The sequence below is a fragment of the Bacillus sp. TH30 genome (genome assembly GCF_016650875.1).
Lineage (GTDB): Bacteria > Bacillota > Bacilli > Bacillales > Bacillaceae_G > Bacillus_A > Bacillus_A mycoides.
On the sequence record NZ_JAEKEY010000002.1, the window covers coordinates 1,038,087 to 1,499,459 of the forward strand.

Below are 461,373 nucleotides of genomic sequence, written 5' to 3' on the forward strand. Positions count from 1 at the left end.
GCGAATAGATAAAGGTGTATATTGTCCGTTTTCTCTACCATCAATTTGAGCATTCATCTTACTAAGCGGGTCTGTAACACGTTTCATAGGACGTTTTCCAATTGATGCATCACCAATTATCGTACTATGGAACGGCGTATTTGCTAAAATCCCAAGCATAAGACGAATAGTCGTCCCTGAATTCCCCACATCTAATACTTCTTTCGGTTCTTGTAAATTATGTAATCCTTTACCGTAAATCGTGACATCGTTACCAAACTGTTCAATCTGGACACCTAGTTTTTGAAAACATGCAATTGTACTTAAACAATCTTCTCCTAATAAAAAATTTGATACTTTCGTCGTCCCTTCCGCTATCGCTCCAAACATAACAGAGCGATGCGAAATAGATTTATCTCCTGGAACAACAATTTTCCCATTCAAACTATTTTTTCGTCCTACTAGTTTCAAACTGTATCCTCCTCACATTTTAAATAAGTTATATGTACAATAGTTCTTCTTATACGTCTACTTCTATTGTAACGTTTTCTTTCTTGAACGTGCAAACAACTCCCCTTATTGCAGTTCAAATGAAAAAGGCTCCTGTAACAGGAGCCTCCACCATTTCTTAAGAATACGTTTCTTCTTTCTTCACTTGTTCTTTTACAAGTTCCGTAAGTAATTCAATAATCTCATCATTTTCTTCTTTTAATCCAACAGTAATACGAATACCATCATGCATACCAAATGCTGCACCAGAACGAACGATATATCCTTTTTTCATTAATCGCTCGAAAGCTTCATTACCAGGTATACCAAGTTTCAAGAAAATGAAATTCGTTTGAGACGGATAGTAGAATACGTTATATTCCTTACAAAATGCATAATATTGATTTAATCCTCCGGCATTTTTCTTCACACACTCTTGTAAAAACTGTTGATCCTCTATTGCCGCTAATGCTACCGCTTGGGCGATAGTTGATGTGTTAAATGGTAGTCTTGCTACCTCTAGCTGCCCAATAAGCTTTGCATCACCAATCGCATATCCAATACGAAAAGCAGCTAATCCATATGCTTTTGAGAATGTGCGTAGCACCATAAGATTTTCGTACTTTTCAAGAAGAGGCAATGTTTGCGGATAATCTTCTGCCTCAGCATATTCATAATATGCTTCGTCCATAATAACGAGCGCTGACTTTGGAACTGATTCTAAAAATGAAAGTAATTTTTGTTTTTCTACATATGTACCTGTCGGATTATTCGGATTACAAATCCATACAATCTTCGTTTTCTCATCTACTTGTTGTAACATTGCATCTAAATCGTGAATGCCATCTTTAAGTGGTACTTCACGAACTTCTGCTCCTTCAATAACAGCATGGTGATGGTATTGCGAGAACGTAGGGTTCGCCATTACAACATTTGTTCCATTATGTAGCAAAGCACGACTAATCATTTGAATGACTTCATCTAGCCCACTACCAAATAAAAGTTGTTCCGCTTTTACACCTAAATGCTCTGCTACTTTCTCACGAAGCTCAAATGCCGCCCCGTCCGGATAGAGTGCATATTGATTAGCTAACGAAGTTAATGCTTCTGTCACACGCGCAGAGCAGCCAAACGGATTTTCATTCGATGCTAGTTTCACAATTTTTGACAATCCGTATTCTCTTTTTACTTCCTCAATATTTTTCCCAGGTACATATGCTCTCAAAGTTAACAATTGCTCTTTTACTCTCACTTTTCTTCCCCCAGCCATTGATATGATTTATAATGTCTTACTGTCATCTTTAATCATAACCGTCACCATTACGAGAATACCTTTAAATATGCATTTCATACCTGTTCTATGACTTTTTTTTACACCATATCCTTTTGAAATGCTTCTAACGCAATATGAACAGTCTCATCTGAAATAGATACGACATTCACTCCCCCATATTCCTGCATAAGCACCATATGAATTGTTCCAGCATTTGCTTTTTTATCTTGTTTCATCAACTGAACGAGACGTTCTACATTCAAGTCACTTGGCATTTTTGGATAACCGTATTTCAAGAACCACTGCTTCATTTCTTCATAAGAAAGATCAACTTTGTACACTTGCTCACTTAAAAACATAGCAAATAGCATGCCAACCGCTACTCCATCACCGTGAGTAATATTCCCATATCCTAACTCTTTTTCAAGAGCATGTCCTAACGTATGCCCAAAATTCAAATGGGCACGTACACCTTTTTCTGTTTCGTCTTGCGACACAATATTCGCTTTCACAGGAATCGCCTTCGTTAATATATGAATTAACTTTTCATCACGAAGATCCGTTAACGTTTGCACTTCTTCTTTTAACCAATGATATAGCTCTACATCACCAATAAGAGCATGCTTTATCACTTCTGCATAACCTGATCGCCACTCTTTTTCAGGAAGTGAATGTAAAAATGGCGTATGATATACAACAGCTTCTGGCTGATGAAACGCTCCAATCATATTTTTTCCTAGTGGATGGTTAATTGCTACTTTCCCGCCTACTGCGCTATCGTGAGCTAATAAAGTCGTTGGAACTTGGACAAAGCGAATACCACGCATAAACGACGCGGCAACAAATCCAGCCAAATCTCCAATCATTCCGCCTCCAAGTGCGATGATTAAAGAATTTCTATCTAATTTATTTTCAAGAGCCGAAGTGTGAGCCTCATAGAAATTTTCAAAAGACTTCTCTTTTTCGCCACTCGGTACAACAAACGAAAATACTTTTTGCTCTACTTGCAATGCATCAACAACTGTCTGTAAATGCAGTGATGCAACAGCTTCATCAGAAATGATCATTATGTTAGATACTGCAGGATTCATTTTTTGAATAAGCGTTGTTAAGTGTGACAACGCCTCCCTTCCAACATGTACATCATATTCTTTTGATTTCGTTTGAATATGTATGTTCTCCATTAAAATCCCCTCGCATATTCATTATGTTTCTTAATATTTTCACGTATAAGATCGATACGATCTAATCCAAATTGTTCAATTAAAGCTGTTGCGAGCTCCCAAGCCACAACAGATTCAGCCACAACGCTAGCTGCTGGCACTGCACAACTATCTGAACGTTCAATACTCGCTGTAAAAGGTTCTTTCGTATCAATATCAACACTTTGAAGCGGTTTATATAATGTCGGTATCGGTTTCATAACACCGCGCACAACAACCGGCATACCAGTTGTCATGCCACCTTCTAATCCACCTGCATTGTTCGTTTTTCTTCTGTACCCTTGCACTTCATCCCAAAGGATTTCATCATGCACTTCACTTCCAGGTCTATGTGCTGCTTCAAAACCAATTCCAATTTCAACACCTTTAAAAGCGTTAATACTCATAATTGCCGCTGCTAATTTTGCATCTAATTTTCTATCATAATGTACATAGCTACCTACTCCAATTGGCATTCCTTCTACAACTACTTCAACAATACCACCGATAGAATCACCATTTGCCTTCGCATCATCAATTGCTTGCATCATCTTTTTACCGGCCTCTTCATCTAAGCAACGTACAGGAGATGCTTCTGTAGTACTTTGTAATTCCACAATAGAGTTATATTTAATATTTGCTGCCTGTACACCACCAATCTCGATAACATGTCCCGCTACTTGTATACCTAATTCCGCTAATATTTTTTTTGCAACTGCACCAGCTGCAACACGAACTGTCGTTTCACGTGCTGAAGAACGCTCTAATACATTCCTCATATCTCTATGACCATATTTAATCGCACCATTTAAATCTGCGTGTCCAGGTCTAGGTTTCGTAACTTGCCTTTTCATTTCTTTCTCTTCCTGCTCAGTTAACGGCTCTGCACCCATAACCTTTGTCCAATGTGTAAAATCACGATTTTCAACAACAAGTGCAATCGGTGACCCCATCGTCTTCCCATGCCTAACACCACTTACAATTTGTACTTGGTCTTTCTCAATTTGCATGCGTCTACCGCGTCCATATCCTTTTTGTCTTCTAGCTAATTCTTCATTTATATCATTCGCTACTAAAGATAACCCTGCCGGAACACCTTCTAAAATTGTCGTAAGTTGCGGACCGTGGGATTCACCAGCTGTAATATATCGCATACGTTATTCCTCTTTTCGCATATGTATTTATCCCGCTACATAAAGCAGCTATATTACCTTCCATCACTCTTTAAAATACAAAGAAATTATATAGTAAATCGAATGTTTGCTTTCCCTACTTGTAATTGTTCGATTATTTTCATAATATTAGACCTTTTACTTTACATACCAATATATCATAACAGTCCTAACTTCGTAACTGATTGAAATAAAAAAAGTGCAAGAAGAATACCCCTATTCTTCTCGCACTTTTTACTATTATCACAGTTATTAAAGCGTTTACAAATTATTTCAAAATAATTAGTAAATCCATTGATTCATTAATTTTGAGTAGTCTACTAATTCTTCTTCCTTAAAGAAAATAGCAATCTCGCGTTCTGCACTTTCTAAAGAATCCGAACCGTGGATAATGTTTTTCGCAACAGTTACACCGAAATCTCCACGAATTGTTCCAGGAGCAGCTTCATGTGGTCGTGTTTTACCCATCATATTGCGTGCTGTATCTACTACACCTTCACCTTGCCATACCATTGCGAATACAGGACCAGATGTAATAAAGTCTACTAATTCACCAAAGAAAGGTCTTTCTTTATGCTCACCGTAGTGTTGTTCAGCAATTTCCGGAGTAACTTGCATTAATTTTGCACCAACTAATTGAAAGCCCTTTTTCTCAAAACGAGCTACAATTTCCCCAATGAAGGCACGTTGTACACCGTCTGGTTTTACCATTAGAAATGTTTTTTCCATAAAAAATCTCTCCACTTCTGAATTATGTATGTAATTGTATATCCCCACACACATATTAACACCCTTATCACAATTGCGCAATAGTTTTGAAATAGAGAGATTATTTTATTTTTTAGACAAAACACTAAAATTTTCGTTTTCCAATATACTTTGCGACATTTTGCAACGCATACTTCGCCTGTCCACGAGGGAGTGGTTTTATTATTTCTAATGCTTTATGTAAATAACGTTCACTAAACGAAAATGCTTTATCAATAGCTTCGCTCGCTTTAATATCATCAATAATTTCTTTCATTTCACTTGCTGTTGTATTTTCATGCACAGATGTAATTTTTTGACGAAGAACTGGATCTTCCATTGCATACAAAACAGGTAATGTAATGTTACCTTGTAATAAATCACCACCAGCAGGCTTTCCAAGCTTCTCTTCTGTCGATACGAAATCTAAAATATCATCAATAATTTGATAAGACATACCAACAAAATATCCGTACCAAAATAGACGATTTACAGTATCGCGATTAGCACCAGCAGCAATCGCTCCCAACTGACAACTTGCGGCGATTAACAATGCTGTTTTTCGTTTTATCCTTCTTAAATACGTTCTTAAATTTTGATCATAGTTATACTTATCTTTAATTTGTTCGATTTCACCTTTACAAACTTCTAAAATTGTATGAGACAACGCTTGATGTGCATCTGGAATTTCTATATTTGTTATACATTCAAGAGACTTCGCAAACAAGTAGTCTCCTGTATACATTGCAATACGATCTCCCCATTTCGCATTCACTGTTGCGCTACCGCGTCGTAAAAACGCAGCATCAATGACATCATCGTGAACAAGCGAAGCCATATGAATTAGTTCTAATGCAACCGCAACATGCTTAATTGCATCTAACTTATAATCCCCAAATTTCCCTGCAAGCAAAACAAAAACAGGGCGAATCCGCTTCCCACCTGCTTCAATAAGCTGTAATGCCGCTTCTTCTACTAACGGCTGCTCAGAAGCAACTGTCTTCTTCAATTCTTTTTCTATAACATTAATATCCGATCGTAAAAAAGAGTACATAAGTTGTAACTTCATATTGTTCACCTTAACCTAAAACGTCTTTTTTCTATTTTGATTCTGGTTTAATACCTAAATGCATAGCTGCTACACCAAAAGTAAATGGTTTCACTTGCACATTCTTAAGCCCAGCTTCTTCAAACATACGTGCTAACTCTTTCATCCCTGGGAATGTACTAGCAGATTCCTGAAGCCATGAATATTCTTTATAACTTTTCGCAAACATCTTTCCAAATAACGGCATGATATATTTAAAGTATAAGACATATCCTTGACGAAAACCTATCATCGTTGGTTGAGATGTTTCCAGGCAAATTACTTTTCCACCAGGCTTTACTACACGCGTCATTTCTTTTAATACTTGCATGTAATCCGGAACGTTACGTAACCCAAAACCAATCGTTACATAATCAAACGTATTATCTTCATAAGGAAGTTCCATTGCATTTCCATGCATAAGTTCTACTTGCTTTAATTCTAAAGCTTCTACCTTTTGTTTACCGACAGCTAGCATATTTTCGCTAAAGTCTAAACCGTAAACCTTCCCATCTTCACCTACAGCTCCCGCTAGTGCAATTGTCCAATCTGCCGTCCCGCAGCATACGTCAAGTGCCTTACTCCCGGGTTTCACATCCATAATTCGCATCGTTTCTTTGCGCCATGCCTTATGCCTTTGAAAACTAATTACAGAATTCATCACATCGTATTTATCAGAAATTTTCTCAAATACGTCATGTACTCTTTCTTCTTTTGATTGTTGCATGCTCGTACCTTCTTCCAATGTAAAGTTGCTTATGTCCTTGATTTATCTCTTAACATAGAAATTATCTCATTAACTTCTGTATGATTCTCTAAAAAATTTTCTTCTTGCTTTCTCATTTCCATAAGCCATTCATTAATAACTGTTTCCAAATTTTTATCATCATCCAATGAGATTTTTTGGACTGCTTGAAAAACAGGTGAATTTTGTTTATCAGCATACAATTGACACTCTTTTTGAAGACGATTTTTTCCTAACACATAAGTTATATATGGTTTCCAATTAGATAACTGAAAATGATCACATGTTTTTTGCAAAAGCGCAGATTCAATTATTACTACACTTTCCATTATGTCTTGAATCGTCACATGTGCTTTTTGATACAGCATAATTTTATGTTCATTAATCTCCTTAATTCCTTCAGCAAGTGCACGAATTAAGATAATATCACAATTCATTGACAATAAGTAATAGTATAGACCACTATAATAATCCCCTGCAAGAACTGTCAATTGACGACGCTTATGGAATCCACTCGTCTCTTCGTTTGCTTTATTTGATACTTTTTCATGTGTATCAAGAGCAATTTGTACAAGCATAATCGTTACGACATAATGATCAATTTGTTCTTTATGTATATTTGCACTTTTTAATGCACCGTATAACAGCGCTATTTTTTCTTCATCAATAAATGGTTCTTCAATATAGTTTATAAAATAAGGATGGCGTAATTTCTCCATCAATTTCTCTTTAATACCCGCATACCCTCCGTAGATGTCACACACAAAAAATCACCCTTGTTTTCTAATTCATAAAATTTATTATAACACATACATTCTATTTTCTATAATCAAAACTTGGCTACTTCTGCCAAACTGCCACCGAATAAAGCCTCAACTTTTGTTCATACAAGTTATCTTCGTCTCTAACAACTACAAACATTCATTTACACAAAAGGCAGAAGTAATTTTCAACCTTTATATTCTTGCTCTTTAACATTAAAACTATATCATTTTTTTGTATATAAAAAAAAGAAAAGCAGTTTCCCGCTCTTCTTTAATTCGTCTTAATAAACGATAAAATTTCACTACGTGCTGCTGCATCATTTTCTAACACGCCGCGCACTGCAGTCGTTACTGTTTTCGCACCAGGCTTTTTCACACCACGCATCGTCATACACATATGCTCTGCTTCTACTACTACCATTACACCATGCGGCTCTAGTACTTCCATAATAGAGTTAGCTACTGTTGATGTAATACGTTCTTGTAGTTGCGGACGACGCGCAATTGTGTCTACAGTACGAGCTAATTTACTTAGTCCCGTTACTTTTCCACCTTGCGGAATATATGCAACGTGAGCAACTCCATAAAACGGAACAAGATGATGCTCACACATCGAATAGAATGGTATATCTTTTACTAGCACAAGCTCTTCGTGGTCTTCTCCGAATACTTTGTGTAAATGCTCTTTCGGATCCTCATGCATTCCTGAGAATACTTCTGCGTACATTTTCGCAACACGTTTCGGTGTATCAAGTACTCCCTCGCGATTTGGGTCATCTCCGATTGCCTCTAAAATAAGACGTACTGCATGTTCAATTTGTTCTAAATTAACTTTTGCCATCCGCTAGCCCTCCCGAAAAACCTAAAAGTGATACGAACACATTCTAGCATATTTATGTTTTTAAAAGCAAAAAGAAGAGTTTCCAAAAAGGAAACTCTTCTTCCCTGTTAATATGTAAGGATTATTTAACCGCATCTTTTAACGCTTTACCAGGTTTGAATGCAGGTACTTTACTTGCAGCGATTTCAATCTCCTCACCTGTTTGTGGGTTACGACCTTTACGAGCCGCACGCTCACGAACTTCGAAGTTACCGAATCCGATTAGTTGTACTTTATCACCTTGTTTTAAAGCTTCTAAGATAGAATCAAAAACAGCGTCCACTGCTTTTGTTGCGTCCTTTTTAGAAAGGGAACTTGCTTCTGCAACAGCATTGATTAAATCTGTCTTGTTCATGCCATTCACCTCCTCCCAAAGATAAGACTGTATAATGATCATAAAATGAGTCTTACTTTCATTTGTAGGCAATTTTTACAAATTCTATACTACAAAGATGTAGATAAATCATTATCAACGCCTATATTATACGATTCTCCTTTATAATTCAATATTTTTAAGGAAATTGTTACTCTAAAAATGTGAAATTCTGATGAAACTTGACAATTTACAACAAAATATTAGATAATGACTGTTTATTTTTCTATTACGTACTCAAAAAGAAAAAAATCCCTCTGCAATTAGAGGGATTTTTTTCTTATAATATAATCGCAATTAATCCGCCAGATCCTTCATTAATAATTCTTTCTAGCGTTTCTTTTAATTTATAACGAGCGTTTTCTGGCATTAGAGATAACTTCGCTTGAATTCCTTCTCTAACAATAGAGCTAAGAGAGCGCCCAAATATATCAGAATTCCAAATTGATAGCGGGTCATCTTCAAAATCTTGCATCAAGTAACGAACTAGTTCTTCACTTTGTTTTTCAGTACCGATAATTGGTTCAAATGTTGATTCTACATCCACTTTAATCATATGAATAGACGGCGCAACCGCTTTTAATTTAACACCGAACCTTGAGCCGTGACGAATAATTTCCGGTTCATCTAAGCTCATATCAGCTAATGCAGGCGCTGCTACTCCATATCCGGTTTGTTTTACCATCCGCAAGGCATCCGCCACTTGGTCATATTCTGTTTTCGCATGAGATAAATCGAGCATAAGCTTTAATAAATGATCTTTCCCTCGAATCTCTACTCCTACTACTTCTTTTAAAATTTGATCATACAATTCATCTGGCGCATATAAATCAATCTCTGCCACACCTTGCCCCATATCGATGCCAGCTAGACTCGCTCGATCAATAAATTCATATTGACTAAACTGCCAAACGACACGGTCCACATCACGAAGACGTTTTATATCCTTTACAGTCTCTTGAACCGCTTCCTGATAACTTTGGCGTAACCAATGCCCTTCATTTAGTACCATTACCCAGCTCGGAAGGTTTACATTCACTTCTAAAACCGGGAACTCGAATAATGCTTCTCGCAGTACGTTATACACATCTGTTTCTCTTAAACTCTCTACACTCATCGCAATTACTGGGATATCATATTCTTCTGATAAACTTTGACGTAACTGCTCCGTATCTGGATGGTATGGCTGTACAGTATTGATAATCATAATGAAAGGCTTTCCTACTTCTTTTAACTCATTTACAACGCGTTCTTCTGCCTCTATATAATCTCTTCTTGGAATTTCACCAATTGTTCCATCTGTTGTAATAACGACACCAATTGTTGAATGCTCTTGAATTACTTTACGTGTTCCGATTTCTGCAGCTTCATGGAATGGAATAGGCTCTTCATACCAAGGAGTATTAATCATGCGCGGACCATTCTCATCTTCATAGCCTTTTGCTCCTGGAACCGTATATCCAACACAATCTACTAATCGAATATTCACTTCAAGACCTTCATCTACTTCGATAGAAACCGCTTGGTTTGGAACAAACTTCGGTTCCGTCGTCATTATTGTACGACCAGCAGCACTTTGAGGCAGTTCATCCTGCGCTCTTTGACGGTCTGACTCATTTTCAATATTGGGAATAACAACAAGTTCCATAAATTTTTTAATAAATGTTGATTTCCCTGTTCGAACAGCTCCTACAACTCCAAAATAAATATCACCGCCTGTGCGTTCCGCAATATCTTTAAAAATATCTACCTTTTCCAAGTGATTCCCTCCCTCAATATTTTTGGGAATAATTCCACGTTTATAGTCAACTAATACCTTCTCTAATGTTGCCTATAATATCTGATATAATATAATGGTATTCTAGAAGTTCGGACAATATATCATATAATTTTGTCCAATTTCATATGACTATTTAAAAATACCTTTTGTTTGCATCGCAAGTTGTATAACATAAAAAACCTTTCTTCTAGAACTTATTCACTAAAAGAAAGGTTCATGACTTATGATTTTAAAAAAATTGGTTCTCCATTTTTTACTGTGTACGGCAAAGAATATGCAGGAACAAACGGGGAATCCTTCGATAGTATACTCCGGATATCTTCACCTTCTTTAAATTGTCCTTCATTTTTTTTCAACGCTTCATATAAGTCGATTCTATAATCAACAAACAATTCTCCTTTTTCATTAATTACAAGAGGGAGACCTTTTCCTGAGTACGGACTTGTCACTTGTGGTACATCTTTATATCCTAGTTTTTTGAAGTCTAATTCATAAACACCATCTGTAATCACTTTTTTAAAAGGTGGATATTGATGTTCATCACGATACATCCTTAGCTTCAATGCCACTTCTTGAATTTGTTCCGCCATTCTCACATCAATTAACTTTACTGTCGGATTTTTTTCAACATCTATTAATACATATTGATATACCCCACCACTTTCATACGCATTCCCTGGCGCCTCTTGTATGTACCTTGGAGCAATTTTTTGAAAATCAATTGGATACTTCTGATAAATCGGCGTACTCATATCACGCGTCTTAATTGGTAATAAACCATCCGTTTGCTCCTTATATGTATTAATGGCTTTTTGTACAACTTGCAACTGGTCTTCATAAGGAATAGCACTTTGTTTCATATTTTCTCTTGGATACATACACCCTGTTAAAATGCTCATGCAACAAAATATTAAAATAATATGGATTTTTTTCACTGACAATCACCTTTTCATGCTAGTATGGACTGTTGCTTTTGTAACATTTACCGACTACACATCCTTTATTGCTCAATAGGGCCACTAAATACAACAAGGAAAATAACAATTCCCGATACAATCATGAGGGTGTACGCTACTAAAGCTGTAATCCCTTTCAAAAATTTATTCTTCATTTTATGCCTACTCAATAAAATAAAACTTACTGCAAGAAACATAAATCCAATTGCCCCTAAAGCAAACCACATTTTCATAAGTCCTTCCGACATATATACACCCCTTTACTTTCAATCTATTTTTATACTATTTTAACAAATTAAAATCTTTAAACAAATAAAAATCATCATTTTTCCGTGAATTGATGATTTTTATTTAAAATAATAAAACCGAAGCACGAAATGATGCGCTTCGGTTGACCAAATATGCCCTTAACAGCTCTATTCCCATTCTTTCATAACTATCATATGCATTCTCTAAACTCTTTGTTTCTCATAATTTATTTTTTAAACATTTTACTTAACGAACCAAAATCCGCCGGCATATTATTGTTAATAATCGCTTTTACAATTTGATCCTCTTGCTCTTTCGGCACTTCGCGTCCTGCCATTAGAGCAACTTGATGAATCAATTGGCGAAGCACTGTCTCGTCACGTAAGTTCGCATTTTGAACAGACGACGCTAATTTAAAAATATCTTCTTTGTTCACTTTCGCTTCTTTTTCAATGTTATTAAAAATGTTGTTATCCATTCTTTTCACCCTCTCCTCAAGTTACTCTTCATCCTATGCAGAGATGAAAAATTGGTGAAAAGACCCATAAAAAATAAAAAACGGTAGAAGTACGAAATGTACTTCTACCGCTTTCTTTATAACAAATCAGGTATCGCTTCAACTTCATGTTTTCGAACACGTCCCATCAATGAGCCTACTGCATCTTTCACATTATTCCCATTGAACAGCACGTCATATAAAGCAGCTGTAATCGGCATTTCAACTTCCATTTTCTCTGCCAATTCATGAGCAGCTTTCGTTGTTCTTACACCTTCTACAACCATACCCATACTTTCTAGCACTTCTTCTAAAGAGTGCCCTTTTCCAAGCATATTTCCAGCGCGCCAATTTCGGCTATGCACACTTGTACAAGTTACAATTAAGTCCCCCATACCAGTTAGACCAGCAAACGTTAACGGATTTCCGCCCATTTTTCTTCCTAAACGAGCAATCTCTGTTAAACCACGTGTCATTAATGCCGCTTTCGCATTATCACCTAATCCAAGCCCGTCAGATATCCCCGCAGCTAGTGCAATAATATTTTTTAAAGCACCACCAAGTTCAACTCCAACGATATCTGGGTTTGTATATACACGGAAATAGCTATTCATAAACAAATCTTGTACTCCCTCAGCCGCTTCCATACGCTTTGCTGCAGACGTAACAGTTGTCGCTTGACGCAATCCAACTTCTTCAGCGTGACTCGGCCCAGATAGTACAACAACATCCTTAATCAAGCTCTCTGGAATTTCTTCCTCAATCACTTCCGAAATACGTTTTGACGTACCTGGTTCGATTCCTTTACTTGCATGAATCCAAGTAATTGGCTCTGTAACAATTTCTTTCATCTCTTGCAATACGTCTCGGTACGCTTTCGTCGGTACTACTAGCAGTACTGTATTTACATCTACTAATGCTTCTTCTAAAGAAGAGTAGGCTACGATTGTGCTTGGCAATGTAATCCCTGGAAGATATCTACTGTTCTCACGCTTCGTATTAATTTCATTCATGAGTTCAGGACGGTTTCCCCAAATACGTACATCATGCCCATTGTCAGCTAATACCATCGCTAACGCTGTTCCCCAGCTACCTGCTCCTATTACTGTGATTTTTGTCATAAAATCACATCCTCTCCATTAGTCTCTTGCTCTAGCGATAATGTGAATCGGCGTTCCTACAAAACCGAACGCTTCACGTAAACGGTTCTTTAAGAAGCGCTCATATGAAAAGTGCATTAATTCTGTATCGTTTACAAATATAACAAATGTTGGTGGTTTTACCGCAACTTGTGTCGCATAGAAGATTTTCAGACGGCTACCATTATGTGTCGGCGTTGGATTCATCGCTACCGCATCCATAATTACATCATTTAATACATTCGTTTGTACACGGATGCTATGGCTTTCATTTACCTCATTGATAACCGGTAATAACGTTTGTGTACGCTTTTTCGTTTTCGCAGATAAGAATACAATCGGTGCATACTCTAAAAATTGGAAATGAGCACGGATGTTTTCTTCAAATGCTTTCATTGTTTTTTCATCTTTTTTCACTGCATCCCATTTGTTTACAACGATAATAACAGCTCGTCCTGAATCATGAGCATATCCAGCGATTTTTTTATCTTGCTCAATAATTCCTTCTTCTCCGTCTAAAACGACTAAAACAACGTCAGAACGTTCAATCGCTCTAAGTGCACGAAGTACACTATACTTTTCTGTACTTTCGTATACTTTCCCTTTTTTACGCATACCAGCTGTATCGATGATTACATAATCTTGATCATCTTTACTATATGGTGTATCAACAGCATCACGTGTCGTTCCCGCTATATTACTTACAATTACACGTTCTTGACCAAGAAGTGCATTTACAAGTGATGATTTCCCTACGTTTGGACGTCCAATTAAAGAGAAACGGATTGTTTCATCGTCATACGCTTCTTCTTCAATCTTTGGAAAATGATTTGCAGCTTCATCTAACAAATCACCAAGTCCTAAACCGTGTGTACCTGAAATCGGGAATGGCTCGCCAAATCCTAATGCATAAAAATCATAAATATCACTACGCATGTCTGGATTATCAACCTTATTTACCGCAAGTACAATTGGTTTTTTAGAACGGTATAAAATTTTAGCAACTTCTTCATCTGCTGCAGTTACACCATCGCGACCATTCGTCATAAAAATGATAACATCCGCTTCATCAATCGCTACTTCCGCCTGTTGACGAATTTGTGTCAAGAACGGCTCGTCTCCAATATCAATTCCACCTGTATCAATAATGTTAAACTCATGATTTAACCATTCTCCCGCACTATAAATACGGTCTCGCGTTATACCTGGTATATCTTCTACGATTGAAACTCTTTCTCCAACAATTCTATTGAAAATAGTAGATTTCCCCACGTTCGGGCGGCCTACTATCGCTATTACTGGTTTCGGCATATACTTTCATCCTTTCAACTTGCTTCTGTTTATTATGTAAAAAACCCTTCTTTGTGCAAGAAGGGATTTGCATTCCAGAATATTTCTCAACGTATCAAAACACCTCACATTATACCACACGTTACTAATGTTTCACAATAATATATACATTATCTTGTAAGCGATGTGCAATACCATCTAAAATAGCCTCTAAATTATTTGCAACAAATTCCAGTTCCTCTGTCGACTCGCAAATAAATAAAGGGGCACCACCTGCAAATTTCTCTGGCGTTGTTGTAATGACTGCGAGAATAACACTTTCTAACATCATCTCTTATCTCCCCTTCCTTTCGGAGCTTCTGATGACATATGAACAGCACTCTCTAATGTTGGTACATTTCCGATTACCCCTATCGCTTTTTCTGCATCTTGATCTTGCGGCAGAACAAAAATCCCAACTCTCCCATCCTCTAAATCACGCTTCGCTAACGGTACAAGTGCCGGCGTTCCAGAATCTCTATATATTCCTAAAGCAACCGAAACATCATGTAAAATAGCTTGCCGTTGTCCTAAGTTTGAGATTGTAACCATCGCATCTATCGATTTCGGTTTTAAAATAAATCCCATTCCATATTTCATAATTTCTTCTTGCCTTGCTGGTAATCCAATATTCATAATGTAAATATTATCAATATAAAGTCCCGCTCCTTCAAAACGAAGTGGAACGTGCTCTATTTCTACAAGGTCATGAAGTCTTTTACCTGACATTAATTTTTTCGCAATGAAAAAACTTACTATACCAGTAATTACCCCGGCAATCCATGAATCGAATCCTATATACGCAAACGTTGTTACAAACGACGTTAACATCGCCAAGTAGTTACGACTTTCAAATACTAATGCAATTCCTTCAATGTATGTATTACCACGTGGTACGAGCTCATATCCATCTAATTGTTGAAGCGTATTTCTTTCCATATTGCGCACATCACGAAATTGCGTCGCTGCTAACGTAAGAAATGTAATTGCAGAGAAATCTTTTTTCAAAACAGACGGAATCGCAATTGCTCCTAAGGCAGCCGCAATTAATCCCATCGCGATATGAATAATTTTCCCGTGAAGCCTCGTCGGATATTGCCTCGTATCGGTACGAAGCATTAACAACCTAGTTATTGTACCTGCAATTACGCCACATAAAATAGCTGGTGTATATTCAGTCATGTATTACCCTCGCCTTTCTTTTACGTGTTTTCCTCTTAAATTGTTCCATATATACCGATGCCTTTGTAATCCAAAGTAAAATCGCCATAAATAAAGTGGAAACAGCAGCAACATCTAAAAAAGCTAAACTGCCGTATTCATAAGGAAAATGTAATTTACGAAAAATAAGCGTCACCAATAATTCTCCTTGTAACATCCCTATATACAAGGAGCATAATCGTAATATGCGATCCCCGTGCAATAAAACCGATGCATACACAAGTGCACCACTTAACAGCAACAACCTATCAACCACAATCCAAATTGGATCATATACTTCTAACAAATGAAAGCTTGTATATAACATTGCAATAATAAGTGCCGAAAGTAAGGTATATAATTTTTTCCAAATAGAATATAACGCGATACCTACAAAAGAAATAATACAAAGCAAAAGGGCATTTACCGATATCGTGAAAGAAGCAATCGTCACATTTAACGGAGAACAAATAATAAAAATTAATATACAAGCACTTATCTTCCAACGAATAGATTCCTTTTCCATAAAAAAGGTCACGACAATCCACCCTATCCAAGCAACAAAATAAAAAGTACTCCCATCCATCATTTCACCTCCTATGATTTCCATTATGGGAACTTTTTATGAAAGTTAATCCTCCTTTTCTTTGTGCATAGTTTTTCTCATAACAGCAAAACTTTTAATAAGGAGGTGTAACTCACAATGGGTAAAGATCGCCAAGAACGAAAGCTAAGAGAATCACGCCGCGTTGAATCTGATCGCGACCAATCGCTTCAATATCCCGGTGCAACAAGTCTTGATACACCGGAGCAAGCTCGAAAGCAAAATCAGCATTAAATAAAGTGAAACTTCAGTGGGGGATTATTAGCCCACACCAATCAAGCTGCCCTCAAATAGGCAATACAAAAAGACGGTTTCGATATTGTACGAAACCGTCTTTTTACACAATTATTTTATTTATTTCTACTCGTAATATAATTCTTTTGTTTTCGCATTATAAACCCTATCACTCAACGAGGCATTAATCGTAACTACACCTGTTGGTTTTTAGAATATGTAATAACATAATACGTATGTAGAGAAGGATCTTTACTCTTTACCTCTACACGTACATAATCCGTCTCTCTTATCTCATTTAACTTTCGCTCAACCTCTTTTTTCGCACCTACAATATCTTCTTTTTCTCCTTTAATTTCCCTACTCACAATGGTATTTCCTTGATCAGAAAGTAATACTACTTCAGCATTACTTAAACTCACTTCATTTGGTATATTAAAATAATAAATTGTATACGAATCTTCCGATGGATTTTTGTCTTCTCCTAATTCCCTTGGCAAAATTAGTGCTTCTATTCCACTTCCTGCATTCACCGTTGGATTCCTATACAATTTATTCCCGACTGCAATTGCAATATTCGTCGTTTTAATTGCTGATTGTGCTGTTGTTGAACTAGAATCTCCTTCTCTTACATTTGAAGTTAATGAAATTTCAACCTTTTTCTTATATCCAGAAACCGCTGTATCTTCTCTTATATTTCGTGCATGGATGTTAAAATCTTCACTATTATATGTAATGCGTCCTATTGTATTTTTACTATTTGAAGATACATTATCTCCTTTTTTATTAACATCCTCATCCCCAAAATTATAGTGAATTTTTCCTTGTTTCTTTTGACTCTTAAATAGCAATCTCTTATCTTGTTTTATCGCTAACCAGCTATATAGAGAGGAATACTTTCTTACTTTTGCCATGTTTCTCTCCACAAACATGGCAAAAGTAAGAATACTCCAATAATTCAGCGGCATATTTTCTACATTTCTTCATTTTTATAACCCCTTTTTTTCAATTTTAGCTTTTCTGTATGATATTTATATATACTTTTATCATAATGTAAACTCTCTCTTTTTTCCATTTATAGAATTATATAGAATGATAACTTCTCGCCTTCCCTCTTCATTTTACGAAAATAAAACGCAAAAAAATCAACCGGATGGTTGATTTTTTATCGCCTACTATAATGTGCAGTGTCAATCCCTCGCTGCGCTAACCAATGGTACGTTTCACCTTTTACAACAAGAGGTACAGATTGTAACTCTTCTATCGTCTTCACGCCAAGAGCTGTCATAATAAATTTTAAATCTGTATGTAAAAGATCAATTTCATCCACTAAATTCTCAACACCATCTTGCATTAAAATACGTAAAAAGTATCCAGCAAACGCAGTTGTATTCGCCCCTAATGCGATTGCCTTCGCCACGTCAAGTGCTGTTTGTATACCCCCAGATGCAATAAAAGAGAGGTTATTATTTGTAGAGGTTGCTTCAATAATCGAGGTAGCTGTTTGTATGCCCCAGTTATTAAAATAAGAAAGCATTCGCTGTCTTCTTTCATTTTCAACAGCAGCAAAATTCGTACCACCTTGTCCGCCAATATCAATTGCTGTTATACCTATATTCGCTAACTGTTGTACTGTTTCCTTACTCATTCCAAAACCGACTTCTTTTACGATGACAGGTACTTTACTTTTTAAAACTATTTTCTCAATCCGCTGAAGTACACCAGTAAAATCACGGTCTCCTTCTGGCATCGTTAACTCCTGTATGACATTTAAATGAATTTGCAGTGCATTCGCTTCGATCATATCAACGGCACGCTCTGCCTGTTCGACAGTTGCCTCACTTCCTAAGTTTGCGAAAAAAATCCCATTCGGATTTACTTTCCTAACAACTTTATACGAAGCCGCTTCACTTTCATCTTTTAAAGCTGCCATTTGCGAACCTACAGCCATAGCAAGGTTATGATGTTTCGCTACATATGCTAATTGCTCATTAATATGTAATGTTTGCTCTCCTCCACCACCAGTCATCGCATTGATAAAAATCGGCGAACTTAGTGAAAGTTCGCCGATTTTTGTTTCACATGTTATAGTGTCATAACTTGAATTTGGCAAGCTTTGATGCACAAAATCAATATCATGAAAGCCATGCGTACGAGACTGACCAGTAGAAAGAGCATATTCAATATGATCTAATTTACGTTTTGCCCTTACCACTTGTACCCCTCTTTATTTCTTTAATTTTTTCAGTTGTTCACCAATAATATCACTTAACTGGAAAGTAGCCGAATCAGCATTTGGCTCATATTGGCTATAATCTTCTGTTACATTATTTTCTTCAAGCGTTTCTTTTATGCTTAAAGAAATACGTTTTTCTGCTACATGGACTTCAAGTACTTTCACTTTTACTTCTTGTCCCATTTCCAATACTTCATTTGGATTTTTCACGTGACGATTTGCAATTTGAGATACATGCACAAGCCCTTCAACACCAGGTAAAATTTCAACAAATGCACCGAATGTAACAAGGCGTTTTACTACTCCCTCACGAATATCTCCAGCCTTTATTTCGCCAGCAACATTTTCCCAAGGTCCCGGCTGAGCTGCTTTAATTGATAAAGAAATACGTTGTGTATCAGCATCAACAGATAACACTTTTACCTTTACCTTTTGACCTTGCTCTAATACCTCAGAAGGTTGCTCTACACGTTCGTGTGAAATTTGTGAAATGTGAACTAAACCGTCCACACCACCAACGTTAACGAAAGCACCAAAATCCGTTAATCGTTGTACTGTTCCTTCAACAACATCTCCTTCTTTTAACGAAGAGATTGCTTCTTTTTTCTTAGAATCTAGTTCTAGTTCTACTACGGCTTTATGCGAAAGGATTACACGATTTTTTTCACGGTCTAATTCAACAATTTTCACCGCTAATGTTTTTCCTTTATAGTCAGCAAAGTCTTCTACATAATGTACTTCTACAAGTGAAGCTGGGATAAAACCACGAACACCAAGGTCCACAACTAACCCACCATTCACGATATCTTTTACAGTAACATCAAATACATGACCAGAATTAAATTTTTCTTGTAATTCTACCCACGCTTTTTCTGCGTCAACAGCTCTCTTAGATAAAACAAGATCATCATCTTCTAATTTAATAATTTTCAATTCAAGTGTTTGATCTAATTCTACAACATCGCTTGCTTTTTCAATATGAACGTTAGCTAATTCACTAATCGGAATTACGCCATCTGTTTTGTATCCAACATTTACAAGAACTTGTTTCTCTTCAACTTTCGTTACAGAACCTGTAACAACGTCACCAACTTGTAATTCTTTTGAATTCATAACTTCTTCATTCATTTTCTCTACCATGGAAATACCTCCCTACAGAATTGACAAAGCATTTTTATGTATATACGAAATGAAAACAAATGTTTTCATTTGCATGTTTAAGAATTTATCATCACATATTCTGTTTCAATACAGTTCACAAGAAACTATATTAAATCTATATAAATAGTATACAGCAAAATCATCTTGAAGAAAGTATGATTTGAAATATAATAGCGAATATATTCTGACAGTTTTTTCTCTCTGTAACTAACTTCTTACAAATTAGCCCATTTGTCAAGAAAAGAGACTTATAATTCACTTATCCTTTACATTTCAAAAAAAATAAAGAAAGAGGATAGTCCTCTTTCTTTATTTCGCAAATACTCCTGAAACAATACCCATAATTTTTTGGACAACTTCTTCAATTGATAAAGAAGTTGTATCTAATTCCAATGCATCATCAGCTTTTTTCAAAGGAGAAACTTCGCGTTCTGAATCTAATTTATCACGCCTAGCAATTTCTTCCCTTAACTGCTCTAAATTAGAATCGAAACCTTTATTCATATTTTCTAAATGTCTTCTTTCCGCTCTTTCTTCTACAGAAGCAAGCATAAAGATTTTCACTTCAGCATCTGGTAGTACATGTGTACCAATATCACGGCCATCCATTACTACGCCGCCTTTTTTAGCTAATCCTTGTTGACGACGTACCATTTCTTCACGAACAAGACGATGCTTTGCTACAATAGATACACGATTCGTCACATCTGGCGTACGAATCACTTCAGAAACATCTTGTCCATTTAAAAATACAAGTTGTGTATTTTCCCCTTGCTGAAATTCAATATTTACATTTTTTACAACTTCCATTAACTTTTCTTCATTTTCAATATCCACTTTTTGTTCAAGGGCTGCATATGTAATAGTACGGTACATTGCGCCTGTATCAATGTAAACATATGAAAGTTTTTTTGCAACCACTTTTGCAACTGTACTTTTCCCAGCAGCCGCTGGACCATCTATAGCAATCGAAATTCGTTTATCCATTGTAACACCTCATTTTTCACTTATAAAACAAAACGAAAAGCAGGTATTTTCCCCCTGCTTCTTCTCATTTGCCTCGCGTCATTAAATCCTCAATAATTGTAGCATAATCCATCATAGAAGAAAATGAAAACTACTTATTCACCTGTAAGATTTCCGCCTTATTTTTCGTGACGACACCTTCGTAATAAACAATTTTCGATAAATATTTCACTGAAGATTTATGTATAAAAAGCAGTTGGACGACAGAAAGAAAAATAAATTGAATCAGTAATATACGAATTATAATTTTCTCCACTTTTTTCAAAAAAACTCACTCCTTCCCTCTCTACACCTACACATCTACTCTCATAAATTTCCATAAACAAAACCTAACCTAATAACCACTTACCGGAGCACACTTAAAGTAATTTATTTTATTGTCATTTTCTAAGCCTACTTTTATACATTTTCATTGTCGAATTTACTCAAAACATGTTATGTTCTAAATGTATTTTTCAACTTGAAAGGGGTATAAGCATTGAAAAGAATCCTAGTTTTACACACAGGTGGAACAATTGCAATGGAGGAAGATAAAGAAACTGGGGTCGTACAACCAGGTAAAAAAAATCCTCTTTTAAAATTTATTCCTGATTTAGAAGGCGATGTTGATTTAATTGTCGAAGATGTGTTCCATCTTCCATCTCCTCACATGACTCCTAGCGAAATGCTACAATTGCAAGTCATCATTGACGAAAGAGTAAAACAAGACGATATTCACGGCGTAGTCATCACGCATGGTACCGATACATTAGAAGAGACAGCTTATTTTCTTGATTTAACAGTTCAAGCAACTATCCCAATCGTTGTGACAGGGGCAATGCGTTCTAGTAATGAATTAGGTGCCGATGGTCTATATAATTTCTTATCAGCTGTAAAAGTTGCTAGTAGTAATGAAGCTGCTGAAAAAGGCGTTCTAGTCGTATTAAATGACGAAATACATTGTGCTACAAATGTAACAAAAACGCACACAAGTAATGTCGCGACATTCCAAAGTCCACAGTACGGACCAATTGGCATGGTAACAAAACGTGGTGTTGTTTTCCATCATGCTTTAGTGCATCACGAAACATGCACAGTACGACAGATTTCTAAAAACGTTGTCGTTCTAAAAGCATACGCAGGTATGGATGATACATTATTATCAGCAATCGAAACACTACCAGTAGACGGAATTGTTATTGAAGCACTTGGACAAGGTAATTTACCTCCAAGAACACTTCCTAGTCTAGGGCGATTAATAGAAAAAGGCATTCCAATTGTATTAGTTTCACGCTGCTTTAACGGTATCGTTCAAGACGTATACTCTTATGAAGGTGGCGGAAAACAATTAAAAGATATGGGCATTGTTTTCACCTACGGTTTAAACGCTCAAAAGGCGCGAATTAAATTACTAGTCGCACTAGAAAACACAAACTCTCACGAAACAATCCAACATATGTTTATGCACGATTAAAAAAGAAGCTGTCGAAGATTTCGACAGCTTCTTTTTATTCTTCTCTTGATGCAATGGTTTGCGCAATCGCATCTCCATGGAATCTACCGTTCTCGATAAATATTTCATTTGCGTTATTCCCCGCAGCAATTACACCTGCAATAAAAATATTTTCAGCGTTTGTTTCCATACTACCCTCTATATAAATCGGGCGCCCTGTTTCTTCATCAATCCGGACTCCCATTTTCGTTAAGAAGCTGTGGTCTGGATGGTAACCCGTCATAGCAAATACAAAATCGTTTTGAATTGTATTTGCCCCACCATCTACTGTATACGTCAACGTATGCTCAGTAATTTCTTTTACATGCGCATGGAAATGCATTTGAATTGTCCCATTTCGTACTAACGCCTCAAATTCCGGCAAAATCCACGGCTTAATACTTGGCGAGTATTCCCCACCACGGTATAGAACTGTTACACGTGCACCCGATTTAACAAGCTCTAACGCTGCATCTATACTTGAATTCTTACCACCTATTACAACGATATCTCGATCAAAATAAGGGTGTCCTTCTTTGAAATAATGAGCTACTTTCTCAAGTTTCTCACCAGGTACATTCATATAATTCGGATTATCATAATATCCAGTTGCGACAACAATGTATTTCGCAACATATATTTCTTTGTTTCCGTCACGCTTCGTCGTTTCAACTTTAAAAACATCACCATCTTTTTGAACTTGTTCCACTCGTTCAAATGCATTTACACGTATAGATTTACGCTTTACTACTTCACGATAATACGCAAGCGCCTGATTACGAAATGGCTTACGATTTTCTGTAATAAAAGCAACTTCACCAATTTCTAATTTTTCACTAGAGGAGAAAAATGTTTGATGAGTTGGATAATTATAAATTGCATTTACAATGTTTCCTTTTTCGATTACTAACGGATTTAACCCCACTTTTTGCAACGAAATCGCCGCTGCTAATCCGCATGGACCGCCTCCGATAATAATAACTGTTTCTTTTTGCATACTTAGTTCACTCCTAGTCTTCTACCTCTGCTCTATTTATATAAACAAGAAAAAACCTACTTACAGCAGTAGGCATCTATCTTTATTGTATTCATTTTTCATATATTTGTCATCTAAACGAAACATACATCCGATAGACATCTGCTAAAAACTGCTGAAATTTAATTCCTTGTTGCCCTAATACATTCTCAGGATCGATTTTCCGAGTAGGATCCAACGTTTTGTGTGACACAATAGCCTTTTTAGGATTTAAACCGAAATTTTGACATAAATAAGCGTGATACCACGTAAAACGAGTATACGCCTCCCAAAAGTTTACGTCGCCACCATAGCAAAGTTCAACCCCAATTGCAGCCTTATTCGCATCATAACCGAATAACTCATTATCCGTTGGCACATTGTATCGAACATGGTACGCAACTTCATTTATAGGGACAATTTCTAATATTGTTTTATCATCAATAAATGTATGCGCTGAAGCTTTCGGTTGTATTTCATTAAAGTAATCCCTATTTCCTATCGCATTGCTACCAGGGTTCCCCGTGTCATGACTTACAATAAATCTTACTTTTGAAAGAGGAATTCCCGGTCGTGAATTTCCATACCCAATATAGTTACGCTCTATAGGGAACATCGCCATTACTACCAACTCCCGCTCTAAAAAATTACCTTACTTCCTTATATATGTATTCGGTGGCAATGTCCTTATGGCATATTTCTTATGCGAAGAGAACATCGAAAATATTTGATGTGAATACCATAAATAATACAATACTTACAGCCACTCCGTAAAAACCGTAAAACCAAATACAATCTTCTTTCGTATCTAAACCGAAAAATTTATTTACCGATTGTAATAATGTGCCACGCTTGCTTTGTTTGTTTCGTAATACTCCCACTCGTTCTACAACATCTGCTGGCATCATAAATCTTTGGTCTACTGTCATTTTCATCATTTATCTCTCCTTAAAATCATTTCCGTTTTGCTTATCTAAGGAAAGTATAGCACGTTTGTTCGTGCAGAACAAGCGTTCTTTTTTATTTTTTATTCTATTTTTCACCAAACCAAGTAATAATTGTGAATATAAACGCGATAATTGGTCCAACTACAACTGCACCAAATATTAAAAACAATAATCCTTCGCCGAACACCCGAACGACACTTGTTTTTCGGGCTCTCTTAGCTCTTGCAAGTTCACCCTCTAACACCTTAACCTTTTCTTCTAATTGGTCTACTCGTTCCATTATTTCATTCCCCATATACAACACCTCATTTAATACTTCAACAAAAAAACGCGATTCCCTCGAAAGGAAATCACGTTTTCTCAAAACATTATATATTATACCCAACCTCTGAAGCGACTAGCCTCAGCCATTTTACGAACACCAATCATGTATGCAGCTAAGCGCATGTTCACTTTACGAACTTGTGATGTTTCATAAATTGAATCGAATGATTTTACCATTACTTTTTCTAAACGTTGTTCTACTTCTTCCTCAGTCCAGTAGTAACCTTGGTTATTTTGTACCCACTCAAAGTAAGATACCGTAACGCCACCCGCACTTGCTAATACGTCTGGAACAAGTAAGATACCACGATCTGTTAAGATTTTTGTTGCTTCTAATGTAGTTGGACCATTTGCAGCTTCAACCACAATTTTCGCTTTAATCTTATCAGCATTTTCTTCTGTAATTTGGTTCTCAATTGCAGCAGGAACTAAAATGTCGCAATCAAGTTCTAACAGTTCTGTATTTGAAATTGTATTATTAAATAGTTTTGTTACAGTACCGAAGCTATCGCGACGATCTAGTAAGTAGTCAATATCTAATCCATTCGGATCATGTAGTGCACCGTAAGCATCTGAAATTGCAATTACTTTCGCGCCTGCATCATGCATAAATTTAGCTAAGAAGCTACCCGCATTACCAAATCCTTGAACAACAACGCGTGCACCTTTAATATCAATGTCACGTTTTTTCGCAGCTTCACGAATACAAATTGTTACACCTTTTGCAGTCGCTGTTTCACGTCCGTGTGATCCACCTAATACAAGTGGTTTACCTGTAATAAATCCTGGTGAATTAAATTCATCGATACGGCTATACTCATCCATCATCCATGCCATAATTTGTGAGTTTGTAAATACATCTGGAGCCGGAATATCTTTTGTCGGACCAACAATTTGGCTAATTGCTCGTACATAACCGCGGCTTAATCTTTCCAATTCACGGAAAGACATCTCACGTGGGTCACAAATGATTCCACCTTTACCTCCACCATATGGTAAATCAACAATACCACATTTTAAACTCATCCAAATAGAAAGTGCTTTCACTTCATTTTCTGTTACGTTTGGATGGAAGCGAATTCCACCTTTCGTTGGACCAACAGCATCATTATGTTGTGCACGATATCCTGTAAATATTTTAACAGTCCCGTCATCCATACGAACTGGAATTTTCACTGTCATCATACGAATTGGTTCTTTCAATAATTCATATACTTCGTTTGGATAACCCAATTTTTCTAATGCTTCATTAATTACAATTTGTGTTGAATTTAACAATTCAAAATGTTGTTCCCCTTGTTGTTGTGTTTTCGTTTGAGTTCCCTTTTCGGCTACCATAGTAAGTAAACCCCCTGTAATTTCACTTGTTTAGTAAACCTTCATTGCCTAGTATACACCGTTAAATTTGGAATGCAATAGAAAACGCTAACAAATATATACAAACTATTTTGTATTGCAAGCGTTTTCACTATTATTATAGTCCTTTTATTGCTTTTAGAAAAGTAAAATACTTAAATATTTAAATATTTTTTATTTTCATCAAAATACATTCGATAAAACAATTATTTCATCAAGAAATACTGATTACATTTTAACATACAGATCGGCTAGCCTTGTTACCTACACTTCGTTTTATAGATTTTAGATTTTCATCTGAATAAAAATAAAACCTCAAGCTACGTTACATTAGCTGAGGTTTTGTTTTTTCACAAAGTAATTGTATATTTGTTCAATCGCTTGAGAATCCATTAATTCTTTACCATATTCCATTACGCGGTAAATTGTTGCTGTTGACGGATTACCGTACTCCGCTAAAATAGCTATAAAATCCGCCTTCAATAATTGAAATTGCTCTTCTTCTTCTATCCAAAGATAAAAACGATCATCCCACGTATACAACTTCCCATCAGTTACACCAAGGTTATATAAGCGATTTGACAAATTGATTACATCATCTAATGTAGCAAACTCGTAAAGTATATGTTCACTTTCATCAAGAGTCACTTGCATTTCAATAAACTCGTCACGGAACTCATCTTCTGTGTCCACTTCGTGATTTTCTTTTGTTACAATTACAACCATACCTTGAGCTTGTAGAGAAAATACTTCAACAGCAATCGGTCCATCCGCTTCAAACCCTAATTCTGTATTTGCTTCTTGCATCATATCACGGAATAGTTGCTGTACTTTCGGTGCATTTCTCCACAAATCTTCTTTCGTTAATCCTCGTTCAGATAAATCATCAAATGTTAGGAAAATTTTAATCTTATTATAATTTAAACGTTCCAGTCTCATCTCATACCCTCCCTACGTAACCATTGCATCTAATTTTTATTATATGAAATAGAAAATAGATGGTTCTTTTCGAACGACTATTCCGGCATCTTTAACCATCCATCCCATTCTTCTTTCGTGTTACCGATTAGGATATTTTGAAGATTTAATTGATCTCCAATGCCTTTTCTTCCTATAAAACCACCAGAGATGTTTTCATTTTTTTCTTGCAACAAGTCAATAAATTCTACTGCCTCTTCAAGTTCTCGTTCATCATCAAAAGATATAAACAAATATTTAGGTTGTAATTGTTCAATAGCTAGTAAAATACCTTCTTCATCTAAACTTGTCCCCATATACATTGTTTGATATCCTTTTAGTCGTAAATACGTCGCGAAAATAAATCCTTTTAATATATTATTTTCTAAAACGAAAACTTTGTTAACGGAAGAATACACCGACGCATTATGATAGATCATTCCTAAACGTGTTTGTAAGAATGATACAACATATTTGAATTGCGACATTGTAATCTCATTATTACTTTTTAAAGTTAACAACTTGTTTGCCACTTGAAGAATGATGCTTGCAACAACCTTTTCCGTTGAATATATACTAAAAACCTCGTTTAATAATGCAGAAATTGTAATTTCATCAAATTCTAACAAAGCTTGTAGTATATCGTCCACTAAAACAACTTCTGTATCAGTAATTTTTTCTTTTTGAACGTTGTTCTGCAACCGATTCCCTTCTAATAACTGAACTGCTTGTCCAATCATCATCCCCTCAGAAACTTTGTTCATTAACCATTTCAAAATATGAATATGCTCTTCTGTATATAAACGATGCCCCGCACGATTTCTCTTTGGGGCAATAATATGATAGCGTCTTTCCCATGCGCGAAGTGTACTCGGTTGAATTCCGAGTATATTTGAGACAGCTTTTATATTATATTTTCCATTTGAATTCGGCATTATTTCCCTCCGCATAACGTAATGATATGTGTTTGGGAAGGTGCCCGAAAACGAAGAGGGAACAATGTTGTTCCATACCCATTACTAACAAAGAGAGTCGTATTAGAATGCTTATATACGCCACCCTTTAAATACTTTTCAGATGGAAACAACCGAATCTGGCCTCCATGTGTATGTCCACTTAATACGAGCGAAATTTGTTCATTACCAGACATTTTCTTTATTATATCTGGGTTGTGACTAATTAAAATGCGAAAACCTTCTTCTTTACAATCAGACAACGCTAAATCTAAACGATCTCGTTCTAATCCAACATCATCGATACCGAGTAAGCAAATTTTCTCTCCTAATTCAGATTCAAATACAACTCTTGTATTATCTAATACCTTCACATTATTTTCTATTAATAAAGCATCTAATTCGTGATATTCAATTTCATAGTCATTATTTCCCCATACAAAATATACAGGGGCTATTTCTCTTAACTTTTGAATATTTAAAGAGATTTGCGATAAAGGTACTCCTTTTTCAGCTAAATCACCGCCAATAACTACGATATCTGCTTTTCCTTTCACTCGTTCAATTAGCGAGCTAGAAATGATCCTTCTATGAATATCCGAAATAAAAAAAACTTTAACTTTTTGAAAACTTTCCGGAAATTCTTCGAATACTAAAGTATGTTCCAACACTGTATTACGCATCGCTTCTTTATACATTCCAAGAAGACATACAAAACCAATGCATATGAGAGTACATAATAATATAATCCATGACATATATTTTTTACTCTCCCTCCTCGTAAAGTATAGTCCTTAATTTTATGTGGAGCTATATATCACTCATTTAGCTAGCTCTCATACTTCGTGGACTTATCTTTTATAGGAATTTTCAATTCTTGTCCTACCTTCACTTCGTCTTCTTGTAAATCATTATACTTTTTTATTATTTCTATCCCATCTTCATCTGAGAAATATTGCTTCGCTATACTTTCTAAAGTTTCTCCATCTTTCACAACATGAGTTGCTACTTTCTCAGACTGCTTCTTTGATTCAGTCTTAGCGGAATCAAAGAAAATTACTTCAAACGCACTTTTCTCAGCATTATTACTATCACTTTTTACCTGTATATACTTATCTGTATACCATAGGATACTAATAGGTAACAATATGAACAAAAATGTTAACACTCGGACGAAAATGTGATTCATTTTAAACTTTGGTTTGTTCTCTTTATTTCTATGAATTTCACTACGCGGCGGTAAACTTTCATCTTCTTCCACTTGCTCAACTTCTAACTCCTCTTCAAAATCAGGAATTCGTTTTCTCATGTTGTTCACCACCACCTTCCATTTATTTTCTTAATTGGAGCCCCATTATAAAATCAACAAGAAAGTGTGCAAAGATTGTTATAAACAAATTTCCTGTCCACTCGAATACATAACCAAAAACAAAACTAATAAAGCAGACGAAACAAAACAAAAAAGGCTTCGTTATATACCGAATATGTAACACAGCAAAAATTAAACTCGCTATTACAATTCCGAAATGAGTCTGCACTACACCTCTAAATAAAAACTCTTCCGCAAAGCCAATAATAAACGTGATAACGAGTAAATGCATGACAGAAATCCCTTGAAACATTCTATCGTTAATGCCACCATCATCAAACCAAGATTCTGGAAACACTCGCATTGCAACATAATCTAATAACACAATACAAATCGCTAACAAGCTACCTATTAAAAGTATAGAAACCGGTTCCCATTTCCATAAACTATAAACTTCTCTTTTATCTTGAAATAATATATATGCTAGTAAACAACCGATACCAATAATGATTAGTTGTGTTATGTAGAGATTCAGTCTTATTTCTCTCGGACTCATATCTTCAACATTATGCCTTTGAATGTTCATCATTCCTCCATCTTTCCTAGGCCGAAAAGCTTTTGTAACTCTGTTTCCCAATTATAGTCGAAAACTAACTGTTGCGCTCGTCTTTTTTTATAATCCGTTTTTGTAATACCACAGTAATCACAACAGTTTTCTATCTCTTTTTCTTTTCTATAACCGAATTGTTGTAATAAATATTCACGTCTACATCCTTGAACTTGTATCCATGACTTCATATTTTCTAACTCACTATATTTATTACGCATTCTCACTTCCACTTCCGCTATTAATCTGTGCATTATTTCATCTGACAAGCTCTCTAGCATGAGATTTCGCTGTTGTATGATTCCAAGATGTTCGAGATGATAACGTGTAAAGCGCCAATACTGTTCATTAAATCTTGCTGCATTATAACAAATTTCTTCTACATCTTCTAATGGTAATACTTTCGTTTGAAACATTCTTTCTTGTAGTAACGAAAATAAAAATTGTATTTGCGATTTACTTGGTAATTCATCTTCAATGATTGAAATTGGCAAATCGTGATCCAATGGACTACATAATAAAATGGCTATACTCAATTCTCCATCTCTTCCAGCTCTTCCAATTTCTTGTAAATAGGAAGCTACATTTGTCGGATATTGAAAATGAATAATATATCTTGTATTCGCCTTATTTACCCCCATCCCAAAAGCACTTGTACATATTACAATTTGCAACTGGTCATTCATAAACTGTTGTTGAATTAACATACGCTCTTCATGTTCCATACCACCATGATAAAAAGCTACACCTGTAATTCCTTTTCCTCTTAAATACTCGGTTAAACGCTCTGTCCAGGCCCTACTTGAACAATAAACAATACCAGGCCCTTGCAAATACATTACATGCTCAAAAAGCGCCTCTTTTTTTTCTTCTATTGTTTCCACAAATTGCACTTCCATCGCAATATTTGGACGATCAATTGAGTACACATGCTCAGCAATATTTTTTAGATTTAAACTTTCCGCTATATCTCGCAGTACATCCTTTGTCGCAGTTGCTGTTAATGCTAGTACTGTCGGAGATCCGATACTCTCAATTACTTTATCTAATTTTTTATAATCTGGCCGAAAATCATAGCCCCATTGTGAAATACAATGCGCTTCATCTACGACAAATAATGAAATATGAATTTTTTTCAATTCTCTTATTAGAAGTTCCGACTGCAACATCTCTGGTGATACGAAAACAAATTTATAAAAAGATAGCTTTTTCATTGCTTCTCTTTTTTCAATTAACGTCCGAAAACTATTCAATGCAATAACTCGATTTTTCACGACATACTTTAATTGCGTAACTTGGTCTTCCATTAAAGATAATAATGGTGATACAACAAGCACCGTACCCTCTTGTAGAAGCCCCGGAAGTTGATAACACATTGACTTTCCCCTTCCAGTCGGAAGCATTGCTACAACATCTTTTCCTTCCAATAAGTCCGTAATAACTCCTTTTTGCCCCGGACGAAATTCAGAATATCCAAACCACTTATATAAATATTCCTCAAGCTTCATTTATACCCTCCATCCGTGCCAATACAAGACGTACTTCAAAATAAGAGATTTCCTCTCCAACCGCTTGCTTCAACACACGCAATTTACGTGTTTGTAATGCTTCAATTACTTTTGTTACTTTTTCCATTTTTTCTTTTTCCATAAACATTTCAATAGAAAATTCTTTTTCTCGTAAAGCAATTTCTACAAAATGGTCTTCTATCGTGGCAACCTTCAAATTCCGAATTGTTGCTATTTCTTCTAAAGAGCGTCCTTGTCTCCAAAGATTATATGTTTTTTTCGTTGATAAACTAAATAAATCAGCTTTCTCATTTGGATAAGATATAATTTCAGCTAATAATGGAAACTCATTTTCTTTATTGCGAACTTCTTGAATAAGGAAATGAATTGTACCCCAAAATAAAAAATACACTCGAAATATATCTTGTTTCGTAATTTCCGCTAATTGTTGTAAAGTACACCCAATACGTTTATACCCAGTTAACCGATATATTACGATTGTCGCCTCTACTGGATTATTTTTTTGTAAAAGAGTATGCATTTCCTTCCATAATCTTTTAGCCAATTCACTTCTCATATACGGTATTCCAGTGAGAAAACGTTTCACCCACATCATTATTTCTGTATCCTGTTGAATTGGAATAAATTTCGTATTCGCCTGTTGTAAATTCGAAATGGTTTGAACGATCAATGATAATCTCTTCCAAAACGTTTCACCTATTTCACCATAGTGTAAACCATTTAAATATGTCGGAAAGGCAAAGTCACCTTCCCATTTGTTTAATTGCACGTTACCAGCAGTCGTTAACACATATGTATTATCATGTATACCTTGAACTAAATCCGTTTGTAACAACTTTGCAACTTCTTGATCATAATCAGCTCTATTTAATGACTTATAAATCCCAAACAAAAAAGAAATTTGAAACATATTCCCATCTTGTAATGTTTGCGACGATCTCTTTCCTTTTAATAAATAATAAATCGAAGAAACGGTTCTTTCACCATTCAATTGTTTTAAACAATATAATAAAGTATATTGTAGCTGCATTACCGCTTCCACCTCTCAGTCTAACTTCATTCCTTTTTCAATACGATTGCACATTAACTGCTATTCATTTAACTTATCATATTCACACTACATGCTTGTATATATTCTATTGTATCAAACGAAATAACATTTAAGTATTTTGAAAATCTTATGAAATAATTCAAAAATAAGTTGACACTCTAATTGATAAGCATTATCATTATAATTTTATGTTGAAAAGTTTTAAAAACCGTTTTACAATAAGATTATAATTTTTTGGCGAACTTTTCACATACATATTATCAGGAGGGAAAAAATATGGCAAAATATACAATCGTTGACAAAGATACTTGTATTGCATGCGGTGCTTGTGGTGCTGCTGCACCAGACATTTATGACTATGATGATGAAGGCATTGCATTTGTAACATTAGACGATAACCAAGGTATCGTTGAAATTCCAGATGTATTAATTGAAGATATGATGGATGCATTCGAAGGTTGTCCAACTGACTCAATTAAAGTTGCTGACGAATCATTTGATGGCGACTCTTTAAAATTCGAATAGTCTTTTATTAACTTCAAAAAATCCCCCTCATAAGTATGAGGGGGATTTTTTGCACTCTTTTTCATTCTCACTAACAAAAAAACCATTAGCAGTTACGCTGCCAATGGTTTAATATTTTTAAGCATTTTTCATTTTTGCAAATACCCATACTTTCAAGCGTGAAAATAATGCTACAAATACAATTGTTACAACAATTCCTTTAATTACATTAAACGGTAATATCGCCGTTACAATAGTTTGTCGCATAATATCACTAGACATAGCTGGTGAATTTAAAAACCAAGTGTACGCTGGTAAAATAATAAAGTAGTTTAACACACTCATAATAACTGTCATAGTAATTATACCTAGCATTAATCCTGTCGTTAAACTTTTTACTGTGCGATACTTTCGGAATAAGAATGCTGCTGGACCAATAAATAAACATCCCGCTATAAAGTTTGCTACTTCTCCTACTGGTACTCCCGTTAAACTTCCTTGAATTCCGTAATGCAAAATATTTTTTATCGCTTCTACAATTACACCTGCAATTGGACTAAAAATTATCGCCGCAATTAAAGCTGGCACATCACTAAAATCAATTTTTAAAAATGGCGGAAGCCCTGGGAATGGAAAATCCAACATCATTAGTAAATACGCAATACTACTTAGCATCGCTACACTCACCATCTGCACTACACTGTTTTTTTGTTTCATCTTTCTCTCTCCTTTTCCATCGATCTTCTCATGGAAAGTGGAAAGGTTCTGCTATGCCTATTTTTTCATAGAACGAAAAAACCCTTTGTGATTTACACAAAGGGAGAATTTTAAGGCACATCAAACAGACGTTCAAATACTTATCTTTTTTGAACGCTTGAACCTCCATCTTCTCCCATCCAGACTGTACTGTCGGCTTTGGAATCACACCAAATCCTGCCTTAACGGCTCGCGGGCTTAGAACGACATTATTAACTGTTCATCACCGCCGGTCGGGATTTTCACCCTGCCCCGAAGATAGACCGATATTCTATTTTCCACTTCATTATACAACAACATGATCGTATTGTGAACAAAAAAAGTGTAACTTACTAAAAATAAGTTATTGATTTTATATAATTAAAGAAACGATCACTATATTTTACAATACAACCCATATTTTTTATAATTCGGTATTTCTCTTATGAATCCCCCTAGTCATATGTCGTCAAAAGTGATAAGATGTTGAATTGTTAAGATAAGAACATTTTCTGAGTTATGGAGGAAATGTCATGAAGAAAGATAAAAGACACTCTATTCGAGAAGCAATGAAAAAGAACTTAAGAAAAGAATACTTTTATTTGAAAAAAGAATTACTTTTCTACTGTCCAATTGATCTAGGCACATTCTCAAGAGAGACATACTACGCTACTTTTGACCAAGATGGCATAAGTATTTATCAGTATGATAAAAAAACAGAAAGCAAATTAAAATTGTGTGAGCGTCATCCATGGAAGAGTTGGAATAAGGTAAAAGTTGATCACTATTTAACAACTTCTCAATTTATTTTCCAAGGTGAGCGAAACTGGATTTTATCCCTTTTCCAAAAAGGAAAAGAAGCTCAAAAAATAATTGAAGAACATACATCTTTACAAACGGAAGTTGTTTCCCGTCCGTTTTCCAAGAAACTTCCTGGTTTCCGTTCTGATACTCCATTGAATAAATACATCGGTAGCATTTGTTACACTGCACTTATTGCATTTTTATTAAAATGGATGATTCCATTTCAAGCACCACAAATCGCCCTGTATTCTCTTTCAATTGGCTTTATGCTTCTTGGTTTACTTTGTCTTACAATTGGTCTAATCGAACCAACTATCGTACTATTTCGGACAAAAGAAAAAACAAGAACAAAAGTCTTTTACTTATATAGCTACTTAGCTATTACTGGATTTATATGTGTCTTTATTTTTTGGTAAAAGAAGCCGTCCCAAAAGATCTTTTGGGACGGTTTTTCGTTAGGAATAGGTTGCTCTTATTGTCGTATTTTATTGTTAGTCGATATTTCTTGTCGAAATGTCGATATAATTTCATTTACTATCGCAATCTTAAATAAGAAGAAAATAAATCTATTCAAAAGTTATGCTTGTGGGACGTTGCCTTTACTTGACGTATAGTTGTTGGTTCGGATAGATTTGCTCTTGTCGCAATCCATTCCTCACTTTAATTTCCTCAACTGTCATACTAAATTTCCGGGCAATACCAACTAAAGTATCACCTTTTTGTACAATATATTGTGATGATGACACAACTTGATTTTTTTGTTCATTTAAAACAAGCAACGGATTCATCGCATTCCTTTTCTCCATCGTCCATCTCCCTTGATGCACTTCTAAATGTAAATGTGCTCCTCGCGATTCTCCTGTATTCCCTACCTCTCCAATTAGCTCTCCTTTTGAAATGTTATCACCTTGAACTACATATCTCTTATTTAAATGCGCATAAACAGCCTCATATTCTCCATGTTTAATAAACACAACATTTCCATAACTACTTGAAAAATAAGACTTTGTCACCTTACCATTTTGAATAGCTGCAACAGGCGTTCCAATAGGCGCAGCTATATCAATACCATAGTGTTTCCCATGTCTTGTCCCAAAATAATCACTTATCTGCCCATCAACAGGCCATATCCACTGATTCCCTTCAGCGTAAACATGTAATTGAGATAAAAATAATACACTTAATATCACCACGCCACATTTTAACGCTTTCATATACATCCTCCGTTTTCTAATAACCGTCATACCTTCTCTATTGTGGGATATTACAGAAAAAAGTATACAAAAAAAGAAAGTGTATTACTCCACTTCCTTCTCTTCTTTATTACGAAAAACAAGTGCACTACGGTTATACTCCACATCTTTCACTTGTAAACGCGCATTTATTACTCTAGCAAGCGCAAATAAATAATCAGATAACCTATTTACATACTTTAGAACAATTTCATTGGTTTCTCCTTCTTTTTGCAATGACACTATACAACGTTCTGCTCTTCTTATAACTGTACGTGCAATGTGTAGTGCAGCCGATATCTCGCTACCGCCTGGTAAAATAAAACGCTCTAAAGGCGGCGCTTCTTCTGTATACGAATCAATTCGTCTCTCTAAATACTCGACCATCTCTATCGTTACTTTATAAGGGATTTTCTTCTCTACTATTGCTAAATCCCCTCCACAATCAAATAGTTCATGTTGAATATTTTCAAGTTCGTTATAAATGTTACGAAAACATTCCTCTTGTAATTTAGACATGGCATATCCGATATGAGAATTCGCCTCATCAATTGTTCCATAAGCTTCTACACGTATATGATCTTTATCCACTCGGCCACCTATGACACTCGTTTCCCCTTTATCACCTGTTTTTGTATAAAGTTTCATTTCATTATGACACCTCTCTTTTTATTTTCATTCTGATTATTAAAGAAAAAAACTCTACCATTCTTTATTTAATTGCACTTACAAAAAAATAAAAAAACAGTAAAGCTTTTATTCATGATCAACTTTTAAAAAACATATATATCTAAATTATACGATTTGGTAAATATACAGAGAATGTAGTTCCTTCTCCAACGACACTTGATACAAAAATCTTCCCGTCATGACCTTGAACAATATTTTTAGCAATCGCAAGCCCGAGTCCTGTTCCAATTTTTTTCCCGCGAGTTCTCGCTTTATCAGCTTTATAGAATCGATCGAACAAGAACGGAATATCTTCTTCTGGAATACCAGCACCTGAATCTTGCACTTCGAAAGTAAGGCCACTATTTTTCGTATTAATTACAAGTGTAACATGTCCACCTGCATTTGTATGACGGATTGCATTATCAATTAAATTCGTCAGTACCTGTTCCATACGGTCTGCATCAAACGGATATTGTTCAATTGGACTTTGGAAATCCACTGTTAATTGGACTTCTTTATCCTTTGCAATCCCCTGGAATTTACGGCCAATTTTTTCGACAAATGGATGAATATCTACTTCTCCTATATGTAACTCTACATGTCCACTTTCCATACGGGCTAAATCTAATAACTCATTTACAAGTTTACCTAAACGAACAGATTCATCATAAATAATTTGAACAAACTCATTAATTTCTTCTTTCGTTTGCACAATATCATCTAAAATTGCTTCACTATATCCTTGAAGCATTACCATCGGTGTACGAAGTTCATGTGATACATTCGCAATAAAGTCTTGACGCATTTTCTCAAGACGACGCTCCTCCGTCATATCTCGCAATACTGCTACAGCTCCACGAATTTTTGTTTGATTGTAAAGCGGTGTCATAAGAACTACGTAGTTACCTTTTTGCAAATTAATTTCAACAACTTGTTGTTGCTCACTTTCTACAACGAGATGGAATAGTTCAACAAGTTCAGAAGGCAGTTTTTTAATTAACTCTACTTCTTTTTCTTCTTGCCAAACTTGTAAGAAGTGTTCTGCCGGTGGGTTGATAACAACGACTTCACCTTCTTGATTTAACGTAACAACACCATCTGCCATACTACTCAAAATGCTAGCTAACTGCTCTTTTTCTTGCTGCAGGGCATTCATATTAAACTTCAACTGTTTCCCCATTTGATTTAAAGCAGTTGCAAGCTCACCAATTTCGTCCTGCGACACCATAGGGGCTTTCGTATCAAATTTCCCGCGCGCTACCTCAAATGCAACCTCACGCATTTTACGAAGCGGTGCCGTAATTCGAGTAGATAAGAAAAATGCAAAGAAAGTTGTTAAAATAATCGCAATCCCGGCTGATAAGAAAATAAAATCAGTCGTTCTCTCCATACCTTGTATTGGAACTTGCAATGATTCATATACAAACACTGCACTTTGATTTTTTGACTGTACTGGTTTCCCGACGATCATAATATCATTTTCAGTATTTTTATTCTTCCTACTATTAGAAGCTTTTCTAATATTATTCTTAATATCCTTTTTATCTGTAAAAACAGCTGCTAATTCTTTATCATTTTTCAAATCATCTATTGTAAGAGTAACTAATCCTTCTTGTTTCGGCGAAGAAGAAATTTCCTTACCGTCTTCTACAATGATAATCCTTGAAAGTGGATCAGAAAATTTGTAAGCAATATCCTCAATCGTTTTTACATCGGCACCTTCTTCAATTAATTCCGTGACACTTGTTGCAACTTTCTGAAGCCTAGCTTCACTCATATCAACATAATACGTTCTAAAAAACTGTGAAAGTAAAATAGCAACAAATCCAAGAACAAACGAAACGAGAAGTAATATGGTCATCCATAACTTCCCTACTACACTTCTCCAAAGCATCAGTCGTTCACAACCTCAAACTTGTAACCTACGCCCCAAACGGTAACAATCATTTTCGCTGCATCTGGTGATTGTTTACTTAACTTTTCACGTAAACGCTTTACATGCGTATCAACTGTACGTAAATCTCCGAAGAACTCATATTGCCATACTTCTTTTAACAATTGCTCACGGTCAAAAACTTTATCCGGGGATTTCGCTAAGAATAATAGTAATTCATATTCTTTCGGTGTTAAGTTTACTTCATTACCATCCGCTGTAACGCGGTGCGCATCATTATCAATTGTTAAATGAGGGAAAACAGTAACATCTTTCGTCGTTGTATCTTGTGTAAAGAATGTCGTTGGTACAGCGCGGCGTAATACCGCTTTCACACGAAGTACTACTTCACGCGGGCTAAACGGCTTTACAATATAATCATCAGTTCCAACTTCAAACCCTTGTACCCTATTTACTTCTTCACCTTTTGCTGTCAGCATAATAATTGGCGTCGCTTTCTTCTCACGAATCCCTTTACACACTTCGATACCATCTTTACCAGGCATCATAATATCCAGTAGGATTAAATCATAATCATTTTGTAACGCCATTTCTAAAGCTGTATCACCATTATCCGCTTCTTCAATTGTGTATTGCTCTCTTTCTAAATACATCTTTAATAAACGACGAATACGATCCTCATCGTCTACAATTAAAATTCTTGATTCATTTTCCATTTCTACCCGCTGCGTACTTTTACCACAACGGTTTACACCTACCCTTCTACAATATAATGTTGCACCTATCCTCGTTTAATTAAGCATTTTTTAACGTTCCACTTCCCATATTATGCTTCACAAGAATAATAAAGTTTGTTCATTTTTTTTCCAAAACTATGTATTTTTTTTGAACAGTATATTTGGTCCTCGACATCATTTTACAGAATCAACCGCTACTTTGTCATGTTTTTCTCAAAAAAGAAGAAAATTTGACAAAAATAAAATAGGAAAGTGACATACACTCTCCTATTTTATTTCTCTATGCATATGAATGTAAACCCGCGATAATTAAGTTTACTACAATAAAGTTAAACATAATGATTGCAAAACCAATCACTGCAAGCCAGGCGGATTTTTCTCCATGCCATCCTTTAGATAAACGTAAATGTAATACCGCAGCATAAAAGAGCCAAGTAATAAGCGCCCAAACTTCTTTTGGATCCCAACCCCAAAAGCGCGTCCAAGCGATTTGAGCCCAGATCATTGCAAAGATTAATGCTCCTAATGTAAACACCGGGAATCCTATCGCAATAGAACGATATCCGATTTCATCTAATAAATCACTATTCGTATTCTTTACTAACGGCTGAAGTGCCGCTGACACTCGCTTACGTAAAACAAGTCTTAATATAATATAAAGTAGCGTTCCCACTAACACTGACCAAATAACAGTATTTAATTTTTTCGCATTTACAATCGCTGGAACTTCAACTGTTGGCTCTAATTTATTTTCTGTCATTAACTTCCCTTCATGCGGTCCAACTAAGGCAGGGAGATTATACTTCATTTCAACTTGTTGTTCATTTTTATCAATCCATTGAAACTTCGCTTCGTATTTCATACTAGAAAATACCGTTGTTATTCCAATAAACCCAACTGTACAAACAAGTGTGAAAACTACTGTCTCTAACCAAAATGTACGCTTACTTCTTGTTGATTGATCTACATTTTTCAGTAAATACATTACGCCTGTAATAAAACTAATTGCTAATATTGCTTGTCCCGCTGCCGCTGTCGTTACATGAATATGTAGCCAATTACTCTTTAAAGATGGTATAAGCGGCGAAATTTCTCTCGGGAACATACTTGCATAAGCGATTAATAAAAGAGCTACCGGTAAAGCAAATAAACCAATAATACTTACACGATATACAAAGTACATAATGATAAAAGCTCCCACAAGCATCATGCCAAAAAATGTACCAAATTCAAAAAAGTTACTAACCGGTGCATGTCCTGATGCGATCCATCTTGTAACAAAATATACTATTTGTGCAATAAACCCCAAAATTGTTATAGTTATACCTATATTTGCCCACTTGTTACCTTTTTCTTTAATTGCTCCTCCAAAAAATAAAGTTGCAATTAAATATAAGATAAACGCCGCGAACAGAAAATTACTACTTATTTGTACCATGTCGTTTCCCCACCTTAACTAATTTTTTTCATTCATTTTATCGTGTGGTTGTGGAATCGCTGTTCCTTCTAGTACTCTTTCAATATCTTTCTTTAAGCCGAACCAATTTTTATTCGTATGGCCTGCAACCCACCATTCATCATTAACACGTTGTATCCAAATACGGCGATGGTTCCAATACATACCTTGAATCACACCAACCATAAATATAAATCCTCCAATACCGAGAATCCAAAGCGTCAAATCTTTTCTTACTGTAAGAGCTGTTGCATTTTGCATTTCCACACCTGCAAATGACATTTTATATTTATTATTCCCGTCAGGCTCTATGTTTTGCTGAATACCGACGAAACTAACTTCACCATCTGGTGTTTCCGGGGTAAACATTTTAAAGACGAATGCAGGATTATTCGGTAATTTTGTTTTCGTATTCGGCCTTCCATTCTCATCAAAATAAAAATCAGGAAAATAGCTTAATAGTTCTAGAGAATACCCATTTCCTAAATCATATTTTTCTGTAGGATTCGCTAAATCTACTTTAATCGGTCCCAACTTTTGATTATTTTCTTTGTTTTGCAAATGGAAAGACATGCTTTTAAATTCACTTTCTTTGTAATCCACTTGATAAACAGCAAATTGATCAAATTTCAGTGGCTCATTCACTCGAATTTCAGCTTCTTTTACCTTTTCTAATTTTGGTTTTTGACCCGCTATATTTTCTCCTACCGCTTTATATAATACAGCATTTGTTTGGAAGTTTTTCGCAATCAATTTATCACCAACACGATCAATTGCTTCATCAAAAACTTCTTTATCCTTACTCTTATCATAAACTTCCTTGATAAACTTTTCGTTTTTCAAATAGTATTGACCATCTGTTCCTGGTATTTCTTTCGTTTCACCGTCACGTAACCAAAGCGCTTCATCTACATACATACTCGGTAAAAAACGTAGCATTGCACCGAATAGAAAGATAATAAGACCAATATGGTTTACATATGGACCCCAACGTGAAAAACGTCCCTTTTCCGCTAAAACGTTTCCGTCTTCCACTTTCACGTTATAGTTTCTTTTCTTTAAATTCTTTTGCACTCTTTCCAAGTCACCATCTTGCGGAGTACCAGTCCCGTATAATCTTTGTCTCTTTAAAAAGCTAGGATGTCTTTTTACCCCTTGTTTTTTTAAAGCTTTATAAAGGGGAATAACACGGTCTAAACTACATATCACAAGTGAAATACCGATAGAAGCAATTAAAATCATGTACCACCATGAACCGTATAAATTATTAAATCCTAATTGATAGTATAATTGTCCTAAAAATCCATACTCGGTCTTATAATATTCAGCTGGTTCGATTCCTGGAGTTATGTACATTTCTTGGGGAAAGATAGTTCCTATTGCCGATGCAGCTAAAGTTATTACGATTAACCATACACCTACTTTTACAGAAGAGAAAAAACTCCAAATTTTATCGACTATCGTTTTTGTATGTGTGAGAGATCTCCGAGCACTCCCCTCATATCTCATATCCAATAATTTTATATTTTCATTACTTTCAAATGGTTTCCCACATGCTTCACAAAAAATGGTTCCTATCGGATTAACATGTCCACATTCACACTTAATTTCTTTCAAAGCTCTCACCGCCCTTTTATCTATATGTACTATTGTATATTCCAGCTCAGAGTTACCGCAATACTCAGAATTTTTAAAGCGAAGGCGCTATACGTAAGCACCTCTTATGTAAAGGCTTTCTTTATTACGGAGTAATTTTCTTTAAATAGCCTTCTAACTGTTCTTTCGTTTGTTCACCTATAATTTGCTCCACTACTTTTCCATCTTTATCAATCAAAAAGCTTGTCGGTAATGGACCTACTCCATATGTGCCTATGATTTTTGTTCCTTTATCAATGGCAACTGGGAATTTTAAATCATATTGTTTCACAAAGTTCTTAACAGCAATATCTGTTTCATCTGCATCTAACGCAATAATTTCAACGCCTTTTTCTTTATACTTTGGATATAATTCATTCATATAAGGCATTTCTTTTTCACAAGGTTTACACCAAGTTCCCCAAAAGTTTAAAAATACACCTTTACCCTTTAAGTCCTTTAATTCAATTTTCTTTCCTTCCAAATCCGTCACAACAAAATTAGGTGCTTCTTTCCCAATTTGCATTTTCTCTTTATCAGTGAAAAACCCTTGATAAAGTGTAAATCCTACAGCACCGCTTAAAATGAGCAGAATGATAACACGAAATAATAAGCGATTTTTCTTCATCTTTTCTCCCCTCTCCTCGGTAAATGGTATGTATTCTTTTCTGTAAATGTTGTATTGAATAAATCACCAGCAGAGCACTCCACTGGTGAAATTTTAACTCTATAGCTTATCTTGGCTTTGTAGAAGCAAGTGCGCGTAATTGTTTTACCTCATGTGGTGTCAATTCTCTTGCATCACCAGGTCGCAAACTACCCACTTCTAAAAAGGCATAACGTTCACGTTTTAATTTCACTACTTTACAGTCTAACGCTTCAAACATGCGACGTACTTGACGGTTACGTCCTTCATGAATCGTTAATTGTACAATTGCCATCTCTTTACGCTTGTCCCAAGAAATAATTTTCGCTTGTGCTGGTGCTGTTTTCCCATCTTCTAATGCAACACCTCGTTCTAACATGCGAATTTTCTCACCTGTTAATGGCCCTTTAATTTTCGCAACATACGTTTTTTCAACTTTATATCTCGGATGCATTAATACATTTGCAAATTCACCATCATTTGTCATCAATAATACGCCAGACGTATCATAATCTAAGCGTCCGATTGGGAATAAACGTTGTCTAATTTCAGGGAAAAAGTCTGTTACAACATTTCTTCCTTTATCATCTGATACACTTGAAATTACACCAGTTGGTTTATATAGTAAAAAATAAACAGGTTCTTCTTTTTCAAGAGGGATGTTATTTACTTCCACTTTATCTTGAGGAGTTACTTTTGTTCCTAACTCCTTCACTATTTTCCCATTAACTTTCACTTTCCCTTGCTGAATTAATTCCTCAGCCTTTCTTCTCGATGCAATACCTGCTTGCGCAATCACTTTTTGTAATCGTTCCATTTCTTTTTTTCACCTCAAATTTATCTTACCTTACATTAGAAAGACTTGGCAACCGCCTAAGCTTTATGCCATTTACTTCGCCTATCTTTAACAACATAGCAATGATGATAAACGTCTAAAGGCATATCACGTTTTCACCCTTTATTATTGTTTACACTTTTTCATGTTGTCCACGATAAAAGTTCATCATTTTGTCAAAAACACCGCATAAAAAAACCACTATTAAACTACACGTTAATAGTGGTCGTATACGTATTATAAGCTAAATAGCGCAAAAAATGAATAGCATTACCGAAACAATAGGGAAACAAACACAATTGAACAAATAATTCCGATTAAATCTGCAAAAAGTCCTACCTTTAATGCATCTCCCATTTTTCTAATACCGACAGCCCCAAAGTATACTGTTAATATATAAAAAGTCGTATCTGTGCTACCTTGCATCGTTGAAGCTAACCTACCAATAAACGAGTCTGGCCCATATGTAGCGATTAAGTCGGTCGTAATACTTAAACCAGCAGATCCCGAAATCGGACGTATAAGTGCAAGTGGAACGATTTCGGCTGGTACATGAATAAAGTCTAACATCGGCTTCATTACCGATATCATCGCATCTAAAGCACCTGATGCCCGGAAAATAGAAATAGATACAAGCATTCCAACCATAAACGGCAAAATGGAAACCGCAATTTGAATCCCTTCTTTTCCGCCCTCAACGAACGATTCATACGTCGGCACTTTCTTTATCGTGCCATACAAAAGGATAAAACCGATTACACAAGGGATTACCCATAATGAAATGGTATTTACAATACTCATTTTTTCCGCCCCTTTCTACTCCTTCTTCGGTAAAAATAGCGGTCAATCCAGATTGCTCCAATCATAGAGAGTACTTGTGCAATGAATGTTACGCCAACGATTTCAGTAGGATTCGCTGATTCATAAGTCATTCGAATTGAAATGACGGTCGTAGGAATTAATGTGATAGCTGATGTATTTAATGCTAGAAACGTCACCATAGAGCGACTGGCCGAATCCTTCCCTCCATTTAACTCTTTCAGTTGTTCCATCGCTTTAATACCAAGAGGGGTTGCTGCATTACCTAACCCGAAAAAGTTCGCCATCATATTTGATAGAATAAATCCCATTGACGGATGATCCTTCGGTATTTCTGGAAACAATCTTTTTACTATCGGCATAAAAAGTGTAACTAACTTCTTTAACAACCCGGCTTCCTCTGCAATTTTCATTAAACCAAGCCAAAATACTAAAACACTAATAAGTCCTATACATATTGTTACCGCGTCTTTTGACCCTTCAAATACAGCTTTAGTTACTTCTTCCATTGTTCCATTTATCATGGCATATACAATCCCTATGACCGCCATCGCTGCCCATACGAGATTAACCATCTATCCCAACACCTATCATGTGAGAAAAAATTTCTTTCACATTATTCCAGTACATTCCCGTTGTAGCTACTAACTTTCGTTTACTGTAAAACAAATTTCGTTCTCCAACTTTCTCGTTTCCTACATAAATTTCTGTCTTCCCAATCTTTACTCCATCAGTAAGTTTTGCACTTTTATCGAACTCAACTTTCAATAACACACTCTTTCTTTCCTCTTCAGTTAAAGGAACAGAAAAACTATTTTTCGTATAAACATGATTGGCATATTTCTTTTCATTTATTTCAGCGAGTGCGCCTTGTCCTAAAACTTTCGCTTGCTTATAGCGTTCAAATCCTTTATCAAACAAATTCATATGATCATCCCAGTCACTAGAAGCACTCAAAGTTACGACAATTAAATCTAGTCCATCTTTTGAAGCTGTTGTGACAAGCGTCCGTCCTGCTTTCTTCGTAAAACCTGTCTTTCCCCCTGTTGCAAATTCATAATAGGATGTCACAAGCTTATGTTTATTTTTCCACGGATAATCCCATGAATCTGATTTATACGTTTTTGTGCCAAAAATCCCCTTAAAGGTCTCGTTCCCCATTGCATATTTCGTTAATAGTGCCATATCATAGGCCGAAGAGTAATGTGATCCATCTCCATCCAAACCATGAGGATTTGAGAAGTGAGTATCTTTCATTCCAATTTGTTTCGCCTTTTCATTCATTAAATATACGAACCCCTCTATACTCCCTCCCACATTTTCAGCAATTACTTGCGCTGCGTCATTACCTGATCTAAGCATAAGTCCGTATACTAAATCCTCTAGCTTCACTTTCTGTCCAGGCTTTAAATAAATTGCCGATCCTTCCACCCTGACTGCTTCATTACTAACTGCTACCATTTCTTTCATTTTTCCTGATTCAGCAGCTAACAAGGCTGTCATAATTTTTGTTATACTAGCAATTTTTTGTGGCTCATGTTCTGCTTTTCCGTATAATACACGACCAGAACCTTGCTCCATTAATACAGCATTTCGAGCACTGACATTGCTGTTCATCTTTGCATATGTAGGAATCGGCATAACGCTTGCGTACATAATAAGAAGCGTAATGATTACACAAATTCGTCTCATATTTCCCCCACGTCCTTTTGGCACTTTTTGTACAAGTGTATGCTTGGCCTTTTAAAATATGAACGAAATCTTCCTGCTGCTTCCATTAAAAAAGACGCAGGAAATTTGCGTCTAATATGGTGTCCATTCAATTTGTTTCGCAGTTTCAAATCTTTTTTCTACATCAGGCCAATTTACAACATTCCACCAGTTTTTAATATATTCATCTTTTCGATTTTGGTATTGTAAATAATACGCATGTTCCCATACATCTAGTACAAGGAGCGGTATCGTATCCCATTGTGTAAACAATTGGTGAAGTGTACTCTGCAAAATTTCTAACCTTCCAGATCGGGGGACCCAAACGAGAATCGCCCAGCCTGAACCTTCTACTTTAGAAGCTGCTTCTGTGAAATGTTTTTGAAAACGTAAAAAACTTCCGAAATCTTGCTCAATTTGTTGTGAAAAAGCCCCTCTCGGACTTCCACCACCATCTTTTTTCATGTTATTCCAAAATATCGTGTGTAAGTAATGACCTGATCCATGAAAAGCCGCTTCTCTTTCCCAATGCTTAATTAAATCAAATTGATTTGTTTTTCTCGCTTCTTCCATCATCTTCTCTGCTTTATTTAATCCTTCCACGTAACTACGATGGTGTTTATCATGGTGTAACATCATAATTTCTCGTGAAATGTACGGTTCTAGCGCATTATATGGATAAGGTAATGGTGGAAGGGTATGCCCCCCAATCGGAACAGCTCGTTCGCTATCCCCTCTTTCACATAGTTCATATTCCTCTCCTTCTTGCATAAATACTTCCTGTAAATGGTGTTGAATATGTTCTACATCATCACTTATTTCATACATAAACTCGGCATCTGTGTCGTATTCATGCTCTTTCATACGCTCTAATAACGTTTGAATTTTATAAGCAAGCATATGGACATCATACACTTCCATTGCACGGCTATCTAATACTTGAAGAACACTTTCACACCAGCTTTCTACTTCATGAAAGTAATCTGTAAATACACCTTGCTGACTCATGTCACACCTCCTTGATGCTATCCACTTTAACTATATTCAATTAAAATCCCTTATATAACTGGACAAAAGGAAAAGAAGCTAAGTTTCCTTAGCTTCTTTTCCTTAATTAATATTTGTGCAACATTTTTGTTTGGTAATCTGTCTCATAATATTCTAGTTCTTCACGCATCAATTGAAATTTCCCTTCTAAATCCTTCATTATTCGTTCTATAGAACCAGGGGGGATTTGCTGAAAAACAATAGAATTTTTCCCTGTATAAGCAGAACGACTATTTTCATACCAATGATCATTCTTTGGCGAAAAAAACTCTGCAATTACTTGATGGTAAATCTTATATAAAACTGTTTCAGCTGCGGTCTTTCGAAATGGTTGGCTATTCAGCAAAACAAAACATGCATCAAGTCCTTCTTCACAAAAAACAAGAAGTCTTCTTATTGACGCTAATATCCCTTTATAATATTGCTCGTTTCCTGTTGGTGTCTCCTCCAATAAAGAAGGTAACGTATGATAATTTACATAATTAGTTATCAAGGAAATTACATCTTCTAAAAATATAGAAACTTGTTCTGTTTGATTTTCAACCATCAAATTAGACATGGCTTCTCTCTCCTTTGCCGTTTTACGCTATTTCTACTCTCTTATTTTTATGTAATTCAGCTAATATTTCTTGTACTTTCACCACTGTTCCCTCATCAAAGTATCGTTGAAATTCTGTTACTTCATTGAGATACAAGCGCTTCTGCGCGCGTAGCTCTTTATCTTTCACTAAACAAGCGATCGCTACAATATCTCGTAAATATACGTCTTGTTCTTCTACTTTATAAACTGGATTTCCTTCAAAAGGGATAATTTCTTGTAAAATTTCTTCAAAATATCGAACATATAAGACAGAAAAGGTTTTCTCTTGATTATTTAATATATATGTTACTTCAGATCTATTAAAAAAATCTTCTGATGTATTCGGTTTTGCTTTTTCTAACTCATATCCTGCATAACCTATTATAATCATCTACTTCCCCTCTCTTCCTTCTTTCACCTTATCTTAACTCAATTTTCTAATAAACGAAATATTCTTTTAAATATAGCCTATATAAAAAATAGCTTCCCTATACAGGAATTTACCTTTTTATTTTTCTTGAAGTTTGTCATAATAATATTATTGTCTCAGTTTTCTTACACAAGGAGAGTTGTATTTATGTCGTTTTCATGGAAACGTTTCTTACAAATCGGGAAAATAATCTTCCCATTTGTTGTCTTAACAATTGTTTTCTTTCAAGCTAAAAAAGAATTAGCAGGCATTTCTTTTTTAGAAGCAATTGAAACAATTAAAAACATTCCAACTGGTGGGGTATTTTTAGCGATTACACTCGGTGCATTTGCCGTTTCAACAATGTTCTTTTATGACTTTGTTATGCTTCGTTACTTAAAAGCAGATATACCTGTACAAAAGATCTTCCGCATCTCATGGATTGCCAACACTTTAAATGGATTTATCGGTTTTGGTGGTCTTGTTGGTGCCGGTGTACGTACAATGCTATATCGTCCGCATATAAAAGATAATGGAAAACTTATTAAAAGTATTGCTTGGATGACAACCGCTTTTATTAATGGATTAGCCATTCTGTCATTCCTCGGCCTTATTGGAATATTAGACACTAGTTTTATTCTGCACGAAAAACCGTGGTTATGGCCTGTTCTTATCTTCTTTGCTCTTTTCGTTCCTATATATATTGGGTTTTCTAAAATTAAAAATAGAAAAACAAAACAGCTAGACGGACAAGAGGAAGAAGAAGAAGAGAAAAATCCAACTGTTTTATATTCATTAGTTTCATTAGTCGAGTGGGTATCTGCCGGTATCGTTATGTACGTCATTTTAATATTGTTTGGAATTGATATCGAATTTCAAAAGTTTTTAGGTGTTTACGTAATTGCTGCTTTAGCTGGTGTCGTAAGTCTTGTTCCTGGTGGCCTTGGTTCATTTGACCTTGTTTTCTTAACTGGACTAGGACAATACGGCGTTGATACAGGCGTATTACTACCTGCTATGTTATTATACCGACTTGTCTACTACATCTTACCATTCTGCCTAGGTCTCATTTTTGCAGCCTTTGAAATGACAGGAGCTGCCATAAAAAAAATTGAAGATAAACCATTTATTGCACCTGCGTTAGAAACAACTGGTGTAATTTGGACTTTACAACGTGATTTTTTAGGGAAATTAGGTTCATGGGCATCCGCCGCTTTAACAGTATTCGCTGGCTTAATGGTTATTCTATCAACAATTTTACCGACTAGTATAAATCGAGCTCACGCCTTACATATTTTAGCTCCAAAGCACCTTATTCAATTTTCTTTTAGCTTATCATTAACATTCGGTATTCTCCTCCTGATTCTTTCGCGAGGAATATATTATGGAACAAAGCGTTCTTACTATATGACGATTGTTTCTTTAATTGGAGCAGCAATCTTTAATACCCTAAAAGGAATTGATATTGAAGAAACCTTTATTTTATTAATCGTACTTGCTGTGTTGTATATGCTTCGTAAAAGATTTGTACGTGAGAAAATGGAAGTCTCTCTTTCTGACATCGTAAAAGTTTTTATCTTCTTATTACTCACGTTATATTTATATAAAAACTTAGGTATTTTATTTGCGGGTGCAAAAGAAGCATTCCAACCTGATTTTGTCGTTCGAAATATTACACAAGTTAAACGAAGTGCATTAGCAGCAGCCTTTTTCGTTCCTACTTTTTTACTTATCGGTTCACTAATTGCTAACCGTTACCGTAGTCAATTTCCCGGGCAACCAGCTAATGATAAAAGGTTAGAAAACTTCTTAGATGAACATGGCGGGAACGTACTTAGTCATTTAGGTTTTTTAGGAGATAAACAGTTCTTCTTCAGTAGTGACGGAAAAGCACTTCTTCTCTTTTCAATTACTGGAAAACGTCTTGTTGTACTAGGTGATCCAATTGGTGATCCATCCTCCTACCGCACTGTGTTGCAAGAGTTTTTAGCTGAAGCAGATCGATTTGGATATATTTGCGTATTCTATCAAATTGAAAGCAAATGGATGAGCTTATACCACGATTTCGGCTACAACTTCTTTAAACTTGGCGAAGAGGCTGTCGTTGATTTAAATGCGTTTACAATAACAGGAAAAAAACGTGCTGGTATGCGAGCTACTTTCAACCGTTTTGAACGAGAAGGTTATACATTCTCTATTCATAAGCCACCATTCTCAGACGAATTATACGAGGAATTAAAGAAAGTGTCTGATGCTTGGCTCGGCGGAAAAAAAGAGAAGGGATTTTCACTTGGGTACTTCGATCGTGAATATATTAGTCGTGCCCCTATCGCTACATTATCTGATGCAGAAGGAAAAATCATTGCATTCACAACCTTTATGCCAGTATATCAAAGTGGCATATTATCTGTTGATTTAATGCGTTATTATCCAGATGCACCTAGCGGAATTATGGATGCAATTTTTATCCACTTATTCCACTGGGCAAAAGAAAATGAATACCATTCCTTTAATATTGGTATGGCACCACTCTCAAATGTCGGTTTATCAACGCAATCGTTCTGGTCTGAACGAGTTGCTGCTGCAATATTTAATAACGTTCGTTACACATATAGCTTTAGCGGTTTACGACATTTTAAAGAAAAATACAAACCTGCATGGAGTGGAAAATATTTAGCATTTCGAAAGAATCATTCTTTACCAATTACAATGCTCTCTGTAACAAAATTAATAGGAAAACGAAAAAACAGCTAAGTACTTAGCTGTTTTTTCGTTTTTGCACTTGTATACTAAACTCCTTTTCATACTTCTTACCATTTATATAGAAATCCCCCCATATTTTATATGTTCCTTCTTCTGGAAAGGTAATACGATATTGTAATTGTTCATCCATATCAACAGGAATCGCATATAAAAAATGTTCCCTCGTTTCATCAACGATATATAGAGCGTCAACTTCTCCTCTTCCTGAATTTAATTTCAGCTTTTCTCCCTTTTTCGCTTGAAACTGAAATGTTAATGTCGTTGCCTCATTCGGATGTAATGCACCAAATAAAAGAGACACTTGATGCTCTCCTATATTTTTTGTAAGTACAGTATCGACAGGTAGCTTCTTTTTATTCTTGTCCTTATTTGTCTCCTTTTTTTCTTCACCAAAATCTTTCTTAGCAAATGATTCCACGGACTTGTTTTCATTTTCATACAAAAATATCGTGTACCCTTCACCTTTTGCTACATCTGAAGATAGCTTATACGATCCATTTCCAGCAAATATAGGCTTCGTTTGTTGTATGTTTTTCAAATTCCCATCCACTATCACTGCTCGAATTTGATCATTCACACCACGAACTTCATTATTCATTTTATTTAGCAATTGAAACGAAATATCGGCTTTTTCATTTCCCTTTTTATTTTTCACATCCCATTTCACTTCTTGAACATCTCCGGTCGTTTCTACAGTTTCTTGATATTTTTTTATGTAAAATCCTCCTGCCACAATAAGTATTAGTGCAATAAGCCCAATGACAAGATTTTTCAAAATATCACCTACCATTTTTATTGTCTTTATCCATGCAAAACCTCTTAAATATATATTCTAGATTATGATTTATGAAATCCTCCTCTTTTGCACATATTACAAATAAAAAAGATTTTAATTGAAAGGAGTCGTAGTGTATAATGCAAATGATATTGATTTCTATCAATACATTATAAGGAGGATTTTTCATGAGTGTACATATTGAAGCAAAACAAGGCGAAATTGCTGAATCTATTCTATTACCTGGTGATCCATTACGTGCAAAATATATTGCTGAAACATTTTTAGAGGATGTTACTTGTTATAATAACGTGCGTGGCATGTTAGGTTTCACTGGAACTTACAAAGGAAAGCGTGTATCTGTTCAAGGTACAGGCATGGGTGTTCCTTCTATTTCTATTTATGTAAACGAATTAATTCAAAGCTACGGAGTGAAAAATTTAATTCGTGTTGGGACATGTGGTGCAATTCAAAAAGATGTTAAGGTACGTGACGTTATTATTGCGATGACGGCTTGTACAGATTCTAATATGAATCGCTTAACATTCCCGGGTTTTGATTTTGCTCCTGCTGCAAACTTTGATCTTTTAAAGAAAGCCTACGATGCTGGAACAGAAAAAGGATTACACGTTCGTGTTGGTAACGTATTAACAGCAGATGTATTTTATCGTGAGAGCATGGACATGGTTAAAAAACTTGCAGATTACGGTGTATTAGCAGTAGAGATGGAGACGACTGCTCTTTACACATTAGCAGCTAAATATGGTGTAAATGCATTATCTGTATTAACAGTAAGCGACCATATCTTCACTGGTGAAGAAACAACATCTGAAGAGCGTCAAACTACATTTAACGAAATGATTGAAATCGCTTTAGATGCAGCAATTCAGCAATAGTACACTAAAGAACTCGTCATACGTCCGGCGAGTTCTTTTTTATGCTAAAATACTTCTATAGTCACTGTACCGTCTCTTTATGTGACTTTCTATAAAAAACTACTTTAGAGAGAGACAGATTTATCCCCTCTACTTTTTTGTAACCTTTGTTATAATTAAGAAATCATTTATATTACAGTATTTTTCATACGAGGTGAAACAGTGAAGAACAGAAGCATCGTCTTTAAACTATTTTTATTAACATCAACTTTATTTACAATCATATTTCTCCTTTTTTTCCTTGGACAATCTCTATTTTTAGAGAAGTTTTATATTAATAAAAAAATAAAAACCGTTCAAACGGCTTTTGAAAAATTCGTAGATAATTATGAAAAAAGCGACAAAAGTTTTGAGGAAATCAGAAAGCTAAAACAAGAATTTCACGATAAAACGAATGCTGAAATGCAATTTTTAGATTCTAACGGCATTATTAAAAGTGAAGACAATTACTACATTGAGGTAATTAACCCTAATAACAATAAAACCTATTCCATCCCACTTAATAATCTTTTAACACCCGAAGAATATAATAAATTCGAAAATTTAGGCTTAAAAAAAGAGGGCATGATTCACGTAGAGGGATTTTTACAAGATAATATAATAACGCCACTAGAACTGACGACTAATTATAATCGATGGCGAAATGAAAATGGCAATTCGGATTTTCAATCAATTAGTGGTAACCCCTCTAAAAATAGACTCACAAATCGATATAAAACTACGTCTCAGATCAGTTTTACCGGTGTGATATCTAAATTACATATCCCTTCCAAATCTGAGGTTCGCCTTGCAAATGATTTTGAAACATTACAAGCTGTTGAATATTTTGCAAGCACTATTAGACAAGGTACTTCTAATTCAAATCAATTAAACACGTATATTTTAGATAGTGGGGAAAATATAAAAAACAGTGTCTTTGTAAAGCCTATTATGGAAAACGGAAAAATTAAGGATTACGCTTTTGTGATAGCATCTTTACAACCTGTTAATGAAGCGATGCTCGTTTTAAAAGATTATTATGTCTATGCCTTAATTATCGTGTTTCTCGTTATTATTTTGTTATCCTTCTACTACTCAAAAATCATTGTTAAACCATTAATTAAGATAAATCGTGTTACAAAAAAAATGGCCAACTTTGATTTTAGCGAGAAGTTACCTGTTACGGCAGACGATGAAATTGGCGGGTTATCAAGTGGTATTAATACACTCTCTGTAAATTTAAAAGATCGAATCGACCGATTAAATGTTGCCAATACAAAATTACAACAAGATATTGAACGCGAACGTCAATTGGAAAAAACGAGAAAAGAATTCATTTCTGGTGTATCTCATGAATTAAAAACACCACTTAGTGTTATTCGTAGCTTCGCTGAAGGTATTCAAGATGGCGTAAGTAAAGATACGACATATTATACAAATGTTATTTTGGAAGAGACAGATAATATGAACAGGCTCATTGTTGAAATGTTAGAATTAGCAAAACTAGAATCAGGTACGTACAAACTAGAAATGTCGACATTCTCGATCGGTGAATTAATTCAACAAGTCTATACAAAATTATTATTTAGCATGGAGGAAAAACATTTACAAGTGAACATCCATGCTGACTCTTCTCTATTTGTTAAAGCAAATCGTAGCCGTATTGAGCAAGTCGTTGTAAACTTACTTAGCAATGCAATTCGATATACTCCAGATGGTGAAAAAATACACGTCTCTGTTATAGAAACGGAAGATACAGTGAAAATCAAAATTGAAAACACAGGTAATCCTATTCCAGAAGAAAGCCTTGAAAAAATTTGGGATCGCTTCTACCGTTTAGACGCTTCTCGTAGCCGTCATACTGGAGGTACTGGCCTTGGGTTATCCATTGTAAAAAATATTTTAGATCTCCATCACGCTGAATACGGCGTGTATAATACTACTAATAGCGTTGTATTTTATTTTAATTTACAAAAAGTAAAAGAAGTCAAATAATTTGTCTTAATTTCACTAGGAGTTCACATGAAATTCACACTCTCCCTTTATAGTAAGAAACAAGTTAATCCTTTCCTTTACACATATAAAAGAGGAGAGTGCGTGAAATGAAACAAGCAGGACAACCTATTCAAAATGAAAAACAATTAGAAACTATCAAAAATATACTTTTACAATCTTCGAAACGTGATGGCTTATTATTCGTATTAGCTGTAAATTCTGGCTTAAAAGTAAGTGAAATCTTACAATTAAAAGTTAGTGATGTAATCGATGAAGACGAAAATGTTCGCCATTCCATTTTATTTTACAATGAAAAAGTAAAGAAACATAAATGGTTTGCTGTAAATGAAGACTTACAGCACGCAATCGAAGACTACATGAAAGAACGTAAAACTTGGAAACGTAATGAACCATTATTAAAGTCTCAAAAAGGAACAAAGTCTATTACGAGACAACATGCATGGTACATTTTAAACAAAGCTGCAAAAGAAGTTGGATTAGAAGGGATTAGCTCACATACACTTCGAAAAACTTGGGGCTATTGTGCATACAAATCAGGTGTTGATATTGCATTTTTACAACACTTCTTTGATCACAGTACTCCATCCAAAACTTTAAAGTATATCGGTATTGCTTAATAACTCTTATACATAAAAAGGTTACCATTTGTAAATTTGGTAACCTTTTTTATGTTTCATATTCTCTTTTCTTGTCTCTCCTATACTGTAGTGGTACTCTAATAGTAAGGGGGAGAAATTATGAACACATTAACAATTGAATTACCGAAAGAAACGGCTGAAAAACTTGATTTATTAAAGAAATCTTATGAAAAGAAAACAGGTGCTACAATTTCTGAAAGCACTCTCGTTCAAACACTTATCTCAAAGGAATTTATCCAAGCGATAACTCCTTTTGATTTACAACAAATCATCAATGGAAAAGAACAGCAGTAATTGCTGTTCTTTTTTTATTACTATTTAAAATATAAAGTGAAACTTTAATCAGTGGGGGTTTTGTTCATCCCCCACTGATTATTAGCCTTCACCAATCGGGCGTTTACGGGCAGCAGGGCTCCCACCTAACTTCTTTACTCCAGCCGAATTTTGAGGTAGGAGTTTTACTGCCGTAAATAGCGGGATAAAAAGTTTTTTATTTATTTTCCGAAAAACTATTGACTATGATAATGATAACCATTATCATTTATTATGAAGCCAACAATTGATGAATCAACCAAACGCTCAGTAACATTGTTACCCCTCTTTTTCATATAGAAAGGCACTGTACATTCCCCCTGTTTGTACAGTGCCTTTCTTGTTTATCATCATTCAAACAAATTTAATTGCTCAGGCTTCGGCTCACCATATGTAATGTTCATCATTTTCATAAGCTGTTTCGCATTATCCGCTGCATCTCCGCCCGAATTATTATTAAACAATACAAATATATCCTTCGTCTTCTTTTTCAATCGCTCTAATCGTTCTACCCATTCCGCCAATTCTTTACTATTATAACGATATAGACAGCGAACCGCTCTCCAATTTTCTCCTTTATCCAGCCAACCATGAATATTTCGGCCATGAAAACGTATTAACGCCATGTCCGAGTTTGTTGCCTCTAATATAAGCGGTACTGATCCTATTCCAGCCTGAGGCTCATCGCAAATTGTATGAATCCAGTTTTCTTTTTCTAAAAACTGTAACGTCTTATCTCTCATTTCTGGATAAAACCATGTTTGATTTCGAAATTCTATTGCACATGGTAAATCTTCCATTTTTTCTTTCGTGTATCGAAGTAAATCTACATTTTTCACTTTACAATCAAACCATGGTGGATATTGAAATAAAATCATTTTTAATTTATTTGCTTCTATTAAAGGAAGAATGGATTGTTTATACACATCAAACATCTCATCGAACGTAGAAAAAGGGATTTCCCCTTTCATATGTCCTGTCATTCCTTGATAGGCTTTTACTATAAAAGAAAAATCTTTCGGCGTTTCCATCGCCCATTTTGTATAATTCCGCGCAGGTTGTATCGCATAAAATGAACTATCTACTTCCACAATGGGAAAATGTTCACTATAAGTTCGCAATTTATTTCTATTTTCATAGGGATTTATATATAAAGAATCATGATCTCCCCACCCTGTCACTCCAATGAAAAGCAAATATATCCCTCCCTTTTTAACTTCACCTTCTATCCATTCTACTCACTTCCCGGACATTTCAGCTAATCAATTTCATTAAGTAGCCCCTTCTTTAAGAGTATCCGTATAAAAATATGATATACTAAATGGAAGAATTTTTAAATTGAGGGGTTATTTATTTATGCTTCCAAACGATGATATTGTATCTCATGAAAAACGAATAGAAGAACTAGAAAATAAAGTGCGGTTATATGAAGAGCTTGTGAATCAATTACCACATCATTTCACATACAAAAATCCACATATTGGTTTACAAATAAAGAAAACGAGAACGACTCATTCCATTCAAAACATACAAAAAGAGAATAAAAAGGCTGATTTTCAACTTACTTGCGATTCATTATTTTTATTTGAACAACTTGAAACATACTTTGTTCATATTTTTGATGCTTTTTCACATCATGTCACCTTTGTTGATAGTAAAGGAAATATAACTTTATGTAATCAAGCTGCAGCAGATGATTTTGGTGTAGTACGAAATGATATAATTGGAAAGCCAATTCAACAATTACTAAACTTGCCAGAAGAACAAATTAAAGCGATTGAAACATTAAGAACAGGAACAGAAATATATAATGAAGAAGTGTTAGACAAAAACTATGGTATTTTAAACAATCGAATTATTCGGGATTATAACGGAGAGATTTTTAGAGTTATTAGTGTCTTCCATTATTTAAACACAGAACGTGATGCAGAAAAATTTTCATTAGCAGGACGAATCGCAGCTGGGATTGCTCATGAGGTACGAAATCCCCTTACAACGGTACGTGGATACTTGCAATTTCTACAAGATAACGTTTCTCCATCCAATAAAGAATTGTTTAAAAGTCTACTCATTCCTGAACTAGATCGTGCAAATAGTATTATCACAAAATTTTTAGCCATTTCAAAAACGCGTGAATTTACTAGAGAACCTTTTCCCATCAATACGTTTTTACGCGAATATATTCAACAACTACTTGCTAGTGAAGTTTTTTTACACAACATTTCTATTGACTATGAATTTTCTACGGAATTAGATGGTGTACTTGTCAATATCGATCGTCATGAACTTGTGCAAGTTTTTTTAAATTTATTTCAAAATGCTATCGATGCTCGAGGCGAAAGACCTCTTTCCATTCAAATCTCTAGTTATCGCCTAGATAACTTTGTTCGGATTACTTTCACAGATAACGGAACTGGGGTTCCTCCAGCTATTCAAGAATATATCTTTGATCCATTCTTCTCAACAAAAGATTCAGGAACAGGACTGGGCTTGTCAGTAACGAAGAAAATTATTCAAAATCATAACGGTACATTAAAAATGTCTAGTAATCAAAACGGTACAACTTTCACTATTTCTATTCCAATTTTACCTAAAGCGAACTATGAACGGATTAATCATTAAAAAGGTTGGGCTGTTCCACGAACTGCACGCAAATTGTTAGATATAATCTAACAATTTGCGTGCAGTTTTTTTATTCTAACCTATTCTTTTTTAACTCATATAAATCTTTCTCTATCTCTTAATTGTTCTTTGTTTTACAAGATAGGTAAACTTCTTATTTTTTTAGAAATAGTAGTTTGTCCCTCACGAATTCAGTTTAGTTTTCATTTTATTATATAGTCACGACTATTTATTCTATAAAAGAAAGGAATGAACAAATGTCCAACAAAAATAAAGGGAAAGTGTTTTATGGTAATGATTGTTGCGAAGTAAGAGCTTGCAGTTATATTAACATCTCTAAGGCAGAACTAAAAGAGTATGCTAGACTTCTTCAAGCTCTTGGTCAAAGTATTCAAGCTGTATTTCAAAACCCTTCTCAAGATAACATCGATAAACTAATTACTCTCCTGAATAATCTTCAAAAATTCCTCAGTTGCTTAAATTTATCACCTGCACAAGAAAAGATTGGTAGTTCTATTATTGCTAACTTATTAACTATCCTAAAGTCCTCACCTTTCTCATGCGGAGCATTGTACGTTGAACTACAAAGTTTGCTTAATTATTTATTGTATATTGCTAAGTTATTCAAAATCGATTGCTGTACTATCGATAAACTAGTTAAGCTCATTACAGAAATTCAAGCTATCCTAGTTCAATATGGATCAGGTTGCCTTGGTGGAGGAACAATAGGACCTACTGGACCTACTGGACCTCAAGGACCGGCTGGCGCTCGGGGTGCTACTGGACCTCAAGGACCTCAAGGACCTCAAGGTATTCAAGGGACTCAGGGACCGGCTGGTGCTCAAGGTGCTACTGGACTTCAAGGACCACAAGGTATTCAAGGACCGGCTGGTGCTCAAGGTCCGGCTGGTGCTACTGGCGCTCAAGGTGCTCAAGGTACTCAAGGTCCGGCTGGTGCTACTGGTGCCCAAGGTGCTCAAGGTACTCAAGGCGCTCAAGGTCCGGCTGGTGCTACTGGTGCCCAAGGTGCTCAAGGTACTCAAGGTACTCAAGGTCCGGCTGGTGCTACTGGTGCCCAAGGTGCTCAAGGCGCCCAAGGCGCTCAAGGTACTCAAGGTCCGGCTGGTGCTACTGGCGCTCAAGGTGCTCAAGGCGCTCAAGGTCCGGCTGGTGCTACTGGTGCCCAAGGTGCTCAAGGTACTCAAGGTACTCAAGGTCCGGCTGGTGCTACTGGTGCTCAAGGTACTCAAGGTACTCAAGGTCCGGCTGGTGCTACTGGTGCTCAAGGTGCTCAAGGCGCTCAAGGTCCGGCTGGTGCTACTGGCGCTCAAGGTGCTCAAGGTCCGGCTGGTGCTACTGGTGCTCAAGGCGCTCAAGGCACTCAAGGTCCGGCTGGTGCTACTGGTGCTCAAGGTGCTCAAGGCGCTCAAGGTCCGGCTGGTGCTACTGGTGCTCAAGGTGCTCAAGGCGCTCAAGGTCCGGCTGGTGCTACTGGTGCTCAAGGTGCTACTGGACCGTCGGGCACACCACTCCCTGTAACTATAGCAGCAATAGGAAATTCTAATCCACAAACTATATCACCTGGAACGAATATCCAATTTAATCAAGTTTTCGAACTAAATAATCTCATTTTTAATGACACTTCAGATACTTTAACTATTTTAGAAACAGGAGTATACGATATTAGTTTCTCAGCATCTACGACCTTCCCGGGTTCTTCACCATTTGGATTCGGTATTTCATTCAACGGTCAACCACCTACTCGTAATTTTTCAACTAACGTTATCGGTAGTGCGGTTTCTTTCTCCACAATTGTTACTTTAACAGCTGGTACAACAATCTCTGTACAACCTACAGTAAATACTATTTCCATCCCTAACACTGGTGACACAACAGCTACACTATCAGTCTTCCGAATTTACTAATTTTAGTTTTCATTTTATTTTTGAACGACCAAGAATGTTTGATTTATAGTAATTTGTATTATTTTGATTGTATGTTAAATCTTTCTTTTAATAAAAAGGAGCACTTATTTTGGAGGATAAGTGCTCCTTCTTTACGTTTCTTTACTTCAAATTTACTCTAGCTTAATCCTCTTTTTGTATGATGAATAGTGAAGACAAAGACATGAAAGAGGGATGACAATGCGAATTATATCACTGACACGTTTTTGGTTTGTTCTTATGGTATGCATAATTTTATGTATAGGGTTTCTTTTAACTCTAAACTATTCAAATGTTTCAAAAGCAGAAAGAAAAACAATTCCATACGAACTTCTTTATACAAAACAAAACAACATCCCGTATCCCTCTTCCACACAAAATAAAAAAAAAGTTATAAAAGGAATGCTTATTACAGAAGCTTCTAGTTATGAAAACCTACTTCAAATCGCTGAAACGATTAAAGATCAATATAAAAATAAAGACGTTGATGAAATAACACTCTCTATCCATAATGAAAATACTGGAAGTTTCGAAGAGGAATTGCCATATGAACCTATTAGTAAAGGAATAATAACCGTCACGTATGATTCTCAATCCTTCGGTAGGACCAATGTTACGCTAAATAAATAAACTGAAGCTTTAATCCGTGGCGCTTTTCCCATCCCCACGGATTATTAAGTTAAACCCATCAAATTTTTATAGGCAGCTCGATTCTCACCTAACTTCTTTTCTGTTGCCACATTTTGAACCGAGATAAAACCGCTCATTTCTCATAAAAAAGAGGCGAACTCGTTATTCGCCTCTTTTTTTACCAAAATGGAATCCACTCTTTCACTTTGTCTATCCATTCATTTTGCTGTTCTTTTCTTTGTTGTTCCTCTTCTTTTCGTTTTTTCTCTTCTTCTTTCCTTCGTTTTTCTTCCTCAATCGTTTTTAATTGTTTTGTATAATCCGCCTCAGGTATTAGTGATAACTGAAATGCCTTTTGAGTTGGATTTCCATTCGCTTTCTTCATAATATCCCGGAACATTGTCGTTGTAATTTGGCTGCCTCCTGGCACATAATGCTCACTATCCGTTTTATCATACCCTACCCAAATCGCACCTACTAAATCCGGTGTGTATCCAACAAACCACGAATCCTTCGCACCAGTGCTTGGTCCATTTACAAGCTGGGTAGTCCCTGTCTTGCCTGCGGTATCGATATTATTAACTTTCGCTTTTTCACCTGTTCCCCTTTCAATAACACCTTTTAATAAGTATGTCATCTTTTGGGCAACTTTCTCGTTCGTCACACGAGTTTCTTTCTTATACCATTTTCCAATTGTTTCCCCTTCAGCATTTTGGATTTCTCTAATGGCATGAGCTTCTACTTGGACACCATCATTTGCAAGTGCGCTATACGCTTGAGCCATTACAAATGGTGAAGTCCCTACATGCATACCTCCTAAAGCAATCGGATACGTATGGTCTTCAGGCTCTAATGGAATACCAAACCGCTCTAAAGATTTCAATCCTTTATCTAATCCAATTTTCTCTAATAACCAAACTGCTGAAACATTATATGACTTTGCCACCGCTTCATACATCGTCACATTACCATGGAACGTATGATCACTATTTTGTGGTGCATATTCTTTAATATTAAACGGTTCATCTTTTAAGACATCGTATACTTCATATCCTTGTTCTAACGCTGGTACATACACTGCAAGAGGCTTTAACGTTGAACCTGGCTGTCTTTTTAATTGTGTTGCATGATTAAACTGCAAAAATTGATAAGGACCTCTGCCTCCAACTAAAGCCGGAACACCGCCAGTTTTTGGATTCATAAGGACCACTCCAGTTTGCATAAGCTGATCTGAGCCACTATCTTTAAAATAACTATCATTATTCACAACATCTTCAACCGCTTGTTGTTTTTTCGAGTCAAGTTCCGTATAAATACGATAGCCACCTGCTAAAATTTCATTTTGTGTTAATTCATACTTGTCCATCGCTTCTCTAACAATATAATCTACGTATTGGGAATATTTCCCCTTATATTTATCGTCAACACCACGTCGTAATACAAGACCTGATTCTTTCTCCTGATTATATTGTTCTTCAGAAATATATCCTTGCTCCTTCATTAAACCTAATACGACATTACGTCTTTCAATTGATTTATTAAAGTTTTTATACGGCGAATACGCAGATGGCGCTTTAATTAATCCTGCAATCGTTGCAGCTTCTGAAATCGTTAAGTCTTTTACTTCTTTATCAAAATAAGATTTAGCTGCTCTTTTTATCCCCCAAGCACCTTCACCAAAATAAATTTGATTCATATACATTTCAACAATTTCATCTTTCGTATAAGTACGTTCTATTTTTTTCGTTAGAAAGTATTCCTTTATTTTACGCGAGAATGTACGGTCTTGCGTTAAAAATACATTTTTAGCAAGTTGTTGTGTAATTGTACTACCACCTGCCACAACTTCACCAGCTGTAATGTTCTTAAATACAGCACTTATAATTCCACTATAGTAAATACCATGATGACTAAAAAATTCCTTATCTTCTACTGCAACAATTGCTTGAACCATAATATCAGGAATATCTTTCCTTTTGACTCCTTCTGTTTTAGAAGAAGCTAATTTAGTCGCAACTTCATTATTTGCATCATAAATTAAAGTCGGTTGTGGAACAGCTTGTTTTAATTCCGATATATCTTGAATGGAAATTATTATATTTACAACAATAAATAGAGTAGCAAGTAAACTTCCCAATACAATTAATGAATTGCGTAGTTTCTTCCTCTTATTGAACCACTCAAGCGTTTTTTTTAAGTGAGTGTTCTTCAATTTCATTGGTTCACTTCCTTCATTTGTTTACACTCTTCTTTTTAAAAGGAAGAATATACCTCCTTTTAAATTTATTATAATAACGTAGTCGTTCCTATAGTGTAAAGCTTTTCTTTCACATTCATACTTTTTGCAAGAAAAGGACATTCTACAAGTAAGATATTCATTGTTGAGTATTAATATTATTAATACAACAATGAGAGTTATGTTAAGTTTTTGTAAACTTTTCGATAAAATGTTTTAAAAAACGACAGTTTTTTGTTAGAATTGATTAGCCAATATATTTTACATATATTACTTTTGTGGGGGTAACAATAATGGTCTTTAAATCAAAAAAAGATAAATTTTCTGAAATGCTTATGAACGTTTCCGAAAATTTAAAAGAAGGCGCGCAGTTTTTCGTGGAGTATAAAATTAAAAATGCTAGCGATTTAAAAGAGTTTTCTATGCGCATGAAAGAGTATGAGTCAAAAGGTGACTCATTCATTCACGAAATCATTATGGAGCTAAACAAAGCGTTTATTACTCCTATTGAACGTGAAGACATCCTACAACTTGCAATGAGTATGGATGATGTATTAGACGGATTAGATCACAGTGCTGGTCTATTCGAAATGTATTCTATTACAGAAGCTGATGAATACATGATTAAATTCGTTGAAGCAATTAATCAATGTGCAATTGAGATTGCAAATTCTGTTGAACTACTGTCTAAAAAGAAATTAGTCGATATTCGTACAAATGCGATTAAGATTAAGGATTACGAGTCACAATGTGATGATATTCGCCGTCATGCGATTAAGCACTTATTCTCTCGTGAGAAAGATCCGATTAAGATTATTCAATTTAAAGAGATTTACGAAGAGCTTGAAGAAGTAGCTGATAGCTGTCAAAGCGTTGCAAACGTATTAGAAACAATCATTATGAAGAACGCGTAAGGAGTTTGATCATGGATACACTCTTGATACTGACCGTTTTAGTAGTCATTTGCGCTTTAGCTTTTGACTTTATCAATGGATTTCACGATACAGCAAACGCTATTGCAACGGCTGTTTCAACGAAAGCTCTAAAGCCTAGACATGCAATTATTATGGCAGCTATTATGAACTTTTTAGGTGCGATGACATTTACAGGTGTAGCAAAAACGATTACAAAAGATATCGTTGACCCATTTGCCTTGCAAAATGGTTCTCTTGTAATTTTAGCTGCTTTGCTTGCGGCAATAGCTTGGAATTTGATTACTTGGTACTATGGTATTCCAAGTAGTTCTTCTCATGCGATTATTGGCGCAATCGCAGGTGCAGCAATTGCTGCTGCTGGTATTAGCTCATTAAACTATAAAGGGTTTATAAAAATTCTTGAAGCTTTAATCATTTCACCGATTATCGCCTTTGTTATTGGTTACATCGTATATAGTATTTTTAAAGTGGTCTTTAAAAACTTTAACTTAACGAAAACGAACAAGAACTTCCGTATATTCCAGATTTTCACCGCTGCATTACAAGCTTATACGCACGGTACAAATGATGCACAAAAAGCAATGGGAATCATTACGATGGCTCTTATGGCCAATAACTATCATACTTCTGACGACATCCCGTTCTGGGTACAATTATGTTGTGCAATCGCAATGGGTCTTGGTACTTCTGTCGGTGGATGGAAAATTATTAAAACTGTCGGTGGACAAATTATGAAAATTCGTCCTGTAAATGGTGTAGCTGCTGATTTATCATCATCACTTGTTATTTTCGGCGCAACATTCATTCACTTACCGGTTAGTACAACGCACGTTATCTCTTCTTCTATTTTAGGAGTTGGTGCTTCACATCGTGTGAAAGGTGTAAAATGGGGAACTGCAAAACGCATGTTAATTACATGGGTTATTACACTTCCTATTTCAGCTTCTTTAGCTGCATTATTTTACTACTTATTACACTTAATCTTTTAATCAAAAGTCGTCTTCCTTATTTTTCTAGGAAGACGACTTTTTTGTGAACATGCCTATTTCTTATTAAAAAGCGTGTATAATGATTGATGGATAAGTTATATAGAGGAGTTGGCAATTTTGGAATACATCATGTTACTTTTCATCGGATTAATCGCCGGGACAGTCGGGAGCCTAGTCGGACTTGGAGGCGGAATTATTATCGTTCCGTTATTAATTGGATTACACAGTTTATCACCACAACTCGCAGTAGGAACTTCTATGGTAACAGTCGTTTTTACAGGGCTAGCTTCTACCCTTACTTATATGAAACATAAACGGGTAGATTATAAAAGTGGACTTATTTTATTTATCGGGAGTGGCCCTGGTGGCATTATCGGATCATGGGCAAACAAATTTTTAAACCAAGATACATTTTCTTTATACTTTGGAATTTTTCTTATATTCGTCTCCATTCTTCTTATACTACGAGACAAATTGAAACCTCTTTCCCTATCAAATATGACTGTAATTAAGCGATCTTTTACAGATAACGAAGGAAATACTGTAGACTATCAATTTCCACCATTTCTTGCTATCTTTATTGCCTTTATAGTTGGATTTATATCCGGATTATTCGGAATCGGTGGTGGCGCCTTACTTGTGCCAGCGATGATGCTTCTTTTTGCGTTCCCAGCACACATTGCTGTAGCAACTTCAATGTTTATCGTATTTCTCTCAGCAATTGTAAGTTCTTTAACTCACATCTCTCTAGGAAATGTCAGCTGGGCTTATGCATTAATTCTTATTCCTGGTGCATGGATTGGCGGAAAAATCGGGGCTTATATTAACACGAAATTAAGCGGTAATGCAGTAATCAATTTATTACGTATCACATTAATTATTCTTGGAACTAGATTAATCATTACTTCATTTTTATAACGCGTTCTTTCTAGAATGCGTTTTTTCTTATACACATGAATATAAAAAGGCTCCTAGGAGAACAAATAAAACTAAACAAACACTTAATAGCATAAAATTTGAAATATGTACTTTCTTCAAGTTGATCACTCCTATAGCTATGACTGTTATCCTTATGATAGCGAAAAAACAGTTATCTTACAGTTACAAAGTGCTAACAATGCAAAATCATTTATTACAAATTTTATCCTTATATTTCATTTCTTTGTATAATCTATCGATTCAATAAAAAAAGATGTCATATTGACATCTTTTTAGTGAAGAAGTGACCATCCCATAAAGTCTTCATGTACTTGGCACGCCCTCTTATCGTTTCGATCATATAATTCAGCATAACTATCTGTTTCTTCATCATAAGCCATCGTATAAATAATTTGGCCGTCTATTTCAACGGATAAAACGACTCCACCTTTCATCTCTTCTACATGAATGATAGCATTCGCCGGAATTCTCATATCCGTCATCTTCATCGCATCTAACAATATACTAAACCCCCTACAGCGTATTCATTGCTAGTACTATTACACACTAAATAGTATACTACTGTAATAGCATACATTTCGTCAATGAAATTGCTGTTTAAAAAGCATATTATCTTTATACATATACGCTAAAATATAAGAAATAGAAATGTTTTAATGGGGGGCTAACATTGATTCTACATAAGGGAGATGTATTATTCCGTCAAGGTGAGGACGGTCCATTATATTTTATAAAAACAGGTTTATTAAAAGTTATTCGGTTAGAAGCAGACGGAACACCATTTTTATTTAATATTATCGTTCCTGGTGAAACGATACCTCACCATTCTTTAATTTCACCGAAGGAATATCACGGTACAGCTATGGCTTTAATGAAAACAGAAGTGGAGCCTATAATTAGCAATGAATGGTACGACAAACTTCAGGCAAATCCTGCATCATATGAAAATATCGCTATACAATTACAATCGAAGTTAAGAATGATGCAACAGCGTATCGATCAATTGACAACTGTCTCTCCTAAAGAGCGCCTTCATCGTTTACAAGAGTGGTTCACCTTTTATTTAGGTGACATCCCTATTTATGAAATATTAACACAAACTGAAATTGGTCAGCTCATAGGTGTACGCCGCGAAACAGTAAATCGCTTACTTAGAGAACAAGCAAAAAACGAGGTAAAATAATACCTCGTTTTTTGCTTGGCAACGTTAACCTATTGTAAGCTTGCTGCGGGACCGAAAAATTCATAATGAATGTTCTCTTGTTTAACACCCAAATCAATTAATGCAGCATTTATATGTTTCATAAATGGTACTGGACCACAGAAATAAAATTCTGCTTCAGTCGTTGGAATAATAGTTTGTAACCATTCACGTTCAATGAATCCTTCTTGAGCAAAATTCTTCATTTCCACATCTTGCTCTGTCGGTGAAGAATAGCAAGTATATGCTTTAACTTGTTCATACTCTTTTTCTACTGTCTCAACATGCTCTTTCATCGCATGTGTATTACTATTTATCGCCGCATGAACAAAGCATACATTACGCTTTGATTCTTGTTCAATTAACGTATTTAACATACTCATCAGCGGTGTAATACCTACTCCACCACTAATTAGTACAACAGGTAATGTTGACTCCATATTTAATACGAAATCTCCCGCTGGTGCACTTACTGGTAAGACATCTCCTTCCCCTACATGATCATGTAAGTAATTAGATACTTTACCATCTGGTGTATCTACACCTTTTTCTTTCTTTACACTAATACGATAATATTCTTTTCCTGGAGCATCAGACAAGCTATATTGACGATTATGTGTATATGTCTCACCTTTAATATTTATTTGAATCGTTACATATTGTCCTGGGATGAATGAAGAAACTTTCCCGCCATCTTCAGGTTTTAAATAAAATGATGTAATAACGTCGCTTTCCTTCACTTTTTTAACAATCACAAAGTTGCGGAAATCTTTCCACCCACCTTCTTTATGTGCAGCTTCTTCATACATACCCGCTTCAATGCTAATGAATGCATCAGCAATGACGCCATACGCTTCTCCCCATGCATTTAAAACTTCATCAGGTGCGCCTGCGACCTCTTTAATCGCTCGTAGTAAGCATGTACCTACTATTGGATAATGCTCTGCTTTAATACCTAAACTTCTATGCTTATGACCGATTTGTTTTACAACTGGAATAATAGCTTCTAAATTATCAATGTACATTGCAGCTGCATAAACAGCATTTGCTAATGCTTGTTGTTGTCTTCCTTTTTTCTGGTTCGTATGGTTGAAAATATTCAATAACTCCGGATGTTCCGAAAATAAAATTTGATAAAATCTCGTTGTAATCTCAACGCCTTTTTCTTGTAATAACGGTACTGTTGACTTTACGATTTCAATTGTTTTTGCACTTAACATTGTATCCCACTCCTCTATTTCCTTAACTGTTTTTAGTTTAACTGAATTGTATAATACATATTGTGATTTTAATCACTATTAACACGTTGTTTTTGTGAAAAATATATGAACAATGCAAATATATCGTAAAATTTTAACGAACGGAGGCCTCCCATACGCCCTCCCTCACCAATCGTACTCAAAGAAAATAAGCTAACTAGAATTCTAGCTAGCTTACTACTTTGCTTGTATCACTTGTTCAATCACTTTTATATTCTTCCCATCTCCAAACTCTGTATACCCCCATATATTCGTTTCGCCTTTATTTTTATTCACAAGTATATCTAAGTCATGATATACGCGATGAGCATAGATTACATACTCCATATTCTGAAGCTCCACACCTTTTTTTACAATTTCATAACTTCTATTCACATCGCGTTTTATTTTTTCATTTTTTATTTCTTTATGTATATTTTTTAAAGAGGCTTCTTGCTCTTGAAACCATTGTTTAAAATGTTTCCAATCCCCATCTGTATATTTCTCTGCCTTGCCATAATTCAAGAAATTATTATAACTTTCATGTGTCGTACGAACAAAATCGAGTGTCTTCTTCTTCTCCTGCACCTCTTCTATTTGTGCTACTGTATTTACTCCAGCAGACTTATTCGCATAATATAATAGTACTTTCATAAGACTATAGCTCGCTATTGCCATCACAGTAATAGTTACCAATACACTTAACAATTTCTTCATATACAGAACCCCTTTTCTACTATGAATATTACAATGTACTGTTACACTTGTAACATTCTCTCGTAGAAATGTAATTCCTGTTTAAATCCTCCTTTTCATTTCGACACTATTTTTCTACAAACTTCTCCTTGGTAAATGCTCTTGTAAAACAACATAACCTTCATAAGCTGTATAACCGAGTATAGCCATTAATCCGATATAACAAGCAAATACTGTCCATTTCGTTTTCGTATCGACTTTGTAATAATTTTCTTGTTGTTCCTTTTCTGTTTCCCATTCATTTAATTTTCTTTCTGACATTTCAAATGCTTCTCTTATATGAATTGTATGCATTTCTTTTTCATCTTCATATGGGACATAATCAAGTGGCTCAAATTTTGGTAAAAGGTACTCTAGCACTTCAATCTTTTGAAGTTCTCCTGTTTTTAATTCTTTTTCACGTTCTCTTTGTCTTAATACATTCATTTCATGGTGAATCATATAAATCGTTCGATGCACCGCACCAGTTTCTTTTAATTCCTCTTCAAGCCTAGCAACATATTCTTTCATTCCATCGATTTTATATCCTAATTCCTTAATCGGCTCATCTCTCTTTATTACTCTATATAGTTCCATACAGCCGATAATAAAAATAAATCCTCCTAAAATACTTTTGAAGTAAATAGAATAGCCGAGTAGTAAAACTAGCCCTGCTCCCCAAATTTTCGTGCTTACAACTGAAATTATTCGTCCACCATCTAATGGAGAAACTGGAATTAAGTTAAAGAAATTAATCATACTTCCAAGTAAAATAATAAGCGCCCAAAACGGCTCTTTCGTGATTATATACAGTGGGATCGCGGGTAAAAATGAAAGCAATCCGAAAAGAGGTCCCATATATGCAATGTAAGCTTCATCTTTTGCATTTTTCGGCATCTCTTTCATCCCAATAAGAGCTCCCATAAATGGTATGAAGATTGCTGGCGATGTTGGTATCCCTTTCTTTCTCGCTGCCCATAAATGCCCCATCTCATGTACAAACAATAAATATACGAGTGCTACCCCAAACTTCCAACCATATATGACTGCGTATGCACCAAGCGATAAAAACATACTAAATACTGTTGAAAATTTTGCTAACTTAAAAATTGCAAATACCCATTTTAACTTAGATAGTAAAAATAACCCTATTGCAACTATAACTCCCCATAATCCTTTTTTATTATTTTTCATATTCCTCTCCTTTATCTCGCTTTATTGAGCCATATACACTCATCAAAACTTATTCTTTTTCTCTATTATGACATATTTTTTTCTATTGTTAGAAATAATGTTTATTCCATCCATTTTTAGCCAAAAATAAAAATAAAAGGAGGTAAATACAAATGAAATTACAATCTCTTATGATAGGCGCTCTATCGTTTTTAGCTTCAACTCTTATTTTTTATACCGTCAGCTACGTATTATTATTAGATTGGTTGCCAAATCACTTATTTATAGCCCTTATTATTCTTTCTGCTCTTATGATTTCCTTTCTAATTACACGAAAATCAATGAATGAGCCATCTGCAAAAGCAAAATAATAGAGGGGATCTTTCCCCTCTATTATCATTTCCTAGGAAAGGCCATATAGACTTTATGATTCTTACTGCCCGCTATTTACGGGCAGTAAGAATCCCACCTCAAAATTCGGCTGGAGCAAAGAATTTAGGTAGGAGTCGTGCTAATAATCAGCGGGGGATGCCCCCACTGATTAAAATTTCACTTTATCTTTGTAAATTCATTTTTTCACCATACTCTTTAACAATTTGAATAATGTTTTGAAATGCTCCTACTTTTTCTTTCTTACTATTTAATATTTGTAAATCGTGATTATCATAATAGGTTTCTAGTGATTTTAATTGTGATTCTGAAGCATCTTTTATCGGAACAGTAACATTCAACTCATACTGTTTATACCCTTCCTTTACTTTTTCAGCTGAAATTATCTCACTCTCTTTTGCGCCAATTAATTTTTGAACCTTTTCCGGGAAAATTAATTGCAAATAATATTCTTGTTCCTTTGCTAACTTATTATATAGTGATTGTGAAATCGTATAACGTACTGTATAATTCATTTTTTGATCACCTGCTTTAATATGAAACGCAGTAATCTGCATGTCTTTTTTTGTTACTTCCGTTAAAGTACCTACCTGCATCTCATCTTCTTTTTGTTCTGGAATCTTTGGAAAGATAGCCAAAAGCTTTTCCGTATCTTTTTCGTTAAGCATATACATATCTTTCTTATATTGAATCCATCCTCGGCGATCTTCTCCTCTTAACCATGCATAATATGTTTCTTTTTTTCCATCACTACTAATTTGTATTTCATATTCCGGTTCACCAAAACTACCCGTTACTTCTTGTTTTTCCGCTTTGTTTATAATATCCACCACCAACTCCGCATCCATTTTCTTTAAATTCTTTTCTTCTTTACCTTTTTGCATAACAGTTACTTGTAATGGTTCTCTCATTTCATTCACTGTCTCCTCTACTTGTTTCGGTTCTTTCTTTTGCTCGGATTGACCACACGACGCGAGTAAAATAACACATAAAAACATTAAATATTTCCCTTTCAAATCGATTCTCCTTTTCCAATAAGAAATTCTTATAATCCTCATGCATAAAACAAAAACGTTACATTATATAGAATGAGCTATACTATAAACTGAAGGGAGGATTTTACAATGTCCATTAATTTTCATGATGCAAATAATAAGTATACGTATGCAAATCGTAACGCACATATTTCATGGCAGGAAACAATAAACAATATTGTAGATGTGCAAAATAAACAAGTAATTGATATAGGTTGTGGTGGCGGCATTTACACGAAAGAACTTGCTCTTATGGGAGCCAAAAATGTTGTTGGGCTTGATTTTTCAAAAGAAATATTACAAGCTGCAAAAGAAAATTGTAATGCCTTCCCAAACATTTCATTCATTCACGGTGATGCACATAATATCTCATTCCCTAATGAAACATTCGACCTTGTCATTTCTCGTGCAGTCATTCATCATTTGCATGATATTCCCACATTTATACGAGAGGCTTCTCGTATATTAAAAAAAGACGGTCTACTTATTTTACAAGACCGGACCATTGAAGATTGTATAATCCCAGGAAGTCCTGAACACCTTCGTGGATATTTTTTCTCGGTCTTTCCAAAACTCATTGAAACAGAAGCGCAAAGAAGACCAAAAACCACTACTATACAGCAATTATTACAAACATATCCTCTTCAAACGCTCCCCATTCAAACACAATGGGAAGTACGAAAAGTACATGATTCTGTAGAGGCTTTGCTACAAGATTTATCTCCTCGAACAGGCCGATCCATTCTATATGAACTAACAGATAATGAACTTTCTCAGCTTCTACATCATATCCAAACGGCATTACAAAACGTCTCTCCTATCATCGAAAGAGATCGTTGGACAATTTGGAGCGCGAAAAAATTGTAAGGAAGGAAGCCTCACAAAATAATGTGAGGCTTCCTTCTTTCATAATCTAATTTTGCAACACTCTTGATATCCTCCACTCCTGGCCTGTGCACTTCCACACTTCGGACATACTAAATATCTAGACTGATTTGTCAACAAACTACCTTTTTGAAAGAGTAAAACTTCTGCTTGTTTAAACGAACGCGAATAATATAACCACATAAAACCAATTATAGCAATAATGCCAAATAATACTCCCATCGCAAGCATTTCAGTCACCTCTTTTGGTTTGTTCTTTCCAGCAAGTGGATTGTTGTATTATTCTCTGCAAATTCAAACAATTCCTTCCTTACTCCTATAAATATCGATTTTCTCCATAAACTTTACAATTCTCTATAATGTTTTACAGCATTTTTACAAATAGTATTAACCCTTATATTCTCAGCTATATTTCTACAGGAAAGTGTATTTCCCAAAAAATATGTTGACTTTCTAAAAAAAACGTGTGAAAATACTGTCAGAATACTTGAATTAAAATTCATTGACGAGAACGAGTACGTTATAGGACTGTTCCCCAGAGAGTTGGCGATTTGCTGAAAGCCAACGTTCAGTGCTTAACCGAAAATCATCTCCGAGAAGTAGAACCGAATGCTAAAGTAAGTTCTTACCGGATGTCCCCCGTTACAAGGAACACGTATCATGTTGTACGTTGCAAAGCCGTATACATATAGATTTATTTCTACATGTATAAATTAGGGTGGTATCGCGGGTAAATATAACTCGTCCCTTTCTTTAGGGACGAGTTTTTTGTGTTCTTACAATGAATTTACAAAAAAGGAGGAAAAACAATGAACACTGTATCAAAAAAACATGTTTTTTTCACAGGCCTTATGCTATTTTCTTTATTTTTTGGGGCAGGAAATTTAATTTTCCCTCCAATGCTTGGACAAAATGCTGGTGAAAACTTTTGGCCAGCAATGATTGGTTTTTTACTAACAGGAGTCGGCTTACCACTACTTACTGTTATCGCTATTTCTCTATCAGGAAATGGAATGCAACAACTTGCAAGTCATGTTCACCCATTATTCGGAATATTCTTTACGGTAGTTGTATACATTGCAATCGGTCCATCTATGGGCATCCCACGTGTTGCTAATGTCGCTTATGAAATGGGGGTTAGTTCTTTCTTACCAGAAACTATTCGCTCTAGCAGCCTAGTGCTATTTTTATACACAGTCATCTTCTTTTCTATCGTATTTTGGCTTAGTTTAAACCCTTCTAAGCTCGTCGATCGTATCGGAAGTGTATTAACACCTATTTTATTATTCTCTATTTTTTTATTATTCGTTAAGAGTGTATTTACACCCCTCGGGCAATCTGGACCAGCAATGCAAGAGTATCAAACTTCTCCAATTTTCAAAGGTTTTATGGAAGGATACTTAACGATGGATACCATTTCAGCACTTGCATTTGGGATTATCGTTGTAAATGCAATTCGCTCAAAAGGTGTGAGTGATCGTAAATCAATTGCCATCGCTACAGCAAAAGCAGGACTTATTGCCGCTACTGGTCTCGTACTTGTATATGGTGCACTTGGCTGGCTCGGTACAACTAGTGTCTCTCTCGGATACGCAAAAAATGGAGGACAGCTACTTACCGTTATCGTACAACAATTATTCGGTCCATATGGTCTAATTCTGTTATCTCTTATCGTTACACTTGCTTGCTTAACAACATGCGTTGGACTTGTATCTGCGTGCAGTCAATACTTCTCAACATTATTGACAAAATTTTCATACAAAATGTTAGCAAGTGTCATTTGCTTGTTAGGATTATTAGTTGCCAACTTAGGTTTAACAAAAATTATCGCAATCTCTGTTCCTATTTTACTTGTTGTATATCCAATTGCGATTGTACTCATATTACTATCATTACTTCATAAATATTTCGGTGGATATCGTTCTGTTTATGTAGGTGCGTTAATTGGATCTGCAGTTGTGAGCGTATTTGATGGATTAAAACAAGGGAATATTCCTGTTTCATCTATCACATCTTATTTCGAGTTTATTCCATTATATAATGAAGGAATTGGCTGGTTAGTACCAGCATTAGTTGGGGCTATTATCGGTTTTGCTATCGCAAAATTAAGTGGCGCCAAAGCAGTACCATTAACGGATCATTCACCTGAATCGAAAGTATCATAAAAAAACTCCCATTTCGGGAGTTTTTTACATTTGATAAGAAGTATGATTAAAGCTACTTACTTTATAAGCTTTCGTATAGTAATCAATATTCGTATCCACTGTTTCTACTTTTACAACATCATAGCAATCTTCTTGCTTCACTAGAAATAAATAATATTCTTCTGTTGCCTCAATAATTGCAATACGATCTGTTTCAATATCATATTGTTCACAAAGTGCTTGCAACGCATTCACATAGTTACCTAATTTTTTCGTTTCATCCATTCCAAATATCGTTTGAACTAACATACACTCTCTCCCCTTTGTATGTACTGTTAACACCTTAATGATAACGCTTACATAAATAACCGTCAATAAAAAGCTTTGACCATATATAGTCAAAGCTTCCTTCTCATTTCGTCAATTGGTGTCTAAACGCATAAATAACCGCCTGTGTCCGGTCACTTACATTTAGCTTATTTAATATATTACTCACATGTGTCTTTACTGTTTTAAGGGCAATAAACAACTCATCTGCAATCTCTTGATTACTTTTCCCCTCTGCAATTAATAACAAAATTTCAGACTCTCTTTCTGTTAACTCCTCATGCAAAGGTTGTTCTTTCTTCTGACGCATACGAGACATCATTTTTCCAGTAACTTTCGGCTCTAATACCGTTTCCCCATCATAAGTAGCTCTTACAGCATCTGCAATATCACTCGCTCTTGATGTTTTTAATAAATAACTTGTCGCCCCCGCCTCAATAACAGGATATAACTTTTCATCATCTAAAAAGCTCGTGACAACTACAATTTTCGCTTCTGGCCATTCTTGAATAATAGCACGTGTCGCTTCAACCCCATCCATCTCATCCATAACAAGGTCCATTAAAATAATATCCGGTCTTAATTGCAAAGCTAACTCTGAACCTTTTCTTCCATTTTCAGCTTCTCCAACTACTTCAATATCTGGCTGCGTTGATAAATATGCTGATACACCCATTCGAACCATTTCATGATCATCAACTAGTAATACTTTTATCATGATTCTCCCCCTCTCTCAATCATAATAGGTACTTTCACTTCTATTTGCGTACCTTTATTCGGAAAACTAAGAACTTTTAATGTACCACCAATTTCATGAACTCGCTCTTGCATTGACCTTAAACCGTATGAACCAGCCTTATTAACACCAACTTTAAACCCAACACCGTCATCAATAATTTTCAAAATCGCATATTGATCAATTTTCCGAAGGCGTACTTCGGTTTTCTTTGCCTTCGCATGCCGTAAAGTATTAGACAGCGCCTCTTGTACAATACGGAATAAATGATCCTCTACACCTTTTTTTAATTGAATCGGTTCAATTAACCATTCAATTTTCATATGTTGCTTTCTAGACAGTTCTGTTAATAATTCTTCTATACCCTCTGTTAGTTTCTTACCTTCTAACTGCACTGGGCGTAAATGAAGGAGCAATGCTCTCATTTCTGATTGTGCATTTACAACCATATTCTCAACAAGCTGCAACTGTTTTTTCGTCGTGTCTGGAATTTCAGCTGCTTGCTCATTAATGGCTGACATCATCATCGACATTGCAAAAAGCTGCTGACTTACAGAATCATGTAGCTCTCTCGCTAATCGATGCCTTTCTTGAGAAATCGCTTCTTGTCTCATCTCTTCATTCCAATGGGCTCGTTCATTCGTTACTTTTTGAAATAGCCCAGCTTGCTCCTCTAAGCGACGAGCAAGACCAATTACTTTTCGTTCCACTTCATGAAATTCATCGTCCGCAGTAAATGAAACATCACTCGGAAAATTCCCTCGCTCTACTTCAAATAGAAAAGTATTTAATCCTTGTATACGCTGTTCTATATAATAACCGATTGCATATCCTACAATTCCTCCGATAAGAAGACTCGTACTCATAATAAACAAGCCAATTGGAACAGAAGCAATGGATTCTTTCCAGAGTAAATCATAAACTTGTTGCTCGCTTTTCCATACATATACAATTGTACAAATAAGTGCGATACTAACAGAGGACAACATAGAATAACGAATATACATCCACGAAATATTCCTTTGTTTTTTCATTATACTTTCCTCACTTCCGTATCGCCTACGACAAGCGAAGAAATAATTTTAATACGACGAGGGGCTTCTTTATACTGTTCTGTTCTAAACGTAACATTACGGTTAAATCCAGTTTCTTCGTGTCCTGGCAGGAGCACTCGCCCAACAATAACAGAATGATTTAAAGACAATTCAATATCATATGGTACATATAAGCGAATATTACCAATGACGCCCCGAATCACAATAACCGTTTCTCCCTCTGGAATCATAGCAGTTGTTAAATCAATCTCGACGTCACAAGCACCATATTGGACGTTAATATCCTCTATTTCATAAATATGATCCATCATTCGTACATTACCTACAAACATATTTTTTATATACGGTTCTGTACGATATATTTGTTTTTCTTCATTTATATATCCCTTTTCTTTAATTTCAACTTTCATTGCTTTTTGCCGATGTCCTTGTTGAATAAGTTGATAACCAATTAAAGCTAAACAAGCAAACACAACAAGTACGAATGCCGCTGATGAAAATAAGAAGAATAAGAAGACAATACCACCGACAAATAAAAATACATTCCCTCTTACATAACGGTTCTTCTTTCGATAATGTCTTCCAAACATAATCATAATAAATGCAAATATTAGACCACCTGGTTCAAAATGTCCAAGTATCATATCAAGAAAAAGACCGAATCCAAATATGATGAGGAGCATCCCCATAAATTGTGTTTTTGAAAATTGCTTCTTCATTTCAGCTCCCCCCTCCTTGTCACATATACATAGAAGAAAAGGCATTGCTTTCCAACACCTTTTCTCCTATCACTATATCATAAGCCTGTTTTATTATATACTACAATTATTTTGTTACTTCTTTCGTTAACGATACTTCATTTTTCTCTTTCATTTCACTCTCTAGTTTTGCAATTTTCATATCAAATGTATCACGCTCATGCTCTTCATTTATACGAAGCTCTATGTCACGAATGTGATCTTCAATTTCTTCGAATCGTAAGAACGGATTATTTTCATCCATTTTATGCATAGCAGTATTCATACGGCGGTTTGCATGCGCCATATTTTCACGTGCCATTAATTCCATACGCTTTGCGTTCATTTCTTTTAATTTATTTTTCATTTCTGAAAGACGACGCTCTAACTCATCAATTTGCTCTACAACACCAGCATACATTTCTTCTAAGCGAGTTACTTGCCCTTCATAATACGCTACTTCTTCTAATGCACGTTCATGCAATTGCAATTCGCCTGCTTCTTGTGCGATGATAGCTTGCTTTGATCTTTTATTAACGAAATAACGTGCTTGCTCAAGCTCACGAGCGAAGTTAGATTTTAATGTTTTATGACGCTGAATTAACTTCTCAATTTTTGTTATTTCACGCTCACTATCGCGTAAATATTGGTTTAACATAGCAATTGGATTTTTTCTTTCTTTCTCATCTAACACATTATGAAAATCAGCTAAAATTGCATCGCGTACACGTCCGAATAAAGATTGTTTCATTATAATCTTCCTCTCTTCTACTTTATAATTTGATTTATTTTATATTAGTTTTTCATTAACTTGTTCCACTCATCTTCAAAGTTGCTATATGGTTTAGCACTTTCTGGAGCAGAATCAACAACTACATTTTTTCCTTTTTTCCACTCACGGTATCCGTAGTATAAAACTACTAATGCTGCGATACCGATTAATGCTGGGGAATGAGAAAGTGCAATGGACAAACCGATTAAACCAACAATACCCCAAGCTAACTTTCCAAAGAATGATTTAGCTCGCACAAATGATTTATAGCTCCAGTACACAACTCCTGCTCCAATGGCGAATCCTACAATACCAGCAAGACTACCAAGAGCAATTAAAGCCAAAATACCGGCTGCGATAAACGCTAGAAATTGTTTCATCTTGTGCTTGCCTCCCTTCGATTTGATACTCTTATCTTAACTATTTTTTCATTTTTTCATAACGAGCTTAAGAACCGTTTTTAACTCAGACTTAAGACTGAGTTAAATTCAGCCTTTTGCAAAACGAACATGTATGCGATGCGTATAGATACAGAAAAATTCTTATTCAATAACGGATGAAAATCTCAACTTGCGCGTCCAAAAAATTAGCAATACATACAAACGTTTATTAAATTACATTAAATATATTATTAAGAAAATTATGTTAAAATAAATCAGAAGGCTACATTTAAATTAAAGGGGATATATCATGAATTTACACATTACGAAAGAAATCAATACCGCCGCTAAAAACTATATAAACAATCAGCTTTATGAATATAATTTAAAGCACTTTCCATCTGATTTAAGAGACAGATACTTAGAGATTCATTTATTTCTTAAAGATGAAAATGGTAAAATATGCGGGGGAATATTAGGTGAAGTCTGTTGGAATTGGTTAGAGATTCACTCTTTTATCATCGATGAAGATATACGTGCATTAGGGTATGGAACTAAACTGTTATTAGAAGTAGAAAAAATCGCTTTAGAAAGAAATTGTGATTTTATAAAAGTTGACACTTTAAGCTTTCAAGCATTAGATTTCTATAAAAAATATGGTTATAAAGAGTATGGTATCCTCGATAATGTAGGAAGAGATTATAAACACTACTATTTGAAAAAGGATTTATAAATAATAAAAAACGCTCAGAGAATGTTCTCCGAGCGTTTTCAACTGCTAATAATAAATGTCTCTTTATGTTATGCAGTTTTATGATACTCTTTTTTTTCCGCCACTTTAGAAAATCTCGGGAAACCAATTAATATAGAAATGATTCCACATACTCCAACTAAAATTGGATAAAATGCATATGGTAACAATTCGACCGGAGATAACGCAGCAAATCCTGCCGCTGTTAACATTTGAGCACCATATGGGATTAACCCCTGTACACAGCAAGAGAAAAGATCCAGTACACTCGCTGATTTACGGGGATCAATTTCATACTGATCCGCAATATTTTTCGCAAGCGGACCTGTAAAAATGATAGAGATTGTATTGTTTGCTGTACACACATTCGTCATACTCACTAAGCCAGCAATACCGAACTCCGCTCCTTTTTTCGAACGAATATTACGTGTTAAAAGATTCATTAAATATTGAATGCCACCATTATACTGGATAAGTTCAACCATACCACCGATTAAAATGGCAAGTAACACTAACTCCATCATACCGCCCATTCCAGTCGTTACACTTTTAAAGAAACTCTCTAACGTATAACTTCCATCTATAAGACCGATAACACCAGATAATACCGTTCCACCAGTTAATACAATGAGTACATTCCAGCCAAGTAGCGCTGTAACAAGTACACCTGCATATGGTAAAATCTTCACCCAATCAAATGTATGAGCTTTAATTTCTGTATCATTACCTAAAGTAATCATTACTAATATTACAATTGTAATGACTGCAGCTGGCAATACAATTAAAAAATTCGTTTTAAACTTATCTTTCATTTCTGTTCCTTGCGAACGAACAGCAGCAATTGTCGTATCAGAAATAAATGATAAATTATCGCCAAACATCGCTCCACCCACAACAGTAGCCATCGTAAGCGCAATTGAGATATCTGTTTGCCCACTAATACCTACAGCAATCGGTGCTAATGCAGCAATTGTTCCCATTGAAGTTCCCATCGCTAATGAAATAAATGCCCCTATAACAAAAATTCCAGCAACGATAAATCCTTGGGGTAAAATAGATAACGCTAAGTTAACAGTGGAATCAACTCCGCCCATTCCTTTTGCTGTTTCAGAAAACGCCCCTGCAAGTACAAAAATCAGAACCATGATCATAATATCAGGGTTTCCTGCACCTTTAGCAAATCGTTCTACTTTCACATTAAAGCTTTCCTTACGATTCATCACTAAAGCAATTCCTACAGCAATTGAAATTGCTACGAGTATCGGCAATTTATAGAAATCACCTGTAATAATTCCAGAACCAATAAATAGCGCCAAAAATACTCCAAGTGGTAATAAAGCTAAACCATTTCCTCTCGTTTCTTTCAAAGTATCATCTCTCCCTAGTTTTCAACCTTTTCTAATGAATAACAAAAGACCTCTTCCGATGAGAAGAGGTCTTATACATCTATAAGAAACGCTCTTCTCATCTTTCAAGCACACGCTTGCTGGATTTGGCACAGCACTCTGAAATCGAGTCCGCTGCCGAGGCATCGTAGGGCCAGTCCCTCCGCCTCTCTTTATAAGAAGGTTTCATATTTATTTTTTAATAATAATTTCTTTCCTAACTTTACTCGCTTACAAAACAAAAGTCAATTATTTTTTGTATAGATTTTTTTGGTAATTATACAAAAATATGAATAAACCAATCATTTTAACTTTTCGATTTCTTTATCCAATATTGAAATCCAATAAAATTTTCTATTTTTTATCGTCGCGATAATCCATTTTGTTGTATTCCATGCTAACTCATATTCTTCTTTTGTAACATCACCAATTTTATAGGCATCCTCTAACTCGTCTTCATCCAGTACATAGATCTCACCGTTCGGTAACAATACTACATCTAAATATAAATCATCAAAATAAGGTAAACCACGCTCGTCTATTTTATATTCTTTCGTCACGTCGATATAATATTGCAGTAATTGTTTTTGATTGTCTAACATAGCTGTAATTGCAAAGTTTTCCCCGTTTATAAAATATTGCATCCATGTATACCCATCACCTGCAATGCAAAGCTGTTTACCATTGTATTCTTTATAACTAGGTTCTCTCACTTTTTTTATGTCCAGTATTCCTAACATTCCATCCTCTACTTGCTTAACCCTATAATCCTTCTCTATTAGTCGCTTCCACGAAGAACCGTCACCATATTTACGTTTCATTACGTCCGCTCCTCTTCTATATATAGAAAAGCCCCCACATATTATGTGAGAGCTTGTTCATATTATAATTAAGCTGCTTGACCCTTTTCAGATATCTCTTTTAAATAGGCTTGTCCTTTTTCAGCGTCATATTGACCTTCCCACTTAGACATAACTACAGCCGCTAAAGAGTTACCTACAACGTTAACTGCTGTACGAGCCATATCAAGAATACGGTCAATACCTGCAATAAACGCTAAACCTTCAGCTGGAATACCTACTGTACCAAGTGTTGCTAATAATACAACGAATGATACGCCCGGTACACCCGCGATACCTTTTGATGTAACCATTAATACAAGTAATAACGTAATTTGTTGTGTAATGGATAATTCAATACCGTACATTTGCGCTAAGAAAATTGCCGCAATTGCTTGATATAAAGTTGATCCATCTAAGTTAAATGAATAACCTGTTGGAATAACGAAAGATGTAATTGCTTTCGGACAACCGAACTTTTCCATTTTCTCCATAATTTTCGGTAAAACCGTTTCTGAACTTGCTGTAGAATACGCTAAGATCAGCTCGTCTTTTAAAATCTTAAAGAATTGGAAAATGTTTATTCCAAATATTTTCGCTGTAAGTCCTAATACAACTACAACGAAGAAGATCATTGCCCCATATACTACAATGAGTAATTTCCCTAATGGAATTAATGAAGCTAATCCGAATGTAGAAACTGTAACACCAATTAATGCGAATACACCAAATGGTGCAAACTTCATAACTTGGTTCGTTACATAAAACATTGCATCTGCTACACCTTGGAAAAATTGTAGAACTGGTTTGCCACGCTCACCAATTGCTGCTACACCTAAACCAAATAATACTGAGAAGAAGATAATAGCAAGCATATCACCTTCAGCTAATGATTTCATAATGTTCGTTGGAACAATATTTACAAACGTATCCGCGAACGAATGACTTTGTACTTGCTCTGTCGTATGTGTATATTTAGAAATATCTGTTTTTGTTAACTTATCCATATCAACGCCTTTTCCAGGTTGGAAAATGTTTGCTATTAATAAACCAACAACAATTGCAAGTGTTGTAATAATTTCAAAGTAAATAATTGTTTTTCCGCCTAGTCGACCTAACTTTTTAATATCGCCAACACCAGCAACCCCAACAACAATACTCGCTACAACAATCGGTACAACAATCATCTTAATTAATCGGATGAAAATATCACCAATTGGTTGTAAGTACTTCACCACTTCCTGATTGCCAAAGAAAATCGCCCCAACTGTAATACCAAGCGCAAGTCCTATTAAAATTTGCCATGCAAGTCCTATTCTTTTCATACTTGTGGTAACCCCCTCTTCGATGTGTCACTCTATCTCTCATTCTATCTCTATAAAACTTGAAATTAAGAGTATTACATATTATTCGACAATTCACTACATTTTGTCCCTGTTGAAAATCATAAATCAAAATTTAAAATCTGACAACAAAATAAGTTTGCACGAATGCAAATAATTTTCTTGACAAAAACAAACCCCATGTCAGAAAACCTCACATGAAATCGATTCCTTACTAGTGATTGATAGGTTTTTAAAATACTGTTTCATTATGGAAAACTCCATCATTTCCCATGTTTTTTTAAAAAATATAGAAATTGATATCTTTTTCTATACATTCAAGAATTTTAAATTTATGACAAACACTACGAAAAGATACTAAATTCCGACAAAACTTAGCAAAATTATAAAATTTTCTTTACATTATGATTACAACGATAGACACTCTTCTTCTTATGATATATAACATTCATAGGGAAAGGAGCAAGACAACCATGAAAAAGAAATTTGCAGCATTTAGTGTTTTAGCAGCTGGAACGATTTTCGTTTCCCCGTTACTTTCACCCGTATACGCTGAAACGAATGAGAATAAATTATCTAATATTCAATCCGAATTAGAAGGCAAACAAAATGACTTACAAAATAAATCAGCTGAGAAAGAACAAATAGAAAAAGAAATCCAGGAATTACAAAAGAAAATCGACGAATTAACTACTTCTATTAATAAAAACGAAGCTGAATTAAACGATACAAAAAAAGAAATTAGCAACACACAGCAAGTTATTACTGAAAAAAAGAAACATATAGAGCAATTACAAACGAACATAGATACACGGCAGGAAGTTATTAAACAACGACTACAATCTATGCAAGAAAAGCCTCGTACGAGTATCATTACAGAAGTAATAACAAGTTCTGCAAATATTGCCGATCTTGTTGATAATATGTATTCTGTAAGTTTAATTTTAAATAACGATACAGATATTGTGAAAAAGCAAACAAGTGATCAGAATGCTGTGACGACAGAAAAAGAAGCTGTTGAGAAAAAAGAGCAACAACTGAAAGCATCTGAGCAAAAATTAGAACAAAAACAGCAAGAATTACAAAGTAACCAACAACAGCAACAAACTTTTATTAACGATCTACATACGAAAGTAGCAAAAGTAGATTCAGAGATTGAAGGGTTAGAAGAATCAAAAGGCATTTTAGAAAACCAGCGTCAAGCTGTTCAAAAAGCAATTGAAGAAGAAAAACGTGCAGAAGAAGCGCGTAAAGCTGAAGAGGCACGTAAGGCTGAGGAAGCAAAAAAACAGGTAGCCGCTTCTGCTAAAGAAAGCACACAATCCGCACCAACACCGCAAGATACGAACAAAGGTGGATTTATTAAACCTGCCGCTGGATCGAAAACTTCAGGATTTGGTACACGTTCTTTAGATAACCATAAAGGAATCGATATCGCAGCTTCAGGAACAGTGCCAATCGTAGCTGCTGCAGATGGCGTCGTTATCCGTTCAGAATTATCATCTAGTTACGGAAATGTTGTATACTTATCTCACCGTATAAACGGAAAAACATATACAACTGTATATGCACATATGAGTAGCCGTTCTGTATCTAATGGACAAACTGTAAAACAAGGCACTCAACTTGGATTTATGGGGAACACTGGCCAATCATACGGACAACATTTACACTTCGAACTTCACCTTGGGGAATGGAATGTCGGTAAGACAAACGCAGTTGATCCATCTCCTTATATCGGATTATAAAAAACTCGGTGCATACCGAGTTTTTTTTACTACTTCACACTTTTTAGGCGTTTTACATAAACTACAACTAAATGCCTATATTTTGCGGGGTGATAAATATGAATACACAATTACAAGAAGAAATAGAAGAAGCTAGAGAAACATACATCGGCCGGTTATTTACATTCGGCGGCTCAGCGTTATTTTTAATTGGATCATTCATCGCAGTTGTCACAGCTTATAAAGCATATAATCGCTTATTAAATACACCTACAACACAATAAAAAGACGGAGAATCCACATCTCCGTCTTTTTATTATGCAAACATTTTAAATACACCTATCGCATTTAAAAATACGATAATTACAGTTACCGGAATAACATAACGAAGTAAGAAAAACCAAATATTAAACAATGTTTTCCCTTTCGTTTCCGTAACTTCTAATTCTTTCATTAATAACTCTTTACTCATTTTATTTGGTACGAATAGCGAAATGGCTAGTACTCCGAGTGGCAGTAATACATTACTTACCGAAAAATCGACGAAATCAAAGAATGTCTTACCAAATATTTTCACATCACTCATAATTCCAAACGATAACGCTGATGGAATTCCAACTGCAAAAATAAGAATACCAATTAATAACGAAGCTGACGGACGCTTCTTCTCATTATCTTTCGCAACAGATGCTACTACAATTTCAAGCATTGAAATCGCAGATGTTAAAGTCGCAAAGAAGAATAACACTAAAAACATAATGAAGAAAAATTGTCCAAATGGAATTTTCGCAAAGACAGCAGGAAGAACGATAAACAGTAGCCCTGGTCCTTCTGTCGGTTTAACTCCTAATGCGAAAATCGCCGGAAAAATCGCTAATCCTGCAAGTACTGTAATAAATACAGTTAAACTTACAATAGATGTTGCTGATTTAGCTAAATGCTCTTCTTTCTTTAAATACGAACTATACGTTACCATTACCGAGGCACCTACCGTTAGTGAGAAGAAAGATTGTCCCATCGCATATAAAATCGTATCTGCTGTAAGCTTTGAAAAATCTGGTTTTAAGAAGAACTCTACCCCAGCCATAGCACCATCAAGTGTTAACGCACGAATAATGATAGCAATAAATAAAATGAATAATAACGGCATCATGTACTTACTTGCTTTTTCTATGCCTTTTTCCACACCTTTACTAACAACAAAAATGGTACAAAGCATAAAGATGAATTGCGCCCCAATCGCACTTACTGGATTTGAAATTGTTTCAGCAAACAATTGTCCATAATCGACTACTCCGTTCCAGAAACTACCTGTGACACTATAGTATAAATAAAGTAAAATCCATCCACCTACAACACTATAAAAAGATAGCACGCTAAAACAAGTAACAACCCCCATACGACCAATCCAAGGATATAACTTGCTATTCGGTACTAATACTTTATAAGCTGTAACGGCCTCTTTTTGAGTACTACGGCCAATAACAAATTCAGCTAAAAGAAGAGGCATACCAATAAATAAAGTTAATAGTAAGAATACAAGGAAGAATGCGCCTCCCCCACCATTACCTGCAACATATGGAAACTTCCATATTGCACCAAGACCTACTGCGGCTCCGGCTGCTGCGAGTACAAAGCCAATTTTCGACGTCCATTGCTGTGTTTCTTTCATCATAAATTCTCCTTTTCTGAATATTATAACTTTTATCAATTATACACTTTCATTTCATACTCGCACACCTCCTTTAGAAAATAAAAAAGTCCCCTACACGCAAATATGCATGTAGAGGACGATATATGTAATAGAATACCGTGGTACCACCTCAATTGGATCAATAAATCCCACTTGTTCAGGTACAGGAAAATTCCGATACCCTATCCTTTTAACGGCGGAACCCGGGTTGCCTACTGCAATGTTCAGCATACCTCTCGCAAGCCCATTCTGTATATTTTATCGTACCGGGCTCACACCTTACCCCAGCTCTCTGAACGCATCAAATATACGTACTCTTCTTGCTCATCGATTTCATCTTTTGAAGTTACTTGTGATTATAAATTATATTTTTATATTTGTAAAGCACAATTCACTCACTATCCTATATAAATTCCCCTCTCTAATTCTTGTAAAAAAAGCTCTCTTTTTTGTTCACTTTGAACATATATCGACTTTAATACTTCTTGTAACAATATATTTTTTTGCCTTTTCTCTACTTGTAATTCTTTCACTTTTAGTCTAACTTCATATAAAAAATCAAGATACGATTCATACTTCTCATCATATTTATTTGCGATATCATCACGAATTTTTTTTGCAAGTTTCGGACTTGCCCCTCCAGTAGAAACAGCTACATTAAGCAATCCACGATGAATTGCCGCCGGAAAATGAACATTTCCACTTTCCGGATTCGTAATAACATTTACCAATTGATTCACTGCGGCATCTTCAGCAATTTGTTCATTTAGTACCGAATCACTAGTCGCTGCAACTACTAAAAAAGCATCTTTAATATCACTTTTCTCATACTCTCTTTGATACCAACGAATTTGCTTTTCTTCTACAAGTTTCACTAAATTTGCATCTAATTCTGTACTTACTACAACAATATCCGCACCTTGTTTTAGTAAAGGAATAATTTTAAACCCCGCTACTTTCCCTCCACCAATGACAACAACACGTTTCTTATCAACTCGCACTGTAAGTGGATACATATTGATCTCCCTTCAATATTTCCTCTGTTTTCTGAATTAACATCTCTCGAAACGCTACATTCTTTCCTAAATAGGGACTTATCTTTATCTCTTCCGACTCATATTGACGCACTTCTTTCTCAACATGTTTCATGAGTAAGCCTGTAAATAATAAGTAAGGTAACACAACAATGTTCCGTTCTTTTTGTTCTACAATTTCTTTCAACCTCTCATCAAACTTCGGCTCCGCGGCTGCTAAATAACAAACTTCCACCTCTTTAATGTTCTCTTCTTTTTGAAATAAAGAAGAAATCCACTTTATGTCTTGTAAAGTTTCCGGATCACTACTCCCTCTTGCAACGAGCAAAAGTGTTACTTCTTCTTTATATTCTTTGATACCACTTCCGTTATATACCGCTTTTACAAGCACTTCTGATACACCAAATGGATTACCATACACTATTTTGATATCCGGATATTCCTCGTTTAACTTTCGTAATTCAAACGGAATATCTTTCTTTACATGTCCTGCCGCTAATAAAAAAACAGGAATAGCGACAATCTCTGTAGCACCACGCTTCACACATGTACGAAATCCTTCTTCAATAGAAGGATTCGCTAGCTCTAAAAAACAAATTTCTTGAATATTTGCCTCTACACGGTTCATACATGACGTAATAAATGCAACCGCTTCTTCTTTTGCTGCTTTCAAACGGCTTCCATGACATATATATATAACAGCCTTCATTTTACAATACTCCGCTTACTTGATATGCATTTTCCGTTTGTTTCTCAAACCAATGTATCTTTTCTCTAAAACGGACAACTTCTCCAATAACAATCATACTTGGATTTTGAATTCGTTCTTTTTTGGCAACATCTACAACTGTTCCTAACGTCGCTGTAACAGTACGTTGCATAGATGTCGTTCCCCACTCAATGATAGCGGCAGGTGTACTTTGATCTTTTCCATGTTTTATTAGTTGTTCACATATGTAAGGTAAATTACTAACCCCCATATAGACCGCTAATGTATCTACACCTTTCGCTAAACTTTCCCACTTCACTTCCTCTTCAGCCCCTTCTTTCCGGTGCCCTGTCACAACAGCAAAACTTGCACTTGCATCGCGATGCGTTACTGGAATTCCAGCATAAGCAGGAGCAGCTATACCAGCTGAAATACCAGGAATAATTTCAAATGGGATACTTTGCTTCGCTAACGCTTCAGCTTCTTCTCCACCTCTTCCAAATACAAATGGATCTCCGCCCTTAAGTCTCGTTACAACTTTTCCTTTTTTCGCATATTTAATAAGAAATGTGTTAATTGTCTCTTGCTTCATCGTGTGATAATTTGGGAGTTTCCCGCAATAAATTAAATCCGCTTCAGGCTTTGCATGAGAAAGCAATTCTTTATTTACGAGACGGTCGTACAATATAACATCAGCCTTCTCGATGCATCTCAACCCTTTAACAGTAATTAAATCCGGATCACCAGGACCCGCCCCGACGATATAAACCTTCCCCATAATCTCTCCTCATTTCTACTATAAAATGAAACTTCCACTCTTCATCACGAATGGAAGTTACTATTATTTCGTATTACATGTTCTCTACTCATGAATAACAAATGCCGCCCCTTTTCGAATCTTCTTTTTTTCAAACAAAGAAATCTCTTTCACTTCTGGTAACGGTAAAAAATGTTTTTCAAGCTCAATTTCCGCAAGCTTAAATGCCTGTTCTTCACTCTGAGCAACGACAACAATTGGAACAATACTATTTACTAATACAGCTTCAAATCGATATAAGTCCATATTGTCCCTCCTAAGACGCTATTACTTCTTCTAATACACGATTTAGTACAATTTGTAATTCTTCCACTCCAACACGTCCTACGAAATCATAAAACGTTTCGGCTAGTAATTTATTCTTTTGGAAATAACTTAAAAAGGACACGAGAACATCCGGCAAATCTTCTCCATCTATTTTCCCTTTTAACTTTTCGTTATATGCTCCTCCGTCTAATAGTGTTCCGCCCACATATATTTCAAACGCCTCAACGATTCCCTTTTCCTTCGTTTTCAGTTTTATCCCTTGCAAACCAATATCAGCAATTTGACGTTGACCACATGAGTTCGGGCATCCTACCATATGAATTCGAACTGGAACATCGAGTGCAATTTGTGTATCTAAGTACTCTGCGATTTTGCGTAATCTTTCTTTCGTTTCTACTAACGCAAGATTGCAATACTCAATGCCAGTACATGAAACCGCATGACCGATAAACGATTTCGGATTTGCTGAAATTGCTTCAAACAACGGTTCACTTAATAATCCTGCAACATTTCCTGGCGGAACATTCGGAATAATGAAGTTTTGAGAGTTACAAGTTCGAATTTGCCCGCTTCCATATTTCTTTGCAATTCTTGCAATCTCAAACATTTCCTCTGCGTGTAAACGCCCTACTGGTACATTAAAGCCGACATACTTTAATCCTGCTTGTTTTTGATCTTGAACGCCATAAAAGTATCCTGCATTCCAGCCTTTGAGAGCACTTTCCCCTTTACTTTGCAATGGGCCTGTGTATTCTACTAGTTTCTCTTTAAATTTCTCAGCGCCCCATTCAGCGACAAGAAATTTCAAACGTGCTAAGTGGCGTTTTTCACGATATCCAAAATCACGGAATATAGTAGCAATTGCAATCGACACTGCCTTCACTTCTTCTGGTAAAACGAATACATCTAATTCTTCCGCTAAGTACGGACGAGCTGATAATCCTCCGCCTATTTTTATATGAAACCCAACCTTTTCCTCACCATTTATTTCTTTCGTAGCAGGTGTAAACGCCACACAGTTAATCTCTGCATTTGCTGAATTATAAATGTTAGAACTAATAGACATTTTGAATTTACGTGGTAGATTAGAAAACTCTTCATTATGTTGGAAGTAATCGTATATTTCTTTAACAATCGATGTTGTATCAAATAGTTCATTCGCATCAATTCCAGCAAGTGGATTTCCTGTGATATTACGCGTAATATCACCGCATGCCCCTGCTGAAGATAAACCAACTCTAGCTAACCTCTTAAAAATATCCGGAATTTGCCCAATTTCTAACCAATGAAACTGAATCGCCTGTCTTGTCGTAATATCTAACACATCACGCCCATAATCTTCAGCAATGGAAGCCAGCACCTCTGCCTGCGCATTTGTAATAATTCCAGAAGGAATGTTGACACGCATCATAAAATAGCCCGCTTCTTTTGGTCTTTGCAAATACAATCCCGCCCATTTAAAAGCGTCCCACTCTTCTTTCGGAATAGATTCAAATCCATTCTCCGCATAATAAGGAATATCATTAAAGATTTCTAATCCATCTTTTTCTAATTTCTTTTTCTCGGACGGATTCAATTTTTCATTATTAGCCCACACTTTTTCATAACTCATCTTTTATCCCCCTATATAAAACTACGCTCTTGTAAGTACTTCACAATTTGCTCTGCACATTCTTCAATAGAATACTTGTGCGTTTCTACAATTAATTCTGCTTGTTTTGGTTCCTCATACGGTGAATCGATACCTGTAAACTCTTTAATATCACCTTTCCTCGCCTTTTTATAAAGTCCTTTCGGATCACGTTTCTCACACTCTTCAATTGGACATTTTACAAACACTTCTATAAACTCATCTGCAGCTAATAGTTCCCTAACTTGTTTTCGGTCTACTCGAAATGGTGAAATAAACGCTGTAAGGACAACAGTTCCTTGATCTACAAATAACTTCGCTACTTCACCAATACGTCTTATATTTTCCATGCGATCACTTTCAGAAAAACCTAAATCTTTATTTAAACCTTGGCGAATATTATCCCCATCTAGCACATAATTTCCGATATTCTTTTCAAACAGTTTGCGAGCAACCGCATTCGCTACTGTAGATTTACCCGAAGCTGATAAACCAGTAAACCAAACTACAAAACTGTGATGCCCATTCTTCACTCTTCTCTCATCTTTTGAAACAGAAGCTGTATGCCAAGTAATATTCGTATCCATCTCATTCTCTCCCTATTCTGTTACTACTTCTTTTTTCAAACCTTTAATTAGCACTTCCACTACTTCTTTACGACTAAATGTACTTGGCGGAATCTCACCATTCCTTAACATTTCTCGTACTTTCGTACCCGATAAGATAACACGGTCTTCTTTTCCATGCGGACATGTTTTCGTTGAAGCCATTGCTTCACATTTCGTGCAGTAAAAACTATGTTCAAAAAATAACGGCGTAATCCCTAACTCTTCTACTGTAAAATTCGTAAAGATTTCCTGCGCTTCATATGTTCCGTAATAGTCCCCTACCCCAGCATGATCACGCCCTACAATAAAGTGGGTACAACCAAAGTTCTTTCTTACTAGTGCATGAAATATCGCTTCCCTTGGTCCTGCATAACGCATTGCTGCAGGAAATACACCTAAAAAGACACGATCTTTCGGATAATAATTTTGAAGTAATACTTCATAGCTTTCCATCCTTACATCAGCAGGAATATCATCTGACTTCGTTTCCCCAACGAGCGGATTTAAAAAGAGACCATCTACAATTTCAAGGGCAGATTTTTGAATATACTCATGGGCACGATGTACTGGGTTTCTCGTTTGAAATCCAACTACTGTTTTCCAACCGCGTTTTTTAAATTCTTCTCTCGTTTCAATTGGATCTAAATGATAAGAAGGAAACGGATTATTTCCAAAGCGTTTTGTAAGAATAATAGCTCCTCCAACGTAAACGTTTGGTCGTTCATATAATTTTTTCACCCCTGGATGTGCTTCATCCGTCGTTTTATATACAAGTAACGCTTCTTTTTCTTTATCTGGCACAAAAATATCTTCTATTTGAATAACACCATATACATTTCCGGCGTTGACAAGTTTTACTTCCTCTCCAGCCTGCAGTTTCTCGGCTACTTCTTCTGTTACCGGTAGTGTAATCGGTATACTCCATACGCTACCATTTGCTAAACGAAGCGTTTCTACTACTGAATCATAATCTCTCTTCCCTAAAAATCCTGTAAGAGGGCTATATCCTCCTGTCGCCAAAAGTTCTAAATCACTAAGTGCAATTTTGTCTATCTCGATTTCCTTTACAATGTTCGATATTTCATATGTTTCATCAATGCGGTTTACTAATTCATTTGTTGTACTCATCTTCTTATATCCCTTCTTAGCTTTATTTCAAAATCTATCTCATTGAAAGTGAAGGCCACATTCCGTCTTCATTTTCCCAGCCCATCTTCCATCTCTTGAGTTGCCACCATCACCTACAGGTAATGTACATTTCTCACACCCAATACTCGGATAGCCAACATCATGCAATGGGTTATACGGCAAACTATGTTTATATACATATCGCCAAACTTCTTTCCAAGTCCAATGAATGAGCGGACAAACTTTAATAGATTGAAAACGACGATCTTGATTTATAAACTGTGTATGCTTACGCGTTTCTGATTGTTCCCTTCTTAAGCCTGATATCCACGCTTTTTCCGCTGCTAATGATTTTTCTAACGGTAAAATTTTTCTAATACTACAGCAAAGATTCGGATTACTTTCCCATAACTTCTCTCCATGAAGCTTCGCTTGTTCATCGAGTGTAAGTTCTGGCTGTTTTTCTATAATATTTAATGAAGGAAATCTCTCGCGTACCTTCTTAATTAATTCGTACGTTTCTTGAAAATGAACATTTGTATCCAAAAATACAACTTTAGCAGATGGATTTACTTGGTTTATAAGATGCAATAAAACCATTCCCTCCACCCCAAAGCTACATGCATATACAATTTCATCTTTATATTCGTTATAAGCCCAACTTAATACTGATAGCGCGCCTTTCGTTTCATCTTCTTCAGAAAATGAAACACTATTTTCTTTCCACGTTTCGTACGTCAACATGTTTTTTCCCCCTGTAAAAGCAAAAAGACGGCTTTAACCTATTAAAAATAGATTAAAACCGCCTCTAGTTTTTCTAGTCAGCGCTTTTTACTTTAAACGAACCTTTTCACTTTTTTCTAATTGAATCACTTTTCCATCTTGCACAACAATTGTAATGGAACCATATTTCATATCAGCAAGCATCGCTTGAATTTTCTCAGATACTTCATCAAAATGCTCCCGTACGCTCACGCAAACAGCCCCCCCTTTTTATTCATAAAAAAATCTTTCCCATTTCGAAAAGACTGTTCGGTAATATATTTTACCTTATCTTTCAAAATGGATTCCATTTTGCTGGATTTAGCACCTTGCTTTCTATAAGCAGGTTGCCGAGCTTCGTAGGGCCAGTTCCCTCAGCTTCTCTTGATAAGCTTTGTATTTGTATTTTATCACAATTCTGATTTTTTTCAATCCTAGTTTTCCGATATATTTAATTATTTTTCTTTTTTTAAAAGGAGTTGCCTTTACTAGACAACTCCTTCTTTCTCATTCACACCAGCTCTTTAATACGTATGCGATCGTTCCCAATGATATTTTCATATGTTTCACGTTCTACGACAATTTGTGACGTCCCGCCTTTTGCAAAGACGACAGCTGGTCTACGAATACGATTATAATTATTCGCCATCGAGTACCCATATGCCCCCGTACAAGAAATTGCTAGTAAATCAGAAGAAGCAACTTGCGGTAAGTTAATATCCCAAATCAGCATATCTCCACTTTCACAGCATTTCCCAGCAATCGAAACGAGTTCCTCATTCTTATCATTCCCTCGATTCGCCAACATCGCCTCATAACGGGCTCCGTATAGAGCTGGTCTTAAATTATCTGTCATTCCACCATCGACTGAAACATATTTCCGAATGCCAGGAATCTCTTTCACCGCTCCGACTGTATAAAGTGTTGTTCCAGCATCACCTACGATACTACGACCCGGTTCAATCCATATTTCTGGAAGCGGATATTCACATAATGTAAACTGCTCTCTTATCGTACTTGTTACAGCGTGCACATACGTTTCAAGTGTTAACGGTGTATCTGAATCCGTATAACGTATACCGAAACCTCCGCCCACATTTAATACTTTCATCACATAATGTGTTCGCTCTCTCACTTCTTCTAAAAATTGGCGGAGTACTTCAATTGCTCGAACAAATCCAGCCGTTTCAAATATTTGTGATCCGATGTGCGAGTGAATTCCTAGCACATTATAATTTGATTTTTGCAAGGCAAGCTCAATTGCTTGCATCGCTTGACCATTTGAAACACCAAATCCAAATTTCGAATCCTCTTGACCTGTTGTTATATATTCGTGTGTATGTGCCTCTACTCCAGGCGTTACACGGATTAATATGTTCACAAATTTCCCATGTTGCATTGCTAAATCATGTAAGATTTCTAATTCTAAGAAATTATCTACTACAAAACAACCGATATTCGCCTGAAGAGCCATAATCATTTCTTCTTCTGTTTTATTATTTCCGTGAAAATGAATACGCGATGCCGGAAAACCAGCTTGGAGCGCAGTATATAATTCTCCTCCAGAAACAACATCTAAAGACATATTCTCTTCACGAGCTACTCGGCACATCTCCATGCACAAGAACGCCTTGCTTGCATATGCTACTTGATAAGAGAAACCACTTTCTTTAAAAGCACGATGAAACGCGCGGCACTTTCCTCGAATAGACTCTTCATCGTATACATAAAGTGGTGTTCCGTATTGTTTTGCTAGCTGCGTCGTATCGCACCCACCAATTTCTAAGTGTCCTTGCCCATTGATTCGGCTTGTGCCGTGTAAATACATTTAAATTCCTCCCTTATTTCCTCTAAAACTCATAACCCCAATCTTCTATTCATTGCAGCACGCTTTTAGATAGACAAAAAACGCGCGGAACAATGTTCACACGCGTTTCTTATTAGGAAAAATATATATTGAAAAAATAAACGAGTTGTTATCTCCTCAAAATAAGAAACCGCATCAACATCTCCAAATAGCTCTTCATAAAATAAATCTTATGACAGTACTACATTTATTCAATGCAGTCCCAATATATGAATAAGATGGTTATTCTTATATTTCGGCAATAGTCCCTTTCAACCTATGATCACAGATTCCATTAAATCTCCCATAGCTTACTCTTTCCTATCGCGGCCTCTACCTTTGAGAGTAGATGAGGTAAGTCTATTTAATTTTCAAACATCTAATTGTTGCTATTAACAATACCAAAGGACCATTTTATTTGTCAAACAATTTTTTATATTGTTTTTTTACAGTTTAATTTTGTATCATTTGGTAAGCGCTTTACTGAAACCTTTGTCACTTCCCATTCGCCCTCTTCGTTATTAAATGTAATCGTTACCTTCTCAAATGGTGGAACAATTTTCCCACCAACCTGTTCATACTTCGTTACTTCAATACTCGCTTGAAATAAATATGTACCACTATACACTTTTTTTAAACTAATAATTTTAGGACATTGATAAGGCTTCAAGCTCCCATATTGTTTTTCAATTGCCTTATTTATTTTTGGAAATAAAACAGAATAAAGGGCATCTTCCATAAGGGGTGCATCATATTGTGCTACCGACACACTCGGTAAAGCAAAAAGTATAACACTACTGCATACTATAAAATATAATAATTTTCGCATTATAACCTCCGTTTTATTACTCGATTCTTTTTGCGCACGATAATTATCATACATAGAAACTCCGTTTTATTGTCTCCCACTGCCCTTTTTCTACTCAATTATTATAAAAAAGCCCACAACTCTCTTTTATTTTCGTATAATGATACTCATAGTATAATAAACATAATAACAAAGGACTGTTCGTATATATAAAATGAGGCGCTAATCAAACCGGCTCACAAGAACCGTCATGCTTTTAGGAGAGGAGTATATTATGCTACAAAATCTGTTTCCAAAACTGCGATTTGCACTAGTTGCAGTCGTTTTATTATGGATAAAAACATATATTGTGTACAAGCTAGCATTTGATATTAGAATTGATAACTTCTTTGAAGAGTTTATGCTTTTTATTAACCCACTAGCTTCGTTACTTTTATTTTTTGGTTTCGCTTTACTTGCATCTAAGTACCGAAACCGAATTATTATTGTAATTAGTTTTATACTGTCATTTATTTTATTTGGAAATGCAATGTTTTACGGGTTCTATAACGATTTTGTTACTTTCCCTGTTTTATTCCAAACAAATAATATGGCTGACTTAGGGACGAGTATAAAAGAACTCTTTACGTATAAAACATTACTTTTATTTGCAGACGCAATTATTTTAATGTTTATTTCGCGTAAATTCCCATCATTTGGTGATAAAACACCCCTTTCTCGCTCTGAGAAGCGAACTTTCTTTAGCGGCGTAACAGTATTATTAGCACTACAAATTGTTGTTTCAGTTATATATAAACCACAAATGTTCTCACGCTCGTTTGATCGTCAAACTGTCGTGAAAAATTTAGGGTTATACACATATCATCTATTTGATATTACACTTCAATCTAAGTCTTCAGCTGAGCGTGTATTTGCAAGTGGAGACGGGTTCTCTGAAATTAAAAACTATACAGACTCAAAAGATAAACAAGTTGATAAAAACTTATTTGGAGCTGCAAAGGGTAAAAATGTAATTTTAATTTCAATGGAATCTACACAAAGTTTTGTTATTAATAAAAAAATAAATGGAAAAGAGATTACTCCATTTTTAAATGAGTTTATTAAAGATAGTTTTTATTTCGATAACTTCTATCATCAAACGGGACAAGGTAAAACTTCTGATGCTGAATTTATCGTTGAAAATTCCCTTTATCCGTTAGACCGTGGTTCTGTATTCTTTACTCATGCAACAAATGAATACACTGCCACACCAGAACAATTAAAGAAATACGGATATTCTTCTGCTGTCTTCCATTCAAACGATAAAACGTTTTGGAATCGTGACGTAATGTATCCTGCGCTTGGATATGATCGTTACTTTAATTTAAATGATTACGTAGGAACGGAACAAATGTCTGTCGGTTGGGGATTAAAAGATAAAGAGTTCTTTGAGCAATCTATTCCAAAGTTAAAATCTTTACCACAACCGTTCTATACAAAATTTATTACGTTAACAAACCATTTTCCATTTCTTCTAAATCCAGAAGATCAATATGTTGATGAATTTAATTCCGAAAGTGGTGTTTTAAATCGCTACTTCCCAACCGTTCGTTACACGGATGAAGCTCTTAAATTATTTATTAAACAATTGAAAGACGAAGGACTATATGATAATTCCGTTATTGTCATTTATGGTGATCATTACGGCATTTCTGAAAACCATAATGCAGCTATGGCTCAGTTCCTTGGGAAAGATGCTATTACACCATTTGATTCTATGCAATTACAACGCGTCCCTCTCATTATTCATGTGCCTGGCCAAGAAGGAAAAGTCATCTCTAAAGTATCTGGTCAAATTGATATTAAACCAACGTTACTTCATTTACTTGGTATTAAAACAAATCAATCCGTAGAATTTGGAACAGACTTATTTACGAAAGAAAAAGACCCTCTTATGGTAATGCGAGACGGCAGTTTTGTTTCGGAAGATTATGTTTATACAAAAAATATGTGCTATAAAAGAAGCACAGGTGAAGAAGCTGATTTAACACTATGTCAGCCTTATATTGAAAAAGCAAAAACAGAATTAAAATTATCCGACAAACTCATTTATGGAGATTTATTACGATTTGATCCTAACAATCGATATAAAACCGGAACGATGACAACGAAATTTGAATAGTGTAGGAAGCAACTTTACAAAAGTTGCTTCCTTTTTTTACTTTTTTTTCAAATTTCTCTTCTATACAATCTTTCACAAATTGGGAATTTTTTTCGTATGAGAAAGAAATTTATGGTATGATAAAATAAGTAAACTTTCATACACTAATTAAGAATTTATAACAGAAAGCAAGGGATCAGATTTTGTATAGAGCAGCTATTCCAAACTTATTTACGCTCGGGAATTTATATAGCGGATTTTTGTCAATCGGCTATGCATCTTTAGGATATTATAAATCAGCTGCTATTTTAGTACTGATCGGGATGATGTTAGATAGTCTTGATGGTCGTGTCGCTCGTTTATTACGCGTTGATTCACAAATGGGCAAAGAGCTTGATTCACTCGCGGATGTTGTAACATTTGGCGCAGCACCTGCTGTTTTAATGTATTACACATCTTTCTCCAACTATGGCATCATTGGACTATACATAGCGGGATTATTCCCACTGTTCGGAGCATATCGCTTAGCACGATTTAATGTAACGCCATCATCTACTTCTATGAAATATTTCACTGGAGTTCCGATTACTGCAGCAGGAGGGCTTGTTGCTTTCTTAACATTATTTTCACATACCATTCCAAAAATTGTTCTCATTACCGTATTCGTAACGTTCGCATTTTTAATGGTGAGCCGTGTTCGTATCCCAAGTTTAAAAGATGTACCAATTCCACGATATAGCATAATTATTACACTATTTTTAGTTGGAATTATTATCACAATGTACCAAACAAGTTTTGGCAACATTTCTGTTTTCTTATTCATTGCCATTCCACTATACATTTTGTATATGTTATCTCAATTTATTAGACAAAGACCTTCTAAAAAAGCGAATAAAGAAAAATAAAAAAACCTTCCGTATTTCGGAAGGTTTCTTTTTTATTTTGTAACTAATACTTTTTGATTTACAGGTGTTACAGGTTCTTCACCATTTAATACAGCTAAAATATTTCTTACTGCCATTTCAGCCATTGCATCACGTGTTTCGAATGTTGCATTTCCTACGTGAGGAGCAAGTACTACATTCTTTAATCCTTTTAGCTCTTCTGTAATTTTCGGTTCAAATTCAAATACGTCAAGAGCTGCACCTTCAATTTCATTCGTTTTTAGTGCATGAGCAAGTGCTGATTCATTCATAATTGGTCCACGTGAAGCATTTATAATATATGCTGTTTTCTTCATCATTTTAAACTGTTCTTCATCAATCATATGATGTAATTTCGGATTATAAGCACAGTTAATTGTAATAAAGTCCGCTGTTTGTAATAATTCTTCCAACGTTACGTATGTCGCTTCCAGTTCACTTTCAGCTTCAGGCTTTCGATTTGGTCCTGTATATAAAACATTCATTCCAAATGCTCTCGCACGCTTTGCAACTGCCTTCCCGATTTCTCCAAGGCCAATAATTCCGATTGTCTTACCGTGTACTTCGCGGCCCAAGAAGAATAACGGTGCCCATCCGTTAAATCCAGTTGTACGACATAACGTATCACCTTCAGGAATTCTACGTGCCGCTGCTAAAAGAAGTGCAAACGTTAATTCTGCTGTCGCTTCAGTTGATACTTTCGGCGTATTTGTAACAGCAATACCCTTTTCTCCAGCATATGTGTAATCAATATTATCGTAACCAGCACCATAATTTGCGATAATTTTCAAGTTTGGTGCTGCGTCAATAACCTCTTTCGATACCTTCGTAGAAAGTAAGCTTAAAAGTGCATCTTTATCTTTTACACGTTCTGCTAACTCTTCTACACTAATTAATTCTTCTTTATTGTACATTTCTACATCATGATTTTTCAATAATTCTAATCCGATTTCTGGAATTTTCCCTGCTACTAATATTTTCGCCACTACTAACACCTCTTCTATACAAAATATGATATCTCTTATATTTCATTGTAAGAAATCTACATATAAAAACCAAGGAATTTGATTATAGTTTTGAAAATCGACACTTTTCCATAAAAAAAGAGGAGATGCAACTCTCCCCTCTTTTTACGCTTTTTCTTGCGATTCTTTCCCAAGCTTCGCATCGATTGTTCCTTCTGCAACTGTATCGCTAATTTGTTCCTCAATAACTGAGTTAGCAGTATTATTTGTTTCAGAAGTATAGGCTTGATCTGCCGCTTGTACGTTTTGTTTATTTTGTTGTTTCACCATTTTTCATCCTCCTTTTCATTCTTTCTTATTTTGAACAAAAAGGGTGATTTTCATCAAAAAATCGTGTTTCATTTTGAAATTATTACTTCTTCTTCAAGCAATCTCATCGTTCTTACTCGTTTCGTAAATGTAGCTATGTGAGAAATATCATGATTGCGTAATGTCTTTATATTCTCTTCCACATACTTTCCTAAATCATTCGGATAATGGGCATCTGAGGATAGAGTAATCGGAACTCCATGCTTAGCTAATACTTGTAAATAAAGCGGACTTGGGCACATTTCGCGCACAGGATATCGATAGTACAATCCCGCATTTATTTCTGTTGCTGTATTTGTTTCCACTAACGCACGAGCAATTTCCTTATAATAAGAAAGCTGTTCATTCTCATCTAACCGGTAATTAAATACTTTTATGTTATCGAGGTGAGCTATAATATCAAAAAGCTCGGAACGAACAGCACTTTCAACTGTAGCGAAAAACGTGTGATATAAAGTATGTAACTCATGCGTACCAAAATACTCTTTCGTATCTGGATTATCAAATCCCCATCCATCTATAAAATGGACCGAACCGATTACATAATCAAAGTCTCCTAATGCTAGTAAACCTTTTAACTCTTGTTCACCCCCGATAAAATAATCCGCTTCAATTCCAAGTTTGAGCGTTATCCCTCGTTTACTCCATCGCTCTTTTGCCTCTTCAATCGCCTTTGTAAAATCATAAATAGACGTTACTCTTACTTGATCTAACCATTCTTTTTGCAGGCGACCAAGCCTAGAATCACTAATATCTACATACTTTTCATAATATCCTTTCGCTTCATGAAAACGATATAAATGATCGACAATACCAACTTCTTTTATACCTTTTCGCACAGCTTCTTCTAAATATAAATCAATCCATTTCGCTGTAAATGGACCTTCCTTCACACGTCTTTGCAGGCGTTCTTGTGTTTTCATAAGCCATTCCATAGAATGTTTTTCTTCTTTAAGCGGTTCAAAATATTGTAGCGCATCATTTATTTTAGCTAGCCACCCTATTGAATATGGTCCTTCTTCTAAATGAATGTGATAGTCCACTTTCATCCATATTCCCCCTTATAATGTATCTATTTCTCTTCTGTCCCCTACTCGCGAAAGCTTTCCATTTCTTTCTTTCACTTCTTGCATGACATCTTCTAATGGAATATTTTTTTCGGCTAATAGAACAAAACAGTGATAGAACACATCAACCATTTCTTTTACTATTTCTTCTTTATCATTATTTTTAGACGCAATAATTACTTCGGTGCACTCCTCACCAATTTTCTTTAAAATTTTATCTTCACCTTTTGAAAATAAATAATTCGTATATGATTCAGAGAGTGGATTTTTCTTTCGTTCTTCAATTGTTTCAAATAATAACTTAAGGATATCTTCCATATGTATCCCCCTATATAATTTTGTAGTGAAAACACGTTTTTTCTCCCGTATGGCAAGCAGGCCCTACTTGCTTTACGACAACAACGATTGCATCTTGATCACAGTCTAAATAAAGTGATTGCACATATTGGACATTTCCCGATGTACCTCCTTTATTCCATAACGATTGTCTCGAACGGGAATAAAACCATGTTCTTTTCGTTTCCAGCGTCTTGTCATACGCTTCTTCATTCATATAAGCTAACATTAAAACTTCTTTCGTATCTTCCTCGATAACAACAGCTGGTATCAATCCTTTTGCAAAATTAGGTTTCATAACCGCACCTCAACGTTTGCTTCTCTTAATTTTCTCTTTACATCTTGTACAGTCGCTTCACCATAATGAAAGATTGATGCCGCTAATGCTGCATCAACTGTTGTCTTTTGAAATACTTCTATAATGTGATCCACATGACCACATCCACCTGATGCGATTACTGGAACAGAAACGCTGTTTGAAATTGCTCCTGTTAAACGAAGATCATATCCGTTTTTCGTTCCATCTGCATCCATACTCGTCAACAAAATTTCTCCTGCCCCGAGCTGGGCAACGCGTCTCGCCCATTCGATTGCATCCATCCCTGTATCGACTCTTCCGCCGTTCACGTATACATTCCATTTATCTTCCTCTACTTTTCTAGCATCAATTGCTACGACAATACATTGTGAGCCAAAATGTTCCGCACCTTCCTGGATTAACTTCGGATTTCTCACTGCCGCTGAGTTTATTGAAACTTTATCTGCTCCAGCTCTTAGTAAATTGTACATATCTTTAACACTTGAAATCCCCCCGCCAACTGTAAGAGGAATAAACACCTTTGAGGCTGTTTGTTCTACAACATCTATAATCGTTTTTCGCCCTTCATGCGTCGCAGTGATGTCTAAAAATACGATTTCATCTGCTCCCGCATCATTATATAATGCGGCTATTTCAACAGGATTACCGACGTCTTGTAACCCTATAAAATTCACACCCTTTACTACCCGCCCTTCTTTCACATCTAGACATGGAATAATTCGTTTTGCTAACATAGTTTTGTTACCTGTAACACTTTTTCTAAATCAATCGTTTTCTCGTAAAGTGCCTTCCCAATAATGACGCCATATATGTTCATATCATTTAATCTTTTCACATCTTGAATAGATGCGACACCTCCAGATGCAATCACACGAATACCCACGCTTTTTTGCAGTAACTCTAATTGCTCAAAATTTGGTCCTGCAAGTGTCCCATCTTTTGAAATGTCCGTAAACACAATCGTTTGAACACCTACACTTTCCATTTGCTTCGCTAAATCGATGTACGAAATTTCAGACACATCTAACCAGCCCCTCGTTGCTACGAAACCATTTTTCGCATCAATTCCAACTATGATTTGCTCCTTATATAGACGAACCGCTTCTTCTAAAAATGATTTATCGTAAAGAGCAGCCGTTCCTAATATCACTTTTTCTACACCTACTGACAACAACTTCTCCACTGCCGCGAGTGACCGAACTCCTCCTCCAATTTGCACCGGAATACGTACCGCCTTGCATATTTTTTCAATGACAGGTAAATTTACTGACTCCCCAACAATTGCTCCATCTAAATCAACAACGTGTAGTATTTTCGCTCCAAGTTTTTCAAATATGATTGCTTGTGCGACTGGATCTTCATTCATCACCGTTTCTTTACTAAACTCTCCTTGATAAAGCCTGACGCATCGTCCTTCTTTTAAATCGATAGCTGGGAAGATTTCCATGCTTCTACCACCCCTTTGAAATTTTTTAACATTCGCATCCCAATTTCCCCACTTTTTTCAGGATGAAACTGTGCGCCAAATATATTTCCTTTTGCTACAAAACCAGGTACTTTCACTCCATATTCACTTGCCCCATACACAATTTCATTCGGACAATCTGCATAATAAGAGTGGACATAATATACGAAAGAACCGTCCTCTACTCCATTCCAAAGCGATATTTCTCCTTCTTTTTTTAATTCATTCCACCCCATATGTGGAATTTTATAAGGAACTTTTAACTTTCGAATAACACCTGGCAATAAATTTAATCCGTTACAATTTTGTAGTTCCTCACTTTTTTCAAATAAAAGCTGCATTCCTAAGCAAATACCCAGAAGCGGTTTTCCTAAGCTCCCAACTTCTTTTAGCACACATACTAAATCTTTTTCTTCTAAAACGCCCATCGCTTTCGGAAATGTGCCTACTCCTGGTAAAATAACTCCATCACTTCTCAATATTTCTTTTTTATCATCCGTTATGATGTACTCTGTTCCAATATATTTTAATGCTTGTTCCACACTACGAATATTTCCCATTCCATAATCTATAATTGCAATCAATTACAACATCCCTTTCGTTGAATTTACACCATTAATATTGGCATTTTTATCGACTGCCTCTCTAAGCGCTCGACCGAACGCTTTAAATAAAGCTTCAATTTTGTGATGTGTATTGCTTCCGTATAAAACGCGAGCATGTAACGTAATATTTGCAGCATGAGCAACTGCTCTAAAAAATTCTTCCGTTAATTCTGTGTCAAAATCCCCTAGCTTCGGATTTGTTAATTCACCTCGAAATACAATATATGAGCGCCCGCTTATATCAATCGCGACAAATCCTAAAGATTCATCCATCGGTACATACGCTGAGCCGTAACGGTTAATCCCTTCTTTATTTTGCAATGATTCTTTCAAGCAAGTTCCGAGTACAATTCCAACATCTTCAACCGTATGATGAGCATCAACGAATACATCACCTTCAGCTTCAATTTGCAAACCAAATCTTCCGTGTCTAGCAAATAAAGTTAGCATATGATCAAAAAATCCAACTCCTGTTTGCACAGAAACATTCGTACTTTCATCAAGTTGCAAACTTAATTTAATTTTTGTTTCCGTCGTCTCACGTACTTGACTAGACTCGCGCATTATTCTTCCTCCTTAAACCTAATTTGGATTGCTCTTGCGTGTGCATGTAAACCTTCTTTATTTGCAAGTTCTACAATATGATGCTGTACACTTCTTAACGCTTCTTCCGTATACGAAACGAAGCTTGATTTTTTTACGAAATCATCGACGGATAACGGAGAGAAAAACCTTGCCGTTCCACTTGTCGGTAATACGTGATTCGGCCCCGCCAAATAATCTCCAAGCGGCTCAGGTGCATATGGACCAAGAAAAATTGATCCAGCATGCTTTACATAAGATAGAGCATTCATTGGCTCTTTTATGTGTAACTCTAAATGTTCTGGAGCGATTTCATTCGATAAATGAAACGCCTCTTCTAAAGAAGGGACAATAAAAATTGCTCCATTTCTTTTTATGGATTCACGAGCGATTTCACTTCTAGGCAACGTCTCTAGTTGCCTTTCTATTTCTCTTTCTACTTCTTTAGCAAGCTTTATATTTGTTGTAATACAAATAGCTGTTGCCCTCTCGTCATGTTCTGCCTGTGATAATAAATCAGCAGCAATATATTCGGCATTTCCTGTTTCATCTGCGATAACTACAATTTCTGATGGTCCAGCAATCATATCGATATTGACTATCCCATATACTTCTCGCTTCGCTAGCGCGACATATAAATTCCCTGGTCCAACTATTTTATCTACTTTAGGAATCGATTCCGTTCCATATGCTAGAGCAGCAATTACTTGAGCACCACCGGCCATATATATTTCATCTACACCTGCAAGACTTGCAGCAGCTAAAATATGCGGATCAATTCCTCCTTGCTTCGGCGGTGTTACCATTACAATTTTTTTCACTCCTGCGAGTTTTGCTGGCAATACATTCATTAATACTGATGAAGGATACGAAGCAGTCCCGCCCGGCACATATACACCTACATTTTCTAACGGACGAATAAGCTGCCCTCTAATTACCCCTTCACTCATGCAATCAAACATAGATTGTCTTTTTTGCTTTTCGTGATACGAGATAATATTTTTTTTCGCCTCTTTTAACGCTTCTAAAAAAGCTTGCTCTACAAACTTACTTGCTTGTTTTATTTCTTCCTCACTTACACGAAAATCTTTTGTCTCTACACCATCAAACTTTTTTGTATAGAACGATAAAGCCTCATCTTTACTTTCCCTTACGTTTTGAACAATTTCACTTACACTTCTTTGAACAGTTTCTTCTATTATATTAGCGCTTTCTCGTAGCGATTTTATTTTCGATAAAGCCTCTTGGAAATCTTCAAAAACTATCTCCATTTAAAGTCCCCCTATTTTCCTGACAAAATTTCTTGTTCCATCATATTTATAATACAGAATATTTCGTCTTTTTTAGTTTTCAATGCAGCCTTATTCACAATCATTCGAGCTGATATAGAGCACATTTCCTCAAATACAATTAACCCGTTTTCTTGTAATGTTTTTCCTGTTTCAACAATATCAACAATTGCATCTGCCAAACCTAGAAGTGGAGCAATCTCTACAGATCCTTCTATTTTAATAATTTCTACATCCTCCCCTTTATCATGAAAATATGTAGAAGTAATGTGCGGATATTTCGTAGCAATTCGTTTTTTTCGATAACTCTTCGGATTATACGTAGGAATAGAAGCGACACAAAATTTACACACGCCCACTCCTAAATCGACCATCTCATATATATCTTTCTCAAATTCCATTAATATATCTTTTCCAACGACTCCAATATCAGCTACGCCATGTTCTACATAAGTAGCAACATCTACCGCTTTCACTAAAATAAATGAAATGTTTGTGTTTTTACTTTTAAACACAAGTTTTCTTCCTTTATCTTTGAGCTCTGAACAATCAATTCCAATTTTTTCAAACAGTGGAATAACATGCTTTTCTAATCTTCCTTTCGTTAACGCAATTTGAATGTTACGCATGAAGCCTCCCCTTCTTTCTGGATGATCCATTTCTCTCTCCATACATATTCCACTAGTGACTCACTCTTCGCCTCAACGACTGTCATTATTTTATTCTTGTTTGCAAATTGAAAAGTATCATTTAAATTAGAGAATAAAGATAACTGGGCATTCTTCCCGTCCTTTTGAAGTAAATTTCGTAACCTTTCCGCTTCTGCTAATCTATTTAACTCATAATGAATCATAATCTCTATTCTCTTTCGTTTATATGGTTCTTGCTGCTCTTGAAGTGCCTTAACTATTTGATTTACTTGCACCGCGAGCCCAACCGCTGGCATCATCTCTCCAAAATTTCCAATTAACTCATCATATCTTCCGCCACTAACAATCTCTTCTCCAATTTCATATATATACCCTTTGAAAATAACACCCGTATAATAATCCAAATGTTGAACCATACCTAAATCAATTGATATGTAAGAGCCATATCCTAACTGTTCAATTGTTTCATATATTTCTTTCACTCTCGCAATGGCCATTTTCATTTCATTACTTGAGGCGAGTTTTTCTGCTTCCTCAACAACATCTAAACTCCCGAATAACCTTGGTAGTTTCTCAAGTAACCTTACTGTTTCATCACACCGATCTAATTTTTTTTCTTCGATAAAATTTAAGAGACCGGCATAATTTTTACTCTCAATATATGTTCTAAGTAACTTCTCTTCTTCATCATGAATGGAGAGTTTTTTTACAATACATTTATATAACTGCACTTGCCCAATCTCAATTGTGAAAGATTGCACCTTTAATTTTTGAAGTGCTTGAATTACGCTTATCACACATTCAATTTCGGCCCTTACATTTTCAATCCCGATAATTTCAATACCACTTTGCACTATTTCATTATATTTCCCAGTAAGGGACTCATTCGCCCGAAATACATTCCCGCTATAAGTTACTTTAAGAGGAATATCCCCTCTCTGTGTTCCAATTACTCTTGCTAAAGGAATTGTCATATCTGGGCGTAAAACGATAATCCGTCCTTTTTCATCGAAAAGTTTATACATCTTTTCTTCATCTATCGGCCTGTTTTGAAATGCAAAAACATCATAAAATTCAATTGTAGGTGTCCTTATTTCTTCATAACCTCTCTCTAAAAAGGTCCGTCTTAATTTTTGTTCCACTTCTTCAATTAACGTACATTCTTCGAATAAGTAATCTCTCGTTCCATTCGGATTTGCCCGTTTCCACTTTGTCATCTGAATTCACACACCCTTCCCTCTTTAATTTATGCCCATTCCATCCACCCAAACCGAAAATAAAAAGAGCCTTGTAGACAAAATACCTACAAGGCTCTTTAGTAGAGTGTAGGTACAACGGGAATAACCCTTGTGCCTACACGTTTTCACGTTAGGTTCAAGGGTTTCATGTATGATGATGTAGTTGTGTAAGCATTTTAATAGATTGCACGATATTCATAATACTTACTCCCTTTCTCCTCTGATTTTTTACATAGTATATAACAGTTAATTCTGAATGTAAATACATTTCGAATATTCTACTTTTAGTTAATGTGAAGTTACTTTTCTTTCATACTCTTCAATTTCTTGTTCATATTGCATTGTAATGCTGATTTCATCTAGACCATTCAATAATTTTTCTTTCCACATTTTCTCGATTGTAAAATGAAACCTGTGCGTATTCGTAATAATTACTTCATTCTCTAAATCAACTTCCATTTGATCTCTCGCATTCGTTTTGGCAAGTTGTTCACGCATCTCTTTATCCATTACAATCGGTAACATACCATTCTTCATACAATTCATATAAAAAATATCTGCAAATCCTCCGGCGATAATAACGCGGAAACCATAATCCGCAAGCGCCCACGGAGCATGTTCTCTTGAAGAACCACATCCAAAATTATCACCTGTAATTAATATACTTGCTCCTTTTCGTTCTTGTGCATTCAGGGAGAAATTAGGATTTTCATGGCGCTCATTATCGTAACGCCACTCATCAAATAAATATTTCCCAAATCCCGTCCTTTCAATTCTCTTCAAATATTGCTTCGGAATAATTTGATCTGTATCAATGTTATCATTCATAAGTACTGCGGCAGTACCTTTATGAATATGAAATGGTTCCATCGTAACTCTCCTTTCTAATATCAACAAAATGACCATATAACGCAGCTGCTGCAGCCATAGCTGGACTTACTAAATGTGTTCGTGCTCCTTTCCCTTGCCTTCCTTCAAAATTACGATTTGAAGTAGAAGCACAATGTTCTCCTTCAGGTACTTGATCTGGATTCATCCCAAGACACATTGAACATCCAGGCTCTCTCCATTCAAATCCCGCTTCTTCAAATATGCGATGTAAGCCTTTTTGCATCGCCCGCTCTCTCACACTTTTTGATCCTGGTACAACGAGTGCTCGCACACCTTCTTTTACCTTTTTCCCTTTTACAACAGATGCAGCAATTTCTAAGTCAGATAAACGTGAATTTGTACAAGAACCAATGAAGACATGCTTAACAGGAATTTCAAACGTACTTTGCCCAGGGCTCAATCCCATATATGAAAATGCTCTTTCATCATTTTCGTTATGCTTCTCTGGTAATTTTTCATCAATAGGAACACCCATACTAGGATTTGTTCCCCAAGTGACATACGGTGCTAAATCCGTAACATCTACCGAAATATGTAAATCATAAATTGCATCTGAATCTGTATAAAGCTCCGACCATTTTCCCGTAAACGTTTCATAGTCTTTCGGTGCATATTCACGCCCTTTTACATAAGAAAATGTTTTCTCATCTGGTGCAATGATGCCAGCTTTCGCTCCCCCTTCAATTGCCATATTGCAAAGTGTCATTCTCTCTTCCATACCCATATCACGAATCGTCTCTCCGTAGAATTCCATTACATGACCCGTTCCAACCGCTACACCGTACTTTGAGAGAAGATGCAAAATAATATCCTTTGCATAAACGCCTTTCGGTAACTTTCCTTTTAATTCAATCCCCATCGCTTTCGGTTTTCGTTGCCACAACGTTTGAGTTGCTAATACATGTTCTACTTCACTCGTACCAATACCAAACGCTAAAGCACCGAAAGCGCCGTGGGTTGCTGTATGGCTATCACCGCATACAATCGTTTTCCCTGGTTGTGTGAGCCCAAGTTCTGGTCCTATAACGTGAACGATTCCTTGCTCTTCATCACCAATATCGGCTAATCGCACCTTAAATTGTTTACAATTGTCACGAAGTGTATCCAATTGCTGCTTCGCAATGCGATCGGTAATATTCCAAACATCTTTCGTTGGAATATTATGATCCATCGTTGCAAACGTTAATTCCGGTCTCCGAACAGTTCGATTTGCAAGCCGCAAGCCTTCAAAGGCTTGCGGTGACGTTACTTCATGAACGAGATGAAGATCGATATATAATAAATCCAATCCATTTTCATTCGTTACAACTACATGTCTTTCCCAAAGCTTATCTAGTAACCTTTTCCCCATTATCTTCCTCTCCCTACTAGTGCCTGCTCTTCCATTTCTTGAATAACTGCCCTCGTAAATGAAGTTGTCGTCTCATTCCCCCCAATATCAGCTGTACATTTCCCAGATTGAAGAACTGCAGAAATTGCCTCTTCAATCGCATACCCTTCTCTCGTTAATCCAAATGATTGCCCAAGCATCATCGCTACTGAACGCATCATCGCAATTGGATTCGCTTTATTTTTACCTGCAATATCTGGCGCTGATCCGTGAATAGGCTCATATAAAGACGGCCCGTTTTCCGCATGGCTCGCTGATGGAAGCATTCCTAATGACCCTGCTAATACAGAAGCCTCGTCGCTCAAAATATCACCAAATAAATTTTCTGTTACGATAACGTCAAATCTCCTTGGGTTTCGAATTAACTCCATAGCAGCTGCATCTACTAAAATGTGCTCTAATTCAACATTAGGATAACGAAGAGCTACTTCTTCCGTAACAGCTCTCCACAATTTACTAGATTCTAAAACATTCGCTTTATCAATAGAGGTTACTTTTTTCTCTCTCTTACTCGCTAATTGAAAAGCATACGACACGATACGTTCAATTTCATGACGATGGTACGTAAGTGTATCAGTTGCCGATTCTTCCGTTCTTTCTTTCGGATAAGAGAAATAAATACCGCCTGTTAGTTCACGAACGACAACGAAGTCAATTTCATCTGCGTTTTTTAATGGCGATAAATGTGCAGTTGCGCTTTCTACTGTTACAGGACGAACGTTCGCAAATACACCAAGTCCTTTTCTTAAAGCTAATAATCCTTTCTCTGGCCTTTCTTTCGCATCATCCCACCGCGGTCCACCAACCGCTCCAAGTAAAACCGCATCACTCGCTAAACAAGCGGCAAGTGTTCGCTGTGGTAATGGTTGCCCATTTAAATCGATAGCCGCTCCGCCAAAGTACTCATCTTGTAAATGAAAGTGATGTCCATATAGCCTCTCTACCATATTCAATACTTCCTTCGCGCTTTCCATAATTTCCGGACCAACACCATCACCCGCTAAACAAACGATACGTTTTTCCAATTAAAACACTCCTTTTTATCTGAATTTTCAGAAATATATTTTGATAAGTAAGGGACGATCCCCTCACTTATCAAACAGTTACTTCACAAGAGTAATAAAAGATTTTAATTTTCCGGCCGCATGAACATACGCTCTCGCCGATGCTTCTAATACGTCTTGCGCAACACCAAAACCTGATACTTGATGAGTTCCTTCTTTTAATTCAACATGAACATGTGCAAGTGCATCTTGACCTTGCGTTATAGATTGTATGCGATAATCCGCTAAGTCACATTCTAATCCTAAAATTCTTTGAATTGCATTATAGATCGCTTCAATACTTCCAGAACCAGTTGCGGCATCTTCGTACATATTTCCTTCCTCATCTTTTAGTACAACCGTTGCACACTGTGTACTATTTGATACGAAATGTACTTGCAATTGAGTAATGCTATATTGCTGGGCCGCAAATGCTGCTTCACCAAGCATAAGCGCACGTAAATCTTCTTCTGTAATTTCTTTTTTACGGTCAGCCAAGTTTTTAAATGCTTCAAACACCACATCTCGTTCTTCTTTTGTAAACTCATAACCAAGTTCTTTCATTTTTTCAGTAAACGCATGGCGCCCGGAATGCTTTCCTAATACAAATAAATTTTGTGACTCTCCAATCAGTGATGGTTCAATAATTTCATACGTCGTTACTTCTTTTAATACACCGTCTTGATGAATACCTGATTCGTGAGCAAAAGCATTTGCTCCAACAATCGCCTTATTTTTCGGTACAACCATACCCGTTAACCGACTTACTAACGTACTCGTCGCTTTAATTTCTTTTAATGTCATAGAGGATTCTGCTTCATAGAAATCTTTTCTAATATGGAGAGCAACCGCGACTTCTTCTAGCGCCGCATTCCCCGCTCTTTCTCCAATTCCATTAATCGTTCCTTCTACTTGTAACGCTCCGCCTTCAACCGCAGCTAACGAATTCGCTACTGCCATCCCAAGATCATCGTGACAATGACAAGAGAAAATTGCTTTTTCATACGACGGAACGGATTCTTGTAAGTATTTAAAAAGAGAATAATATTCTTCTGGATTCGTATATCCAACTGTATCAGGAATATTGATTACATTCGCTCCTGCGCGAATCGCGACTTCTACTGCTTCCGCTAAAAATGCTCTCGATGTTCTTGTTGCATCTTCTGCTGAAAATTGAACTGTTGGAAATAGTGATTTCCCAAGCGTAACCGAGCGATGTATGCTATCTAATACATCTTCTTTTGACATACAAAGCTTATATTTCATATGAATGTCACTCGTAGCTAAAAATACGTGTAAACGAGGAGAGACAGCGCCTTTCACAGCTTCATAGGCTCTTCGAATATCACTTTCTTTCGCTCTAGCTAAACTCATAACCGTAGCATTTTGAATGGTATTTGCGATACGTTTTACCGATTGAAAATCACCTTCAGAAGCTGCTGCGAATCCAGCTTCCATTACATTAATACCAAGTCTCTCTAGTTGCCTCGCAATCTGTAATTTCTCTTGTTCATTTAAATTAACTCCTGGTGATTGTTCGCCATCACGAAGCGTCGTATCCATGAACAAAATTTGCTTCATATTATTTAATCCCTACCTTTACTCGGGGCTGTACGAAAGGCATCATTTCACGTAATTTACGTCCAACTACTTCGATTTCATGTTCATTTTCTTTTTCATTTGTCGCCTGGAAATTTGGTCTTCCTGCTTTATGCTCTGCAATCCAGCCTCTTGCAAATGTACCATCTTGAATTTCTGCTAGTACTGCACCCATCGCTTTCTTCGTATCTTCAGTAACAACGCGTGGCCCTGATACGAAGTCCCCCCACTGCGCTGTATCTGAAACTGAATATCTCATATTTTCAAGTCCACCTTCATACATAAGGTCAACAATTAGTTTCAGTTCATGTAAACATTCAAAATATGCAAGTTCAGGTTGATAACCAGCTTCAACTAACGTTTCAAACCCAGCTTTTACTAGTGCAGTTACTCCGCCGCAAAGTACAGCTTGCTCTCCAAATAAATCTGTTTCTGTTTCTTCTTTAAACGTTGTTTCTAATACACCTGCTCTCGTCGCCCCAATTCCATCTGCATATGAAAGTGCCTTTTCAGTCGCAACTCCTGTTGCATCTTGATATACTGCAAATAATGCAGGAACAGCTCCCCCTTCCGCAAACGTACGACGTACTAGATGTCCTGGACCTTTCGGTGCTACTAGAAATACATCTACATTAGCTGGCGGTTTTACTTGATCAAAGTGAACATTAAATCCATGCGCGAAAACGAGAGAATTACCGCCTTGTAAGTTTGGTGCAATTTCAGCTTCATATACTTCCGGCTGTAATTCATCAGGTAGTAGAATCATTACTACATCTGCTTTTTCTGCTGCTTCCGCTACTGTATATACAGAAAAACCGTCTTCTTTCGCCTTATCCCATGACTTCCCTTTCCTCAGTCCTACTACCACATCAAATCCGTTATCACGTAAGTTTTGCGCATGCGCATGGCCTTGCGATCCATATCCGATGATTGCTACTTTCTTTTCCTTTAATACATTTACCGTTACGTCTTTTTCATAATAAACTTTCGCCATTTTCATTTCCCCCTATTTTTTAAATAATTATTGAATTAACATAACTTGTTTATCTTGTTTTTTCATACTACGTGTAAATGCTGTTACACCTGTTCTAGCAATTTCTTTCAAACCATATGGACGAAGTAATTCAATTAACGCTTCTACTTTCTCCTGGGTACCTGTTACTTGCACCACTATGGAATCCTTCCCAACGTCTATTACAGCGGCTCGGAACGGTTCAATTAAACTATATAATTCTGCTCTTGCTACAGACGTTGCTACTTTAATAAGTGCAAGTTCTCTAGCGATCATCGCTTCTTCTGTAATATCTGATACTTTCAGTACATCGATTTGCTTATGAAGTTGTTTAATTAACTGCTCAACTTGCTGTTCATTTTCAACGTGTACAACAATCGTCATTCTCGAAATATCCGATGATTCCGTATGACCTACTGAAATACTTTCAATATTAAAATGTCTACGTGTCATAACACCTGTAATTCGATTTAACACACCGCTTTGATTTCGAACTGTCGCTGTTACAATTCTCTTCACCTTTTCTCCACTCCCTCCATTTGATGAACGCCTTTTCCTGGGGCAACCATCGGCATTACCTTTTCGGATTGAAGTACGCGGCAATCAATTACAACAGGCTCTCTTAACTCAATTGCATACTGTAATTGTTGCTTTGCAAGAAGTGGGTCTTCAATACGAACACCTTTTATGCCATAAGCATTGGCAAGCGCAACAAAATCTGGTTGGCATGAAAGTAAGGAGTGCGAATATCGCCCATTATAAAATTCCTCTTGCCATTGTCTTACCATTCCTAAAGCTTCATTATTTAAAATAAACACTTTAACTGGTAAAGAATGCTCTTTTAATACACTTAGTTCTTGCAAGGTCATTTGAAATCCCGCATCACCGACAATCGCAATAACTAATTCTTCTGGCCTTGCAATTTGTGCACCAATTGCTGCTGGAAATCCGAAGCCCATTGTTCCTAAGCCTCCAGAAGTTACCCATTTATCTGGATTTTTCAGCGGATAATATTGAGCTGCCCACATTTGATGTTGCCCAACATCTGTCGTTACAATCGCTTCCCCTTTCGTAATTTCGTATAGCATATCAATTGCATATTGAGGCTTAATACATTCCGAATGCTCTTTGTAAGAAAGAGGGTATTTTTCTTTTCTATTATTCAATAATGAGAGCCAATCATTGTGATTTACTTCCCCTTCCTTAAAGTTGAGTAGAGCTTCTAATGCTTGCTTCGCACTCGCAACAATTGGAATTTCAGTCGGCACATTTTTTCCGATTTCTGCTGGATCAATATCTATATGTGCGACAATCGCTTCTTTAGCAAAATAAGCTAAATTTCCAGTAAGACGATCGTCAAATCTTGCTCCTATATTTATAAGTAGATCACATTCATATAACGCCATATTAGCCGTGTAAGAACCGTGCATTCCTCCCATCCCAAGAAATAATTTATCATCTGGCGGAAAACCACCAAGACCAAGTAAAGTATGAACAACAGGAATTTCATATTTACGAGCAAAGCTTGTTAATTCTTTCGATGCTTTCGCATGCAATACACCTGCTCCAGCTAAAATTAACGGTTTTTTTGAAGTCGCAATCGCTTGTAATAATTTGTTTATTTGTAGTAGGTTCGGTTCGTAATTAGGCTGGTATCCTGGTAAATCCATTTGTACATCACTACATCGCTCACCTTGCTCTACTACCATATCTTTCGGAAGGTCAATTACGACTGGGCCTGGTCTTCCTGTTCTAGCGATATGAAATGCTTCTTTAATAATTCGGGGTAAATCCGATGCTTTTCGTACTTGATAATTATGTTTTGTCACCGGCATCGTAAGCCCCATAATATCAGCTTCTTGGAAAGCATCACTCCCGATTAACGTTGTTGCTACTTGCCCTGTAAATACAACAAGTGGCAATGAATCAATCATCGCGTCAGCTAGACCAGTAATAACATTTGTAGCACCCGGTCCACTTGTTGCAATTACCACTCCTGGATTTCCTGTAATTCTTGCATATCCTTCAGCAGCATGAATTGCACCTTGCTCATGCCTCGTTAAAATATGCGGAATTTCACAATCATAAAGCGCATCATATAGAGGTAAAACCGCACCACCTGGATAACCAAAAATCACCTCTACTCCTTCCTTTTCTAGCGCTTCTAACAATAGCTGTGCACCAGTTGCCAGTTTCTCTTCCGTTTTTGAAGACATTTTTCTTATAAGCCCCCTTTTTTAAAACATTTATAAAATAAAAAAATCCTACGTCCACACTCCAGCTATGTGCTGAAGGGACGAAAGATTTCGCGGTACCACCCTTCTTCGCAAGATTACTCTTGCCTCAGTGACTCGGGATATGAGTCTAGCTAATAACGGAGCTACCGTCTAAGCCTAAACAAACGTTTCAGCTTAGCACTCAAGGGTGATGTTCGTCGACGTGAACCATCGGTTTCCAGCAACCACCGACTCTCTGTGAGGCTTCACAGTCAACTACTCCTCCCTATCAACGCTTTATCATGTCATAAGAGCTATTATCCAACTTTATTTTCTTCGTAAATTTTCTCTCCATCTTCTACAACTAATTTACGGAATTCTTCTAATAAACGATTCGTATGTGGCCCTGTTCTACCTAAACCAATCGTTCTTCCATCTACTGTCGTAACAGCAATTACTTCAGCAGCTGTTCCTGTTAAAAATACTTCATCAGCTACATATACATCATGCCTTGTAAATAATTCTTCTCTTACGTCATATCCAAGTTTTTCGCCGATTTCTAAAATCGCGTTTCGTGTAATACCTTCTAACGCTCCAGCAGAACTTGGTGGTGTAATTAATTTATTTCCCTTCACAATAAATACATTATCTCCAGAGCCTTCAGCTACATATCCTTGGTCATTTAACATAAGTGCTTCTTGTACTCCAGCTAATTTCGCCTCAATGCGAACTAAAATATTATTTAAGTAATTTAAAGATTTTACTTGAGGCGATAAAACATCCGGGCGATTGCGACGCGTTGCAACTGTTATAATCGGAATCCCTTTTTCATAATATTCTTGCGGAAATAAAGATAATTGCTCTGCAATTACTACTACATTTGGTTTCGTACAAGAATCGGGATCTAATCCCAAGTTCCCAGGTCCTCTTGATACAACGAGGCGGATATATCCATTAGATAGTTTGTTTTGTCGAATCGTTTCAACAACGATTTTCGTTGCTTCTTCTAACGTATATGGAATCTCTAACATGATGGATTTCGCTGATTCATATAACCGGACAAGATGCTCTCTCAAACGGAAAACATTACCGCTATATACCCTAATTCCTTCGAACACTCCATCGCCATATAAATAGCCATGATCATATACTGAAACCTTTGCTTCGTCTTTTGGAACAAATTCTCCATTTAAGAAAATCCACTGCTCGTTCACTTGAAAGCGCCCCCTATGTTCTATGAGTTTTTTATTGTTTCCTAGTCTACTCTCCTTTTCAAATAAATCAAGTGAATTTTTAGAAAATTTTTAATTTTTAATCGTACGTACATCTTTGTTTATATTGATTTAATAACATTGTTAACGTTTACAAAAAGTCAAAAAAATTTTTTCGTCAAATTCTACTAAAAAAAATATTTGTTTAAAAGAAGGGTTTTCGCCAATTGATACGAATCTATTGTATTCAATAAACGGACGTCCGATTTTATAAATCAGGGAATATGCAACGACTTTTGGTGAAAAAGGGGGAAAATAACAAAAATAACGCTGTCTAAAAATAACATTCATATTTTTCATTTAGTAATCATAATCCTATTTTTAAAAAACAATTTGTCAAATTGAAGGAGGAAATAAAAATGGCGTGTGTACAAATTAAAGGAACGAGACAAGAGGTAGTAGAAATGCTACAACTATTTGATCTAATGGATACGAAAGGATTTTGTAAATTCGATAATTACGTTGAAGTAGAACCAAATAGTAGGAAACATAACAACTACACAGCTTCAATCGATATTCAGTCTAATAACAGTTCAGCACAAGATACATTAAATGATCAATTCGTTAGTCAAATGCTTACTGGTGTATATAACGACTAAACAAATATTCTCTTCCTACCATCTTTTCATAAATATATGCTATGGACTTGAGCATACTAGCAACTAGATGGTAGGAGGTGAAAATTATGGCTAGAATTGGTGTTGAGAACTCTTTAACAGATGTTCAACAAGCTCTTCAGCAACAAGGACATGAAGTCGTTTCACTTAACTCTGAAAATGATGCACATGGGTGTGATTGTTGCGTTGTAACCGGGCAAGATTCTAATATGATGGGCATTGCAGATACATCGATAAAAGGATCTGTAATTAAAGCACATGGTTTAACAACAGATGAAATTTGTCAGCAAGTTGAAAACCGCACTTAATCATTTTTATCACATTATTTGTGAGCTAACATGTAAAGGGAATGGAATGGTCCCACTGATTATAGTTTCAATTTATTTATAGAAAGAGGGCTCCTTTTCAAAAGGAGCCCTCTTTTTTATATTCACCTAACGGGAAAGTAACATATACTGGATGAAAGCCCTACCTCTCTCTCATCATTACGGTTCCACTGACCGCTCCTTGATTCACTAGTATACATATAAAGCTTACATATACAATTTATAGGGTTTGTTCACAAAAGTTGTTGGTAAGACTACCCGATCTTTCGCAAACTTTTCGTATTATATTCATAAGATTTATTTACTTTACACTAGCTTTAACCGAGACACGAATTAAAATTTTAACACCAATACAATAACTTGTCAACATTTTTTACAAATTAAAAACAGACATTAACGGTTTGTCTGTTTTAGAATGGAGCTTTTTCTTTTATTACATATACAACAAAACCGCTTACTAACATACACAAGCCAACTACTAAGTTTTTGATATTAATCATAAATTCCTCTCCCTTATTCCACACATCATATATATTTACAGTTCAATTATTCCGATCGTCATAAAGCGCACTTTTTCTAATATATCATAATTCCTAAAAAATGCAAGTTCACTTTTGGCGACCATTCACAAATTTATCCACAGTGCTTGGCACAGTATTTAACGCTTTTTCAATTAAATGTGTACTACTATTGAGATGCAACACTTGCACACCGTTAGAACCAACTACTAAAAAAGCAACTGGGCTAATAGAAACCCCAGCCCCGCTTCCGCCTCCGAATGGATGACTTTGCTTGTTCTCTTTATGCTGCCCTTGTCCGCCGTTATGTTTTTCAGAAATAAAATCCCCTTTAAAGTCACTTCCACCAGCTCCAAAACCAAAAGCCACTTGAGATACTGTTAATACTACATTTCCGTCAGCTGTTGAAACCGGACTTCCAACAATCGTATTTACATCTACCATCTCTTTTAAATTTGTCATTGCTGTTTTCATTAAATTTTCAATTGGATGTTCCATTATGTACTACACCCTTTCCTCATTATTCTTTTTTATACTTTCCAAAATAGAGGAAGTCATACTAAGTTTTCCTATTTTGAAAAAACATTTTCCACTTTCCAATTGGATATTACTCCCTGTACAAGTTCGGATAAAGTGAAACTTTAATCAGTGGAGGTTTTGTTCATCCCCCACTGATTATTAGCCCACACCAATCGGGCGTTTACGAGCCGCAGGGCTCCAGCCAAATTTTGAGGTAGGAGTCTTACTGCTCGCAAATAGCGGGATAAAAACAGTAAAGAGATACATACTACTATTGAACCTTGTTATGAAAGGAGTCCTTACTTTGACTGAGAAATTTGATGAATATAAAAAAAGAGATCGAATAGATAGTGATTATAAAGAAGAATACGCAGCTGAAGTTGCACCACAGCGTATCGATTATGATGATAAAGATAACGATGATGTAAGATCGTCTGCAGCTGGATCGACTGCTGGTTTCATTGCTCTTGCCTTAGCAATATTATCATTATTCACATTCCCAACACTATTTGGTCTTGTGTCTGTTCTACTTGGTATTTACGCTTATAATCGCGGGGCTACTGTAACTGGCGGTACCGCTGCCATTGTGGGTGGTATTGCTGCACTCATTGCGATTTTATTCCGAGTGGCGCTTATTGGTTTATTGTTCTCTCTTTTTTAAAAAGAAAAAGGTATCTCGCTTTATGCGGGATACCTTATCCTGTAAATACATCTTCTGATGGATATTTAATTTTTTGTTTTGCTGGTCGTGCCAAAGAGAACACAAGTGTTAACGGTCCGATTAATCCACAAAACATAACAAACATAATAATACATTTTCCAAACGCCGATAGCTTCGCAGTAATCCCCATTGTTAACCCTACTGTACCAAACGCTGAAATTGTCTCAAATAATAACTGAATAAAACTGAAGTCTTCTGTAAGCATTAATACAAATACCGCTGTAAAAATAAGTATTTGACTAGCAACGACAATTGCTAACGCTCTCGTTACTGTCGACATTTTAATCGTACGCTGAAATAAAACAAAATCCTCTTTCTTTCTAAAGAAAGAAAGAACTGATGTAATTAAAATAACGAATGTCGTTAACTTAATTCCACCGCCTGTCGATACACTTCCCGCACCAATAAACATTAATACCATTGTAAATAGTATCGATGACTCTTCCATCCCCCCATAATCTACCGTGTTAAAACCAGCTGTACGAGGTGTAATTCCTTGGAAGAACGAAGCCCATAATTTTTCATTTAAAGATAAGTGCCCCAAAGTCTTCACATTATTATATTCCAATACAAAAATCACAATCATCGCAATAACATTAAGTGCTATCGTTCCAACAATCATGATTTTGGAGTGCAGTGATAATTTTCGGAAACTACGGCTATACCATATATCAATTAATACCGTAAAACCTAACCCTCCTATTATAATTAAAGAACAAATCCCAATATTAATAATAGGATCTCCTACATATCTTGTTAAATTATCTGGCCAAAGCGCAAAGCCGGCATTATTATATGACGCAATAACGTGAAAAATACTATAGTATAAACCTTTTCCAAAACCAAACTCTGGAATAAAGCGAATCGATAAAAAGATAACTCCAATTAGCTCAATACAAATAGAAAAAATAAAAACACGTTTTACTAATTTCACAAGACCACCAATATTTGTTTGATTAAATGCTTCTCCAATTAATAATCGGTGGCGTAAACCAATTTTTTTCCCTAATACCCAAACAATTAAAATGGCTATCGTCATAAGACCGAGACCACCCGTTTGAATTAAAAACATAATAACAATTTCACCAAACATCGTAAACGTACTCGCAGTATCTACAACACCTAAACCAGTTACAGTCGCCGCCGACGTAGCTGTAAAGAAAGCATCTACCCAACTAATATGTACTTTCGTTGCAAACGGTAACTTTAATAACAATCCTCCGACCACAATTAAACAAAAAAAGCCTAATGCTAAAATTTGTGGTGGATTCAATCGTATAAAACGATTATACAACCCTTGTTTTTTTGCTACTTCCATATCACTAACTCCCTTTATCAAGTGAAGCTTTTATCCCCTCATAAATAAAGACTCTTTAAGAGCCTACAAGTAGCGGGATAAACCTTATATTCTCATAATATAGTTGAGCATAATCCTTTTTTTCATAGATTTCAACTTTTATTTATATTCAGACTCCTATCGTTTTACAAAAGAATATTTTCTATTATATCTCCACTTATACTATAACTCTTACAACAACTATTTTATCCCTTTTCAAATTCCCATATCTTTCACTCCAAGTTCACACGAGGGTCACACCTACCTTTTATAGTATATGTATCGGAGCTGTTCCTCCCTAATTTATAAGACATTCCCCAATGTCTTGAACAGCTTTCCATCCCTAATTAAATTGACATAAATTGTCCCCTTCCCTAGGCCATCCTATATGTGATGGTCTTATTTTTTTATTCTTTCTATCTTTTATTTGAAACTCCCTCTCTCTTTCACTCCATGTTCACACGAGGATCACATCCACCTTTTATAGTATATGTATCGAAGCTGTTCCTCCCTAATTTATAAGACATTCCCCAGTGTCTTTGAATAGCTTCCATCCCTAATTAAATTGACATAAATTGTCCCCTTCCCTTGACCATCCTATATGTGATGGTCTTATTTTTTTATTCTCTCTTTCTTCTTACTTAAAACTCCCTCTCTCTTTCACTCTATGTTCACATCTAGGTCACATCTATCTTTTATATTGTATGTATCGGAGCTGTTCCTCCCTAATTTATAAGACATTCCCCAGTGTCTTTGAACAGCTTTCCATCCCTAATTAAATTGACATAAATTGTCCCCTTCCCTTGACCATCCTATATGTGATGGTCTTATTTTTTTATTCTCTCTTTCTTCTTACTTAAAACTCCCTCTCTCTTTCACTCTATGTTCACATCTAGACCACATCCACCTTTTATAGTATATGTATCGGAGCTGTTCCTCCCTAATTTATAAGACATTCCCCAGTGTCTTTGAATAGCTTCCATCCCTAATTAAATTGACATAAATTGTCCCCTTCCCTAGGCCATCATGTGATGGTCTATTTTTTTTTCCAAACACATAACTTAACTCTCTTCGCTTATTTCAACAAAATTGGTCTATCTATATGCAAATAGATATTTTTATACAAAATATTCAGAAAATATTGTCAAAATAGGTATTTTTTCGGTACAATTAATTTAGAAAGCAATTTTACAAAAACAAGGAGGGATTTTATTGAAACAAACAAAAGCAATCTTAATTGCATTATTTCTCGGTCTAGTCGTTGGACTCACTTTAAATTTAGCTGCTCCATCCATTTTCGAGCCATTAAATCAATATGTGTTCAATCCACTTGGTCAATTGTTTATTCGACTCATTAAAATGCTAGTTGTTCCTGTTGTATTCATTTCTATCGTACTTGGGGCTGCTGGTCTTGGAGATCCGAAACAGCTTGGAAGAATCGGCTTAAAATCAATTTCATTCTTTCTCGTAACAACAGCAGTTGCCATCTCCATTGCGGTTACATTCGCACTTATTATAAAACCAGGGGCTGGCGGTAATTTTAAAACAGAAGGGCTTAAGTATGAAGGTGCAAAAACTGAAACATCTTTCGTCGATACATTGCTGAATATTGTGCCAGATAATCCAGCAAAAGCGATGGCTGATGGGAACATGCTACAAATTATTGCCTTTGCCGCATTGATCGGACTCGGTTTAGCTGTTTTAGGAAAACGAGTTCAAGGTGTCCATTCATTACTTGAACAGGGCAACGAATTAATGATGTATCTTGTTAATCTCGTCATGAAATTAGCTCCAATCGGAACATTCGGGTTGCTCGCTTCGTCCGTTGGTAAAATGGGTCTTGCAGGCGTCGCTGCGATGTTCAAGTATATGATTGTCGTTATGTTGGTACTCATTATTCACGGTGTCTTCGTATACGGCGGCTTATTAAAGGTACTAGCCAAAGAAAGTATTATTCGTTTCTTTAAACATTTCGGTCCGGTAATGGCAATTGGGTTTAGTACATCTAGCTCTAATGCGTCCCTTCCATTTGCCATGAAAACCGCCCAAGAAAAACTTGGAGTTCCAAAAGCGATAAGCTCTTTTGTACAACCACTAGGTGCAACGATTAATATGGATGGTACTGCTATTATGCAAGGGGTAGCAACTGTATTTATCGCTCAAGTATACGGCGTTGAACTTACATTACCACAATTAGCTATGGTCGTATTAACTGCTGTACTAGCTAGTATCGGTACTGCAGGTGTACCAGGTGTTGGACTAGTAATGCTTACGATGGTTTTAAATCAAGTAAATCTACCAGTAGAAGGCATTGCTTTAATTATCGGTATTGACCGCATTCTAGATATGTCTAGAACTGCTGTAAATATTTCCGGTGATGCAATTTGTGCAATGATTGTTGCAAAATCAGAAGAAAAATATAATACGGATCAATCTGCAGCATCTTAAATCAAAAAAGGAGTGAATCATTTCACTCCTTTTTTGATTTACTTCCTTTTTTCGAACGATATTCTTTTCCTTTATTATCATTTCCCGTTTCAAATTCAGTACTAAACTCCTGCTGGAATTGCCCTGATTTTGGTGAACCTTGATTTCCACTTCCTTGACTACCATTACGATTCGTCATATTTCTCCCTCCTTCCTTTATTAGTAGTATGGCGCTCTATCTTTTTTCATACACATTTTATTTTTTATCATCTATTACACACAGAAGAAGACCTTCCATATATGAGGAAGGTCTTCTTTTTCATCAGGTAAGCGTTTTCTTATTTGTAATTATTTAAATAAGTTTTTTAGAAATAGATATCATTATATCCATTTCATCTTCTGAAAGTGCGGAAAATCTTTCTTGTAAATATTTCTTTTTCTCACCTTCCATTTTCGCCACTAAATCTTTCCCTTGTTCTGTAATCTCTAAATATACAACTCGGCGATCTGATGTAGAACGTGAACGAGTTACAAAGCCTTTATTAATTAATTTTTCTGTAACAGCTGTAATATGACTATTCGACACATTTAACTCATTCGCTACACGTGAGACCATTTCTTTATTCGTACGGTTCAATATTCTAAGGACAATGAACTCATTCCACGGTATGTAACCACCAAATATTTTTCCAATATCATTACGCAACGTGCGAAACATTGCAAAAACATTTGTCGATAGTTCTTCCATTAATTGTTCTCGATTTTGAGACAACTTTGACAGCCCCTTTTATTTAATTTAGTTAAATAAAAACCTTATTAATAATTTTACACGAAATCTTACTTTTTGTCACCTTATTTCCCCGTAATTCGTAGTTTTTTAATAGATATTTCATGGTACAATGAAATTGATTTTCCAGAAAAAGGAGTTGGGGCAATGAGTCAAGAAGACAAACTTTCTAATCTCAGTCTAAAAGATAAGACTATTATTATTAGTGTTGTTATTCTTATTCTCATTATATTCTTTGCATTTATATTTTTTGTATATGTAGGAATCTTTCATATTACAGGTATAGAATATTCATCAAGAACAGCTCTACTACTCTTTTTTTACTCATTCTTTTATTAGACGGTATTACATATTTTATATTCATTTTCTTTAAAGTGCTCCTACATCCAATGATGACAAGTATGCCCAATTGGCTCTCAATTGCTCTGCTCTCTATAATTGAAATTACGTTAGATTGGTTTGTCATACATACCGCCGATGACTGGATAGAGAGTGTACAAATGCCCAACATAGCTGAATTATGTGTCACACTATTCCTTTACACACTAAATAAATTATTTAGTGATAAGAAAGAGTAAGAATACAAGCTTTTCTATATAAAAATTGGTACAATAAAAATAAATCATACTAAAGAGGTGTTACTTATGAACTTACTACAATGGGCTGATAAAGGCATGTCCTTTGATACATATGTGAATGAAATGAAAGTAAACCAATACGAGCTACTACACATTTACAATAACTTTTTAATTCCAAATGAATTACTTCCAGTTTTAGAAGAACGTCAAAATGATGGCTGGCGCGTTATCGTATTAACAGCTGACTGGTGCGGCGACGCTCTTTTATGTGTACCTGTTATGAAACGAATTTCTGAAGTTGCAAATATTGATATGCGTTTATTAATTCGCGATGAAAACTTAGAGTTAATGGATCAATACTTAACAAACGGAACAGCACGTGCGATTCCAATCTTTATTTTCATTGATAAAGACGGAAATGAACAAGCCGTCTTTGGACCACGCGCTCCAAAAGTACAAGAATTAGTAACTTCAATGCGCGCTACATTACCTGAAAAAGAAGATCCAACATTCGAAGAGAAGCAAAAAGAAATGTATGCTAATTTCCGTGCTACATTAGCTGATGATACTTCTCTTTGGGAACATGTAATGGAAAGCATGATTGAGAAAGTAGTAAAATAAAAAACCTGCCGATTTCGGCAGGTTTTTTATTTTACTAAATTATAATCCTTTTTTCTGAGAATATACAGCATCTACGCACGCTGCTAAACGTTCCATTTCACCCATGTATATTCCACGTGTCATCCACCCAGTCAACTTGTACATAATCTTATATAAAAAATTCTTCGGTTCAAATTCTACGATTAAAGTAAGCGATGTACCTTCTTCATCCTCTTCTAACATATAAGTTGCAGCTGTATAACCTTGCTTCATCTCACATCCAACTGAAACGATATACGGTTCATCATACTCTAAAATTTCCGCCTCAAATTCATATATTTTCTTCCCCATCTTTTGCACAGATATATATTTGTCACCTTCACGAGGGTTTTCAACATCTATATTTGAAGGATACCTATTTTCTACCATAAAGGTACTCCATTCTAGTATTTTCTCGTCATTGTGTACATAATCAAATACAACATCAATTGGTGCTGGAATTACTATTTCTATTGCAAAACTCACTAAATTGCTCCTCTCAAATACCCTATCGATTTCCTTAAAATTATTATAACGAAATCATTATGGCATATTTCACATGGTGAAATACAAGTAATTGAAGGTAAAAGTTTCATTTTTCTCTCTCTATAAAAAAATACCCTACAGTGTAGACTTTTTTTTCAAGTGTCTATTCTATAGGGTATTGCTAATATTTTATACTTACATAATGAAGAAATAGAATACCGCAGCTAAAATGAAACGATAGTAAGCGAACGGTGTTAGTTTTACACGAGCTAATAATTTTAAGAATGAAACGATTGCAAGCAACGCAACAACGAATGCTGTAATAAATCCAGTTGCAAATAACGTTATATCAGCCGAGCTTAATATATCCCAGCTTTTAATTAAATCTAAGCCACTTGCAGCTACCATCATTGGTACCGCTAAAATGAACGTATATTCAGCTGCCGCTGTATGCGAAACGCGAGCTAATAAACCACCACTTATTGTTGATCCAGAACGAGAAAATCCTGGCCAAAGTGCTAAACATTGGAACATTCCAATTGTAAATGCTTGCTTATATGTAATTTCATCTAACGTTCTTGCTGTACTTGGTTTTGAAAACTTCTCAGCAACAATCATTAAAATACCACCAACTACTAAGCTAATAACAACCGGTCCTGGACCGAATAAAACTTCTTTAATTGTACTATGGAATAATACACCAAGAATTCCGGCAGGAATCATCCCGATAATAATATGTAATAAATTTAACGATGGCCCATCTGTTACTTTCCCTATTCCAACCAATGACCATAAACGCTTCCAAAATATAACAACAACTGCTAAAATCGATCCCAACTGAATAACAACTTCGAAAACTTTCGCTCTATCGTCTTCAAATCCAATTAAGTGTCCTGTTAAAATCATATGTCCTGTTGATGATACTGGTAGAAACTCTGTTAAACCTTCAACAGCACCCATGATTAATCCAATTAACCAATCAGCCACAATTAGTGCCTCCTTAATAACGCATATGTAATTTTTTCACACCTTATCATAATACCTTATCCCTTTTCAAAGTGCATCCTTTTTTTATTGATTTCATTTGTTGTATACGCTTATTTCTTTTCTATTTTTTGATTAAATTGTATGATAATAAGAGTTTGTTTTTTACGTTGAAAGGGGATTTTATGAAAGAAACTAATTCATTCTCACAAAAGTTAAAGCAATTTTTATTACTCTTTTTCCCGATTTTTGTAACGCAAATGTCATTATTTGCGATGAGCTTTTTTGATACGACAATGTCAGGACATGCGAGTCCTATTGATTTAGCGGGTGTTGCTATCGGAACAAGTATATGGCTTCCCGTTAGTACCGGCTTAACAGGAATTTTAATGGCTACTACTCCTATTGTTGCACAGCTCGTTGGATCAAAGAAAAAGGAGGACGTTCCCCACATTGTCATACAAGCAGTATATTTAGCAATTTGTGCTAGTTTCGTTGTTATCCTTATCGGATTCTTCGCTGTTTCACCTATTTTAAATGGCATGCAATTAGAAGAACCCGTGGAACGTATTGCAGCACAATTTTTAATTATTATCGCGATTGGAATTATCCCTTTATTTACTTACACCGTTTTACGTGGATTTATTGATGCATTAGGGAAAACTCGAACAACGATGATTATTACATTACTATCATTACCAATTAATGTAGTATTAAATTACTTATTAATTTTTGGTCACTTTGGCTTTCCAAAACTCGGTGGTGTTGGTGCGGCAATCGCTTCTGCAGCAACCTATTGGTGTATTTTAATTATTACGGTTATTATTATTCGTACGAAAGAGCCTTTCGCTTCTTTCAATATCTTTAAACAGTTATACCGCCCTTCCTTTACAATCTGGAAGGAATTCCTGAAACTTGGCGTCCCTATCGGATTTGCTATCTTTTTTGAGACGAGTATTTTCGCTGCGGTAACACTTATGATGAGTAATTTTAGTACGACAACAATAGCAGCACATCAAGCAGCTATGAACTTTGCTTCCTTGTTATATATGACTCCTTTAAGTTTAGCAATGGCAATGACGATAGCCGTTGGATTTGAAGTTGGAGCAAAACGATACAATAATGCGAAACAATATGGATTTATCGGAATTGGGTTAGCCCTTGCTTTCGCTCTTTTATATTCAATCCTTCTTTATTTCTTTGATGATGAAATTGCTTCTATTTATACGACAAATGCAAATGTCCATCATTTAGCTAAAGAATTTCTTATATTCGCGATTTTATTTCAAATTTCAGATGCGATTGCAACTCCAGTACAAGGAGCACTTCGTGGTTATAAAGACGTAAATGTTGCCTTAATTATGACATTAATAGCTTATTGGGTAATAGGTCTACCTCTTGGCTACATGTTAGCAACTTATACTGACTGGGCAGCAAAAGGTTATTGGATCGGTCTTATTATCGGTCTAGCATTTGGAGCAATCTTCCTGCTTATCCGTCTCTTTCAAGTACAAAGAAAATATACAACGCAAAGCAGCCGCTAATGATATAGCGGCTGTTTTCTTCATGCATATTTTTTCTTATAACGTGTAACATAATGAAAAAGAAAGGTGGATACATATGGACGAAAAACAAAAGAAACAATCATTCGATGAAGAATTCGCCCCTGAAATTTCACCTGGATATCGGCAAGATGTACATAAGCCACCTAAATATAAAAATACTTCTTTTTTAATGGGCATTACCATTTTCGCAGCTGTATTACTCGTGCTCATCATTTTCGTCTATTTTTAAAGAAGGGTGGTCTATTATATGAAGAAACAAGATTCAAATCGTTCAAAAAGAACTGTGAAAAAGGAAAAAGGATATGCAGGAGATTCTGTTCATACACTGAAACAAGTTGAGCAAGGAAATTTATACATTGCTCAAAAAGAACTTGGTCAACAAAATGAAAATCTTTAAAGTCCCTCTGCTTCTAGAGGGTTTTTTATTGTACATATTGTTTTTGTTCTAACACCATGAATAAATTATTAACCTTTACAATTTTCATGTCATAATTTAATTTCATTTCACTTCTCTTGCCATTTTCAATACCAGTAACGTACGCTACAGTATGATAGCGAAAACTCTCATCTGTCTCTTCACGTATCTCTTCGTTTGTAAATTTATACTCTAAATCCCGAAAACGGTTTGGGTAATAATTTTCTATTAACTGTTCATACCCTCTACTTACAAATATTTCTTCACCTTTTCGTTTCACATCTTCTTTATTATTAAACTCAAACACTGCTAGTTGCGCTGTCACAAAGTGTTCTCCTATCATTTTCATTTCTTTATCAGTTAAAGTTTCTATACTTTTGTTCTTTAATTCCTTATTTAACTCGTAGCGATCTATCGGTTTAAAGGTGGCAAAAACCTCCTCTTTATATGGCCAAAACAATCCAAAAGCGATACATAGAGAAATGATTAATATTCTTTTCTTCATAATGCACCCCACCCTCCTCCATTAATGATAGTTATATTTTAACATATAGAAAGAAAATTCTGATATCATAAAATGGAATACCCTACCTTTAACTTAGAAACGAGGAACAATTATGGACTCTTACAAACAATATATAAAAGAAGCTCTACCAGATCTTTCTATACATTCATATATACAAAATGAAGAAGGGTGGGATAATATAACGGTTATTATAAATGCCGAACTACTATTTCGTTTCCCACGAAAACTTGAATATGCAAACCGAATTCCGTTAGAAAAAGAACTGTGCACAATTCTTTCTCATTCATTACAAGAAATCGAGATTCCTAAGTATCATTTATTGTATAAGAATGATTGTAATACGGTTCCATTTTGCAGCTATTATCCTCTCATTCATGGTGAACCGTTAACAACTGAACTACTTGCAAAGCTAGAGAAAAAAGAACTTGAAGTAATTATTACACAATTAGCCACTTTCCTTGCGGCTTTACATAGTATTCCTTTAAAACGTACTGAAACGCTAGGGTTCCCTATCGAAAAAACACTTACCTACTGGAAAGAACTACAAACAAAATTAAATCAATATTTTACTAACAATCTTACTTCATTACAGAAATCAGCCTTAAATCGTTTATTCGAAAATTTCTTTACCTGTATAGCTAAGTCTACCTTTCAAAATACAATCATCCATGCTGACTTTACACATCACCACATTTTATTTAACAACTTGAACAAAACCATTTCAGGTGTTATCGATTTTGGAGATGCTCAAATTGGCGATCCCGCTTTTGATTTTGCTGGGCTATATTATGATTTCGGTCGTGAGTTTACTACATCTGTATATGAACAATACAGTGCACTTATTTCTCACCGCGATCCATTATTCATTCACCGCATCACTACCTTTTATCAATACAGCCCTTTACTACATAACCTTATTTATAACATTGAAACAAACAACGAACTAACATTAAAGAAGAATGAAGAACAGCTTAAAGCAATACTGCAGGGACGAGATTAAATTCTCTCCCTATACTCTCTCTCCTCATACATCATTAACTTTTTATCCATTTCAACAATAACTTTATACAATTGAAATGCCTGTAAAATTTGCAGTTGAATTCCAAAAGGAGCATTCTGTTCTTTTAACCATTGAAATACTGCCGTTTCATCTTTCATTGATTATTCCTCCCTTTATTACTCTGCTACAAATATACGGTAAATGATGAAAAGCTTTTCATGTCAATAACAAAAAAGGATGCAAAATTGCATCCTTTAATGTACTATATTTTTCTTCTGCTTCGCTTCTTTCTTTACTTCTTCCCTTTGGCATTCACTACGAAACGCACAACTCATACACTCAGAACGAAAATGACGCTCTGTATAGTGCTCAGGTTGCTGCAACATTTCTTTCATTCTAAATAAATCATCCATTCCAGTTATAATATCTTCCTGCTTTGGAATGTACTCATACTTAGTTCCTTCTATTAAATTAATAACTTCAATTTTCCCTGGAAGAATACCGAAAGCTTTATAACTGAATACTGTCATTAGCTTCTGACAAAGAGCAAGCATTTCCTCATCCGCATCGATAACATACTTTTTAATTACAAACGATTCAGTACTCCACTCACCAACTTCAAATGTCAATGACATGTGGACACCTAACTCTTCCATATATGTTTGAAACTTCTCATATAAAAATAACGGCGGTGCCTGACTATCATCCCTTTCAACAAACTGTAATAAGTGATCAGTTAGCTTCGCTAAAACAATATAGTACTCCGCCTTTGAAGCAAACATATTAATCCTTACTTTTTTCCAATACTTTTCTATTAATATTAAAAGTACAATTTTCGTTTGTTGGCCCGCAGGTAGCGTGTAATATTCATTAATAATTTGATTCACAATCATTTGCGCTATTTGTTGCCATTCAAATGAAGAAGGTTCTCTTCTTTTTATATGACGGAAATAAAATTTATGCGGACAACGCATAAAATCATACAAATGGTAATCTGTCATCGTTTTGATTGAGATTTTCTCATGCAATTGCTCTTCATCTCCCTTCTGCCATTAAGAAAGGTGTTTTACGAATTCAGCTCCAAACTGTAAACATTTTTCTACATCTTCATCTTCTGGCGTTAATTCTACTTTCAATCCTTCTAACACAACTGCTGCCCCGCGCTCCTGCAGCTTTTCTATTAAAATATCAACCGCTACCCCGTATTTCGGATAAGCCGAATCACAAGAACCGAATGCAGCTGCTTTTTTACCAGTTAAGTTAATAGAATCCATTGCATCATAAAAATCTAAAAAATCATCAGGAAGATCACCATCTCCCCAAGTATAAGCACCTAAAATAATCCCGTCATATTGCTCTAATATAGAAGCTTCTGGTGTATCCATAATATCAATTACTTCAATCTCATTTTCTGTTTCACGAATCGCACCCGCAATATGGTCAGCCATTTCCTCTGTATTTCCACTCATACTTGCAAAAATCATTACTAACTTACTCAACTGAACCTCTCCTTTTACCTTGTATCTCTTTTTCTGTTTGAAGTGTACTCTTCTCATCTACATATTCAGAACGAATTACATTTCGTTGCCATTCAATATGCTTATCAACATCTTTATTTTTTAATCCCCTTCGTAAAAGGTGAAATGTTTTTCTCATTAAGGTTCCTCATCTGTTTCATTGATAATAATTATCAATTTCAATTATACCATTAGATTAATTGAAATTGATTATCAAAGTCAATAACTATTTTTTAAAAAATAGTTAAAATGTACAAGCTTGTCCGTTAGCTATTCATATACTATAAATGAGCATAGTTCTTTCTCAGCCCTCTCTGACGGAAGAAATAAAAGCAACTGCAATAGAGTGCAGTTGCCTTTTTTTATGCTTTATCAGTTTCTAGTAGTCTTATAGTTGTCTCTAAAAATAGTTCCACTCCATTAATTAAAGCCGATTCATCCACATCAAATTTCGGATGATGATGTGGATAACAAGTATCAATATTTTTATTCCCTGTTCCTAATTTAATGAAACAACCAGGTGCTTTTCTTAAATACGCTGAAAAATCTTCTCCTCCCATAGAAGGTTCAAGATGCACAATACGCTGATTTCCGAACAATTTTATCGCACTTTTTTCTACTATTTTCGTAATGTACTCATTATTAACAACTGGATCATATCCGTAACGATACGTATATGTATAATCTCCCCCATGTGCTTCTGTAATTCCTTTTACAATTTGCTCAATTTTCTCTTTTGCTTCCTCTCTTAATGTTTGATTAAAAGATCGAACAGTTCCCATTAAAGCTGCTGCACTAGGAATGATATTATCGGCCATCCCCCCATGAAATTGTGTAACTGACACTACTCTATGCATAAAAGCACTTGTATTTCTTGATACGATATGTTGTAAATTTGTAATAATTTGTGCTCCGATAGCAATAGGATCTATCGTTTCTTCTGGTCGTGCCGCGTGACCACCCTTTCCTAAAATTTCAATTGTAAATACGTCTGGTGCTGCCATCATAGGGCCATATACAATTCCTATCTTTCCACTTTCTAATCCAGACATAACGTGCAAACCTACTACATAATCGACGCCGTCCATAACACCGGCCTCCACCATTTCTTGTCCACCACCGGGATACACTTCCTCTGCGTGCTGAAAGAACAGACGGATTTCGCCTGCAAAATCTTCCTTCATATTTGCTATCGTCTCTGCTGCACTTAATAAAATAGCTGCGTGAGCATCATGCCCGCATGCATGCATTATTCCTTTATGCACAGACGTATAAGGTTTCCTTGTTTCCTCTTGGATTGGTAAAGCATCTATATCAGCTCGAATCGCAATTACTTTCCCTTGTTGCCTTCCTCTTTTAATTGCTAGCACACTGTACTGCGTTGGTCTCGTTACTTCAAAAGAAGAAAATGAGCATAATGTTTCATATATAAATTGCGAAGTTTCTTTTTCATGAAACGATAATTCCGGATACTTATGGAAATGCCGTCTCCATTTAATGATATTTTCCTCTGAAATAAAACTCCTCCACTCTCTTTTCATAATAATTACCTCCTTTTAAAAGGCTCTATACCTTGAAAATGTACTAAGTACCCAGTGATTATTAACCCACTCCAATTCAGGAATAACAAAACAAATATTATATTTTCCCGCCTTCTCACAATCCACTTTTATACATTCACACAATCCACTTCCTATTTACATGTCAAACCCATTACAAATTCATGCTGAATGTAATATAATTGCTAAGTTAGGGATTTTCTTTTTTAGTATTTAGTGCTAATATCAGAAAAGAGCCTTTTGACTTATTTTTACCTAAAATGTGGGATTTTGTTTTTTTCACAATAATGTAGGACATGATACCTACAAAGAGCTATTATTTCATTAAGCGAGGGAAAGACATGGAAAGATTAAAAGAGATATGGTCTCAACCACTCACACAATGGGTTGCAAAGACGGTTTATTACCTTGCAATTTTATTTGCATTGCTTTGGTTGTATGGATTCCATGATACAAACACAAGTACATTTATTTACAACGAATTTTAGGGTGGGAACGTTATGAAGTTATTAGAACAAATTGAAAAGTGGGCTGTAGAAACGCCTGATCAAACCGCTTTTGTTTGGCGAGATGCGAAAATTACGTACAAACAATTAAAGGAAGATTCTGATGCGTTAGCACATTGGATTTCTTCTGAGTATCCAGATGATCGTTCACCAATTATGGTTTATGGCCATATGCAACCTGAAATGATTATTAACTTTTTAGGTTGTGTAAAAGCTGGACATGCTTACATTCCTGTAGATTTATCTATCCCAGCTGATCGCGTACAACGTATCGCTGAAAATTCTGGTGCGAAATTACTTTTATCAGGAACTGAAGTAACTGTAACTGATTTACCAGTTCGTATCGTAAGTGAAGACAACTTAAAAGATATTTTCTTTACTCATAAAGGGAACATTCCAAATCCTGAACATGCGGTAAAAGGTGATGAGAACTTCTACATTATTTACACATCAGGAAGTACAGGTAATCCGAAAGGGGTTCAGATTACTTATAACTGTCTTGTTAGCTTTACAAAATGGGCTGTAGAAGATTTCAACTTACAAACAGGGCAAGTATTCTTAAACCAAGCACCTTTCTCATTCGATTTATCTGTAATGGATATTTACCCATCATTAGTAACGGGTGGCACACTATGGGCAATCGATAAAGACATGATTGCACGTCCAAAAGACTTGTTTGCTTCTTTAGAGCAATCGGATATACAAGTATGGACTTCGACACCATCTTTCGCAGAAATGTGTTTAATGGAAGCCTCTTTCTCTGAAAGTATGCTACCAAACATGAAAACATTCTTATTCTGCGGTGAAGTGTTGCCAAATGAAGTAGCTAGAAAATTAATTGAGCGTTTCCCGAAAGCAGCAATTATGAATACGTACGGTCCAACAGAAGCTACTGTTGCTGTAACAGGCATTCACGTTACAGAAGAAGTGCTTGATCAATACAAATCACTTCCAGTTGGCTACTGTAAATCAGACTGTCGCCTTCTTATTATGAAAGAAGATGGTACAATTGCACCTGACGGTGAAAAAGGTGAAATCGTAATTGTCGGTCCAAGCGTAAGCGTTGGCTATTTAGGAAGCCCTGAATTAACAGAAAAAGTATTTACCATGATTGATGGTGAGCGTGCCTATAAAACAGGTGATGCTGGCTATGTAGAAAATGGTCTTCTATTCTATAATGGTCGTCTTGATTTCCAAATTAAGCTTCATGGTTATCGAATGGAATTAGAAGAAATCGAACATCATCTTCGCGCGTGTTCTTACGTAGAAGGTGCAGTTGTTGTTCCAATTAAAAAAGGTGAAAAATATGATTACTTATTAGCGGTTGTTGTTCCTGGAGAGCATTCGTTTGAAAAAGAATTCAAATTAACATCTGCAATCAAAAAAGAACTCAATGAGCGATTACCAAATTACATGATTCCACGTAAATTCATGTATCAATCTTCTATTCCAATGACACCAAATGGAAAGGTAGATCGCAAAAAATTATTGAGTGAGGTTACAGCATGACCGCATATGGATCATTTTATTTTTTCGCTATAGTAGGCATTTTATTAATACCTACTATCATAGCTGGATTAAAAGGTAAAATGTTGCGTAAATATAATGCCGTTTTAACATTAGTAATGCTCGTTATTATCTTCTCTGATAAACCGAAGCAAGCAATCATGTTAGCCGCATTTATTATTTGGCAATATGCCCTTATTAAAGGCTATTTAATTTTAAGAAAACAAAATAATAGTACATTCACGTTTTGTATAGCTGTTATTTTATCGATTTTACCGCTTATTTTGGCAAAAATCGCACCATTTGTACCTGAATTGCATTTTATTGTTTTCGCAGGTATGTCTTACGTAACATTTAGAGCTGTACAGATGGTCTTTGAAGTTCGTGATAATTTAATTAAAGAACTTTCCTTCTTTAATTTCTGGGAATTCGTTTTATTCTTCCCTGCGATTTCAAGTGGACCTATCGATCGTTACCGTAGATTCCAAAAAGATATTCAAAAGCCGCCTAGTGCTGAGGAATATCAAAAGTTACTATATACAGGGATTAACCGTATTTTCCAAGGTTTTCTGTATAAATTTATAATCGCGCACTTGATAACAACATATCTTGTAAAGGCAGTATTCGCCAATCAAGATACACTTTTATCTAATGTGATTTTTATGTACGCTACTAGCATGCAGTTATTCTTTGACTTTGCAGGTTATAGTGCGTTCGTAATTGGTATCAGTTACATGATGGGAATTAAAACTCCAGAAAACTTTAATAAGCCCTTCCTTAGTCGTAACATTAAAGACTTCTGGAACCGCTGGCATATGAGTTTATCATTCTGGTTCCGTGATTTTATTTACATGCGTTTCGTCTTTTTTGCAACGAAGAAAAAGTTAATTAAAAACCGTTACACAATTTCGTATATCGGTGCATTTTTAAACTTTTTCATTATGGGAATTTGGCACATCCAAGGAAGCGCTGTTGCGCAGTATGTTATTTATGGTCTATATCATGCCGCACTGTTTATTTTATTCGATATTTTCGAACGAAAAAACAAGAAGCATAAGTTTTGGCCAAACAATAAATTTACACACGTCCTTGCGATTGTAATTACGTTCCACGTTGTATGTTTCGGTTTCCTGATCTTCTCTGGACACCTTAACAGATACTTTTAATGCACCCTTCTTATACTATTAAGAAGTTGCACATATAATATATTTCGGATATAAAGGAGATTTTAAAAATGGCAGAATTCAAAGAGCAAGTATTAGATATTTTAGAAGAAGTATGTGAAAACGATATTGTGAAAGAAAACTTAGATGTTCAATTATTTGAAGAAGGTATTCTTGATTCTTTCGCTGTAGTATCTTTATTAGTAGAATTCCAAGAGCGTTTAGAGATTGAAGTTTCTATTTCTGATTTTGACCGCGATGAGTGGGCTACACCAAATATGGTTATTAAAAAGTTAGAAGAAATCCGATGAACAAAGTGAAATTTGGTCCGATGCTTTTAGCATTGGCCCTTTTTGCTGTATTCTTACTTATTCCTACGCGCTTCCTACTCCCACTTTTAAGTGATGAGAAAGTAGAACAAGCTGCGACTTCTTTAAAAGAAGAAAAGATTCAAAGTATGATTTTACAGCAAAAGATGTTAGCAGACCCGAAATATCTTCCGATGTACGGTTCATCGGAATTCGCACGTATGGATGCTTTCCATCCATCGAATTATTTCAAAGTAAAGCCTGAAGGATTCACACCATTCCTACTTGGGCGCGGTGGAACACAAGACCTTGTACATGTATTAAACTTCACATCTACAATGGATCAATTGAAAGATAAGAAAATGATATTCGTTCTTTCTCCGCAATGGTTTGTACCACAAGGTATTGATGAGACACACTTTGCACCTAACTTTTCAAAACAACAAGGTTACCACTTCATTTTCAACGATGATTTAAAACCTGAAATGAAAAAACAAATTGCAAAACGCTTATTAAACTTTGAGATTGTTAAAAAAGAAACTTTATTAAAAATTTCGCTTGAAGGTATCGCCTACGATGATACAAAGTATAAAGTAAAAGCACTTGCTGCTAAACCTTTCGCTTATATTTATCGTAACATTCTAGATCGTAAAGATTTATTTACAGTTATGTTTAATATTAAGCCGCATAAAGAACAGCTTGATCCATCATTGAAACAAATGAACTGGGAAGAAGCTCGTAAGCATGCTGATCAAACAGGTGCAGTAGAATCAAGCTCTAACGAATATGGTATCGAAGATGATTACTTCAATAGCAAAATTAAGAAGAAATTAAAACAACGTGAAGGTTACTTAAAAAATGATGCTTATGACCAATCACCAGAATATGAAGATTTACAAATTGTACTTGATTTATTAAAACAATCTGGCGCAAAACCGCTCTTCATTTCTGTTCCTGTAAAAGGTCCTTGGTATGATTACGCTGGCTTCCCGAAAGAAAAACGCGAATTATACTACAATAAAGTTCATGAGCAAATTAAGCAAGCTGGCTATCCAATTGCTGATTTCTCAAATCATGAATATGATAAGTACTTCTTAAAAGATCATATGCACTTAGGTTGGAAAGGCTGGGTTTACATCGACGAAGCTATCCAACAATTTTATAAAGCAAACTAACGAAAAGACCGCTTGAATTATTCAAGTGGTCTTTTTTTATATACATCTTGTAATTGTTCAATTACGTTCTCTGCTTCTTTCATGACACGTTTCACTACGTGCTGAGCTGATTCCGTTCGTGCTAATGATGATGCTTGTCCCGCCCAAAGCGACATATACTCTTCCTTATTTTGCTTCGCTGCTTCTTGACGTATTTTTGAAGTTAATACGTTTTGCACTGGATACATCGGTAAATTCTCTTCTCTTCCTTCATGTTTCTCTATAAATTCATTACGAATACCCCGTGCATATTTCCCGGAAAACGCACGGGTTACCGTTGTACTCGTATCTGTACTATGTAAAATCGCCTCTTTATACACGTCATGCGTAATACTTTCTTCACTCGTTAAAAAGGCTGATCCCATTTGAACAGCTTCTGCCCCTAACGCAAATGCCGCAACAAGCCCTTGCCCATTCATTACACCACCTGCTGCAACAATCGGGATATGAGGTACTTCCGCTACTAATTGCGGGATTAATGCAAATGTACCAATCATCGCATCTTGTTCTTTCCCAATAAACGTTCCTCTATGCCCTCCTGCCTCGCTACCTTGCCCGACAATAATATCTACCCCTAACTTAGCAAGTGCTTTCGCTTCCGCTACATGGGTAGCTGTTCCGATAACTTTTATCCCTTCCTTTTTCAAATCATCTATTTCTTCTTTTTCTAACGTTTGAAATGCAAAACTAACGACTGGTACCTTTTCCTCTAATAATACTTGTAATTGTTCTTTATAGCTTTTTGGAAGTTTTAAAGTCTTTTCTTCCTCTATACCTAATTCTCTATTCACTCCACTAAGTAATACTTTCGCCTCGTTTACCTTCTCTTCTTCTATCTGTATCTCTTTCGTTAAAAGTAAATTAACACCGAAAGGCTTATTTGTTAGTTCCCTTATCTTATAAATCGCTTCACGGATTTGTTCTGGGCTCATATACCCTGCTCCAAGCGTACCTAATCCTCCGCTATTACTCACAGCTGCAACAAGTTCTGACGTTGTAATCGCTCCTGCCATACCTGCTTGAATGATCGGATACTTAATTTGTAATATATCTATTACTCGACTTGTAAACATCATTTTCCCTCCTACTTTCCCTATACCTTCTTTATATGACATGCTTTCCCCTTCTTTTACAAGGATTGAACTTTCGCTCAAGCGAATATATTGAAAGAGAAGGAGGCTGAGAACAATGATTTATCCAAATGCGTTGCAAAAAGGTGATACGGTAATGGTTATTGCACCGTCTGGCCCACCAACACTTGAGAATATATTAAAAGGTGTGAACGTATTACAAGAGATGGGATTATCCGTAATAATTGGAAAGAGTGTTTATGAAAAATATGGATATTTAGCTGGAAGTGATCAAGTTCGTCTTGATGATATACATGAAGCATTTACAAATACTGAGGTCAAAGCAGTCTTTTGTGCACGAGGTGGTTACGGCAGCGCTCGTCTCCTCCCTTACATTCAATATGAAATCATTCAACGGAATCCAAAGATTTTTTGGGGATATAGCGATATTACGGCTTTACATACTGCCTTTTCACGTTATGCGGAGCTGGTTACTTTTCATGGTCCAATGATTGAAGAATTAGGAAAAGGTATAGATTCTCTCTCCTTATCTTCTTTCAATCAACTATTCCATCCGTATTCATCTATCTTATATGCATCAGAATGTATCGTACCTACCTCTCCATGTACAGTTACAGGCACATTAGTTGGAGGGAATTTAACTGTGTTAACAAGTATAATTGGCTCGCCCTATGAGATAAATACGTCAAATAAACTTTTATTGCTTGAAGATATTGGTGAAGAACCGTACCGCATTGACCGGATGTTAAATCAACTACTTTTATCTGGACAGTTTAATGAATGCAGCGGCGTTATTTTTACAAGTTGTCACGACTGCAACCCTTCTAAGCCATCTCAATCATTGCAAACAATATTATATGAATATTTCACGCCATATAATATACCTGTGTTATTCGGTTTACCGATTGGACATATAAGTCCAAATATCGGTATTCCCCTCGGAGCTACAGCAACAATAAATACAACTAACAAAACTGTTTCTATTTCTTCTGGTATAGCCACTCCATGTTCAAATTAAAAAGGAAAAGCTGCTAAGCTTTTCCTTTTACTTATAATAATTAAAGATTCGTCCTGATGCTATCTCTGCAATTTCTTCTGGAATAAATGTTTTACTCATATCTGTTCCAACATTTAATACAGCTGTCGCATCTTTCTCGATGCTACCCAATAATTCTTTTCCACGTATCGTAATAAGGGGTGTACCTTCTGGCAACACATCTTTTACAAATTTCAATTGTGTAAAGAACGGAACGATCCATCTACCCTCTCCTTGGAAATGACGCAAACGAAGTGTTCCTTCCGTTGCCCCGTCTTCTGCTTCAAGTGAACCAGCAACATAAAACTCCGTTGTTAAGAGCAATTCATAAAATTCCTTTTGCTTTTGTTTATCATCTCCTGCTAAAACGAGTACTTCTTCTATTTTCTTTACTGGAATTTGCTCCATATGATGACACCCCTATTTTCAAAATGATTATACTTAGATTATACGAAATATTCTTATTTTTTTCTACATAATTCCACAATTATTTTCTTAAAATAATTTTAAAACACCTTCAGTCGTAACGATTTTGGCAAATTCATCATGTAAGTTTACAAGTGTCATATTGTGAATGTCCTCTGCACTATACTCTGTCCCGTCCAGACCTTTACGATTGAATGTAGCCGTCGCATCGCTCACTAAATACGTTGTAAACCCTAAATTACCTGCCATCCGTGTTGTAGTCTCCACACAATGATTTGTTGTTAATCCTACAATCACTACCGTATTACATTCTTGTTCTCTTAATTGTTCTTCCAAATTTGTCCCAATGAACGCGCTATTAACGGATTTCTGGATAATTATTTCATCTGGCATTGGTTGCACTTCTTCTTTAAAGTTTACCGTTTCCGCATGTTGATAAAACATCGATTGAACATTTTCTTTATTTACATGTTGAATATGAAAAACTGGTAGTTTTCTTTTTCTCCATTCTTCTAACAAACTTTTCATATTTTCTTCCGCCAAAAGGTTATTCCTCACGCCCCAGTATGGTAAGTTGAATGCTTCCTGTACATCAATGATTATAAGTGCTGCTTGATTAAGCATAATATCCTCCTAATTAATTGGGCTGTAATTGAAACAGAAAACCAAGTTGCTGCGAAGCAGTAATAAAACAAATATAGGCACAAAGCTCTACAATTTCTTTTTCAGTCCAATATTGTTTTAATATATGAAACATATTATCATCTATCGCCTTTTGGTCATGAACAAATGCATGTGCAAAAGTAACGGCTACGCTAATTTCTTCTATTTTTTGTATATCATCCGGCTTTCCCTTTGCCATACAGTACGGACATTCATTCCCAAACGCTAATGTTCTTCTTACTTGCTCCTTTAACTCTACGGAAAGGGCCCCTGTACTATACAGTGTATTCTCTAACGTACTCCACGAATTTAATATATCTGGATTATGACCTAATAATTTTTGAAACTTTGTATCTCCTACATTTGATAATGTAATTCTCTCCATCATTTCCCCTCCTATTCCCTTCTTTTTTATTGTAAAATAAATAAAGTTCACTTTACATTTCATATGAATCTTAATTTTAAATTTTTCTTTACAAAAATTATCATTTTACTGGAGGTATATTTACAAATGCAATTAGACCGTGTTGATCGAAAAATTTTAAATGAATTATATAATGATAGCCGCCTTTCGATGCGTGAATTAGCAAAACGAGTAAACTTATCGGCTCCGTCTACTACAGAACGTGTACGTAAACTTGAAAGTGAAGGGATTATTCAAAAATACACAATCGATATCAATTATAAAAAAGCAGGACTTGTTTTAGATTGTATTTTAGAAATCACTTTAAAAAATGGTGATACAACACGTATGCAACAGTTTATTCAGTCTTATCCATCTGCAAGTTTTTGTTACCGAGTAACAGGAAGCTTATGCTACATTGTAAAAATCTCTGTTCCTTCACTCGTTGAACTTGAAGAATTTATCAATGATGTTTCTTCATATGCAACGACAGTTTCTCATATCGTATTATCAGAAGTAGCTCTTACTCCGGACATTGAACATATATTCCCAGAAGATTAATTCATCTTTATTCACAAAAAGAGTAAAAACCCCTTACATTAAGAATAAAAATGATATATCATGTATTAAAATACATAAAGTTCGAGAAAGGGGCTTTACATTGAAAATCTGGTTTTATGAAAAAACGGCACAATTAGATGACTTGCTTGGTATTTGGGACAATGTTCCGACCATCCCTCGAATTGGTGAAAAAGTTGAACTTCTAAAAACCGTTCGGATCGTTACAGATATTAAATATGTAAAGAACGGTAATAATTTTCGTGTAGAGATTATTACAAATTAAAAAGTAGCTCTTTAGGAGCTACTTTTTAATTATCTATTATGCGCTTTCTTTATAACAATTTTATCTTCTTCTACAGAAACTGTTACATAATCATTTTCTTCTAACCGAAGCTTATTTACAGCTTCATCAGGTAGTTCTACAGCCATCAATCTATCTGTTACTATCACTTGGCTATATATTTCATTTTCTTCTGATGTATTCACTACTTTTTCTTCATTTATGAAACGAATCGGTGGCACACCAACTTCTTTTACTGTACGCCACTGGTTCCAAGTAAAAGGAATGAACCATAATAAACCGATAATCACAAGACCAATGCCGATCCATAAATTACTTTGTGCTTGTAATTCAGTAATCGAGATTGCGTCACTTCCATCTCCACCTACAAATTGCATACTCGTTGCAATCAAATTATTTAGAGCATGCACAGCAATATTCGTCCATATATTTTTTGTCTTTATGTATAGAAGGCACATAATAACACCGAACATGAAAGCACCGATAACATCAAAATGTCCTAGTCCAAAAATAAGAGAGGATATAATAACCGCTCGTTTAATCCCCCATTTGTACGCCATTCGCTGCAAGAAAAAACCTCTAAAAATAACCTCTTCCATTATTGGGGCTAATACACATGCTGAAATGAAAGTAAATATCGTCATGTATATGTTACTCGTATTAATTACATTTCCATCTTCTAACATGGTAACTAAGAAATTAGGTAAAGTATGTGCTAAAATATAAAATTGAATTTGGGATATACCGACTGCAAAAATCATTCCCATGATCGTTGCTAATACAATTAACCCCCAATGTAAACGTCCAGGCTTATCAAAAAAGCTTTTAAAAACAACATTATTTTTACTTGTTTTTAAATATAGCCACAATAGTGGAAATGCAAAAAATATTGATATTTGTGACAGTAACTCTATCGTATTGTCAGAAGCACCTGATAACCTTAATGGAATCATCGTCAGGAACATCCCTATAATCATCCATCCAAAAAAACTACGTAGCCTTATACGTGAAAATGCATGTTGCATATGGAACACCTCCAGAGATGATATAAAGTGAAACTTTAATCAGTGGGGGTTTTGTTCATCCCCCACTGATTATTAGTTGAACCAATCGGGCTTTTACGGGCAGTTGATCTCCCACCTAACTTCTTTGCTCCAGCCGAATTTTTGGGTGGGAGTTTTACTGCCCGGCAAATAGCGGGATAAAGTGAAACTTTATTCAGTATTTTATGGGTAGCTCTTCTCCACAAATGGCCGGATAACTAAATTATAATATGAATATAGTTGAAAATCTTCCTATTTTTCTCACTTTATTCCGAATAATATACGTATTAAATTACATAATAACAATCCTATTTGATATACCATATCAATGTTCTTCAACTTAGTTACAATTATGTTCCTAAGTAAATATGTATCTGCCACACTTAAAAGCTACATAAATCAAAAAAGCTGGTTAATAAAAATCCCCGTTAACACGGGGATTTTTTCTACTATAATACGTCACGTTTTTGGAATAATACACTTGATGCTACAAGTAATACAGCAAAGTATGCAACTACAAGTAATAATGAAGTTGTAAACGTAAATTCTGTAAATGGTGGTTCCATTCCATCGCTTACTAATTTATTGCTGTCGTAAACACTTAAATTTAAATGGAAGAACACAACAAATTTCGCTACACCTTTTGCAAACATTATTAGCACCATATTAATTGCTCCTTGCAAGAAAAATAGGAACAACGTAATAATTAATGGTAATACAGACTTTCTAAATACGTTTGCCAAGAAAAAGGCAAGAGTTGCAAAGAAGAACGGTGAAAGTACTTGATATAAAATGGACTTCATTATGATTCCTAACGTTAATTCTGTTTTACTACCATCCATTACAATCCCGCCAATAATCATTGCGATTAACGTGCTAGCAAATATGATAAATAATATAGTAAGTAACACTGTAATATATTTAGAGAACAAAACTGTAATTCGTTTTCTCGGACGGATTAATAACTGCTTAATTGTACCTTTTTGAAACTCATCAGTAATTGTACGAGAAGCAATCGTAATTCCAAAAATTGTTGCAAACAAGGTAATTAAACCCATATCTGAACTTACAAAGTCTAAATATGATCCTTTAAACTCATGTCCTCCCCCCCATTTCAGCATCGCTAAAACTCCCAAAATCTCCAATGCTGCAATTACACCTATTAAAATGTACATACCTTTTTTCGCATGTAACTTTAAAAATTCATTTTGAATTAATTTAAACATTACGCTTTCACTCCCCCTGTAATCGCTAAGAATTCATCCTCTAACGTTTTATTTTGAACAGTAACACCGTATACGAGTACATCAGCATTTACTAGCTCTTTTACAATTTGCGGAATCTCTTCTTTCATTATAGGTGTCACAATTACATTCCCTTGTTCCTTACCTTTAATGATTTCATTTGCTTTCTGAACTTGATCTACTTCAAACGCTACAACTACCGTTTCATCATGCTTCGCTTGTTCATGTAAGTTATACTCTTGCACAAACTCACCTTGCTTTATAATAACGACGCGGTCACACATTAATTCAATTTCACTTAATAAATGACTTGATACAATGACTGCAATATTTTCTTCCTTCGCTAATCGTTGTAAATAGTCACGAATTTGGCGAATACCAGCTGGATCTAATCCATTTGTCGGTTCATCTAAAATTAATATTTTTGGCTGATGAAGTAACGCTTGTGCGATTCCTAGGCGTTGTTTCATTCCAAGTGAATATGTTTTCACCTTTTTATGAATGGCATGCTCTAAATCAACAAGCTTTATAATTTCAGCGATACGCTCTTTACTAATTGGGGTAATTGCCATGTTTGCAAACTGCTTTAAGTTTTGCATTCCTGTCATATAATCATATAGCTCGGGATTTTCTACAATCGCTCCAATTTGCTCTAGCGCCTTTTCACGCTCTGTGCGAATACTATGGCCACAAATTGTAATATCACCTTCTGTCATCGAAATAAGACCTGTCATCATACGAATTGTCATCGTCTTACCACTACCGTTCGGTCCAAGAAACCCGTACACTTCCCCTTCACGAACTTCAAATGATAAACCGCGGATAATTTCCGTTCCACCAATTTTTTTTCGAACATTCTCTAACTTTACTACTACGTTTCCCAATGCCGATTCCTCCTTTAAACTTCTAATTTTTTATCGATTATGCGACCTGTAACGACTAGTAATATAATTGTTAATAAACAATTAAAACATAGATTTAAAACTGTAATATCTGTGCCAGAATAGAATGATGTATTTAAAAAGCCATTTTGATCTATAAATCCAATATTATTTATGGAAAACATATACTTTTCTATTTGCTGAAAGATATACGTTATTCCCCCATTAAATGCGATAAAAATGACGAATAAGACTACGCAAACAATCTTACTCATCGATGATTTCACATTGAATAGCTTCACAATTACTATAATTAAATAAATTGAAACTAGCATATTAACAAAATCTAGTCCCCATAAGAAAATAGATAACATATGATGGAATATTCCATAATCATATAAACTGTGGATTGCTTGCTGAACACCTAAATTTGTTTTTCCATTGTAAATATTTAAAGAAAAATAGTATAGAAAAATGATTCCTATTCCTAGTAAAATCATAAAGAGTAGTACAGAAAATAAAACATTTGCACATATATACTTTTGTGCTGAAATAGAAGTACAACGTAGCATAGAGTTTTTTAGCATTTTTCGAAAAGACGATATACCTGTTAGAAAAATTGCAAATCCATTTATACCTAGTACGATAAAAAATATAATAATGATTATATCTTGCCTACCTGAAATTCTAGCTCCTGAAACTCCTTTCATATTAAATAAAAGAATTAATGAAACTGTAATAAATCCGAAGTAAATAATGGCTATCTTTCTCTTATTACAATTATACAGATAACGAAAAAGCTGATTCATGTCTCATAGGCCTCCTTAAACAGCTCATGTACTGCTTTCCCTTTTTGAAATCGTAGTTCTTCCACATTTTCATGCAATATTATTTCTCCATCTTTCAAAAAGATTACTTCATCAAATATATTTTCAATTTCTCTTATTAAATGAGTCGATATAAGCAGCGTACAATCTTCACGATAAAATTTAAGGATTAGCTCAAGTACATGTTCCCTAGAAACGAGATCAATCCCGCCAAGTGGTTCATCCAGTACGTATAACTTCGCTTTTCGAGAAAACGTTAAAATAATTTGAAGCTTTTCAACCATACCTTTTGATAATGCTGTAATTTTTTCTTCTAATGGTATTTTAAATTCCGCAATCGTATCTACTGCTTTTTGAATATCGAAGTCTTTATAAAAATCTCTATAAAAGAATAATGCATCTTTTACAGTCATCCAATCATCAAAGACTGGCTTATCAGACATAAATGAAACGATTTCTTTCGTCTCTAACCCTATTTTTTTACCGTTAATTGCTATGCTACCTTCTGAAGGATGTTGCAAGCCTGCAATCATTTTCAATAACGTCGTTTTTCCGCTCCCATTATCTCCAACAAGCCCAACGATTTTTCCTTCTGTAATCTCTATGTTTAATTCCCGGATTACTGCTTTCAATCCGTATCGCTTCCATAGATTTTCTATTTTTAATAGCTCTGTCATTCGTTCTCCTCCCTTTTCTCATGTAATGAAGAACGAAGAATTGAAAGAATTTCTTCTTCTGAAAAACCTAAATTGTCCATTCCATCTATAAAAGAATGAAGTAATTCTTTCGCCATATCTTTTCGCAGCTCCATAATTTTCTCCCCTTCATTCGTTACATATCGCCCCATTCCTCTACGTGTTACAACAACTCCATCCCGTTCTAGTTCTTGAAATGTGCGTTGAATCGTATTTGGATTTACTTGCAATTCACTCGCTAATTCACGTACGGAGGGAATTTTATCACCAGGCAATAAATGACCCGTTACAATTTCTTTCTTTGTGTATTCCATTACCTGAATATAAATTGGTGTATTTGGAGAAAATTCGATTTTCATTTTTCCCCTCCTGTCTTAGTGTGTTAGTTAAATAGTACACTAAGACAAATTACATGTAAATACTTACAACAAAAAATGTAATAAAAAGGCAGTGTAACTTTTCGTTACACTGCCTTCCTGTAATAAAATACAGGTAAATCTATTCTAATTATAGTTTCAATCGTTTGAATTCACATATAACCTTATACGAAATTTATTTTACTTTTACTTGAGTTAGCACAGATTTAAACGTATTAATAACTGTATCTACTTCTTCATAACTAATTGTAAGGGATGGTTCAATACGAATTGTTTTTGAGTTAATTAATGTTCCCGCAACAAGAATTCCTTGATCAAACATCGCCTTTGACACTTCATAACCAATCTCGTCTTTATGGAATTCAATCCCAATCATTAAACCTTGACCACGAATTTCAAAGATTTTATCCTCGTGCCCTTCTGCTGCTTGTTTCAATCCATTCAAGAAATACTCCCCAACCTCCATAGCTCGTTCCGGTAATTTCTCTTCCAATAATACATGGATTGTTGCAATTGCAGCAGCACATGCAAGAGGATTTCCTCCAAATGTTGTTGTATGCATAAATGGATTTTCAAACCAACTTTTGAATACTGCTTCTTTCGCAACAATAGCTCCCGCTGGCATTACACCTCCACCAAACGCCTTCGCAAGACAAATAATATCCGGCACGACATCATATAATTCTGCAGCAAACATTTTTCCTGTACGTCCCATTCCAGTTTGTACTTCATCAAAGATAAGGAGTGATCCAAACTCATCACAAAGCTCTCGTACTTGTTTCAAATAATTTTCTGGAGGTAAAATAATACCGCCCTCTCCTTGAATTGGTTCTAAAATAACTGCTGCAACATCTTCTCCCACTAATGCACATGTCTCAAATGTTTTTCTCATCATATCAATATCGCCAAACGGAACATGACGGAAACCCGGAATTAATGGTAAAAATGGCTTACGGAACATTCCTTTTGCCGTCCCAGATAAAGCACCAAGGCTCTTACCATGGAAAGCACGCGTTGTAGCAATGAAAGTTGTTCGTTCACTATACATTTTTGCTAGTTTTAATGCTGCCTCTACGCTTTCTGTTCCACTATTTGTGAAGAAGGCGTATTTCAAATCACCAGGTGTAATATCCGCTAAAATCTTTGCAAGCATTGCTCGAAGTGGATCTAGTAAATCCTGACTGTGCAATGCTTGACGTTTTAATTGATCTGTCACAGCTTTTACCACTTTCGGATTACGGTGACCAACATTATAAATTCCAAATCCACCTAAACAGTCAATATATCTTTTACCGTTAATATCCATGAAGCAAGATCCTTCATCTGACCATTCTACTGCTGCAAATTGTCCATCTTTTGTTACTGTTTTTCTATAAGCAAGAAAACCAGGATTCACATGCTCTCTAAATCCGTCTACTGTTTCTTTTTGAATCCAATTTGCCTCTTCTTCAGATACTTTTTCTTTTTCAATTAACTGTAGTACTTTCGTAATATACTCATTTATATTTGAACCTTTTACATCTTTCTCATTCAATTTATTTTCTACGTTCGTTCCCATCTAATTCACTCCTACATTTTTTTTATTTGCAAACCAGCCTATTGGTTCTACTTCTAGATTTATATTAATCTGCTTAATTTCTTGAAATTCTTCTAAACCAAACGTTCCTAGACTACGACCTATACCACTTTGCTTATATCCGCCCCAAGGTGCCTCATTATATGTTGGATGATAACTATTAATCCACGTAATTCCTGCGCGAAGTTTGCGAATCACACGCATTGCTTTTGCACCATCGACTGTAAATACTCCTCCAGCCAAACCATAGTCTGTACCGTTTGCCAACTCAATTGCTTCCTGTTCGTCTTTAAACTTTTGAATTACTACAACAGGACCGAAGATTTCTTCCTGGACAATACGCATATCAGGTTTTACATTGACAAAGACTGTTGGTTCAATAAAGAAACCATCACCTTTTCCATCCTCCATTATTCGTCTACCTCCGCAAGCAACGTTTGCACCTTCGTCTTTCCCAATTTCAATATAACGTAATACTTTTTCCATATGTTCTTGACTTACAAGTGGCCCCATTTCTGATTCTGGATTATCACCAGGCCCAACGTTAATTTGCTGTGCTCGCTCTACAAAACTATTAACAAATTTATCATAAATATTTTCTTCGACAAGGATTCTTGATCCTGCTGAACATACTTGTCCGCTACCTGCATAAATACCGAATAGAGCATAATCAATAGCGGTCTCAAAATCTGCATCTGCAAAAATAATATTTGGAGATTTCCCTCCGAGTTCTAACGAAATCTTTTTCATATTATCAGCCGCTGTTCTCATAATGTGCTTACCTGTTTTTGTTCCACCTGTGAAGGAAATCATATCCACTTTATTACTCGCTGCAATTTCATTCCCTACTATTGGACCAGCCCCCATTACCATATTGGCAACACCTTTTGGTAGCCCTACTTTTTCAAGGATTTCGAATAGCTTTGTTGCAGTGATTGGTGTCACTTCAGAAGGTTTAAACACAATGGTATTTCCAGCTGCTAAAGCAGGTGCAATTTTCCATACACTCATCAATAGCGGATAATTCCATGGAACAATTAATCCACAAACACCAACTGGCTCTCTTACAACCATCGCTTGCATCGGATCGGCTACATGATATGTTTGACCATCTGGCTTTGTAATCAATCCGGCATAATAGCGAAAACAAGCCGCTGCATCTCCAATATCTCCTTCTGCCTCACGATACGTTTTTCCATTATCCATTGTTTCAAGGTATACTAATTCTTCCATATTTTTATCAATTTCATCTGCTATTTTAAATAAATATGATGCCCTTTCAGCAGTGGATGTTGCTGACCAAATTCCGCTATCGAAAGCCGTTCTTGCCACTTCTATCGCGTATTTTGCATCCTCAATCGTTCCCTCAGGTGCATATGCTATACCCTTGCCATTCGCAGGGTTAATAATCGTTCTTTTTTCTTGATCACTAGAGTCTCTCCATTCACCGTTTACATACATTTTTAAATCTAGCACTATATTGAATCCCCCTTTATCGATCGTTTATATATTTATAAGCAATTTCCATGCCAATATTTAAAATTCAAAAGAATCATACATAAAGTGAAACTTTAATTAGCCCTCACCAATCGGGCGTTTACGGACAGCAGGGCTTCCACCTAACTTCTTTGCTCCACCTGAATTTTGAGGTGGGAGTTTTACTGCCCACAAATATCGGGATAAACTGACTATTTTCTTAAAAACAACAAACATTTTATGCATTTCCGCATACACTATTCCATTTTGCATAAAGTGAAACTTTAATCAATTCCGCTACCGCCTTCACCACTCGGGACTTGAATCCCAGAGAATATGTACATGCTGAGCGCACACAAAAAGGAGAAGTCTATGTGACCTTCTCCTTTTTTAGGAATATGAGATGATATCAGCCGCTATCTCTTTTTCACTAACAATCTTTTGATATTTACGACTCACTGAAGATTGGCTGATTCCAAGAGCTTTTGCAGCCCTAGTCGTTGTTTTATACTGCTTCATTGCAAGCAAAATCAATTGTTCTTCTACAGAATGTAGCGCTTCTTGTAATGGTAATACTCTTGTAATAACTGGTTTTGATTTATTAAAGTCATAACCGGGTGTTAAAAACTTACTAACAAACTCCGCTTCAATTACTGGATCGTCTGCTGATACGACTAAACGTTCAATCATATTTTGTAATTCACGGACATTTCCTGGCCATGAATAGAACTCTAGTAAATTAAGTGCATCTGGAGTTAAATGATAATTTTTATTATATTTTTTATTTAACTGTTGTAAGAAATGAAAGGCAAGTACCGGAACATCTTCCATTCGCTCTCGTAAAGAAGGAACTCGCAGTGGAATTACATTGAGGCGATAAAATAAATCTTCACGGAATGTTCCAGATTCGACCATCTTTTCAAGGCTCTTATTTGTAGCAGCAATAATTTGTACATTTATTTTCATAGGTGTTGTACTTCCAATAGGAATTACTTCTTGTTCCTGCAGGACTCTAAGCAATTTTACTTGCAAATGTAAAGGCATTTCTCCAATTTCATCTAAAAATAAAATACCTTGATCAGCTCGCTTAAAATATCCTTCTTTTCCATTTTTATCGGCTCCTGTAAAAGCACCTTTCGTATAACCAAATAGTTCACTTTCTAGCAAAGTTTCTGGAATTGCACCACAATTTAATTTTAAAAATGGCTTTGAAGATCGGTTTCCAAGTTGATGAATTGCCTGAGCAATTACTTCTTTTCCGACGCCAGATTCTCCAGAAATAAGAACATTGGAAGAAAAATCTGCTATTTTTTTAGCTTGGTTAATAATTTGCTCCATTTTCGGACTACAGTAAATAAGCTTCTTAAGAAAACGATCTTTATTTTTAAAGTCATCTAACTCCTTCTTATATTGCTCTGATATCTTCTTTATTTCATGTAATTCCGTCTTCAATCTCGTTGCTTCGGTAATATCCCTGGAGGCAATAATAATACGATGAAGCTCTCCGTTTTCATTAAATACAGGGTTTCCAACTGCTAATATTTTTCTTCCGCTTTTTGTTTCTTGTACAACTGATACCTTTTTTTGTTTTTCCAACACTAATCGCGTAACCGATGGACTAAATAATCCTTTCTTTTCTAGGTCTAAAAGATTTTTTCCTAACAAGTCCTTCAAATTACTCCCCCAAAAATCATTGATAACAGTTTCACTATAACGAATTAATTCCCCTTTATGATTAACAACTAATATTTCATCATAAATGCTAGACAAAATTGCATGTAAATCTTTATTTAAATCCTTTATATATTCAATTTCCATCGCCATGTCCTCGACCATCGGCAAATCTTGCACAATAATAACCATTCCTTCAATACTTTGATCAAAGTTTGGAATCGGACTATAGTCAACTAATACACCCATCTCATTTGTGATTTGTAATTGATTCAAGATCGTTTTTCCCTTTGTAAATACGTTATTAATGTGTTCTCCATTAAAAATCAGTTCTGCTGGTACATTCATAACTTTTTCAGGAGTCGATTTAATCATCTTCAAACCAGATTCATTACAATTTACAATTTTCTTTTCTCGATCTACTACAAAAATCCCCATTGGAATAGACGTTAAAATAATTTTCAATATATCAACACTCTGATTTTCTTGTTTAAATAGTTCTGCAAAAACATCCTCTCTTCTTATATATCCCGTTAGCTCATCCACTTCATTTTTTACTATGGCAATCGGCGCTCCAATAATTTGAAAAAGAGCTGTTAAAGAAATATCTTTACTAAGATGACATATTGTATCTAGTGAAACAGCATTTGAAAGTAATAGCTTAGAAGTTAATTCCTTACTATTTGATAGCAGATCCTTCACATGAACGTATGCAAATAATTTCTCTCCTCTTTTTAAAAATAGAAACGATTCTTTTATATTTTTAACATCTATATTCCATTCCTTTTCAGATTGATCGATAGGTAGAGAAACTATGGGTCTAATTTTTGTATGAGCGATGGAAAACATTCTGCTATTCCTCCTTTGAACTATTTAATTTGTATTGTATCATTAAATACAGATTTTTTTAATTAATCTGAAAATAAAACATTTCTTTCTTTATTTAATAAAAAAAGGAAGATGAGTGCCTCCATCTTCCTCATAGTTCTATCATTAATCACTACCACTAACGAAAAGATCTTCTTGAATATAAGCTAATACCATACCTGGAATTACTTTATCTCCCGCTTCTACTTCTAAAGATTGAACTTCTCCACTACATCCCATCTTAATTACTTCCAGTTTACCATTCATATCTTTAATAGCGAATAATGGCTCCCATTCATAAATTCGAGAATCCTTATCGATAGACACTTTTTCAATTATTCCATAACACGGACTCGTAATAATATCATAATACATAATCAATCATCCCTTTCTTTTATTCTATTAATATTGTTCTTCTAACCTTTGTGACTGAAGAATCATATAGAAAAAGCTTTGAAACTCTTCTATGTCCTCTACCTCAATGCCTAGCCTTGTTGCCCAATATTGTTCCTCTCCAATATCTTCTTGGCTTAATAAAACCATTCTCCCATTTTGAATTGAGGTAACCATTGCTTTTCCAAGAAACTGGTGCGAATACGTAACAGCTATATCGTAACGATGACTATTCGACACAATACAGTAATAACCGATTTGTTGTCTCTCCACTTCTTCTAATAAAATATCCAGTTTCAGTTTAGCCCTCCCTTTAGGTTAAAAATGCAACCAACCTCTTAGGCGCGATGCTTCTACAATCTTGCGAGCCCCTTCCATATAGGCAGCAATTTTCATATTTACTCCAAAGCGTTTAGAAGTATCAAGTACGTTAGAAAAACTAGATGTAATTTTCTCCTTTAAACATTGATCAACATATTGCTCCGTCCAGTAATATCCTTGGTTATTTTGACACCATTCAAAATATGAAACAATCACGCCACCAGAGTTTGCTAAAATATCTGGAACAACCAAAATTCCCTTTTCTTCTAACATGGTTATCGCCTCTTTTGTTGTTGGTCCATTTGCAGCCTCAATGATAATCTTACATCCAAGCTTTCCTGCATTATGTTTTGTAATGACTCCTCCAATTGCCGCCGGAATGAGTACATCACATTCTTTTTCTAACAACTCCTGATTAGAAATTGTTTTACTAAAGAGATTCGATACTACACCGAAAGAATCTCTGTTTTCTAGTAAATAAGGAACATCTAGACCGTCTGGATTATAAATTCCTCCTATAGCATCTGATACCCCGACTACTTTCACACCAATATCATATAAATATTTTCCCAAATAACCTCCAACATTCCCAAACCCTTGAATAATAACTCGCATATTTTGTAGCGGAATTTGTTTTAACTCACTTACTAACTGAAGTGTATACAATACACCTTTAGAAGTTGCTGTTTCCCGCCCTTGTGATCCTCCTAGCATTAATGGCTTCCCGGTTATAAAGCCTGGAGAGTCAAACTCCCTGATATGGTCATATTCATCTAGCATCCAAGCCATAATTTGCGCATTTGTATACATATCAGGTGCTGGAATATCTTTCGTCGGTCCCACAATTTGACTTACTGCTCTTACATACCCACGACTCAGTAACTCTAGTTCTCTAAAACTCAACTCCTGTGGATTACAAATAATCCCGCCCTTTGCGCCTCCATATGGCAGTCCTGTCACTCCACATTTCAAGCTCATCCAGCCAGCAAGTGCTTTTACTTCTTCTGCCGTAACATCTGGATGAAATCTAATACCACCTTTTGTTGGCCCTGCTGCGTCGTTATGCTGAGCGCGATACCCTTGAAATACCTTTGTTGTTCCATCATCCATTCGAACAGGAATGCTTACTTCTAAAAAACGCATTGGTTTTTTCAGAAATTCGAATACTTCGTCTGGATAACTTAAAAAATGAAGCGCCTCTTTTAATATAGCTTGAAATTCCTCTAAAGGATTTTCAACTTCAACTGTATTTGTATATTTTTCTGATTGAATCGGCACGATAACACCCCTCTTTATACTTTTACTAATTGTACAAAGCAATAATCGTGCCAAGTGAAAATACTACGTTAATCATATCGTGTCATCCCCTTTACTTATGAATCTTTGAATGACTTATGCAATGCTGCATGATTATCAAATATAAAAAAAGACATCGGAACTTTAAAATGTACCCTATAGAATAGACACTGAAAAAAAGTCTATTCTATAGGGTATTTCTTGTATAATGAGAGAAAATTGGGATCGGAGAAAGTTCAAAATGACAAAAAAGCTATTTACAGAAAGAGACATTCAAATTCTATCAAATAACCCCTACATAAAATCTGTAAGTCAGAAAGGTATCACTTATACAGATGAATTTAAGCGTATTTTTATTGAGGAAAATGAGAAAGGAAAACTACCTCGAAATATTTTTGAAGAATGTGGTTTTGATATAGATATGATTGGAATGAAACGAATTATGTCATCAGGAAGTAGATGGCGTGCTGCTTACAGAAAAAATGGTGTATTTGGTTTGCGAGATACACGCCAAAACGCGGGAAGAACTCTTGAGAGAGAGCTTACGTTAGAAGAGAAGTATGCTCGTTTAGAAGCCGAACGGAACTTACTAAAGGCAGAAAATGAATTGTTAAAAAAGATCAAACTTATGGAAGGGAGGATGAGAAGGAAATAACTTTATCACCTAGTCAGAAATATATCCTGATTCGTTCTGTCATCATAAAATATAACTTAAGAAATATGGTGAGTTATTTGTGTAAAGTAGCTGGTGTATCCCGTTCGGGATACTATAATTATTTTTCCATTTCATCTCAAGAACAACGGAAACAAAAGAACAATCAAGATGAAATCGTGAAAGAAATCATATTAAAAGCACTTCGATTTAGAAATCGAAAGAAAGGGGCTCGTCAAATAAAAATGACATTGGTGGGTCATTTTCAAGTTGTCTACAATTTAAAGCGTATCCGTAGAATCATGAAAAAATATGAGATTGTCTGTCCGATTCGGAAAGCAAATCCTTATAAAAGAATGCTGAAAGCTTCAAAAGAACATCGAGTAGTGCCGAATCAATTAAATCGAGAATTTAAACAAAACACCCCAGGAAAAACGCTTCTTACAGATATCACTTATTTAGTTTACGGTAAGAATAAAAGAGCTTATTTATCTACAATTTTAGACGGCTCAACCAATGAAATTTTAGCTTACCATGTTTCAGAACAGATGACATTAGACCTCGTAATAACAACTCTTCATAAACTAAAACGGAATAAGAGGATTCGATTGACTGAAGGTGCATATATTCATTCAGATCAAGGAGCCCACTACACAAGCCCTACCTACCAAAAATTAGTCAAAAAGCTAAAGCTCGGACAATCTATGTCAAGAAGAGGGAACTGTTGGGATAACGCTCCACAAGAATCATTTTTTGGTCATCTGAAAGATGAAGCACATATAAAACCTTGCGAGTCTTTTACTGAGTTGAAACAAGAGATTAAGAAATATATGACGTACTATAATCACTATAGATATCAATGGAATTTAAAAAAGATGACTCCTGTTGGATACAGAAATCATCTTCTTGATGTTGCCTAACTTTTTTCAAAATGTCCTTTACAAAGGGTACAGATTACTTATCCGATGCCTTTTTCTTTTTATATTTCCTGTGCTTCTTCAAAATGCATTTGCGGAGGAGCTGAACGGAACATATTTGTAACATATAGAAGGTACCCAATTCCAATAGCAGCCCAGCAAAGTCCCAAAATAAGTGAATGGATATTGAGATTAAACCATAGTACGGCTACAGTAGCAGCACCCAAAATAGGCATAACTAAGTAATTTAAGAAATCTTTTATCGTCTTATATCTTTTTTGCTTGATTATATAGTAAGAAATTACAGACAAATTAACAAATGTAAATGCAATAAGCGCTCCAAAGTTAATAAGAGATGCTGCTGTTTCTAAATCAATGAATATAGCGAAGAGCGAAATAATTCCTACAAAAATAATATTATATACTGGGGTTCTCCAGCGAGGATGAATGTATCCGAATATTTTCTTCGGAATTACATTATCTCGCCCCATTACGTATAATAACCTGGATACACTTGTATGAGAAGCTAAACCGGACGCAAGTGTCCCCATAAGGGTTCCTACTAAAAAGAAAGCTTGAAATAATTTCCCGCCAACATATAGTGCAATTTCTGGGGATGCTGATTCTTGATTTTTAAATACAGATGTATCTGGAAAAATAGATTGTGTAAAATACGTTGTAGTAATGAATAAAACTCCGCCGATTAAAGCAGTAAGAAAAATAGCTCGAGGAATTGTTTTCTTCGCGTTTGGTGTCTCTTCTGAAAATGTAGTTACTGCATCAAAACCTAAAAACGAGAAACAAAGAATTGTCGCACCTGCAACTAACGGTGATATTTGTATATCTGATTGAAAAAACGGCTGAATGGAAAAGATTTCTCCTGTTCCCTCTCCCGATAATAAACCTTTTATAACTAGAAAAACAAACACGGCCATTACTAACACCTGAAATATTACTAAGAAAGTATTGAAATTAGCAGTAGCATTTACGCTAATCATGTTTATTAATGTAATCAGGAGAACAAAGCCAATGACCCATACCCAACTAGGAACACTTGGAAAAAATGCTGACATATAAATTCTCGTTAATAGTGCGTTCACCATTGGTAGAAACAAATAATCCAATAATGCGGACCATCCAACAAGAAACCCAAGCCTTGCACTAATTGTCTTCTGTGTATACGTATAAGCAGATCCTGCGGTAGGAAAAGCCTTTACCATTTTTCCGTAGCTTGCAGCGGTAAACAACATCCCCGCTAATGCAATAAGATAAGCTCCTGGAACATGACCACCCGTTTTTTCAGAAACGATTCCAAATGTATCAAACCCAACCATCGGTGTCATATACCCGACCCCTAGCATAACAATTGACCAAAGCCCTAATGAACGTTTTAAACCAACTACTTTCCCCACCTATCATTCCTCCTACTTTCTCTATCTAATTTCCATTTAAAAATCGACAATCAAAAGGAAGCGTTTTCAAATAACCATATATCACACCGAGTATTACCTCCCTTTTTGTTACTTTTTAAATATTCATGCAATTTTCAAGCCAAAATTTCTAGAGTTTAAAAATTCAATATTAAAAAGAACGTATAGGTGGAATTAGACCTCATTTCTTCTCATTTTTTATTCATTTTGACATAAGTTATTCAATCTCTCATACGACTAAATATGAAAATAAAACCTTAATCCGTGTTTTTTCTTGATTCCCACTTCCTCAAAAATTGGGCTTTTACAAGATTAAAATATTTCCATGAAATAATAACATTATGTAAACTATTCATAGCAAAAAAGCTGTCTTTTCTATAAAGACAGCTTTTTCTATAACACTATATTAAAAATTGAATACGAAGTCATCGTCTGCTAACTTTTCAACATTCGTTGCTTTTACGTAACCATTTCCTTTTACAGAGAAGAAGTCATGGTTTTTCGTATCTGTACGTAAACCATTTAAAACGATTGGGTTAATTTCTTCTTCCTCAAACTTCGGCTCAAGTCCTAAGTTCATAAGTCCTTTATTCGCATTGTAACGAACGAAACGATTTACATCCTCTACAAGACCGATAGAAGTGTAAATTTCTTCTGTATATGCCAATTCAATTTCATACAGTTCCATTAATAACTCTTGCGTTTCCGTTTGTACTTCTTGTTGCTCTTCTGCAGAAAGTTCTGTGAAGATTTGTTGTGCTAAAATACCAACGAATACGCCGTGAATTGACTCGTCACGAATTATTAGGTTAATAATCTCACCACTTGCCGTCAATTTACCTTGACCCGCTAAGTAAAGTGGATAGAAGAATCCACTATAGAATAAGTAACTTTCTAAGAACACACTTGCTACCATTGCCATGTATAACTCTTTTTTCGTTACTTCAGGCTTTAATAAGCGACGATAGTAACTAGTAACAATACCAGCTTTTTTCTCAAGTAATGGATGGTTATCTACCCATTCAAAAATATCATCAATTTCTTCTTCAGTAGCTAACGTTGTGAAAATATGGCTGTAACTCTTCGCATGTACTTCTTCCATAGCGCCCATGAAAGCTAATACACTTTTCGCTTGTAAATTTTCAAGATGAACAAGTACAAGTGGCATCCCTTCGCCACCTTGTTTCGTATCTAAAAGTGTTAAACCACCTAATACACGCTTATAAGCAATTTGCTCTTCTTTTGATAATTGTGCCCAAGTATTTTTGTCAGAAGACACTGCGATTTCTTCTTCTGTCCAAAACTGAGCGATGTTTTGCTTCCAAAACATTAAACTAAAATCATCTTCTTTTTTGTTCCAGTTTACCGCACGCATTAAATCGCCCCTTCTCTAAATAAACATAAAAAATTGATAACTAAGCATGAGCAGGGTTCAGAAAAACCCTGCTCATAATGTCTCACTTTTTATATTAAACGGTACAAGCCACGCACTCTTCCACGCTTAATTTACGTGTTCTCGTATAATAAAGACTCTTCAAGCCTTTTTTATGTGCATAAATGTAGTAACGTGCTAACTCACGTGTTGAAATATCACTATTAACATAAAGAATGGTACTAATTCCTTGGTCAATATGTTCTTGAACTTCTGCGATTAAATCAATTAATTTAAACTGATTCATATCGTAAGAAGATTTATAGTACCAGAACGTATCTTTTGATAAATACGGCATTGGATAATATGTTGTCGCATTCGCATACGTTCTTGATTCAATTTGACTTACGATTGGCATTACGCTTGAAGTTGCATTTTGAACGTAACTAATCGATTGTGTCGGAGCGATTGCAAGACGATATGAGTTGTATAAACCATTCTTCTGTACTTGCTCTTTTAAACTTGTCCAATCTTCTTTTGTTGGAATATGAATTCCTTCAAATAATTGCTGAATTTTTTCAGTTACTGGGCTGTAATCTGTCGTTTCATACTTTTCAAAGTATGTGCCGTTTGCATAATCAGACTTATCGAAGTCTTTAAATGTTTCGCCTTTTTCTTTAGCGATCTCCATACTTTTCTCAATCGAGTAGTAATTTAACATCATAAAGAATGTACGAGCGAATTCTTTCGCTTCAGCACTTTCATAAGCGATTTTATTTTTTGCTAAATATCCATGTAAGTTCATTGCTCCAAGTCCAACTGAATGAAGCTCATCATTTGCTTTTTTCACAGTTGGGGCATTCGGAATGATCGTCATATCAGAAACAGCTGTTAAAGCTTCCATTCCCGCATGAACTGCTTCACGAATTTCTTTATTTTCCATTACGTTTACGATATTTAACGATCCTAAGTTACAGTTAATATCACGGCGGATAATGTCTTCTGTACCGTAATCATTTATTTCAGAAGTTTCTTGTAGCTGGAAGATTTCTGTACATAAGTTCGACATCTTCACAGTTCCAATATCCTTCAGTGGATGCTGGTTATTTGCATTTGATTTAAACATTAAGTATGGGTAACCAGACTCCAGCTGAATCATAGCAATTTTAATAAGCATATCACGCGCACTAATATCTAGTGGCTTCTTCTTCACTTTCGGATTGCTCATTAATTCATCGTACATTTCGTCGATATCTATATCATCTAAATGTTTTCCGTACTCTTTAAATACTGTATAAGGCGCGAAAACATGGAAAGGTTCGTTTTTCTCAGCAAGCTCAAAGAACTTACTTGGAACGATAATTCCGATTGATAGAGACTGAATACGGCTCTTCTCATCGGCATTTATTTTTTTGGTATCAAGGAATTCAATAATATCCCAATGGAAAATGTTTAAGTATACTGCACCTGCACCTTTTCGTTGCATATTGTTACTCCATATCGTTAAAACGTATGGGGGATAGTCATTTCTGCTATCCTCTCTATATCGCTATAGAGTTCAGACCATATCTTCTTCTCGCCAAATTCTTCATTTAACCATTTATCATATGCTTGATGCACATGAATATGGCATAAACTATAATAAATGTATACACCCTTTGAATTTGGTTGTTTTGAGAAGCCAGGTTCGAGCTACTTAGTCACCTACATAGCCACTTGGTCGTTGAACCTTCTCCTTATCTAATAAATTTAGGAGCTCGGCTGCTGATTTCCTGCAATCTTGGATTTTCAGGGTTCGCTACGTAATTTCTTCGTAGTATCCTACCTTGATATACTCAGGCGTTCCAGCAATTGACCTGGTTTTATAGTTGAGCCATAAAGTTAACCCAACTGATTCGCATACGAAAACGAATCTTCAAGTAATTTCATAACAGGTACTACACCACTTGCGGCGTTATCAATACCTTTAATTTGCTCACCACGTGCACGTAGCTTAGATAAGTTTAAAGCTACTCCACCACCGATTTTCGATAATTGCATTGCAGTATTAATGTTAAAGCCGATTGAATTTAAGCTATCATCCATCTCTAACAAGAAACAAGACACCATTTCTCCTCTTCTGCTTCGTCCCGCATTTAAAAAGGTTGGTGTCGCTGGTTGGTAGTTTTGTTTTACAATCATACTTGCGAAGTGTTTTGCCTTCGCAACATCACCGCGTCCTAAGTATAATGACACAATTGCTACACGATCTTCATAGCTTTCTAAGTATTGTTTTTGATCATTCGTTTTTAACGCATAATCTTTATAGAACTTAGATGCTGCCATATAAGATTGGAACTCGAAGTTTTCACCATAAGCGATGTTATAAACTCCTTCTACTTCCTCCAAGCTATACTCGTCCAGAACGTTGTAATAGTAATCATGTTCTTTCATATACTCCATTCGCTCTGCCACGCTATTAAAATGAACGGTATTCTCTCTAGCTTCTTCCATAAAGACTTCTAATGCCTCTTTATCTTTATGAAGCTGATAAAAACCGTCCTGCATTTGCGTGATTTCATTATTCAGTTCAATGTGTCGCAATCTCCCGCACCCTTTCTTTAAAATATTCTACATCATTATTTGTTCCAGATAACTCAAATTTTGATACAATAGGCACTTCATATTTAGTAGAGATTTTGTCAGCACTTGCACCAAACATGTCTCCCCAATTACGATTGCCACTTGCAGATACGCCTTTTAATTTTTCATTATTGCGTTCTAAAAAGTCTAAAACACGTTCCGGTACATTTCCAAAACCTGTTGTATACGTAATAAGAATAAAGTCTTCATCTAATACTAGAGCTTCATCAATTTGAACGGCCGGCATATTTAATTTGTGAATGAAACGCTTCACGTTTCCTGTCATAGAATCATATGCAACTAACATTTCCGACCCTCCCTCTCCAATCTATATTCTCTGTATGTCGTTTCTTGATTTCTCTATATATTGTATTACGTTTCAAAATAAGACACAAGATATATGTATAAATTCTTTCTTTTTTTAAATTTCACTTTTCGACATGACCGTCGATTTTTTTCAATACAAAGACTATGAAACAACATTCTAAAACTCATGTCAATAAAGTGCTTTTCAAAAAAGTTGTCAACGAATTTAACCTTATTTTTAAAAAAGTTACCAATATTTTTTGTCATAAAACAGTAAATGCTGGAGTAATATATTTCTCCAGCATCACGCAAAAAAGAACAGATATTAAACGATAATCTGTTCTAACAAACGATTACATTTATCAATTTTACTTTATTAAATATTATACATATTCTTTCGTTCCTCGTTACATACTAAAAGATAACTATTATAGAAAAAGATTATTATTATGGAACTTCAATTTATTTATGAAAAAAATTATTCAGGGTGCTCAATACGCAAAATATCTCTTACAAATATATGATGTGGATTCTCATCTTTATCGAGCATTGTACATACAGGAGCTTCTTCATCAAAGTATACGATCATTCCTTCTACGTACTGATATGTATGTTGAACTTGTACCGTTACTTTAATTTCTACTGCTTGTTCATACGCCCTTTTTATTTTCTGAAGCATTTTTGCTGAACATTTTCGTTTCTCTGGATACATAACCATTCCCATAAACCTATTCCCAGCTCTATCTTTCCACATATAATCCCAATGTGGCAATATGCCTTGTTTAAAATCCCCCATAATTCTCCTCTCCTTTATCTTCTATTTATCCCGCTATTTGCGGGCAGTAAGACTCCCACCTCAAAATTCAGTGAATGCGAGGAAGTTAGGTGGGAGATAACTGCCCGTAAATGCCCGATTGGTGAGGGCTAATAATCAGTGGGGGATGCCCCCACTGATTAAAGTTTCACTTTATGAACGTGGTGTTTCTGAATATGTATAAATTACCTGTCCACCGCGCTGTGCGTTCCCGATAATATGTTTAAAATCTTCTCGATTCACAACAACTTCTCTGAACGTATAAAATACATCTTTCGTCGCAACATACTCCTTTATTTCATCATTTTTCAGCTGATCCAAAATTGTATTTGCTAATTGTTTATCCATGTATTTCACCTCTCTGCAATATTTTATTCTATCGCATCTTCTATAGGTCCACAACGGTAAAATTATCCCGTTACTATTATGTAATTCACTTTCATTATTTTTATATCTATATCACTTTATTATATTCGCACTAAATATCATATACTAACATAGCTACTTCTCTATATCAAACTTTTTGATGCCCTGTATAACAAAGTTCCAAATCACTGTTTGATATTTTATTTTATGCTACAATATACATTTAGAACTAGGAGGGATACTATGATTCGGAAAGCAAAAAAGACAGATGCGGTAGAAGTAGCACCTTTATTGTATAACGCTCTGCACGAAATTGCTGAAAAAATCACAGGTAGCACAGTTGAAGCAAAAGTAATACTAGGACTTGAAACATGGTTCGTAAAAGAAAATAATCGATTGAGCTATGAAAACTGTTTAGTGGCTGAACAAGGTGGAAAGGTAGTTGGGGTTATTGTCGTTTATCACGGTAGTGACGCTGAACAACTTGATGCACCAATCATACACTACTTAAGAGAACTACATGAAGACGAATCCATTACGTTAGAAAAAGAAGCTGAACTTGATGAGTATTATATTGACACGTTGTCAGTTTCAAGTATGTACAGTGGACGTGGTATTGGCTCTAAATTAATCGATGCAGCTGAACTTCATGCAACTGAAAAAGGGCATGAAAAAATCGCCTTACTTGTTAATTTAGAAAACAAACGCGCTTTTTCACTATATGAAAAACTTGGTTACAAAGAAGATAAAACCGTTATGCTCGTCGGTGAACCGTATGCCCATCTAATAAAACCATTACGGTCATTGGTTTCTATATCTTAAAAGGACAATTCTTTTTTACTTGTTATGTAGAGAAAGAGGCTGCCAAAGGGACAGCCTCTTTTAAATTAATTTTGTATTTAATACATTTCCATCCATCGCCTCATGAAATGTATACGTTATACATCCCCATGGCTTCCTATGGAAAATAGGCGAACCATACCACCCCATTGCCCTCAGTTCAGTCCCAATCATCGCATTAAAATAACTATGACCTACAAGGGCAATATGTCCATGTACGAGCGCATAGCGGTGCAATATATTAGCGGCTTGCCTTGCTCTTTCTCGTACTTCCTTATAAGACTCAACCTCTTTACTATAACCAACTATCCATCGTGTACGTCCAATAAACATCCATACATTCGGTTTACATTTCAACCATTTTGGAGCATAAAAACTCGTTGGAACTTCAGCTTCCCTAAAAAGAGGATTTTGCACAAAAGATAGGGAATCCAATAACTCAGCCGCTGACTGTACAGCGCGCCTTTGATCACTCGTTACAACCAGTTTCGCTGATTCAATCGCCTCAATTGTTTCAATTGGTATAGGAGTTTCTTTTACTGTAGTCCCTAAATCATATTGCTTCATCCATTCACGAAATGAAATAATTGTCATTGGCTCTATAGTACTGTCCAAACGACCATGACGAATAAAAGAAATTCGCATTCTTTCCACTCCCCATTCATCACTTACGAACTATATTACGTACTATTTTTTATTGCCATCATACCATGCATAAAAAGAAAGTTATATATCCCCACCACTATCATGTGTTATCGAAGTGTGCACACCATCCAGTCCATCAAAATATGTAGTTGTTTCATGATGACGCACTTTCTTCAACTGTATATATGAAAATAAAAATAATAAAATCGCTATAAAGCTCCCCACAATTTCAAACATCATTTTCCAGCCCCTAATTTCTCCCACTTTAGTAGGTCATTGTATCTTTCATTATACTCCCGTATAAAGATGTATGCATTTTCATCATTCCTCTCCTAAACAATATTTTTTACATATTTCCTTACAAAAAGTGAATATTTTTCGAATTTTTACTTTGGAAACATTTACAAAGTAGTAAATATAGTTCAAAATAAGAAGAAATAAAAAAGCCCAAATTATTCTTTTTTGGGAAAACTGGAACAAGGAGAGTTGCTTATGCAGATCGCAGAAACTGGAGATATCATTGAATTTAAAGGTGGAATGCAAGGCCGTGTTCAAAAGGTAAATCAAAACTCCGTTATTGTTGATATAACAATTATGGAGAATTTTAGAGAACTAGATATGGAACCTCTTACAGTTGTAAGCCATAAAAACTATACTGTCATTAATCAACATGCATAATATAATAGAAAGAAAGGATCTGTATATCATACAGATCCTTTCTTTCTATATTAACGATTATCGATCTTTTCTGGATATAAATCGTGATTCATCATGCGGTAGTCCGCCATTTTCTCATACTTAGTTCCTGGGCGGCCGTAGTTACAGTAAGGATCGATTGAAATACCACCACGTGGTGTAAATTTCCCCCATACCTCAATATAGCGTGGATCCATTAATTTAATTAAATCATTCATAATAACGTTCATGCAATCTTCGTGGAAGTCACCATGATTTCGGAAGCTAAATAAATATAGCTTTAAAGATTTACTCTCTACCATTCTTTGTTCTGGAATGTAGCTAATATAAATTGTTGCAAAATCTGGTTGTCCTGTTTTCGGACATAAACTTGTAAATTCAGGACAATTGAATTTTACAAAGTAATCACGGTTTGGATGGTTATTATCAAATACCTCTAAAATTCCCGGGCTATATTCAAATAAATATTTTGTATTTTGATTTCCTAATAATGTTACATCTTTTAAATCTTCATCTAATCTTCCTGCCATTTTAAACATCCCTTCCCATTATACCCCTCGTTTATTTCCCCATACTAACGCATGAAGCTGAGGCAGTACTTTCGCATCATTCATTTCTTTACAATTCACAGCTTTTTCAATAAGCCACTCATATTTTTCTAATAGTTTTTTTATAAGCACCGCATCATCCACTGTTTTCGTATCATCATTCCCTACTTGTAAGAAAAATGGTACATTCGGATAACGCTCGTGCATCTTAACTGCATATTCAAAATCTTGATCATCGAATACTACTACTTTTAAACTAAAATCTTTCCCTGCTAGTTTATGAATAACAGAATCTAACATCTGAAAATCTGTTTTCATAGTTGAACTTGGTGGTTTTGGAGAAATCGTTACCTCATCAATTTGAAGCAACCAATCTTGCCATTTACTCCCTTGCGTTTCTACCGCTGTTCGCATTCCATTCTCCTTTAATATAGAAAGAAGAAATTGCATATTTTTCAGCAAAACAGGATTTCCACCCGAAATCGTAACATGAGAAAAATTTTCTCCACCAATTTCTACAAGCTCATTCCAAATGTCTTCCGGTGTCATTTGTTTAATTTGATCTTTGGCCGATCCATCCCATGTAAAAGCAGAATCACACCAAGCACAGCTATAATCACAGCCCGCTGTACGGATAAACATTGTCTTTTGTCCTACAACCATCCCTTCTCCTTGAATGGTTGGACCAAATATTTCTAAGACGGGGATTTTACTCATCGAGCATCCACTCCCGTCTTACTTCCGCATAACTAGTCGGCGTCTCAAAAAGACGAACAAATTCAACACGAGCTCCCTTATATTCGTTCGCACGATTATCTTTCGTTAATGCTTCTGCCATCTTTTCATAAATCCAAACGACCATATTTTCAGCAGTCGTATTCATTTCTGGCAATGTTTCGTTTAAATAACGATGATCTAAATAAATTTCTATTTCATTTTTCCAAATCTCTTTTATATCTCCAAAGTCAATTGCAAGGCCTATTTCATTTACATATCCGCTAATTCCAAATACGACTTTATATGTGTGTCCATGTAAATTTTTACATTTCCCTTCATAGCAGTGTAAATGGTGCGCTGCGTCAAATGTAAATTCCTTGCTGACCATTACTCTTTTATTATGATATTTGAGTTGTTCACGCTGAATATCCTTGTCCATTTTTTGCAAATTTTCTACGATGCGAAATCCAAAAAAGTTATCCATTAGTTGCTCGCTCCTTCGCGTTCTTGTAGATACGTATCTAATCCCGCTTTACGAAGTTGACATGCTGGACATTCACCGCAACCATCACCAATGATTCCGTTATAACATGTTAATGTTTTTTCTCTAACAAACTCAAATGCTCCAAGTTCATCAGATAATTTCCATGTCTCTGCTTTATCAATCCACATAAGTGGTGTATGAATAACAAACGGATAATCCATAGATAAATTTAATGTAACGTTTAATGATTTCACAAACACGTCACGACAATCTGGATAACCACTGAAATCAGTTTCACATACACCCGTTACAATATGACGTGCTCCAACTTGTTTTGCTAATACAGCCGCAAATGATAAAAATAGTAAATTTCGTCCATCTACAAATGTTGATGGCAATTCACCTTCTTCATGTGTAATCTCCATATCCGTTCTCGTTAACGCATTTGGAGCAAGTTGATTTAATAGGCTCATATCTAGTATCGTATGTTTAATTCCTAGCTCTTTCGCAATTTCCGCTGCACAATCAATTTCTAATTTATGACGTTGATTGTAGTTAAATGTTACAGCTTCCACTTCTTCAAACTGCTGTATCGCCCAAAATAAACATGTTGTACTATCTTGTCCACCACTAAAAACAACAACTGCTTTTTCTTTTTTCATTTCACTCATTCTCCTTCTCTACTACGAATAAGAAGAAAGAACGTTCTTGAACTGTCACAATAAAAAAACAAAACAATACCTAATGATATTGTTGTTTCCATAGTTTTTTATAGAGGGAGTTCGCGAACCTCTCCCATGCAGTGCACGGAATTTCTTCTTTCATTGACAAAGATTATTGTAACATATTGTATACTACCAGAAAAAATTTCTGATTTTTTCCGCTATTTCGCATTTCATTTATTTCATTTTATAGTATGATTAATTTAATGTTAGAAGAGAGGAGGCATCCCACTGGAACTCTTTATTATTTACCTCTTTTTAAATATATTATCTATTCTCGTTACAATGCTCGTATATCATTTATTTTGGAATCAGAAAGGGAAACGATCTCCTAAATTAAATTCAGCCATATTTATTGTATTGTGTTGCCTCGCTACCATACTATGTATCACTTTCGCAGCAAAAACAAATAATGGTTTTCAGTTCGACATGCGACATATCGTATTAATTGTCGGCACGTTAACGGGAGGGCCTATTGCTGGTGGTTCTATTTTAGCTGTATTAAACATTTATCGCTTTTTATTGGGAGGAATAGGTGCGTTTCCATCCTTTATCGCTTCTATTCTCCTATTTATTGTTCTACTATTAACATACAAATTTTTTAATCGAAGTTCTAATCATATAAAAATAACACTTGCTATTTTTTACAGTCTTACTTATGGATTTGGTTGGATACCATTTTTCCTTGCAAGTGTTACAAATGAGGCAGATTATATACCACATATCATTGTGTACGAACTATGTACGATGATTGGTACGATCCTTATTTTATATTTACTACACATATTACAAATGCAAGTTCGTCTCCAAAATGAACTTATGAACGCTGAGAAATTTCATTTAATCGGCGAAATGGCAGCTTCTATCTCTCATGAAATTCGTAATCCTTTAACTGCAACGAAAGGTTTTTTACAACTTTTACAGTCAGATGCATGTTCTGCGAAAGAACGAAAATTATATATCGACATAGCCATTAATGGTATCGAACAAGCAAATCACGTTCTTACAGACTACTTAACTTTTGCAAAACCGAGTATTGAAAAAGAACAAAAATTACAAGTAGAGGAAGAATTACTTCATGCGTTGTCTTTGATCACACCTCTCGCCAATTTAGCAAATGTTCGTATAAATTATATAAAACAAAGTACATCTTTCTTTATCGCTGGCGAAAAGCAAAAACTGAACCAATGTTTATTAAATATTTTTAAAAATTGTATTGAGGCTATGCCTACAGGTGGCGACCTTATTCTTACATTAGTTCCAGACCATAAACATATACAATTATATATAAAAGATACAGGAGTTGGTATGGATCAAGAACAAATAAAACGCCTTGGATCACCTTTCTACTCAACGAAAGAAAAAGGTACCGGACTCGGAATGATGGTCGTCTTCAGCGTCATTCAAGCAATGGATGGAAAGATTGATATTATAAGCGAAAAAGGTACAGGTACAACTTTCTTATTAACTTTCCCACTCATACAAAAAACGTGATGAACTTCATCACGTTTTTTCTGTTCCTTCAACTAATTCTGCAAAAGCTTTCACTTTCCCATGCGGCTTTTGATTTTCTTTCCGAGCTTTCCAGGCGCGCTCTTCTTCTCTCTTTTTCTTTGACATGCTTTTCAACTCCTTCTTTTCTTTTCTCCATGTAGTATTACAAAATGAGAAAGAAAACTATGCATGAGTAAAAAAGAAAAGAAGCGGTTCCCCACTTCTTTCATTTTAACGCTGTAAAATTGCATGTTTCGCTTCTTTTAGCTGTGTAAGATGTCTTTGTTCGTGTAAATCTAGAAATTGAACCCATTGATATAAATTCAAATCATTAAAAATAGGATGTTTTAATCCATTTTCAAATAATTCTTTTTCATCTATTACACTATGAAGGGCATGTAATAATTCTTGTCGTGAATGTTCTAGTAATTGAATTCCTTGCAGTTTTTTCATTAATGTTTCTGTTGGTTTCATTTGTTGAGGAGCTTCCCTTTTATGTGTGCGATCAAGCGTAAGTTGGAGGTCTTTAAATGGAGCAAGTTTTCTTTCTTTTTTTTGCAAAGCATATACAAGGGCAGATGTGACAGACTGTTCAACTAAATGCAAATGATGCAAAATTTGAATAATACTCCATTTATCACGGCGTGGCTTTACATTCACCTCCGTATCATTTAACATTTCAATTTCTGATAACAGCGTGCTTCGTGTAGACTGTAATGAGTGGACTAAAGTTTCTAAACTAACATCCATATTAGATTGAAGCATAGTGCTTTCCCCCCTTTTGTTGGTGAAAAGGGGCGCTCCCCATTAGAAACACCCCTAAAATAATTCTGAATTTTCTTTTATTATCTCATCATTTTTCTATTATGTCGATGTTAAACATAGGAAAAAAGTGCATGTTTTTTTACAATTTTGTGTCGTCAACAGCACGTAACCACGCTTCAATTTCTGTAATTACACTTTTTACACACCCTTCAGCGAATGGTGATGTTAAATTTGCAACTTCTACTAATTCTAAGAATGATTTACTTCCACCTTGTTGACAAAGATTCACATAATCTTCCCAAGCCTCTTGTCTATTATCTCTTGCACGTTTCCAAAATTGCAGTGCACAAATTTGAGCTAACGTGTAGTCAATATAATAGAAAGGTGAGCTATAAATATGACCTTGACGTTGCCAGAAACCACCACGCTCTAAATAATCATTATCTTCATAATCACGATGTGGTAAATACTTCTTCTCTATGTTACGCCATGCTGACTTACGTTCTGCTGGCGATGCTTCTGGATTTTCATATACATAATGTTGATATTCATCTACAGATACACCGTACGGTAAAAATAGAAGTGCTGAACTTAAGTGTGAGAAATAATATTTATCCGCATCTTCTTCAAAGAATAACTTCATCCATGGCCATGTAAAGAATTCCATACTCATTGAATGGATTTCACATGCTTCATATGTTGGCCAATTATATTCTGGAATTTCATACTTACGACTTTCATATACTTGGAAAGCATGACCAGCTTCATGTGTTAATACATCAATGTCCCCAGACGTTCCATTAAAGTTTGAGAAGATGAATGGCGCTTTATAATTCTCGATATATGTACAATATCCACCACCAGCTTTTCCTTTTTTCGCAACTAAATCTAATAAATCATTATCGAGCATGAAATTAAAAAACTCATCTGTTTCAGCTGATAATTCTTTATACATCGTTTTCCCGTGATTAATAATCCAATCGGCATCGCCTTTTGGAGTTGGATTACCTGTAGCAAACTCAAAGTTTTCATCATAATAAGCGAGCTTTTCTACACCAATGCGTGCTTTTTGTCTATTTCTTAACTCGGTTGCAACTGGAACGATATAATCTAATACTTGCTGACGATAGTTCGCTACCATTTCAGCATTATAATCTGTACGATACATTCTTGTATATCCTAATTCAACAAAGTTTTTAAAACCAAGTGTTTTTGCGATTTTCGTTCTCACTTTAACAAGCTCATCATAAATACGATCTAACTCTTCCTCGTTCTCAGCTAAAAATCCGTAGTATGCTTCACTTGCTGCTTTACGTTCACTTCTTTCTTTTCCTTGCATAAACGGAATAAGTTGCGATAACGTTCTTTCTTCTCCTGCAAAGTCAATCTTTGCAGATGCTAATAACTGTGTATATTGTGAAGACAATTTATTCTCTAATTGTAAATCTTTCACTACTTCATCTGAATATGTTTTTAAATCACATTCAGCTAGAGCAAATAATTGCTTTCCATAATACGCTTCTAATTCTTCGCGGAATGGAGAATGAATTAACGCATTATAATACTTTGTACCATACCCTTGTACAACTGGAGAGAATTCATCAAAGAAATCCTGCTCATCCTTATAAAAGGCATCTGTCGTATCAACAGAATGACGAATGTAACAAAGGTTCCCCATTGTACCAAAGTCATTACGAATTTCGTTAATTGAATTGATAACTTGTTTTTGTTCTTCTACAGTTTTTGCGTTATCAAACTTCTCTAAAGCAACAGTAAATTTCCCTTTTAATTCTTCAATATTTGGCCGTTTATATTCATAGTCTTTAAATGACATGAACGAGCCCCCTCTCCATTATATGCATCATTATTATAATTCAATTCTTACTTACAAATCTCCTCTTATTCTTCAGCAAAATGCGGTAGATGGTGTCATAAATACATGCACACAAAAAAGCCTTGGATTTCTTTATCCAAAGCTCCTTTGGAACATATCATCATTTTTCATACTTTCCAATTTTTTTCAATAGCTCGAGTAATTCATCCTTCTCATCCTTCGTTAACATTTCAAAAGACTGATATATAACTTGCTCATGACCTGGAAAAATAGAAGCAATAAAGCTCTCTCCAGACTCCGTTAATTGTGCATAAATAACACGCCTGTCATTTGGACATGGAATTCGTTTTACAAGCCCTTTTTTCTCTAGCTTATCTACAACGTATGTAATGCTGCCACTAGCTATTAAAATACGCTCACCGATTTGCTGAAGTGGTTGGCCTCCTTTATGATATAGTAATTCTAATACAGCAAACTCAGTTGGATTTAATCCGTTACTTTGTATGGATTTATTTGTAGTATCCATAACAGAACGATGTACACGGGATAATGCAATAAATACTTTTAAAGATTGAGAAATGTCTTCTCGCTCATTATTTGATGTCATACCATTTCAACCCTTCACTTAAATTCTCCGCAACAAAAAGAAAAGCAACGTAGCACTTCATTACAACTTCCGAATGAATATTCACTCATTCCTTTTCCTTTCCCTAATGTAATGCAAATGATTCTTGAATAAAAACATGACAATTTTAACATAGTTTATATATAATGATAATAAAAAAAGAAGGAGTACCAAATTTGAAAGTCAAATTACAAAGCATATTTTTTTACATACTGCTTGTTATACTGCCAACGATAGGGATTGGTGCCACATTTTTTTCATATCACACTTATCAAATGAAACAGGCAAACAAACTATCTGCTCACACTGTTCTCTTTTTATATAGAGACTATTTAGACCATCACCTTGGTGAAGCTATATCTGCCTTAGAAATGCTCGCAAAAGTCGTAGGGACCGAAACTGGAAACATCAATGGGATTAAACAGATTGTACATGATACCGATGGAAATGATGAACGTTTTTCCGGTCTATATTACGCTACGACAGATGGGATGATTACACTCGCATCCCAAGGCGATTCGCCGCCTATTGACGTTTCTGACCGCCAATACATCCAAGATGCATTGCAATCTAAGAAAACAACTGTATCATCAGTTATTACAGATCGCGTTCTTGGACATCAAGCTATTATGATTGCGTCTCCAATATTTAATAGACAAAAGGAACTCTCAGGCTTATTATTAGCAAGTTTACGCTTTGACTACATTTCAGCCTCTTTAAATGCTATTAAACCACAATATCATTTCGAAGTGACTGATAAACATGATGTAGTTTTTCTAACCGATGATAATAACGAAACAAGCGATGGGCATTCTAACATGCTTACTACCCCACTCCAAAGATTAAATTGGAAAGTCGCTGTTTCTCCGTTACCTATTCATCAACAAACTTTATACCAGTTAGTTTCAATAGAGTGTATAGCTACTTTATTTTTAATGTCTATTTTATTTTTACTTGCTCAATATATGTTATTAAAACGTCAAACAAAACTAGAAAGACAACAAAATGAACTACAAAAAATTGAATTGGTTGGAACTTTTGCAGCTAGTACAGCTCATGAAATCCGTAACCCTCTTACTGGAATTAAAGGACTCGTTGCTCTGTTAAAAGAGAAATATAAAGATGAACAGGATCAGTTCTACTTTTCCGTAATCGAACAAGAAATAGAGCGGATTAATGAAATTGTAAGCGAATTTCTTATTCTTGGAAAACCAACTGCCATCATTGAACAAACATATGATGTAAGAACGATTCTTAATGAGGTAGCATTAATTATCCAATCTGAAGCGAATCTACATAACATTGTATTTCATTTACATTTGCCAGACCACCCTGTTCATATACGTTGCTCAAAAGACCATATGAAACAAGTGGTTTTAAACATTACAAAAAATGCAATTGAAGCCATGGCTTCTGGTGATACATTAACCATTGTAGTAACAAACAACGAAAAACACGCACACTTGCAAATTATTGATACTGGAAAAGGGATTCCTAAACATATTCAAAAACACCTCTTTCATCCGTTCTTTACTAATAAAGATACTGGAACAGGTCTTGGGCTTGTTATATGTAAACGAATTGTAGAGATGTACAATGGGCATATTTTTATTGATAGTAAAGAAAACAAAGGAACGACAGTTCATATAGAGATTCCATTACACATAGTATAATTATCCTTATCCTAAAAGGGTAATTATACTTATTTCATAAAACCAGCTACAAACATTCTCCAAAAATTGTTTGATTTCCCTTCATACCCAATTTGAAAAATAGGAACCTTTATAATTGAAAACCATTTCGGTGTTTGTTTTTCTTTGTAACGCTGATACTGTACGATAAGCTTGTCCAATTCTTGACTAACTTGAATTGTCTCCATACTATTTAACCCACTTGTTAATCCTAAATGAATCATTTCTTCACGTTTCATATGAATATCATGCGAAAGCTTTTCTAATGTGTACTTCCTTTTTACAGTAAACATCCATATCCCCCTTATTTTTCTTCCATACTCTCAACGCCTCTTCTACTTTAGCCCTTTAAACACTTAATTTTATTTAAAATTGAAGAATCAGAAAATTTAACATTTTTCCCCTGTAATTTACAAATCTTTACCCTCACTTTGAGAATTATTACAAATTATTCTATCTTTGTAAATACATTCGCAATAATAGACATTTTTTTCATCTTCTTTTTTGTAAATACTCAGTAAACAGTGGATTCTCTATTTTCAATGTACTTTTCTTCGACATTTTTTGTTTAATTTATGTAAAAACGCAAAACATAATGATGATTGATAAAGTGAACTTTAATCAGTGGGGGTTTTGTCCATCCCCACTAATTATTAGCCTTCACCAATCGGGCGTTTACGGGCAGTGGATTTTCCACCTAGCTTCTTTACTCCAGCCAAATTTTGAGGTGGGAGTCTTACTGTCCGCAAATAGCGGGATAAAATAGAAAGGAAATATTTATATGCGCAAATATACTATTACAGTTCTCATCTTCACCCTGTTCATACCATTCTTCCTCTTTCCTATTCAAGCAAACGCTCATACGAATAAAGTTGCTATTGTCATCGATGATTTCGGCAATAATATGAAAGGCACAGATAAGATGTTATCACTTCCTATTCCACTCACTGTTGCTGTTATGCCATTTCTTCCTTCTACTAAACAAGATGCAATAGCTGCCCATAAAAAAGGGCATGAAGTTATTATACATATGCCAATGGAACCAATTAGAGGAAAAAAAGAGTGGCTTGGACCAAAAGCGATTACAACAGATTTAAGCGATGAAGAAATAAACAACCGACTCGAACAAGCAATTCAAGAAATACCTCATGCAATAGGAATGAACAATCATATGGGATCAAAAGTAACCGCTGATGAAAGGATTGTACGTCTTATACTTTCTGCCTGTAAAAAGCACGGTTTATTTTATTTAGATAGTAAAACAAACCCTAATAGTGTTGTCCCAAAAATCGGTAAAGAATTAGGCGTTCCTATTATTGAAAACCAATTATTTTTTGATGATGTATATACGGTAAGTCACATTTCAAAACAAGCACAATTACTCATAAAAAAAATCCAAGACAAACCCATTATGGTAGCTATCGGACACGTTGGGGCTCCAGGTGAAATTACATCACGTATTATCGAAACTTCTATTCCTAAAATTCGTGAGCATGCAGACTTTATTTTTTTATCTGATTTAGCATTGTCTCCACCTTCTGTTTCAAAATAAAATTCATTTCTCGCACTAAAAAAGATACCTATCTACACATAGCAGATAGGTACCTTTCCTTTTCAACTTAAATATAATCTACATGACTCACCCTGAATCCCTTTTTCTCTATCTTTTCAATTAATTGCTTTAATTTTTTTTCATTTAACTCATCCGATATATTTACGATAACACGGCGAATATATTGATCACCGTTATCAAGCGTAAACAGTCCACCGATATTATATGCTTTTAATAATGTCCCAAGCTCTTTAATTGTTCCCTTACAATCTTGTGTTGCAATTGTTAATATATAACCACCCGTCCGCATACCGAACGAATCCTCAATGACATCAAATACATTAGAATGTGTTAAAATGCCGACAAATTCATTATACTCATTTAAAACCGCTAAAAACGGGAGACGACGAATAACGTAAAAAGCTCTAAAAAAAGAATCCTTTTCAAAAATAAACGAATTTGGACTTTCCAGTACATCTTCTGTACTTACGTCCTCTAATCTGCTATTACACTTCTTTTCTAAAAGATCTACTTTATAAATAATCCCCGTGAATTCCTTCTCATTTTCTGCTAATACAGGAATTGCGCGAAATCCCGTTTCATTCATAATTTGTAACGCCTTTTCACCAGAATCATTCGTTTTGCAAAATGTCACCTGCTGTTTTGGCAGAAAATGATATTTAACTCGCAAAATATGTTCCTCCTTACATGTCAACATGTAATCTATATATAATAAGGAGACCTATATTTTATGAGTGAAATTTCTTTTTAAAACGCTTTCATTTTTAAAGGGTGGTAATCTCTGTGAATACATCTTTATATAACAGAACTTTTTGCCCCTTTTATCATTAAAAGCTTTACGTGATAGTTCATTAAATACTCTATACCTTCCAACCATTTTTTCGCTTCTTCTGGAGTTTTCCCCCACACGATCATTCCGTAATTATGAACAAGGACTACTCCTCCACCTTCAATAAAATTCGGAACATTATTTTCTAATAAATTAGCGAATTTCTTTTCATCTTCTACAATTGGAATTGTCATTTCTGTAATACCGTCTTTTCCAAAAACACGTTCCACACTACGTTTTTCGAATGTTACTTCTCCTTCTTTCCCATATAGCTCTGACATTAAATGACTATCTACAGTCTGTACTTGTAAAATGCATTCTGCACTACTTTTTTTATAAATATCCGCATGCATAAATGACTCTATAGCTGGTTTTTCTTCGTTTTCAAATACTGGCTCACACATGCAATTTACGACAATAAAATCTTCTTCAGAAAATACCCCTTTATCTCTTCCCTCTACATTCACTAAAAATGTTAATGGCTCTTTTGACGTACACATCGATAAACTAATTTTCGTACCATAAAACCAATCGCGAAGTGCCAATTCTGCTTTCACATCTTTTAATTCGTTCCATTTTTTCAGAAAAAATAACATTTCGTCACCCCCGGCGTAATATTAATATAATATTCAAATCCTTTCTATATAAAAGGAATGTTTTTTGATTATTCTAAAAATTTAATTGAATTATCACACGAGAATGCCTTTTTGTCAATATGGTTTCAGCACCTATCGGAAAAATAGGCCTATCACATGTAAACACTCCTGTCTATTTAGCATTTGATTTTGTACATATAAAAAATACGTTATTCTTCTTATTAAAGAATAACGTATTTTTCTCATTTATTATTTTTTTATTGCCTTATACAGAAATTGCGCATATTGCTCACGTGTTACGAAATCATCCCCTAAAAAGTTCCCATTCCCGTCACCTTTTGATATATTATTATCCACTAATGCTTTCACATATCCTTCTGCCCAATGACCTGTTGGTACGTCTGTAAAGTTCTCCAAATTATTTTCATTTTCATTTAACTGAAATACTTTTTGTAATACTACTGACATCTCGTACCTAGTTAATACTCCTTCTGGACGAAACTTACCTGTACCATCTCCTTGCATAATTCCAGCTTGTGCAACTGTAGCAATATCTTGCTCAAACATATGCCCTTTCGTATCAGTAAACATCTCTTTCTGCTCTACTTTATTTTCTAATTTCAAGTACCTTTGTACTAAAGACGCAACTTGTCCACGAGTAATACTATCCCCAAATCCAAATTGTCCATTTCCATATCCCTTGAAAATATTTTCTTTCGCTAAATAATGAATTGCTTCTTCTGACCAATGTCCTTTTGGTACATCTTTAAATTCTACTACCTCTACTTTCTCATCTTCTTTAGAAGTATTGTCTTCTTTAGAATTGTTGTCCCCTTTACTTTCTACTACATTTTGAATTACAGATCCTGTAAAGAAGATTCCTGTATCCGCAAATGGATCTTTCACTCCAAATTCATATACTTTCTCACCTGGTGTACTCCATTTCACTACACCATTACTATACGTACCACCATCACTCTTCAGACGGATTTTTGTAGATACCTCCCCGTCTTTTTCGTATATAGGTACTTTTACTTCTTTATTTACTTCTGTATCCTCTAAAAAGACTTTTTGGTTTTGAACATTAATATAAGCTTTCTTACTTAGTTCTATTACTGGTCTAACATCGCGGATTTCATTTGCAACAAAACTTAAATATACTAACTTATTCAACTTACTAACTGGCGATAAGTCTGAAATATAATTTGCCTCTAAATCAAGCTTTTGTAAGTTTACTAGACTTGATAATGGAGTAATATCCTTTAACTCATTATTAGGTAAATCTAATTCTGTAAGCTGAGTCATTTTAGCAAGTGGTGTCACATCTTCAATTTGATTTTTACCGATAAATAATTTATTTAATTGATTCATTTGATCAATACCCGATAAATCTTTAACCTTATTACGCGTTAATACTAAGTCCTTTAAAGGTAATGAATATAACGGTTTAATATCTTCAATTTGATTACCTGCTAAAGTTAAGTATGTTACATTTTTCAATGCGCTTAATGGAGCAACATCCGTAATTTTATTATTTGCTAAATTCAAGTAATCTAGTTGTTCCATTTTCGCTAATGCTGTTACATCTTCTATTTGGTTGCCTGATAGATATAAACTTTTTACATTTTTCATTTCAATTAGTGGTGCAACGTTTGTAATTTTATTATTACTCAAATCAAGAGATTCTAAATTTTCCATCTTAACAAGTGGTGTTACATCTGAAAATTCATTACCACGCAAAGCTAAATGATTTAATTGCTTTAAATTCGCAAAGAACGACGGATCTGTTATCTTCGCATTCGCAACTGTTAAAGATTTTAAATTTGGCATATATTTTAATGCACTATAATCCAGAATCTCATTCGTGTTTAAAAACAAGTCCTTTACTTGTAATAACTCTTCTTTCGTAATTGGTGTATTTAAATCTTTTCTATTAAATACTTTTTTATTAACAAGTTCTCTTAATTTGTTATCTGTTATCATATTTTGATTATCAACTGGATTATCTGTTTCCGTATTGCCTGAATTAGAGTTATCATCTGGTTTCTCTGTTTCTTTTTCACCTACAGTTGGATCTTTAATTTCAAATTGAACTTGATATTTGTGATCATATCCAATAGCCGGAATAAATATATGCATTTGCATATTGTGCTTCTGCTCAAATTCGCCAATTTCAAATTGGACTACTTTCGTTCCATTTTTTCTTTTATCTTCTGACAGAACTTTCACATCATGAAATACACCAGGTTGATTTCTATCTTCTATTCTAAGATATTGAAAATAATCGCTATCTTGTATTGTTACAGTAACGATTTTTTTCCCATCTTCAATTGCTACTTTAGGATTTTTTATGTACTGAGAAACCATAGATGGCTCATCTTTTTGATCCTTATATATTTTAATCTCAGTATCATACGTGCGATCACTGGCTGCTGCTACCGACTGGTTTGCTTCAATTTTTATTGCTGCTAACGCTGGAGTAGAATACGCAGCAAATGGAATAGCTAATGTTGTTGCTACTACTAGAGCTTTAATATAACTTTTTTCAAAATAATATCCCCTTATCTTATATATATTTCAATTGATAATTACTATCAATTGCTAACATAATAAATGATAATGAATCTCATTATCATTGTCAACAATAATATTACATTAAGTTTATATTTCCATAGATAAAAAATAAAAAACCCTTTACTCAAAGGGCTTTTTTGCCTATCGTATGAAGGATTTCACTTTTTTCTTTTTCATTAATAACACCAATTTTTTGCAAAATGTTTGCATACAATACAAGTTTATTATATATCCGTTCCGACATACTTTCCCTTCTTTCCTTCGACCAACTTTTTTTGTATTGGTAAATTATATGAACGAGATGAGAAAATGTGTCCACTTTTTGCATAAATACAAAGCTTTTATTTTTTTACTTGCTGATAGTAAAACTCCCACCTAAAAATTAGGTGGGAGTCTAAACGTATTCAATTCATTTAGCAAACTGTCCATTGAATATTATGCTTTTTGACTTCTTCTTCAAAACTATAGGGCATTTTCTTATCACAAATAATATGTTGAATACGAGAAAATCCTGCTATTCGGTAGTTCCCTTTTACGCCTACCTTTGTATGATCACATAAAATATACGTTTTCTCCGATAATTTAATCATCGCTTCTGACAGTTTCGCCTTTTCTAATTCAAAGCTAGAAACCCCAAAACCTTGCAACAACCCATCAATCGAAACGAACGCTTTATGAAAATGAAATTGATGAATTACTTGCTGCGAAATAGACCCCGACACACGTGAATGTTTTGGAGATACTTTTCCACCAATAAATAAAACCTCACCGTGAAACATCTTTTTATTAATAGAAGATATTAATTGTGTCGCTACTGGAAAAGAGCTCGTAACAATCGTTAAATTTTTACGATGAACAAGATATGGCACCATTTGAAGTGGTGTACTTCCATCATCAATCGCAATAACATCTCCATCTTCCACAAACGTTGCTGCTTTATACCCAATTCTTTTCTTCTCTTCTATATGCAGCATCTCTCGTTCTAACATCGGTGCCTCTATCCCAGCTCCCGGAAGTTGAACGGCTCCACCGTACACTTTCTTCAATTTTTTTTCACGATCTAATTCTTCTAAATACCGACGAATCGTCTCTGTTGATACTGCGAACTCTCTCGCTAATTCTGAAACTTTTACTTTCCCTTTAAACTCTACCTTCTCAAGAATTGTCCTCTTTCTCTCTTCACCTACTACAGACATAGCCTCACCCCATTTATATCTACCTCATAAACTGCCTTACTTATACAAAGTTATAATTTTCTTTGTAAGTAGAAATCTCTTCATGAATATAAATACCTCGCTTTTCTAGTTCGTCAAAAATAATTTGTGGATTTTCGAAAGCTTCTTCAGGAGTAATAACACCGGCCTTATTAACTACTCCTTTTGCAATTAACTCTGTAGCGATTCCAAATGGGATACCAACATTTCTTGTATAGGCCCTTAATTTCTCCCAACCTACTACAGAACCGTCAGATAGCGGATGTGTATGGTATAACACATGCCTTTGTTTTTGATTATTTTTCATACCTACTACTTCTACATGAAGTGCATAACCATAAAGCTCTGTTGCTTGTCCTTCTTTCGATTTTAATAGATACTTCGAAATACAATCCATAATACCAATTTCTTTACCGTTTATTTCAATTTGATCATTACGCAATATACCATAATCATATAAAGCACGAACGAGCTGCATATTTTGCTCTGGCCAAGTTCCTCTTGTTTCAATAAGCTGTACACCTTTATCTTCCAGTGCCTTCGCTAACGTAATCGTTTCTGAATGCGGGATTATATACTGCATTGTTTTTCCGTAAGGTGCTGGTAATTCAATTTCTCTCGGGCGCGCAAACGGAGGTACTTGCTTAAATTCACCTTCCTCATACACTGTACGCGTCGGCAAATGTGGATCATATTCATATGTCGTTGTCTCTGTAATTGATGCAGAAAAAGCAATTGGACGATACGAGCCATGACTTACTCGAACTGACTCTACAGTATCTAACTGATTTGCTGCATACATGGCCATCATTTGCGTTACACCTGGTGTCATACCAAATCCAGGTAAACATGTTGTTCCATGTTGGACAAATTTAGAGTGGGACTCATTTTCTTCACCAAATCCATTTAAGTTCACACCGTGACAGCCGGCATCTGCGATACAACGAGTAGACAATCCATTTAACTTTATCGTCGTACCATCCATTACAATGTCATAGCCTTTCATTTTTGCGACCGTATCCTCATGATTCGTCACATCGACTTTCACAAAATCAACACGAGGATCATTTAACCACTCTACTACTTTTCGGCCCTCTTCTTCGTTAAAATCGGCTACCGTAATCGTCTCAAAAGATGAAAATTGAACTAAATCTAAAATTGCTTCACGACAAATTTTACCTGCTCCACCTAAACAAAATACTTTCATCCTATAACAACTCCTTTAGCAATACTATCAACTAAACGTTTTATATCTTCTTCATGTACATCACCGATATTTCCAATGCGGAACGTATCTACTTTCGAAATTTTGCCTGGATAAATAACAAATCCATATCGCTTCAATTCGTTATACAGCTGCAAAAATTCAAATCCTGCTTCTGGATAAATGAAAGATGTAATAATAGGAGATTGATATTTTTCATCTACCAATGGCTTAAAGCCTATTTCTTTCATTTTGTTCACTAATAATTTTTGATTATTATAATATCTATTATAACGGGCTCTTACCCCGCCTTCTTCTTCTAATTCAAGCAATGCTTGATAGAAGGCGCGTACAATATGGGTTGGTGAAGTAAAGCGCCATTTCCCATTTTGCTCTTCCATCGTTTCCCACTGATCATATAAATCTAATGATAAAGAACGAGCTTGCCCTTTACATTTCAATAGTTCATCACGATTTGCGATGACAAAACCGAATCCGGGAACACCTTGAATACATTTATTCGCACTACTAATTAGAAAGTCAATTTGCAACTCAGCGATATCTATTTCAATACCACCGAAACTACTCATTGCGTCAACCAGTGTAACTTTTCCATATTGTTTTCCCAATTTACATACGTCTACAATTGGATTAATAATACCTGTAGTTGTTTCACAATGAACAACTACAATATGCGTAATCTCTTTATCTTGTTGCAATAACTTTTCTACTTCTGCAATATTAGTAGGCTCCCACTCTTCTGTTTGACTGACCATCACATCTATATGTAACATCTCTGCCATTTGTACAATCCGCTTACCGTACGCACCATTTGTACAAACTAGCAGCTTTCCGTTTCTAGGAATAACAGAACCAATTACTGCTTCAACCGCAAACGTACCGCTTCCTTGCATTAAAACTGTTGTGTACTTTTCTTCTTCCTTTGTCGCTAACGATACAAGCCTATTTCTTACATCTTGCACCATCGTGTTATATTCAACATCCCACGTACACCAATCGTATAACATAACTTCTTTTACAGTTTTTGTTGTCGTTAATGGTCCTGGTGTTAATAATAAATAGTGATTTTCATTCATGATCGTGTGCCCCCCTTTATGAAATAATAAGTTCTTGTTTCTCGATATGTTCAATTACGTTTTCGAGCTCCTGCATCGTTTCAATTGTAAAATGAGCCCCATTTTCAATGAAACGATTACGAACTACTTCTATTTTTTCACGAAGCTCTAACGGATCCATATTCTCAACTTCCTCTTCCGTTAAACCGAGCTCACTACTACCGAGGATTACACCAACTGTCCACATTCCAGCATTTCTGCCCTCTTTCATATCTGACACGGTGTCTCCAACTTTTATCATATGATTCATTGGGTATACACGGAGTTCCATCGCATTTTTATAACACATCCACGGATATGGACGACCTGCTGGAACATCATTTGGCGTCACAAGAAAATCAGGTTTATACCCTTGTATTTCTGCTTCTTTTGCAACAATGTCCATCATTTCTCTCGTATAACCAGTTGTTGACCCAACTTTAATACCTCTTTCACGTAATGAAGCAACCACTTCTTTTACCCCATCAATTGGCGTGGCATAGCTTGGCAAAATAGCGAAGAGAATTTCTTCAAATTCTTCATACATCTCATGAATGTCTGCTTCTGTTGGTAATTGTCCGAAGACACGCTTCCACTCATTCGCAATACGAGGCATTTCTGTTAGTGCCCTTACATGATCTATTTTTAATAATCCCATTGGCTTACGTGCTTCTTCTACTGTAATTTCAACACCGCGTTTATGAAAAATCTTCATGAATACTTCTAATGGTGCAAAACATCCGTAATCAACTGTCGTACCTGCCCAATCAAAAATAACTGCTTCAATTTTCATTCTATCCATCACCCTTCTTACTTATCTTTTTTGCCATTGTGAAGTTCGGTTACGAAGTGCTTTCGTTCCCCATTCGTATAAAACTCTTACTACAATATTGGTAACAACAATAAGTACACTCATCGCAGCTGCTGGTGCTACATTTCCTGCATCATCCATATTTACAATTGATACAGCAGCTAGTTTAAAATCAGCCGCATATAAGAACACTACTGCCGATACAGTCACCATTGAATTTACGAAATAGTACATAACCATTTCTAAAATAGCTGGTAAACACATCGGTACTGTTACTCGAAAGAAAGTTTTATAAAACGGTACGCTCATCGACTGTGAAACAAGTTCAAACTCTCGGTCCAGTTTCTTTAAAGCAGTCGTTGCGGTAACAAACGTTACAGAGTAAAAATGAATGATATTTACTAATACTAAAACAGCAATTGTGCCATATAAGGAATGAAACGGATTTGTTACTGAAAGTCCTAGAATTTGAATTGTTGGTTGACTGAAGAAAAAGACATATCCTAATCCAAGTACTAATCCAGGAATCGCTAACGGTACAATAGAGAAAAAGTAGCCTACTTTTCTAAAAAACTGTAGCTGTTCTATTTTTTCAATCGCATAAGCGAACACAAATGTTAAAATCGCTCCGATAACTGCCGTAATAGCTGAGACAATTACACTATTTTTAAATGCTTCAATTCCGTCTCCTGTCAAACTTGAAAAATTAAAATGCTCAAGTGTAAAACTCATATTATATGGCCATACTTTCACACTTGCAGCAATACCAACTGCCACAAATAAAAGAATGATCATAAACGTGACTACGCTACAATATACGAATGAAATAACATCTCTTTTCTTATTATTTATTATTCTGTAAGGTACTGCTTTTGAAGATAAGAGATTCGCCTGTTTTCTTTGCGTAATACGATCAACTGCAAATGCGAAAATAGCTGGGATCAATAAAATCATTCCGACAGTTGCGCCCATGGACATATTTTGCTGTCCAATTACTTGCTTATATACGTCAGTAGCAAGTACGTTATATTGTCCTCCAACAATTTTAGGTGCCCCAAAATCAGTGAAACTAAGTGTAAATACAACGAACATCGCACTAATTAATCCGTATTTCACACTAGGTAAAGTAACCGTAAGAAACTGTTTCACTTTACTTGCACCCAACATATTAGAAGCTTCATATAAACGATAATCAGAACCTTGGAGAGCAATTAATAAAATAAGGAATGCTTGCGGAAATGTATACATAACTTCAGCCATTACAATTCCTACTGGTCCGTATAACGGTATTTGTATTCCTTCAAATAAACCAAACATCCCTTTTGTTATTAACCCTTGATTACCAAATAAATATGTAAGCGCAATACCGTGCATCATCGTTGGTGCAAATAATGGTAATAATGCTATGTATTGAAATACGCGCTTTCCAAAAACATTTGTACGAGCGATCGCATATGCGTAAGCGAAAGCGAGTGTAACCGAAATAATTGTTGTAGCGCCCGAAATCCATATCGTATTTTGTAGTGATTGAACTAGCGTTGGTGTTGTGAAATATTTACTGAAATTCGCAACACCAACAAAAGCTCCATCTTTATCATAAAAGGCTTGTGTAAACAGTTGTAATAAAGGCAATACAAGCATGATAAAAAATGAAAGAAGCATACCAATAATTAATAGTCTTTGTATCCACTCTTCTTTACCGATACGTCTCTTAATCTTTTTTTTTGTACTTTCTGCCTTAAAGTTTTCTAACATCTCCATCTATACAATGACCTTCTTTCCATATGACAACATATGATTTTCTGAGAAAGAGATTTGAATTGGCTTTCCTTTTCTAATAGCAGTTTCCTCTACTTCTGATGCCAATATATCCACTACAATTTTCTCATTATAAAGGTGTGTTTTCTCTTCTATGACCCGCACTTCCGTCCGGTATACAGAACCGCGAAATTCCATGCTTTCTACAACTGTTTTAATACCATTATTTTGTACAACTGTTACATGTTCAGGACGAATCGCATGTTCTTCGTTATTTTTCGAAAAGAAATTAATAGAACCAATAAAATCTGCCACAAACGGATTGGCTGGTCTTTGATAAATCTCCTCTGGTGTTCCAATCTGCATAATTTCCGCATGATTCATTACAACAATTTTATCAGCCATCGTTAATGCCTCTTCTTGATCATGCGTTACCATAATAGTTGTTACTCCCACTTTTTCTTGCAAATCACGCATTTCTCTGCGCAACTTTTCACGCACTTTTGCATCTAAAGCAGATAACGGCTCATCAAGTAACAAAATATCGGGAGACAGAGCGAGCGCACGTGCAAGTGCTACTCGCTGCTGTTGTCCACCAGACATTTGAGCAGGATATTTATCTTTTACATTCAGCAAATCAACAAGTTCTAACGCCGATAGCGCTTTTTCTTTTACTTCTGCTTTTCCATATTTTTTTGTTTTTAAGCCGTATTCAATGTTTTCAAGTGCAGTTAAATTCGGAAATAATGCATACGATTGAAAAACCATTCCGAAGTTCCTCTTTCCAGGTGGTAATGCTGTAATATCTTTTCCATTCACAGCAATACTACCTGTTGTTGCCTCTTCTAGCCCCGCTAAAATTCGGAGCAATGTCGTTTTCCCACAACCACTTGGGCCTAATAAACAAACAAACTCATTTTTTTTCACAGTAAAAGAAATATCCTTTAACGCTGTAAATGCATCAAACTGTTTTTGGATGTGTTGAATTGATAAATATTCGCTCATTTTTCTCTCTCCCACTCACTTACTTTTTCGGTTCTGCTTTTTGGCCAAACTCTTTTTCCCATTTTTCTAAAATTTTGTCACGATTTTCTGCTGCCCATTTAAAGTCATTCTTTTTATATAACTTTTCTGTCACATCTTTAGGGAATCCATCTGGAAGTTTATAATCATTTTTAATTGTCGCAAATCCATTTTTCTCGAAGTATAACTTCATTACATCATCTGTAATTGCCCAATCTAAAAATGCTTGCGCTAATTTATCATTTTTAGCATTATCTTTCTTAATAAGTGCGTTCGCTTCTACTTCCCAGCCTAATCCTTCTTTCGGCAGTACAACTTCAACTGGTGCACCTTTTTGTTTCTCTTTCAAAGCACTATAAACCATTGATACACCAACTGGATATTCACCTGCACCTGCTAATTTCGCTGGTTTTGAACCTGAATGAGTATAAGTTGCCATATTATCATGAAGTTTCTTCATGTAATCCCAGCCCTTATCTTCTCCCATAATTTGTAGCCATGCAGAAACTGTTAAAAATCCTGTTCCAGAAGAAGCCGGATGCGGCATAACTAGCGTTCCTTTATATTCTGGTTTCGTTAAATCTTCATATGATTCTGGCATCGGTAAATTTTTTTTCTTCAATTCTTCTTTATTTACAGCAATCCCCGTCATAAATGCAGTATTTCCTACCCATTTTTCTGGTTTCTTATCGTCTTTAAATTGCGGAAGGACACGATCTGCTCCTTTTGGAGAGTATCCTTTTAACATATCTTTTTTATCTAAAGCTAATAGACTAGACGCTGCAGTTCCCCATACAACATCTGCTTGTGTATTTTTTCCTTCAGCTAGTAATTTCGCTGTAATAACTCCTGTTGAATCACGAACAATGTTCAACTTCACGTCTGGGTACTTCTGTTTAAAAGAATCAAGATAAATCGGTACAAGCTCTTCTTCAATCGCTGTGTAAACAGTTAATGATCCAGATAATTTATCATCTTTTACTTTTGCTCCAGCACTTTCTTCTTTCTTTGCACCACACCCCATTAATAACGAAAATACCATTCCAGTTGCTACAGCTTTAAAGATTGTTTTTTTCACTGTCTCTCTCTCCTTTTACAAATCTTATGTACAACTCTAATATAAACAACTAGTGTAAAAGCAGTATTAAACCAACATTAATCTTTTGTTTGTTGTTTGTTTTTGTGTAATACGTTGCTACTTCTATGTTTTTTCGCATTTTTCTGCTAATATCAAACGTGAAATTTACAAATAATTTAAAAAACCTTTATAATCCCACAAAAAAATGAGGCGTTTGTAAAAAACGCCTCATTTTTGTTTACCTTTTTTTGAATTACGATTTGCATACTTCGCACTATTTTCTCCTTCATACTCTAATGCAAATTCTGCATCTGGTAAGCTTTCTTTCGGAGTTTTATTATTATTAATTGCTGCATTTTGTTTTACTTTTCTTTTTACCAACATATTCACCTGCTCTCACGAAATAACTTTCTATTCTAGTTTGAAACAACTTACAGTAATTATTACTGGGAAGTGTTAACAAGTACATAAGAGCTTATAGATGGAAATACTACATACGAACAAGCCATTACAAAAAGGAGCGATTACTTTGAAAGAAAAAGAAACGATACAATCGCCAATTTTAGACGAGACGCTCCCTCATCAAATGAACTTTCCTTCTTTTAAAGGCACAGGCAAAAAGATGCAACAACCTTTTATAAATCAATATGATGTTGTAATTGGAGACAGTAAATACGATTCCACTAACAGTCCTCTTAATAATTGGAGTGATGAGGTAGATCCTGCCATTATGGCTGGGGAAGAATGGATCCATCCTACAAATGATATCGGATGGATTGCAGAAGAGAATCAAGAATTACTTAAAAACGAAGTTGATAATAAAAATGATGCTTTTATGCATCCCCAATTCGGAATTAACGACTAAAAAAACCATTCTACCTAACGCAGGTAGAATGGTTTCATACTATCCAATAATAATTCGCTCTTTCGGGTACTTATAGCGAGCTGGTTGCTCTCTTCCACCACTAGCTAAAATAAATGTCAAAATACCGACGCGTCCGATAAACATAAGTACAATAAGTACAAGTTTACCAACAGTTGTTAAATCAGGAGTAACACCTGTTGATAGTCCCGTCGTTCCGAAAGCAGAACAAACTTCAACGATTAAGCTCATAAGCGGTACATTTTCCGTAATAGATAAAATGAATAGCGCTGAGGCACATAATAAAATCCCCATCGTCATAACGACAGATGCTTTCAACACGTCCTCTTCATGTAGCTGACGTTTGAAAACTCGGACTGTTCTCCCGCCTCTTGCAAATGTATATAACGATAATATACTAACTGCAAATGTTGTTGTACGTATTCCGCCCCCAACTGAACTTGGAGATGCCCCAATGAACATTAATATACTCATAAATAAAAGCGTTGGTTGTGATAATTCACGTATGTCCATTGTAGCGAGTCCTCCACTTCGCGTCGTCACAGATTGGAATAATGTATAAAATACAGTTTCATGCCATGACTTTCCTACTAAAAAATGATTTCGTTCCAATAGAAAAATCATAATTGTTCCAACAATAACGAGTACAAAAAATGTCGTTGTCGTCAATTTTGTAAATAACGAAAAGCGAAATAGTTGTTGTCGCCTTTTACTAAGGAATTGTTTTACTTCCATTAACACTGGGAAACCGATAGCTCCTAAAATAATAAGCAACATATGAATCATTTGAACAATATAATCTTTTTTGTACGGAATAAGTGATTGTCCTGTTAAATCAAATCCTCCGTTCGTTGTTGCGCTCACAGCGGCAAAGAAACCGTGAAAATAAGCTTCTTGCCAAGTCGGGAAATATAGTAAGAACCTTGTACCTAACAGTATTGCTCCAATGAGTTCTATCGAAATAATTACAATTAAAATAGAACGCATCAATTCTACAAGGCCCGATAAATTCCCTTGGTTATGGTCTGCCATAATTAATCTTCTTCTTTGCAAACCAATCTTTTTCCCCGTTATAATCCAGACGAATGTACCAAGCGCCATAATTCCTAATCCGCCTAATTGTAAAATAAGGGCTAAAACAATAATTCCTGCCGTTGTAAACGTATCTGAAATCGTAACAACAGACAGTCCCGTAACACTTACCGCACTAACAGATGTAAATAGTGCATCGATAAATGTCCATTTCACTTCAGGCTTCGTAACAAATGGTAAACTAAGCAAAATTACCGATACGACTACTGCTAGTAAATAAAATACAACGATAAGTTGTACGGGACGTAACTTTTGTAAAAACTTTTTTATATCTCTCATTCCATCACTTCGCTACCTTTTTTTCTATCGATTAAATAAAGAAAAATCATCACTTTCTTCATTTGTAAATAACTGCTGAAATAGTTTCGCAAATACCATTCCGTATACAGTTCCATTTCCCCCATACGGCAGTGCGTAATATAAATTATGTATTTTTTTATCTTCTTTTAAAATAGGAAGACCGTCATGACTGCCACCAAATGCTGCTGCCCAATAGTACTCTGCCCGTATATTTTTATACTGCGGGAACATTTCTTTTACAATGTTAATAAGAAGATCACGCTTATGCAATAATTTCGTATCGCCGATTTTTTGAATTTTCAGCGCCTCATCTAATCCGCCTATAACAATGCGGTTTTGATACGTTCGACTATACAAATACGGACGTGCTGTTTCCCAAATTAACGATTGCTCATGCCAGCCTTCAAAATAATCTATCTTATTTGTCACAACGGCATAAGACGTTTCTACTGTTGTATTTTTTTCTTTCTTTCCAAAAATTGCTTCATAACCTGTCGCCATAATAATATTCTTTGCTACTATTTTATTTCCTGTATTCGTGTAACAAATTAAATCATTTTGGATTTGTTTAATATGTAATGCCTCTGTATGTTCGTATATAGTAGCGCCCATTTGTTTCGCTTTATGCAAAAGACTATGCGCTAATAAATACGGATTCACTTCTGCATCACCGCTTGTATATAACGCTGCTTGTTTTGCAAATGAATAACGTTTCTTAATATCAGACTCTGTAAAATATTCAACCGGAAATCCATAATGGCGTAACGTATTATATTCTTCTTGTAAAAATGAAACATCCTCATCTCTACTTGCATAATACAAACTATTTCGCGGAATAAAATGGGGATCAATATCGAGAGTTGGTACAACCTTCTCCATTGTTTGCAGCGCTTCATAACAAAGTCTATATGCTCGTACCCCTTTCTCTTCACCAAATGTATGAATAAGAGAGGTTAACGATTTATCATGAACAAATTGTAATAATCCTGTATTTGCAGCTGTGCTACCACATGCAATTGCTCTTTTTTCAATGAGCATAACACGCATTCCAATTTTAGCTAACGAATACGCTATATGAGCACCCGCTTCTCCACTTCCAATTACGAGCACATCACATATCATATCATTTTCTAACGTTGGATAACAAGGTACAGAAACTCCAGAATTCCAAAACAACTTACCAGTCATAAGCTTCATAATTATACTCCTACCATGTAATTTTCTCCTTTCTATGTTTCGTCATTTTCCATAAAAAAATCCAACTAACATACGCTAGTTGGATTTCTTCTCTTTAATTAGAACGCTCTTCAAGCCAATTTCCAACCGTCGGATATGTTTGCTTTACAGCCGTTCCACCATACACAATAGACATATGTCCTGTCGGTAAACATACATACTCTTTATCTGTGCTAGAAATATGATCAAGTAAAGCTTCTACTTGACATGGCAGAGCGATATGATCACGCTTCGCAGAAATATTTAAGACATTCGCCTTAATATTTGCAAGGTCTACCTTTTGTCCGCGAATAACGAGTTCACCCTTCACTAATTTATTATTTTGATAAAAATCACGAATCCATTGTCTATACGATTCACCTGGGAACGGAATACCATCGCCTACCCACTTTTGAACTAATTTCCAACTTTCGACGAAGCGCTCATTTTCTGAACGATCGACTAAAGCAACATATGGACCGACAAAGTTTGTAATTGGTTTTAACATCTTATTTCCGAAATCAATCATTTCTGGTGGAATATTTCCAAATGTATCAACTGCTTTATCTAAATTGAAATATTTCTCATCTAATAAAGGACCGTATAACCCTGTTTCAGAGAAATCAAAAGGACTTGTCATAAAAATCAAGTTTCGAATTGGCATGTCCGGATGAAGCGCTGCATAAATAGATGTTAACGTTCCACCCATGCAATAACCAAGTAAAGAAATCTCGTCCGATTTTGCAGTTCTCATTACTTTTTTCACTGCTTTTGCAATATAATCGAACACGAAATCATCAAATTTCAAATGACTATCTTCTAAACCAAATGTGCCCCAATCAAGCATATACACATCAAAACCACGATCTACTAAATATTCCACTAAACTATTACCTGGAGTTAAATCCATAATATACGGTTTATTAATAAGAGCGTATATTAATAAGATTGGAACTCTCTGTGTTTTTTCTTGTTTTGGAATGTAACGATAAAGCTTCGTTTTATTCTTCGTCCAAATAACCTCTTTCGGTGTTAAACCAACTTGTGGTTCTGGTTCGCGTAATAAAACTTCGCTCGCTCTTTTCACACGGCGATATGCTTTACGATATTCTTCTGGGTACAACTCCAATTGCTTTTCCCATTCCGTTACGAATGTAGTCATTTTTTCTATCTCCTTTTTGGTCAATTTCTTTCTAAAAAAAGAAGTGCATTCCTGCTATGGATATGCACTTTTTTCTTACTTCATTACATGTATAATCCGCCGTTAATGTTTAATTGCTGACCTGTGATATACGCACCGTCACGGCATAGATATACTACACCTTTTGCAATTTCATCAGCTTGACCAAAACGTTTTTTCGGGATTTTCGCAACGATTTTTTGACGCACTTCTTCTGGTACTTCTGCTACCATTTCAGTATCAATAAATCCTGGGCAAATTGCGTTTACAGTTACATTTGTTCTTGCAAGTTCTAACGCTAATGATTTTGTAAATCCTAGCATACCTGCTTTTGCTGCTGAGTAGTTTGTTTGTCCAAATCCACCAGCTTGGCCAATAATAGAAGAAATACTAATGATTCTTCCTTCTTCTGCTTCCGATATGTATGGAAGTACCGCACTTGTCGTATTAAATACACTGCTTAAGTTCACGTCAATTACGCGCTCCCAATCTTCACGATTTAATTTTTTGAATGTACGATCTCTTGTAATACCAGCATTATTAACAAGAATATCAACTTTACCAAAATGATTCACAGCTTCTTCTACAAGTCTGTTTGCATCTTCTACTTTAGAAACATCCGCTTGAACTGCATAAACGTCATGTCCTTCTTTTCCTAATTCATTTACTAAGTTTTCAGCTGCTTCTTTACTGCTGTTATAGTTAATAACTACTTTTGCTCCCTCTTCTGCTAATGCTACTGTAATTGCTTTTCCAATTCCTTTTGCCCCACCTGTTACGATTGCTACTTTGCCATTTAATTGAACCATTTCTTTTCCCCCTTAAATGAATTTGTGAACGATTGTTATGAATCATTTTGGTACTCATACTAATTGAGTCCATATATTAATTATGTTTCGTTGTTTATACATGAAAAGAGATTCTCCCTCTCTCTTTTACACGTTATAAACAAACGCGATTATCATTTTTTATTTTCTGGCTTATTTACAGGCTTTACTTCTTCTTTTACAGGTACTTGTAGTTTAGCTAGTACTGCATTTTGCTTTTCTAGCAATTCTAAAATTTGATCAACTTTCGTTTCTAACGTGCGCATATCTTGTTTTACTTTCGTAACATCACGCTTTAATGTAGGAGCTTGTCCTAATGAATCCACTTTCTCTTCTAGAATTTCCTCGATGTTATCAACTTTATTTTCTAAGTTAATAACAAGCGTAGCTACTCTAGCGATATCCTCTCTCGTCGGCACATTCACCTGTTCTAAATAATTTTTTGTCGTATCATTTAATGCTTTTTGATAAAACAAATTCAAATCTAGAACGCTGCCCATCCAAGCAGAATATTCTTCTGTTTTAATTGTTTCATTGAGCGCTTTTCCCCAAAATGTTTCGGTTTGTTCATAAGCATTTTTCCATGCTTGCAATGGATCGAATTTTTGATCAATCACTTCGACTACACTCCCTTTTTCGTTTTTGAAACAATTCAACCTATTCACTATTTTCTAATATTCCGAATAAAACTTCAAGTATATATTTTATTTTTCTTTATTTTCTAACAAATGCATTGACATTAAAAACAGATAGGTGTAAATTGCACTTATAAGCAAAAAATTCCATCTAACTGATTCATGAGGTGATGTACAATCATGCTACATAATGAACCAGAACACCCAGAAAGTTTGGAAAAAAACCAAGCGAAACAACCAAACTCCATGCCAAAAAACTTCTTAGTTCCTTTCTTACTTCTCTGTCTAAAAGACTGGAGTCTTCATGGTTACAAACTTATTCAAATGCTAATGGACATCGGCTTTTCTTCTGTTGACCAAGGTAATGTGTATAGGACACTACGCAAATTAGAAAAAGAAAATCTTATTTCTTCTACTTGGGATACAAGCGAAGGCGGGCCAGCGAAACGAATTTATTCTTTAACAGAATATGGAGAGCAATATTTAACAACATGTGCGACTTCTTTTGAACATTATCAAAATATGTTGCGGACGTTTTTCACGTTATACACCAATGCATTCTTTCCATTTTCTACTTCTCCAGAAAAGGATGAAAAGGATTCTTCATCTTCACCTGGTGGTACAGCAGAGTAATCTGCGTTCACAATATGCAAAAAAACATTTGGAGGTCAAACAATGGAAACTAAGCCATACGAATTAGTCGATGCATTTTGGAAAAACTGGTCTCAATCTCTTTCCCTCTTCTCTTCAGCTGGGAAACAATTAGAGCAACTTACTTTAGAAACGTTAAAACAACAACAAGACGCTTTGCATAAATTAACATCAGGAGTAGATGAACTAGAAAAAGAACTACACCAATTCACTGCTCAGTTCAATAATCAATATACAGACTATGTGAAGCAATTAACTGGAAACTCCTTAAATGATCAAATTAACGAGTGGCAAGAAAAGTGGAATGAGCTTTCTAATCAAATGCACCAACTTACTGTTTCGCCTACGAAAACATCTTTGTCTATTCTTACTCAAACTAGCGGCCAATTTGAAGAAACAACAAAACACTTTATCGAACAACAACAGTCGCAACGTGAAGAGGTTCAAAAACAGTTAGAAGTTTTTTTGGGAGAGTTCAAGTCCAAACAACTAGAACTCGCAAAGCAGTTCGAGGAAAACTCAAAAAATCTATTTACTTCCATCAAGTAAGAAAAATGTGGCAACTAACTGCAGCACAAACAAAACTCTTTCTTCCTCCTACTACATCAAGATGGCTTACATTTTTCGATATGGAAAAGAAGGAGGACAAAATGAATCCATTTCAAGAAGCACAAACTGTTCCGGAGCTTCGTTACGATGAGATTCAAGTCGGTGATCAAGCATCACTTACAAAAAAAATTACGGATGAGGACGTTATCAATTTTGCAAAATTGACTGGAGATGTAAATCCTATTCACATTCTAGACTCTTTTGCAAAAACGACAATGTTCAAAGAACGTATTGCCCATGGCATGCTCGTTTCAAGTTTTATTTCTACCATTCTTGGAACGAAACTTCCTGGCAAAAATACGATTTATTTATCACAAAACGTTTCATTCCGTGCTCCTGTCAAAATCGGTGATACACTTCGCGTTGTGGCAGAAGTTATTAAAAAACGGGACGATAAAAAAATTATCACATTGCAAACAAACATATATAATCAATCTGATGATATTGTCGTAGAAGGTACAGCGACAATACTGAAAAAAGAGTAGCAAATTTGCTACTCTTTTTTCTATCCAAGAACTTCTAATCACACCGTTTACTTCCGTGTATGAGTACGTCGTTTACACATAAAATAACATTACCAGATAGCACTTAGCTAAACTGGATTACTCTTTAAGGATGTGTATCAACATGGTGAAAACAAACAAATTACTAGTTCCGGGTGCAGAGCAAGCACTTGAACAATTCAAATATGAAATCGCACAAGAATTCGGTGTAAGCTTAGGATCTAATACAGCATCTCGTTCTAACGGATCAGTTGGCGGTGAAGTAACGAAACGTCTTGTTGCTTTAGCTCAACAACAATTACGCGGATAACTATATAACCTATGGCTTAGAGGCAGATATTCTCTGCCTCTTTCTTTTTTAACATACATAATAGTGCTTCTTCACATACTAGTAAGAGCAAATCGAAAGGAACGATATGTGAAATGAAACGGATTAACATTAGCATGAGTCCTCCCCGTGTTCTTACTGTATCTTTTATTATGCTATCGATTATCGGTACATGCCTATTGAAATTGCCAATTGCTACAACAACGTCCATTTCATGGCTCGATGCCTTATTTACAACGGTTTCTGCTTGTACGGTTACAGGGCTTGGTGTTGTGGACACTGGTAAAGTATTTACCTTATTTGGCCAATGTGTCATTTTAACACTTATACAAGTTGGTGGGCTTGGCATTATGAGCTTTGCTGTTTTAATCGCAATTATGCTCGGCAGAAAAATCGGCCTTCAAAACCGGATTTTATTACAACAAGCATTAAACCAAACAAATGTCGGCGGAATCATTCGTCTTGCAAAAGCATTATTTTTATTCTCTTTTACTGTAGAATGTATCGCTACTTTACTTCTCTCTTTTGAATGGGTACCAAAATATGGGGTTACCAAAGGTATATATTACAGCTTTTTTCATTCTATCTCAGCCTTTAATAATGCTGGGTTTTCTGTGTGGAGCGATAATTTAATGTCGCACTCCCATAGCATTCTCGTCAATCTCGTTATTTCTTCCCTCATTATTTTAGGTGGGATTGGTTTTACGGTTATCGTAGATATAAAAAGAAAGAAAAACTTTAAAAATCTTACTTTGCACTCAAAGCTTATGCTCTCTTCTACTCTAATTGTCAATATTATTGCTACAGCTTTTATCTTTATATTTGAGTTCCATAATTCAATTTCCATGAGAGGTTTTACACCATTTGAAGAAGGTATGGCTGCTTATTTTCAAGCGGTTTCAACACGTACTGCCGGGTTTAATACTGTTGATATCTCTGCATTATCAAAACCTTCACTTTTATTAATGATGCTTCTTATGTTTATTGGTGCTGGCAGTGCTTCAACTGGTGGTGGGATTAAGTTAACGACTTTTTTGATTATGTTTTTCGGCGTATTTAAATTTTTGCAAGAACAAGATGATATTGTCGTGTTTAAAAAATCCATTAAAGATACGCTCATTGTCAAATCATTAACGATTACTATTATTTCAATTTCTTTTATTTTTCTTTCCATTTTAATTTTAAGCATCACTGAGAAGGTTCCTTTATTAATGAGTGCTTTTGAAGTATTTTCAGCATTTGGAACTGTCGGCCTTAGCATGAATTTGACGCCACACTTAACAATCATCGGCAAAACAATTATTATCTTTATGATGTTTTTTGGAAAGATGGGGCCTTTAACATTAGCCTTTTCATTTGCACGTAAAAAACAAAGAAAAATAAAATATCCCAACGAAGATATTTTAACAGGTTGACAACCGTATAAATTATCCATATAATGAGAGTACAATAGCATATCTCCAAAGGGGAGTAGCGTCCAAGAACTATTTCTTGGAAACAAAGTCGTCATTACGTAGAACTTAGTTCTTCCGGCTTTGTTGGCATTTTCATTACATATGTCTAGCAAGACCTTTGCCTATCAACGGCAGAGGTCTTTTTTGTTTTCAAATTCCTTCCACCGTTGATGAGCAGGAGTATGGGGAAACTAAACAGTGGGGAACTTCTTCACTTGTTTAGTCTTTATAGAAATGAGAGGAGAATGTACATGGATGTATCATTATTATTGGAGTATGGTTGGGTATTACTCATCCTAATTGCACTAGAGGGGATTTTAGCGGCTGATAACGCTCTCGTTCTCGCAATTATGGTAAAACATTTACCAGAAGAAAAACGAAAGAAAGCACTATTTTATGGATTAGCAGGAGCGTTCGTTTTCCGCTTCGGATCACTATTTATGATTTCGTTCCTAGTAGATGTATGGCAAGTGCAAGCAATTGGTGCGATTTATCTTATGTTTATCGCGGGGAATCACTTATTTAAAACGTATGTTAAAAAGAATACACATGAAGAAACAGAAGAAAAAGAAGCAAAGAAAAAACAAGAGAACTTTTGGTGGACTGTATTTAAAGTCGAAGTTGCTGATATCGCCTTCGCAGTTGATTCAATTTTAGCTGCTGTTGCATTAGCAGTGACTTTACCGAAAACAGGATTAGGTACGATTGGTAGTCTTGATACAGGTCAATTTATCGTTATCTTTACAGGTGGACTTATCGGATTAGTTATAATGCGATTTGCAGCAACTGCTTTCGTACAAATATTAAAACGTAAACCAGGACTTGAAACTGCAGCATTTTTAATTGTAGGTTGGGTTGGTGTGAAATTAACAGTTTATACGCTAGCACACCCTGCTTTAAATGTCCTTCCGCATTCATTCCCAGAATCCACTCCGTGGAAGCTTACATTCTGGATTGTATTAGTTGGAATCGCAGTTTGCGGTTGGTTCTTCTCGAAAGAAGTAGAAGTAAAAGTAGAAAAGAATTTAGACGAAAAAGCGCTGTAATTACAGCGCTTTTTCTTTTTTCTCGTTTTAATTCCCCTCTCTATTTTCAGAAAAAATTCCATTATACTACCTTTTGTAAACGCTTCCTTTCTAGATGTATGTCCTTTTTGTGAAATATTGCACAAACTTATTGAAACTATGAACAAATCCATGTACCTTATTCATATAAGGAGTATTTATAGACGATGTATTAAAGGAGCGTATTACTCATGCTAGAACAAGGATTAGATTACGTTGTAAAACTGGCTAAGAGCAAAAAACAAATGCTAGATATAAATCCAATGCAATATTTCATTCGTGCTGCACTTGCGGGCATTTATATCGGTTTTATTATTGTACTATGTTTTAAATTAGGTAACTTTTTTCATATTGCAGATTCACCAGCAACATATTTAGCTTCCTCCATGTTTTTCGGAATTGCTCTCGTACTTATTATATATGGCGGCGCTGAATTATTTACTGGCAATACAATGTACTTCACAGTGGCAACTTTAAGAAAAGAAACAACGATTTCTGATACACTTCGCAACTGGGTTGCTTGTTATGCAGGTAACTTAGCTGGCGCTTTATTCTTTGCCTTACTATTTTACGCAACTGGAATTTTCGAAGCAATTGATCACAGTCATTTAATGAATAAAGTTGTTGAAGGAAAGATGAATACACCTACAATGCAATTATTCTTTAAAGCGATTTTATGTAACTGGCTCGTATGTCTTGCCTGCTTCTTACCTTCTCAAGTGAAAGGTGACACAGCAAAAATATTAATGATGATGATGCTCGTTTTCACTTTCTTTTTATCTGGTTATGAGCATAGCATTGCAAACTTATCACTGTTTGCTTTATCTTTAGTATCACCACATCCTGAGACAATTTCTTTTGCGGGCGCTATTCATAACTTAATTCCAGTTACAATCGGTAACATTATTGGCGGGTCCGTATTTGTCGGTATGGTATATCATTACTTAACAAAGAAAGCACCTGTTGTTGAACAAGAGAAAACTCAATTAGTTGGAGCTCAAACGGAGGAAATTATTCCTTTACAAGCACATATGAAACATTAAAAACTCCAAAGTTTTACTTTGGAGTTTTTAGCTCCCTACATATTTCAAGGCAATATAAGGATTAATTTCCCCGTTTTCCTTCCCTCTCTCTATGCTCTTTTTCATCTGATGCATACCGATGATATCATTTGTATGAAGGTGAATTTCATTAACATATAAACCTTCGTTGCAGAAAGCTTCTACGAAATCTAACCCACTTTTTTGTCGCCATCCCATATTATAATCGAGGGAAATAATATTCACCTCATTATCCCTAACAATTTGCAAGGCAGATTCTACTGTAGTTGCCAAAACATATCCGTATGGGCAACTTCTTTGATCATCCATATATACATTCATTTTCTATCTCCTCTCTATTTTGCATATGTGACCAACACATAACATATTGCTCCAAGACTAATAAAAGGTCCGAACGGAATTGGAGTTCTTATGTTTATACGTTTTAGCGCTATACCTATCCCGAAAAAACAAAGACTAAAGCAAGATGCTAAAAATAAAGTTATAAAAACCCCTTTCACTCCGACTATACATCCGAGTAACGAAAGTAATTTCACATCACCTCCGCCAAGACCATCTGGATAAATCTTTTGCATGCAATATAACAAAATGAATATAGTTCCACTACCAGCTAAACTATCTATCCAAGTAACTAACGGTACAAAAATACATTCTAAAATAAGCAAAAGCGCAAACCAAATTAAAATACGATTAGGTATTAGCATATATACTAAATCTGTAACTGAAATAATTAGAAGTAACGAAAAAAGCGATAAAATGATGATGAGCTCTCTTTCCATTCCAATTACATATACAGTAAGAAAAAATAAATTGCCTGTAACAAATTCAAATACTATGTACAAACTTGAGATTTTGCTCTTACAATTCGTACAACACCCTTTTTGTATACAAAATGAAATGATTGGAATAAGTTCTTTCGGCTGTAACGTATACTTGCAGTAATGACAGTACGAACGCGGTGTAATAATAGATTCCCCTACTGGAACTCTCATCGCAATCACCATAAAAAAAGAACCAAACACCATACCTATTAACAATGCATATAAATAAGTGAACATCCCTTCCTCTCCTTTCCAAAAGAACATAACAAAAAAAGGAGAGAACTTCTACTTCATATTATCTTTATTCTATTAAAAAAGCAGGCCGTTTTCCGGCCTGCTTTCCCCTATTTTATACGATGAAATATACTGCTTTTAACGGCCCGTGTACTCCGACAACAAGATTCATTTCAATATCCGCAGAGTTACTTGGTCCTGTAATAAAGTTAATACAAGATGCGACTGCTTCACCTTTTTCCACACGAGAGTTCATATGTTGAACTGCTTGTGTAATACGCGGTACAAGTGTTTCACGTGGAATAATAGCAAAGTATACAGTCGGTAAAAAGTGTAAAGAACGCCCTTGTCCTTTATGACTTTGTACAACAATCGTACCAGATTCAGCTAAAGTATAATCACTAAATGCAATACCGATATTCGCTTTTTCCGCTATACGCATATTCTCTTCTTTTTTCTCAGGATCCCATACATTTACCTCAACATTTTGCTTTGGAAGCTCTTCTTTAAATAAAGAAGTCAATCCATAGGAATCAAAACGTTCATCTGCTGATAATATAATAGGTCCTCCGCCGTTTTCAACGATTACTTTTTGAATATCTTCACGTAAGCGGTCGTTTGTCGTTTCCACAACAGTTGTATGAATGTTTGTACATTGCTTTTTAAATACTTCTAACAATTCTTCTTGTGAATAATCTTTTAACGTTTCTACATTCACATTACTTTTCCATGCTGGACGTTCTACGCCTTCTGTTTTACGCGCGCGCCCAAGTTCTTTTGCGATATTATCTAGAAAGGACTCACGGTTTTGAATTAATCCTGTCATTATTTGTCCCCGCCTTTCTTATGATCTTTATACCAATCACGGAATCGTTCTTTACTTGGAGCTGGGAATTCACGAATATCCGTCCAGTTTTTAAGTGGTCCAACACCTTTTGATACACGGTTACCAGATGTAAATGGACTCATTGCTGCCGGTGCCATTTTCGATCCCATTTTATATAAAGCTGCTGAAGAAGCACCCATACTAAACATTTTCATTGCTAATTTTTCTGCAAGTGGGGCACGACCTTCTTGCTCAACGATGACTTGACGATGTTTTAATAATAAATCATGTAATGGAATTTTTACTGGACAAGCTTCTGTACATGCTCCGCATAAACTAGATGCATAAGGAAGCTCTTTGTAATCGTCATACCCACCTAAAAGTGGTGTTAATACCGCACCGATTGGTCCTGAATAAATAGATCCATACGAATGTCCACCAACGTGACGATATACGGGACATACGTTAACACAAGCGGCACAACGAATACATTGCAATATTGAACGGAATTCCGATCCAAGAATTTGAGAGCGGCCATTATCAACAACGACTAAATGAAACTCTTCTGGTCCATCTACCTCTTCCTCTTGAATTGGTCCTGCTACTGTTACATAACTTGTTAATTTTTGACCTACCGCACTACGACATAGTAAACCAACTAAAACATCTAATTCTTCCATTGTCGGAACCATACGTTCCATACCCATTACTGCAATTTGTGTTTTCGGAATCGACATGACAAGATCGGCATTACCTTCGTTCGTCACTAAACAAAGAGAGCCAGTATTTGCAACAGCGAAGTTACAACCTGTCACACCAATTTCTGCATCCATAAATTTCTCACGAAGTTGTTTACGAACAAACTTTGTCATTTCGTATGGATCATCAGAATTTTCATATCCAAGTTTTTCTTTAAATACATCACGAATTTGCGTTCTGTTTTTATGAAGTGCAGGCGCAATAATATGTGATGGTGGATCGTTATCTACTTGCAAGATATACTCTCCCAAGTCACTCTCTAACACTTCACAACCAATCTCTTCAAGGGCATGATTCATACTAATTTCTTCAGTTACCATTGATTTTGATTTTACAACTTTCTTCGCTTGTTTCTTTTTTGCAACGTCTTGAATATACTTTGCTGCATCCTCTTTCGTTTTCGCAAAGTAAACGTGACCGCCTCTTTTTGATACATTTTCACTTAACTGCATTAAATAATAATCAAGATTTTCTAACGTATGTTGACGAATTTGTTCACCTAGTTCACGCCACTCTTCCCAGTTTCCCAACTCGTCAGCTGCTTTTAATCGATTTGTATATAAACGCGTTTGTGCAGAAGATACCGCTCCGCGCATAAACGAATCTTGAATTCCATCGCCAACGCGATCATTAAATTTTTTCTCACTGATTTTCATAGACATAGCTTATGTTCCCCCTTCATGAGCGACTATTCAAGACCTCAGCAATATGCATTACTTTTACTTCTTTTCCTAAACGCTCAATACGTCCGCCAATGTTTAACAAACACCCACAATCTGCACCGATTAAATAATCAGCACCTGTTTCCATTACACTATCTACTTTTTCATCTACCATTTGCTCAGAAATTGGAGTCATCTTAACTGAAAACGTTCCCCCAAACCCACAACAATTTTGCACGTTCGGCAGTTCTCTCACAATTAATCCTTTTACGCTTGATAATAAAATTCCTGGTGCCTCTTTTACTCCAAGCAGGCGTGTCATATGACAAGATTTATGAATAGTAGCTATCCCTGGTAAACTTGCACCAACATCTGTAACTTTTAAAACATCTACAATAAATTGTGTAAATTCATATGTTTTATCAGCAACCTTTTGTGCACGTTTAGCCCACTTCGGATCATCTTTAAAAACATGCGGATACTCATGAAACATTGTCGCACAAGATCCAGATGGCGTAACGATATATTCTGCATCTTCGAAAGTTTCAATCATATGTTTCATCGCTTCTTTTGCTGCTTCTACATGGCCGCTATTATAAGCAGGCTGACCACAACAAACTTGTGCTTCTGGAAATTCAATTTCACAACCTAAACGCTCCAATACTTCAACTGTTGCTTTACCGACGTTTGTTTCAAACATATCGACTAAACAAGTAACAAATAAAGTAACTTTCATAACTATAATTCCCCCTCATTACAACTCCGCCAAAAATCATATGGTCATCAGATGACTAAGATTAGAAGAAGTAGGCTCAACCATGGCCTATCCTCTCCCCCTTCTAAAGAAAACGCTTACTTAATCTCTCTCTATTTTATCAGAAAATTAGATTTTTAAAAGATTAAATTACGAATTTATATCGCTTTTACCTGTGACAATATGTTCTACATTTGTTAAATGATCTAGCATTGCTTGCTGCGCTAATTCCACATCTTGCTTTAACACCGCATCATATATAGATTGATGCTCTTCTAAAAGTCGTTCTGATGTTGTTTGTTCACCATATAAAATAATGCGTCTTGATTCACCAATCGTTTCAGCAATCATCTCTGAAACATGATTCATGAGCTCAAGCAAGATGTTATTATGCGAAGATTCTGCAATTCCCATATGAAAATGAAAGTCTGCTTTTTCGCCAGCCTTCTCATCTCCAATGCTCTTTGCCATTTCATCTAACCACTGCTTCATATTTTGCAAATTAGCTTCCGTACGTTTTGCCGCTGCCGCTCGAACTGCCCCCACTTCGAGCACCTTCCGTACTTCTAATAAATTCAAAATATCCTCTTTCTTCATTAATAACTTGTTATTTAGTGATTTTGTTAATGAAGAAGGATCGAAATTCCTTACATATGTACCTTCTCCTTGTTTCATTTCAATTAAGCCCATTGCTCTTAGCGCACTTAGCGCTTCACGAACAGCAGATCTGCCAACTTGAAACTGCTCAGCTAATTGATGAACAGGAAGTAGTTTGTCACCAGGTTTTAACGTACCATTTTTAATCATTGTTAAAATAGCTTCAGATACTTCTTCGTAAATTTTTTTCGGTTTAATAGATTTGTACTCCAGTTAAATCACCTCAGTATCTTCCAAACAACAATTGTAACGTTTTATAAGAACTTAGCATCCATAACTATTTTAGAACGAATTAGTAAGAAGTACAAATGTTTTGTTCATAAAATAGTCAAATTTTTGATATTTGTTTGATATTAATTAATACATTTACGCGTAACTATTTACCTTCAATATGAAGAGCATATTCCAAAAGTTAGAATATGCTCTCCTCATCTTGTGCTTTTAATTTAATACTAACTGTCGTGCCCTTACCTTTTTCACTTTCTATTCTCCACTCACCGTCATGTATATGAACAATTTGCCTTACAATTGCAAGACCTAAACCTGTTCCACCGTGTTGACGACTTCTCGCTTTATCTACTCGGTAAAAGCGTTCCCCCAGATTTTCTAAATGCTCTCTATCAATACCTATTCCTGTATCTTTTATGTGCAATTCACAATAATCATCGATTTGCTTTAATGTTATTATGATATCCCCGTTTTGATTTGTATAACGTATCGCATTATCTAATACATTATGAAGTACTTGTTGCATACGATCCTCATCAATCATTACGATAATTTCAGGATTTAAATTCGTTGAAATACGAAGGTTTTTTTCTACAAACTGTAACTCGTACGTATTTAGTACATCTTCAATAAGCTGTGAAAAAACGATAGGTTGTTTCTTTAAGGGAAAGTGTTCACCTTCTAGCTGCGCTAGATCTAATAAATCATGAACAAGGCGTTGCATGCGACCTGCTTCTTTATGAATAAGTTGCGTTACTTTTTCCTGCTGCGGCCCCTTCGCTACACCGTCTAAAATAGCTTCACTATATCCTTTAATATAACTAAGCGGTGTTCTAAGTTCATGCGAAACATTAGCTAAAAATTCCTTACGCTTTACATCTTCTGTTTCTAAGGAATTTGCCATTTTATTAAAGGCTTTTCCCAATCGTCCAATTTCATCTTCTGAAGAAATTGTAATCCGCTCTGAGAAATCTCCAGTAGCCAAATGATTTGCAACTCGTTCCATTTGCGAAAGCGGTCTCGTAATGGCGATAATAATTTTTCTACCAATCCATATTGTAATTAAAATCATTGCAAGTGCTAACGGCGCTAAAATAAGACCCATATCAAATATTAAGTCTTTTATACTTTTTAAAGGAATATAAGAGTATACAATACCAACTAATTTTTTATTATCTAAAACAGGGATGACAACACCCATAATATTACGATCAAAATGTTCTTCATACCCTATCTTTGTCACAGTTTTCCCATCTAATAGCGCCTGTCTATCCCCTTCACTTATAAGAGAATGATGGTGAACATCAAAAGGCAAACATGCGCTTAAATCACGCGGATTGTATACGAAAAGGACATCTGAACTAGATATTTGATCATATGCCCTTACTTTCTCTTCAAAAGTGGATACTCCTTCACGTTTATCATATTGCGTGGCAAGACGTTTCCCTTCCATTACTAATGAATCTTTTAAATTATCAACGTATAACTTTTCATATGAGTATAAAGATACAAAATAAAGAAAGGAAACTGTTACACATACTGCACATACTACTGTAAGCCAAAGCTTTTGTACCATCGTAAACATACGTTACACCTCAAATTTATAACCTACACCCCAAACGGTTTGAATGTAGTTTCCACTTTCTCCTAGCTTTAGACGCATCGTTTTCACATGCGTATCTACCGTTCTTGTACTTCCTGCATAATCATATCCCCACACCTTTTCAAGCAATTGTTCCCGGCTAAATACTTGTCCATTATGTTGGCAAAGAAAATATAGTAAATCGAACTCCTTTACCGTAAGAGGAATCGTCTCACCATTCGTCTCGACCCTCCTACTTTTTTCATTAATAAGAATCGGTCCAAATTGAATCTCTTCTTGCTGTTCTTGCTTTGTATATCGTCTTAAAACAGCTTCCATACGAGCAATTAGTTCCCCGGGACTAAATGGCTTTACAATATAATCATCTGCTCCCATACGCAAGCCGTTCACCCTATTCCACTCTTCACCTTTTGCTGTTAAAAATATAATAGGTACATCCGACGTTTTTCGAATCTCTTTACAAACTGAAAGCCCATCCATCTCAGGCATCATAATATCTAGTACAACGAAATCGTAATGATCCGTCTCTAATTTTCGAAGTGCCTCTTTTCCATTTTCAGCTTCTCCCCACTCGTATCCGAAGTTATCTAAGTACATTCCGACAAGTTGCCTCATATCACTTTCGTCATCTACGACTAGCACGTTATATTTACTCATTGTCCTTCCCCTTCTCTCTCTATGAGTTGAAACGGTCCTTTTCCGACTTTAATTGTTTGTTTTATTTTCATATTCTTCATATCCATTACGCATACTTCATCGCTATCATAACTAGCTACATATCCTTCTGCACCGCTTTTCAAAAATGCAAATGGATTAGATCCTACTTCTGCAAATCCTACCTCTTGATACGTACTTGCATCAAACTTTCTAAGCGTATTTGAACCGTGACTTAGCGCATATACATACTTATCATCCTTTGTTATATTCACAGGCATAAACGGAGCATGTAAAGAACGCATCATCTCTCCGCTTTGTAAAGAATACACTAATACTTTCTCATTCACTTGACTTCCATCACCATGTCCACCAATCCATATTTCTTTCCCATCAGCGCTAACCGTTGCTCCTGTTGATGCTGGTGGAATCATAAAGGACTGTATCACTTCTTTTTTCTTTGTATCAATGGTCGTTAGTTTCGTATCATAAAAGTTGAGTACAGATAACTGGTTATGATGCTCTACCATCGTTATCGGCCCTTTTCCTGTTGAAACACTCCCTGTCTCTTTTCCTTTTATCGTAAAGAACCTTACCTTTTGTTCATTTTGATCGGCAGCAAATAATTGTGTTCCATCATCTGATGCGATAACATTAGCAATTCCTTTTCCAATCTTATATTTGTCCACTTGTCTTCCTTCTGCTAGTGAATATACATACATATATTCTAATTGCTTACCATAAACAAGTATTTCCTCGCCATTTGGAAGTAGCGTAACCCCCGCAATCGGCTCATTTAATTCCCATGTTGTTAATAGCTTCTTTGTTTTTTTATCAATAAAACTAATACTACCTTCCTTTATATTCGTTGTTATAATAACACTTTTATCTTTAGCAATCGGTGTATACGAACTTCCTTGACACCCTACTAATAGAAATAAAAAACAGAGAAGAAAAACATACTTTCTCAAAAGATTCCCTCCATCTTCGGATGATTTCGTTATAATTGTAAAATAACAAATAAATGTGTGGAAAATGTGAAATCTTCCTTTATTAATAAACTTACATATATAATGTACAACAAATAGAATTTGAGGTGTGTAAATTATGCTTTTTCCTGATTTAGCGAATAAAATTGTACGTGAAGTACGCAGATTAATTACTGAAAACATTATTATTATTAATATACAAGGCGTTATTATCGCAAGTACAGATGCGGAAAGAATCGGTCAATTTCATGAAGGTGCACTCCGCTGTGCGAAACAAAAGAAAACTGTCATTATTACAAAAGACGATGAACGACGACTGCAAGGTGTAAAAGCTGGGATGAACCTTCCTTTACTATTCCATGACGAAGTAATCGGCGTGATTGGAATTACAGGAGAACCTGAAAATATTTCACAATACGGAGAAATATTACGTAAGATGACCGAATTATTAATTCATGAAAACTACTTTTTAGAACAACTAGAACTTGAGCACCGTTCTTATGAAGCATTTGTCTTTGATTGGCTTCAAAATACAGACTGGTCTCCAAGTTTTCTCGATCGTGCAAAAACGCTTGGCATTGATTTATATAAGAAGAAACAACTTATTTTATTATCAATCGCCCAAGATAATACGATGCTCCAGCGTAAAATTTGGCAACATATGCGCAACATTTTAGCAAAAGAAAATTTATTTGTTCGCTGGGGAAATGATCGGTTTATTTTGTTTACAACAATCCAATCCAAAGAGCAAACCTTTCAATTTTTAAAACGGTTAAAACAAGACTGTGAAACTTTATTTTCTATTACTTTATATATCGGGATTGGACAAACAGTTACGCCAAGCAATATGAACTTATCGTACGAACAAGCATTACGCGCCCTTTCAGTATCACTTGAAACGAAAAAAATTGTATTTAATGAAGATTTACGTTTAGAGATGTGCTTACAAGATATTTCTACTGAAACTCGAGAACAGTTTCTAGAGCGTACCATTGAAAACTTAGTATCATCTCCTGAGCTTATGCACACTTTACGTTTATTTATCGATTATAACCAATCTTATAAGCAGACAGCTGAGCAATTACATATACACATTAACACATTGCATTACAGGCTAAAAAAGATTGAAGAACATACAGGACTTGACCCGAAACAATTCAAAGATTTAAATGTTTTATACTTCGCACTCCTCTTATTAGATAATCACACAAAAAATAACGATAAAATAGATTAATCTTTAGACGATTGTACATAGAAAGAATCCTCCAACTTTTTTATCATTATAATGAAAGCACTGTTACAACGTTTTTTATTATGACGAAATACGTTAACAGTTTGAGGGGGATTTCCAATGTTAGAAAAGCAAATTATTGATTCATTCGTATCTATTGTTGGCGAAGATAATGTAGATACATCCAATATGGGGCGTTTAACTTATAGTTATGATGCCACTCCAAACTTCCAAGCGATGCCTGATGCAGTCATCGCTCCTCGTAATACAAATGAAATAGCAGACGTGTTAAAAGTGTGTAACACTCATAAAATCCCAGTATACGTTCGCGGGTCTGGAACAAATCTTTGCGCTGGAACGTGTCCACTTGAAGGTGGTATCGTCCTTATTTTCCGCCATATGAACAATATTTTAGAAATTGACGAAGAGAATTTAACAATTACTGTACAAGCTGGTGTTATTACACTTGATATTATTAAAGCAGTAGAAGAAAAAGCTTTATTTTATCCACCAGATCCAAGCTCTATGAAAATTTCTACAATCGGCGGTAACATTAATGAAAACTCCGGCGGATTACGTGGTTTAAAATATGGCGTAACACGTGATTATGTAATGGGGCTTGAACTTGTTTTACCGAACGGCGATATCATTCGTACTGGCGGTAAATTAGCAAAAGATGTAGCTGGTTATGATTTAACTCGTTTATTTATTGGTTCTGAAGGAACACTTGGTGTTGTTACGGAAGCTATATTAAAACTTGTCCCTATGCCTGAAACGAAGAAAACGATGCTTGCGCTATATGAAGATATTAGCGAAGCTGCTCGAGCTGTTTCTGCTATTATTGCAAATAAAATTATTCCGGCGACACTTGAGTTTTTAGACCAACCAACAATTGAAGTTGTAGAAGAGTTTGCACAAATCGGTTTACCAACTGACGTTAAAGCAATTTTATTAATTGAACAAGATGGCCCGCCCGAGGTTGTCAATCGCGATATCGAAAAAATGGCTAACGTTTGCCGTGCTATGAATGCGGTCGATGTTCGCGTTGCAAAAGATGAAGCCGAAGCAGATGCGCTTCGTACAGCACGCCGTAGTGCACTATCAGCACTTGCAAGACTAAAACCGACAACAATATTAGAAGATGCAACTGTACCACGTTCACAAATCGCTCCAATGGTTGAAGCAATTAATGCAATTGCAAAGAAATATAATATTCCTATTTGTACTTTTGGTCATGCTGGTGATGGTAATTTGCATCCGACTTGTATGACAGATGCCCGTAATGAAGAAGAAATGCATCGTGCCGAACAAGCTTTTGCTGAAATATTTGCGAAAGCGATTGAGCTTGGTGGTACGATTACTGGTGAACATGGTGTTGGCGCAATGAAAGCTCCGTATTTAGAAATGAAATTAGGTAAAGAAGGTATTGCTGCTATGCAAGGGATTAAACAAGCCTTCGATCCAAACAACATTATGAACCCTGGAAAGATGTTCGCGAAAGACTCTCGTAAAAGAGTGGTGGTTGAGCGATGACCACATTAAATAAAGAAAACATTCAAAAGGAATTTAAAGAACGATTAAGTGAAGATGAACTACTAAACTGTATGCGATGCGGCTTTTGTTTACCAACTTGCCCTACTTACATTCAATCTGGGTATAAAGAATCACATTCCCCACGCGGACGTATCGCCTTAATGAAAGCCGTCGTTGATGGTTTAATTGAGCCGGATGAAGATGTTGAAGATACATTAAATGTTTGCCTTGGCTGCCGCGCTTGTGAACCTGTTTGTCCATCTGGTGTGAATTATGGACATTTATTAGAAGAAGCTCGTGATATTATTAATCAAAATAAAAAGTTCTCCATGCCCGTGAGAGCTGTTCGTAAAGTTGTTTTTGAAGGACTATTCCCGCATCAAAACCGAATGCGAACATTAACAGGACTAATCGGATTTTACCAGCGTTCTGGTTTACAAACGCTAACACATAAAACAGGTATTATGAAGTTATTCCCTGAAACACTTGCAACGATGGACCTCGTTTTGCCAAAAGTCCCTAAAATGAAAGCAATGAAAGATCGTCCTGAATTTTTACCTGCTGAGGTGGCAAAGAAGAAACAAGTTGCATTCTTCACAGGCTGTTTAATGGATACGATGTTTTTAGAAACAAATAACGCAACGATGAAACTTCTTCAGTTAGCTGGTTGTGATATCGTTATTCCGAAAACACAAAGTTGCTGCGGGGCATTACATGGGCATGCTGGTGAAAAGAGTGGAGCAAAAGAATTAGCAAAACGAAATATAGAAGCATTCGAAGATTTAAACATCGACTATATTATTACGAATGCAGGTGGTTGCGGAGCTTACCTCGTAGACTATGATTATCTGTTAAAAGATGATCCCAAATGGGCTGAACGCGCAAAGCAATTTGTTTCTAAAATTAAAGATATTACTGCTATACTAGTAGAACTAGATTTCCATAAACGTAATGACTTACGACTCACGCCGCAAATCATTACGTATCAAGACTCTTGTCATTTACGCAATGTTATGCGAACATCTTCGGAACCTCGTATGTTACTAGAGGCCATTCAAGGCGCAACATACCGCGAAATGAAAGATGCGGACCGTTGCTGTGGTTCTGCTGGTATTTATAATATTGTCCATTCGGAGTTATCAATGGAATTTCTAAATTACAAAATGGATCGTGTGCATGAAACAGCTGCAGCGACAATTGTTACTGCAAATCCTGGGTGTCTATTACAAATGAAACTAGGTATTGAACGTGAAAAAATCTCTCATAAAATGCGCGGAATTCATATTGTAGACTTATTATTAGAAGCAATTGAAACCAACTCGTAATAACTCGTAACATACGTAATAATAGGAAAACGGCTATCTCCTTCGTCTATGTAAAGAGATAGCCGCTTTTTTGTCCGCTACAACATTAAAAATATGTTACTTTATTATAAAAAAGAACAACAGAAACATTACAGTTTTGTAAAAATACATCCAGTATATTCCTCAAAAAAACACTAAAATCATTGATACAATAGGATTCTTCATTTTTAATATAGGTACATTTATCCAAAAACCCCCTCTTAAAACCAAGTATAAAAATGCTAAAAATTCCTTTTATACTCTATGTTTCTCTTATTTCATCCCTTTCCTCCTCTTAGGATAAATTAGGAAAATTTTAAGTCTATGAATTTTTTTCCATCTTTTTTCTCCCAAATTGTATGCTACGATGAATTGGTCAGTCAGACAGGCTGTCAAAAACAAATCGTGTGAAAACAAATTAAAACTTTATATAGGGGGACACACATCATGAAAAAGCGTGTTTTATTATCTGTAGCTGCTGCAACAGCTCTTACTTTAGGAGTATCTTCTTTAGATGCACAAGCTGCAACAGTACAACCATCTAACATAAAGGTTCAAAATATTCAGCATTCAAAAATGATGATGAAGCAAATGAGCCAACAAGAATTACAAGCATTCTTACAATCTATGGGAGTTGAATCATTAGCACAATGGAACCAAGGACAATTCCAACAAGATTGCTTCATTCCTGGTCAACAGCCTACTGAAAATGTTGTTACTGAACAACCAACAGCTAAGCCAGAAGCTCAAAAGCCTGCTGAGGAAATTCAAAAACCAGCTGAACAAAAGCCTGCTGAAGAAGTTGCTAAACCAGAAGCTCAAAAACCAGCTGAAAACAACAATACTCAAAACGAAACACAAAAACCTGCTGAGCAAAAGCCTGCTGAAGAAGCAAAATCTTTAAGCGAATTCGAACAACGCGTTGTTGAATTAACAAACGCAGAGCGTAAAAAACAAGGCTTATCAGCATTACAAATCGATACTGAATTAAGCAAAGTAGCACGTATTAAGTCTGAAGATATGCAAAAAAACAACTACTTTGATCATAACAGCCCTACATACGGGTCTCCGTTTGACATGATGAAGAAATTTGGTATTTCTTATAAATCTGCAGGTGAAAACATCGCCCAAGGACAACGTACTCCAGAAGAAGTTGTACAAGCTTGGATGAACAGTGCCGGACACCGTGCAAACATCTTAAATAGTGGCTTCACTCATATCGGTGTTGGCTATGTAGAAAGCGGCAACTACTGGACACAACAATTTATTACGAAATAAATAAAAAAAGAGTCTTCTAGGAGAAGACTCTTTTTTTATGTTTCATAGCTTTCTAATATGTATGCGTATAAAATGTAGAACATAAACAAAATAGACCCGCAGCTTATTACACTAATTAACAAGTAAAATCCCCACTTTAGGCTCAAAAGCAACGAAAATAATATGCTGCATGCCATCACTTGAAAGATTCGCCTACTAACTAAACGGATTTTTTGTAATTTGATCGGTTCTTTCTCTCTATCCTTCACCTTTTTAAACACTTTACTAAACATAAAAAGAAACATACTAATTCCAATCGTTAGTCCTGTCTGAAAGGATATAATACTTCCCAAATTAATAAAGAGAATTAGTATATGGACAAACATCATAAATAAAGTAATACTCTTTATAAATCCATTTATAATGAAATACTCCCCTTCATTAAACTTATATATATTATGCAAAATAACATATACTAATCCATGTAAAATAATAATAAGGACAGGGATAAATAATACGACCACTTGTTTACTCATAAACTCGTTCGCTCCACCATTCTCGTTCCAATGCACTGCCATACGAGTTGGTAAATATGGATAAATACATAGAGTAAGTAAAAGACAAGCGAAAAATATCCCTAGCATATATTTATATTTGATCAAATAATTCTCACCTCTCTTTTCTCTTAACGGCTTCGCCTCTTTTAGAGAAATCCCTGCAAAAATCTACCTTTTTCAACTTTAAACTTACACTTTACCCATTTTCTCTTTCAAATTTTTTCATTGTATCGTTTAAATTTGTAGGGAAAGGTACGTCAACAACGATCTCTTCTTTCGTAATCGGATGCAAAAAATTAATCTTCATCGCATGTAACGCTTGCCCGGACATATATGTTGTTTGCCCACCATATAATACATCCCCAACTAATGGATTTCCATTATAGCTCATATGAACGCGAATTTGATGCGTTCTACCGGTTTCTAACTGTAACGTTACGAGCGTCGCATTTTGTTTTTTAAAATATTTCTCTACTTTATAATACGTTATAGCTTGGTCTCCCTTTGGAGAAACACGACGCCTTGTAGCATGATGTCGATCTCTTCCGATAGCTGCATCAATTGTCCCCTGCTTCTTTTTTACTTTTCCTTCAACAAGTGCCATATACGTTCTTTTGATTTTCCGTTCCATTAATAAACGATCCATAATTGCACCCGCAATTCTATGTTTTGCGAATACAACACCACCTGTCGTATCTTTATCTAATCTATGGATATGCCGAACCTTCGTCTCTAAACCTTGCATTTGAAAATGAAAAGCAACAAGATTGGCAAGTGTTCCCGTCCCATTTTTTTCAGAAGGATGTGTATCCATTTGCCCCTGCTTATTTACAATGAGTACGTGATCGTCTTCAAACACTACATTTAATTCACCATATTCCGGCTCTACGCCGTACTCCTCCTCCATAAACATATGAACTTGTAACTTATCTCCTTCTTTTAAAAGTTCATTCCATCTCCTCTGTTCTCCGTTAACCGTAACACCTTTTTCCATACGAAGCTGATGTAATAACTTTTTTGGTACTTCCCATTCCATTTTTAACAACGACTCAATACTTATACCATTCCACGTCGCTGGAACCGTAATTTCGCACCATTCGCCCTTTTTCTTTGTTTCCATACTATAATCACCTTATTTCTATTGATTCTCTCATTGTAACGGAAAACATACTTTGATGCACCGTCAAAAATAGAGGACAGTCTTATAATCGACTGTCCCCTCACGCTCTAAGCCTTTTCATCTCCTGCAACACTTCTTCAGCTTTTTGTTCATACAACAAATCTTTAAAGAAATCCGCCAATCGTTTATAGTCGTTGTACGTATCTAATAAGTCGTCTATTTTCTCTCCTTTCATAACTTGCTGCTTTTGCTTCATTTTTACTGGATAACGATACCCTGATACTTCTTGTATTTTATAATACTCATCCTCTACTTGAATAACTTTTACAATTTCCTCTTCTTCCGCATCCATCGTATACCCGTCAAATTCTCTAAGTAGTTCATAAATAATATGAGTCCATTCATCTTTTGGGTAAAACCCTTTTTCTAACCGATAACCGACAATGCGATACATATGCCCATCGTTTTCAGCAAACTGTACTGTATCATTTAGCTTAAACTTAAAATAACGAAACATTGCCTTCACCTACTTGTATGTAATCTTCTTATCACATACTATGCGCAAAATATAGGCCCTGCTATTCATAAAAAAAACTCATCTTATAGATGAGTTTTTTTATGATGATTTTTCTCTTTTCTTTCGAAATGGTAGCCACCAGTTCCAATCCCCAAACAATTTCATTAAACTTGGTACGAGCATAAGACGGATAATTGTTGCATCAAGAAATATTGCTAATGCAACCCCAAGCCCCATCTGCTTTACTGGTAAAATATCAGTAAAGGCGAACGCACCGGTAACAACAATCATAATTAAAGCGGCGGACGTAATAATCCTACTTGTCGAAACAAGCCCTTCTAACGTTGCTTGATCGTTATCCCCTGTTTCTTCATAGAGCTCATGAATACGTGAAATAAGAAATACTTCATAATCCATGCTAAGCCCAAATACGAGGCCGAAAATAAAGATTGGTAATACAAATAAAACTGAACTCTCTTCTAATCCGAAATGACCACCTTCAAATAACCAAATTACAATTCCAATTGTTGCACTTAAACTAAGTACGTTCATAATAATAGCTTTAATTGGAATGAGTATAGAGCGGAATGCGAATAATAAAATGACAAAGGTTGATCCAAATATAACAGACATACCAATTGCAACTTTATCTTTAATTTCATCTTCTAACTCTTGCTGGAACGTCGTCATACCGCCCAAATAATAAGTAACATCATTTTCTTTATAATTCTTTTTGAAATCACGAACCCATTGTTTTGCGGTTTCTGTACTTGGCTTCGTATCCAAAAAGACTTCCATTGTTGTTTTATTCCCTTTCGTATACGCTTCAAATACAGGAGCTATTTTCGCAGCCTCTGGCGACTGTAACATTCCAGCAACTTGATCTGCTTTCATTCCATTTAGCCCGTCATATACACTTTTCACCTTATATACTTGCTTATCGTCTTTTAACTTTTGAACAACAGCTTCTATCTTTTGTAAACTTTCTTTTTCTGTTATATCTTTCTTCGTCTCTACTACTAATGTCACATCAGCGTGTGTTTGGACAGTTTTATTAAAGGCTTCTTCATACTTCTCAAATGCAACTCTCGTATCACTCTTTTCAGGTAACGCTTCAACACCAGGAAACTGCAAGTTAGCTGTACGTAGCGGTAATAAACAAATAACAATAAATGTTGTAACAACAATAATCATGACGATTGGATGTTTCATTACAAACTGTGCAAATTTACGCCATACATTTGATGGCGTAGGCGCCGCCTGATTCTTTTTTAATATCCTTTTACCAATTAAAGATAATAGCGCCGGAAGAAGTGTGAGCGAAAACAAAATGCTCATAATAACGACAATCATCCCGCTAATAGCAACAGACTGAATATAATCTATCTTAAAGAAAAATAAGCCTGATAAACCGACGAATACACATAACCCTGAAAATACGATAGCACGCCCTGCCGTTTGATACGTAATCGCTATCGCTTCTTTCACTGTTCTCTTCGCAACTTCCTCTCGAAAACGATTTACAAATAACAGTGCGAAATCAATTGATAATGCGAGCCCAATCATCGGTGCAACATTTAACACGAAAATAGATAGCTCTTTATCACTACCTATAAAATATAAAATCCCCATCGTACTAATGACACTAAGCGCGCCATTTACAATCGGTAAAATAGACGCAATCAGACTACCAAATGAGAATAATAGTACGAGAAAAGCAATAGGTAATCCAATCATCTCTGCTACTTTTAAATCATTTTGCGTTCTTTCATTAATCTCTTGATTAATTTTCGGATATCCTGTCGGTGTTACTTTTAATACGCTATTACTTTCCTTCTCGATTTTCCCGGCAAATTGTAATGTCTTTTCCATTCGTTCTTTATTTGTTTTCCCGGAAAATAAAATCGTCGCATAACCGATATCATCTTGTAACATCTCTTTATTTTGCATTGGATGATGGAAAGATTCGTATTTTTCTTTCTCTTCAATTTGATTTATTATCCCCTCTATACGCTTTTGGAACTCCTCATGCGAAGTATCCTTTTCCTTCTCAAAAACGAGTAAAAGTGTATCTTGAGACTGCTTAAAATCCTTATCTAAAATTTCTTTCGTCTTTTGATAATCCCCTTCTGTTTGGAAACCATCACCGCCCAATACTCCTGGAAGTTTTGGAGCAAAAATACCGAGCACTATCGCAAGTAGTAGTAATGCTACAATTACTGTATAACGAAATTGATACAAAAAAGTTCCTAACTTCCCCCACTTATCAATTTTATGTACATTTGTCTTCACACATTTTCACCTACTTTATATAATTCACTTGTCATTTATACTTTATCACATCTCCCCATAAACAAAAAACGTCTAGAAAAACTATAATACTAGTTTTTCTAGACGTTTTTTTATCTCTCGTTATTAAGTCCCAATCTCTCGGTAAGTAAACGATGACAATAAATTGCGATGATTAACAAAATGCCACCTGCACAGTAACCAGCTAAAATATCAGTCGGGTAATGAACATTTAAAATAACTCTACTTAATCCAATCAATATAATTAATATGCCCATCGAAATCGTAATACCACATTTTCCAGCTACACTCTTCAAATTGGCAGCAATGATATAGGCAAGAAAACCGAATGTTATAATAGATAGCATTGCATGTCCGCTTGGGAAGCTATACCCAAGTGCGTCAAGTGCCTCATTTAATGATGGGCGGTCTCTTTTTACAATTTCTTTTATTCCCTTATTAACAAGGTGTGTCGTTAATATAGCCATTGGATATACAATCATAGCAGCATAATAACGCTTTTTCCAAAAAACGAGCAAGCTTATAATTAGTGTCGTTATAACTCCAATTGCAGATCCTAGCTTTGTAAAGTATGAGAAGAATGTAAGTGAGCTTTCCGTTTGTAATCCTTTTACCATATCACGTACGTATGTATCCATCATTGTAACACCACCTACATGTACCCTCCAAGCGATGATGCTAAATAGAACAAACAATAAAATGATACACATTAACTCATACTGATGTAACTTTTTCTTCAATCGACTTCCTCCTACTATGAAAAAATGCGATTTCTACTTTAGAAACCGCATTTTCTTACTTATTTACCTTTTGTTTTCAGCTCTGTCCAGTAGCGATCGTAGTCTTTTAACTTATCGTCTACATCAACAAGCCACTCTGTACGATCTAATTCTTCTTTTGTTAAGAAGATCATGTGATTATCACGATATTCTTTACTATGAAGAGGATGAGCTTTTTCATTTGGATTACTGTAACCAATTGACTCGTAGTTTTTCACACTTACTTTTTCATCTAATAAGTAGTTCATAAACTTCTCTGCAAGTTCTTTATTTTTCGCACCTTTTGGAATTGCTAACGTATCAGCCCAAATTGTGCCACCTTCTTTTGGTACAACGTATCCTACATCTTTATTGTCTTTCGCAATGAATGCTGCGTCTCCAGACCAAACTGTCCCGATCCAAGCATCTTCTGTAATGAATTTTTGTTTAATATTATCTGTATCGAATGCTAATAAGTTTGGAAGTAGCTTCTGCAAATCAGCAGACACTGTCTTTAACTGTGCATCCTCTTTCGTGCTATTAGAGAAACCGTTTTTCTTAAGTCCCATTCCTAATACTTCACGAGAATCGTTTAATAAAGTAACATGTCCTTTATATTTCTCGTTCCATAAATCATTCCAGCTTGTAGGTGTTTCTTTCACATACTTTTTATTGTATGCAATTCCTGTTACACCCCAAGTATATACTAGAGAATACTTATTCTCTGGATCAAACGCAGGTGTTTTAAAGTTAGACACAAGGTTCTCGATGTTCGGGATATTCTTCTTATCTAAAGGCGCTAATAAGTCCATCTTCGCCATCGTTTTCACCATGTAATCAGATGGCTGAATTAAATCATATGTCGCGCCACCAGCTTGTAATTTCGCAAGCATTTCTTCATTACTTGCATATTTATCGTAGTTAATTTTCACGTTATATTTCTTTTCAAAATCTTTTAAAACTTGCTCATCAAAATTGTCCGCCCAGCTATAAATGTTTAATTCTTCTTTTTTCTCACCACAACCAGCAAGTACACCTGCAGCAAGACTGAAGCTAATTGCTATACCAGCTAATCTCTTCACTAATTTCATCGGTTTATTACCTCCTCGTTCTTTCTATATCATTCGTATTATAAAGGAAGGTGTCCTCCAGAGTTCTCTTCACCGTCTGCACCTTTATTACGGAAAATTTCCGATAGCACCATTAATCCTACAATTACAACAATTAATATTGTAGAAAGAGCATTAATTTCAGGCGATACTCCACGCTTAACCATACTATAAATGTATAATGGCAATGTTGTTGATCCTGGTCCTGATACGAAGAAACTAATTACAAAATCATCAATCGATAATGTGAATGTTAATAATGCGGCTGAAATAACTCCTGGTGCAATTGCTGGAAACGTTACATAACGAAACGTTTGCCACGGCGTTGCTCCTAAATCGTTTGCAGCCTCTTCTAAATCACGTCCCATACCAGAAAGACGTGCCGCTAAAATAACAACAACAAATGAAATACTGAATGTAATGTGTGCAATAATAATTGTTGTTTTTCCAAGTTCCATACCTAATTGACTAAATAGGATAAGTAAAGATAATCCCATTAAAATATCAGGAATTAAAATTGGTAAATATACAAGACCGTTAATGGCCCCTTCAAAACGATATTTGTAACGGTGTAATGCAATAGCAAAAATCACACCAAGAACTGTCGTCACAATTGTCGTTATAACAGCAATCGTCATACTATTTACAAACGCATCAATAACATCTTGTTTTTGAAATAAATCTGTATACCAATGGAGTGTAAAGCCCTCCCATTCCGCATTAATGCGAGAATCGTTGAAGGAATATACCATTAAAACCATCATTGGAAAATACAAAAACAATAAGATTAACCAAGAATAAGAAACTAAAAACTTCTTCATTTTTGCCTATTCCCCTCCGTTTCCATCATATTTATATACTTTCGTTGCACGATAATATAAGTAAATTAACAGAACAGAGAATAGAACAACAATCATAGATAACGCGGAACCAAATGGCCAGTCACGTGAACCTAAGAATTGGTTTTGAATTACGTTTCCGATTAATGCTACTTTCGATCCACCCATAACGTCTGATACAACAAACATTCCGATAGAAGAAACGAATACTAAAATAGAACCAGTTGTAATCCCTGACATCGTCATCGGTACTGTTACATTCCAAAATGCCTTTACTGGTGTTGCTCCTAAATCATAAGCCGCCTCTAGCTTACGCTTATCAAGCTGCTCAATTGCTGCATACACTGGTAAAATCATAAATGGTAATAAAGAATATACCATTCCGAGTATTACAGAAGGCGTATTATATAGCAGATTTAAAGGTTCACTAATAATACCTAGTTTCAATAGCAATGTGTTTACAAGTCCTTGTGAACGTAAAATAACAATCCATGCGTATGAACGAACAAGAAAGTTAATCCAGAACGGAATCGTTGCCAATAATAGAAGGATAGAACGATATTTACGATCAACAATTGTAATTGTATAGGCGAATGGATAACCGATTAATAAACATAGTACTGTCGTAATAACCGCAATTTTCACTGTTTCCCATAACGTCCCCATATATAATGGATCAAACACACGCGCTATGTTATCTAATGTAAATTTCATTTCCACTGTCCCGTATGCTCCGCGCTGCATGAAGGCAAATGCTAATACGAACAGAAGTGGAATTAGGAAGAAGAGTAACAGCCATACGACTGTAGGTAATGCGAGTAATTTCCCTTTCTTCAATTTAAGGTCACCTCGTCCTCTTGCTCCCAGCCTACATATACATTATCTCCAATGCTCCACTGCGTTGCTTCTTCAGCAGTTTGATATGCCATTAGTAATTCCGATGTTTTCTCCTCACGTACATATAGCTTTTCCATATTTCCAACAAATTCAATATCTTCAATATGCCCAAGGTGGTATTCTTTTAAAATTGGCTCTTCAACCGAGCGAACTTTTACATTTTCAGGGCGAACTGCTACGTAGTTTTCCCCATTTTTCACGATATTATTTTCACCGATGAACGTTGCAACAAACAATGTTTTCGGTTGATTGTAAATTTCTTTAGGCGTGCCGACTTGTTCGATATGCCCTTTATTCATAACGACAATACGATCACTCATACTCATTGCTTCTTCTTGATCGTGCGTTACATATATGAACGTAATTCCTAAATTACGTTGTAAGTTTTTCAATTCACGTTGCAAATCTTTTCTTAACTTAAAGTCAAGCGCTCCAAGTGGCTCATCTAATAGTAATACACGTGGGTTGTTTACAATTGCTCTTGCAATTGCTACACGCTGTTGCTGTCCACCAGAAAGCTTCGACGGTTTACGATTACGGAACTCAAGTAACTGTGTTAAACGCATTGCCTCTTCCGCACGTTCTTTCTGTTCTGTTGCTGATACTTTTTGCATTTTCATACCGAAACAAATATTTTTTTCAACATTCATATGTGGGAATAGTGCGTAATGTTGGAACACTAAATTCATATGACGCTTGTATGGCGGCAAATCGTTAATCTTTTCATCATCTAATAAAAGATTCCCTTTAGTTGGCGTTTCAAATCCTGCGATCATACGAAGTAAAGTCGTTTTCCCGCAACCACTCGGTCCTAAAATTGTTAAAAATTCTCCTTCTTTAATATCTAAAGAAAGAGGGGGGATAATCACTTGATTTCCAAAATGTTTTTCTACTGCTTCAACTTTAATAATCTTTTTCATTTTCCCGTCCTATCTACCTTAAATTTTAATTTTTATATTCATGAATAAATATTTATGTTCTATAGACTATTTTTTGTTTCGATCCAAACAAAAATGGTTGTTTAGCAGCGTTCTCTTCTATTCTTTATGTAGTATGTTTGATTCATTTTCGCATGATACATATGTCGAACAGAAAAACCCCTTCAGTTGCGAAGGGGTTTTTATCATACGGCTACGCCTACTGATAAACACCATCATCATTTTAACAACTTTCGTATGAATTTTAAAGCACTTTTTGTAGAAGAGTAACGAATTTTCATGTCAAATGCTGTAGATTGGGACAAAATGCTTTTATAATGTGAAAAAGTCCGAAAACTTTGTTCACCGTGATAGCTGCCTAACCCACTACTTCCAACGCCCCCAAAAGGTAAATATGGCGTTGCAAGATGATAGACAACATCATTAATACAGCCTCCGCCATATGAAATATTACTCGTCACTTTCTTTTGCACTTCTTTATCTCCAGAAAATACATATAGCGCTAATGGCTTTGGATGTTGTTGAATCGTTTCAATTACCTCTTCTATTTTGTCATATTCTATAATTGGTAAAATCGGTCCGAAAATTTCATCTTCCATAACATCACTTTCCCATGTAACATTCGTTAACACTGTCGGCTCAATTTGCAATGTTTCTTTCTTATAATCCCCGCCAATCACAGGTTTACCGTCTTGCAAAAATGTACATAAACGTTCAAAATGACGCTCACTCACAATTCGCACATAATTGTCATTTTGCAAAGCATCTTTTCCATATTGCTCTGCGATTTCATGTCGCAACGCCTCGATTAACTGCTCTTTCACTGAAGAATGAACGTACATATAATCAGGCGCTACACACGTCTGCCCAGCATTCAAAAACTTGCCCCAAACGATACGTCTTGCGGTTACATCTATTTTGGCATCTTTATGTACAATACATGGACTTTTCCCGCCAAGTTCTAACGTAAGAGGCGTTAATTTTTTTGCCGCTGCTTCCATCACAACTTTTCCAACACCAACACTACCTGTAAAGAAAATATAGTCAAACGGTTCCTTTAAAAGTGCAGTGCTTTCCTGAGCGCCGCCTTCTATTACCGATACAAGCTCTTCTGGGAATAATTCACCTAACATTCTCGTAAGCACTTTTGAAACGTTTGGAGTTAACTCTGACGGCTTTAAAACGACTGTATTTCCAGCTGCCAATGCTCCTACAAGTGGGGCAATTGCTAATTGAAACGGATAGTTCCACGGTGCGATAATAAGTGTCACACCATACGGTTCTGGCGCTACTTTCCCCTTCGATCCAAAATGAGTAAGAGCTGTGCGAACACGCTTTGGTTTACTCCAAGATGAAATATGCTTCATTTGAAAAGAAATCTCTTTTAGTACATATCCAATTTCTGTTGTAAATGATTCGTGAACTGATTTATTCAAATCTAATTTCAACGCTTGAAAAATCTCATCCTCAAAACGCTGAATTCCTTCATAAAGCTTCTGCAAATTATTCTTTCTTGTTTCTACATTTCTCGTATGTCCTTTATAAAAATATTCCTTTTGTTTATTTACAATAGAGGAAATACTCATCCACTCACCTTCTCCCACTATTTTTATCCAATTCTTTCATTATTTATATAGACTTCATATGTAACAAATTTCTATTCTTAAAGTTACATTATATATAACTTTTCCCTTTATATAAAATTCATTGCTCACAAAAAAACTACCGAAAGAAAATCTCTCGGTAGTTTTACTGTATTAACGATATAAACGAACAGCACCTGCAGAATTATCATCAGCTTGTCCTACTACTTCAAACTTCAGACCAAGCTTCGGTAAAATACGTCCTGCATCTGGAATTTGCTCATTAATATACTTTTTAGAGTCATCAAACTTCGGTACTCCTGGTAATCCATCGTATACGAATGTTCCACGCGTTGGAGATACCACTTTCCAAGCTGGCGTTTTGTCGAATGAGAACGCCGAATCAGCAATTTGGAATCGCGTACTGCTTTTAAATGTTGGTTTGCCATTTAAAGTTCCTGCAATTGCTTCTGGATGAGAGTCAACTACACCAAGGAAACCATGTCCTGGATGTATGCCAACCCAGTTATCTGTGTAAGCTGAATCCGCATACCATACAACCATACCAGTGTTATATACTGGACCGCGAGCAAATTTCAATGCGTTATCTGAACCCGCATAGTTTCTCCACTCTACATAGTAGTTATGCTTTTTCTTATCCATTCCGTTAGATGCAACGAAACCGTCCAATTTGAATTGTGGTGTACCTTCTGCATCATCAGAGAATGCAACATTTCCATCTACAGTTAGTGACGCATTATCAAGTAGGAAACCATTTAATGCTAAGCCACCATCCGTAATGTACTCAAATGTTAATTTTACTTTCTTACCTTTGAATTGACTTAAATCATATGATTTATCAACCCATTTTCCATTTGTCGTAGCTGCATTTCCACTATTTGCTTTCTCACCAATTCTTTCAATCAACGTTTTTTGTCCATCTTCTGTTACAGCGTGTACTTCAAGGAAATCGTACTCTGCTTCGATTTCATACAATGACTTATAATCGAATTTTGCAGTCGTTGCTTTCGTTAAATCGAATAGTGGCGTTTCCATCGTTGTATGAAGGTCATCACCTTTTGTGCTGTAGTAATACTGTTTACCAAATGCAGGCTGAATTCCTTTTACCTCTTTATCCGGTAAGTTAACACGAATCAGACCTGGACGATCTGACTTCGTAACACTTTGGTCTAAGTATGTTGCAAGACCGATACCTTTATTTAATTTCTCGTAATCTACTTCTACGATGTTCGCCCAGTTACCACCGATTGTTTTTTGGAAAAACTCTTTATTTTGTGGTGATAAACTCGTTGGCGTTGTTCCTGCGATTTTACCAGCCCAGCTTCCGCCACTCATAATAGACCAAGCTTCAACCGGTTCACCCTGACCGCTATACTGTGTATCATACTCATCTGGAAGACCTAAATCATGGCCATATTCATGTGCGAATACACCAACCGCGCCATCTTCTGGTTCAATTGTGTAGTCGAATGCTGCCATATTTCCGCCCCAATATGGAACTTTCGCTTTTGTACCTTCAATTGCGAATGGTTTTGGTCCAACTGTCCAGCGATGTGACCAAATTGCATCATCACCTAATTTACCACCGCCAGCTTCTTGTCCAACACCCGCATGAATAATCATTAAGTGATCGATTAAACCGTCCGGTTGATTTTGATTCCCATCACCATTTACATCATATTGATCGAACTGATCAAACTGTGATAAATCAAGTCCGCTATCTACAGCCGCTTTTAATGCATCTTTTACTAGATCACGTGGTCCTTTTGGTCCTTTATTATCATGACCTGTACCAGCATCTGCACCGTAATCAGCAGCTTTACCTGGAACTGTTAACCATTTTGTGACTGTTCCGTCCACTGTGTAACTACCACCTGATTGCTCTTCATAATATTGTTTAAACGTTTCAATTTTACTTCCATCATCTAACGTAAACGGCTCGTTACCGAATAACATTTTTTCATAGTGCTCTTTATTAAAATCGTTCGAATACATATAGCCAGGCTCTTTATCAATATTGTTATGTTTGAAATCAGCATACTCTACAAGTAAAACGAGTACTTTGTCTTTACGAACTTCACCGTTATATCCTTTTTGTTTTGCTGGTGAAGTTGGTACTTTACCATTTAAGCCCCCTTTAACTGGACCTGTTCCTGCTGCAGTCCCGTTTGCTGGTTGCTCTGATTTTTCTTTCGTTTCTGCTTTCGCATCTTTCACTTTCTTTAAAAAGTCAGATGCATCTTTCGTAAGTGGGTCCCCATTTGTCGCTTCTTTTCCAGGATTTTCACCCTTTTTCTTCTCTACATACTTTTCGACAGCTTTCTTTGTTTCTGTCTCTGAAGCCGATGAATCAATTACCCCACGTTCTTTTAGCGCATTTGCTAATCTCTCTTCTGGGATTAAATGATCATCAACTGGGCTTGTAGCTGTTTTATCCCCAGGCGTTTCTGCATACGCAGACTGGCTTCCAGCCCCAAACGAAAGGCCTAAAGCAGCTGTCAAAGCAATTGTTGATAACACTTTAAATGGTTTCTTTATCATCCCTTATTTCCTCCCCTAATATAAAATATGTATTACATATTTTATTTTATTAAATATTCAATATTTTTTCAATGTTTAGTCACATTATGTAATTTTTTTAATATATTTGTAAAAATTTCATAGTTAGTATACGAATATATCACAATTCAACAATGTTTTCAGAAAATATTGAAAATTTTTGGCAGAAACCTTATAATTTCCATAGAGAGAATTTAATGGGGATTTTATCTTTGTTTCATCTACACAATATTCGATAATTTGATACATAAAATATAAAATTCGATTAATTATCGTCTACTATGTAGCAGCAATTATGACCAATAATTAGGGAGGAATTACATTTGTACAAAGATAAGGCTGACTCACTAGATCAAGAATGGATTGATTTAATACTTGAAGCTCTAGATGCTGGCATTGCCCTGCAAGATATTGAACACTTTTTCCAACGTATGAAGCATACGAGCCAGGCTCAATAGCCTCGTTCTTTTTAACGAAGTTTATGTTATAATAATCACATCATAAGACGACTACATATTGATAGAAAGGTGCGCAAATATGATAGGAGAACGTATAAAACGCCTTCGTTTACAAAAGGGCATTTCACTAACAGAACTCGCCGAAAAAGCTGGTGTAGCTAAATCTTACATTAGTTCTATAGAACGAAATTTACAAAAAAACCCTTCCATTCAGTTTCTCGAAAAAATTGCAGCTGTTCTACAAATTCCAGTTGATACGTTACTTCACGATGAAACAACAACAGAAAGTCATCTAGACTCCGAATGGACACAACTCGTTAAAGATGCGATGAGCTCCGGTGTCTCAAAAGAACAGTTTCGTGAATTTCTTGAATTTACACAATGGAAGAAAAATCAACAATAATACATATGAAAGAGTGCTTAAAACGGGCACTTCTTTTTTTCTTTATAAAAAAAAGCGGGGGAATCCCCGCTTTTTGCTTTATTATTTTTCTTCGCCATCTGTTTGGCTTGCGTTGAATGTCCATTCTAAGTTCAATGAATCGCCTTGGAATTTGTTTTGATCTTTACCATCATCTTCGAATACAAATTGTACCCATAGATAGTCTTCTGAATTTGGTGCTAGACCACCGTTCTCTGCCCACTCTGGAGCAAAGATGTCTTTAGCTAAAACATCTGGATCCACATTTTGTAAATCTGCTAAAGTTGTTTCATATACAGGCTCACTTTGTTTATCCCAGTTCCAAAGGAATTTCACTTTAATGTGCTTACCAAAATCTTCACCAGCATTATCACCTTTTGCATCTTTAACAGTATACTTTGTCGCTAATTTAACGTCTTTAATTGCTAACGTACCGTCGTTCTTTAATAAGAACTCTTTCTTAACAGAATCCCCTGGTTTTAAATCTTTAATATCTACAAGCGTTTTAGGGTTTAATGTAAGATCTAACGTCCCAGCTGCAAATGTATTGTTTGATACTTCTTTATCGCTAAAGTAAGCGAATGTTCCTCCACCAATTAAAGATAACCCCAATGCTGCTGATGCAACTCCCATACCTAATTTCTTTTTCAGACTCACAATCAATTCCCCCTAGCTGTTTTTTGTATTTTTATCTCTTATTTCAAAATAAGAGGTGTAACTAAAACTATATTAGCTTAGCTAATATTTGTTCTTTTTTAAAACCTTAAGTTCATTATAACGAACAAGACTATATAAATACAATATATATTTTGATTATTTTTATTTCTCAACATTTTTTCCTTTTTTTCAGAAAAGTATTGAGAAATAAAGTGAAACTTTAATCAGTGTTTTTCTGTCCATCCCCACTGATCATTAACCTTCACCAAGCGGTGGGCTGCCAACTAACTTCCTCGCATTCGTTAAATTTTTAGGTGAAGACCTTATACCCACGAATAGTGAAATAAGAAAAACAAAGCAAATAGGTGAGTCGTAGGGCTCTCTCACCTATTTGTCTTATCATTGTATTTATTCCTTCCGAAATGCTGCTGTATTTTACTTACTATTCCTTCTGTTCTTCTTGCTTCTTACTCTCTTCTAGTTTTTTCGCCTCTTCTTGCTTCTTACTCTCTTCTAGTTTTTTCGCCTCTTCCTGCTTCTTACTCTCTTCTAGCTTTTTCGCTTCTTCTTGTTTCTTACTCTCTTCTAATTTTTTCGCTTCTTCTTGTTTCTTACTCTCTTCTAGCTTTTTCGCCTCTTCCTGTTTCTTGCTCTCTTCTAATTTCTTTTTCTTCTCTGCCTCACTCACTTGCTTTGCTGTTTCATCTACTAATAATTTCTCAAAAACTTGAATTTGTTTATCAATCTCCTGTAAATTAACCTCTTTATCAACATACTCGCAGTGTTCTTTAACTATATGAAAACCAGCATTCACATACGAGAATACTTGCTTATTAGATTCACTTTTATCTCCAGTTAACTCTTCTTTCACTTTGTTATAGGGATTTTCTATTGATTCATATACTTTTTGTAACAACTCTCTCTCAGCAGCTATTTTCTCACGCCCTTGCTTCCACGTAACAAGCACCTGTTCTAACTCTTGAGTGGAAGTGAAAGTTACTTTCGATTTCATCTCTTCATACTCATGTAAAATAACTTCCTTATGTTGCTTAGCTTGTTCTGTCAACTGATCAACTGTTTTTGGAAAAATACTTGCTGTCGAAATAGTAGCCTGCACTTTCGTCTCATGAATGAAAGTCGCCTCTGTATAAGTCATCATTTGAGAGCCTAAATAAAAAGTAATAGAGCACAAACATGGCAATATAAGCATCTTTTTGAATTTGCGAGGTGTCTTCAGCATTTTAATCTCTCCTATCGAACATCTCGTTCTTTATCAAGAACTATAACCTTATTATAATAAAGCGAATTACAAAATGATATAAAAATTATGTTTCTTTTTACATTTCTCTTTTAACACAAAAGAGACTACCACTTTTGATAGTCTCTTTTTGTTGTCATTATTATTTCGTTTCACCATCGCCTTGCTGTGCATCAAACGTCCAAGTTAATTGTAACTTATCGCCTTGGAATTCATTTTGGTCTTTTTTATTATCAACGAATTCAAATTTCACTTTGAATTTATCAGATTTACCTGCAGAAATACCTTTTTCATCCCAGAACCAAGCAGCTAAATCATTATTTACTGCTGTAAGTGTATCACCCTTCAATTTATCTAATGTAGTTTCTTTCACAATCGTCTCATGCTTATCTACATTTTTTAAGAATGTTACTTTAATATGTTTACCAAAATCATCTTTATTATCTTTCTTCGTATCTTCTACATTATAGTCTGTTTTTAATAGAACCTTTTTAATATCTAAAGAGCCTTTATTTTCTAGTTTAAATTCTTTTTCAATTGTATCACCAGGTTTTAAATTCGATACATTAACAACTGTTGATGGATTTAATGATAAATCAAGCGTACCAGCCGCAAATGTATTATTTGACACTTCTTTATCGCTAAAGAATGCAAATGTTCCTCCACCAACTAATGCTGCTCCTAATACTGCTGATGCGATACCCATTCCTAATTTTTTCTTTAAAGTCATGTCCATATCCCCTTAATATATATATATATTTGTTAACTTCCTAAACGGAAAGTATAACCAAACGAACTAGACGGATTGTTCTACTTTTTTATCTTTCTTTTCTCCGTCAATGCTACGAATAGCGCCAAAAATAGAAATTGCGGAATAGCCAAGTAAAAAGACTCCAGGAATAATGAGAAGTAATGCTGCTCCCGCTTTTGAACTCGCATAATTCAGTCCATAACCAACGTATGGAACTGTAATATCTGCATACTTTCCAATTACATTCTCTGCAAGTACTGGTGCTAAATCTGGTCCGTTGTTGTTATCCCCTTTTGTTTCATACATTACTTTTCCATTTGTATCTTTCACACCGATAATACGGTGAGTGATAATTTTGTCATCTTTCTCTTTAAACGTAATAACATCACCTTTTTTATATTTAGAACCATCTTTCGTTGGCTCTATCGCAATGATTGATCCTGTTAAAAATGTTGGTTCCATCGATCCTGAAAGAACGCTCTTAAATTGATATCCCATCACTGTTGGATCCCCGCCACTCGCTTTTGAAGAAATAACTACAAAAGCTAAACAAACCATTACCGCAAATAAAACAAATGAGATAACGTTGCTAATCACCTTCCAAATTAATTTCATCGTCTCTCTCCCTCTCCGTTGTTTTATATTATTTGAAGTATGCAATATTCATTTTAGTTCTTTAACAAGAACACAAGTAAATAATATAACGAACAATACGGAAATGCAATAAGAAAATTTACAATTATTAGTTAAATCACTTTTGAAATACATGCAAAAAGACCGTGACAAAATCTCATCACGGTCTACTAGCAATTTATTTTTCTTCTGATTTCATCCCTTGGTTATTTCGGCGCAGCACTACATATAAAATCGCTCCAAATAATACAATCGCACCTATTCCAACACTTATCACTTTCACATTCGATTCCTTTACTTCAGGTGCAACTGTATCTTTTTTAGGCATCGCAAAAGTAACATCTTCTTTCGAAAGAACATTTATAGTCGCAATCGTTTGATTATTTTTTATAATATCTACCGCACCAACTACTTCACCGCGATGAATTCCTTTTTGGTACAAAGCTTCTTTATCCACTGAATTAACCCGAAAAGCCGTTTTTACATTTTTCCCTTCATCTTTCTTTAACATAAGCTCAGCACTGTTTTCGAGCTCAGAATCAACATCTTTATTTAAATACGTTGTCTTTTGATGCCAACTATGTTTATCTAGTACAGTTTGCTTCGTAAATTGCCCGAAAGAATATTCCGTCATCTGCTTCAAATCTTCATAAATTTCAGGTCTTTGAGAAGCCATTACTACATTTATAATACGATTTCCATCCTTCTCATTTAATAAAACGAGCGTATTGCGCGCTTCATTCGTAAATCCTGTCTTACCACCAATGCTATATGGATTTTCAAAATAAGTAGACTTATTAAAAATAGAAACTGTTTGCGTAGATGTCGTAACCGTCGTTCTTTTCGTATTCATCGCTTGTAAAATTTCAGGATACTTTTGCACACCTCTCGTAATCATCGCCATATCATATGGCGTCGTATAATGATTTGGATCATGCAATCCATTTGGCGTTACAAAATGGCTATCTTTAGCCCCTAATTGCTTCGCCCTTTCATTCATCATATTGGCGAAATTTTCAACACTTCCTCCAATATGCTCCGCAATCGCATAGGATACATCATTCGCACTCAGCACCATTAAAATCATAAGTGCAGTATTTCTATTAATAGTCTCACCAGGTTGAAACTCAATTTGATAATTACTCTTCTCTTGATCTAATGCTAATTGTGAAAACGTAAATTGATCCTCTGGCTTCGTATGCTCCATCAGTAAAATCGCCGTTAACACTTTCGTCATACTAGCAGGGAACGCACGATGATTTGCATTTTTGTCGTACAACATATCTCCTGTTTTCGCATCAATCGTAGTCGCAAACTGACTAAAAACATTCGGCCCTTCCGCAGGTGGAGGTGCCACTTGCTCCGGATTTACTCCAATATTCGTCTCAGCATATAACGTCATAGGTGTCAAAAAAAATAAACAAATAACCATAACAAAAACCGAAATTTTCTTAAAATTTACCATATGACTCTCCCTTTTCCCTTTACTTTCACATTCTATAAAATACCTCTACCAAGCTATATGTAATTTGTATTAATTTGGAAGAATATTCACTTTTTTTACTATATCACACTTTTACGATTAGGAACATAAATATACAACAAAAAATAAGAAGGAATTACTCTTTCTTATCCTTCTCATCAATCAACGAATCTATTAACTTTTGCCCAGCTTCTTCGGGCGTAATCTCGTCCGTCATACCCATAAACGACCAACCTTTAGAATCGACCCACTCAACGAACTCTTGTAAAAACTCATCATGCGTCACATCCACATCAAGAATCGAACCATCAATCGAAATCGTTCTATTTCTAGACACACGCATCTTAAACGTTTTTCTTACCATTACAATTATTCTCCCTCTACTCCTGAATATTTATAAATATCTTGTACTTCTTTTATACATGATTTCTTAAAAATTGTAAAAAGGATATATTGGCCAATTTGCATATTAAAAATGAAAATCTCTTATTATATAACCCTCACACTACATTCATTTAGTCATAAATTACGGAATACATCCATATAAAAAAACAAACCAACTTATATTCTATCACACCAACTACACTTGACTTTAGTACGATCAAATAGAATATATTAGAAAACAACTTAAAATGAGGAGGAACTCCATGGCACGTTGTACATATTGTAAAACGAAGTGGAAAGTAAAAGATGTATGGTCAATACTCGTGACATTTGAAAAAGATTGTCCGTATTGTTTTGGAAGACAATATCTATCAAAGAAAACATTGAACGCCATGCCAGAACTGATAAGCTTACCTTTACACTTCTTACTCCCTTTTCTAGTTAATTTGAGTGATAAAGGTCCTTTGGATTGGTATCGGAAATCATAGTACCTCATTATCTTCTACTTATAAAAAAATAAAAACATATATAATAGTATAAACACTATAACTAAACCTACTTTCTATTACACTATCTCTTTAAAAACTTACTATAAAAATATTGTAAAATTTCAGTTAATTACATATAATTGCTTTAGCATGATGATTAAAGATGCTATTAGATAAACATTTTGAAGATCCCGTAGCTCAGCAGGGAGAGCGCCACCTTGACAGGGTGGAGGTCGCTGGTTCGAGGCCAGTCGGGATCATATGAGAAACCCCTTGATAGTCAAGGGGCTTTCTTTATGTAGCAAATCAATATATTATTTTTATAATAAATTTTTTATATACTGTTCAAGATTTGATCAATAGCTCTCTTTTGGTTAACGATTAATTTTTCATATGAAAATAAACTTATGATTTTAAATCTCTTATTAGATTTGAGTCAATATTTTAGACAAAAAAATTCAAACTAAGCTAGCTTTATTTTATTTGATTTACTGCTATTTGTAATATCGTTCACCGTGATATAGCAAAGTGTGATTCTAAACTTGTAATATTATACATATCTTAAAAAATCAGTAGATATATCCTTTTCTTTCAACTTATATTCATCTCGATTGAAACATTGCGTAAGATTCTGTGAGACTCCCGGTTCATCAATCGCTAATGTTATATTTCTACCATTTTCCCCTACTTCTTTTCCTCAATTCTTGAGAAAGACATAAATTATATCAATCATCACTCTGCGTTGTTCGCCAGAACTCAATTCTTCACTCTCTTCTTGGGAGCTTTTTAAAGTTTTCTTTGAAAAATAGCCTAATACAATAATTTATATATATATTGTAACAACAAAGAACTACATAGATTAACTATGTAGTCTTTTTAAATATGAATAGGCCAATCTTATTTTTTCCCTAACTTGATTGCCTTTTTTATATTACTGAATGCACCTTTACCATATAATAATACGCCACCGCGGTAAACACGACTCGTTAAACCAATCATCATACATATTGTTGCTAATAGAATCGCTAATGCAAGCGCAATCTCCCATACTGGGATATTGAGGAATCCAATTCGTACGAGCATAACAATAGGAGTAAAGAAAGGTATATAGCTAGTAATGGTAACAACCGTGCTGCTTGGATTTGACATTCCATAAAGTGCGATATACAAAGCAGCAATTAACATAAATGTCAGCGGCATAACAGCTTGAGAAGATTCCTCTATACGACTAATAACAGAGCCGAGTAGACAAGATAATGAGCCATATAATAAGAATCCTAATGTGAAGAATAGAATCCCATAAAACACTAGAGTAGGAGCAACAGAATTTAAATCAATACTATTTAAAATATCATTTTTCGATTCATTAATTGCTATTTTATACCCTACAGTTGCGACCAAGCCCCAAATTATTATTTGTGTAATACCTGCCAATAATGTTGAGAAGAGCTTCGCATATAAATGTTTTGTAGGCGAAATACTTGAAACAACTAACTCCATTACACGAGAAGATTTTTCTGTTGCAACATCTGTAGCTAATTGTGCAGCATACATTAATATCATTACATAATTTAGCATGATAAAGGTATTAATTAAAATTCCTACACCCTCTGTATGTTCTCCATCTTTAACCTTATCTGAAACAGTTTTGGTTTGTATTTCTACTGGCGTTGTTAACACCTTTAATTCATCTTGCGATAGATTCAATTGCTGAGCGAAATTAGAAGACTGTATTTGAGATAAAATAGTTTGAACCTTGCTAACATCTTGCTGATTTACATCTGTCTCAGCTATATACGTAGCCTTTAGTTGTTTATTATCCAATTCCTCTACAACGATTGCATATGTATAATCACCATTTTTAACACCTGATTCTGCTTTTGGTTTATCCGTACTACGCTTAACATGTATCTTACTATCGACATTTTTAAACACTTGATTAATAGTTGTATATAATTCTTCTTTTTCTGTAACAACAACAACTTGATCGTCCTCGTTACCTGCAAAATAGTTATAAATCTTGTCAAAATTCATCAATCCTATAATTAACATAGAAATTATTATTGTAATAGCAAAATATGATTTTGATTTCACCTTAGATCTATAGTTTTGTAAAAAAATTGTCCAGAAACTACTCATGTTGCGCACCTACTTTCGCAATAAAGATATCATTTAATGTAGGCTCTTCTACTGCAAACTTTTTAACATACCCTAACTTCGTTATTTCTTTAAATAAAACATGCGAAACTTCTTCATATGAAATTTTAAGAGTAACTGCATTCTTACGTTTCTTCATACTTTCTACACCTTTTATTTCTTTCAAATGGTCAAAGTCATGATCGCCAACGATTACAACATTCTTTTTACCAAAATCACTTTTAATTTTTGCAATGTCTCCCTGAACAACAGGTACTCCTTTGTGCATGATACAAATGTGTTGACATAACTCTTCCACATGTTCCATACGATGTGAACTAAAAAGAATGGACGACCCTTGTTTTTGCATATCAAGAACGGCTTCTTTTAACATTTCAACATTTACTGGGTCTAAACCACTAAATGGTTCATCTAAAATTAAGAGTTCAGGCTTATGTATAATCGCTGTTATCAGCTGAATTTTTTGCTGATTCCCTTTTGAAAGTTCTCCTACTTTTTTGTTCAGATTCTCAGTTATATTAAAACGCTCCAGCCAATAGTGAAGTTCTTTTTCTGCATCTTTACTTTTCATGTTCTTTAGTTTTGCAAAAAAGTTAACTTGTTCTTTGACAGTCATTTTTGCATAAAGCCCACGTTCTTCTGGTAAATACCCAATCTTATCCGTAACATCATAATTTATAGGTTTACCATTCCATGAAATAGTTCCGCTTGTTTTTGATAAAAGTCCAAGTATCATTCGAAATGTAGTCGTTTTACCTGCTCCATTTCCGCCCAAGAATCCAAATATTTCACCTTTTGGTATCTCGATATTCAAATTATTCACTGCAACATGTTCGTCAAATTTCTTTATTAAATCTTTAATTAGTAAACTCATTATCCACACCCTTAATTCCCAAGATGATTTATTTATACAATTGTATATCCATAGTCAACAACAATATTTTGACCTCTAATGGCATCGCTTTTATCAGACATTAAAAATAAGATGACATTTGTAACATCTGAAATTCTAACAATTTCCCTATATGATATTTTTTCAATAACTTATTTCCTTCAAAAATCATTCATTACCAACAAATGTTATATTTTTCATTATAAGGTTAGCATAAGATTTAGAATAACCAATATGTAATTTTGCATATTTTAATATTTTCATAAGGTATTTCTTTGAAAAAATTTTCGTTATGTACTTTAAAACAACTTATAGGCACATTTAAGCTGCTCAATAGATAAATCATTCGTTTCTATTTTTTCAAAAGTTCCTGCTTTCCATCTCATACCGCTCACTACTCTCTATTAAAAATTTGTTTCTTCATTTATATTATAATACTTGTTTTAACATCGGTCTTACGATTCTATATTCGTCACCAAAAGGCTCCTTTATGATTAATGGTGAGTAATCATCTTTTTCTTCTTCAATCATTGTAAATATTTCTGTTTTTTCTTGTAATATATTAGATTCGCTATTTTTAGTAGGTTTTTTGCTTGTTTCAATTTTCTTCGTCACTTCTCCAAGTTTTTGCCCGGCTTCTTCTGCTTTGGCAGGTTCATTCGTAACGTAGTATTCATGCCCCTCCTATACTAATATAAGTGGAACTTGTTCTCATTTTTTACATATTATATAAGTAATACTAGCTATAAGTAGTAGACATGTTAATAAAAAGAAGATAGCTTTTTTGTTCATATACTATTCTCCTTATCTATCATTTTATTGGATTATATAATAGGAAATATAGTCACTAAATAGTTTTTATAGGATTTTTTAGTATTAATTTCAAATAGAAAAACCTTACTATAAAGTAAGGTTCCGTTTTTAAATTCTATAATGTTTTATTAATTAGAACGATCATTACGATAATCGCTATAAACATAACAACTAAACAGCCGATCATTTTATAAAATCCTCGTTTCGTTAACGTTCCGCCTTGAACGTCTTTCCGAATAAATAAAAATACGGCTAAAAATAATACAAGCCCCATGCCAAAAGCATACATCATTTGCATATGTTAATCTTCCTTTCTCTTTTACATCTTAATATCTTTTCGATAAAACAACAAACGATATAAAAACTGTACTCATCGTGAGTGCCATAAGTATGTTCAATAGTTCAGTAGCAGATAGTGTAAGTATTTTTAAGTTTAAGCCGATAGAGAAAAGAAGATAATATGCGGTTAGTGCAAAAAAGGTCACGAACATCCCTTTATAACGAATAAGCTTCATTCGCTCGTCTTTTTCTTTAAATTGTGGGTGCAAGTAACTTAGGCAGAAACTCATAATCATCATCCCAAGCAATGGATAAGTTATAGCTGGCGGTGCAGAATGCGTCATTATACCTGTTAATATCATAAATCCACTCATAAATAGAAAAATAATCCCCATAATTACAAAGTACTTTTGTGAATAATTCATCCTTTCTCCTCCTCTTCTTTTCCCTCATAAATAAATACATGTTCTATCGTTGTCTGAAATGTTTTTGCTATTTCAAATGCTAATGGAAGTGATGGATCATATTTCCCTTTTTCAATTGAGATAATGGTTTGTCTGGAAACCCCAAGTTTCTCAGCCAATTTTTCTTGAGATAGTCCAAATTTTTTTCGGTATTCGACCATTTTATTTTCCAAGGAAATTTCTCCCTCCTTCCTTATACCGAGTATATAGGTAAAGAAAACTTTACGTCAAGGTTCCTTTACATTCATTTAGATTATTTTGCATTCTATTTATATAGAAGAAATTTTTTCAAATTCAGCACGTCTATTTTGAAATGAAACATGGAACAATGTATATAGCCGTTACTATATCTCCTCCCCGCTTTTGTGAAAATTTAATATCTCCATATTTGTTTTATCCTTTTAAAATGTTTCATTCTGCTCTTTATCGGGTGAAATGCGCTATTGTTTTTACGTTGTTTTTCGCCATATTTATAGAAACTAACGGTTTATGAAGCATTTTTTATGTATAGCCACTTTTTTTGTAGAAATCCTTCATTTTCCTTTCAATATTTAACACTATCGAGATAAAGTTTATGGTAAATTCATAATTTTTTATTTTTTATACTATATTCCGTTATATTGTTGTATAATATCAATGAAAGCGCTTGTTATTCCAATATACATAATTCGAACTAAACTTTATCTAAACATTCTGATAGTTATACTTATATTTAAATGCAACAATTATAGGTATTAATGTAGGTATACCAAATATATCCACCCCATTTTTCTGTAAAATTACTTTATAACATGAAAGATTAACTTGGGTGATAAGTAATTGTGAATGTTTTTTTACAAAACAGATAAGTAATAGTGTTTGGTATTATGTAAATTATTGTAATAACATAAGAGTAAAGATAACCTTTACATTAATTATTAGTTCATCAATTATTGAAAAAGAGCAAAATGCACCTTTTGTATAGGAAAAGGATTATATGCATTGGGAGGTTTAAACAAATGACGAGGAAGAATACAACGACAAACCCTTGGGCCAAGTTCCATGGTCCGAACCTTGGTTATGTTATTGAACAGTATGATCTTTACGTAACTGGAGCAGGTTCTGTTGATCCGGAATTACAAGAGCTTTTTGAAATTTTTGGAGCTCCTTCGTTTCAAGATGATGTCGTAACAGGGGACAACACAGCAACACATTTTTCTCCTCAAAACACAGGTAACATTGAAAAAATTCTTAAAGTCGTTCAACTTGTTGAACAGATTCGTTCTTTCGGGCATACGTTGGCTCACATCAACCCAATGGAAGATGCTGCAAACGGACAATCTCTTATCGAGAAAACAATGAACGAACTGAGCGATGCTGACTTGAAAGCGATTCCAGCAAAAACAGTATGGCAAGATGCACCAGAGGGTATTCACACTGCACTTGATGTAATTCATAGATTAAAAGACGTTTATACAAAATCTTTAGCTTATGAATTCTCACATATACAAGATAGTGAAGAACGCGCGTGGTTGCATCAAATGGTGGAATCAAATTCATTGCGTCAACCATTATCAAATAAAAAACGAACTGCTCTTTTAAAACGTTTAACTGCTGTTGAAGGTTTCGAGCAATTCTTGCATAAAACATTCGTTGGTCAAAAACGTTTCTCAATAGAGGGCGTTGATATGCTTGTACCTGTACTAGATGAAATTGTTTCAGAAGGTGCTAAAGGCGGCGTTGAAGATGTCATGATTGGTATGGCTCACCGTGGTCGTCTAAGCGTACTCGCTCACGTATTAGAAAAGCCATATAATCACATGTTTGCAGAATTCAAACATGCAAAAATAGAAGGTGCAGTGGCAAATGCTGGCTGGACTGGCGACGTGAAATACCATTTAGGTAGAGAACAAGTCGTTGGTAATGAAGAAGTTAGCACTCGTGTTACATTAGCAAATAACCCGAGTCATCTTGAGTTCGTTAACCCTGTTGTTGAAGGTTTCGCACGTGCAGCTCAAGAGAATCGTAAAAAATCTGGTCTTCCAGAACAAGATACTACAAAATCATTCGTAATTTTAGTTCATGGCGATGCTGCATTCCCTGGTCAAGGTGTTGTGTCTGAGACACTCAACTTAAGTAGATTGAATGCATACCAAACTGGCGGAACTATTCATGTTATCGCAAATAATGCAGTCGGCTTTACGACTGATAGCTATGATTCTCGTTCTACTAAATATTCAAGCGACCTTGCAAAAGGTTTCGATATTCCGATTGTTCACGTGAATGCTGATGATCCGGAAGCTTGTCTTGCTGCTGCAAACCTTGCGATCCAATATCGTACGTTGTTCAAAAAGGACTTCTTAATCGATTTAATCGGTTACCGCCGATATGGTCATAACGAAATGGATGATCCAGCAGTTACGCAACCACAAGTGTACAAAAAAATTAAAAATCACCCAACTGTAAGAGCAATTTATGCAGATCAATTACAATCTGCTGGCGTTCTGAATGCAGATGAGGTTGAAACAATTACTCAGTTTATACAAGAGGAATTAAAGGCTGAATACGCACAAGTGCCACCAGCTGATACGAGTGCTGCAACAATTCACGTTAAAGTTCCAGAGGTTGTTGCAAAAGGAATCCAGCCGATTGACACTGGTGTTTCAATTGAATCACTTCGTGCAATTAATGAAGGACTATTATCTTGGCCTGAAGGCTTTAACGTATATCCAAAAGTGAAGAAAATTCTTGAGCGCCGTAAAGATGCTCTTGAAGAGAACGGTAAAATTGAATGGGCACTTGCTGAATCGTTAGCATTCGCTTCTATTTTGCAAGAAGGTACGCCAATTCGTTTAACTGGTCAAGATTCACAGCGTGGTACATTCGCGCACCGTCATATCGTATTACACGATACTGATACAAACGAAACATATTCACCATTACACCGTTTACCGAACATTAACGCATCATTCTCTGTTCATAACAGTCCGTTATCAGAAGCTGCTGTTGTTGGTTACGAATATGGTTACAACGTATTTGCTCCAGAAACTCTTGTGATGTGGGAAGCTCAATACGGTGACTTCTCAAATACTGCGCAAGCATTATTTGATCAATATGTTTCAGCAGGAAGAGCGAAATGGGGTCAAAAATCTGGTTTAGTTCTTCTATTACCACACGGTTATGAAGGTCAAGGGCCAGAACACTCTAGTGCACGTCCAGAGCGTTTCTTACAATTAGCTGCTGAGAACAACTGGACAGTTGCAAACTTAACGAGCGCGGCACAATACTTCCATATTTTACGTCGTCAAGCATCTATCTTAGGAACAGAAGCTGTTCGACCGTTAGTGCTTATGACACCAAAGAGTTTATTACGTCATCCACTTACGCTTTCAACTGCTAGTCAGTTAAGCGAAGGACGTTTCCAACCTGCTTTAGAACAAGAAAACCTTGGTGCGAAACCAAACAAAGTAAAACGTCTTGTTTTAAGTACAGGTAAAATGGCAATTGACTTAGCAGCAGAAATCGAAAGTGGTAAGCATGAGTACAGCCTAGATGAAGTTCATATGGTTCGTATCGAGCAGTTGTACCCATTCCCTGCTGAAAAAGTTCAATCTATTATTAAACGCTTTAAAAACTTAGAAGAAATCATTTGGGTTCAAGAAGAACCTCGTAATATGGGCGCATGGCATTACATGGCTCCAATTCTGTTCGAACTAGCTGGGGATAAAGTGAAAACAGGTTACATTGGACGCCCGGATCGTTCTAGCCCATCTGGTGGCGATCCATTCGCTCACAAAGCTGAGCAAGAATTAATCGTTGCACACGCTTTAGATGTGAAGTACAACTTCCGTCAAGATAAACAAGAAATTGAAGTTTTCAGCAACTGAAAGTAACAATGAGTTTTTCAGGCTTGGCTGTGGCAGATAGTCTGCCACAGCCAAGCTAACAAATGGAGATTACCGAAGATTAAAGAAGATAAAACACACCGTTAGGCAAATAAGGGGAGGACATTTAAAATGATCGAAATTAAAGTACCTGAGCTTGCAGAATCTATTTCAGAAGGAACTATTTCACAATGGCTTATCAACGTAGGCGACAAAGTTGAGAAAGGTGGCAGCGTTGTTGAGCTTGAGACTGACAAAGTCAATGTAGAAATCATTGCAGAGGATTCAGGTATTGTATCGAAGTTACTAGGCGAACCTGGGGATACAGTTGAAGTTGGCGCTACTATCGCAATTTTAGATGCAAACGGCGCAGCAGTTGAAGTAAGCACACCTGCTCCGGCTAATGAGCAACCAAAACAAGAAACTACTGAAGCACCGAAGGCAGCAGCTCCAAGTGCTGAACAAAATAAAGCGTTGCAAGGTTTACCAAATACAAATCGTCCTATCGCATCACCAGCTGCTCGCAAAATGGCTCGTGAATTAGGAATCGACTTAAACGACGTACGTAGCACAGATCCACTTGGACGTGTGAGACCACATGACGTACAAGCTCACGCTGCAGCGCCAAAAGAAGCACCAGCTGCTCCAAAACAAAGTCCGGCTCCAGTTGCAAAAACTGAATTCGAAAAACCAGTTGAGCGTGTAAAAATGTCCCGCCGCCGTCAAACAATTGCAAAACGTCTTGTAGAAGTTCAACAAACATCTGCAATGTTAACTACATTTAACGAAGTTGATATGAGTGCAATCATGGAATTACGTAAAGAACGTAAAGATGCTTTCGAGAAAAAACATGATGTACGTCTTGGCTTTATGTCATTCTTCACAAAAGCAGTTGTTGCAGCATTAAAACAGTTCCCATTATTAAATGCTGAAATTCAAGGCGATGAGCTTATCATTAAAAAATTCTATGATATCGGTATTGCAGTAGCAGCTCCAGATGGATTAGTTGTTCCAGTTGTACGCGATGCTAACCAATTGAACTTCGCTGAAATTGAAAGCGAGATTCGTAATTTAGGTCTGAAAGCACGCGATAATAAACTTTCATTAAAAGAGCTACAAGGTGGTACATTTACGATTACAAATGGTGGCGTGTTCGGTTCTCTAATGTCAACACCAATCCTAAATAGTCCACAAGTAGGTATTTTAGGGATGCATAAAATCCAAGTACGTCCAGTTGCAATTGATGCAGAGCGTATGGAAAACCGTCCAATGATGTACCTTGCACTATCTTACGATCACCGTATTGTTGATGGTAAAGAAGCAGTTAGCTTCCTTGTTGCTGTTAAAGATATGCTTGAAGATCCAAAATCATTATTATTAGAAGGTTGATAGATTATTAATCTATTAAAGGCTGTAGAATGAATCATTCTACAGCCTTTTTTCATTATGTTCATATGGGACAAATCACACTACATAGACTAATAATGTATGCCTAAAACGTAAGGGGGATAAACATGAATAACCTTCCAGTTCATGCAAAACTTAAAGCAAATAAGGATACTTTCTTCCTCCCCGATTCAAACGGGGGTGTTTACTTTCGAAATAACTCCAGTTCATTCCGTATGGATGGTGATGGAATTTATGACTGGATTGAGAAATTAATGCCTATGTTTAACGGTAATCATTCTTTGACAGAAATAACCGATGGTCTCCCTCTCCCCTATCAAAATCGTGTATTTGAAATTGGAGAGATTTTATATGAAAATGGTTTCATTCGTGATGTAAGCCAAGATGCTCCCCACGAATTAAACAGTGCATTACTCGACAGATACGCTTCGCAAATTGAGTTTTTAGAAGCTGATTCCCATTCAGGCGCTTTAAAATTCGAAACGTACCGCGCAGCAAATGTGCTTATAATTGGTTCTGGCGATATGCTTACTTCCCTAGTTTCTTCTTTATTAGAATCTGGTTTACCTACATTCCATTATCTTGTTACAGATCGTGCTGAAACCAACTACGATCGAATTCATGAACTAAGCGAACGTGCATATGCAAATGATGACAATGTACTTATTCAAGAAATAGATATTACAATTGATCGCCCTTTACATGAAGTATTCGAGCCTTTCGACTGGATTTTATACGTTTCCCAAAATGGAGATATTGAAAGTTTAAGAGCAATCCATACTATTTGTAGAGAGTTTAAGAAAAATTTCATACCAGCTATTTGCTTATCAAGAATTGGTTTAGCTGGACCTGTCGTAACCGCAGACCGTGAAGAATGCTGGGAATCAGCTTGGCATCGTCTACACGAAACTACTTTACAAAGTGAAAATCCACCTGAACCTTTCTCACCAATTACATCTGCAATGTTAGCAAATGTTATCGTTTTTGAGTTATTTAAACATGTCGCTGAAGATTCACATAGGCAGCATAATCCTCAATTCTTTTTATTAAACTTGGAAACACTTGAAGGAAAGTGGCACCCTTTCATAAAACATCTTCTCGCAACCGATGAAATCTTTACAATTGATACGGTGCAAAATCTTCAAGAAAACCTTGCCCAACGTTCCGGACAATATACTTCAACTGAACTTTTTCGTTTTTTTGATACGTTAACTTCTAAAGAAGCTGGCATATTCCACATGTGGGATGAACAAGATTTATACCAATTGCCTTTATCACAGTGCAATATTCAAGTTGCAAATCCATTATCAGACGGACCTACCTCTCCCCTTCCTACTATAATTTGCGGTGGATTAACTCATAATGAAGCACGCCGCGAAGCTGGCTTAACAGGCGTTGAAACATATGTAGCTGAAATGATTCATCGTCTTATCCCCGAACATACTGATATCGGTATTGGTGCTGGGGAAACGATGACAGAAGGTGTATACCGAGCACTCCAAAAACATTTAAATAATAAGTTATATGAACGCCAATCACATATGCTAGAAGAGATTACAGAGCTTTATTTAACCGAAATTCATGATAAACATTGTAGGTTTTACTACGATGCTCTCTCTACAATTCATGAAATACCTAAAGTAGGAATGAGTGAGGAGTTACTTGGTTTTCCTATCGTTTGGATCGGTATTAATGATAGATGGTATGGTGCGGCAAATATTAATATAACACTCGCATTAAGAAATGCTCTGCAACAAGCACTCCTTCATATTCAAAATGAAGAGATTCCTTATAAAGCTAATATGTTACCGGAATCATCCATTGTTTTATATAGTACGGATCCTGTTAGAGTAGCAATACAAGAAGAGGAAGACATTCCAGGCGTACAGTCTTTACAAGTTGCTTTGCAAAATTTAACGGAAAACAACTTGTATCCATTCGTTTTTGATTTAGCTATTGAGTCATTTTTAAGAGACAACTTAGACGGTGTATATGGGGTATTAATTGCAAAGGAGGATGACCAATGACTCAAAACATACTACTTATAGGAGATGGCCTACTCACAGACTATGTACATGAGCAATTGTGTAAGCAATATTCACTCATCCGCCAGCATACAATTACAGAAGCTCTCCCTGAAAACATTCATCTTGCTCTCGTTTTACATGACGGGTCTCCTTCTTCCGTACATCGTGATGCTGAGCTTATCTTTCGCTCACATAATATTCCGTGGCTTCGCGCGTTTACTTCGTTTGGTGAAGGTATTATCGGTCCTTACGTGAAGCCTCTTACAACTGGATGTTCCCACTGCGCTGATGGACGCCGGTTTATAGCTGGCTTTGATCAAAAAGAAATGTGGGAACTACAACGAAAATATGCATTAAAAGCAGAGAACGTGACGAGGCGTGATGTACGCGCCACCCAAAATGGAATGTTACAAATGTGCCAGCTCATTCATGTTGAAACAGAGAAAATATTAGCTCATGGATATTCTTCTTTAGAAAACGAACTCATTTTACTGGACTTACAAACGTTACAATGTACCCGGAATTCGTTTCTTCCAGACCCTCTCTGTCCGGTATGCAGCAATTTGCCTGACGATACAGCAGATGCAGCGCAAATTTCTTTACAACCAAGTTTGAAAACGAGTACTGAAACGTATCGCTGTCGTTCCATTCATGAGCTAAACACATTTTTAACGAGAGACTATTTAGATTACCGGACTGGTATTTTAAACGGTAAAATGCAACATTCTCTATTACCGTTTGCTGATGTCATTATAAACATGCCGTTACTGTTTGGAAATGAAGGTGTCGCGGGCCGGACTCATTCATTTTCACTTAGTAAAGCAACCGCTATTTTAGAAGGTTTAGAACGCTATTGCGGTATGTCGCCTCGTGGAAAAAAAACAAATGTACATGGCAGTTTTCGTGAGCTAGAAGATATTGCACTGAATCCCCTCACACTTGGTGTGCATACAAATGAACATTACAATCGTGATAGTTTTCCATTTAAGCCGTTTGATCCTGATTATGAGCAAAACTGGGTATGGGGATATTCTTTATTACAAAGCAGGCCCCTTCTAGTTCCAGAATCAATCGCTTATTATAGCCTTGGTCATAGAGATGCTTTCGTGTATGAAACATCAAATGGATGTGCAATTGGTGGTAGTTTAGAAGAAGCAATTTTTCACGGCATTTTAGAAATTGTAGAGCGTGACGCCTTTTTGCTCACTTGGTATGCCGAATTACCTCTTCCCCGTCTCGATCTTAGTTCAGCCAATGATACTGAATTGCAACTAATGTTGGAACGCTTACGCACAATTACTGGATATGAATTATACGTTTTCAACGCGACGATGGAACATGGTATTCCGAGCATATGGGTCATTGCGAAAAATACAAGGCAAGATGGTATGAATCTCGTCTGTGCTGGCGGCGCACATATGGAACCAATTCGAGCTGTAAAAAATGCAATTCATGAAATAGCGGGCATGTTACTTATAACAGATGAAGAGCTTGAACAAAAAAGAGAGAAATATGAAAACGGTTTACAAGATCCATATCTTGTTTCGCAAATGGAAGATCATAGTATGCTGTATGGATTGAAAGAAGCGGAAGAACGTCTTCACTTCCTTTTACGTGAAGATGCTCCGGTGCAAACGTTCCAAGAAATGAATGCATTACAATCATTTGATATGGATTTAACATCTGATCTTCATCAACTTTTAAACAGGTTACATCAATCTGGACTTGAAGTAATTGTTGTAGATCAAACGGTCCCCCTTATAGAAAAGAACGGCTTACATTGTGTAAAAGTAATTATTCCAGGCATGTTACCGATGACGTTCGGTCACCATCTCACTCGGGTTACAGGACTGGATAGAGTGTATACCGTACCGATGACACTTGGATATTGGGCTGAGCCTTTAACGAATGAAAGTTTAAATCCACATCCGCATCCGTTTCCATAATTCATAGTGAGGGGGAATTTTGATGCAACCTGATACTTTTTTACATCATCTCCATTTTTCTATTAATGAAATTATGTCGTCCGATAAAGAGATTAACTGGGAAGACGCACCACTTCCTTATAAATTATATCGAAATTTACCAGTCATCCCTCTCTCTTTAGAAATCCCATTAACTTTGCGAAATTCTTCTACTAAACCTAACTTAGAGGAAATCGGTCATTATCTTTGGTACTCATTTGGTTTAACACAATTATGTCAGCCTACTACTAACCTAGAAAATAATAAAACAACGACTCTATTCCGAAGATTCATCCCTTCTGGGGGTGCTTTATATCCAAATGAATTATATATGTATTTAAAAATTGATCATTATCCAGACGGCATTTACCATTACGACGCCGCGCACCATCGTCTTATCTTACTTCGCGAAGGAAATTTCGATTCTTATCTTACAGAAGCACTCGGCAATCGTTGTAACATACATTCTTGTTTTGGTGCTGCATTTGTATCCACTATGTTTTGGAAAAACTTCTTTAAATACAATAACTTTTCGTATCGTCTGCAAGGATTAGATAGTGGTGTTCTCATCGGTCAATTACTTGAATGCGCAAAACGATTCGGTTATACAAATGGTGTATATTTTCAATTTCTAGACCGGGCAATGAATCATTTACTTGGACTGTCAGAAGGTGAAGAAAGTGTGTATGCTGTTATTCCTTTAAGTACAGAACCGAATACAGATTGGTTTCATGATGATCATCACGAAAATAAAACCATTACTTCTCATGACTTGTTGCAACAAATCCCGCCATTAACACATGAGCATTTCGTTCGTTCAAAACATGTAGATGACTATCCGATGATAAAAAAAATAAACGCGTCATCTATGATTGAATCAACAGAACACTTCCAAACATTTACCTGTGAAGAACGACAACAATATAGTGCACACGCTATGCAGCTACCTAAAGTGGAACGTTTATCATATGATTTTTTACAACTTTGTAAAAAACGATATTCACCTGATTCTGACTTCATTTTAACGAAATGGGATGCAGCCGAGCTCGCTACTTTACTACAAGAAGCGAGCCTCTCCTTCCCTTATTACAACGACCTTGATGGCAAATATTTAAATGAAAACGCACGAGTCTCACTATATGGATGTTTTTATAACGTAAAAGACATAGAAAACGGCGCTTACGCTTATAACAGTAGGACACATTCCATACAGCCACTTCGGTACGGAGACCTTCGTTATTCTCTGCAATCTAGTATGACGATGGATAACGTAAACCTTTTTCAAGTACCACTTTGTCTACATGTAATCGGAAATAAAGATTACTATAAAAATAAATTAGGTTATAGAGGATATCGCATTCATCAAATGGAAGCTGGCATGCTCGTTCATAAACTCGTTTTAGCTGCGACCGCTATGGGGATGGGCGGGCATCCGTTACTAAGTTTTGATACAAATTCATGCGATCAATTGTACGGGATTGATGCCGGAAATGAAACTTCACTCATTCAAATTCCTGTTGGGGCGTATCGAGCGCGAAATTGGCTAAAAGGGTCCTTGCATAATTAGAAGCACGCCGATTAATGGCGTGCTTTTTTTAAAGGAGTTAAATTATTAAAAGCGAAATAAATACATATTCTTATATAAAAGGAGAGTTTGAATTGAGTATTTTACAAAGATTAATCGAGCAAGCGAAAAATCCTCGCGGGACAATTGGTTCCTCTATGCTTTGCATTATGAATGCTGCGCATACGAGACTAACAAATTGGGCTTTACAAAAAATACATATACGTGAAAATGCAGTTATTTTAGATATTGGTTGTGGGGGTGGTAAAACCATACAGACTCTTTCAAAACGAACTCCGCTTGGGAAAATATACGGGATCGACTACTCCAATCAAGCTGTTGAAAACTCAAAGAAAGCAAATATGAAGGATGTCAAAGCAGCGAAAGTAATTATTCATCAAGCAAGCGTCTCCTCTATTCCATATCATCCGGACTTCTTTGATCTCATTACCGCTTTTCAAACCCACTACTTTTGGCCTGATGTTGAGAATGATATGAAAGAAGTATTTCGCGTCTTAAAACCGAATGGATCCTTTTTACTAGTCGCTGAAACTTTCAAAATCCAATATCATATGGATAAATTTAAGACGACCGAAGAATTAGTAAACCTTTTTTATGAGACGGGATTTACAAGCGTGAAATGTTACGAAGAAAGAGGGTGCCTTTGTTTAATAGGAAATAAGTAAAAAAGCAGACCATTAGGGGTCTGCCTTTTTTACTAGATTACTTTAAAAATACTCTTAATTTGTCTTGCAAATAACCAGTTTTTCGTACCGTAGTTATCATTTAGACTATCTAAATTAATAGCTTTCCCGTTAGAAAACTTAAGTTCTAACGTTGTATTTTTGTCATTTGTTTTTAAGTTACTATTTGTAATGGCTTCATACTTCAATTTTTCAATCTCAATATACTCTTCCTTCTCTTCTCCGATAACGACGTGATCTTGGAAGAAGAAGAATACTTCTACTTTCTTACCGAAACAAAATACGTTTTTCGTATAAATTAATGTCGCGTTATCAAGTCCGACACATACTTCTTTCATCTCTTCAACAACGTTTCCTAAGTCTTCTTCGTTTCTTGCATTTGATTCAGCAATCCATTCTTCGATTGTATTCATGTTAATTGCCATACTGTGCCCCCTGGTTCGTTCATTGCTTTATTAAAAAATAAATACTATATGACAATATAAGCGATACGTACTATGTTTTCAAGGGTGAACGGTATATTCAAAATAAAGTGAAACTTTATTTATTCCCCTTTCACAAAAAAAATAGCACTTAAAAAAGTGCTATTCCGCTCTCCTTGCTGCTTGTTGAATTGGATCCCAAACGCTGTTATATGGTGGTGCGTAACTTAAGTCGACATCTTCTAAATCGTGAATACTCATTTTATTGAAAAGTGCCATCGCGATAACATCAATACGTTTATCTACGCCCTCTTCTCCAATTACTTGACCGCCTAATAATTGTTTCGTATCGGCGTGATATAGTAATTTCAAGTGAAGTGGCGAAGCACTCGGGTAATAGCCCGCCATATTTGTTGAATCTACTTTGACCGTCTTATACGGGATGTTTAGCCCTTTCGCTTCTTTTTCATTTAAGCCTGTTCTTGCGAGCGTCAGATTCATAAATTTAATAATGCCTGTGCCTAACGTACCTTTAAATGCTCTTCGTTTATCAACCATATTGAGTCCAGCAAGTCTTCCTTGTTTATTTGCGGTCGTTCCCAGCGGGATATGATCATGAGTTTCCTTTATAACATGGTAATGCGTTGCACAATCCCCTGCTGCATATACGTCTTGTACATTCGTTTGCATATAAGCATTTACTTCAATTGCACCTTTATGATTCTTATGTACATTTGTCCCCTCAAGAAAATCAGTATTTGGCTGTACACCGACAGATACTAAAACAAGATCTGCTTTATACGTACCTTTATCCGTTTCAATTTGTTCTACTCTTTCGTTTCCTTTAAACGCTTTTACATTTTCATTCGTTAAAATTTCAATATTATGTTTATCTGCTTCTTTATGTATATATTCCGCCATATCGGCATCATAAATTGTGCCAATATGATCATTTCGCTCAATCATTCTTACTTTCTTTCCTAGTTCTATAAATGTTTCTGCCATCTCGAGACCAATTGCACCGCCGCCAATAATCGTTACATCCTCAACTTTATTCGTTTCTAGCGTTTTTAATATGCGCTCAGCATCCGGAATTGTTTTTAAAAGATAAACGCCTTGCAAATCTCGGCCTTCCCATTCTGGCATAACAGGACGCACTCCAGTCGCAATTAATAAACGATCGTACGGAAATTCAAAAACATCTTTCGTCTTCGTATGTACTGCATACACAATTTTCTTTTCCGTATCTACTTTCGTTACTTCATGACGCACTTTCGCATCAATCCCATATTTATCACGAAACGTCTTTACATCGCGTGCAATTAACTTTTCAGTAGAGGCGATAACACCACTAATCACATACGGTAATCCGCACTGAGCGTATGAATAGATTTCACCTTTTTCTAACGTTACAACATTTGCCGTTTCATCACTTCTAACAATTTGCATTGCTGCACTCATACCAGCTGCATCTCCGCCAATAATGACATAGTTCACTTTACCACTCCTTCTTTTTTACATACTCTTTACGATTTCCATATTTTATAGAAATAACACCTACTTCTATTGTAAAGAAAGAGAATTTCATCTTCAAATTTGGTGCACAAACATGCTTTACTAGGTAAGTGTCGTGTCTTATAAACAACATGCTTAATATGCTATAACAGTAACTATTGAAAGTAGGTGAAACATACATGTGCGCCGGCCTTCTCGTCCAGCTTCCAGAGGAACCGATAGAACCGAGACCCGCCCTCCCGCTTGAACAAGAGTTTACCGTTAGTGTAACTTTATACAGTGCACGTGCTTGGTTATCTGATAATGACACTTTCTCACAAACTATTTGGAAATCGACTCGCTTCGCTTCTGCATCACACGCTCGCAAATCCATCTTCCCAGTTGGTACTGTTAAAATTGTGAACTTTTCTGAGGATACAATAACGGTTACTATATCATCAGAATCAGATGATGCACTCAAAATAGTCGTTCCCCCTCGTTCTGAAGCTGCTTTAACATCTAGTTCTTTATCTGATGTGCAAGCAAGTACATCAGGAGGAGCTAGTAAAGTCACATTTCTCTTTCACATCTTTTTCTCAAGGGATCCTGTTCCAGTTAAATAATCATAAAAAGGTACAGTTATACACTGTACCTTTTCACGTATTCTATTCTCTGGATTTAATAAGTTCAACATTATAAGATTCAATAGTAGTTAACACTCCTGTAAAATACGGATTTTCTCTGTACCAAGACTGTTTTAAAAAATATGCTTGCATATCTTTCGTTTGAAAAATATGTCCATGTCTTGCGTATATTTCATTTCTAGCAATTTTCAATTGTTCTTTCGTTAAATATGTTAAGTCCGCACCCGTTAATTTTCGAATATCACTATCAGGGAAGATGAAACCATTATATACATACCCAGTCGTAGGTGGCGGAGTAACATTGTAAACAACTGTTTTTTCTACACTTTTCTTTTGAAATGGAAGGCTATAAGCCGAAAGTGCCGTTACCGTTTCTATCTTTGTCGTTTCCCTTCCACTTTCTCCATTTCGCTCTAAATAAATCGCCGCACTTCCATCAGTCGCTATCGGTCCCCACGTAATTTCTTCTCCGGTCAATGCTGTAACTGGCTTTTGATTCACATATAATGTCGCACCAGGCGCATTCGTTTGAACTGTAATATATTGCCCTTGTAACGTTAAGTCTATCGTTACATTATTTTGACTTTGTTTCATAAGTACAACCTTTTCCTCACGTAATAGTTTTACATAGTCATTTTTATATTCGGATTGAAATACTTGAGTTCCTGGAAGAAACGGTCCATATTGCTTCTCAAACTTTTTGTCATTTGTTTTATCAATTTCTTTTCCGTTCAATTTTAAAGATGTACCTTTTTCATTTGTAAGCAGAGTCGTATAATACGTCTTCGCTTTCAATTTATACCGATCAAATAAAACGAAATACTTCCCGTCTTTCGTTAAAGAAAAATCTACTCTTTCTATTCCATCTCCCTGTTTTTTTCCTTGCCTTAAATATTCTTTTAATTCATTCACGTACGATGGATTTTCTTTTATATATGAAAATAGAGGCGTTAAACTCTCTCTCGTTACAATAACTGCTGGGTCATCTGCCGTTATGATCTCAGCTAATTTCCCCCCGTCCCTCTCTTGTAAAACAGTAATAATTCTCTCTACTTGCGATGATTGTGAGTAATATGAAGATCCATACGCATATAATCCGCCCAATACTATAATAAAAAATGTTAAAAGTGTAATTCCAATTATTGTCCCTTTGCTCATTTTCTGCTTCTTTACTACAGGATTTCCCCTCTTCGTCCCGCAGTTTTGACAAAATTGCACTCCATCTTCAAACTTAATTCCGCACTTTGTACATACATCCATCCATTCAACCACCTTTTCATTAGAAGCCTGTGAATCCCCCATTAAAGGTTTGAATTATCGTGTTAATGTAAGACCAAAATACAATCCATGTTGCGATTCCGATTAAAACACTTGCAATCATAAGTGTGTAAACAGGATCTAATCCGCCGTTGTCTAGTTTTAATATAGCTACAATTATACTAATTCCCATATACGTTGTAGCCAGCCCTAATAAGATTGGTAAGAAGAAGATCAATAAAAAACTAAAAAGAAAAGAAAGCACTAATATAGCAATAGCTGGTGTCGCTATCGTCCCCCATATACCGAATGCTTCAAGAAAAGAAAAAGATGATTTCATCATCTTACCACTTACAAAAATAATAAATCCGACAAATAAAGTTAAAATTAATAAAAAGAAAAAGACCATTACAGATTCTCCAAAGAAAGTAGGAGTAGCTATATTTGGCACTAATGTCCTCGTAACAGTCGCCGCTGCGCTCATCATTCTATAAAAAATACATGCTCCTAAAAAACAAATAAGTACAAGGCTTGCAATTCCATTCCGCACTTCAATATTTCCACTTTCCATAATGGCCGATGGTGATTTAAAAGCATTTTTAAAGAACTGAAAATAGCCACTTGCAAATTGTTTCACTTGCTCTACCGTTTCATTCGGACGAGTTTCCTTTACTCGTGCCGGGCGCGATAGCTGCCCTTCTTCCTGCCCACCACTCGCTACCACTTCTTCCGTTAACGAATGTCCACAATTTCCGCAAAACCTTGCTTCCGCTGCATTTTCAGTATTACATGCCGGACATTTCATTCTCTCATCCCTCCTTAAGCATATACCTTATAGGGTGTTACAAATTCAATATATGACTTTGTACATAAAACATGACTACAAGAAAAAGAATATGAAATCCTTCTTTTAAACGAAACTATGTATGCTAGTATTATAGAAAAATAATGGTATTATGAAACAGAGCAGATAAAGTGAAACTTTAATCAGTGGGGATTTTGTCCATTCTCCACTGATTATTAGTTGAACCAATCGGGCTTTTACGGGCAGTTATCTCCCACCTAACTTCCTCGCATTCGCCGAATTTTGAGGTGGGAGTCTTACTGCCCGTTAATGCGGGATAAAGTGAAACTTTAAACAGATTGGATGAAGACAGTGGAATTTGTAAACTCGATTTTTCAAACACTCCTTACAAGTGTGATCCAATTATTTTCTTTAATTGGTGTCATCATTGTAATTGGATTTATATTAGGTTATTTAGAATCTCTCACACGAACGTATTGGTCGAGAGCTTTTGGTAGGAAAGGTTTTCTTTTAACCGCGTGGATTGGTGTTCCCGTTCATGAGCTTGGGCATGCAATTATGTGTCTAGTATTTCGTCATAAAATTGTAGCAACGCAGTTTTTCCCAACAGATACAAGTCAGGGAGCTTTAGGTTACGTACAACATCAATACAATCAAAAAAGCATATATCAACGAATCGGTAATTTCTTTATCGGCATCGGCCCTATTATTTCTGGTATTACTGCCTTAATACTTTTAATGCGCTATTTCGTACCAGAGTCATATTATTTATTTAATACGAATCTGGAAAAAACTGTTACATCGACTTCTATTAACTTAGACATGATCCAAAACATGTTTTTATCAACATTCTTTTTATTAAAAAGCCTGTTTACAATGAACAACTTATTGAACCCTTCTTTTTGGTTATTTTTATTTATAGCTATTTGTATTTCCGCACATATTGCTTTAAGTAAACCAGACATTAAAGGATCAATAGACGGTGTTATCGTCATGTTTATCATGTTATTTTTATTCAATATAATAGCGGGACTTTTTCAGTACGACAGTAACCAACTCATCGGAAAAATGATGAAGTATAATATGTATCTCATCGCGTTTTCTAGTGTGGCACTGCTTTTCTCTTGTATTTCTACACTTGTGAGTTTTGGGTTTTATAAAATAAGAAGAGGGCGTTCGTTGTGAACGCCCTCTTCTATCTTTAGAAAATTATTTATCAGATTTAATAAGCTATTGAATCTGAATAGATGGTCCAATTACTTTATTTTCTTCACCCGAATACGGTACAAGTGAATATTTACCCACCGCTAGATCAATTCCATCAAATCTACTAAAAGAAATGCCGCCATCTTTATTCGATATAACTACCTCTTTAAATATATGTGCTTCTCCAGATTCTGATTCGATTTTAAAATAAATACCTTCATTTGCACTTTGTGTCACATCATAATAAATCGTTGTGGAAATCGGCGTAGAAACTACTTTTTTAACAGTTACTTTATTGCCATCGTATAAAGCAATTGTTTCATTTAATTCAAACGTCTGCTTCTCTTTCATCAACTTAGCTTGCGATACTTCAATATCAAATATCCATGGTTGCTTAATTACAGTATCCCTGTTGAATGTATTATAAGTAATTTCGATTTGAAGTGCATCAGTTTGTGGCATTTCGCTAAAATCGACGGCACCGTAGATTGTAAACATAGAATCATTTACTTCAATTGACTGTGCATCCTTTGTATTAGAAAAGTCACGGCCATTTATTCGCACCTGTGGAATTAAAAATGTTTGATAATCAAAATTCACACCCTTTGCTGGCTCAAATGTTGAACTAATGAGCAGTTTATTCTCATCCACTAATACCTCATTTAAAGTCAGTTTACCGTATTTATTTTCAGCAGTTTTCCCAATAGCAGTCTTATACGATGAATAGTCTAGTGGTTGCTCTTCATCAATATATTTTTCAATCAATCCCGCAAAAAATGGTGTATTTGCTAAAGAAGATTGTCCAAGTGGCACTATAATACTGACAATTAGCATGCAAACTGCAGCGACTCCGAACCATTTTTTTGATTGTTTGTTTTTACGGAGCTTTTTTTTCACACGCTTTTCCCACTGCTTTTCCTCTATTTTGGTTAAGGAAACCTCCTCAAATTCTGTAATATCCAACTGAATGTCATTTAGCTCTTTATAAATAGACATGCCCTCACACCCCATTTTTAAAAATAAAAATCTGTTTGAGCTTTTTTCGTCCGCGTGATAGTTTGTTATGAATCCATGATTCTTTCACGTTAAGATGGGAAGCAATTTCACGAGACGGTACACCTTCTAAATAATACTTTTCAAAAATGTTTCGCTCCGTTGCTGACAGCTCATTGAGCAATTCCTGTACGTCTAAGAAATCATTTGATTTTCTTTGTTCTTGATAAAGACGGTCATTGATCTCCGCACAGACAGTTTGTTGCTGATTCCTCGCATTTTTCCGCTGATAATCAATTGCTCGATATTTAGCAATGGCTGCTATCCATTGTTTAAACGTATTTTTACTTGGATCGAATGAATCGATATGAAACCAAATGGCTAATAATACATCATCTAAACATTCTTCATAATCCTGCTGATTACTATGTACATATCGTTTAATAATAGCGCTGAGTAAACCTCCATATGTTTGGATAATGAATGTAATGCTCTTTTCATTACGTTGTTTAATTTGTTGCACAACATTTTCTTCTGTTATCTTCAAAAATAGACCTCCTCGCACTGCTAATTGGTATCTACTTTCTAATACGAATGAAAAACAATAACCCTATCACTGTTTTGAAATATTGCGAACATAATCTCATCATAAGTACTACTCCCTCACAATCTTGACAATCCTTGTTCACGATAAGAAGAGCTAGTCCATTTAGAACTAGCTCTCCTAATCACTTCTCCCTCTTATAATCACAATGCTCAACCGGCACACGAGCATGCCCTTCTTCATCGGTACACCATGACTGTGACTGAAAGGCAAGAAAAATACCGATCCATTCTTCTTCCTTTTCAAAGTGAATGAGTATTCCTCCGTCTTGCCATATACCATTATCACCTTTCCATTTCTCTACATTCCCTTGATTCATATGAATATCGTGTATACCGTTTCCTGGTTCAAAATGAAAGTAAGAATCGGATGTATTTTCTTCTGGTCCCCATCTTTCACCAAACGCGTAAATAATCGCTTTTTCTTCTATTGCTCGTTTTATATAACGTTCTATTTTTTCATTTAAATCATTATCAATTCCTGCTTTTTCAGCAGGTAAAGGAATCATTTGTTTTGAATCAAATACATTACCTCTTACATAGTCTAAAGCTACTTTCGGTTCATTGTTTTTTATTTCCGTAAAACCGAATGGTAATGTCGGTAAAATGTGAATAGCTTCTGAATCAATATGTTCGCTTGCAAAATATAAAACTTCTGACGGATAACTTTGCGACTTTACGTTAATTGCAATACGATAATCTACTTCTGCTTCGCCTTGTAAATGAACTTGATAATGAGGTGTGTTCCCTTTTCCAATCTTTGACTGTATAACTGTACCTTTTAACACGCCGTAGTTTTTTAGGGGCATACATTTCATCTCCTATTCATTTAGTAGAAGCTTTTCATACTTTAGGCATTATCCATATAAAAAGAAAATCCTCCTTTCCCAGGAGGATTTCTTATTTTTCCCCGCATTAACGGGCAGTAAGACTCCCACCAAAAAATCTAACTGGAGCCTAACTGCCCATAAAAGCCCGATTGGTGAAGCTAATAATTAGTGGGGATGAAAAGCACTCCCCACTAATTAAAGTTTCACTTTATCAACATATACCAAAAAATCACCTCTACGACTACAAGCAACACCGCACCAAAAATCATTAACGTCGTCTTCTTTAATAGTTCATTTTCACGATAAGGGATATTACATAAATACGCGCCTAGTGTAATTCGTGATGGACAAGCGATTGTCGCTACTGATGATGCGGTGTTTTGGAGTGTTGTGACGTATTGCCACGGGAGTGCTACGTTTTGCGCTGTTTGCATTTGGAGTTTAATAAACATCGCATTTGATCCTGCGTTACTACCTGTTAAAAAACCGCCGATACCGCCGATGAATGGTGCAACGAAAACGAAAAATGTCCCAAATGTTTCACCAGCTGTTTTTGCGAGTAATGAATGCATACCAGATGCGCCCATTAGTTCTGAAATGGCGATGAACATCGTCGTTGTAATTGCGAATGGAATCCATTGTCTTATCGTTTGCGAGAGTGATTGTTTCATAATATTAGATGGAATGCGGAAGAAAATAATTGTAAATAAACAAGTCATAGCGAGCCAAAATCCTGGTGAATATAGTAGCTCTAGTTTGTAAGAATATGATTTTAAATCGAGAACTGCATATGACCTAAGAAAATCATGTAATACTGGAACGAGGCGGGAAAGTAAAATACAAACTGTTAAAAAGATATAAGGGCTAATAATTTTTATAATAGATACTTCTCTCTCTGCAGTCGCCGCATGTTCTGTTATAAAGTTTTGCTCACTTTTGCCTTTTAATTTAATGATTAGAAAGCCAAATGTAATGGTAACGATAGAACTTAATATCCCTGCAAGTTCAACACTTACGTATGCGTTAGAAAGATAGATTCCGAGAGAAAATAATAGAAAGAATCCTACTCCTTCCTTACACTTTTCTATAACTGCCTGCCAGCCACCGACAACGTATAAAGAAAGGAAGATAAAATATGCGAAAATCGGGATGCTTAATAATGCTGTATTTGTACCAAGAGTTGTGAGCGGCATGTTAATAAGCTGAGAACCGATAATCGTACCCGTTGCCATCGCGCCCCATGAACTTGCAAGTAAACCGATAAACGATAGTAGCACAGCTTGAAACGGTTTATAACCGAGCGAAAGAAAAATAGGTGCTGCGACCATAAAACCAATTCCGAATCCACTCACTGATTCAATAAGTGGACAAATACCAAAACACATAAGAAGCATTTGCAATAATCGATCGCGCGTGACTTGTTCTAGAAATCGTGCTACTTGATCGATGTATCCCATTTTGTTCATGAGGTGAAATAAAAAAATACCAAAAAACAACACGTATCCGACAATAAAACAAATTAACCACCCTTTAATTGTTGCGTGTACAGTTTCACTTACCCCTAATTGAAATGTTGGCGAGAGTAAAACGATTCCGACAGAAACGGCATAAGAAATTAATGAAGCCCTTAATGACGTTTGTTTAAACAAAAACAAACAAATAAAAATCATCATAATCGGGATAAGTGCCAGCAATATGGCCATGCTATCATCTCTTTTCGTAAAAATTGCAATTTTTAACTATTATATAACAGATGTTATGATTTTCAATTATTTTTATAACAGATTTAAAAAAGGAGCTGCTTGGCTCCTTTTTTGAATAACTAATATTTTATCTTTTATCCTGAAAAACCGTCTGCTGTCCAATCATTTTTTCTAGTACAACAAACACAATATAAGCACATATTACTTGCAATACAATATTCCCAAGTTTTATTAATTCAAATAAATGGATCCATTGGAATAATTCACTTAATAATACAATCGAAACGATACTAAATAGTTCTATACTAACCGAAAATATACATACTTCTAAAATAGATTGCTCTTGTATTCGATTTAATTGAGAAAAGATGAATACATATCCTAAAAACAGAGCCATCAACTCTATTTTCGTCATGCTAATGAGCCAAGCGTATAATGGTACAGTTAAAAGAAGATATAATAGTTTACGTCTTAGCATGCCTTCTCACCCTCTAAGTTATAAGTATTTTCTGTATATTTTAACACTTTTCACATAAAAGAAACAGAAGAGACTTATGCCTCTTCTGTTTCTTTTACTGCATGTATTAACTCACATATTTCCTCTTGCTTTTCATTTTCTAAAAGCTCAATGACTTTACTTCCAACGACAACACCGTCACATATTGTAATCATTTCTTCTATTTGCTCTCTTGTTGAAATACCGAATCCTGCGACTACTGGTAAGTGGACGTGTGATTTTACTTTTTCTAAGTAACTATGAATCTCACCTTTAAAGTTTTGACGTACTCCTGTTACGCCCGCTACTGTAACGGCGTAGACGAATCCTTGTGATTCACTCGTAATTTTCTTGATTCGCTCAATTGGGCTCGTTACAGTTACTAGTGGAATTAAAGCAATATTCGCATCGCGGAGAAGCGGCGCAATAATTTCTTGTTCTTCATACGGTAAGTCTGGAACGATAATACCGTCCACCCCTGCTTCAAGACAGCTCTCAATGAAACGTTCCTTTCCGAATGCGAGTACTGGATTTAAATATGTCATAAGTACAAATGGAATTTGAACTTCTTGCCTCACCTCTATTAATGCTTGAAAAATACCTTTCAATGTTACACCGCTATCTAATGCTCTTTTTCCTGCCCTTTGAATAGTTGGACCGTCTGCGACTGGATCTGAGAACGGAATACCGATTTCAACGATGCTTGCTCCTGCTTCATCAAGAAAACGAATTCTTTCTTTTAACTTTTCAAGTCCACCATCTCCGCCCATTACATACGGAATAAATGCTTTCTTGCCATTTTCAAACGCTGCTATAATTTTTTCTACTCCCATTTTTTACACCTCTTCCATATAACGTTTTATACTCTCTACATCTTTATCACCGCGGCCGGATAAACAAATGACAAGTCCTTCGTCTTTCTTCATTTGCGGCGCTAGTTTTAAAGCGTATGCAACAGCATGTGAACTTTCTAATGCCGGGATAATCCCTTCTTTTTTCGTTAATAATTGAAATGCTTCTAACGCTTCTTCATCTGTAATGGAATGATAAGAAACGCGGCCAATATCTTTTAGCAAGCTATGTTCTGGCCCAACACCTGGGTAATCCAGCCCTGCCGAAATAGAGTGCGCTTCTTGAATTTGCCCTTCTTCATTTTGCAGAAGGTACATCATCGATCCGTGTAAAACACCGACACTTCCTTTCGTTAAAGTGGCTGCGTGCTTTTCTGTGTGAACACCTTTTCCAGCTGCTTCAACACCGTAAAGAGCAACTTCTTCATCGTGTACGAACGGATAAAACATTCCCATTGCATTACTACCACCGCCAATACAAGCAACGACTGCTTCTGGTAATTTTCCTTCTAACGCTTCGTATTGCTTTTTCGTTTCTTTCCCAATTACACTTTGGAAATCACGAACAATTTGCGGGAATGGATGTGGCCCGAGAACTGATCCCATAATGTAGTGCGTATCGTGTACATGTGAAACCCAGTAACGAAGCGCCTCGTTTACCGCATCTTTCAACGTGCCGCTACCTGCCGCAACGCTTTCTACTTTCGCTCCGAGTAATTCCATTCGAAACACGTTTAATTTTTGTCGTCTCACATCTTCTTCTCCCATGAAGATGACGCATTCTAAACCGAAAAGTGCACATACAGTAGCTGTTGCAACTCCGTGTTGTCCTGCTCCTGTTTCAGCGACAACTTTCTTCTTACCCATTCTTACCGCAAGAAGTGCCTGACCGATTGTATTGTTAATTTTATGAGCTCCCGTATGGTTCAAATCTTCACGTTTCAAATAGATTTTTGCTCCGCCGCAATACTTCGTCATATTTTCAGCGAAATAAAGCGGTGTTTCTCTTCCAACATACGTTTGTAAATAATGATCTAATTCCTTTTGAAACGCTTCATCTTGCATCGCTTCTTTATATGCTTCTTCTAGTTCTAATACAGATTGCATTAACGTTTCTGGAACGTATCGTCCTCCGTATATACCGTAATGACCTTTTTCATCTGGATATGCATAATTCATTTGGAACACTCCTTCGCTTTTATAATAAATTGTTTTATTTTCTCCAAATCTTTCTTTCCTTCTGTCTCTACCCCGCTACTCACATCGACCATATATGGCTGAACGGTTTGAATGGCTTCTTCTATATTAATGACGTTTAATCCGCCAGCTAATATCGTTTTCTCTCGCAATTCGTTTGGCATATGCTCAAGTAATTCCCATGAGAATGTCCTTCCATTTCCTCCATGAAACTTTTCTTTCGGGCTATCAAATAACAGATAATCTGTTTCGTATTTTTTCGCATGTTCAATATCTTTCTCTAAAGCTACTCCTAACGCCTTTATAGACGGAATGTTCAATCTTCTAATGTGATGGTTGTCTTCATCCCCATGCAATTGCACATGCGTTAACCTGCACTCCTCTGCAATTTTCTGGATCACTTCGACTGATTCATTTACGAAAACACCGACCTTGAAAACGTGGGCTGGAATTTCCCCAATAATTTCTTTCGCTTGCCCTGGAGTGATTTTCCGTTTACTTTCTGCAAAAACGAAACCGATTGCATCCGCTCCGTATTCGCAAGCACGTTTCGCTGTTTCAACATCAGTGATGCCGCAAATCTTCACTTTCATATGCTCACCTTACAGTCTTCAAAAAAGGTACTGATAGAAGACGATGTCATAAGCGCTTCTCCGACTAATACGCCTTTTGCACCAGCTCGTTTGACGCGAATGATATCTTCTTTTGAATGAATGCCGCTTTCACTAATCCAAAGTAGGTTTGCCTCATTCAGTCGTTTTCCGAGCTTTTCAGTTTGGCTTAAATCTACTTCAAACGTTTTTAAATTACGGTTGTTAATACCGATAACGTGCGGATTTAATCGGATTGCAATTTCTAATTCCTGTTCATCATGAACTTCAACAATCGCTTCTAATCCCTTTTCTAGCACGTAGTTATAAAGCTCGTTTAATTTCTCTTTTGACAATGCTGCAACGATTAATAAAATAAGATCTGCTCCTGCTTCATACGCTCTATCAATTTGAATCTTATCAATTATAAAATCTTTACATAAAAGCGGGATGTTACTTTCTACTCTTGCCGTTTGTAAATCGTGAAACGATCCTTTAAAAAATTGACCGTCTGTTAAAATCGAGACTGCTCCAGCCCCGCATTCTTCATATGTTTTTACTTGTTTTGGCACATCAACGTGTAAATTAATATCGCCTTTTGATGGAGACGCTCGCTTTACCTCTGCGATTACAGTAAACTGCTCTAAAGCTTTTACAAGTGAGTGTGTTTTCCTTTTTGCTTTTACTGGTGTATATGTTTCATATAACTCCGCAACTTCCACTTTCTTCTGCTCTACAATTTTGTCTAAAATCGTCCCCACTTTAATTCACCCTTTCTAATTTTTCGTTGCTTGCCGTTATTAATAAATTTAGTTTGGCTAATGCTTTTCCAGAGTCAATGCTATGTGTCGCTAGTTTAATTCCTTCTTCAATCGTTTCCGCTTTTCCGTTTGCGAAAAGAGCAAGCCCTGCATTTAATAAAACGGTATCGCGGTATACACTTTTTTCTCCGCTTAATACTCCGAGCGTAATCTTTGCATTTTCTTTCGAATTCCCGCCTCTAATTTCTTCATTTTCCACTCTTGAAAAACCATATTTTTCAGGCTCAATACTCATTTCGATTATTTCATTGTCTTTTAAAATAGCGACGCAGTTTTCTCCTTGTAATGATGCTTCATCTAAAAAGCCACTTCCGTTTACGACGAGCGCTTGTTTCCGGCCTAGCTTTTGTAATACTTGTGCAATCGGTAATAACATATCTCGTTTATAAATACCTACAAATTGCGTTTCTAAATTAACTGGATTTGTTAACGGTCCAATTAAGTTAAAGATCGTCGGAACATTTAATTCTTTTCTTATTTTCATAATGCGCCTTAATGCTGGGTGCATCGCTGGTGCGAATAAAAATGCGATCCCGACATGCTCTAGTAAATAATCAATTTCGCTTGGCGTACTGCTAATATTTACACCGAGTTCTTCTAATAAATCTGCACTTCCAGTCTTACTAGAAACAGCACGGTTTCCATGTTTGGCAACCTTTACGCCAGCCCCCGCAAGTACGAATGCCGATGTTGTACTAATATTGAATGTTTGTGCACCGTCACCACCTGTTCCGCAATTATCCATCGCGCCTTTTATATGATTTGAAAACGGTAATGCCTTTTCGCGAAGAGCACGAACGAGACCGTATATTTCTTCTGCTGTTTCGCCTTTCGCTTTCAGCAATACTAAGAAAGCTGCAACTTCACTTTCCAATATGTTGTCACTTAATAAAAGAAGTCCCGCTTCATACATTTCCTCTTCTGTTAAATGTTGTCCCTCTACTAACTTTCGAAGATAACTGTTCATACTCTCTCCTCCTCTTTCACTTCTGCTAAAAAGGCACATATTAACCTTCCGCCTTCTTCTGTTGCAATTGATTCTGGGTGAAACTGTAATCCGAAGAGCGGATAATAGTTGTGACGAACTGCCATGATTTCTCCGTCATCCATCGCTGTCGCGAGTATGTCAAAACACTGCGGCAAACCATTTTGCGCTGCGACGAGTGAATGGTAACGCATCGCTGTTAGCGGCTGCGTAACGTACGAAAAGATTGACGTTCCGTTATGTTTCACACGCGATGTTTTTCCGTGTTTAATGCGCTCTGCTCTAACAATTTCTCCTCCAAATGCGGATATGATTGCTTGATGGCCAAGGCAAATTCCTAAGATGGGAACGTTCTTATAAAAGTGACGAATAACATCGATACAAATTCCAGCATCTTCTGGTTTTCCAGGTCCTGGTGATAGCACAATTCCTTTCGGCTTCATCTCCTCTAATTGTTCAATTGTTATTTGATCATTTCTTACTACAACAATTTCTTCCTCGTACTCGCCTAATAGTTGATACAAGTTATATGTGAATGAATCATAGTTATCAATCAGTACAATCATTTCATAACCTCCAAAAGCGCTCTCGCTTTATTTAATGTTTCTTCATATTCATCTACAGGGTCTGAATCGTAGACGATACCCGCTCCTGCCTGAACGTACGCTTTCTCATCTTTTACAACCATCGTTCGAATTGCTAGCGCCATATCAAGATTTCCTGAGAATGAAATATATCCAACTGCTCCGGCGTATACATTTCTTTTTTCATGCTCTAACGTATTAATAATTTCCATCGCTCTAATTTTCGGAGCACCTGATACTGTACCAGCTGGTAAACAATACGCTAATGCATCAAACCCACTCATTCGTTTTCGCAATGTTCCGTAAACTTCGGATACAATGTGCATAACGTGAGAGTATTTCTCCACTTTCATATATTTATTTATCGTCACAGAACCAATTTCACTTACTCTGCCAATATCATTTCGGCCTAGGTCCACAAGCATCATATGCTCCGCCCGCTCTTTCTCATTTCCTAACAGTTCTTTTTCGATTTCTTCATCTTCCTGCTTCGTTTTCCCTCTCGGCCTCGTACCGGCAATTGGGTTTGTCATCACCTTATCGTCTCTTACTGATAGTAAACTTTCTGGCGAAGAGCCAAGTACAACATAATCTTGAAAATCGATATAGAACATATATGGTGATGGATTTGCAATTCGAAGTTTCCGGTATAATGCGAACGGATCTCCTTTACACTCACTTTGCAAACGCTGGGATAATACAACTTGAAAAATATCTCCGGCCCGAATGTATTCTTTTGCTATTTCTACCATTTCACAAAATTCTTTTTCCGTTACTGAAGAAGTAAATGATAAAGATGATATTACTTCACTAACCTTCTCTTCTTCTCCGTTTAGCACTTCCTCTTTGTATCGTTGCAATCTCTCGTATACTTCTTCATAAGAAGCTGATTCATCTTCCTTGCATACATATACAAACGATAGTTTTTGGCGTAAATGATCGTAAACGATAAACTCGCGATACAGTAAAAGGTGTACTTCTGGAATATTTAATGGATCATGCAAGTCTACTCCTATATTTTCATACTGCCGAATTACGTCATAGCCGATATATCCAACTGCTCCCCCGCAAAACGGGAATGGACTGTCTACTTGCGCTGGTGCGATTACATCTTCTAATACTTGCAGTACGTTGCCTTGCAGCTTTTCTGTTTGCCCATACATCGTTCGCTCTACTTCTATACCAACACTTTTCACTTCTCCATAAGGATTACACCCTAAGTAAGAATAGCGTCCTTTATCTTGATGAAGCTGTGAGCTTTCTAATAAAAATTTATTCTTCCCTTTCATACGTCTATATAAAGAAATTGGCGTAATGCTATCTCCTTCTTCTTCAGCGATTACTAAAAATGTTTTTCCTTGTTCTTTTTGCTTCATAAATTCCTCTTTTGTCATCATGCCTTTCACCTCACTCTGAAAAATAAAAAAGTCCCCTACATATCGAAATATGTAGAGGACGATAAATTTACCGTGGTACCACCTCAGGTTGGACGCAAAAGCATCCCGCTTTATTCAGGTACAAAATATATACCTTATCCTTTTAACGGCGGAACCCGGGTTGCCTACTGAATAGAAATTGTTCAGCATACCTCTCGTAAGCCCATTCGGTATATGGCACCGTACCGGGCTCCCACCTGCTCCCGGCTCTCTGTAACGTCTCCAAATATACGTACTCTTCTTACTTAAACGATTTAGCTTATTTAATTTTTTATACACAAAAAGGGAGTACTCATCCTATAGAAAGGACGGGTACTCCCGTGGTGCCACCTTAATTCGTTACGAATGTAACGCACTTTGCCGTATCAAAAATAATACGTGTCTCTTATATCGATGAGATCATGTCGCCAAAGCCTACTTCTTTCGTTTCGGTTTGGAAGCTCCGAAGCCCATTCCACATCAATTCCATACTGATTCGCACCAACCATCAGCTCTCTGACATGTTCATCATGTGTACTCTTCTTCATCAACGCTTGCATTTTTTTAAGTTGCACTCATTATATTCCTCACGTTTCTAATAAGTCAATACTTTTTCCGAAAAAAATATTTTTTCTTCATCCGATATTATATTGACAAAACAACCTGTTTTTATGTAAATATAATAAATACTCTATTAAAATTAAGGTTTTTTGTCAGAAAATTATATATTACAAAAGAAAAACACTGTCGAAAAACGCTTACATTTCAGAAAATTCGTATTTTCGAATGGATTTTTCAGAATAATCATGATAGATTATAAATATGCATAACGCATCAAAAGACATGACAAAAGGAAGGGGAACTACATGAGTACGCAGATGTTAACTTTAACTTCTATCTCTATTTACATGCTCGGGATGTTAGTAATCGGCTATTTCGCCTACAAACGAACGTCCAACTTAACAGATTATATGCTTGGCGGGCGTACACTAGGCCCCGCAGTAACAGCATTAAGTGCTGGAGCATCCGATATGAGTGGTTGGCTTTTAATGGGATTACCCGGTGCAATGTTTAGCGTTGGATTAAGTAGTAGTTGGATTGCGCTCGGCCTAACACTAGGCGCATACGCAAACTGGCTTTATGTCGCTCCTCGCTTACGTACCTACTCTGAAATGGCAAACAACTCTATTACTATCCCAGAATTTTTGGAACACCGTTTCCACGACAAATCTCATATGCTACGCTTAGTATCCGGACTTGTTATTATGATTTTCTTTACTTTTTATGTAGCTTCAGGACTAGTTTCAGGTGCTGTATTATTTGAAAATTCATTTGGTATGAACTATCATGTTGGATTATTCATTGTCGCAGCAGTTGTCGTGGCTTACACATTATTTGGTGGTTTCTTAGCGGTAAGTTGGACAGACTTCGTGCAAGGAATCATTATGGTAATTGCTCTTATTCTTGTTCCTATCGTAACAATTATGAATTCGAACGGACTTGGACCTGCGTTTGACACAATTCGATCTGTAGATCCAACACGTTTAGATATTTTTAAAGGTGCCTCTACTTTAGGAATGATTTCTTTATTCGCATGGGGCCTTGGTTATGTTGGACAACCTCATATTATCGTACGCTTTATGGCAATTTCGTCTGTAAAAGAAATTAAAAGCGCACGAAGAATTGGTATGAGCTGGATGATTTTCTCTGTTGTCGGAGCTATGTTTACTGGTCTTATCGGTATTGCTTACTATTCACAACAAGGGTTGACATTATCTAATCCAGAGACAATTTTCCTTGAACTTGGAAAAATTTTATTCCATCCACTTATTACTGGATTTTTATTAGCAGCGATTTTAGCAGCGATTATGAGTACAATCTCATCTCAGCTTCTTGTTACTTCTAGTGCTATAACAGAAGATTTATATCGTACATTCTTTAAACGTTCTGCTTCTGATAAAGAGCTTGTATTTGTCGGTCGTATGGCTGTACTTGTTATCGCCTTAGTCGGGTGCGCATTAGCGTTTAAACAAAATGATACGATTTTAGCTCTTGTGGGATATGCTTGGGCTGGATTTGGTTCTTCATTTGGACCCGCTATTTTATTAAGCTTATATTGGAAACGTATGACGAAATGGGGCGCACTTGCTGGTATGATTTCAGGTGCCGCTACAGTAATTATTTGGACACAGTTTAAATTCTTAAAAGATTTCTTATATGAAATGATTCCTGGTTTCGCTATTAGTTTACTAGTAATCGTAATTGTTAGTTTACTAACACAGCCTTCAAAAGAAGTTGAAGAGAAATTTGAGGATTTTGAAAAACAACACCGTAATAATCTATAAAAAGAAAGCTCTGCTGTTACGATAACAGCAGAGCTTTCTTTTTACCGCAGTTCGACAATATTCTTCTCGAATTTAACAATTTCTTTATGTTCCGTTAAATTTACTATAACATTCTTCCTTTATATTATTAGTATCGACACCTATACAGAAAGGGGACTCCACAATGTTAGCAGCTTTCCAGCAACAACATATAAGAAAATTTTCACCTATCACAAATACTTCTACTTCTCTTTTAAACATACAACCTAATCCATCCAAAATTTCTATTGCTCCTTCTGTTATATCTGTAATTGGTATTCATATACAGAAAAATAAGCTTAAAATAAAAACCGGACAAAGTGCCGATTTGTCAGCCTCCGTTTTGCCAATGCAGGCAAAGAATCAAGAGCTTATTTGGACAAATATGAACTCCGACGTCATCACCATCTATCCGAAAGGTGAGACAGTAACGATTACTGGAAAAAGTGCAGGAAGAGCAGTCGTAATTGTCACAACTGCTGAAGGAAAATTCCGCGACTTATGTGTCGTTCACGTGCAACCTTATATGACAAATCCAAAGTGACATAAAGAGAGTAGATATGAATCCACTCTCTTACTTTATTTCAATCCCAGGATTTTTTCTTTTTAACAACAAAATAAATTCTTCTTTATTTCTTGGAGAAATAAGTTCTGTTTCATATGATCCGTAAACAATTTCTAATCGATCGAATGATAGTGCATGAGCTGCGATTGGATTTTTTGTATTGGAAATTCGTTTTATGTCTCGTATAAATATACGTTTTTTAACGGGACCTGATGTAATTATAATTATTTCTTCCTTAACGATATATTTTGTTGAAAACCAACTCCAACTAAACAGTATAGCCAACGGAATTGTAAAAAATAAGAGGAAATATTCTCTCCCTGCAAATATGGGAGCAAAACACGCTCCAATGACAACGAAAAAAATCGGATATAACCATACATCTTTTTTTGATGGAAATTCCACTAAACTTCCTCTCCCTTGATTTAAGTCAATGAATCTCCTCCTCTTCCCTATTACAATGAAAACAACATTAGAATAGGAGGACGTATTATGACTGAGCGAAATTTTGCCTTATTTGCAGGCACTTCTCTTCTTATCATGGCATTCACTGCATTTTTTTCTTACAGTTTTGTTCACGGAAATCTCGTTGTACCAAGTAATGCGAGCACGACACTCCATAATATTCAAACTTCAAGTTCACTTTTCAAAGCAGAAATTTTCGGATGGATTATCATTTTTATTACGGATATTATCGCCTCGTGGGCTCTTTATTTCTTTCTAAAACCTATCCATACTAGCCTCTCATTGCTAGCTACCTGTCTTCGTCTTATGTATACAGCTATACTTGGTATTGCTATATTCAATTTAACATTTGTATTACTTCTTTCAAAAAGCACAGTTGCTAATTCAGAAGCATATACAATGTTATTTCTAGAAGCTTTTGAATACATTTGGTCTGTAGGATTAATCATTTTCGGCTTACATCTTCTCACCTTAGGATACGTAACCTTTCAATCTAAAAACATACCGAAGACTATTAGTATATTACTGCTCATTGCTGCAATCGGCTATATCATCATTAACGTAATGAATACGATGTTTTCACAATATGATGCGATTATTTCCATTCTTAACGTTGTCTTTCAACTACCGATGATCACAGGTGAACTAGGATTTAGTATATGGCTATTGCTTAGAGGTGGAAAAAACTCTACTGTTTGAGTCGTTTCTTAATTCTGCTTAATGATTCTGGCGTAATACCTAGATAACTTGCCAATTGATATTGAGGAACACGATCGATTAAATGCGGTCGTTTTTGTAATAATGATTTGTAGCGCTCTTCTGGTGTCGATGCAATAAATAATGTAAGTTCTTCTTGTACTTCACCAAAATTGTATTCAATCATTTGTCGCGTCATTTCTTCTAACTGTGAATATTTCTTATACATGTCCTTTTCACTATACAGATCGCCAACTACAACTAGACAATCTTCTAGGCACGTTAACGTATGTGGGGATAATTTATCTTGTTTATGATGATTGAAATTTGCGATTGCTTGTTCTTCTGTATAAAAATTTGATGTAACTTCTTTTCCAGATTCATCTATACAATGTTGCCTCACGCATCCTTTTAATACAAAATAACATTTAGACGGAACATCTCCTTGTCTTAAGAGCACTGTTCCTTTTTTATACTCTTCAATTTGTAATTCTTCTACGATCATGCGCTGCTGCTCTTCACTTAATGTTGTAAGATTTGTCATGTATTTCATTAAAATCTCTTTCATTTGGTCTCTCCTTCCCCCTCTATATTTGTATGAGAAACGTATGATGTAACTCCACTATATATTATCTTTTTCATGCTACATGGCGGGAATTCCCCCTATTAATCTGTTTTATTTTCTGCATGGAACAAAAAAAAGAGAAGTTACCAATAACTTCTCTTTTCGTATATTAGAATAAACTCGTTATAATTCCTGTGTATAAGCCGGTTCGTTCACTACATTTTTTGCTGTTCGCTTTTGTTGCTGTAGTAAGAAAACAGATACACCAAACAATACGAGCATGCTACCGATAATTTGCATTGCATTTAATTTTTCTCCAAGTAAGAAGAACGCTAGTATAGATGCCCCAACTGGTTCTCCTAAAATGCTCATTGAAATCGTTGTTGCATTTACGTAATTTAATAACCAATTATTAATGACGTGTGACACTGTCGGTACAATCGCAAGTAAAAGAAAAATACTCCAATCCCACTTCGTATAGCCTGTAAATGGCACTTGAAGTATAACGTTATAAATCGCTATAAATATACCAGCGAAGGCAAATACAGTGAAACTATAAATCCAATGAGATACTTTCTTTACTGTCGTTTGTCCGATAAATAAATAACCGACAACTGCTATTACACTTAAAAAGGATAATATATCCCCATAAATTGCTTGCTCACTTAGCCCTAAATCTCCCCAGCCAATACACATTACGCCTAGTATCGCAATTCCCATCGTCGCAATTGCTGAATAGGTTGTTCTTTCTTTAAATAAGAAAAAACCTCCCACTAAAGATACGATCGGTTGAAGTGCTAAAATAATCGTCGAACTAGCAACTGTCGTATGCTTTAAGGATTCAAACCATAGAAGAAAATGAAGAGCTAAAAAGAAACCGGATCCAATTAAAAATCCCCAATCTTTTATTTGAATCCTACTAAACTCTTCCCGTTTTTTCCAAACGATCGGCAGCATAATAAGTACGATAATCCATAATCGATACATACTTAAAACGGAAGATGGTGCTGAGGACATCTTTGCAAAAACAGCTGCGAATGAAATTGCTATAATGGAAATTGCTAGTGGTAGTGCGATTGATCTTTCTTGTTTCAAATCCTGTCTCCCCTCTCACCTGTAAAAAATCCCACTTCATTATATCCGTTTTCTTTCACAACTTAAATACTAATTTTTTAGATTCTTCGTACCATTATGGTAAAATAGAAATTAAGGCACCTATTAGTGATTATTTCTTTCCTTTTCACTACAAGCGTTGCTCTTACAATCATTACAGTAAATTTTTATTTAGGGGGATATACATGAATCAAACAATAGGGAGAATTGAAGAAATTTCATTTTTTAGTACATCACTTCAAGAGGAGCTTACACTTCTTGTTTATTTACCAGTAAATTACACACCTCTCCATAAGCATACGGTTGTTATTGCACAAGATGGTAGAGATTATTTTCAGCTTGGTAAAGCGCACCGTGTAATTGAGCGTCTTCGTGAAACTGAAGAAATCGACCGCACAATTATTGTCGGTATTCCATATAAAAATGTACACGATCGTAAGGAAAAATATTTCCCAAATGATGTAAAGAATGCTGCTTACATTCGTTTCCTTGCTCATGAGCTTGCTCCATATATTGATGCAAATTATCCAACGTATCAAATGGGTAAAGGACGCGTTTTAATTGGAGATTCTCTCGGCGGTACAGTTTCCTTCATGACCGCACTTATGTATCCGCATACATTTGGTAAGGTCGTTATGCAATCACCATTTGTTGATGAAACAGTCATGAACTTAGCAAAAGATTTCAAAAATCCGGGGGCGCTAGATCTTTATCACATAATTGGGACCGAAGAAACAGCTGTCAAGCGTACAGACGGACAAGTATCTGATTTCGTAGAACCAAATCGCGAGTTAAATAAACTACTTACAGATAGAAATTTCATCACGCATTATGAAGAGTTTGAAGGGAATCACACATGGAAATATTGGCAAGCAGATTTACCAAAAGCATTTTCTCATATTCTATCAATGAAATAATAGAGAGCGGTATTCAGAATAATTTGATATAATAGATAAAGAGATTTATTCTCAAAATCTAACTAGACTTGCAAAGGGAGGAATTGGAACATGAAATTAGGAATTGTAATTTTCCCATCAAAAATGATTCAAGATAAAGCGAACGGATTACGTAAACGTTATGATCCGCATTACGCATTAGTTCCGCCACATATTACATTGAAAACACCCTTTGAGACGCAAGATGAACAATTAGAATCGATTGTGAATGAGTTACATACAATCGCAAATAAAACGAACCCCTTCACCCTTCATGTTGGGAAAGTCGGTTCATTCGCACCTGTTAATAATGTTCTTTATTTTAAAGTAGAAAAAACACCTGAACTTACTTTCTTAAATGAAGAAATGCATAATGGTTTCTTTACACAAGAGCGCGAGTACTCTTTCGTACCTCATTTAACAATCGGTCAAGACTTATCAGACGCAGAGCACGCTGATGTATTAGGTCGATTACGTATGAAAGATTTCTATTATGAGCAACCAATCGATCGTTTCCACCTTCTATACCAATTAGAAAATGGAACGTGGACTGTACATGAAACATTCCACCTTGGAAAGGAGAACAACTAATTTGCACGCACAAATCGTACAAACGGACGAACAACTAAGAGATGCATTCTCTGTACGTAAGCAAGTATTTGTAAATGAACAACAGGTTTCTGCAGAAGAAGAGTATGATGAGTTTGAAGAAATTTCAACACACGTTGTTATATATGATAATGATGTTCCAGTTGGTGCTGGTCGCTTCCGCATCGTTGATGGAGTTGGAAAGATGGAACGCATTTGCGTACTAGCTTCACATCGTAAAAAAGGCATTGGTAAAATCATTATGGATGCACTTGAAGCGTATGCCAAGGAAGAGTCTCTACCGAAATTGAAACTCCATGCTCAAACACATGCTGAATTTTTCTATAAAAAGCTAGGATACGTGACGGCTTCTGATGTGTTTATGGAAGCAAATATCCCACACGTCGTAATGATAAAAGAATTATAAAGTGAAACTTTAATCAGTGGGGGTTTACGGGCACCTGAATTTTGAAGTGAGAGTTTTACTGCCCGCAAATAGCGGGGTAATTTTGTAGCAGGAGGTAGCCCCTCCTGTTTTTTACATTGCTATTTTCTTTTTCTTCCGCTAAAGTTAAATGTTGATGCTATAGTTTTGAAGGTGAATATATGACACAAGAAAAATTTTCACAAAAACCGTTAACACACGCTGGCATTCCGCAAGCGGCGTATCATATTCCGAAAACATCTACCCATTTAATTATGGAAGAAGATGCAGATGCGGCGTATTTCCGCGCTTTAGAACAGCAAGGTGTTTATTTAAATGAAAAACAGTTAGAAGCAGTGCAAACGACAGAAGGACCTGTCCTTACACTAGCTGGTGCTGGAAGTGGTAAAACATCTGTTTTAACAACTCGCGTTGGTTATTTAGTTAATGTAAAACATGTCCATCCGCGAAATATTTTACTGCTGACGTTTACACAAAAAGCAGCTGAAGAAATTCGAAGCCGTGTAGCGAATTTACCTGGTATGAATCATGCCGCAAGTAGCTATGTCGTTGCTGGTACATTCCACTCTGTCTTTTTAAAATTGCTTCGTAGTCAAGGGTATAATCAGCAAATTTTAGCAAATGAAAAACATAAACAAATTATGATAAAGAAAATTTTGAAAGAATTGCGCTTAAAAGACGATTATGATGCCGAAACGATACTCGCTATGATTTCACTTGAGAAAAACAACTTGAATCGTCCGAAAGATGTAAAAGCGAAAACACCGGTTGAACAAGAGTTCAAAGAAGTATACGAACGTTTCGAAGAGGTAAAACAACGACACAATTATATCGATTTTGACGACATCTTATTAGAAATGTATTATATGTTAGAAAATAACGCTCCCCTGCTTACTCAATTACAAGAGCGTTTTCATTACATTGAAGTAGATGAGTTTCAAGATACGTCGTATGCACAATATGAAATTGTAAAATTGTTAGCCACGCCGAGAAATAATTTATTTATCGCAGGTGATGACGATCAAGCGATTTACGGCTGGCGAGGGGCAAGTCACCAAATTATTTTATCTTTTCCAAAGGAATTTGATAATACTACGATTATCGCACTTAATACGAATTATCGATCTAATCCATTTATCGTAGGACTTGGAAATGAAGTTATTAAGCTCAATCAAGAACGTTTTGATAAAGAGCTATATTCTGTTCGTAACGATGGCATACAGCCGTTTTATGCACGACCTGTGACAACTCTTGATGAAGCAAATCAAATTTTGCAACTCATTCAGGAAAAAGTAGATAGTGGTGAACGAAATTATAAAGATTTTTGTTTATTATATCGTACACATTCTGTAAGCCGTTCTTTACTTGATCAGCTTACAATTCATAAGATTCCATTTATTAAACATGGAGCGAGCCAATCGTTCTACGAACATTCTTTAATTAGGCCCGTATTAGATCACTTACGACTCGTGCTTGAACCGTTCCGCCTCGAATCACTTTCAAATATATTACCAACAATGTATATTGGCCGTGATGAGTGCATTTCATTTATTGAACGTGAACAATGGAAATATGGTGAGGGCCGTTTCCCTTCTCTTCTTCATTTTCTATTACTAAACCCAAGCTTGAAACCTTTTCAAGTTAAAAAAGTAAATGAGCGAATCGATTTTATTAAGTTTATAAAAGAACTTGAACCGAAAAAAGCATTGAAAGAAATTATTCATGGTAAAGGAAAGTATTTAGAGTACTTACAAAGTAATGATCGTTCTTCCTTTACGATGCATAAGGACATACAAGAAGAAATGTTAGAAGAATTAATGGAATCAGCCACTCGCTTTACGGATATTCCAGCTTACTTACAATTTATTAACGAGGCCATTCAAGGTCAAAAAGAAATGGAAGCATTAAAAACAATGCCGCAAAAAGATGCTGTATCGCTTATGTCAATTCATAACGCGAAAGGCCTTGAGTTTCCATGCGTCTTTTTACTCGGAGCAAGCGATGGTATATTGCCGCATACTTCTTCTTTAAAAGATGCAAATGACCGTGTGACGGAGACTTCTGAAGCATTAGAAGAAGAACGACGATTACTCTATGTCGCCATTACACGCGCAAAAGAAGAACTTTACATTTCCTCCCCGCAATTTTTCAGAGGAAAGAAACTAGATATATCTCGTTTTCTATATACTACGCAAAAAGATTTACCTGAAAAGACATCCATTAAATAATGGGTGTCTTTTTTCCATATCACGATATGTACATCCCCTCTATATAAATTCCCTGTTTCTATCCTGAGAATTAACGTAATATCAACCATATCCCGTTCATATTGTAATAGTGTATGTCAGAACTCACGATAAGGAGTGAACATAATGAGCTGCAATTGTAATGAAGATCATCAACACCATGATTGTGATTTCAACTGTGTATCTAATGTCGTTCGTTTTATACATGAACTACAAGAATGTGCAACCACAACATGTGGATCTGGTTGCGAAGTTCCATTTTTAGGAGCACATAACACTGCATCAGTAGCGAATACACGTCCTTTTATTTTATACACAAAAGCTGGAACACCTTTTGAAGCATTTGCACCATCTGCAAGCCTTACTAGCTGCCAATCTCCAATTTTCCGTGTAGAGAGTATAGATGATGATGACTGTGCTGTATTGCGTGTATTAACTGTAGTTTTAGGTGATGGTACCTCTGTACCACCTGGTGACGATCCAATCTGTACATTTTTAGCTGTACCAAATGCAAGATTAGTATCAACCTCCTCTTGTATTACTGTTGATTTAAGTTGCTTCTGCGCTATTCAATGCTTACGCGATGTTTCTATATAAAACTGAATACTAATTTAAGCATGGATTGGGTGGCAGATGATTCTGCCACCCAATCCATGCTTAAAAGGTATTATTATGTATTTTTTATAAAATTGGGAACTTGTCTAGAACATAGAACCTGTCCTTTTCATTAACTAAAAGTAGAAACAGATAAAGGAGTGAAAAACATGTTCTCTTCTGATTGCGAATTTAATAACATTGATTGTGAGGCGAAACCAGCTAGTACACTACCTGCCTTCGGTTTTGCTTTCAACGCTTCTGCACCTCAGTTCGCTTCACTATTCACACCATTACTATTACCTAGCGTAAGTCCAAACCCAAATATTACTGTTCCTGTAATAAATAATACAGTAAGTGTCGGAGACGGTATTCGAATTCAAGTAGCTGGTATTTATCAAATCAGTTATACATTAACGATCAGTCTTGATAACGTTCCTACTGCACCAGAAGCTGGTCGTTTCTTCTTATCATTAGGTACACCAGCTAACATTATTCCTGGATCAGGTACAGCGGTTCGCTCTAACGTTATTGGTACTGGTGAAGTAGACGTATCCAGTGGTGTTATTCTTATTAACTTAAACCCTGGTGACTTAATTCAAATTGTACCAGTTGAACTGCTTGGAACTGTAGACATTCGTGCTGCAGCATTAACAGTTGCACAAATTAGCTAGTAAAAAGCGGTATTTCTTAATTGAAATACCGCTTTTTATTTTTACAATAAAAAACACTCACAGTAACATGAGTGTTTCATTCTTCATATTGTTTTATTTTATTTTTCTTTTTCCCACAGTTGCATCCCTTTTTTTTCACAAACCCTTGTTGCTGTAACTGTTCTTGATATGCCTGTTGGTGTGCTTGTTGCTGTTGCTGTATGTTATACCACTGCTGTAGATCATATGAATTTTGCCTTGGATTATTGCTCACAGCAAACATCTCCTCTACTGTCAATTCTGTCTATTTACTATATGAACAACTCCTTATTTCCGTTCCCGCATCCTCTTAAACTCCGCTTTTTCTAACATCATGAAGATTTATCACGATTGGTGCGGGCTAATAACAAGTGGGCAATGCCCCCACTGATTAAAGTTTCACTTTATTATTCTCCCATAAAATATCCTGTAATTGTTTCAATGATCGCTGCTGCACCTGCAATGGCTAATAATGCTAGTACAGGCTCTGCAACAATAGGAGTCCATTTATATAAAACTAATAAAAAAGCACTAACCCACACACCTGTACACCAATAGCAGCTTAATAATTCTCCCATCCACTTTCTTAATCCTTTCCCTTTCACCTTTGTAAAAGTCGATACACTTCCATCAGGCTCTGTAATCTCTAACTCATCAATAAACGGTCTTCGCAAAAAAGCTGTAATTTTATCATAAACAATAAGACGAGTTAACCTAAATGCAGCTAGCGCAAAAATAAAAAATAAAAGCCAGCTTGTAAATAACATAATTCCACCTTCCCTATCCTCTTTAGCCTATTTAAAAAAAAAGGTCTTAAGATTGTGACCAAATCTCCCCCACTCCAATATCTTATTAATGTAAATACAAACAAGAAGATAAGGAGTGACATTAATGAGTTGTAACGAAAATAAACACCATAGCTCTTCTCACTGCGTAGTTGACGTCGTAAAATTCATCAATGAACTACAAGATTGCTCTAGTTCAACATGTGGTTCTGGTTGTGAAATTCCATTTTTAGGAGCACACAATACAGCAGCAGTAGCAAATACACGCCCTTTTATTTTATACACAAAAGCTGGAACGCCATTTGAGGCATTTGCACCATCTTCAAGCCTTACTAACTGCCAATCTCCAATTTTCCGTGTAGAAAGCGTAGATGACGATAGCTGTGCTGTCCTACGTGTGTTAACTGTAGTATTAGGTGATGGGTCTCCTGTACCACCTGGCGACGATCCAATTTGTACGTTTTTAGCTATACCAAATGCAAGATTAATCTCGACATCTACTTGCATTACTGTTGATTTAAGCTGCTTCTGTGCTATTCAGTGCTTACGCGACGTTTCTATAGTTAAGTAAACTAAAAAACTATTGGGGTGGTAGAAGCTTTCTACCACCTTTACATATTTAAAAGCCGGCCATATCAATCGTTTTGATGTCTTCTATAGATAATCGAATATCTCTCATACTATTTGGTGGCATAATGGATACAATGCCATTACGGTAAGATATAATCGATCCTATATATGAGACGGTCGTCGTTCTTATTCTACATCTTACTTTTGGAATGTAATGAGGACGATTTAATAAAAAATGAATTTTTTCTTCATTATTCATATCCTTAAAGGATTTATTGTAAGGGACCGTTCTCACTTGCTCTTCCTCTACTTTTTCTTCCACCTCCACTTGAGGCTCCTCTCGTGGTTCTTGCTTCTCTTGTTCTACCACTTCTTCCACAGCACTACTTACAATACTTTCATTTCTATTACTTTGCTCTTTTTGATCCTCATCTTCAAAATTCGTTAAAATAATTCTTTTTATTTTCGGTGCAGCGAGTTCTAAATTTACTTGTGCAATATATAACAACGGTTTTCCAACTGTTGAACTTTTATTTTTATTCTTCACACTCGTCCCTCCCACTTCCATACGTAGCTGGATAAATCATGTACTATTATAGTTATATTCATAACGTGGCTAGAACTTTCGTTAAAAATCGTTCTTTCTGAGAACAATTAAAAAGGACAGTCTCAACGTTTAGAGACTGTCCTTTTTAAACTTTAATTCCTATTATATTTATCCTAAAATATGATATCCTGAATCAACATGAATGTTTTCACCTGTTACTCCGCGTGCTAAATCACTGAATAAGAATACTGCTGTATCTCCAACTTCTTCTGGAGTCGTCGCACGACGAAGTGGTGCGCGCTCCTCAATTTCTTTTAAGATTGAGTTAAAGTCGCCTACACCTTTCGCAGATAACGTACGAATTGGTCCTGCAGAAATAGCGTTAACGCGAATGCCATGTTGTCCTAAATCGTTCGCTAAATATTTCACGCTAGCTTCTAATGAAGCTTTCGCAACACCCATAACGTTATAGTTTTTCACAACGCGCTCGCCGCCAAGGTATGTTAAAGTTAAAATATTTCCGCCTTCTGTCATCACTTTCTTCGCTTCTCTTGCTACAGCTGTTAAAGAGAATGCACTAATATTTTGTGCAAGTAAAAATCCATCGCGAGAAGTATCTACAAATTCGCCTTTTAAATCATCACGATTTGCAAAAGCAATACAGTGTGCAACACCGTGAATTGTACCAACTTCTTGCTTAATAGTTTCAAAGCAAGCTGTAAGTTCCTCATCATTCGTTACATCACAAGGTAATACAAGTGATTCTTGTCCTTCTAATGTTTCCGCTAGTTCACGAACGTTTCTTTCTAAACGCTCTCCTGCATATGTGAATATTAATTTTGCACCTGCATTATGCAAAGAGCGAGCAATTCCCCATGCAATACTTCTTTGGTTCGCAACGCCCATAACAACAAATGTTTTCCCTTGTAATAGTTCCATGATATATCCTCCCAGAAATACTTATACTTGTTATTAGTACCTGATACTATGATTATAGTACCATAAAACCTCTTAAAGGCAAACAAAAAAGTCACTAACATAAATTTGTTAATGACTTTTTGTTTCTATAAAAAACCTTTCTAATCCTTCTTCCCAAGTAGGCATTTGTAAAAAACCATTTAATTGTAGCATTTTATGCTGAAAGATCGAATATTTCGGTCTCGCTGCCGCCGATCCAAATTCCTCAGTCGACACAGGTAATACATTCACTCTTATTTTTGTATGCGAAAATATTTTTTGAGCAAATTCAAACCAAGAACATGAACCGCGATTTGATACGTGATACGTACCGTATAAGGATGTATGAATGAGCTTATTAATCACAGTAATTAAATCCGCCACGTACGTAGGAGAACCAACTTGATCAGCTACAACAGATATGTTTTCTCTCTCTTTTCCTAATCGTAGCATCGTTTTCACAAAATTATTTCCATACTTACCATACAACCAGGATGTACGAACTATAAAATATTTATTATGTAACTCTTTTACAAACTGCTCTCCTGCAAATTTAGAAGCTCCATATATATTTATCGGTGCTGGATTATGAAATTCATGATAGCCATCCGGTTTGTCACCTGGAAATACATAATCAGTACTGACATACACTAACTTAGCCCCTATTAATTGTGAAGCAACCGCTACATTTCGAGCTCCAATCGCATTTATTAAGTAAGCAAGATCCTGTTCTTTCTCAGCACCATCTACCTTCGTATACGCTGCACAATGAACAATTGTATGTGGCTTTATTTCTTGTACCACTTGCTTAATTCGAGATATATTTGTTACATCTAATAGCTTTTTATCAAATGGATATATGTCATATTCCTCAGAATTCAACTCTTCTTGTAGTTGCTTCCCTAGCTGACCGTTCGCTCCCGTTATGATAATCCGTTCTTTCATCTACATGCCCCTTACTTTTCTTTTAGTGGTTTCCACCAGTCCACATTGTTTTTATACCATTCCACCGTTTCTTTTAATCCTTGTTCGAACGTATACCTCGGTTCCCATTCAAACTCATTCTTCATTTTTTGCGCATCAATCGCATAACGACGGTCGTGACCTAAACGGTCTGTTACAAATTCAATATCTTTTTTCGTTTTTCCTAAAAGTTTTATAATTTGTTCCACAACATCTACATTTGTTTTTTCGTTATTTCCGCCGATATTATACACCTCTCCTACACATCCCTTATGCAAAACGGTGTCAATTGCACTACAATGATCCGTTACATGCAGCCAATCCCTTACATTCAATCCATCACCATATAATGGTAGTTTCTTTCCTTCAAGCGCATTCGTAACCATTAACGGAATTAATTTCTCAGGATATTGGTACGGTCCGTAGTTATTAGAACAACGCGTTATAATAACTGGTAATTGATACGTTTCATAATAAGATAAGGCTATCATGTCGCTACTCGCTTTACTTGAAGAATATGGACTATTAGGAGCTAGCGGGGTTTCCTCTATAAATTTCCCGGTTTTCCCTAAAGAACCGTATACTTCATCTGTTGATACTTGCACGAGTTTAATATATGAATATTTTTTCACTAACTCCAACAGCGTGACTGTACCTATTACATTCGTATCATAAAAAGGAATTGGGTTTTCAATACTACGATCCACATGTGATTCAGCTGCGAAATTTACAATTACTTGCACGTCACGTTCCTTAACAACATGTTCCAGCAGCTCTCCATTTTGGATTTTCCCTTTTACAAATGAGTAGGTAGGATTTTCTTGAATAGACTTTACATTATTTAAATTCCCGCTATATGTTAATGCATCGTAATTAATGATTTTATATGTTTCATAGTTTTTTAACATATAGTGAATGAAATTACTTCCAATAAATCCAGCTCCACCTGTAACTAATATATTCATAAACAACTCTCCTACTTAAAAACTATCTTCATATTCCTGAAGTAATGGTAATATTCGATCCTTATCGGACAAGATAGGATTTGTTACCGGCCATGGAATTGATAATTCTTTATCTTCCCAAAGCAAACCGGAATCGTGATCAGCACTATAATACTCATCTACTTTATACATAACAATTGTATGAGGTACAATTGTACAAAAACCATGAGCAAATCCTTTCGGCACTAATAATTGCCTATGATTATCTGCGCTTAAAATATAACCTCTCCACTTTTTAAATGTAGGTGAATCTTTTCGCAAATCAACGATAACATCATATATTGCACCTTGCATAACTTGAATGAGTTTCGTTTGTGCTTTCGGGTTTTTTTGAAAGTGTAGCCCTCGAATCGTCCCCGAATGCGCTGAATAAGATACGTTATCTTGCACAAATGAATGCGTAATCCCTAACGATTCTAGCATCTTCTTATTATAACCTTCAGTAAAAAAACCTCGCTCGTCTTCAAACAATCTCGGTTCTAACAATTTCGCATCGGTAAAATTTGTTTCTACAACTTTCATATTTTCACCTATTCTCCATTAAACTGTTTCCCAAAGTTTATATCCCGCGCTAACGTATTCGCTCTTTGAAGAGAAGCATGCGTTCCCGCATCAGTCCACCAGCCGCTCATTTCATTATAAGTAAGTACTCCTCGTTTTAAATACCAATTATTTATATCTGTAATTTCAAGTTCCCCTCTTGCGGAAGGTTTTAATTCTTTTATATAAGAAAAGACTTTCGAATCATACAAATAAATTCCCGTAACAGCATAAGAACTTTTCGGCTCATTCGGCTTTTCTTCAATTCCAATTATTTTTCGGCCTTGAATATGCGCTACACCAAATCGCTCGGGATCTTCTACAGATTGAAGCAGCACTTTAGCCCCTTCTTTTTGACTTGTAAACTCTTCAACATACGGGCGAATATCATCTGAAAAGATATTATCTCCTAATATAACTACCATCCGATCATTTCCTACGAAATCTTCACAAAGTCCTAGCGCCTGCGCAATCCCGCCCGCCTTATCTTGCACACGATACGTAAAGGATACACCAAACTCTTGACCACTTCCTAGAAAGCTCACAACATCTCCCATATGCTCTTTACCGGTAATAATCATAATATCTGTAATTTCACATCGCTTCAGCTTATATACCGCATGATAAATCATCGGATACCGCCCAACGGGAAGTAAATGTTTATTCGTTACTTTCGTTATTGGATATAATCTCGACCCTGTCCCGCCTGCTAAAATAATCCCTTTCATCCTTCATCTCTCCCTTATGATGGAGATAGCACATCTTTATAATGTTCCACAAAAATTTCCCGGTATTTCTCATATGTATCCGCATCAAACTCATCTCCGTTGTAATGAATACACCATAGATTTGCTTGATTAGGGATACCAATTAAATATCCAGCCTTTTGAAATTCTAAAGACTGTGACACATCATAGAAATGGAATCCTTGAAACAAATCCTCTCGCCACGGAATATCATACTGCGTTGCCATGAGTAAACCATCGATTGCTTGCACTGACATAAAAGATTGATTTCCATAAAACCCCTGATCCAAATTTAATAATTGATAATTCTGTCTTCTATACTCAATCACTTTCCCTACTAAATTTTTCCCTTCCCACCATATCCCGTTACTCGGTAAAAACTGAGCACCAGCTACTCCAATTAAACCAAGCTTTTCATTTTCTTTAAAAAGAGAAATGAGGGTACAAAACATATCACGATTAATAAGGTAAGTATCTTGATGTATATATACTTTATATTTTGCCGGATATGAAAGTGCTCGATTGTACGCACTTGCCATACTTTTCGCATCTCGTATCGGAAAAATTTGCACTACATAGCCAGGGGGAACAAAAATGTTTCTTATTTGCCTTTCGCATTGCTCGAAAAGCTCTTCATTATTTACACAAACAACGACTAATATTGTATGATCTTTCATTTTGTAGCCCTCTATTCTTCCTTATTCACATCTGACATATAGTTCTCTACAAATACTTTTCTATACTTTTCATAGTTCGTCATATTTACATCGAAATGATAATGAATACACCAAGCATCACGCTGCACAGGGACACCGACTGTATACCCAGCTTTTTTAAATTCAAAAGATTGGGATACATCATAAAAATCAAACCCATCAAATAAGTCCTCTCGCCACGGAATATCATATTGTGTCGCCATCAATAAACCGTCAATACATTCCACAGGAATAAATGTTTTCGATTCATGAAATGGTTGCTCTAAACTAGCCATATAAAACAAATCGTTCATATAACCAATGACTTTCCCGACAATCCCACGCCCTTCGTTCCATACACCATTTGGAGGAACATATTGGGATCCAACCATCCCAATCATCCCAAGATGTTCATGCTCCTCAAATAATTGAATTAATCCGTATAGAAAGGCTCCATTTATAATAAAGACATCTTGGTGTAAATACACTTTATACTTCGCTGGATGTGAAATGGCTTGATTGTATCCGCTCGTCATACTTTTTGCATTTCGAATCGGCATAAATTGTATAGTATACCCAGGAGGTACTGCCAATTTCAATATATGTCGCGCACATTGTGCATACAATTTCCGATCATTTATACATGTAACAAATAGTATTGTTTTTTCTGCAGCACTCATAATTGTGATTTTTCTGCTTCAATAATATATTGAAATACAACTGTCTCAGCCATGAAGCCACTTCCAAGACGATACTTTTTACAAATTCCATATAACTCTTCAATAAGTGGCTCATATATTTTATGATCAACATATACACGATCTACTTTACTAATAGAATATCCTGCTTTTAAAAACATTCTTAGCATTTCATTAAAAGTAAAGAAACGAATATGCGTTTTATCTAATAAGCCATATTCTGTATACGTCCAATTTCCAGCGAGTAAGGGAGCTAATACTGAAATGTGCGCAACGTTTGGTATGCTAGCTAAAATCACACCATTTTCTTTTATATATGGCTTTACTTTCTTTATGACAGCCCATGGATCAAATAAATGCTCTAATACATCCCCGAATATGACACAATCAAATTGTTCCTTCTCATAAGGAAGATCCATTGTTTCTATATCACCTAAAATAACATGATCTAGTTTTTCTTTCGCTTTTTCGGCAGCCTCTGGGAACGCCTCAATTCCTGATACACGTGCTCCATTTTCTTTTATAGCCGCTCCTAATGCACCGCTCGAGCAACCAATATCAAGAACTTCTTGCCATTCCTTTTTTATATGCTTAAATAAATTAGGATTTATCGCATTATAATAATGTTCAGATTTTTCTTCGTATAAAGAACTTTTCTCCCGATTCATTTCACACACTCCTTATGCAAATTGAATTTGAAATATAAACAAAAGATATTCTACAAAGGATGCCATCTCTATTGGTTGCATTACCGATACTCTAATATATAGCCATTCTACTATCATTAGAATAGCGACAAGTCATTTCCTAAAAATAGAACAAATTACATTTTATATTGTTTATCATAGATGCCTCTAAAATATTTACGGTTATATTCAATCGCAGCATTATTCGGAACATAAGAAGCTGCCAATTCATTATAATAATAAGCTTTATCTTGATCTCCTAATCTGCTATAACAAATACACATTTGTAAATATGGAATCCACGTATAACTAGCCGGACTGTGAAAAGGACTATCCTCTGCTAGCGGCACTTCAGTTGCTAGCTTAAACCAAAATATCGCTTCATTATACTTTTGTTGTTCCATATATATATATCCTATTCTTGTACAATTCTCTCCTCTAGGAATACCATAACGAAACGACTTCGTACAAGTTTCAACTGCCTTCTCCCAGTCTCCTAACTTCGCATAACAATCTCCTAACTTACCACATGCATAAATTTTCTCTTCATGCCATCCTTCCTCTTGATTAAGAAATGTTTCATACAGAAGAACCGCATCGTCGTATTTTTGATTATCCATAGATTCATTACCGTAATAAAATAAATCTCTCGGGCTTAATTCTTCTCCAGCTGCTACAGCATTTTGAAAAATTTTCAAATTACGATTCGTTATTTCTTTTTCTTTCTTATGTGTAATGGCGACATTACTATTGTAAATCTCACCAGAAACAGCTAAATACTCATGCACCTTTCCAAACCATTGAAATTGTTTTTCACGCTTTACAAGTCGATATCTTCTTGTGCAATATAAAGGTTTCCCATTAGAATCCATTACAAGATAATAAGGCATAGAAACAGCGTCAACTTTACCATCTAACTCTCGTTTTAATGTTTTCAGTGATTCTTGAGCTTCCTCTAATAACACATCATCAGCATCTAACCATAATATATATTCTTGCGTTGCTTTTGAAAACGCAAAATTTCTAGCTGCCGCAAAATCATCAACCCACGGAAAATCGTGTATGTTAGAAGTGTATTTTGCTACAATTTCCTTCGTTCGATCAGTGGATCCTGTATCAACTACAATAATTTCATCAACAATTTTTTCTACCGCGTCCAAACATCGATCTATTGTATTTTCCTCATCGCGAACAATCATACATAGACTAATTGTAATTCCTTGCTTGTTCAACATAATCACCCTCTTCCAACTCAATCATATGTTATACATACAATAAACTTTCCATTTTTTTAACTTGTTCAAGCTATTTAAGATTTCTTTTTAATAATTCAAATGTCCGTGTCATTTTCTTGCGATTTTGCATCTACTATATAATGAAAGCTTTATGGAGGTGAATTTATGTCAAATAATAATTATTCAGATGGCTTAAATCCTGATGAATTCTTATCAGCTAGTGCATTTGATCCTAATCTTGTAGGTCCAACTTTACCACCAATACCACCGTTTACACTTCCAACCGGGCCGACTGGGCCTACTGGGCCTACTGGACCGACTGGACCTACCGTACCGACTGGGCCGACTGGACCGACTGGGCCTACTGGACCGACTGGGCCTACTGGACCGACTGGGCCTACTGGACCTACTGGACCTACTGGGCCTACTGGGCCGACTGGAGACACTGGTACAACTGGCGCGACTGGGCCGACTGGAGACACTGGCACAACTGGACCTACTGGGCCAATTGGAGACACTGGCGCAATTGGACCTACTGGGCCAACTGGAGACACTGGACCTACTGGGCCAACTGGTGCCACTGGTGCGACTGGGCCGACTGGACCTACTGGACCTACTGGGCCATCTGGATTAGGACTTCCAGCAGGATTGTATGCATTTAACTCTGCTACAATTTCTTTAGCTCTTGGAATTAATGATCCTGTACCGTTTAACACGGTTGGATCTCAGTTTGGTACAGCAATTTCTCAATTAGACGCTGATACTTTCATCATAAGTGAAACTGGATTCTATAAAATTACTGTTATCGCATATACTGCAGCAGTAAGTATATTAGGTAGCCTTGCAATTCAAGTGAACGGCGTTAATATACCTGGCGCTGGAACAAGTTTAATCTCACTTGGAGCGCCTCTCGTTATCCAGGCAATTACACAAATTACAATAACGCCATCAATGGTTGAAGCTGTCGTTACAGGACTTGGATTATCTCTAGCTCTTGGTACAAGTGCATCCATTATCATTGAAAAAATCGCTTAATTTTTTTACTTAGCAGTAAAACTGATATCAGTTTTACTGCTTTTTCAATTATGAATTCAAGCATGAAACTTTCACTATCTACATAATCATATTGTTGTATGACATTTTGCAGGAGGCACAAATATGGAAAATAAATTTGCTGTTCAGCTTTATCTCGAGTTGTTAAAGAAAACAATTTTATTTGAAATATGGCTAGAGTATGAGCCATATTTACCTGCTTCATTACATATTTCTAAGGAACTTCCATATGAACCAGTTACCGTACCACTTCCTTTATTCATTAAGCAATATGCTGAAAACCATAACTTGAAAATTGTGAAACCAGATGTTTTAAAAAGTGAACGTCAAGATGGGATGGATTGGCCAAGAGCAGCACACAGTATGATCGGCCGGGAACGAATGAATCAATTACATGAAGCACTAGAAACAGTTGTCCGTGAAAATATAGAAGGTGATTTTATTGAAACAGGTGTGTGGCGCGGGGGATCGTGCATTTTTATGAATGGTTTTTTACAGGCAAATAACATTACTGATCGTAATGTGTGGGTTGCAGATTCATTTGAAGGTTTGCCAACACCGAATTTAGAACACTATCCGAAAGATTACGGAGATTATTTACACTCTTTCGATTACTTACGCGTTTCTTTAGAACAAGTACAAGAGAATTTTAGAAAATATGATTTATTAAATGATCAAGTAAAATTTTTAAAAGGCTGGTTTAAAGATACTTTACCAACAGCACCAATAGAAAAAATTGCAATTGCACGCCTTGACGGTGATATGTATGAATCCACAATGGATAGTCTCGTGAACTTATACGATAAAGTTTCTAAGGGTGGCTATATTATTATCGATGACTATGGACTACCAGCTTGCGCAGAGGCCGTGACAGACTTTAGAAATCAAAGAAACTTAAAAGCCCCTATTACTAAAATTGATGTATTCGGGGTTTATTGGCGAAAAGAATAGGGCGAAACTTTATTCAGTTAGGGTTTCTCCATCTCACACTAATTATTAGCCTTCGCCAATAGCATGATAAATAAAAACAAAAGCTCCCATTACTATTTCCAGTTGTTCTAGGGAGCTTTTTACATATCGCAACAGTTCTAATATCGTTTCCCCTCCCACTATAAAATGTTAGCTGCATGTTAAAAATGTTGGTTCCCTATTTACTACAAGGAAGGAGTGAAATTATGAGCGAGCTTGAAAAAAAAATCGCATTAATCCCACCTCCCGAACTCGTCCAATATGTAGGTGGCGACTTTCAAAAGGTTGGAAAAGAATTCATAAAGCATTTTATTAAAATTGGTAGTTTAAAATCCAATGAAACAGTGTTAGATGTAGGTTGTGGTGTCGGTCGAATGGCGGTTCCATTAATGAATTACTTAGGTGATGATGGAGCTTATTATGGATTTGATTTATTTAAAGATGGCATTACATGGTGCAAAAATAATATTTCAACTGCCCGTAGCAATTTCCATTTTGAACACGTTGATATATATAATCAATTCTACAACCCAGAAGGAAAAGAAGATGCTTCTCAATACAAATTTCCATATGAAGACGATTCATTCGATTTTATTTTTTTAACTTCTGTATTTACCCATCTCCTTCCGAAAGAATTAGAACATTACGTATCTGAGATTGTACGTGTTCTAAAAAAAGATGGGAGATGTTTTATTACCTTCTTTCTCATTAACCCTGAATCATCCTATTACTTAAATTCTGGGCTAAGTACATTAGGTTTTTATCATCAAATTGAAAATTGTTATGTTGTGAATAAAGATATTCCTAATTTCGCAGTTGCCTATCCTGAAGAAGATATCCGCACCTTATTAAATAAACATGGCTTAGAGGTAATTAATAAACCGCATTATGGTTTATGGTGCGGCAGAAATGAATATACAAGTTATCAAGATATCGTTCTTACAAAAAAAGCTTCTGAAAGGTAGTTTCGTATGAATAATAAAAAAAAGTCACCTCTCGTTTCCATCCTTATTCCCACTTATAATCGACCACATTATTTCAAAATTGCTCTAGAAAGTGCATTGGCGCAAACTTATCCAAACATTGAAATTATTATAGGAGACGATAGTACAAATGATGAAACAGAAATCTTAATAAATGAACAGTATTTACCTAATTATAAAAACATAACATACATTCGAAATACCACTACTTTAGGACAATTTCATAACGATCTTATGCTCTTAGAGAAATCTAATGGGGAGTATATAAATTTTTTAATGGACGATGATGTGTTTTATAATCATAAAATACAAAAAATGATGGCTTATTTTGAGCAAGACACAAATAAAAATCTCGTTCTTATAACTTCTTATCGAGTACGTATTGATGATCACGGGAATTTAATTGGAGATGCTCATCCAACACAAAGATTATATAGCGAAGACATTCAATTAAACGGAATATTTTTAGGCGACTGGATGTTAAAAGGTGGACATAACATTATCGGTGAGCCTACAACTATTCTGTTTAGAAAACAGTTACTCACTGAACCTTTCGGCACGCTAAAAGGAAGGCACTATTCTTGTAGTGTCGATATGGCATCATGGATTTCCTTACTTTCTAAAGGAGACGCAGTATACATATCCGAACCTTTAAGCCAATTTCGCTACCATACTGGGCAACAAATACACAGCAAGCTCCTTGAAGGATCTGAGGATTTTACGCACCTCGTTATAACTTCAAAAGGATACGGATTTTTACAAGATAATACAGATTATAGACTAGGTCTAATTAGCGCTTATAAATGGTGTAAAGGTTCCTTAGAATATTATAGCCAGCTACCAAACCTCATTCCAGATGCACATGTACGTCTTTCCCATTGTTTGGACATAATTATAAAAGAGCTACATCATTAGTCTATTCTGCGAAAATAAAATGTGTGAGCTTTACGTGAATAATGCGTATAGTTCATACATTCTTTTTAAACTATGTGATGCACCAACTAAAACCCACTAATATAGAGAGCAGTAGAAAGGAATTCATACAGTGAAAGATCCGAACACTCAATATCAAATAGACTACATATTAATATTCATTTTATTTGCCATTGGGATTGTTAGCTGCTTTGCTATCGCAAGTGCACAAGCTTCTTTACCACCATTTTTACAAAACGTAAATTTTGTATTAAAACAAATCCAATGGTATGCCATTGGATTTATCGCCATTGGTGTTATTATGGTTATTGATTTCGATCGCTATAAACAAATTGCTTGGTATTTATATAGCTTTGCACTCATACTTCTAATTGGCCTAGAACTTCAAGTTCCTGGCGCCGTTACAATTAAAGGGGCTACCGCGTGGTACAGACTTCCAGGAATCGGAAACTTTCAGCCTTCTGAAATTATGAAATTATTTTTGATTATCGTCGTTGGACGAATTATAGTGAATCATAATGAAAAATACCTTTTTCGGACAAGTCGTGAAGATTTCATTTTACTTTTTAAAATATTTGTAGCCAGTTTACCTCCACTACTTCTAATCGCAAAAGAACCTGATTTAGGAAACACAATGGTCATTTCAGCGATGCTTGTAACAATGGTTTTAGTTTCTGGTATACGTTGGCGCTTTATCCTCGGATTAACCTCCGGTATTTTCGCCATAGGCTCTACCTTAACATATATTTATTTCACGCATACAGAGTTCTTTAAAGAGCACATTCTAAAAGAATATCAATTAAATCGCTTCTACGGTTGGCTTGCACCTTATGAATATGACGCACAAGGATACCAATTAAGACAAGCATTTTTAGCTACTGGATCAGGAGAGATGCAAGGAAAAGGATGGGAGAATAGACAAGTATATTTTCCAGAGCCACATACAGATTTTATTTTTACAAATATCGCTGAACAATTCGGTTTTTTAGGAGCAAGTGTTATTATTTCATTTTTTTTCTTACTCATTTACCGAATGATCCATATCGCTTTAGAAAGCAATGAACCTTTCGGTAGTTATATTTGCGCTGGTACAATTGGAATGTTTACGTTCCAAGTATTCCAAAATATTGGGATGACAATTGGTTTACTCCCTATTACAGGAATAACGTTACCGCTTATGAGCTACGGCGGGAGTTCACTGCTCACATATATGGTTGCTATTGGATTTATTTTAAACGTACGCTCAAGAACTAAAATCTTTATGTTTAAATGAACCATATCGAAAAACGGTATGGTTTTTTTCTATGTCCATTTTAGATATACTAATGAAAAAATGAGCTGGAGGTTTAAATATGAAATATGACATTATAGGTGATATTCACGGATGCTTCCAAGAGTTTCAAGATTTAACAACGAAACTAGGGTATAGCTGGGATAGTGGTATCCCAATTCATAACGCAAAACGAAGGCTTGCATTCGTTGGTGATATTACAGACCGAGGTCCTCATTCATTACGGATGATTGAAATTGTATGGGAGCTCGTAATAAATAGAAAAGATGCTTATTATGCTCCAGGGAATCACTGTAATAAACTGTATCGTTTCTTCCTTGGACGTAATGTTACAATCGCTCATGGGCTCGAAACAACTGTTGCAGAATATGAAGCATTGCCTTCTAATAAGCAACAAATAATAAAAGAAAAATTCATTACTCTTTACGAACAATCACCGCTATATCACATACTGGATGAAAAAAAATTAACCGTCTGTCACGCTGGTATTCGGCAAGATTACATAGGAAGACAAGATAAAAAAGTAGAAACCTTTGTATTATATGGTGATATTACAGGCGAAAAACACCCTGACGGCTCACCTGTCCGCCAAGATTGGGCGAAAGAGTATAAGGGTGAAACATGGATTGTTTATGGACATACACCTGTCAATGAACCTCGCTTTGTGAATCATACAGTCAATATTGATACTGGTGCTGTATTTGGTGGTAAACTAACTGGACTACGTTACCCTGAGTTGGAGACCGTTTCTGTCCCTTCTTCCCTACCTTTTGTCCCTGAAAAGTTCCGCCCAATTTCATAAAGTGAAACTTTAATCAGTGGGGGTTTTGTTCATCCCCCACTGATTATTAGCCCGCACCAATCGGGATAAATACCTCTACTTAATACAATTCACGATTTGCAGAGGATCATGGTGTTTTCTAGACATATTCCACACTAAAACTAGATAAAGCAATTAAAAAAAGATGCAATAAAGTGCATCTTTTTTTAATTGCACGGCATATACTGTCGCAGGAGGTGACGGAATGAAGAAAAAATCTTCTAAACAAAAAAGAAAATTCCACCCTTTATACCATCCCATGTATGGAATTAACAACTGGTGCAGTATTCGAGCGGCAGCTATAGAAGAAATAGAAGAACAAGAGTCATCAAAAAAAAGCAAACCGAGAGAAAAATATATCTCTTTAGAAAATGCTGTTATGAGGCGAATTATAGATAGCAGGAAAATAAAAGCAAAACAAAAAAAGAAGTTCGCTTCTAATAATGATGAACCTGTGCTTAATTCGGAAAAGATACAAGAAAATATAGAAGAAAACATTCCTGCAGCAATAAAGGAAAAAGTACAACCAGAAATTCCAGCTACTATTATAAATCAAGTAAAAAAAATAAAAGAAGCATTAATCTCGGGCAACGATGTACAAATAGAAAGATCCGCCCCTATTCAGGCTCCTGTACCTACACCTATAAAAAAAGAAAATAACAAAGGAGCTCGTCACGCATATAAAGAAGGACTTCACTCTAAAGCTGATGGAATCGCTTCACATGCAGAAGGGCTTCTTACACATGCAACGGGTCCCTTTTCTCATGCAGAAGGTACAAAAACAAAGGCAACTGGACATAGTTCGCATAGCGAAGGAAGTGAAACGACAGCAGGCGGCTCTTATTCTCATGCAGAAGGAAAACATGCAATTGCTTTGGGCGAAGCAGCACATGCAGAAGGAACCGCAACTATCGCTAACGGATTCTCATCTCATGCGGAAGGAAATCATACATCAACAGCTAATTTTGCAGGCAGCCATATTATGGGGAAATTTGGTACAGCAGAAGAAGCTTATTCCTGGTTTATCGCAAATGGGACAAATGACACTGATTATAATATAGGTGCCAAATGGCTTGCCCATAACGGAGAAATGTATATCGATGGTGCTTCTTACAATGCAGGTGGTACTGATTTTGCACAAATGTTTGAGGCAGCAGATCATAGCCCTATTGATATCGGCTATTTCATTACATTTAGTAGCGAAGAAAAAATTCGAAAAGCTACTTCAAATGATTCATTCATATTAGGAATATCTAGCGCTACCCCCGCTCTCATAGGAAATAGCGGTGCTTTAAGTTGGCAAAAACGCTATGAAACAGATAGCTTCGGAAAACGTCAATATACGCGTACGGATACGCAAGAAATACGACCTCTTTTAAATACAGAATGGGATCCAGCTTGTAAGTATATATCAAGAAGAGACCGTACTGAGTGGCTTCCTGTCGGATTAATTGGACAAATGTTAGTACGTGATGACGGCACTTGCGAAACACACGGATATTGTCGTCCGAATGATGACGGCATTGCCACGAAAGCTGAAAGTGGCTTTTTCGTTATAAAACGTACTGGTGAAAATCAAATTTTAATATTATTCCGCTAAAAAAAGGGAACAAAATTCTTTTTATGATAAGAATTTTGTTCCCTTTTAATTGTTATGTAAAGCGTATTGCATATCCTCTGGGATACTTACGGTAAAAGTCATTCCCTTTTCTAAAATAGGATGATAAAACGTCAAAGATGTACTATGCAGCGCTTGACGTTTTATCACATCTCTTCGGCCACCGTATAGATCATCCCCAAGTAGCGGATGTCCTATATATGCCATATGTACACGAATTTGATGTGTTCTTCCCGTCTCGAGCTCAAGCGCTACATGCGTCTTATCGGAAGAACTCTCCATCACTCTAAAATGAGTAACAGCTCTTTGACCATCTTCACAGACAGTTCGCTCGATAATACTATCCGCTTTTCGTCCGATTTGCGCGTCAATCGTTCCTACCTCTTCTAAAATAGTCCCATGAACGATTGCCTCATACGTTCGTTTCACCCCTTTTTGTTGATGCTGCTTCGATAAAAGGTGGTGAACGAATCTATTTTTCGCAATTAGCATAAGCCCTGAAGTATCACGATCTAACCTCGTCACAATGTGCACCGTACTTGCAAGATTTTGTTTATCATAATGATATAAAAGAGCGTTTGCAATACTTCCTGACGGGTGCTCCCTAGACGGAATCGTCGACATATTTGCTTCTTTATTTATAACAAGAACCGCATCATCTTCATATACGATACATAAAGGGATATCTTCCACTTCCATCCCTTCACTTCTTTCCTCCACTGGAAAAAAGATTTGTAACTCTTCACCAGCTTGTAACTTGTGACGAACACTTGTGTGTTGACCGTTTACTTCAATTGCTCCCCCGCGGAACTTTATATCCGTTAAAGCAGCTTTCGAAATCCCTTTTGTTTTCAAAAATTCTCTAACTAAAGTTCCCTCTTCAGCCAGCCCTATATCCCATTTCAATGTAAATCTGTTCAAATATATAAACCCTCTCTATTTATCTGCAACAAACGAGTCACGAACACGTTTCCAGAATGGGAACGGACGGAAACGAACAAATCGTACTTTCTCGTTTGCAACGCGATACTGAATTGATTTCACATCTTGATGAACCATCGTCAAATGATCCACGGTAATTTGCATGTTCATTCCTGCAGCCGGCTTTAAAACGCATGTATGATGCTTCGGCAGTACGAGCGGCGAACCTACCGTACGAAATACACGATTGTTGATAGATGCCATTTCTGCAATTTGAATCGCTTCAATAGAAGGGTGAATAATTGCTCCGCCAAGCGCCTTATTATACGCGGTACTTCCTGAAGGAGTAGAAATACAAAGACCATCTCCGCGAAACGTTTCGAAATACTCTCCGCGTATTTCCACTTCTGTTACTAATGTACCTTCTGCACTTTTTACAGTCGCTTCATTCATCGCCAAATACTGCGACTCTTTACTACCATTCACATAGCGAATAATCACTTCTAAAAGTGGATATTCAACCACTTGGAACGGTGTTTTAGCGATTGCAATCACCAACTTCTCTACTTCCGTCGGTAACCAATCTGCATAGAAACCTAAATGCCCTGTATGTACACCAACAAATGCGGTTTCATCTAATCGATTATAGTAACGATGGAATGCATATAAAAGCGTTCCATCTCCCCCAACAGAAATTACAATATCAGGTTCCTTTTCATCCATTGTAAACCCAAAATCTAACAAGTATTCTTTCATCGTACTTGCTAGTGTATCTGATGATTGATCTCCCTTTGACATAATTGTAAATTTCATCGCCCAACACCCTTTAGTTTATGATTCAGAATCTTTCGTTTCCTGCTTTCGTGAAAAGACCTTTTGCGCTTCTTGAATTTCAAGACGAATGGAAGACATTTCTTCATCTAATAAAAACGCCGCTTCCGCTGCACGTTGTAAGCGTATTTTAATATCTTCAGGAAAACGTCCACTATATTTGTAATTTAAAGAATGCTCAATCGTTGCCCAAAAATTCATTGCTAACGTGCGAATTTGAATTTCAACTAACACTTTTTTCTCCCCCTGTATCGTTTGAACAGGATAACTAATGACAACGTGGTAAGAGCGATAGCCGCTATCTTTCTTTTGCGTTACATAATCACGTTCTTCTACAATGTCAAAATCATTTCGTTTTCGAAGATATTCTACAACAGGCTTAATCTCATCTACGAATTGACACATCATTCGAAGGCCCGCGATGTCCTGCATATCTTCTCTAATTCGGTCTAGCGGTACATTTCTCTTCTCCGCTTTATCAATAATACTTGCAACCGACTTTACCCTTCCTGTTACAAACTCAATTGGAGAATGCTCCGTTAACATTGCAAATTGAGTACGCATTCCTTTTAGTTTCACTTTCAGCTCCGCCACCGCTTGGTGATACGGTGCTAAAAATTCTTCCCAATTACGATTCATTTCAACCACCACCAAAATCAATCCATTTGCTTATAGAAACACTTTTTCTACAGCAGTTACTAGTTCTTCTCCGTAATTTGCATTACCTTCAATATTTTCAACTAAATATTCTACTTCTTCTTTTAATCCTTCTAATTCTATTTCAACATCATTCACACGAATAAACATCGCTGTATCTTTATTCATCGCTTCATGCATTGCTTCCCAGCATGTATGCGGAATACTTACATAAATGAAAGATGATTCATTTTCTAAGATATATAAAAATGATAAATTGTCTGAGTCTACAAGTACGTGATTACGCGCACTTAACTCCTTTACCTCTATTTCAGTATTTTCCGCACAAAAAATAAGCGCATTCTCTCTCGTTTCTACGCTCTTAACTTGAATTTTATTTTGCATACTCGAACTCCTCCATCTCAACTTCCTGTCTTACTTAACAGTATTATTGTATCATAACATGGACGCAAACAAATAAAACATTGAACCAAATTTGCGAAAAAGCGATAATGTGGAAAGAATTATTTTTCAAAAGGAGCGCATACAATGACACAAGAAATTGAAATTGAATTTAAAAATATGGTTACAGAGGAAGAATTCCAAACATTATGCAAATCTTTTTCTATTGAAGCATTTACAAAACAAGTAAATCACTACTTTGAAACGCCTCACTTCTCTTTAAAAGATGCAGGCTCTGCACTTCGTATTCGTCATAAAGATGGAACTTATACATTAACATTAAAACAACCTGCTGAAATTGGTTTATTAGAAACCCATCAATCTATAACAGAAAAAGAAGCACAACTTATGATGGAAACAAACACAATCATTCAAGGAACTGTAATGGGTCAGCTACACCAATTACAAATTCCCGTTTCCTCTTTAACTTATATGGGTAGTTTAACAACAGAAAGAGCTGAAATATTATTTGAAGGCGGAACGCTTGTCTTTGATCATAGTTTCTATTACAATCACGATGATTATGAAATTGAATACGAAGTGCAAGATGAAAAGACCGGTAAAGCAGCATTTATAAGGTTATTAAAGCAACATAACGTACCAGTTCGTCATACAAACAACAAAGTAAAACGCTTTTTCCTTGCCAAACAAAACGAAGAGCGCTAAAGTAAAATTTCCATCAGTGAAGAAGAGCTGTACTTACGGCTACATTTCACCTTTTTGAAAAGCAAAAGATTTATTAGCAACATATAGAATAAGCAAAGAATGTTATGAAGGCTGTTTAGTTGCTCTTCATAACATTCCATTGCTACAATAGATATACATTTCATGGAAAAAGGAGTTTATAAAGGATGAGCAAGCAACCGATGACACCATTTGAAGCAATTGGCGGTGAACAATGCATTGCAACATTAGTGGATACATTTTATTCCTATGTCAGTGAACACCCTGACTTATCTCCGATCTTCCCGGATGATTTAACAGAAACTGCTAGGAAGCAGAAACAATTTTTAACACAATATTTAGGTGGTCCTAATTTATACACTGAAGAACATGGGCATCCTATGCTAAGAGCACGCCATCTTCCGTTTGAGATTACTCCAAAACGCGCAGAAGCTTGGCTGTCATGTATGGAGCAAGCAATGGATGATACAGGAGTGCACGGTCATATAAGAGAGTTTGTTTTTGAACGTTTAGCATTAACTGCTCAACATATGGTCAATACTCCAAATGAAACAGGTGAAGTGTAATGGATAAGCAGGAAGCAAAGCATATAAATATGCCTTCTCCTTCCACATGCGAGCATAAATCTGTAGAAGCATATTTATTTATTGATCCACTTTGTAAAGATTGCTGGGATATCGAGCCATTTATTATTAAACTATGGCTTGAGTATGGGAAATACTTCTCTATTCGTCATATAGTAACAGGAAAAGTGGACGGGGCAAACGCTTCCTCACACAAATGGAATAAACCTGCTAATATTCGATTTGTGTGGGAAAAGACAACAAGTTTACAAGGTTTTTCATGTGATGGAAAAGTACATATGCAAGAGGCGTCGTCAACACCGTATTTAGTTTCGATGGCAATTAAGGCGGCGGAGTTGCAAGGCCGAAAAGCAGGTTCGAAGTTTTTGCGAAAACTCCAAGAATACATTTTTCTTGAAAATGTATCAAACCCTGACTGTGAATTATTGCTTACATGTGCTAAAGATAGTGGCATTGATGTAGAGGAATTTAAAAAAGACCTACACTCAGTTAGCGCAAAAAAAGCTTTCCAATGCGACCTAAAATTCACAAATGAGATGCATATTACAGAAATACCTTCCCTCCTATTTTTTCATGCAAATTCAGATGAGGAAGGTATTAAAATCACAGGGATTTATTCCTATGATGTATACGTACAGCTATTAAAAGAACTGGTAAAATGCGAAATTGAGCCAGAACCATTACCTCCTTTAGAAGTATTACTAGAAGCAACACAATTTATTTCTTCAAAGGAAATCTCATTTATATATGACTGCCCTCAGCAAGAAATAGAGCGTGAACTAAAAAAATTACAACTAAAACGAAAAGTACAAATGATTGAAGTGAAGTGCGAGCGTTATTGGAAATGGATAGCAAAAGAAAAAGACCTGGTGTAAACACCAGGTCTTTTTCTTTACGGCTTATAAAAATATTAAAGGGGATGGGAGAAATTTTCACGTTCAAACAAAGGGGTATATGTTTGTATGTGAATTCGTTCACGCTTATTATATTACAAGATTCGACGTCAGATGACAACCCCTTTTGTCGAATTTCACATTTTTGTCACATTCTAAACGTTTTCATTCTTGAATAAGCTATAAAAAAAGCAATTTAGGAGGTTTCCTTATGAAAAAATCTCATATTTTTCTTATCTTTCTATGTGTTATTGTTTCTTTTTTCTTGTATATCCTCTCTCTATTACAAGCTTTCCCTAAAATTATTGCCTTTCCTCTTTTATTCGGAGTTATCGTCATCGCTGTCTCTTATTTCAACTATAGAAAACGATTTAAAGGATTTTAATTACAAAAATCTACTGTAAAACTGCCTTCTAATTTAGAAAAAGTAAGGAAATCCTCCTTATTTTTTCGACAAATATCGACAAAAACATTTTCAAACAAAAAAGACGAGGATAAAATCCCTCGTCTTTTCTCATTACTTTTCTTCAAATAATAACGCTTCTAATTCATTTAATTTCTCTTCAAATACTTGAAGTGCCTCTTTCACTGGTTCAGGAGATGCCATATCAACTCCTGCTTTTTTCAACACTTCAATTGGATAATCGGAGCTTCCCGCTTTTAAGAATTCGTTAATGTAACGTTCTACTGCTGGTTGCCCTTCTTCTAAAATTTGTTTAGATAACGCAGTCGCTGCACTAAATCCTGTTGCGTATTGATATACGTAATAGTTGTAATAGAAGTGCGGAATACGAGACCATTCTAAACCGATTTCTTTATCGATTACTAAAGCATCCCCGAAATATTTCTTATTTAAATCGTAGTAGATCTCCGTTAACATATCTGGCGTAACCGCATGTCCTTCTTGTACTTTTTTATGAATGATATGCTCGAACTCTGCAAACATTGTTTGACGGAATACAGTACCACGGAATCCTTCTAAATAATGATTTAATAAATATAGACGCTCTTTTTTATCTTCTGTCGTTTTTAATAAATAATCATTTAGAAGCGCTTCATTACAAGTTGATGCTACCTCTGCAACGAAGATTGAATAATCACCGTATACGTGTGGCTGTGTCTTTCTTGTGTAATAACTATGCACCGAATGACCAAACTCATGAGCAAGTGTATATAAATTATTTACATTATCATGCCAGTTCATTAAAATATACGGATTTGTTCCGTATGCACCAGATGAATATGCTCCGCTTCGTTTGCCTTTATTCTCGTACACATCTACCCAGCGATTTTCATATGCTTCTTTTAAAATTTCAACATATTCATCACCAAGTACGTTTAAAGATTTTAATAACAGGTCTTGCGCTTCTTCATACTTCACATTCATTTTCACTTCTTGTACAAGTGGTGTATATAAATCGTACATATGAAGCTCATCAAGTCCTAGTGCACGCTTACGAATATCAATGTAACGGTGTAATAAATGTAAGTTGTCATTTACCGTTTCAACGAGTTGATCGTATACTGCTTCAGGAATATTATTATTGCTTAATGCTGCTTGGCGAGCAGAGTCATATTTACGAATACGTGCATTGAAATTATTACGTTTCACTGCCCCGCTTAACGTACTTGCAAATGTGTTCTTAAATTTCCCATACGTTTCAAATACAGCTTTGAATGCATCTTCGCGAACACGACGATCATCACTTTCTAAAAACTGAATGTAACGGCCATGTGTTATTTCTACCTCTTCTCCATCCTCACCTTTAATAGATGGGAATTTCAAATCCGCATTATTCAACATACCGAATGTATTACTTGATGCACTCATCACTTCAGATGCTTCTGCTAATAACGCTTCCTCTGCCTCAGATAATACGTGCGGGCGTTGACGTGTAATTTCTTCTAATGCATGCTCATATACACTTAGTTCTCGATTTTCTTGTAAGAATGTTTGCAATGTATCTTCTGAAATAGATAAAATTTCAGGTACGATATACGCTGTGCTACTAGATACTTGTGAGTATAAATTTGTTGCGCGATCATTCAGTGCTTGATACACAGAGTTTGTTGTATCTTGATCGTAACGCATATGTGCATATGTATATAGCTTACCTAATCGCATTGAAATTTCATCTTCATATTGCAATGCCTCAAGCAAATTGTCTGCAGAGTCGCCAAGCTTCCCTTTAAATTCAGTTAACTTTGGCAATAGCTCTTTAATAGCTTGGAATTCTTTTTCCCATTCTGCATCTGTTTGGAAAATATCTTCTAATCGCCATGTGCTTGCTTCTTCAATCTCATTGCGATTTGGTAATGTTTTTGCTTTATTTTGTTCAGACATTCTGTAAGCCCTCCTTTAAATATCTCTACTTAAGTACAATTCTGTTTTTCTTATGTAATTCCTTCACGTTCATTCTTTATTATATCCCCTTTTTCTTCTCTCATGTTGAACTTTGTCTCAAATAGAGATAGCGCATAAGTTAGGCAAATCTCATCATATTTCCTAACTTCCTCCTCCGCCTGTAACATAACTATATTCCTCATTTTTCGGTACGTATAAGTCCCTACTTTATGCAACACGCCTACAAAACATAAAAAAGTCATATATTCAGTAACCGCTACTTTCCATATATGTTGTGAAAAGTACGGAAGTAAGCGCATTTCCGTATTTTTTTTTACATAACTACACACATATTGAAGGGAAATACAATTCCCTACCGCAAGCTCACCTATACACTTCATGTATAGAAAAGCTTGCCATGTAAATGGATTTGTTTGAAAAGCAAACGCGGATGGGAGCGGAACACCGATTTCAGAAGGAAAGCTCGCTGGGGTACATTTATATTGATATAAGAGGCGGAGTAGTGACTTATGATTATAATTCCAGATAGATAGAGCGTTTTGCCGAAAATGGTTCTTTTTTCTCTTCCATTCTTGTCCTAATACCTCTTTTTGGAAAGGAACAGAGGAAAAGAGCATGTCAACAGTAGTCGTATCAGTTGGTAAATAAATAGTATGTGAGAAAGAGACATTTGTAGAAAACGGAGTGATAAATGCGCATTTCATAAACGATTTTTGTTTCGGACAGAAGAAAATAAGAAATGGCTGAGGATAAGATTGTAAGGAGAAAGCCAGAAGTGAGGAAAATTTCATCCAATATGCAGATTGCTTTTTTAATTGATTTCCACCAATGATCCAGATGACCTGTATACCAGCTTGCCAATACGAGTATGTTCGTTTAGAAAGCTGCTCTACGGAAAGATTTGCACATTGATATTCAATCGCAATTTTTCTATCCGCTCTCTCTACGTAAATATCTGGCCGTTGCTTGATTACTGGCAGATAATGCTCTATATCGACATGAAAATCTTGATGTTTTAACCATCTATATAACAATTCTTTACCGTGCATATGATACATAGATTCTGCTTCATAAAAAGTAAGACATGAATCCACTTTCTTATGAGCAAAATGCCAGCTCTTTTGTGTTCCTAATTTCATTTGCACTTCTTTTCCGCAAGCTGTACAAAAGAATTTTTCTCGTTTACGCATTTCGCGTAAACGTTCTTCATCCCGGTTATATAATAGATGAATTTTCTCTCCGTTTTCTCTCCTTGCAATAAACATCCACCATCACACCCTTTCAACTTCTTGTATTCTACAATTTACTACAAATTCCTCTCAAAAAAAGAGATGTCCTAAATTAGGACATCTCTTTCTATAATAAAGGTGATAATAACCGATACGTCGATTCAACAATCCGCCTATGAAGACGTCTCTTATGAAATCGGTCAACATGAATTTCACTGGATTCTTCTAAATCGTCTTTAAAATCTTGAACGAGCTTTCGAATGCTACCTGTATCATATAAAAAGGCATTTACTTCAAAGTTTAAATGAAAACTTCTCATATCCATATTAGCTGTCCCAATTGATGCGAGATCAGAATCCACGATGACAACTTTACTATGAAGAAAACCTTTTTCATATTCATATATTTTTACTCCTGCATCTAATAACTCCGGAAAGTACGATCTTGATGCATAAAAGACAGTCCGCTTATCTGGCTTACTTGGCATTAACAAACGAACATCAATACCAGCAAGTGCAGCTACTTTTAATGCAGATAAAATATCATCATCTGGGATAAAGTATGGTGTTGCAATCCAAATCGATTTCCTAGCTGAAGCAATCATTGCAAAATATAAATGTTTAATTGTTTCCCATTTATTATCCGGTCCACCTCCAACAAGTTGGACTCCGCCCCAATGATCACCCTCAACTGCTTCCGCTTGTAAATATTCAGGTGCTAATACCGCCTCACCAGTCATATAAAACCAGTCTTGAAGGAAAATTAGCTGTAAACTTTGAACTGCTTCACCGCGTAAATATAAATGCGTGTCTCGCCAAAAACCGAAATATTTATCCTTCCCTAAATACTCATCACCAATATTTAATCCACCTACAAACCCTTCATTTCCATCTATAATAACGATTTTTCGGTGGTTTCGATAATTAATTTTATCGTTTAAAATTGGAAAGCGCACAGGGAAAAATGGAATCATTTCTACTCCTGCATCATTCAATTCTTCAATATACGAATTTGATAATTTAAAGCTTCCAACCGCGTCGTATAAAAAACGAACGACAACGCCTTCTTTTGATTTTTTTATTAAAATATCTTTAATTTCTGTACCGAGCTTGTCATCACGCACAATGTAATACTCCATATGAATGTGGTGTTTCGCTCGATTTAACCCATCTAAAATTGCCTGAAACGTTTCATCTCCATTTGTTAATGTCCTCGTTTCAGTTTGAAATGAAATATTTAAAGCACCTAGTCGATCTGCTAAACGAAATAACAATTCTTGATGCTTATGATTTCGTAAAATCCGTTCTTCGTAATCTTCGTGTCCCTTATATTGTAAAAACGCCTGTTCATCGAGTAATGCCTTCTTTTGGAACATTCTTTTTCTACGAAAATTTTGTCCAAATAAAAGATAAGCAAAGAAACCGAACACCGGAAAAATACCTAGTACGATTAACCACGTAAGTGTTTTAGACGGATGGCGGTTTTCTAAGAAAATAACACATCCAATTAAAAATGCGGAAACCGTAAATAAAATACTAATAATACCTAAAATAGAAACATCCTTTATCCCAATGACATCCGAATAAAATGCTACATCAATAAACATGCGTAATGAAACAAATAATGCGAACAATAGTAGAAAAAAGAAAAGTAGTTTTAACGTGTTTTTCATCTCTTACCTCCTTACTAAGAAAGCCTTCCTATTCTTCATAAAAAAAGCCGATTTCATACTATAGAAATCGGCCTACATTTTAGGAGGGAAATTGTTGCGAATTGTCTCAAGCGCACGCTCTTTCACAACCTGTTTCCCATACTCACTTACACGGTGAATCGTTAAAGTAGATTCTTCTCCATATTCTAAAACAATACTTAAAATACGATCAATTTCTTCTTCATCATGTAGCACTTCATCGAATTCCACATATACATAATATCGGTCCTCAAATGAATGTAATTCATCTTTTATATCTTCAAAGATAAGACGATGACTTAATGAAATAACATCTTCAAAATCATTAAACTTAATTAAAAAGCCAAACGTACCATCTTCATTAAAGTTTGTTCCTACTTGTTCTTCTACCTCTTCCACTAATTCTTGCTGGAATAATGATTCGATGCCTTCATCTAGAGGAATGTCTATAATTTTGTCTACACCTATTGGTAGTTCCAGCTTTTGTCCATCCTTTGAAAGCTCCGCTTTCGTTACAAGTACTTCAATCCCTTTATCGACTGCTTGCACTTGGATCCATAACGGCCCATCGATAAAGAAATCATCATGATCACGAGCTTCGTCCATCATCTCCCAAAAGAGCTCTTCACTTCGTTCGCGATCATACCAAATTTCTTCACGATTAAACCCTCTGTCCTCTATATCAATGTACGTAATAAAAAATTTCATCGTATGGTCATTAATTCTTTCAATATCCAAAATACAACGCTCCCTTCCTGCTTAGAATTGTTATGAAGGGATTCCCCACTCATATGACAAAACAATAGATTCTTGTACTCTCATTTTATGATAAGATTCTCCAGAAGGGAAATAAAATCGATTTATTTTACAAAAATAGTTATATACCTATCTGTATTCGACTTTTTACATAAAGTGAAACAATAATCAGTATTTTTTTCATCCTCCACTGATTATTAGCTCGCACCAATCGGAATAAATATACCATTATACCAATTTACTGCTCGCAAAAAATTTGGACATACATTCCCATATTCCCTCGTACACTGTAATAAAGTGAAACTTCTATTAGAGGTGATTATTTTGTCCCTGGGAGCGCGGGATCAAAACTAGACAAACTTTCTTCACCACATACATATATTTCGCTTATTAAAACATCATAAATGGAGGCAGACGAATGGACTTAGAGTTTTTAACATCTGTACTAATGATTGTCGGTATCGATGTTGTACTAGGTGGCGATAACGCAATTGTCATCGCACTAGCTAGCCGAAATTTACCTGAAGCAAAACGAAATAAAGCCATTTTGATTGGTACTATGTTAGCAATTGTGCTACGAATTCTCCTCACGATACTAGCTGTCTATTTACTTGATATCCCATTTTTACAACTCACCGGCGGAATTTTACTTACATTAATTGCGGTCAATTTACTCACTGATAATAACAACGATCTTTCTTCTATCAAAGGAAAAACGACTTTATTCCAAGCTGTGCGTACAATTGTATTCGCGGATCTCGTTATGGGGTTTGACAATGTTATTGCCATTGCAGGAGCAGCTCACGGAAGACTTTCACTCGTAATTATCGGTTTATTCATTTCTATCCCGATTATCATTTGGGGAAGCAAACTTATTTTAATACTCATGGAACGCTTTCCATTTCTCATTTATTGCGGAGCAGCAGTTCTCGCCTATACAGCAGGAAAAATGATTACACATGAAGACAGACTTGCAACGTTTTTTCATCATAATCCTAGTTTTGCCACAAGTATCCCTTATTTGTTCATTTTCACCATTTTATGCATAGGCTTTATCGTTCAACAAGTGCGATTACGTAATGTTAAACAGTAAAAAAAAACCTTCTACTCTATAATAGGTAGAAGGTTTTCATATTATTATAATTAATTTACAAGACGCTGTGCTTCACGTAATTGGAACGTTCTTACTGTACGTGGTAAGAAACGACGGATTTCATCTTCGTTGTAACCTACTTGAAGGCGTTTTTCGTCAATCATAATTGGACGACGTAAAATACCTGGATAGTCACGAATCATCTTATATAAATCTTGAAGTGGTAAAGACTCTAAGTTCACATTCAATTCTTGGAAAACTTTTGAACGAGTAGAAATAATCTCATCCGTTCCGCTTTCTGTCATACGTAAAATCTCTTTAATCTCATCAATCGTTAATGGATCTGAGAAAATATTACGTTCTGTATAAGGAATATGATTTTCCTCTAGCCATAATTTCGCCTTTCTACAAGACGTACAGCTTGGAGAACTATATAATGTTACCATACAAAGCTCACTCTCCTTAAAGAGTACAAATTCTGTACTAATTACAGTTTAAATTTCTAACTTCCGCAATTTTTCGCGATAACTTGTCTTATAGCAAAGTAAAAAATCGCAATTCATGTAAGCAACAATAATTACTTTTAATAAGTAACTTCTATAATCATTATACAATAGTTTTTGCAAGAAATATACAGTGAATTTACTGCTAGTTGAGAAAATTCCTCCGTGTACTCCACTGCTATGTAACATGATTATACTCAGTAAAACTGTCCTTTAACAACGGTCTTCAACCCTTTTGATACTTACTTTCTACAATAATCTTCACTTGATATACAATTACAGTTTCATAATCTTCCCCATTAAAAAGAGAGCGTTTTCTTACCTTTTCCCGACAAAACAATTGAGAAATGTAAGACTCTAAAGGTTAGAAACGAAAAGGAACATTCGTTCTTATTTTAACAACTCTCTCCGCTCATGTCTATATGCTTTCTAAAGTAAATCGAATATTTTTCTGACATTTCTTTCTTTTTTACCATTTATCTCATACAATAAAAATACAGACAGACAAAGGGGGAATTTGCATATGATCGCTTTTTTTACTGATTTTATCATTGTTGCTACCCTCATCATCGGAATAACAGCATTGATTGGTGTCATTACAAATAGCATCGGTGAAAAACTCTTTGGTGGGAAAGAAAAAATGAAGTTTGTTAATAAAAGTTTAGATGTACAATCTGGCTGGAACCAAGTTGGCGGAAAAGGCATTTATAAAAAACGTACGTACTAAAAAAAGCAGGTAATCACCTGCTTTTTTTGTTATTTTCCTACTGATGCCCATTTGAAGCTTACTTCGCCACCATACTTATGGTTGTACATATCTTTAATTGTTTCTCTTTGTAAATATGCTCTACCACGTTGATATACTGGAACAATCGCAGCGTCATCAAGTAACATTTTTTCTGCTTCAAGTAAGTTTTTCCAACGAGCATTTACGTCGCTTCCATCTTTCTTCGCTTTCATAATAATCTCATCGTACTTCGGATTAGAATACTTCATTTTATTTTGTGCCCCATCAGTTACGAACATATCAAGATATGTAACTGGATCTGGGAAGTCTGCACTCCATCCAGAGAATGACATTACAAAGTCGCCCGCATCTTCTAATTTTAGTTTTTGCGCGAATGGTTGTTGTTTAATTTTCACTGTTAAACCTGGTAAATTCTTTTCTAACTCACCTTTTAAATATTCACCAGTTTTCTTCGATAATTCAACGTCTTCATTTAATAGCTCTAATTCAATTTCGTTTTTGCCAAGCTCTTTTTTACCAGCTTCCCAATACTTTTTCGCTTCTTTTACATTTGGTTTTACAATATCTCCATTTTCAACACGGAAATCTTTTTTATCCGGTCCTTTAATGAAATTGTCAGGAATTAATCCCGTCGCTGGCTTAGAACCGTTATTTAATAATGTATCAACGAATGGTTTACGGTCAAAACCAAGAGAAATTGCTTTACGAATATTTTTATTTGCTAAAGCTGGGTCTTTTTGATTTAAGCGAAGGAAGAATACAGATGTATCTTCTACCGTTTTGAAATCTGGTTTTCCTTTATATTTATCGATGAACTCTGCTAATAACGTCGCTCGATCGACTGCGTTTGTTTCATATAAATTAATTGGCGTAGACGTATCTTTTACAATATTAAAGTTTACTTCCTCAAGCTTCACTTCTTTATTGTCCCAATATGATGAGCTCTTTGTCATTTTGAAGCTACGTTCATGTTGCCAATCACTTAATGTAAATGGTCCGTTATAAAGTGTTGTATTTGCTTCTAAACCAAACTTCGCCCCTTGCTCTTTCACATACTTTTCATTAACAGGATAGAAGATCGGATAGACCATTAAATCAACAAGATATGGAATAGAATTATCTAATTCTACTTCTAGTGTATGATCATCAATCGCTTTTACACCTAATTGGTCTGGACTCATCTCTTTTTTATTAATTTTCTCAGCATTTTTTATATCGTACATAATGTACGCCGATTTCGCAGCTGTATCTGGATTAATTGCTCTTTGCCATGCATACACGAAATCTTTCGCCGTTACAGGTTCACCATTTGACCATTTTGCATCTTCACGTAATTTAAATGTATACTTTTTACCGTCTTCTGACTTTTGGAATTCCTTCGCTACACCTGGAACTAATTTATCGTCTTTCCCAAGGCGGTATAGGCCTTCCATCGTATTGTTCATTACTTTTGAAGAAACTGCATCAGCTGATAACGCTGGGTCCATCGTTGGAATTTCTTGTGTTTCAATTAAGTTAATAACTTGCTTCGCACCGCTTTTCCCGCTATCCCCTTTTGCGTTCGCTTGCGGTTCATCTTTTTGGTAGCCACATGCCCCTAAAATCATGCTCATTGCTACTGTTGATGCTACAAAAACTGGTATCTTTTTTTTCATACTTCCACCCTCCAAAAAAATGTTAGCCCTTTCATTTTCAAACAGAAAGAAATATATATACGTTCTAATAATTCATATTATACACACAAATATATTCTTTGTATATTTATATTTCTATTTTATTAAAATTTTCTGTTAACACCACGTGCATTTGTAAACGTTTCACACTGCGTTTTTATTGAACTAAAGTGTTAAAAATGACCGTTTTTATACTTTTCTAAATTATCAGAGAAAAATAAATTTTATATTCTATAATATCTTACGCATAATTATTCCTCCTTTTTTGTCATAAAATGAAGGTTTATTCATATTGAAAATATGTAGGCTAAAATAAGTGCAAAGGATATGAAAGTGTGTTACGATACACTTTGCTAAAAATAGATATCGGTAAAGAGGGGACGGACATGACAGCAATTCGCTCAAAAAACGGGCCAACAGAGAAATTAAGTTTATTCTTATTAACATGGCCTATTTTTCTAGAAGTTTTTCTTTTTATGCTGATGGGGATCGCTGATACTTTCATGTTAAGTGCATTATCAGACGATGCTGTATCTGGGGTTGGTGCAGCGAATCAATACCTTCATATCGCGATTTTAGTACTAGAAGTCATAGGGAATGGTGCAGCTATCGTTGTATCCCAATACCTCGGTTCTAAACGCTTTATGGAAGCATCAAAAATATCAGCATTAGCCGTCACATTAAATTTAGTGGTCGGACTCATTATAAGCGCTGGTTTTCTTTTATTTTCAAAACATATGATGATGGCAATGAATTTACAAGGCGATGTACTAACGTATGCACAAAGCTATCTATCCATCGTCGGAGGAGCTATTTTCCTTCAAGCTATTATTAACTCATTAGCCGCAATTATCCGCGTTCACGGCTTTACAAAGCAAGCAATGTTTGTTTCGCTTGGAATGAATATTATTCATATCGCCGGAAACTACGTACTTATTTTCGGGAAATTCGGTTTCCCTGAACTTGGTGTGCAAGGAGCCGCGATTTCTTCCGCTGTCAGCCGGTTAATCGCACTTATCGTTTTCTTCTGGTTACTGTACCGCGTTATGGAATACCGTGTGAAATTACAATATTACTTCACTTTATCAAAAGAATACGTTGGCAAAATTTTAAAGATCGGCATTCCATCTGCATTCGAACAAGTCATGTATCAAGCTTGTCAAATTGTCTTCTTATATTACGCAACATACTTAGGTACGGAATCGTTAGCTGCAAGACAATACGCTACTAACATTTCCATGTTCACTTATTTATTCGCCATTGCTATCGGTATGGGAACAGCTATTATCGTTGGACGCCTAGTTGGCGGAAATGAAAAGGATGAAGCTTACACACGCGTATGGAAAAGTGTACAATGGGCGATTGGTGTAACTTTATTTATGGTCATGCTCGTTGTTACATTCCGCACACAATTAATGGGACTATTTACGGATAATCCTCATATTATCGCTCTAGGGGCAAGCGTTCTTTTACTAAGTGTACTACTTGAAACAGGACGGACGATGAACATCGTCATCATTAATTCACTTCGTGCAGCTGGCGATGCAAAATATCCTGTTTTAATCGGCGCATTCTCCATGGTGTTAATGAGCTTACCACTCGGTTACTTTTTCGCCTTCCATTTAGACATGGGGCTCGTTGGTATTTGGCTAGCGATTGCTATCGACGAATGGACGCGAGCAATTATTATGTTCTTCCGCTGGAGAAGTAGATCGTGGGAAAATTATGCACTTGTTAAACCAAATGAGCAAGATGAGAGTGTTTCTGTTCAGGCGCAGTAAAATAAAAGTGTTTCTAAATGAAGAAAAAGGCGGCTGGATTTCAGTCGCCTTTTCTTCATTCTTGGAAACTCTTAATTTGCTGTCTTTAAACAGAAAAAGAACTTGGATAAAATCTCTTTATACTAAATTAAGTTTAATTAGTATAAAAAATAGAGCCATCCTTCTGTAATAGAAGAATGGCTCTACTTTATTATTGATAGATTTCTTTATATTTCTTATACTCTGCTTCAGAACATAATACAAAATGTCCTGGGCGAATTTCACGCATTGTTGGTGCTTCCTCACCATATTGATGTTGAGATGGATCGTATACGATACGTTTACGATTGCGCTCATAATCTGGATCTGGAAGCGGAATTGCAGATAGTAGTGATTTTGTATATGGATGCATTGGATTCGCATATAACTCTTCACTTGTTGTCAACTCAACGATTTGACCACGGTACATTACACCAATGCGATCACTAATGTATTTTACCATTGATAAATCATGGGCGATGAATAAGTATGTTAAACCTTTTTCTCTTTGTAACTGTTTCAGTAAGTTTACAACTTGCGCCTGAATCGATACGTCAAGTGCTGAGATTGGTTCATCAGCAATGATAAATTCAGGTTCTACAGCTAGCGCACGAGCGATACCGATACGTTGACGTTGTCCGCCTGAGAATTCATGCGGGAAACGGTTTGCGTGCTCTTTATTTAAACCAACTGTATTTAATAATTCATGAACACGGTCCATACGCTCTTTTTTGCCTTTTGCTAGTCCGTGAATATCAATACCTTCTGCGATAATATCCCCTACTGTCATACGAGGATTTAATGATGCATATGGATCTTGGAAAATCATTTGCATTTTACGGTTGAACTTCTTCAGCTCTGCACGTGATTTTTTACCATGTACATTTTCACCATCGAACAACACTTCACCAGCAGTTGCATCATATAAACGAATAATCGTTCTTCCAGTTGTCGATTTACCACAACCTGATTCTCCTACAAGACCAAATGTTTCTCCGCGGTAAATATCAAATGAAATATCATTAACCGCTTTGACAACACCACCACTCACGTCGAAGTGCTGCTTTACATTTTTTACTTCAATTAATTTCTCACGTTGTTTAGTCATGTTGTTCACCTGCTTTCATTTGAAGAATGCGTTTTTCAACGACTGCCGGTGGTTTTACTTCTGGAGCTTGCTCGTGAAGTAACCAAGTTGCCGCATAGTGTGTATCACTTACTTTAAATAAAGGTGGGTCCATTTCAAAATCAATTTTTAACGCCTGCGGGTTACGTGGTGCAAAAGCATCACCCTTTGGCGGTTTTAATAAGTCTGGAGGCGTTCCTGGAATCGCATATAGCTCGTCCTCTGCACCATCTAAGCTTGGCATAGATGCGATTAAGCCCCATGTGTATGGATGTTTTGGATTGTAGAAAATTTCATCAACAGTTCCAATTTCAACAACTTTACCAGCGTACATAACCGCAACTCGGTCTGCAACGTTTGCCACTACACCTAAGTCATGCGTAATGAAAATGATTGCTGCTTCTGTTTTTTGCTGAATGTCCTTCATAAGTTCTAAAATTTGCGCCTGAATTGTAACGTCTAGCGCTGTTGTCGGCTCATCGGCAATTAATAATTTCGGGTTACAAGCTAACGCCATCGCAATAACTACACGCTGTCTCATACCACCTGAGAATTGGTGAGGATATTGTTTTAAGCGCGCTTCTGGATTCGGAATACCTACAAGGTCGATTAATTCTAACGCAACTTTACGTGCATCTGCTTTACTCATCCCTTGGTGTTTAATAAGACCTTCCATAATTTGATTACCAATAGTCATCGTTGGATTTAATGATGTCATTGGATCTTGGAAAATCATAGCAATATCTTTACCGCGTACTTGCTGCATTTCTTTTTCTGTTAGTTTCGTTAAGTCACGACCTTCAAATACAATTTCACCGTTTTTAATACGTCCTGGAGGATTCGGAATTAATCCCATTAACGCTTTAGAAGTAACTGATTTACCAGAACCAGATTCTCCTACAATCGCTAATGTCTCTCCTTTTTTCAAATCAAAAGTAACACCGCGTACAGCTTGTACTTCACCTGCATGTGTATCAAAGGAGACTTGCAAATCTTTTACCTCTAGCAATGTTTTCATTTTTACTTCTCCCCTCTTTTACTTACGCATTTTTGGATCTAACGCGTCGCGTAATCCGTCTGCAATTAAGTTGAATGCTAAGATTAACATACTGATGACAACCGCTGGGATGAACATCATATGTGGATACGTTTGAATTGATTTATAACCATCATTTACAAGAGAACCAAGTGATGCGAATGGTGGCTGAATACCTAGTCCGATGAAGCTTAAGAATGCTTCACCAAATACCGCTGTTGGAATTGTAAACATTGTCATTACGATAATTGGTCCCATTACGTTCGGAATTAAGTGCTTCACAATTAACTGTGTATTCGTTGCCCCTAATGTACGAGATGCTAATACATATTCTTGGTTTTTTAATTTTAGGATCTGTCCACGAACGATACGCGACATCCCTATCCAACCTGTAATTGCCATCGCAAGTGTAATTGACCAAATACCTGATCCCATAATGATTACCATTAAAATAACGATGATTAAGTATGGAATACCGTTAATGATCTCCATAATACGTTGCATAATATTATCTACTCTGCCGCCATAGAAGGCTGAAATACCTCCGTATGCAACCCCAATTACTAAGTCAATCGCTGCTGCTAAAAGAGCGATATATAATGATACTCGTGTACCTTCCCATGTTCTTGTCCATAAATCACGGCCAAGATCATCTGTACCAAACCAGAAGTACTCTTTAATATCACGTTTTTCATATTGGTCAACACCATATTGATCTGTACCGTCAAATGGTAGCCAATGAACATTTTCAATCACTGGAATTTTCGGTGGCATTTTCGCACGACCTAAATCCTGCTCTTTATAAGAATGCTTACTTACCATCGGTCCTAAAATTGCTAATAGTACAATAAGCATTAATAATACGAAACCAAACATTGCACCTTTATGTTGGAACAAACGTCTTCTTACATCTTGCCAAAACGTTAAGCTTGGACGGGCAATGACTTCATTATCAACATTACTCTGATTGGCTGGTTGAAATAAATCTGGAGATAATTTTTGTACATCTTTCATCATTTTTTCCCTCCCGCTAAACGAATACGAGGATCAATAATTCCGTATAAAATATCGACAATGAAAATAACTAAGATGAAGATCGCACTATAGAAAATTGTAGTTCCCATAATAACTGTATAGTCATTCACTGTAATCGATTTAACGAATTGTTCCCCAAGTCCAGGTACAGCGTAAATTTGCTCAATAACTAGTGTCCCTGTAATTAATCCTGCAACCATTGGTCCTAAAATTGTTACAACTGGAATTAATGCGTTACGCAGTGCGTGCTTGATAATGATAACGCCTTGGCTAATTCCTTTCGCTTTCGCTGTTAAAATGTAGTCTGCTTGCATAACCTCAATTAACTCTGCACGAGCGAAACGTGCGATTGTTGCGATAACTGCCATCGATAAGGCAATTGTAGGCATTACTGTAAACTCCGGTCCTTTCCAGAATGCTACTGGGAACCAACCAAGTTTTACCCCTACGAAATATTGTAGTAATGCGGCGAATACGAATGAGGGTACCGACATCCCGAGTACGGAAATAATTGTCGCCCCATAATCGACCCACGTATTGTTACGAAGCGCCGCAACGATTCCTAAAATTAAACCGATAAATGTTCCTAATATAATCGCTTGTAAACCAAGTTGTGCTGATGGTCCAATACGATCCACAATCATATCTGTTACTGGGCGGTTATCATATTGGAATGATACCCCTAAATCACCTTTTGCTAAGTTACCTAAGTAACGTGCATATTGAACTGGTACTGGATCATTTAATCCATATTTTTCAAGAATGATTTCTTTTTGTGCCGGTGATAGCTTCTCCTGGTTTTTAAGCGGAGAACCCGGTAGTAATTTCATCAAAAAGAAAGTCAGTGTAGTAATTAAAAATAATGTCAAAGCCATGTACACGAAACGTTTTAATACATAACGTCCCATAGTCAAGCACCTCCCCGTTTTTCTCAAAAGCAATAAGATAGTTTGAAATATTCTTACTTTTATTTTTTTAAAATAAGAGCACATGCCCATCATAGGCATATACCCTTATTCATGATGGAAACCATTTTTAGTTTTTGAGTTCAACCCACTTATAGCTAAATTCTCCGCCGTATTTATGTTCTAATAGGCCTGTAATTGAACTACGTTGTAAATATGCCTTTCCAGGTTGATATACTGGAGCAATCGCTGCATCTTCAAGCAGTTGTTGTTCTGCTTTTAATAGAGCATCCCAACGAGCTTGTACATCTACTTCTGTTTTGGCTTTCTTAATTAGTTCATCATAAGCTGGGTTTGCGTAGTTCACTTTATTTTGCGAATTACCTGTTGTATACATTTCAAGGAATGACATTGGATCCATATAATCTGGACTCCATCCCGCATATGACATCGCATAATCTCCACTTGCTTCAAGTTTTAACTTTTGTGCAAATGGCTGCATTTTTGTTGAAACTGTTAAACCTGGTAAGTTCTTTTCGAATTGTCCCTTTAAATACTCTCCGATTTTTTTGGCATCATCAGTATCAAAGTTTAATAACTCTAACTCTACTTTGTCTACACCAAGTTCTCTTTTACCAGCTTCCCAATATTTTTGAGCTTCTTTAACATCCTCTTTTATAAGCTTTCCGTTCTCTTCACGGAAGTCTTTTCCGTTAGGTCCTTTTGCCAAACCTTTCGGAACAAAACCATACATTCCTTCTGAACCATCGTTTAAGATAACTTTCCCGATATTTTCACGTTCAAAGGACATCGCAATTGCTTTTCGGATATTTTTATTTGCTAAAAATTTATTTTTTTCATTTAAACGAATGAATTGTGTAGATGGTCTCTTAATTGTTTTAAAATCAGCATCTGATTTGTATTTATCTACAAATTCTGATGTTAATACTACACGATCAATCGCTTTCGTTTCATATAAGTTTATAGCAGTTGAACGATCCTTAACAATATTGAAGTTTATCTCCTCAAGCTTCACTTCTTTATTTTCCCAATACGTTGGATTTTTCTTAAGGTGGAAACTTTGTTCATGTTTCCATTCATTTAAAACGAATGGGCCATTATAAAGTGTCGTATTGGATTCTAATCCAAATTTTGTTCCTTGTTCTTTTACAAACTTCTCATTCAAAGGATAAAATGTTGGATAGACTGTTAGACTTACAAAATAAGGAACAGGATTATCTAATTCCACTTCAAGTGTGTGATCATCAATTGCTTTTACACCAAGTTCCTCAACTGGTAATTCTTTTTTATTAATTTTCTCTGCATTTTTTACATCAAATAGTATGTAAGCAAATTTGGCACCCGTATTTGAATCAACAGCTCTTCTCCAAGAATAAACGAAGTCTTTCGCTGTTACAGGTTCACCATTCGACCATTTCGCATCTTCACGTAATTTAAATACATACTTTTTACCATCTTCTGATTTCTCATAAGATTTAGCGACTCCTGGAACGAGTTTATCGTCTTTCCCCAGACGATACAACCCTTCCATTGTGTTATTCATGATGTTAGAAGATGCTGCATCCGTTGATAGCGTCGTATCCATTGTTGGTATTTCAGCAGTTTCTGTTAGATTCAATACTTGCTTATTTGAAGTACTGGATCCTTTCGCGCTTGCCTTATTATCATCTTTTTGATAACTACAGGCTCCTAGCACACTTACTGTCAACGTCGATGCAAGCAATAGCGGTATCTTTTTCTTCATGCTGTGTTGCCTCCCCTAATTGCACTTCCTGTACCCTCACTTGTAGAAAAACAGAATTGAAAGAATAATCTCCAAGTTTCTACAATTTTCATTATACATATAATATGACGATTGTGAATATAGTTTTTTGTTTTTTTGTTAAAATTTTTAATAAAATGTTTATATTTTTAATTTTTTGTAAAGGGATACGTTAACATTGCTACCATCATCTTGAAATTAGAACCTCAATTGCGTATAATTTTCAAAAAATTATTTATATTACTTATTATAACTTTTATAGTATAATAATTCTAGTAATATTTTGACGGAGGGGAATATTTTGAATAAAGTTTTTTTTCATACTTGTATACTATTTTTGGTTGCGATAATCGCTTCTAGTGTGGGCGCATTCCTCGTTTCATCTCATTTTTTGTTGAATTTTGTCAACATCTCATTCTATATTGCATTGTTTTTTATTCTTATAGGTGGTTTTTTATTCATATTTCAAAACGGATTTTTTAACGTAACAATTTACGCATTCCAAAGAGTATTTGGTACGAATAAAAAAATTGACTCTTTAATTGAAGAAGCAGAGGAACCTATCGATAAGAAAGAACGTATTTATAAAACATATTCATTCAAATGGACGTATCCGATTTGTATTACCGGTATCGTACTTGGGTTGTTCTCGATCCTCATTAGCTTTACTATTTTGATGTAGTTTGCAAACACTATTCCATATGATATAATAATCAGCAAAACATTTTGTTATAAAACTTTAGTTCTTTCATATTAAAAGAGCTTAGGTAACAATAAATAAATTTATATGTATGCGATGATAAAGAAGAGTACATATTGAGGCAATTTCAGAGAGCTTGTGGCTGGTGTGAACAAGTAATTGCGCAGTATGGAATGGGCTTTTGAGCACCAAACCGAACCGAAAGTAGTAGGCTTTGGCGTTATATCCAAACGTTATTATGGATTAGAGAGATTTCACAGTAGTGAAATAATTAGGGTGGTACCGCGGTCCATTCGTCCCTAGAGTTTTTGGGATGAATGGGCTTTTTTGTATGCCTTCTCTTCCCCATCGCACATTCAATTTTAGGAGGAATTACTTATGTCAGTTATCTTTTCTGGTATTCAGCCAAGCGGAACAATTACACTTGGAAACTATTTAGGAGCTATGAAGCAATTTACAGAGCTTCAAAATGAACACGACTGTTATTTCTGTATTGTAAACCAACATGCGATTACAGTACCTCAAGATCCCGTACAACTTCGTAAAAACATTCGCAGTCTTGCTGCACTTTATGTAGCATGTGGCATCGATCCTGAAAAAGCTACTTTATTTGTACAATCAGAAGTACCAGCACACGCTCAACTAGGATGGATTATGCAATCAGTTGCTTACGTTGGAGAATTAGAGCGTATGACGCAATATAAAGATAAATCTTCTGGTAGAGATTCAGTTCCAGCTGGATTACTAACGTATCCACCATTAATGGCTGCTGATATTTTACTTTACAACACTGAAATCGTACCTGTTGGTGATGATCAAAAACAACATATGGAATTAACACGCGACCTAGCAGAGCGTTTCAACAAACGCTTCCGTGAAGTGTTCACTGTTCCTGAAATTCGTATTCCAAAAGTAGGAGCTCGCGTTATGTCATTAACAGAACCTACGAAAAAAATGAGTAAATCTGATCCGAATCCAAAAGCAATGATCAGTATGCTTGATGAACCAAAAACAATTGAAAAGAAAATTAAAAGTGCTGTAACTGATTCTGAAGGTATCGTGAAATTTGATAAAGAAAACAAACCTGGAATCTCTAACTTATTAACAATCTACTCTTCATTCTCTGGAAAGACAGTTGAAGAAATAGAAGCAATGTACGAAGGAAAAGGATACGGAGACTTCAAAGGCGACCTAGCACAAGTAGTCGTAGAAGCAATTCGTCCAATCCAAGACAAATATAACGAACTAATCAACTCACCAGAACTAGACGAAATTCTAGACAAAGGTGCCGAAAAAGCGAACCACGTTGCATTCAAACAACTACGTAAAGTAGAAAACGCAATGGGATTAAGTAGAAAGCGGAGGTAACTTATAAAGCGGAGGCAGCTCGTTCAGCTCTGACTGGCTAAGGTTCTTTCGCATAGAAGACGCTTTTTGTCTTCTTATGCGGAAGGTTCTTAGACACGAAGAGCTTGCTGCCAGAGCTGGATTACTACAAAAAGCGGAAGCGGCTCGTTCAGAATGTGAGGAGGATGGAGTTCCTGACGCAGAGGCGTTTTTTGCCTCGCAGGAAGGCGCGAAGCCACCGAATATTCTTGCCGCTGGAGCTGGATTTCATATAAAGCGGAAGCGGCTCGTTCAGAATGTGAGGAGGATGGAGTTCCTGACGCAGAGGCGTTTTTTGCCTCGCAGGAAGGCGCGAAGCCACCGAATATTCTTGCCGCTGGAGCTGGATTTCATATAAAGCGGAAGCGGCTCGTTCAGAATGTGAGGAGGATGGAGTTCCTGACGCAGAGGCGTTTTTTGCCTCGCAGGAAGGCGCGAAGCCACCGAATATTCTTGCCGCTGGAGCTGGATTTCATATAAAGCGGAAGCGGCTCGTTCAGAATGTGAGGGGGATGGAGCTCCTGACGTAGAGGCGGGTTTTGCCTCGCAGGAAGGCGCGAAGCCACCGAACATTCTTGCCGCTGGAGCTGGATTACTAGAAAAGCGGAGGCGACTGCTTAGCCCTGACGGATAAGGTTCTTCCCCACAGAAGGTGCTTTTTACCTTCTCGTGGGGAAGGTTCTTAGACGCGAAGGGCTAGGAGCCGGAGCTGGATTTCATAAAAGGCGGACGCGGCTCGTTCAGAATGTGAGGAGGATGCAGTTCCTGACGCAGAGGCGTTTTTTGCCTCGCAGGAAGGCGCGAAGCCACCGAACATTCTTGTCACCTCCATAAAAAAAACCGCCAATTGGCGGTTTTTTTAATTTACCTTCTGCTCATTTTCCATTTCCCATAACTTTTCAAAAAACGGCTGTCCTTTTACAAGGCGCTCACATAATTGCTCGTGCTTCTCAGACCATCCAGTTTTCGCTTCATCATAAAGTTTAGCCCAAACATCTTCAAACTCCATATGTTGGACCATTCCGTACGCTGATGGATCCCACTCTGTGAACCAATAGCGAATTTCAGCTGGATTTTTCGTTGTATGTAATTGATCTAATGCCATAAATAATAATTGTTTTAACTGTCTTTCTTTACGAGTTAGGCCGTTCATAATGAAAGGCGACGGCGATAAAATATGATGTTCTTTTTCAATCTCTTCCACTTGGAACTCATACTTTTCTGCTTGCACATTCTCTACCATCTCATATACCATCTGTTCTTGACGCGGTATAAGCCTACTTTTTCTAATTGGAACATTATAGCCGATTGAATCAATCGCAATAATTCCTTTTCCATCTGTAACTACAAAACAATATTCTTGTTGCAAACGTTCGTGATTTTTACGAATATAAGCCTTATGATATACGTCTTCCAATAATTTTTGCGGAAGCTCTAATAATTCGTTCTCGATGTAATGATATAATGTGGCATCTACTTTTAATAATGGCACTTGATCTAATAGCTCAATCGTATCATCTTTCCGCCATTCGTAAAAATGACAAACGTTATACCCATTCTCTTCACCTTCAAACCAATTTACCCATACATCATGTAGATATAACATTCACTACCCCTCACTTCACTACTGTTTGTACCAATCATTATGTTCAGTTTTGCTTAACTTTATTCCACTTGAGGAAATATATTCTAATTATTATTTTTTCTTCTATAATATAAAAAAAAAACAGGAGATAGCTCCCCTGTTTTTCATGAAACATGAAATGTATTTGCTTTATTCAATATTTCTTTCGCATCTATAGATAATAAAGAAAGTGTATTTTCTCCTTCAAATGCTACACAATCTTTCACAATATGAAATCCAAGTGCATAGCCAAGCATTTTCGGATACGAGTGCAGTCCATTTAATAAAACATCATGCTCCCTCGTACCTCTCTTTACGCCTATTCGGTCTTGTATTGAATTCCTCCAATAATAAATAGCATCTTCTTTTGAAATGTAAGTAGTCCACGGTGCACATCTTTTTTCTGTATACCTTTCATACACAGCTTGCTCAGCTAACCCTTCCATAATCATCGTATCAAGTAATGTATACTCTGTTTCTTTCGTCTCAATTTGATGTAACCTACATATATGATGGTATTCATGCGTTAATAAAGCTTTTAGTTCCTCTACTGAATTACGTCCACATACGAATAAGAAAATAACGTGACGCATAGATAAGCCAGCCTTCCCGTTATATTCCTCTTGTACAGTTCGATTGTATGAATCTGATAATAAAATAAAGATAGGGACATCTGGACCTTTTAGCCAACCTTTCAATTTTTCATACTCCATGCTAAGTTCTTTCCAAATTTCTTTCTTCTCTAACTCTTTAATTTCCTGCTCCCCCCGCATTACTGGGCGATACATACCTTTAGAGATTAAAAAGCGATACAGTCTCTCTTTTGGCAATGGAATATACTTTGTAAATTTCTCACAAAGCTTCTCTGGACGTCCATAATACAGATGTAACCATTCTGCCGTTTCAACAACCCCCAACCTTCATCCCTCCTTTTCTTATGTATATGCAAAAAAGAAAGGAACGTAAAGGTGATAAAAAATAAATAAGGTGTCTTTTCGTAATACTTTACGAAAAGACACCTTATTGTACATATTATTTATATGCTTTAAATACTAATACTGCGTTATGACCACCGAATCCTAATGAATTACTTAATACAGCTCGCACTTCTTGATGCCTCGCTGTATTTGGTACGTAATCTAAATCACATTCTGGATCTGGTGTTTCATAGTTAATCGTCGGAGGAATTACTCCGTCTGTAATTGATTTAATAGAGAAGATTGCTTCAACAGCACCAGCTGCTCCTAATAAATGACCTGTCATTGATTTCGTTGAGCTAATCGCTACTTTATATGCATGCTCACCGAAAGTTTCTTTAATTGCCATCGTTTCATACTTTTCATTTGCATCTGTACTTGTACCATGTGCATTAATGTAATCAATATCTTTTGGCTCTAGACCTGCATCAGCTAAAGCTTGACGCATCGCACGAACTCCGCCTTCACCGCCAGGAGCAGGCATTGTAATATGGAACGCATCACCAGTTGCACCATAACCAGCAATTTCCGCATAAATGTGAGCACCACGTGCTAATGCGTGCTCTAATTCTTCAAGAATAAGAATTCCTGATCCTTCACCCATTACGAAACCGCTACGATTTTTATCGAATGGGCGGCAAGCCGTTGCTGGATCTTCATTGAATGTTAATGCTTTCGCTGAGCTAAACCCAGCGAATGCCATACTTGTTAATGGCGCTTCTGCTCCGCCTGTTATCATCGCATCAGCATCACCGCGCTGGATTACTTTAAACGCATCACCAATTGAGTTTGCTCCAGATGCACAAGCTGTTACAGAGCAAGTATTAATTCCTTTTGCTCCTGTAGCGATTGACACTTGACCTGCTGCCATATCTGGAATCATCATTGGTACGAAGAATGGGCTCACGCGGCGCGGACCTTTTTCAGTAAAAATCTTAAATTGTTCTTCGTATGTTTCCATACCACCAATACCAGAACCAACCCATACACCAATGCGTGGTGCATTTTCTTCTGTAATTTCAAGCTTCGCATCCGCAACTGCCATTTTCGCTGCTGCTACTGCATATTGCGTAAAGCGGTCCATACGGCGCGCTTCTTTTTTATCTATATATTTTTCGACTTCAAAGTCGTTAATTTCTGCTGCTACTTTTGCAGGAATTTGTTCTGAATCTATTCTTGTAAGTCGTCCGATTCCGGATACACCGTTTTTAATGTTTTCCCAAGCTGTTTCAACATCTGTTCCGATCGGTGTAACAGCTCCTAGCCCTGTAATTACGACCCTCTTTTTTTCCATACAAAATACACTCCTTTTTTTCTCTCAGTCCTTATTTACCCCAACGAAGAGCTACTGCTCCCCATGTTAACCCGCCGCCAAAACCGACTAGTATAATTAAATCACCATCTTGAATACGTCCATTTTGCAATTCCTCTACCATTGCAATTGGAATTGAAGAAGCCGATGTATTACCGAACTTTTCAATTGTCATACTCATTTTTTCTTTCGGTAAATTTAATCTTTCTCTTGCAGATTCCATAATACGAATATTCGCTTGATGTGGTACTAAGAAGTCCACATCCTCTTTCGTAAGTCCCGCTTTTTCTAACACGCGAAGACAGGAATCACCAAGTTGGCGAACAGCAAATTTAAAGACTTCTCTGCCGTTCATCATAACATACTCGTCTTGATAAAGATGCTTACCGCCACTTCCGTCCGCTCCTAATTCAAAAGAAAGTACACCTTTTCCTTCCGAAACAGCTCCCATTACGATAGCACCTGCTCCGTCCCCAAATAGTACCGCTGTATTTCGATCGTTCCAGTCTACAATTTTAGATAGTTTGTCACTACCAACTACTAATACATTTTTATAAGTTCCCGTTTGAATAAATTGCTGCGCTGTAATCATTCCGTACATAAAGCCAGCACACGCTGCACTTAAATCCATTGCGGCTGCGTGTTTTGCGCCAATTGCTTCTTGGATTACACAAGCTACTGCTGGGAATGCGCGATCTGGCGTTACTGTTGCCACTAAAATAAGATCGATATCCTCTCCGCTAATCCCGGCATCTTCAAGTGCTTTTTTAGAAGCCTCTACCGCCATATATGAAGTATCTATTGTATCATCGGCAATGCGTCTCTCTGCAATTCCCGTTCTCGTACGAATCCATTCATCAGATGTATCTACGATTTTCTCTAAATCGTGATTTGTGACTACTTTTTCTGGCACATATCTTCCGATCCCTAAAATGCCCACGTTCACATCGCAGCCCTCCGTTTTATATCAATTATTATGACTTGGTACTAATTTTAAAACATAAATGTACTTTTGTCTAGAATATATTTCAGCTAAAAAAATAAGACAGCGTATTACTAACTTTATTTTTCATTAAAAGAAACAGAAAAATCCCTATCCTTTCAAAAGATAAACTTCCCAATACTTTTGACCTTACTCCGCTCGAAACAAAAAAAGTCCTTTCCGCTTCTATCCACAGCTCGAGCCTCTCTCCCATCAAAAAAGAAGATTTTTATTCTTTATCTGCTTTCCCTTCAAAACTAAGACCTTCTCCTCATAACCTTCCACTTTAGCCTCATCATCCCTCTGGTCTTACCTCGCTCGAAATAAAAAAAGGCCCTTACCGCTTCTATCCACGGTTCGAGCCTCTCTTCCATCAAAAAAGAAGGGTTTTTTATTCTTTATCTGCTTTCCCAAGCTCATATGCTTCGCCCATTACTTTCATCAATAGCTCTAACACCGGCTGTGCTTTCTCCATATCAAGTGCAATTCCATTAGAATCTAAAATTGCCTTTGCTTCTGGTAAATGCTTCATTGCGATTTGTAAAAATTGCATACTTTTTTCGTTCATGTAATCTCTTCCTCTCCATTAAAGCTTTTCAATCAATTATCCATACAATAGTGTAACACGCATGCTACCCTTCGTATAACTCTTTATATTTTTTCATATGTGCCAATTGTTTATTTAAACCGAATTCTACTGGTGTATTTTTTTGAATAGAAATAACCTCTACAGCTTCATCTCTTACTTCCACATTTTTGTTATTTACTTTATCATCTGCATGTAAAAGACTCATACCCTTTTCCCATAACTCTTCTTTTCCACTAAGTAAATTATATATACCGAGGTGTTTTACATTCATTCCATTTTCCCATAAATATTCACATACATCTTCAACGTAAAGTAAATCACTTCCTTTTTCTCCATTTATACAACGGCACTCTTTTTCATCAAGTTCTGATAAAATAAGCTGATGATACATCATAAACGACGGTTGCCACGGCCCATATAATGTAGGAACTCGATATGCACTATATTGTAATTCGCCTTTTTTCAACCCTTCTTCCACTTTCGAAAATAGATGTTTGTTTTCGGATTCTTCAGTGCTTCCTATTTCAATAGAAGAAATTAGATTTAACTTCACTTTATTTTTTTCACACATCCTTACGATTCGTTTTAAATATTGTAATATGACCCTTTCATTCCGAAATCCACTTTGCTGATTCGGCTCATACAAGCAAAAATAAACTGTATCGAAACTCTCTTCCTCTACCGATCGCCATCCGTCTTCATCCCTTATAGAATAGTACGTAAATAACGCATTCCGCCCAATCAACAATAATTTCTCTTCATTAATTTTTGTCATACTATCAAATTCATCAAAATCAAGACCATATACTTCTACTTCTTCTGCAATCATTTTATTCACAAGGTGATAACCTACAAACGTAAGTGCACCTATAATCAGCACGCGTTTCATACCACCAACCCTTTCCCCTTGAAACAAATAGCTCCTCATTTATGTATATGGGAGCTTCACAATTCTTCTTCATATTTTTTAAAGAAATCAGTCGTTTGTCTAACCATTTTATATTTCACATCTTGCAGATGGAATAAAACAGAAGTATCGCATTGATTGAATTGCCTCATTTTCTCGTATTTACGTAACAATTGTTTTCTTCCTCTTTTTTCCTGTGTTGAGACAAAAACTGTAACAGGTACACAAGACGGCAGAAGCGCAAATGATTTCTTATTTATTTTTGATTCTAATTCTTCTTCTTTGGAATCATACGCCAAACTTAATTCCTTCACTAATCTTTTGTAAAAAAACTTATGCTCTTTCTCAAAATCCACATATTCTGGTAAATCTAAACACGGATTTAACATAACGACAGAACGTATACATTCAGGGTATTTGTTCATCATCTCCAGTGCTACAAGCGCTCCCATACCATCTGCCATAATGTGCATTTTCGCATTCAATGTCTCTTTTCTTAGAACGACATCATACAAACGTTTTGCAAGACGAACAGCTCGATCGTTCCCCCAATGCCTTCCGTATAAGTTAGATGAAAAGACCGTATAGCCTTTTTCAATAAGGCCCTGTAAAAAATAAGCTCTCCCTGCATGCTGTGTCCATAAACTTGTACCATTCTCAATAAAATAGTTATAATCTCCTAGGAGCATAACAGAAAATCCATTTGGCTTTTCCGGTAAATAAATTACACATGGTTCTTTTTCTAAGTAAAAAAAACGTTCCGTAATACTCATTTTTCCCCCGCCTTATTTTCTAAACGTATAAAAGTACTCTTTTATAATGTATGAACAGAATGCAAATTTGCGTTGAAAAATCTACAAATATTTTTCTATATTCTTTTTTCAATTGTGTTACAATAAGGACAGATTGAACGAATAGAGGTGTAAAATATGCGTTTCATTTGGGCATTAATTTGGTCGTTCGCACTTGTACATATGATGAGCTATGTAATCGGCTCTATGACTGGCGGTACATACGATTTTAACCAAGCGTCTATTTTCTCAGTTGTTCTTGCGGTATTAGTATTAGCGATTGCAGCTGCGATTCCAAACGAGCCAGTAGAACAACACTAAAAAGAGTCCGGATTTTATCCGAACTCTTTTTTTACTTCACACGCACGACTAATTCGTTATTTTCTACATCAACCACTACGTGACTATTGTCAGTAATCGCTCCTGCAATTAATTCTCTCGCTAATTTCGTCTCAACTTGACGCTGTACGTATCGTTTTAACGGACGAGCTCCGTACAGCGGATCGAATCCAGCTTCTACAACAAATTCTTTTGCAGATTCCGTCAATTCTAATGATATATGGCGATCTGCTAAACGCCCTTGTAATTCTTGTACAATCTTATCAACAATACCTTTAATTTCATTCCTTGTAAGAGGTTTGAATAAAATAATTTCATCGACACGGTTTAAGAATTCTGGTCGGAAATGTCCTCTTAATTGTCCCATTACAAGTTCTCTTGACTCTTCTTTAATAGAACCATCTTCTTCTAGCCCTTCTAATAAGTGAGCAGATCCAATATTTGAAGTCATAATAATAACCGTATTTTTAAAGTCTACTGTACGTCCTTGTGAATCTGTAATGCGGCCATCGTCTAACATTTGTAATAAAATGTTGAATACTTCTGGATGTGCTTTTTCGATTTCATCTAACAAAATAACAGAATATGGTTTACGTCTTACTGCTTCTGTTAATTGTCCACCTTCTTCATATCCAACATATCCAGGAGGCGCTCCAATTAAGCGTGACACTGCGTGTTTCTCCATATACTCAGACATATCGATACGAATCATTTGCTCTTCACTGTCAAATAATGTTTGCGCTAACGTTTTTGCAAGCTCAGTTTTACCAACACCTGTAGGGCCTAAGAAAATAAATGAACCAATTGGACGATTCGGATCTTTAATGCCAGCGCGAGCACGAAGTACTGCGTCTGATACAAGGCTTACCGCTTCCTCTTGACCGATAACACGCTCTGATAAAATTTGTTCAAGACGTAATAATTTCTCACGTTCACCTTCAACGAGTTTTGCGACAGGAATACCAGTCCACCTTGAAACAATGTCTGCAATTTCTTCTTCACTTACTTCCTCGCGTAATAAGCGATTCTCTTGTTTATTATGTGCACCCATCTCTTCCGCTTCTTTTAACTCTTTTTCGATAGCTGGAATTTTCCCGTGGCGAAGCTCAGCTGCTTTATTTAAATCGTAATTTCCTTCTGCTTCTTCTAACTCACGGCGCAAGCGCTCTAAATGCTCACGTAAGTCACGCACTTTATGAATGTCTTCTTTTTCTTTCTCCCATTTCGCTCTCATACTACTTGCAACTTCTTTTAAATCCGATAATTCACGTTGCAATGTTTTTAGGCGCTCTTGACTACCTAAGTCCTTTTCTTTCCCAAGAGCAGCTTCTTCAATTTCCAGCTGCATAATGCGGCGCGTTACTTCATCTAGTTCTGTTGGCATAGAATCAATTTCTGTTCGAATTGTTGCACAAGCTTCATCAACTAGATCGATCGCTTTATCAGGTAAGAAGCGATCCGAAATGTATCGATCTGATAAAACAGATGCTGCTACAATCGCGCGGTCATGAATATTTACACCGTGATAAATTTCAAAACGCTCTTTTAAACCACGTAAAATGGAAATTGTATCCTCAACAGTTGGCTCTTCTGCTAACACTTGTTGGAAACGTCTTTCTAACGCTGGATCTTTCTCAATATATTTACGGTATTCATCTAATGTCGTTGCCCCGATACAATGCAGTTCACCACGCGCTAACATCGGTTTTAACATATTTCCCGCATCCATCGCTCCTTCTGTTTTACCAGCGCCGACGATTGTATGAAGTTCATCAATGAATAATAAAATGCGACCTTCACTCTTTTTAATTTCATTTAATACAGCTTGCAGACGCTCTTCAAACTCACCACGGAATTTCGCTCCAGCTACAAGCGCACTCATATCTAATGCGAAGATTGTTCTATCTTTTAATCCTTCTGGTACATCCTTCTTCACAATACGCTGTGCTAATCCTTCAACGATTGCTGTTTTACCAACACCGGGTTCACCAATTAAAACCGGGTTGTTTTTCGTTTTACGTGAAAGAATGCGGATTACACGTCGAATTTCACTATCGCGACCGATAACAGGATCAATTTTCCCCGCTCTCACTTCCGCCACTAAATCACGACCATATTTTTCTAACGCTTCATAAGTTGCTTCTGGATTTTGACTAGTCACTCTTTGATTCCCCCGAACTGTCATTAAAGACTGTAATAAGTTATCTTTCGTAATATAAAATTTTGCGAATAATTGATTTATATCGCCTTTTTCTTCAGAAAAAGCAAGCAATACATGTTCGATTGAAATGTAGTCATCTTGCAATTTCTCCGCTTCTTTTCCTGCTCTTACAAGCAGTTGTTGCAAAGCACCTGTTACATATAATTTCCCTGCCTCTGCCCCGCTTCCAGTTACAGAAGGCTTTTTCTTAATTAAACTTTCTACACCTTGCTTTAACGCTTCTATATCGACATTCATTTTTTGAAAAATACGTACCGTTAATCCGTCTTGTTGCTCTAATAACGTAAGCAATAGATGAACAGTATCTACTTCTTGATGATGATGAGATACCGCTAAAGATTGAGCACTCATAATCGCTTCCTGTGTTTTCGTTGTCATTTGATTTAAGTCCATCTTTACAGCCCTCCAAATGTTTGACTTTCTTTGACCTTTGATTTGATTATACGCCAACTGACTTTTTTATACAATAATTTTGCTTATGTAGTTCAAACTTATTATTGGAAAAAGAAAAAAGTAACATTCATTTTCCTAATCAAAAAAGCCGCAATAACGATTGCGGCTTCTGTTACGGTTTTCTTTTATATGTCCACTGACGGTTATGATTTGCGTTCTCTGGAAACTTTTCACCGGCAGTTAATTGTACCATTTGCGGATTTTTCACCATACTTCCCGTTTCACCAATTTCTACGTAAATGCCATCATTTGGCGCTTTTTGCCCTGAACGAAACCTGCGATTTTGTCCCATTTCCATTCTCCTTCCATGACGTCTTGCCTCATTAGTATATCCATTTTAAAAGAAAGCTTTTCTGTCATGTTTAGGAAACAAGTACTACCGTTTACCCATGTACATATATATAATTACACAACCTTAAGCAGGAATTATTGGCATATTTGTTGAAAAAAAAGAAACCAACCAAAGTTTAGGCCAGTTTCAAAGGAGAGTCAAACATATACGAGAAGATTACATGTTCATTATAAGCCTCATCATACGAGCAATGTAACCCTTTTCACAATTTGTACATAATGAAAAAAACATTGTTTGAACTTTCTAAAAAGATATTGACTTTTCCTAATTTCCAACGAGAAATAGTAGACACCACAGCGCTTCGCGACGTAAGATGGATATATAGTGAAACTTTCATCTACAGTAGTTTCACCCAGTCTAACCTCTTATTTCTGCATATTAAAAACGGAAATACAGATAGAATCAAAAAATTTATTATAAGAGGTGAAATTATGAACAAACAACATTTAATCGCATTAGACTTAGACGGAACTTTATTAACAGACAACAAAATAATTTCTCCAAGAACGAAAAACACAATTGCAAAAGCAAAAGAACAAGGACATATTGTCGTTATTTCAACAGGGCGTCCATTCCGCGCTAGTTACGATTATTATAAAGAACTTAGCCTTAACACACCAATCGTAAACTTTAATGGAGCTTACGTGCATCACCCTCTTGATTCAAGTTGGGGAACACATCACTCTCCTCTTGAACTTTCAACAGCGCAAGAAATCGTCCGAGCTTGCTTTGATTTCGGCGTGAAAAATGTCTATGCTGAAGTCATCGATGATGTGTATGTCCGTGAAATTGATGAAGATAAAAAACATATTTTTGAATTCGGTTCTCCAAGGATTTTCACAGGAGATTTATTAAATATTTTAAACGACCATCCAACTTGCTTATTAATCGATGCACATGACGAGCATTCTGCTGCAATTCGCCAACATTTAACAGATATGCATGCTGAAGTCATCGACCATAGAAAATGGGGTGCACCTTGGCCAATTATTGAAATTGTAAAAAGCGGATTAAATAAAGCTGTCGGATTACAAAAAATTTCAGGCCATTATAACATTCCTAAAGAGCGAATTATCGCTTTTGGTGATGAGGATAACGACTTTGAAATGATCGAATTTGCTGGTCATGGAATCGCAATGGGTAATGCGATTCCTGAATTAAAATCACTTGCAAATCATACGACATTAACGAATGAAGAAGATGGTATCGCTCTATATTTAGAAGAGGTTCTTGGATTGTAATCTAAAAATTCCCTGCTTATAGTTTCTCGCTAAACGCTCATACTATTATTAGACGCAAAAGTCAGCGCGTCAATTGTTTTCAGCTAAATAAAGGGGGTTTTTCGAATGGGTAAAAAGAACAAATCAAAACGTTTTATCCAGCAAGGAGCCGATGCTGTTATGAAGCATGATGCAAGATTCCCGTACAGAGGTACATTAGCTGAGGCAGAAAAAGCGAGAAGTAACTCTTCATTTGGAGGGGCTTAAATGGGGAACTTACTATTCCAACAAGCTAGAGACGCTGTTTCAAGTGCCGTTTCTTGTTCAAGTGGCGCTGAACAACAGGAACTCGTTTATAGAGCAAAAAACTCTTTGCACTCTGCTTATGCAAACTCTTCAACTGCTGAAAAAGTTCAGCTACGTGAAATGCAGGAGCAATTGCAAAACATTACGAATTCGCATTAAAAAAGGAGGACCAGCTTTGGTCCTCTTTAATCTTTTCTAAACAATCCAAACACACCGACCGTTTGCAGTATATTTGTAAATGCACCTGGGTCCACTTGTTTAATAACCCTCTCTAATTCATACAACTCGTAACGAGTAATAACAATCATTAACATTTCTTTATTTTCATTTGTATAAGCACCTGTTGCTGGTATAGTTGTAATCCCTCTCACTAAGCGAGAGTGAATCGCTTTTCGCACATCTGCCCCGTTCTTTGTAACAATTAATGCCGTAATCTTCACATGACGGGTATGAATCGCATCAATAATTCTCGTTGATACATACAAAGTGACTAAAGTATATAATGCCTTTTCCCATCCATATACGTAGCCAGCAGCGATAATGATAAGTGCATTAAAGAAGAAAAAATACGTGCCGACAGGCTTATCTTTTATTTTTGATAAAATCATAGCAATAATATCTAGACCACCTGTAGAAGCCCCCCACTTTAAAGCAACCCCTACCCCAATCGCTGAAATAATACCACCAAAAATCGCATTCAATATAATATCGTGCGAAACCGCTCTAACTGGGATAATTTCTAAAAACAAAGTCATAAATACAACACAAAGAAAACTAAAAAATGTAAAGGCCTTCCCAACCTTTTTCCACGCTAAAATAACGACAGGAATATTAAACAAACTAAACAATACCCCCGTAGATATATGAATAGATAAAAAGTCACCTAATATTTGTGACAATAATTGAGACAATCCAGCAAAACCACTCGCATACACTTTCGCTGGTGTTAAAAATAAATTCATCCCAATCGCATTTAATAAACCCGCAATAATTACAACGACTAACTTCTTAATAAGTTCAGTATAATTCAGCTTCAAATCCATTTCTAATCCACCTTTAGTATTCATGAATGCACCGCTATACATAGTCTTTACGAAAAAGGAAATGATAAACATACAACGTTTAGAAATGGAGTTGATACATATGCCACATACTAGCGATAACGACAAAAAAGCACGCGACAATAATGCAAAGCGCACTCAAAAAAATGAACAAGAGCAAAAAAATATTCAGCAAGGAAAACGTGCATATTCTAAGAAAACCGATCACCTTTGATTACATCGTACATCAACTTTAATGTTGATGTACTTTTTTTACATTTTACAGGGAAAAAACATTAAAAATTCACTTCATGTTCACTTCTATATTCTACAATAGCGATAACATATTCGGATGAGGTGTTAGCATGAAAGGAAAAAGTACATTCATTATCACTGCACTAATAAGTATATTAATACTATCTGCTTGCGGACAAAAAAATGACTCGGCCACAATCGCTACAACAACAAACTCAACCATTACGAAGAGCGATTTCGAAAAACAATTGAAAGATCGATACGGAAAAGACACGCTATACGAAATGGTAGCACAAGATGTTATTACTAAAAAATATAAAGTATCTGATGATGCAGTAGATAAAGAAGTAGAAAAAGCAAAAGATCAATACGGAGAACAATTCAAAGCAACACTAGAAAATAATCGTTTAAAAGATGAAGAAGATTTCAAAAATCAAATTAAATTCAAACTTGCATTGAATGAAGCGATTAAACAAAGCATTACAGAAAAAGATGTGAAAGACCACTATAAGCCAGAAATTAAAGCTAGTCACATTTTAGTAAGTAACGAAAATGAAGCGAAAGAGATAAAGAAGAAATTAGATACCGGCACTTCATTTGAAGAATTAGCAAAACAAGAATCTCAAGATTTAGCATCAAAAGATAATGGTGGAGACCTCGGATACTTCGGGGCAGGCAAAATGACACCTGAATTTGAAAAAGCTGCCTACAAATTAAAGCCCGGCCAAATTAGCAATCCCGTAAAATCACCAAACGGCTATCACATTATTAAACTAACTGATAAAAAAGATTTACAACCTTACGATAAAGTGAAAGACTCTATACGTAAAGACTTAGAAGAAGAACGTCTTGCCGACCCTTCCTTCGGTCAAAAATTATTACAAGATGAATTAAAAAAGGCGGATATTAAAATAAACGATAGTGACTTGAAAGATACATTTTCTCATCTTTTTGGGAAAGAGAACTAAAATAAAGCACGATCTTATTTTTTCAAATAAGGTCGTGCTTTTTCTTCAGACTTTTATAATGCCAATTGATGTGATCTAGTTCTGCCTCTACTTCGATTAATATATCTATTAAGTCGTCTTTATTTTGCTGAGATTTCATAATATTTTCAAGCAATTTTTCGAATCTTTCACTACTCTCATATATATCATTTAAATCCACCGCTAATATTTCACGTTCTTTTTCAGGGCATACTACGGAAAGACGGTTTATTAATTGTTCTAGTACATTATCTTGCACTTCCGTACCTCCGTTTCAATATCTCATCTATTCTTTCTTAATCTTTTGTAACAAAAGCATACAAAATTCAACTGAAGCTATTAGGGGGCACCATACCAAAAAAAGAAAACTGTACATTTAGACATTAAATTGACGTATTTCAATTTATTCCCTGTACGTTAAGGAATTAGTTTGTATATTTGTGGAGATATACGAGACAGGTGTGAATTTAGGGGAATCCAATATTTTCTATTCAAATATGATAGAATGAAAATATATCCAAAAGGAGGAACAACAAATGAACTCAAACACAAAACAGTTTATTTATGATATCCAGCAAAGAAAGAACAATTATATGGAAAATGTATTAATAGCAATACAGCACCCTAAAAAAGAGCAATCTGAACAGGTCATTCAAAATATAGTAGAGAAGATGGATATGATGATTAGTTTAGTTACTACTTATATGAGGATTGAATCAGGATCTACGGAAGAATTAGAAGCACTTCAGGAAGAAATCATTCATGCTCAAGCATATATTCAAAAACGAAAATTTGAAGAAACACAGAGATAAAACCCTGTATTTTTATTTGGGCGTCTATGACGCCAATCGGTTATAAATCAAACTAGATGTAATTTGATCATTGTTTTGGCATAATCCATACAATTTGTTGAATACGTACAATATGCGGCACCTTATCTTCAATGAGCAAATGATCCGGTTCACATTCTTTAACTTTCCTCTTACATTACCTCTTACAGCTTCAATAACCACATGTTTACCAATTACCGATTGTAATGTCTAATATACGTAGGGATTAGGTACACTTACCATATTTTGTTCACTAAAGTCATTTGCCTCTAAAAAACTCATTCTATAGGACTCCTTTCTAACTTACATTTTCCCTCTTAATATATGATATAAATCTTATAACTATACTAGAAGGATAATTCATTATAAAAACGAAACTAACATTTTAATAAGGTGCGTTTTCTATTCCTAAATTGCTAAAAAATTATTTATATAAGGTTACTTTTACTAGTTAATAGGTGATGATATAGGGATATTTTGAATGTACATCCAGGCTGTTCCTTTCAAGATATGTATCATTTTAAATACGCCCTTTATTAGAATAGTGCTCATACATTTTTTGAGATTCTTTAGTAATACGTGCGTTAAGTAAAATTGTTAACAATAAAAACACTCCATATTTCCCCCTGTAGCTCCTATGATAATCACACTACTACAAACAAGCACAATTAATAAGATAAACGAAACTAAATAAATACAGTCATAATTCTTTGACATTTTCTCGTATTTTATGCGTTCTTTCCTTGCATCCATCTAAATTATCCATTTCACTATAAAATAAATTCCGACCTTAAAAAGAAAAATCTGTCCATTTAAATAATTAGTTTGTTTTTTTAGCAACTAATGTATATAACATGAAAAGAAATCCTACCAATGTTAAGCTTTCCACTATTATAATCCCGACCCTCTCCTTCCTATTAACCCCAACATATCAGATGAAAATTATGTGTATCCCCTATTAGCTGCAGCAAACAAAAAGGATCCTCCCTTCTCTTAAAGGCTGATCCTTTTCTTCGTGCATTCAACTATTTTTAGCTATTCTTGATTAATTAGAATAACAGCTGGTCCATCTACACGAATTCCACCAACTTCGATTTTTTCATAAGGCTCAACTGTAATAGAAATGACTCCTTCCCGCTTCTTTAATTCTTTACTTAATTCTTTGGTTAACATTTTTTTCATGTGTGCACTCCTTCTTACTGCTTAATTTACTATTGTTATGTAAATAAAATTAAAAGTGGTTTCCTAGTCTGGAAACCATTTTTTGTAGTTAACCATATGGTGTTACCAGTTCGCTTATCAATTTTACGTAAAGAAGATAAACAATTACTATTCACTGTCTCAGTAGATGTAAGAAATTCTTAAAGATAGCGGTGAGATTGATTGTTTTTTCTTCTAGAAATAATGACTTAGATAGTATATTACCTAAAACAATGAAAGCCCTACCTCTCTTTCATCCTTACGGCTCCTTGTCCGTGCCAGTGTGAATCAGGATTGCAAAATCAAGTGACTATTTAATCGAGTTATTTGATGAAACTTCGAACGTTCGCAAAAGAAATTTAAAAATAAAAATGGATTAGATTGAAGTAATAACAAAAGAGGTTCCTACTCTAAAAGTGAGTTAAAGAAGTTGAATGTCTTTGAAATGATTTACTTTTAATAATCATCATATTCCCGAAAAATTCAGGATATTTTCGGGGGATGTAATACATTATCTATAATGAATCTTAACAGAAACTTTTTATTTGATTTTCAGTGATTCCTTTAATTAATCCTAGTTCACTAATCAAAAATTCATGTGCGTTATCCAACATTTTTTTTTCGCTTGTATTAAGTGCCTTTTCTTTCTTCATACGCATTAAATCACGTACAACTTCAGCACCTTCTTGTATTTCACCCGTTTTTATTTTGTCCGTGTTCACTTTATACCTTTGTTTCCACGGCAATAATTTATCTGATTCTCCATGCTGGAAAATTTGTATAATGTGTTTTAATGCAAGTATATCAGTAACTGGGCGTATACTCGAACTTAATATTTTCCCCATAGGAATCATGACTTGCATATTACTGATCGACATTTTTATAACATAATACTGTTGTTTTTTTCCTGAGAATTCTTTTTCTTCTATGGCTTCAATTATACCTGCTCCGTGCATTGGATAAACAATGTTATCGCCAATTTGAAACATATAATCCACCTCCATATATGGTAACCTTCTCAAGCTTAACATATATGTGATTTTTCATCAAATATTTTATAATATCATAAAATTGTTTTTATCGTCAACTACTTTTTTGACAAAAATTAAATTAAGTAAAAAACACCCCAAAAACAATAGGGAGTGCGTCAGATTCCCCCGCTTATATTCAGAAATTTCTACTCATCAACGTAGATCAGCTTTCCCTTGAAAACGACCAAATCGATCCCGTATTTTTTTCAATCTTGTGTGGTATTCCAAAATCTCAATTCTTGCTTTTTCAGCTAAAGGTGCAATTGGTCGTAAGTCTTTTACCCCCCAATAATCAACCACTACATCAAGTACTTGATCAAAATATTGTAGTGGTCCATAATTCGCTTCTTTTGCAATCACAGCCATTCTATTTTCAAAATCAGGCATGACGGCACCTGGCATTTTAAAATTCTTAATCACATTGGCAATATGATAGCAATAATTAGGTTCTAATTCCAAATGTGTTCGAATGACGTCTCGATAAAACGCATAATGAAGAGTCTCATCTTTGGCGAGACGACGTAATAATGTAGCAAGATCTGGATCATGCTTACTTGAAACCTTAGCTACGTTATTATAAAACACCAGTGTTGCAAGTTCTTGTAGCGTCGTATACGTCATTGCTTCGATTGGTGTATGAAAATCAGGCTCAAATCCACCCTCAACGACTGACTTTCTTAAATCATGTATTCGTTTAGGGTTCACACTTCGAGTGAGTAGTAAATATGTCTCCAATAAATTCGAATGTTGATCCTCTTCTGAGGTCCAAGTATGAATAAAGTCTGTAATAACAGAAAGGGATCCTTTAAAGGTCGCCGATAAATACGTTGTAAACCATGGTAAATTCACTTCTGTTAATAAAGCTGTCTCAATAGCCGTAATTACACCAGAAGGAAGAGTAACTTGACTTTCATCCCAAGGAACTCTTTTAAAGTCCATTCCCTTATCCCATGGTAAAAACTCATGATAACCCCAGTCTATCTTCTGCGCTCTTATTTTATGTTGTTCATACAGTTCTTTTAAACGTGGTTCTAATCGGAAATCTAAATCATTTGTTAGCATATATAAGTGCCCCCTTTTTTATCGTAGATAGTCATTCTATTTTTACATTCATTTGTATCCTTAAAAATTTTCTACAAATAAATATTACTTTCCTTTTTTTAAGTCAAATACAACAAATTTTTAACAAACCACTTTAAGAACGCTTTATTTCTATATGATTTTTTTCATATCAAAAGGGAAACCGTTACATATATTGTCCTTTTTATAAAAAGGGTTCTGAGGCATACGATATGTTGCTTAGCCTAAATAAAAAAACTATCCTCAGCAAATAGAGGATAACATTCATGGATGAAGATACTCGTCATATTGTAAATCTTGGTGAGTATAAAAAGGTGCATATCCATAAAGAATCGTTTTATAATAAAGATTGATAAACAATTTATCTTTCATCCGTTTTCGCTACTTTCTAATTTTGTTATTGGTATCAAAAACTTAAAAGATTAATGGCGTTTTATACACACTAACAATTTATTTAGATATAAGATATTAGATTAAGAAATTGCAAAATATATACAGTTGATAAGATAGCCTTAAACGACAATCCCCAACAAAATCACTGTACATTGGCTATGATGAGTTAGACCGAATTTTCGGAAACAGTATACAATAAAAAGGAAAGAGGCGATAACCATGCAGTCAACGGAATCGTATATGAAGGAAAGACAACGTAGAGAAAAAATAGAAATAATATTTAATCACAGGGTAAAAGGAGAGAGTTATTTTCATGGTTCTTCCTATCAATGGAAAAACATTGTATATCAAAATTATAATAAGATACAACAAAAAGAGTTGGAAATTGAACAAATCATTTCGAAAATGGAAAAATCAGGAGTTCGTTTTACGCAGCACCGCTCGCTCATACACTATCCCATCATTGATTTTGTAAAATATATAGCTAAGATTTATAAGGAAACCCTCGAAACACAATAATCATATTTAAAGGAAACCTTTATAAAGTGTTTATTTTCGAAACTTTGTTAACTAAAAGCCCAAAAACTCATTTTAATATTCTTTTTATTCGAAATACTCTTCTTTCTTGTTATAATAAAAACCATAACGTATTCTAGTCGTTTGTATATCTTCAGATTTTGTGAATTTTATTACACCTTATTTACTTTTTATGTACTTTATAATAAAAAAAGAATTATCTCTTCTCTTAAAAATTAAGAGAAAAAATAGTTCTTTTTCATTTATCTTATTTCTTAAAGTAAGTCCAGCCTTCTTCTTGGTAAATCTTTTCTTCTTTCATCAGTTTACCAAGTGCGCGCTTAAAGGCAGCTTTACTCATATTGAAACGTTCTTTAATGTCTTCTGGGTTGCTCTTATCCCAAAACGGCATTGCTCCGCCTCGTTCTTCCATATATGCATAAAGTACTGCTGCATCATCTTCCATTCCTTCTTCTTTACGAGGAAGAAGTGAAATGTTAATTGTACCGTCATCTTTTACGTCAATAATACGGCCTGTTACGCGCTCACCGATGCGGACTTGTTCTTTTCTTTCTGTATGGTGTAAGAAAGCACGGAAATGCTCATCAGTTAGTATGAATGAACCAACTTGAAGTGAGCGATACACACGCCCATTTACGTTTTTATTACGCATAGATGGCGTTGCATCTACGATAATTTCTTGCATATCACTGTCTCTTGCCGGAAGAGCAATTAAACGATCACGATTCGTTAATTTTAACGTACAATATAATTCGTCGCCTTCCTGAGGCCATACTGGCATATAAATTGGAAACTCATCAAGTGGAATTAGTATATCTTTCGATACACCAATATCAACAAACACACCTAAACTAGGAATAACTTCTACAACCTTTACCCAATTCCAATCATGCGTTGTAATAATTGGTTCCTTCATTGTTGCTGAAATACGATTTTGGTGATCAAGGTATAAGAATACATCAATCGTATCACCTTCTGCAATTTCTCCAGCTAATTCGTTTTTATGTAGGAAGATTTCTTCCTCTTCGTTTCCAACCATATATCCGATTTCCGTTTCGCGTAAAACAGTTACCTGTTCAATCGATCCTAATTGCAAATACATATTTTTTAATTCCCTTCTATATATATAAAATTATCTTTTTTATCATTCCAAACAAAAGTTAATTATAACACGATTTTTCCTTTATTTGTCCAACTGCCCAAAATTCACTATAATTAAATAAAGACTGTATCTATAGGACTATATTCCCCTACGGATGATCCGTCAAAACACTTAAGTTGCAACACTCTATCTAATCGATGTATTTTCCGCTATACTTTAATATGTATATTACATAGCCTATTTAGGTGCATGAAAAGATAGAAATTTATTTGGAGGTGCTAACTATGGCAAAAGAGAGTTCTTTTGACATCGTTTCGAAAGTAGAATTACCTGAAGTAACAAACGCAATTAACATCGCATTAAAGGAAATCCAAAACCGATATGACTTTAAAGGTAGTAAAAGTGATATTAAATTAGAAAAAGAAGTACTTGTTTTAACTTCTGAGGACGAGTTCAAATTAGACCAAGTAAAAGACGTTCTAATTTCTAAACTTGTAAAACGTAACGTTCCAATTAAAAACTTGGACTACGGAAAAGTTGAAACTGCATCTGGTAATACTGTTCGCCAACGTGCAACTCTGCAACAAGGTATCGATAAAGATAACGCGAAAAAAATTAACAACATCATTAAAGAAATGAAATTAAAAGTAAAAACGCAAGTACAAGATGACCAAGTACGCGTAACAGCGAAAAGCCGTGATGACTTACAAGCAGTAATCGCAGCCGTTCGCAGCGTCGACTTACCAATCGACGTACAATTCATTAACTACCGCTAAGAAAAAAAGATCCTCTATCTATACAGAGGATCTTTTCTTTTTAACCGCAATTAAAAAAGCAATAAATAATACGTTCACACCGACTATTAAGGAGATAAACAACCAATTCACACCTGTTTCTTCGCTAACTTTATACACATTCGACTCTTCGCGCTTTAAAACAAGATAAAACTTTCCGTTTTCTTCTCTTATAATTTCGTCTTCTAACAATCCTCTTAACTCTTGTTTTTCACCAATTGCACTTACAGGTAAGGAAACCTTTTTCGTCTCTTTCGTATTATTAATCGCTACTAGTGTTACTTCATCTTTATACTTTCGTTTTAATATACTCATTCCATCTTTATCATATAGAAGTTCAAACGTACCACGTCGTAAAGATGGTCTCGCTTGTCTAAGTTCACCTAGCTTCGTTATGTGCTGCATAAACTTTTCATCAGATTTGAAATCCATTAATCGTCTATTATCTGGAGCATCTCCCCCATCTAATGCGATTTCAGTTCCATAATAAAAATTCGGTATCCCCGGGGATGTTAATAAGTAAGTGATCGCTAGTTTTAAACGAGACGGTGGGTAATACATATTTTCTTTTGCAATACGTGCAAATCGCTTTGTTTCTTGATTATCTAAAAACGTAGCGAATTCCTCTTCTTTTCCACTCACATCATATAAAGGTTTCACAGACATATCTGCTTTTGAAAATGACTCTACTATTTTTTTATAGTACTCATTATCTTCCTTTGTCATAATGTGAAAATCTTTCTTTACCTTCTGCAAATCCTTTTGCACTTCATCCCAAAAAGCACGCGGCTTTTTTTCACTATGTATCACATAACTTCCGTCTAAATCGACTTCTTTTATCCACCATTTCATCGAGTCTATTAATTGTTGTTCATTTTCTTCATACGGAAATTGAAAGACAACTTTCATTCCTTTTTTGTGAGCCTCATTTACAAGTTCTTTCACATCATTTTCTGTTCCGAAATGTTCATTTACTTTTTGAAAATTTCGAACACTTAATCCGTCATACTTTTCACTTTCAAAAAGCGGCGAAAGCATAATAGTAGTAAATCCCATTTCTTTTATGTAGTCCAATCTTTTTATAATCCCACGTATATCTCCGCCCTGATACCCTTCTAAATTACCAACGTCTAACTGTTTGTCATTTTTCGATTCTCCGTTATTAAAGCGATCAATCATAATGGAATATATAACTTCATCTCGCCATTCCCTTTTTTCTTCCGCAAAAGTATGTACTGGTACAAACAAAATAACAGCTAAACAAAAACAAATGAATAGTTCCTTAGTCCATATTTTTTTCACACGCATCCCCCAAACTTCCAATTGTAAGAATATTATACCAATTTTTAGAGCAAATCGCATACGTTGATTTCCCCCCCAAAAATACATCATGTTAGGTTTTCTGACATCACCTAAAAAGTTTTCTGAATTTTTAGTTGATTTTTCTTTTTATTTCGAATATGATATGAAACATAACATATAGATGTTATTTTTTCTAACATCATAGGAGGAGAGAGAATGAATACGGGAGATACAGTTTTTATTTTTGTAACGACAGTAATGGTCATGTTGATGACACCAGGATTGGCACTTTTTTATGGGGGTATGGTTCGCAGTAAAAACGTACTCAGCACGACAATGCACAGTTATAGCGCAATGGCTATCGTTTCGATTCAATGGATTGTTATCGGTTATTCTTTATCATTCGGACCAGATTGGCACGGACTTATTGGCAATCTCGATTGGTTCGGTCTAAACGGAGTTACCTACGCACCAAACCCAGACTACTCATCTACTATTCCTCACAATTTATTTATGATGTTCCAACTCATGTTCGCTATTTTAACTCCCGCTTTAATTTCAGGGGCATTCGCCGAAAGAATGCGATTTTCTGCCTTTCTTATTTTTATCCTTCTTTGGACAACAATCGTTTACAATCCTGTCGCTCATTGGGTATGGGGCGTTGGCGGATGGCTGAGAGAACTCGGCGCGTTAGACTTCGCTGGTGGTAATGTCGTTCATATCACATCTGGCGTTGCTGGTCTTGTATTAGCTATTTTCCTTGGAAAACGAAAAAACATAAGCGGTACCTCCCCTCATCATTTACCATTTACAATGTTAGGCGCAGGCTTACTCTGGTTCGGCTGGTTCGGTTTCAACGTCGGTAGTGCATTATCTTTAAATGACGTAGCTTTAACTGCATTTATTAATACAAATATAGCCGCCGCTGCCTCAGCTCTAACTTGGATGCTTTCTGAATGGTTCTTCCAATCAAAACCGACTGCGATGGGAGCTGCTTCCGGGGTTGTTTCTGGTTTAGTCGCAATTACGCCGGCTTGTGGATTCGTTACACCTTTCTCCGCTCTTCTTATCGGAGCAATCGGCGGTATATTATGCTTCGGAGCTGTCTTCTTCTTAAAAAACAAATTCGGATACGACGATACACTCGATGCATTTGGATGCCACGGCATTGGAGGAACTTGGGGCGGTATTGCAACTGGACTATTTGCTACTACTACTATAAATAGCGATGGTGCTAACGGATTATTTTACGGAAACGCCACTCTCCTTTTCAAACAACTTGTAGCAATCGGAGCAACATATGCATTCACAATCATAATGACGTACGCCATTATTAAGGCTATTAACTTCTTCCTTCCTGTTCGCGTCGATGAGCACGAAGAACAAATGGGGCTTGATATTTCGATGCATGGGGAGAAAGCTTATGAGTATACTGAGCGAGTAAATTAAAAAAGAGATGCAATCTATTAATAGTAGATTGCATCTCTTTTCATCGTACTTGCCAGCTAAGTACCCCGCCCAGTGTCAATATAAATATATCAGCGATTCTTTCGATATATCGACTTTTCGACACAACATATTGATTTATCTGCAAAATTCTACGTAACTCAAACGAGAAATACCCTTACGCAACTTACGAATCACCATACTTACTTTTATTCAAACTTAATATGATAAGAAACGCCACAGCTATCACAGCTAAAAAGCGAACCGGATTAAACGGTGTTCCTACCGTTTCATTAAAACGATGATAAATGAAAGGGATCATCTCAAGTACCATTAATCCCATCGCAATTTTAAATGTCTCAGCCATCGCTTTATTTTTTATAAACGCGGCACGTTCATCACCTTGTTTTCCAATCGTGATAAACATTTTTATAATAGCAAACACAACAAATAAAAATACCCCTAGAGCAATAACAAAAATAGCAACATCCATTCAATACACCTCTTATGTGTAAAATTCATTTGACAATAATATAACATCTTTTACACTGCATGTAAAACTTATTTTACACAAAAAAAGACGACCGAAAGCTGGTCGTCTTTCCCTATTTATTTCGGAGTATTCCCTACATACTGCGTAATATCAACATTTAACGCCCCTGCTAAACGCATTCCGTAGTCTTGATCTGCACGGAAGAAATTACAAACAGCTAATAATTTCGTGCGCTCATTTACGTCTTTTAAGTCATTTGTTAAGTTTGCAATTAAGTTATCTTGCTCTTCTTTAGAGAATGAACGGTAACGCTCACCTGCTTGTTTGAAATCATTTGGTTTCTCAATTTTTTCACGAGATACGTAGCCTTCTACTTTCATAGTTGAATCGCGGTAAGTTGGATCTTCAACTGGATTTTCAGTATGACGGCTCGGTTCGTAGTTTATTGTAGATGGGTTTTGATCCACTTGCATCGCACCATCACGTTGTTGATTACGAACAGCTGCGTATGGGCAGTTTACAGGAATTTGTAAATAGTTTGCACCAAGGCGGTAACGCTGTGTATCTGGGTAAGAGAATAAACGACCTTGTAATAATTTATCTTCAGATGGTTCAATACCATTTACAGTTGCACTTGGAGAGAACGCCACTTGTTCTACTTCCGCAAAGAAGTTTTTCGGGTTACGATTTAACGTCATCGTCCCTACTTCAATTAATGGGAAACGATCTTCTGGCCATACTTTCGTCGGATCTAGTGGATCGAAATCTAAAGAATCCGTTTCTTCTAGTTTCATCACTTGTACGTGTAAATCCCACTTCGGATAATTTCCTTTTTCGATTGCATCGAACAAGTCACGAGTTGCATGATTGAAGTCTTTTCCTTGCACTTCTTGCACTTCTTTCGCACTTAAATTACGTACACCTTGCTGTGGCTTCCAATGATATTTAATGTAAACAATTTTACCTTCTGCATTAATCCATTTAAATGAATGTACGCCGAATCCTTCCATTTCACGGTAGTTTGCCGGTGTACCATAATCAGAAAATACCCACGTCATCATATGTGTAGATTCTGGAGTTAACGTCATGAAATCCCAGTAACGATCTGGCGTTTGAACATTTGTATCAGGTGCTGGTTTTAAAGAATGCACCATGTCTGGGAATTTAATTGCGTCACGAATGAAGAAAACTGGTAAATGGTTACCTACGATATCGTAGTTTCCTTCTTCTGTATAGAATTTAACAGCGAACCCACGCGGATCACGAGCTGTCTCTGGAGAACCTTGACCATGAATAACCGTTGAGAAACGAACGAATACAGGTGTTTCAGTTCCTTCATTTTGTAAAAACGCTGCTTTCGTATATTGCTTCATGCTGTTTTTCGTTACGAATACACCGTGAGCACCTGCACCACGTGCATGCACAACACGCTCAGGAATACGTTCACGATCAAAGTGAGCAAGTTTTTCTACTAAATGATAGTCTTCTAACAATACCGGTCCACGGCGACCAGCTGTACGAGAGTTTTGGTTATCTCCAACTGGAGCACCTTGGTTTGTTGTTAAGCGATTATTTGGATTCATCAGGGGGGATCCTCCTCTTTCTTTCATAGTAATTATTATTTATTTAAAATTATTATAAACTAATTATTATTCAAAATTAAATCCTTGTCAACTATTTCCTTCATTTTTTTTGGAAGCAATTTCAGCTAAACAATCAATAAATACAGATTGTGAACTGGGCATATTTAGTCTAAAATATGTGGTATTTAATTCATCAGTTACAACTTTATATTCATAATCGGTGTCATATAAAACTCCTAAATCGAGCAATGTGTTTTAAACCTAAGTAACAAACAAATTCATACTCTGTAAACATTTTATTCATTGAATCTGTTAATTTATGCGCCTGCTCTTTCGTTATTTTCCCAAGCGGTGAAATTCCACCAATTGCTTTATACCGTCCGATTAAATTTTGGAGCGCTTCTTCAGATGGCTTACGCCCATGACGAATGTGAGTATAATAAGCTTCTACATCATCTAATGACTCCGGTGTTCCATATGCCATTACAAGCAAACCTATTTTCTTCTTCGTCATCTATATAGCACCTCAATTTTGGAAATGAGAATCTTTTTCAAGAACATTTGTTTCCAATTATAACAAGCAATAATAAGTACGTCAAAATAATAATTCTAAATAAGTATTATTTCTAATATGATTTCGAATTTTATATGACAATTTATTTAAGAAAAAGAGCGGCTCACATAAATATAAGCCGCTCTTTCCCTATTCCTTAATATTTACCCCATACTCTTTAAACCAAACATGAATTTGCGCTAAATGAGCTAAAAGCTGCGGCCCAGTCATTAATTGACCAAACCATGGTTTTTGAAATGCACTGCCGCCAGACTCGATCAATCCGCTCAATTGCTCCTTATCGAACAATTCATGCAAAATTGAACCTTTATCCGTTAATAAATCTTGGAGCCATACTGTTACTGCTTTCGTATAGTGCGGATTATGCGTTTTCGGATACGGACTTTTCTTTCTATATAATATATCATTTGGAAGTAATCCTTCTAACGCCTTACGCAATAGACCTTTTTCGCGGTTTTTATACATTTTCATTTCCCAAGGAATATTCCACGCATATTCGACAAGTCGGTGGTCCGCAAATGGAACGCGTACTTCTAAGCTTGCCCCCATACTCATACGGTCTTTTCTGTCTAATAATGTTGTCATAAACCATACCATGTTTAAATAAAATAATTGTCGTCTCTTCGCTTCTAATGGGCTTTCTCCCTCTAAAATAGGAACTTCTTGAATGGATTCTTCATAGCGTTGTTGTACATATTGTTGTAAATTTAATTTATTTCTCCATTCTTTCTTCAGAAGTTGTTCACGTGCTTCTGTAGAACGCATCCATGGAAATGCACTTGATTGTAAATCATCTTCTCTATAAAACCACGGATAACCTCCGAATATTTCATCTGCACATTCTCCAGATAAACCGACGACAAAATCTTGTTTTATTTCACGGCAAAACCATAATAATGAAGAATCAATATCTGCCATACCAGGCAAATCGCGAACGAGTACTGCTTCTGTTAAATACTGTGCTAGTTGTTCATTAGAAATGACGCAGCGATGATGAATTGTTTGAAATGTCTCTGTCATTAAATTAATAAATGGTGCATCTGAATTCGGCTGAAACGCATTCGCTTTAAAATATTTGTCGTTATCTTCATAGTCAACAGAATACGTGTGCAATTGACCTTTCCCTGATCTTTCATACTCTTTCGCGGCAATTGCTGTTATAGCACTTGAATCTACACCTCCTGATAAAAAAGTGCATAGTGGTACGTCAGAAACTAATTGTCTCGTAATCGCATCTTGTAATAAAAAACGAGTTTTCTCTACTGTTTCTTCAAATGAGTCTTCATGTTTTTTACTTTCTACATTCCAATATCTCCATATGCATAAACCGTCTTTTGAGAACGTCATTGCATGACCCGGACGCAGTTCTTGAATACCAGCATATATACCGTGACCAGGCGTTCTAGATGGTCCGAGGCCAAATATTTCTGACAACCCTTCTAACGTTACTTCCGCCTTCACATCTGGATGCGCTAGTATCGCTTTTAACTCTGAACCAAATAATAATCGTCCGCTATCATATTTATAAAAAAGCGGTTTTACACCTAATCTATCTCTGGCAATAAAGACTCGTTCATTTTTCTCATCCCATACTGCAAACGCATATATACCGTTTAAATGATCGACACATTCTTCTTTCCATTCAATATAAGATGCCAATAGTACTTCTGTATCGGAATGCCCTTTAAATGTATAACCTCTTCTTAATAACTCTTTGCGAATATCTTCTGTATTGTAGAGCTCTCCGTTATAGCAAATCGCATAACTCGTTTCGTTTTTTAAACAAGTCATGGGTTGTTTACCACCTTCAGGATCTACAACGATTAACCGTTTATGCCCAAATGCGACGTTCCCTTTAATCCAAACTTTATTATCATCTGGACCGCGTTTCGCTAGCGTTTCCGCCATCTTCGTCACGATGTCCCTTTCCCCTTCTAATGAGCGTTTATAATCCACCCATCCTGTAATCCCGCACATAAGAATCATCCTTCCTAATCTAATATCTGTTTCTGAACGTGCAGTAATCCCCACCCTATGAGTGCGGATACATAAAAACAACAAACTTGACGATAACTAACTATCCATATATGGAATAGCAGTTTCACAGTGTAAAGCGTGTTTTATTGTATGCCTATCTATCTTTAGGTGTGTCTAGTTATAAAGAACGTACGAACTGTCCATAACAAGAATAACTATTTCTATAAAAGGAGAAATGAACTATGATACAACGCAAACACATTTTGTATAACCAACCGCGCGCTCATACAGTCGGTAATGTAGAATATATAAACAAAGAATGGGTATTCTTTGATGATGAAAATGATGAGGCTTTTCTATTAGAAGATATTGCTGAAGATGGTTTTGAAATTTTATATAACAACAATTGGCTACCAGCTCGTTTTTATGAACAAGACATATTACAAATTGCAAATGAACAACATTCTCTCCAAAACGGGGAAATGATACGAATTCGAAAAAAATTACTTCTTAGCTATAATGAATGGCTTGAGGAATTACCTGACTCTGTCTTTACATTATTAACCGAATCATTGCAATCACTTAATTACTCTTTATATGATTGCATGTATTGTCATAATTATTTATCCTTCTTGCCAAAAGAGGAAGCATGCGAAGGAGTAAATATTCTTTTATTTGATAATGAAGAGATGATTTGTACATTGCAGCATCATTTTGTACGCCACTCTTCCTCTAATAAAAATATTTTGCGATTTACGAAAGTAAACGGAGAAGAGTTGCATATTGATGCGACATAAAATAAAAACCACCTTATCTCCCAAATATTTGAGATCATAAGGTGGTTTTATTTTTATTTGAATACGTACCAGCCAAGCGGTAATTTTAGTCCTAAGTATAATACCGCTACTAGCGCGACAATAAATAAGCCCCAAACCGCCCCTGTTGGTTTGTTTTTGCTCATTTTCACAAGAACCATTTCCATTCCAGCGATTACTAATATACCAGCTAGCATTTTCATGCCGTACCACATGTGCATGCTACCTGTTGCCGTCTTCACAATACTCATGTACAACATGAAACCTGTCACAACAATGATGATATACATAAGGCGAAGCCCCATATGTACACCTTTACCTTTTCTTCCTGCTGAATAAAGTGAATACGCAACGAAGAATAAAATTAATCCTAACGCCCATGCTGTAATATGCATATGTACCATCGTATCCCTGCCTCCTCTTTTTCACACTTTTTCACTCTATATGATAACATGTTCATATATTTTCAGGAAATGTTTCGCTTTTTTATATTTAAATGCTATAATATTTAGAGTATTTACAAACTTCTTGTAATAACAAAAGGGGGAACAATCATGATTCAAACTAAGGATATTATCGAACTTACAGACACATACGGGGCAAATAACTACCATCCACTTCCAATCGTTATTTCTAAAGCAGAAGGCGTTTGGGTAGAAGATCCTGAAGGAAACCGCTATATGGACTTATTAAGTGCATATTCTGCAGTAAACCAAGGTCATCGTCATCCAAAAATCATTAACGCTTTAATTGACCAAGCTAATCGAGTGACGTTAACTTCTCGTGCTTTCCATAGCGATCAATTAGGTCCTTGGTACGAAAAAGTTGCGAAACTAACAAATAAAAATATGGTACTTCCTATGAATACAGGCGCAGAGGCTGTTGAAACTGCAATTAAAACAGCTCGTCGCTGGGCTTATGATGTGAAAAAGGTAGAAGCAAACCGTGCAGAAATCATCGTTTGTGAAGATAACTTCCACGGACGTACAATGGGTGCTGTTTCTATGTCATCAAACGAAGAGTACAAGCGCGGCTTCGGTCCAATGCTTCCTGGCATTATTGTAATTCCTTATGGTGATTTAGAAGCGTTAAAAGCTGCGATTACACCAAATACAGCTGCATTCATTTTAGAGCCAATCCAAGGTGAAGCAGGAATTAACATTCCACCAGCCGGTTTCTTACAAGAAGCTTTTGAAGTATGTAAAAAAGAAAACGTTTTATTCGTAGCAGATGAAATCCAAACAGGCTTAGGCCGTACGGGGAAAGTATTCGCTTGCGACTGGGACAATGTAACTCCTGACATGTACATACTTGGTAAAGCACTTGGCGGCGGCGTATTCCCAATCTCTTGTGTTGCAGCAAACAGCGACATTTTAGGTGTATTCGAGCCAGGTTCTCACGGTTCTACATTCGGTGGTAACCCACTTGCATGTGCTGTTTCTATTGCAGCTCTTGAAGTATTAGAAGAAGAAAAATTAACAGAGCGTTCTCTTCAATTAGGAGAAAAACTAGTTGGGCAATTAAAAGAAATTGATAACCCAATGATTACTGACATTCGCGGTAAAGGTTTATTCATCGGTATCGAATTAAACGAGCCAGCTCGTCCTTACTGTGAACAACTAAAAGCAGCTGGGCTATTATGTAAAGAAACACACGAAAACGTAATTCGTATTGCACCACCTCTAGTAATCTCTGAAGAGGATTTAGAGTGGGCGTTCCAAAAAATTAAAGCTGTACTATCTTAATCATAGTGAGGTTGTCCTAAATATAGGACAACCTCTTTCTTTTTTTAGTAGTTTATCGTAAAATAAAATTGAATATTCTGTTTTTGTTAAAAAGGGGGTAACTGTATGCTATTGAAATACGGTAAACACATTAACAATTTAGCTACAATTTTTATTTCTATGACATTCATCGGCTTCATATTATCTACAACTTTACTCAGTCATTATTCAACTCCTAATACATTCACACTACTCAAAACATCATTTTGGGCTGCTGTTTTCCTTACAATTATCGGTTTTGGCCGTGAGAGAAGCGCACTTGCAGTTATGCTAATTGGAATTTGTACTTTAGCATTAATCGGATTGTATATTTTCGCCATCATAGATTACTCCGTTAATCCACGCCCATAGAAAAGAGCTATCTTTTCACAAGATAGCTCTTTTTTCATTTCACTATATTTCTTAACGTACCAATTCCCTCTACTGTAATAACAACTTCATCACCAGCATGTAAAAACTTCGGTGGTGTAAAACCTTTACCAACACCAGCTGGTGTCCCTGTTGCAATGATATCTCCTGGCTCTAATGTCATGCCTTTACTTATAGTTGAAATAATTTCTTCTACTGAAAAAATCATTTCTCTCGTATTTGAAGTTTGCCTTACTTCTCCATTTACCACTGTTTCAATGTGTAATGCATTCGGCGTTCTAACCATCGATTTATGAATTAAATACGGTCCCATCGGACAAAATGTATCGAAACTTTTCCCTAGGAAAAATTGTTTATGTTTTCTTTGAATATCCCGAGCAGTTACATCATTTATAACTGTATATCCAAAAACATGATCAAGCGCTTTTTCTATTTTTATTTGTTTCCCTCGCTTACCGATAACGATTGCTAGTTCACCTTCGTAATCAAGTTCATTCGTCGCGTGAGGGTGACCATTAATTTGCTCATCAATTCCAATCACTGTTGTTGGCGCCTTTGTAAAAATCATTATATTTTCAGGGATAGACTCTACTCCGCCCATTTCTACCGCATGCTCACGATAGTTCTTTCCAACACAAAGAATATTTTTTCTCGGCCTTGGAATCGGTGCTAATATTTTCACCTCTGCTAACGGATAATACGCCGATCCCGCATTTTCCTTCGCCCAATTTACAATATCGTACACTTTCTCAAGACATTCGCTTCCTCTTTCAATACACTCTAACATGGTAATTGGGATAGTAACCTTTTCCCCTTTTTGTCTTTGCGCTTCTCTTAAATGTAATACCTTTTCTTCCTCTTCATCCACAATACCTACAAATACTTTTTCTTCTTTCTTCGCCGTTACAAAACGCAACATTTCCACTCTCCATCCTAAAACTCATACCCTATAATTGTATTCGCATCCTTAAGAAAAAAACCTTCTTACACACGCTAATTTTTACAATATTCAACCATTCTTACATTTGTTCCTCATCCGTTATTTGACATAAAATGTAGAAATTATACTTTTTTTAGCGAAGATGTTTCTTTTTTATGGGATTTTTGTATAATATGTACTACATATATACATAAAATTTATTGAGAGATGGAGCCGATTTCAATGTTTGAGCAAGCTATCGAAAAAAAACGCGAAAAAATGATCTATTTTGCTGAACGCTACGGAATGACTTCTCAAAAAACAGTAGATTGTAGCCAGGAATTGGACAGGCTCTTAAATGTTGTTTGGCCTATACATACAGATTGCACACATACTCAAATGTTCGAAACACATACGCAATAACGTATGTGTTTCTTTTATTTCGAAAAAATACACATTTTATTGAAAACGCCCATACAATAGTAGAAAAGAAAATTTTAAAAACGAAAGGTGTTTTGTATGCCAGCTATGGTCGGACATATTCGTATCGTTAATATTGGATCAAGTGGTATTTTTCATATTGGAGATGTATTTGCGATTAGGCCTATTAGTTATTCACGCGCTTTTGCCGGAGCCGGTTCATTTAATGTTGGGGATAACGTCTCTGTCTACAATTATCAAAGCTCAACGACCGTCAATGATTCAGATGTAATTGATCAAGCAATAATTGGTTCGAACTAAAGGGGGCGATTGCATTGAATTTTTATGTGAACCAAAGTATCATCATTAACAGCATTAAAATCGATAGCATTACGACCTCTTCCGTTTTTCAAATTGGAACTGCAGGTAGTATTAAGGCTCTTTCTAAATTCTCAAATTCTGGCGGATTTACAGAACCGCTTCGCCCTTTACATGCGAAAGGACAAATTATTTCCATCAAACCATCAACTAGTTCTTCTTAAGGTATCCTTGTCATAAATATATAGCAGGAATATATTTCCCCTCCCTATTGAAAAGGAGGTTTCACAAATGAATCAAGATATATACACTTACCTACACCAACTTCAACAAGCTCTCCAAATACAGCAGCAAACTATTCTAAACCTTGAAGAGCAAGTTCGCCTACTACAAGAAGAGCTTAATGAGTTAAAAAGTCGTCCCTCCTCTTCTATAGGAAAAGTGGAATATAAATTCGATCAATTAAAAGTAGAAAATTTAAACGGCACTTTAAATATTGGCTTGAATCCATTTTCAACAAAAGGGCAACAAATTGAAGATTTTCAAGTGGATACAGAAACATTAAAAGTAAATCCTGAAACAGAAACAAATCCAGACTTTTATCAAGGTATCCTCCAAGAAATGCATCGCTATTTAGATGAAGAAGCATATAGTCGAATTCTCCATTTTGAACAAGAAGAGAGAACGCCGCTTGATGAGATGTATCGACAAATGATGGTGGATGACATAAAAAAACAGATGGAACATAGACTTCCATATTATTTATCACAAGTTCAATCGTATGAGGGTATTTCCACAGATCCCGATTATTTACGAGACGTCATTATTCAAGCGATGAAACAAGATATTGACAAGGCGTTCCTTTCCTTTATTCAACACATACCGGGCAATTTCCGAAAGGAGTGAGTATGCATGAATTTAAATGTTGTAAACCGCGAGTTAAAAGTAGGCCAGATTAAAATGAACGGGGTTTCTTCTTCCGCATTATTTTTAATTGGAGATGCAAACCTTCTCATCCTTTCTTCTATTCTTGATACGCCATTCGAATCTGTTACAGAGGGACCATTTGTACCATTAATAACAGATGTCCCTCCGACTCCAGGTTGAGGAGAGGAAAAATTATGCTCCGTCATACTTCAATTGTACAAAATGTTTCTATCGTTTCTATGGGGGTTTCAGCTGTCTTCCAGGCCGGGGATTCTAATCAAATAGAATTAAAAAATAGAGCACTTATCGTTCATCGAGAAATCCCTTGTTATATAAAAGGTGAAGGTCGTTTTGATGCGTTTGAAATCTTTACAGATGAGTACATTACAATTCCAAAGCGAACGACAGATGTAAAACTAAATATTGTAAATGAGTGCCCTTTTATTGAAGTAAATGATGTTCACTTGCGAACCCTTTTAAATTCCGCGTGCTTCCAAATCGGCAATGTTGACTATGTTTTTAATAATTCTCGCACGCTACAAATCCGCCAATTTATTACTGATGAACCTTCCTCTAAATAATTCATATAGTAATTAAAAAGCTTAGTAAAGTAGGTGGATGGTATGCCTTCGGTTGTAGGAAATCTTGTCGTTCAAAACAGTAACGGCTCTTTCAACTTAGGAGATTTTTATAACGTGTCTCCGAAAGAAAATACGAAAGCTTATAACGGCTCTGGGGCTTCCAATGTCGGATTTGTCGTCAACACTTTTAGCGGCGTTAGCGCAACAAATACATTTGATTCGGACGTTGCAGACCAAGATCAAATTGGAACAGCGTAAAAAAGAAACAGCTTTAGCTCTATTTTGTGTAGAGCTAGGGCTGTTTCTTTTAATTTTAACATCTTACATATTTACGTTTGAATCCGAGTCTTCCTCTATCAAGTTCTTTATGAATACTTTCGTAAGCATTTAGAAAACTACTTTTCTTGTTATCCCGTTTTAGTTCTACTATGCCTACTGCCTTTGCGGTTTCAACTGCCTTTTCATGTAGCGGCACATATGAAATCCCCACAGTGTTTAGAAAATTATTCATAGCGGATTTCGTACGTTCTGGCGCATCATAAATTGTATTTTTTACAACTTCTAGCATATTGGCAATCTTACTTTCGGAAAATTCATGGTCTTTTCGATTCCCTAAAAGCCAGCAGTAGCAACTCCATCCCGCGGACATTCTTAGTTCGTCACCACTTGCAATCCATTTATCAGCAACGTCTTGTGCAAAATCTGACTCTGATAAAGTTACTGCTACCACATAATCGGACAGCATATAAAAGTACGCCCCATCCATCCAACGATCAAAATCCGATTCTTTCATAGTTTTTGGATCTGCAATAATGCCTGCAAAGTACATCGCATCATAGTTACCTGTAGCATAAAGCTCTTCAGCTAAACTTTGATTGATTTTTATTTTCTTCGCGATTGGTTTCATAGCACCTGTAGCTACGCCAAAAAGTGGCTCCTTTGCACCATTGGATATGTATATTTTTTTAGTTCGTTCCTTGCCGAGAGTTTCAAGCTCTTGCATTACTGTTTCAAAATCCATCGTGTTGCACTTCCTTCCTTAATATTATAATCAATCCGCTTATATTCTTGATCCATCTTTTAAATCGTTTTGTCCATCGATTTACGATTTTCAAAATGGGATTTCGTTATACGCGTTTATCTAGCTAATTAATACCGATTATAAAAACTAATCATTAATGAAGATGCTACTCCCCGCTAATGATTAGTCTTTTTATTTAAATGATAATCCCTTGTCTTCTAAAGCCGCTCTCAATTTAGGTAAAGATGCTGGTCCTATACCGTGCAGTTTCAAAATTTCTTTTTCACTATACTTTGAAAGTTCTGCTTCAGTCGTTATTCCATGGTGCTCTAACGCTCGCCTTGCTGGTGCTGAAAGAAGAGAAAGAAAGCCTTCTTTTGGCTTTCTCTCTTTCTCACAGGTTGGGCAAGTTGGACAATCGCTACTTTTGTAGTACTCGTGTCCTTGATCACAAGTTCTTAACGTCGCCATAATCCATAACCCCTTTCTAAACTCTATTCGTCAATATTTACAACATGATTTCCATCAAAGAAATATAAACATTTTTCTTTCACAGGATGTTTTAAGCTTTTCTCGAGTGCTTTTGCATATAGTGAAAGCTGTACTTTGTATCGGTCTTCTAAAATTGGTTTCGCTTGATCAAATCCGCCTGGGAACTTTCCTTCAATCGTATCTGTTTTAAAGTCGATTAAAGTAATTCCGTCTTCCTCTTCGATCATGCAGTCGATAACCCCTTGGACAAGTATTGATTCGCCTTTCTTCCCTTGCCAATCTTGATACGCTTCTTCTGCTGAAAGCATCATCGTAAATGGTACTTCACGTTCAACACTTTTTGCTGCTAATACCCTTTTACCTAAGTCACTGTCAAAGAATGAAATTACCTTTTCAATCGCTATTTCTTCAGCTTGTTCAAATGTTAATAGTTCTTTATTTACCATTCTTGCAATTTGTTCTTGAAGAACTTCAATCGTAATTGGTTTCTTCAAATCTACATGCTGCATAACGGCATGGACTGCTGTTCCTCGCTCTGCGTATGTTAGCCCTTTTTTCTCCATAAAGCGCGGACGTGTTTTAATTGGTGCACGAAGTTTTTTAATAAAGGCGTTATCGCTACCTTCTTCAGATTGATAATTTCTCTTTATTTCTGTAACAGACTGCTTCGCACGGTGAGATGTCGCGTCCGCATACCCGTATTCCCACATCAATCTGTCGTACACTTCTTCTTTCCGTTCACTTTCTAACGGAACAGCTTTTTTATCACGAAGCGCTTCTAATAACTCTTGTTTCTCTTCTTGAACTGGTTCTGGTGCAAGTAAATCTTTTCCTTCAACAACTTCTACTTTCCAGCTAGCACTATATTCATAAATTTCGCCTGGAATATTTCCTTTTCCTAATTCAAGAAGCATTTCACTATCACGGTGTCTATATAAGGAAGGGGCAATCCAGTCTAAGTAGCAAGACGCTCCGGCACGAATATGGTCTGGTAATAACCATTCACTATGCTCTCTTGCATCGAGCCATTTTTCCATTTCTTTATTTGCATCTTTAACTGTTCCAATTAAAATTAACTTCTCTTTTGCACGTGTTAACGCTACGTATAGTACGCGCATTTCTTCCGCAATTAATTCCATCTTCATTTTACGCTTAATCGCTAGTTGCGATAATGTCGTATATTTAATTCGTTTACGAGGATCGATAAATTGTGAACCGAAACCGAAATCTTTATGAAGTAAGAAACGCTTCATTAAATCTTGTGTATTAAAACGGCGACCAAGTCCAGCTACAAATACGACTGGGAACTCTAGCCCTTTACTTTTATGAATCGTCATAATGCGAACAACATCTTCTTGTTCTCCGAGGGCTCTCGCCGTTCCCATATCATCTCCGCGTTCTAAAATACGCTCAATAAAGCGCAAGAAGCGGAATAATCCTCTAAACGATGTTGCTTCATATTGTCTTGCGCGGTCATATAGTACGCGTAAGTTTGCCTGCCTTTGCTTTCCGGCTGGTAAACCGCCGACAAAGTCGTAATAGCCTGTCTCACCGTATACTTTCCAAATTAAATCAGAAAGAGATTGTTGACGCGCAAATTCACGCCACCCTTGCAGTAAGTTATAAAACCACTCTAATTTATCATGCAGTTCTTGTTCTTCTTCAAGCGGCGCTCCCTTTAAGAATGAGCTCATCACTTCATAAAACGAGCCTTTCTTTCCATGAGCACGAAGCGTCGCAAGTTCTTCGTCATTTAGTCCAACGATCGGTGAACGAAGTACAGCTGCAAGCGGAATATCTTGCATCGGGTTATCAATGACGCGGAATACGTTCATCATAATATTTACTTCTGTCGCTTCAAAGTAACCAGTCGCAAGGTCAGCATATACCGGAATTCCTTGTAGTTTTAACTCTTCCATAATTTGCGGCGCCCATGGCATGGAGCGAAGTAAAATAACGAAATCACGATATTGCACTGGGCGCATACTATCAGTTTTACGATCATACACTTCATAGCCTGAATCGACCATTGCTTTAATACGCTGCGCCATAAGACGAGCTTCAAGCTGCGCTTTTTCTACTTCGGCACCTTCTTCACCGTCTTGCACTTCTTCCTCAGTTTGCTGAATACATAATAGCTCTGCCGCTACATCTTCACCTTCTGGATAGCTAGCACCTAGCTTTAATTCAGCGTCAGCATCATAATCGATTTCGCCGACTTCTTCGCCCATAATTTGTTTGAAAATAAAGTTCGTACCTGCTAGCACTTCATGACGGCTACGGAAGTTTTTCGCTAAGTCAATCTTCATTCCGCCGCCCGATCCTTCTTGTGTGAAACGTTTATATTTTCCTAAGAATAAACCAGGCTCTGCTAGTCGGAAACGATAGATTGACTGTTTTACGTCACCAACCATGAACAAGTTTCCTTCACTCTCAGAATCTTTCGTTACGAATTTAATAATTGATTCCTGTACGAAGTTCGTATCTTGATATTCATCAACTAGTACTTCAGCAAATTTATTACGATATTGAAGTGCTACTGCTGACGCCTTCATTTCACCGTCTTCACTTTGCTCACTTAAAATTTGCAAACAGAAATGCTCTAAATCTGTGAAATCGACCATTCCTTTATCTCGCTTAATCGCTTGGAAACGCTCTGTAAATACTTTTACAAGCTTCACGAGTTTTTCTAATACAGGATGCATATCTTGAAAATCCCGTAAGAAACTTTCGGGTCTGCGGCTAAATAGCTCTTCTTGTAATTTCTTCACTTCATCTTTCGCTTTATTACGAAGAGAATCTACTTGTTTTACAACATCTTCGTTGTAATCACTTTTTTTAATACGCTTTAACGTTTGCCACGATACATTTTGCATCGCTTCATAAACGCTTGTCCACGATCCACGCGCTGCTGAGGATAACGTTCCAAGTAAAGCTAAATCCGCTTGTAAAGTTTCAACGCGAGGCGCTGGACCATCAGGAAGCATTGCGAGTTCAGTCGCCTTACGAATATGCTTTTCCGCTGTTTCAAGCTGAAACTTCACATCTTCTAATAAGTAAGAAGCGTACACTAAATCTTCAATCGTCTTTCCTTCAACGTCGTATGCTTCTACTAATTTATCAAGCCACTTCTCCGGGTTTGGATGCGCCCTTGATTCTGTATGAAGCGCTAAAATCATTCGTTGTAAGTCATCGTCACTACGGTCACTCGTATAACGATCAACTAGTTCAAAGAAAATACTATTATCTTCGATTCCATATTCTTCTTCTAATATGTCATCTAGCACTTCTTCTTTTAATAACTCATTTTCTGTTTGGTTCGCAATACGAAAACGAGGATCGACATCAAGCATGTAATAATATCCTCTAATAACTTGTAAACAAAATGAATGAATTGTAGAAATGGAAGCTTTATTTAATAAGCTAAGCTGCTTTCTTATATGCTGTGAACCTGGCCCATCAATTAATACTTTTTCTAACGCTTCCCCAATTCGATTTTTCATTTCTTGCGCTGCTGCATTCGTAAATGTTACAACGAGCAGGCGGTCGACATCGACTGGATTTTCCTCACTTATAATCTTTTTAATAATACGTTCAACTAATACTGCAGTTTTCCCTGATCCAGCTGCCGCTGCGACTAAAATATCACGTCCGTTCGCTACAACCGCTTTCCACTGATCATTTGTCCATTGACTACCTTCTGGTTTCTGAGGCCAATTTTCTATCATTCTCCGCCAACCTCCTCTCTAATTTTCTCCATCGCTTCGCTATCTTTCATATCTTTTAACGTACGGAATTGGTTATCTTCAAGTGATTCATCAAATTGACAAACAGATTTGAAGTTACAGAACGTACATGCCGCTTTATTCCCCTTTTTGTAAGGAGCAATATCGATAACACCTTCTGTAATGTCTTTTCCGATATTTTCAAACGAGTGGTGTACATATTTTTGAAGTACGTTAAACTCTTGTTCACTTGCAATGCTAGAACGCGCACTAAAACTACCATCTTTTTTCAGACCAGCAGAAATAATATCAGAGCTTCCTGTTGAAAGTTTATTATCCATTAAACGCACAACGTCAGCATCTCCTAGTACGAGACCTTTCATTTTAAATTTCTTTAAAATTTCTTTCTCAATTTCTTCTTCAGATGCATCGCCTTTCATCTCAACAATCGGGTTATGAATATGGAAATACAATACACCCGCCGGTGATGCAGTACTGCCCTTTTTCATCCACGTATGTGCATTTGAAGTAACAACATCTAAATACGTTAACATTTGAAGTGCGAGTCCGTAATACACTTCTGTTAAATCTAACGCTTTCGAACTTGATTTATAATCAATAATACGAAGGAACGTACCACTCTCATCTTCCGCCTTATCAACACGGTCAATACGGCCAACTACTTCCATCTTCACACCATTTGGCAACGCAAATTCCATTGGCGGAAGAGATCCAGTCCCGCCCATACCGAACGGTACTTCTAAATCAACTGGTACAAATCCACTCGACTTCGCATGTTCACGAAGAATAAGTGACGTACGGAAAATGATTTGTTGTAGTTTTTGCTTTAAATAGAAATGACGGTTCGAACTTAATAAAATTTGTCTTTGTAATAACGGTGCAATTTCTTCTATTACTAAAGCAGAAAGGTGTTCACACTCTTTTATTGATAAATCCGCCCAAGTCCGATTTTCACGTAATAGCTTGTCTGCAATTCTCTTCAGCGCTGCATGGAATAGTTCACCGATATCTGGCGCATCAAGTTTGAAAATATCACGCTCTCTTAGTGATAAACCGTGCTGAGCAAAATGAGCGTACGCACAGCGATTAAATAGTTCCATACGAGAAACGCTTCCCTTAATTGTATCTCCATATAAATCCCTACTTACATCTGTACTTAGTTTCTGTGCACGATTTCGGTAGAATAAACTTGATAACACACGGCTACTTTTTTGCTTCCATTCATCTGAAGTAACGTAGAAGTTATATACGTCCCACCAAAAGTCTAAATTCCCTTCAAATCCGTATCGCTTCCACGTTTGCAGTTGCTGCATGACATAAGACAAAGTTACTTCTGGCGTTGCTACGTATGAAATTTGTTCCGAACGCGATAAGTCATTTACATCATTCGTAATAAACGATTCTTTCACATCAGGGAACATTCTTTTTATTTTCTTAATAAAGCTAGACGCAAGTAATGTCTTTCCTTCTTCATCCGCAAGCGGACAAGAAATGTATAACTTCTCAGATGCTCTCGTCACCATTTGATACATAACGAACTGTTCTTCTAATAAAGTTTGTCTCGTCGTTGGTGCTAATTCGATACCTGCAGCGGTGAGAACATTTCTTTCCTCATCAGAAAGCATACCTTCATCCATAGGCGCTGCTGGAATCACACCTTCGTTTACTCCAATAATGAACGTCGCTTTAATATCTGATAATCTAGAATGATCAATATTAGCAACTAACACTTGATCTAGTGACGGCGGAATGTTCGCAAATTGAAGTGCCTCAAGACCTGTCGACATAACCTCCGTAAACATTGAAAGGGACATCTTCTCTTCGCCAAGCATCTCAACGAACGTATCAAGAAGATTCATCACTTCTTCCCATACTTGCTCATGGTCTGTCGCAAATAAGAAATCTCCATTTTCTTCTGCACGAACACGTAATTCTTCTAGTTTTTTCGGAACGTCAAGCTCCTCTAAAAATAAATATACCGCTTCGCACATTTGCATAACTGTTCCAGCACGCTTCAGTCTTTTTTGCATACGAATAACTGGCGTTCTTACAACGTCGCGAAGTCGATTTATTTTCTCTTCCATTTCACGCTCACTGTCTGTTATCATTTCGCTCGCATCATCAAGAGAACGATAACGACGATACATCCACGGATCTTCAGAAGTCCATCTCTTCCCTTGTACACCGTACGCTAAACAGTAGTTTTCAAACTCATCCATCTCTTCGCGCATCGCTTCTTTTCTTGCATCTAATGGATATAAAAGCTCTGTTTTCACGCAGCGGAATACTGCATCATAACGCCAATTCCCGCTAATAATCTCGAGTGCAGAACGAATACATTCTACTAGCGGATGATGTGACATTGGGCGTTTTTCATCGATGAAATGCGGGATATTATAATCCGTAAATAACGTTCGCATTACGTCGTAATAACTTTCTCCGTTACGAAGAAGGACTGCGATATCTCGGTAACGATAGTCTTCATCCGCCACAAGTCTTCTAATTTCACGAGCTACACCTTCTACTTCAGCTCGTAAATTAGCTGCTGTACTAATTGTTACACTCGCTTCACCATGATACTTTTCATTCGGACGCGCTTCATAATGCGTTTCTAAATGAGCTAATGCTGGAGAATGAAAACGCGGTTGTTCCATAAGTGGAATTGTTTTTTCAATTTCTATTTTCTCTTCACGCGCTACTTGTTTTATTCTTTCATACGTTAACGTCGTTTCATAAAATAAATCTAGTTCATTCACTGGCTGCGCTAACGTTTTTTCATCTATCATTAATGTTATTGTTACTCTAGTTCCCAATCTCATTAGCCCTCTTACAATTTCTAGCTCTTGAGGAGAAAATGAATGGAATCCATCTATATAAATTTCCGCGCCTTTTACATACTCAGAGTCTGAAAGCTTCTCAATTAATAATTGTAAGTAGTCTTCTGAATCTAAATACTTTCCGATTAAAGCACGTTCAAAATCATCATATAATAACTGTAAATCATACACTTTATTCGCTAGTAGCTTTTGCTCTGCACTACTGCTATGCGTGTCTAATTGTTGCCACATTTCATATACGTTAGACGGCGTCACATTGTAACGTTTAAACTCAGCAATCATACTACCAAGATGTTCAAAGAAACCGTTTTGCTCCGCTGCTTTTTGAAACACAGATAGTCCATCTTTACGAGATTCTACAATTTTACGAAGCAACATATGTACACCAGCTTCATCAATATGAAGACGACTCGCTCCGCCAACTTCTTGCAGCACCTTCCACGCTAATCGCGAAAAACTAAAAACTTGTGCCCGAATAGAACCTCTTACATCTTCGCTCCCAATTAACGCCTGCTGCGTTTGGAATGTCATCTGTTCTGGCACAAGATATAATATTGTTTTCCCTCTTGGGCGCTGTTTTAACTCTTCTTGCACTTCGTGTAAACAAAGTGTACTTTTTCCACTTCCAGCTCTACCAATCACAAATCGAAGCGACATGAAACCCCCACCTTTCACTTACATAACGAACGTTAGTTTGCTATCACAATTGTATTATAGGACGATAAAAAAGACAAACATACTCGTTTGTCTTTTCCTTATACTTCATTTTATTATATCAGCCTTTTGAGAAATTCGTTTGTACCTCTTGAATCGGCCAATATCGTAAATCAACTTTACCGACAACTGTATCAGCTTTCACAAAGCCGAAGTGCCTACTATCCCAGCTACCAAGGCGGTTGTCACCAACTACAAAAATAGAACCGGGTGGTACAAACTTTTCTTTCGTTAACTCTTCTAGTTTAAAATCGCCTGTTAATTGCCGTCCATTTGTCTCTTTCTTATACGTCTCTAAATAAGGTTCATCCACGAATTGTCCGTTTATATATAATTTATCATGCTTATATTCGATATGATCCCCAGGTAAACCGATAATTCGCTTTACATAGTCCTCTTTTTTATTCGCATGAAAAACGACGACATCAAATCGATTCAAGTCCCCTACTTGATAACTCACCTTATTCACAACGAGCATATTTCCATCTTGCAATGTCGGCATCATTGACTTCCCCTCTACAACGTACGTTGAAAAGAAAAACGTTCGAAAAAATACAGCTAATAGTACACCAATTAAAATTGTTCTTACCCACTCTAGCCCTTCTTTTTTCAAAGTTTTCTTCATTCGCTTCTCCCCTCGCCCTTTAATGATGAAGCTTATCTTTACAAAGAAGACTTTTCCTAATGTAGTTCTAACTTTACTTCAATTTTTTTACCGACATACCATAAAATAAAAATAACAACGCCCACAATAACCGATTTCACCGGCTTATGAATAAATGACACTAAATCATGACCGATATACGTTAAAATAAAGATCATAACAAGCTTTCCAAATGCTAATGCTAGTCCAAACTGTTTTACGCTAATGCGAGATAAACCAGCTACAACGTTTATAAGCGCAGATGGTGTGAACGGAAAACAAAATATAACAAAGATTGGCGCGAACCCTTTTCTTTCAATCCATCCCATCGCTTTTCGCACTCTCTCATGCTTATTTACAAAAGAAAAGAAACGACTTCTTCCAAAGCTACGAATAATGAAAAATACAAGCATTGCACCAATTACTGACCCAATCCATGAATAAAGAAAACCGAACCAAAAACCAAATGCAACAGCATTCGCCAACACAAACACAATGAGTGGCAATGCCGGAATAAGCGCCTCTATCATCGGTAAGCCAATACCGAGAAGCGGTCCGAATGCACGATAACTTTCAACAATATGATCCATATTTTCTGGTGAAAAATACTCTTTGATCGTTTGAAAATCCATTCTACACTTTACCCCTTTACTCTAATTACTACCTCTACTGTATCATTGCTTAAATGAAAGAGGAAATGGTAGATACGACATATGGAGATGTATTTATTAAAGTTTCCATATCATTCGCTAGAATTCCTTCATTATTATGCTATGATAATCTTTCAATATTCGACAAGGTTTGTTGTACGTTTGGTTGTTTGAGAAACAATATTTTTTGATGATTTTTTCGGTAAATGAAATTACACTGGTGATTTTCTGAATACATCGACCACAATTTGATTTTTATCGACTTTCCGACAAAAACAGACAAATAAAAAGGATGAGTCTCCCCATCCTTTCCCTCTCACACTTCGCCTTCCTTCACAAAATACACTTTCTCATATGCTGGTGTTAATTTAGATTCTTCATTTTTATCAATCTCTTTAAAGCAAGGATTTCCTTGTTTTTTCTTACGATCTTCATACTCTGTCCGTAATTTCGCTGTACGATTTTGCTGATTTTCAAAGCTACTTTTTGACATTTCTAGTTTCACAGCGAAACCATTTATAAATCTAATAATAAGATTTCCATCTTTTAATTCTTTATTATCTTCAATATGAAAATGAGATAACCACGCACACTCTTTTCGAGAATAAGAATACGTAGGGAAAAAATAAAGTTGATCTGTCGGGCTAATTGCGATAGGAGCTTTATGTGTAATACGAGTTAACTCCTTCGTTCCTTCTTTTCTTCCAAAGAAACTAGAACCATGCTTCCGGCAACTTCTCTCTATAATATCAAGAGGCTTTTGAAATACGAAAAAAGAATCTTCCATTTCTACAATTCGCGTAACAACTTTCTTTTCTCCTAGAACAACAGGAAGTAAGGCCATTGTATTTTTGCTTACAACATAGTTTTCGACATAACGTTCTACTTTACTTTCCATAGTCTACTGTCTGCTACTACAAATATAGGCAAATGTATATCCTTAGAGTATGTAGTTTTTGCACGCTAAGAATATTTTTATCTATACTCGCTCTTTTGTTAGTAACAGATTTTTCACCTCTCTTTTTTAAATTTTCGATTGCTATTTAATTTCCCTTCTTCATTTCCCTTTTATAGTAGCACCTACGAAAAGGAAATGGTTTACATTCTGCGATTCTTTACAAATACTTATAATAAATCAAATATAATACAAATACGTTAATAACAATATATGGATATCAAAAGAATAATCTGTATAAAAAGAGGATTCTATATACGAAAAAAGAATTTATATCATTTGTAATATGTTTAACACATTCCCCTTTTCATATAATTACAGCAATTAATTTTGCTATAATTAAAATATAAATCAAATATATGGAGGTCTCTCATGGAAGAAAAGCAAGATCATCCAACAATTCAAATGAAAAATAGTAGCATTGTTATCGTAAAAAATTCAGCGAGTATTATATTCGGTTTATTTTTTATTTTACTGTTCTTCGCGAAGCCTTTTCGTAAATCTAAATGTCCAGAATGCAAGAAACGTGAAAAGAAAAAAGCTGTGAAAGAACACTAAAAGGCCTTCCTTTACGGAAAGCCCTTTTTACATACTGATTACCATTTCCTTCATTCTTCTTCATCCTCAAAAAAACCTACTATTTTTTCTTCCAAGATTCTCTGTATCTCTTTCAACCTGTACTATGATTATATATGGTTCTTGATCTAAATACCGAGAATGAGACTTCCTCAAATCAATTACCGTCACTTTATCATTTTCATAAGTTTTCGAGTACGCCTTTATTTCTTCAATCGTACTTTTTAGGCTGTCTTTATTACTAATATAAATATCGTATATCTCAACAACAAAAAAAGGATGGCATAAGCCATCCTTTTTTCTATAATAAACTATAAAATTATAGTTTGATTACGTTTTTAGCTTGAGGTCCACGGTTGCCATCTTCGATTTCGAAGCTAACTTTTTGGCCTTCTTCTAAAGATTTGAAACCATCAGTTTCGATTGCAGAGAAATGTACGAATACATCGTTTTCGCCTGGAACTTCGATGAAACCGAAGCCTTTTTCGTTGTTAAACCATTTTACTTGTCCTGTAACTGTCATAATTATTTCCTCCTACGAAAATACATTTTATTTAGTCTTCATGTATAAAAAAAGAATCCACACATTATCAAATTCGAAACATAAACTAGTTCTCACATACTTTTTCCCGTTTGTTTTCGGCATTTGATAATATATGGATTGCTTAATTTAATTATTCAACTGGTATTATCATAACACACTTAAAATAGAATGTACAATCTTTTTAAAAATAAAATTTCTAAATTTTAGTATTTCTTATAAAATATAACCACACCTATTCTAATAAGGAGGCGTGTATGACAGAAATAATCCCTAAAAAAACATTAAAGAGAATTGAAAAAGATATTGAAAATAACAACCTTGGAAAAGCAAGAGATAGATTACACGGATTAATCACTACTTATCCGAATGAATTAGCACTTAGGAAAAAACTCGGTGACATTTACTTTACATTACAATACCCAGAAATGGCTGGACGGTATTGGTATCTTGAAAAAGAGAAAACAGATGTTATGCACGCGGCCTGTCTACAATTTGAAAAATCGATGGGAAACGACTCTTATCATATTGTACGTGCTTTAAAATTCAAAGGAGATCGTAACATTATTACAGGACTACACACCGAACGTCCCTTACAGCCATTGCAGAAAAAAGTGATAGAGGAACTAATTGATGATTATGAAGAAACATGGAAAGACAAACTATTTACATGGGGCTGTCTATCATTATTCGCATTCCTTCTTTTTACTGCTATCGTTGGTATATTCACTATATTGGATTGGATATTTTAAATAGAAGTGAACGTCCCACAATACGACGACAAATAAAATTACATCAACTTTCCGACAAAGTTTAACAATGTCAGCGACGTAATAATAAATAAGAAAAGTGCCCCAAAAATATTTTTTGGGGCACCTACTTATACCTTTATTTCGTAAACTGTTCTTCTTCTGTGGATCCTTTTAGAGCAGTCGTTGATGAAGTACCGCCTGTAATCACTTGTGCTACTTCATCAAAGTATCCTGTTCCTACTTCGCGTTGATGGCGCGTTGCAGAGTAACCGTATTTCTCTGCTGCGAACTCTGCTTGTTGTAATTCAGAGTACGCTGCCATGCCGCGCTCTTTATAACCACGCGCTAATTCAAACATGCCGTAATTTAATGAATGGAATCCAGCAAGCGTTACGAACTGGAATTTATAACCGTACGATGCAATTTCTTTTTGGAAGCTTGCAATCGTTTTTTCATCTAATTTTTGTTTCCAGTTAAAAGAAGGGGAACAGTTGTAAGCAAGTAGCTTCCCTGGATATTTCTTATGAATTGCGTCCGCAAAGCGTTTTGCATCTTCTAAATTTGGCTCCGACGTTTCACACCAAACGAGATCTGCATACGGCGCATACGCTAAACCACGTGCAATTGCTTGATCAAGACCTGCTTTCGTATGATAAAACCCTTCTGGCGTTCTTTCACCTGTAATAAACTCTTGATCAACTGGATCGATATCGCTCGTAATTAAATCTGCCGCATCTGCATCTGTTCTTGCGACGATAATTGTTGGTACACCCATTACATCCGCAGCAAGACGTGCCGAAATTAAATTACGCACCGCTGTTTGCGTCGGTAATAATACTTTTCCGCCTAAATGCCCGCATTTTTTCTCTGAAGATAATTGGTCTTCAAAGTGCACGCCAGATGCACCCGCTTCAATCATCCCTTTCATTAATTCAAATACGTTTAACTGTCCACCAAACCCAGCTTCAGCATCCGCCACAATTGGAACGAAATAATCCGTATCACCGCTACCTTCCATATGCTGAATTTGATCAGCACGTTGAAGTGTTTGGTTAATTCGTTTTACAACAGCTGGCACACTGTTCGCTGGGTATAAGCTTTGGTCAGGATACATATGTCCAGAAAGGTTCGCATCTGCCGCTACTTGCCAACCGCTTAAATAAATTGCTTTTAATCCAGCCTTCACTTGTTGCATCGCTTGGTTTCCTGTTAATGCCCCAAGTGCATTAATATAATCTTCTGTATGAAGTGATTTCCAAAGCTTCTCTGCACCGCAGCGCGCTAACGTATGTTCAATATCAATCGATCCGCGCAGACGAATTACATCTTCAGCTGTATATGGACGTGTTACCCCTTTCCAGCGCGTATCTAGTTCCCAGCTTTCCTGCAATTTATCAATTCTTTCGTTTTTCATATGTTCCATCCCCTTTTCTTGTTTCTTATAAAATTTCATAACCCGGTAATGTTAAAAACGGCATGAACTCGTTATTACGAACAAGGTTTGTAAACAGTTTTGTAGCTTCTTCAAATCTCCCCTTATTAAATGCTTCCTGACCAATCTCTCTTTCTATTTTTGCTAGTTCTTCTTCTTTCAATTCTTCCATCAATTTAAAAGTGATATTACGGCCATCACTTAGCTTTCCACCCTCATGACGAATCCACTGCCATACTTGTGCTCTTGATATTTCCGCTGTTGCCGCATCTTCCATTAAGTTATAAATTGGAGCTGCTCCTCTCCCGCTTAACCAAGATGCAATATATTGAATACCGACGTTAATATTCGTGCGAAGACCACCTTCTGTAATCGTTCCCATCGGTACTTCTAATAAATCATTTTCTGTTACACGTATTTCTTCACGCTTTCTAAAAATTTGATTTGGCGTTTTCATTATGTGATTAAATACTTCCATTGCAACCGGTACAAGTCCCGGGTGGGCAACCCAAGTCCCATCATGACCGTCTAAAGCTTCGCGCTCCTTATCAGCACGCACTTTCTCGAAAGCAGCCTCATTTGCTTCTGGATCATTTTTAATTGGGATTTGCGCCGCCATCCCTCCGATTGCTGGCGCGTTACGACGATGACACGTTTGAATAACTTTCAAAGAATACGCGCGCATAAACGGCGCTGTCATCGTGACTTGCGCTCTATCCGGAAGTAAAAATTCATTATGATTACGGAAGCTCTTTAAGAAACTAAATATATAATCCCATCGTCCGCAGTTTAAACCAGCAGAATGATCTCTTAGTTCATACAAAATTTCATCCATTTCAAATGAAGCGTGAATCGTTTCTATTAACACAGTCGCTTTAATCGTTCCGTTCGGAATGCCGATATACTTTTGAGCGAATATGAAAACGTCATTCCATAATCTTGCCTCTAAGTAACTTTCCATTTTCGGTAAGTAAAAGTACGGGCCACTTCCTTTTGCTAAAAGCACCTTTGCATTATGGAAAAAGTACAAGCCAAAATCTACTAAACTGCCAGACATGTTCTTGCCGTCAACTTGCATATGTTTTTCTTCTAAATGCCACCCTCTCGGACGCACAATTAATACAGCTGTTTTACTATTTAAACGATATTCTTTTCCGTTTTCATTTTTATGTGAGATCGTTCCCTTACTCGCATCTCGTAAGTTAATTTGACCTTCGACAGCATTTCTCCAAGTTGGTGCATTCGAATCTTCAAAGTCTGCCATAAAAAGATGTGCTCCTGAATTTAAAGCGTTAATGACCATCTTTCTATCCACCGGCCCAGTAATCTCCACGCGGCGATCCTCTAAATCTTTCGGAAGCTGGGCGATTGTCCAATCCCCTTCACGTATATGCTTTGTTTCTTCTAAAAACTTAGGAAACTCCCCTGCATCAATTCTTTTTTGTTTCTCCACACGCTTTTTTAAAAGTTCCGTGCGGCGTTCATTGAAATTTTCATGCAGTTCCTTTAAAAAACTAAGCGCCTCAGGTGTCAATATTTCGTTGTACGCTGGTAACATTTCTCCGGCCAGTGTAACCCGTGAAGTTTGCGTCGACATATTAGCATCCCCTTCTTAAACTGTCTTATAACAGATTTGATTTTATGTTTTATATTATATAACAAATCTTCAGAAAAGGAAGTTTTTTTGAAAATTTAATGGTTTTTTTACAAAACTGTATTCTTCCACCGGCATTACACATAAAAAAGGAGCCGGTGTTATACAACACCGGCTCCTTTTTTATTATTTATTTAAACATTGAATTAAATAAGAACTGCGCATATTGTTCACGTGTTACTTTCATGTTCGGAGCGAAGTTACCCTTTCCATCTCCTACTGAAATACCATTTGAACCTACTGCATTAATCGCATTTTCTGCCCAATGTCCCTTTGGTACATCTTTAAATCCTGCTGGTCCTTGTACCTTTAACCCAAATGCTCTTGTAAGAACTTGTGCCATTTCTGCACGTGTTAATGTAGCTTTTGGTCTGAAGTTTCCATTCTCGTCACCTGTAAAGATACCTAATTCTGTTACCGCTAAAACTTCAAAAGGAAACATCGTTGAGTTATCATCAACAATATCATTATACGGGCTTTCTAATACCTCATCTTCACCAAATTCTTCATCAAGATCCAGTGCACGATAAATTAAAGCAGCTACTTGTTCACGAGTTACATTATTCCCAAAACCAAACACGCCATTTCCGTAACCAAGCATAATTTCTTGTTCTGCTAAAGTTTGAATTGCTTCATAAGACCAATGTCCTGCTGGTACATCTTTAAATGTAACAGGAGCAGCTTGTTGTTGTTTCACAGCTACTTCAGCATTTGCTGTAGTACCTTGTCCGCTTAACCCAATTCCACCCATAATTGTTAAAGCTGTTGCTACTTTTAAAATCTTTTTCTTCACTGTATTCTCTCCCTAAAAAAACATATTTTTTTCTAATATAAAGAATTTATGGAAAAGTAACAATACACTTATCCATATAATGTTTGTCTAATTTGTGAACTGTATTTCATATACTTATCTTTATACTTAATTAACAATAAAGTTACTAAATCATACTTTTTCCTCATAAAAAGTAACTATAATTAACCTGTTTTTTTCCATAAATACTAACCGCCGAACTATGAACAGCAGAATAAATATACAGATAAACAATTTAAAATAAGAAAAAAGCGCGTAATTTCCGCGCTTTTTTTTAAAGAGATATGATATATTAATATAATTTTATTTTTCTTGTACTATATTTTTAAAAACTTCCGTTTCATGTTATTCATCTTTCAAATGAAAATTAATAATAGCTTTATATAAAAATGTTGCATATTGCTCACGTGTTACAATTTTATGCGGTTCAAACTTTCCATTTCCTGTTCCTACTATGACATTATTAGATTGCAAGGCACTAATTGCATTTTTCGCCCAGTAATTATTTGGTACATCTTTAAATGTATGCTGTTGCTTCACTTCAAAGGAATATGTCTGTGTAAGAACTTGCGCTACTTCTGCACGTGTTATTGTTTCTCTAGGTCTAAAGTTCCCCTTCTCATCACCTTTAAAAATACCGCGTTCTGTTAATGCTAAAATTTCATTTGGAAACATTGTTGATCTTTCAGAAATATCATTATACGGATTTTTTAACGGTCCTTCATGTTTTATATTAAGTGCGCGATACAGTATTGCCGCCACTTGTTCACGTGTTACGTTATCACCTACACCAAACTTTCCATTTCCATAACCTAGCATAATTTTATTATATGCCGCATCTAGAATATAATCATATGCCCAATGGTTTACTGGGACATCGTCAAATACAATCATTTCAGGATATTCTTCTGCTTTTATGTTAGGAACATTTGCACTTACCAATAATCCACCCATAATAGTCGCTGCCGCCATTATACGGAACATTTTTTTCTTCATAGTCCTCGCTCCTTCATTTCCACTTTATTAAAAGTGGAACATAATAGACTAAATTCTTTCCCCATATTACATATGCTGTATTTGCAAGCCCTATGTAATATATTGCATTTTTAACATCTATTATTTTGAAGATTACTAGGAGAGCCAATTCGCTCTCAATTCCAATTGGTATTCTGAATTGCATGCAAATCATTTGAAGATATATTCTCATCTTTGCGCTCTAGTTTCTCTGTTTGATTTTCAAAAAGGATAAACAAAAGCTTTTGCAAAGATGTTATATATACAATATTCTACTATCTACTAATCAAGTCCTTCACTTATAAAAATTTCACTTTATAGACAAAAAAAGCGCAAATATCATATTTGCGCTTTTTTCGAGCTTCATAGATTAGTCGTTTGCGTAGAATCTATGAATTGCATTATTTAAGAACCTCGCATACTGTTCACGGGTTACAAGTTTTTCTCGTTCAAATAAAGTGAAACTTTAATCAGTGGGGGTTTTGCTCATCCCCCACTGATTATTGGCTCTCACCAATCGGGCGTTTACGGGCAGCAGGGCTCCCACCTAACTTCTTTGCTCCACCTGAATTTTGAGGCGGGAGTTTTACTGCCCACAAATAGCGGGATAAACCATTACCAGTTCCAACTATAGCTTTATTAGATTGTAAGGTGCTTATCGCATCTTTAGCCCAATCGTTTTCTGGTATGTCAGTAAATGTATGTTTTTCTTTCACTTAGAAAACCTTTATTTCTAAAAACTTCATCTTTCAGACAAAAAAGTACAAGTATAATTTAAAATGTACCCTATAGAATAGACACTGAAAAAAAAGTCTATTCTATAGGGTATTTCTTGTATAATGAGAGAAAATTGGGATCGGAGAAAGTTCAAAATGACAAAAAAGCTATTTACAGAAAGAGACATTCAAATTCTATCAAATAACCCCTACATAAAATCTGTAAGTCAGAAAGGTATCACTTATACAGATGAATTTAAGCGTATTTTTATTGAGGAAAATGAGAAAGGAAAACTACCTCGAAATATTTTTGAAGAATGTGGTTTTGATATAGATATGATTGGAATGAAACGAATTATGTCATCAGGAAGTAGATGGCGTGCTGCTTACAGAAAAAATGGTGTATTTGGTTTGCGAGATACACGCCAAAACGCGGGAAGAACTCTTGAGAGAGAGCTTACGTTAGAAGAGAAGTATGCTCGTTTAGAAGCCGAACGGAACTTACTAAAGGCAGAAAATGAATTGTTAAAAAAGATCAAACTTATGGAAGGGAGGATGAGAAGGAAATAACTTTATCACCTAGTCAGAAATATATCCTGATTCGTTCTGTCATCATAAAATATAACTTAAGAAATATGGTGAGTTATTTGTGTAAAGTAGCTGGTGTATCCCGTTCGGGATACTATAATTATTTTTCCATTTCATCTCAAGAACAACGGAAACAAAAGAACAATCAAGATGAAATCGTGAAAGAAATCATATTAAAAGCACTTCGATTTAGAAATCGAAAGAAAGGGGCTCGTCAAATAAAAATGACATTGGTGGGTCATTTTCAAGTTGTCTACAATTTAAAGCGTATCCGTAGAATCATGAAAAAATATGAGATTGTCTGTCCGATTCGGAAAGCAAATCCTTATAAAAGAATGCTGAAAGCTTCAAAAGAACATCGAGTAGTGCCGAATCAATTAAATCGAGAATTTAAACAAAACACCCCAGGAAAAACACTTCTTACAGATATCACTTATTTAGTTTACGGTAAGAATAAAAGAGCTTATTTATCTACAATTTTAGACGGCTCAACCAATGAAATTTTAGCTTACCATGTTTCAGAACAGATGACATTAGACCTCGTAACAACAACTCTTCATAAACTAAAACGGAATAAGAGGATTCGATTGACTGAAGGTGCATATATTCATTCAGATCAAGGAGCCCACTATACACAAGCCCTACCTACCAAAAATTAGTCAAAAAGCTAAAGCTCGGACAATCTATGTCAAGAAGAGGGAACTGTTGGGATAACGCTCCACAAGAATCATTTTTTGGTCATCTGAAAGATGAAGCACATATAAAACCTTGCGAGTCTTTTACTGAGTTGAAACAAGAGATTAAGAAATATATGACGTACTATAATCACTATAGATATCAATGGAATTTAAAAAAGATGACTCCTGTTGGATACAGAAATCATCTTCTTGATGTTGCCTAACTTTTTTAAAAATGTCCTTTACAAAGGGTACAGATTAATCTACTTGTACTTTTTTTATACTCTTATTTATTCCCATTTCCCTGGTGAATTATAAATTGCTTGTTGTAAAAACTTAGCGAATTGCCCACGTGTAACGAGCATTTCAGGCTCGAACTTACCATCTCCGGTTCCTACCACGACTTTATTAGACTGCAATGCACTAATTGCATCTCTTGCCCAGTAGTTTTCTAGTATATCTGTAAATGTATGCGGATGCTTTGCTTTTAACGTATATGCTTTCGTTAAAATTTGTGCTAATTCTGCACGAGTCAATGTTGCTTTCGGACGGAAATTACCATTTTCGTCTCCTTTAAAAATACCAAGGCTTGTTAAATGTAAAATTTCGTAAGGGAACATTGTTGATTTCCCACTAATATCTCCATATGGATTCTCTTCAAATGGACTTCTTTTTAAATTGAGTGCGCGATGTAGTACTGCTGCTGCTTGTTCACGTGTTATATTATCTTCTACCCCAAACTTACCGTTTCCATATCCATACATAATACGGTGATATACTAAATTCATAATTTCATTATAAGCCCAATGATCATTTGCTAAATCATCAAATTCTAGCATAATATCAGGTGGAGGTGGAGATTGTTGAATTCCATCTGTATTTGCTGAAACAATATTACCGCTAACAAATATCCCCCCTATTAAAGTTAATGATGTCGCTATCTTTAATAACTTTTTCATCTCTCTCATCCGCCTCTTCCTTTATTTTCCTACTTTTATATTGTACAAAAAATAAGAAAATTCCCAATACGATAGGAGGTAATTTTTCACACTTCATAATACGTATTTTCTTTTACCACCACTTTTTCATCCTTCGTTTTTCGAAAAGTAAACGCCATTCCTACAAATATAAGAATAATCCCTACAATTTGCATACTAGTCGGTCTAAAACCGGTAAAGATCGTATCTAACAAAATTGCAACAGCAGGATCTAAAAACACTAATACAGAAATAAGTCTCGTCGGTAAATCTCTTAAACTGTCAAAAAATAAGTAATATACAAACCCAGTATGTATAAGACCTGTCGCTGTGATCATCATCCAGTTCATCTCTGTTAATCCTTGAAAATGTCCGAAATCTACGAATGGTAGCAATAAAAATATGCCTAAAAACGTTTGTAAAAAGGTCATCGCATATGCACTCGTATGCTGAATCCCCTTTCCTAGTAACGTGGTAAAAGCATAAAATAAAGCCGCAAGAAGTGCCCATACCATTCCAGATGACATTAATTTCTCAAGCGACATACTACCATCCACTCCAGCTACTAACACTGTGCCGATAAAACAAATAACAATGGACATAACAGCAAATACTGTTAGCCTCTCTTTAAATACGATACTACCGATCATTAATACGATAATTGGAGCGAGATGATACACTGAAATCGCAATTGTAATCGACATGAGTTCAAACGCTTTAAATAAAAACACCCAGTTAAAAACGAGAAATACGCCACACGCTAATATTTGTACAATTTCTTTTTTATTCCATTTCTCATTTTTATATTGTCCTGTTGCAAACCAACATAGCGTTAAAAATAAAGTCGCACAAATACAACGAATAAATACTAATTCAAAAGATGGTAAACCCGTTTGGACAGAAAAAAATCCAATCGATCCGAAAATAGACATCGAAAGGATCATTTTTATAGCCGGCATTGATTTTGAATGAAACAATTTTCTCCTCCCCCTACAATCATCTCTTTATAAACTAAAAATTCTAAAAACATTACATATCATTATATATCACAATTGAAAAACTGTAAAAAAATAGAATGTAAAAAGTAGAATTCACACCAAATCTTCATAATAAAAAAAATCATCCTTTATTTCTTATAAAGGATGATTTTTTTGCTATTTATTCAGAGGAATTTCACTATATATAAACTTAAATATACTATTTTTGAAGAGTAAATTGTGAAACAATCTGCTTTAATCCTCCTGCTACGCTATGCAGATGCTCAATTGAAACTGAGATTTCTTGAACTGATTTTTCTTGCTGTTGAATAGACTCTTTTACCCTATCAGTTCGATCAGATGACCTTTGAGAAATTTGCGCCATGTCTTCTGTAGAAGCAGAAATCTCCTCACTACTCGCTGCAATTTCATCTGTAGACATAGATACCGTTTGAATTTGCTCAGATACTTGCTGCACTTTTTCTGTAATTGTTCCAAATACTTTTTCTGTATGCATTACTACTTGAGTACCTGCCTGCACCTCAGTATCTACTTTCCCCATCATATGTACCGTATGGTTCGTTGTTCCCATAACTTGAATAATAAGTTTCTCAATTTGTTTTGCAGAATCACTAGATTGTTCTGCTAATTTTCTTACTTCATCTGCCACAATTGCAAATCCTCTACCACTTTCTCCAGCACGTGCAGCCTCAATTGCGGCATTTAATGCTAATAAGTTAATCTGAGAGGTAATACCTTGCATAACATCAATGATTTTAACAATTTCTTCTGATTGTTCTTTCATAGTCTCTACTTGTTTCACACCGCTATGTACTGAATTTTGGATTGTATCCATCTGTTGAATCATTTGTTTCATTAATTTGTTACCACTCTCTGCATCTAATGCTGATTGAGCAGACAATTCATTTACAGAGGATGATGTATTCACTATGCTCTGCATTCCTTGTGTCAACTCTTCCATCGCACCCGCAGTTTGTTCCATTGCTTGCATTTGGCTCTCTGCGCCATTGGCAACTTCTTCAATATCCATAGTGATTTTCTTTGCTGCACCGCTAGATACTTCTGATGCAGATACTACTCCGTCTGCATGTTGGAATAAAAGCTGAATATTATTCTCTACTTCTTGCATATTTGTTCTTAGCCCTGCAATCATCTCGTTAAAATCACTTACTAATATACCTAATTCATCTTTAGCATTATAATCACCATGTACAGTTAAATCTCCCTCTTTTGCTCTTTCCATCATACGACTAACCGTTTGTAAAGGAGCAACTATAAGTTTGCTAATAATATAACTTACTATACATATAATGATTGTAGTAACTACTGCAAGAATGATAAAGGTAATAACGGACCGATCTATCATTTTTTGAGAATCTTTAAATACTTGGTCAGCTAAATTTGAAACATACTCTTCTAAATCTACAGCATAACCAGCTAACTCTACTCCCTTCGGTTTTAAGTCCTTTTGAAATTCGTTTACCATTTGAGATTCATTTGTTCCCTTTACTTTGTCAAACAACTTCTTATATGTCTCCATATAACTTGGCAAAGATTTCTTCATCTTCTGAAACAGCTCATCCTCTTGCTTACTTAAATTAACGCCATCATCATATTCTTTTAATAAAGAATCATATTTTTTAAGATCCTTTTCAACATTACCAATAATCCCTTCTTTATTTGTCCCCTCATTTTGTGACGTTTTAATTAATTCTAGTAAGTTATATTCTAGTGAATTTTGTGTACGAAGCATTCCTTCTAATAAAACTGCAGAATTTTGATAATCATCTACTACAACCTCTGTATCGTGCTTAATCTTATTAATAGAATTAATTGCTACACAACTCATAATTGCCATGCCCAAAACTGCTAATGAGATAAGTAAGAATAATTTATGTTTCACTTTTAAATTTTGTAAAAAATACATATTTCCACCTTTATTCCTTTATATATAGATTTTTAGAATTTTATAGCTTATTATTTACAAAATCACAATAAAAAGCAATGATAAATATTCCCAATACCAAACTTATATTTCTATAAAAAAGAAGTAGCATAATCGCTACTTCTTGTTTTTTTGTTTTTCATATTGTTCAAACGTATGAATTCTTTCGAAAATTGGTGGATGTGTATATAAGAAAAATTTCACTAACGCAGGCGGATTCACTTGGCTTAAGCTTGTTTTTGATAAATATTGAAAAGTTTTCACACCAGACTTCCCATCTTTCGTCATATTTAAAGCATATTGATCTGCCGCTCGTTCTTCTATACGTGAAACGTAGTTTGTTGCTGGTTGTGATGCAAAAGATAATACAGAGGAAATTAAGAAAAATAAAGGTAAAATCGAGAAACATGCCATTTTTGAAATTTTCAGCGTATCTCCCCATTTTCGAATACACAAATTTAAAATTCGACTAATTACATACATACCTATAAACGATAGTAAAATATAACTCCCAACGCCCCAATATATATGTTTCATAACATAATGTCCCATTTCATGAGCCATTATAAATAAAATCTCTTTATCTTTTAATTGCTTAAGCGTCGTATCCCACATTACAATGCGAGAGTTAAGGCCAATTCCCGTTACATACGCATTTAACGAATTCGTTTTTTCCGACATATTTACTTCATATACGTGTTTAGCTGGAATATCAGCTTTATCTGCCATTGTCAAAATTTTCGTTTCTAATTCTTTATTTTTTAGCGTCGAGAAATCATTGTAAAGTGGATCAATAATAACAGGTTGCACGAACGTTAAAAAGATTGTAAATGGTACAGAGAGCGCCCATCCTGCTAACCACCATCTCTTCGGGAATTTACGGATAAGCCATAAAAGAACTGTAACAATGAGTAACATAGTCGCATAATTCACCCAAAAATCGATAACATGATCTTTTATCCAGCTTTGTGTACTTTGCGTGGAAATGCCGTAATCAACGGACACTTTACGCCCGATCCATTGCATCGGTAATGCAAGAACTGTTGTTAGTAGTGATAAATAAAAGAAATAAATCGCAACTTGTAAGACATTTATTTTGGTCGTTTCCTTCGACCATTTCTCAAACTTTTTTGAAATACCGAGCACGAGTACAAATAATAAAATAATCCATTCAAGAGGCGTCGCTAAAAAGAACAGTAAATTTTTCACACGCGAATAATCTTGACTTAGCGTAAGCTCCCTCGCATTCATAAAAGTTTCTGGATCTGCACTCGTTCCTTTATACATGTCCGGAATGAGTTCATGATTCCATCCAAATAAATACCAATATATAAGTAATGCAAACCCAACGTACAAAAAAAGCGACCACCCAATAACTTTCCTCACGCTATTCCCTCCTCTATGCTGCCTGTCTATTATTATTGTAAGTTCGTACTTTCAAAATTAGAACAAGCTCATCGTGATAATTGTTCTAACTCGTTCAATTTACATAAAAAAACTCTTCTATTACAAGAAGAGTTTCACCGGCTCATAATCTGGTATAAGAAATGTACTTACAAACCAGTGCCTTTTACATATCGTATATATTCATAGTCCTTAAAATCCTTCTTAAGGAAGTACATCTATTAACAAACTAAAATCTTGCAAAGAAAAAGAACTATATTTCATAATACCTTGTACAGTTAGAAGTAAAATAAGACCCATCACACACATATAATTAATACTTTCTTCATGCTTTTTCTCAGCAACTACTCCGCCCGTTATGCATAAAATCCCTAATAAATGGAGCGCTAAATACATAAAAAAGTAAGCTTCCTCCCAGCGAAGAACAACATTTACTGTCGTAATCAATACTAAACTCAGTACAATCAAATAAAAAAACTTATTTGATGATATCGTTTCATTCATATAATTTTATACATCCCTTTCAAATTTCGAATTAATGATGTTTCAAAGCTATAAAGTAAATGATTGTTTTCATACTATAAAACAAAAGGAAAGCCACTATTACTTTCACGAATATTTTATGAACCCACATATACTTCTCTTCATTTTTTCTGAAGATGCGCTTCATCATTTCTTCTACAATTAGACCAAATATTAGTAAAACCCCTAACACAATAAGAAGAGAAATAATATTTTCTTTTAAATGAGTACTAGAAAATAAGTAATACTCTGGAAACACAATCGTATCTACTACAGGCTGAAGCCAATGGCAAACGTTTCTATCACACATATCTGTAATAGACGTAGAATCTATAATGTCTTTCAATATTTTTTCAATCGTCTTCTTCATCTCATTTACTCACCACTACGTCTGAAAAGATTTTTTCCTGCTCTACATATATAGCTGGCATTTCTTTACTCCAATATTTGCGGTTAACAAATAAAAAGATGAGTACTAAGTTTAATCCCGTTATAAAAATAATAAGTCCTGGAAAGAACGTCGTATAGTATGAGAAATCTGCAAAACTCATGATTTTTTCTCTACTTACTAGGAAAGATGCACAGAGTACAAATGTATTGTTTAACATATGTATCGCAATTGGCATGAGTAAGCTTTTCGTACGAATATATACGATTGATAATACGATACTAAATACGGCGGCACCGAGAAAATCGACATGTAATATCGCAAATAAAAGTGCCACTGCAATCATCGCTACACTCGTTCCCCATTTTGCTGCAAAACGCTGCAGTAAAAACCCTCGAAAAACAAACTCTCCGACAATAGGCGCGATAAATACAACCCTAATAAATTGAAATACATATCCCCCGGTACTATCTATAATCGGTTCATGCAAGGCATTCATAATAAAATCTGGTGTAATCCATGCAAAGCTGTACATATATAAAATAAGATAGCCGTAACTAAACATACAAAGCATAATCGCGATGTACAAAACTTGCACTAGGTTAAATGTTTCGTTTCTATTAATAAATAATGAAAATGAAACACGATGCTTTCTATATCCGTAAAAAAGCCATATTATTGGAAGGATATAAAATATAAGCATATTTATAAAAGATGAATTTTGTATATGAAATGTACTTTCTAGCAATTCATTACTGCTTCGTGCTATTAAAATTAATAGTGCAAATACAATTAAAAAATATCTAGCTCGCATCGTTTGAAACGGATTCACACTCATCTCCTCCCCATGTTACTTTTATCATACCATTTGAATCTTAATTTTTTGTGAAAGAAAACCTTAAAATTTCCTTAAAAATTCCATAAGTTACAAAAAGATGATATGATATTCGAGGAAATTAGGAGGGATTCATATGTATCACGCAAATATTCTACTCATTGATGATGAAACAGCAATTTTACAATTACTAACTACCATTCTTGAAAAAGAAGGTTTTTCTCATATTACAACTGCAACATCTACGGAAATAGCCTTATCTCTCACCGAGCAAAACAATTACGATTTAATTATTTTAGATGTAATGCTTCCTGGACAATCCGGTTTTGACATTTGTCCAATCCTTCGCCAAAAAACGGATTGCCCTATCTTCTTCCTAACAGCAAAAACATCTGATGTAGATAAAATTTCCGGATTTTCATACGGTGCGGATGATTACATTACGAAACCATTTAATCCACTAGAAGTAGTCGCTCGTATGAAAGCTCAACTCCGAAGACATATGAAACAAAACATACAAGAACAAAGAATATACTCCTTTTCTTTTGGGAGATTTGAAATTGATCAACATTCTGCGGAACTAACAGTAGATGGAAACGTTGTCGAATGTTCCGCTCAACTCTTTCAACTACTACTATTCTTTTGTGAGAATCCGAACTACGTATTTTCAAAGGAAGAATTATATGAAAAAGTTTGGGGAGCACCCGCCTATAATGGAGATGATAATACTGTTATGGTTCACATTCGAAAACTACGTGAAAAAATTGAACAAGATCCAAGTAAACCAGAATACATAAAAACAGTTCGTGGACTTGGCTATAAGTTCATTACAAAGTAGGGTGACGATATGAATCTTAATAAACGGCTTATCATCCAATTTATACTGCAACACGTTTTTGTTTTAGTTACATTACTTATTGCTGTAGTCGCTGCTTTCACTTATTTAATTTTTCTTGTTACTAGTATTTCATACGAACCTAACATTCCGGATTCTGATAGTTTTACAATTTCAAGATATATCTCTTCAGAAGATGGCGATATTACGTTAAAAACTGAAGTAAAAGATTTAATTAAAGAGAAAAATGATTGGATTCAGATTGTAGAAGAAAACGGAAAAGTCCTCTATCAATTTAATACACCAAGTGATGTCCCAACTTCTTATACAAAAACATCTTTACTCGCACATATACAGAATCATATAGAAAGCCCTTATACATTTACATATTGGGAAATTGAAGTAGAAGAAAAGAACGTACTTGTTATTTACGGCGGTATGTTAAAAAGTAATGCATTACTAAAAACAATTCAGAAAGAACACCCTTCTGTATCTACAGATTCGTTCACATTAACGGAACAAGAAAAACAGTTACTCTCTAAAGAAAAAGCAACGCTGCAAATATTTAATCATAATGGCGAAGAGGTTTTTTCCTATCCAACTGGAAAGAAAAAAACACTTTCAACAATACAGACTGCTCTTAACGAAAAAGAACCGTGGAATCATAAAGAAAACACGTCTAGCTTTTACGATGCAAATAGCGGTCAGCTTCTCGTCGTTACAGCAAAAAATGAACGCTACTACCCAGATGACGAAATTGAGGATGTATTTACTAAGAAGTTTCTAATCGGATGCGGATTAATCCTTCTTATCGTCTTTGTTTATTTAGTCATTCTATCTATTTGGTACGGAAATAAGTTTGGGAAACCTTTACTACACGCAATGCGTTGGCTTAAAAATATCGCTGGTGGAAAATATGAAGAACCTGTTAGTAAAAAAGGAAAACCAGTTCGATTCAGGCGATCCGGTAAAGAAAAATGGTCATTTCGCTTGTTTAGAGATGTTACTAGTTCACTAGAGCACCTTTCTATTACACTCAAAAAAAATGATGCGATGAGGCAAGTACTGCAGCAAACACGTGAAGAATGGATTACCGGTCTCACACATGATCTAAAAACACCGCTTAGCTCTATATACGGCTATGCATTATTACTAGAATCGAAGCAATATAATTGGACGGATCAAGACATTCAACAATTTGGCCATGTAATGAAAGAAAAATCTCAATATATGACTACATTAATTGACGACTTAAGCTTAACATATCAATTAAAAAATGATACTCTTCCTGCGCAACACGTAAATGTTGAAATTAATCAGTTCGTCCGAAAAGTACTATTACAATTTATTAATAATCCGACACTACAAAATCAAAACATTGAATTCGTGCCAAGTTCAAGCAAAATCCAATATTTTATTGAAGAAAAATGGTTCCAGCGTATTATCGAAAACCTACTCGCAAACGCTGTAAAACATAATAATGAAACGACAAACGTAATCGTAAAACTTTCGCAAAATGCAAATTCATTTACACTATCTATTTCAGATAACGGAAAAGGTATGGATGATAAAACGAAAGAACTTCTATTCGAGCGATATTACAGAGGAACGAATACAGAAGAAAGCAACATCGGAACTGGACTTGGTCTCGCCATTACAAAACAGCTCGTTCATGCCCATAACGGAACGATTTTCATTGTTAGTGAACTTGGAAAAGGAACGACGATTATACTTGTGTTTCCGTTTAGCTCGTAGAAAAGGTGCTTTTATAAAGCACCTTTCTCTTTTCGGAGCAGCGCGCTAGTAAATGAAATTATATCGACTTAACTATAAAATACAACAATAGTAGCAACCTATTAATAAAAGAAGACCGTCCAAAAATACCTTTTGAACGGTCTTTCTTTCTATTATTTCTTCTTCACTGGTATCCAAAGCTCAACTTGAGCGAACTCACTTTTATCTGCATGGCAACGCTCATCGTATAGTTCAAACTCTGTAACTCCGCAATGTTCATATCCTGAATGCGGGAACCATTCTGAGAATACTGCATTCCATGTTTGATGAATAGACGATACCATTTCTTCATGAGGAACTTTCGGCGTTGTAAATACTGCATACGTTGCCGCTGGGAATGTACGCTTTGCAACTGCATTTGGTACATTTTCAAAGTCTGTAACTTCCATTCCGATAATATAAGTGAAGTCCCCTGTTTCTAAATTAAAATCAGTACATAATCCAAGTTCTACCCATTGGCTCGTATCTTTACGATTCGGAATCGTCGTTCCAAGATCTTTTTGTAAATATTCTTGCCAAAATGCTGGAATGTCTTGATGGTTTTTTCCTTCTTTACTTGTCGTCTTCAGCTCATAACCCGCCATTAAAAATTCTGGTTTATTTACAATACGATATTCCATTTGTATGCCCCCTAAATATGGATTTAATTTTCTTTGTTTTACATTCACTCTATAATACATCGGTGTTTCAATTTCTTGTTTTCGATATTCACTTGGTGTCATTTGAAATAATTTTTTAAAGGCTCTCGTGAACGTTTCGTGAGATTGAAAGCCATGCTCAAATGCGATATCAATAACTTTTTCATCCGTATGAGAAAGTTGATAAGCTGCCCGGGCTAACCTCCTCTTTCGAACATACTCCATTACTGGATCTCCTACTAACGCCTGGAATACACGATGAAAATGCGACTCAGAAAAACCTGCAACACGTGCTAAATTACGCAGCGTTTGTTTTTCCATTACATCTTCCTCAATATAATCAATTGACCTTTGAATTTGTGTTTCATAGCTTTCCATCTCTGTTCACCCGCCTTATATGTATTATGATAAAAGAGAATCCTATCCAATTCTTGACGTTTTTTACTATAATTCTGTAAAAATTGTAACTTTTTTATATGTATTTCGTTGTTATGTATGAAGGGAGGGAAATGTAGTGAAACAAAGTCAATCATTAGAAGAAATTTACTCCGAGCATATGCAAGATTTATTTCGCTATCTTCTCTCCCTAACCGGAGATTCTCATAGTGCTGAAGATCTCATGCAAGAAACATTTTACCGGATGCTCGTCCATATTGACTATTATAAAGGAGAAGAAATTAGACCGTGGTTATTTACAATCGCCTACAACGCCTTTATCGATTGGTACCGAAAAGAAAAGAAGTATAAAACAACGCAAATTAAAGAATTCCACTTACCAAACGTGCCAAGTACAGAACACTCTTATTTCGTAAAACATGAGATTGCTAGTTGGTTACAAAGTATATCCTCTCTTCCACTCGAAAAACGAAATGTGTTGCTACTACGAGATTACTACGGATTCTCTTATAAGGAAATAGCAGAAATGACTGGTCTCTCGTTAGCAAAAGTAAAAATTGAGTTACACCGAGGAAGAAAAGAAACGAAAAGCATAAAGGAGTGATACAGATGGGTTGTGAAAAATTCAAAAAACTGTGGGAGAAGTACGAAAAAGGAACGCTCACACATGATGAACAAGAGCAGCTAGAGAGTCATATTGAGACTTGCGAAGAGTGTGAAGTGCATTTGGATGAGTTGCTTGCGAAGACCGAAGCCGTTAAGAAAAGGTTACCGCCAAAAGATCTTAAAGTTCCTTTTTGGAGGATTAAGTGGAAACATCGGTTACAAACGGTTGGTTTTATACTAGCAATTTGTATCGTTATATATATAATCGGCGGGGTATTATCTGCCTTTTACTTTCAAGCTAATAATGATAAAAGGCTAAAAGAAATAAGAGATGTTCCTTCTCTTGCACTTGAAGCAATTATCCCAAATAGCCGCGTCATGGGGGGCGGAACAAGTGTAGAAGCTTTCTTTCGAACTAACAGCCAATTTGATTTAGTCAAAACGATTGGTAAAAAAGAAATGCCTCTCGGTACAATAGAAACGAGCAGCTTCTTATCTTCTTTAAATATCACACATAAATCTTGGGTGAACATGCACTATCAACCGAACATCCACTTTGTTCATCCAAAAATAAAACAAGGTGATTATTTGAAAGAAGCATCTAAAAAGGTTTGGGATACACTTGCAAAGGTACATGAGGGAACCGTTGCAGAAGTAGCAATATCTTTTGACAAACCTTACACTTTACAGGAATTAGAACCACTTTTATATGGCGTATTTGAAGCACAAGAACTCCCTCCAACTCCTGTATGGTACGCCTTAGATACGGGACAAGAAAGAATAAACGAAGAAGATTTCATCCTATCTGGGGACGAATTTATAGGATTTCCAGAACATATAGGATTCCTTGATGATGAAACAGAAAATCTGAAAACACAAGAGGCTAAAGTTATTGAAATGATGCGTATTCTTTCTGCGCATGAAAAAACTGTAAGTAAAGTTGCTATGCTACCTGAGGGTCAGCTGAACTTAGATAAACGTTATAAATATGTAAAAGATAACGGCGTAAAAGTATACGGCATTGTCATTACTGGGCCGTCGAAAGAATTATTAAAATTACAAAGCTCCCCGCACGTACGTTATGCGACTCTTGGAGATATTGAGGTTTGGAATTGGTTTGATTAGTGAAAATGAAAAGGTTGTGTAGAAAATAGCAGCTATTTTCTACACAACCTTTTTAATAATTTAAAACCTATATTTCACTAACAGAATCCGTGAATAAAGCGTGGAATACGTTAACTTCCCCCATACGTAAACATTCCGTTTCTATATCAGGAATTGCAGTTCTAGCAACCTCTCGCTCTACTCTTACAAACCCTTTTGTATTCATTAGTTTTTCAAATTCACAAATGGTATCCATTTCTACATCGATTGTTTCAAAAGTCCATTCCCTTACATCTTCATCATATGTTGTTTTTAATACGTAGTAATAATAATATTTATCAAGTAAGCTAACAAAAACCCCTAAATCAAGGCGCTCGCCTCTTGATTTTCTTATCCAATCAATATCATCATTTAACATCGGTTCTTTTCCATTTAGTAACACATTATATTCTAGACAATTATATAGGTTTAAATCTGTATAGTCTGACACGTGATAATCACAAAATGTTGACTCGATTAAAGACAAAACTTCCTTTTGAGAGCTTTCGTTTTTTACAAAACTCTCTTTCAAGTCTACAAACTTTTTATGCTCTTTGGACTCCTCGTACAATCCTTCTTCTTTCACAATATTTTTCGGAAAGAATTTGTAAACTGTTTCTTTTAATTCATTCATCATTTCAGGTTTTGCCGTTTTAACCATTCTGTAAATCCTCCTATGCTAAAAAGAATTCTCACCGCAATAAAGAATCATACCCTAAATATGTTATTAATTAACAAATAAATTATATTAAAATAAGCAATATGATTCAATTCTGTTTTTTTAAAATTTTTCTGTTATAATGGCTGATTCCGAACATTATGTTTATCATAATATAAAAATAACAACAAAAAACGACAAAAACCTTTAAATTATCTTAAAAAATATAACAATCCATATATAAAGAGCGAAAGATTCTAAAGCGATTATTGAAAAATATATTATTTTTGTCACATTAAAAATTAGTACTTTTTTCACAAATTATTTTTGATGGAAAACTTTATAAAATTTATTTTTTACTATAAAAGGTATTTCTCTGGTAAAATATTATAGTCTCGTAAAAATGTAACACATTTCCATACGAACAACCCTTTAAAGCGAAAAAGTGTCATCATAATTGATGACACCTTTTCCTATTACAAATAAACTAATTAGAAATCACTTTCACATACATCCCTCTTATCGCCTTTTCATAAGCGATATCGCTCATCTGTCTTATTTTTTCCGATACAACAGACGATCGAACAACTTCACCTTCACGAAGTAATGAAGGATCAATAAGACGCACTTTATTTTTCTGATGTAGATCATACTCATTTCTATCTTCTTTTACTTCTATACTTGGATGAATTTTTCTTAATAAAGCATCTACTTCTTGATCTTTACATAGCCGCAATTTCGTAATAAGCTCATGATCTTCAAGAAGAAAATCATCTGGATGGATTATCTTTTTATGAAGAGCTAATTTTAACGTTTTAGCTAACATATCGTTTCCATAAATATTCATTGGTTTCATAAAGAAATCAATTACTTCTTTGTAATACGTCTTCGTAAACCATTCTGCAATTTCAATATTTTGAAGAACCATTTTCCCATCTACTTCGATTAAATCCTCTAAAAAACTATGAACTTCTTCTAAAGAAATATATCCATATGTAAACATATCCCGTAATGTGTAATCCACTCGGTCTGCACATAATTCTGGCGCAGATTTTTCAAGTAATGTCCACTTCGAATCATCTAACAAAATATCTTCATAGTTATAACCATGTTTTGAAAGAATCGCCGGGATTTCCGAGTTCTTCACGACAGAACTAAATATTTCTTCATGATAACTTTCATTTTCGTTATCAAAAACGTAATCGATCACATGGGAAAAAGCAGTATGCGATACGTCATGCAGTAAACCAGCAATCTGTTCTTCTACTGAACCACCAAGCTTTTTAATTAACAACATAGCACCAACTGAATGATCAAAGCGTGTTACATTCCATTTCTCATTCATTAAATAACTTGCTCCGGCTTGATGAACCCCTTTCAGCCTTTGCACAGGTTTACTTAAAATTAATTCTTCTAACACTTTATCTACTTTAAACTCACCGTATATGACATCTAATATGATCACTTAAAATCCCCCTTTTCAAGCAGAGTCTTCTTATAGTATCTCTTTTTTCAGAGAGTAAATAAAGAACTTCCCTCGAATATTTTGTACCTTTAAATTAAAAAATAGAGAGCACTCAGCTCTCTATTTCACAATCCTATTCAAATGTAACTTCAACCTGCACAATCTCAGATCTACTTCCCAGTCTAAGCGGTGGTCCCCAGAATCCAAATCCAGAAGAAACAATTGCGTGGAATGCACCTTTTTGTGCGTATCCCCAGTCTAGTTCGTACATTCTTCTCGTCACAATATGGTTCGGCGCCATTTGTCCGCGATGCGTGTGACCGGATAATAATAAATCAACGCCGGCGTCCGCTGCTTGTTTTAATTCAAATGGTTGGTGATCCATTGCGATAACAGGAAGCGATTTATCTACCGTACTCATTAGATTTTCAAAGCTTTGACGATCTCGCTCTGTTTTATCCCTTCTTCCAACGAGATAAAAATCATCTTCAATTGTAATGACTTCATCTAAAAGAATACGAATATCAATCTTATCCATCTCTTGTAAAAACTCAGGAACAGCTCGGCCGTAATATTCATGATTTCCTAACACACCATATACGCCTAATGGAGCTTTCATCTGTTTCATGATTGGCCCCATATTTTTTTGAATGAACACACCTGGATGATCATCGATAATATCACCAGGCAGTAAAATAATATCGGGTTTCATTTCATTTACATGACGAACGAGTCTCTTTAAATGAGCAACTCCAGACAGTTTACCGAAATGCATATCAGAAGCCATCGCAATGCGTAAACTTTTACGCCCTTCTACTTTTTTCGGTATGTGCACTTCGTACTTTCTTACTACTGGACTATATGCGTTGAATACTCCATATGCAAAGATAAAAATGAACACGAGTAAAACGACCGTTCCTGTCCAAATAATTGCCGTCTCTTTCTCCACTGAAAACTGTAATAATAAGACGGCAATATCGGCTAACGGCAATAACATAAGCGCGTATTGTATAACCGCAAACCAAATTGAACCGACCGTTCGCAGGAAAGGAAGAAATTTAAACACTTGTACGAGAATGTACGCATATGAAATAAAACCAACTACGAAAGCGTAATATCCCCAAGATTCCCAGCCGAACACCGCATGAAGCCAAACCCATCCGTTCCAGCCGATGTAAAACATGAGTAGTGTGTATACAAGTAACATAGTAAATATATTGAAATAACGAAGATTCTTCACAACCAGCCTCCTTATTGATTTCTTCTATTATAACTTGTTATGTGCCTAGAACGTAAATAGTAAGCATTCCAAACGGACCGTAATAAGCTGCTTTATCTGTTACAGCACAAAGTTATTTTTACAGGTTTTCTTTATAGTAACCTGCTATTTGTGATCCTCTTACATTAAATCGGACATTTTTTTGTAACTGATATATTAAAACCACCTTTTCTTAGAATTAGTTTTTTTCGGTCTATAATCCGTATATCCTTTTTTATACACCTTATAATATCCATCTACAAAAACCACCACGTCCGGAATCAGTCCTATCCCTCCAACAGCTTTACTACCAGTGAATAGCGCTCCTTTGACCGCTGATTTCGCTATATTTTCACTTAATTATAAGAGCTACTTTTCTTTTTTAAAATCCCACTGGCTATCCCAACACACATACATAGAAAACAGTCTGCAAGAACGATAAGTTGTGAGTAGTTCACTGACGAGAAGATTCATAATCAAATATAACACATGATAGTATTACCAAAAATACTACACCACTATATTGTATAGCAAGGGGAATACCATTTAAAACAGACGCTAATATGTCTGTAAATGTAACAATAAAAAGTAGTGTAAGTATCGTTAACATAAGTGCAGCTGAAAATAAGAAACCTTGTTTGATACATTTAAAAATCCAGCCGATTCCAATACATATTAAAATTATACGTACTGGATACTTTAAAAGTATCGAAAATAAATTATCTACACTATTAAAATTCATCATCAAATTCACCAAAATCACTTTCTGGATTTTTTATTATTTTAACGCTAGTTTTTATATGTTTGTTTATGTCCTTTGTATACTGCCATAAGCATTTTCTATTAATCTAACGCCCACAAATGCTTTGAGGCCTAATTTTAACCTGCTTTTCTAGCAGCTTTATTCACATATTCCTTGTTATAGGCTGGCCTATTTTGCTGTTTATAATTATGTTTACCTGTAGAATACCAAAGATAAAACCCTGCGTATAAAGACAATCCTTTCTCTTAACATTGCAATTCTCTTTAAACGTTCGCTCACGTTTATCCCCTCATATATTAAGTAACTCAACATAATACAGCGCATCATCCGTCTGGAAATACATAACAGATCCTCGGCTGTAATAATTAACAAGTTGAATTGGCTCACCTAGTTCATTACAAGGATTACTATCATACACATGATTATTATTTAAATCATAAACAACCAACTTTTTATCTCGAGTAATGAATACTACTTTACCTTGAACAACCGCAAAACTTTCTGACCATATTTCCATCGTTACATTTATTTCATTCCACAACATATGAAAATTTTTATCTTTCATTTGAACTAAGGGAAATTCTGAATAATAATAGAGCCAAACGTCTCCATCTATAACGTTCATTGCATAACAATCATCTATAGGAGGTACATTAAACCTTTCTACATATTGATCATAATTATTAAAAATCAAGTGACCTGTAGAGTCAAAAGCAACTATACCATTTACTCCAATTGGGCACTCTCCGAAAACCCCTTCATCACAATAACTAACCCATATATCTTCATTCACATCAACCTGACAATCTTGAATCCCTTCTCCGGCATAAAACTTACAATGTTCACTTCCGTCCGCATTATAAATAACCGCATTTTCCTCTTCATAATTAAATATAAGTAACCATCTCTCTCCAATTCGTTGCATACATTGGACAGATTCAACATCGATATCTACGTTTAAATTGAATTTACTTATATTCACATTATTTTTATCCAAATAAATAATACAAGGTTGATTCGTATTATCTTGTACTAGTAAAATCACATTTTGTTTATAATCCAAACTCACTTTTTTTAACTGATAAGCTTCAACAATATCCTTAAAACTTATTAACTCTTTACATACAATATCTTTCATATAGATGAAAATCCTCTCATTGATTCTAAACATAAAAATAAGCGTCAAACTTCTATACTTTTAATAAGTTTGACGCTCGCTCTCAATTATTATTTTAAATACTACCCTTTCATTCTCCTAATCCCACTCCCAGATTGGTGCGGCAGAAAAACCTTCAAGACTCATTTCCATTGAATTTAAAAGTATTTAAAAATGAAGAAAGCTGACTTTTAATACTAAGTATATATTCATAGAATTCATATATATAACAACTTAGCGTGCTATCTCCTTCAAGCTCTTTAAAACTAACTGAAATTTTGAAAGATGTATCAATATCCAAGTGACAAGTTAAAGATAACTCATTTGATTCTGATTTAAAATGTACTGTTCCAAATCCCAAGGTATATATTTTTTGAAGGTCTTTGTAAAAGTGATATATATCATTATTGTCAAAATAAAATGATGTCGTTTTCACTTTAAAACCAGAACAACCTAGTTCACATTCTCCTTTGAAATAAGCTCCACCAAAATAACTATCTCCTTCACCTGAAAAGTCAGTTATAACAATCTTGATGAAATTATCATCCTGCTCGCCTATATGAAAACATTCCATTATTTATACCTCCCTATAATACGTATAACAACTTGGCTAATAAATAACTAATCTAAAGTATAATTGTGGAAAATTTATATTTATAAGTTCATCTAATCTCTTATTGGTAATGAAGGTGTCTGACCTTTTTTTGCTTTAGAATTATAATGATAGTATAGCGTTTATCCTTATGTTTTTATAGCCAACAAAAATTAATGTGTACAAAAGAGAGAAAAATCTACATCAGCTTTTCTCCCTCTTCTAAAATCCCATATTGCTCCCAACAAAATATTCGTTTCCCTTTAACAGCATATATTGTTTGATCCCTTGAAAAAATATACTCAAATTGAATAGGATTTCCATCGCTATCTACTGTTAACAGAGTTGCTAATTTTTTATTTACAAGTGAATATGCATGTATTTGATTGTTATCTACACCAAAGATAATAGTATTTTTTATTTTTAAACATAGTGATGTATGATTCAATGCTGTTTCATACAGAATAACTTGTTCATATCGTTCTTTATTAATTTGTGTGAATGTATGTGTTCCTTGCTCGTTATAGTAAGACATTAAAATATTCCCTGTCTTCTGTATATGTATTGCTGTACAATCACAGACAGATCTCTTTATTGAATTATTGAATTCATTAGTAATTAAATCGCCATTTTTAGAGAAAATAGCTAGTCCGCTCTTTTCCAATTTATTAGTATCATATATATTTTCCCAATCTATCGAATCGAACTCTTCATCTGAAATAAACAATTCATCTACAGAAGTAAATATACCTTCTTCACTATACCCAACCAATAAATGTTCTTCTTCATCAACTTGAAAATACTTTATTCCATTTCCTAAGTAATATGAAGCAACGATATTTCCTTTTTTATCAAAAATTGTAGCCGTTGTATCTTCCTTTTTCTCAACGAAACTTTTAACCAAAATCCAATTTTCTCCTAAAGGTTGAATGAAGTTAAAATATTGATTATTTTCTATAATATATTGTTTCAAAACGCCAGATTTCAACGAGTGTATAATTTTATAATAATAAATGTCTGTAACCTTTTTATCCAATACTAAAATTATAATATCTTGTTTGTTTCCCGTTGTAATGCAGAGAATTTCTCCTTCTATATATGAAAAATCCATCCGCTTATTAAATACTAGTTTTTTCATAACTAACAGACCTCCAATGAATTGATAATACTCTAATTCAGTCGGAATGCTCTCACTTCCACCAGATAATAGGAAGAGCTTACGTTAGCTCTTCCTTTTTTCATCTTACCTTATCTATAATTTTTAGTAGGCTCTACTTACAATCCATTCGGTAACATAACAGCCATAAACAAATCACTTCTCTCACCTGGTGCTATATATATTCCTTCTGCATCTAAAAATTCAATGGAAAAGGCTGCTAGCTCATACGCCATTTCTTGATCGCATTCAAAAAGTGAATTTATAAAAATCTCATTCCCTGTAATCTTTTGTAAATCTTTCAAACAGTTAGACTTACTTCTTGCATAATCAGCCACATTTTCATTAGCCCAAGACCACATCCAACTGTTACTCTTTCCAGACCAAGAACCTATAAAAACAACACTAAATTCAAGTAACATTTGACCATTTTTTTTAAACTGTAATATACATTGATCTTGATCATACCAATACTCATCAAAGTTATAGATATTATAATCCGAAATGAATTTTTGCTGTTTACTTTCTAACTTGTCATAACACATAACAAGATAATTCTCGAATTGTTCATCCGTCATTGCCAATTATCACACGCTCCTTTACTTCAAGATCTCCGCTACAAACAATATATCTTACTCTCTCTCACAACCTATATAAAGTGAAACTTTAATCAGCCCTCGCCAATTGGGCTTTTACGGGCAGACTGCCCCCCACATATCATATACGTTTCTACCACTAAGCTATCTTAATATATACAAAGAAACAAGAGCTTATATAAGCTCTTGTTTCCATAAATAGTTTCTTTACTCAGTCTAATTTATTTTATCACGATAAATAAATTCACTATTACACAAATGCACCCCAACCATCTGTATATCCACCAAACTCTTCACCCAGTTTATTCAATTCCTTTTGCATCTCTACGATATCCTCATAAATTAAGAACATTTCTTTAGAACAAGTACATGTCCAATCTTCAAATTCTTCATTATAATCTAATTCACAATTTAAGCCCAGCTCTTGTAGTCTGCCAATTATTTTTTCTCCATTACCTTGATCAGGAATTGCAATAAAGAAATCCACTATATGTTTTTTATTAAAATCTATCCCTTGCTTATATAACATATTTAATACTTGTCCATCTTCATCTTTTGGGAATTTCATTTTTTTCTCCTTTCATTATACCTTGTTAAAAGATAACTTTTTATGTGAATAATGTTTCTTATCTGTAAAGCTCACATATTCTATTCCTTCACAAAAACTTAAATCTCCATCGACAACAGTACTACCTACAAAAGAAAAACAATTTAGTTCTTTTAAATTTTTTATAAAATCTATTGTTGGTATATCTCCGCAGTCTAATAAACGTAATACTTCTAGAGACTCTAAATATTGAATACTACAGAATTTTTCTATATTTTTACACATCTCGATTTCCAAACTAGTCAATTTTCCACTTGTATATTTTAAAGATTCTAGTGATTTTAATGTACGAAGATAATATAATTGTAGAGATTTTAAGTTTCCGAAACTTTCAATTCCACTAAGTGAATCAATTTTTGATTGAGTAATTTTAAAGTATTCTAGCCCTCGTAATTTTCCTAATTCTTTCAAGTCTCTATTTTTAGGATTGTATTTCCATAAAGAAAGTGATTTTAAAGTACACATTTCCTGTAAACCTGTTATCTTTTTATCACAGTACATACTTAAATTTTCTAAGTTTTTTACTCTATCCAACTCTAATACGTAATTAGAATCAACTATTGCTAAGTCTTTAAGATTTTTTAAATTGTATACACTAGATACATCTTTTAAAAACATGTTATCTAACATTAAATGCGTAATATTTTCACACTCACCCAAAAAGTTAATATCTTCCAATTTGTAGTGCATATCAGATATTTGTACTCTAGAAATATTAAACCTATTGATATATTCTATACATTCACCTAAGTTTTTTTGAGATACTAATACAGTTTCCCCATGTTCATCTTCGCTTACATAAAAACCATTTTTATATTTTAAGTTCATAAACTACTCCTCAACTATATTTCACATAACAATAAGATAGCACAGTAAAACAAAAAAGAGGTCATCCAAAAGACATTTTTGGACGACCTCCTATTATCGGTAGGTTGCTACTATTATCGTTTTTTATTATTAATTCATTTTAAATTTATTTATAATACTACTCTCCTAAATAACAAAATCCTCCGGAATAAACACCTTCACTTCTCTCGGATGTACGTATACAAACTCACCTGTTTGAATGCCTAGCTGTCTAAACTGTTCTTTACTAATTTCTGCTTCTAGATACTCACCTGTTCCGTCGCGCTTCAATTCTACATATACGACAGGGCCAACTGCATGTGAGTATGTTACTTTCGCCGGGATGGCATCTATACTTTGTTTCGTACGATCGATTGATAAGTGATGTGGTCTTACGTATCCCACTCCGTCTACGTTTGAAACGTGCTTATGCTCTGGTGCTTCTAGTTCCACCGATCCTACATTTAGTTTACCTTTATGAACGCGGCCGTGAAATAAATTCACGTTTCCTAAAAAGTCGTATACGAACGGGCTTGCCGGTTTTTCATATACTTCTTCCGGTGTTCCCATTTGTTCAATACGTCCTTCATTCATTACAACGATGCGGTCCGCAACGTCTAACGCTTCTTCTTGGTCATGCGTTACGAATACGCTCGTAATTTGAAATTCGTCATGTAGTTTCCGGAGCCATCTTCGCAATTCTTTCCGTACTTTTGCATCAAGTGCACCAAACGGTTCATCTAGCAATAAAATTTTCGGTTCGACTGCAAGTGCCCGGGCTAGTGCGATACGTTGGCGTTGTCCGCCAGATAATTGCGCTGGATAACGTTTTGCGAAACCATCCATTTTTACTAGTTTCAATAGTTCTGTTACTTTTTCTTTTATTACTTCAGCTGAAGGTCGTAAGTTTTTCTTTCTTACTTTTAAACCGAAAGCGACATTTTCAAATACATTCATATGTTTAAAAAGTGCATAGTGCTGGAAGACGAAACCGACTTGCCGGTTTTTCACGTGAATATCAGTTAAATCTTCCCCATCAAAAGAAATCGAACCTCCATCCGCTTCTTCTAGTCCTGCAATAATTCGTAATAACGTCGTCTTCCCAGAACCTGATGGTCCTAATAAAGCGACCAGTTCACCTTTTGGAATATCCAAATGAATGTCTGTCAGCGCTTGAAATGTACCATATTGTTTTGATACATTTTGAATTTGAATACTCACCGCACTCACTCCTTATTGTCGTTTTTCCATTCTCCATTCAATCCAGTTTTTTATAACGAGCGTAAAAACTGCGATGAGTGACATTAAAGTCGCCACAGCGAACGCTGCTGAAAATTGATATTCATTGTACAAAATTTCAATATGAAGCGGCATTGTATTTGTCATGCCGCGCACGTGACCAGATACAACGGAAACGGCGCCGAACTCACCAATGGCGCGGGCATTACATAAAATCATGCCGTATAATAGACCCCATTTTATATTTGGTAATGTGACGTGCCAAAACATTTTCCAGCCGCTTGCGCCAAGTGATAGAGCTGCTTCTTCTTCACTTTTCCCTTGCGCTTGCATAACTGGGATTAATTCACGCGCAACGAACGGAAACGTAACAAATATCGTCGCAATGATAATACCTGGAACAGAGAAAATGAGTTTTATCCCGTGTTCCAGTAACCAACCGCCAAGAGCTGCCCTCGGTGTAAAAAGTAAAACAAATACCAATCCTGCGATAACTGGTGATACAGCAAACGGCAGTTCAATAAGAGATAATAATAGTTGCTTTCCTTTAAACTGAAACTTCGTAATAAGCCAAGCTGCTGCTATTCCGAATACCGTATTCAGCGGCACAACAATTAAAGCAACGAGAAGTGTTAGCCTGATTGCTGAAAATGCTTCTTGATCTGTCACGGCGGCAATATATACATCAATTCCTCGTTCGAATGCTTTCATAAAAATTGTCACGAGCGGCAGTAATAGAAAGAGAGATAAAAATAAAATTGTTATCGTAATGAATAGAATTGGTACAAACTTAGATTCTTTTTTAACTGATACGCTTTTTACTATTTTCTTTTCTAATAATGTTGGTTCCATTTTCTCCCCTCCTATTCGCTTTTCAGTTCATGCCTTCTGCTCCAAGTTTGAATCATATTAATAAGTAGTAGGAAAAGGAGAGAAATAATAAGCATCACAGCCGCTACAGCCGTTGCGCCTGCATAATCATATTGTTCGAGTTTTGTCATAATCATAAGCGGTGCGATTTCTGTTTTCATCGGCATATTACCTGCAATGAACACGACAGATCCATATTCTCCTAACGCCCTCGCAAAGGCGAGTGAAAAACCAGCAAGTAGAGCCGGGAATATTTCTGGCAAAATGATTTTCACAAATATTTGGAAGTGTGATGCCCCTAAACTAGAAGCTGCTTCTTCTACTTCTTTATCAATACTTTGCAGCACTGGTTGCACCATTCGAACGACAAATGGTAAGCCAATAAACGTAAGTGCAACAATAATGCCGAGCTGGGTAAAAGCTACTTTTATATGAAACACACTAAATATTTTTCCAACCCAGCCATTTTCCGCATAAAGCGTCGTAAGTGTAATACCAGCTACTGCAGTCGGAAGAGCGAATGGTAAATCGATTAGTCCGTCTAATAACCGCTTCCCTGGAAATGTGTAGCGAACGAGTACCCAAGCAATTAATAAACCAAAAATGGCATTTACGATTGCCGCTGCAAGTGAAGTTGTGAAACTTACTTGATAGGAATGCAACACACGCTCACTCGTTATAACTTGTGCGAACTTCTTCCAGCCTAGCTGCGAAGTTTGAATAAATACGATAGAAAGTGGTATAAGTACGAATAAGCTCATATACAGCATTGTAAATCCAAGAGATAATCCAAACCCTGGTAAGACACGCTTCTTCCTCATATAACGTCACCTCATCCCCCCTTATTTTTTATACATTTGATCGAATACGCCGCCATCATTAAAATGCTTTTCTTGTGCTTTTTTCCATCCTCCAAATAGTTCATCAACTGTAAATAATTGAACTTTCGGAAATTGTGATGCGTACTTTTCTGCTACTTTTTCATTACGAGGGCGATAAAAGTTTTTCGCCGCAATTTCTTGCCCTTTTTCTGAATACAAATATTCAAGATATCCTTCTGCTACTTTTTTCGTTCCTTTTTTATCAACGACTTTGTCTACAACTGCTACTGGCGGCTCGGCAAGTATACTAATCGAAGGTGTTACAATTTCGAATTTATCTTTTCCAAGTTCTTTTTGTGATAATAACGCTTCATTTTCCCAAGCGATTAACACATCACCAATTCCTTTTTCAACGAAAGTCGTCGTTGCCCCGCGTGCTCCTGAATCTAGTACTTCCACGTTTTTATAAATTTGACCGACAAACTCTTTCGCTTTATCTTCACTATTGTTATATTTCTTCAGTGCATATCCCCACGCCCCTAAATAGTTCCACCGTGCTCCCCCAGATGTTTTTGGATTCGGTGTAATGACAGACACACCTTTTTTCGTTAAATCATCCCAATCTTTAATTCCTTTCGGGTTTCCTTTTCTCACAAGAAATACAATCGTTGATGTATACGGAGTAGAATTATCCGCAAGTCGCTTCTGCCAATCTTCTGCTAGTTGTTTCTTCTTACTAATCGCGTCAATATCATAAGCGAGCGCTAGTGTTACAACATCTGCTTCTAAGCCGTCAATAACGGAGCGTGCCTGACTTCCAGATCCCCCGTGTGATTGCTTTATATTTACTGTTTGACCATGCTTCTCTTTCCAATACTTCGCAAAGTCTTTATTGAAATCCTGATATAACTCACGCGTTGGATCATATGAAACATTTAAAAGTTCGACTGTCTTCTTATCTGCACTTCCTTCAGAATTGTTAGTGGATGTTGCCGAACCACACCCTGACAAAAGGACAAATGCTGATAATAAAACACCTGTACTTTTCATTAATGCTGTCTTACTCCACTGTTTCATATATAAAGCCCCCTTAGTTTGTACAATAGAAAAAGGCACACAATCTATTCACAAAAGTGAACGTTGTGCGCCTTCAGTTTCTCTGATGAGCTTCTATTGTATTCTGTTTGATTTCTTTCCATTTTAATTCCGTAATTCACATGTGTCAACTTGGAATTCAGAATTATTATATAAGAAACTTCATACAAGCTAAAAATCAGCGGGAATGGAATCCCACTGATTTTAGTTTCGATTTATTTCTTTAACTTATCTGTCTTCGCAATAAATTGAGCTGCTTCTGCACGGCTTACCGATTTATCTGGAGCCCATCCATTATCTGTTCCAACTGAAATATTTTCTTGGATTAAAATGTTCGCATACTTCGTACCCCAATGATCTTTTAAATCAGCAAATTCTTTTGGTAGTTTAATATTTTCATTTCTTTCTAATTTATATGCATTCACAAGCATAGAAGCCATTGACGCACGGTTAATTAGCCCGCTCGGATTAAAGTTACCCTTATCGTCACCTTTTACAATGCCAGCTTTTTCAACTGCTGCGATGTATGGTGTAGCCCAATGATTTTGCGCGTCAGAGAATGATGGCTTCTCATCTTTATTAATTTCTAATCCTAAAACAGTAGCTAATATTTTTGCTGCTGAACCACGATCGATATTTTCAGCTGGTGCAAATGTACCATCTGGCTTACCGTGTACTGCCTCTTTGTCTACTAAATATTGAACTGACTCTTGTGCCCAAGTCGGTACATCTGAGAACTTAGATTTCTTTTCAATTGCACTCGCATCGATTTCAAACTGCACTTGATATTTATGATCATATTTAATTGCTGGAATTAATATATGCATTTGCATATTATATTTTTTCGAGAACTCATCGATTTCAAATTGAACAACTTTCGTACCATTATTTGTTTTATCTTCAGAGATCACTTTCACATCATGGAATGTCCCTAATTTATTAGTATCTTCTACTTTAAGATACTGGAAATAGCTACTATCTTGCACTGTTAACGTAACGATTTTTTTGTCACCTTGAATTGTTACTTTTGCATTTTTTAAATACGTAGAAGCAACAGATGTTTCATTCGTTTGATCTTTATACGTTTTTAAAATAACGTCATATGTACCATCTGCAAGTTTACTAGCTGCCTTCATTTCAATCACATCTGCTTTTGCAATTGGCGCATTGAAACCACTTAGTGGAACTGCTAAAGTTGCTGCTATAACGAATGCATTAATATATTTTTTCTTAATCATTATCAACATGACATCTCCCTTTATATGAATATACCCAACATAACTATCATATTGATAATGATTATCAATGTCAAATAAAAAATTAAACAAATACTCCTATTTATTACACAAATATGCTTTCCGATCATTTTTAAACAATAAATAATGAGCAGTATGCACTTTTCTCTCTAAATAGTCTAATGAATACGTACCCGATGGATCCACTAAATCCCCAATCGCCCCTGAAAGGTGATCAATTACCTTTTGCAATGTTTCTAAGTTCTTCTTTTCACTCTCCATATTCATTTCATCCATAATGTCACAAATAAGATATTGTACTTTCCTTAAGCGTAATTCCTTCTGCTCCACGTATATCTCCTCCTTATTGTTCATATTACGGTTTAAATATATGGGCTTATAGCTTAACCAATTCTAAAAAATAAAGTGAGACTTTAATGAGTAGGGATTTTGTCCATCCACACGAATCGAGCTTTTACAGGACAAAAAGATATCCATCTCTAAACATGTAGTCATAGAGATGGATATCTTTATTTTTATACTTGCAATGCCTTCTCTCTCAGAGCTCTTCGTAACAACTTACCAGTTGTATTCTTCGGCAATTCTGTTAAAAACTCAATGCTCATTGGCACTTTATATTTCGCTAAATGTAACGTGCAGTAATGCATAAGCTCTTCTTCTGTTACGCTCGTTTGTTTCAGAACGACGTAAGCTCGCACTGCTTCTCCTAAGTTTTCATCAGGAACACCGATTACGACAACTTCAGCTACCGAATCATGAGTATATAATACTTCCTCTACTTCACGAGGATATACGTTATAACCGCCAACTAAAACAATATCTTTTTTGCGATCGACGATATAGAAGTAACCTTCTTCATCCATTTTCGCTAAGTCTCCTGTATATAGCCAGCCGTCTTTAAGTGTCGCAGCTGTATCTTCTGGCGCATTATAGTAACCCTTCATAACGTTAGGTCCGCGAACAATTAGCTCCCCAACTGCACCGACAGGTACTTCTTCCCCAAGTTCATTCACAATTTTATTTTCTACATGCCAAATATTTGTACCAATCGAACCTGGTTTACGAGGACGATCTAACGGATTAAAACAAGTAACTGGTGATGCTTCTGATAAGCCGTATCCTTCTGAAACAATCACATCAAAACGTTTTTCAAAGTTTTGCAGAAGGGCAACAGGCATTGACGCACCACCTGAAATACAGAGACGAAGCGTCTTTACATCTTCTGCGCTTGCTTCTTCAAATAAATATAAGTAATTGTACATCGTCGGCACACCTGCAAAAATCGTTGGTTCATACGTACGACAAATACGGAATACTTCTTTCGGACTAAACTTCGGTAACATTAAAATTGTTGCCCCGTTCACAATCGGCGCATTTACCGCAACAGTTAAACAGAACACATGGAACATCGGCAGTGCCGCAACGACGCGATCGTCCGCAGTATATTGTAAATACGACGCCACATCGCTAGCATTACTATATAAATTTTTATGTGTTAACATAGCGCCTTTTGGCTTTCCAGTTGTACCTGAAGTGTATAAAATAACAGCTACATCTTCTTCATCTAGTTCAGGACCTTCGTAAGTTACATCTCCAGTTCCTATACAACTAGTAAACGTTTTCATTTTTTCAGTTTCTGTATGAGTAAAATCTGATGAGGTTTCGCATATGATGATATTTTCAAGTGAAGGAAGTCTTGTTGTAAGAGATTGTATAACAGGTAGAAGGACGTCGAGTACAATGATTGTTTTTACATCTCCATTTTGTAATATGTAATGTATTTCGTCTGCTGTATAAATTGGATTAATTGGAATGACAGTTGCCCCTGCTTTCATTGTTCCGTATAAACCGACTAAAAAATGTGGTGAATTGCCAACAGCTAATGCGACATTGTCCCCTTTTCCAACGCCCATTTTTGCTAAATTACTAGAAAACCTAGTGACCACTTTGTTTAATTGGTCATACGAGACCGACTGATCCATAAATATGTATGCCGGTTTATCCCCCTTATTTTTTGCCGTTTCAGCCAAAGATTGAACGAGATTCACACAAATCCCACCTTTATAAAATTTAGAATATTTAAAAATTCTAAATTAATTATATTAAAAGAAAATTAAAGTAGCAAGTGATATTCCATTAATTGCATATACACGGCGTACTTCCTATTGAATAACTTTGGAAATATAAGGTGATTCTACTTGCCAACAAATTATTAAACGAGGACAGAAATCATTTTAGGATAATATGCGCTCATCTTGTCTCTAAGCTTATCAAGTTCCTCTTTATTTAAACTCGTATACTCTCCATACAAATTAATCGCGTCCGCTCCATCTTCATGAAAATACACTGTAACATATAGTGTCGGTAACCCTTTATCGTCTTCATCTATAGACAAGACAACATCTGGCGTTTTATTAACAGCGCTAAACGTTTCATTTCTTTTCCATTTCTTATTTTGAAACATAGCCTGTATATCATGTATCTTTCTTTCGTTATCTGTATGCGTATAATATATGACATTATCCCCCGCTGGTTTCCCAATAGATAAAGTTGTACGACTTGAGGAGGTTTCATCGTTACACGCTGTCATCCCTATAACGAAGCTGATCAATAATATAAAGTGTATTATCCTTTTCATTTCGATCACCCTCCTTTTAGTATATATATTCCTTTATAAGGAGCAGATGTCCTGGAAGTGGATGTTTTAATGACGATATTCGTGATAAATGAAATTATATTAGCCGCAACTCAAAAACCAAAAGTGACAATCCACACAAAAAGAAAAAGGCTGTCTTTTATGACAGCCTCCCTCATTTTCAGAAGAATAAATGCAAGAAATCTTCTGTTGTAATATTACCGAAGTAGCGTGCGATATCTACGCCTTCTAAAGCTACAATGAATGCATCTTTATCAAATTGTACACCTGTTAGACGCTCTTCAATGTCATGCACATCTAGTGAGCCGAAGAAGTCACCGTAAATTTTACATTCTGTTACTGTTCCTTTTTTCACTTCAAGACGAACGTCAACTTGTCCAACTGGGAAGCGGTGTGAATGTTGTAAGTTGAACTTCGGAGATTTTCCGTAGTTCCAATCCCAATTTTGGTAGCGCTCTTCAGAAAGTTTATGGATTTCTTTCCAATCATTTTCTGTTAATTCGTACGTTGGAATTTCTGTTTCTCCTTCGAAAATTGTTTCTAGAAGAAGTTGTCTAAACTCTTCTGTCGTCATTTTTTCGTTTAAGAACTCTGTAATATTCGCAACGCGGCTACGGATTGATTTAATTCCTTTTGATTGAATTTTATCCATTTTCACTTTTAGTGCTGATACAACGTGATCGATTTCAGAGTCAAATAGTAACGTACCGTGACTAAACATACGACCTTTCGTTGAGAACTGCGCGTTACCTGAAATTTTTCTACCTTCAGCTAAAATATCGTTACGACCACTTAGTTCTGCATTTACGCCTAATTTACCAAGCGCTTTCGTTACAGGCTCTGTGAACTTTTTGAAGTTGCTGAAACTATCTCCATCATCTTTCGTAATAAAGCTGAAGTTTAAGTTTCCTAAATCATGATATACTGCGCCTCCGCCTGATAGACGACGAACGACATGAATTCCTTGTTCTTTTACGTAATCTGCATTAATTTCTTCTACTGTGTTTTGATTTTTACCAATGATAATGGAAGGTTTGTTAATGTAGAACAGTAAATATGTTTCGTTAATATCTAAATTCTTCACACAATATTCTTCAATCGCTAAGTTTATTCTAGGATCTGTAATCCCTTTATTATCAATAAATAACATCGTATCACCTCATGAATTCCATACGTAGCCACTATGCGCTAGCGTAATATGGCCACTGAAAATTTGTTTTGCTTCTGTTACTAAATCAGATGGGTTTCCTGTATGCGGTAAGTGCGTTAATAAAAGTTCTTTTACATTTGCATCTTTCGCAATACTTGCTACTTCCGTACTATTCATATGCCCTGCTTTTGCAGCCTCTTGATGTGCATACATATTACATTCACAAATGAAAAGATCAGCATCTTTTGTGAACGGAATAAATTCAGGAATATAACTTGAATCCGCACTGTATACTATGGCATCATCGCCAGCTGTAATACGCATCGCAAAGCATGTAACAGGATGAACAGTTTTTAAGAATGAAATGGAAAATGGTCCAATTTGAAGTGTTTCTTCTGGATTGTACGCGATTCCTTTCGTATGCGGTGCATGCGTTAAAGAATTAAATCCATTCTCATCAAACGAATGACCGTAAATTGGTAATTCTGGTAGTTGTCCTTTTGTTACACTCGTAATTAATCTCGCATATTGCAACACCCCAATGTCTGCAACATGATCGTGATGATAGTGCGACAGTACAACTGCATCTATATGAGATGGTGTTATATATTTTTGAAGCTGTGCTAGTACACCACTGCCACAGTCTACAAGTAAACGAAAACCATCGTGTTCAAACAAATACCCCGACGTTGCTTCTCCCGCTTCTGGAAAGCCGCCCCAAAAGCCGACAACAGTCATCTTCATATGTATCCATCCTTTCTAAAACCGCGTAGGAATGCCGTTTTTTTCCGTACTTGAGAAAGTTTTTTACTTACATCCTACATTGTTAACTATAATCCATTTCCTAAACTTTTTCATTAATTTTCACTTTTGTTATAAAACAGTTGTTGACTTTTGTTTTTTGTACTAATACAATGATAGTAAGAAATGGAAATGGAGGGATTGACATGATCGATCAACCAATGGAGTTTTTCCGAAATTTACCGACGAAAACTTGTGCTCATTGCGGGAAGGAAATTGATGAGCAGCACGAAGCATACCATAACAAATGTGACGATTGCGTTCACGAAGAATAGTAGTTTGTAAACATAAAAAAACCTAGCAGACATAGTCTACTAGGCTAATAACATCGTATCCTTCATCGTTGAACCTTTCACCAAGAGCTCCAGTTCAAACTCATACAATTCTTTTTGTCGATAATTTTTCGTATGGATTTTATCCATCATTAAGTCGACAACTTTTCGGGCCATCTCGTCGATTGGCTGTTCAATTGTCGTAATACCCGGCTCTGTAATCTGCGCTAAAATTTGATTATCAAAACCGATCACAGCGAGATCTTCTGGAATACTCCAACCATGGCGTTTCGCCTCTGAGATAATTCCAGCTGCAACCTCGTCGCCTCCTGCCAAAATCGCGGTAGGATTTTTTTTGTCCTTTAATACTTCATTAAATATTCGTTTTCCATCATCCCAAGAGAAAGCGTTTTCAAGAAAATCGATCGCTTCCACTTCTCTACTCTTTTCAGTAATAGCGCGTAAAAAGCCCATTTTTCGCTGTTGGCTCACTACTTTCGTTTCGTTACCACGGCAAAATATCAGATTACGATATCCTTGTTCTAATACATGATTGGCAGCTATGTATGCACCCTGTGCATGATCGAACTTCACTGTTGGAACATTTGCTTCCTCAATATATTCATTACATAACACGATTGGACCGTGTTGCAAGTATGGCTCCACATTCTCCCATGGATTTTCTAGTGAACATAGAATAATCCCATCTACTTGTTTCGTAGATAATAATTGTAAATACTCCATCTCTTTTTCCGGTAAATATCTTGTTTGACAAATAATCAGTTTATATTTATGTTCAGAAGCAGCAATCTCGATTGCTTCAATAAATCTACTAAAAAAAGGATTTGTAATCCTTGGAACAAGCACCGCAATTGTTTCTGTTTTTTGTTTACGAAGCCTTCTCGCCGCAGAATTAGGAACGAAGCCTAAATGCTTCATTGCTAATTGAACCCTTTTCTTCTTCTCATCTGAAACATATGGATGATTATTGATCACCCTAGAAACCGTTGTCCTTGATAACCCCGCTAATTTCGCCACGTCCTCGATAGTCGACACGAAATTTCCCCCTTTGCTGAAAACGTTTTCTTATCCTGATTATATAGTATATTATTGGAAACTGCAATATAGGTTCTTATGATTTTACTATATTAATATTATACATAGGGAAAAGTCTGTTAATGGCAGGGAGATACATACTACTTTTAGAAGTTTACAGTAAGCATATGAAAAAGATGTACATACCATTACGTATATACATCTTCTTATTAACATCGCTTTTATTCAATATAAAAACCCATCAATACATCGTCTCCATATGATCCATCTTCATATTTAATTTGCTTTCTTTGTCTTCCTTCTTCTACAAAGCCAATACGTTTGTACACTTGAATTGCCCTATCATTAATAGAAACTACACCTAAGCAAATTTTCTCTAAACCTTTCTGCCCTTTAGCCCAACTAATAAGAAATTCAATTAGTTTCGTACCAATGCCTTGATTACAATACGCCTCCCTAATCCCCATTCCCATTGTGCCTGCATGTCGTAACCGTTCTAGTTCATATCGTTTGAAAACCAGAAAGCCAACCACCTTACTATCTACCTCGTAAACTATATAAAGGTTGCCTTTTTCACTACTTGTCTGTATCTTTTCTCTTTCTGAATCAATATCATTTGGTAATTTATTTGGAGATGATATAAAAAACTTTGTAGTAGTTTCTGATAATATAATTTCTTTTCTAATCTCCATAATTGATTCCGCATCAACCTCTTTTGCTAATCGTATCACCGAATCACCTCGTACCTTTTTTTAAAAAAAATAATATTGGAACTATCAAACTAAGAATCTCTAAAACGCTCAATATGCAAGATTGCATATTGAGCATCTTTTCACTTTTGATACAATATCCTTACATCTATATAAAAGGAATGTATACAATGAATCCAATTTTAACAGCCGTAAAACAACTACTACATAAAGAAGAAAAGATTTTATCTACTTTAAAATGTTCACTTACTGACTATATAAATACGCATAAAGTCCCATATCCAGGCATGCTACTTGCTACTAATAGAAGACTTCTCTTTTTTAGCCAATATAAAAATACATTAATTGCCGAATTTGAGTATGAAAAAATTGTATCTATAGAAACGAAGAGAAGAATTTTTGACAAAAAAATAATATTTTATTATGAAGATGAATATATAACGGTGGGATACATTACAAGTTCAAATATTGAAGAGTTCATAGACTTACTACAAAGAAAAATGCAAGACTAGCGCGGGCTACTAATCGGGCATTTACGGGCTGTTGATCTCCCACCTAGCTTCTTTGCTCCAGCCGCATTTTGAGGTGGGAGTTTTACTGCCCGGCAAATAGCGGGATAAAAGGTGGTTTGTCCATATCCAAACCACCTTTTTCATACAAGCTTATAATTATACTTCCCACCTATCCTTACGCTTTAGATATTTCCTGCATAAATCCAGCCATACTCGCTAATAAACTAGTAAAAACGAAAAGTACAATAATAAGAGGAATAAGTTTGTCTTTATTTAAATTCGTAATCGTTTTTAAACCTATCCCTAATAAAACGTAATACCAAATGTTAAATATATCTATTCTTTGAGCGATTGTATGTAGAATCATATTATCTGTTGCTATTGCACCTAAACCTGTATAAGATATCTCATACCCACTTAGAGAAAATGCAATTAATCCGTTTAAAATCATCCCTAATTTTAATACAAACGAAGCATAAATGATTATCGGGAATGTTTCTTTATAGTTAATATCAACTCCAAAGAAAATCATAATGTTCTTATAGAATATAGGTGCAAAAAGTATAGCTACGATTCCACTGACTGCTGAAAATCCAAATGTAGTAAAGAAAGTTATGTATTTCGGAACAGTAAATCCCGTTTTATCATGAAACATACTGAGTGCAGGATTATTTAAAGAATTCCAAGACATTAAGGCACTTGAAATTATAATAAGCACAATTAAAAGGGCTAGTGGAAAGAATATATTTCTTTGATTCTTCATCCTTTTGAATTGTAGTGTTGGCGAAGTGAATATCCCAAAAATCGATGGTTTTCCAGAAATCTCTTCATGCATAAGACTACTAGCTTGCAAGAAAATCCCCCTTCCTCATTACATTTATAACTCTTCCCACTTCCTCCATACTTCTCTCCCATTTACACGATACACATTATCCTCCCGATCCATAAATCCATGCACGATAAACTCTCTTCTAATCGTACAAAAATCATCATGATATTGTTTTATGAATGCATTGATTTCTTTTTCTGTATATTGATTTTCAGCGTTTAACTTGCTAATCAAATGCTCTAACAATACTAGTTTTTTCTTCTTTTGACCTGGAATCGATTTTAAGCGGTCCTCTTTATCGAAAAAGTTACGAATCGTCGTATCCCTGAATTTCATTTCACTTTCAGTCATTTTGTTGTCCTCCATCGATTTTTATGCAATGAAACTTTATTATTTGTCCTTACTATTCTTCTTCTTCATTCTTTCACTTACAACATCCATAAGGTAATACCCGCTAATTAGCACATAGTAAACTAAAAGTATTCCTAGTGCATCTTTCATATTTATATATTTTTCTTTATGAAACAAGATAGGTGAAAGGGCGTAAACAAGAAAGATGATTAGCGGATTTAAGATAAAATAATAAGTAAGATTTCCTTTCATCATATCAGCTCCTCTATTCTAGTTTTCTCTGTAAATTGTTGTAATTCCTTTTCACTTTTACTCCTCTCATCCACACTTTTTTAATTTATTTATCACCCTTATATTTGTAACTTATTATTCAAATTAACAATTTTATATGGTAAATTATGTTATAATCCATTTATACATACTTTGGAGGGTACATAGTGAAAAAAGCTATTATAGTATTAAGCATCCTATATCTTATTTTAACTGTACATACAGGAGCTGTTCTTTTAGGAAAAAAAGATTATAGAAGTGCTATCAATACATTACAAGAAACGAAAGAAGTCTCTTCTTTTCAATCTGCAAAAGATGGTGTAATTTTATTAAAAGGAACATTAACTACTACACAACCTATTACAGAGGAAAAACTTCAAAATAAAGAATTTGCACTTCTTGAAATTAATACATATAAACGACGAAAGGCAAATTGGAAAACCATTGATACCGAGCAGCATATTGCAAAGCAGCTCTTACTAAACAATGAGGCTCTTCCTGCATTAAAAGAAATCCGTTTTTCAATGGAGCCAATTACACTGTTAGGAAAAGATATTTCCACCGAAGATTACTCACTAAAAAAGGATGATACTCAATTAACAATTAAAGGTAAGGGATACCGATATACAGGAATAGAAAACAAATCAGATACTCTTATTTTTGGTATGAAAAAAGGAGATACACTTGAAGGGTATAGTGGCTCAGAAATTCTAATAGGAAAAACAAAAGAGGACATTGCCAGTAACATGAAACTATATACTTTTGCTGAAAGATATGGTCCATTTGTTTGGATTGTAGCTACTATTATCCTTATAAGTATTGGTATATACTTGTTCCGTAAAAATAGAAAAACAAATAAAATTTCTCATCCAATAAAACAAGACCAATAAAAAAGGCACCATTTCGGTGCCTTTTTATATTTCTTATTTACGCTTCAACCGATTGATTTTCAGCAACATTTCTAAATTGTCGCTTATGCATCCAAGTTAATGAAGCAATTGTTCCAAGTGATAATACAACGATGAAAATCATGAGTATTCCTATGTTTTGCCACATGAAATTAAAGTCTCCACTTGATACGACTGCTTTCAATCCTGATACAGAGTATGTCATCGGTAACCAAGCATTGAATGGTTGTAAAAACTTCGGAATCAATTCTAGTGGGAATGTTCCAGCACTTGTTGTAAGCTGAATAATTAATGTGATGATGGCAATAAAACGCCCTGCATCACCGAATGCTGTTACTAAACATTGAATTAATGCGATAAACGCTAAACTTGTAACGATGCTAAAGAGTATGAAGTATGGAATGCTTTGCACTTCTACACCTAATCCGAACAGTAATATGACATCTGCTACTATCGCTTGAATAATACCGACTGATAATAAAACACCAAACTTACTAATAAACCAACTAAATCCTGATTTCGGAACGCCGACTGTATCGCGTAATGGGTATACAATCGATAATAGTAATGCCCCAACGAATAAACCGAGTGATAAGAAATACGGTGTAAACCCAGTTCCGTAGTTTGGAACTTCCGCTAGTTTCTCTGTCTTCACTTTTACAGGGCTTGCAAACATATCATACGTTTTATCCGTTCCTTTTACTTCTCCCGTTTTTTCTGCGCCTTCACCAAGCTTCTCAGCAAGTTCACCTGAACCGTCGTTTACTTTTACGAGTCCGTCAGTCACTTTTCCAGAGCCGTCTGCTAGTTTATTTACGCCGTCGATTAGCTGTGTTGAGCCAGTTGACATTTTATTTAGACCACCATTTAGAGTACCTAAGCCAGTTGTTACTTGACCAGAGCCATCTTCTAATTGATTTACTCCACCTGCCATTTGATTTGCTCCTGCAGATAATGTTCCTAAACCGCCTGTCACTTGGCTTGAGCCATCTTCTAATTGATTTACCCCACCTGCCATTTGGTTTGCTCCTGCAGATAATGTTCCTAAACCGCCTGTTACTTGGCTTGAGCCATTTGCTAATTGATTTACTCCACCTGCCATTTGATTTGCCCCTGCAGATAATGCACCTAAACCATCTGTTACTTTTCCAGAGCCATCTTCTAATTGATTTATCGCATCAATTAATTGACCAGATTCGTTTTTAAATTTATTTGCGCCTTCTTTTGCTGCATTTAAATTCTTACCAAACCCTTGGAAATTTCCAACAAATCCTTTTTGTATACTGACTAATTTCTCAATACTATCTGTTAAAGAGTCCAATTTCTCTGTGTTCGGTAGTTTGTTTTGCGTATCACTTGTTTTTTGATCTATTTCGCCTTTTAATTGTTTTACTTCTTCATTTAATTTATTTGTTCCACCCGCTACTCCAGCAGCTTTTTGCTGAACTGTCGCTGTATTTTTTACAGCACTTGTTATGAATGGTTGTAACTGCTCTTGATATTCTTTTGGTAAACTTTCAATTTGCTTTTGTAAATTCGCTACATCTTGCGCTGCATTTTTTGCATCTCCTGCTGTTGATTGCGTAAGTTCATTTAACTGCTTTACATTCGCCCCAGCTCCATCTATTTTCTCATTTACTGTATTCAATATAGAAGGGCCTTTTGACTGCATTTCCTCTAAACCTGCAGCAGAACTTTTCACTTTACTATTTAAATCTTGCAAACCCTTTTCAATTTTTTGAGAAGCTTCCTCTAATTGTCTTTGTCCCCCAACCAGTTGTTCCATACCATTTGATAGATCAGTTGTTCCTGTTTTTAATTCACCGGATTTACTTACTAATTTGTTCAAACCACCGGTCACTTTCTCAGATCCATCACGTAATTCACCAATTCCTTTTTGCATTTCAACCGTTTTGCTATTTAACGTATTTAAACCGTCTGTTACTTTTCCGGAGCCATCTATTAATTTTCCGATACCTGTCTGCATCTCACCTGTTTTGCTATTTAACGTATTTAAGCCTGCTGTTACTTTCTCGGATCCATCTTGTAATTTCCCTATACCTGTCTGCATCTCACCTGTTTTGCTATTTAATGTATTTAAACCTGCTGTTACTTTCTCGGATCCATCTTGTAATTTATTAGATCCATCTGCTAATTTCTGAACTCCATCCTTCATCTCCCCAGACTTCCCTTGAAGTGTATGAAGGCCATCCGTCACTTTACTTGAACCATCATGCAGTTCACTTGATCCGTCGTGTAGTTTATTTGCTCCTTCCGCCCCATCTGCTAATCCTTTTGAGACGTCTTTAATGGAATCAAACATTTTCTCTGCATATGTTTTCGTTAACGTGCTTGATACTTCACTTTTAATTTTTTCAATGGCTGTTCCGCCAATTTGTGAAGATAAGAAGTTCAAACTTTCATTTGGAATATATTCTAAGTTCAATGGTTTCGGATCGTCTTTTAATAACGTTGTAGCGTTACTTGAGAAGTCATCTGGAATACGGACTAACATATAATACTTTCTGCCTTCCATTCCCTCTTTCGCTTCTTTTTCACTTACAAATTCCCATTTAAAACTTTTATTATCTTTTAAATTATCAACGAGCCCTTTCCCGACCTCAATTGGTTTCCCATCAAGTTCTGCACCTTTATCTAAATTGACTACCGCAACTGGTAAGTCATCTAGCTGTTCATACGGATCCCAAAAAGCCCATAAAAACATACCCGCATATAAAATCGGTACAAATAAAACCGCAATGATTGGGATTAATATTTTTTTACTTTTTATAATCTCTGCAAATTCTTTGCTAAGCAACTTATGCCATTTCATAATTTATCCCCCTTTTTAAAAATGACCAAAATCAACATTTGGTCATTTTTATGCAAACAAAAAGGCTATATTCTGTTCATACATATGCCTCATCCCCGAATTTATACTATGCAACTATTCCTCATTATGAAATTTCTTTCTCTATTCCCCCTTAATTAAACATATGACCATTTTGTTCATTCGGTCATATTTTATAATAATAAAAGGATTATCTTAATTTGACAATCCTTTTAATAAATAAAGTTCAAATAATTCCGCAATTTTTTCTTTTTCTAGCGGTTCATGATTTTTTTCCCAATCAAAAATAAGCGATACGTATAAGCGAAGCATAATAAATGCTGTAATTTCTGGATCACATTTGCTAATTTCACCTTTTTCAATCGCAATCTTTAAATACGATTGAATGACAGAAACGATTTCCACATCTACTTGTTGCATCACTTCTTGTACTTCTTTCGTTCCCATATCACGCTCTTCTTGAATTAACTTAATCATGAGCTGATGTTCTTTTCTGAATTCTAATATGCTATATAATGCTCTATGTACATTTTCAAAAAATGAAATATCTGAACGAATTGCATTTTCTGCAACTTGCTTCATTTCTGTAATTAAATTAGAAATAATTTCACCAAATAGCTCTTCTTTATTTTTGAAAAAAGTATAAATCGTTCCTTTTCCTACATTCGCTAACTTCGCTACTTGATCCATCGTTGTTGCTTTATAACCGAACGCTGAAAAAGACTTTGTTGCAGCTTCAATAATAGAACGCTTTCGATCTATCGCCACATCTTCACCTCCAAAAATGACCAATTGGATAATATAGTCAATCAGTACATCTTTGATATTACCACACGCTTACATTCTATACAAGTTCTCTTTTTTATTATTTCCAGTATAAAAAATTCCAGTCAGTGTATACCATACTGTCCATAGTTTATCAGAAGAAAAGAGAAAAGGAAAAGGTGTTCTAGAGATATACATCTTAAGAACACCTTTTTATTATTTCAACATAGAAAGCATAACCTTCTCTAACTCTTCTTTATTTACATTTTTATCAAATACTGCTTCTCCAGGATCCTCTAAACTATGATTAATAATGACAATTTGATACGCACTATTTTTCCCTTTTGCAGGAACAATCATCTTCATACCTTGTAAATTACTATCTGAGTTATGAGTCGCATAGAATATTTGATTACCTTCTAATTCGTACTGTTCAATGTTTTCTTCTACAACAAATAAAGCATGGAACGGATCTTTACTTTCTCCAAATACTTGTGATTGATAAGTTGTATAGTTTCCTTTTCCGTTTGTATATTCTAATTCAATAGTTAATTCAGGTCTTCTCTTAATAAAATAACTTACCTTTTCATCCTTTTGATTGTATCCTTCAATTGTGTAAGTTGGCTTCTTAATTTGAAAATCAACATGTTCCTGCGCTTCCTTTACCGTGTAATTTATAGATTCGTGCACTTTGTCATCAAATGGTTTTGACTGATCATAAAGCGCATATAATTTTTCACGATCATCTTTTGTTAAACGCTCTTCTCTAAAAAATATTGACTCATAGTCAGAATCTCTCGGAGCACCTTTTTTCTGTATATTAATAATTTCTTTATATAATTTTATGTACTGCTGGAATTCATCTTTTGTTAAAGCTTTTTCAGCTAAATATAAATAATCTGTCTTTTGTTCATACACTCTTGCTGAATAACGATATTTTTTTTTCGCATTTTCTTCTGTACCAAACAGCATATCTACTGCATTTTGATAAGTATCCTTTGGCTGCTCTACCTTATCCTTTTGTTTTTCTTTTCCTTCCGTTGTACGTGCGTTGAATAAAGAAAGGGATGCAATGGCAACTATGACAATAACTCCAAGTACAGAAAGACGATACGATTTCTTTTGAAACTTTTTAATCATAACGATTCTCCTTTTTAGTGTTCGTTTATTTCTACTTAAATTTGCTAGGCTTGGTACTTGATAGGAATAATGTTCTAAAAGGGTAATAATTGTATGACCGTATGCAATTTGCTCCTCTTTATCTATAAACGTAAGCGCATATGCATCGCAGGCTAATTCTTGATCTTCTCGCATACAGAAATAGGCGTACCAAAGAATCGGATTGAACCAATTTAATAGGATTAAACTGTACATAATCCAATTTACAGCTACATCGCTTCTTTTAATATGAGCTATCTCATGGTAAAAGACATATTGTAATTGTTGCTCATTTAATGCTTTCATATGTTTTTTTGATAGTAATACTTTCGGGCGAAAGAAACTGAAAACAGTTGGGCTCGCAATCTTTCCTGCTAGACGTAATGAAACTGCCTTCTTCATTTTCATAGACTGCTTACAGCGATTAAACACTGTAACGACTTGTTCATCCGTAATATCCGCTTGTTTCTTTATGTAAGAATATAAACGTCTATTTGTAATAAACGTTATGACTGCTAATACGATTACCCCAGCTAGCCAAACATATAGAGCAAGTTTGTATAAAGAAAATGTAGTCTGTTGTTCCGCACTCGCGTTTACTTCAGGTTCACCATTTTTTGTCACAGTTTCAGAATTTGATTCCAATTCCACTGTATGATTGGTTTCTATGTTCACTATACTCTCAGTAGACGGCATATTTTTCGGAATAACTTCCGATACACTAGAACTATAGGAAAGTAGCGAATAAATACTATACGAACTATCCGGTGACCATGGCAGAAGAAGTCTTATCATTAGTACGATCCACAACATATATTGCCATCTCGGCGTTAACTTATTTCTAAATAGAACTTTTATACATAAGATAAATCCAACTAATATACTAGCCATAAGTGACGTTTCTATAAGCCAATCAAAGATTCGAGGAAGGTATATATTTATAAACATATCTATCATTTTTATCTATCCTTCCTCTTATTCTCCTCTGTCTTCTCGTCTAAAATACGTTTCAGTTCATTAATATCTTCTGAAGACAATTTTTCTTCTTTCAAGAAATTTACAAGTAACGGTTTAAATGCAGCACCGCAAAAACGCTGTAGCAAAGATTTCGTTTCTACTTGTAAATAATTATCTTGTGATACTAGCGGAAAATAAGCATACATGCGCCCTTTATCTTGATGGTAAGAAACGGCTTCCTTTTGTACTAATCGGTTAATTAATGTACGGATGGTTTTCGGTTTCCAGTCCATTGTATCTTCCAGTTCTTCTATAATTTCATTCGCTGTTTGTGGAGAATTCGACCACAACACTTTCATAATTTCTAATTCTGCTTCAGATATTTTAGGTAATTTATTTGTCATATTGTTTTCCACCCCTCGTATTACACTTGTAATCTACTTTTAAGATTACAAGTGTAATACTTAATTGTCAACCATATTTTAGAAAAAACAACTTTTGTAAGTCTTGTATTGAAACCTTACCTGACAACACTTAAATTTCTCTTTTTCTAATAAACAAATAAAAAAACAAGAAAATCCTTACATTTAATAGTAATATAGAAAGTAGACAGATTTATAAAAATAGTGGAGGCTTTTTCAGTCATGATGCGTGCGCTTCGTTTAAATATAAGGCAAGCTTTTTGTAATCGTGTTTCTTTAATTATTATGTTTAGTGGATTAGCTCTTATTTCTATTTATCATTATTATTATGTAATTCGTTATTTAGGAGACGCAACGAATGGGGCTATAGCAACTGCTTTTAAATGGATCGGGTTTCGTAATAATGAAATGGATATTTATTTATTATTAATGCCTGTTATTGCAAGTTTACCATTTAGTACGAGTTATAATTCCGATAAATCCGATGGTTTCAAAACTTTTATAAGTAAGGAAATTTCCCTATTCTCGTATTCCTTTACAAAGTATATCGTTACATTTTTCTGTGGGGGATTTCTTTATACTTTACCGTTCATTCTTTCTTTATTACTTTGCAAATTAACAATTCCAAATGGAGATCCAACTGTCGGTACTAGCATGATAAATGGCAACGGAATGTTCGCAGAGTTATATTTCTCTTCTCCCATCACTTATATTTATCTATATATTGGGATTAATTTTTTATTCGCTGGTTTAATGGCCCTCTTAGGTTTAGCGGCGTCCACATGGTCACAAAAGGATTACATGGCACTTCTATTCCCATTGGCAGTTACTTCCATTCCCTTCGTCCTGCTAAATACAATATTCCCTACAATAGGCGGAGCACCTATTCACTTATATGATCCAAAACAACCATTACACGGGATGTCACCATACATTTTACAATGTACATTTTTCTTCCTTGTCAGCTTATTTATGTACATAAAAGGATTACAACGGGACAAAAAAAGATATATGAGAAGACTTCAAAAACGAGATCGATGTAGAAAGGCTTTTCATCCATTATAAAGTGAAACTTTAATCAGTGGGGGTTTTATCCATCCCCCACTGATTATTAGCCTTCACCAATCGGGCTTTTACGGGCAGTTATCTCCCGCCTAACTTCTTTGCTCCAACTGAATTTTGAGGTGGGAGTTTTACTGCCCGGCGAATAGCGGGATAAAAACCTAATTTCCTCACGTTATCTTGGAAATTAGGTTTTTTTTATTCATTTACGGCGTACCAGCCAATCCCCATAAAATAACAACAGCCGCAAAATAAATGGCTTTAATAGCTACCACTAAACATAATGTAATAATTGCATATTTACTTAATTCTCTTCTTGCACCGATTAAAGTAAAAATAACCGCCAAACTAAACGTTATATAGGAAGTTGCGGTATTTATTAAGTAATACATACTATCTAGATTCTGTGTAAGCCCTGTTATATCAGCTACAAACTGAAGCATGACAATCGTACTAAAAAAAATTGCAAGCTGATTCATTAATTTTCCGTTTATTCGGGCTACCATATGTCTACACCTCCCTGTATTGAAGAATGAATATTCAATCTATTTTACCATAAGAATTCCTAATAATGTAAAAGAACGCTTAGTATATTTCTAAGCGTTCTTTCTCGACTATTTAAGAAGCCTTCTTCAAATCAATTTGAACAAGTACTGGATCGTGGTCACTTACACGTCCATGTTCTTTCATAATGTTTGAGTTTAAGTGTACAGGGTCTACAATTGTGTGCGGTGCGATGTTATTTGTTACTAAAATATGATCTAGCACTTGTGCGTTACCTTCATGAATGTACGTGTAGCGGTTCTCTTTCGGCACTGTGTTTAACATATCTTTTAATATCGTTCCCTCTAGTGCTTCTAAAGGTTTAGAGAATTCAAAGTCATTCATATCACCTAATACAACAACTGGTGCATTTGTATTCTTTTCTTGAATACCTTGTACGAAATGATTCACTTCTTGTGCTAATTGAACTCGTTTTTCTTCACTCTTTAATACGAGCGGCTGCACTTTTCCAAATGGCGTTGCATCTCCTAGTTTTGAGTTTAAGTGATTTGAAATGACAACAACGTTTTGTCCTTGGAACGTAAATTCTGCAGCTAACGGTTTACGTGTACTTTCAAATAAAGGATTTTCGTCTCCAATACGAACTACATTTTTATCTAGTAACTTCGGTACTGTCGCTAATTTCACACGAGATGGGTTATAGAAGAAACCGACGCGAATATTCGCTCCAGGTGCCCCGCCGTCTTGATTGTTGTTCGGCGCAATTTCTACATACTCATACTTCGGTCCACGAATTTCTAATACAGCATCAATGATACGTTTTGCGCTTAAAGATGCATCGGTCGTACCGTCATTGATTGCTCCATTATTATCTTGCATCTCTTGTACACCGATAATATCAGGCATTTTTAAATTATATTTAATAGAATAAGCTAACGCTTTTACTTTTTCATCTGTTGTTTCTTTTTTGTTCGCTGAGAAGTTTTCAATGTTATATGTAGCAACTGTTAACTTATCAAGACGCGGCTGAATATTTGCCCCTACTTGCTTAAATCCGCCGTCCACTACAGATGGTAATTCCGTTACTGGCGAAATGCGGAACGAACCGTAGTCATATCCTACTACGCCTGTTATATCTCCAGTGAACGTATCGCCTACTTTCGCGACATAATCACGAGGTACTTTTACAGAAAGGCGCTCTGGATTTAATTGCTCTTTATCTAATAAAGGTGTACCATACTTCGTTACTACTTTATCTCCGCCATTTTTTACTGTTACATATAGGTTACCATTTTTCTGAGGAGCGATAATTTTTGGCGTTGGCATCGTAACGCGCATGCCTTCTACACTCTCATAAAAATCAATTGCATCTTCGTTCGGATCAAATAGACCAAATCCATCATTATCAATAATTTGATCTGGGATTTTCACTCCGTTTTCTCCTAATACAATCGGCGCTGATAAAGGTTGATCTTTTGCGATTACAGCAACGCGACTCGCCTTAATTTCCGTCGTCGTTAAGTCTGTTTCAAATCGCTCTGCATATCCAGGTCCAACATATTCTTCTACTTCTCCATCAACTTGGACAAGATCTCCTACTGCTACATTCGCATCTTTTTTGTATACGTAAATACCTTCAGAAGTAGCTGGATCATTATCCGGCTGATTATCTTCTATATAAAAACCATTTTTATCAAGCGCTGTGACAACGCCCTCCACATTGTTTACTTTCTTCCCATTGTAAGGAGAAATATGTGATTTCCCTTGAATATCATGAATACGAACTGGTTCATTTGTTACGATTATAAATGAAAATGTCGAAACTGCTGAAGAAGTAAGTCCTTCTTTTTCAGCGGTTGCTTTCACTACACTATTTTCATTCACTACAATTTGTCCGTTATAACGAACACTTTTGTTTGTAGGATTAGAGCCATCTAACGTATAGTAGATTGTTGCTCCTTCTGTATTCGTTGTTAATGTTACTGCTGTTCCTTTTGCAACTTCCCCACCATTTGGTGATGCCACTACATCGCTAACGCGGTTTTGTTCTTCTCCTTGAAACTTATGAGCTGTTACTGATTTTAAACCTGGGCTACCGAAATATAACTCAAGCGTCCCTGTCAACCTAACTTTCTTCCCGATATTTTCAGGATAGTCTTTCACATTTACTGCCGATCTCACATCGCCTTTTGGCAATTGAACAGGCATGATTTTGTCTGGATTCATTTCGTTTGGCGAATCGGCAATTGCCACGTTTGTGTCGTCAAACTTAGCCGGATCTTTCGTGTATTTAGAAGGACTTTGCGTATACCCAACGATATATCCTTCCACTATCCCCTTCGTTTTCCCTTGCTGCTTAAATACTTGAATTGCTTTTTCTACTGACATAGAAGTAGTTTCTTCCGCCTGCGCTAAAGTTCCAGTAAATGAAAGCAATAACATCAATGATAAAAAGACACTTAATAATTTCTTCACAGCCATTTCCCTCTCCCTATTTCATATTTTCTCAACATTTCTATCATATCAAATGATTCGTTATATAGAACTATATTTCGACAAGTTTTACACAAAATTTATTTAATTTACAAGTTTTCAAACTATAATACAAAATAACTTATATAGCTTTATTGACTAAAGGTATTTTATCCAATAAACAAAACGCCTTCAATATAATTGAAGGCGTTTTGTTTGAAATATTTTAATGTGCGACTAATTTAGTCTCCATTACTTTCTCTAAATGAAATAACACACGTTTCGCCGCTAACTCACCTTGCTCAATACAAGCTGGAAGACCAGAACCAGCGTAAGAACTACCTGCCAAATACACACCTGGCAATTCTTCCTCCATAAATGTTGTGAGCTTCTTCATTCGCTCTTTATGGCCTACTGTATATTGAGGCATCGCTTCTTTCCAGCGGCTTACAATTGTAAACTCTGGATCCTCTGTAATATCCATTGTCTTTTGTAAGTCTTCGAGTACGAGCTGCACAATTTCTTCGTCAGTTTGTTCAACAATCGCTTCATCACCTGGGCGTCCGACGTAACAGCGAAGAAGCGTTTTTCCCTCTGGCGTTGTATGTGGCCATTTTTTATGTGTCCACGTACACGCTGTAATTGTATAATCACTATTTCTTGATACGACAAATCCGGTACCATCAATATCACGCTGAATTGCAGACTTTGGGAAAGCAAGTGCCACGTTTGCAACTGATGTAGACGGAATGTTACGGAAGAAACGAAACTGCTTGTACTGTGCAAACATAGACGGTAATACTTTATGCGGCGTCGCAACTACAATCGCGTCTGCTTCCATTTCTTTTCCGTTACTAAGCGTAATCGTATAACTATCACCAAGTTTTGCAACCTTTTCGATACGAGTTCCCTTCATTACCATATCATTAGGAATCTTCGTTTCAAGAGATTCTACTATAGATTCTAAACCGGTTTTCACAGTTTTAAATATTCCTTTTTTCAATTCAGCCTTCTCTTGCTTTGGAGCGAGCGTACGCATACCGAGTGAAATACTACGGTGCTCCTGTTCAATTTGATAAATTTGAGGGAATGTTGACATTAAACTCATTTCATCAATATCCCCTGCATAAATACCAGATAATAATGGCTCAATTAAATTTTCAACGACTTCATTTCCAAGGCGATGCCTGAAAAACTGCCCGAGTGATTGATCAGAAACTGGTTTTGATCTAGGCATTAATAAGTCAAAACCAGCTCTTAGTTTACCAATTGGGGAGAACAATCCGGAAAATAGAAACGGCGTAATTTGCGTTGGAATTCCCATCATTGAACCGCTCGGCATTTTATGTAACCGATTGTTTACGAGAACGAACGATTGACCAGCCTTATTATTTACAAGTTCAGCATCAAGTCCTAATTCTTTCACTAATTTAGCTGCGCTCTCTTTTCTTGCTAAGAAAGAATCAGGACCGCGTTCAATTGTAAATCCATCTTTTTGAACGGTTTGAATTTTCCCGCCAAGTTTACCAGACGCTTCTATAAGCAATGCATCTATCGGCAAGTTTTTTTCACGAATTTCTTTTTGTAAGTTATACATTGTTGTTAATCCTGTGATGCCACCGCCGATGATCACAACTTTTTTCCTCAAGTAAGCTCCCCCTTTCTACTTACATTATAGATTCTTTTTTCTTTAATACTACATCTGCTAAACAGTCGATAAATGCGTCCGACGCATTAGGCATTTCGGGACGATAATATTTCGCGCCAATTTCATCCGTTACAACTTTACACTCAAAGTCATTGTCATATAAAACTTCTAAATGTTCCGCAACAAATCCAACTGGTGCATATACGAATGAACTGTAGCCGTATTTTTCATTTAGTTCTCTCGTTAAATCTTGTACATCTGGACCAATCCAAGGATCTGGTGTATTTCCGGCACTTTGCCAACCTACTGCATAGTTTGCTACTTCAGCACCACGTGCAATATAGTCAGCTGTTTCGTTTAATTGATCCGGGTATGGATCGCCGAGTGCGATAATTTTTTCTGGTAAGCTATGTGCAGATACGATTAACACTGCTTTTTCACGTTCTGCTTCTGACATACCGTTATATATACCTTTCACTGCATCGACCCAATACTGAATAAATTTCGGTTCTTTATACCAGCTATCGATGCCGTGAATTGTTAAGTTTCCAAGTTTTCCTGCTTCTTCTTGCGCTCGTCCTACATACGACTTCACGCTAAAAGTAGAATAGTGAGGGGCAAGAACGAGTGCAATTGCATCTTCTATTCCATCTTTATGCATAGCTTGTACTGCATCTTCAATGAACGGTTCAATATGTTTTAAACCAAGATACATGTGGTACTCTACTTCATCTTGTATTTCATTTAAACGTGTCTCTAACTTTTTAGCTTGCTCTAATGTAATAGTAGCTAAAGGAGAAATACCACCAATTGCACGGTAACGCTCTGTTAAATCTTCTAGCATTTCAGGACTTGGCTTTCTTCCTCTGCGAATATGTGTATAGTAACGTTCAATATCTTCTTCTTTATATGGCGTTCCGTATGCCATTACAAGCAAACCAATTTTCTTTTTCATACAGACAATCTCCTTTACTTCGCTAACTGTTCTTTAGAGTACTCATGAATAAATGTAGTTAAGCGTTTTAATGTATCTGGATTTACTTCTGGGAATACGCCGTGACCTAAGTTAAAGATATAACCTGGCTGCTTCATCCCTTGATCTAAAATACCTTTTACATTTTCTTCAATAACAGGCCAAGGTGCTAATAAGAATGAAGGATCCATATTTCCTTGTACCGCCTTGTGAACACCACGTGCGCGTGCTTCTTCAATCGGTAAGCGCCAATCTAAACCTACTACATCAAGCGGTAAGTCGTGCCATTCATTCACTAAATGTGCAGCACCTACGCCGTGCATAATCATTGGAACACCCATCGGGCGAACTTCTGCAAAAATACGCTCCATCGCTGGTTTAATAAATATACGGTAATCCGCTACATTTACTGCTCCAACCCAAGAATCGAAAATTTGAACCGCTTTTACTCCTGCGTTAATTTGCGCTTTTAAATATGTAATAACCATATCTGCAAGCTTATCCATTAAAGCGAACCAAGCTTTCGGCTCTGCATACATAAACGCTTTCGTATTATGATAGTTACGAGAAGGACCGCCTTCAATCATATAGCTCGCTAACGTAAATGGAGCTCCTGAAAAACCGATTAACGGTACATCTAACATTTCTGTCGTTAATAAACGAATTGTATCTAGTATGTAAGGTACGTCATCTTCTGGATTGATTTCCCCTAATTTTTCTACGTCTTGTAAAGAACGGATTGGACTATCGATAACTGGACCAATGCCAGATTTAATTTCCACATCAACACCAATTGCAGGTAGTGGTGACATAATATCTTTATAAAGAATTGCTGCGTCTACGTTATATTGATCAACTGGCAACTTTGTAACGTAAGCGCACAACTCTGGATTATGTGTAATTTCAAATAAAGAATATTTCTCTTTTATCTTTCTATATTCCGGCTGTGAACGACCTGCTTGACGCATATACCATGCTGGTACATACTCTGTACGTTCCCCCCTACATGCTTTTAAAAATGTCTCATTTATAGTTCTTACCAAGACCCTAGCTCCCTTCCTTACCAATGCTTTTTCTTTAAATATGCTCTATTCCGATATTTATCTTTTTTTACTATACAGCTTGTAAAAACAAAATGCATAACATTATGTACGTTGTTCATTAAATTGACACAAACGTTCGTAAAAACGTTTACTATTTTCACAACATTCTTATTATAGCACAGAGAAAAACTACGGTTTAGCTACTTTTGACTTTTCTCCTTCACGGTTCGTTTGTGTGTTATATGGCACAACGTAAAAACTTGGTTTTGAGAATATATTAATAAACTTCTCCTCATATTTCCCTGTTCCTTTTGCCGTTCCAACGTGAGTATGAATTCCTTTTTCAACTTTATAAATCCGATACATAATTCGCTCATCAGGAAGCGGTGTCCAGCTTAGTTTCATTGCAAATAAACCGAAAGGACTAAATGCTAGTTTTGCTTCCACGTTTTGAATCTTATCTAAACGAATTGGCAGTCCAATTGTTTCAACACCTTTTGGCCTATGAAAACTCGCTTTATCTTGTATGTTTGCTTTCGTTAAAATCTTTTTAAATAACATCGTTGCAGATGCATTTCCATCTTGTAATTGATGCTCTTTATCGGTGCGGTCATAGCCAATCCAAACTGCACCTACTAAATTCGGTGTATATCCAACGAACCACATATCACGCGCACCATTGTCATCATTTGGCAATGAAGTTGTGCCTGTTTTTCCAGCTAAAGCTCCATTATATACGCCAGCTTTCGCCGTACCTTCTTTCACAACTCCTTCAAGCATCTTTGTCATATACCATGCCGTTTGCTTCGAAAAGACTTTCGTTTCAGCTTTTGATGATTCTCCAATGACCGCCCCGTGTCTATTTAATACTTTATCGATAACGTGCGGTTCGATAATATTCCCGTTTGCTAAAAAAGATCGGTACATTTTGACAAGATCAAATGGAGACACACCATTTTTCAGCCCGCCAAGTGCTGTGCTTAAACCTGAGTCTGCAATATGAACATTCCCTTTCTCTAAATATTGCTTTCCCTCATCTACCCCTAATTCATTTAATAAAGATACAGCTGGCACATTTGCTGATTCTAATACCGCATCGTACATCGTCATCTCTTTCGTATACTCATGATTATAATTTCGAGGTTCATAACCTTCAAACGAACTTTTTTCATTCGTTAATAAAGAATATGGATTATATTTCTTCGTCTCAAGTGCAGGTCCATATACGATAAGCGGCTTTAAAACAGAACCAGGCTGCCGCTTTGCAAAAACGCGATTAAGCCCTCTCGGAACATACTCTCTTCCGCCAATCGCGGCTTTAATTCCGCCAGTCTGATTATCCATTAATAAAAATGCACCTTGCGCCCCGTTTTCTTTACCAGGGAAATTTCTCGCATCTTGAAACTGGTTATATGCTACCTTTTGAACTTTTTCATCCATCGGTACGACAAACGTATATCCTCCGCGCAGTACTTCTTGATGCGATAAACCATATAAACGCGCCGCTTCATCTATAACCATATCGATATACGGCATATATGCGAGTTCACGTTCATCTGAATTTTTATAAAGAGCTATTGTTTTCCCTTGGTAACGAACACTATCTTCCGCTGTTAAATAGCCTTGTTTATGCATAAGTGACAAAACAAGATCACGGCGCCCTTTACTCTTTTCTAGGGATAAGTACGGTGAATAGCCATTTGGCGCTTTCGGAAGCCCTGCAAGCATAGCTCCCTCTTCCACTGTTAAATCTTCTACATTTTTATTAAAATACAACTTTGCTGCCGCTTGAATACCATATGCCCCATGACCGAAATAAATATGGTTCATATACATTTCAAGAATTTGCTGCTTCGTATATTTTTGCTCTAATTGAAGAGAAATTGCGACCTCTTTCAATTTACGCGTAAATGTTTTTTCGCGAGTTAAAAAGACATTTTTAGCTAGTTGCTGCGTAATCGTACTACCGCCTTCTACCTTCTCTCCAGCTAACGCGTCTTTATAAAGCGCCCGAAATATAGAAGGGTAATCAATTCCTTGATGCTCATAAAAACGAGAATCTTCCACAGCAATAAATGCTTGCTGCACGTACTTTGGAATTTCTTCAATCGGCACGAGCTCTCTATTTTCTACATATAACTTCGTAATTTCTTTTCCTTTCTGGTCAACGATACGTGATGAAGAGTGGAAAACAAGCTGCTTTTCATCCATCATATAGCCACCAGTTAACACAATAAGTTTATAGAGTACAATCGCTACTACGAACGTTGCTACCCCGCCTAATAAAGTCCACTTTGCTTTCTTCATACATCGGCCTTCTTTCCAAATGATGGTACATTTATTATTTGAAAAAGAAGTATCTTTATGTATATAATCTTCGAAGTTTTTTAAGAGAATTGATATAATAGAGACAAACCATAAAGGGGGCATTAAAATGAAGGCTATTATTTCATACGAAACACCTCTAGAACAAGCACATTTCACTGCAAAAAATAACGAAAAAGATATGTTTTATAAAGAAAATACTGAAGAATCTGTAGAAGGCTCGCTTCAGTATGACGTATTAGACGCTGTTGGAGAATTTAAAGGACAATCTGGCTACATCGTTTGTAACAACATTTCTGTAACAGACGAAGGTCGCCCTGTATTTGAAAACCGTTTTAAAAACCGTGCTGGTCTAATCGAAAATGAGCCTGGCTTCCAAGCAATCCGTGTTCTTCGCCCATTAAGTAATGATACATATGTCATCTTAACGATGTGGGAAACTGAGCAAAACTTTAAAGACTGGACAGAATCACGTTCATTCGAAAACGCTCATAAAAAACGTCCTGCACAAGCAGAAGGACAAGCACAGGCTCAGGCGCATCCACATGCAGAACAGCAAAAAAGCATTTTCTCTCGCCCGTCGTTCGTGACTACTTTTGATGTGTTAGTTTAATTTTCGGAGTTCGGAGTCAGCGGTATGTGAAATTATATCGGCGCAACTCGAAATATATCGACTTATCGACAAATGACGACACACAAAAAAGGAAACACCATTACACACCGGTGTTTCCTTTTTCTTTATACCAATTATATATGCGAAGCGCGTCTTGTTTACGCATATGCTTCACTTTATACCTCTGCCCCGCTACTGATACGGCAGCTGTACATAACTCGTCTTTCTTTTGAAAATACGATTGATTGTATCCTACCGCTTGAACATGCCTTCTTCGCATGATCCCCGTATATTTCGCAAGGCCTCGGTATACCATGACTAATTGATTGTCTCGTATCATATAACCACCACTTTTATATCTAGCGTATGCAAGTATTGTAAATACAATAAATAGCGGTATAAGAACGAACAACGCAGTATGTTGTTTAAAATATATACTCGCACCAGCGATTGGCACAGCGAGCACAGCACTTGTAATCCAGCCCATTACGACGTAACGGCGTAATGCAGCCTTCGGTAAATGAACGATTTCCTCTTCTATTTCATATGGCAACTGTAAATAGGCAAGTAGCTGCTGTACATCTTTTTTCTTCATAAAAGGATGTAACATCACTTCATTCCCTGCCGCTTCTATACTTTGAATGACTTCCACTTCGACAGAGCAATAACCGAAAGGCTGGCGGAGAATTCCTTCTTTTACAGTAATCGCTTGAATGCGGTGTAATTTTAATACAAACTCTTTCTTATCAAATAACCCTTGCACAATACGAATTTCATTTCCGTTGCGCTCTATTTTAAAGTTCGCATATTTTAACGCATAGCCAGCTGTCGAAACGACCCACGAAACTGCCATTAAAATCGCGGCCATAACGATTAATTCATATACACCGTTATCCATCACATACGCTTCCACTTTATTTATGAGCCATTCTGGAAGAAATTGATTAAACTCTGTGTAAATAAGAAGTAATCCAGAAAACACTAATCCGAATCTACCAGACGTAATGGAAGCTACTAAAATCTCTTTCATCGTTAACTGATAAATCGTCTTACTTTCTTCTGCCATGGGTACTTCTTCACTCGCAGCGCTTCTTTTTTTATTTAATAAGGCAATTAGTTCCTTCGCTTCATCTTCTTTAATACCAGCTAACATCACTTCCGGCTCACTTCCGGCTCACTACCGCCGCCCGCTACTTCTATATTTAATTTCGTAAGCCCAAGCATTTGATAAATGACATTAGAAGATGTACTAATGTTTTGCACACGGTCTTTATTTAAATAACTTTCCTTCTTCACAAAAACACCGTGTTTAATATGTACAATATTATTTTCAACCCAGTACACTTTGAAATACCATTTTATAGCTGAGAAAATTGCCATAATAAATAATATGGCCAAAAGAACAAGATGTAAGAAATACCAAGGTTTTACTTCACCATCTGAACGAAATAAAACAAGAAAAATAAAAGGCAACAAAGTCGCAATTCGAATACCTAACAATATCGTGATCGGATGTTGCCTCTTATACACCCTCATCACTCACTTTCGCAAGCTCTCCAATTTGTCTTTTCAACTGTTCTGCTTCTTCTTTCGTTAAGCCTGGAATACTATGAGAAGTTGCCGCTGTTGAAATATGTAATTCTGCTAAATTATACTTTCTCATAATTGGTCCTTGCTCAATCGTTACGTGCTGCACGCGGATTATCGGAATAAGTACGCGCTTTACAACGAACATTCCCTTTTGAATCTCAATCTCTTCTTCATTTAATCTGTAACTATAATAACGTTGACGTAAATTTGGAAATACAAAATAGTCGAGTGGTATGTATAGAACTGCTCCTGTCACTAACAATCCAAACAACCAGCCCCACCAGTTAAAGTTAATCATAAAAAAGAAATACGCAATTACGACTGCTAGTATAACTGCCGCCCCAATTAAAGCATGAATTCTCCACACTTTCAGCATATTAGAATGAATCTCCCTCTCTAACGGCTGCATCTCATCACTCCAATTATATGAATTTATTAATTATATATTAGTTGTTATATACAGTTTTGTAAAATTATAGTTCCTTACATTGTGTCGAGTATTTCTTTAAAATTCCCTTCATTAATGGAATACACCTGAAACTGAATATAATCTAGTTCATTAGTATTAGGACGAGCATATGGCAAAATGTTAAATTTAGAAGCAGATCTTCCTAACATATCTGTAACCATAAGAGCAACATCTATATACTCAAAATCTATACGGAATGCTACCGCTTCTCCCGTAAATTTATAATCTTTAATCGCGTCATAAGACTTATTCGCACTAATCAGCATCACTTTTAATAGTTGGTTTAAATTTTCTGGTTTGAAATTAATCATATACGCAGCTCCTTTTTTCAATAAAACACTATGAAAACAGTGTAATCTTATAATTTCATAGCTTTACACATCAATTATATAAAAAATAAAGCTAGTTTTTTATAATTTTTTTGATATAATTACATACGGGAAACGGGAAGAATTTTGTCTTCCCTTGTGTTTTTATTTGCATCTAGTACTTTTGCTAGATGCTTTTTTTATGCTAAAAAGGTACCCTCAAATACTTTGAGGATACCTTTTTCATCAATTTAGTGCATTTCAACAATTGTACCATCTTCGAACACCTTGAATACTCCAGTAAATCCTGCTCCAGCTGCACCTTCTATTTTATATGTCGTACGCACTCTAATTTGATAATATTTCTTTCCATTTTCTACTTGCGTATCCTCTAGCGTGTAATTATATTCTTCTTTATATTCTTTTTTGATATATTCTTTAGCTTTCTCAAAAGTAAATGCATCTTGATTCTTTCCTGTCTCTACTTTTTGGTTCTTTTCTGTTACTACCTTCTGATTCTTTTCTGTCTCTGTTTTTTGGTTCTCTTCTGTTACTGCCTTTTGATTTTTTTCTGTCTCTGCTTTTTGGTTCTTTTCTGTCGCTACCTTTTGACTCGTTACTGCATCATTTTTTTGTGCCTTCGCTGCTGTCGTTACACTCTTTGCAGTTTTTTCCTCTTCACCAATTTTAGTGATTAATCCTAAAGCCTTTTTATTATATTCTTCAAGGTTCTTGTTATCTTTTGTTTCTGAAACTACCTTATTTAACATCTCTTTCGCTTCTGCATAATTTTTCTTACTTATTAACTCTTCGCTTTTTGTCAGTTGCTCTTCATACTTCTTTTTTTGTTCTAAGATCGCTACTAATGCTGTTCGTTCTTCCTTGGCTTGTTTTATAAGCGTATTATTTCCATTCTTCATGTTCTCTACTTTTCCAAATGACTTGATTGATTCTTCTACCTTTGTTTCTTCTTTTAACTTCACTGCTTCAATCATTACTTTCGTTTGTTCTACAAGCACTGTTGCATCTGAATCATCTTTTTTCTCATCTAATGCTCGTTCAAATGATGATAAAGCATTTTTATATTCTTTATTCGTTAACGCGGTCTTCCCTTCATCCATTGCTTTGTCAAAATCCCCATTACTACATCCAGCTAGCATTAAAAACGTAAGTCCAATTACCGTTAATAACTTTCTCATTTTCTCTCCCCCTATATATACCTAAAACAATAACATCATATGTATAAAAGTCTGTGTAGTAATTAGACTGAAAGTAAATATGTACTGTACATTTCATTTACTATAATTACTTAAAACTCCTAAATAGTTGGTAGTTGGTTTTCTTCTTTTAAAGACAGAAAGGAATTTTAATAAAGCCCTTACTCAGAATCTTTACTACACACACTCTTATACACATAGAAAAATCATTTTTCGTTTATAGTTTGCTATTTCTTCAACTTTATATATTCTCAGTTGGTTTGAAATACAATCCATAATCCGTAACATACCGAAATACAAAAGAAAACAAACCGTAATATAAGTTACGTTTCGTAACTCTTCTGTAACAAGAATGCAACATAAGGTTTTTGAATATACAATAGTTTTTTTACATTATTTTCCCCTATCTACATTTTCAGGCGACAATAAGATTCCAATCTTTAGTGTAAATAAAGGTTCTTCATAAAAGCGTGTAGGGGATCCCGCCCCATTGACATCAAGTTGACAAATAAAAAGCATCCAAAAATGAGACATTTTACATCTCTAAGTGCAAATATACAAAGTTATTATTTTTTGGTGTTATAAAATTCTTAAGTTGATGGATATGGGTTTACACCCATATACCAATCGCACATCTTTTTAGAGTAATACTATCAGTATCTACAAGTTTGATAGACCATTTTCATATACTTCAAAGTTTTTGCACCAGAACCAAAATGAGACCAAATTTAAATCCGCCATACAAATGACCATGCAGTCATCCAAAACTTAATGGAACATGGCATTGATCTTAAATTAAATGAGATACCAAACTCTAAGCTTATGATCCAATGGATAATAGGCTGGTTTTATTATCGCTTTAGAGCCGCTTATCTCTCTATGAAAGCTGACCATATTATTGGGTTGCAGATTGATTCCACCTTGAAACTGTTCTCTTTTTTCTATAAAAAAACCCTTCAGGTTGTATTCTTCCCTTCACTTTATCGTGAAGTGTTTTTGAATACTTACCTAAAGGGCGTAATATCAATAGTAAACTTTTAATTTGTCTGCTACTCAGATTACAGTGTAATCAATAATCTAAATCTTTTTTATTATTTTATTCGCTGACGAGCGAGTAGAATTCCACCTAAAAGGAATAATACAATACCTCCAAGAATTGAACTCATTTCTGCTGATGTTCCTCCTGTGTTAGGAAGTAATGTTGGCTTATCATTTTCTGTAGTAGGTGGAACTTTTGAATCGCTATTTTTGTCTGGATTTGTGCTTGGATCTTTTGGATCTACATTTGGTTCGTCCTTGATTTTTGTATTTGTGATGTCATAACCATTTACTTCGGATTTGTATCCAGCTACTGGCTGTTCTTTCACTTCATACTTGTACGCTACTCCGTTTGCATCGTATGCTTGCAGGTTTTCAAAAGTGTACTTCCAATTTGTTGCCACGCTTACTTCTTTCGTGTCAATTACTTGACCGTTTTGTAGTAAATCTACTTTGATTGTGCTTGGACGATCTATTGCGTTGTTATCATCCCAGACTTTCTTACCACTTACTTCTGTTGTTTCCGTATTCTTGTAAGTGTTCGTAATCGTTGTTCCTTCTACTTTTGTTTCATATCCATTTACTTTTACTTCATTTACTGTGTACTTGAACTCATTTCCTTGTCCATCGTACTTTGGTAGATCTTTGAAGTCGAAACTCCAGTTACCATCCTTATCAGCCTTCACTTCTTTTGTTTGGAACTCTGTTCCATTTTGAAGCAATTGAACTGTGATGCTTTCTGTACGTGTGTTGAACTTGTTGTTGTAATCTTCCCAGATTTTCTTACCACTCAGTTCTGTTGTTTCCGTATTTTTGTAAGTGTTCGTGATTGTTGTTCCTTCTACTTTTGTTTCATAGTCTTTCACTTTTACTTCATTTACTGTGTACTGGAACTCATTTCCTTGTCCATCGTACTTTGGTAGATCTTTAAAGCTGAAAGTCCAGTTGCCTTCTTTATCAGCTTTCACTTCTTTTGTTTGGAACTCTGTTCCATTTTGAAGCAATTGAACTGTGATGCTTTCTGGACGTGTGTTGAACTTGTTGTTGTAATCTTCCCAGATTTTCTTACCACTCAGTTCTGTTGTTTCCGTATTTTTGTAAGTGTTCGTGATTGTTGTTCCTTCTACTTTTGTTTCGTAGCCATCAACTTTCACTTCATTTACTGTGTACTGGAACTCATTTCCTTGTCCATCGTACTTTGGTAGATCTTTAAAGCTGAAAGTCCAGTTGCCTTCTTTATCAGCTTTCACTATTTCTGTTTTAAATTCTGTTCCATTTTGAAGCAATTGAACTGTGATGCTTTCTGGACGTGTGTTGAACTTATTGTTGTAGTCTTCCCAGACTTTTTTACCACTCAGTTCTGTTGTTTCTGTATTTTTGTAAGTGTTTGTAATCGTTGTTCCTTCTACTTTTGTTTCGTAGCCATCAACTTTCACTTCACTTACTGTGTACTGGAACTCATTTCCTTGTCCATCGTACTTTGGTAGATCTTTGAAGTCGAAACTCCAGTTACCATCCTTACCAGTCTTCACTTCTTCTGTTTTGAACTCTTTACCATTTTGAAGCAATTGAACTGTGATGCTTTCTGGACGTGTGTTGAACTTATTGTTGTAATCTTCCCAGACTTTCTTACCACTCAGTTCTGTTGTTTCTGTGTTTTTGTAAGTGTTTGTAATCGTTGTTCCTTCTACTTTTGTTTCGTAGCCATCAACTTTCACTTCACTTACTGTGTACTTGAACTCATTTCCTTGTCCATCGTACTTTGGTAGATCTTTGAAGCTGAAAGTCCAGTTGCCTTCTTTATCAGCTTTCACTATTTCTGTTTTAAATTCTGTTCCATTTTGATGCAGTTGAACCGTAATACTTTCTGGGCGTTTACCGAACTTGTTGTTGTAATCTTCCCAGACTTTCTTACCACTCAGTTCTGTTGTTTCTGTATTTTTGTAAGTGTTCGTGATTGTTGTTCCTTCTACTTTTGTTTCGTAGCCATCAACTTTCACTTCACTTACTGTGTACTTGAACTCATTTCCTTGTCCATCGTACTTTGGTAGATCTTTAAAGCTGAAAGTCCAGTTGCCTTCTTTATCAGCTTTCACTATTTCTGTTTTAAATTCTGTTCCATTTTGATGCAGTTGAACCGTAATACTTTCTGGGCGTTTACCAAACTTGTTGTTGTAATCTTCCCAGACTTTCTTACCACTCAGTTCTGTTGTTTCTGTATTTTTGTAAGTGTTTGTAATCGTTGTTCCTTCTACTTTTGTTTCGTAGCCATCAACTTTCACTTCACTTACTGTGTACTTGAACTCATTTCCTTGTCCATCGTACTTTGGTAGATCTTTAAAGCTGAAAGTCCAGTTGCCTTCTTTATCAGCTTTCACTATTTCTGTTTTAAATTCTGTTCCATTTTGATGCAGTTGAACCGTAATACTTTCTGGGCGTTTACCAAACTTGTTGTTGTAATCTTCCCAGACTTTCTTACCACTCAGTTCTGTTGTTTCTGTATTTTTGTAAGTGTTCGTGATTGTTGTTCCTTCTACTTTTGTTTCGTAGCCATCAACTTTCACTTCACTTACTGTGTACTTGAACTCATTTCCTTGTCCATCGTACTTTGGTAGATCTTTAAAGCTGAAAGTCCAGTTGCCTTCTTTATCAGCTTTCACTATTTCTGTTTTAAATTCTGTTCCATTTTGATGCAGTTGAACCGTAATACTTTCTGGGCGTTTACCAAACTTGTTGTTGTAATCTTCCCAGACTTTCTTACCACTCAGTTCTGTTGTTTCTGTATTTTTGTAAGTGTTCGTGATTGTTGTTCCTTCTACTTTTGTTTCGTAGCCATCAACTTTCACTTCACTTACTGTGTACTTGAACTCATTTCCTTGTCCATCGTACTTTGGTAGATCTTTAAAGCTGAAAGTCCAGTTGCCTTCTTTATCAGCTTTCACTATTTCTGTTTTAAATTCTGTTCCATTTTGATGCAGTTGAACCGTAATACTTTCTGGGCGTTTACCAAACTTGTTGTTGTAATCTTCCCAGACTTTCTTACCACTCAGTTCTGTTGTTTCTGTATTTTTGTAAGTGTTCGTGATTGTTGTTCCTTCTACTTTTGTTTCGTAGCCATCAACTTTCACTTCACTTACTGTGTACTTGAACTCATTTCCTTGTCCATCGTACTTTGGTAGATCTTTAAAGCTGAAAGTCCAGTTGCCTTCTTTATCAGCTTTCACTATTTCTGTTTTAAATTCTGTTCCATTTTGATGCAGTTGAACCGTAATACTTTCTGGGCGTTTACCAAACTTGTTGTTGTAATCTTCCCAGACTTTCTTACCACTCAGTTCTGTTGTTTCTGTATTTTTGTAAGTGTTTGTAATCGTTGTTCCTTCTACTTTTGTTTCGTAGCCATCAACTTTCACTTCACTTACTGTGTACTTGAACTCATTTCCTTGTCCATCGTACTTTGGTAGATCTTTGAAGTCGAAACTCCAGTTACCATCCTTACCAGTCTTCACTTCTTCTGTTTTGAACTCTTTACCATTTTGAAGCAATTGAACTGTGATGCTTTCTGGGCGTTTACCGAACTTGTTGTTGTAGTCTTCCCAGACTTTTTTACCACTCAGTTCTGTTGTTTCTGTATTTTTGTAAGTGTTCGTGATTGTTGTTCCTTCTACTTTTGTTTCGTAGCCATCAACTTTCACTTCACTTACTGTGTACTTGAACTCATTTCCTTGTCCATCGTACTTTGGTAGATCTTTAAAGCTGAAAATCCAGTTGCCTTCTTTATCAGCTTTCACTATTTCTGTTTTAAATTCTGTTCCATTTTGAAGCAATTGAACCGTAATGCTTTCTGGGCGTTTACCAAACTTATTGTTATTGTCATTCCACATCTTCGTTCCTGAAACAGATGTAGTTTTCACCTTATTTGGAATATCTAGTTCGACTCCATTTTCATCATCTGATTTTATTTCAAACTCTACTTTTTTCTGAGGATCGAAATCAATATATTCTGGAGCTGAAACCTCTTGTACATAATATTTACCTGGTGATAATTGAGGAGTTTCAACTATCCCTTTTTCATTTGTTTTATATTCGCCCCCAACTTGTTCACCAGACTCTTTATACAACTTAAACGAAACATTCGGGATTACTTTTTCTTTATTTCCTTCAATATGTTTAACAATTTTCAGCTTTCCTTTTGGAACCTTGTTACCGGTAGCACCACCGCTAGCTTCCATATTTTCGACTGAGTAACTGCCCGATTCATTAACTGGCTCTTTGTTCCAAACTTGGTAATCAATCGTATAATCATTCTTAAAAAACTCTTGCTTCTTCCCTGCTTCCGTTATAGTAGAGCTATAACCAATCGAAAAGGCGGCAAGACGTGCTTTATCCTTATTAAGCACAACTTTAAATGATCTGTCACCAGTAAAGGTAATCGTTCCGTAACCTTGCTTTTCAAACTCTTGTAGCGTTAAATATCGATTACCTAGGTAATTATCTACACTTATATAGAAACTATCCTTATTAAGTGTTTGACCTTCCTGTAAATTATCAGTCACAACAATATCACGACTTAACTCTTCTTTATTTAAATTTATATTCAAGAACCAACGTACTTCATTGTCCTTACCTGAGTTCATATCACCAGTTTTATAAAAAAACGGTGGCTTTCCAGGATCTGTGCCACCACCACTACTTGGACCGGTAATTGTTACAGACTGCTTATCTACAGTTGTACCGAAATTAGTTTCAATCTCTTTCTTTTGATCCGTTCCTACATTAGTAGCTTCCACGAAAAAGTTTAAATACCCTTGAATATTTTCATATGTATCCACTTTATCATTAAATGTACATACCACAGTACCTGCTGTAACTTTACAAGTACCATAGTCATCTAATGGAAACTCTCTATCTAATCCTTTTAATTCTGGAGGCAGTGTTAATGTTAGTGTGTCTCCAGGCTTCAGCCTAAGTCCATCTTTTTCACTGAAGTTTACAGTTACTTTAGTCCGTTCTGTGGTACTTAGATTTGTTTTACCAATCTGAAAACTATCCACAAGTCCTACTGTATTTAACTCTTGTGCATTTGCTATTATAGGTAAAAGACTTTGACCTATAGTAAACATAAAAATCATTATAATCGAAAAAATCGAAGTTATTCTTTTTAAATACATACGTTACCCTCCCTATAAAATTCAATGTTTCTAGGTTCTGGTACAAACATACTATGAAAAAAGTTCTACTCTTCAATGCCATTAAACTATTTTACTTACATATGCTTGATAGCTATTACTATCTTTTTCTATTTTTCCAACCTTTCTATTGCACAAAATAAGCTTTGCGGCCTATCCTTTCGAATAGTGTGCTAAAAATATTTTCTAGTCTTTTTTGTTTTTCTTTTTCCATTTGCACCAAATGTTACTATACCGTCTGGACGGTTATAATTCAACACTCCATACTATTGTTCTATTATTCTGTCAAAAAAAATTCACCACTGGATTAAATAGACCAATGGTGAATTTTTTTCATTCTATAGTTTATATATTCTATTTATAGGAAGCATTAATAAGAGCTTGAATCACTTTTTCTCTTAATTCAGGGCTTAGTCTTCCGATCCCTAAATATTCCGAATACCATAACCCATCTGCTGCTAATCTAATAATTGTGGCACAAACTGAATCCATTTCATCATTTTCTATATTATTTTGCAGTTGCTGAAATGATTGTTGTAACGGTTCAAGTAATTCAGGTTTTAGCATTAATGCTGCCATCATACTACTACACAACTCTTCTGTTCTTTTCTCATTACTTAATCTTTCCTCTACAAAAGAACGAACCCATCTTCCTTTCCTCTCTGAGTCTTCTGCTACTTTATTGTGAATAGCACCCTGATAATCCTCTACCCCTTTGAGTATCATAGCCTCTATTAAAGCTTCTTTATTTGAAAAGTGATACAACAATCCACCTTTACTTACACCCGCCTCTTTTGCTACTGCTTCTAAGGTTAACTTAGCTACTCCTTTAAATTGAACAATTTGAGAAGCGGCGGCTAAAATTGTTTGCCGTGTTATGCTCGTGTTCATTCCTTTTTAAACCCTCATTTCTACTAATTCTATCTAAATACGTATTTTATTTTTAATATTGTTGAATACTACTAGATATTTTTTTATTCAATATAGGCTTCATTACCTTTGAATTGTTAGTTGCTTCTTCTATTAAAAATTTCCATATCATCCAATATGATAACATTAAATACACTCCGTAGACTATACATCTATACATTTATATAAATTCCTAATATCCCCATAAATGTGAAATGCAATTTTAACGAGTCGATTTCCTATCCTTTAGTTTTCAAGCATTTTTCGACGCTGGTCTTCCTACCACCCTATCAGCTTTATTGTTTTATTTTATAAGACGGTGCCAATTCTTTAATCACTAAATAAAAAATGTTATTACTTCTCTTCTATAAGTAATAACATTTTCTACCTATAAACCACTTAACAAATTTCTCTCCAACTAGCATCCTGCACATCTTCACTAGTCGGCTTTCTAACTGATCCAACGAAACATTCCTCGCAAGCACCAAACGCAATGAAATTTCTCTGCGCTTGTCTTAACGAGGGCCCATTTGCTCCGCCTTCAAAGTCATGATCGTTAAACTGAACAGGATCATCTTCCCAATAACATATGTTACAGATTTCATATGTACCTGGTGGTTCTTCTTCTAATGTTTTATATCCGCAGCATGGACAAGTGTATTTCATATAATCACCTTATTTCTCTTCATATGTAGTCCTGCTTACTAAAAATGTAATAGAGCAAATGACAGTTAGTCCCATAAAGTACATCATTACAACAATACGCGTATTTTCATATATTGTAGGGAACCCATCAGATATAACTTCATAACCAAAAACAATACTTATAGCTAAGAGAATATATAAAATTAAGGATGGAATAAAATGTAGCTTTACAGGTAAAATAACACACCTAAACAATATCTCCCCAAGAAGACAGCCAACTAAAACAACAGGGATTCCAATTATCAAAGTAGCAGCCAACATGTTGGCCATAGCAATAAAAAGATTCGTAAAAATAGAAAATAGCCCTCCTTCGAAAATCCCCTTCTCATCGTATATTTGAACTATCGTCATTGAAATAAATAAGCTTAATAAAGAATGGGAATACGGAATTAAAAATTTCCTCAATCATGCTCACCTCACTTTTCCCTTCACATATATTATTCATTATTTTCTATCATTTTAAAATAAAAAAATAACCCTCTATGATAAAACATAGAGGGAATAATTTCTATATAAAAACCTATACCTTATCCTGAAGTGAACCCCGAAAACAGAACACATATCAAAACACCTAAACCATCTGTTCCCTATATTCTTTAGGGGACAAGTGGTTTAGGTGGTTTATTAGAAAGTAGTACCTTCTTTTTTATAATATTCTTTTGAAATCTCTTCATAAAATGCTGCCGATGTCGCGTAGAAATAAGGTGCTAACCATAAGAAACCGATTCCTATAGTAAGAATACTTAAAATGAACCAGCCAAGGAAACTTAAGCATAGTAAAAAGTAATCCATTTTATGTCCATTCATCATACGGCGACTTTCGGTAATTGCTTGATTCGCTGTGTATTCTGGACGATCATTCAAAATAAAATACGTCATAGAATAAGAAAATGATTTAATAATACCCGGAATAATAAGAAGTAATGTCCATAGCATCAAGTATACATACATTAGTAAATATGTTAAAAACGACTTCATAAGCTTACTTCCATCGCTAAACCATCTAAATAAATCACCAATGCGAGCACTAGTCTCACGGATCACATTTAAAACAAGATAGTAGGCGCCTATTGTTAACGGACCAATAACAAGCATTGCAATAATACTTACTGTAAGCGAATCACTTGCTTCTTCCCAACCCCAAAACATCGAGAAAACACCTGTAATTAGAAGTTCAACAGCTCCAATAAGGATTCCAAGTAATAAGGTTGCCCCTACCGCTAATCCCCATTTTCCTTTTAATGCATCAAGTGCTTCTCTTTTCAACTGACTTATCATATATAGCCTCCTAATATTATTTCTATATTAGTATACCATTTATATCAAAAATTTCACGAATTTCCCTGAAATAGAAAGGTACTACTTTTTTCTGATACGTATTGAGAAATGTGAGCTGTATTTGCACCCATATATGAATCAAATTACTCATTTCTCCATAACAAAAAAGCCCGCCTTTCATACTAGGCAAGCCTTTTCAAATTAATTCTCACTTATTCTCTTCTTATACCAATCCTGCATTCTCTCCGCATCTTCTACTCTCGTATGCTCTAGTTTATAATTCGATGATGCACTAGAAAACGTATACGTACATAAATCCGCTCGGCGCTGGAAATATGATTGTGTTTTTTCAATTGATTGGACGTGTCTTCTTCTTACAAGCCCTGTATGTTTCCCAATACTACGATGTATAATCGTAATTTGTTCTCCGTTTACACCGTAACCATTTGTTTTAAATGTTGCGTATCCAAGTGTAAAGATGAGGATAGCTAGCGGTAACAACGCCCACATGATGAAATACTTTTCAAAGTATATGCTTATCCCAGTAAGCGGGACTGCTAGCATTGCGAAGAAAATGAAACTATCAATTAAATAACGGCGCAAGGCTGCTTTTGGTAATGCAGTAATATTTGTATTCAGTTCATATGGCAATTGTAAATGAGCGAGTAACTCTTGCACACGATCTTTTCGAATAATCGGATGCAGCGTAACTTTGTCTTTCTCTTCTCCCAATCCCTTACTTTGAATGACTTCGACTTGCACAGCACAATAACCGAACATCTGACGGAAAATACCTTCTTTTATCGTAATCCCTTGAATGCGGTGTAACTTTAGTACAAGTTCTTTCCTTTCAAGTAATCCTTGAGAAATACGCACTTCATCGTTTTTTCGATTTACTGTGAAATTACCATGTTTTAACGCGTAACCAATTGTAGATATAATCCACGAAAGGACGAGTAAAATAGCTACCATGTAAATCCAGCCGTATATATCATGATCCATTACATACGACTCTACGCTATTTTTTATCCATTTCGGAATGTACTCATCTACTTGGTGATACACGAAAAAGATTAATGAGAATAATAGTCCAAACTGACCAGATGTAACAGATGCTAATAAAATTTCTTTCAAAGTTAATTTGTACTCTGTCGCTTGCTTTTCCTCTGTCATAACTTCTTTTTCTACTACTTCTTCTGATGTTTCTTCTGCTTTCACTTCTGGAGTTGGCTCATTTAGTAAGGAAATAAGCTCCTTCGCCTCGTCTTCCGTAATACCAGCTAAGCTAACTTCTGCATCATCGCCTCCGCCAGCTGTTTCGATCTGAATTTTCTTCAAACCGAGCATTTGATATAACACGTTAGAACTTGTATTAATCGTTTGAACACGTTCTTTATTTAAGTAACTCTCTTTCTTCACGAAGAGCCCTTGTTTCACATGTAATACGTTATTTTCAACCCAGTATGTTGTGTAATACCATTTTTCAAACGCTGAAAAAATAGTAAGTAAACCGAATCCAGCGGGAATTAAATACCAAAATGGGAACTTTCCATTTAAACTAAACATGAAAATAAGTAATGGTATAAAATCTGTTATTTTTAATTCTAATAACATCGTAATGGGATGCTGCCTCTTATACATCCTCATCACTCACTTTCGCTAATTCTGTGATTCTCGTTTTTAACATTTCTGCTTCATACATCGTTAAGCCTGGAATGCTGTGAGAAGTTGCTGCCGTTGCAATATGTAATTCTGCTAATCCATGTTTTCTCATAATTGGCCCTTGTTCAATTGTCACGTGCTGTACACGAATCATCGGTACTAATACGCGCTTTACTACGAAAAGACCGTGCTGAATTTCAAGCTCTTCTTCATTTAATTGATAGCTATAATAACGCTGACGTAGTTTCGGGAATACAAAATACGAAAATGGTGCTAGCGCAACTGTTAACCCAACCATCACATACAAAATCCACGCCCACCAATCAAACTTTATCATAAGGAACAGGTAAGCTAAAATGACGAGAATACCGATCCCTTCTTCAATTACAGCACGAACTTTCCACACCTTGACCATGTCAGGATGAATTTCATTTTTCAATGGATCCATGTAACCACTCCAAATCTATTAATCTAATATATGAATTGTCTCAATCTATATTTTACATAACTTTACATAAAATTGAAAATTTATTATTTATCCGTTTTTTTCTCAGGAATAAAATATCCGAACCAAAGGAGCCAAACTAAACTAATTAATGCGAGCCAACCTTTATCCGCTTGGAAAGCTTCAATCATACCTGGAATTTTATACACTCCCACAAATCCAAGGAAACCGAGCCACCAGTTTTTCTGCATTTTCATTTTTATTCCCCCTCCTTCATTACGTTTTTCACATTTTGAATCCAAATTTCTTTATACTTTAACTGGAATCCTATTAATATGTAATTACTCATATTATCAATAACGAGCGCTAACGTATGCGCGTTTTCTTCAGTTGCATGTTGTGACACAACACCAAGTTCCACACCTTTCTTTAATAAATCGTGGAATCCATTTAAGAAATCTTCTTGTATTTCAAATAAGCGTTTCTGGTACTTTTCATTTCGCGTCGCAGTTACGATGAATTCATTTATAACGCGTAATATGCCTTCTTGACCTCTATACTCCGATAACATATGTAAACCATCTGCGATTAACTTTTCTGCAAAGTTTTCTTTCGTATATTGTTCTTTATCGAAGTAATTGACGAAATAATATCCAGAAAAAATCTCTTCAAATAAAAAATCAACTAGCGCTTCTTTAGACGGAAAATGATAATAAATAGCTGGCTTTGATATGCCTACTTCTTTCGCAATCATTGAAAGACTCATCTTCTCAATGCCATGCTCTGCCATTAGTTTAAATGATGCATCTACAATGTGCTGCGATGTTTGTAAATTTTTTGTCATACTGTACCTCTTCTATTTTTACTTACCGGTCGGTAAGTAAATTGTAAAATGAAAATGAATGGTTTGCAAGTTAATTAGAGTTTTAAAAGGAACTTCTTGATGAACCTAGAAAAATATAAAGTAAAACAATGTATAACGATAAGGAGGATTTTCATATGGGATCTGGCGGTAAAGGTGGTAGTGGTAGCGGCGGCGGTGAAGATGGCAAAGATGGTAAGAGCGGTAGTAGTGGGCTTTTATTACTCATTCTGCTCTTTATCGTATTCATTATAATTGGAGCTAGTTATAGTGTGTTTAGCTTCTAAGAAAAGACACAATTCAGTTAGTTATAGTAGCGTAGAAAACTTAAACAGAGATTAAAATTTTCCTTCTTAAGGTTTCTTCACCAGTAAGGGCACACAAAATAGAAAGCCCCGGTTATATTTAACAGCCAGCGCTTTCTATTTTCAGTATTCTTATAATGCTTCATCTATATTTCCAACTCGCACACGTAAATCATTATTGATCATCCACAATAATATACGCTGTTCTAATTGGCCCATGCACACCTACGACAAGGTTCATTTCAATATCCGCGCTATTTGATGGACCAGAAACGAAGTTCACACAAGCCGGCAAGTTTTCTCCCGCTTTATTTTGATCATGAATCAGTTTTGTAGCTTGGGTTAATCTTGGTACGATCGTACTTTTAGGAACGATTGCAATATATGACTCCGGAAGAAGACTCACATGTCTTCCTTTTAACCCATCATTAAATAGCACAACGGTTCCTGATTCTGCCAAAGTCATATCACTGAACGTAATGCCAAGGTCAGCAGCTTTCGCAAATTTTATGTCCTCTTCTTTATGATCTAATCCCCATGTACGAAAATGTGTTGTTCCTTCATTGCTGAAACATGGCGTAAGACCATACTCATTAAAGCGCTCATCATTCGAACATATAACAGATTTGATATTCCAACCTTTTATAAAAGACCCCAATGTTTCAACAAGATTTTCCTTTGTTGTTCGCTTTACTTCTGTATGAATGACTTCGCAGTGCTCTATTAACTTTAATACAAGTTCGTCTTGCGCCAGTCCGTCAAAAACAGTCCACTGCGGGGAAAAAGACCAGTTCGGTTTTTCCACTGCTTCTGGACGTTTCCTACCAAGCTTTTCTGATAACTGGAGTAAAAATTCCTCACGATTTTGGATGGCCATCATTGTTCTCCTTTTCGTGTTTTTCAAACCACTCTCGAAACGGTTGTTTTTTCGGAACTGGAAAATCTCTCGCATCCGTCCAAGCTTTTAACGGCCCAATTCCACGCTCGATCTTATCCCCTTTTGCAAGAGGTTTTAATGCATACGGAGCGCTCTTCGCTGCAAAAGAAAATAGTCTAGGACTCTTCACCGCTTGTTCAAAACCTTTCATAGCCACGTTCCAAGCTACAGGTGATTGTTTTTCTTCTACAATGCGGCTGCGGTGTTTAATTAATAAGTCATGTAACGGGATTTTCACTGGACACGCTTCTGTACAAGCACCACAAAGGCTAGATGCGTAAGGTAAATCCTTATATTCATCATATCCCCCTAAAAGCGGTGTCAACACAGCTCCAATTGGTCCTGGATAAATAGAGCCATATGCATGTCCACCAATATGCCTGTATACAGGACACACATTAATACATGCCGCGCAACGAATGCACTGAAGGACACTTTGGAATTCTGTTCCTACAATATCGGAACGGCCATTATCAACAATGACTAAATGAAATTCCTCAGGTCCATCTGTTCCGCCAGGCTCAGTTAATCCTGTAATATAACTTGTTAACTTTTGTCCTACAGAACTTCGGCATAGAAGTGTTACTAAAACATCAAGCTCTTCCCATGTTGGAACAATACGTTCCATCCCCATAACTGTAATCAACGTTTTTGGAAGTGTCGTAGTAAGTCTTGCATTTCCTTCGTTTGCTACGATAGAAATTGACCCAGACTCTGCAACAGCAAAGTTACATCCAGTCACCCCTATATCCGCTGCAAAAAAATCATCACGTAAATACGATCTTACAAACCTCGCCATTTCCGTAGGATCAGATGTTCCCGTATAATCTAACTTTGTTTTAAATATTTCACAAATGTGTTCTTTATCCTTGTGAAGACACGGAACAACAATATGTGATGGAGGATCGTGGTCGTTCACTTGTAGAATAAATTCAGCAAGATCTGTTTCTAACACTTCCGCTCCAGCTTCTTCAATCGCTTCATTTAAACTAATCTCTTCCGTTACCATCGATTTTGATTTCACAATTTTTTTCGCGTTTTTCTTTTTTACAATCCCTTTTACATATTCCCTTGCGTCTTCTGCAGTCTTTGCGAAATAAACGAAACCACCGTTTTTCTCAATATTTTCACTCAGCTCATATAAATAATAATCAAGGTTTTCTAATGTATGCTTTCGAATTTCTTCTCCTAAAGCTCGCCATTCTTCCCAGTTCCCAAGACTCTCAGTAGCTTTTAATTTCTTGACTCTCAGACCATCTTGCGCTTTCCTGACAGCCTGTCGCATAAATTGATCCCCAATGCCTGTTTTAGTACGCTTATGAAAGGGATCGTTCCCAATTTTCATTCCCATCTCTATATCCCCCCTTGTTTTCGATCTTCATTTAATACTTGAGCAATATGTTTTACATCAATTGGATAACCATTGCGTGTTAAACGTCCTTTTATATTCATTAAGCAGCTACAATCCATCCCAATTAACAATTCCGCACCGGTTTCCATAATATGCTTTACTTTTTCCTCAACCATTTGCTCAGAGATTTCTGGCATTTTCACTGAGAATGTCCCTCCAAATCCGCAGCAATCATAATTATGCGGCAGTGAAACAACTTCCAGTCCCTTTACACATTTTAATAATTTTTGCGGCGGTTCCTTAATCCCCATTAATCGGCTCATATGACAAGATGTATGAACCGTTGCTTTTTTATGAAGCTCCGCACCTAAATCTTCTTTTCCTAATACTTCAACAAGAAATTGTGTGAATTCATATGTTTTATTTCCAAGTTCAGTAGCTTTTTTCTTCCAATCCGCTTCACTTTCAGAAAATAAGCTAGAAAACTCGTGAACCATCATAGCGCAAGACCCCGATGGTGCCACAACATATTCTGAACTAGCAAAGGCTTCAATCATATGTTTTGCAGCTGTTTTTGTTTCTTTCACATACCCGCTATTATAAGCAGGTTGTCCGCAGCAAGTTTGAGTTTTGGGAAAATCAACTTCACACCCTAAATCTTCAAGAATTTCCACAACATCTTTCCCTACTTCTGGATAAAAAACATCTGCAACACAAGTAATAAATATTGATACTTTCATATTTTGCACCCCTAAATACAGTAAAGTAAGCTCAAGTAACTTTATTTGTATATTATTGGTAAAAAAATAAAAAATATGAATAAAAATAAAAAAAAGCATCCTAAATGTGTAATTTAGGATGCTTTTTGTAAAACAAATTAATTTCTATTAAGCAATCGCATACGATAACAATTCATCGTCACTTCCCCAAGCCTTTGCAACAATTGATAATTCGCATATGCGCCGACTGGGGCACCGATGATCGGGACGAGCTGGAGCATTTTTGCTAAATCGATATAGTCTCGGTATTCTGTTTGGAACTTTTCCCAGTCCATATGATTTTCTTCTTCTGTATCCCACGTTTCAATCGCTTTCCATACTTCTTTTCGGTAATCGTCACTTGAAAAAGCAAGCTGGAAAACGTGAAGAATAAAAAGGCGCTCTTCTTTTTTACTCGTATCAAATCCGTACAATGTTGCTGCATCAAATAAAAATTTTATTTTAATAGTAAGTAATAACGGGAAATCGGCAAGGCCAAGGAGAATGCCACCTGCTCCTGTTCCTGCCCCTTCTGCCGCTGCGACTTTTTTGTACTCATCCATTTTTTTACGTACTTCATCGTCTCTTCTTTGCAGTGACCAGTTCGTTTCTTTTAGCTTCGGTTTTATGAAGTTTGATCCAGCACTAATTGTTTGCACCATCATCCGAATCGTTTCTGTTAGTACCTTTTGCACTTTCGCGGGCACTAGTTGTTGCACTTTCACCTGCACTTTTTTAGAGAACCGTGTCATCATAGAAGAATCTTTCATGAATGTAGCTTTCCACTGCTCCAATTCTTTTATAACCTTCTCTTCATATGTAATCATAGGTTCATTCCTTTCAGTTTAAACGCTCAATGCGCTTTGCACCGTATTGATAAACGAAACCAATACTAAATAATATGCTTACTACAAATAAAATGCCGGTCATTATGAAATCTTTCGTCGCAAGTGCAAATATAATTGTAAATACAACGCTACCAATGATAAGAATCGCATTTAATAAAGTAAGGAAATCTCTCTTCTTCTCGTCTCCCCCTACCGGATATAAATCAAGCCAAACTTTCATACGGTGATGTTTCCAAAGGGTTAAGAGCTGGTAGCCGATTAAGTATAAGAAAACAAGGCTTACGATAAAACGTCCATATAAAAATGGGATAAAGTAAAGAATAATTCCCCCAAGAACGAGTAAACGCATATATAATCCGAAATAGTTACCCGATCTTAAAAATGTTCTCGTATATAAGTATAAATATGTACGTTTCTCACCAATCATCGAAAGAATGAAATCAAGCCATTTCCTACGTGATACTCTCTCTTTTAACGCTGGTACATCAACGAACATATTCGCAATGCGGTACAGCAGCATCATTTTTTTACCTTCTTCAGAAATTAAATACTCCCAGTTTAGCGGCTTTCCTTTCACCTTTTGATGCATAACAGCAAGGTATAGTGCCATAAGAAAGACAATTACACCGGTAAAAATGAATGAAGTACGTTCTACAAGGAAGTACACAAATAAGCCGTTTAAGATAAAGCGAATGAACCAATCTGCTTTTTGAACGCTTTGATCTGTTAAAAATGATTTTTCCCACGCTACGAATAAATTCCACGCTTTTACAATGACAAACGCGATTACAATCCATATGTAATTGGCACCTGTTTGTTTCATTTGCTGGAAATATAACGGGGCAAGCGCAGCTGCTACCATTGCGATTATGTATAACTGAATCATAAACGTAAAAAGAAATGCCTTCGTAAAGTAAGGCTTTAACTTTTCTTCAACTGGAAGCAAATACACGAGATCCGCTTCTTTTAATAACGTTTGGATGGACCCAGCTGTTAATACGAGGCCAAGTAAGACTGCCATAACAAACGCTGTCGGAAACGAAGGTGTTAACGTTTGTAACCATTGCTGGTAATAATAAGCTCCTGCCCCGATGATAAATACGAAAATAAATTTCAAATGATCATTAAATACGTATTTACTATATGTACGAACTTCTTTTAGAAAGTGCCGAAATCGTTCTTTCCATAACGCTGTGCTATTCATAATCTTCTTCCTTCGTTAACGCAATATAAATATCATCAAGCGTTGCACCAGGCATATTAAACCCGGATTGAAGTTCTGATAATGTTCCCATCGCTCTCACTTCACCTTGATGTAAAATAATGAATGAATCACAATAGCGCTCTGCTGTCGCTAAAATATGTGTACTCATTAAGATGCCCGCACCACTCTTTTTCATTTGATCCATCATTTGAAGAAGTGATTGAATCGCTAACGGATCAAGCCCAACGAAAGGTTCGTCCACAATGTAAAGTGATGGTTCAACTAAAAATGCACTCATAATCATCACTTTTTGTTTCATCCCTTTTGAGAAATGAGACGGAAACCATTTTAAGCGATTTTTCATGCGAAACTCTTGTAATAGTTGTCCTACGCGTTCTTCATATTGTTTTTCATCTACACCGTACGCCATCGCTGTTAATTTCAAATGCTCTTCTAACGTTAACTCATCATATAATACTGGCGTTTCTGGAATGAAGGAGAAACTAGAACGGTACGCTGTCATATCATCACGAATTGTTTTCCCATTAATTGTGACAGTTCCTTTTTTCGGCTCCATTAAACCGATGATATGTTTAATTGTCGTACTTTTCCCAGCCCCATTTAAACCGATCAAGCCGACAAGTTCGCCTTTATTAACAGAGAACGAAACATTTTGCAGTACAGGTCGTTTCGTATATCCTCCTGTAACATTTTCTACACGCAATAACTCGCTCATACGACACCACTTTCTTCATTAGTATTCATTCTACATTCATCTTACCAAAAATGGCGCTGTACTACATAGTATCGATGCCTTCAAAAAAAAATTTAAATTTCTTGGCATATATTTTTACGAAAGCGGACATCATAATTAGTGAAGAAGGAACACATTGAAAAAGCAACCACCAATTGATGAGTACAACAACATAGTGAAGTCATCATGAAATGGGGTGTCCAAGTTGGACAATGAAATTTACACATAACCAGATAATTTGTTTCATTTTCGAAACGGGGTGTCTCCGAAAGAGCATATACTGTTTTAAAAAATAAACAATTTCATTTTAAAAAAAGATTGCAATTCATTTCACTTGAAAATGGGGTGTCTACGGCAGAAACTTTAGCCGATTTACCGTGCATTTCTTAAATAAATGAGGTGTCTGCGAACCGTAAATTATAAAAAATGCTTTTTCAATCCATCTTCAGAAAACAGGAAGCTGAGTCAGCTTCCTGTTTTTCGTGTTTGTTCTCCTATGTAATTATGGTAAAATACGGCTAAGACTATTTGAAAGGATGAGATCGATGAATCATACAGCGGACAATTGTATTTTTTGTAAAATCATTGACGGGCAAATCCCTTGCTCAAAAGTATACGAAGATGAACATGTACTTGCATTTTTAGATATTAGTCAAGTAACAAAAGGACATACTCTTGTTATTCCAAAAGTACACAAACAAGACATTTTTGCGTTAACGCCAGAAATCGCATCACATATTTTTGCTGTCGTTCCAAAAATCGCAAATGCAATGAAAGCAGAATTTAATCCAGTTGGTTTCAACCTACTTAACAATAACGGCGAGAAAGCTGGACAAACTGTATTCCACTTCCACCTTCATTTAATTCCACGCTACGGTGAAAACGATGGTTTCGGTGCTGTTTGGAAATCACACCAAAATGAATACACAATGGAAAATTTACAAAACATCGCAAGTACAATTGCAAATAGTGTGAAATAGTGCCACTATAATAAGAAGTAATACATAACAAGCCGATTCCTCTGGCATTTATTGTATGGCTTCTTTCTTCACAAAAAATGCCGGGGGTATGATTTTTTGTGCATAGCATGTACAAGAGAGAAAAGCTCACTTTTCTTCCCCTTGTCTTAAAGATATGCACACTTTTATACATCATGAATACGAACGAAAAATAAGGAGGTTTCCTTTTATGTCAAAAGCTAAATCCTTTATTACAGGTGTACTTTGCGGCGGAGCAGTTGCTGGACTAGCCGTTCTTTTCTCAACTCCTTCTTCTGGTAAAGCTATGCGCGGTAAGCTGAAAGAAAAAGGAACTGATATTAAAAAAACATTAGCTGATATTACAGCTGATACGAAGTTATTAAAGCGTCAAATCGTTGAAACTGCTTCAGAAGGTAAAGAAGTATTCCAAGAACTAAAAGACGATATGCATGACACGCTTTCTAACTGGAAACAAGATATTTCTCAAAACAAACGACATATTGAAAAAGAAATTTTAGACATTCAAAAGTCAATTGAGAAACTACAAGAAGCCGTTCCAGAAAAAGCGTAAACATATTCCTGCTTAGTTTTTTGCATATAACAAATATTTTTCATACGAATTGACCTTAACACGGTATATCACATAGATATGCCGTGTTTTTATGCATTTACAATATATGTTATCCCTTAACATGTAAAGACAACACATGTATTCTCGACTCATAAAACGCTTCCATAGTTATGCATGATTTGTATAGAATGTTATTTTTCCGAAAAATTTTCACAATTCTCACAAAAAGACTTTATTAATTTTTATTTTACTGGCATAATAGATAATAATGAAAAAAGAATGTTAAAGTGGGTGAGTAAATGAAAAGTGGAGAAAAAAATTACTCGGTAAAAGAAGCGATGATTTTCAGCCAACGTATTGCTCAATTATCGAAAGCGTTATGGAAATGCGTAGAGAAAGATTGGCAACAATGGATTAAACCTTACGATTTAAACATTAACGAGCATCATATTTTATCAATCGCTTATCATTTAAAAGGGGCTTCTATTTCTGAGATTGCTAAGTTTGGAGTTATGCACGTATCAACGGCGTTTAACTTCTCTAAAAAGCTAGAAGAACGCGGCTATCTTGTATTCTCTAAAAAAGAAGATGATAAACGAAATACGTACATTGAAATTACAGACAAAGGGGAAGAGTTACTACTTCGCTTAATGGAGGAGTATGACCCTGAAAATAATTCTGTTTTTAATGGGGCACTTGAACTTCGTAATTTTTACGGTAAGTTCCCAGAAAATATCGAACTTATTGCGATCCTTCGCAATATTTACGGACAGGACTTCATCGATATTTTTGAGAAATCATTAGAGAATATTGAGGAGAACTTTACGGAGACCGATCAAAAATTAGTTAAGAAATAATCTATTTATCCTTTCGCAATCATGCGTAAGAATTCATTCATAAGTGGCACAAATAAGCCCTGTTTTGCTAGCGCTTCCGCAGTTTCGTGTACTTCGAGCTGATGTGGAAGCGCTTTTTCAAATTGATCTAATAGCGCATCAAACAATAGAAGGCCTTCTGCTTTCTCCGCTACATATTGTTCGTTCAGCTTTTCACAAAGTTTTAGTATACGTTCAATGTCTTTTTTACGAGCTTTTTTCTTTATGATTAAAGAATAAAATGGACACTTTTCTTCATCAATCATTTTAAATAGTAGGTCTACGTAGTATTCAGCTTGTTCTAGTCTTCTTACAACGTCCATTTTCTCCCTCGCTTCCTAACACAAAGTCTTCTATTTCTGAATTTTGTAACACGAACAAAATATCGTATGATACAATATATAAAGTATATGTATTTTAGCCAAAAGGAGGTCTCGCCTCATGACTCTTATAACCGTTGTTTTTGTTGCATTCGCACTTCTTGTTATATTTTACACGAATTTCATGACACATACACTGTGTGAGCGAAAACAAATATCTGCGAGCCGCCAGCCCGGTGTCTTTCGAGTTATTAATGTATGTATTACCATTCTATTAATTTCTAGTTATGTAGAAATTATATTTCATGGAAAGTGAGGAAGGAAGCCCCTTCCTCATTTTTTTCCTCTATAAGCAAATTATACCTACTATAACTAATAAAATAAACAGTACAAGTAATAAAATAAGTTTTGAATTCATCCCCCATCCCCTCCTCTTTTCTGTATATGCGACATGCGCCCAATATGGTACCCTTTCAAAATCTGACACAAACTGGTTAAAATTTCTTTATCAATAGGAAAACCCGTCGAAATATGATATATTAAATTTTGTACATATTGCTTATACTATGAAATAAACGACACGCATCTAAACTTTATCCTAAAGCCTCGGTAAGCCCTGTTAAGCGTGCTTTTACATATAAAAAAAGCAAAGACATCAGTGAGACTTAATCAGGTTCTTATGAACGAAAATAACCTATCATAAGGCGTTTCTTCATTCGTATGGGATAAATTAAAAATACATAATAGTAGGAGTGTTTATTGAATGAAGAAAGCTATGCTTGCCTTAGCCGCAACAAGTGTAATCGCATTATCAGCATGTGGAACATCATCATCAGACAAAATTGTTACATCTAAAGCTGGTGACATCACTAAAGAAGAGTTCTACAATCAAATGAAGACACAAGCTGGTAAACAAGTACTAAATAACATGGTTATGGAAAAAGTACTTATTAAAAACTACAAAGTCGATGAAAAAGAAGTAGACAAAAAGTTCGATGAAATGAAAAAGCAAGTCGGTGACCAATTCGATACACTAATGAAACAACAAGGCCTTAAAGAAGAAACAGTTAAAAATGGCGTTCGCGCTTCATTAGCTCAAGAACAAGCTATTGAAAAAACAATCACTGATAAAGAGCTAAAAGAAAACTACAAGCCTGAAATTAAAGCAAGCCACATTCTTGTAAAAGATGAAGCTACTGCGAAAAAGGTTAAAGAAGAGCTTGGACAAGGTAAATCTTTCGAAGATTTAGCGACACAATACTCTGAAGATACTGGTTCAAAAGAAAAAGGCGGAGACCTTGGCTACTTTACTGCTGGTAAAATGGTTAAAGAATTCGAAGACGCAGCTTATAAAATGAAAAAAGATGAAGTAAGCGAACCTGTAAAATCACAATTCGGTTACCACATCATTAAAGTAACAGATATTAAAGAACAAAAACCATTTGATGAAGTAAAAGGCGACATCAAAAAAGACCTTGTTCAAAAGAAAACACAAGATGCTCAATTTATGAATGATCTTATGATGAAAGAAATCAAAAAAGCTGACGTAAAAGTTGACGATAAAGATTTGAAAGATCTTTTCGAAGAGCCAAAAGCTGACGCTAAAAAAGACGAAAAGAAATAATGAAGTAAAAAAAGCTTGGGTAGCCCCAAGCTTTTTTTATTTTGTAGTAGTTTTTTTGCCGATAAATCGATATACTTCCTCACCTTACTCCATTCAACAAAAAAAAACCTTGGTTTCGTGCAACACGAAACCAAGGTTTATCTTATTATCATTGATTAAATTAAAAAACTATGGTAAATTAGTACAGAAACGCATTCATTAAAAATAAAAGAATGTATTTATCCGTATCTTAATTGTACAACAAAACACATCTTCAGTCAACCTCTATTTTTCACTTTTAAAGGAGTGCTTACGTATGAACAAAAAACTTGATCAAGAGCAAAAACGATTGGATACCGTAATAGAAACGATTACGGAGCAAATTGATAAACTGGAAAGCGACACTGGCAGACGCCGGGCAGAAGTAATCAACATTCGTAAACACTTCTGGGATGATGTTAAAGTTAACACTGATACTTTTGACGATTATCTTGAAACAGTTATCAACTTAAGACAACAAGCTCAGTCACTAGCCGTAACACAAATCACCCATAAGCACACCTTTAATCGACTTGCCGCACTACGCCGTATGCATAAAGCACCTTACTTCGGACGAATTGATTTCAAAGAAGAAGGAGAAATTGGTGCAGAACAAATTTATATCGGCGTTGCTACACTTACCGATGCAAGCGGAGAAAACTTTCTTATATACGATTGGCGCGCACCTATTTCAAGTGTCTACTACGATTATCCGCCAGGACCGGCTGAGTACAGTACACCAGGAGGCGTAATCCGCGGTAATGTGGAGAAAAAATTGCAATATATTATTCAGAATGGCGAGATTGATTCCATGTTCGATACGAGCCTCACAATTGGAGATGAAATCCTACAACAAGCGCTCGGAAAAGGAACAAACAAACATATGCAAAGTATCGTTGCTACTATCCAGCGCGAGCAAAATGAAATTATCCGTCACGATGAAGGGCGACTACTTATCGTTCAAGGAGCTGCTGGTAGCGGGAAAACGTCAGCTGCCCTGCAGCGAATCGCCTACTTACTATATAAATATCGCGAATGGCTAAAAGCAGATCAAATCATTCTCTTCTCCCCTAACTCCATGTTCAACAGCTACGTATCTAACGTACTGCCAGAACTCGGCGAAGAAAATATGCAGCAAGTTACATTCCAAGAATATTTAAACCATAGACTAAGTAAGTCATTTGACGTTGAAGACCCTTATGAGCAATTAGAATATATGTTAACTGAAACGAATAGCCCTACCTATAAAACGAGAAATGCGAGTATTCGATTTAAAGCATCTACTCAATTTTTCGAGATGATTAGAGCGTACAGACAATCTCTTGAATCTTCAGGCATGCTATTTAGAGGAATGAAATTTAGAGGAAAACTGATTGCCTCTGCTAAAGAAATTACAGAGCAATTTTATAATACTGATTCCTCCCTCCGCTTCCATAATAGAATCGAGAAGTTAACGGAGTGGCTAAATAAACAAATAGATGAACTTGAAAAAGCAGAACTGAAAAAACCTTGGGTAGAAGAAGAAATTGAATTACTTAGTAAAGATGAATATCAAAAAGCTTATAAATACTTACAGAAAAAAGGAGAGTTTGACGACAACTCCTTTAGTGATTATGAGAAAGAAACGAAAGTACTCGGACGTATGATTGTCCGTAAAAAATTAAAACCGTTACGTAAAGGCGTTCAAACACTACGTTTTATCAATTTTACAGGCATATATAAACAACTCTTCACAGATGCATCATGGGTTACTGGAGAAAAGCCTAAAGAATGGGACGAAATTTGCTCATTAACTGTGAACATGCTTGATGAAGGAAAACTATATTACGAGGATGCGACTCCATTTTTACTCTTAAAAGAATTAATCGAAGGCTTCCAAACGAACAGATCGATTAAACACGTACTCGTCGACGAAGCGCAAGATTACTCTCCGTTTCAATTCGAGTTTTTAAAACGTCTCTTCCCTGCCGCAAAAATGACGGTACTCGGGGACTTTAACCAAGCGATATTTGCTCATGCGAGTGAAGCAGTGAATTTCAATACACTTACTAGCTTATACGGACCTGATGAAACGAACGGCATCAACTTAACTCGTAGCTATCGTTCAACAAAACCGATTATTGAATTCACACGCTATCTCGTACCGGAAGGAAAGAATATTAACGCCTTTGAACGTGACGGCGAGAAACCTACAGTGACTAAAGTTTCTGATTACAGCGAACTGCATAATTGTATTACTTCCAAAGTTGCTGAACTACAAAAACAACAGCACAATACGATCGCAATTATATGTAAATCCGCGGCTGAAAGTGCCGCTGCCTACGAAGCACTCAGTCATATCGAGAATATTAAACTTGTGAAAAGTAACTCAGCCGAGTATGAGCAAGGCATCGTCGTTATCCCTGCTTATTTAGCGAAAGGTATCGAATTTGATGCTGTTATTATTTACAATGCTTCTAAAGATGTGTACAGCGATAAGAGCCTACGTAGATTGTTCTACACCGCTTGTACGCGCGCGATGCATGAATTGCAGCTTTATAGCGTTGGTGAGGTTAGTCCTTTTGTAACGGGGGCTGCTTCGGAGAGTTTTGAATGTATAACGAAAACACCTTGATTTTTATCAAGGTGTTTTTTTCATTCTAAACGACATATCTTTACGTCGATATACACTCAGCACGATCCCCATTAAAAGCGCATGAAATACAGTTGGTGTTAATCCATAACTAATAAAAGGCAATGATATAGCAGCAATCGGTAATAAGCCTAGGATCATGCCCACGTTATAAATGAACTGAACTACAAAAAGAGTCATTCCTCCAACGAGAAGCAATTTACCATACCGATCATTTATTTTATAAGATATGATTACTAACCTTGCTACAAAAAGAGAAAGAATTAGAACAAGGACCAGTGCAAGCAAATACCCATAATAGTAGGTCAAACTCGCAAAAACAAAATCAGTATCTGGAGTAGGAATAAACTTTATATCTCCAGCTGTACCAAACCAACCTGCTGACGACATTACCTCTTTTAAACGTATATACATAAACCCTGCGCCACCTGCATCACGCTCTGGATTTAAATACCCTAGAAATCTATCCAAGTGGTATCCTGAGGACCAGGATAAGGATACCCTGATAATAAATAAACAAATTGGTACAATTGTAATAATCAATGCCTTTTTCTTTCCTAACTTACTCCACCAAAGCATAATGAATACCATCGTGATATAGATAAAAATTGACGAAAGAGTTGATACAATTAAAAATAAATACAAAGAAAATAAATACAAAACCACAAGATGCATAACCTTTAACCTACTATTATTGAAAAAAGAAGCCCAGGCTAGAAAAAAGAACGGCACTGCCATTAAACAGTCAATTGCAATGGGACCAATTTTCATTAACGGTTCTCCAGTCATCGAAGCGTTCGGAAAACAGTATAGCATTAACAAGATAAGTACTCCGATTGTGTAAAACAACCTTCCGAGTCTTTCTAACTTCCGATAATCAATCAGCATCATCCCTAAAGCTGCTACAACACCGAGAATAACAAATATTATCTTATTCATTAGTAAATCATTCGTATGTCCAAAAGCTATAACTGGCAGAAACCCTAACCCCATAGCAGCCACTAATAAAATAATTAAGAACCAATCAACCTTTGGCTTATGAAGTTTGTTAAGTTCCCTGCCAAGCTTGATCGGACTTCCCATTTGTTCAACAGCCTTATTTTCAGCAACTTCCTCACTTAACCCATTCTCTATCCACGTGTTCTTCGCCTGTTTCAAGTGAAAATCTAGTTCAGTTGCTACAAAGCTCTTTGCTTCTTTTGATTTAATGTGATTGGTAACTTCACTTAAAAAACGCTCCCCTTTTTTGTTCAATTTTATCTCACTCCTGTACTAATCCTTTTAATATAAACCGTGCCTTCGTAGAATCTTTTTCTGCCTTTCGCAGCATCTTGTTTCCTTTATCATTTAATTGATAATATTTAGCTCCTGAATGATCCCAACTTGATTGGATAAAACGATTCTGTTCTAGCCGATGTAATACGGTATATAAAAACCCTTCATTTCCTTCGAATTTTCGAATCCCTCTCCCTCGTAGTAGCTGTGACAATTCGTATCCTGTTTTTTCATTACTGAGGAGTTGTAAAATGGCTAACGAGATGTCCTCTTCCTTTTCGTGTGATGCATTGATTTTTTCGCGCACCCGCTTTCGGTGTTGATCAGAAAAACTCAAATGTTTAAACGTTGTATTCTCCATTGATTTTCGCAGGCCTTTTAATCGATCTTCCATTTGATTATTCCTCCAACCCTTTCTTCAAAAGCTCCTTCGCTTTTTTCAGTCTCGTTTTTATCGTGTTTTCTTTCACTTCTATTACAATAGCAATCTCTTTAATTGATAGTTCTTCATAATAAAATAGATAAATGACTTCTCGATATTTTATCGGTAAATTCATTACTGCAGAAGCCAGTTCACGGTCCTTCGCATTTTGAATAACAGTTTGTTCGACACTATCATTTTGAACCCCAATATAAGCAGCTTCATCCTCTGTCACAATCACCTTTTTGTTATACCAACTTTTTATGTAGTCCTTACATTGATTAATCGCAATTCTCCACAACCACGTTTTCACATTCGACTTCCCTTTGTATGTATGAAGAGATTTATAACATTTCACAAATATATCCTGCGTTAAATCCTCAGCGACCTCTTTATTATTCACATATGAATACACAAGCTGTAAGACTTCTTGTCCATATTTGTTCATTATTTCATCGATAAGGAGTTCCTTATCTTCTATTTCAAACGCTTCTACCGTTAATTCATCCACATCATTTCCTCCTTCCCATATATTAGACGACGCACTGTATGGAAAAGTTTTATAAATACATAAAAAAATACGGATAGTAATGTTCATACCGTTTTTCGAAACCTTAATTTTTCTTTACTAAGAGTAAACCTTTTATTATGATACAACACTTTATATTCACTTATAGTCAAAATTTTAGCGCATTCATAATAAAACAAAAAACCACCTAAAGGCTCCCCTTCAGGTGGTTCTCTATTTTACGCTAACGCAGCCGCCTGCTCTTGTTGATCTACAGGAATTACAGCATCGCTTAACGCTTTTTCTAATTCAGCTGTGTATTTCATTTGCTCTTCTTTGCTCCAGCCTAGTTTCGCAGCCATGTAGTTGATTACTGCTTCTTTCCACTCGTATACCCAGTGGATGTTGAAGAATACAGCGCCTCTGCGGCGTACGAAGAAGTCAACTGGTTTCGCTGTCATTTCGTAATCCATTGCGTATACAAGCGGGATTAGAACGTCTAGCGGCATGTTGTATTCTTTCGCTTCGTCTTTATGTTTTTTCGCCAAGTCAAACAGTACGTCAACGTTAGAGCCGTAGAATTTCGCGAATTTTTCCGCTTGTGCTGTCGTTAAACCAGATTTCGTACCTTCGCCTGCTTTTTTCGCAACAAATGCCGGGAATCCGTGTGAACCACTTACATGACCACCAGAGATTGGCATATGTTTCGTATCACTCTTCTTATATGCGCTATGGCCTTCTTTTTGTAATAGATTCGTTACGTAGTCTACTACCATTTCAGCCATTTTGCGGTATCCTGTTAATTTACCGCCCGCGATTGTAATTAAACCAGATTCAGAAGTCCAAATTTCATCTTTACGAGAAATTTCAGATGCATTCTTACCTTCTTCATAAATTAGCGGACGTACACCAGCCCAGCTTGATTCCACATCTTTTTCTGTAATTTTCACGCTTGGGAACATGTAATTAATCGCATTAATGATATATGTGCGATCTTCTGTTGTCATGTGTGGTACAGCTGCGTCTTTATCATAGAACGTATCTGTTGTACCTACGTACGTTTTTCCTTCGCGAGGAATCGCGAACACCATACGTTTATCTGGTGTATCAAAGTAAATTGCTTGCCCTAATGGGAACCGTTTTTGGTCAATTACTAAATGCACACCTTTTGATAACTGAAGTACTTTCCCTTTTTTAGAGTTATCTTTTTCACGAAGTGTATCTACCCAAGGACCAGCTGCGTTTACAATTTTCTTACCGTAAACTTCATACACTTCTCCGTCTAGTAAATCGATTACACGTACACCGCATACTTTTCCATCTTTATATAAGAAACTGTCTACTTTTGCGTAGTTAACAGCTTTCGCACCATGTTCAATCGCTTCTTTCATTACTTCAATTGTAAGACGCGCATCGTCTGTACGATATTCTACGTAGTAACCGCCGCCTTTTAATCCTTCTTGTTTTACAAGAGGCTCTTTATTTAGCGTTTCTTCACGGTTAAACATCTTTCTGCGCTCGCTTCGTTTTACACCTGCTAAGAAGTCGTATACACGAAGACCAATTGATGTACTGAATGACCCGAACGTGCCGCCTGTATGGAACGGAAGTAACATCCACTCCGGTGTTGTTACATGGGGACCGTTCTCATATACGATCGCACGCTCTTTCCCCACCTCTGCTACCATTTTCACTTCAAGTTGTTTTAAATAACGTAAACCGCCGTGTACAAGTTTCGTTGAACGACTTGATGTACCTGCTGCAAAGTCCTGCATTTCAAACACAATTGTTGATAAACCGCGTGTTGCCCCATCTAATGCAATACCAGAACCAGTAATACCTCCACCAATTACGATCACATCTAACTCTTGTTTATTTACTCCGTTTAATACGTCTTTACGTTGTTTACTTGAAA

General features: G+C 35.8%; 474 protein-coding genes, 1 tRNA gene, 12 pseudogenes, 6 riboswitches and 6 other annotated features (2 of these 499 running past the window's edge). Of the genes and pseudogenes, 138 read left to right on the plus strand and 349 right to left on the minus strand.

The genetic code is table 11. The features are described 5' to 3' along the window. The 19 genes from aroA to JFU20_RS07545 all read right to left on the minus strand — a co-directional run. A protein-coding gene (aroA, locus tag JFU20_RS07455) for a 3-phosphoshikimate 1-carboxyvinyltransferase (RefSeq protein ID WP_201038507.1) crosses the window boundary here: on the minus strand, positions 1–450 show its 5' end (the start). It extends 825 nt beyond the left edge of the window; the window shows 450 of its 1,275 coding nt (coding positions 1–450); its start codon is at positions 448–450; its stop codon lies off the left edge, out of view. Between the two features lie 157 nt (positions 451–607). Beyond that, complete coding sequence (gene hisC, locus JFU20_RS07460) at positions 608–1,720, minus strand: histidinol-phosphate transaminase (protein WP_002166074.1); 1,113 nt, start codon at positions 1,718–1,720, stop codon at positions 608–610. 119 nt (positions 1,721–1,839) lie between these two features. Continuing rightward, positions 1,840–2,925 carry a 3-dehydroquinate synthase gene (gene aroB / locus JFU20_RS07465; RefSeq protein WP_002011826.1) on the minus strand — a complete coding sequence of 362 codons (1,086 nt, stop codon included), beginning with the start codon at positions 2,923–2,925 and terminating at the stop codon, positions 1,840–1,842. Beyond that, positions 2,925–4,097, minus strand: coding sequence for a chorismate synthase (gene aroC, locus JFU20_RS07470; RefSeq protein ID WP_002011824.1), 1,173 nt, complete (start codon positions 4,095–4,097; stop codon positions 2,925–2,927). Before aroC ends, aroB begins: the two co-directional genes overlap by 1 nt. Before the next feature lie 300 nt (positions 4,098–4,397). Then, a complete protein-coding gene (gene ndk, locus JFU20_RS07475; protein ID WP_000415879.1) occupies positions 4,398–4,844 on the minus strand; it encodes a nucleoside-diphosphate kinase in 447 nt (148 codons plus the stop codon). 124 nt (positions 4,845–4,968) lie between these two features. Beyond that, the gene (hepT, locus tag JFU20_RS07480; RefSeq protein ID WP_002011823.1) at positions 4,969–5,931 is read right to left on the minus strand and encodes a heptaprenyl diphosphate synthase component II; all 963 of its coding nucleotides are present in this window, start codon (positions 5,929–5,931) and stop codon (positions 4,969–4,971) included. A gap of 31 nt (positions 5,932–5,962) precedes the next feature. Next, positions 5,963–6,676 carry a 2-heptaprenyl-1,4-naphthoquinone methyltransferase gene (gene menG / locus JFU20_RS07485; protein WP_002086620.1) on the minus strand — a complete coding sequence of 238 codons (714 nt, stop codon included), beginning with the start codon at positions 6,674–6,676 and terminating at the stop codon, positions 5,963–5,965. 29 nt (positions 6,677–6,705) lie between these two features. Beyond that, the gene (locus JFU20_RS07490) at positions 6,706–7,458 is read right to left on the minus strand and encodes a heptaprenyl diphosphate synthase component 1 (RefSeq protein WP_002030763.1); all 753 of its coding nucleotides are present in this window, start codon (positions 7,456–7,458) and stop codon (positions 6,706–6,708) included. 271 nt (positions 7,459–7,729) lie between these two features. Further along, the gene (folE, locus tag JFU20_RS07495) at positions 7,730–8,299 is read right to left on the minus strand and encodes a GTP cyclohydrolase I FolE (RefSeq protein ID WP_002011819.1); all 570 of its coding nucleotides are present in this window, start codon (positions 8,297–8,299) and stop codon (positions 7,730–7,732) included. 121 nt (positions 8,300–8,420) lie between these two features. Beyond that, positions 8,421–8,693 (minus strand): HU family DNA-binding protein, encoded by a 273-nt coding sequence (locus JFU20_RS07500; RefSeq protein WP_001043860.1) that lies wholly within the window; start codon positions 8,691–8,693, stop codon positions 8,421–8,423. 298 nt (positions 8,694–8,991) lie between these two features. Next, on the minus strand, positions 8,992–10,470 hold the full coding sequence (gene spoIVA / locus JFU20_RS07505) for a stage IV sporulation protein A (protein WP_000416521.1): 1,479 nt from the start codon (positions 10,468–10,470) through the stop codon (positions 8,992–8,994). A 242-nt stretch (positions 10,471–10,712) separates the two neighbouring features. After that, positions 10,713–11,426 (minus strand): hypothetical protein, encoded by a 714-nt coding sequence (locus JFU20_RS07510; protein WP_002126422.1) that lies wholly within the window; start codon positions 11,424–11,426, stop codon positions 10,713–10,715. A gap of 65 nt (positions 11,427–11,491) precedes the next feature. Next, the gene (locus tag JFU20_RS07515) at positions 11,492–11,695 is read right to left on the minus strand and encodes a DUF2768 domain-containing protein (protein WP_002011815.1); all 204 of its coding nucleotides are present in this window, start codon (positions 11,693–11,695) and stop codon (positions 11,492–11,494) included. Positions 11,696–11,922: 227 nt separating this feature from the next. Continuing rightward, positions 11,923–12,174: a stage VI sporulation protein F gene (locus JFU20_RS07520; protein ID WP_000369753.1), complete on the minus strand. Its 252-nt coding sequence runs from the start codon at positions 12,172–12,174 to the stop codon at positions 11,923–11,925. 116 nt (positions 12,175–12,290) lie between these two features. Beyond that, positions 12,291–13,313, minus strand: a complete 1,023-nt coding sequence (locus tag JFU20_RS07525) for an NAD(P)H-dependent glycerol-3-phosphate dehydrogenase (protein WP_002011813.1) — start codon at positions 13,311–13,313, stop codon at positions 12,291–12,293. Between the two features lie 18 nt (positions 13,314–13,331). Beyond that, positions 13,332–14,642, minus strand: a complete 1,311-nt coding sequence (gene der, locus JFU20_RS07530) for a ribosome biogenesis GTPase Der (protein ID WP_002011811.1) — start codon at positions 14,640–14,642, stop codon at positions 13,332–13,334. Positions 14,643–14,766: 124 nt separating this feature from the next. Then, on the minus strand, positions 14,767–14,952 hold the full coding sequence (locus tag JFU20_RS07535; RefSeq protein ID WP_002086624.1) for a capping complex subunit for YIEGIA: 186 nt from the start codon (positions 14,950–14,952) through the stop codon (positions 14,767–14,769). Further along, entirely contained in the window at positions 14,949–15,842 is an 894-nt protein-coding gene (locus tag JFU20_RS07540) for a YIEGIA family protein (protein WP_002086625.1), read from the minus strand. The genes JFU20_RS07535 and JFU20_RS07540 overlap by 4 nt, the downstream gene beginning before the upstream one ends. After that, positions 15,835–16,446 carry a YphA family membrane protein gene (locus tag JFU20_RS07545; protein ID WP_201038508.1) on the minus strand — a complete coding sequence of 204 codons (612 nt, stop codon included), beginning with the start codon at positions 16,444–16,446 and terminating at the stop codon, positions 15,835–15,837. The genes JFU20_RS07540 and JFU20_RS07545 overlap by 8 nt, the downstream gene beginning before the upstream one ends. A 117-nt stretch (positions 16,447–16,563) precedes the next feature. Between JFU20_RS07545 and JFU20_RS07550 the strand changes: the two genes are divergently transcribed. Beyond that, the gene (locus JFU20_RS07550; RefSeq protein ID WP_000513901.1) at positions 16,564–16,698 is read left to right on the plus strand and encodes a YpzI family protein; all 135 of its coding nucleotides are present in this window, start codon (positions 16,564–16,566) and stop codon (positions 16,696–16,698) included. 194 nt (positions 16,699–16,892) lie between these two features. On the opposite strand, the gene JFU20_RS07555 is transcribed toward JFU20_RS07550, so the two are convergent. The 5 genes from JFU20_RS07555 to JFU20_RS07575 all read right to left on the minus strand — a co-directional run bounded on the left by JFU20_RS07555 (position 16,893) and on the right by JFU20_RS07575 (position 21,386). Beyond that, positions 16,893–17,612 (minus strand): hypothetical protein, encoded by a 720-nt coding sequence (locus tag JFU20_RS07555; RefSeq protein ID WP_002166075.1) that lies wholly within the window; start codon positions 17,610–17,612, stop codon positions 16,893–16,895. A gap of 251 nt (positions 17,613–17,863) precedes the next feature. Next, the gene (locus tag JFU20_RS07560; protein WP_002011801.1) at positions 17,864–18,913 is read right to left on the minus strand and encodes a type 2 isopentenyl-diphosphate Delta-isomerase; all 1,050 of its coding nucleotides are present in this window, start codon (positions 18,911–18,913) and stop codon (positions 17,864–17,866) included. Between the two features lie 12 nt (positions 18,914–18,925). Next, complete coding sequence (gene rpsA / locus JFU20_RS07565; protein WP_002064519.1) at positions 18,926–20,074, minus strand: 30S ribosomal protein S1; 1,149 nt, start codon at positions 20,072–20,074, stop codon at positions 18,926–18,928. 330 nt (positions 20,075–20,404) lie between these two features. Beyond that, positions 20,405–21,082, minus strand: a complete 678-nt coding sequence (gene cmk, locus JFU20_RS07570) for a (d)CMP kinase (RefSeq protein WP_002011798.1) — start codon at positions 21,080–21,082, stop codon at positions 20,405–20,407. A 130-nt stretch (positions 21,083–21,212) separates the two neighbouring features. Then, a complete protein-coding gene (locus tag JFU20_RS07575) occupies positions 21,213–21,386 on the minus strand; it encodes a DUF5359 family protein (RefSeq protein WP_002135263.1) in 174 nt (57 codons plus the stop codon). A 213-nt stretch (positions 21,387–21,599) separates the two neighbouring features. Here JFU20_RS07575 and ansA point away from each other — a divergent pair, with 213 nt between their 5' ends. Next, entirely contained in the window at positions 21,600–22,574 is a 975-nt protein-coding gene (gene ansA, locus JFU20_RS07580; RefSeq protein ID WP_002030754.1) for an asparaginase, read from the plus strand. A gap of 34 nt (positions 22,575–22,608) precedes the next feature. On the opposite strand, the gene JFU20_RS07585 is transcribed toward ansA, so the two are convergent. The 12 genes from JFU20_RS07585 to JFU20_RS07640 form a co-directional block, all read right to left on the minus strand. After that, entirely contained in the window at positions 22,609–23,589 is a 981-nt protein-coding gene (locus tag JFU20_RS07585; protein WP_201038509.1) for a YpdA family putative bacillithiol disulfide reductase, read from the minus strand. 109 nt (positions 23,590–23,698) lie between these two features. Beyond that, positions 23,699–24,229 (minus strand): peptidoglycan recognition protein family protein, encoded by a 531-nt coding sequence (locus JFU20_RS07590; protein ID WP_002011791.1) that lies wholly within the window; start codon positions 24,227–24,229, stop codon positions 23,699–23,701. A gap of 79 nt (positions 24,230–24,308) precedes the next feature. Beyond that, positions 24,309–24,545 carry a DUF3961 domain-containing protein gene (locus JFU20_RS07595; RefSeq protein WP_201038510.1) on the minus strand — a complete coding sequence of 79 codons (237 nt, stop codon included), beginning with the start codon at positions 24,543–24,545 and terminating at the stop codon, positions 24,309–24,311. 94 nt (positions 24,546–24,639) lie between these two features. Then, on the minus strand, positions 24,640–24,849 hold the full coding sequence (locus JFU20_RS07600) for a hypothetical protein (protein WP_002126403.1): 210 nt from the start codon (positions 24,847–24,849) through the stop codon (positions 24,640–24,642). An 80-nt stretch (positions 24,850–24,929) separates the two neighbouring features. Further along, positions 24,930–26,216, minus strand: a complete 1,287-nt coding sequence (gene gudB, locus JFU20_RS07605; protein WP_000225168.1) for an NAD-specific glutamate dehydrogenase — start codon at positions 26,214–26,216, stop codon at positions 24,930–24,932. Between the two features lie 348 nt (positions 26,217–26,564). Continuing rightward, positions 26,565–27,173, minus strand: coding sequence for a genetic competence negative regulator (locus JFU20_RS07610; protein ID WP_002011786.1), 609 nt, complete (start codon positions 27,171–27,173; stop codon positions 26,565–26,567). A gap of 77 nt (positions 27,174–27,250) precedes the next feature. Beyond that, on the minus strand, positions 27,251–28,126 hold the full coding sequence (locus JFU20_RS07615; RefSeq protein WP_002011784.1) for a MerR family transcriptional regulator: 876 nt from the start codon (positions 28,124–28,126) through the stop codon (positions 27,251–27,253). Further along, entirely contained in the window at positions 28,126–28,902 is a 777-nt protein-coding gene (locus tag JFU20_RS07620; RefSeq protein WP_033715709.1) for a metallophosphoesterase, read from the minus strand. Before JFU20_RS07620 ends, JFU20_RS07615 begins: the two co-directional genes overlap by 1 nt. Before the next feature lie 71 nt (positions 28,903–28,973). Next, entirely contained in the window at positions 28,974–29,453 is a 480-nt protein-coding gene (locus JFU20_RS07625; RefSeq protein ID WP_002030746.1) for a LysM peptidoglycan-binding domain-containing protein, read from the minus strand. 22 nt (positions 29,454–29,475) lie between these two features. Beyond that, a complete protein-coding gene (locus JFU20_RS07630; protein WP_002064506.1) occupies positions 29,476–30,039 on the minus strand; it encodes a CPBP family intramembrane glutamic endopeptidase in 564 nt (187 codons plus the stop codon). Further along, positions 30,039–31,568, minus strand: a complete 1,530-nt coding sequence (locus tag JFU20_RS07635; protein WP_002086642.1) for a RecQ family ATP-dependent DNA helicase — start codon at positions 31,566–31,568, stop codon at positions 30,039–30,041. The genes JFU20_RS07630 and JFU20_RS07635 overlap by 1 nt, the downstream gene beginning before the upstream one ends. After that, a complete protein-coding gene (locus JFU20_RS07640) occupies positions 31,558–32,619 on the minus strand; it encodes a YpbB family protein (protein ID WP_002086645.1) in 1,062 nt (353 codons plus the stop codon). The genes JFU20_RS07635 and JFU20_RS07640 overlap by 11 nt, the downstream gene beginning before the upstream one ends. A 297-nt stretch (positions 32,620–32,916) precedes the next feature. Between JFU20_RS07640 and JFU20_RS07645 the strand changes: the two genes are divergently transcribed. Further along, positions 32,917–33,165 carry a ferredoxin gene (locus JFU20_RS07645; RefSeq protein ID WP_001151994.1) on the plus strand — a complete coding sequence of 83 codons (249 nt, stop codon included), beginning with the start codon at positions 32,917–32,919 and terminating at the stop codon, positions 33,163–33,165. 117 nt (positions 33,166–33,282) lie between these two features. Here the strand turns inward: JFU20_RS07645 and JFU20_RS07650 are convergent, their stop codons facing one another. After that, positions 33,283–33,861, minus strand: a complete 579-nt coding sequence (locus tag JFU20_RS07650) for an ECF transporter S component (protein WP_201038511.1) — start codon at positions 33,859–33,861, stop codon at positions 33,283–33,285. A gap of 163 nt (positions 33,862–34,024) precedes the next feature. Then, positions 34,025–34,164: riboswitch (FMN riboswitch) on the minus strand. Between the two features lie 248 nt (positions 34,165–34,412). Between JFU20_RS07650 and JFU20_RS07655 the strand changes: the two genes are divergently transcribed. Further along, positions 34,413–35,099, plus strand: a complete 687-nt coding sequence (locus JFU20_RS07655) for a hypothetical protein (protein ID WP_002011767.1) — start codon at positions 34,413–34,415, stop codon at positions 35,097–35,099. A 183-nt stretch (positions 35,100–35,282) separates the two neighbouring features. On the opposite strand, the gene JFU20_RS07660 is transcribed toward JFU20_RS07655, so the two are convergent. From JFU20_RS07660 to JFU20_RS07725, 14 genes are all read right to left on the minus strand, one after another. Next, entirely contained in the window at positions 35,283–35,897 is a 615-nt protein-coding gene (locus JFU20_RS07660) for a peptidoglycan DD-metalloendopeptidase family protein (RefSeq protein WP_002166077.1), read from the minus strand. Positions 35,898–35,981: 84 nt separating this feature from the next. After that, positions 35,982–36,563, minus strand: coding sequence for a cob(I)yrinic acid a,c-diamide adenosyltransferase (locus JFU20_RS07665; protein WP_002011763.1), 582 nt, complete (start codon positions 36,561–36,563; stop codon positions 35,982–35,984). 142 nt (positions 36,564–36,705) lie between these two features. Beyond that, positions 36,706–38,481 carry a sensor histidine kinase ResE gene (gene resE / locus JFU20_RS07670; RefSeq protein WP_002011760.1) on the minus strand — a complete coding sequence of 592 codons (1,776 nt, stop codon included), beginning with the start codon at positions 38,479–38,481 and terminating at the stop codon, positions 36,706–36,708. Next, positions 38,481–39,197: a DNA-binding response regulator ResD gene (gene resD, locus JFU20_RS07675; RefSeq protein ID WP_002011758.1), complete on the minus strand. Its 717-nt coding sequence runs from the start codon at positions 39,195–39,197 to the stop codon at positions 38,481–38,483. The genes resE and resD overlap by 1 nt, the downstream gene beginning before the upstream one ends. A 301-nt stretch (positions 39,198–39,498) precedes the next feature. Then, entirely contained in the window at positions 39,499–40,656 is a 1,158-nt protein-coding gene (resC, locus tag JFU20_RS07680; RefSeq protein ID WP_002086653.1) for a cytochrome c biogenesis protein ResC, read from the minus strand. An 18-nt stretch (positions 40,657–40,674) separates the two neighbouring features. Beyond that, a complete protein-coding gene (gene resB / locus JFU20_RS07685; protein ID WP_201038512.1) occupies positions 40,675–42,291 on the minus strand; it encodes a cytochrome c biogenesis protein ResB in 1,617 nt (538 codons plus the stop codon). Between the two features lie 124 nt (positions 42,292–42,415). Further along, on the minus strand, positions 42,416–42,937 hold the full coding sequence (gene resA, locus JFU20_RS07690; protein WP_000742208.1) for a thiol-disulfide oxidoreductase ResA: 522 nt from the start codon (positions 42,935–42,937) through the stop codon (positions 42,416–42,418). A 106-nt stretch (positions 42,938–43,043) separates the two neighbouring features. Further along, positions 43,044–43,772: a 23S rRNA pseudouridine(2605) synthase RluB gene (rluB, locus tag JFU20_RS07695; RefSeq protein WP_002011753.1), complete on the minus strand. Its 729-nt coding sequence runs from the start codon at positions 43,770–43,772 to the stop codon at positions 43,044–43,046. A 288-nt stretch (positions 43,773–44,060) separates the two neighbouring features. Continuing rightward, positions 44,061–44,591: a spore maturation protein SpmB gene (gene spmB, locus JFU20_RS07700; RefSeq protein ID WP_002086660.1), complete on the minus strand. Its 531-nt coding sequence runs from the start codon at positions 44,589–44,591 to the stop codon at positions 44,061–44,063. Next, on the minus strand, positions 44,588–45,184 hold the full coding sequence (spmA, locus tag JFU20_RS07705; RefSeq protein WP_000247803.1) for a spore maturation protein SpmA: 597 nt from the start codon (positions 45,182–45,184) through the stop codon (positions 44,588–44,590). Before spmA ends, spmB begins: the two co-directional genes overlap by 4 nt. After that, positions 45,177–46,301, minus strand: coding sequence for a D-alanyl-D-alanine carboxypeptidase DacB (dacB, locus tag JFU20_RS07710; protein ID WP_201038513.1), 1,125 nt, complete (start codon positions 46,299–46,301; stop codon positions 45,177–45,179). Before dacB ends, spmA begins: the two co-directional genes overlap by 8 nt. Positions 46,302–46,412: 111 nt before the next feature. Beyond that, a complete protein-coding gene (locus JFU20_RS07715; protein ID WP_002011748.1) occupies positions 46,413–47,327 on the minus strand; it encodes a superoxide dismutase in 915 nt (304 codons plus the stop codon). 106 nt (positions 47,328–47,433) lie between these two features. Continuing rightward, on the minus strand, positions 47,434–47,925 hold the full coding sequence (locus JFU20_RS07720; protein WP_002166080.1) for a YpuI family protein: 492 nt from the start codon (positions 47,923–47,925) through the stop codon (positions 47,434–47,436). A gap of 22 nt (positions 47,926–47,947) precedes the next feature. Further along, complete coding sequence (locus JFU20_RS07725) at positions 47,948–48,337, minus strand: hypothetical protein (protein ID WP_002011745.1); 390 nt, start codon at positions 48,335–48,337, stop codon at positions 47,948–47,950. A 186-nt stretch (positions 48,338–48,523) separates the two neighbouring features. Here JFU20_RS07725 and mprF point away from each other — a divergent pair, with 186 nt between their 5' ends. Then, positions 48,524–51,109 carry a bifunctional lysylphosphatidylglycerol flippase/synthetase MprF gene (gene mprF / locus JFU20_RS07730; protein ID WP_002011743.1) on the plus strand — a complete coding sequence of 862 codons (2,586 nt, stop codon included), beginning with the start codon at positions 48,524–48,526 and terminating at the stop codon, positions 51,107–51,109. Between the two features lie 4 nt (positions 51,110–51,113). Here mprF and JFU20_RS07735 read toward each other — a convergent pair whose 3' ends face one another. After that, positions 51,114–51,908 carry a hypothetical protein gene (locus tag JFU20_RS07735; RefSeq protein ID WP_002011742.1) on the minus strand — a complete coding sequence of 265 codons (795 nt, stop codon included), beginning with the start codon at positions 51,906–51,908 and terminating at the stop codon, positions 51,114–51,116. A 173-nt stretch (positions 51,909–52,081) separates the two neighbouring features. On the opposite strand from JFU20_RS07735, the gene deoD reads away from it, so the two are divergent. The 4 genes from deoD (at position 52,082) to JFU20_RS07755 (ending at position 55,755) form a co-directional block, all read left to right on the plus strand. Beyond that, the gene (gene deoD, locus JFU20_RS07740; protein WP_000110704.1) at positions 52,082–52,789 is read left to right on the plus strand and encodes a purine-nucleoside phosphorylase; all 708 of its coding nucleotides are present in this window, start codon (positions 52,082–52,084) and stop codon (positions 52,787–52,789) included. 201 nt (positions 52,790–52,990) lie between these two features. Then, positions 52,991–54,802: a sensor histidine kinase gene (locus tag JFU20_RS07745; protein WP_201038514.1), complete on the plus strand. Its 1,812-nt coding sequence runs from the start codon at positions 52,991–52,993 to the stop codon at positions 54,800–54,802. 107 nt (positions 54,803–54,909) lie between these two features. Then, a complete protein-coding gene (locus JFU20_RS07750) occupies positions 54,910–55,440 on the plus strand; it encodes a tyrosine-type recombinase/integrase (protein ID WP_000806230.1) in 531 nt (176 codons plus the stop codon). Between the two features lie 120 nt (positions 55,441–55,560). Continuing rightward, positions 55,561–55,755: a DUF3924 family protein gene (locus JFU20_RS07755; RefSeq protein ID WP_002011737.1), complete on the plus strand. Its 195-nt coding sequence runs from the start codon at positions 55,561–55,563 to the stop codon at positions 55,753–55,755. 368 nt (positions 55,756–56,123) lie between these two features. Here JFU20_RS07755 and JFU20_RS07760 read toward each other — a convergent pair whose 3' ends face one another. Beyond that, a complete protein-coding gene (locus JFU20_RS07760) occupies positions 56,124–56,969 on the minus strand; it encodes a DUF72 domain-containing protein (protein WP_002166082.1) in 846 nt (281 codons plus the stop codon). Between the two features lie 160 nt (positions 56,970–57,129). Here JFU20_RS07760 and JFU20_RS07765 point away from each other — a divergent pair, with 160 nt between their 5' ends. The 3 genes from JFU20_RS07765 (at position 57,130) to JFU20_RS07775 (ending at position 60,968) form a co-directional block, all read left to right on the plus strand. Next, complete coding sequence (locus JFU20_RS07765; protein WP_002126365.1) at positions 57,130–58,395, plus strand: ATP-binding protein; 1,266 nt, start codon at positions 57,130–57,132, stop codon at positions 58,393–58,395. 257 nt (positions 58,396–58,652) lie between these two features. Beyond that, a complete protein-coding gene (locus JFU20_RS07770) occupies positions 58,653–60,320 on the plus strand; it encodes a Gly-Xaa-Xaa repeat protein (protein ID WP_201038515.1) in 1,668 nt (555 codons plus the stop codon). A 219-nt stretch (positions 60,321–60,539) separates the two neighbouring features. Then, the gene (locus JFU20_RS07775; protein WP_201038516.1) at positions 60,540–60,968 is read left to right on the plus strand and encodes a hypothetical protein; all 429 of its coding nucleotides are present in this window, start codon (positions 60,540–60,542) and stop codon (positions 60,966–60,968) included. 178 nt (positions 60,969–61,146) lie between these two features. Here the strand turns inward: JFU20_RS07775 and JFU20_RS07780 are convergent, their stop codons facing one another. After that, positions 61,147–63,186 carry a transglycosylase domain-containing protein gene (locus JFU20_RS07780; RefSeq protein ID WP_002166087.1) on the minus strand — a complete coding sequence of 680 codons (2,040 nt, stop codon included), beginning with the start codon at positions 63,184–63,186 and terminating at the stop codon, positions 61,147–61,149. Positions 63,187–63,497: 311 nt separating this feature from the next. Between JFU20_RS07780 and JFU20_RS07785 the strand changes: the two genes are divergently transcribed. The 3 genes from JFU20_RS07785 (at position 63,498) to JFU20_RS07795 (ending at position 66,046) form a co-directional block, all read left to right on the plus strand. Then, entirely contained in the window at positions 63,498–64,118 is a 621-nt protein-coding gene (locus tag JFU20_RS07785) for a DUF47 domain-containing protein (RefSeq protein WP_000231445.1), read from the plus strand. Positions 64,119–64,129: 11 nt separating this feature from the next. Continuing rightward, the gene (locus JFU20_RS07790; protein ID WP_002011657.1) at positions 64,130–65,128 is read left to right on the plus strand and encodes an inorganic phosphate transporter; all 999 of its coding nucleotides are present in this window, start codon (positions 64,130–64,132) and stop codon (positions 65,126–65,128) included. Positions 65,129–65,245: 117 nt separating this feature from the next. After that, positions 65,246–66,046 carry a sulfite exporter TauE/SafE family protein gene (locus JFU20_RS07795; RefSeq protein WP_002086690.1) on the plus strand — a complete coding sequence of 267 codons (801 nt, stop codon included), beginning with the start codon at positions 65,246–65,248 and terminating at the stop codon, positions 66,044–66,046. A 293-nt stretch (positions 66,047–66,339) separates the two neighbouring features. Here JFU20_RS07795 and JFU20_RS07800 read toward each other — a convergent pair whose 3' ends face one another. Next, a complete protein-coding gene (locus JFU20_RS07800; protein ID WP_000883004.1) occupies positions 66,340–66,567 on the minus strand; it encodes a hypothetical protein in 228 nt (75 codons plus the stop codon). A 170-nt stretch (positions 66,568–66,737) separates the two neighbouring features. Here JFU20_RS07800 and JFU20_RS07805 point away from each other — a divergent pair, with 170 nt between their 5' ends. Further along, positions 66,738–67,250, plus strand: coding sequence for a Crp/Fnr family transcriptional regulator (locus JFU20_RS07805; protein WP_002011664.1), 513 nt, complete (start codon positions 66,738–66,740; stop codon positions 67,248–67,250). A 29-nt stretch (positions 67,251–67,279) separates the two neighbouring features. On the opposite strand, the gene hmpA is transcribed toward JFU20_RS07805, so the two are convergent. The 3 genes from hmpA to JFU20_RS07820 all read right to left on the minus strand — a co-directional run bounded on the left by hmpA (position 67,280) and on the right by JFU20_RS07820 (position 70,435). Next, positions 67,280–68,488 (minus strand): NO-inducible flavohemoprotein, encoded by a 1,209-nt coding sequence (gene hmpA, locus JFU20_RS07810; protein ID WP_201038517.1) that lies wholly within the window; start codon positions 68,486–68,488, stop codon positions 67,280–67,282. Positions 68,489–68,704: 216 nt separating this feature from the next. Continuing rightward, positions 68,705–69,223 (minus strand): hypothetical protein, encoded by a 519-nt coding sequence (locus JFU20_RS07815; protein ID WP_002011666.1) that lies wholly within the window; start codon positions 69,221–69,223, stop codon positions 68,705–68,707. 114 nt (positions 69,224–69,337) lie between these two features. Continuing rightward, the gene (locus JFU20_RS07820) at positions 69,338–70,435 is read right to left on the minus strand and encodes a site-2 protease family protein (RefSeq protein ID WP_002011667.1); all 1,098 of its coding nucleotides are present in this window, start codon (positions 70,433–70,435) and stop codon (positions 69,338–69,340) included. Between the two features lie 152 nt (positions 70,436–70,587). Between JFU20_RS07820 and JFU20_RS07825 the strand changes: the two genes are divergently transcribed. Further along, positions 70,588–70,785, plus strand: a complete 198-nt coding sequence (locus tag JFU20_RS07825) for a hypothetical protein (RefSeq protein WP_000776287.1) — start codon at positions 70,588–70,590, stop codon at positions 70,783–70,785. Between the two features lie 183 nt (positions 70,786–70,968). Here JFU20_RS07825 and JFU20_RS07830 read toward each other — a convergent pair whose 3' ends face one another. Continuing rightward, the gene (locus JFU20_RS07830) at positions 70,969–71,820 is read right to left on the minus strand and encodes a YhfM domain-containing protein (RefSeq protein WP_002011668.1); all 852 of its coding nucleotides are present in this window, start codon (positions 71,818–71,820) and stop codon (positions 70,969–70,971) included. Positions 71,821–71,928: 108 nt separating this feature from the next. Here JFU20_RS07830 and JFU20_RS07835 point away from each other — a divergent pair, with 108 nt between their 5' ends. Beyond that, on the plus strand, positions 71,929–72,705 hold the full coding sequence (locus JFU20_RS07835; protein ID WP_002166089.1) for a class I SAM-dependent methyltransferase: 777 nt from the start codon (positions 71,929–71,931) through the stop codon (positions 72,703–72,705). 39 nt (positions 72,706–72,744) lie between these two features. Here the strand turns inward: JFU20_RS07835 and JFU20_RS07840 are convergent, their stop codons facing one another. Further along, the gene (locus tag JFU20_RS07840; RefSeq protein ID WP_000880630.1) at positions 72,745–72,954 is read right to left on the minus strand and encodes a hypothetical protein; all 210 of its coding nucleotides are present in this window, start codon (positions 72,952–72,954) and stop codon (positions 72,745–72,747) included. A gap of 262 nt (positions 72,955–73,216) precedes the next feature. Next, positions 73,217–73,475, plus strand: a binding site (T-box leader). A 57-nt stretch (positions 73,476–73,532) separates the two neighbouring features. On the opposite strand from JFU20_RS07840, the gene brnQ3 reads away from it, so the two are divergent. Next, on the plus strand, positions 73,533–74,888 hold the full coding sequence (gene brnQ3, locus JFU20_RS07845) for a branched-chain amino acid transport system II carrier protein BrnQ3 (RefSeq protein WP_002166090.1): 1,356 nt from the start codon (positions 73,533–73,535) through the stop codon (positions 74,886–74,888). A 24-nt stretch (positions 74,889–74,912) separates the two neighbouring features. Here brnQ3 and JFU20_RS07850 read toward each other — a convergent pair whose 3' ends face one another. The 6 genes from JFU20_RS07850 to JFU20_RS07875 all read right to left on the minus strand — a co-directional run bounded on the left by JFU20_RS07850 (position 74,913) and on the right by JFU20_RS07875 (position 78,874). Then, positions 74,913–75,269 carry a DUF3992 domain-containing protein gene (locus JFU20_RS07850; RefSeq protein ID WP_002126339.1) on the minus strand — a complete coding sequence of 119 codons (357 nt, stop codon included), beginning with the start codon at positions 75,267–75,269 and terminating at the stop codon, positions 74,913–74,915. Between the two features lie 10 nt (positions 75,270–75,279). Continuing rightward, positions 75,280–75,912: a response regulator gene (locus JFU20_RS07855; protein WP_000598709.1), complete on the minus strand. Its 633-nt coding sequence runs from the start codon at positions 75,910–75,912 to the stop codon at positions 75,280–75,282. Then, entirely contained in the window at positions 75,909–76,964 is a 1,056-nt protein-coding gene (locus JFU20_RS07860; protein ID WP_002011673.1) for a sensor histidine kinase, read from the minus strand. The genes JFU20_RS07855 and JFU20_RS07860 overlap by 4 nt, the downstream gene beginning before the upstream one ends. Next, positions 76,964–77,704 carry a cell wall-active antibiotics response protein LiaF gene (gene liaF / locus JFU20_RS07865; RefSeq protein ID WP_002126337.1) on the minus strand — a complete coding sequence of 247 codons (741 nt, stop codon included), beginning with the start codon at positions 77,702–77,704 and terminating at the stop codon, positions 76,964–76,966. Before liaF ends, JFU20_RS07860 begins: the two co-directional genes overlap by 1 nt. Positions 77,705–77,810: 106 nt before the next feature. Continuing rightward, positions 77,811–78,473: a PspA/IM30 family protein gene (locus JFU20_RS07870; RefSeq protein WP_002011675.1), complete on the minus strand. Its 663-nt coding sequence runs from the start codon at positions 78,471–78,473 to the stop codon at positions 77,811–77,813. Positions 78,474–78,517: 44 nt separating this feature from the next. Continuing rightward, positions 78,518–78,874 carry a lmo0954 family membrane protein gene (locus JFU20_RS07875; RefSeq protein ID WP_002011676.1) on the minus strand — a complete coding sequence of 119 codons (357 nt, stop codon included), beginning with the start codon at positions 78,872–78,874 and terminating at the stop codon, positions 78,518–78,520. Positions 78,875–79,184: 310 nt separating this feature from the next. Here JFU20_RS07875 and JFU20_RS07880 point away from each other — a divergent pair, with 310 nt between their 5' ends. Then, the gene (locus tag JFU20_RS07880; RefSeq protein ID WP_002011677.1) at positions 79,185–79,607 is read left to right on the plus strand and encodes a GNAT family N-acetyltransferase; all 423 of its coding nucleotides are present in this window, start codon (positions 79,185–79,187) and stop codon (positions 79,605–79,607) included. Between the two features lie 68 nt (positions 79,608–79,675). Here JFU20_RS07880 and JFU20_RS07885 read toward each other — a convergent pair whose 3' ends face one another. The 3 genes from JFU20_RS07885 to gltP all read right to left on the minus strand — a co-directional run bounded on the left by JFU20_RS07885 (position 79,676) and on the right by gltP (position 83,174). Then, the gene (locus JFU20_RS07885; protein WP_002011678.1) at positions 79,676–80,992 is read right to left on the minus strand and encodes a Na+/H+ antiporter NhaC family protein; all 1,317 of its coding nucleotides are present in this window, start codon (positions 80,990–80,992) and stop codon (positions 79,676–79,678) included. A 94-nt stretch (positions 80,993–81,086) separates the two neighbouring features. Beyond that, a riboswitch (SAM riboswitch) is annotated at positions 81,087–81,192 on the minus strand. 120 nt (positions 81,193–81,312) lie between these two features. Beyond that, complete coding sequence (locus JFU20_RS07890) at positions 81,313–81,831, minus strand: ribonuclease FAU-1 family protein (RefSeq protein ID WP_002011679.1); 519 nt, start codon at positions 81,829–81,831, stop codon at positions 81,313–81,315. A gap of 68 nt (positions 81,832–81,899) precedes the next feature. Next, positions 81,900–83,174 (minus strand): glutamate/aspartate:proton symporter GltP, encoded by a 1,275-nt coding sequence (gene gltP / locus JFU20_RS07895; protein ID WP_002011680.1) that lies wholly within the window; start codon positions 83,172–83,174, stop codon positions 81,900–81,902. Positions 83,175–83,665: 491 nt separating this feature from the next. Between gltP and JFU20_RS07900 the strand changes: the two genes are divergently transcribed. After that, positions 83,666–84,940, plus strand: coding sequence for a murein hydrolase activator EnvC family protein (locus tag JFU20_RS07900; protein WP_002011681.1), 1,275 nt, complete (start codon positions 83,666–83,668; stop codon positions 84,938–84,940). Between the two features lie 98 nt (positions 84,941–85,038). Then, entirely contained in the window at positions 85,039–85,203 is a 165-nt protein-coding gene (locus JFU20_RS07905; RefSeq protein WP_002011683.1) for a hypothetical protein, read from the plus strand. 32 nt (positions 85,204–85,235) lie between these two features. On the opposite strand, the gene JFU20_RS07910 is transcribed toward JFU20_RS07905, so the two are convergent. The 12 genes from JFU20_RS07910 to JFU20_RS07965 form a co-directional block, all read right to left on the minus strand. Next, positions 85,236–86,591 (minus strand): sodium-dependent transporter, encoded by a 1,356-nt coding sequence (locus JFU20_RS07910; protein ID WP_002140989.1) that lies wholly within the window; start codon positions 86,589–86,591, stop codon positions 85,236–85,238. Between the two features lie 111 nt (positions 86,592–86,702). Beyond that, positions 86,703–86,949: a binding site (T-box leader), on the minus strand. A 61-nt stretch (positions 86,950–87,010) separates the two neighbouring features. After that, complete coding sequence (locus tag JFU20_RS07915; RefSeq protein WP_002166092.1) at positions 87,011–87,628, minus strand: NAD(P)-binding protein; 618 nt, start codon at positions 87,626–87,628, stop codon at positions 87,011–87,013. Beyond that, positions 87,603–88,355: a sirohydrochlorin chelatase gene (locus JFU20_RS07920; RefSeq protein WP_002011686.1), complete on the minus strand. Its 753-nt coding sequence runs from the start codon at positions 88,353–88,355 to the stop codon at positions 87,603–87,605. Before JFU20_RS07920 ends, JFU20_RS07915 begins: the two co-directional genes overlap by 26 nt. Position 88,356: 1 nt before the next feature. Beyond that, positions 88,357–89,133 carry a uroporphyrinogen-III C-methyltransferase gene (gene cobA, locus JFU20_RS07925; protein ID WP_002011687.1) on the minus strand — a complete coding sequence of 259 codons (777 nt, stop codon included), beginning with the start codon at positions 89,131–89,133 and terminating at the stop codon, positions 88,357–88,359. An 84-nt stretch (positions 89,134–89,217) separates the two neighbouring features. Further along, positions 89,218–89,418 (minus strand): DUF3906 family protein, encoded by a 201-nt coding sequence (locus tag JFU20_RS07930; RefSeq protein ID WP_000366913.1) that lies wholly within the window; start codon positions 89,416–89,418, stop codon positions 89,218–89,220. A 10-nt stretch (positions 89,419–89,428) separates the two neighbouring features. Next, positions 89,429–91,051: a nitrite/sulfite reductase gene (locus tag JFU20_RS07935; protein ID WP_002011689.1), complete on the minus strand. Its 1,623-nt coding sequence runs from the start codon at positions 91,049–91,051 to the stop codon at positions 89,429–89,431. An 11-nt stretch (positions 91,052–91,062) separates the two neighbouring features. After that, the gene (gene cysC / locus JFU20_RS07940; RefSeq protein ID WP_002011691.1) at positions 91,063–91,656 is read right to left on the minus strand and encodes an adenylyl-sulfate kinase; all 594 of its coding nucleotides are present in this window, start codon (positions 91,654–91,656) and stop codon (positions 91,063–91,065) included. Between the two features lie 12 nt (positions 91,657–91,668). Next, a complete protein-coding gene (sat, locus tag JFU20_RS07945; protein WP_002011693.1) occupies positions 91,669–92,805 on the minus strand; it encodes a sulfate adenylyltransferase in 1,137 nt (378 codons plus the stop codon). A gap of 39 nt (positions 92,806–92,844) precedes the next feature. Then, positions 92,845–93,549, minus strand: a complete 705-nt coding sequence (locus JFU20_RS07950; protein WP_002011694.1) for a phosphoadenylyl-sulfate reductase — start codon at positions 93,547–93,549, stop codon at positions 92,845–92,847. Positions 93,550–93,636: 87 nt separating this feature from the next. Further along, entirely contained in the window at positions 93,637–93,780 is a 144-nt protein-coding gene (locus tag JFU20_RS07955) for a YezD family protein (protein WP_000116159.1), read from the minus strand. Positions 93,781–93,852: 72 nt separating this feature from the next. Next, positions 93,853–93,961: riboswitch (SAM riboswitch) on the minus strand. Positions 93,962–94,078: 117 nt separating this feature from the next. Next, a complete protein-coding gene (gene lysA, locus JFU20_RS07960) occupies positions 94,079–95,395 on the minus strand; it encodes a diaminopimelate decarboxylase (RefSeq protein WP_002011695.1) in 1,317 nt (438 codons plus the stop codon). Between the two features lie 180 nt (positions 95,396–95,575). After that, positions 95,576–95,757, minus strand: a riboswitch (Lysine riboswitch). A gap of 89 nt (positions 95,758–95,846) precedes the next feature. Next, positions 95,847–96,242, minus strand: coding sequence for a DUF3888 domain-containing protein (locus JFU20_RS07965; RefSeq protein WP_185949916.1), 396 nt, complete (start codon positions 96,240–96,242; stop codon positions 95,847–95,849). A 253-nt stretch (positions 96,243–96,495) separates the two neighbouring features. Between JFU20_RS07965 and JFU20_RS07970 the strand changes: the two genes are divergently transcribed. Together JFU20_RS07970 and pssA are read left to right on the plus strand one after the other, a co-directional pair. After that, a complete protein-coding gene (locus JFU20_RS07970; protein ID WP_002086724.1) occupies positions 96,496–98,382 on the plus strand; it encodes an LTA synthase family protein in 1,887 nt (628 codons plus the stop codon). 182 nt (positions 98,383–98,564) lie between these two features. Then, positions 98,565–99,266 (plus strand): CDP-diacylglycerol--serine O-phosphatidyltransferase, encoded by a 702-nt coding sequence (pssA, locus tag JFU20_RS07975; protein ID WP_002011698.1) that lies wholly within the window; start codon positions 98,565–98,567, stop codon positions 99,264–99,266. Positions 99,267–99,298: 32 nt separating this feature from the next. Here pssA and JFU20_RS07980 read toward each other — a convergent pair whose 3' ends face one another. The 21 genes from JFU20_RS07980 to JFU20_RS30555 all read right to left on the minus strand — a co-directional run bounded on the left by JFU20_RS07980 (position 99,299) and on the right by JFU20_RS30555 (position 117,891). After that, positions 99,299–100,279 (minus strand): 2-hydroxyacid dehydrogenase family protein, encoded by a 981-nt coding sequence (locus JFU20_RS07980; protein ID WP_002011699.1) that lies wholly within the window; start codon positions 100,277–100,279, stop codon positions 99,299–99,301. A gap of 135 nt (positions 100,280–100,414) precedes the next feature. Continuing rightward, entirely contained in the window at positions 100,415–100,579 is a 165-nt protein-coding gene (locus JFU20_RS07985) for a YozQ family protein (protein ID WP_002011700.1), read from the minus strand. Positions 100,580–100,647: 68 nt separating this feature from the next. Beyond that, positions 100,648–101,667 carry a histidinol phosphate phosphatase domain-containing protein gene (locus JFU20_RS07990; protein WP_002011701.1) on the minus strand — a complete coding sequence of 340 codons (1,020 nt, stop codon included), beginning with the start codon at positions 101,665–101,667 and terminating at the stop codon, positions 100,648–100,650. Between the two features lie 12 nt (positions 101,668–101,679). Further along, complete coding sequence (gene hisE / locus JFU20_RS07995) at positions 101,680–102,003, minus strand: phosphoribosyl-ATP diphosphatase (RefSeq protein ID WP_002011702.1); 324 nt, start codon at positions 102,001–102,003, stop codon at positions 101,680–101,682. 10 nt (positions 102,004–102,013) lie between these two features. Then, on the minus strand, positions 102,014–102,319 hold the full coding sequence (hisI, locus tag JFU20_RS08000) for a phosphoribosyl-AMP cyclohydrolase (protein ID WP_002086731.1): 306 nt from the start codon (positions 102,317–102,319) through the stop codon (positions 102,014–102,016). Continuing rightward, positions 102,316–103,074, minus strand: a complete 759-nt coding sequence (gene hisF, locus JFU20_RS08005) for an imidazole glycerol phosphate synthase subunit HisF (RefSeq protein WP_002166095.1) — start codon at positions 103,072–103,074, stop codon at positions 102,316–102,318. Before hisF ends, hisI begins: the two co-directional genes overlap by 4 nt. Further along, positions 103,068–103,787, minus strand: a complete 720-nt coding sequence (hisA, locus tag JFU20_RS08010; RefSeq protein ID WP_002086736.1) for a 1-(5-phosphoribosyl)-5-[(5-phosphoribosylamino)methylideneamino]imidazole-4-carboxamide isomerase — start codon at positions 103,785–103,787, stop codon at positions 103,068–103,070. Before hisA ends, hisF begins: the two co-directional genes overlap by 7 nt. Next, entirely contained in the window at positions 103,760–104,389 is a 630-nt protein-coding gene (hisH, locus tag JFU20_RS08015) for an imidazole glycerol phosphate synthase subunit HisH (RefSeq protein WP_002011707.1), read from the minus strand. The genes hisA and hisH overlap by 28 nt, the downstream gene beginning before the upstream one ends. Continuing rightward, positions 104,390–104,974, minus strand: a complete 585-nt coding sequence (gene hisB / locus JFU20_RS08020) for an imidazoleglycerol-phosphate dehydratase HisB (RefSeq protein WP_201038518.1) — start codon at positions 104,972–104,974, stop codon at positions 104,390–104,392. It abuts the gene before it with no gap. Beyond that, positions 104,974–106,263 (minus strand): histidinol dehydrogenase, encoded by a 1,290-nt coding sequence (gene hisD / locus JFU20_RS08025; protein WP_002011711.1) that lies wholly within the window; start codon positions 106,261–106,263, stop codon positions 104,974–104,976. Before hisD ends, hisB begins: the two co-directional genes overlap by 1 nt. A gap of 11 nt (positions 106,264–106,274) precedes the next feature. Continuing rightward, the gene (hisG, locus tag JFU20_RS08030) at positions 106,275–106,910 is read right to left on the minus strand and encodes an ATP phosphoribosyltransferase (RefSeq protein WP_033708301.1); all 636 of its coding nucleotides are present in this window, start codon (positions 106,908–106,910) and stop codon (positions 106,275–106,277) included. Continuing rightward, on the minus strand, positions 106,886–108,148 hold the full coding sequence (locus JFU20_RS08035) for an ATP phosphoribosyltransferase regulatory subunit (RefSeq protein WP_002011714.1): 1,263 nt from the start codon (positions 108,146–108,148) through the stop codon (positions 106,886–106,888). The genes hisG and JFU20_RS08035 overlap by 25 nt, the downstream gene beginning before the upstream one ends. Positions 108,149–108,457: 309 nt before the next feature. After that, positions 108,458–109,039 (minus strand): 3-isopropylmalate dehydratase small subunit, encoded by a 582-nt coding sequence (gene leuD / locus JFU20_RS08040; protein WP_002166097.1) that lies wholly within the window; start codon positions 109,037–109,039, stop codon positions 108,458–108,460. Beyond that, complete coding sequence (gene leuC, locus JFU20_RS08045; RefSeq protein ID WP_002011716.1) at positions 109,017–110,411, minus strand: 3-isopropylmalate dehydratase large subunit; 1,395 nt, start codon at positions 110,409–110,411, stop codon at positions 109,017–109,019. The genes leuD and leuC overlap by 23 nt, the downstream gene beginning before the upstream one ends. Beyond that, a complete protein-coding gene (leuB, locus tag JFU20_RS08050) occupies positions 110,411–111,475 on the minus strand; it encodes a 3-isopropylmalate dehydrogenase (RefSeq protein WP_201038519.1) in 1,065 nt (354 codons plus the stop codon). The genes leuC and leuB overlap by 1 nt, the downstream gene beginning before the upstream one ends. A gap of 78 nt (positions 111,476–111,553) precedes the next feature. Further along, a complete protein-coding gene (gene leuA / locus JFU20_RS08055) occupies positions 111,554–113,074 on the minus strand; it encodes a 2-isopropylmalate synthase (protein WP_002064438.1) in 1,521 nt (506 codons plus the stop codon). Between the two features lies 1 nt (position 113,075). Then, complete coding sequence (ilvC, locus tag JFU20_RS08060) at positions 113,076–114,086, minus strand: ketol-acid reductoisomerase (protein WP_002126277.1); 1,011 nt, start codon at positions 114,084–114,086, stop codon at positions 113,076–113,078. 27 nt (positions 114,087–114,113) lie between these two features. Next, a complete protein-coding gene (ilvN, locus tag JFU20_RS08065) occupies positions 114,114–114,623 on the minus strand; it encodes an acetolactate synthase small subunit (protein WP_000822948.1) in 510 nt (169 codons plus the stop codon). After that, positions 114,620–116,320 (minus strand): acetolactate synthase large subunit, encoded by a 1,701-nt coding sequence (gene ilvB / locus JFU20_RS08070; RefSeq protein ID WP_002011722.1) that lies wholly within the window; start codon positions 116,318–116,320, stop codon positions 114,620–114,622. Before ilvB ends, ilvN begins: the two co-directional genes overlap by 4 nt. A gap of 73 nt (positions 116,321–116,393) precedes the next feature. After that, positions 116,394–116,622: a binding site (T-box leader), on the minus strand. Positions 116,623–116,637: 15 nt separating this feature from the next. After that, the gene (ilvE, locus tag JFU20_RS08075; protein WP_002011723.1) at positions 116,638–117,534 is read right to left on the minus strand and encodes a branched-chain-amino-acid transaminase; all 897 of its coding nucleotides are present in this window, start codon (positions 117,532–117,534) and stop codon (positions 116,638–116,640) included. 141 nt (positions 117,535–117,675) lie between these two features. Further along, entirely contained in the window at positions 117,676–117,891 is a 216-nt protein-coding gene (locus JFU20_RS30555; protein ID WP_201038520.1) for a hypothetical protein, read from the minus strand. 59 nt (positions 117,892–117,950) lie between these two features. On the opposite strand from JFU20_RS30555, the gene JFU20_RS08085 reads away from it, so the two are divergent. Together JFU20_RS08085 and JFU20_RS08090 are read left to right on the plus strand one after the other, a co-directional pair. Next, positions 117,951–118,190, plus strand: a complete 240-nt coding sequence (locus JFU20_RS08085) for a DUF3911 family protein (RefSeq protein WP_002011724.1) — start codon at positions 117,951–117,953, stop codon at positions 118,188–118,190. 86 nt (positions 118,191–118,276) lie between these two features. Then, on the plus strand, positions 118,277–118,516 hold the full coding sequence (locus JFU20_RS08090; RefSeq protein WP_002011725.1) for a YkuS family protein: 240 nt from the start codon (positions 118,277–118,279) through the stop codon (positions 118,514–118,516). 428 nt (positions 118,517–118,944) lie between these two features. Here the strand turns inward: JFU20_RS08090 and JFU20_RS08095 are convergent, their stop codons facing one another. Together JFU20_RS08095 and ytfJ are read right to left on the minus strand one after the other, a co-directional pair. Further along, the gene (locus tag JFU20_RS08095; protein WP_000608225.1) at positions 118,945–119,034 is read right to left on the minus strand and encodes a hypothetical protein; all 90 of its coding nucleotides are present in this window, start codon (positions 119,032–119,034) and stop codon (positions 118,945–118,947) included. A 108-nt stretch (positions 119,035–119,142) separates the two neighbouring features. After that, entirely contained in the window at positions 119,143–119,550 is a 408-nt protein-coding gene (gene ytfJ / locus JFU20_RS08100; RefSeq protein WP_002030645.1) for a GerW family sporulation protein, read from the minus strand. Between the two features lie 307 nt (positions 119,551–119,857). On the opposite strand from ytfJ, the gene JFU20_RS08105 reads away from it, so the two are divergent. Continuing rightward, on the plus strand, positions 119,858–120,232 hold the full coding sequence (locus JFU20_RS08105) for a hypothetical protein (protein WP_002011728.1): 375 nt from the start codon (positions 119,858–119,860) through the stop codon (positions 120,230–120,232). A gap of 34 nt (positions 120,233–120,266) precedes the next feature. On the opposite strand, the gene JFU20_RS08110 is transcribed toward JFU20_RS08105, so the two are convergent. After that, complete coding sequence (locus tag JFU20_RS08110) at positions 120,267–121,610, minus strand: TrkH family potassium uptake protein (protein WP_002011730.1); 1,344 nt, start codon at positions 121,608–121,610, stop codon at positions 120,267–120,269. Between the two features lie 1,230 nt (positions 121,611–122,840). Here JFU20_RS08110 and JFU20_RS08115 point away from each other — a divergent pair. Next, a complete protein-coding gene (locus JFU20_RS08115) occupies positions 122,841–124,076 on the plus strand; it encodes a dicarboxylate/amino acid:cation symporter (protein WP_002011732.1) in 1,236 nt (411 codons plus the stop codon). 22 nt (positions 124,077–124,098) lie between these two features. Here the strand turns inward: JFU20_RS08115 and JFU20_RS08120 are convergent, their stop codons facing one another. Both JFU20_RS08120 and JFU20_RS08125 read right to left on the minus strand, forming a co-directional pair. Further along, complete coding sequence (locus JFU20_RS08120; RefSeq protein WP_002011733.1) at positions 124,099–124,254, minus strand: hypothetical protein; 156 nt, start codon at positions 124,252–124,254, stop codon at positions 124,099–124,101. A 153-nt stretch (positions 124,255–124,407) separates the two neighbouring features. After that, a complete protein-coding gene (locus tag JFU20_RS08125; RefSeq protein ID WP_002166098.1) occupies positions 124,408–124,827 on the minus strand; it encodes a MarR family winged helix-turn-helix transcriptional regulator in 420 nt (139 codons plus the stop codon). Between the two features lie 162 nt (positions 124,828–124,989). On the opposite strand from JFU20_RS08125, the pseudogene JFU20_RS08130 reads away from it, so the two are divergent. Then, positions 124,990–125,420 (plus strand): annotated as a pseudogene (locus tag JFU20_RS08130) (regulatory YrvL family protein). 33 nt (positions 125,421–125,453) lie between these two features. Then, positions 125,454–126,041 (plus strand): thioredoxin family protein, encoded by a 588-nt coding sequence (locus tag JFU20_RS08135; RefSeq protein WP_078175613.1) that lies wholly within the window; start codon positions 125,454–125,456, stop codon positions 126,039–126,041. Positions 126,042–126,080: 39 nt separating this feature from the next. Here JFU20_RS08135 and JFU20_RS08140 read toward each other — a convergent pair whose 3' ends face one another. After that, positions 126,081–126,545 carry an SRPBCC family protein gene (locus JFU20_RS08140; RefSeq protein ID WP_002126258.1) on the minus strand — a complete coding sequence of 155 codons (465 nt, stop codon included), beginning with the start codon at positions 126,543–126,545 and terminating at the stop codon, positions 126,081–126,083. Between the two features lie 195 nt (positions 126,546–126,740). Beyond that, a complete protein-coding gene (uppP, locus tag JFU20_RS08145; protein ID WP_002011643.1) occupies positions 126,741–127,532 on the minus strand; it encodes a bacitracin resistance undecaprenyl-diphosphatase in 792 nt (263 codons plus the stop codon). 182 nt (positions 127,533–127,714) lie between these two features. Between uppP and JFU20_RS08150 the strand changes: the two genes are divergently transcribed. The 3 genes from JFU20_RS08150 (at position 127,715) to JFU20_RS08160 (ending at position 129,491) form a co-directional block, all read left to right on the plus strand. After that, a complete protein-coding gene (locus JFU20_RS08150; protein ID WP_002126252.1) occupies positions 127,715–129,073 on the plus strand; it encodes an MATE family efflux transporter in 1,359 nt (452 codons plus the stop codon). A gap of 76 nt (positions 129,074–129,149) precedes the next feature. Then, positions 129,150–129,323 (plus strand): hypothetical protein, encoded by a 174-nt coding sequence (locus JFU20_RS08155; RefSeq protein WP_000343684.1) that lies wholly within the window; start codon positions 129,150–129,152, stop codon positions 129,321–129,323. Between the two features lie 18 nt (positions 129,324–129,341). Further along, on the plus strand, positions 129,342–129,491 hold the full coding sequence (locus JFU20_RS08160) for a hypothetical protein (protein ID WP_002011638.1): 150 nt from the start codon (positions 129,342–129,344) through the stop codon (positions 129,489–129,491). Positions 129,492–129,516: 25 nt separating this feature from the next. Here the strand turns inward: JFU20_RS08160 and JFU20_RS08165 are convergent, their stop codons facing one another. Continuing rightward, positions 129,517–130,014 (minus strand): hypothetical protein, encoded by a 498-nt coding sequence (locus JFU20_RS08165; RefSeq protein WP_002011635.1) that lies wholly within the window; start codon positions 130,012–130,014, stop codon positions 129,517–129,519. A 112-nt stretch (positions 130,015–130,126) separates the two neighbouring features. Here JFU20_RS08165 and JFU20_RS08170 point away from each other — a divergent pair, with 112 nt between their 5' ends. Further along, on the plus strand, positions 130,127–131,035 hold the full coding sequence (locus tag JFU20_RS08170; RefSeq protein WP_002011633.1) for an aminoglycoside phosphotransferase family protein: 909 nt from the start codon (positions 130,127–130,129) through the stop codon (positions 131,033–131,035). Here JFU20_RS08170 and JFU20_RS08175 read toward each other — a convergent pair. From JFU20_RS08175 to JFU20_RS08195, 5 genes are all read right to left on the minus strand, one after another. Next, the gene (locus JFU20_RS08175; protein ID WP_002126244.1) at positions 131,032–131,193 is read right to left on the minus strand and encodes a hypothetical protein; all 162 of its coding nucleotides are present in this window, start codon (positions 131,191–131,193) and stop codon (positions 131,032–131,034) included. The genes JFU20_RS08170 and JFU20_RS08175 overlap by 4 nt on opposite strands. Positions 131,194–131,289: 96 nt before the next feature. Next, positions 131,290–132,063: a hypothetical protein gene (locus tag JFU20_RS08180; RefSeq protein ID WP_002166100.1), complete on the minus strand. Its 774-nt coding sequence runs from the start codon at positions 132,061–132,063 to the stop codon at positions 131,290–131,292. A 24-nt stretch (positions 132,064–132,087) separates the two neighbouring features. Further along, the gene (locus tag JFU20_RS08185) at positions 132,088–132,534 is read right to left on the minus strand and encodes a flavodoxin (protein ID WP_002086759.1); all 447 of its coding nucleotides are present in this window, start codon (positions 132,532–132,534) and stop codon (positions 132,088–132,090) included. Then, positions 132,527–132,691 (minus strand): hypothetical protein, encoded by a 165-nt coding sequence (locus JFU20_RS08190; protein ID WP_002011628.1) that lies wholly within the window; start codon positions 132,689–132,691, stop codon positions 132,527–132,529. The genes JFU20_RS08185 and JFU20_RS08190 overlap by 8 nt, the downstream gene beginning before the upstream one ends. A gap of 223 nt (positions 132,692–132,914) precedes the next feature. Next, positions 132,915–134,093 (minus strand): amidohydrolase, encoded by a 1,179-nt coding sequence (locus tag JFU20_RS08195; protein ID WP_002011627.1) that lies wholly within the window; start codon positions 134,091–134,093, stop codon positions 132,915–132,917. A gap of 359 nt (positions 134,094–134,452) precedes the next feature. On the opposite strand from JFU20_RS08195, the gene JFU20_RS08200 reads away from it, so the two are divergent. From JFU20_RS08200 to dltD, 5 genes are all read left to right on the plus strand, one after another. Then, on the plus strand, positions 134,453–134,599 hold the full coding sequence (locus tag JFU20_RS08200) for a teichoic acid D-Ala incorporation-associated protein DltX (protein WP_002011626.1): 147 nt from the start codon (positions 134,453–134,455) through the stop codon (positions 134,597–134,599). Positions 134,600–134,611: 12 nt separating this feature from the next. Then, complete coding sequence (gene dltA, locus JFU20_RS08205; RefSeq protein WP_002011625.1) at positions 134,612–136,126, plus strand: D-alanine--poly(phosphoribitol) ligase subunit DltA; 1,515 nt, start codon at positions 134,612–134,614, stop codon at positions 136,124–136,126. Further along, positions 136,123–137,289 (plus strand): D-alanyl-lipoteichoic acid biosynthesis protein DltB, encoded by a 1,167-nt coding sequence (gene dltB, locus JFU20_RS08210; RefSeq protein WP_002126234.1) that lies wholly within the window; start codon positions 136,123–136,125, stop codon positions 137,287–137,289. Before dltA ends, dltB begins: the two co-directional genes overlap by 4 nt. 68 nt (positions 137,290–137,357) lie before the next feature. Next, positions 137,358–137,597: a D-alanine--poly(phosphoribitol) ligase subunit DltC gene (gene dltC / locus JFU20_RS08215; RefSeq protein ID WP_002011622.1), complete on the plus strand. Its 240-nt coding sequence runs from the start codon at positions 137,358–137,360 to the stop codon at positions 137,595–137,597. Further along, positions 137,594–138,769, plus strand: coding sequence for a D-alanyl-lipoteichoic acid biosynthesis protein DltD (gene dltD / locus JFU20_RS08220; RefSeq protein ID WP_002126231.1), 1,176 nt, complete (start codon positions 137,594–137,596; stop codon positions 138,767–138,769). The genes dltC and dltD overlap by 4 nt, the downstream gene beginning before the upstream one ends. A 17-nt stretch (positions 138,770–138,786) precedes the next feature. On the opposite strand, the gene JFU20_RS08225 is transcribed toward dltD, so the two are convergent. After that, the gene (locus tag JFU20_RS08225; RefSeq protein WP_002140949.1) at positions 138,787–139,923 is read right to left on the minus strand and encodes an NAD(P)H-dependent flavin oxidoreductase; all 1,137 of its coding nucleotides are present in this window, start codon (positions 139,921–139,923) and stop codon (positions 138,787–138,789) included. Between the two features lie 73 nt (positions 139,924–139,996). Here JFU20_RS08225 and JFU20_RS08230 point away from each other — a divergent pair, with 73 nt between their 5' ends. Then, entirely contained in the window at positions 139,997–140,917 is a 921-nt protein-coding gene (locus JFU20_RS08230) for a S66 peptidase family protein (protein ID WP_002011617.1), read from the plus strand. A gap of 27 nt (positions 140,918–140,944) precedes the next feature. Here the strand turns inward: JFU20_RS08230 and JFU20_RS08235 are convergent, their stop codons facing one another. From JFU20_RS08235 to JFU20_RS08245, 3 genes are all read right to left on the minus strand, one after another. Next, positions 140,945–141,343 (minus strand): SseB family protein, encoded by a 399-nt coding sequence (locus tag JFU20_RS08235; protein ID WP_002011614.1) that lies wholly within the window; start codon positions 141,341–141,343, stop codon positions 140,945–140,947. An 87-nt stretch (positions 141,344–141,430) separates the two neighbouring features. Continuing rightward, positions 141,431–141,985, minus strand: a complete 555-nt coding sequence (locus JFU20_RS08240) for a cysteine hydrolase family protein (RefSeq protein WP_002011612.1) — start codon at positions 141,983–141,985, stop codon at positions 141,431–141,433. A gap of 13 nt (positions 141,986–141,998) precedes the next feature. Continuing rightward, positions 141,999–142,412 carry a carboxymuconolactone decarboxylase family protein gene (locus tag JFU20_RS08245; RefSeq protein WP_170935223.1) on the minus strand — a complete coding sequence of 138 codons (414 nt, stop codon included), beginning with the start codon at positions 142,410–142,412 and terminating at the stop codon, positions 141,999–142,001. A gap of 123 nt (positions 142,413–142,535) precedes the next feature. Between JFU20_RS08245 and JFU20_RS08250 the strand changes: the two genes are divergently transcribed. Together JFU20_RS08250 and JFU20_RS08255 are read left to right on the plus strand one after the other, a co-directional pair. Continuing rightward, positions 142,536–142,988, plus strand: coding sequence for an Lrp/AsnC family transcriptional regulator (locus JFU20_RS08250; RefSeq protein ID WP_002011610.1), 453 nt, complete (start codon positions 142,536–142,538; stop codon positions 142,986–142,988). A gap of 100 nt (positions 142,989–143,088) precedes the next feature. Continuing rightward, positions 143,089–143,271 (plus strand): DUF3913 family protein, encoded by a 183-nt coding sequence (locus JFU20_RS08255; RefSeq protein ID WP_000707108.1) that lies wholly within the window; start codon positions 143,089–143,091, stop codon positions 143,269–143,271. 29 nt (positions 143,272–143,300) lie between these two features. Here JFU20_RS08255 and JFU20_RS08260 read toward each other — a convergent pair whose 3' ends face one another. The 12 genes from JFU20_RS08260 to JFU20_RS08315 form a co-directional block, all read right to left on the minus strand. Further along, complete coding sequence (locus JFU20_RS08260; RefSeq protein ID WP_002140948.1) at positions 143,301–144,314, minus strand: CPBP family intramembrane glutamic endopeptidase; 1,014 nt, start codon at positions 144,312–144,314, stop codon at positions 143,301–143,303. 467 nt (positions 144,315–144,781) lie between these two features. Then, positions 144,782–145,558, minus strand: coding sequence for an ABC transporter permease (locus JFU20_RS08265; protein WP_002011490.1), 777 nt, complete (start codon positions 145,556–145,558; stop codon positions 144,782–144,784). Further along, positions 145,558–146,460, minus strand: coding sequence for an ABC transporter ATP-binding protein (locus tag JFU20_RS08270; RefSeq protein ID WP_002011491.1), 903 nt, complete (start codon positions 146,458–146,460; stop codon positions 145,558–145,560). Before JFU20_RS08270 ends, JFU20_RS08265 begins: the two co-directional genes overlap by 1 nt. Positions 146,461–146,474: 14 nt before the next feature. Continuing rightward, on the minus strand, positions 146,475–147,266 hold the full coding sequence (locus JFU20_RS08275) for a hypothetical protein (RefSeq protein WP_002166101.1): 792 nt from the start codon (positions 147,264–147,266) through the stop codon (positions 146,475–146,477). Beyond that, positions 147,263–147,961, minus strand: coding sequence for an ABC transporter ATP-binding protein (locus tag JFU20_RS08280; protein WP_002166102.1), 699 nt, complete (start codon positions 147,959–147,961; stop codon positions 147,263–147,265). The genes JFU20_RS08275 and JFU20_RS08280 overlap by 4 nt, the downstream gene beginning before the upstream one ends. Then, positions 147,958–148,338 carry a GntR family transcriptional regulator gene (locus JFU20_RS08285; protein WP_002011495.1) on the minus strand — a complete coding sequence of 127 codons (381 nt, stop codon included), beginning with the start codon at positions 148,336–148,338 and terminating at the stop codon, positions 147,958–147,960. Before JFU20_RS08285 ends, JFU20_RS08280 begins: the two co-directional genes overlap by 4 nt. Before the next feature lie 193 nt (positions 148,339–148,531). Then, positions 148,532–149,914 carry a putrescine aminotransferase gene (locus tag JFU20_RS08290; protein WP_002011496.1) on the minus strand — a complete coding sequence of 461 codons (1,383 nt, stop codon included), beginning with the start codon at positions 149,912–149,914 and terminating at the stop codon, positions 148,532–148,534. Next, positions 149,915–151,408: an aldehyde dehydrogenase family protein gene (locus tag JFU20_RS08295; RefSeq protein ID WP_002166103.1), complete on the minus strand. Its 1,494-nt coding sequence runs from the start codon at positions 151,406–151,408 to the stop codon at positions 149,915–149,917. It lies immediately after the preceding gene. Positions 151,409–151,798: 390 nt separating this feature from the next. Further along, positions 151,799–153,928: a sigma 54-interacting transcriptional regulator gene (locus JFU20_RS08300; protein ID WP_002011501.1), complete on the minus strand. Its 2,130-nt coding sequence runs from the start codon at positions 153,926–153,928 to the stop codon at positions 151,799–151,801. A gap of 144 nt (positions 153,929–154,072) precedes the next feature. Then, positions 154,073–154,321, minus strand: a complete 249-nt coding sequence (locus tag JFU20_RS08305; RefSeq protein WP_002011502.1) for a biotin/lipoyl attachment domain-containing protein — start codon at positions 154,319–154,321, stop codon at positions 154,073–154,075. A 27-nt stretch (positions 154,322–154,348) separates the two neighbouring features. Continuing rightward, the gene (locus JFU20_RS08310; RefSeq protein WP_002011503.1) at positions 154,349–154,639 is read right to left on the minus strand and encodes an SAV0927 family protein; all 291 of its coding nucleotides are present in this window, start codon (positions 154,637–154,639) and stop codon (positions 154,349–154,351) included. Between the two features lie 18 nt (positions 154,640–154,657). Continuing rightward, positions 154,658–155,938, minus strand: coding sequence for a Glu/Leu/Phe/Val family dehydrogenase (locus JFU20_RS08315; protein WP_002011504.1), 1,281 nt, complete (start codon positions 155,936–155,938; stop codon positions 154,658–154,660). Positions 155,939–156,197: 259 nt separating this feature from the next. Between JFU20_RS08315 and JFU20_RS08320 the strand changes: the two genes are divergently transcribed. Next, positions 156,198–157,528 (plus strand): IS3 family transposase gene (locus JFU20_RS08320; RefSeq protein ID WP_201038429.1). Its coding sequence is split into 2 segments (ribosomal slippage): positions 156,198–156,582 and positions 156,582–157,528, totalling 1,332 coding nucleotides; the frame shifts between segments, so codons are not numbered across the junction. A gap of 59 nt (positions 157,529–157,587) precedes the next feature. On the opposite strand, the gene JFU20_RS08325 is transcribed toward JFU20_RS08320, so the two are convergent. The 7 genes and pseudogenes from JFU20_RS08325 to JFU20_RS08355 form a co-directional block, all read right to left on the minus strand. After that, positions 157,588–158,937 carry an APC family permease gene (locus JFU20_RS08325; RefSeq protein WP_002011506.1) on the minus strand — a complete coding sequence of 450 codons (1,350 nt, stop codon included), beginning with the start codon at positions 158,935–158,937 and terminating at the stop codon, positions 157,588–157,590. Positions 158,938–159,361: 424 nt separating this feature from the next. Further along, positions 159,362–160,330, minus strand: a complete 969-nt coding sequence (gene nrdF / locus JFU20_RS08330; RefSeq protein ID WP_002011508.1) for a class 1b ribonucleoside-diphosphate reductase subunit beta — start codon at positions 160,328–160,330, stop codon at positions 159,362–159,364. Positions 160,331–160,424: 94 nt separating this feature from the next. Beyond that, a pseudogene (locus tag JFU20_RS08335) lies at positions 160,425–161,810 on the minus strand (ribonucleoside-diphosphate reductase subunit alpha); the annotation flags it as partial. A 401-nt stretch (positions 161,811–162,211) separates the two neighbouring features. After that, positions 162,212–162,910, minus strand: a pseudogene (locus JFU20_RS08340) (ribonucleotide reductase N-terminal alpha domain-containing protein); the annotation flags it as partial. Continuing rightward, complete coding sequence (gene nrdI / locus JFU20_RS08345; protein ID WP_000959445.1) at positions 162,897–163,256, minus strand: class Ib ribonucleoside-diphosphate reductase assembly flavoprotein NrdI; 360 nt, start codon at positions 163,254–163,256, stop codon at positions 162,897–162,899. The pseudogene JFU20_RS08340 and the gene nrdI, both read right to left, overlap by 14 nt. A gap of 477 nt (positions 163,257–163,733) precedes the next feature. Further along, positions 163,734–164,051 carry a hypothetical protein gene (locus tag JFU20_RS08350; RefSeq protein ID WP_002011512.1) on the minus strand — a complete coding sequence of 106 codons (318 nt, stop codon included), beginning with the start codon at positions 164,049–164,051 and terminating at the stop codon, positions 163,734–163,736. Between the two features lie 171 nt (positions 164,052–164,222). Next, positions 164,223–164,417, minus strand: coding sequence for a hypothetical protein (locus JFU20_RS08355; RefSeq protein WP_002011514.1), 195 nt, complete (start codon positions 164,415–164,417; stop codon positions 164,223–164,225). A 261-nt stretch (positions 164,418–164,678) separates the two neighbouring features. On the opposite strand from JFU20_RS08355, the gene JFU20_RS08360 reads away from it, so the two are divergent. After that, the gene (locus JFU20_RS08360) at positions 164,679–165,257 is read left to right on the plus strand and encodes a GNAT family N-acetyltransferase (protein WP_002011516.1); all 579 of its coding nucleotides are present in this window, start codon (positions 164,679–164,681) and stop codon (positions 165,255–165,257) included. 60 nt (positions 165,258–165,317) lie between these two features. On the opposite strand, the gene JFU20_RS08365 is transcribed toward JFU20_RS08360, so the two are convergent. Both JFU20_RS08365 and JFU20_RS08370 read right to left on the minus strand, forming a co-directional pair. After that, positions 165,318–165,920 (minus strand): histidine phosphatase family protein, encoded by a 603-nt coding sequence (locus JFU20_RS08365; RefSeq protein ID WP_002166107.1) that lies wholly within the window; start codon positions 165,918–165,920, stop codon positions 165,318–165,320. Positions 165,921–166,001: 81 nt separating this feature from the next. After that, positions 166,002–166,160 carry a hypothetical protein gene (locus JFU20_RS08370; RefSeq protein WP_002086806.1) on the minus strand — a complete coding sequence of 53 codons (159 nt, stop codon included), beginning with the start codon at positions 166,158–166,160 and terminating at the stop codon, positions 166,002–166,004. A gap of 252 nt (positions 166,161–166,412) precedes the next feature. On the opposite strand from JFU20_RS08370, the gene JFU20_RS08375 reads away from it, so the two are divergent. Continuing rightward, positions 166,413–166,598 (plus strand): YkvS family protein, encoded by a 186-nt coding sequence (locus JFU20_RS08375; RefSeq protein WP_002064385.1) that lies wholly within the window; start codon positions 166,413–166,415, stop codon positions 166,596–166,598. 50 nt (positions 166,599–166,648) lie between these two features. Here the strand turns inward: JFU20_RS08375 and queF are convergent, their stop codons facing one another. The 4 genes from queF to queC are packed head-to-tail and all read right to left on the minus strand — an operon-like array spanning position 166,649 to position 169,027. Continuing rightward, positions 166,649–167,146 carry a preQ(1) synthase gene (queF, locus tag JFU20_RS08380; RefSeq protein WP_002158726.1) on the minus strand — a complete coding sequence of 166 codons (498 nt, stop codon included), beginning with the start codon at positions 167,144–167,146 and terminating at the stop codon, positions 166,649–166,651. Positions 167,147–167,164: 18 nt separating this feature from the next. Next, a complete protein-coding gene (gene queE, locus JFU20_RS08385) occupies positions 167,165–167,881 on the minus strand; it encodes a 7-carboxy-7-deazaguanine synthase QueE (RefSeq protein WP_002086811.1) in 717 nt (238 codons plus the stop codon). After that, positions 167,874–168,365, minus strand: coding sequence for a 6-carboxytetrahydropterin synthase QueD (gene queD, locus JFU20_RS08390; RefSeq protein ID WP_002011526.1), 492 nt, complete (start codon positions 168,363–168,365; stop codon positions 167,874–167,876). The genes queE and queD overlap by 8 nt, the downstream gene beginning before the upstream one ends. Continuing rightward, positions 168,365–169,027 (minus strand): 7-cyano-7-deazaguanine synthase QueC, encoded by a 663-nt coding sequence (queC, locus tag JFU20_RS08395; RefSeq protein WP_002086813.1) that lies wholly within the window; start codon positions 169,025–169,027, stop codon positions 168,365–168,367. Before queC ends, queD begins: the two co-directional genes overlap by 1 nt. 93 nt (positions 169,028–169,120) lie before the next feature. Next, positions 169,121–169,164: riboswitch (PreQ1 riboswitch) on the minus strand. A 208-nt stretch (positions 169,165–169,372) separates the two neighbouring features. Between queC and JFU20_RS08400 the strand changes: the two genes are divergently transcribed. Beyond that, a complete protein-coding gene (locus JFU20_RS08400) occupies positions 169,373–170,581 on the plus strand; it encodes an ATP-binding protein (RefSeq protein ID WP_002166108.1) in 1,209 nt (402 codons plus the stop codon). 9 nt (positions 170,582–170,590) lie between these two features. Here JFU20_RS08400 and JFU20_RS30150 read toward each other — a convergent pair whose 3' ends face one another. The 4 genes from JFU20_RS30150 to JFU20_RS08415 all read right to left on the minus strand — a co-directional run bounded on the left by JFU20_RS30150 (position 170,591) and on the right by JFU20_RS08415 (position 173,787). Continuing rightward, positions 170,591–170,707 (minus strand): DUF6254 family protein, encoded by a 117-nt coding sequence (locus tag JFU20_RS30150; protein WP_000038354.1) that lies wholly within the window; start codon positions 170,705–170,707, stop codon positions 170,591–170,593. Positions 170,708–170,812: 105 nt separating this feature from the next. Next, complete coding sequence (locus tag JFU20_RS08405; RefSeq protein WP_002030551.1) at positions 170,813–171,346, minus strand: DinB family protein; 534 nt, start codon at positions 171,344–171,346, stop codon at positions 170,813–170,815. A 139-nt stretch (positions 171,347–171,485) separates the two neighbouring features. Next, positions 171,486–173,180, minus strand: a complete 1,695-nt coding sequence (locus JFU20_RS08410) for a M3 family oligoendopeptidase (protein ID WP_201038521.1) — start codon at positions 173,178–173,180, stop codon at positions 171,486–171,488. Positions 173,181–173,340: 160 nt separating this feature from the next. Further along, positions 173,341–173,787, minus strand: a complete 447-nt coding sequence (locus JFU20_RS08415; protein WP_002011538.1) for a MarR family winged helix-turn-helix transcriptional regulator — start codon at positions 173,785–173,787, stop codon at positions 173,341–173,343. A 194-nt stretch (positions 173,788–173,981) separates the two neighbouring features. On the opposite strand from JFU20_RS08415, the gene JFU20_RS08420 reads away from it, so the two are divergent. Further along, positions 173,982–175,478 carry a DUF3149 domain-containing protein gene (locus JFU20_RS08420; RefSeq protein ID WP_002166109.1) on the plus strand — a complete coding sequence of 499 codons (1,497 nt, stop codon included), beginning with the start codon at positions 173,982–173,984 and terminating at the stop codon, positions 175,476–175,478. A 29-nt stretch (positions 175,479–175,507) separates the two neighbouring features. Here the strand turns inward: JFU20_RS08420 and JFU20_RS08425 are convergent, their stop codons facing one another. Beyond that, complete coding sequence (locus JFU20_RS08425) at positions 175,508–175,789, minus strand: aspartyl-phosphate phosphatase Spo0E family protein (RefSeq protein WP_002011543.1); 282 nt, start codon at positions 175,787–175,789, stop codon at positions 175,508–175,510. Positions 175,790–176,277: 488 nt separating this feature from the next. Here JFU20_RS08425 and JFU20_RS08430 point away from each other — a divergent pair, with 488 nt between their 5' ends. Beyond that, positions 176,278–177,048, plus strand: coding sequence for a divergent polysaccharide deacetylase family protein (locus JFU20_RS08430; RefSeq protein ID WP_002011545.1), 771 nt, complete (start codon positions 176,278–176,280; stop codon positions 177,046–177,048). A gap of 67 nt (positions 177,049–177,115) precedes the next feature. Here JFU20_RS08430 and cbpA read toward each other — a convergent pair whose 3' ends face one another. The 11 genes from cbpA to JFU20_RS08485 all read right to left on the minus strand — a co-directional run bounded on the left by cbpA (position 177,116) and on the right by JFU20_RS08485 (position 189,655). After that, entirely contained in the window at positions 177,116–177,739 is a 624-nt protein-coding gene (cbpA, locus tag JFU20_RS08435; protein WP_002086818.1) for a cyclic di-AMP binding protein CbpA, read from the minus strand. 125 nt (positions 177,740–177,864) lie between these two features. Beyond that, entirely contained in the window at positions 177,865–178,494 is a 630-nt protein-coding gene (locus tag JFU20_RS08440; RefSeq protein ID WP_002011549.1) for a class II aldolase/adducin family protein, read from the minus strand. Between the two features lie 249 nt (positions 178,495–178,743). Further along, complete coding sequence (locus JFU20_RS08445; protein WP_201039222.1) at positions 178,744–181,059, minus strand: NEAT domain-containing leucine-rich repeat protein; 2,316 nt, start codon at positions 181,057–181,059, stop codon at positions 178,744–178,746. A 422-nt stretch (positions 181,060–181,481) separates the two neighbouring features. After that, positions 181,482–182,264 (minus strand): DeoR/GlpR family DNA-binding transcription regulator, encoded by a 783-nt coding sequence (locus JFU20_RS08450; RefSeq protein WP_002011553.1) that lies wholly within the window; start codon positions 182,262–182,264, stop codon positions 181,482–181,484. 40 nt (positions 182,265–182,304) lie between these two features. After that, positions 182,305–183,489, minus strand: coding sequence for a saccharopine dehydrogenase family protein (locus tag JFU20_RS08455; protein ID WP_002166110.1), 1,185 nt, complete (start codon positions 183,487–183,489; stop codon positions 182,305–182,307). After that, positions 183,486–184,583 carry a 2-aminoethylphosphonate--pyruvate transaminase gene (gene phnW, locus JFU20_RS08460; protein WP_002064372.1) on the minus strand — a complete coding sequence of 366 codons (1,098 nt, stop codon included), beginning with the start codon at positions 184,581–184,583 and terminating at the stop codon, positions 183,486–183,488. The genes JFU20_RS08455 and phnW overlap by 4 nt, the downstream gene beginning before the upstream one ends. A gap of 16 nt (positions 184,584–184,599) precedes the next feature. Beyond that, on the minus strand, positions 184,600–185,394 hold the full coding sequence (gene phnX / locus JFU20_RS08465; RefSeq protein ID WP_002166111.1) for a phosphonoacetaldehyde hydrolase: 795 nt from the start codon (positions 185,392–185,394) through the stop codon (positions 184,600–184,602). A 21-nt stretch (positions 185,395–185,415) separates the two neighbouring features. Then, positions 185,416–187,173, minus strand: coding sequence for a putative 2-aminoethylphosphonate ABC transporter permease subunit (locus JFU20_RS08470; protein ID WP_002011561.1), 1,758 nt, complete (start codon positions 187,171–187,173; stop codon positions 185,416–185,418). Next, positions 187,174–188,175, minus strand: a complete 1,002-nt coding sequence (locus tag JFU20_RS08475) for a putative 2-aminoethylphosphonate ABC transporter ATP-binding protein (protein WP_002086828.1) — start codon at positions 188,173–188,175, stop codon at positions 187,174–187,176. Positions 188,176–188,194: 19 nt separating this feature from the next. Beyond that, positions 188,195–189,271, minus strand: coding sequence for a putative 2-aminoethylphosphonate ABC transporter substrate-binding protein (locus tag JFU20_RS08480; protein WP_002011564.1), 1,077 nt, complete (start codon positions 189,269–189,271; stop codon positions 188,195–188,197). A 228-nt stretch (positions 189,272–189,499) separates the two neighbouring features. After that, positions 189,500–189,655 (minus strand): hypothetical protein, encoded by a 156-nt coding sequence (locus tag JFU20_RS08485; RefSeq protein ID WP_002011566.1) that lies wholly within the window; start codon positions 189,653–189,655, stop codon positions 189,500–189,502. A 97-nt stretch (positions 189,656–189,752) separates the two neighbouring features. Between JFU20_RS08485 and JFU20_RS08490 the strand changes: the two genes are divergently transcribed. Continuing rightward, a complete protein-coding gene (locus tag JFU20_RS08490; protein WP_002011568.1) occupies positions 189,753–190,136 on the plus strand; it encodes a DUF3905 domain-containing protein in 384 nt (127 codons plus the stop codon). Between the two features lie 39 nt (positions 190,137–190,175). On the opposite strand, the gene JFU20_RS08495 is transcribed toward JFU20_RS08490, so the two are convergent. The 5 genes from JFU20_RS08495 to phaR form a co-directional block, all read right to left on the minus strand. Next, positions 190,176–191,525, minus strand: a complete 1,350-nt coding sequence (locus tag JFU20_RS08495; RefSeq protein WP_002011570.1) for a TrkH family potassium uptake protein — start codon at positions 191,523–191,525, stop codon at positions 190,176–190,178. 24 nt (positions 191,526–191,549) lie between these two features. Beyond that, positions 191,550–192,743 (minus strand): NAD(P)/FAD-dependent oxidoreductase, encoded by a 1,194-nt coding sequence (locus JFU20_RS08500; RefSeq protein ID WP_002011571.1) that lies wholly within the window; start codon positions 192,741–192,743, stop codon positions 191,550–191,552. A gap of 94 nt (positions 192,744–192,837) precedes the next feature. Next, positions 192,838–193,923: a class III poly(R)-hydroxyalkanoic acid synthase subunit PhaC gene (phaC, locus tag JFU20_RS08505; RefSeq protein ID WP_002011573.1), complete on the minus strand. Its 1,086-nt coding sequence runs from the start codon at positions 193,921–193,923 to the stop codon at positions 192,838–192,840. 83 nt (positions 193,924–194,006) lie between these two features. Beyond that, entirely contained in the window at positions 194,007–194,750 is a 744-nt protein-coding gene (locus tag JFU20_RS08510) for an acetoacetyl-CoA reductase (RefSeq protein ID WP_000250406.1), read from the minus strand. A gap of 152 nt (positions 194,751–194,902) precedes the next feature. Continuing rightward, positions 194,903–195,385 carry a polyhydroxyalkanoic acid synthase subunit PhaR gene (phaR, locus tag JFU20_RS08515; RefSeq protein ID WP_000566956.1) on the minus strand — a complete coding sequence of 161 codons (483 nt, stop codon included), beginning with the start codon at positions 195,383–195,385 and terminating at the stop codon, positions 194,903–194,905. Positions 195,386–195,583: 198 nt separating this feature from the next. On the opposite strand from phaR, the gene phaQ reads away from it, so the two are divergent. From phaQ to JFU20_RS08550, 7 genes are all read left to right on the plus strand, one after another. Further along, positions 195,584–196,036 carry a poly-beta-hydroxybutyrate-responsive repressor gene (gene phaQ, locus JFU20_RS08520; RefSeq protein ID WP_000903018.1) on the plus strand — a complete coding sequence of 151 codons (453 nt, stop codon included), beginning with the start codon at positions 195,584–195,586 and terminating at the stop codon, positions 196,034–196,036. 42 nt (positions 196,037–196,078) lie between these two features. Then, the gene (gene phaP, locus JFU20_RS08525; protein WP_002011575.1) at positions 196,079–196,603 is read left to right on the plus strand and encodes a polyhydroxyalkanoic acid inclusion protein PhaP; all 525 of its coding nucleotides are present in this window, start codon (positions 196,079–196,081) and stop codon (positions 196,601–196,603) included. Positions 196,604–196,704: 101 nt separating this feature from the next. Next, positions 196,705–197,148 (plus strand): MaoC family dehydratase, encoded by a 444-nt coding sequence (locus JFU20_RS08530; RefSeq protein ID WP_001067911.1) that lies wholly within the window; start codon positions 196,705–196,707, stop codon positions 197,146–197,148. Positions 197,149–197,290: 142 nt separating this feature from the next. Continuing rightward, complete coding sequence (locus JFU20_RS08535; RefSeq protein ID WP_000241212.1) at positions 197,291–197,476, plus strand: alpha/beta-type small acid-soluble spore protein; 186 nt, start codon at positions 197,291–197,293, stop codon at positions 197,474–197,476. Between the two features lie 113 nt (positions 197,477–197,589). Next, positions 197,590–198,909 carry a TrkH family potassium uptake protein gene (locus JFU20_RS08540; RefSeq protein WP_002166113.1) on the plus strand — a complete coding sequence of 440 codons (1,320 nt, stop codon included), beginning with the start codon at positions 197,590–197,592 and terminating at the stop codon, positions 198,907–198,909. 38 nt (positions 198,910–198,947) lie between these two features. Continuing rightward, positions 198,948–199,120, plus strand: a riboswitch (yybP-ykoY riboswitch). Between the two features lie 79 nt (positions 199,121–199,199). After that, on the plus strand, positions 199,200–199,994 hold the full coding sequence (locus JFU20_RS08545; protein WP_002011580.1) for a TerC family protein: 795 nt from the start codon (positions 199,200–199,202) through the stop codon (positions 199,992–199,994). 209 nt (positions 199,995–200,203) lie between these two features. Beyond that, positions 200,204–201,055, plus strand: a complete 852-nt coding sequence (locus tag JFU20_RS08550) for a formate/nitrite transporter family protein (RefSeq protein WP_002011581.1) — start codon at positions 200,204–200,206, stop codon at positions 201,053–201,055. A gap of 27 nt (positions 201,056–201,082) precedes the next feature. Here the strand turns inward: JFU20_RS08550 and JFU20_RS08555 are convergent, their stop codons facing one another. From JFU20_RS08555 to JFU20_RS08595, 9 genes are all read right to left on the minus strand, one after another. Next, entirely contained in the window at positions 201,083–201,394 is a 312-nt protein-coding gene (locus JFU20_RS08555) for a cyclic-phosphate processing receiver domain-containing protein (protein ID WP_002166114.1), read from the minus strand. A gap of 14 nt (positions 201,395–201,408) precedes the next feature. Then, positions 201,409–202,131, minus strand: coding sequence for a prepilin peptidase (locus JFU20_RS08560; protein WP_002166115.1), 723 nt, complete (start codon positions 202,129–202,131; stop codon positions 201,409–201,411). Between the two features lie 112 nt (positions 202,132–202,243). Beyond that, positions 202,244–202,954, minus strand: coding sequence for a LutC/YkgG family protein (locus JFU20_RS08565; RefSeq protein ID WP_002126142.1), 711 nt, complete (start codon positions 202,952–202,954; stop codon positions 202,244–202,246). Next, positions 202,954–204,375 carry a LutB/LldF family L-lactate oxidation iron-sulfur protein gene (locus tag JFU20_RS08570; protein WP_002011586.1) on the minus strand — a complete coding sequence of 474 codons (1,422 nt, stop codon included), beginning with the start codon at positions 204,373–204,375 and terminating at the stop codon, positions 202,954–202,956. Before JFU20_RS08570 ends, JFU20_RS08565 begins: the two co-directional genes overlap by 1 nt. A gap of 16 nt (positions 204,376–204,391) precedes the next feature. After that, positions 204,392–205,111 carry a (Fe-S)-binding protein gene (locus JFU20_RS08575; RefSeq protein ID WP_002011587.1) on the minus strand — a complete coding sequence of 240 codons (720 nt, stop codon included), beginning with the start codon at positions 205,109–205,111 and terminating at the stop codon, positions 204,392–204,394. A 168-nt stretch (positions 205,112–205,279) separates the two neighbouring features. Further along, the gene (locus tag JFU20_RS08580; RefSeq protein WP_201053587.1) at positions 205,280–205,969 is read right to left on the minus strand and encodes a FadR/GntR family transcriptional regulator; all 690 of its coding nucleotides are present in this window, start codon (positions 205,967–205,969) and stop codon (positions 205,280–205,282) included. A gap of 229 nt (positions 205,970–206,198) precedes the next feature. Continuing rightward, a complete protein-coding gene (locus tag JFU20_RS08585) occupies positions 206,199–207,599 on the minus strand; it encodes a sensor histidine kinase (RefSeq protein WP_002011591.1) in 1,401 nt (466 codons plus the stop codon). A 3-nt stretch (positions 207,600–207,602) separates the two neighbouring features. Continuing rightward, complete coding sequence (locus tag JFU20_RS08590; protein WP_002126137.1) at positions 207,603–208,274, minus strand: response regulator transcription factor; 672 nt, start codon at positions 208,272–208,274, stop codon at positions 207,603–207,605. Beyond that, complete coding sequence (locus JFU20_RS08595; RefSeq protein ID WP_002011594.1) at positions 208,271–209,242, minus strand: YncE family protein; 972 nt, start codon at positions 209,240–209,242, stop codon at positions 208,271–208,273. The genes JFU20_RS08590 and JFU20_RS08595 overlap by 4 nt, the downstream gene beginning before the upstream one ends. A gap of 136 nt (positions 209,243–209,378) precedes the next feature. Here JFU20_RS08595 and JFU20_RS08600 point away from each other — a divergent pair, with 136 nt between their 5' ends. The 4 genes from JFU20_RS08600 to JFU20_RS08615 all read left to right on the plus strand — a co-directional run bounded on the left by JFU20_RS08600 (position 209,379) and on the right by JFU20_RS08615 (position 214,645). Continuing rightward, on the plus strand, positions 209,379–210,494 hold the full coding sequence (locus JFU20_RS08600) for a CdaR family transcriptional regulator (protein ID WP_002140915.1): 1,116 nt from the start codon (positions 209,379–209,381) through the stop codon (positions 210,492–210,494). Between the two features lie 117 nt (positions 210,495–210,611). Beyond that, the gene (glcD, locus tag JFU20_RS08605) at positions 210,612–212,024 is read left to right on the plus strand and encodes a glycolate oxidase subunit GlcD (RefSeq protein WP_201038522.1); all 1,413 of its coding nucleotides are present in this window, start codon (positions 210,612–210,614) and stop codon (positions 212,022–212,024) included. After that, a complete protein-coding gene (locus tag JFU20_RS08610) occupies positions 212,021–213,349 on the plus strand; it encodes a (Fe-S)-binding protein (RefSeq protein WP_002166117.1) in 1,329 nt (442 codons plus the stop codon). The genes glcD and JFU20_RS08610 overlap by 4 nt, the downstream gene beginning before the upstream one ends. 465 nt (positions 213,350–213,814) lie before the next feature. Then, positions 213,815–214,645, plus strand: coding sequence for a CAP domain-containing protein (locus JFU20_RS08615; RefSeq protein ID WP_201038523.1), 831 nt, complete (start codon positions 213,815–213,817; stop codon positions 214,643–214,645). Positions 214,646–214,680: 35 nt separating this feature from the next. Here the strand turns inward: JFU20_RS08615 and JFU20_RS08620 are convergent, their stop codons facing one another. The 11 genes from JFU20_RS08620 to inhA1 form a co-directional block, all read right to left on the minus strand. Further along, positions 214,681–215,286 carry a DUF1648 domain-containing protein gene (locus tag JFU20_RS08620; RefSeq protein WP_002126129.1) on the minus strand — a complete coding sequence of 202 codons (606 nt, stop codon included), beginning with the start codon at positions 215,284–215,286 and terminating at the stop codon, positions 214,681–214,683. Positions 215,287–215,377: 91 nt separating this feature from the next. Further along, positions 215,378–216,301 (minus strand): RluA family pseudouridine synthase, encoded by a 924-nt coding sequence (locus JFU20_RS08625; RefSeq protein WP_201038524.1) that lies wholly within the window; start codon positions 216,299–216,301, stop codon positions 215,378–215,380. A 100-nt stretch (positions 216,302–216,401) separates the two neighbouring features. Next, positions 216,402–216,818, minus strand: a complete 417-nt coding sequence (locus JFU20_RS08630; RefSeq protein ID WP_002011605.1) for a hypothetical protein — start codon at positions 216,816–216,818, stop codon at positions 216,402–216,404. A gap of 99 nt (positions 216,819–216,917) precedes the next feature. Further along, the gene (locus JFU20_RS08635; protein WP_002166118.1) at positions 216,918–219,110 is read right to left on the minus strand and encodes an MMPL family transporter; all 2,193 of its coding nucleotides are present in this window, start codon (positions 219,108–219,110) and stop codon (positions 216,918–216,920) included. Between the two features lie 110 nt (positions 219,111–219,220). Next, complete coding sequence (locus JFU20_RS08640) at positions 219,221–219,868, minus strand: phosphatase PAP2 family protein (protein WP_002011488.1); 648 nt, start codon at positions 219,866–219,868, stop codon at positions 219,221–219,223. A gap of 59 nt (positions 219,869–219,927) precedes the next feature. Then, positions 219,928–220,977 (minus strand): spermidine/putrescine ABC transporter substrate-binding protein PotD, encoded by a 1,050-nt coding sequence (gene potD / locus JFU20_RS08645; RefSeq protein ID WP_201038525.1) that lies wholly within the window; start codon positions 220,975–220,977, stop codon positions 219,928–219,930. A gap of 38 nt (positions 220,978–221,015) precedes the next feature. Next, positions 221,016–221,816, minus strand: coding sequence for a spermidine/putrescine ABC transporter permease PotC (gene potC / locus JFU20_RS08650; protein WP_002011483.1), 801 nt, complete (start codon positions 221,814–221,816; stop codon positions 221,016–221,018). A 6-nt stretch (positions 221,817–221,822) separates the two neighbouring features. Continuing rightward, positions 221,823–222,671, minus strand: coding sequence for a spermidine/putrescine ABC transporter permease PotB (potB, locus tag JFU20_RS08655; protein ID WP_002126118.1), 849 nt, complete (start codon positions 222,669–222,671; stop codon positions 221,823–221,825). Then, positions 222,668–223,651 (minus strand): spermidine/putrescine ABC transporter ATP-binding protein PotA, encoded by a 984-nt coding sequence (gene potA / locus JFU20_RS08660; protein WP_002011479.1) that lies wholly within the window; start codon positions 223,649–223,651, stop codon positions 222,668–222,670. Before potA ends, potB begins: the two co-directional genes overlap by 4 nt. Positions 223,652–223,887: 236 nt before the next feature. Beyond that, complete coding sequence (locus tag JFU20_RS08665) at positions 223,888–225,255, minus strand: aldehyde dehydrogenase (protein WP_002166120.1); 1,368 nt, start codon at positions 225,253–225,255, stop codon at positions 223,888–223,890. A gap of 171 nt (positions 225,256–225,426) precedes the next feature. Next, complete coding sequence (inhA1, locus tag JFU20_RS08670) at positions 225,427–227,814, minus strand: M6 family metalloprotease immune inhibitor InhA1 (protein WP_002011475.1); 2,388 nt, start codon at positions 227,812–227,814, stop codon at positions 225,427–225,429. A gap of 341 nt (positions 227,815–228,155) precedes the next feature. On the opposite strand from inhA1, the gene JFU20_RS08675 reads away from it, so the two are divergent. Together JFU20_RS08675 and JFU20_RS08680 are read left to right on the plus strand one after the other, a co-directional pair. Next, positions 228,156–228,290 carry an anti-repressor SinI family protein gene (locus JFU20_RS08675; RefSeq protein WP_002011474.1) on the plus strand — a complete coding sequence of 45 codons (135 nt, stop codon included), beginning with the start codon at positions 228,156–228,158 and terminating at the stop codon, positions 228,288–228,290. A 79-nt stretch (positions 228,291–228,369) separates the two neighbouring features. Beyond that, positions 228,370–228,693, plus strand: a complete 324-nt coding sequence (locus JFU20_RS08680) for a helix-turn-helix domain-containing protein (protein ID WP_002011473.1) — start codon at positions 228,370–228,372, stop codon at positions 228,691–228,693. Positions 228,694–228,774: 81 nt separating this feature from the next. Here the strand turns inward: JFU20_RS08680 and calY are convergent, their stop codons facing one another. The 6 genes from calY to JFU20_RS08710 form a co-directional block, all read right to left on the minus strand. Next, positions 228,775–229,368: a biofilm matrix protein CalY gene (calY, locus tag JFU20_RS08685; RefSeq protein ID WP_002011472.1), complete on the minus strand. Its 594-nt coding sequence runs from the start codon at positions 229,366–229,368 to the stop codon at positions 228,775–228,777. A gap of 442 nt (positions 229,369–229,810) precedes the next feature. Then, positions 229,811–230,608: a DUF4047 domain-containing protein gene (locus tag JFU20_RS08690; RefSeq protein ID WP_002166121.1), complete on the minus strand. Its 798-nt coding sequence runs from the start codon at positions 230,606–230,608 to the stop codon at positions 229,811–229,813. Between the two features lie 160 nt (positions 230,609–230,768). Next, positions 230,769–231,356, minus strand: a complete 588-nt coding sequence (locus tag JFU20_RS08695) for a CalY family protein (protein WP_000172837.1) — start codon at positions 231,354–231,356, stop codon at positions 230,769–230,771. A 66-nt stretch (positions 231,357–231,422) separates the two neighbouring features. After that, entirely contained in the window at positions 231,423–231,992 is a 570-nt protein-coding gene (gene sipW, locus JFU20_RS08700; RefSeq protein ID WP_002064334.1) for a signal peptidase I SipW, read from the minus strand. 196 nt (positions 231,993–232,188) lie between these two features. After that, positions 232,189–233,475 (minus strand): D-alanyl-D-alanine carboxypeptidase family protein, encoded by a 1,287-nt coding sequence (locus JFU20_RS08705; RefSeq protein ID WP_002166122.1) that lies wholly within the window; start codon positions 233,473–233,475, stop codon positions 232,189–232,191. A 154-nt stretch (positions 233,476–233,629) separates the two neighbouring features. Beyond that, positions 233,630–233,857, minus strand: a complete 228-nt coding sequence (locus JFU20_RS08710; RefSeq protein WP_002135051.1) for a hypothetical protein — start codon at positions 233,855–233,857, stop codon at positions 233,630–233,632. A gap of 283 nt (positions 233,858–234,140) precedes the next feature. Here JFU20_RS08710 and JFU20_RS08715 point away from each other — a divergent pair, with 283 nt between their 5' ends. Both JFU20_RS08715 and JFU20_RS08720 read left to right on the plus strand, forming a co-directional pair. Beyond that, positions 234,141–234,365: a hypothetical protein gene (locus JFU20_RS08715; RefSeq protein ID WP_002166123.1), complete on the plus strand. Its 225-nt coding sequence runs from the start codon at positions 234,141–234,143 to the stop codon at positions 234,363–234,365. 187 nt (positions 234,366–234,552) lie between these two features. Then, positions 234,553–234,625, plus strand: a tRNA-Val gene (locus JFU20_RS08720). Positions 234,626–235,262: 637 nt separating this feature from the next. Here the strand turns inward: JFU20_RS08720 and JFU20_RS08725 are convergent. The 7 genes and pseudogenes from JFU20_RS08725 to JFU20_RS08755 form a co-directional block, all read right to left on the minus strand. Beyond that, positions 235,263–236,504 carry an ABC transporter permease gene (locus tag JFU20_RS08725; protein ID WP_201038526.1) on the minus strand — a complete coding sequence of 414 codons (1,242 nt, stop codon included), beginning with the start codon at positions 236,502–236,504 and terminating at the stop codon, positions 235,263–235,265. Continuing rightward, the gene (locus tag JFU20_RS08730) at positions 236,497–237,396 is read right to left on the minus strand and encodes an ABC transporter ATP-binding protein (protein ID WP_002011464.1); all 900 of its coding nucleotides are present in this window, start codon (positions 237,394–237,396) and stop codon (positions 236,497–236,499) included. The genes JFU20_RS08725 and JFU20_RS08730 overlap by 8 nt, the downstream gene beginning before the upstream one ends. A gap of 32 nt (positions 237,397–237,428) precedes the next feature. Next, positions 237,429–237,563 (minus strand): SDR family oxidoreductase, encoded by a 135-nt coding sequence (locus JFU20_RS30560; RefSeq protein WP_087943063.1) that lies wholly within the window; start codon positions 237,561–237,563, stop codon positions 237,429–237,431. Between the two features lie 280 nt (positions 237,564–237,843). Continuing rightward, a pseudogene (locus JFU20_RS08740) lies at positions 237,844–238,206 on the minus strand (hypothetical protein). A gap of 136 nt (positions 238,207–238,342) precedes the next feature. Next, positions 238,343–238,525: a DUF3976 domain-containing protein gene (locus JFU20_RS08745; RefSeq protein WP_002011459.1), complete on the minus strand. Its 183-nt coding sequence runs from the start codon at positions 238,523–238,525 to the stop codon at positions 238,343–238,345. Positions 238,526–238,553: 28 nt separating this feature from the next. Further along, positions 238,554–238,931: a hypothetical protein gene (locus JFU20_RS08750; RefSeq protein ID WP_001109902.1), complete on the minus strand. Its 378-nt coding sequence runs from the start codon at positions 238,929–238,931 to the stop codon at positions 238,554–238,556. After that, the gene (locus tag JFU20_RS08755; RefSeq protein WP_002011455.1) at positions 238,928–239,143 is read right to left on the minus strand and encodes a helix-turn-helix transcriptional regulator; all 216 of its coding nucleotides are present in this window, start codon (positions 239,141–239,143) and stop codon (positions 238,928–238,930) included. Before JFU20_RS08755 ends, JFU20_RS08750 begins: the two co-directional genes overlap by 4 nt. Before the next feature lie 825 nt (positions 239,144–239,968). Here JFU20_RS08755 and odhA point away from each other — a divergent pair. From odhA to JFU20_RS08785, 6 genes are all read left to right on the plus strand, one after another. Beyond that, entirely contained in the window at positions 239,969–242,836 is a 2,868-nt protein-coding gene (gene odhA / locus JFU20_RS08760; RefSeq protein WP_002011454.1) for a 2-oxoglutarate dehydrogenase E1 component, read from the plus strand. 129 nt (positions 242,837–242,965) lie between these two features. Beyond that, positions 242,966–244,222 carry a 2-oxoglutarate dehydrogenase complex dihydrolipoyllysine-residue succinyltransferase gene (gene odhB / locus JFU20_RS08765; protein ID WP_002011452.1) on the plus strand — a complete coding sequence of 419 codons (1,257 nt, stop codon included), beginning with the start codon at positions 242,966–242,968 and terminating at the stop codon, positions 244,220–244,222. A gap of 125 nt (positions 244,223–244,347) precedes the next feature. Further along, complete coding sequence (locus JFU20_RS08770) at positions 244,348–246,267, plus strand: putative thiazole-containing bacteriocin maturation protein (protein ID WP_002166125.1); 1,920 nt, start codon at positions 244,348–244,350, stop codon at positions 246,265–246,267. Further along, positions 246,264–248,213: a TOMM precursor leader peptide-binding protein gene (locus JFU20_RS08775; protein WP_002166126.1), complete on the plus strand. Its 1,950-nt coding sequence runs from the start codon at positions 246,264–246,266 to the stop codon at positions 248,211–248,213. The genes JFU20_RS08770 and JFU20_RS08775 overlap by 4 nt, the downstream gene beginning before the upstream one ends. A gap of 22 nt (positions 248,214–248,235) precedes the next feature. Then, positions 248,236–249,798: a SagB family peptide dehydrogenase gene (locus JFU20_RS08780; RefSeq protein WP_201038527.1), complete on the plus strand. Its 1,563-nt coding sequence runs from the start codon at positions 248,236–248,238 to the stop codon at positions 249,796–249,798. Between the two features lie 92 nt (positions 249,799–249,890). Further along, the gene (locus JFU20_RS08785; RefSeq protein WP_002011445.1) at positions 249,891–250,481 is read left to right on the plus strand and encodes a class I SAM-dependent methyltransferase; all 591 of its coding nucleotides are present in this window, start codon (positions 249,891–249,893) and stop codon (positions 250,479–250,481) included. A gap of 32 nt (positions 250,482–250,513) precedes the next feature. Here the strand turns inward: JFU20_RS08785 and JFU20_RS08790 are convergent, their stop codons facing one another. Together JFU20_RS08790 and JFU20_RS08795 are read right to left on the minus strand one after the other, a co-directional pair. Next, on the minus strand, positions 250,514–250,924 hold the full coding sequence (locus tag JFU20_RS08790) for a DUF3908 family protein (RefSeq protein ID WP_002011443.1): 411 nt from the start codon (positions 250,922–250,924) through the stop codon (positions 250,514–250,516). A 159-nt stretch (positions 250,925–251,083) separates the two neighbouring features. Then, entirely contained in the window at positions 251,084–252,418 is a 1,335-nt protein-coding gene (locus JFU20_RS08795; protein ID WP_201038528.1) for a CoA-disulfide reductase, read from the minus strand. Between the two features lie 197 nt (positions 252,419–252,615). On the opposite strand from JFU20_RS08795, the gene JFU20_RS08800 reads away from it, so the two are divergent. Beyond that, the gene (locus JFU20_RS08800) at positions 252,616–253,038 is read left to right on the plus strand and encodes a hypothetical protein (RefSeq protein ID WP_002149741.1); all 423 of its coding nucleotides are present in this window, start codon (positions 252,616–252,618) and stop codon (positions 253,036–253,038) included. Positions 253,039–253,080: 42 nt separating this feature from the next. On the opposite strand, the gene JFU20_RS08805 is transcribed toward JFU20_RS08800, so the two are convergent. Continuing rightward, entirely contained in the window at positions 253,081–254,319 is a 1,239-nt protein-coding gene (locus JFU20_RS08805; RefSeq protein WP_201038529.1) for a TcaA 3rd/4th domain-containing protein, read from the minus strand. Positions 254,320–254,338: 19 nt separating this feature from the next. Next, a complete protein-coding gene (locus JFU20_RS08810) occupies positions 254,339–255,121 on the minus strand; it encodes a zinc ribbon domain-containing protein (RefSeq protein WP_201038530.1) in 783 nt (260 codons plus the stop codon). A gap of 351 nt (positions 255,122–255,472) precedes the next feature. Between JFU20_RS08810 and JFU20_RS08815 the strand changes: the two genes are divergently transcribed. Next, positions 255,473–256,306: a hypothetical protein gene (locus tag JFU20_RS08815; protein ID WP_201039223.1), complete on the plus strand. Its 834-nt coding sequence runs from the start codon at positions 255,473–255,475 to the stop codon at positions 256,304–256,306. Positions 256,307–256,351: 45 nt separating this feature from the next. Here the strand turns inward: JFU20_RS08815 and JFU20_RS08820 are convergent, their stop codons facing one another. The 12 genes from JFU20_RS08820 to trpE all read right to left on the minus strand — a co-directional run bounded on the left by JFU20_RS08820 (position 256,352) and on the right by trpE (position 267,377). After that, positions 256,352–257,323 carry a DUF4179 domain-containing protein gene (locus JFU20_RS08820; protein WP_201038531.1) on the minus strand — a complete coding sequence of 324 codons (972 nt, stop codon included), beginning with the start codon at positions 257,321–257,323 and terminating at the stop codon, positions 256,352–256,354. A 4-nt stretch (positions 257,324–257,327) separates the two neighbouring features. Then, positions 257,328–257,867 carry a sigma-70 family RNA polymerase sigma factor gene (locus JFU20_RS08825; protein WP_085309803.1) on the minus strand — a complete coding sequence of 180 codons (540 nt, stop codon included), beginning with the start codon at positions 257,865–257,867 and terminating at the stop codon, positions 257,328–257,330. A 181-nt stretch (positions 257,868–258,048) separates the two neighbouring features. Then, on the minus strand, positions 258,049–258,732 hold the full coding sequence (locus JFU20_RS08830; RefSeq protein ID WP_201038532.1) for a DUF2278 family protein: 684 nt from the start codon (positions 258,730–258,732) through the stop codon (positions 258,049–258,051). A gap of 224 nt (positions 258,733–258,956) precedes the next feature. Beyond that, positions 258,957–260,456 (minus strand): L-lactate permease, encoded by a 1,500-nt coding sequence (locus JFU20_RS08835; RefSeq protein ID WP_201038533.1) that lies wholly within the window; start codon positions 260,454–260,456, stop codon positions 258,957–258,959. 127 nt (positions 260,457–260,583) lie between these two features. Beyond that, entirely contained in the window at positions 260,584–260,934 is a 351-nt protein-coding gene (locus JFU20_RS08840; protein ID WP_201038534.1) for a DUF4029 domain-containing protein, read from the minus strand. Positions 260,935–261,008: 74 nt separating this feature from the next. After that, on the minus strand, positions 261,009–261,785 hold the full coding sequence (trpA, locus tag JFU20_RS08845; RefSeq protein WP_201038535.1) for a tryptophan synthase subunit alpha: 777 nt from the start codon (positions 261,783–261,785) through the stop codon (positions 261,009–261,011). Positions 261,786–261,788: 3 nt separating this feature from the next. After that, positions 261,789–262,982: a tryptophan synthase subunit beta gene (gene trpB / locus JFU20_RS08850; RefSeq protein WP_002086917.1), complete on the minus strand. Its 1,194-nt coding sequence runs from the start codon at positions 262,980–262,982 to the stop codon at positions 261,789–261,791. Next, positions 262,979–263,593: a phosphoribosylanthranilate isomerase gene (locus JFU20_RS08855; protein WP_201038536.1), complete on the minus strand. Its 615-nt coding sequence runs from the start codon at positions 263,591–263,593 to the stop codon at positions 262,979–262,981. Before JFU20_RS08855 ends, trpB begins: the two co-directional genes overlap by 4 nt. Continuing rightward, positions 263,590–264,351 (minus strand): indole-3-glycerol phosphate synthase TrpC, encoded by a 762-nt coding sequence (gene trpC, locus JFU20_RS08860; RefSeq protein WP_201038537.1) that lies wholly within the window; start codon positions 264,349–264,351, stop codon positions 263,590–263,592. Before trpC ends, JFU20_RS08855 begins: the two co-directional genes overlap by 4 nt. Position 264,352: 1 nt before the next feature. Further along, the gene (gene trpD, locus JFU20_RS08865; RefSeq protein ID WP_201038538.1) at positions 264,353–265,378 is read right to left on the minus strand and encodes an anthranilate phosphoribosyltransferase; all 1,026 of its coding nucleotides are present in this window, start codon (positions 265,376–265,378) and stop codon (positions 264,353–264,355) included. Continuing rightward, on the minus strand, positions 265,375–265,962 hold the full coding sequence (locus tag JFU20_RS08870) for an anthranilate synthase component II (protein ID WP_201038539.1): 588 nt from the start codon (positions 265,960–265,962) through the stop codon (positions 265,375–265,377). The genes trpD and JFU20_RS08870 overlap by 4 nt, the downstream gene beginning before the upstream one ends. After that, positions 265,959–267,377, minus strand: coding sequence for an anthranilate synthase component I (gene trpE / locus JFU20_RS08875; RefSeq protein WP_201038540.1), 1,419 nt, complete (start codon positions 267,375–267,377; stop codon positions 265,959–265,961). The genes JFU20_RS08870 and trpE overlap by 4 nt, the downstream gene beginning before the upstream one ends. A gap of 51 nt (positions 267,378–267,428) precedes the next feature. Continuing rightward, positions 267,429–267,675 (minus strand) — a binding site (T-box leader). Between the two features lie 42 nt (positions 267,676–267,717). Further along, positions 267,718–267,955: a binding site (T-box leader), on the minus strand. A 306-nt stretch (positions 267,956–268,261) separates the two neighbouring features. Here trpE and putP point away from each other — a divergent pair. Both putP and JFU20_RS08885 read left to right on the plus strand, forming a co-directional pair. Then, positions 268,262–269,740, plus strand: coding sequence for a sodium/proline symporter PutP (putP, locus tag JFU20_RS08880; RefSeq protein ID WP_201038541.1), 1,479 nt, complete (start codon positions 268,262–268,264; stop codon positions 269,738–269,740). A gap of 163 nt (positions 269,741–269,903) precedes the next feature. Further along, on the plus strand, positions 269,904–270,302 hold the full coding sequence (locus JFU20_RS08885) for an Ig-like domain-containing protein (RefSeq protein ID WP_201038542.1): 399 nt from the start codon (positions 269,904–269,906) through the stop codon (positions 270,300–270,302). 30 nt (positions 270,303–270,332) lie between these two features. On the opposite strand, the gene JFU20_RS08890 is transcribed toward JFU20_RS08885, so the two are convergent. Continuing rightward, entirely contained in the window at positions 270,333–270,728 is a 396-nt protein-coding gene (locus tag JFU20_RS08890) for a PH domain-containing protein (protein ID WP_060751711.1), read from the minus strand. Between the two features lie 87 nt (positions 270,729–270,815). On the opposite strand from JFU20_RS08890, the gene JFU20_RS08895 reads away from it, so the two are divergent. Further along, positions 270,816–271,487 carry a DUF4386 domain-containing protein gene (locus tag JFU20_RS08895; RefSeq protein WP_002166136.1) on the plus strand — a complete coding sequence of 224 codons (672 nt, stop codon included), beginning with the start codon at positions 270,816–270,818 and terminating at the stop codon, positions 271,485–271,487. Here JFU20_RS08895 and JFU20_RS08900 read toward each other — a convergent pair. After that, positions 271,477–272,052 (minus strand): Crp/Fnr family transcriptional regulator, encoded by a 576-nt coding sequence (locus JFU20_RS08900; protein ID WP_002011403.1) that lies wholly within the window; start codon positions 272,050–272,052, stop codon positions 271,477–271,479. The genes JFU20_RS08895 and JFU20_RS08900 overlap by 11 nt on opposite strands. Positions 272,053–272,232: 180 nt before the next feature. Further along, positions 272,233–273,144, minus strand: coding sequence for a DMT family transporter (locus JFU20_RS08905; RefSeq protein ID WP_002030492.1), 912 nt, complete (start codon positions 273,142–273,144; stop codon positions 272,233–272,235). A 203-nt stretch (positions 273,145–273,347) separates the two neighbouring features. Here JFU20_RS08905 and JFU20_RS08910 point away from each other — a divergent pair, with 203 nt between their 5' ends. The 6 genes from JFU20_RS08910 (at position 273,348) to exsF (ending at position 278,644) form a co-directional block, all read left to right on the plus strand. Further along, positions 273,348–274,079: an alpha/beta hydrolase gene (locus JFU20_RS08910; protein ID WP_002011399.1), complete on the plus strand. Its 732-nt coding sequence runs from the start codon at positions 273,348–273,350 to the stop codon at positions 274,077–274,079. A gap of 90 nt (positions 274,080–274,169) precedes the next feature. Continuing rightward, on the plus strand, positions 274,170–274,688 hold the full coding sequence (locus tag JFU20_RS08915; protein WP_002011397.1) for a YjcG family protein: 519 nt from the start codon (positions 274,170–274,172) through the stop codon (positions 274,686–274,688). Position 274,689: 1 nt separating this feature from the next. After that, complete coding sequence (locus tag JFU20_RS08920; RefSeq protein ID WP_002011396.1) at positions 274,690–275,112, plus strand: GNAT family N-acetyltransferase; 423 nt, start codon at positions 274,690–274,692, stop codon at positions 275,110–275,112. A 179-nt stretch (positions 275,113–275,291) separates the two neighbouring features. Further along, positions 275,292–277,358: an ATP-dependent helicase gene (locus JFU20_RS08925; RefSeq protein WP_002011394.1), complete on the plus strand. Its 2,067-nt coding sequence runs from the start codon at positions 275,292–275,294 to the stop codon at positions 277,356–277,358. A gap of 144 nt (positions 277,359–277,502) precedes the next feature. Further along, positions 277,503–277,973, plus strand: coding sequence for a spore coat protein CotY (cotY, locus tag JFU20_RS08930; protein WP_002011392.1), 471 nt, complete (start codon positions 277,503–277,505; stop codon positions 277,971–277,973). A 167-nt stretch (positions 277,974–278,140) separates the two neighbouring features. Then, positions 278,141–278,644, plus strand: a complete 504-nt coding sequence (gene exsF / locus JFU20_RS08935; RefSeq protein WP_002011391.1) for an exosporium protein ExsF — start codon at positions 278,141–278,143, stop codon at positions 278,642–278,644. Between the two features lie 76 nt (positions 278,645–278,720). Here the strand turns inward: exsF and JFU20_RS08940 are convergent, their stop codons facing one another. Both JFU20_RS08940 and JFU20_RS08945 read right to left on the minus strand, forming a co-directional pair. After that, positions 278,721–278,906: a hypothetical protein gene (locus JFU20_RS08940; RefSeq protein ID WP_002064286.1), complete on the minus strand. Its 186-nt coding sequence runs from the start codon at positions 278,904–278,906 to the stop codon at positions 278,721–278,723. A 163-nt stretch (positions 278,907–279,069) separates the two neighbouring features. After that, positions 279,070–279,429 (minus strand): DUF1360 domain-containing protein, encoded by a 360-nt coding sequence (locus JFU20_RS08945; RefSeq protein ID WP_201038543.1) that lies wholly within the window; start codon positions 279,427–279,429, stop codon positions 279,070–279,072. A 124-nt stretch (positions 279,430–279,553) separates the two neighbouring features. Between JFU20_RS08945 and exsY the strand changes: the two genes are divergently transcribed. Then, on the plus strand, positions 279,554–280,018 hold the full coding sequence (exsY, locus tag JFU20_RS08950; protein WP_002140857.1) for an exosporium assembly protein ExsY: 465 nt from the start codon (positions 279,554–279,556) through the stop codon (positions 280,016–280,018). Positions 280,019–280,066: 48 nt separating this feature from the next. On the opposite strand, the gene JFU20_RS08955 is transcribed toward exsY, so the two are convergent. The 10 genes from JFU20_RS08955 to JFU20_RS09000 all read right to left on the minus strand — a co-directional run bounded on the left by JFU20_RS08955 (position 280,067) and on the right by JFU20_RS09000 (position 288,088). Beyond that, positions 280,067–280,585 (minus strand): CotO family spore coat protein, encoded by a 519-nt coding sequence (locus tag JFU20_RS08955; RefSeq protein ID WP_195743474.1) that lies wholly within the window; start codon positions 280,583–280,585, stop codon positions 280,067–280,069. Between the two features lie 147 nt (positions 280,586–280,732). Next, positions 280,733–281,503 (minus strand): enoyl-ACP reductase FabI, encoded by a 771-nt coding sequence (fabI, locus tag JFU20_RS08960; protein WP_002011384.1) that lies wholly within the window; start codon positions 281,501–281,503, stop codon positions 280,733–280,735. A gap of 108 nt (positions 281,504–281,611) precedes the next feature. After that, on the minus strand, positions 281,612–282,466 hold the full coding sequence (gene rfbD / locus JFU20_RS08965; RefSeq protein WP_002064283.1) for a dTDP-4-dehydrorhamnose reductase: 855 nt from the start codon (positions 282,464–282,466) through the stop codon (positions 281,612–281,614). A gap of 11 nt (positions 282,467–282,477) precedes the next feature. After that, positions 282,478–283,449: a dTDP-glucose 4,6-dehydratase gene (rfbB, locus tag JFU20_RS08970; RefSeq protein ID WP_201038544.1), complete on the minus strand. Its 972-nt coding sequence runs from the start codon at positions 283,447–283,449 to the stop codon at positions 282,478–282,480. A 15-nt stretch (positions 283,450–283,464) separates the two neighbouring features. Beyond that, entirely contained in the window at positions 283,465–284,010 is a 546-nt protein-coding gene (rfbC, locus tag JFU20_RS08975; RefSeq protein WP_201038545.1) for a dTDP-4-dehydrorhamnose 3,5-epimerase, read from the minus strand. Positions 284,011–284,018: 8 nt separating this feature from the next. Beyond that, entirely contained in the window at positions 284,019–284,756 is a 738-nt protein-coding gene (locus JFU20_RS08980; RefSeq protein WP_201038546.1) for a sugar phosphate nucleotidyltransferase, read from the minus strand. A gap of 14 nt (positions 284,757–284,770) precedes the next feature. Next, positions 284,771–285,451 (minus strand): glycosyltransferase family protein, encoded by a 681-nt coding sequence (locus JFU20_RS08985; RefSeq protein ID WP_201038547.1) that lies wholly within the window; start codon positions 285,449–285,451, stop codon positions 284,771–284,773. Positions 285,452–285,462: 11 nt separating this feature from the next. Then, positions 285,463–286,149 (minus strand): glycosyltransferase family protein, encoded by a 687-nt coding sequence (locus JFU20_RS08990; RefSeq protein WP_002140852.1) that lies wholly within the window; start codon positions 286,147–286,149, stop codon positions 285,463–285,465. Then, positions 286,146–286,835 carry a class I SAM-dependent methyltransferase gene (locus JFU20_RS08995; RefSeq protein WP_002125965.1) on the minus strand — a complete coding sequence of 230 codons (690 nt, stop codon included), beginning with the start codon at positions 286,833–286,835 and terminating at the stop codon, positions 286,146–286,148. The genes JFU20_RS08990 and JFU20_RS08995 overlap by 4 nt, the downstream gene beginning before the upstream one ends. A gap of 155 nt (positions 286,836–286,990) precedes the next feature. After that, entirely contained in the window at positions 286,991–288,088 is a 1,098-nt protein-coding gene (locus JFU20_RS09000; RefSeq protein ID WP_002125963.1) for a tetratricopeptide repeat-containing glycosyltransferase family 2 protein, read from the minus strand. Between the two features lie 165 nt (positions 288,089–288,253). Here JFU20_RS09000 and JFU20_RS09005 point away from each other — a divergent pair, with 165 nt between their 5' ends. From JFU20_RS09005 to JFU20_RS09035, 7 genes are all read left to right on the plus strand, one after another. Next, complete coding sequence (locus JFU20_RS09005; protein WP_201038548.1) at positions 288,254–289,123, plus strand: BclA C-terminal domain-containing protein; 870 nt, start codon at positions 288,254–288,256, stop codon at positions 289,121–289,123. Positions 289,124–289,246: 123 nt separating this feature from the next. Further along, positions 289,247–290,092 (plus strand): TylF/MycF family methyltransferase, encoded by an 846-nt coding sequence (locus JFU20_RS09010; protein WP_002011374.1) that lies wholly within the window; start codon positions 289,247–289,249, stop codon positions 290,090–290,092. A 224-nt stretch (positions 290,093–290,316) separates the two neighbouring features. Continuing rightward, on the plus strand, positions 290,317–291,075 hold the full coding sequence (locus JFU20_RS09015; protein WP_002166141.1) for a class I SAM-dependent methyltransferase: 759 nt from the start codon (positions 290,317–290,319) through the stop codon (positions 291,073–291,075). Positions 291,076–291,081: 6 nt separating this feature from the next. Next, positions 291,082–292,008, plus strand: coding sequence for a glycosyltransferase family 2 protein (locus tag JFU20_RS09020; RefSeq protein ID WP_201038549.1), 927 nt, complete (start codon positions 291,082–291,084; stop codon positions 292,006–292,008). Between the two features lie 130 nt (positions 292,009–292,138). After that, entirely contained in the window at positions 292,139–293,299 is a 1,161-nt protein-coding gene (locus JFU20_RS09025) for an FtsW/RodA/SpoVE family cell cycle protein (RefSeq protein ID WP_078202959.1), read from the plus strand. Positions 293,300–293,378: 79 nt separating this feature from the next. After that, a complete protein-coding gene (gene prpE / locus JFU20_RS09030) occupies positions 293,379–294,119 on the plus strand; it encodes a bis(5'-nucleosyl)-tetraphosphatase PrpE (protein ID WP_002125956.1) in 741 nt (246 codons plus the stop codon). A gap of 223 nt (positions 294,120–294,342) precedes the next feature. Further along, positions 294,343–295,737, plus strand: coding sequence for a peptidase G2 autoproteolytic cleavage domain-containing protein (locus JFU20_RS09035; RefSeq protein ID WP_201038550.1), 1,395 nt, complete (start codon positions 294,343–294,345; stop codon positions 295,735–295,737). 45 nt (positions 295,738–295,782) lie between these two features. On the opposite strand, the gene JFU20_RS09040 is transcribed toward JFU20_RS09035, so the two are convergent. The 4 genes from JFU20_RS09040 to JFU20_RS09055 are packed head-to-tail and all read right to left on the minus strand — an operon-like array spanning position 295,783 to position 298,548. Continuing rightward, positions 295,783–296,676: an RluA family pseudouridine synthase gene (locus JFU20_RS09040; RefSeq protein WP_002166143.1), complete on the minus strand. Its 894-nt coding sequence runs from the start codon at positions 296,674–296,676 to the stop codon at positions 295,783–295,785. Between the two features lie 15 nt (positions 296,677–296,691). Then, the gene (locus tag JFU20_RS09045; RefSeq protein ID WP_002011365.1) at positions 296,692–297,489 is read right to left on the minus strand and encodes an NAD kinase; all 798 of its coding nucleotides are present in this window, start codon (positions 297,487–297,489) and stop codon (positions 296,692–296,694) included. A gap of 18 nt (positions 297,490–297,507) precedes the next feature. Further along, the gene (yjbM, locus tag JFU20_RS09050) at positions 297,508–298,146 is read right to left on the minus strand and encodes a GTP diphosphokinase (protein ID WP_002125951.1); all 639 of its coding nucleotides are present in this window, start codon (positions 298,144–298,146) and stop codon (positions 297,508–297,510) included. A gap of 30 nt (positions 298,147–298,176) precedes the next feature. Further along, positions 298,177–298,548, minus strand: coding sequence for a UPF0738 family protein (locus JFU20_RS09055; protein WP_002011362.1), 372 nt, complete (start codon positions 298,546–298,548; stop codon positions 298,177–298,179). Positions 298,549–298,692: 144 nt separating this feature from the next. Here JFU20_RS09055 and JFU20_RS09060 point away from each other — a divergent pair, with 144 nt between their 5' ends. The 4 genes from JFU20_RS09060 (at position 298,693) to JFU20_RS09075 (ending at position 301,151) form a co-directional block, all read left to right on the plus strand. After that, positions 298,693–299,271, plus strand: coding sequence for a CYTH domain-containing protein (locus JFU20_RS09060; RefSeq protein ID WP_002011360.1), 579 nt, complete (start codon positions 298,693–298,695; stop codon positions 299,269–299,271). A 185-nt stretch (positions 299,272–299,456) separates the two neighbouring features. After that, positions 299,457–299,855 (plus strand): globin domain-containing protein, encoded by a 399-nt coding sequence (locus JFU20_RS09065; RefSeq protein ID WP_000043388.1) that lies wholly within the window; start codon positions 299,457–299,459, stop codon positions 299,853–299,855. Beyond that, complete coding sequence (locus JFU20_RS09070) at positions 299,855–300,748, plus strand: ClpXP adapter SpxH family protein (RefSeq protein WP_002011359.1); 894 nt, start codon at positions 299,855–299,857, stop codon at positions 300,746–300,748. Before JFU20_RS09065 ends, JFU20_RS09070 begins: the two co-directional genes overlap by 1 nt. Positions 300,749–300,977: 229 nt before the next feature. Continuing rightward, positions 300,978–301,151 carry a hypothetical protein gene (locus tag JFU20_RS09075; RefSeq protein WP_000748141.1) on the plus strand — a complete coding sequence of 58 codons (174 nt, stop codon included), beginning with the start codon at positions 300,978–300,980 and terminating at the stop codon, positions 301,149–301,151. A gap of 132 nt (positions 301,152–301,283) precedes the next feature. Here JFU20_RS09075 and pepF read toward each other — a convergent pair whose 3' ends face one another. From pepF to mecA, 4 genes are all read right to left on the minus strand, one after another. Next, positions 301,284–303,110, minus strand: coding sequence for an oligoendopeptidase F (gene pepF, locus JFU20_RS09080; protein ID WP_002011356.1), 1,827 nt, complete (start codon positions 303,108–303,110; stop codon positions 301,284–301,286). Between the two features lie 50 nt (positions 303,111–303,160). Further along, positions 303,161–304,396: a competence protein CoiA gene (locus JFU20_RS09085; protein ID WP_002011354.1), complete on the minus strand. Its 1,236-nt coding sequence runs from the start codon at positions 304,394–304,396 to the stop codon at positions 303,161–303,163. Positions 304,397–304,487: 91 nt separating this feature from the next. Then, positions 304,488–306,032, minus strand: a complete 1,545-nt coding sequence (locus tag JFU20_RS09090; RefSeq protein ID WP_002064255.1) for a cardiolipin synthase — start codon at positions 306,030–306,032, stop codon at positions 304,488–304,490. 72 nt (positions 306,033–306,104) lie between these two features. Beyond that, positions 306,105–306,788 carry an adaptor protein MecA gene (gene mecA / locus JFU20_RS09095; protein ID WP_002011351.1) on the minus strand — a complete coding sequence of 228 codons (684 nt, stop codon included), beginning with the start codon at positions 306,786–306,788 and terminating at the stop codon, positions 306,105–306,107. Between the two features lie 436 nt (positions 306,789–307,224). Between mecA and JFU20_RS09100 the strand changes: the two genes are divergently transcribed. After that, positions 307,225–307,899 carry a TerC family protein gene (locus tag JFU20_RS09100; RefSeq protein ID WP_002011349.1) on the plus strand — a complete coding sequence of 225 codons (675 nt, stop codon included), beginning with the start codon at positions 307,225–307,227 and terminating at the stop codon, positions 307,897–307,899. Positions 307,900–307,949: 50 nt separating this feature from the next. On the opposite strand, the gene spx is transcribed toward JFU20_RS09100, so the two are convergent. Beyond that, positions 307,950–308,345: a transcriptional regulator Spx gene (spx, locus tag JFU20_RS09105; protein WP_002011348.1), complete on the minus strand. Its 396-nt coding sequence runs from the start codon at positions 308,343–308,345 to the stop codon at positions 307,950–307,952. Between the two features lie 580 nt (positions 308,346–308,925). Between spx and JFU20_RS09110 the strand changes: the two genes are divergently transcribed. Further along, positions 308,926–309,129: a hypothetical protein gene (locus tag JFU20_RS09110; protein WP_000559981.1), complete on the plus strand. Its 204-nt coding sequence runs from the start codon at positions 308,926–308,928 to the stop codon at positions 309,127–309,129. A gap of 29 nt (positions 309,130–309,158) precedes the next feature. Here JFU20_RS09110 and JFU20_RS09115 read toward each other — a convergent pair whose 3' ends face one another. Next, a complete protein-coding gene (locus JFU20_RS09115) occupies positions 309,159–310,805 on the minus strand; it encodes a peptide ABC transporter substrate-binding protein (RefSeq protein ID WP_002125935.1) in 1,647 nt (548 codons plus the stop codon). Positions 310,806–311,158: 353 nt separating this feature from the next. Here JFU20_RS09115 and JFU20_RS09120 point away from each other — a divergent pair, with 353 nt between their 5' ends. Continuing rightward, entirely contained in the window at positions 311,159–312,604 is a 1,446-nt protein-coding gene (locus JFU20_RS09120) for an MATE family efflux transporter (RefSeq protein WP_002166144.1), read from the plus strand. Between the two features lie 190 nt (positions 312,605–312,794). Here the strand turns inward: JFU20_RS09120 and JFU20_RS09125 are convergent, their stop codons facing one another. The 5 genes from JFU20_RS09125 to JFU20_RS09145 form a co-directional block, all read right to left on the minus strand. Next, entirely contained in the window at positions 312,795–313,730 is a 936-nt protein-coding gene (locus tag JFU20_RS09125) for an ABC transporter ATP-binding protein (protein ID WP_002086978.1), read from the minus strand. Beyond that, a complete protein-coding gene (locus JFU20_RS09130; protein ID WP_002011337.1) occupies positions 313,723–314,766 on the minus strand; it encodes an ABC transporter ATP-binding protein in 1,044 nt (347 codons plus the stop codon). The genes JFU20_RS09125 and JFU20_RS09130 overlap by 8 nt, the downstream gene beginning before the upstream one ends. A gap of 18 nt (positions 314,767–314,784) precedes the next feature. Further along, positions 314,785–315,801 (minus strand): oligopeptide ABC transporter permease, encoded by a 1,017-nt coding sequence (opp3C, locus tag JFU20_RS09135; protein ID WP_002086981.1) that lies wholly within the window; start codon positions 315,799–315,801, stop codon positions 314,785–314,787. After that, positions 315,798–316,727: an oligopeptide ABC transporter permease gene (gene opp3b, locus JFU20_RS09140; RefSeq protein WP_000534165.1), complete on the minus strand. Its 930-nt coding sequence runs from the start codon at positions 316,725–316,727 to the stop codon at positions 315,798–315,800. Before opp3b ends, opp3C begins: the two co-directional genes overlap by 4 nt. 127 nt (positions 316,728–316,854) lie before the next feature. Then, positions 316,855–318,489 (minus strand): peptide ABC transporter substrate-binding protein, encoded by a 1,635-nt coding sequence (locus tag JFU20_RS09145; RefSeq protein ID WP_002011333.1) that lies wholly within the window; start codon positions 318,487–318,489, stop codon positions 316,855–316,857. Between the two features lie 319 nt (positions 318,490–318,808). Here JFU20_RS09145 and JFU20_RS09150 point away from each other — a divergent pair, with 319 nt between their 5' ends. The 3 genes from JFU20_RS09150 (at position 318,809) to JFU20_RS09160 (ending at position 320,951) form a co-directional block, all read left to right on the plus strand. After that, the gene (locus tag JFU20_RS09150) at positions 318,809–319,189 is read left to right on the plus strand and encodes a DUF3899 domain-containing protein (RefSeq protein WP_002125921.1); all 381 of its coding nucleotides are present in this window, start codon (positions 318,809–318,811) and stop codon (positions 319,187–319,189) included. Between the two features lie 105 nt (positions 319,190–319,294). After that, positions 319,295–319,511 (plus strand) — a binding site (T-box leader). A gap of 74 nt (positions 319,512–319,585) precedes the next feature. Then, positions 319,586–320,575 (plus strand): tryptophan--tRNA ligase, encoded by a 990-nt coding sequence (trpS, locus tag JFU20_RS09155; protein WP_002011330.1) that lies wholly within the window; start codon positions 319,586–319,588, stop codon positions 320,573–320,575. Between the two features lie 76 nt (positions 320,576–320,651). Next, the gene (locus JFU20_RS09160) at positions 320,652–320,951 is read left to right on the plus strand and encodes a hypothetical protein (RefSeq protein WP_201039250.1); all 300 of its coding nucleotides are present in this window, start codon (positions 320,652–320,654) and stop codon (positions 320,949–320,951) included. A 501-nt stretch (positions 320,952–321,452) separates the two neighbouring features. Here JFU20_RS09160 and JFU20_RS09165 read toward each other — a convergent pair. The 7 genes from JFU20_RS09165 to JFU20_RS09195 all read right to left on the minus strand — a co-directional run bounded on the left by JFU20_RS09165 (position 321,453) and on the right by JFU20_RS09195 (position 327,757). After that, positions 321,453–322,199, minus strand: coding sequence for a YjbA family protein (locus JFU20_RS09165; RefSeq protein ID WP_002030367.1), 747 nt, complete (start codon positions 322,197–322,199; stop codon positions 321,453–321,455). A 143-nt stretch (positions 322,200–322,342) separates the two neighbouring features. Further along, a complete protein-coding gene (locus tag JFU20_RS09170) occupies positions 322,343–323,134 on the minus strand; it encodes a DUF2268 domain-containing putative Zn-dependent protease (protein WP_201038551.1) in 792 nt (263 codons plus the stop codon). Positions 323,135–323,249: 115 nt separating this feature from the next. Next, positions 323,250–324,488: a beta-ketoacyl-ACP synthase II gene (gene fabF, locus JFU20_RS09175; protein ID WP_002030364.1), complete on the minus strand. Its 1,239-nt coding sequence runs from the start codon at positions 324,486–324,488 to the stop codon at positions 323,250–323,252. A 31-nt stretch (positions 324,489–324,519) separates the two neighbouring features. Beyond that, on the minus strand, positions 324,520–325,452 hold the full coding sequence (gene fabH, locus JFU20_RS09180) for a beta-ketoacyl-ACP synthase III (RefSeq protein WP_001100550.1): 933 nt from the start codon (positions 325,450–325,452) through the stop codon (positions 324,520–324,522). 427 nt (positions 325,453–325,879) lie between these two features. Continuing rightward, the gene (locus tag JFU20_RS09185) at positions 325,880–326,056 is read right to left on the minus strand and encodes a ComZ family protein (protein ID WP_002011319.1); all 177 of its coding nucleotides are present in this window, start codon (positions 326,054–326,056) and stop codon (positions 325,880–325,882) included. A 64-nt stretch (positions 326,057–326,120) separates the two neighbouring features. After that, the gene (locus JFU20_RS09190) at positions 326,121–326,993 is read right to left on the minus strand and encodes an NAD-dependent epimerase/dehydratase family protein (RefSeq protein ID WP_002086991.1); all 873 of its coding nucleotides are present in this window, start codon (positions 326,991–326,993) and stop codon (positions 326,121–326,123) included. A 29-nt stretch (positions 326,994–327,022) separates the two neighbouring features. Further along, the gene (locus JFU20_RS09195; RefSeq protein ID WP_002011316.1) at positions 327,023–327,757 is read right to left on the minus strand and encodes a lipase family protein; all 735 of its coding nucleotides are present in this window, start codon (positions 327,755–327,757) and stop codon (positions 327,023–327,025) included. Between the two features lie 156 nt (positions 327,758–327,913). Between JFU20_RS09195 and JFU20_RS09200 the strand changes: the two genes are divergently transcribed. Next, positions 327,914–328,096 carry a YjzD family protein gene (locus tag JFU20_RS09200; RefSeq protein WP_001211111.1) on the plus strand — a complete coding sequence of 61 codons (183 nt, stop codon included), beginning with the start codon at positions 327,914–327,916 and terminating at the stop codon, positions 328,094–328,096. Between the two features lie 31 nt (positions 328,097–328,127). On the opposite strand, the gene clpB is transcribed toward JFU20_RS09200, so the two are convergent. Both clpB and JFU20_RS09210 read right to left on the minus strand, forming a co-directional pair. Beyond that, positions 328,128–330,728 carry an ATP-dependent chaperone ClpB gene (gene clpB / locus JFU20_RS09205; RefSeq protein WP_201038552.1) on the minus strand — a complete coding sequence of 867 codons (2,601 nt, stop codon included), beginning with the start codon at positions 330,726–330,728 and terminating at the stop codon, positions 328,128–328,130. A 172-nt stretch (positions 330,729–330,900) separates the two neighbouring features. Then, positions 330,901–331,080, minus strand: a complete 180-nt coding sequence (locus tag JFU20_RS09210) for a YjzC family protein (RefSeq protein WP_002086997.1) — start codon at positions 331,078–331,080, stop codon at positions 330,901–330,903. Positions 331,081–331,571: 491 nt separating this feature from the next. On the opposite strand from JFU20_RS09210, the gene JFU20_RS09215 reads away from it, so the two are divergent. The 3 genes from JFU20_RS09215 (at position 331,572) to JFU20_RS09225 (ending at position 332,825) form a co-directional block, all read left to right on the plus strand. Continuing rightward, a complete protein-coding gene (locus JFU20_RS09215) occupies positions 331,572–332,381 on the plus strand; it encodes a Cof-type HAD-IIB family hydrolase (RefSeq protein WP_002011310.1) in 810 nt (269 codons plus the stop codon). Positions 332,382–332,486: 105 nt separating this feature from the next. After that, complete coding sequence (locus JFU20_RS09220) at positions 332,487–332,627, plus strand: competence protein (protein WP_201038553.1); 141 nt, start codon at positions 332,487–332,489, stop codon at positions 332,625–332,627. After that, complete coding sequence (locus tag JFU20_RS09225; protein WP_002011309.1) at positions 332,628–332,825, plus strand: DUF3813 domain-containing protein; 198 nt, start codon at positions 332,628–332,630, stop codon at positions 332,823–332,825. A 26-nt stretch (positions 332,826–332,851) separates the two neighbouring features. Here JFU20_RS09225 and JFU20_RS09230 read toward each other — a convergent pair whose 3' ends face one another. Continuing rightward, a complete protein-coding gene (locus tag JFU20_RS09230; protein ID WP_002125914.1) occupies positions 332,852–333,709 on the minus strand; it encodes a YitT family protein in 858 nt (285 codons plus the stop codon). A gap of 100 nt (positions 333,710–333,809) precedes the next feature. Between JFU20_RS09230 and JFU20_RS09235 the strand changes: the two genes are divergently transcribed. Both JFU20_RS09235 and prsA (JFU20_RS09240) read left to right on the plus strand, forming a co-directional pair. Continuing rightward, a complete protein-coding gene (locus tag JFU20_RS09235; RefSeq protein WP_001120851.1) occupies positions 333,810–333,941 on the plus strand; it encodes a DUF3941 domain-containing protein in 132 nt (43 codons plus the stop codon). A 130-nt stretch (positions 333,942–334,071) separates the two neighbouring features. Beyond that, positions 334,072–334,929 (plus strand): peptidylprolyl isomerase PrsA, encoded by an 858-nt coding sequence (gene prsA, locus JFU20_RS09240; protein WP_201038554.1) that lies wholly within the window; start codon positions 334,072–334,074, stop codon positions 334,927–334,929. A 22-nt stretch (positions 334,930–334,951) separates the two neighbouring features. On the opposite strand, the gene JFU20_RS09245 is transcribed toward prsA (JFU20_RS09240), so the two are convergent. Next, entirely contained in the window at positions 334,952–335,206 is a 255-nt protein-coding gene (locus tag JFU20_RS09245) for a hypothetical protein (protein WP_201038555.1), read from the minus strand. 277 nt (positions 335,207–335,483) lie between these two features. Between JFU20_RS09245 and JFU20_RS09250 the strand changes: the two genes are divergently transcribed. After that, positions 335,484–335,759, plus strand: coding sequence for a hypothetical protein (locus tag JFU20_RS09250; RefSeq protein WP_002166150.1), 276 nt, complete (start codon positions 335,484–335,486; stop codon positions 335,757–335,759). 67 nt (positions 335,760–335,826) lie between these two features. Here JFU20_RS09250 and JFU20_RS09255 read toward each other — a convergent pair. The 5 genes and pseudogenes from JFU20_RS09255 to JFU20_RS09275 form a co-directional block, all read right to left on the minus strand. Continuing rightward, positions 335,827–336,059 (minus strand): annotated as a pseudogene (locus JFU20_RS09255) (DUF2642 domain-containing protein). A 238-nt stretch (positions 336,060–336,297) separates the two neighbouring features. Next, positions 336,298–336,530, minus strand: a pseudogene (locus JFU20_RS09260) (hypothetical protein). A 282-nt stretch (positions 336,531–336,812) separates the two neighbouring features. Continuing rightward, complete coding sequence (locus JFU20_RS09265) at positions 336,813–336,959, minus strand: BC1881 family protein (protein ID WP_002011296.1); 147 nt, start codon at positions 336,957–336,959, stop codon at positions 336,813–336,815. A 545-nt stretch (positions 336,960–337,504) separates the two neighbouring features. Further along, positions 337,505–337,966 (minus strand): CarD family transcriptional regulator, encoded by a 462-nt coding sequence (locus tag JFU20_RS09270; protein WP_002166152.1) that lies wholly within the window; start codon positions 337,964–337,966, stop codon positions 337,505–337,507. Between the two features lie 195 nt (positions 337,967–338,161). Next, positions 338,162–339,070, minus strand: coding sequence for an acyl-ACP desaturase (locus JFU20_RS09275; protein ID WP_201038556.1), 909 nt, complete (start codon positions 339,068–339,070; stop codon positions 338,162–338,164). 630 nt (positions 339,071–339,700) lie between these two features. Here JFU20_RS09275 and JFU20_RS09280 point away from each other — a divergent pair. Next, a complete protein-coding gene (locus JFU20_RS09280; protein WP_002030282.1) occupies positions 339,701–340,000 on the plus strand; it encodes a hypothetical protein in 300 nt (99 codons plus the stop codon). Positions 340,001–340,265: 265 nt separating this feature from the next. Here JFU20_RS09280 and JFU20_RS09285 read toward each other — a convergent pair whose 3' ends face one another. Then, positions 340,266–341,120, minus strand: coding sequence for a CvfB family protein (locus JFU20_RS09285; protein ID WP_002011240.1), 855 nt, complete (start codon positions 341,118–341,120; stop codon positions 340,266–340,268). A gap of 284 nt (positions 341,121–341,404) precedes the next feature. On the opposite strand from JFU20_RS09285, the gene JFU20_RS09290 reads away from it, so the two are divergent. Then, a complete protein-coding gene (locus tag JFU20_RS09290) occupies positions 341,405–341,896 on the plus strand; it encodes a YajQ family cyclic di-GMP-binding protein (protein ID WP_002011241.1) in 492 nt (163 codons plus the stop codon). Positions 341,897–341,914: 18 nt separating this feature from the next. Here JFU20_RS09290 and JFU20_RS09295 read toward each other — a convergent pair whose 3' ends face one another. Then, positions 341,915–343,276, minus strand: coding sequence for an alpha-amylase family glycosyl hydrolase (locus JFU20_RS09295; protein WP_002140815.1), 1,362 nt, complete (start codon positions 343,274–343,276; stop codon positions 341,915–341,917). Between the two features lie 156 nt (positions 343,277–343,432). On the opposite strand from JFU20_RS09295, the gene JFU20_RS09300 reads away from it, so the two are divergent. Continuing rightward, positions 343,433–344,665, plus strand: a complete 1,233-nt coding sequence (locus JFU20_RS09300; RefSeq protein ID WP_002011245.1) for an ammonium transporter — start codon at positions 343,433–343,435, stop codon at positions 344,663–344,665. A gap of 184 nt (positions 344,666–344,849) precedes the next feature. Here the strand turns inward: JFU20_RS09300 and JFU20_RS09305 are convergent, their stop codons facing one another. The 4 genes and pseudogenes from JFU20_RS09305 to asnB all read right to left on the minus strand — a co-directional run bounded on the left by JFU20_RS09305 (position 344,850) and on the right by asnB (position 349,289). Further along, positions 344,850–345,155, minus strand: coding sequence for a hypothetical protein (locus JFU20_RS09305; protein ID WP_002011248.1), 306 nt, complete (start codon positions 345,153–345,155; stop codon positions 344,850–344,852). A gap of 116 nt (positions 345,156–345,271) precedes the next feature. Beyond that, the gene (gene katB / locus JFU20_RS09310; RefSeq protein WP_201038557.1) at positions 345,272–346,738 is read right to left on the minus strand and encodes a catalase KatB; all 1,467 of its coding nucleotides are present in this window, start codon (positions 346,736–346,738) and stop codon (positions 345,272–345,274) included. Positions 346,739–346,976: 238 nt separating this feature from the next. Continuing rightward, a pseudogene (locus JFU20_RS30855) lies at positions 346,977–347,252 on the minus strand (ferrochelatase); the annotation flags it as partial. Between the two features lie 189 nt (positions 347,253–347,441). Next, the gene (asnB, locus tag JFU20_RS09320; RefSeq protein WP_002166154.1) at positions 347,442–349,289 is read right to left on the minus strand and encodes an asparagine synthase (glutamine-hydrolyzing); all 1,848 of its coding nucleotides are present in this window, start codon (positions 349,287–349,289) and stop codon (positions 347,442–347,444) included. A gap of 242 nt (positions 349,290–349,531) precedes the next feature. Here asnB and JFU20_RS09325 point away from each other — a divergent pair, with 242 nt between their 5' ends. Continuing rightward, a complete protein-coding gene (locus tag JFU20_RS09325) occupies positions 349,532–350,086 on the plus strand; it encodes a DUF2777 domain-containing protein (protein ID WP_002011254.1) in 555 nt (184 codons plus the stop codon). A 53-nt stretch (positions 350,087–350,139) separates the two neighbouring features. On the opposite strand, the gene JFU20_RS09330 is transcribed toward JFU20_RS09325, so the two are convergent. Continuing rightward, positions 350,140–350,508, minus strand: a complete 369-nt coding sequence (locus JFU20_RS09330) for a YisL family protein (protein ID WP_201038558.1) — start codon at positions 350,506–350,508, stop codon at positions 350,140–350,142. 150 nt (positions 350,509–350,658) lie between these two features. Here JFU20_RS09330 and rocD point away from each other — a divergent pair, with 150 nt between their 5' ends. Both rocD and JFU20_RS09340 read left to right on the plus strand, forming a co-directional pair. Beyond that, positions 350,659–351,849, plus strand: a complete 1,191-nt coding sequence (gene rocD, locus JFU20_RS09335; RefSeq protein ID WP_000616665.1) for an ornithine aminotransferase — start codon at positions 350,659–350,661, stop codon at positions 351,847–351,849. Positions 351,850–351,954: 105 nt separating this feature from the next. Then, positions 351,955–352,239, plus strand: a complete 285-nt coding sequence (locus tag JFU20_RS09340; protein WP_000925332.1) for a hypothetical protein — start codon at positions 351,955–351,957, stop codon at positions 352,237–352,239. A 34-nt stretch (positions 352,240–352,273) separates the two neighbouring features. Here the strand turns inward: JFU20_RS09340 and JFU20_RS09345 are convergent, their stop codons facing one another. Beyond that, positions 352,274–353,176, minus strand: coding sequence for a fumarylacetoacetate hydrolase family protein (locus JFU20_RS09345; protein WP_002125896.1), 903 nt, complete (start codon positions 353,174–353,176; stop codon positions 352,274–352,276). A 243-nt stretch (positions 353,177–353,419) separates the two neighbouring features. On the opposite strand from JFU20_RS09345, the gene JFU20_RS09350 reads away from it, so the two are divergent. The 7 genes from JFU20_RS09350 to gerPF all read left to right on the plus strand — a co-directional run bounded on the left by JFU20_RS09350 (position 353,420) and on the right by gerPF (position 355,680). Then, on the plus strand, positions 353,420–353,599 hold the full coding sequence (locus tag JFU20_RS09350; protein WP_002087032.1) for an aspartyl-phosphate phosphatase Spo0E family protein: 180 nt from the start codon (positions 353,420–353,422) through the stop codon (positions 353,597–353,599). Positions 353,600–353,695: 96 nt separating this feature from the next. Next, on the plus strand, positions 353,696–353,917 hold the full coding sequence (gerPA, locus tag JFU20_RS09355; protein ID WP_001111190.1) for a spore germination protein GerPA: 222 nt from the start codon (positions 353,696–353,698) through the stop codon (positions 353,915–353,917). Positions 353,918–353,931: 14 nt separating this feature from the next. Next, entirely contained in the window at positions 353,932–354,138 is a 207-nt protein-coding gene (gerPB, locus tag JFU20_RS09360; protein ID WP_001012505.1) for a spore germination protein GerPB, read from the plus strand. Positions 354,139–354,205: 67 nt separating this feature from the next. Beyond that, a complete protein-coding gene (gerPC, locus tag JFU20_RS09365; protein WP_002011266.1) occupies positions 354,206–354,820 on the plus strand; it encodes a spore germination protein GerPC in 615 nt (204 codons plus the stop codon). Positions 354,821–354,826: 6 nt separating this feature from the next. Next, a complete protein-coding gene (gerPD, locus tag JFU20_RS09370) occupies positions 354,827–355,021 on the plus strand; it encodes a spore germination protein GerPD (protein ID WP_002166156.1) in 195 nt (64 codons plus the stop codon). Positions 355,022–355,035: 14 nt separating this feature from the next. Further along, on the plus strand, positions 355,036–355,422 hold the full coding sequence (locus JFU20_RS09375; protein ID WP_002011268.1) for a spore germination protein GerPE: 387 nt from the start codon (positions 355,036–355,038) through the stop codon (positions 355,420–355,422). 42 nt (positions 355,423–355,464) lie between these two features. Beyond that, positions 355,465–355,680: a spore germination protein GerPF gene (gene gerPF / locus JFU20_RS09380; protein ID WP_001141570.1), complete on the plus strand. Its 216-nt coding sequence runs from the start codon at positions 355,465–355,467 to the stop codon at positions 355,678–355,680. Positions 355,681–355,735: 55 nt separating this feature from the next. On the opposite strand, the gene JFU20_RS09385 is transcribed toward gerPF, so the two are convergent. The 8 genes and pseudogenes from JFU20_RS09385 to JFU20_RS09420 form a co-directional block, all read right to left on the minus strand. Then, on the minus strand, positions 355,736–356,443 hold the full coding sequence (locus JFU20_RS09385) for a DNA alkylation repair protein (RefSeq protein ID WP_201038559.1): 708 nt from the start codon (positions 356,441–356,443) through the stop codon (positions 355,736–355,738). Positions 356,444–356,635: 192 nt separating this feature from the next. Next, positions 356,636–356,914, minus strand: a complete 279-nt coding sequence (locus tag JFU20_RS09390) for an RNA polymerase alpha subunit C-terminal domain-containing protein (protein WP_002011271.1) — start codon at positions 356,912–356,914, stop codon at positions 356,636–356,638. Positions 356,915–356,937: 23 nt separating this feature from the next. After that, positions 356,938–360,663: a helicase-exonuclease AddAB subunit AddA gene (gene addA, locus JFU20_RS09395; protein WP_002166157.1), complete on the minus strand. Its 3,726-nt coding sequence runs from the start codon at positions 360,661–360,663 to the stop codon at positions 356,938–356,940. Further along, on the minus strand, positions 360,660–364,175 hold the full coding sequence (addB, locus tag JFU20_RS09400) for a helicase-exonuclease AddAB subunit AddB (protein ID WP_201038560.1): 3,516 nt from the start codon (positions 364,173–364,175) through the stop codon (positions 360,660–360,662). Before addB ends, addA begins: the two co-directional genes overlap by 4 nt. A gap of 118 nt (positions 364,176–364,293) precedes the next feature. Then, positions 364,294–364,857 (minus strand): signal peptidase I, encoded by a 564-nt coding sequence (gene lepB / locus JFU20_RS09405; protein WP_002011277.1) that lies wholly within the window; start codon positions 364,855–364,857, stop codon positions 364,294–364,296. Between the two features lie 56 nt (positions 364,858–364,913). After that, positions 364,914–365,507 (minus strand): TVP38/TMEM64 family protein, encoded by a 594-nt coding sequence (locus tag JFU20_RS09410; protein WP_002011278.1) that lies wholly within the window; start codon positions 365,505–365,507, stop codon positions 364,914–364,916. A gap of 334 nt (positions 365,508–365,841) precedes the next feature. Continuing rightward, positions 365,842–366,423: a competence protein ComK gene (locus JFU20_RS09415; RefSeq protein ID WP_002011279.1), complete on the minus strand. Its 582-nt coding sequence runs from the start codon at positions 366,421–366,423 to the stop codon at positions 365,842–365,844. A 49-nt stretch (positions 366,424–366,472) separates the two neighbouring features. Beyond that, a pseudogene (locus tag JFU20_RS09420) lies at positions 366,473–366,559 on the minus strand (RNA-guided endonuclease TnpB family protein); the annotation flags it as partial. A 293-nt stretch (positions 366,560–366,852) separates the two neighbouring features. Between JFU20_RS09420 and JFU20_RS09425 the strand changes: the two are divergent. Further along, positions 366,853–367,038, plus strand: coding sequence for a hypothetical protein (locus JFU20_RS09425; protein ID WP_002011281.1), 186 nt, complete (start codon positions 366,853–366,855; stop codon positions 367,036–367,038). Positions 367,039–367,088: 50 nt separating this feature from the next. Here the strand turns inward: JFU20_RS09425 and JFU20_RS30160 are convergent. Both JFU20_RS30160 and cspA read right to left on the minus strand, forming a co-directional pair. Continuing rightward, positions 367,089–367,317: pseudogene (locus JFU20_RS30160) on the minus strand (hypothetical protein). A 58-nt stretch (positions 367,318–367,375) separates the two neighbouring features. Next, the gene (cspA, locus tag JFU20_RS09430) at positions 367,376–367,579 is read right to left on the minus strand and encodes an RNA chaperone/antiterminator CspA (RefSeq protein WP_002011282.1); all 204 of its coding nucleotides are present in this window, start codon (positions 367,577–367,579) and stop codon (positions 367,376–367,378) included. 275 nt (positions 367,580–367,854) lie between these two features. Here cspA and JFU20_RS09435 point away from each other — a divergent pair, with 275 nt between their 5' ends. Beyond that, positions 367,855–368,349 (plus strand): DUF6584 family protein, encoded by a 495-nt coding sequence (locus tag JFU20_RS09435; protein ID WP_002011284.1) that lies wholly within the window; start codon positions 367,855–367,857, stop codon positions 368,347–368,349. A gap of 136 nt (positions 368,350–368,485) precedes the next feature. Here JFU20_RS09435 and aceA read toward each other — a convergent pair whose 3' ends face one another. The 5 genes and pseudogenes from aceA to JFU20_RS30165 all read right to left on the minus strand — a co-directional run. Next, entirely contained in the window at positions 368,486–369,763 is a 1,278-nt protein-coding gene (aceA, locus tag JFU20_RS09440) for an isocitrate lyase (protein WP_002166159.1), read from the minus strand. A gap of 25 nt (positions 369,764–369,788) precedes the next feature. Next, positions 369,789–371,378: a malate synthase A gene (gene aceB / locus JFU20_RS09445; protein ID WP_002166160.1), complete on the minus strand. Its 1,590-nt coding sequence runs from the start codon at positions 371,376–371,378 to the stop codon at positions 369,789–369,791. Positions 371,379–371,565: 187 nt separating this feature from the next. After that, on the minus strand, positions 371,566–372,228 hold the full coding sequence (locus JFU20_RS09450; protein ID WP_002011289.1) for an S-layer homology domain-containing protein: 663 nt from the start codon (positions 372,226–372,228) through the stop codon (positions 371,566–371,568). A gap of 363 nt (positions 372,229–372,591) precedes the next feature. Further along, entirely contained in the window at positions 372,592–373,242 is a 651-nt protein-coding gene (locus JFU20_RS09455) for an S-layer homology domain-containing protein (RefSeq protein ID WP_002011291.1), read from the minus strand. 629 nt (positions 373,243–373,871) lie between these two features. Continuing rightward, positions 373,872–373,976 (minus strand): annotated as a pseudogene (locus JFU20_RS30165) (S-layer homology domain-containing protein); the annotation flags it as partial. A 156-nt stretch (positions 373,977–374,132) separates the two neighbouring features. On the opposite strand from JFU20_RS30165, the pseudogene JFU20_RS09465 reads away from it, so the two are divergent. After that, positions 374,133–375,465: pseudogene (locus tag JFU20_RS09465) on the plus strand (IS3 family transposase). Positions 375,466–375,531: 66 nt separating this feature from the next. Here JFU20_RS09465 and JFU20_RS09470 read toward each other — a convergent pair. From JFU20_RS09470 to JFU20_RS09500, 7 genes are all read right to left on the minus strand, one after another. Continuing rightward, positions 375,532–376,209, minus strand: a complete 678-nt coding sequence (locus JFU20_RS09470) for an S-layer homology domain-containing protein (protein ID WP_002011235.1) — start codon at positions 376,207–376,209, stop codon at positions 375,532–375,534. Between the two features lie 77 nt (positions 376,210–376,286). After that, positions 376,287–377,195, minus strand: coding sequence for a DMT family transporter (locus JFU20_RS09475; protein ID WP_002166166.1), 909 nt, complete (start codon positions 377,193–377,195; stop codon positions 376,287–376,289). Between the two features lie 220 nt (positions 377,196–377,415). Beyond that, on the minus strand, positions 377,416–379,143 hold the full coding sequence (locus JFU20_RS09480; RefSeq protein ID WP_201038561.1) for a methyl-accepting chemotaxis protein: 1,728 nt from the start codon (positions 379,141–379,143) through the stop codon (positions 377,416–377,418). A 135-nt stretch (positions 379,144–379,278) separates the two neighbouring features. Continuing rightward, the gene (locus tag JFU20_RS09485) at positions 379,279–380,547 is read right to left on the minus strand and encodes a M48 family metallopeptidase (RefSeq protein WP_002166167.1); all 1,269 of its coding nucleotides are present in this window, start codon (positions 380,545–380,547) and stop codon (positions 379,279–379,281) included. 222 nt (positions 380,548–380,769) lie between these two features. Next, a complete protein-coding gene (locus tag JFU20_RS09490) occupies positions 380,770–381,069 on the minus strand; it encodes a hypothetical protein (RefSeq protein WP_001006056.1) in 300 nt (99 codons plus the stop codon). Between the two features lie 31 nt (positions 381,070–381,100). Continuing rightward, positions 381,101–381,457 carry a hypothetical protein gene (locus JFU20_RS09495; protein WP_002011228.1) on the minus strand — a complete coding sequence of 119 codons (357 nt, stop codon included), beginning with the start codon at positions 381,455–381,457 and terminating at the stop codon, positions 381,101–381,103. 1 nt (position 381,458) lies between these two features. Then, the gene (locus tag JFU20_RS09500; RefSeq protein WP_002166168.1) at positions 381,459–382,307 is read right to left on the minus strand and encodes a CPBP family intramembrane glutamic endopeptidase; all 849 of its coding nucleotides are present in this window, start codon (positions 382,305–382,307) and stop codon (positions 381,459–381,461) included. A 139-nt stretch (positions 382,308–382,446) separates the two neighbouring features. Here JFU20_RS09500 and JFU20_RS09505 point away from each other — a divergent pair, with 139 nt between their 5' ends. Together JFU20_RS09505 and JFU20_RS09510 are read left to right on the plus strand one after the other, a co-directional pair. Then, positions 382,447–383,148: a response regulator transcription factor gene (locus JFU20_RS09505; protein WP_201038562.1), complete on the plus strand. Its 702-nt coding sequence runs from the start codon at positions 382,447–382,449 to the stop codon at positions 383,146–383,148. Positions 383,149–383,157: 9 nt separating this feature from the next. Next, positions 383,158–384,900 carry an ATP-binding response regulator gene (locus JFU20_RS09510; protein ID WP_002011223.1) on the plus strand — a complete coding sequence of 581 codons (1,743 nt, stop codon included), beginning with the start codon at positions 383,158–383,160 and terminating at the stop codon, positions 384,898–384,900. 152 nt (positions 384,901–385,052) lie between these two features. Here the strand turns inward: JFU20_RS09510 and JFU20_RS09515 are convergent, their stop codons facing one another. Further along, positions 385,053–385,955 carry an AraC family transcriptional regulator gene (locus tag JFU20_RS09515; RefSeq protein WP_002166169.1) on the minus strand — a complete coding sequence of 301 codons (903 nt, stop codon included), beginning with the start codon at positions 385,953–385,955 and terminating at the stop codon, positions 385,053–385,055. 136 nt (positions 385,956–386,091) lie between these two features. Here JFU20_RS09515 and JFU20_RS09520 point away from each other — a divergent pair, with 136 nt between their 5' ends. Continuing rightward, on the plus strand, positions 386,092–386,577 hold the full coding sequence (locus tag JFU20_RS09520) for an RNA polymerase sigma factor (RefSeq protein WP_002011219.1): 486 nt from the start codon (positions 386,092–386,094) through the stop codon (positions 386,575–386,577). Between the two features lie 5 nt (positions 386,578–386,582). Beyond that, a complete protein-coding gene (locus tag JFU20_RS09525) occupies positions 386,583–387,704 on the plus strand; it encodes an anti sigma factor C-terminal domain-containing protein (RefSeq protein ID WP_201038563.1) in 1,122 nt (373 codons plus the stop codon). Positions 387,705–387,771: 67 nt separating this feature from the next. Here JFU20_RS09525 and JFU20_RS09530 read toward each other — a convergent pair whose 3' ends face one another. The 19 genes from JFU20_RS09530 to JFU20_RS09620 form a co-directional block, all read right to left on the minus strand. After that, positions 387,772–388,383, minus strand: a complete 612-nt coding sequence (locus JFU20_RS09530) for a hypothetical protein (RefSeq protein WP_002011216.1) — start codon at positions 388,381–388,383, stop codon at positions 387,772–387,774. A gap of 484 nt (positions 388,384–388,867) precedes the next feature. Beyond that, the gene (locus JFU20_RS09535; RefSeq protein WP_201038564.1) at positions 388,868–389,845 is read right to left on the minus strand and encodes an HD domain-containing protein; all 978 of its coding nucleotides are present in this window, start codon (positions 389,843–389,845) and stop codon (positions 388,868–388,870) included. A gap of 133 nt (positions 389,846–389,978) precedes the next feature. Beyond that, positions 389,979–391,085 (minus strand): metallophosphoesterase, encoded by a 1,107-nt coding sequence (locus JFU20_RS09540; RefSeq protein WP_002166170.1) that lies wholly within the window; start codon positions 391,083–391,085, stop codon positions 389,979–389,981. Between the two features lie 1,070 nt (positions 391,086–392,155). Beyond that, positions 392,156–393,004 (minus strand): hypothetical protein, encoded by an 849-nt coding sequence (locus JFU20_RS09545; protein ID WP_201038565.1) that lies wholly within the window; start codon positions 393,002–393,004, stop codon positions 392,156–392,158. 154 nt (positions 393,005–393,158) lie between these two features. Next, on the minus strand, positions 393,159–393,596 hold the full coding sequence (locus JFU20_RS09550; protein ID WP_002166172.1) for a WapI family immunity protein: 438 nt from the start codon (positions 393,594–393,596) through the stop codon (positions 393,159–393,161). A gap of 217 nt (positions 393,597–393,813) precedes the next feature. Beyond that, positions 393,814–394,752 (minus strand): hypothetical protein, encoded by a 939-nt coding sequence (locus tag JFU20_RS09555; RefSeq protein WP_002166173.1) that lies wholly within the window; start codon positions 394,750–394,752, stop codon positions 393,814–393,816. Between the two features lie 137 nt (positions 394,753–394,889). Next, complete coding sequence (locus JFU20_RS09560) at positions 394,890–395,354, minus strand: DUF6882 domain-containing protein (protein WP_201038566.1); 465 nt, start codon at positions 395,352–395,354, stop codon at positions 394,890–394,892. A gap of 262 nt (positions 395,355–395,616) precedes the next feature. Beyond that, positions 395,617–395,934, minus strand: a complete 318-nt coding sequence (locus JFU20_RS09565) for a ribonuclease E inhibitor RraB (RefSeq protein ID WP_000671650.1) — start codon at positions 395,932–395,934, stop codon at positions 395,617–395,619. A gap of 15 nt (positions 395,935–395,949) precedes the next feature. Then, entirely contained in the window at positions 395,950–396,801 is an 852-nt protein-coding gene (locus JFU20_RS09570; RefSeq protein ID WP_002011203.1) for a leucine-rich repeat domain-containing protein, read from the minus strand. Positions 396,802–396,966: 165 nt separating this feature from the next. Then, positions 396,967–398,040 (minus strand): sulfate/molybdate ABC transporter ATP-binding protein, encoded by a 1,074-nt coding sequence (locus JFU20_RS09575; RefSeq protein ID WP_201038567.1) that lies wholly within the window; start codon positions 398,038–398,040, stop codon positions 396,967–396,969. Positions 398,041–398,052: 12 nt separating this feature from the next. Further along, positions 398,053–398,910, minus strand: a complete 858-nt coding sequence (gene cysW / locus JFU20_RS09580; RefSeq protein ID WP_002166177.1) for a sulfate ABC transporter permease subunit CysW — start codon at positions 398,908–398,910, stop codon at positions 398,053–398,055. Between the two features lie 11 nt (positions 398,911–398,921). Continuing rightward, positions 398,922–399,749: a sulfate ABC transporter permease subunit CysT gene (cysT, locus tag JFU20_RS09585; protein ID WP_002166178.1), complete on the minus strand. Its 828-nt coding sequence runs from the start codon at positions 399,747–399,749 to the stop codon at positions 398,922–398,924. A 21-nt stretch (positions 399,750–399,770) separates the two neighbouring features. Continuing rightward, positions 399,771–400,826, minus strand: a complete 1,056-nt coding sequence (locus JFU20_RS09590; RefSeq protein ID WP_002166179.1) for a sulfate ABC transporter substrate-binding protein — start codon at positions 400,824–400,826, stop codon at positions 399,771–399,773. Positions 400,827–401,059: 233 nt separating this feature from the next. Then, positions 401,060–402,082: an S-layer homology domain-containing protein gene (locus JFU20_RS09595; RefSeq protein WP_033713386.1), complete on the minus strand. Its 1,023-nt coding sequence runs from the start codon at positions 402,080–402,082 to the stop codon at positions 401,060–401,062. Positions 402,083–402,178: 96 nt separating this feature from the next. Then, positions 402,179–402,430: a hypothetical protein gene (locus JFU20_RS09600; RefSeq protein WP_000435463.1), complete on the minus strand. Its 252-nt coding sequence runs from the start codon at positions 402,428–402,430 to the stop codon at positions 402,179–402,181. Between the two features lie 185 nt (positions 402,431–402,615). Then, complete coding sequence (locus JFU20_RS09605) at positions 402,616–404,148, minus strand: fatty acid--CoA ligase family protein (RefSeq protein WP_201038568.1); 1,533 nt, start codon at positions 404,146–404,148, stop codon at positions 402,616–402,618. Between the two features lie 164 nt (positions 404,149–404,312). Then, on the minus strand, positions 404,313–404,738 hold the full coding sequence (locus JFU20_RS09610; protein ID WP_002166182.1) for a hypothetical protein: 426 nt from the start codon (positions 404,736–404,738) through the stop codon (positions 404,313–404,315). Between the two features lie 178 nt (positions 404,739–404,916). Further along, on the minus strand, positions 404,917–405,906 hold the full coding sequence (gene lplA, locus JFU20_RS09615) for a lipoate--protein ligase (protein ID WP_002011189.1): 990 nt from the start codon (positions 405,904–405,906) through the stop codon (positions 404,917–404,919). A gap of 9 nt (positions 405,907–405,915) precedes the next feature. Beyond that, positions 405,916–406,650: an MBL fold metallo-hydrolase gene (locus tag JFU20_RS09620; protein WP_002166183.1), complete on the minus strand. Its 735-nt coding sequence runs from the start codon at positions 406,648–406,650 to the stop codon at positions 405,916–405,918. A 203-nt stretch (positions 406,651–406,853) separates the two neighbouring features. Between JFU20_RS09620 and yhfH the strand changes: the two genes are divergently transcribed. Further along, the gene (gene yhfH / locus JFU20_RS09625) at positions 406,854–406,982 is read left to right on the plus strand and encodes a protein YhfH (protein ID WP_000567010.1); all 129 of its coding nucleotides are present in this window, start codon (positions 406,854–406,856) and stop codon (positions 406,980–406,982) included. Between the two features lie 39 nt (positions 406,983–407,021). Here yhfH and JFU20_RS09630 read toward each other — a convergent pair whose 3' ends face one another. Beyond that, positions 407,022–408,035 (minus strand): LacI family DNA-binding transcriptional regulator, encoded by a 1,014-nt coding sequence (locus tag JFU20_RS09630; RefSeq protein WP_002087115.1) that lies wholly within the window; start codon positions 408,033–408,035, stop codon positions 407,022–407,024. Positions 408,036–408,256: 221 nt separating this feature from the next. Then, positions 408,257–408,766, minus strand: coding sequence for a GNAT family N-acetyltransferase (locus JFU20_RS09635; protein ID WP_002166184.1), 510 nt, complete (start codon positions 408,764–408,766; stop codon positions 408,257–408,259). A 140-nt stretch (positions 408,767–408,906) separates the two neighbouring features. Between JFU20_RS09635 and JFU20_RS09640 the strand changes: the two genes are divergently transcribed. Beyond that, positions 408,907–409,257 carry a PH domain-containing protein gene (locus tag JFU20_RS09640; protein ID WP_374222325.1) on the plus strand — a complete coding sequence of 117 codons (351 nt, stop codon included), beginning with the start codon at positions 408,907–408,909 and terminating at the stop codon, positions 409,255–409,257. A 175-nt stretch (positions 409,258–409,432) separates the two neighbouring features. On the opposite strand, the gene yknW is transcribed toward JFU20_RS09640, so the two are convergent. Genes yknW through JFU20_RS09655 form a run of 3 tightly spaced genes read right to left on the minus strand, consistent with a single transcriptional unit; the run spans position 409,433 to position 410,689 of the window. Then, positions 409,433–410,110 carry a YknW family membrane protein gene (gene yknW, locus JFU20_RS09645; RefSeq protein ID WP_002166186.1) on the minus strand — a complete coding sequence of 226 codons (678 nt, stop codon included), beginning with the start codon at positions 410,108–410,110 and terminating at the stop codon, positions 409,433–409,435. 24 nt (positions 410,111–410,134) lie between these two features. Next, positions 410,135–410,437 (minus strand): DUF2087 domain-containing protein, encoded by a 303-nt coding sequence (locus JFU20_RS09650; protein WP_002166187.1) that lies wholly within the window; start codon positions 410,435–410,437, stop codon positions 410,135–410,137. Between the two features lie 39 nt (positions 410,438–410,476). Next, the gene (locus JFU20_RS09655; RefSeq protein ID WP_033710133.1) at positions 410,477–410,689 is read right to left on the minus strand and encodes a hypothetical protein; all 213 of its coding nucleotides are present in this window, start codon (positions 410,687–410,689) and stop codon (positions 410,477–410,479) included. A gap of 185 nt (positions 410,690–410,874) precedes the next feature. On the opposite strand from JFU20_RS09655, the gene JFU20_RS09660 reads away from it, so the two are divergent. Beyond that, positions 410,875–411,597 (plus strand): hypothetical protein, encoded by a 723-nt coding sequence (locus tag JFU20_RS09660; RefSeq protein ID WP_002166189.1) that lies wholly within the window; start codon positions 410,875–410,877, stop codon positions 411,595–411,597. A gap of 37 nt (positions 411,598–411,634) precedes the next feature. Here the strand turns inward: JFU20_RS09660 and JFU20_RS09665 are convergent, their stop codons facing one another. From JFU20_RS09665 to JFU20_RS09680, 4 genes are all read right to left on the minus strand, one after another. Beyond that, positions 411,635–414,448 (minus strand): YhgE/Pip domain-containing protein, encoded by a 2,814-nt coding sequence (locus JFU20_RS09665; RefSeq protein WP_201038569.1) that lies wholly within the window; start codon positions 414,446–414,448, stop codon positions 411,635–411,637. A 213-nt stretch (positions 414,449–414,661) separates the two neighbouring features. Further along, positions 414,662–415,234, minus strand: coding sequence for a TetR/AcrR family transcriptional regulator (locus tag JFU20_RS09670; protein ID WP_000963369.1), 573 nt, complete (start codon positions 415,232–415,234; stop codon positions 414,662–414,664). 213 nt (positions 415,235–415,447) lie between these two features. After that, a complete protein-coding gene (locus JFU20_RS09675; protein WP_201038570.1) occupies positions 415,448–417,346 on the minus strand; it encodes a M56 family metallopeptidase in 1,899 nt (632 codons plus the stop codon). 2 nt (positions 417,347–417,348) lie between these two features. Further along, positions 417,349–417,750: a BlaI/MecI/CopY family transcriptional regulator gene (locus JFU20_RS09680; protein WP_002011165.1), complete on the minus strand. Its 402-nt coding sequence runs from the start codon at positions 417,748–417,750 to the stop codon at positions 417,349–417,351. A gap of 240 nt (positions 417,751–417,990) precedes the next feature. Here JFU20_RS09680 and JFU20_RS09685 point away from each other — a divergent pair, with 240 nt between their 5' ends. Then, complete coding sequence (locus JFU20_RS09685) at positions 417,991–418,833, plus strand: ABC transporter permease (RefSeq protein WP_002011163.1); 843 nt, start codon at positions 417,991–417,993, stop codon at positions 418,831–418,833. A 203-nt stretch (positions 418,834–419,036) separates the two neighbouring features. Here JFU20_RS09685 and JFU20_RS09690 read toward each other — a convergent pair whose 3' ends face one another. The 6 genes from JFU20_RS09690 to JFU20_RS09715 all read right to left on the minus strand — a co-directional run bounded on the left by JFU20_RS09690 (position 419,037) and on the right by JFU20_RS09715 (position 427,777). Beyond that, a complete protein-coding gene (locus JFU20_RS09690) occupies positions 419,037–419,336 on the minus strand; it encodes a hypothetical protein (RefSeq protein WP_002011161.1) in 300 nt (99 codons plus the stop codon). Between the two features lie 112 nt (positions 419,337–419,448). Then, on the minus strand, positions 419,449–421,815 hold the full coding sequence (locus JFU20_RS09695; protein ID WP_201038571.1) for a DUF6359 domain-containing protein: 2,367 nt from the start codon (positions 421,813–421,815) through the stop codon (positions 419,449–419,451). A gap of 217 nt (positions 421,816–422,032) precedes the next feature. After that, a complete protein-coding gene (gene hemY, locus JFU20_RS09700) occupies positions 422,033–423,454 on the minus strand; it encodes a protoporphyrinogen oxidase (RefSeq protein ID WP_033706504.1) in 1,422 nt (473 codons plus the stop codon). 19 nt (positions 423,455–423,473) lie between these two features. Further along, positions 423,474–424,409: a ferrochelatase gene (gene hemH / locus JFU20_RS09705; RefSeq protein WP_002011157.1), complete on the minus strand. Its 936-nt coding sequence runs from the start codon at positions 424,407–424,409 to the stop codon at positions 423,474–423,476. Positions 424,410–424,423: 14 nt separating this feature from the next. Beyond that, on the minus strand, positions 424,424–425,470 hold the full coding sequence (gene hemE / locus JFU20_RS09710) for a uroporphyrinogen decarboxylase (protein WP_201038572.1): 1,047 nt from the start codon (positions 425,468–425,470) through the stop codon (positions 424,424–424,426). 189 nt (positions 425,471–425,659) lie between these two features. Then, a complete protein-coding gene (locus JFU20_RS09715) occupies positions 425,660–427,777 on the minus strand; it encodes a transglycosylase domain-containing protein (protein ID WP_002011154.1) in 2,118 nt (705 codons plus the stop codon). Between the two features lie 127 nt (positions 427,778–427,904). Between JFU20_RS09715 and hmoB the strand changes: the two genes are divergently transcribed. Beyond that, entirely contained in the window at positions 427,905–428,408 is a 504-nt protein-coding gene (gene hmoB, locus JFU20_RS09720; protein WP_088292324.1) for a heme-degrading monooxygenase HmoB, read from the plus strand. Positions 428,409–428,508: 100 nt separating this feature from the next. Here hmoB and JFU20_RS09725 read toward each other — a convergent pair. From JFU20_RS09725 to JFU20_RS09785, 13 genes and pseudogenes are all read right to left on the minus strand, one after another. Continuing rightward, a pseudogene (locus JFU20_RS09725) lies at positions 428,509–429,938 on the minus strand (PH domain-containing protein). Further along, positions 429,931–430,407 carry a PH domain-containing protein gene (locus tag JFU20_RS09730; RefSeq protein WP_002011149.1) on the minus strand — a complete coding sequence of 159 codons (477 nt, stop codon included), beginning with the start codon at positions 430,405–430,407 and terminating at the stop codon, positions 429,931–429,933. Before JFU20_RS09730 ends, JFU20_RS09725 begins: the two are co-directional and overlap by 8 nt. A gap of 74 nt (positions 430,408–430,481) precedes the next feature. Then, positions 430,482–430,778: a protoporphyrinogen oxidase gene (locus tag JFU20_RS09735; RefSeq protein ID WP_201038573.1), complete on the minus strand. Its 297-nt coding sequence runs from the start codon at positions 430,776–430,778 to the stop codon at positions 430,482–430,484. Between the two features lie 248 nt (positions 430,779–431,026). After that, positions 431,027–431,974: a hypothetical protein gene (locus JFU20_RS09740; protein ID WP_201038574.1), complete on the minus strand. Its 948-nt coding sequence runs from the start codon at positions 431,972–431,974 to the stop codon at positions 431,027–431,029. A gap of 1,109 nt (positions 431,975–433,083) precedes the next feature. Further along, positions 433,084–438,198 (minus strand): Cna B-type domain-containing protein, encoded by a 5,115-nt coding sequence (locus JFU20_RS09745; protein ID WP_201038575.1) that lies wholly within the window; start codon positions 438,196–438,198, stop codon positions 433,084–433,086. A 372-nt stretch (positions 438,199–438,570) separates the two neighbouring features. Continuing rightward, positions 438,571–439,107: a TetR/AcrR family transcriptional regulator gene (locus tag JFU20_RS09750; RefSeq protein ID WP_002011144.1), complete on the minus strand. Its 537-nt coding sequence runs from the start codon at positions 439,105–439,107 to the stop codon at positions 438,571–438,573. Positions 439,108–439,524: 417 nt separating this feature from the next. Continuing rightward, the gene (locus JFU20_RS09755) at positions 439,525–439,791 is read right to left on the minus strand and encodes a CPCC family cysteine-rich protein (protein ID WP_201038576.1); all 267 of its coding nucleotides are present in this window, start codon (positions 439,789–439,791) and stop codon (positions 439,525–439,527) included. Between the two features lie 9 nt (positions 439,792–439,800). Continuing rightward, positions 439,801–440,235, minus strand: coding sequence for a hypothetical protein (locus tag JFU20_RS09760; RefSeq protein ID WP_002087154.1), 435 nt, complete (start codon positions 440,233–440,235; stop codon positions 439,801–439,803). A 219-nt stretch (positions 440,236–440,454) separates the two neighbouring features. After that, entirely contained in the window at positions 440,455–441,108 is a 654-nt protein-coding gene (locus JFU20_RS09765) for a DUF975 family protein (RefSeq protein ID WP_002011136.1), read from the minus strand. A gap of 201 nt (positions 441,109–441,309) precedes the next feature. After that, the gene (locus JFU20_RS09770; RefSeq protein WP_002166200.1) at positions 441,310–442,749 is read right to left on the minus strand and encodes a PH domain-containing protein; all 1,440 of its coding nucleotides are present in this window, start codon (positions 442,747–442,749) and stop codon (positions 441,310–441,312) included. Continuing rightward, a complete protein-coding gene (locus JFU20_RS09775; RefSeq protein WP_002011133.1) occupies positions 442,742–443,218 on the minus strand; it encodes a PH domain-containing protein in 477 nt (158 codons plus the stop codon). Before JFU20_RS09775 ends, JFU20_RS09770 begins: the two co-directional genes overlap by 8 nt. Before the next feature lie 83 nt (positions 443,219–443,301). After that, positions 443,302–443,472, minus strand: coding sequence for a hypothetical protein (locus tag JFU20_RS09780; RefSeq protein ID WP_002011131.1), 171 nt, complete (start codon positions 443,470–443,472; stop codon positions 443,302–443,304). Between the two features lie 2 nt (positions 443,473–443,474). Further along, positions 443,475–444,059 carry a TetR/AcrR family transcriptional regulator gene (locus JFU20_RS09785; protein WP_002011130.1) on the minus strand — a complete coding sequence of 195 codons (585 nt, stop codon included), beginning with the start codon at positions 444,057–444,059 and terminating at the stop codon, positions 443,475–443,477. A 155-nt stretch (positions 444,060–444,214) separates the two neighbouring features. Between JFU20_RS09785 and JFU20_RS09790 the strand changes: the two genes are divergently transcribed. Further along, complete coding sequence (locus JFU20_RS09790) at positions 444,215–444,364, plus strand: hypothetical protein (protein ID WP_002166201.1); 150 nt, start codon at positions 444,215–444,217, stop codon at positions 444,362–444,364. Between the two features lie 193 nt (positions 444,365–444,557). Here the strand turns inward: JFU20_RS09790 and JFU20_RS09795 are convergent, their stop codons facing one another. The 6 genes from JFU20_RS09795 to ecsA all read right to left on the minus strand — a co-directional run bounded on the left by JFU20_RS09795 (position 444,558) and on the right by ecsA (position 450,216). After that, positions 444,558–445,259, minus strand: a complete 702-nt coding sequence (locus JFU20_RS09795) for a LutC/YkgG family protein (protein ID WP_002166202.1) — start codon at positions 445,257–445,259, stop codon at positions 444,558–444,560. Next, the gene (locus JFU20_RS09800; RefSeq protein ID WP_002011125.1) at positions 445,240–446,670 is read right to left on the minus strand and encodes a LutB/LldF family L-lactate oxidation iron-sulfur protein; all 1,431 of its coding nucleotides are present in this window, start codon (positions 446,668–446,670) and stop codon (positions 445,240–445,242) included. The genes JFU20_RS09795 and JFU20_RS09800 overlap by 20 nt, the downstream gene beginning before the upstream one ends. Before the next feature lie 2 nt (positions 446,671–446,672). Then, positions 446,673–447,410: a (Fe-S)-binding protein gene (locus JFU20_RS09805; protein WP_002166203.1), complete on the minus strand. Its 738-nt coding sequence runs from the start codon at positions 447,408–447,410 to the stop codon at positions 446,673–446,675. A gap of 137 nt (positions 447,411–447,547) precedes the next feature. Continuing rightward, positions 447,548–448,255, minus strand: coding sequence for an ecs operon protein EcsC (gene ecsC, locus JFU20_RS09810; RefSeq protein WP_002011122.1), 708 nt, complete (start codon positions 448,253–448,255; stop codon positions 447,548–447,550). Between the two features lie 13 nt (positions 448,256–448,268). Next, positions 448,269–449,480, minus strand: coding sequence for an ABC transporter permease (locus JFU20_RS09815; RefSeq protein ID WP_002166204.1), 1,212 nt, complete (start codon positions 449,478–449,480; stop codon positions 448,269–448,271). Next, positions 449,473–450,216 (minus strand): ABC transporter ATP-binding protein EcsA, encoded by a 744-nt coding sequence (gene ecsA / locus JFU20_RS09820; protein ID WP_001292616.1) that lies wholly within the window; start codon positions 450,214–450,216, stop codon positions 449,473–449,475. The genes JFU20_RS09815 and ecsA overlap by 8 nt, the downstream gene beginning before the upstream one ends. 563 nt (positions 450,217–450,779) lie before the next feature. On the opposite strand from ecsA, the gene JFU20_RS09825 reads away from it, so the two are divergent. The 3 genes from JFU20_RS09825 to JFU20_RS09835 all read left to right on the plus strand — a co-directional run bounded on the left by JFU20_RS09825 (position 450,780) and on the right by JFU20_RS09835 (position 452,642). Then, positions 450,780–451,214 (plus strand): HIT family protein, encoded by a 435-nt coding sequence (locus tag JFU20_RS09825; RefSeq protein ID WP_001016832.1) that lies wholly within the window; start codon positions 450,780–450,782, stop codon positions 451,212–451,214. A 208-nt stretch (positions 451,215–451,422) separates the two neighbouring features. Then, positions 451,423–451,785, plus strand: coding sequence for a YtxH domain-containing protein (locus JFU20_RS09830; protein WP_002011120.1), 363 nt, complete (start codon positions 451,423–451,425; stop codon positions 451,783–451,785). A gap of 299 nt (positions 451,786–452,084) precedes the next feature. Beyond that, entirely contained in the window at positions 452,085–452,642 is a 558-nt protein-coding gene (locus JFU20_RS09835) for an HTH-type transcriptional regulator Hpr (RefSeq protein ID WP_002011118.1), read from the plus strand. Between the two features lie 5 nt (positions 452,643–452,647). Here the strand turns inward: JFU20_RS09835 and JFU20_RS09840 are convergent, their stop codons facing one another. After that, positions 452,648–452,983, minus strand: a complete 336-nt coding sequence (locus JFU20_RS09840; protein ID WP_002011117.1) for a YhaI family protein — start codon at positions 452,981–452,983, stop codon at positions 452,648–452,650. A 118-nt stretch (positions 452,984–453,101) separates the two neighbouring features. Between JFU20_RS09840 and JFU20_RS09845 the strand changes: the two genes are divergently transcribed. The 3 genes from JFU20_RS09845 (at position 453,102) to helD (ending at position 457,236) form a co-directional block, all read left to right on the plus strand. Continuing rightward, positions 453,102–453,296: a hypothetical protein gene (locus JFU20_RS09845; protein WP_000172693.1), complete on the plus strand. Its 195-nt coding sequence runs from the start codon at positions 453,102–453,104 to the stop codon at positions 453,294–453,296. Between the two features lie 447 nt (positions 453,297–453,743). Next, positions 453,744–454,604, plus strand: a complete 861-nt coding sequence (gene prsA, locus JFU20_RS09850) for a peptidylprolyl isomerase PrsA (RefSeq protein ID WP_201038577.1) — start codon at positions 453,744–453,746, stop codon at positions 454,602–454,604. 295 nt (positions 454,605–454,899) lie between these two features. Further along, positions 454,900–457,236, plus strand: coding sequence for an RNA polymerase recycling motor HelD (gene helD, locus JFU20_RS09855; protein WP_002011113.1), 2,337 nt, complete (start codon positions 454,900–454,902; stop codon positions 457,234–457,236). Positions 457,237–457,242: 6 nt separating this feature from the next. Here helD and JFU20_RS09860 read toward each other — a convergent pair whose 3' ends face one another. The 4 genes from JFU20_RS09860 to glpD form a co-directional block, all read right to left on the minus strand. Beyond that, positions 457,243–458,508, minus strand: coding sequence for an FtsW/RodA/SpoVE family cell cycle protein (locus JFU20_RS09860; RefSeq protein WP_201038578.1), 1,266 nt, complete (start codon positions 458,506–458,508; stop codon positions 457,243–457,245). 7 nt (positions 458,509–458,515) lie between these two features. Continuing rightward, complete coding sequence (locus tag JFU20_RS09865; protein ID WP_002011111.1) at positions 458,516–458,923, minus strand: PadR family transcriptional regulator; 408 nt, start codon at positions 458,921–458,923, stop codon at positions 458,516–458,518. A 4-nt stretch (positions 458,924–458,927) separates the two neighbouring features. Further along, positions 458,928–459,461 carry a sigma-70 family RNA polymerase sigma factor gene (locus tag JFU20_RS09870; protein ID WP_002011110.1) on the minus strand — a complete coding sequence of 178 codons (534 nt, stop codon included), beginning with the start codon at positions 459,459–459,461 and terminating at the stop codon, positions 458,928–458,930. Between the two features lie 236 nt (positions 459,462–459,697). Beyond that, positions 459,698–461,373, minus strand: the 3' portion of a protein-coding gene (gene glpD, locus JFU20_RS09875) for an aerobic glycerol-3-phosphate dehydrogenase (protein WP_002011108.1). The gene runs 7 nt beyond the window's last position; 1,676 of the gene's 1,683 nt are visible here — the last part of the coding sequence; its start codon lies off the right edge, out of view; its stop codon occupies positions 459,698–459,700.

Bases quoted from the DNA above. Each gene is read 5' to 3' on its own strand.
- aroB (WP_002011826.1), bottom strand. From the start codon at position 2,925: ATGGAGAACATACATATTCAAACGAAATCAAAAGAATATGATGTACAT.
- aroC (WP_002011824.1), bottom strand. From the start codon at position 4,097: ATGCGATATATTACAGCTGGTGAATCCCACGGTCCGCAACTTACGACA.
- ndk (WP_000415879.1), bottom strand. From the start codon at position 4,844: ATGGAAAAAACATTTCTAATGGTAAAACCAGACGGTGTACAACGTGCC.
- hepT (WP_002011823.1), bottom strand. From the start codon at position 5,931: ATGAAGTTACAACTTATGTACTCTTTTTTACGATCGGATATTAATGTT.
- menG (WP_002086620.1), bottom strand. From the start codon at position 6,676: ATGCAACAATCAAAAGAAGAAAGAGTACATGACGTATTTGAGAAAATT.
- folE (WP_002011819.1), bottom strand. From the start codon at position 8,299: ATGGCAAAAGTTAATTTAGAACAAATTGAACATGCAGTACGTCTTATT.
- JFU20_RS07500 (WP_001043860.1), bottom strand. From the start codon at position 8,693: ATGAACAAGACAGATTTAATCAATGCTGTTGCAGAAGCAAGTTCCCTT.
- JFU20_RS07515 (WP_002011815.1), bottom strand. From the start codon at position 11,695: ATGTCGGAAGGACTTATGAAAATGTGGTTTGCTTTAGGGGCAATTGGA.
- JFU20_RS07520 (WP_000369753.1), bottom strand. From the start codon at position 12,174: ATGGATAACAACATTTTTAATAACATTGAAAAAGAAGCGAAAGTGAAC.
- JFU20_RS07525 (WP_002011813.1), bottom strand. From the start codon at position 13,313: ATGACAAAAATCACAGTAATAGGAGCAGGTAGCTGGGGAACAGCGTTA.
- der (WP_002011811.1), bottom strand. From the start codon at position 14,642: ATGCCGAAACCAGTAATAGCGATAGTAGGCCGCCCGAACGTGGGGAAA.
- JFU20_RS07535 (WP_002086624.1), bottom strand. From the start codon at position 14,952: ATGATGTTAGAAAGTGTTATTCTCGCAGTCATTACAACAACGCCAGAG.
- JFU20_RS07540 (WP_002086625.1), bottom strand. From the start codon at position 15,842: ATGACTGAATATACACCAGCTATTTTATGTGGCGTAATTGCAGGTACA.
- JFU20_RS07545 (WP_201038508.1), bottom strand. From the start codon at position 16,446: ATGGATGGGAGTACTTTTTATTTTGTTGCTTGGATAGGGTGGATTGTC.
- JFU20_RS07550 (WP_000513901.1), top strand. From the start codon at position 16,564: ATGGGTAAAGATCGCCAAGAACGAAAGCTAAGAGAATCACGCCGCGTT.
- JFU20_RS07555 (WP_002166075.1), bottom strand. From the start codon at position 17,612: ATGGCAAAAGTAAGAAAGTATTCCTCTCTATATAGCTGGTTAGCGATA.
- rpsA (WP_002064519.1), bottom strand. From the start codon at position 20,074: ATGGTAGAGAAAATGAATGAAGAAGTTATGAATTCAAAAGAATTACAA.
- cmk (WP_002011798.1), bottom strand. From the start codon at position 21,082: ATGGATAAACGAATTTCGATTGCTATAGATGGTCCAGCGGCTGCTGGG.
- JFU20_RS07585 (WP_201038509.1), bottom strand. From the start codon at position 23,589: ATGCAAAAAGAAACAGTTATTATTATCGGAGGCGGTCCATGCGGATTA.
- JFU20_RS07590 (WP_002011791.1), bottom strand. From the start codon at position 24,229: ATGGCGATGTTCCCTATAGAGCGTAACTATATTGGGTATGGAAATTCA.
- JFU20_RS07595 (WP_201038510.1), bottom strand. From the start codon at position 24,545: ATGATGAAAATGACAGTAGACCAAAGATTTATGATGCCAGCAGATGTT.
- JFU20_RS07600 (WP_002126403.1), bottom strand. From the start codon at position 24,849: ATGGGGAATGAAATAATGGAACGAGTAGACCAATTAGAAGAAAAGGTT.
- gudB (WP_000225168.1), bottom strand. From the start codon at position 26,216: ATGGTAGCCGAAAAGGGAACTCAAACGAAAACACAACAACAAGGGGAA.
- JFU20_RS07610 (WP_002011786.1), bottom strand. From the start codon at position 27,173: ATGAGACTGGAACGTTTAAATTATAATAAGATTAAAATTTTCCTAACA.
- JFU20_RS07615 (WP_002011784.1), bottom strand. From the start codon at position 28,126: ATGCCGAATTCAAATGGAAAATATAATATAAAAGCTGTCTCAAATATA.
- JFU20_RS07620 (WP_033715709.1), bottom strand. From the start codon at position 28,902: ATGTCATGGATTATATTATTATGTACTCTCATATGCATTGGTTTTGTA.
- JFU20_RS07625 (WP_002030746.1), bottom strand. From the start codon at position 29,453: ATGAGAAAACGAATTCCTGATTTTGAAGAGGAGTTAGAAGTTGAGCAA.
- JFU20_RS07630 (WP_002064506.1), bottom strand. From the start codon at position 30,039: ATGAACATTCAAAGGCATAATGTTGAAGATATGAGTCCGAGAGAAATA.
- JFU20_RS07635 (WP_002086642.1), bottom strand. From the start codon at position 31,568: ATGAAGCTTGAGGAATATTTATATAAGTGGTTTGGATATTCTGAATTT.
- JFU20_RS07640 (WP_002086645.1), bottom strand. From the start codon at position 32,619: ATGCAGCTACAATATACTTTATTATATTGTTTAAAACAATTGAATGGT.
- JFU20_RS07645 (WP_001151994.1), top strand. From the start codon at position 32,917: ATGGCAAAATATACAATCGTTGACAAAGATACTTGTATTGCATGCGGT.
- JFU20_RS07650 (WP_201038511.1), bottom strand. From the start codon at position 33,861: ATGAAACAAAAAAACAGTGTAGTGCAGATGGTGAGTGTAGCGATGCTA.
- JFU20_RS07655 (WP_002011767.1), top strand. From the start codon at position 34,413: ATGAAGAAAGATAAAAGACACTCTATTCGAGAAGCAATGAAAAAGAAC.
- JFU20_RS07660 (WP_002166077.1), bottom strand. From the start codon at position 35,897: ATGAAAGCGTTAAAATGTGGCGTGGTGATATTAAGTGTATTATTTTTA.
- JFU20_RS07665 (WP_002011763.1), bottom strand. From the start codon at position 36,563: ATGAAACTTTATACAAAAACAGGTGATAAAGGGGAAACGAGTGTCATA.
- resE (WP_002011760.1), bottom strand. From the start codon at position 38,481: ATGCTTTGGAGAAGTGTAGTAGGGAAGTTATGGATGACCATATTACTT.
- resD (WP_002011758.1), bottom strand. From the start codon at position 39,197: ATGGAAAATGAATCAAGAATTTTAATTGTAGACGATGAGGATCGTATT.
- resC (WP_002086653.1), bottom strand. From the start codon at position 40,656: ATGGTACAAATAAGTAGTAATTTTCTGTTCGCGGCGTTTATCTTATAT.
- resA (WP_000742208.1), bottom strand. From the start codon at position 42,937: ATGAAGAAAAATCGCTTATTATTTCGTGTTATCATTCTGCTCATTTTA.
- rluB (WP_002011753.1), bottom strand. From the start codon at position 43,772: ATGGAACGATTACAAAAAGTGATTGCGCAAGCAGGTATTGCATCGAGA.
- spmB (WP_002086660.1), bottom strand. From the start codon at position 44,591: ATGAGTATTGTAAATACCATTTCATTATGGGTAATCCCTTGTGTAATC.
- spmA (WP_000247803.1), bottom strand. From the start codon at position 45,184: ATGGTTAATCTCGTATGGGCAGCGATGGCGGTCATAGGGATTGTATAT.
- dacB (WP_201038513.1), bottom strand. From the start codon at position 46,301: ATGAGACGAATTTGTGTAATCATTACGCTTCTTATTATGTACGCAAGC.
- JFU20_RS07715 (WP_002011748.1), bottom strand. From the start codon at position 47,327: ATGAGTCAGCAAGGTGTATTTACAGATTACTTTCATGAAGTAGAAAGC.
- JFU20_RS07720 (WP_002166080.1), bottom strand. From the start codon at position 47,925: ATGTCTAATTTGATGGTTGAAAATCAAACAGAACAAGTTTCTATATTT.
- JFU20_RS07725 (WP_002011745.1), bottom strand. From the start codon at position 48,337: ATGATTATAATAGGTTATGCAGGATATGAGTTAGAAAAAGCAAAACCG.
- mprF (WP_002011743.1), top strand. From the start codon at position 48,524: ATGTCGTTTTCATGGAAACGTTTCTTACAAATCGGGAAAATAATCTTC.
- JFU20_RS07735 (WP_002011742.1), bottom strand. From the start codon at position 51,908: ATGGTAGGTGATATTTTGAAAAATCTTGTCATTGGGCTTATTGCACTA.
- deoD (WP_000110704.1), top strand. From the start codon at position 52,082: ATGAGTGTACATATTGAAGCAAAACAAGGCGAAATTGCTGAATCTATT.
- JFU20_RS07750 (WP_000806230.1), top strand. From the start codon at position 54,910: ATGAAACAAGCAGGACAACCTATTCAAAATGAAAAACAATTAGAAACT.
- JFU20_RS07755 (WP_002011737.1), top strand. From the start codon at position 55,561: ATGAACACATTAACAATTGAATTACCGAAAGAAACGGCTGAAAAACTT.
- JFU20_RS07765 (WP_002126365.1), top strand. From the start codon at position 57,130: ATGCTTCCAAACGATGATATTGTATCTCATGAAAAACGAATAGAAGAA.
- JFU20_RS07770 (WP_201038515.1), top strand. From the start codon at position 58,653: ATGTCCAACAAAAATAAAGGGAAAGTGTTTTATGGTAATGATTGTTGC.
- JFU20_RS07775 (WP_201038516.1), top strand. From the start codon at position 60,540: ATGCGAATTATATCACTGACACGTTTTTGGTTTGTTCTTATGGTATGC.
- JFU20_RS07780 (WP_002166087.1), bottom strand. From the start codon at position 63,186: ATGAAATTGAAGAACACTCACTTAAAAAAAACGCTTGAGTGGTTCAAT.
- JFU20_RS07785 (WP_000231445.1), top strand. From the start codon at position 63,498: ATGGTCTTTAAATCAAAAAAAGATAAATTTTCTGAAATGCTTATGAAC.
- JFU20_RS07790 (WP_002011657.1), top strand. From the start codon at position 64,130: ATGGATACACTCTTGATACTGACCGTTTTAGTAGTCATTTGCGCTTTA.
- hmpA (WP_201038517.1), bottom strand. From the start codon at position 68,488: ATGTTAAGTGCAAAAACAATTGAAATCGTAAAGTCAACAGTACCGTTA.
- JFU20_RS07815 (WP_002011666.1), bottom strand. From the start codon at position 69,223: ATGAAGAAATTGTTAAGTGTATTGGTAACTATTACTGTGATGGCAATA.
- JFU20_RS07820 (WP_002011667.1), bottom strand. From the start codon at position 70,435: ATGAAAAATAATAAAAAAGGATTATGGGGAGTTATAGTTGCAATAGGG.
- JFU20_RS07825 (WP_000776287.1), top strand. From the start codon at position 70,588: ATGAAATTACAATCTCTTATGATAGGCGCTCTATCGTTTTTAGCTTCA.
- JFU20_RS07835 (WP_002166089.1), top strand. From the start codon at position 71,929: ATGTCCATTAATTTTCATGATGCAAATAATAAGTATACGTATGCAAAT.
- JFU20_RS07840 (WP_000880630.1), bottom strand. From the start codon at position 72,954: ATGCTTGCGATGGGAGTATTATTTGGCATTATTGCTATAATTGGTTTT.
- brnQ3 (WP_002166090.1), top strand. From the start codon at position 73,533: ATGAACACTGTATCAAAAAAACATGTTTTTTTCACAGGCCTTATGCTA.
- JFU20_RS07855 (WP_000598709.1), bottom strand. From the start codon at position 75,912: ATGATAAAAGTATTACTAGTTGATGATCATGAAATGGTTCGAATGGGT.
- JFU20_RS07860 (WP_002011673.1), bottom strand. From the start codon at position 76,964: ATGAAAAAACAAAGGAATATTTCGTGGATGTATATTCGTTATTCTATG.
- liaF (WP_002126337.1), bottom strand. From the start codon at position 77,704: ATGAAGAAGCAATTTTCAAAAACACAATTTATGGGGATGCTCCTCATC.
- JFU20_RS07870 (WP_002011675.1), bottom strand. From the start codon at position 78,473: ATGAAACAATCTTTATTCGGACGTGTACGCGATGCAATTTTAGCTGAT.
- JFU20_RS07875 (WP_002011676.1), bottom strand. From the start codon at position 78,874: ATGAAACAATTTCTAGCGTTTATCGCAGCCGGTATTTTGGCTTTAATT.
- JFU20_RS07880 (WP_002011677.1), top strand. From the start codon at position 79,185: ATGAATTTACACATTACGAAAGAAATCAATACCGCCGCTAAAAACTAT.
- JFU20_RS07890 (WP_002011679.1), bottom strand. From the start codon at position 81,831: ATGAAACGTAAATATGGTGACGGTTCTTCGTGGAAGCGACTAATAGAG.
- gltP (WP_002011680.1), bottom strand. From the start codon at position 83,174: ATGAAAAGAATAGGACTTGCATGGCAAATTTTAATAGGACTTGCGCTT.
- JFU20_RS07900 (WP_002011681.1), top strand. From the start codon at position 83,666: ATGAAAAAGAAATTTGCAGCATTTAGTGTTTTAGCAGCTGGAACGATT.
- JFU20_RS07905 (WP_002011683.1), top strand. From the start codon at position 85,039: ATGAATACACAATTACAAGAAGAAATAGAAGAAGCTAGAGAAACATAC.
- JFU20_RS07910 (WP_002140989.1), bottom strand. From the start codon at position 86,591: ATGAAAGAAACACAGCAATGGACGTCGAAAATTGGCTTTGTACTCGCA.
- JFU20_RS07915 (WP_002166092.1), bottom strand. From the start codon at position 87,628: ATGTATCCACTTACAGTGCGAGTTGATAAGAAACGTGTTGTTGTCATT.
- JFU20_RS07920 (WP_002011686.1), bottom strand. From the start codon at position 88,355: ATGAAGGCTGTTATATATATATGTCATGGAAGCCGTTTGAAAGCAGCA.
- cobA (WP_002011687.1), bottom strand. From the start codon at position 89,133: ATGGGGAAGGTTTATATCGTCGGGGCGGGTCCTGGTGATCCGGATTTA.
- JFU20_RS07930 (WP_000366913.1), bottom strand. From the start codon at position 89,418: ATGGACTTATATCGATTTGAAGCTGTATTAGTAAATAGTATTGTTCCA.
- JFU20_RS07935 (WP_002011689.1), bottom strand. From the start codon at position 91,051: ATGAGTTATGAAAAAGTGTGGGCTAATAATGAAAAATTGAATCCGTCC.
- cysC (WP_002011691.1), bottom strand. From the start codon at position 91,656: ATGGATACGAATATTACTTGGCATACAGCTTCTGTTTCAAAAGATGAG.
- sat (WP_002011693.1), bottom strand. From the start codon at position 92,805: ATGAGTACAACAAATGAATTAGTAAACCGCATTGATGAAACATATGAA.
- JFU20_RS07950 (WP_002011694.1), bottom strand. From the start codon at position 93,549: ATGTTGACGTACGAAACGTGGAAAGAAAATAGTGTTTCATTTTCTGAA.
- lysA (WP_002011695.1), bottom strand. From the start codon at position 95,395: ATGTATTTACACGGCACAAGCCGAATCAATGGGCAAGGACACTTAGAA.
- JFU20_RS07965 (WP_185949916.1), bottom strand. From the start codon at position 96,242: ATGCGAAAATTATTATATTTTATAGTATGCAGTAGTGTTATACTTTTT.
- JFU20_RS07970 (WP_002086724.1), top strand. From the start codon at position 96,496: ATGCTACAAAATCTGTTTCCAAAACTGCGATTTGCACTAGTTGCAGTC.
- JFU20_RS07985 (WP_002011700.1), bottom strand. From the start codon at position 100,579: ATGGTGAAACAACAAAATAAACAAAACGTACAAGCGGCAGATCAAGCC.
- JFU20_RS07990 (WP_002011701.1), bottom strand. From the start codon at position 101,667: ATGAAAGTGGACTATCACATTCATTTAGAAGAAGGACCATATTCAATA.
- hisE (WP_002011702.1), bottom strand. From the start codon at position 102,003: ATGGAAGATATCCTTAAGTTATTATTTGAAACAATTGAAGAACGAAAG.
- hisI (WP_002086731.1), bottom strand. From the start codon at position 102,319: ATGAAACCTAATTTTGCAAAAGGATTGATACCAGCTGTTGTTATCGAG.
- hisF (WP_002166095.1), bottom strand. From the start codon at position 103,074: ATGTTAGCAAAACGAATTATTCCATGTCTAGATGTGAAAGAAGGGCGG.
- hisA (WP_002086736.1), bottom strand. From the start codon at position 103,787: ATGGAAATCTTCCCAGCTATCGATTTAAAAGAAGGACGATGCGTCAGG.
- hisB (WP_201038518.1), bottom strand. From the start codon at position 104,974: ATGCGCGAGTCTAGTCAAGTACGTGAGACGACGGAAACAAAAATTAAA.
- hisD (WP_002011711.1), bottom strand. From the start codon at position 106,263: ATGGAGATAGTTTTTGAAGATTTCCAAGAGGCTTTATCGAAAATAAAA.
- hisG (WP_033708301.1), bottom strand. From the start codon at position 106,910: ATGCGTAACATTCAAATTGCGTTAACGAAAGGAAGATTAGAAAAGCAT.
- JFU20_RS08035 (WP_002011714.1), bottom strand. From the start codon at position 108,148: ATGACAAAGTGGAAACGGGCAAATCCGAATGGAACGAGAGATTACTTA.
- leuD (WP_002166097.1), bottom strand. From the start codon at position 109,039: ATGGAACCATTTCATATTCATAAAGGTACTGCCGCAGTACTTATGAAT.
- leuC (WP_002011716.1), bottom strand. From the start codon at position 110,411: ATGGGGAAAAGGTTACTAGATAAGCTTTGGGAAAGACATGTAGTTGTA.
- leuA (WP_002064438.1), bottom strand. From the start codon at position 113,074: ATGAAGCAAATTTTGTTCATGGATACGACGCTTCGTGATGGCGAACAA.
- ilvC (WP_002126277.1), bottom strand. From the start codon at position 114,086: ATGGCGAAAGTTTATTATGAAAAAGACGTAACGGTAAATGTATTAAAG.
- ilvB (WP_002011722.1), bottom strand. From the start codon at position 116,320: ATGTCTTCAAAAACGGAAGAGAAACTGGCAACTGGTGCACAGCTATTG.
- JFU20_RS30555 (WP_201038520.1), bottom strand. From the start codon at position 117,891: ATGAAAAATATGAATGTTATTTTTAGACAGCGTTATTTTTGTTATTTT.
- JFU20_RS08085 (WP_002011724.1), top strand. From the start codon at position 117,951: ATGGCGTGTGTACAAATTAAAGGAACGAGACAAGAGGTAGTAGAAATG.
- JFU20_RS08090 (WP_002011725.1), top strand. From the start codon at position 118,277: ATGGCTAGAATTGGTGTTGAGAACTCTTTAACAGATGTTCAACAAGCT.
- JFU20_RS08095 (WP_000608225.1), bottom strand. From the start codon at position 119,034: ATGATTAATATCAAAAACTTAGTAGTTGGCTTGTGTATGTTAGTAAGC.
- ytfJ (WP_002030645.1), bottom strand. From the start codon at position 119,550: ATGGAACATCCAATTGAAAATTTAATGAAAACAGCAATGACAAATTTA.
- JFU20_RS08105 (WP_002011728.1), top strand. From the start codon at position 119,858: ATGAAAGGAGTCCTTACTTTGACTGAGAAATTTGATGAATATAAAAAA.
- JFU20_RS08110 (WP_002011730.1), bottom strand. From the start codon at position 121,610: ATGGAAGTAGCAAAAAAACAAGGGTTGTATAATCGTTTTATACGATTG.
- JFU20_RS08120 (WP_002011733.1), bottom strand. From the start codon at position 124,254: ATGACGAATCGTAATGGTAGTCAAGGAAGTGGAAATCAAGGTTCACCA.
- JFU20_RS08150 (WP_002126252.1), top strand. From the start codon at position 127,715: ATGAAAGAAACTAATTCATTCTCACAAAAGTTAAAGCAATTTTTATTA.
- JFU20_RS08155 (WP_000343684.1), top strand. From the start codon at position 129,150: ATGGACGAAAAACAAAAGAAACAATCATTCGATGAAGAATTCGCCCCT.
- JFU20_RS08160 (WP_002011638.1), top strand. From the start codon at position 129,342: ATGAAGAAACAAGATTCAAATCGTTCAAAAAGAACTGTGAAAAAGGAA.
- JFU20_RS08165 (WP_002011635.1), bottom strand. From the start codon at position 130,014: ATGAAGAAAAGAATATTAATCATTTCTCTATGTATCGCTTTTGGATTG.
- JFU20_RS08170 (WP_002011633.1), top strand. From the start codon at position 130,127: ATGGACTCTTACAAACAATATATAAAAGAAGCTCTACCAGATCTTTCT.
- JFU20_RS08175 (WP_002126244.1), bottom strand. From the start codon at position 131,193: ATGAAAGATGAAACGGCAGTATTTCAATGGTTAAAAGAACAGAATGCT.
- JFU20_RS08190 (WP_002011628.1), bottom strand. From the start codon at position 132,691: ATGAGAAAAACATTTCACCTTTTACGAAGGGGATTAAAAAATAAAGAT.
- JFU20_RS08195 (WP_002011627.1), bottom strand. From the start codon at position 134,093: ATGAAAAGAGAGTGGAGGAGTTTTATTTCAGAGGAAAATATCATTAAA.
- JFU20_RS08200 (WP_002011626.1), top strand. From the start codon at position 134,453: ATGGAAAGATTAAAAGAGATATGGTCTCAACCACTCACACAATGGGTT.
- dltA (WP_002011625.1), top strand. From the start codon at position 134,612: ATGAAGTTATTAGAACAAATTGAAAAGTGGGCTGTAGAAACGCCTGAT.
- dltB (WP_002126234.1), top strand. From the start codon at position 136,123: ATGACCGCATATGGATCATTTTATTTTTTCGCTATAGTAGGCATTTTA.
- dltC (WP_002011622.1), top strand. From the start codon at position 137,358: ATGGCAGAATTCAAAGAGCAAGTATTAGATATTTTAGAAGAAGTATGT.
- dltD (WP_002126231.1), top strand. From the start codon at position 137,594: ATGAACAAAGTGAAATTTGGTCCGATGCTTTTAGCATTGGCCCTTTTT.
- JFU20_RS08225 (WP_002140949.1), bottom strand. From the start codon at position 139,923: ATGTCATATAAAGAAGGTATAGGGAAAGTAGGAGGGAAAATGATGTTT.
- JFU20_RS08230 (WP_002011617.1), top strand. From the start codon at position 139,997: ATGATTTATCCAAATGCGTTGCAAAAAGGTGATACGGTAATGGTTATT.
- JFU20_RS08235 (WP_002011614.1), bottom strand. From the start codon at position 141,343: ATGGAGCAAATTCCAGTAAAGAAAATAGAAGAAGTACTCGTTTTAGCA.
- JFU20_RS08240 (WP_002011612.1), bottom strand. From the start codon at position 141,985: ATGCTTAATCAAGCAGCACTTATAATCATTGATGTACAGGAAGCATTC.
- JFU20_RS08245 (WP_170935223.1), bottom strand. From the start codon at position 142,412: ATGATGGAGAGAATTACATTATCAAATGTAGGAGATACAAAGTTTCAA.
- JFU20_RS08250 (WP_002011610.1), top strand. From the start codon at position 142,536: ATGCAATTAGACCGTGTTGATCGAAAAATTTTAAATGAATTATATAAT.
- JFU20_RS08260 (WP_002140948.1), bottom strand. From the start codon at position 144,314: ATGCAACATGCATTTTCACGTATAAGGCTACGTAGTTTTTTTGGATGG.
- JFU20_RS08265 (WP_002011490.1), bottom strand. From the start codon at position 145,558: ATGTTTAAATTAATTCAAAATGAATTTTTAAAGTTACATGCGAAAAAA.
- JFU20_RS08275 (WP_002166101.1), bottom strand. From the start codon at position 147,266: ATGAATCAGCTTTTTCGTTATCTGTATAATTGTAATAAGAGAAAGATA.
- JFU20_RS08280 (WP_002166102.1), bottom strand. From the start codon at position 147,961: ATGACAGAGCTATTAAAAATAGAAAATCTATGGAAGCGATACGGATTG.
- JFU20_RS08285 (WP_002011495.1), bottom strand. From the start codon at position 148,338: ATGAAAATCGAATTTTCTCCAAATACACCAATTTATATTCAGGTAATG.
- JFU20_RS08290 (WP_002011496.1), bottom strand. From the start codon at position 149,914: ATGGGAACGAACGTAGAAAATAAATTGAATGAGAAAGATGTAAAAGGT.
- JFU20_RS08300 (WP_002011501.1), bottom strand. From the start codon at position 153,928: ATGTTTTCCATCGCTCATACAAAAATTAGACCCATAGTTTCTCTACCT.
- JFU20_RS08305 (WP_002011502.1), bottom strand. From the start codon at position 154,321: ATGTATTATGATATTATTACGAGTCCGTGTTATGGAATAATTGAAAAA.
- nrdF (WP_002011508.1), bottom strand. From the start codon at position 160,330: ATGCGTGCGGTAAACTGGAACAAAAAAGAAGATGATTTTAGTTTAATG.
- nrdI (WP_000959445.1), bottom strand. From the start codon at position 163,256: ATGTTAGTTGCATATGATTCTATGACAGGAAACGTGAAGCGTTTCATT.
- JFU20_RS08350 (WP_002011512.1), bottom strand. From the start codon at position 164,051: ATGGGGGATTTTAAACAAGGCATATTGCCACATTGGGATTATATGTGG.
- JFU20_RS08355 (WP_002011514.1), bottom strand. From the start codon at position 164,417: ATGGATAAACAATTAGCAAATACAATTTTGGATCAGCTGAAAAATGAT.
- JFU20_RS08360 (WP_002011516.1), top strand. From the start codon at position 164,679: ATGATTCGGAAAGCAAAAAAGACAGATGCGGTAGAAGTAGCACCTTTA.
- JFU20_RS08365 (WP_002166107.1), bottom strand. From the start codon at position 165,920: ATGCGAATTTCTTTTATTCGTCATGGTCGTTTGGACAGTACTATAGAG.
- JFU20_RS08370 (WP_002086806.1), bottom strand. From the start codon at position 166,160: ATGATGTTTGAAATTGTGGGGAGCTTTATAGCGATTTTATTATTTTTA.
- JFU20_RS08375 (WP_002064385.1), top strand. From the start codon at position 166,413: ATGCAGATCGCAGAAACTGGAGATATCATTGAATTTAAAGGTGGAATG.
- queF (WP_002158726.1), bottom strand. From the start codon at position 167,146: ATGGCAGGAAGATTAGATGAAGATTTAAAAGATGTAACATTATTAGGA.
- queE (WP_002086811.1), bottom strand. From the start codon at position 167,881: ATGAGTAAAATCCCCGTCTTAGAAATATTTGGTCCAACCATTCAAGGA.
- queD (WP_002011526.1), bottom strand. From the start codon at position 168,365: ATGGATAACTTTTTTGGATTTCGCATCGTAGAAAATTTGCAAAAAATG.
- queC (WP_002086813.1), bottom strand. From the start codon at position 169,027: ATGAAAAAAGAAAAAGCAGTTGTTGTTTTTAGTGGTGGACAAGATAGT.
- JFU20_RS08400 (WP_002166108.1), top strand. From the start codon at position 169,373: ATGCTCGTATATCATTTATTTTGGAATCAGAAAGGGAAACGATCTCCT.
- JFU20_RS30150 (WP_000038354.1), bottom strand. From the start codon at position 170,707: ATGTCAAAGAAAAAGAGAGAAGAAGAGCGCGCCTGGAAAGCTCGGAAA.
- JFU20_RS08405 (WP_002030551.1), bottom strand. From the start codon at position 171,346: ATGCTTCAATCTAATATGGATGTTAGTTTAGAAACTTTAGTCCACTCA.
- JFU20_RS08410 (WP_201038521.1), bottom strand. From the start codon at position 173,180: ATGTCATTTAAAGACTATGAATATAAACGGCCAAATATTGAAGAATTA.
- JFU20_RS08415 (WP_002011538.1), bottom strand. From the start codon at position 173,787: ATGACATCAAATAATGAGCGAGAAGACATTTCTCAATCTTTAAAAGTA.
- JFU20_RS08425 (WP_002011543.1), bottom strand. From the start codon at position 175,789: ATGTTTACTGTAAAAAGGAAGTACACATTAGAAAAGCTTTCGCATGAT.
- JFU20_RS08430 (WP_002011545.1), top strand. From the start codon at position 176,278: ATGCGCAAATATACTATTACAGTTCTCATCTTCACCCTGTTCATACCA.
- JFU20_RS08440 (WP_002011549.1), bottom strand. From the start codon at position 178,494: ATGTTATTTTTTCTGAAAAAATGGAACGAATTAAAAGATGTGAAAGCA.
- JFU20_RS08450 (WP_002011553.1), bottom strand. From the start codon at position 182,264: ATGTCTGTAGTAGGTGAAGAGAGAAAGAGGACAATTCTTGAGAAGGTA.
- JFU20_RS08455 (WP_002166110.1), bottom strand. From the start codon at position 183,489: ATGAAAGTATTTTGTTTAGGTGGAGCAGGTAAAATTTGTCGTGAAGCA.
- phnW (WP_002064372.1), bottom strand. From the start codon at position 184,583: ATGAATGAAAATCACTATTTATTATTAACACCAGGACCATTAACGACA.
- phnX (WP_002166111.1), bottom strand. From the start codon at position 185,394: ATGAAAATTGAAGCAGTTATTTTTGATTGGGCAGGTACGACAGTTGAT.
- JFU20_RS08470 (WP_002011561.1), bottom strand. From the start codon at position 187,173: ATGGAGATGTTAGAAAACTTTAAGGCAGAAAGTACAAAAAAAAAGATT.
- JFU20_RS08475 (WP_002086828.1), bottom strand. From the start codon at position 188,175: ATGAGCGAATATTTATCAATTCAACACATCCAAAAACAGTTTGATGCA.
- JFU20_RS08485 (WP_002011566.1), bottom strand. From the start codon at position 189,655: ATGTTGGTAAAAAGAAAAGTAAAACAAAATGCAGCAATTAATAATAAT.
- JFU20_RS08490 (WP_002011568.1), top strand. From the start codon at position 189,753: ATGGAAATACTACATACGAACAAGCCATTACAAAAAGGAGCGATTACT.
- JFU20_RS08495 (WP_002011570.1), bottom strand. From the start codon at position 191,525: ATGAGAGATATAAAAAAGTTTTTACAAAAGTTACGTCCCGTACAACTT.
- JFU20_RS08500 (WP_002011571.1), bottom strand. From the start codon at position 192,743: ATGAAGCTTATGACTGGTAAGTTGTTTTGGAATTCTGGAGTTTCTGTA.
- phaC (WP_002011573.1), bottom strand. From the start codon at position 193,923: ATGACTACATTCGTAACGGAATGGGAAAAGCAATTGGAGTTGTACCCA.
- JFU20_RS08510 (WP_000250406.1), bottom strand. From the start codon at position 194,750: ATGGTTCAATTAAATGGCAAAGTAGCAATCGTAACAGGTGGGGCAAAA.
- phaQ (WP_000903018.1), top strand. From the start codon at position 195,584: ATGCTACATAATGAACCAGAACACCCAGAAAGTTTGGAAAAAAACCAA.
- phaP (WP_002011575.1), top strand. From the start codon at position 196,079: ATGGAAACTAAGCCATACGAATTAGTCGATGCATTTTGGAAAAACTGG.
- JFU20_RS08530 (WP_001067911.1), top strand. From the start codon at position 196,705: ATGAATCCATTTCAAGAAGCACAAACTGTTCCGGAGCTTCGTTACGAT.
- JFU20_RS08535 (WP_000241212.1), top strand. From the start codon at position 197,291: ATGGTGAAAACAAACAAATTACTAGTTCCGGGTGCAGAGCAAGCACTT.
- JFU20_RS08540 (WP_002166113.1), top strand. From the start codon at position 197,590: ATGAAACGGATTAACATTAGCATGAGTCCTCCCCGTGTTCTTACTGTA.
- JFU20_RS08545 (WP_002011580.1), top strand. From the start codon at position 199,200: ATGGATGTATCATTATTATTGGAGTATGGTTGGGTATTACTCATCCTA.
- JFU20_RS08550 (WP_002011581.1), top strand. From the start codon at position 200,204: ATGCTAGAACAAGGATTAGATTACGTTGTAAAACTGGCTAAGAGCAAA.
- JFU20_RS08555 (WP_002166114.1), bottom strand. From the start codon at position 201,394: ATGAATGTATATATGGATGATCAAAGAAGTTGCCCATACGGATATGTT.
- JFU20_RS08560 (WP_002166115.1), bottom strand. From the start codon at position 202,131: ATGTTCACTTATTTATATGCATTGTTAATAGGTATGGTGTTTGGTTCT.
- JFU20_RS08565 (WP_002126142.1), bottom strand. From the start codon at position 202,954: ATGACAGGATTAATTCAAAACCGTGAGTCCTTTCTAGATAATATCGCA.
- JFU20_RS08570 (WP_002011586.1), bottom strand. From the start codon at position 204,375: ATGTCTATGAAAATCAGTGAGAAAAAATTTAATGATCGCGTTGGCGAT.
- JFU20_RS08575 (WP_002011587.1), bottom strand. From the start codon at position 205,111: ATGAAAGTTACTTTATTTGTTACTTGTTTAGTCGATATGTTTGAAACA.
- JFU20_RS08585 (WP_002011591.1), bottom strand. From the start codon at position 207,599: ATGTTTACGATGGTACAAAAGCTTTGGCTTACAGTAGTATGTGCAGTA.
- JFU20_RS08590 (WP_002126137.1), bottom strand. From the start codon at position 208,274: ATGAGTAAATATAACGTGCTAGTCGTAGATGACGAAAGTGATATGAGG.
- JFU20_RS08600 (WP_002140915.1), top strand. From the start codon at position 209,379: ATGCTTTTTCCTGATTTAGCGAATAAAATTGTACGTGAAGTACGCAGA.
- glcD (WP_201038522.1), top strand. From the start codon at position 210,612: ATGTTAGAAAAGCAAATTATTGATTCATTCGTATCTATTGTTGGCGAA.
- JFU20_RS08610 (WP_002166117.1), top strand. From the start codon at position 212,021: ATGACCACATTAAATAAAGAAAACATTCAAAAGGAATTTAAAGAACGA.
- JFU20_RS08615 (WP_201038523.1), top strand. From the start codon at position 213,815: ATGAAAAAGCGTGTTTTATTATCTGTAGCTGCTGCAACAGCTCTTACT.
- JFU20_RS08625 (WP_201038524.1), bottom strand. From the start codon at position 216,301: ATGGAAACAAAGAAAAAGGGCGAATGGTGCGAAATTACGGTTCCAGCG.
- JFU20_RS08630 (WP_002011605.1), bottom strand. From the start codon at position 216,818: ATGTTTCGTTATTTTAAGTTTAAGCTAAATGATACAGTACAGTTTGCT.
- potD (WP_201038525.1), bottom strand. From the start codon at position 220,977: ATGAAATTAGTGAAGAGATTAGCTGGTATAGCAATTAGCTTCAGTCTT.
- potC (WP_002011483.1), bottom strand. From the start codon at position 221,816: ATGAAGAAGTTTTTAGTTTCTTATTCTTGGTTAATCTTATTGTTTTTG.
- potA (WP_002011479.1), bottom strand. From the start codon at position 223,651: ATGAAAAAGATTATTAAAGTTGAAGCAGTAGAAAAACATTTTGGAAAT.
- JFU20_RS08665 (WP_002166120.1), bottom strand. From the start codon at position 225,255: ATGAGTATTTCCTCTATTGTAAATAAACAAAAGGAATATTTTTATAAA.
- inhA1 (WP_002011475.1), bottom strand. From the start codon at position 227,814: ATGATAAAGAAACCATTTAAAGTGTTATCAACAATTGCTTTGACAGCT.
- JFU20_RS08680 (WP_002011473.1), top strand. From the start codon at position 228,370: ATGATAGGAGAACGTATAAAACGCCTTCGTTTACAAAAGGGCATTTCA.
- JFU20_RS08690 (WP_002166121.1), bottom strand. From the start codon at position 230,608: ATGCTGAAGACACCTCGCAAATTCAAAAAGATGCTTATATTGCCATGT.
- JFU20_RS08695 (WP_000172837.1), bottom strand. From the start codon at position 231,356: ATGACTTTAAAGAAAAAATTAGGAATGGGTATCGCATCAGCAGTATTA.
- sipW (WP_002064334.1), bottom strand. From the start codon at position 231,992: ATGAAATTAATTTGGAAGGTGATTAGCAACGTTATCTCATTTGTTTTA.
- JFU20_RS08705 (WP_002166122.1), bottom strand. From the start codon at position 233,475: ATGGTAAATTTTAAGAAAATTTCGGTTTTTGTTATGGTTATTTGTTTA.
- JFU20_RS08710 (WP_002135051.1), bottom strand. From the start codon at position 233,857: ATGGTAAGAAAAACGTTTAAGATGCGTGTGTCTAGAAATAGAACGATT.
- JFU20_RS08715 (WP_002166123.1), top strand. From the start codon at position 234,141: ATGGCACGTTGTACATATTGTAAAACGAAGTGGAAAGTAAAAGATGTA.
- JFU20_RS08725 (WP_201038526.1), bottom strand. From the start codon at position 236,504: ATGAGTAGTTTCTGGACAATTTTTTTACAAAACTATAGATCTAAGGTG.
- JFU20_RS08730 (WP_002011464.1), bottom strand. From the start codon at position 237,396: ATGAGTTTACTAATTAAAGATTTAATAAAGAAATTTGACGAACATGTT.
- JFU20_RS08745 (WP_002011459.1), bottom strand. From the start codon at position 238,525: ATGCAAATGATGTATGCTTTTGGCATGGGGCTTGTATTATTTTTAGCC.
- JFU20_RS08750 (WP_001109902.1), bottom strand. From the start codon at position 238,931: ATGAATTATTCACAAAAGTACTTTGTAATTATGGGGATTATTTTTCTA.
- odhA (WP_002011454.1), top strand. From the start codon at position 239,969: ATGACGAGGAAGAATACAACGACAAACCCTTGGGCCAAGTTCCATGGT.
- odhB (WP_002011452.1), top strand. From the start codon at position 242,966: ATGATCGAAATTAAAGTACCTGAGCTTGCAGAATCTATTTCAGAAGGA.
- JFU20_RS08770 (WP_002166125.1), top strand. From the start codon at position 244,348: ATGAATAACCTTCCAGTTCATGCAAAACTTAAAGCAAATAAGGATACT.
- JFU20_RS08775 (WP_002166126.1), top strand. From the start codon at position 246,264: ATGACTCAAAACATACTACTTATAGGAGATGGCCTACTCACAGACTAT.
- JFU20_RS08780 (WP_201038527.1), top strand. From the start codon at position 248,236: ATGCAACCTGATACTTTTTTACATCATCTCCATTTTTCTATTAATGAA.
- JFU20_RS08790 (WP_002011443.1), bottom strand. From the start codon at position 250,924: ATGGCAATTAACATGAATACAATCGAAGAATGGATTGCTGAATCAAAT.
- JFU20_RS08800 (WP_002149741.1), top strand. From the start codon at position 252,616: ATGTGCGCCGGCCTTCTCGTCCAGCTTCCAGAGGAACCGATAGAACCG.
- JFU20_RS08805 (WP_201038529.1), bottom strand. From the start codon at position 254,319: ATGGATGTATGTACAAAGTGCGGAATTAAGTTTGAAGATGGAGTGCAA.
- JFU20_RS08810 (WP_201038530.1), bottom strand. From the start codon at position 255,121: ATGAAATGTCCGGCATGTAATACTGAAAATGCAGCGGAAGCAAGGTTT.
- JFU20_RS08820 (WP_201038531.1), bottom strand. From the start codon at position 257,323: ATGTCTATTTATAAAGAGCTAAATGACATTCAGTTGGATATTACAGAA.
- JFU20_RS08830 (WP_201038532.1), bottom strand. From the start codon at position 258,732: ATGCCCCTAAAAAACTACGGCGTGTTAAAAGGTACAGTTATACAGTCA.
- JFU20_RS08835 (WP_201038533.1), bottom strand. From the start codon at position 260,456: ATGGCCATATTGCTGGCACTTATCCCGATTATGATGATTTTTATTTGT.
- JFU20_RS08840 (WP_201038534.1), bottom strand. From the start codon at position 260,934: ATGCTAAGACGTAAACTATTATATCTTCTTTTAACTGTACCATTATAC.
- trpA (WP_201038535.1), bottom strand. From the start codon at position 261,785: ATGGGAGTAGAAAAAATTATAGCAGCGTTTGAAAATGGCAAGAAAGCA.
- trpB (WP_002086917.1), bottom strand. From the start codon at position 262,982: ATGAATTATGCATATCCAGATGAAAAAGGTCATTACGGTATATACGGA.
- JFU20_RS08855 (WP_201038536.1), bottom strand. From the start codon at position 263,593: ATGAAAGTGAAGATTTGCGGCATCACTGATGTTGAAACAGCGAAACGT.
- trpD (WP_201038538.1), bottom strand. From the start codon at position 265,378: ATGAACAGTTATCTTCGAAAGTTAGTAGAGGGACAACATTTAACAGAA.
- JFU20_RS08870 (WP_201038539.1), bottom strand. From the start codon at position 265,962: ATGATTGTACTGATTGATAACTATGATTCATTCACATATAACTTGTAT.
- trpE (WP_201038540.1), bottom strand. From the start codon at position 267,377: ATGATGACAAAAGAGGAATTTATGAAGCAAAAAGAACAAGGAAAAACA.
- putP (WP_201038541.1), top strand. From the start codon at position 268,262: ATGAGTACGCAGATGTTAACTTTAACTTCTATCTCTATTTACATGCTC.
- JFU20_RS08885 (WP_201038542.1), top strand. From the start codon at position 269,904: ATGTTAGCAGCTTTCCAGCAACAACATATAAGAAAATTTTCACCTATC.
- JFU20_RS08895 (WP_002166136.1), top strand. From the start codon at position 270,816: ATGACTGAGCGAAATTTTGCCTTATTTGCAGGCACTTCTCTTCTTATC.
- JFU20_RS08900 (WP_002011403.1), bottom strand. From the start codon at position 272,052: ATGAAAGAGATTTTAATGAAATACATGACAAATCTTACAACATTAAGT.
- JFU20_RS08910 (WP_002011399.1), top strand. From the start codon at position 273,348: ATGAATCAAACAATAGGGAGAATTGAAGAAATTTCATTTTTTAGTACA.
- JFU20_RS08915 (WP_002011397.1), top strand. From the start codon at position 274,170: ATGAAATTAGGAATTGTAATTTTCCCATCAAAAATGATTCAAGATAAA.
- JFU20_RS08925 (WP_002011394.1), top strand. From the start codon at position 275,292: ATGACACAAGAAAAATTTTCACAAAAACCGTTAACACACGCTGGCATT.
- cotY (WP_002011392.1), top strand. From the start codon at position 277,503: ATGAGCTGCAATTGTAATGAAGATCATCAACACCATGATTGTGATTTC.
- exsF (WP_002011391.1), top strand. From the start codon at position 278,141: ATGTTCTCTTCTGATTGCGAATTTAATAACATTGATTGTGAGGCGAAA.
- JFU20_RS08940 (WP_002064286.1), bottom strand. From the start codon at position 278,906: ATGTTTGCTGTGAGCAATAATCCAAGGCAAAATTCATATGATCTACAG.
- JFU20_RS08945 (WP_201038543.1), bottom strand. From the start codon at position 279,429: ATGTTATTTACAAGCTGGCTTTTATTTTTTATTTTTGCGCTAGCTGCA.
- exsY (WP_002140857.1), top strand. From the start codon at position 279,554: ATGAGTTGTAACGAAAATAAACACCATAGCTCTTCTCACTGCGTAGTT.
- JFU20_RS08955 (WP_195743474.1), bottom strand. From the start codon at position 280,585: ATGGAAGTGGGAGGGACGAGTGTGAAGAATAAAAATAAAAGTTCAACA.
- fabI (WP_002011384.1), bottom strand. From the start codon at position 281,503: ATGGAACTATTACAAGGGAAAACATTTGTTGTTATGGGCGTTGCGAAC.
- rfbD (WP_002064283.1), bottom strand. From the start codon at position 282,466: ATGAAAGAACGGATTATCATAACGGGAGCGAACGGTCAGCTAGGGAAG.
- rfbB (WP_201038544.1), bottom strand. From the start codon at position 283,449: ATGAATATATTAGTTACAGGTGGAGCTGGATTTATTGGAAGTAATTTC.
- rfbC (WP_201038545.1), bottom strand. From the start codon at position 284,010: ATGAAAGTTGTAGAAACAAATTTTACCGATGCGAAATTGTTAGAACCG.
- JFU20_RS08980 (WP_201038546.1), bottom strand. From the start codon at position 284,756: ATGAAAGGGATTATTTTAGCAGGCGGGACAGGGTCGAGATTATATCCA.
- JFU20_RS08985 (WP_201038547.1), bottom strand. From the start codon at position 285,451: ATGAAAGATCATACAATATTAGTCGTTGTTTGTGTAAATAATGAAGAG.
- JFU20_RS08990 (WP_002140852.1), bottom strand. From the start codon at position 286,149: ATGAGTGCTGCAGAAAAAACAATACTATTTGTTACATGTATAAATGAT.
- JFU20_RS08995 (WP_002125965.1), bottom strand. From the start codon at position 286,835: ATGAATCGGGAGAAAAGTTCTTTATACGAAGAAAAATCTGAACATTAT.
- JFU20_RS09000 (WP_002125963.1), bottom strand. From the start codon at position 288,088: ATGTTGAACAAGCAAGGAATTACAATTAGTCTATGTATGATTGTTCGC.
- JFU20_RS09005 (WP_201038548.1), top strand. From the start codon at position 288,254: ATGTCAAATAATAATTATTCAGATGGCTTAAATCCTGATGAATTCTTA.
- JFU20_RS09010 (WP_002011374.1), top strand. From the start codon at position 289,247: ATGGAAAATAAATTTGCTGTTCAGCTTTATCTCGAGTTGTTAAAGAAA.
- JFU20_RS09015 (WP_002166141.1), top strand. From the start codon at position 290,317: ATGAGCGAGCTTGAAAAAAAAATCGCATTAATCCCACCTCCCGAACTC.
- JFU20_RS09020 (WP_201038549.1), top strand. From the start codon at position 291,082: ATGAATAATAAAAAAAAGTCACCTCTCGTTTCCATCCTTATTCCCACT.
- prpE (WP_002125956.1), top strand. From the start codon at position 293,379: ATGAAATATGACATTATAGGTGATATTCACGGATGCTTCCAAGAGTTT.
- JFU20_RS09035 (WP_201038550.1), top strand. From the start codon at position 294,343: ATGAAGAAAAAATCTTCTAAACAAAAAAGAAAATTCCACCCTTTATAC.
- JFU20_RS09045 (WP_002011365.1), bottom strand. From the start codon at position 297,489: ATGAAATTTACAATTATGTCAAAGGGAGATCAATCATCAGATACACTA.
- yjbM (WP_002125951.1), bottom strand. From the start codon at position 298,146: ATGAATCGTAATTGGGAAGAATTTTTAGCACCGTATCACCAAGCGGTG.
- JFU20_RS09055 (WP_002011362.1), bottom strand. From the start codon at position 298,548: ATGCAAAATAAAATTCAAGTTAAGAGCGTAGAAACGAGAGAGAATGCG.
- JFU20_RS09060 (WP_002011360.1), top strand. From the start codon at position 298,693: ATGACACAAGAAATTGAAATTGAATTTAAAAATATGGTTACAGAGGAA.
- JFU20_RS09065 (WP_000043388.1), top strand. From the start codon at position 299,457: ATGAGCAAGCAACCGATGACACCATTTGAAGCAATTGGCGGTGAACAA.
- JFU20_RS09070 (WP_002011359.1), top strand. From the start codon at position 299,855: ATGGATAAGCAGGAAGCAAAGCATATAAATATGCCTTCTCCTTCCACA.
- JFU20_RS09075 (WP_000748141.1), top strand. From the start codon at position 300,978: ATGAAAAAATCTCATATTTTTCTTATCTTTCTATGTGTTATTGTTTCT.
- pepF (WP_002011356.1), bottom strand. From the start codon at position 303,110: ATGTCTGAACAAAATAAAGCAAAAACATTACCAAATCGCAATGAGATT.
- JFU20_RS09085 (WP_002011354.1), bottom strand. From the start codon at position 304,396: ATGTTTATTGCAAGGAGAGAAAACGGAGAGAAAATTCATCTATTATAT.
- JFU20_RS09090 (WP_002064255.1), bottom strand. From the start codon at position 306,032: ATGAAAAACACGTTAAAACTACTTTTCTTTTTTCTACTATTGTTCGCA.
- JFU20_RS09100 (WP_002011349.1), top strand. From the start codon at position 307,225: ATGGACTTAGAGTTTTTAACATCTGTACTAATGATTGTCGGTATCGAT.
- spx (WP_002011348.1), bottom strand. From the start codon at position 308,345: ATGGTAACATTATATAGTTCTCCAAGCTGTACGTCTTGTAGAAAGGCG.
- JFU20_RS09110 (WP_000559981.1), top strand. From the start codon at position 308,926: ATGATCGCTTTTTTTACTGATTTTATCATTGTTGCTACCCTCATCATC.
- JFU20_RS09115 (WP_002125935.1), bottom strand. From the start codon at position 310,805: ATGAAAAAAAAGATACCAGTTTTTGTAGCATCAACAGTAGCAATGAGC.
- JFU20_RS09125 (WP_002086978.1), bottom strand. From the start codon at position 313,730: ATGACTAAACAACGTGAGAAATTAATTGAAGTAAAAAATGTAAAGCAG.
- JFU20_RS09130 (WP_002011337.1), bottom strand. From the start codon at position 314,766: ATGAAAACATTGCTAGAGGTAAAAGATTTGCAAGTCTCCTTTGATACA.
- opp3C (WP_002086981.1), bottom strand. From the start codon at position 315,801: ATGATGAAAGATGTACAAAAATTATCTCCAGATTTATTTCAACCAGCC.
- opp3b (WP_000534165.1), bottom strand. From the start codon at position 316,727: ATGGGACGTTATGTATTAAAACGTTTCGTGTACATGGCTTTGACATTA.
- JFU20_RS09145 (WP_002011333.1), bottom strand. From the start codon at position 318,489: ATGAAGAAAAAGATACCGCTATTGCTTGCATCGACGTTGACAGTAAGT.
- trpS (WP_002011330.1), top strand. From the start codon at position 319,586: ATGTCAGTTATCTTTTCTGGTATTCAGCCAAGCGGAACAATTACACTT.
- JFU20_RS09160 (WP_201039250.1), top strand. From the start codon at position 320,652: ATGCGGAAGGTTCTTAGACACGAAGAGCTTGCTGCCAGAGCTGGATTA.
- JFU20_RS09165 (WP_002030367.1), bottom strand. From the start codon at position 322,199: ATGTTATATCTACATGATGTATGGGTAAATTGGTTTGAAGGTGAAGAG.
- fabF (WP_002030364.1), bottom strand. From the start codon at position 324,488: ATGGAAAAAAAGAGGGTCGTAATTACAGGGCTAGGAGCTGTTACACCG.
- JFU20_RS09185 (WP_002011319.1), bottom strand. From the start codon at position 326,056: ATGAACGAAAAAAGTATGCAATTTTTACAAATCGCAATGAAGCATTTA.
- JFU20_RS09195 (WP_002011316.1), bottom strand. From the start codon at position 327,757: ATGAGTATTACGGAACGTTTTTTTTACTTAGAAAAAGAACCATGTGTA.
- JFU20_RS09200 (WP_001211111.1), top strand. From the start codon at position 327,914: ATGCGTTTCATTTGGGCATTAATTTGGTCGTTCGCACTTGTACATATG.
- clpB (WP_201038552.1), bottom strand. From the start codon at position 330,728: ATGGACTTAAATCAAATGACAACGAAAACACAGGAAGCGATTATGAGT.
- JFU20_RS09210 (WP_002086997.1), bottom strand. From the start codon at position 331,080: ATGGGACAAAATCGCAGGTTTCGTTCAGGGCAAAAAGCGCCAAATGAT.
- JFU20_RS09215 (WP_002011310.1), top strand. From the start codon at position 331,572: ATGAACAAACAACATTTAATCGCATTAGACTTAGACGGAACTTTATTA.
- JFU20_RS09220 (WP_201038553.1), top strand. From the start codon at position 332,487: ATGGGTAAAAAGAACAAATCAAAACGTTTTATCCAGCAAGGAGCCGAT.
- JFU20_RS09225 (WP_002011309.1), top strand. From the start codon at position 332,628: ATGGGGAACTTACTATTCCAACAAGCTAGAGACGCTGTTTCAAGTGCC.
- JFU20_RS09230 (WP_002125914.1), bottom strand. From the start codon at position 333,709: ATGGATTTGAAGCTGAATTATACTGAACTTATTAAGAAGTTAGTCGTT.
- JFU20_RS09235 (WP_001120851.1), top strand. From the start codon at position 333,810: ATGCCACATACTAGCGATAACGACAAAAAAGCACGCGACAATAATGCA.
- prsA (WP_201038554.1), top strand. From the start codon at position 334,072: ATGAAAGGAAAAAGTACATTCATTATCACTGCACTAATAAGTATATTA.
- JFU20_RS09250 (WP_002166150.1), top strand. From the start codon at position 335,484: ATGAACTCAAACACAAAACAGTTTATTTATGATATCCAGCAAAGAAAG.
- JFU20_RS09265 (WP_002011296.1), bottom strand. From the start codon at position 336,959: ATGAAAAAAATGTTAACCAAAGAATTAAGTAAAGAATTAAAGAAGCGG.
- JFU20_RS09270 (WP_002166152.1), bottom strand. From the start codon at position 337,966: ATGTTTCAAATTGGCGATAACATTGTTTATCCAATGCACGGAGCAGGT.
- JFU20_RS09275 (WP_201038556.1), bottom strand. From the start codon at position 339,070: ATGCTAACAAATGATTTAGATTTCCGATTAGAACCACGTTTAAAAGAA.
- JFU20_RS09280 (WP_002030282.1), top strand. From the start codon at position 339,701: ATGCAGTCAACGGAATCGTATATGAAGGAAAGACAACGTAGAGAAAAA.
- JFU20_RS09285 (WP_002011240.1), bottom strand. From the start codon at position 341,120: ATGTATTTGCAATTAGGATCGATTGAACAGGTAACTGTTTTACGCGAA.
- JFU20_RS09290 (WP_002011241.1), top strand. From the start codon at position 341,405: ATGGCAAAAGAGAGTTCTTTTGACATCGTTTCGAAAGTAGAATTACCT.
- JFU20_RS09295 (WP_002140815.1), bottom strand. From the start codon at position 343,276: ATGCGATTTGCTCTAAAAATTGGTATAATATTCTTACAATTGGAAGTT.
- JFU20_RS09300 (WP_002011245.1), top strand. From the start codon at position 343,433: ATGAATACGGGAGATACAGTTTTTATTTTTGTAACGACAGTAATGGTC.
- JFU20_RS09305 (WP_002011248.1), bottom strand. From the start codon at position 345,155: ATGGATGTTGCTATTTTTGTTATTGCTCTAGGGGTATTTTTATTTGTT.
- katB (WP_201038557.1), bottom strand. From the start codon at position 346,738: ATGAATCCAAATAATCGCTTAACAACAAACCAAGGTGCTCCAGTTGGA.
- asnB (WP_002166154.1), bottom strand. From the start codon at position 349,289: ATGTGCGGGATTACAGGATGGGTGGATTATAAACGCTCATTAGAAGGG.
- JFU20_RS09325 (WP_002011254.1), top strand. From the start codon at position 349,532: ATGATACAACGCAAACACATTTTGTATAACCAACCGCGCGCTCATACA.
- JFU20_RS09330 (WP_201038558.1), bottom strand. From the start codon at position 350,508: ATGGTACATATGCATATTACAGCATGGGCGTTAGGATTAATTTTATTC.
- rocD (WP_000616665.1), top strand. From the start codon at position 350,659: ATGATTCAAACTAAGGATATTATCGAACTTACAGACACATACGGGGCA.
- JFU20_RS09340 (WP_000925332.1), top strand. From the start codon at position 351,955: ATGCTATTGAAATACGGTAAACACATTAACAATTTAGCTACAATTTTT.
- JFU20_RS09345 (WP_002125896.1), bottom strand. From the start codon at position 353,176: ATGTTGCGTTTTGTAACGGCGAAGAAAGAAGAAAAAGTATTTGTAGGT.
- JFU20_RS09350 (WP_002087032.1), top strand. From the start codon at position 353,420: ATGTTTGAGCAAGCTATCGAAAAAAAACGCGAAAAAATGATCTATTTT.
- gerPA (WP_001111190.1), top strand. From the start codon at position 353,696: ATGCCAGCTATGGTCGGACATATTCGTATCGTTAATATTGGATCAAGT.
- gerPC (WP_002011266.1), top strand. From the start codon at position 354,206: ATGAATCAAGATATATACACTTACCTACACCAACTTCAACAAGCTCTC.
- gerPD (WP_002166156.1), top strand. From the start codon at position 354,827: ATGAATTTAAATGTTGTAAACCGCGAGTTAAAAGTAGGCCAGATTAAA.
- JFU20_RS09375 (WP_002011268.1), top strand. From the start codon at position 355,036: ATGCTCCGTCATACTTCAATTGTACAAAATGTTTCTATCGTTTCTATG.
- gerPF (WP_001141570.1), top strand. From the start codon at position 355,465: ATGCCTTCGGTTGTAGGAAATCTTGTCGTTCAAAACAGTAACGGCTCT.
- JFU20_RS09385 (WP_201038559.1), bottom strand. From the start codon at position 356,443: ATGGATTTTGAAACAGTAATGCAAGAGCTTGAAACTCTCGGCAAGGAA.
- JFU20_RS09390 (WP_002011271.1), bottom strand. From the start codon at position 356,914: ATGGCGACGTTAAGAACTTGTGATCAAGGACACGAGTACTACAAAAGT.
- addA (WP_002166157.1), bottom strand. From the start codon at position 360,663: ATGATAGAAAATTGGCCTCAGAAACCAGAAGGTAGTCAATGGACAAAT.
- addB (WP_201038560.1), bottom strand. From the start codon at position 364,175: ATGTCGCTTCGATTTGTGATTGGTAGAGCTGGAAGTGGAAAAAGTACA.
- lepB (WP_002011277.1), bottom strand. From the start codon at position 364,857: ATGAAGAAAACTTTGAAAAAAGAAGGGCTAGAGTGGGTAAGAACAATT.
- JFU20_RS09410 (WP_002011278.1), bottom strand. From the start codon at position 365,507: ATGGATTTTCAAACGATCAAAGAGTATTTTTCACCAGAAAATATGGAT.
- JFU20_RS09415 (WP_002011279.1), bottom strand. From the start codon at position 366,423: ATGGAAAGTAAAGTAGAACGTTATGTCGAAAACTATGTTGTAAGCAAA.
- JFU20_RS09425 (WP_002011281.1), top strand. From the start codon at position 366,853: ATGGAAGAAAAGCAAGATCATCCAACAATTCAAATGAAAAATAGTAGC.
- cspA (WP_002011282.1), bottom strand. From the start codon at position 367,579: ATGACAGTTACAGGACAAGTAAAATGGTTTAACAACGAAAAAGGCTTC.
- JFU20_RS09435 (WP_002011284.1), top strand. From the start codon at position 367,855: ATGACAGAAATAATCCCTAAAAAAACATTAAAGAGAATTGAAAAAGAT.
- aceA (WP_002166159.1), bottom strand. From the start codon at position 369,763: ATGAAAAACGAAAGAATTGATAAATTGCAGGAAAGCTGGGAACTAGAT.
- aceB (WP_002166160.1), bottom strand. From the start codon at position 371,378: ATGTCGACGCAAACTTCACGGGTTACACTGGCCGGAGAAATGTTACCA.
- JFU20_RS09455 (WP_002011291.1), bottom strand. From the start codon at position 373,242: ATGAAGAAAAAAATGTTCCGTATAATGGCGGCAGCGACTATTATGGGT.
- JFU20_RS09470 (WP_002011235.1), bottom strand. From the start codon at position 376,209: ATGAGAGAGATGAAAAAGTTATTAAAGATAGCGACATCATTAACTTTA.
- JFU20_RS09480 (WP_201038561.1), bottom strand. From the start codon at position 379,143: ATGTATTTTTTACAAAATTTAAAAGTGAAACATAAATTATTCTTACTT.
- JFU20_RS09490 (WP_001006056.1), bottom strand. From the start codon at position 381,069: ATGAATGAAACGATATCATCAAATAAGTTTTTTTATTTGATTGTACTG.
- JFU20_RS09495 (WP_002011228.1), bottom strand. From the start codon at position 381,457: ATGAAGAAGACGATTGAAAAAATATTGAAAGACATTATAGATTCTACG.
- JFU20_RS09505 (WP_201038562.1), top strand. From the start codon at position 382,447: ATGTATCACGCAAATATTCTACTCATTGATGATGAAACAGCAATTTTA.
- JFU20_RS09510 (WP_002011223.1), top strand. From the start codon at position 383,158: ATGAATCTTAATAAACGGCTTATCATCCAATTTATACTGCAACACGTT.
- JFU20_RS09515 (WP_002166169.1), bottom strand. From the start codon at position 385,955: ATGGAAAGCTATGAAACACAAATTCAAAGGTCAATTGATTATATTGAG.
- JFU20_RS09525 (WP_201038563.1), top strand. From the start codon at position 386,583: ATGGGTTGTGAAAAATTCAAAAAACTGTGGGAGAAGTACGAAAAAGGA.
- JFU20_RS09530 (WP_002011216.1), bottom strand. From the start codon at position 388,383: ATGGTTAAAACGGCAAAACCTGAAATGATGAATGAATTAAAAGAAACA.
- JFU20_RS09545 (WP_201038565.1), bottom strand. From the start codon at position 393,004: ATGAAAGATATTGTATGTAAAGAGTTAATAAGTTTTAAGGATATTGTT.
- JFU20_RS09550 (WP_002166172.1), bottom strand. From the start codon at position 393,596: ATGGAATGTTTTCATATAGGCGAGCAGGATGATAATTTCATCAAGATT.
- JFU20_RS09555 (WP_002166173.1), bottom strand. From the start codon at position 394,752: ATGAAAAAACTAGTATTTAATAAGCGGATGGATTTTTCATATATAGAA.
- JFU20_RS09565 (WP_000671650.1), bottom strand. From the start codon at position 395,934: ATGAAATTCCCAAAAGATGAAGATGGACAAGTATTAAATATGTTATAT.
- JFU20_RS09570 (WP_002011203.1), bottom strand. From the start codon at position 396,801: ATGAACTTAAAATATAAAAATGGTTTTTATGTAAGCGAAGATGAACAT.
- cysW (WP_002166177.1), bottom strand. From the start codon at position 398,910: ATGGAACCAACATTATTAGAAAAGAAAATAGTAAAAAGCGTATCAGTT.
- cysT (WP_002166178.1), bottom strand. From the start codon at position 399,749: ATGAGGAAGAAGCGTGTCTTACCAGGGTTTGGATTATCTCTTGGATTT.
- JFU20_RS09590 (WP_002166179.1), bottom strand. From the start codon at position 400,826: ATGAAACAGTGGAGTAAGACAGCATTAATGAAAAGTACAGGTGTTTTA.
- JFU20_RS09595 (WP_033713386.1), bottom strand. From the start codon at position 402,082: ATGATTAAGAAAAAATATATTAATGCATTCGTTATAGCAGCAACTTTA.
- JFU20_RS09610 (WP_002166182.1), bottom strand. From the start codon at position 404,738: ATGAAAAGGATAATACACTTTATATTATTGATCAGCTTCGTTATAGGG.
- lplA (WP_002011189.1), bottom strand. From the start codon at position 405,906: ATGTTATTTATTGATAATAAAGGGATTACAGATCCTAGAATAAACTTA.
- JFU20_RS09620 (WP_002166183.1), bottom strand. From the start codon at position 406,650: ATGAAGATGACTGTTGTCGGCTTTTGGGGCGGCTTTCCAGAAGCGGGA.
- yhfH (WP_000567010.1), top strand. From the start codon at position 406,854: ATGATCGATCAACCAATGGAGTTTTTCCGAAATTTACCGACGAAAACT.
- JFU20_RS09640 (WP_374222325.1), top strand. From the start codon at position 408,907: ATGTATACAATGAATCCAATTTTAACAGCCGTAAAACAACTACTACAT.
- JFU20_RS09650 (WP_002166187.1), bottom strand. From the start codon at position 410,437: ATGACTGAAAGTGAAATGAAATTCAGGGATACGACGATTCGTAACTTT.
- JFU20_RS09655 (WP_033710133.1), bottom strand. From the start codon at position 410,689: ATGAAAGGAAATCTTACTTATTATTTTATCTTAAATCCGCTAATCATC.
- JFU20_RS09665 (WP_201038569.1), bottom strand. From the start codon at position 414,448: ATGAAATGGCATAAGTTGCTTAGCAAAGAATTTGCAGAGATTATAAAA.
- JFU20_RS09675 (WP_201038570.1), bottom strand. From the start codon at position 417,346: ATGATAGATATGTTTATAAATATATACCTTCCTCGAATCTTTGATTGG.
- JFU20_RS09680 (WP_002011165.1), bottom strand. From the start codon at position 417,750: ATGACAAATAAATTACCTAAAATATCTGAAGCAGAATTAGAAATTATG.
- JFU20_RS09685 (WP_002011163.1), top strand. From the start codon at position 417,991: ATGATGCGTGCGCTTCGTTTAAATATAAGGCAAGCTTTTTGTAATCGT.
- JFU20_RS09690 (WP_002011161.1), bottom strand. From the start codon at position 419,336: ATGGTAGCCCGAATAAACGGAAAATTAATGAATCAGCTTGCAATTTTT.
- JFU20_RS09695 (WP_201038571.1), bottom strand. From the start codon at position 421,815: ATGGCTGTGAAGAAATTATTAAGTGTCTTTTTATCATTGATGTTATTG.
- hemH (WP_002011157.1), bottom strand. From the start codon at position 424,409: ATGAAAAAGAAAATTGGTTTGCTTGTAATGGCATACGGAACGCCATAT.
- JFU20_RS09715 (WP_002011154.1), bottom strand. From the start codon at position 427,777: ATGAAGAAAGCAAAGTGGACTTTATTAGGCGGGGTAGCAACGTTCGTA.
- hmoB (WP_088292324.1), top strand. From the start codon at position 427,905: ATGAAGGCTATTATTTCATACGAAACACCTCTAGAACAAGCACATTTC.
- JFU20_RS09730 (WP_002011149.1), bottom strand. From the start codon at position 430,407: ATGCAGCCGTTAGAGAGGGAGATTCATTCTAATATGCTGAAAGTGTGG.
- JFU20_RS09735 (WP_201038573.1), bottom strand. From the start codon at position 430,778: ATGATTAATTTCAAACCAGAAAATTTAAACCAACTATTAAAAGTGATG.
- JFU20_RS09740 (WP_201038574.1), bottom strand. From the start codon at position 431,974: ATGAGAAAGTTATTAACGGTAATTGGACTTACGTTTTTAATGCTAGCT.
- JFU20_RS09745 (WP_201038575.1), bottom strand. From the start codon at position 438,198: ATGTATTTAAAAAGAATAACTTCGATTTTTTCGATTATAATGATTTTT.
- JFU20_RS09750 (WP_002011144.1), bottom strand. From the start codon at position 439,107: ATGAACACGAGCATAACACGGCAAACAATTTTAGCCGCCGCTTCTCAA.
- JFU20_RS09755 (WP_201038576.1), bottom strand. From the start codon at position 439,791: ATGAAATACACTTGTCCATGCTGCGGATATAAAACATTAGAAGAAGAA.
- JFU20_RS09765 (WP_002011136.1), bottom strand. From the start codon at position 441,108: ATGATAAGTCAGTTGAAAAGAGAAGCACTTGATGCATTAAAAGGAAAA.
- JFU20_RS09770 (WP_002166200.1), bottom strand. From the start codon at position 442,749: ATGTATAAGAGGCAGCATCCCATTACGATGTTATTAGAATTAAAAATA.
- JFU20_RS09775 (WP_002011133.1), bottom strand. From the start codon at position 443,218: ATGGATCCATTGAAAAATGAAATTCATCCTGACATGGTCAAGGTGTGG.
- JFU20_RS09780 (WP_002011131.1), bottom strand. From the start codon at position 443,472: ATGAAAATGCAGAAAAACTGGTGGCTCGGTTTCCTTGGATTTGTGGGA.
- JFU20_RS09785 (WP_002011130.1), bottom strand. From the start codon at position 444,059: ATGACAAAAAATTTACAAACATCGCAGCACATTGTAGATGCATCATTT.
- JFU20_RS09790 (WP_002166201.1), top strand. From the start codon at position 444,215: ATGGGATCTGGCGGTAAAGGTGGTAGTGGTAGCGGCGGCGGTGAAGAT.
- JFU20_RS09795 (WP_002166202.1), bottom strand. From the start codon at position 445,259: ATGGCCATCCAAAATCGTGAGGAATTTTTACTCCAGTTATCAGAAAAG.
- JFU20_RS09800 (WP_002011125.1), bottom strand. From the start codon at position 446,670: ATGGGAATGAAAATTGGGAACGATCCCTTTCATAAGCGTACTAAAACA.
- JFU20_RS09805 (WP_002166203.1), bottom strand. From the start codon at position 447,410: ATGAAAGTATCAATATTTATTACTTGTGTTGCAGATGTTTTTTATCCA.
- ecsC (WP_002011122.1), bottom strand. From the start codon at position 448,255: ATGATTACATATGAAGAGAAGGTTATAAAAGAATTGGAGCAGTGGAAA.
- JFU20_RS09815 (WP_002166204.1), bottom strand. From the start codon at position 449,480: ATGAATAGCACAGCGTTATGGAAAGAACGATTTCGGCACTTTCTAAAA.
- ecsA (WP_001292616.1), bottom strand. From the start codon at position 450,216: ATGAGCGAGTTATTGCGTGTAGAAAATGTTACAGGAGGATATACGAAA.
- JFU20_RS09825 (WP_001016832.1), top strand. From the start codon at position 450,780: ATGAATCATACAGCGGACAATTGTATTTTTTGTAAAATCATTGACGGG.
- JFU20_RS09830 (WP_002011120.1), top strand. From the start codon at position 451,423: ATGTCAAAAGCTAAATCCTTTATTACAGGTGTACTTTGCGGCGGAGCA.
- JFU20_RS09835 (WP_002011118.1), top strand. From the start codon at position 452,085: ATGAAAAGTGGAGAAAAAAATTACTCGGTAAAAGAAGCGATGATTTTC.
- JFU20_RS09840 (WP_002011117.1), bottom strand. From the start codon at position 452,983: ATGGACGTTGTAAGAAGACTAGAACAAGCTGAATACTACGTAGACCTA.
- JFU20_RS09845 (WP_000172693.1), top strand. From the start codon at position 453,102: ATGACTCTTATAACCGTTGTTTTTGTTGCATTCGCACTTCTTGTTATA.
- prsA (WP_201038577.1), top strand. From the start codon at position 453,744: ATGAAGAAAGCTATGCTTGCCTTAGCCGCAACAAGTGTAATCGCATTA.
- helD (WP_002011113.1), top strand. From the start codon at position 454,900: ATGAACAAAAAACTTGATCAAGAGCAAAAACGATTGGATACCGTAATA.
- JFU20_RS09865 (WP_002011111.1), bottom strand. From the start codon at position 458,923: ATGGAAGATCGATTAAAAGGCCTGCGAAAATCAATGGAGAATACAACG.